This is a genomic window from Gracilimonas tropica DSM 19535 (assembly GCF_000375425.1).
In the GTDB taxonomy this organism is placed as follows: Bacteria; Bacteroidota; Rhodothermia; order Balneolales; family Balneolaceae; genus Gracilimonas; species Gracilimonas tropica.
On record NZ_AQXG01000001.1, the window covers coordinates 1 to 461,373 of the forward strand.

Genomic DNA, 461,373 nt, shown 5'->3' on the forward strand with positions numbered 1-461,373 from the left:
ATTTCTCCCGACCTTGTCATCTCGACCGAAATGGAGCGATCCCGAGAATTCGGGAAAGCGCAATGCAGCGGAGAGATCTGCGTAGCCTGCCAAGGGAATGAGCGTAACCACGAAAACCCTTTCCCTGCCTTGCCGGCATCGTAAAACCCTTTCCCTTTTCCTTTCCCTAACGTCCGCATTCGCTCCCGCCAGGGCAAGGGGACTCGTTGGTGAACTTGTTATTTTTGAGAACATACAGGGTTTGGTGGGTGCATCGTTTTGAACCGGGATTTCAGGATTTCAGCCTGCCTGCCGTTGAGGTAGGGATGACTGGGATTATTACCGCCTCCGAAGGTTGTCACCCCGAGTCGCGTAGTAAGTTGAAATAGGAAGAGGTAGTCTATCGCGAGGGGTCTCAAAGGCTGCAATGCTTGGAATGTAAGATAGGTCTGGTTCGTGTGGTTGGAGTTACAAAATTGCTTACACAACAAAAACCCAATCCCTGCTTCGCAGGCCGGGTTGTCAACGAGTACAAAATGATCAGGGAAAGGGAAACATTGAACCTGAGAGAAATACTTTTTATCATAAGGCTTTAATGAACACATATAATTCATCAACGTAGGTTTCCAAAAGGGGTAAAACATAAATTTGGGTACAAGAAGCATGCACTGCTCTCGGTAAACGATCTCAAGCATCATATTTAATGATAGCTTCATAATTTAGGGTATTAGATGAGCGCCAAATTTCCTAAGTTTGCCCCTCTTTTGTATAAGATTGAAAAGAAATTTTCAGGATGAAGGCATGTTAAAGTACGGGTAAGTGAAAACGCAGGGTTAAAACCCATTTTGAAGTTGACTTTTAAAACCCGAAAAAAATGAAACATTCTAAATCAGAAACACCGGACATTTCTCCTTCTTGCGGAGGAAGTCTCGAAGAAGGGGAAACTACTTTTACCGCAGGTTTTGGAAGTGGTGTAGTAGTCATCCGGAATGTACCGGCCACCATCTGTACACAATGCGGAATGGAATGGCTGGATGATGCCATCACCGACAAAATTGAAACCATTGTAAAACAAGCCAAAGAAAAGCACAGCATCGTAGAAGTGATGTCGCTTTCAGCTTGAGAACATCGAACACCGAACATTGAAGGAAGAAAGAATTACTGATTAAATGGATTATGGGATGACTAAGAAAACGTACCGCGGTCTCGCTGAGCCGCGTGGTGGATTAGGCTTGGTTGCCCTGTCATGCAAAACCCAATCCCTGTCCCTTGCCCTAACGTCCGCATTCGCTCCCGCCAGGGTAAGGGAACTCTTTGGGAAGTTAGCAGGCAGTTAAAACAAAGAAATTGAAAGAAACTGACATATTGATCCACGGATTAAACGAATTACAGGATGAAACAGATTTCTCCCTGTTTACTGCTCACTGCCAACTGTCACTGAAAAGCCAGGGTTAAAACCCATGCTTGCGAACCGGAAGGCATTATTGCCTGAATTACATTAAATGAACTGATAACTGATAACTGATAACTGTTTACTGAAAAACAATTAACCTTCGGCCTTAGAAAAAAGACCGTTAAGAAAATGATGAAATGAAGCGTAAAGAAAGAAATCATACTCATAAAAGGCAGTCATCCCGGACAAGACGAGGCGGAGCAGAGTCGCCGATCCGGGATCTCCCTGAAGAGGCTTGGGGTATCGATCAACGCCCAGGTGAAGGACCATTGATTTCTTTTAGTCCCGAGCAGTCGGGAGAATCATTTTTAAAGCTTAAGAACCCCAACAATAATCTTTCATAAATGATAAATTAAGCATTAAAACAAACGGTGGTAGATATGAGTAAAAAAAATGACCTTTTAAAAGAAGCATTATTGCTGGAGCCTAAAGAAAAAGCAACTATAATTGAGGCGCTTATGAAAAGCCTTGATGCTCCGGATGAGGCTATTGATGCATTATGGAAGCAAGAATGTGAAAGCAGAATAGAAGCCTACGAGAAGGGGGCCCTCAAGGCAGTTTCAGTACATGAAGCTTTTGCCAAATACCAAATTGATGCCGATTAAGCATGGAGATCCGGCTATTAGATGCTGCACAACAAGAAATGGATGAATCGTTTGAGTTTTATGAAGAACAAAAGGCAGGTTTAGGGCATGATTTCCTTGCAGAAATATTGGCGACACTTAAAAGGATTAAACAGAATACGGAAGCATGGAACCCATTTTCTGAACGGACCAGAAGATGCCTGGTGAATCGGTTTCCCTATGGGATTGTGTATCAGGTCCGGGTAGATGAAATATTGGTGGTGGCCGTTGCCCATTTACACCGAAAACCGGGCTATTGGAAAAACAGGATTACTAAAGACAATTAAAAAATGGGTAAAAAAGAAATCAAACTAACAAAAGGCAGGCAGGCCGGTCAAACCGCAGTCCCGTGTACACGGGAGAGGTGCAGAACCGGGATCTCCCTGCTTTACTTGGGGTGTTGATCAAAGCACCAGGGTTAAAACCCATGCTTGCGTACCGGAAGACATTATTGCCTGAATTACATTAAATGAACTGTTAACTGTTAACTGTTAACTGATAACTGATAACTAATAACTGATAACTGTTTACTGAAAAACTATTAATCTTCGGCCTTAGAAAAAAGACCGTTAAGAAAATGATGAAATGAAGCGTAAAGAAAGAAATCATACCGGCGAGAGGCCAGGCACTAGCAACACTAGTGAAGGACCATTGATTTCTTTGAGTCCCGAGCAGTCGGGAAAATCATTTTTAGGGCTTTTTTCTACAGCCTTGTCCCGAGAATTCGGGATGCTTCGTTTTGTATCAAGACAAAATGAAGAGGGAGGAGGGCGAGATAACCCATATATTTCCAAAGAAATTTAAGTTTGAAGCAGGACCTTCGTAACGAGCAAAAAAACATTTTGAACCACGGATTAAACGGATTACAGGATGACACGGAAAAAAAGTTCAAAGTTGAATGTTCGATGTTCATCTGTTCAAATCGGCCTTAGAAAAAAATGCGTAAAGAAACGGACGTAATGCAGCGTAAAGAAAGAAATCATACCGCTGATAAATTCAGCACCAGCAACGCTCTTGAAGGAGCATTGATTTCTTTTAGCGTAATGGAGACCGTTTTAGCATTATTTTCGCAGCCGAGAGCTTTTGTTTCTTTTGTCGGTACAAAAGAAAGTAAAGGTTATTTCCAAGCAAAAAATTTATATTTAAAATTATAGAATGACTCAATTAGATAGTTTACTTAAAAAAATTGAAGACCAGTCCTATACAATAGGTATTGTAGGTTTAGGATATGTTGGACTACCCTTGATGTGGACCTTCCACCAGCAAGGAATGCCCGTACTCGGTTTTGACATCGACGATAAAAAAGTCCAAAACCTCAAAAACGGCATCCCATATATTAAACACCTCGGAACCGAGATGATGGAAACCCTCGCCAATTCCGACAAGGCAGACGCCACTACCGATTTTTCCCGCCTCGATGAAGCGGATGCGATTCTCATGTGCGTGCCTACCCCGCTCGACCATCACCGCGAGCCGGATATGAGCTATGTGGAGCAGACCACCGAAACCGTTTCCAAATATTTACGCAAAGGACAGCTGGTGATCCTGGAATCCACCACCTGGCCGGGCACCACCGAGGAGCTGATGATCCCGATTTTGGAGAAGAACTCCGGACTGAAAGCAGGGAAAGATTTTTACGTGGCCTACAGCCCCGAGCGCGAAGACCCGGGTAACCCGGATTTCAACACCGCCAGGATTCCTAAAGTAGTAGGCGGACATGGAGAGGAAGCCCTCAAGCTGGCCACCGCCATGTACGATACGGCTATTGTGCAAACCGTTCCGGTCTCCGACTGCAAGACCGCCGAGGCGGTGAAACTGACCGAAAATATCTTCCGCTCGGTGAATATTGCCCTGGTGAATGAGTTGAAGGTGGTGTACGAAGCCATGGATATTGACGTACATGAAGTGATTGATGCCGCAGCCACCAAGCCTTTTGGCTTCATGAAATTCACGCCCGGACCCGGACTGGGCGGGCACTGTATTCCCATTGACCCGTTCTACCTTACCTGGAAAGCCCGCGAGTTTGAAAAACATACCCGCTTCATTGAGTTGGCCGGAGAGGTGAACACCGACATGCCCCGCTACGTGGTAGAGCGCACCATGCACGCACTCAACACCCATAAAAAAGCCATGAACGGCAGCAAGATCCTCGTGATCGGACTCGCCTACAAACCGGATGTGGATGATATGCGGGAATCACCGACCTTCAAGATCTTTGACCTGCTGAAAAAGAATGGGGCCGAAGTTTTTTATTATGATCCCTATCTTCCAAGCATTCCAAAAAACAGGGATTTTGCTGAATGGACGGGTACAACCTCCGTTGAGTGGAACAAAGCAACTATTTCATCTTTTGACGCAACCATCATCTCTACCAATCATTCCAATATAAATTATGCAGAACTTGCTGAATGGAGTGAGTGTGTTGTGGATACGAGGAATGCGATGAATGGATTAGTGGCTAAAAACGAGAATCATATTTTTAAAGCTTAGATAAGAATCAATGCTAAAAGGAAAATCAATACTAATAACAGGTGGTACAGGCTCCTTAGGGAAAGCTTTAACCGAACATATTTTTAAAACATATCCGGATGTAAAAAGACTAGTAATCTACTCTCGGGATGAGCAGAAGCAGTTCCAGATGGGGCAAGAATATCCTCATGATGATTATCCTCAGATTAGATTTTTTATTGGTGATATTCGAGATGAAAAGCGAATTAAGCGAGCCTTAAAGGGGATTGATTATGTAATCCATGCAGCAGCAATGAAGCACGTTCCCATTGCTGAGTATAACCCTATGGAGTGTATCCAAACGAATGTATTAGGGGCAGAAAATTTAATCAATGCTTGTCTTGAAACAGAAGTTGAGCGCGTAGTGGCCTTATCAACTGATAAAGCTTGTGCACCTATTAATTTATATGGCGCGACAAAATTGACGTCTGATAAATTATTTATTGCAGCAAATAACATAAGAGGATGGAATCCAATAAAATTCTCTGTAGTTCGATATGGAAATGTGATGGGATCAAATGGTTCTGTCATCCCTTTCTTTTTGAATAAACGTAAAGAGGGTGTTCTTCCAATTACTGATCCTAATATGACGCGCTTTAATATTTCTCTTCAGGGAGGAGTGAATATGGTAATGCATGCCTTAGAGCACGCGTGGGGTGGTGAATTGTTTGTCCCAAAAATCCCATCATACCGTATTACAGATGTAGCTGAAGCAATTGGTCCGGATTGCGAAAAACCAGTCATTGGGATTCGCCCTGGTGAGAAAATTCATGAAGAGATGATTACTTCTTCTGATTCTTTCAATACCTATGATTTAGGAAAGTACTATGCAATACTACCTCAAGTACCCCGGTTTAAGCTTGAAGATTTTATCGAGCAGAATAATGCTAAGCCTGTCGAACAAGGGTTTCGCTATAACTCCGGAGAAAATGAAGAATGGGAAACGGTGGAAAGTCTTCGAAAACTCATTAAAGAACATGTAGACCCAACCTTTGAGGTGTAATGAATATGGAAGCAATACCTTATGGTCGACAAGATATCACAGATGAAGACATACAGGCAGTTGTCGAGACTTTAAAGTCGGATTATCTAACCCAAGGTCCACGTATAGCCGAATTTGAAGAAGCTTTTGCAGATTATGTTGGTTCTAAATATGCGGTAGCTATTTCTAACGGCACGGCAGCTCTTCACTTATGTGCAATTGCATTAAATGTAGAAGAAGGAGATAAAGTTATTACAACTCCCATTACCTTTGCAGCCTCCGCCAATTGTGTTCTGTACTGTGGGGGTGAAGTAGTTTTTGCTGAAATTGACCCAGCAACATATCTATTGGATATCAATAAAGTAAGGGAGCTTTTGGAGTCTACACCTAAAGGAACGTATAAAGGAATTATCCCAGTAGATTTTGCCGGGCGAGCCGTTGACCTCGAAGCTTTTCGACAACTGGCAGATGAATATGATCTGTGGATCATTGAAGATGCCTGTCATGCTCCAGGTGGATACTTTACTGATAGCAAGGGCACTAAACAGTATTGTGGAAACGGAAACTTTGCTGATTTAGCGATTTTTTCCTTCCATCCTGTAAAACATATTGCTTCCGGTGAAGGCGGAATGATCACTACCAATGATAAAGAACTATACAAAAAACTTCTCAAGCTCCGTACACACGGTATCACAAAAAACGAGTCTGAGTATAAAAACTCCATAGAGTTCGCAGTTGGGACAACTCAAAATTCAAATCTAAACACTCAAAACTACCCCAACTGGTATATGGAAATGCAGGAGCTCGGGTACAACTACCGAATTACCGATTTCCAGTGTGCATTGGGAACTAGCCAACTTAAGAGAGCGGATGTGGGAATTGAACGAAGAAGGGAAATTGCTGCAACGTATAAAAAAGCTTTTGAAGGAAAAGAGTTTATAAAAGGACAATCAGGTATTGTCGAAGGGCATGCTTATCATCTGTATGTGATTGAAGCAGGAGATCGTTTGGGGCTGTATAATTATCTGAGAGAACAAAGTATTTTTGCCCAGATTCACTACATCCCTTGTCACCTGATGCCTTATTATCGGCAGTTTGGCTGGAAAGAAGGAGATATGCCAAATGCTGAAAACTATTACAAGCATTGTATTAGTTTGCCGATGTATCCTACTCTGACTGTTGAGCAACAGGATTTCGTAATTAATAAGATCAATGAATATTACGGATGAAAAATGTAGCAATCATACCGGCTCGAGGTGGAAGCAAGAGAATTCCACGGAAGAATATCAGAGATTTCCTTGGTAAACCTATCATTGCTTACTCTATTGAGGTGGTGCTGGAAAGTGGCCTGTTTGAGGAAGTAATGGTTTCTACCGATGATGAAGAGATTGCTGAGGTCGCTAAGAAATTCGGAGCAAAAGTTCCGTTCATGAGATCAAAAGAAAATGCAAATGATCATGCTACTACTGTAGATGTAGTTATTGAAGTGTTAAAAACGTATGAGCAACAGGGAAAGAATTTTGAAAGTGGTTGTTGTATCTACCCAACGGCTCCCTTGGTTAAGCGTATTTTTTTAGAAAATGCGTATGAGAGGTTAGTTAATAAAAACTTCAGTACTGTATTTCCAGTGGTAGAGTTTTCCTATCCGATACAACGTTCCCTTAAGCTAAGTGGAAAAGATAAAGTAGAAATGAATTGGCCGGAATATCTGGAGTCTCGTTCACAAGACTTGCTTAAGGCATACCACGATGCAGGGCAGTTCTATTGGTTCAATGTGGAAGGGATTCTTAAAGAGAAAAAACTCTTTGGAAAAAATAGTGGGGCAATTGTATTACCAAGCACCAGTGTTCAGGACATTGACACTGAAGAAGACTGGAAGCTAGCGGAAATGAAAGCAAAGCTGTCCAAATGAAACGGAAAGTATATATACGAACTGATGGAAGTGCTGATATAGGATTAGGGCATATCGTCCGGTGTATGTCACTTTCCCATATGCTGACAAATGATTTTACAATTCGTTTTTATGCATTAGAAATTCCAGATTCTTTAAAAACTGAGATCATTCAAAATGGATGGGAAATAACGGATATTGAGAAAGAATCGGATTTTTTAGAATCACTTTGTGGAAAGGAAATCGTGGCATTGGATGGGTATCAATTTGACTCCGATTACCAAAAACAGATAAAGAGTAAAGGATGCAAATTAGTTTGTATTGATGATTTTCACGATCAGTATTTCTATGCAGACTTAGTGATCAATCATGCTCCTGGAGTGTCAAAAGATGATTATGAGGGAGAGTCATATACAAAATATTTATTAGGCCCTGATTATGCTTTGCTTAGGCCAGAGTTTCTTGATAGTAACTCACAAGCAGAAAAGTGCTCGAAAGGTATAAAGAATATATTCATCTGTTTTGGGGGTGCAGATAGTAAGAATCTTACAGCTAAACTATTATCTTGGCTACCTTCAAAAGGTTACACGGTCACCATTGTACTTGGTAATGCTTACAACCATCAAGATGTATTGAATAAAATAAAAGAAGAAAGAAAGGATTTAGAGATTCATGTCAAAAGCTCTCTTAGTGCGAAAGAGATGAGAAATGAGCTTGAGAAGGCAGACTTAGCTATAGTACCTGCAAGTGGAATTTCATTGGAGGTATTAGTGGTTGGAGTCCCGGCAATTATTGGACATTATACATCCAATCAAGTTGTGATGTATGAAGGGCTGGTATCTAAAAAAGGATTCTATGCAGCCGATGACTTCAGTAAATCTAATTTTTCTATTGCATTAAAAGCTGCCAATGAAAACTATGAGCTTCCCGAACATAAAAACCCTTCCAATATTTCTAAAAGGTTAGAAAGTGAGTTTAAAAAGCTAAGATCTCAAATTGAATTAAGCGTAAGGAAGGCTACAGAAGAGGACATAGATGATCTTTTTGAATGGGCGAATGATCCTGTTGCACGGAAAAATTCTTACAGACAGGAGAAAGTTGAATATGCCTCACATGTGAAATGGGTAGTTAATAAACTTAGTGATTCTGATTGTTTGTTTTTAATATTTGAGAAAATAAAGAGTCAGAAAATTGGATTTGTCAGGTTTGATATAGATGAACATAAAAATTGGATCATTAGCATTAATGTAGCACCTTCACAAAGAGGTAAAGGTTACTCAGTAGAATTGCTAAGAAGAGCAGTTAAATATTTCATTAAAATGAAAGGAAAAAGAGTGGTTTGGGCTTATATAAAGAAAGTAAATATTGCTTCAATAAAAGCATTTGAACGTGCCGGTTTTGAAGTTCAGAAAGAAGTAAGCATTAAAGGTGAAGAAAGTATTTTAATGATATGGAAATAGGAAATTTTAAGATCGGTAGTAAAACATTTATAATTGCAGAATTATCAGCTAATCATGGCCATGATAAGTCTATTGCGATTGAAACGGTAAAGGCGGCAAAAAAGGCAGGGGCAGATGCGATAAAGCTCCAGACTTATCGACCGGATACCATTACTATCGATTGTGATAATAAATATTTTCAAATCAATGACGGCACTCAATGGGATGGGAGAACCTTATATGATTTATATGAGGAAGCTCACCTTCCCTGGGAATGGCATGAGGAGCTATTTAAAGTAGCCAGAGATGAAGGATTAACATGTTTTTCCTCACCATTCGATAAAACAGCCGTTGATTTCCTTGAGGAACTAAATACACCGGCATATAAAATAGCCTCTTTTGAAATACAGGATATTCCGTTAATAGAATATGCTGCTTCAAAGGGAAAACCTATCATCATGAGTACCGGAATTGCCATGAAAGAGGATATTAAACTTGCTATAGATACCTGCCGGAATGTTGGTAATGAAGAAATTATTCTGCTAAAATGTACCTCATCTTACCCTGCTCCAATTGAATTGGCCAACTTGAAAACGATGGTTGATATGAAAGAGCGATTTGGTGTTGAAGTGGGGCTTTCTGACCATACGCTTGGAAACACTGTTCCTGTGGTAGCGACCAGCTTGGGGGCAAAAGTTATTGAAAAACACTTTATTCTTGATAAATCAATAGGTGGTCCTGATGCAGACTTCTCCTTAGACTTGAAAGAATTTAGTTCAATGGTCAAAGCGGTAAGGGACGCTGAAATGGCGTTGGGAGAAGTGACCTACGAACTTTCTGAAAAGGTGGAAAAGAATAAGAAATTTGCCCGTTCTCTTTTTGCTGTGAAGGATATTAAGAAAGGGGAGAAATTTACGGAAAAGAATGTAAGATCGATAAGGCCAGGATATGGATTGCATCCAAAATATTTAAAGGAAATATTGAAGAATGAAGCTTCGAATGATATTGAAAGAGGTATTCCTATCACTAATCAACTTATAGCCAGAAATTGAAAGAGAAATTTATGATCAAGAGAAGGAAATGAAAAAATCACTTCTCTTAAATACTATAGGATCTGTTACTGATAAAGGCTTGCCATTTTTTATTGTCTTTATTGCTAATAAATATATGAATACTGATGAGTTTGGGTTTTGGGCTTTGTATGCACAATATCAAATTGCTGTAAGCACAATTATCTTTAGCCCTATATACAATAAATTTATGAGAAAATTTGGGGTTGGGGAAGAAAGTGTGATAAATTTAAAAATTTATCATTTTAAACTAGTATCTGTCTTAACATTAATCAGCGCTTTTCTGTTTGGGTATTTCTACAATATAAGTATCATAGATATGATTTTATTGTTTTTGTATTCATTGTTATTTGTTTTATATAATTATCTTTCAATACAGTTTAGATTTTTTAGTAAAGAACTATATTATGCTACACATTCTTTATTAAGATTATTTTTAGTGGCTGCCGGGATTGTTAGTGTTATCTATATTTATGGATCTCTGAAATTAGAAGTTTTACTTTGGCTTCTTATACTATCTCATATTCCAATTTTAATAGCATCGATAAAATATCTGTCTATAATAATTAAAAAGGGAGATGTTTTAGAATATATTCACTTAGCAGGATATGGAACGACATCTACTTTAATCAATGGAGTAGAAAAATTTACTTATTCAATTGTTGGTTTATCTCTGACTGAATTAGGTTATTATAATTTAGTTTACACCCTGTCATCTTCACCAACTATACTTGTTGAGACGTTAAAAAAAACATTTCATCCAGATATTTATAAGAATGTTGGAAAGGGAAAATCGATACTTTCTGGATTTTCTAAATTATCTAAAATGCTGTTGTTGCTACTTGCAGTAGGTCAATTAATAATACCAATAGTAGCGTATTATATGTTGACTTATTTAAATTTAATTAATGAAGAATTCTATAAATATCCATTTGTCACAGATATTTTAATATTGTCATTTGGCTTTGTGTTATATAATTACTTTCATTTTGTAAACCCATATTATTTTGGAAATAAAAAAAGCCCTGTATTGATAATTATTCAATTGTTTTCTGTGACTGTTTTCATTCTCTTCAGTTTAATGTTGGCATTATTCTTTACTGATCTAAACAGTTTAAGATCTGTTGTAATATCAAAATCAGTAATGATTTCTTTAGTTTTCATTTTGAGCTTTACATTTTATAAAGTTACAACAGCGAGAAAGACTAAATGAATTATAAATTAAAAGATTGCTTCAGGTATACCGAGGAAAGATTTAACGATTATGCTGAACTATCATATCATATTCCACAGATTATTTTTAACACATTATATTATGCAATAAAAATACTTCATATTTTTGGTGTTTCGAGGCTTTTAAAGTCAATGGCTACTAAACAAATTTCAAAATTTGATTTAAGTAATGATGAAGTTGTTAAATTTGTATTAACTAAAAACCAGTTTCAAGTTGCCGATTTTATAAATAAAAATAGAATTGATTATCCAATTATTGGATTAGGTTTTTCACACAAAACGGTAGATCTGAGCATAAACAAAGTTCAGCTTTTACTTTTCTCTTTATATTCTTGGGATAAAATTGAATATCTTTATAGAGAAGCTAAAAGTGATGACTTGTTGTTAAAAAATAATATCAGGTTATTCGAGTTTATTGGAATATCAAACGTTTTGGATTTGCTACCGAATTTCAAGGTGGCCATTAAATTTAATGATCATGGCCCACACAGTACTTATCTCTTTGATAAGTTGAAAGAGAAGAATACAAAATGTGTATTTATTCAGCACTCCACTACCGGTAAGTATATGCCTAATATTTTATATCATGATCTCAATTATTTGTTTAGTCAACAATCAGCAGAACATTATGATAATAAAGACAATCGTGTTAGATTCATTTTGGGTTGTGACCTTAGGATAAAAAAATTAGAATTTGAGATTACACATGAAAGTGAAGGCAACGCAATATTAATTGCTACAAATGAATTAGATAGGTTAGAACCTGTCATAGAGTGTATCGAAAAGCTTAAAAAAGCATTTCCTGAACGGAAAATTATATACAGACCTCATCCAAGAGACAAAAGAAAGCTAAAAACTAATTTGGTTGATGAAATTTCTAATAAGAAACTTCCTGTCGATTTAGCTCGTTCAGAGATGGTTTTAACTAATGAAAGTGGGATAGCATTGGAAGCATTGGCTGTGGGTAAATTTTTTTATAAATGTTCTTTTTTTTCAAAGAATATTGATAATTATGGTTTTTTAGAAAATGAATTAATTCAAAATCATTTTCAGAATATCGATGAATTGATTAAAGCAATAAGTAACAAAGAAATTACTTATAGCAAATCTAAATTACAGCATTTTGTAGGGAATTTGGATACATTCAATGAAACGATGATTTTTTTAAAAATGGAAATTAATCAATTAAAATCATGAAATACTTTATATCTGAAATCAAATACAAACTCAATGAGTTTTTGCAAGCAAATCCAGAGGGCTCTATCTATAAAGATGTTAAGAAGAATGGGTTATCTTTATTAGAAGGATTTCTAACTGAAAAAAAATGTGAAAAGCTTAAAAATAGTTTTGATAAAACGTTAGAACAAAATTCTGAACTTTTTTGGAAAGACAATACAGATAGCGATGTTCGTTTTTTTGGTATTGATCTTTTAAATGATGACTTTAAAGAACTTTTTCAAGATGATAGATTGACTGAGGTTTTTAAAAAATACATTGACCAGTTCAAACGGTATAGATTTATAATGGCTAATAGAACCAAGTTTGTTCCAGGAAATGAAGGAAGTGGTGGGGGGTGGCACAGGGATTCTATCAATAGAAGACAGTTAAAGTATATTGTATATCTAAATGATGTCACAGAATATAACGGTGCATTTGAATATCTCGCTGGAACCCACAATGCATCTGACAAATTTAAGATCAATAATTATCTTGGAATTTCTAAATCAGAAACTAGATATAAAGATGATGAAATCAATAAAGTCAAAGAGAAGTTTCCCGAATATAAATCAGTAATTTGTGAAGCCAAGAAAGGTTCAGTGATAGTTGTTGATACGAGTGGGATTCATAGGGGAAGACCTCTTAATGAGGGTCATAGATATGCAATAACTCAATATATGAGTGATACTGAAATTTCGGATGGCTTAAAAAAGCAAATTAAACTAGAAGTTGAAAACAAGTACTATTTAGATAAATTTGCAAAGAATTAAACTTTCAAAAAGTGCCTACAGAGTGTGGGGGATAGTTTATATTGTGTTTTTTGTTGTTCCGATGATTGCACATTTATACTCACCTGAGGCATTTTCATTATATTTTTCAGAGTATGACCATATTGAGAATAGCTTATATGTAGTTTTGTTTTTTGTTATAACTGCTATTTTCTATAAACAAAAAGTGTATTTGCCTTTAATTTTCAAGAAGATTCCAAATCTATATGAAAAAAGACTGTTAGTTTATTTACTAGTTTTACTTTACTTATTCTCTTCCGTATATTTTTCATTAAAATATGGTATAAATTTTAGGCATAAAAGCAATCTTTCCGAAGAAGGTTTTATACCAATTATGTTATTTGCTTTGTCAATATTGTCAAAAAATTATTTGTTGTATTTAATATTTAAGAAAATTTTTGGATTTACGATTAAAGCGAGAGAGAAAATTGTTGTTACAATAATAATATTTTCAATTATTATGTCGTTCAATGCTAGTCAAGATGTGCTATTTATTGGTGCTGGACTTTTATTACTTTTTAATAGTTTAAATTTTGTATGGAAGAACAAATCCATTAATAATTTTAAAAATGTAATAAAAGATCTTAATTATAAGATTATTCTTACATTGATTTCTGTCTTGGTGGTGTTGGGAGGGTTTTTAAATAAAAGAGGATTTGAAGGGACGGTTGATTTATTAAAAAAGGAAAATATATCGAATACTCTCTTAATTACAATACAAAGAATAAGTGTGCATTATTTTTCAGTAATTGTTAATGCGGAATATTTGGAATCTGATGAAGAGGAGAAAGTACTCTCGGGGATGTTTGAGAAAATTAAATATAGAGGATGTGTATTAATAGGAAATGATTGCAGAAAAACTGATGTAGGAAGTGTTAGTAATTTAAATGCAGAAAGAATAAATCCATATCAAGTAAGGGTTGATGCTGGTGCTACACCAGGTCTTATAGCGTCAGTTTTTTTCTTCCCTAATTTATTAATCGGGTATTTATTTGTGACTATGTATTGGGTATTCTTGATGTCCTTATTTTCCCATGTTTTAAATAATAGGTTCGATCACTTAAGTTGGTCGGGCGCAGTGCTAATCGCATTTTTATCGCTTATAGTTTTTTTCCCAAGTCCTGTTGATATGTTAAATATATTTTCAAAACCATTCATCGGATTTATTTCATTTTATTTTACTTGTCTTTGGTTTATTAATCTAAAGAAAAAACATGAATCGATTTTAATTTTTAACTCACAAGCTTGAAAATTGTAAATTTCATACATATTGGGCCGGGAAGAAGTGGGACAACATATATTTATGAAGCTTTAAAGCATCATAATGATATTGTTTTACCAATAATCAAGGATCTTAATTTTTTTAATGAGAATTATAAAAAGGGAATTGATTGGTACCACTCTAAATTTGATGATGTAAAATCAGGGAAATACGGCGAACTCTCAAATAAGTATTTTTACAATAATAAGGTAGCAGAAAGAATCTATAACTATAATCATGACATTAAAATAATTACGGTTTTAAGAAACCCATACGAGTTTATTTTATCAGCGTATAACTATAGAAAAAAATCTGGAGAATTGCCCCCAGAAATCAGTTTTATCGAAGCCGTATCTCAACAACCGGATTTACTTAAAAATTGTGAATATGAAAGGTTACTAAATCCCTACATAAATAAATGGGAATCTGATAAACTTTTTATAAGATTATTTGAAGATTTTAAAAATGATCAAGCTAATTTCTTTGATGATTTAGCTAAATTTTTATCAATAGAGAAATTTTCTCAATTACCGGAGAAGAAAGTAAATCCGAGCGGTAAACTGCGTTTTGGTTTTTTATGGAAAGTTGCAAATTGGAGTGCTAATAAATTAAGAGAACTTGAATTTTATAGAATCATGAATTTTGCTAAACACAATTCATTTATAAGAAAGATTGTCTATAAAGATAAAAACAGGGAAGATGATATAACTGAAAATATATTTTCTAATGAATTGATTGCTCAAATTAATTCCGAAATTGAAAAGTTAGAAAAATTACTTAATAAAGATTTAGGGGATTGGAAAAAATAAATGACCAATAAGATAACTGTTATTTGTCCAGTATATAATGAAGAAAGTTATATAAAAGACGTATTAGAATTTTGTGTAAAATCTGAACCTAAAAACAAAGAGATTATATTTATTGATGGAGCTTCGGAAGATAAAACGGTAAATATTATAAGGGAATACCAAGCAATTTACGATAACATCAATTTGTATCATAATCCTGATCGATATGTTCCTTTTGCTCTAAATAAAGCCTTAAAATATGCAAAAACCAATTTGATTGTACGGATAGATGCTCATACAAAGTACGCTGATGATTATTTCTTGACTATTCTAAAAACATTTGATGAAATAGATGCAGATATTGTGGGGGGACCCTATCGAATAGCATATAAAAATCAGTTCCAAAAAGTTGTAGGAATTGCTATTTCAAGTAAGGTAGGGGTTGGTGGCAGTAAGGTGCACGATATTAGCTTTCGTGGATATGTTGATAGCGTGGCATATGGGGCTTGGAAAAAAGGGTTATTTGATGATATCGGTTACTTTGATGAAAGATTAATGCGTAATCAGGATGATGAACTTCATTACAGGGCAAAAAGCAAAGGGAAAAAGATTTTCTTGAATCCTGATATTAAACTCTGGTATTATCCTAGAGAAACTTATTCTTCATTATTTCGACAATATTACCAATATGGCTTATTTAAACCCTTAGTTATAAGAAAGGTGAAATCAGAAATAAAACTAAGGCATATAATTCCATTATTATTTGTTATTTATTTATTTGTTTTACCTATTAGTATAATGTTGTTTTCTATTTATTTAGTTATTCCTTTATTGATTTATTTAGTCCTAATTTTAGGGTTTTCTTTGATACAAAAGGAAATTAATTTTTTGGATAAAATGAAATTAGTAATTATTACTTTTCTTATTCATTTTGGATATGGACTTGGTTTTTTACTTGGGATTAAAAAGTTATTTAAATGAAAGTAGATTTTTCGCCTCCCTATATAGATTCAAATGTTAAAGAACATATAAATGATGTATTAGAGTCCGGTTGGATAACTACTGGGCCTAAAACAAAATTATTGGAAGATAGCATTGCAAAGAAATATGATATCCCTGCATGTGTAGGGGTGAATTCCTGGACATCTGGTGCAATATTATTCATGAAGTGGTGGGGTATAGAAGAGGGAGATGAAATAATAATTCCAGTCTATACTTATGCGGCAACAGCTCTTGCAGTAATACATGCTGGAGGAGTTCCTGTAATGGTAGATGTCAAAGATGATTTTACCATAGATGAAAATGCAGTTAAAGAGGTAATTTCAGAAAAGACAAAAATTATTATGCCCGTGGATATCGCAGGTATTACAGCAGACTATGAAGCCTTAAACAGGATTGTAGAAGAGAAAGCTATAGTTGAAAAATTTAGGCCTCGAAACAAAAAGCAAAAAGATCTGGGCAGAATATTAATATTGAGTGATGCTGCACATTCTTTAGGAGCCAAATTTGAAAATAATTATTCAGGTACCTTGTGTGATGTTACCATATTTTCACTTCATGCTGTGAAAAATGTTACCTCTGCTGAAGGGGGGATCATTGCATTAAATTTACCTAAACCTTTCGAAAATGAGCAATTGTATGCAGAGTTGAGAAGGTTTTCACTTAATGGGCAGACGAAGGATGCTTTTACGAAATCCAAAGGTGGCAACTGGAAATATGATATTGTAGAAGCAGGAATGAAATGTAATATGCCTGATTTAAATGCAGCTTTAGCTTTAGGTCAATTTGAACAATATGATGAGCTTTTAGATAAACGTAAATCTATATATTCAATTTATAATATTTTTTTTCAGGCAAAAGAATGGGCGTCTGTTCCTAAGTATGATTCTAAAATTAAATCAAGTTATCATCTTTATCCAGTGAGATTAAAAGTAACTGAAAAGGAAAGAGATGCCATAATTGATTATGCAGCAAAACAAGAAGTTTCAGTGAATGTGCATTTTCAACCACTTCCTTTGCTGACATATTTTAAAAGCATGAAAAATGTTCATTCGTATGATAATGCACTAAAACTATATCGAAAAGAAATAAGCTTGCCTATTTACCCTCAGTTATCAGAGGAACAAGCTCATTTTGTATGTAAAACTATTGAAGAAGGATATAAAGCAGTTGTTGAAAAATGAAAATACTGTTCGTGAGTTTTCACAGAGAAGGGGTTGAAACACTTAAATTTTTAAAAAAAAATGATAATGTTGAATTAGTAGGATGCTTATCGCTTACGGTCTCATCGAGCATGAATAAAAGTGGTACCTATAATTACAAAAACTTATGTGAAGAATTGTCAGTCAAATATTTTGAATGCAATCACATAAATGACCAAGTAACAAAGGCATTAATAAAGGATCTTGAACCGGATGTTTTAATGGTAATAGGTTGGGGACAGATATTGGATCAGGAAGTGCTGGATATTCCGAAAATAGGAACAATAGGAGCTCACGCTTCACTTTTACCAAAATATCGTGGTAGTGCTCCAATAAATTGGGCATTAATCAACGGTATCGATAAAACCGGTAATACCTTAATGTGGCTCGATAAGGGAATTGATAGTGGGAAAATAATTGATCAAAAGACTTTTGAGATAAATAATTATGACTCATGTGAAACACTTTATCTGAAAGTAGCCAAATCAAATAAAGAAATGGTCGAGTCAAAATTGGCAGAGATTCAAAAAAATGGAAGAATTGGGCAAGAACAGGAACACGACGATTCTGATCTTTTGCCAAGAAGAAGACCGGACGACGGCAAGATAAATTTTAATACCAATCCTGAAGTCTTATATAATTTTATAAGAGCACTTACAAAACCATACCCAGGAGCTTATTTTGTATTTGATAACCAAAAATTTGTTGTATGGAAAGCGTCTTTTTCTCCTAATACAGATTTAAATGTAGTCTCTGAAAAGGAGTTTAGTATAGGTGATATTATAGAACACACATATTCATTTACAGAAGAACTTTGTGGTATTAGAGTTAAATTAGAGAGTGGTTCAATTGTTTTTCATGAGCTTGAAAAAAATGAAGACATTTTCAAAGGTAAATCTTTGCATGATAGATTCCCCAAAGGAGTAAATATTAATGGATAAAAAGAAAGTCTTAGTTATTGCTGCGCACCCCGATGATGAAATATTAGGTTGTGGTGGTGTAGTAGCGTTGCATACAGAAAAAGGTGATCATGTGACCTCATTGATAGTTTGTGAGGGTGATTCATTAAGATATGATGACAAAACTGAGGAACACCAAAGTCAAATTTATAAAGCAGCTGAGATTTTAGGCGTAAAGGATGTTATATCTCTAAAATATCCCGATCAAAAGTTAGAAACGGTTGTTCTCACAGACTTGATTGATCCCATATTAGATGTGGTTAGAGAGGTTGAGCCAAATATTGTTTACTGTCAATATGGGGGAGATGTAAATCAGGATCATAAAATATTATTTGAAGCCATATTAGTGGCAACAAGGCCAACAGAAGAATTTATTGAAGTTGTCTATGCTTTTGATACAGCATCTTCAACAGAATGGGGTTACCCTCGGAATTTTATACCTGACACTTGGATAGATATTTCTTCTACATTAGGGGTTAAAATTAAAGCTATGGCTGAGTATAAAACAGAGTTAAGAGAATACCCTCATCCTCGTTCACTAAAAGCACTAGAGAATAAAGCCTATGCATGGGGTAATCAGTGTTTAATGGAATCTGCAGAAACTTTTATGACAATTCGAAGAGCACTCCGAAATGGTAAAGTGTATTAGATTTATTTTTTCTCTAATATTGATTATTAGTCTCTCTCCTTTATTTCTAATCGTTTCATTAGGAATTTTTTTAAGCGATCCAGGTAAAACATTATATGAAGCTCGAAGAGTTGGATTGGATGGTAAAGTATTTACCCTATATAAATTTAGATCCATGAAAAATTTCAAATCTGGGTCTAAGATCACATCAAAAGATGATGATCGAATTTTTTGGTTTGGAAAATTTATTAGAAAAACTAAAATAGATGAATTACCTCAGCTTATTAACATATTGAAAGGGGATATGGCTTTTATTGGTCCAAGGCCGGAAGACGAAGATATAGTAAAAGATTACTATGATGATTTTTTGAAAAAATCTCTGAAAGTAAAACCAGGTTTAGCAAGTCCTGGAAGTATTTTTAATTATACTCATCTTGAGGATCTTATTGACGACCAAAACGCAGAAGAAATTTATTTCGATAAGATTTTGAAAGTTAAGGTAGGGGTTGATGTACTTTACTCGCAAAACAAGAACATCTTTTATGATTTGAAGATTTGTTTTAAGACTATTTCAGTAATAACTCAAATGACCTTTGGACGAAAAAAATTTGAATATCCCCAAGAGTATTTGGATCTTATAGAAAGTCACAGTATAAGTTTATAAATTTGTCGGCTTCCCTAAAATTCGTCTGTCAGCTTCCCTAAAATTCGTCCGGTCTAAAGTAGAAAAACTCTTACTTTGAGCCCCTCCCCATTTATGTACCAGTTAAAAGTAGAGAATCGGACGTGATTTGATGTTTGTTAAGGTACTCATTCGGAGTTAAATCTCCGAGTGAACTATGAGGGCGAAAACTGTTGTATTCCTGTCTCCATGTCTCAATTTTTTCCTGAGCATCGGGTAGTGATAAAAACCAGTGAAGGTTTAAACACTCATCGCGAAAGCTCCCATTAAACGATTCAATATAGGGGTTGTCGGTTGGTTTTCCAGGCCTTGAGAAATCTAAGATAACTTGGTTATCGTAGGCCCATTGGTCGAGGATTTTAGAAATAAATTCACTTCCATTATCTACCTGAATGCGAGCAGGCACCCGGTTATATTGACTGCAAATAGATTCCATGACCTGCTTGACATCGGAGTGTCGGCTTCCCCAAAAACTGGGCCAGTTAAAAGTAGAATATTCGGGTTAATTTAAGAGTTCTATCGGTGTTTTATACCCCAAAGATTTATGGGGTCGATGGTGGTTATAATCGTACATCCATTGCTTGGTTTTGGTCCGCACTTCATCCAGAGTTTTAAACACATATGCATTCAGCAGTTCTTGCCGCATACTTCCATTCAAACGTTCGATATACGCATTTTGCGTAGGTTTACCCGGCTGGATAAAGGCTAAGGTGATTTGGTGCTGCTTACACCACTGATCAAGTTTTTGGGAGATAAATTCCGGGCCGTTATCCACCCGGATCATATTCGGAAGCCGACACAAGCAGTTTAAATTCGCCAAGGAGTATGAAGCAGGACCTTGGAAACAAGTGTAATCGGGCGGTTCTCACTGACATTAGGAACGAGGGCTTATTGAAGACAAAAATATTCTGCACTCTCCAAAAAAGGGAAGGAACTCACTTTGTGCTTATGTATCAAAAAAGGGAATGCCGACGAATTCCCGAAAAGACGCAAAATCAATTTAAGATATTTAAATATTTAACGTGCTCAGCTTTATTTATTATTTAATAATAAGTACATTTATTTTTTATAAAAAAACGTGGGTAACTTTTTGGGTGAATAACATATTAAAGGTTTGAAATAGGTTTTATATGCTACTAAAATATCTGTTAGATAAAAGATATTGGGTTAAAATTTTAACAGACAGTTTGTATTGGGGCTTGGCTACGTTCATTGCATATTGGCTCAGGATTGAAGGTGATATAGTTAATCACCTGGGGGAGATTTCAATTGTAGCCTTGAGTGTATTTCCTCTAAAACTATTTTCGATTTACATTTTTGTACATCATCGCCGCTCATGGCAATATTCAAGTATTCGGGATCTTTTCAGCCTTGCTAAGAGTGTTGGTGCCGTAAGTACCATATATTTTTTGACGGCTATTGTTGCGCGAGAATTTATTTTCTTACCGCTGAGTGTACCTGTTATTGAAGGAATCATCGCCTTTTTAGGACTTGGTGCAATAAGGTTTTTTGTCCGGGTATATCTAAGGGAACATTACCAAAGCCCCAAGAAGAAAAAAGAGTATAAAAAGGTACTGATTGCGGGGGCTGGTGATTCGGGCACAATGATAGCTCGGGAAATGCTTAGGCACCCTAAAACAGGATTAGTACCGATTGCCTTTCTGGATGATGCTTTGGCTAAATGGAAGCAAAAAATTATGGGCATTCCGGTTGCAGGTCGGGTTTCGGAAATGAGTGAAATCGCTACCTCATATGGTGCCGATGAATTGATCATTGCCATGCCATCTGAAACCGGGGACACCATTCGCAGGGTTGTAGAAGAAGCACGTAAATGTGATCTTCCCCATCGAATAATTCCGGGTTTCCATGATTTGATTAGCGGTCGGGTAAGTATAAATCAGCTCAGGAAGGTGGATGTTGAAGATTTACTTCGCAGAAAGCCGGTTCAGTTAGATACTCAAAAGATTAAATCATATGTGAAGGGAAGACGGATTTTAGTTACAGGGGCCGGTGGTTCCATTGGTTCAGAGATCGTAAGACAGGTTTCTCGTTTCGAACCGGAGTCTATTATATTGTTGGGTAGAGGCGAAAATAGCATTTATCATATCGTCAGAGAAATGAATGCAGATTTTTCTCACATAAAAAAACATATAAAAATTGCGGATGTCCGGGATATTGATACTCTTGAGAAGATCTTTGAAGAGATTCAACCGGAGGTAATTTTTCATGCAGCAGCTCATAAACATGTCCCATTAATGGAGCAGAATCCTGCTCAAGCGATTTTTAACAATGTTGGAGGAACTAAAAACCTCACAAACTTGGCCTTGGATTTTGGAGTTAAATATTTTGTGAATATTTCTACTGACAAGGCCGTTAATCCGACTTCTGTGATGGGGGCCAGTAAAAGGATCGCAGAATATGTTGTGCAAAATGCTTCGAAGAAAGCAGCATCGGATCAGTATTTTGTGTCAGTCAGGTTCGGAAATGTACTGGGAAGCCGGGGTTCAGTTATCCCTGTTTTCAAGGAGCAGATCCGTAAAGGAGGGCCTGTTACCGTTACACACCCTGAGATGATCCGATACTTTATGACTATTCCGGAAGCTTCTCAATTAGTATTACAAGCAGGAGCTCTCAACCAAAATGGGTCCGTATTTGTATTAGACATGGGCGAGCCGGTTAAGATTCTGGACATGGCTAAAGATTTAATTCGGTTATCAGGGTTAGAACCAGAAAAAGATATTAAAATTAAATTTTCCGGTATACGTCCCGGCGAAAAGTTATTTGAAGAATTGCTTACCTCTGAAGAAGGTACAGATATTACCAATTTCGAAAAGATCATGGTAGCACGTAAGAACGGGATGTCAGAGCGGTTTGAATCTAAACTTGACCGGCTTTTTGAAACAACACGCCAAGGAAATCCGCAGGCAATACGCTCTATGATCTATGAATTGGTCCCAACATTTAAAGGCTTTAGAAAGCAAGAAGCCGGTGGTAAAGTAAAGAATTGAGTTAGCTAACCAATTCACACATTTTCGGTTCAGCCAAGAGGAGGCCGCAGATACCGGGAGAAGCAGTGAGCTCGAATTCGCCCGGGGGTGGAGGGGTTTTGTAGCCAAGGCTTGGGATTCTGATAATTGCCAGGAATCCCACTACCACCACACAAATGATGGTAAAGATGAGGCAGAGCCTGCCTTTGTCGGCAGTCAGGCCTCAACAGGATTACGCGGCAGAGCAGCGTAACCAGTCCATTCGCTCCCACGCAGAGCGTAGGAGCGAGTGTAGAATTCACTTCAATACTCGGAATTGAATGTTCTACGGTTCGATATTCATAGAGTCCTCCCTTGAGGGAGGTGTTCAGCACATAATCAAATTATGTGGTGAACGGAGGGTTTAAGCCAAGGCCCGTGATGCCTGAAACCACCAAGAACCCCGCCACGCCGACAGTTCAGCCGGCTCGTTCCAAAAATTCTGATCTACGCACAGATTCGACACATTGGACTAATCAATAATTGCTTAAGCCATTGTTGAAAAATCCATAACTGCATAAAAAACAAACTATACAAAAGGTATACTTGTCAAACTTAACATGTGTAAACTACTTTTGAGTTTTCGCAGGTGCACTTATATTACAGCTGAAGTAAATAACCAATTGTAATAATTGATTTCAGTTTATATAACTCATTTCAATTGTTACGAAAATGCTGTGTAGCAGGGATTCAAAAGCATTTTTATGCTGTAGTGGGGTGTTGCAAATGATTAACTGGAATACGATGTAATCAGTGACAAACTCGCCTCTCTCATTATTCTTGCTCCCCGAAAAGATCTTTTGAAATTTTACCAAAAAAAATAGCCCGATCGCGTGGTAGCGCAACCGGGCTTAAGCTTCCAGGCCTTCTAAAGAAATTTAGAAGGTCTTTTTTATGGGGTTTCGGTCCCATCACCGCTTTCGTCCGTACCGGAACTATCTAAGGTTCCATTGGGGTCGTAGGTAACCGGTCGGTTATTATTGAACTTGCTCTTTCGAGTGCCTCCCACCTTCTGATACTCCAGAGAATCCTTACCGAAGAATCCTCCAATCAGAAATAAGACGCGCTCGTTGGCATCATTCAGTTGTCGTTCTAACTTATCCAGAATATCCCGCTGTTCATCAGCTCTTTTCAAATACGAATTGTATTTGCGAAGAACCTCAGATGTCTCTTCGTACAACGCATTGTAGTTGTCCAGGTCGAAGCCTGAGCCAAAATCGATCTCGCGATCAATTTCACTCAATCCGACCAAACGAAGGTTAGCGGTTTCCAGGCTACGGGATCGCTTTTTCTTAAGCAGAGCCATTGTGTTTTTTCCTCTGTAGGTTTGTTTTGGTTAATTCCGATTTTTTAAACCGGCCGGAAGTTTACCGGTGCTTATTGGCATACAGCCAAACCTTTAATTAAATAAACCCAAACAAAACAAAACTTTGCAGAGGACTTCGGACTAAGTAGAAGGATCTCTGTACCAAGTAATAAGATCTCTGAATTAAATAGCGGGATCTGTCTGCTAAATAATGAGAACCTCACACTAAGCAGTGAGATCACTGAATAAAGCAGCGAGTACTCTACACAAAGTAGAATGAACTCTGAACTAAGCCGTAGGTTCTCAACACTAAGTAAGGGGATCTTTGAACTAAGTAACATGTATCGCTAAGTAAGTACCAAGATCAATGAACTAAGCGGCAGGTATTCTAAACTAAGTAACGAGTATCTGTCGATAGTCAATTAGATCTCCGAACCAAATCCTGAGTAAGTATCACTAAGTCAAATAACAACATTCAAACAGCACGTACAACGCTGTAAGTACCTGCTCCTTAATAATCTGCAATACTCGGTCACTTTGCAACTGCATTAAGTGCAATTTTATCAACAAATTTTAGACACATATGCTGAGTTCAAAATAATTTTAAATGATTGAAGAGTAATTATTTTTATAAGTAATTGATTACATTTATAATAAAGGGGATAGACTATTTTCAAAAACAACTGAAAGTTAAAGAATTCTAATGTTTTAGCCGGAAGATTATACCGGTTTTTGTGGAAAACCTTGTGGATATGTGTTGAATATGTATAGCTTTATTTATTCAAACTGCGAATAGTTCAAATTCATTTGAACTCAATTGTGCGTGAAAATGTGAAAAAATTGATAAAGAGAATAGTTGTTATCGGTTGAGGATATCAGCGCGTATGCAACTATCCCACACCCCACGAAATTCAAAAAAGGAACGGCTTTTTTGAATTGATCTCCCCTCCCCCGAAATTCGGGACGCAAGCGCAAGGGGAGACTTTCCGAAGTGGAGGAAAAAATATTACTTCAATATTCGAAAATGAATGTTCTACGGTTCGATATTCAAGGCGTCCTCCCTTGAGGGAGGTGCCGAAGAGAGCGAATGCGAACGCAGGCGGAGGGTGTAAACCGTAGCACGGCTCGCTGAGCCGCATAACCGAAACGAATGACTTTGTCCGGGCGGAACAGGAACTCAACTCCACCCACTATGTCATCTCGACCAAAATGAAGCGATCCCGAGAATTCGGGAGAGCGTAATGCAGCGGAGAGATCTGCGGAGGGTACTATGGGCAGTGAGCGAGCAATGCCAACACCGAAGATATCTCCACTCCGTTCTCTCGCCTTTGGGACTCTTTCACTCCGGTCGATATGACAAGGCGGTGGAGAGAGTGTACTCCTTGCTTGATGTTCTTAACTATCCAACACACTGCTCTAACAGATAAAGCAGCAAGTCCTATGCCAGCTGAAACTGGAACCGGGAGGTTCCCAGATGCATTACGAACGAGCCGTTCGTAACGAGAACAACTGAAACCGGGAGGAATCAAACTCCATCCATCACCCCGCTCACGCCAATAAGATACTGAGGCCTGCCCTGGCAGAGCGGAATGATGGATTCCATTCTCCCCAAAGCCCAACAAAGCTCCCTTACCCTGACGCGTTTAAATCATGTACCAAGCAGGCCACCGGTCAAATAGTAAATCCGGCAAAGAAATAACCACCCCATGCGTTAGGGCAAGGGCGGGGGGATTGGGTTCGGAGATGCCGGAAGAGGCACGCAGCCTGAATTCGCCCGGGAGTATGAAGCAGGTTCAATGTTCAATTCTTCCTTTAATCACAGAAAGAATATTCGTATCATTCATGCTTCATAAAAAATGGATAGACAGCACGTGAACGAAGAGCAAAAACATTCAGATAAGGGGCACGGTTCGGATCAACCTGAGAAGAAGAAAAAGAAATCCGGACAAGAGGAATTCCCGCTGCAAGAGTACCGCCTGGTGCCCGTTGAGGAATGGGAAGAAGACCGGATCGGTGAACGTGAGATCGACCTGATTGAACTGGCCAAATATATCTGGGAAAATCGAGTCACCATTTACAAATTTGTTGCTGTAGGGGTGGTATTAGGATTGGCCGTTGCTTTATTGAGCCCTAAGGAGTACGTAAGTGATGCCACTTTGATGCCTGAATACAGTACAGAAAGTCAGGGAAGTGCTTCCAGTTTATTACAACAATATGGTGGACTGATTGGGTTAAGCGGTGGAACCTACAACTCAGCCAGCAATGCCATTCGGGTAAATTTATATCCAAAGATTGTATCCAGTTTAAGCTTTCAGAAAAAAATTGCAGATCAGGAATTCTATTTCCCTGAATACGACACCACCGTTTCACTGATGGATTATTATTTAGAAGTGCAATCACCCGGTTTTTTTGGATATTTGAGAATGTTCACCATCGGGTTGCCCGGAACGATCATGAATGCTGTTTTTTCCGAAGAACAGGAAAAGAGTTCCTTAACCCAGGCAGCAGGGGAAAATATGATCATTTCATTAACAAAAGATGAGATGGAGGTAATCAAATATCTTAGGGAACAAATTTCTGCCAGTTTAGATGAAGAATCCGGCATTGTGACGGTGAGAGCAAGAATGGGTAATCCACAAGTTGCCGCAGAAGTCGCAAAACTTACCATTGATGAACTTACTGAGTACCTAACCGATTATAGAACAGAGAAAGTACTTCGGGATTTAGAATTCATAGAAGAACAGCTTGCCACCGCCCGACAAAGATTCAGAGAGGCCCAGCTTGCCTTAGCAGAGTTTGATGACAGTAATAAAGGAAATTTAACTGCACGGGCATCTACTGAACGCCAACGCCTGCAATCTGAATATGATATTGCGTTTAATTTGTACAACAGTTTATCTCAACAGTTTGAAGAAGCTAAATTGAAAGTCCAGGAAGAGACACCCGTATTTAAAGTACTGCAACCCGTGCAGGTACCGGTAGAGGATGAGACGAGTGGGGCTTTTATAGTTATTGTTTGTGTAATGCTTGGTGGAATATTAGGTCTGAGCTTTATTTTTCTAAAAATTTTCTTATTGGATACTTTTAAAAATTATAGCTGAACTGTATGTTTAAAAGAAGCAGAATTTATGTAGCTGGTCATAGGGGTATGGTAGGCTCAGCCATTATCGAGAACCTTAAAAATAATGGATACTCAAACTTGATAACGGCTTCAAGTCAGGAATTAGATCTGCGGGATCAGGGGGCTGTGAATGAATTTATTAGCCAACAGAAGCCTGATTTTGTTATTATTGCTGCGGCAAGAGTTGGTGGGATTTTAGCCAATAATGAATACCCTTGGCAATTTTTATATGATAACCTGATGATCGAGGCTAATCTTATCAAAGCAGCCCATTCTAATGATGTTCAAGATCTGATATTTTTAGGATCATCCTGTATTTACCCTAAAAAAGCCCCTCAACCTCTTAAAGAAGAATATCTCCTAACCGGACCACTTGAGCCTACTAATCAATGGTATGCTATTGCTAAAATAACCGGAATAAAATTATGCCAGGCTTTAAACCAACAGTATGGCAGAAACTATATTTCTTTGATGCCTACAAATTTATATGGACCCCGGGATAATTTTGACTTAAAGACATCTCATGTGCTTCCGGCTATGATTCGTAAGTTTCATGAAGCCAGGGAGAACAGCCATTCCAAGGTAAGCCTTTGGGGTAGTGGTTCACCTAAGCGGGAGTTTTTGCATGTAGAAGATCTGGCAGAATCAGTTCGTTTTGTAATGGAGCTTGAGGATCGCTTGGAATATGATTTGATAAACGCCGGAACCGGAGAAGATCTTTCGATCAAAGAACTTGCTGAAACCGTTCAGGAAGTAGTGGGACACAAGGGAAGTATTGAATGGGATACATCCAAGCCAGACGGAACACCAAGAAAATTGATGGATGTTTCGAGGATTAATGACTTAGGATGGAGGGCTCAGATCGACCTTGAAGAAGGCATTAAAAATACCTACCAGTGGTTTTTAAACAATCTCGATGAGATTAGAGAGTTAGCAATTCAGAATTAAGTGCCGTTTAGTATGAGTACACAAAAAGTAGCATTAGTAACAGGAATAACAGGACAGGATGGGGCTTATTTAGCTGAGTTATTACTGGATAAAGGATATATCGTTCATGGATTAAAGAGAAGGGCTTCGTTATTCAACACCGATCGTATTGATCATTTGTACCAAGACCCGCATGAAGAAAACCAGAGGTTGATCTTGCATTATGGAGATATGACGGATTCAATGAATCTGACCCGAATTATTCAAGAAACTCAACCGGATGAAATTTATAATCTAGCGGCCATGAGTCATGTGCAGGTTAGTTTTGAAGTTCCTGAATATACAGCCAATGCGGATGGAATTGGTACACTGCGAATTTTAGAAGCCGTTCGATTATTAGGCTTAGAAAATAAGACTCGTATATATCAAGCATCTACGTCTGAACTTTATGGACTCGTACAGGAAGTTCCACAGTCTGAGCAAACCCCTTTCTATCCAAGGTCTCCATATGCTGTTGCAAAACTATATGCTTATTGGATTACAGTTAATTACAGGGAAGCATATGGTATGTTTGCCTGTAATGGCATCTTATTCAATCATGAGTCTCCACTCCGGGGTGAAACTTTTGTCACAAGAAAAATCACGCGTGCGGTGGCAAAAATAGCATTGGGTTTGCAAGAAAAACTCTATATAGGAAATATGGAGGCAAAGCGCGATTGGGGACATGCTAAAGATTATGTGGAAGCCATGTGGCGCATTCTTCAACAAGAAAAACCGGAAGACTTTGTCATTGCAACAGGGGTAACAACTAAGGTTCGGGATTTTATAAATCTTGCATTTGCTGAAGTAGGCATTACTCTCCGATTTGAAGGAAAAGGAGTAGAAGAGAAAGGAATTATTGATTCAGTGGATGAAACGAAGTACAAAAATGCCACAGGCCAGAAAACCCGCAATCCGCTACTTGAAATGGGCAACATTCTTATTGAAGTAGACCCACGGTATTTCCGGCCCACCGAAGTTGAGCTACTGATCGGAGATCCGACCAAATCCAAAGAAAAATTAGGATGGAAGCCGAAATATGATCTTCAAGGGCTTCTAAAAGATATGGTACAAGCGGATATCAAGCTTTTCCAAAAAGATTTGGATCTAAAACAGGCCGGACATAGTATCCTAAATCAAGCAGAATGAAAGTCATAAAATCAGATTCGGGTAAAAATTAAGTATGATCCTTATCCGTATCGATGAAATAAGAACATGGTTGAAATATTTTTTCGTATTGATCACCGTTCATGTACTTTTTGTGTATTTCATAAAGAATATTGGTGGCTTTGGAATAAATAGTTTTGCTTATGTCCTTATAAAGATGTGGAAAGAGATAGTACTTTTGATTCTGCTATCACTATTCGCATATGTTCATCGCTCATCAGCAATCAAGCTTAATGCACTTGATGCAATGATCCTTCTCTTTGTACTCATTGGTATAACCTATACTATAGTTGCTCCAAATAAGGTGCCAGCTATATGGAGCTTCAGAAGTATATATGAGATCTTTGCATTTTACTTATTAGGGCGGTTTTACTTTTTAAAAAAAATGGACCTTACTGATTTTTTAAAAGCATTGGTCATAATGGGATGTCTGACCTCGATTTTTGCTGTGGTTCAAGTTCAGTTTTTAGGAGCCGATTTTTTTAGTGAAGTATATGGTGTTGATGAAGTCCCGATAGCTTATTCATCTCATGGATATGAAAATTTAAGGGCTCCATCTACATTTATTACACCCCATGAATTTGGTTTATTTTTAGTTTTATGTTTCATGTTTGCTTCATATCTATTTAAAACAGATAGGTACTCAAAGAAATCTTTTGTTTTCATAAATGTACTTCTACTAATAGGTCTCGCTTTTTCATTATCAAGATCCTCAATATTAATTTTGATCATATGTTATGGGCTGTATTGGGTGCGAAATAAGAAAACCACATTTGGGTTTTTGATTTTATGTGTTTTTGGAGCATTAGTTTTATATCTAATTGGTGTTGCAGAAAATATATCAAGTGTTATTGAAGGAGAAGATCCCTCATCTATGGGTAGATTTGTAGTGTTCAGAGAGTTTTTGAATCACATGCAAAATCATCCTCTCGGTTCTGGTTTAGGAACCATTGGCGTTGTAGTCAGGCGTTTTATCCCCAATGCCCCACAGTTTGAAGGTGAACTTTTCAATATATTTGGAATGATGGGTATAGCAGGAGGTTTGGGATATGTGCTTATACTGGCTTATGTTATCCTGAAAAATTGGTTGATTAGCTTTCGTAGTAATCACATAAATAGGCATTACTATCAAATGGTTGCCATTATTGTTATTGCTTTGACCCTAAGAGAATTAATTTTACCCAGAGACTTTACCAATTATTCGATAGGCTGGTTCTTAATTGGCTCATCAATTTCATTGATAAGCTATAAACAAATGAAATCTAGTGTTAAGTTTGTCAAAACTTAAGTATAACTTTTACTTCATTCTAACTTAAATCTGGAAAATGTTAAAAGATAAAATTGTAGTATACACATCAGGAACATTCGACTTATTCCACACAAATCATTTAAAAATGATACAGTATGCCCGTGGTCTTGGTGATGTATTGATCGTTGGTGTTTCAACAGATGAACTGGTTTCGGATTATAAAGATCCCCCGGTAATACCTTTTGAAGAAAGAATTGCAATAATTGAAAGTTTAAAATACCCGGATATCACTATACCACAGCGCAGTCTTGATCATAGAGATAAAGTTAAAAAACTTCATTTGGACGTTTTTGTAGTAGGGGATGACTGGGAGGGTAAATATGATTATCTGGAAGAAATGGGAGTTCAGGTTTTTTATTTTCCTTATGGAGCCGGTGCCAGTACGACAAAGTTGAAGAAAAAAATATTAAATGATTATAAACACCTCAAAGAGAAAGTTGACAAACATACTAACCCTGATCCAAAGAACCTTAAATAATGAGTACCCCAAAAACAGCATTGGTAACAGGAGGAACTAAAGGAATTGGAAAAGCTATAGTTAAAAAATTACTGCAAAGTAATTATAAAGTTGTTATTAATTACGCTCATTCAGATGAAGTTGCAAATTCGTTCAAAAAAGAACTTGATCAGGAGGGGCTTACAAATCACGTATTAATTAAATACAACAATGCTGATTTAGAAAATGTGACAAATTTTGCTGCTCAGGTAGGGAACGAGGTTTTGGATTATTTAGATGTTGTAATATTCAATGCAGGATTAACATACAAATCCACGTTAGGTGATTTTGAACTACATGAATGGAAAAAAGTATTCTATGTCAATGTTCACTTTCCAGTCTTTTTTCTAAATGCTATTATGCCATATTTGAATAAAGAATCTAATACGATCTTTATAAGTTCACTTATGGCCATACATCCACATTCGACTTCTTTAGCTTATGGAGTAAGTAAAAAAGCAGTTATTGGCTTAGTAGAGAATCTGGTAAAAGAGCTTACTCCGGATAAGGGAAGAGTGAATGGGATAGCACCAGGTTTTGTAAACACGGAATGGCATAACAGGAAAAGTGAAGAGCTTATAGAAAAAATTAAGAGTAAAATTTCACTAAACGCATTTTGTGATCCGGCTGAAGTCGCCTCCCTTTGTATGCATATTATTTCTAATAATTATTTAAACGGTTCGATAATAAAACTCGATGGGGGATATTCTTTTCAATAGCAATGTCGTGGACTAAAATTTTAAAATTGATTGCAACTTACTTGGTAGGTAATATTCTTTATTTATTGAGTATGATGGTTCCTAAGTCAAAAAAAATATGGGTCTTTGGTGCATGGGGGGGGAACCAATATGCTGACAACCCAAAGTACCTGTTTGAATATGTGAATGAATTTCACCCGGAAATAAATGCCATTTGGTTAACCCGGCAAAAAGAGATTGAAAAGAAAATCGAATCTAAGGGATATAAAGCATTTCAGACTAATAGCATAAAGGGCATTTGGTATTCATGTAGGGCTAAAGTTGGAGCAATGTCTCATGGAATGATAGACCTAAACAGATTTGCATGCGCCAGAATGGAAATTGTGCAAATGTGGCATGGCATACCAATTAAACCAATTCTTTTATCGGATCCCAAGAAAAGCTCTATCGCTAAGAGAAAACTACTAACTAAACTTTCCTTTTTTTTTCCATTTCTTAAGAAGGAACTGCGTTTCAATGAGAATCTGATTATTTGCAGTAGCTCTAAACATGTTTCCAAGATTCTCAAAAAAGCATTTGGTTCTAATTCTCCCATTAGAATCACCGGGTTTCCCAGGCTGGATGGTTTTTTTAGAACTGAAGAAGAAAACCCACTAAAAAAGAAAATCAGAGATTTACAGAGAGAAAATGTCAGGGTTGGTATTTATATGCCAACCTGGAGGCAAAAAGGTGAGTTTAACATTATTAAGTACCTTACAGAAAATTTACAAGATATTGACAAATTCCTTAAGGGAAATAAGCTTTCTCTATTTTTGAGAATTCATCCATTTGATCAACATGAATTACCAAAAGAATTTAATTTCGATTGTATTCACTTAATAACAAATGAAATGATTGAAGGGGATATCTATAGTGTTTTAGGGGCTTTTGATTTCTTGGTGTCTGATTACTCTAGTGTAATCTTTGATTACCTTATTAAAGAGTCACCAATCTACCTGATGGTTCCTGATAGAAAGGATTACATCGAATCAAATGGTAAATTTGTGTATGATTACAAGAATATTGAGCTACCAGTTGAACAATCTTGGGGAAAACTTTTACCACGTTTGAATGAAGATAATTATCAATCTCAGGAAACGATCACAAAATTGTCATCAAAATATCACAAATATAAAGACGGGAATAGCTCAAAAAGGTTGTTTGATCAGATAATAAAACGAGCATAAACATTTGTATATAAAAAGCTTATCATTATAGAATATGAGTAAGATTTCTAAATTCTTTTATCTTTTTTGTGGAATAATTGCTCGTCATTTAAGAAAAATGATAAACATCGATAAAAACAGCATAGTATTCGGTGGAGGCAATGGTGACTTTTATTCAGAAAATTCTAAATATCTTTTCGAATATTACTTAAAGCATTCAAATAAGGAATGCTTTTGGGTTACAAGGAGCTATGAAGTATATCGTGAGTTAAAAGAAAATAATAAGCCTGTTTTTCTTAACTATTCCCCCAAGGGTATTTATAAAGTACTAAAAGCAGCAACAGCAATATTTTGTACTTCCCGAATAGATATAATGTATTTTTATAAAGGGGATCAGAAATTTATTATAAATTTATTTCATGGTATGCCCCTAAAAAAAATTATTTATGATTATGATGGTAAGGATCAGAAGAGAGGGCATTTTTTTGATAGACTTTGGAACAAATATGTTGCGGGTTTTAAGTGGGAAGATGCTAATGTAACACTTAGTACGTCCCAGTATTTTAATCCAATATTGCAATCAGCTTTTCATACCGATAGAATAGAAAGTACGGGGCTCCCAAGAAATGATTTCTTTTTTGAAAATCTGAATAATGAATATTCAGGTCACCAAAAATTACTTAATGGAAAATCAATAATTGGATATTTGCCCACCCACCGTAAGTTTGGAAGAGGTAATCAAGCCAAGACCCCCTTTTTAGATGATGACATGTTTCAAAAGAAATTGATTTCGTATGATGCATGCCTGATACATAAACCCCATTATAATGTAGCAAAAGATCAATTTTATGAATCTAAAGCAATAAAGGAATTAGGGCCTGACACTTTAGATGCTCAGGAACTTTTAAAACAAAGTTCAATACTCATAACAGACTATTCAAGTTGTTATATTGATTATATGTTATTGGACCGTCCTATCATATTTTACAGGTTTGATGACTATACGAAAGAAGACACAGGGCTATATGATAAAGTAGAAAGTCTAACGGTTGAAATAGGACCAATCTGTAAAACAGAAGAAGAATTGAAAGAAGAACTCATTGCCTTCCTTGATGGAAAAGATTCTTACAAAGAAAGTAGAAATAAGATCAAAAAATTATTTCACCAATTTACAGATGGTAATTATTGTGAACGCGTATATCATTTAGTTGAAAAGTTATAAAGCCTATCAAATAGAAGTCACTAAAGTATCATATAAATTCTGCCTTGATTCAATTAAGATCCTTAATTAAAGATATTTCCGTTTATGGGGTGAGTGAGTTCCTTAACCGTTCGGTGCAGGTCTTATTTCTTCCTATAATTTTCACTTATTTATCGACTAGTGAATTTGGAACACTTGATTTATTTTTAACCACAAAAAATATTATTTCTGTAATCTTTGGATGGGGTATGATTACAGCGGTACAGCGGTTTGGTGGCATAAAAACAGAAGAAAATTATTCTCTTGAGGAAGTTATAACAGCCTGTTTTTTAGTTGTTATAGCAATAGATCTTTTATTAGGGGTCATTTTTTATTTTGGTTATGCTATTCTAATAGAAACGGATATAATATCTTTTCTTCTTGTTTTAGGGATATCTTCCTTTTACAGTTTAAGATCAATTATTTTAGGTGTACTTCGGCTTAAACATAAAGCAAAGGCCTTTTTATTGGTCACACTGGTTAATATAATTATTTACTTATTAGGTACATATATATTGATCAAGCTTACAGATCTCTCCTATTTAGCATTTCTTATTGCAGGATTGATAGGTATAACGTTTTCCTTCTTGTTAGGGCTGATTTTGATTAAAGGGTACATAAAAATAAAAGTTCACAAAGATCTGTTAAAATCAATATTCAAATTTGGAGCTTCCCTGCTTAGTACAGCATTAATTGTAATTTTTGTAGCATCCAGTAACAGGTATGCACTTGGCTTATTTGGCCAGTCTTTGGATGAAGTAGGGATTCTTGGGATGTCAAATCGACTTTCGCTCTTTGTAGGGGCACTGTTGGTTGCCCCATTTACATTGGCCTGGTTGCCCTTTGTAAACGAAAATTATATGAAAGATAATTTTCGGGATATGGTATCTACTGTATTCAAGGCAGTTGTAGTTGTTGGAATCTTTCTATCAGTTATTTTAATAATGGTTGGTTATCCAATTCTATCCTATCTGGAAAAGGATTCTTATATAAACTCAATGCTAATTGCTCCGTTTTTCTGTTTTTCTTATATCTTTCAAGCAGGTTACTATATCTTTTCAAGCTCATTTTATATTCACGAACAAAATAAATTATACGTTAAAAGTGCTGCTTTTGTATTCATTGTTAATATTTTAATGCTCTCCCTCATTATTCCGGTAACCAATTATATAACTGTGTCAGTGGTTACTATGATTACGTATTTGGGACAAATGCTATTTGCTTATTTTTACTCAAGTAGAACTTTCAAATTATCATCTACCGATAAAATTAAACTAATTTGCTATCTATTGATCAACGGATTATTAATGAGTGCAATTATATATGCTTATGAATTTTCATTAAATATTGATTTGATAATAGCAGTAACAGTTTCAGTTCTTTGTATGTTTATATTCGTAACCTATTTCATATTTAGAAAAGAATTGAAGCAAAATAGTTTTTTAATAAAAAACTTGTCTTAACAGTTCAAATAAGTAGTACATAGATTAAAAATGGATTTTCCAAAAATTTCGATAGTTACACCTTCTTATAATCAAGTAGAGTTTTTAGAGCGTACCATCCAAAGTGTATTAAATCAGAACTATCCTAATCTCGAGTACATTATTATTGATGGCGGGTCAACAGATGGATCAGTTGATATTATTAAAAAGTATGAAAATCAGTTGAATTTTTGGGTAAGCGAACCAGATAATGGTCAAACAGAAGCAATAAATAAAGGACTTTCTAAAATAACCGGTGATATATGGGCTTATCTTTGTTCTGATGATACTTATGAGCCGAATACCTTGAATTTAGTTGCAGAATTTTTCTCAAAAAATAAGTCTAACTATGTACTCTATGGAGATTGTAATTTCATAAATGAAAGGGATATTGTTACCAGGAAAAAAACGACCGGAAATTTTTCAAAGAATAAACTAAAAAGAAAAAATTTCATTTATCAGCCATCGGTTTTTTTAAAAAAAGAGGTACTTGAAGAATGTGGACTATTTGAGGAAGACCTACACTATACTATGGATTATGAGTATTGGCTTCGGATCAGTGATAAATATGAGTTTTCATATATGCCAGTACCTTTAGCAAATTATCGATTACATGATGCTTCTAAAACTGTTGATCATGTCGTAAAGATGAAAAAAGAGGATATCAAGGTTAAGAAAGAATATGGATACGGTTGGCATGCTTGGCTTGTATATTTTTATTATCTCACAATTGGAGCCAAAATTCATCATTTCAAACAAAAAGTCTTTAATTTTATTAAAAGATAATAAGGCTTAGTATGAAAAAAATATTGTTTATCCATTCAGCCGGAGACCTTTATGGCTCGGGAAAAATTATGCTTTTTGCTATTGATGCATTAATATCAACAGGATATTCGTGCCATGTTTATCTTCCTGAAGAGGGGCCTTTAGTTAAGGAGCTGAGAAGCAAAGGTTGTAAGGTGAACATCATGGAATTGGGGATTTTACGCCGAAAATATCAAAATCCCATTGGTTTGATTAACCGTATCTTTGCCTTGAGTCGTGCAATTTTTAAAATTGGACAGATGATAAAAAAAGAGAATTTTGATTTGGTGTATTCGAATACAACTGCTGTTCTATGTGGTGCAATTGCAACTAAAATTTATGGCGTAAAACATCTGTGGCACATTCATGAAATAATAGAATCTCCCCGTATTTTTGCAAAATTTTTGGGCTATATGATCCAAAATTTTTCAGATAAGGCGATTGCAGTCTCCACCCCTGTAAAAAGGCATTGGGATCAATTATATAGTCATGATAAAAGTGTGATTCATATTATTTATAATGGTTTACCACTAAAAGATTTCAATATTTCTAAATCTACTCTTAGGAATGAACTTCAATTAGGAGAAAATGATGTGGTCATTGGCATGGTTGGCCGAGTCCATCATTGGAAAGGACAAGGCTATTTTTTAGAAATCGCAAACCACCTTAGAAAAAAACATGATAATGTTAAATTCGTGATGGTAGGTGACGCATTTCCTGGTTATGAGTATATATATGACGAACTAAAGGAAAAAAAAGATCAATTTAGTCTTAATGAGGTTGTCTATGATCTTGGTTTTAGAAAAGACATTCCAAATTTACTTAAAGGGTTTGACTTATTTGTATTGCCTTCAACACTTCCGGATCCACTTCCAACTGTAGTTTTAGAAGCAATGGGCATGTCATTACCAGTTGTAGCAACTAAACATGGCGGTGCATTGGAGATGGTCGTAAATGAAAAAACAGGGATTCACATACCATGGAATGATGCTGAAAAAGCAGCACAGTTAATAAGTCCACTCGTTGAAAATCAAGATAGACGGCTTGAGTATGGAAGAAATGGACGAGTAAGGCTTGAAAGTGAATTCTCCTTACCATCTTTTAAGAATAATATTATTCAATCTGTTTCTGATGTTTAAAAAGAATAGGGGCAAGACTAAAAATAAAATAGCAATAATAGGCTCTCGTGGTTATCCACATGTTTACAGTGGATATGAAACATTTGTTAAGGAAACATTTGAGCTTCTTTCTGAGGCATATGAAATTCATGTATACTGTCACTCCCATTTATTTGATGAACAGCCAAAGGAAGTAAACGGTATTTTTTTACACTACATACCCACGGTGAAAGGAAAGGGATTCGGGCAATTATTTAACAGTTTCATATCTACATTGCATGCAATATTCATTGAGAAATATGATGTGATACTTTATGTGAATACTGCAAATGGTCCATTTGGATTGCTAACAAAATTATTTAGAGTTAGAACAGCTATTATTACAGATGGCCTTGAATGGCTTAGGCCAAAATGGAAAGGAATAGGTTCAACATATTTCTACTGGGCCTCAAAACTTGCTACTAAAGTATTTGATGTATTGATATCCGATTCTAAAGAAATGCAAAGAGTTTACAGGGATGAATTTGATGCTGATTCTATAGTAATCGCTTACGGAGCACATGAAAGATTTAGCGATAAAACTAATAAAATTAAAAAATTTGGTTTAGAAAAAAATAGTTATTATTTGATTGTTGGTAGAATGATTCCTGATAATAATGCCGATATCATAGTTAATGGTTTTAAAAAAGCAGAAACCAATAAAAAACTTGTTATCGTTGGTGATGTACCTTACAAAGACGATTATGCGGATAAGCTTAAAGCTCAAGCTTCTGATAAAATTATTTTTACAGGATACGTTTATGATCAAGAGTTGCTAATGGAGTTATATGCCAATGCTTATGTATATATTCATGGTCATGAATATGGAGGAACAAATCCAACTCTTTTAAAAGCTTTGGCATATGGTTGTTCAATACTTGCTTTGGATACTCCTTTTAGTAGAGAAGTTTTGAATGATGAGGAGTACGGTACGTATTTCAAAAAAGAACCCAAAAGCATTGCTAATGCAGTGCAAAGACTTGATTCAGAACCTCAAAGAGTCTTCAGTCAACAAAAAAATTCAAGAAAGAGAATTCGGAATACTTATACATGGGGACAAATAGCGGATGAGTATGATCGGTTATTCACAAACATGATAAATAAAAATATATCATGCTGATATTTATAAAGTGAAAATTTTATCAACACATATTTGCGTTATCTTTATCCCATTTTTGTTAATCTCATGCAATTTGTTTGAAGATAAAGATTCGGAAAAACCCATAAAGCATTTACATCTTGAGGTAAATACATACAAAGAAAATTCAAGCGATTTTTTGATTATAGCGCACAGAGGAGCTAGTATTAGGACTCCTGAAAATACTATGTCATCAGTAAGAGAGGCTTATCATCAGAATGCAGATATAGTAGAAATAGATGTTGTATTTACGAAAGATTTAGTACCTGTTGTTTTTCATGATGATACATTGGGAAGAACGACAAATGGAATTGGAAAAGTAAAAGACTTTACTTTGCAAGAATTAAAAAAATTGGATGCCGGTGTGTGGTTTTCCGATGATTTTAAGGGGGAGAAGATCCCAACTTTACATGAAGTACTTAATTATTGTAAAGGAAGACTTGCCGTTATGATCGAGATAAAAGAACAGAACTCCATAGAAGTTTCTGCAAAAAAAAGAGTAGAATTATTGATTAAAGAAATTAATGAATTTAATATGAATAATTTTGTCTCGGTTTCATCAGTTACTCCACAATTTATTGTCGAATTGAATTATTTAAATAATGATATTGCAAGAGGAATTGTTTTGAGTAAACATCATTTCCATGATATATATATTGATGATATTATTATGAAGTACACTGTAGATTTTATAATTGAAGAAAAAAATAAAATAGAAAGTTATTTATGTGAAATTTTAAGTAATAAACCAACAAAATTATTTTTACACACTGTTAATTCAAAGGATGAATTAGATAGAATCGTGAATTGCACATTGAATGGAATTTTAACTGACAACCCAAAAATATTTAATCAATGAAAATCCTAGTAACTGGCGGAGCAGGCTTTATAGGTTCGTCACTAGTCAGAATGATCATAAATGAAACAGATCATGAAGTTCTTAACGTTGATAAACTAACCTATGCAGGGCATTTAGAATCGTTGGAAGCCGTTGTTAATTCAGCCCGCTACCAATTTGAACAGGTGGATATTTGTGATGCAGAAGAAATTAACCGGATTTACAATGAGTTCAAACCGGATGTCATCATGCACCTCGCTGCGGAATCTCATGTAGATCGCTCTATTGACGGTTCTGCTGAATTCATAAAAACAAATGTAAATGGCACGCATATTTTATTAGAGGAAGCTAAGCAGTATTGGCAGGAGTTAGAAGGTGAAAGAAGAAAGAATTTTCGATTTTTGCATGTTTCAACCGATGAAGTTTATGGCGAATTAGGAGAGACCGGTTTTTTCATAGAAGAAACCCCTTATGATCCTCGCTCTCCATACTCATCCAGTAAAGCTTCCTCAGATCATTTGGTACGAGCGTGGCATCACACTTATGGTTTACCAACCATGATAACTAACTGCTCCAACAATTATGGACCGTATCAGTTTCCGGAGAAACTCATTCCGGTAGTGATTTTAAAAGCATTGCAGGGTAAAGATATTCCCGTGTATGGAACCGGTGAAAATGTACGGGATTGGCTCTATGTAGATGACCATGCCCGCGCATTATTAAAAGTAGTAGAAAAAGGTAAACCGGGTGAAACCTACAATATTGGTGGACATAACGAGAAGCAGAACATTGAAGTGGTTCACTCTATTTGTGACACCTTGAATCAATTGGTACCTAAAGGGGTTGATTACAGAGATCAGATCAGTTTTGTAACCGACCGTCCGGGACATGATTTTCGTTATGCCATAGATGCCTCAAAAATAAAAAAAGAACTTAGCTGGACACCTGAAGAAACCTTTGAAACTGGCATAAAGAGAACCATTCAATGGTACCTCGATAACATCGAATGGTGTGAAGCAGTCACCGAAAATAACTACGATCTCAAAAGACTCGGTACAGCTTAAATAATTTAAGATTCATCCCGATAATTCAATATTTCAATATGAAAGGAATCATACTTGCCGGTGGAGCAGGAACTCGACTTCATCCCAATACATTAGTAGTAAGCAAACAATTACTCCCGGTATATGATAAACCGATGATCTACTATCCTTTATCTACACTCATGCTTTCCGGAATTAGAGAGATCTTGGTGATTTCAACACCTAATGATCTTCCACGATTTGAAGAATTGTTAGGAGATGGATCTCAATGGGGGATAGAATTAAGTTATGCAGAGCAGCCAAAGCCCGAAGGATTGGCCCAGGCTTTTATTATCGGAAAAGATTTTATTGCGGAAGATAAAGTTGCTTTGATATTAGGAGATAACATATTTTATGGTCAGGGGCTTTCTCAAAAACTACAAAAAGCTGCTCAATTAGAATCTGGAGCAACGGTGTTTGGATATAATGTACAAGATCCTGAGCGGTATGGGGTTGTTGAATTTGATGAAAATGGAAAAGTGTTAAGTCTTGAGGAAAAACCTGAAATTCCAAAATCCAATTATGCGGTGGTTGGCTTATACTATTATGATAACCATGTGATAGAACGAGCTAAGAATTTAAAACCATCGGCCAGGGGAGAACTTGAGATTACTGATCTAAATAAGATCTATCTTAAAAATCAAGAATTAACAGTTGAGCTAATGGGACGGGGAACAGCTTGGCTAGATACAGGTACTCACGATTCAATGCTTCAGGCCTCTAACTTTGTGCAAACCGTTGAACAGCGACAAGGATTGAAAATTGCAAGTCCGGAAGAAGTAGCATGGCGTATGAACTATATAAATAAGTCACAACTAAAAGTGCTTGCAAAGCCTTTGATTAAAAGTGGGTATGGGGAATACTTATTATCCTTAATAGGATTTGATAATGCTTGAAGTGGTAAAAGAACCTTTACCGGGGTTGCTGATAATTAAACCCAAAGTGTTTAAAGATAACCGAGGCTTCTTTCTCGAAACTTGGCAGAGTAGTCGATATAAAGAAATTGGTATAATGGAAAATTTTGTCCAAGATAATTGGTCGCGTTCTACTAAAGGCGTGTTAAGAGGGCTTCATTTTCAGAAAGAGTATCCCCAAGGAAAATTGGTAAGTGTTCGTAGAGGTAAGGTTTTTGATGTTGCTGTTGATATTCGAAAAAACTCATCAACTTATGGTCAATGGTATGGACAAGAGTTAAACGATAATAATAATTTACAAATGTATGTTCCTCCAGGGTTTGCGCATGGATTTTGTGTAATCTCAGAAAAAGCTGATTTTGTTTACAAATGTACGGACTATTATCAACCTGACGATGAGGAAGGAATAATTTGGAATGATTCATATCTAAATATTAAATGGCCAGAGGTTGATAAGATTGTTTCAATGAAGGATAAACAGCTCAAAGGCTTTTCAGAGATATAATTATTTCTTAACAATTTGCTAATCCCAGAAAATCTCCTGATATTTGTTCTTTAATTGATTAGATCATAGAGATAATTGAACGGGCAGTACAGTACTTGTCTTATTTAAAATCAGATGTTTATGAGTGGAAATGCAGACGCAAGCTTGTTAGAGAAAGCTTCCCCCACAGTTAGAGACAATATCCTTAACAAATACAGAGTTGAAAAGCAGGAAAGCCGAAAAAACGGATTTCCGGCGGGATATCATCAGATTCCTTCTCCCGTTAATCAACAGTTCTGGGGCAAAAGGGCACTGGATCTTATGTTGGGCAGTATTGCTTTTGTGCTTTTTATGGTTGCCTTTCCATTTATTGCCCTGGGAATAAAGTTTTCTTCTAAAGGGAATGTCATTTTTAAACAAAAGCGAACCGGACTAAACGGCCATGTTTTTACGTGCTATAAGTTCCGTACGATGCACAATGTGACAAAAAACCGAAAGGCAGGAGAACCAGATATTACTCAAAGAGGAGATAACAGGATCTTTACATTTGGAAGCATCCTCAGAAAAACAAACCTTGATGAACTCCCTCAAATTATCAACGTGATGAAGGGAGAAATGAGCCTGATCGGCCCTCGCCCTTATCCTGTGGATGAATGTAAATACTGGAATAATACTTTTGAAGACTTTTATTACCGCTATATGGTAAAACCCGGTGTCACCGGATATGCGCAAGTTACCGGCTTCCGCGGGGGGACGCTCGATGTTGACCATATGCGTCAACGTTTGGATAAGGACTTGATCTATATTGAACGCCAATCACTTTGGATGGATATCAAGATTCTGTTCCTGACCGTGAAGCAGATGGTGACTTTTAAAACAAATGCACATTGAAAGATATCGAATCGTGAATGCTGAAGTTATTTTAGGCCGTTTTTGACGGCCTTTTTTTTGTTCGAATAATGGTCTCGGCTCCACGGAATAAGCTTACCCAATTTGTGATTTCGAACGTTGTGAAGTGCGCACTTATGAATGAAACAAAGTCGAGAAATCTACTGAGGTTTAATGAGGCTCGATCATCCAAATAGGAATCTGAGTTGCAGTTGGTTCATCAACAATACGTATGAAGAATCCTAAACAAAAAAGAATGTTTAGAAGTATATAAATCCCTATTTTTTGACGCTTTCAAAAATTGACATTCAAAACAAGAAAATCATATGAATATTGCCGTTGTTGGAACCGGTTATGTAGGACTTGTAACCGGCACATGCTTTGCAGAAACGGGGAATAATGTTATCTGCGTAGATATCGACGAGAATAAAGTAGAAAGAATGAGGAACGGGGAAGTTCCAATATATGAACCGGGACTGAAGCCTATTTTTGATCGTTCTATTAGAGAGGAACGCCTGAAGTTCACTACGAACCTGGAAGAAGCGGTAAAAAATGCCAAGGTAATATTTTTATGTCTTCCAACCCCTCCGGGAGCCGATGGCCAAGCTGATCTTAGCGCTGTATTGAAAGTGGCAGAAGATCTGGGTGGTATGATCGAAGACTATAAAGTGATTGTAAACAAGAGCACCGTTCCCGTAGGTACCGCTGATAAAGTGAGAGAGCGGGTTTCAAAGAATGCGAAGGTTGAGTTTGATGTGGTTTCCAATCCTGAGTTTTTACGAGAGGGAGCAGCTGTTGATGATTTTATGAAGCCTGAGCGTGTAGTAGTAGGAACCTCCAGCGAGAGGGCTGCCGGAATCATGGAAGACCTTTATGGCCCATTTGTCCGCAGTGGAAACCCAATCATCATCATGGATGAGCGTAGTTCTGAACTTACCAAATATGCTGCCAATGCTCTTTTGGCCACAAAGATCACTTTCATGAATGAGATCGCCAATATTTGTGAAAAAGTAGGGGCCAATGTGGATAATGTTCGAAGAGGTATTGGAACTGATTCCAGAATTGGAAAACGATTTTTGTTTGCGGGAATAGGATATGGAGGAAGCTGCTTTCCAAAAGATGTACAAGCTATTCATTATACCGCTAATGAGTTGGGATATGATTTTAAGATCCTGGATTCGGTCATGAAGGTAAATGAAGCCCAAAAAGTATCTCTGGTGCCTAAAATTACCAAGTTTTACGGGGATGATCTGAGCGGTAAAACATTTGGTGTCTGGGGATTGGCGTTCAAGCCTGAAACCGATGATATTCGCGAGGCTCCGGCGTTATATCTGCTCGATGAATTGGTAAAAAGAGGGGCTAAACTAAAAGCTTATGATCCTGAAGCTATTCAAACATTTAAAGAAGCTGCTTCTGATAGAGTCAATGAAAATACCGAGTATGTAGATCGCCCAGCAAAAGCAAAAGAAGGCGTAGATGCGTTGGTTATATGTACAGAATGGAGCGAATTCCGAATTGCTGACCTGACGCACTTCCATAAGTATATGGAAAGTCCTATTATTTTTGACGGACGAAACCTGTATGATCTGGATAAAGCCCGGGAAGCAAACATAACATACATCAGTGTAGGCCGGCCCGAAGTTCATGTCTAAAAAAAGAGTATTGATTACAGGTGGAGCCGGCTTTTTGGGCTCTCATCTTACAGACAGATTTATCAAAGAAGGTTTTCAGGTTATTGTTATGGATAATCTGGTTACCGGTAATCCTGATAACATAGCCCACCTGTACGGGCATGAAGACTTTCATTTTATCGATCATGATGTGACCAACTTCATTCATGTGAGCGGTGATTTGGATTATATTTTACATTTTGCTTCCCCGGCATCCCCTATCGATTATTTGGAAATGCCTATCCAAACTCTCAAGGTCGGTTCTTTGGGTACACACAAAGCACTTGGGTTGGCAAAAGCAAAAGGCGCTACTTTTGTGCTTGCGTCAACGAGTGAGGTATATGGAGATCCTCTTGTACACCCTCAAAAAGAAGATTATTGGGGAAATGTAAACCCAATCGGTGACCGCGGTGTTTATGATGAGGCAAAAAGGTTTGCCGAGGCTATGACCATGGCTTACCACCGCTATCATGGGGTGGATACCCGTATCGTTCGTATTTTTAATACCTATGGAACCCGAATGCGAATCAATGATGGGCGAGCACTGCCGGCATTTATGTCGCAAGCTTTAAGTGGAGATGATATCACCGTATTTGGCGACGGTTCACAGACCCGCTCGTTTACTTATGTTGATGACTTGGTAGAAGGGATATACCGGTTAACCATGTCTGAATATACAGATCCTGTAAATATTGGAAATCCACAAGAAATTTCTATTCTTGATTTTGCTAAAGAGATCATCGAATTAACGGGGAGCTCAAGTAAAATTACCTTCCAGGAACTCCCTAATGATGATCCCAAGGTTCGTAAACCCGATATCTCAAGAGCAAAAGAAGTGCTGGATTGGGAACCAAGATATCCACGGGAAGAAGGTTTATATAAGACATTAGAATACTTCAAGAAAGCTGTATTAGGAAAGTAACTGGTTGTAAGACTAAAAATAGTTTAGTGAACAGCCTTACAAGTACAGGGATCGCATAACTGTAATCGAATCAGCGGTTCCGTCATGCATAACGAAAGAACCATAATGCTTTCACCACGAGTGTGGTGCTGCTTTGGCGAGCTGGGAAGTACACCGCGATGGGCCTCAAGGGTTACATTGCTTGGGATTCATTATAAGGCTTCCTGAAATGGATCACAGAACCACTCTCCCCAAAGCGTCCTTCTCCTTGCCCACGAATGCTCGGGGCAGGCCGAGGAGGTCAATGTTCTACGGTTCGATATTCAAGAAGTCCTCCCTTGAGGGAGGTGCCGAAGAGAGCGAAAGCGAACGCAGGCGGAGGGTGTGAATTGGGGCCATACCATTTATCAAGCAGGAGCTTGGGAACGAGTACATACGCTCCTACGCAGAGCGTAGGAGCGAGATAGCAGAGTTCCACTCCTTACGATGGGAAGACGCTAACTGCATAACTAAGACCACACTTTCTTTTGTCATCTCGACCAAAATGAAGCGATCCCGAGAATTCGGGAGAGCGCAATGCAGCGGAGAGATCTCTGTACGGCGTTAAGGCCCCCCTATAAAACGAGCGAAAACTCCATCCATCACCCCGCTCAGGCCAATAAGATACTGAGGCCTGCTCCGGCTGAGCGGAATGATGGATTTCCTTCGGGATAGTTCTGAATTCAATATTCCACTGTTCGATGTTCGATATTCAAATGGGCATCCCACACCCCACGAAATTCAAAAAAGGAATAGCTTTTTTGAATTGATCTCCCCTCCAGGGGAGACTTCCCGAAGTGGAGGAAAAAAATATTACTTCAATATTCGAAATTGAATGTTCTACAGTTCGATATTCAAAGAGTCCTCCCTTGAGGGAGGTGCCGAAGAGAGCGAATGCGAACGCAGGCGGAGGGTGTAAACCGGGGCTATGCGGTCCACTCAGGCTTTGCTGACAAACTGAAACCGGGAGGAATCAAATTCCATCCATCACCCCGCTCACGCCAATAAGATACTGAGGCCTGCCCTGGCTGAGCGGAATGATGGATTCCATTCTCCAACAAAGCTCCCTTACCCTGACGCGTTTAAATTATATACCAAGCAGGCTACCGGTCAAATAGTAAATCCGGCAAAGAAATAACCACCACATGCGTTAGGGCAAGGGCGGGGGGATTGGGTTCGGAGATGCCCGGAGCGGCAAGCTGCCTGAATTGTTCCGGGAGCATGAAGCAGGAGCTTGGTAACGAGTAAGAACTTGCCCCTTGCACCTAACACCTAACACCTAACACCTAACACCTAACACCTCAATCCCCATAGCACATAGTCCAATAAATCCCTACTTTTGCAATGAAATCAATCATCAGACAGACTTCATGGACTCCATAAAATTTTCAGTTATAGGCTTTGGACGCATTGGTAAACGGCATGCCAAGATCATTCAGGAATATGAATACTCTTCTCTTATCTCGGTGACAGACACCGATGCATCACAATTTGAAGGAGCAGAAACCTTAGACATCGAAGCTGTTCAATATAATTCCATTGAAGAGTTTCTGGAAAAAGATCAGGGAGAAAGTGATGTCGTTAACATCTGCACACCCAATGGATTTCACACAGAGTATGCCGTAAGGCTTTTAAATGCCGGATATCACGTGGTGATCGAAAAACCAATGGGACTTACCAAAGATGAGTGCCTCGAAGTGATTGGCGCACAGGAAGCTTCCGGAAAGCGGGTATTTGTGGTGAAACAGAACCGTTACAGTCCGCCATCCGTGTGGATGAAAAGTGTAGTAGATGAAGGCCGCATCGGGGAGGTGTTGATGGTACAGGTCAACTGTTACTGGAATCGTGATGATCGTTATTATGGGAACACCACCTGGAGGGGAACCAAAGATCTGGATGGAGGGGCATTGTTTACTCAATTCAGTCATTTTGTGGACCTGATGTATTGGGTTTTTGGAGATGTCAAAGATCCGAAATCAGTTGTGAAAAACTTTACGCATCCAAAGCTCAAAGACTTTGATGACTCAGGATTTGCCCAGTTTGAATTTGTGGAAGGCGGTATTGGCAGCATTAACTACTCTACCTCCTGTTGGGATAAGAATATGGAAAGCAGCATCACGGTAATCGGCTCCAAAGGAAGCTTCAAGGTGGGCGGGCAGTATATGAATGAAGTCGAATACTGCCATATTAAAGATTATGAGATGCCCGAACTGGCAAAGACCAATCCGCCAAACGACTATGGCCCCTTCAAAGGAAGTGCGGCCAATCACCATTATGTGATCGAGAATGTTGTGGAGACGCTGAACGGTCAAAGTGAAGCCACGGCAAATGCTTTTGAAGGCATGAAAGTGGTGAGCATCATCGAGCGGATCTACCGGGCCTCAAAGGGATAAAAGTTACGCATATCGAGCTATAGGTTTTTTGCTCTTGATTCGGACTTGTACAGATCCTTCGAGGATATTATATCCCCAAAGCCTGGGAACGAGCACAAATATACACTCCCACGCAGAGCGTAGGAGCGAGTGCAAAATATTACTTCAATATTCAAAATTGAATGTTCTACGGTTCGATATTTAACGAGTCCTCCCTTGAGGGAGGTGCTGAAGTGAGCGAATGCTAAAGCAGGCGAGGGTGTGAATTGGGGCCATACCATTCACTTAGGCTTCGCAAATAAACTGGAACCAGCGGTTCCCCCACAGCATTACGCACGAGGACGTACGTAAAGAGAACAAAGCCTGGGAACGAGCACAAATATACACTCCCACGCAGAGCGTAGGGGCGAGTGCAAAATATTACTTCAATATTCGAAAATGAATGTTGTATGGTTCGATATTCAAGGAGTCCTCCCTTGAGGGAGGTGCTGAAGTGAGCGAATGCGAACGCAGGCGGAGGGTGTGAATTGGGGCAATGCCGTTCACATAGGCTTCGCAAATAAACTGGAACCATCGGTTCCCTCATACATTACGAACGAGCCGTTCGTAACGAGCACAAAGCCAAAACGTAACACGGCTCGCTGAGCCGTATAACTTTGTCCGGGAGGCGTAGAAACTCAACTCCACCCACAATGTCATCTCGACCGAAATGGAGTGATCCCGAGAATTCGGGAGAGTGTAATGCAGCGGAGATCTCTGCGTACGTTGACAAGGGCAGGGAGCGTGCCAAAAATGGCATCAACGCCAACACCGCAGATATCTCCACTCCGTTCTCTCGCCCTGTTGGGGCTCTCTCACTCCGGTCGATATGACAATGTTCGTGGCGAGGATGCCTTTATGGTGTCAAAAAATCAAGAAAGATCGGATCTCATTCTCACCGCAAAATAAACCCTGCAACGACATCATAAAAATCATAAATTTATTCAAAACTGATTCAGTAAAAACAAAAGAAAGACATGTCTGAAAAAGAAGAATTAGCCAAAAAGATCGGGAAACAGCTCAAAGATCAGGGGTTTAACGTGCGAAATAAAGATCTTGAACGACCCTGGGGTGGTTTTTTTGTGATCGATGAATCACAGGCTCAAACCTTTATTGAAACCTATTTTACGGATGTGGAAATGAGTGAGGCCAATATCTCCGGAAAGCTGAGTCCCAAGATTTTGCTGGTTGAACCGGGTAAGAGACTTTCGTGGCAATATCATTACAGAAGAGCTGAAATGTGGCAGGTTCTGAAAGGGCCGGTAGGAGTAATCCGAAGTAAAACGGATGACCAAGGTGACTTAGAAGAGTATAAAGCCGGGGATCTCATTAAGTTAGAACAGGGGGAAAGGCACCGTTTGGTGGGACTTGAGAGCTGGGGCATTATTGCTGAGATCTGGCAGCACGTGGATGCCCAAAACCCTTCCGATGAAGAAGACATCGTGCGCCTCGAAGATGATTTTGGACGGTAAGTAATTCAAAAGCGGAAACAGCCGGGGGATAAGGCAGGTAAGTCGAAATTCAATGCTAAACCTTGCGTCTGCGAGTGGGATTCTCAGTATATTGAAGAACGAAAATTTCGCATCATTCGATTTTATTTTACATGATCAAACTATTCATCACAGATTTAGATGGTTGTATCACACATCCATTTGAGACCCCTGATTGGGAAAGTATCTCTGAGATCAGGTCTTTGAACCAAAAAAGCAAAGAAGAAGAGCACATACCTAAACTTACTATTTGTTCGGGGAGGCCATTTCCGTATGTAGAAGCGGTTGGACAATGGCTGGGGGTGGAACTTCCCATGGTTTTTGAAAGTGGGGGAGGGATCTATGATATCATGACCAATGAGATTTCCTGGAATCCCCATTTTGACCAACAGGCAAAAGAAGCCGTTGCCGAATTAAAAGACTGGATGGAAAACGTATTGATAAAGAATTATAAAGGGACCTATCCGGAGTTTGCGAAGTATACGGATGCCGGTTTGGTGAATCCTGATCCATCCAAAGTTCAATTGATGCATGAAGAGATCCTGAGTTACGTGCCTAAGCATTACCCGATGTTCGAGGTTCATGCGACGGATGTTTCTGTGAATGTGATCCTGAAGAAATCCAACAAAGGAGTGGGCATTGAACATCTGTGTGCTGCTTTGGGCTTGAAACTGGATGAGGTTGCTTACATAGGAGACAGCAGCGGCGATATCCCTGCATTAAAAATTGTAGGAAGATCGTTTGCACCAGAGAACGCCAAAACGTTCGTAAAAGAAGTTGCAGATCACGTGACGGCAGAAGCAACAAAAGGAGTGCTGGAAACCTATCAAATGTTGATCAGAGACAACAAGAATGGCTGAAGCGTGAACATCGAACCCTCCTTTGCCTGCAGAGAGTCAAGGAACGCCAAAGCCAAAACGTAGCACGGCTCGCTGAGCCGCATAACTGAAACGAATGACTTTGTCCGGGAGGCGTAGAAACTCAACTCCACCCACAATGTCATCTCGACCGAAATGGAAGGAGCGCAAGCGACTGAAATGTAGCGGAGATCTGCGTATATTGACAAGGGCAGGGAGCCGTGCCACAAATGGCATCAACGCCAACACTGTAGATATCCTCACTCCGGTCGATATGACAAAGCGGTAGAGAGTGTGTGCTCCTTTGTCTCAACCATCCATCACCCCGCTCACGCCAATAAGATACTGAGGCCTGCTCTGGCTGAGCGGAATGATGGATTCCCTTCGGGATAGTTCTGAATTCAATATTCCTCTGTTCGATGTTCGATGTTCAACTGGGCATCCCACACCCCACGAAATTCAAAAAAGGAACGGCTTTTTTGAATTGATCTCCCCTCCAGGGGAGACTTCCCGAGTGGAATCCACTTCAACATTCATTATTGAATATTCCTCGGTTCGATATTCAAGGAGTCCTCCCTTGAGGGAGGTGCCGTAGTGAGTGAATACGAACGCAGGCGGAGGGTGTGAATTGGGGCAAAGCCATTCTACTTAGGCTTTGCAAATAAACTGGAACCGGCGGTTCCGTTATGCATTACGAACGAGTCGTTCGTAACGAGAAAAAGGGCGGGGGGTTGGGTTCGAAGATGCCGGGAGCGGCAAGTAACCTGAATTCGCCCGAGAGCATGCGGCAGACAGGCTTGGGAACGAGCACAAATATACGCTCCAACGCGGAGCGTAGGAGCGAGTGCGAAATATTACTTCAATATTCGAAATTGAATGTTCTACGGTTCGATATTCAAAGAGTCCTCCCTTGAGGGAGGTGCCGTAGTGAGTGAATACGAACGCAGGCGGAGGGTGTGAATTGGGGCAAAGCCATTCACATAGGCTTTGCAAATAAACTGGAACCGGCGGTTCCGTTATGCATTACGAACGAGCCGTTCGTGACGAGAACAAGCTGCTTACATTCATCCAGGAGTACGAAGCAGGAGCTTCGAGGTTGGCGTTCTCCAAGCAGGAGCCTGCCTTTGTCGGCAGACAGGCTTGGGAACGAGTAAGAACTCGCACCTTGCACCTAACACCTAAACCCTCAAGCTTCAAAGCACAAAGCACAAAGCACAAAGCACAAAGCACAAAAACCAAAGTAGCTTTAACTCTTCCTTCTTGTTATCCTTGGAGGAAAAGTCACTCTTAAAAGATCTTATGTCTATACCTTTACTTGACCTGAACCGGCAGTACGCATCCATTAAAACCGAGATCAAAGAAGCCATCGATGAAGTGCTTGAAAGTCAATATTTCATCATGGGGGATGAGGTAGCTGAATTTGAGGATAAAATCCGCACATATTGTAATGCCAATCATGCATTTGGGTGTGCTTCCGGCTCCGATGCCCTGCTGTTGGCACTCATGGCCATTGACCTGCAACCGGGAGATTATGTACTAACCAGTCCCTTTACCTTCTTTGCCACGGCCGGAGCCATATCTCGGTTAGGTGGAATTCCTGTTTTCCTGGATATAGAAAAAGATTCATATAACCTGGATCCCGTGCAGGTAAAAGCCTTTTTAGAAGGTGAACATCCGGTATTCAGGAAACTGAATCCCGACCGGGATAAGATCAAAGCGATCATTCCGGTTCATTTATATGGTCAAATGGCGGAAATGGATCCAATCACCCAGCTAGCCAAAGAACACGGCCTTGCCGTAATTGAAGACGCTGCACAGTCAATCGGGGCAGAATACAAGGGAAGAAGAGCAGGAAGTATCGGTGATTTCGGCTGCTTTAGTTTCTTCCCAAGTAAAAACCTTGGAGCATTTGGGGATGCCGGTCTTATTACGGTCAGGGATAATTCGCTTGCTGATAAAACGGATATCCTCCGCCTTCATGGAGCGAAGCCGAAATACCATCACAGCTTAGTGGGCATCAACAGCAGACTGGATACCATTCAGGCAGCGGTTCTTTCCGTGAAGCTTAAATACCTGGATGATTGGTCTGAAAAAAGAAGGAAAATTGCACAGATTTATAATCAATTGTTTGAAGAGGCCGGAGTGGTTGGGTCTCTTGATGACTGCTCCGGAACATGTGATGCCATGGGCGGGAACCATTGTTCATTGCCGGAGAATAAGATCATCACTCCAAAAGAAACGACCGGAGCTCAGTCAGCCAATGGAAAACATATTTATCACCAGTACACCATTCGCTCGAAAAAGCGGGATCAACTGATGGAAGCACTTAAAGCCGGAAATATTGGTCATTCGGTTTACTATCCCATTCCACTCCATGAACAGGAATGTTTCGCATATCTTGGGTATGAACCGAAGGACTGCCCGATTTCACATTGTGCCAGCAAACAGGCTCTTTCATTGCCGATCTTTCCCGAACTTACATTGGAAGAGATCAAAAAGGTGGTTGCTACTATTGTGGATGTACTGTGATGTAGCTTAGTACAACGGCCTCGCCGAGCCGTTTTCAGAGCCAAAATCGACATCGTAGATATTTTATAGTCTTTAGCGAGTCCGGATACCTGAGTAAGTTTGAAAGCTTTCCGAGCGGTGACTTAAAATGAATGGCTTAGCATCCCTTCTCTTCATAGTTCAGTGAGACTTTCCGAAGGTGATCTAAGGGTAGTTTACCATATAAGACTTAGCTACATAGTCAAAGGCAAGAGAGTCCTCCCTTGAGGGAGGTGCTGAAGTGAGCGCATGCGAACGCAGGCGGAGGGTGTGAATTTGGGCTATGCGGTTCACTTTGGCATTGCAGACAAACTGGAACCAGCGGTTCCCTCATGCATTACGAACGAACCGTTCGTAACGAGAATAACCGAAACACGGCTCGCTGAGCCGCATAGATGAAACGAATGACCTTGTCCGGACAAAATAGAAACTCAACTCCACCCACAATGTCATCTCGACCGAAATGCAGCGATCCCGAGCATTCGGGAGAGCGTAATGCAGCGGAGAGATCTGCGTACGTTGACAAGGGCAGTGGAGCTGCATCAAACAATGGTTTCAACTCCGGCACCGCAAATATCTCCACTTCGTACCCCCTTGTTATGTTCTCACCCATCCATCACCCCGCTCACGCCAATAAGATATTGAGGCCTGCTCTGACTGAGCGGAATGACGGATTCCACTCTTCCCAAAGCCCAAGAAAGCCCCCTTACCCTGACGCGTTTAAATCATATGCCAAGCAGGCCACCGGTCAAATAGTAAATCCGGTAAAGAAATAACCACCACATGCGTTAGGGCAAGGGCGGGGGGATTGGGTTCGAAGATGCTTGGAGCGGCAAGTAACGTTGAACTCACTCAGGAATACGAAGCAAGAGCTTCGAGGAGGGCGTTCACCAAGCAGGAGCTTGGGAACGAGTACAAAGCAAGGCAGAACGTAACGCATCTCTCCAGAGTCGCGCTTATGAAGTATAAAAGAGGAGAAGACGCCCGAAGCTTGGGAACGAGCACAAATATACACTCCCACGCAGAGCGTAGGAGCGAGGAGTGCACATCAAATTCCATCCATCACCCCGCTCACGCCAATAAGATATTGAGGCCTGCTCTGACTGAGCGAATTGATGGATTTCCTACGGGATAGTTCTGAATTCAATATTCCTCTGTTCGATATTCAAGGAGTCCTCCCTTGAGGGAGGTGCCGGAGTGAGCGAATGCAAACGCAGGCGGAGGGTGTAAACCGGGGCTATGCGGTCCACTTTGGCTCAAGTACATCTCCTCGTTCCGAACGGCACAACTTTTTTAATAATATTACTGCAATACGGCCTTGGAAATTTATATTTTAAGGTTCTAAAAAAATCAGCTATGATCTGGGAAAGTTCGACATTTTTATGGCTATTGGTGCTTATTCCTGCACTTATCTTTTTCCTGTGGTGGAAGAGAAAAAGGATACTTCAGAAAAAAAAGGAATATTTCAGTACTGAGTTATTCAGTTCTCTGAGGCAGGGATTTTGGCCACTCGGTAGCCGATTGAAAAACATATTCATGATTTGCGGTTTTAGTTTCTTGATTCTCGCGCTTGCCGGCCCTAAGATCGGAACCGAAGTAAGAGAAATAAAGCGACAGGGAATTGACATGCTGGTGGCGTTGGATCTTTCAGCCAGTATGAAAGCTGAGGATGTACGCCCCAGCCGATTGGAAAAGGCTAAATTCGAGATCAATCGCTTGATCGAACGCTTACAGGGAGATCGGGTGGGCTTGATCGTATTTACCGGTGAGGCTTATCTCCAAAGTCCCATGACACTGGATTATTCGGCTCTTCGTCTTTTCCTCGAAATCGCAGAAACCGATCAAATGCCAAGTTCCGCTACGGATTTCAAAGCTGCTATGACTACGGCCTTGGAGGCCTTCAACGCTCTTGAAGATACTGAATCGGAGGCCTCAAAAGTGTTGCTGATCATGTCGGATGGGGAAGATCATGGACAGTCTTATAATGAAGCTCTTCAAAATCTGGTTGAGAATGACATAAGGGTGTTTACGATCGGCATCGGAACCACCGAAGGCACCACTATTCCTTTATATGAAGAGGGCACCAATCAACTCATTGGCTACAAAAGAGATAATGAAGGCCGGGTGGTGACTACAAAATTACAAAGTCAGACTCTCCGGGATATTGCAAATACAGGAAATGGGGAATACTATTCTATACGCAGAGGAAATGAGGGTATTGACGCTTTTCTGGCGAGAATGGACGATCTGGAAAAAGGGGAATTTGCCAGTCAGGAATATGCAGATTATAAGAATCAGTATCAGTGGATGGGAGCTTTGGCTCTTCTTTGCATCGTTTTGGCATTGCTGACCCCTTCTTACCGAAAAGAGCACAATCGCTAATCGTACCCTGTGAAGATTAATTTTTGAATTGATCTCCCCTGAAGGGGAGACTTTCCGAAGTGGAGGAAAAAATATTACTTCAATATTCGAAATTGAATGTTCTACGGTTTGATATTCAAGGAGCCCTCCTTTGAGAAGGAGAGGATTTAGGTGAGGTCGGAGATGTTTATAGTAGCAAGCTGTTTAGGAGTACTAAGCAGGAGCTTCGAGGTTGGCGTTCGCCAAGCAGGAGCTTGGGAACGAGTACAAAGAAAGCCAAGCAAGGCAGAATGTAACGCGTCTCTCCAGAGTCGCGCTTAAAGAGGACGAAGATGCCCGGCCGGGGGGGATGAGAACAAATATACACTCCCACGCAGAGCGTAGGAGCGAGGAGTACAAATTAAATTCCATCCATCACCCCGCTCTCACTAATAAGATATTGAGGCCTGCCTTGACTGAGCGGAATGATGGATTTCCTTCGGGATAGTTCTGAATTCAATATTCCTCTGTTCGATGTTCGATATTCAAATGGGCATCCCACACCCCACGAAATTCAAAAAAGGAACGGTTTTTTTGAATTAATCTCCCCTCCAGGGGAGACTTACCCGAGTGGAATCCACTTCAACATTCATTATTGAATATTCCTCTGTTCGATATTCAAGGAGTCCTCCCTTGAGGGAGGTGCNGNAGTGAGNGAATNCGAACGCAGGCGGAGGGTGTGAATTGGGGCAATGCGGTCCACTTAGGCATTGTAGACAAACTGACACCGGGAGATTCCCTTTCGCGTTACGCACGAGGTCGTACGTAACGCGTCTCTCCAGAGTCGCGCTTAAAGAGGACGAGGATGCCCGAAGCCGGGGGGGATGAGAACAAATATACACTCCCACGCAGAGCGTAGGAGTGAGGAGTACACATCAAATTCCATCCATCACCCCGCTCACGCCAATAAGATATTGAGGCCTGCTCTGACTGAGCGGAATGATGGATTTCCTTCGGGATAGTTCTGAATTCAATATTCCTCTGTTCGATATTCAAGGAGTCCTCCCTTGAGGGAGGTGCTGAAGTGAGCGAATGCGAACGCAGGCGGAGGGTGTAAACCGGGGCTAAATTTTCATTTCTATAATTCCCGATCCTGAAGTTCCTTCAAAAGCTCGAAGTATTTTTCGATCAGTCGCTGGTAGTCCTCCGAGTATTTGGTGAAATTAGGATCATTCAGCCGATTTCTGATCTCTTTCTCTAATTCTTCCAGGGTGAGTTCCGGTGGGTTTGACAGCTCAAATTCTTCTACAGCCTGCCCCTCTCTTTTATCTTCTTCATCCCGTTCTTGCATGGCATTTTCGGCATCTAACATGCGCTGCAGAATATTTTGTTGGCGTTTTATCATGATCGGATCGGTGGAGCCACCGCGAAGATCGTTAATAGTATCTTCCATCTCCTCGATCATACGCTCCAGTTCGCTGCCAATACGATCACCTTCCAAACCACCTTGCCGCTGAAGCTCCTGCAGTTGTTTTCGGATCCGGTTTTGTTGTTTGGCCAGCTGATTCAGACGCTCCATTTGATCCCTCTGAAGCCGTTCTCCCTGCATGTCGTTGATCATCTCCTGCATCTGCTGATTCAACTGTTGCTGCTGTTGGCTGTTTTGCTGCAGCTGCTCCATCATCTGTTCCATGCTCATTCCACCACCGGCACCTCCACTTCCATTTTGCTGATTTTGCAATTGCTCCAAAAGGTTGGCAAGCATGAAAGAGATATCATTGATGCCTCCCATGGCCTGGCGGGATGCAACCGAAGACTGACTTTGATTACGTTCAGACATCTGCTCAAGCGACTGCTGAAGCCTTTCTTCTACTTCTTCTTTCTTTCGGTTGATCTGATTTGAGAACTGTGGGATCTCAGAGGAAAGCTGAAAGAGAGAATCGGATAAGGATCTAAAAATACTTTCCACATTACGCTGATCCCTGGCATAGGTCACATAAGCCTGGCTGCGGTTTTCAGTAGAGGCCACTAAAGTCGTCAGGTCTTCTTGTTCGAGTGAAAGATTCAGCAGCGAGTGCAGTACATATTGTAGACCCGCTATGTTGACATTCATTTGTTGCTGGTTCATGCTTTTCATGGCACTTCGGGTTTCTTCGGCCATTTGCCGGTACTGCTCCTGACGCTTTTGCTGCTGCGATTGATTTTCTCCTTGCTGTTTTTGCTCGCCATTTTGTTGTTGATCAGAAGGATTTTTTTGGTTTTCCTCTGAGTTCTCCGGTGATGACTCTTTTAACTCCTGATCCAGGCTTTTGTTGATCTCATCCAGGTTTTTTTTGAGATTCTCCTGCAGTTCCTGAATCTCTTTCTGATTCTTGCCTGAAGTGTTCTCGGATAAAGTTTCTGCCTGTTCTTTCAGCTTTTCATTTTCTTCTTTAGTCTGCTGAAGCTCTTCCCTCGTCTTGGTTGAGTCGGATTCCCTTCGGGCCATTTCTTCGAAAGAAGTAGCTAACTTATCGAGGTCGGAATTTAGTTTAAGCTGTTTAAAAAGTTCGATGGTCCTGTTCAGGCGTTCGCGATAAAGCTCTTCATTGAACTCCATGTTTTCCATCGCCTTTCTAAGCTCTTCGGGATTCATGTTGCCTAGTTGTTCTTGAAGTTGCTTCATGGCTTCACGAAATGCCGGGTCATCGATCTCCTTCATCAGTTTCTCCAGCTCCTCATAGGCTTTGCGGGTTTCTTCCGAAAGCATGCTGTTTTCGCTTAACTCTTCTTTCAGCTCCTCAAACTTTTGGTTCAGTTCATCAATTCTTTTTTGAACCTCTTCCTGTTGCTTTTGTACTTGTTCCAGCTCGCGTTTTTCCTCATATCCGGGGTTTTCGGGATTGTCTTTCAGCTGCTCTTTAAATTGTTCATACTGTTGGCGGCTTTGTTCAAAAGCCTCTGAGATCTCATTCAGGTCACCGGATACTTCATTCTCTTTTTCATCCACATCTTCAAAATAGTCTACCAAAGAGGGAACGGTGAGGACCATTTTTTGAGAAAGTGCAGTCTTGAACCCATTGAAGCCATCATTATCCTGAACGGAGATCCAGAAGGTAAGTTCGTCTCTTGGTTTCAGGTTCAGGCTGTTCAGATCCCAGAGATAGGAATTAAGAGCATCCTGATCAGGAACTTTCAGGTTGATCGAGCTTTCAACGGGGGCTGGGGTAAATGCTCGTTTTAGTTCAAAATGGAGTCGGGAGCCGGTCAGTCCAAAATCATCGGAAGCTCTGTATAATAAACGAAGCTCCTGAGGATTTACTTTTTTAAGATTATTCTCCGGTTCAATGATCTCGGCTAATGGAAATTCATCCTCACTCGGTTCTATGATGATTTGAAACGGGTTTTCATTTACCAAACCATTCTCATCTTCCATATAAAAGCGAAGGGTGTCTTTACGCTGAACGGCAAGTTCATAGGTAAAACTGCTATCATTACCCACAAGAAGATCCTGCATTTTGCCGGACGTTTTTAACTGCAATACTGAAACCGGTTTATTCATAACACCCCTAAGCCTTAGAGTAGATCCCTGATAGGCCCGTACCTGAGACATCGGGTAAGACATAATGGAAGAATCGAGGCGGGTATAGGCAGGGGGCAGTATGGTTGCCTGCAATTCTGTAAATCTGGGACGAAGCTGAATGTCGGCATAAAAGTTTTCGCTTCGGTAGCCATCCATTTCAATGTAATACTCAAGATCGTTATTGATGGGTTGTGGCACGGATCGAAATGTATTTCCGTATGCTTCCATGCCTCGTGTGCGGAATTCTTCTTCTATGTCAGTTTTAATTCTCAGCGATACATTCTCAGGAACATTGGACTCGTCGAAAGTTACATCCACACGGAATGGACTGCCTTGTTCAAAGGTAGTATTACCCGGATCGACTGTATATATAAAAGGATTTGGTTTGGCATAGTCTTTCCAGAAAGTAAGGGTTCTTTCGGAGGCCGACTGAAAGTTGAATACCGTAAATGAAAGCAGGAATAAGATCGCCGTGGATGCGATCATGAGTTGGGAATGATTTTTGTGCGTCTCGGTATTCCCGATATATGCTTCAAGCTGTTGTTCCAATCGCAAAGATTCGATCTGCCCTAAACTTTGCAAAATGGCAGCATCTATCAGTTCACGATTTCCGGTACTGCCTTTTTCAAGATCAAGGGCATCCTTTAACTCAGGGAGCTTACTCTTTCGGCTGAAATCCCTGTAAAATTCCTTGAACGCCTCAGTGCTTATGCCTCTAAGTCCCTTCCATGTGATCGAAACAGCTATCCCAAAAAATAAAAGAAGGGAAATAGTCTTAAGCGTAGAATGAAGATAAAATAGCTGTTCAAGCAGGATGAGTGTGGTAATTCCGGCACATACGATCAACAGAGAACGCCATACAATAATGCGCTTTTGTTTACTTATCAAAGAACGGTAGGCTTTCTGAAGCAGCCTCTTTACTTGTTCCGTTGATGTATGTGATCCTGAGTTTGGCATATTTGAAAATTGTGAATTAAGAACCGTTCGTATATGTAATTATTGTCAGTTCAAAGCTCACCTAAGGTGAAAGTTTTAGATACAGAAAAACGCCCGTCTTGTTCTTGGATCTGCATCATTTCTGCTTCGGCATCATGTTCTAAGAACAAATTCCAATGGTGTGATGCAGCTTGCTTTAAAAACCTTTCTTTCTCATTTAGCGTTTGCACCGGGTACATGTCATATCCCATGACCCAGGGCAAAGGAACATGTACGTGTGTAGGCAAAAGGTCGGCCACAAATACCAGGGTTTTGCCATCGCCCTCGATCTTTGGAAGTTGCTGCCCCTTGGTGTGGCCATTCACAGGGATGGCTGTCAAACCTGCTTCGTACTCATGCTCTTCTTCAACCAGGTTAAGCCTTCCGGATGTTTTAAGCGGTTCAATATTTTCTGGTAGAAAACTGGCTTTTTCCCTTGCATTGGGATCGGTGGCGTTTTCCCAATGTGCTTTTACTACATGATATGTGGCATTGGGGAACGTGTGCTTCAGCTCCTGATCTTTTCCGTAGTAGGAGGTGCCGCCGCAATGGTCAAAGTGAAGGTGTGTAAATATGATATCTGTGACATCCTCAAAACTAAAACCATGTGCTTTAAATGAGTTTTCAAGGTTTTTTTGGCTGTAATCAAGCTGGTAGATGTTCTCCATCTTCTCGTTGAATTTTGTGCCTGCTCCATTATCAATCAGGTACAGTTTTCCCGTTGCCTGTGATTTGATGAGCAGACATCGCATCGTCATGGGAATTCGGTTTTTGTCGTCTGCGGGAATCCCTTTAGACCACAGGGTTTTGGGAACCACGCCAAACATAGCGCCGCCGTCCAAACGGAAATCTCCCGTTTCGATCGTGTATAATTCAAAGTTACCAAGTGTTGTTTTTGAAAGGCTCATGTATGTTCTTTTTTGTTGAATTTGAATATAACAAAGCGGCCACAGGAATCAGAATTACAAGCTGTAAAATTGGAGGCTATGACGATGGCTCAGAGAAGACGATACGGCTACCTCAAGCATCCCAATACCCCGCGAAATTCAAAAAAGGAACAGCATTTTCACTACGATATTTTAAGTCTTTAGCGAGTCCGGATGCTCGAATGAGTTTGAAAGTTTTCCGAGCGGTGACTTAAAATGGATGTCTTAGCATCCCTTCTCTTCATAGTTCAGTGAGACTTTTCGAAGGTGATCTAAGGGTATTTTGCCATATAAGACTTAGCTATATAATCAAAGGCAAGATAGTCCTCCCTTGAGGGAGGTGCCGGAGTGAGCGAATGCGAACGCAGGCGGAGGGTGTAAATTGGGACAATGCGGTCCACTTAGGCATTGCAGACAAACTGAAACCGGGAGACTCCCTATCTCGTTATGCACGAGGACGTATGTAACGCGTCTCTCCAGAGTCGCGCTTATGAAGTATAAAAGAGGACGAAGATGCCCGAAGCTTGGGAACGAGCATATAAGCTTCCTTACCCTGACGCGTTTAAATCATATGCCAAGCAGGCCACCGGTCAAATAGCAAATCCGGTAAAAAAAATAACCACCCCATGCGTTAGGGCAAGGGCGGGGGGGATTGGGTTCGGAGATGCCGGGAGCGGCAAGCAGCCCTAAAGCAATCGTCAGACCACTTCTTGCTATGCCGCGCAACCCGCTCGGTGGAAATGTAAAGCTGTCCCTACTAATTTCTCCCTTCAGTGGTCGGACGAGTACGAAATCCACTTCAACATTCATTATGTGCTTAATGGAAGGGGTGGGATATTGGTACATGGTCAAAATAAAAAAGCCCTTGGAAAGAGGGCTTTTGGATCAAAATGAAAAGTTAGATCAATTATCTAAAAAGAGGGGACCACATCTACGCGATAGAGAGTGTCTAATAAAGTAATAAGCACCATCAGCATAAAAAACGCGACGGCCATTAGTAACAGCATAGCATTGAATTTTGTATCCCAGTAGAGATTCATAAAGAAGGCTGCTACCAATCCTGCTTTCACAACAGCTATTGAGATAGCGGTAATGATATCAAAAGGGGCAGGGATGGTTACAAATTTTGCCAATACTACCGTTATGATGGTTAAGATCAGCAAGGCGGTTCCTACGGCCCAAAGCTGTCCTGCTGTTGAAACGTGATGATGATTTTCGTGACTATTTCCGCTCATAATAAATTCAGTTTAAAATTCTTTGGATGAGATTCTGTTGCTCTGTTTTGAGGTCATTCAATGAGATATAACAGTGGGAACAGGAAGATCCAGATGAGGTCAACCAAGTGCCAGTAAAGGCCGGTGATCTCAACGGGAGTATAATATTCGCTGCTGAAATCTCCGCGTACAGCACGTCGGTAGATCCAGTAGATCAACCCAATACCGATGAGCACGTGCAAGGCGTGAACACCAGTCAGCATATAGTAAATGCTAAAGAAAATAGGGGCTTTAGCATGTTCAAGTCCTTCGAAGGTATAAAACTCGCCCGGGAAAATACCAAGATGGAACTTATGCGAATACTCGAAACCCTTGATCACCATAAACACAATAGCCAGCGCAATGGTTATGAGAAGATTGATCTTAAGTCCTTTGATTTGATCTTTTTGTACCGAACGAATGGCCATGGCTACCGTTAAACTACTTCCGATCAGTACAACTGTGTTAACCGCTCCCCAAAAAGTGTTGAGTTCGAGGGCTGCTTCGGTGAACAGTTCCGGATACCATGATCTGTATACAATGTAGGCGCAGAAGAGTCCGCCAAAAAATAAGATTTCGTTTACAAGGAACACCCACATTCCCATTTTGGCAGAATCAAATTGCTGATCGGCATCAACAAAATGATGTTGCACATGAGTTGGATGTGAAGTCGAATGATTCGCCATTACTTCCCGAGTTATAGTATTGTTTAGGTTAAGTTAGTTGAATAATGTGTTAGTTCGTTACTTCTTCAGCAGCGGCTTTTGCAGCATGACTTGGCTCATGGCCATTGTGATGCACATCTGCCAAACCCAATTGAAATTCTTCCATAGGTTTATGGTAGTCGTAGGGTCCGTTGATGATAACCGGTGTATGGTCGAAGTTATGCAGATCCGGAGGGGAGGTAGCCTGCCATTCAAGACCTCGGCTTCCCCAAGGGTTTGAACCTGCTTTTTCTCCTGAAAAAAGAGAACGAAGCAAATAGAAAGCGATCAACAAGAAACCAACACCGAGGATATAGGATCCAATGGTAGAGGTTTGATGGAAGATCGTAAACTGATCAATGTAATTATAATACCGGCGCGGCATGCCTTGAGAGCCCATAATGAATTGAGGCAGGAAGGTCATATTGAAACCGATAAAGATCAAAGCAGCACCGATCTTAGCTTGAAATTCATTGTACATCTTACCGGTCATCTTAGGCCACCAATAGTGGAGTCCGGCAAGCAGCGCAATCAATGTTCCGCCCATCATCACATAATGAAAGTGAGCAACCACATAGTAAGTATCATGCAAGTGAATGTCGGCAGCCAGTGAGCCCAGCATAATACCGGTAAATCCACCAATTGAGAACAGGAACAGGAAGATGAAGACATACAGCATAGGGGTTTTCATCTCAATGGAACCTTTGTATAGCGTAGCTACCCAGTTAAGGATTTTGATACCGGTTGGAATTCCCACCAGGAAGGTCAGGAATGAGAAAACGGTTGTTGCAACGGCAGACTGACCGGAGGTAAACATATGGTGTCCCCACACCAGGAAGCCGATGAATGCAATGGCCAAAGATGAAAGCGCGATGGCCCAGTAACCGAAAATATGTTTTTTGGAGAACGTGGTGATCACTTCGGAGATGATTCCAAATCCCGGAACGATCATAATGTATACGGCCGGGTGAGAATAGAACCAGAAGAAGTGCTGGAATAGAACCGGATCACCGCCCATAGCGGGGTCAAAGATCCCAATCCCCAGGAAACGCTCCATGGTAAGAAGAAGGAGTGTGATCGCCAATACCGGAGTAGCCAATACCTGAATAATACTGGTAGCATAAAGTGCCCAGATATTAAGTGGAAGCTTACCCCAGGTGATACCCGGTGCACGCATCTTATGTATGGTGGTAATGAAGTTGGTTCCCGTCAAAATGGAAGAGAAACCAAGAATAAAAACCCCTAAAGTTACCCATATCACACTGGACGAAGAATCGGTACTGTAAGGGGTGTAGAAAGTCCAGCCGGTGTCGAGGCCATTGTTAGCCAGGGCAATAAAGGTAAAGATGGCACCGATCACATAGATGTAGAAACTGGCCAGGTTAAGCCTTGGGAAGGCTACATCTTTCGCTCCAAGCTGCATGGGAAGCACAAAGTTGCCCAATGCCGCAGGGATGGATGGAACCAATACAAAGAATACCATGATAGCCCCGTGCAGGGTAAAAAACTGGTTATATGTATCAGCCTCGATGAAGGTTTTTGCAGGAGTGAGCAGTTCCGTTCTCAGCAACAAGGCAAGAATTCCGCCAAGCAAAAAGAAAAAGGTAACCGACCCAAGATACATGAGCCCGATCTTCTTATGATCAACCGTGGTAAGCCATGCCCAAAGTCCTTTTTCCTCTGTTAAAAAAGTACTTTTTGGATCTTCAGACGGCTTGAACCGCTTTACTTTTAATGTTTTTGTATTTGATACTTCAGCAGTGGCCATATTATTCTTCTAAAGTTTTGATGTATGCAATAATATCAGAAATGTCGTCGTCACTCAGTCGGCCTTCGTAACTTACCATTTGGTTTTGATATCCTTCTACGATCTTGGCAGAAGGGTTCAGAATAGATTCTCTTATATAATTTTCATCAGCAGAAACCGAGGCTGCGCTTTCAAAGTTGCGCTCTTTGCCCCAAAGCCCTTGCCAGGTTGGGCCGATTCCATCCGAACCATCCATGGAGTGGCAGCTTGCACAGCCTTGGAGCCCAACCAGTTGCTCGCCCCGTTCTTCAGGAGTTCCTCCGCCGCCGGTTCCTTGTTCTTCCAGCCAGGCTTCAAAGTCGTTCTCGGTGTGTACGATCACTTTTGCTAACATATTGGAGTGAGAGGTTCCGCAATATTCGGTGCAGAATACCTGTGATTCGCCGGTTTCATCGGCCTGGAACCATACATAGGTATATCGGTTTGGCAAAACGTCTTGCTTAATTCGGTAATCAGGCACAAAGAATGAATGAAGTACATCCTGAGACTGCATCACCAGTTTGATGGGACGGCCTGCAGGAACGTGCACTTCGTTACCGACCTGTGCCCCGTTCTCATATTTAAAGGTCCAGCCCCACTTGTAAGCGGAAACGTGAATTTCGTAGGCATTATCTGGAACCGTTTTAAGGTTCAGCCATCCTTTATATCCCCAGCCAAAAACAACAAATACAAGCAGGAGGGGAATAACCGACCAGGTGATCTCTAATTTGTTATTGTGGGTGATAAGCGGTGTTTCATCGTCTTCAGATCGGCGGCGGTACTTGATAGCAAAATAGATCATTGCAATCGTAACACCGGCAAGAATGATAAAGCTGACGATATGGATAAAACCCATCAGCGCATCGGTAGTTGCTCCCGTCATCGGAGATTTAAGTTCCGGGAGCATGAAATCAAATAAACTGCCCATTAGTTAAAATCAGTTTTTGAGGTTGGTTTTTTGCGTTTTTCGCGAAGCCATAGCACGGTCAGGAATATACCGAGAATTATCAGTGTAGCCAAGCCGCCAAGCTTCATAATATTAATTGCCACCGGCGCATAACTGCCGGATTCAGGATCGTATTGGTAACAGTACATCACAAGTTTGTCGATGGTATTACCGATCTGTCCATCTGCTGCCTCATACAAGGCATTGCGTACATTAAATTCGTCGTAAGTGATACCGTAAAGATAACGAGTGATCTTGCCTTTGGGACTGAGCAACATAATGGCCGCAGTATGGGCATATTCTCCGGTTTCCTCTACCTTTCGATATTGAAAGCCGGTTGCTTTCGTTACTTTTTCGATATTTGATTTTGAGCCGGTCAAAAAGTACCAGCCGGCTTTCATTGTTGAATCTTCGTCGCCGAGATAATTTTCTTTCGATCTGGCGGCCAAGGCTACATCTTCTTCAGGATCTATACTGAAAGAGATGATGATAAATTCTTTTCCGGGCTTCCAAACCAGATCATCTACTACATCCGATACACCGTCCAAAACCAAACCGCAAAGCATCGGACACTCATAATACAAAGGGTTTAACAAAACGGGCTTTCCTTCCACAAGAAGATCCCCAAGCTGCACACTGTCGCCGTTAGATGTTGCAAATCGGGCATCCAGCGGGATGGTGTCTCCCAACTTTTCGTCGATGCCAAGATCTTGCAGCGCATCCGGTTCTTCACGATTTACCTGCGCTGAGGCAGGGGGTGAAAGCAGAAACACTGCGAGCATGCATGTTGCAAATGCCGACAGTGCGGGAATTTTCATGATGAATAGGTTTTATTAGTCAACAGCAATTCTACTAATTGCACTGTCAATAGGAATTCTATAAATACCTTCTTCGAGGTCAACAACGCCAAAGCTATTAAGCTCTTGATCTTGTTCTGCTTTTAGTTCTTTTACTTCTGAAAAGGTACTTTGAGCAGACACTTCTTTCTGAGTTTCAAACAAACTGTATTGTGAGAAGTAGATCAATCCGACAACAAAAATGACGACCAAAGCGGTTCCGAGGGTGGACCAAAAGATCAACTTGGAATAGTTTAAGGTGTCACTCATTACACCATGTCCAACCGCTACCGCAAATTCCTCATCATCTGTTGAAATTTCAACGTCTTCGGTCAGGTCCTCATCTGATGCGGCAGGTTCAGTGGTGAATATTTGGGAAGCTTCATCTTGCAGTTGGGCAGCCCAGGCAATTACCTGATCTTCAGATACATCGTATTTCTCTGCGATCTCTTTGATCACAGATTTACCCTGCGATACTGCTTCAAGAGCTATTTTTGCTTTAAATTCTGAACTAAACTTATCTGACATCGGTCGTTTCGATTATTGGTGATATGATTTAGAGAGGCAATCTTCAAGCTTCGGATCGTTCTTTGGCACCATATCATTTTGTTTGAAGGTGTTAAAGAATAGTCCGAAGAAAATACCTCCTAATCCGAGGAAGGCTGTGATATCCATCCAGCTAAAGTGGATTCCATGATCATAAAGTACAGGCATGGCGATCCAGTAAATTTCTGCAAAGTGAATGACAAGTACCAAGACAGATACAATTCCAAGTACCGTTCTGTTTTTCTTGGCTTCACGGTTCAGCAACACCAAGAAAGGAAGAGCAAATCGACCAATCAGCAGGCTGTAGGCTATATATTCCCAGCCTCCTTCAAGCCGGTGATAGAACCAGAGAGTTTCTTCCGGAAGGTTGGCATAATAGATCAACAAGAACTGTGAGAAGGCGATGTATGCATAAAAAACAGTGAAAGCAAAGAACCAGGCACCCAAGTCATAGATATGAACTTGTCGGATGGTGCTGGTAAGAAGGCCTTTTTTCTGAAGGTAAAAGACCAGAAGGATCATAACCGGCCAGAATGCCTGGAAACTGATCGCAAAGAAATAAACACCGAACATGGTAGAAAACCAATGTGGATCAAGGCTCATTAACCAGTCGAAACCGGCAAACGCCACAGAAAATGCAAATAAAAGAATTCCCGGGGCACTGAATTTTCGCAGTAAGCTTGTAAGTCCCCAATCGTTGGTTTGATCCATTTCAACAGATACTTTATGCAGCTTATAGCCGAGGAAACCCCAGATTGCAAAATAGATAAATTGCCTGATCACAAAGAAAGTAGGGTTCAGGAACGCTGATTTACCGTAAATGATCTTATCAAACTCTTCAGCTCCGTATTCCAGCAGTTCAGGATGGCTCCAGTGATACAAATTATGAATACCAATGAGGATCGGGATCACAAAAAGCCCCCAAAGCCAAATTTTGGAAGTAAAAGACTCTGCAATACGTCGGAACACCACTCCCCAGCTCGATCTCGTAATATGGTGCAACATCACCATAATAAGGGCTGCAAGGGCAATTCCGGTAAAAAAGGTAAAGCTAACCAGGTATGAAAAGAAAAACTGATCAGCATCAAGGAAATAGCCAACAAGGGTGGCAATTAATCCAACGGCACCCAGTCCAAACAGGGCACGGGGAACTTTGCTGTCGGCTGGAAATTGTAAAGAATCTGTTATTGAAGGCTTATGACTCATTGTGTAAGTGTATTAAGCAAAGTTCTTAGTTATCAAGATTTTTGATGTACAGGATGATGGATTCGATCTCCAGGTCAGACAAATAGCTGTAAGAGGCCATCACCCCTTGTTGATAGTCCACGGATTTTTTGGCTTCGGGTTCAACGATGGATTCCCGGATATAATCTTCATCTTTAGTGACCGTGATGGTTTCACCTTCAGCGGTTACAACTTCTCCTTCGCTGCCATATAGACCGGACCATGTTGGGCCAATACCGGCTGAACCATCTTCACTGTGGCAAGCTGCACATCCATTGCCGGCAATTACATCGGCACCCATAGATACGGAAGCTTCCATTGTTTCCTGGGCCGCTGCTTTCGCTTCAGCTAAAGAATCAGCTTTGGCTTGTTCCTCGGCAGCCTTTGACTGAAGTGCAGCAAGATCTACATCATATTCTGCCATTTCCTCTTCAGAGATATTCTGGCTTTCCTGCAAGGCCCGCACGTAGGCCACAATAGCCCAACGGTCTTCAACAGGTATTTGAGAAGCATAAGAATACATGGTTCTCACTCCGTTGTAGATAGCAGAATAGATCTGCCCGTCCGGAGCTTCAATAAGTCGCTGGTCATGGTAAGAAGGTGCCGGAACAAATCCATAACCGCCCTCCATGATAATTCCGTTGCCGGCTCCTGTTTGACCGTGACATGGAGTACAGTAAATTTCGTAGCGTTCTTTGCCACGATATAGGAATGATTTTGTAAGATCCACAGGGATGTAGTCTATGTAATCACCGTTCTCATCAACTCCTTCGTAATAAGCAACATCTGTTTTGGCTAAGCCACGGGCAATAGTTCCTTCTACCGGTTGACGCATAGAACGTCCGTCATCAAAAAAGTTATTGACTTCCTGGGCTTCCTTTCGCGGTTGCTGATCCATATTCAAGTTTGGATGGACCGGCGGTTTTTCTGAAAGTTGTCCCTGGCAGGCCGTAAGCGATATCCCGATCGCAACTAATCCCGCCGTTTTTAATAAACCTTTAAAATTCATCCCTGAACGTGATATTTGTGAATTTTTCTTATTCATAAACTTCCTCAATGTGAGTAGCCCCGGCTTCTTCGAACAATTTCTTTACTTTGTCAGCTTCGAACATGTCATCTTCAGCTTCAATACAGGCAAAGAAACCGTCATCGGTTGCTTTCTTAAAACGGTCTACATTAAAAAGAGGATTGTGAAGTTTTGGAAGTCCGTTTAGGAAGAACATTCCAAATACAGCTCCAAAGGCTGATAACAGCACAGTAAGCTCAAAAGTGATAGGTACCCAGGCCGGAGCGTTGAAAAAGGGCTTACCGCTAATATTTAAAGGGTAATCAATAACAGCCATGTAATACATCATTGATACTGCACCTGCAAAACCAAGGATGGCATGCCCAAGCACGATCCACCCCAGTTTTGATTTTTTCAAATTCATGGCTTTATCCATTCCATGAATTGGGAAGGGGCTAAAAGTATCAAACTTGGTATAACCTGATTTCACCATTTTTTTGGCTGCATCAGTAAGCTCTTTGGGGTTTCTGAATTCGGCTAAGATGCCGTGCAAATTTTGATTTTCTGTACTCATATTCTTTAAACCTTCTGAGATTGAGGTTCAGGTACTTCTACTTTTGGAGCATGATATTCGTTGGTTTCCTCATCATAATTATGAGGATCTGCCTTAGGTATTACAGCTTTGATCTCAGCGAGAGCAACCATTGGAAGGAATCGCAGGAACAAGAGGAACATAGTAAAGAAGAGTCCAAATGTTCCTACATAAGTCAAAACATCCCAAATGGTTGGGGAATAGTAATCCCAGCTTGAAGGCAAATAATCGTTAGCCAGCGAAGTTACCGTAATTACAAATCGTTCAAACCACATACCGATATTCACCACAATGGAAATAAAGAAGGTGAATCCGACGCTTGTTCGTAATTTCTTAGACCAGAAAAACTGAGGTGAGAATACATTACAGGTCATCATTGCCCAGTAGGCCCATGCATAAGGTCCTGTAGCTCTCAAAATAAAGATCGCTTGCTCGTATTCAACGCCACTGTACCAGGCAATAAAGAATTCCATGATGTAGGCAAAACCTACCATAGTACCGGTGACAAGGATCACGATATTCATTTTTTCCATGTGATCGTTTGTCATGATGTCTTCCATGCCATAGATCTTTCTGGCAACAATCATAAGGGTCAGCACCATCGCAAAACCGGAAAAGATCGCACCCGCAACAAAATAGGGTGGGAAAATTGTGGTGTGCCATCCCGGGATCATGGAAACGGCAAAGTCAAAGGATACAATGGTGTGTACGGATAATACCAGTGGAGTAGCCAAGCCGGCCAGAATCATGTAGGCTTTTTCATAATTCCACCAGTGGCGGTTGGAACCGGTCCATCCAAGAGAAAAGATACCGTAAGCTACCTTTCTGATCTTATCGGTAGCTCTGTCGCGGATCGTGGCAAGGTCGGGAACCAATCCAACATACCAGAATAACAGAGAAACAGTAAAATAGGTGGAAACTGCAAACACGTCCCAAAGCAGGGGAGAGTTGAAGTTCGGCCACATGGCCATTTGGTTAGGAACCGGGAATACCCAATAAATTACCCAGATACGACCAACGTGAATAGCTGGGAAGACCCCGGCACACATTACTGCAAAAATGGTCATCGCTTCCGCAAATCGGTTAATGGCGGTACGCCAGTCTTGCCGGAAGAGGAAAAGGATCGCAGAAATAAGGGTTCCGGCGTGACCAATACCTACCCACCATACAAAGTTGATGATCGCCCAACCCCAACCAACGGGATTGTTAAGGCCCCAGATTCCGGTTCCTTCCCATATCAAATAACCAATAGCCGCTACCATAACCATTAGCAGGGCATTGGCTCCTATCATGGCTAAGTACCATGCTTTTGGAGTGGGTCGTAAATTTATATCAGTAACCAGTCGTGTAAGGCTCGAAAAGTCATGATCGCCTTTTACAAGAGCGGGTTCCGGTACGTATTGGTATTTACTCATGTTTTGGGTGTATTCCTGATTAATATCTTAAGCCAAAGCTGGGTTTGGATTCGTAAGTTTTGCCATATAAGAGGTACGTGGACGTGTGTTCAGCTCTTCCAGCATCTGGAAATTACGTTCGTTACGCTTCATTTGAGCAACCACGCTGTTATCATCGGTCAGATCGCCGAAATAGATCGCGTCAGCAGGACAAGCTTGCTGACAAGCAGTCTTAACGGTGCCATCAGCCGGTTTTGGTGAACCGGTTTCTTTTTTGGCTTCGATCTTGGCGCGGTTTACACGCTGTACGCAATACGTACATTTTTCCATTACCCCGCGGAAGCGAACGGTTACTTCCGGGTTCATCGCCATTTGGATGATATCCGGATCGTCGCCCGTGGTTAAATATTCTTTTGGATAGTTGAAGAAGTTGAAACGACGCACTTTGTACGGACAGTTATTTGCGCAGTAACGGGTACCGATACAACGATTATACGTCATTTGGTTCATCCCATCTTCACTGTGAGTGGTTGCCGCAACCGGACAAACCTGCTCACATGGAGCCAACTCGCAATGCATACATGGTACCGGTTGGTGAACCGCTTGTGGAGAATCAGCATCATCGCCCACATAATAACGGTCGTTACGGATCCAATGCATTTCACGGCCCCGTTTAACTTCTTTCTTACCGATGACCGGGATATTGTTCTCACTTTGACAAGCGATCACACACACACCACAACCAAAACAAGAGTTAAGGTCGATGGCCATTCCCCATTGTGGTTCATAATCAGGGAAGGTTTGCTCATCAAACAATGAGATAGGACCGTCTGTGTCGCCATTTTCTTTAGCTTCAGCCAATCCCGGTACAGGATAGGTATGAACCGATTCGAAAGAAGCGAAATCCGGATTATCTTTGTATTCGGAAAGGGTAGCTTGCCGGTACATATCACGGCCTTCAAGGCTGTGATGATCCTGAACACAAGCAATTTCGTAGGTTTCGTCCGTTTTGGAGACATTTGCAGAAGCAAACAACATATTGGTTGTTCCTCGTAAAGGATAAACATCTACGCCGCCGGCAGTGTAATCAACATAAGAGCTGGCAACACGACCAATACCTTCGCGACCGTATCCGGTTGTGAGGGTAATGGCATCATCAACATGCCCCGGTTGGATCCAGGCTGCAATCTTCAGTGACTTACCATTAACGGTGATCTCTACAACATCAAAATCATCTTGTCCTGCTCCCGGTTCTTCGATTCCGAGGCTCTTAGCTGTTGCAGGACTCATCAACGCCACATTATCCCAGGTTACTTTGGTCATGGGATCAGGAAGTTCCTGAAGCCAGCCTAAATTGGCATAACGGCCATCATAAAGTGTAGCATCCGGGCGAATCACAACTTCCATGCCCGAAGTGGATGATACGTTTGAAACAGCCCGATTCATGGCAGCGTTAAACCCACTGCTCAGGCGAACATTCACTGCATCAAAATTATCAGTAGTGTCAATACCATCATGTAGGATATTAGTCCAGCGATTATCGAAACCGGAGTTGTAATATCCACGGAAGGTATTTTGCACCAGATCGTAACCGGAAGCCAGAGTTCCGGATACAATGGTATTCAGGAATTCAATTTCACTTAAGCCGTCATGTAAAGGCTGGATCTGAGGCTGAATCACGGAACGTGCGCCTCCATAAGAAAATCCATCGCCCCAGGCTTCCAGGAAGTGAGCACGATTTACGTGCCAGGTTACTCTCTTGGCCGTCTCATCTACATAATCGGAGAGATTAACAACCGTTTCGACGTTTGAGAGTGCATTTTCAAAATCAAGGTCAGCAGGGGCGGTGTGAACCGGATTCACGCCCACCATAACAACCGTGTCAATGTTGCCGGCTTTCATATCAGCAACAACATCAGCAAAAGCCTGATGGTTGTTTTGATCATCAATATGTGGAGCTTCCAGATAATTGACGGTGCTTCCAGCATTACCTAATGCCTGGTTAATGGCCGCAACTGCAGCATGAACTTCCGGGGTGTGCTGGAATCCTGCGGTAAGTGCTGAAGATCCGGCATTTGCAGCTAATTCATCAGCAAGTACTGTGATCCATTTATGATCAGAAAATTGATTTGAATATCCGCTAAAAGCTCCCAATCCATTGATTCGGGAGGAAAGAGCAGCGGCAAGTGCATAGGTAAAGGCTTCAATTTCGCTGGCCTTCACTTTCAGACGGTGATCAGCATAAGAACCGGTAAGCGTAAAAGAATCCTCAACGGCATACACGCGGTTCATCTCACCATTGGTGTCTGTCACTTTTCTTCGGGAGGATACTTGTTTGGCATATTCCACACTATTTGGATGTGTAGACGCCATAAAATCATCATTCAAGGAAACGATGACATCTGCATTTTCAAAATTGTAATGGGTTCTCAGGCGCTGACCAAAAGCAATTTGATTTCCTTCTACTACATTGTCTTCTCCAAAAGGCTCATAAGTAATCCAGGAAGCATTACTAAATTTGGAAAGAGCTTGTTGCTTTATACTATTGTAGGTAGGGGAAGAGTTTGCTTCAGAGATAAAAGCTATGCGCTGACTGGTATTTGCAAAATGAGAAGCTGCAAAAGCTGCAAAATCATCTTTGGTCGAGCGGTTGCCATTATATAAAGGAGAACGAGAACGGTCAGGATCATATAAGCCAAGTATGGCCGCCTGATTGAAAATACTGGTTCCGCCTTTGCTGGCAGGGTGAAGGTCATTTCCTTCTAATTTGGTAGGCCGTCCTTCATGGTTTTCAGCAATAAGTCCGACTAAATTACCCTGAACCGGCATAGAGGTAGCATAATACAAAGGTATGCCCGGCACTACATCTTCAGGTTGTTTAGAGTATGGAAGGATCTTTTGAACGGGACGACGACAGGCAGCAAGTCCGGCTAATGCTACGGATGCACCCATCACGCGGAGAAATCCACGACGAGATACACCATCTGTTAATTCTGTGGCATTTTCAGGGAACTCACGCTCAGCAAACTTCTGATATTCTTGGTTGTTCGCCAGCTCTTTTAAGCTTTTCCAGTAAGTGGTTTGTTTAACTTCGCTCATCTGTTGATCTGTAATTTCTGAATCCTTCATTATTAATAATGACAACCCTGGCAGTAGGTTGGAGCATGAATATTCTTTTTATCTACCAATTCGCGTCCAATTTCTAATTGATTCTCAACTTTATATCCCATGGTCGTGACTTCATCGACGGGACGAATGTATTTTTCCGGCTCACGGTGGCAATCCAAACACCAGCTCATACTAAGTGGCTCTGCCTGATATACAACTTCCATCTTATCAATACGTCCGTGACAGCTTTCGCAGCCAACTCCAACGGTAACGTGAGCAGAGTGATTGAAATAAGCATAATCGGGTAAATTGTGTACCCGAATCCACTCTACGGCTTTGCCGGTTTCCCAACTCTCGCGAATTAGATCAAGGTTTTCCGGATTCTTTCCTTTAACCTGACTGTGACAGTTCATACAAGTTTGGGTAGCCGGTATGTTGGCTTGCTTGGAATCGAATACGCTGGTGTGGCAATACTGACAATCCAATCCAAGTTGATCGACGTGGAGTTGGTGACTGTAGGGAACAGGCTGTTCCGGAGCATAGCCAACGTCAGTAAATTCAGGAGAGAAGAAATACCAAACGCCAAAAATAATAGCATTCAGCGTTACGATTAATCCAATTAAAATTTTTCGGGGAACCTGATTTGTCCACTTTGGGAAAATCTGCGCCATAAAGATTGCTGATTTAGATTAAGGTAAAGAGCATGAATGCTCCCGTTCAAAAGCCGCGCAAATCTATCAATTTTTTCGATCTTAATTGAATAAAAAGGATGAACTATCTTTTATTTAAAACAATTCTAAATAGATTATTGCAAACTTTGCCACATCCATGAAGATGTGAGGGCGAAAAGATAGTATGTATTTCACAAAAATGCCGAAAAAGGAACTGAAAAAACTCACCTTTTGGTTTAGCTTGTCTTAACTTTGCTACGCAACCGAATAACGACTATTTATAATGACCGAAAACCTTAAGCTTCCCGAATCATCAAAAATTTTAGAACAGATCAGTGCGAAAAAAGCGCTTGGTATTATCATCGGGCTTAGCACCGTGGCCATACTATTCTTGTTTTGGCTTATCTATTTTAATGAGGGCGCAGAAACGGCACCGAATTGGATTGAGAATTTGTCTGCATTAAATGCCGGCTTAAATTCCCTTAGTACCATTTTTTTGCTCCTGGCTTTTCGGGAGATCAAGCGGAAGGATTTTCAGATGCACATGCGGTTTAACTTAGCTGCTTTTGTAACTTCATCTCTTTTCCTGGTGAGCTACGTGGTGTATCATCATTTTGTAGGCGATACTAAATTTATGGGAGAGGGGTTCATCCGACCCGTCTACTTCTTTATCCTGATCACTCACATTGTTCTTTCCATTTTTGTAGTTCCGCTGGTGTTGGCCAGTTTCTACTTTTCACTGAGTGGCAAATTTAAAACCCACAAAAAAGTTTCCCGCTGGACGTTTCCTATCTGGCTTTATGTTTCAGTAACCGGCGTCCTCGTTTTCTTTATGTTGAAGATCTGGGGATGAGAATATCGAACATCCAACACGGAACATCGAAGGGAGAACGGCTTTTTTGAATATCGAATATTGAACCGGGGAATATTGAGTAGTGAAGTTGATTGGATTTCTAATAAATACTTCTGACTTCTTTTTATTCAGTGTTGAATTTTCAATATTCCTCATGCTCCGCCTGGCGTAGCTCCTCCGGCGATCAAATAAATTCCCAAAGCTATCAATACGAGCGCAAGTGAAACCTGTAGTTTGCTGGCCTTGATGCGTTGCGCGAGATACCATCCGGAAACAGTTCCTATTAATAAAGGCACCGTGAGGAATAAAGCCAGATACCAATCTACGGCGTCATGAATCATATAACCGACCGTTGCAAATCCTGAAATAAATATGGATTGAACCTGTGCCAACGCAACCGAAAGCAGCATCGGGACGCCTAACACTACCATCAAGGGAACGGCGAGCACCGGTCCGCCCACTCCAAGTAATCCGCCGGGCAGGCCAACAGCAATTCCTACTCCGGCCAGCCATAACAATCCTTTAGAAGAATCTATCTGTAATTTGCTGTCAGGCTTGAGTTGCTTTTTTTGTCTGTAGAGAATCAGAATTCCGGTAAAGAAAACAAACGCTCCCAGCAGTATCGCAAACAGGGATTTATCTAACAGGGTGTTGATTTGTGCTCCTGCAAAAGCTCCAATCACGGAAGCAAGGCTTAAAACGCCGGCAGCTTTCCCGGCTACCTTTCCTTTTAATTCTCCGGATCGCAGGTATCCCAAACTTCCTACAATTCCGGTGGCAATAAAGGTAGCACTTGCGGTTCCTGCCACGGTACTTGGGTCAAGCGGTAGGAGGGCGAAAAGGGCAATGGTTACAAATATCCCGCCCGGACCAATCGTTGTGATACAAACCCCACCCACCAGTGCAATAATGAGCAGCAGGATCATGATCTCCAGACTCATTGAAGTCATGGCCGTTAAGAATAAACCGGATAAAAAAGTCATTAAGAGTAAGGTCTTTGTATGATTAAGAAATCAATTTATAGAAGTCCAAGCGAACGCTTAAACTAATTCTGAAGGAGAACCTGCGAGCGTCCGAAGGTCCTCGCAGCGTTCGGTTCTACAGCTTAAAGTTGATTCTATGAAAACATCCCGCCAAAGATCGCTGCAAGTACACCCTGCGCCGAGTTGATGGCAATGTATGCAGAGAACAGCACCAAAGTGAAATTAGCGAGATTCAACTTCCATGAGTTAATATTTTGTCCCATAAGTTTTTTGTCGTTCATGGCCCAGAATAGTAAAGCGGCGGTGATCGGTAATCCAAATACACCATTGTAAGCGGGGAAGAGCGTGATCATTTCGACTACGCTCAATCCAGTGACTTTGGCTACCAGCGGAGAAAACATCCCGATCAAAATTCCCCCGGCAAAAATGAGTTTAAATTCTTTGCTGCTTCCTTCTTCATGATCTTTTCCAAGGGCTTCCAGAATCATATAAGGAATCGTCCACATAATGGGAACAATACTGTTAAATGCAGCGGCAATCACTCCGATCAGAAAGACGATCATTGCCCAGCGGCCCAATACAATTTCAAGGGCCTCACCCGGAGCAACGAACGTGGAAAGTTCCGTATATCCGGCTGGACGTAAAACAGCTGCCGATACTATTATAATTGCCACGGTGATCAATCCGCCCACCGTATAACCCATGGTGAGGTCGGTGCGCATGCTTTTTACGTGCTTGTCACTATTCCAGCCTTTGCGTTTCACCAAAATAGATTCAAGGAAGAAATTTGGCCAGAGCGCAGTCGTTCCCAAGATAGCCGCTCCCAGCAACATCGCTCCGGTATCAGGAATGGAGGGGATGAATCCTTTGGCTACTTCAACCATATCAGGTCCGCTTGCACCGGCAACTACGAGATAAAGGATCAGCAATAAAAACATCATTCCGGTCATCACTTTTTCAACATATCCGTAATGCAGCACTCCTACAATGATAGCAACAATACCGGTCACCACGGCTATGGGCTGCCAGCTCAACGCTCCTCCGGATAAGACCTCAAAACTCATTCCAACGGCGGCGGTGAGGGCTAAGGTCCAGGCTATGCATCCCAGGGATAAAAATAAGGCTAAAGTCAGCGCTCCTTTTTTCCCGATTTTTTTTCGGATGAAGGTCATCAGGGTATCGCCATAAATTCCAAGTCGGGCGCTCATATCCTGAGCCATAAAGCCAAGGAGCACGGCGCCGATCACGGCCCAGATCAGGATATATCCATATTCAACTCCGGCCTGACTCGCTATAAAAATAGAGCCGCTGCCAAAATAGCTGGCCACCATAATGAAAGACAGTCCATATTTATCAAAGAAGTTTGCGAAAAATTCTTTCATGTATCAGAAGTACGTTTAAATGTTGGGGAATTTGTTTTGAGTGGCTTTAGAATGAAACTTTCGGGGTGAAAGGCAATGGGTGAATAGTCGATCCTTCTGCAAATTAAGCGCAATATAATTTAGAAATTACGCTGAACATCATTCCATAAATGAATTAAGCCGCGCCAATACTAAGCATTTAAAGGAAAAGATTGAAATAAAGATCGTTGATTTGTGTGATAGGAGGGCTTTTCAATATCCAAAAGGTTCAGCGTTGGAAGTCGGAAGTTCCATGCCTGCCTGTACGGTAGGCAGGTTCTAAGTTCTGCTTCACCAAATCTTCAAAAACGACCCTTATCATCAAGCCACTTAATCTATGAGGCATGATGAACACCGAACTGATCCGAAAATATAACGTTCCCGGGCCGAGATATACGAGCTATCCCACCGTTCCATATTGGAGTGAGGCGGGAATAAAAATGGAGGATTGGGAGTCAACGCTGATCAGTGCGTTTCTGGAGAGTATGGAGGAAGGCATTTCCCTGTATATCCACCTTCCGTTTTGCGAGAGCTTGTGTACGTTTTGCGGATGTCATAAAAAGATCACCAAGCGCCATGAGGTAGAAGATCCCTACATCAAAACCGTGTTGAAGGAATGGAGGCTTTATACAGATTTTTTGCCCTTCACCCCAACAATAAAAGAAATTCACTTAGGGGGAGGGACGCCTACTTTTTTCAGTTCAGGGAATCTGAAACGACTCATTTATGGCATTCTGGAAAGAGCCGAACTGAAGGATGATTTTGAATTCAGTTTTGAAGGTCATCCCAATAATACCAGCAAAGAGCATCTGCAAACGTTGTATGATCTTGGATTTCGGCGGGTTTCGTATGGCGTGCAGGATTACGATCCAAAAGTGCAGTTTGCGATCAATCGGATTCAGCCGTTTGAGAATGTGAAGCGCGTGCATGAGTGGTCGAAAGAGATCGGGTATACGTCGGTAAATCACGATTTGGTGTTTGGGCTGCCGCATCAGAATTTGGCGGGAATCGAGCATACCATCAACAAAACGAATGAGCTGCGTCCCGACCGAATTGCTTTTTACAGCTATGCGCATGTTCCATGGATGAAGGGCAATGGTCAGCGGGGATTTAATGAAGCGGATCTCCCCAAAGATCATGAGAAGCGAGCGCTGTATGAATTGGGAAAACAGATGTTCTACGACCGTAATTATGCAGAGATCGGGATGGATCATTTTGCGCTGAAATCAGATTCGTTGTACAAAGCGATGCAAAACGGGTCACTCCACCGAAATTTTATGGGTTATACTGCCGGGGCTACCAAAGTGATGATCGGGCTGGGGATGTCAGCCATAAGTGACAGTTGGTATGGGTTTGCACAGAACGAAAAGGATTTGAAAAACTATGAGCAACGCGTGGAAGCCGGTGAAATTCCAATCTTCCGCGGACACCTGCTCACTAAAACCGATCTTATGATCCGCCGGCAGATCCTGAATTTAATGTGTCGCTTCGAAACCGATTTTGACGGTTCTTCCGGAATGTTCAGCCAAATCAAAAAACGGCTGCAGCATCTTGTTGAGGATGATCTTGTACTCATTGACGGGAGAAGAGTTCGCATTACCGAAGAAGGAATCCCCTTTGTACGAAATGCCTGCATGGCCTTTGATGTAAAGCTTCATCAGAAAAAGCCTGATCGGCCAACATTCTCCCAAACAGTTTGACGGTTCTTAAATCTAATTGTACGAAACGATCATTCTGTGTAATTTAAAGACATTAAACTCTTAAATAGATAGTCAACATGCTTCTTTCAAAATCTTGTGTTTACGGTTTGAGAGCTGCTTTGTATTTAGCAGCCAAGAATGATGGGGAATATCATTCTCTCAGAGAGATGAGCGAGGAGCTGAATATTTCGTTTCACTTTTTGACCAAGATCTTGCAGCAGTTGACATCCGATGGTTTGATGGAGTCCTATAAAGGACCCAACGGAGGGGTGAAATTATCTGAAAAAGGAAAAAAAGCAACCTTGTTTGATATGGTGATTGCCATAGACGGACCCGGTTTGTTTACACAATGTGCACTTGGTTTACCGGGATGCGGTTCGCAGGAACCTTGTCCGCTCCATGAAAGCTGGATTGATACGAGGGCTTCTATTGAAAATATGCTTAGAAGAACAACGCTCATTAAAATTGCTGAAGAAGGTAAGGCCAAGCATTTCAGGTTGACTGCTGAAGGAAAATTCAGTTGGTAAAATGAGTTAACGGCATAAAAAAATTTTTAACTATAATTAAGACAAAATAGTCTTTAAACTTTAATAAGTATACTCATGACAACATTATCACAAAAACCGGTTGGAGAAATAGTAGCGGAAGATTACCGAACTTCGCAGGTACTGCGTTCATACGGACTGGACTTCTGCTGTGGAGGGGGACGGACGCTGGAGAAAGCGTGCTCTTCCAAAAAAATAAACATCGAGGAGGTTATCAGAGATCTGGAAGCGTTGAATGAAAAAGATCGTTCTGGCGATAACTACAATGAATGGGCGCTGGATTTTCTGGCTGATTACATCGTAAATACCCATCATACATACGTTCGCAAGATGCTTCCCGAGCTCAATTTCTATGCTGAAAAGGTTGCACGTGTTCATGGCGAAAGACATCCCGAGCTATTGGATATCCTTCAAAATGTGCGACTGCTCAGTGAAGAAATGATCGGACATCTGGAAAAAGAGGAAGTCGAGTTGTTCCCTCAGATCAAGAACCTGGTGCAAAGCAGTGTAAAAGGTGAGGTGAAGGATGGTATCGTAGAAGCGTTGGAAGATGAGCACGATAAAGCCGGCGCACTTATGGAAACTATTGAAGGACTAACTGACGGTTTCAATGCTCCGGATGATGCATGTGCCTCCTACCGCGTGCTATTCCAAAACCTGGAAGGCTTTCAGCAGGACCTTCATAAACACGTTCATTTAGAGAATAACATTTTGTTTCCTAAAGCGCTAAAGCTTGAGGCTTTATTGAACTAAGCGAAAGTGGAGGTTTTGGCTGAGTTAAAAAAGACAAAATCATCCAAAAACTTCATCTAACCTTAATGAACAAGCGATAGTTTTGATCAGTAGATAAATTCAATCGTCAAAAATTCATGAAACTGCTGTTCAAAGATTCGGGGATCTGGCAATGGGCAATGTTCAGCTTTGTGCTGGCCGGCCTCGCCGGATTCCTATATCGCCTGGGATTTATAGTTCCGCTGCCGTATGAGTTAAGCCTGGAAAATGTACGGCATGCTCATTCGCACCTTATGTTTTTCGGGTGGGCAGCCTTACTTCCATTGTATCTCATTAAGCTAGATACGATTCCCGGTTACCATGCTGCTGTTGGAGCGCGATTAATGAAGGCGTCATTATGGATGTCAGTAGCTTTCGGGTTATTATCATTTCCGTCCTTTTTTCTGTGGGGTTACAGTCCTGTTAGCATAGGTTCGGCTAACATTCCTATTTCTGCTGTTATTTCGGGATTGGTAATGCTCTCGTGGTACGGATTTATGGCCGGCTATCTGATCACGCGGAAGTATAAGCGTGATTTTAAACCCAATATTTGGTTTGAGGGCGCGCTTGTAATGCTATTTGTAAGTTCTTTGGGCGCATGGGGAGTGGGTTTTTCTGAAGTTCTGGGCATTGGAGGTCCACTATTCGGGAAAGCTTTGACGCATTTCTTTTTAGCCGTCTTTGTAGAAGGATGGGTGCTGTTGGTATTGATCGGGCTAATGGCCAAATCACTGAAATTAGATGATGAAGAATTTGCCCTTTCCCCATGTATTTTAGTGGGATTGATCGCCTTTGGAGCACCATTGACATTCCCTTATGGAATCCCGGAATCTTTTGTAGATATAAACATGTCCGTAGCTGCTCGCATGGGAGGAGTGCTGATCGCCGAGGGACTTTTGTTGTTTGTGTATTCGGCATTCAGATCGCGGGGCAGATCATTAGGACTTTGGAAATGGCCTCTCATTCTCCTTGGGTTAAAGGCGCTGATGCAGCTCATTGCCTCATTATCGCCGGCCGATCTTTGGCTTTCAGACCATGGCATCAGGATCTTCTATTTGCACACCACTTTACTCGGTGCACTTACCTTAGGCCTGGCGGTCTTCCTTGGAAAAGAACAATCACTGCCGGATTCCTACTTTATTGGGGTGATGATCTCCGTATTGTTACTGCTATTTAGCCTGATCTTCCTTACAGGCTTATGGCCGGTTGTTCTTAGCGGCGTGTGGATCTATACGGCACTTGCAATTGCTGCTACATTTCCAATTATTGCGATGTCCGTTTTTTGGATAAAACTTAGAAAAAGTTAAAATCCCCAAAGCACAAAGCACAAAGCACAAAGCACAAAGCACAAGCACAAAGCACATTTATGCCTTTAATCACAAGGATTTTCATCAAAACCGGAATGATCTATTTTGTGATCGCATTGCTGCTTGGTATTGCGCAGCAGACAAATGCGTTCATGTTTCCGAATATCACACCACTTTTTTGGCATGCCTTGATGCTTGGCTGGATCACACAGATCATCATGGGTGTTTCGGTATGGATGTTTCCGGGCAGGGAAAAAGAGGAATCCTTTCAGCTTCAAAAATGGTCATGGCTGGCGTATGGTTTCCTGAATGTTGGATTGATCCTGAGGCTGTTGGCTGAACCGTTTGTGAATACTTCAGAACTGTTAATCTGGAAATATCTGCTGGTCATTTCGGCGATTACACAATTCCTTGGCATTCTTTGTTATGTGATTGAATTATGGCCACGCGTGATATCTAAAAAACAACGCCGTAAACAACGAAAAGCCTCCCGATAATATGCCTCTCATTTCTCGCATAATGATCCGCTTATCGCTGGTTTATTTTTTGGTGGGAACTGCCATTGGAGCGCTGATGCTCATCAATAAAGCCTTTTTGGTCAGTCCGCTAATATGGTTCATTTTCCCCATCCACATCAAGTTCTTGATCTTCGGATGGATCATTCAGTTCACTTTAGGAGTTGCTTACTGGATCTTACCCCGGTTTCTGGAAACGAAAGGCAGAGGAAATCCCATACCGGCGTGGATAATGGTTGCGGTTTTGAACCTGGGAATTTTAGCCGTCTCTTTCGCTCCATACGGACTTGGAAAAACGGTGGGTTTAACCGGCAGAATATTAGAAGCTGTCTCTGTGATTTTATTTATCACCTTGCACTGGAAACGAGTAGTTACCTACAATACTTAAAAAAATCAGCGAGCCTCAGCGATTAACTCTGCGAAACTCCGCGAGAAAAAAGAAGTCGCATCAAAAATTTTACACCAAGTCACGCAGATTTAGTAGATAGTCCCACAGAAGCTGATTAATCATTCCCTTTTGGCGTGAATGCCTGGATGCCGGTGATCTCTCTCCCAAGGATCAATCCGTGAATGTCGTAAGTTCCTTCATAGGTATTAACGGATTCCAGATTCATCACGTGGTGAATGACCCGATAATCTCCCACAATACCATTTCCGCCATGCATATCCCGGGATATTCGGGCGATTTCGAGGGCTTTTCCACAGTTATTACGTTTGGCAAGGGAAGTCATGGAAGGATGATCACGCCCTTCATCTTTCAGTTGTCCCAGGCGAAAAGCCAGCATTTGCATGGATGTGATATCCGTGAGCATATTCGCCAGTTTGGTTTGAATAAGCTGGTTGGCAGCTAAAGGTTTTCCAAATTGCTTACGATCCAGTACATATTGTCGGGCTCGTTGGTAGCAGAATTCAGCCGCTCCAACCGTTCCCCAGGCTATACCGTATCGGGCTGAATTAAGGCACATAAAAGGTCCTTTTAAGCCGCGAATATCGGGAAATACATTTTCATCGGGCACAAAGACATCATCAAAAACCAATTCGCCGGTTTCAGAGGCACGCAGACTCATTTTGTATTTGGTATGCGGTGCAGAGAATCCTTTCATGCCTTTATCAACCAAAAAGCCACGGATCTCACCCTCGTCCTTTTCATTTTCTTTGGCTTTGGCCCACACTACGGCAACATCGGCAATAGGGGAGTTGGTGATCCACATCTTAGCACCGTTGAGTTTCCAGCCGCCGTCAGTCTTAACAGCAGTGGTAACCATAGAGCCGGGATCGGAGCCATGATCCGGCTCAGTCAACCCAAAACATCCGATCATTTCCCCTGAAGCTAATTTGGGCAGATATTTCTGCTTTTGCTCTTCGGTTCCAAAAATAGAAATAGGATACATCACCAGCGAGGATTGCACACTCATAAATGAGCGGTACCCGGAATCTACGCGTTCTACTTCGCGGGCGATCAGTCCGTAGGCCGTATAACTGGCATCCGAGCCACCATATTCTTCCGACACGGTAACACCCAAAAGTCCCATTTCGCCCATTTCCCGGGCAATATCCTGATCAAAATATTCTTCGGTATTGCCTTTGAGTGCTCGGGGTTCCAGTTTGCTTTGGGCATAATCGCGGGCCGTCTCCATGATGAGGCGATCTTCCTCGTTCAGTTCCGATTCAAAAAGATAGGCATCGTCGATGTTGAACAGATTCTTGGACATTGGATTTAGATTTTTTTCAGAAAGTTTTCTTTAGTTGGATAGTACAAAAAATTGCAGAAGCGCATAAGCCTAATCTTATGATTTTTGTATAAAAAAAGCCTGCGACTTTTTAAGTCACAGGCTTATAGGACTCCAACAACAAAAAGATGTTAAACGAGAGATTTCTTCAGCTCTCGAGCTATAATAAGCCGCTGAACTTCTGAAGTTCCTTCTCCGATGGTCATTAGTTTGGAATCTCGTAAAAAACGCTCCACATGATATTCTTTGGTATACCCGTATCCGCCATGAATTTGGATGGCTTCAAGAGCTGCACGAACCGAAAGCTCGGAGGCAAACAATTTCGCCATGGAGGCTTCTTTGGTGTACGGTTTTTCATGATCCTTCAGCCAGGCTGCACGGAGCACTAACAAGCGGGCCGCATCAATTTCAGTGGCCATATCTACCATTTTGCCTTCCATATATTGGAAGTCACCGATGGGCTTGCCGAACTGTTTACGTTCCATGGAATACTTCAGGGATTCTTCCAGTGCTCCACGGGCAATACCCACAGAAAGAGCGGCAATACCTACACGTCCGCCGTCCAATACTTTCATGGTATCCACAAATCCTTGTCCTTCTTCGCCGAGAAGATTTTCGGCCGGCACTTCCACATTCTCAAAAACCACTTCGGTGGTATCAGAAGAATTCATACCCAGTTTGTGCATGCCTTCTCCGGGATTTACGCCGTCCCATTCGCGCTCCACAATAAAGGCTGAGATTCCCTTAGTTCCCTTGCTTGGATCAGTTTTGGCGAGCACTACATAAGTGTCACCAACCGAGCCTTGGGTAATGAAGATCTTCGAACCATTTAAAATGTATTTGTCGCCTTCTTTTATGGCGGTGGTTTTCATGCCTGAAGCATCACTCCCTGAACCGGGTTCGGTTAAACACCAGGCTGCCAATTTCTTCCCGGAGGTGAGCTCGGGCATATATTTCAATTTTTGCTCGTGATTTCCGGCCAGTGCAATGTGTCCGGTCCCCAAAGAGGTGTGAGACGCTACGGTCAAAGCAAGGGAAGCATCCCAGCGAGCGATCTCTTCCAGCACCAGGCAAAAACTAACGACATCAAAACCGCCGCCACCATACTGTTCTTCGTGATAGATTCCCAGCATCCCCAATTCGCCAAGCTGTTTTACGATCTCATGTGGAAATTCTTTGCTGTTATCTCTTTCCATAACCGTAGGTGCTACATTGCGTTCTACGAATTCTTTTACGCTATCACGGATCATTTTTTGATCTTCCGATAACTCAAAGGATAATTCTTTCTCTAAAACTGCGTCCATATCTTGTAATAGTATCTAATTAAATTTGTTTGTTGGAACCGCTTCCAAGATAATGGTTTTGAAGTAGAATTTCGTGCTCAAAACTCCAAATTTCAGTTTCTGAAGATGGGCTTTTGCATAAATACAAGTGAGCGATAGAGATGGAGGTCGATAAAGATTGTAAATCAATGATCGGGCTCTTCAAATTATGAAGGCAATAGCTATTTGTAATCACAATTGATTGTCAGATGTTTTATCTTTGTGTGATTCATAAATGTAAAGAGTAAATATGTGTCAGAAGTGTTTTAAATGCCGGTATTTCCCAAATGTGAATATTTTCTTCACATAATCTTCACATTCGGAAAATACCTTCCTGACTCATGTGCCGGAAATTTTTTAAGAACTAATTTATGAGGTTTAGTGCAATAGGTATTTCTCACTGGAAAAGTGAGGTCTCTATTCGTGAATTGTTTTTTTTGGACAGCCATCGTAAGGAGCTGCTGGAATTTCACACAAAAGATATTCCCGGCGGAATCTTAATGTTAGATACCTGTAACCGCACTGAACTGTATGCCTTTTGTGATCCGGATGTTCTTGTTTCGGCTCTTTGTAAATCCACTAATACCGATCGTAAATTTTTCAAAAAACATGGATATATCCATGTGGAAGATGCCGCCTATCAACACTTGTATGAAGTAGGAACGGGTCTTGATTCGCAAGTGCTGGGAGATGTTCAGATCATTCAACAGGTAAAACAGGCATATAAGCAAGCTAAGAAAAAAGGGCTGTCGGGCGAATTTCATCAACTTATTCAATCTGTTTTCCGAGCACACAAACGGAGCCGTACTGAAACCGATTTCGGCAAAGGTACGGCCTCCGTCGGGTTCGCTGCTACGCAACTTGCTTTGGAACACTTCAAAGACCTAAGTAAAGTTCGTGTTTTGCTGATTGGGGCCGGAAAAATGGGTAAAGTTTCTGCAAAGAATCTTATTTCAAACGGTGCCGAACATATTTCGGTAGTGAACCGAACCATTGATCGCGCTAAGGAATTGGCTTCTTCTTTCGATATCAAAGCTCATGCGTTTTCTGATCTGGATGAAGAAATTAAAAAAGCCGATTTAGTGATCACCGCTACCGGGGCCAAGAATCCCATTCTTCATCCCGCACATTTCGAAGGTGTTGCACATCATCAGTTAGTGCTCGACCTCAGCGTTCCCAGAAACGTGAATCCAGACGTTTCCGGGCTTGAGCATGTGACGCTTATTGATATGGATTCTATCCACGAAGCCAACAAAAAAGCCATCGAACAGAGGGAGAAGGCAGTTCCCAGGATCGAGCAGATCATTGGAGAAGAGAAATCTGATTTTATGAACCGGGTGAAACGTTCGCGTTATCTGTTGCCTCGAATCAAGGAAATTGAGCATCGCCTGAGTGATATCACCGATGCTGAACTTGACCGGGTGAAACATAAGATGGATGAAAAATCGTATTCGCAGATGGAAGAAGTAACAAGGCGAATCAAGAAGAAGATCATGGCCATTCATATTGATCGTATTGATCAGGAATTTGAAAAGGCACAAAATGAAGCTTAAGATAGGTACCCGGAAAAGTACGCTCGCCTTGTGGCAGGCGAACAAAGTTGCCGCTGAATTAAAAGCTCATGGTGTTAAATCTGAGTTGGTCGAAATTGAATCTTTCGGGGACAAAGTGCAGGATATTCCCCTCAACAAACTTGGCGACAAAGGCGTATTCACAAAAGCGCTTGATGATGCTCTTCTTTCCGGAGATATCGATCTTGCCGTACATTCTCTCAAAGATGTCCCCACGGTTCTGCCCAAAGGACTGAAACTGGCTGCTGTATTGGAGCGCGGAAATCCTATGGATGTACTCGTACGTCCGGCTCACCCTAAGGAAAATGATGAAAGAATTATTGCCACCGGAAGCATTCGGCGTAAAGCATTTTGGTTGAACCGGTTTCCTGATGATACTGTCGTTGGACTGCGGGGAAATGTACCCACACGCCTGAAAAAAGTAGATTCCAATGGCTGGCACGGAGCCGTGTTCGCAGCGGCAGGATTGGAACGTATTGGCCATGAAGACCGTATCTCGCAGGTATTAGATTGGATGATCCCGGCGCCTTCCCAAGGAATAGTAGGCATAGCTACGGCTGAAGAAACGAATTTTGAGCATGTTTTGAACAAGATTGATCATACTGAAAGTCACCTTTGCGGAGACATCGAACGAGCTTTTTTGAATGAATTGGAAGCCGGTTGTTCAAGTCCGGTAGGTGCTTACGCTGAAGTTCGTGGCAAAATACTCTGCTTTATTGGTGCTGTTTTATCTTTAGATGGTACTGAAAGACTGGATATTGAGCGAGAAATTCCGATCAATGAGGCCGAAGCTGAAAAGGGAAAAGAGTGGGCTCAACTATTAAAAGAAGAAGGAGCGGAAGCATTACTGGAGAAGGCTCATGAGTCATAGAAAGCCCCGGATTCTTTTTACTACTCAAATTTCAGAGCGAAAAAGAACCCACCTTGAAAATGGCAAATTACTGATCGAAAGTGAGCCGTTCATTACGTTTGAGTATAAACTTCCCGGTATGTGGAAAGATGAGGTTCCGGAAAAGGCCGATGCCTGGATCTTTACCAGTAAAAAAGCCGTGAAGGCGATTTCACCTGTCATAAGCGAGGTTGAATTGCCGCAGCACATTTTTGCGGTGGGCTCCAAGACGGCCGAAAAGTTGGAAGAAATCGGCTTAAAGGTCTCGATACCGGAAGAATATAATGCCAAAGCATTAGCTGCCATGATGCAGGAGCTGGATCTTAAAAAAGTGGTGCATTTCTGTGGAAATCTAAAAGCAGAGGATATTGGAAAGCTGCTGGGTTCAGGAGTGGATGTGACCTCAGTGGAGGTGTATCAAACCAAACTCACCAATCATAAAATGAGTGATCTTGATCAATTTGATGCCGTTGTTTTTATGAGTCCAAGTGCGGTCGAATCGTTCAACCAGCAGAATAAAGTGAACGGTCAGCAGGTATTTTGTGTAGGTCCCACAACAAAACAGGCCGCTGAAGATGCTGGAATCCAGGAAAGTATCATCCCGGAATATTCAACCCTGGAATCTCTGATGGAATCTATTTCCCTATTCTACACCCGTCGCAGGGGCAATTCATGAATTGCCCCTGCGACGGGTGATGTAAATACTGCTCACTACAAATTTTGTTTAATTAATACTTATCAATGTCATTTCCCGAACTTAAAAACCGATTGTTACTCGACACGCTGGAAGGCAAAGAAACCGAACGTCCGCCCGTGTGGATGATGCGTCAGGCCGGTAGATATTTACCGGAATACATGGCCATCAAAAAGAAATACAGTTTTTTTGAACGGGTGAAGACTCCCGAATTGGCCTCGGAGATCACCATTCAGCCCATTGATATTGTGGGTACCGATGCCGCCATTTTATTTTCTGATATTTTGGTATTGATCGAATGCCTGGATGTGGAAGTGCAGTTGAAACCAGGATTTGGACCGTATTTACCTGATCCGATTCGCACGGTTGAGCAAGTGGAGAACCTTAACATCATTCCCGCCGAAGAGCAATTGAGTTATGTGTATGATGCACTCACACTCACCCGAAAAGAACTGGATGGACGTGTACCTTTGATCGGTTTTGCCGGTGCTCCGTGGACCTTGTTTTGCTATTTGGTAGAAGGGCAGGGGTCAAAGACATTTTCAACGGCCAAATCATTTTTGTTTTCTGAACCGGAAGCAGCACAAAAGCTGCTGGAAGTGATGACCGATCAGACCATTCAGTATCTACACCATCAGGTGAAAGCCGGAGCGCAGGCATTGCAGGTGTTTGAATCCTGGGCGGCTGCATTGGGACCCGATGATTTTCAGAAACTGGCACTGCCTCACCTTAAGCGAATTGCGAGCGAAGATTACGGCGTGCCCCTGATCATGTTCTGTAAGGATGCCGAATGGAGCTACCCGATGTTTGCAAACACAAATGTTTCCGGATTTGGCATCGGTTGGGGATGCACCCCCGAACACGCCCGTCAGTATGCCGGTGATAAAGTGGTGCAGGGGAATTTTGATCCGTCCAAATTGTTGATGAAACCGGAGGCCATTGAAGCCGAGGCGAAGGAAATGATGCAACGGTTCGGCAAAGGAAATTACATTGCGAATTTAGGCCACGGAATTTTACCGAATGTACCTGTAGAAAATGCAAAAGCCTTTGTCGATACCGTAAAGAATTATAGATATTGAAATCATTTGGACCGGCAGGTCCGGATAGGCGTTCCCAACCGGGTGGTTGGGAACGAGCATGATTTTTCTCAGTAGGGGCAATTCATGAATTGCCCCTACTGAGAAAAAAATGTATAGAATAAACCCGCGTAGAGACACAAAATCTAGTGCCTCTACGCGGGTTATGGAAAGATTTGATCAATCATGAAAACAAAATTAACATCCCTAAAACCCCAATTCACCCAATTTGTATCTGATGTCCAACAACATATCTGTGATGAATTGGAAGCGGTGGAAGGAACCCAAAAATTCCTCATTGAAGACTGGGAACGGGATGGTTTTGGCGGGGGAAGCACGCGAATCATCGTTGATGGAGAGGTGATCGAAAAGGGAGGGGTGAACGTATCCACGGTAGGCGGACCGCTTCCCGAGGCCATGCAGAAGAAATTTGAAGTGCCCGAATCCGAGTTTTTCGCCACCGGTGTTTCGCTGGTGATCCATCCCCGAAATCCCTTTGCGCCTACGGTTCACGCCAACTACCGTTATTTTGAATTGTATGATAAGGAAACCGGAGAATTGAGGGATCAGTGGTTTGGCGGCGGCGCTGATATGACGCCATATTATTTGTTTCCGGAGGATGCCAGGTATTTTCATCAGGTACATAAAGAGGTTTGTGATCGGTTCAGCCCAAACTATTATCCCGATTTTAAAGCGGAGTGTGATGCCTATTTCTATAACCATCATCGCGAAGAAGCCCGGGGAATCGGTGGATTATTTTTTGATTATCAGCGGCCGGATGAGACCCGTTCTGCCAAAGACCTCTTCGAGTTTGCAAAAGCCTGTGGATTCGCATTTACCGATGCTTACATACCGATTCTGAAGAAAAGAAAGGATATCGAATATAATGAAGAGCACCGGAAGTGGCAGGAGATTCGCCGCGGTCGTTATGTGGAATTTAATTTGATCCACGATCGCGGTACCTTGTTTGGGCTGAAGACCAAAGGCCGCATCGAATCCATTTTGATGAGCCTACCGCCCCAGGTTCGCTGGGTGTACGATCATCATCCCAAAGAAGGAAGTCCAGAAGCGGAGTTGCTTGAGCATTTGAAACCGATCGATTGGATTAATTATTGAGATGTAGATCAACTCTCCAGAGTCGATCATCTGGTTCCAACGCAGAGCGTAGGAACCAGGTAAAATCTTCCTTTGAGAGAGGTGCCGGAGTGAGTGAATACAAACTCTTGCAGAGGGTTTAAGCCAAGGGCATCGAGCTTGATAACCAACTTTATATACCTTGGTTCCAACACCCCTCAAAATCAGTCAGGAACAGCTGACTGATTTATCTCTCCACAAGGGGAGACTTTTCATTGTGGTATTAATAACTTAGAAGAGTAGAAACAGTTTATTAACAATTAAATATGAAATACCCCACAACCCGACTACGACGAAATCGACAAGCATCCGCCATCCGAGAAATGGTGCAGGAAAACCGATTACATCCATCCGATTTTATCGCTCCGATCTTTATTATGGAAGGTGAAAACAAAAAAGAGGAGATTGCCAGTATGCCGGGCTATTTTCGGTACACGCTGGATCTGCTGGGAGATGAGATGAAAGAGCTGATGGAAGTTGGCATACAATCCGTATTGTTATTTGTCAAAGTTCCCGATTCCAAAAAGGATAACGAGGGAACCGAAGCCGTCAATGACAAAGGATTGATGCAGGAATCGGTTCGGTTCATCAAAGAAAACTACCCGGAACTGTATGTGATGACGGATGTTGCCATGGACCCATATTCCTCTTATGGACATGATGGCATTGTGGAAGATGGCGAAATTGTAAATGATCCTTCGGTGGAAGTTTTGGCAGAGATGGCGGTTAGTCATGCCAAAGCAGGTGCCGATATGGTGGCACCGTCTGATATGATGGATGGCCGAATCGGTGCCATGCGGGAAGCCCTGGATGAAGCCGGATTTGAGAATACGGGGATCATGGCCTACAGTGCTAAATATGCTTCGGCCTTTTATGGTCCGTTTCGGGATGCTCTCGATTCAGCCCCGGGTTTCGGCGATAAGAAAACCTATCAGATGAATCCTGCAAATATTGATGAAGCATTACGGGAAGTGGAGCTCGATATCAACGAAGGTGCCGATATCGTAATGGTGAAGCCCGGTATGCCGTACTTGGATGTAGTTCGAGCCGTAAAAGAGAATTTCAATATCCCGGTTTCGGTCTATAATGTGTCAGGTGAATATGCGATGATCAAGGCCGCCGCAGAAAAAGGCTGGCTGAATGAAGAGGAAGTGATGATGGAGTCTCTGCTGGCCTTCAAACGTGCCGGCGCTGATCTGATCGCGACTTATTTTGCCAAGGATGCCGCGAGGTTGATCTCAGGTAAATAAATTGACTCTTTAGAGACAATCATCGGTTCCAGTAAATCGCGTGAGGAGCCCAATAAAAATTCATCACCGTAGGGGCAATTCATGAATTGCCCCTACGGTGATGGAATATGCGAAGGAATAAAACGAATTTTGTTAATTGAGAAAGTAACAATATGGAAACCCCAAAAAGCAAAGAATTATTTGAACGCGCTTCTAAAGTCATTCCCGGTGGAGTGAACTCTCCGGTTCGGGCCTTTAACAGTGTAGGCGGAACACCGCTTTTTATTACGAAAGCCAACGGAGCCTATTTGTGGGATGAGGATGGTAATAAATACATCGATTACATAAGCTCATGGGGACCGATGCTGCTAGGGCATGCCGAGCCGAATGTGATCAAAGCCGTACAGGAAACGGCCGCAAATTCAACCTCGTTTGGAGCACCGACTAAACTGGAAGTAGAGATGGCTGAGCTGATCACCAGTTCAGTGCCCGGCGTGGATAAAGTCCGCATGGTGAATTCCGGAACCGAAGCAACTATGAGCGTCATCCGTGTTGCCCGTGGATATACCGGCAAGAACAAGATCATCAAATTCAAAGGAAATTATCATGGACATGGGGATTCCTTTTTGATCGAAGCCGGAAGCGGGGCGTTGACCATGGGTGAACCGAGCAGTCCGGGGGTAACCGAAGGAACGGCCAAAGACACGCTTAACGCCAAGTACAATGACTTGGATTCCGTAAAGAAATTGGTGGAAGCCAACAAAGAGGACGTGGCTGCCATCATCCTGGAACCGATTGCGGGAAATATGGGGTGCATACCTCCCAAAAAAGGATTTCTGGAAGGACTGCGCGAGCTTTGTAATGAACACAACATCGTCCTCATTTTTGATGAAGTAATGACCGGATTTCGGGTTGATTTCCAGGGTGCCCAAAAAGTTTACGGTGTGACTGCGGATATGGTAACCTATGGTAAGATCATCGGAGCGGGCTTGCCCGTTGGCGCGTATGGTGGGAAAGAAGAGATCATGGATTATGTAGCGCCCACCGGACCAGTCTATCAAGCAGGAACCTTATCCGGAAATCCATTGGCGATGGCAGCCGGCTATACGCTGTTGAAAAAGCTGAAGGATAACCCCGAAGTGTATGACGAATTGGAGAAAAAATCTTCGGTGCTGGCAAACGGCATCGGACAGATCCTCAGCGATCATAACATTCCCCACACCATAAACCGCGTTGGCTCAATGGTGGGTGTGTTTTATTGTGAAGGTCCGGTAGAGACGTTTGATGATGCCAATCGCACCGACAAAGAACTATTTGGCAAGATCTTCCATGGTATGTTGGATCGTGGAGTCCATTTGCCACCTTCTCCATTTGAGGCCTTCTTTTTAAGCAACGCACTGACGGCGGATGATATCACCAATACGCTGACGGCTTTTGAGGAAACTATCAAGGAGATCAAATCCTAACAAATGGCATGCTTATCCTAAACCAAAACGATTATATCATGCGGCAGATCTACCAGCTCACGCAAGCGCTGGAACGGGTGATCGCTGTTGTACTTGGATTAAAGGGAAGCAAGCAATCTCAGGATGCGATCGAAATAGTAAATCAGGCACTGACCGAGCATCTTGAATTAGATATCGATGCTTTGCTTGAAATGGATGCGGAGGAGATGATTCAAAAATTGGGAGAAGATCCGGCCATCAACCATGAAAACCTGGAATACATCGCAGATCTCTTTTTTGAGATGAGTAAGTTGCATGCAAAAGATTCTGAAATAGATTCAGAAACGGTCATCTTTTTTAATCGCGCCCTCAAAATTTATAGGCATATTGAGACAGATGGAACGGTGTATTCCTTAGACCGAAATTACAAAATCCGGAATATTGAGCAACTGCTTTCTGGAATATAGATCGTTTTAAGCAATCTATTTAAGCGTGATGCCGCAGTCAAGCGGAACGCATTGTTGGAGGAGAAGGTCTTCCAGGTAAACATCAGATTGCAGGGCTGTTTCTTTCCAATTGGGATAAAAACGATCCAATAATTCAGCCTGAGCCCATCCGCTGTAATAAAAGATGGATTCACTAAAACCAAGATCACTTTTTAGCTGCCTAAGTTCCTTGTGATAGTTTTTTTCTCCATCCCGATAAAAATTGAAATCCGGATCTTCTTTCATCTCAGCTAACGGAATATACTCCTCATTGTCAGCAGCTAATTGCCAACTTTTGATTTCGGCATACTTCGCCAAACCTTCCAGCCACTCTCGCTCTTTTTCATATAAAATGAGTTTTTCACTCAGAGATGCTCTCCGAATTTCACGAACCGAAAGCCAGTCCATGACCAAAGATTTTGCTTTTTCTTCATTTGGTTCATTGATGGCTTTGGCTAACAAATGTCGCTCATCAACCCAAAATTGACGAAAGTCGGAGTTGCTCCATGGATACAAATCGTACAAACTGTTAAATTTTTCAGCATTTTCGAACCGTTCATAATTCTGCAGGGCCTGAAACGCATGAAAAGATTCATGAAGTACACTCGCTATATGTCGGTCGCTGTCAAATTGCCAGATAAATAACTGATAAGGAAAAACAGGTTTTAGGAATCCGGGGAGATCATTTTTGATCATTTGCACCAGGCTGATTTTCGTCCATTCCTTGGTCGTCATACTGGCGGCAAACCGGTCTCCAACCTGAACGACAAAAGCTTCCGGCGTTTCTCCATTCTCGGGCAAGGCCTGACGGTAGTAATCAATTTCACCATTCATTAAATACCAAGACGAACCAAATGTGGATTTATACGGAATTCGGGTCCAGCCTATGCTAAGGGCTGCGTTATGGGTTCCTTCGAAAAAAACGTGCGATTCATTAAAAAGCACGATTGGGATTTCAGGTTCACTCCATCCCGGCCAAATCTCGGCTCCAATTGAGGTTCGCAAATGGGTTATTTCGGAAAGAAGATGCTGCTCAGATTCAGAAAGTCGATCGGGATGACTGGAAGATGATGGAAGCTTCATATTTAAAGCAGCAATGCCCGATAACGCAATGCCAATTATCAGTGAGCCAAACAAAAGAAGCGTTTTAAGGTAGGACCAAAATCTCTTTTTCTTTTTCATAATGCCTCCGATTGCGAGCGGTTGCTTGAAATAAAGCGATTATTTATGAAGCGTTAATGAAATAATAGTATTTGCCCTTCCGGGGCTTTCTGCTAAATTGAAATCAACCCAAAAATAAACTAAACCTATGAGCTACATCACGATAAACAAAAAAATAGAAGCTCCTAAAGAACAGGTTTTTGAAATTGTTGCCGACATTCGGAATTTCTCTAAAGTCATTCCTGAGATCAAAAACGTAGAATTTCTTTCGGAGCAGCAATACGGAGTAGGTACTAAATATAAAGAAACCCGTGATATGAATGGACGGGAAGCTTCGACGGTACTGGAAGTCACAGAATTGGTAGAGAATGAACACATCCGCCTGATATCAGATGCCGGAGGAACCGTTTGGGATTCGATCTTCAAAGTGGAAGAGAAGGAGGGCGGAACCGAGCTTTCTTTGGTGATGGAAGCCCGGCCATACAAGTTTTTGCCAAAGATCATTGCCCCGTTTATGAAAGGCTTCATGCGAAATGCAATTGAGAAGGATATGGATGCCACAAAAAGGTACTGCGAAGCAGAGGTTTGAACCCTTTTTACTTTAGATGTGATGAAGAAATGCGTATCTTATGTGTATTGAATCTAAATAAGATTATTCATTCTTACCTTTTATGAAAAATTTGATTTGCGTTGCTTCCATTTTATCCATGCTATTCTTTTTTGGATGCAGCAATCAGGAGTTAAAACCCGTAGTTGAAAATTATTCGGATATCGTGCATGCAACCTATCAGGATGCGCTCCATGATGCCGAAAAACTTCAGGAAGCAGTTATTGAATTAGTAGAAAATCCATCTCCCGAAACAATGAAAGCCGCTAAAGAAGCCTGGCTAAATGCCCGGGAAACCTATGGACAAACCGAAGCTTTTCGATTCTATGGCGGACCTATTGATGATGAAAATGGACCCGAAGGTCAACTCAATGCATGGCCTTTGGATGAATCGTATATCGATTACGTAGAAGCGAATCCAAATGGTGATGGTAAAACCGTGGGCACAAATATCATCAACAGCCCGAATGAGTTTCCTGAGATCACCAAGGAACTGATTGCATCTTTGAATGAAAATGGAAGCGAGACAAATGTAAGTTCAGGCTATCATGCAGTGGAATTTTTGCTGTGGGGACAAGATCTCAGTGAAGGGCCCGGAGGTGGGAACCGGCCTTACACGGATTATGTAACCGGTTCGGAAGGGACTCACAAAAATCAGGAACGGCGGGCAAAATATCTTATGGAAACAGTAGATCTGATCACTGATGACCTGGAAATGCTGGTTCAGGAATGGGAAAAAGGCAAAGATAATTACCGTGCATTTTTTACCTCCGAAGACCAGGTGAGGACTTCGGTGGGCCGGATCTTAAATGGTCTTGGAAAGCTTAGCAAAGGTGAACTCGCAGGTGAACGAATGTTTGTCTCATGGGATCTGCGAAGCAAAGAAGATGAGCATTCATGTTTCAGTGATAACACCCACCGCGATATTGTGACGAATGCGATTGGCATTCGAAATGTGCTGGTAGGTAAGTATGAGCGTATCGACGGAACGGTTGTTTCCGGGCCGAGCGTATTGGATGTCATCAAAGGTGAAAACCCTGAATTGGCAGAAGAGCTCCTGGAAACGGTAAATCAAAGCGTAGAATTGACGAAAGAGATCGAGCCTCCTTTTGATCAACAGATCTTAAGTCAGGATGGGCGGGCACATATCATGGAAACCATTAATTCGCTTCGTAGACAAGGTGACCTTATCGCAGAAGCGGCAGCAATATTGGGCTACAACGTTGATCCTGATGCAGTCTGATTGGGGTTTGTGTGGCTTGAAATTATTCCAACCTGATAAACATTTCCCAATAATCATTAATCAAAATCATGGGAAGGACCTCTAAAATAAGCTTCGTTTTTTTAATTCTGTTGGCTTTAGCAGGATTCATATTCAGTTACAGTCAGGGTTGGTTCGATCCGCTTTCGAAGTATCGGGTCGAAGGAGAGCAGTACAGTGGAGGAGAGGCTACTGTTTTTAATGAATCCGTGAATGCGTTTGGCGAGGCAGCTCCTAATCTGACCGGAAACAAAGACCTCTTCTTTGTAAGTGGAAATGCTTTCTTTAAACGGAACTGGGTGAGTGCTCCGGCATCGACTGCCGATCTTGATGGATTGGGTCCGCTATTCAACGCCCGATCATGCTCAAGCTGCCATTTGTTGGATGGGCGAGGCAAGCCTCCTCAAAGTATTGATGAAGAACCGGTTGACCTTTTATTTAGGTTGAGCCGACCTTCACAAGATGGAAACGGAACCCGGAAGGATGAAAATTATGGCGGACAGTTCAATCATTTGTCAGTATTGGGGGTTCCGCCGGAGGGAAATGTAACGGTGCGGTACGAAGAGATTCCTGGTGAGTATCCCGATGGTACAACCTATTCACTTCGAAATCCAACCTATGAATTTGACAGCCTTGCATATGGCGCGTTTTCTAAAGATATGATGATCTCTCCTCGCATTGCACAGCATTTGGTGGGATTGGGATTGCTGGAAGGAATTTCGGAAGAGCGCTTGAAAGAATTGGCCGATCCCGAAGATAAAAACGGAGATGGGATTTCAGGGCGGATCAATTATGTATATGATCACATCAATGAGAAAATGTCGGTAGGAAGGTTTGGATGGAAGGCCAATGAGCCCTCGGTCCGTCAGCAAACGGCGGTGGCACTTCGGGAAGATATCGGCATCACTTCAGCGGCATTTCCAGAGGAACTATGTGCAGAAAATCAGACCGATTGTAAGCGTTCCCCAAGCGGAGGCGAGCCTGAATTATCGCAAGATATTCTCGATAGATTGGCTCTGTACACCGAAACGTTAGCGGTGCCGGCACGCAGAGACTGGGAGGATGTACAAGTCCTGAAAGGCAAGAAAGCCTTTATCGAAATTGGATGTGCGTCCTGTCATGTTCCTAAACATAAAACGGGCGAGCATCCTGAACATCCTGAATTCTCAAGCCAAACCATTTACCCCTACACGGATCTGTTGCTGCACGATATGGGGCCCGGTTTAGCGGATGGACGTCCTGATGGTGAGGCCACCGGAACCGAATGGCGCACTCCGCCTTTATGGGGAATTGGGCTGATTCAAACCGTAAGCGGACATACTTTCTTTTTGCATGATGGCCGTGCCCGCAACCTGGAAGAAGCTATTTTATGGCACGGAGGGGAGGCTGAAACCGCCAGGAATAAATTCAAGCAGTTATCCAAAAACGAACGCGAAAACCTGATCACCTTTTTAAATTCATTATGAGAAAACTTTCCATTACGCTTATTTCTTTGTTGCTGTTCTTTGTTACAGCTTGTTCATCTACAGATTTTGACCGCAAAGCGATGCTGCAGAATGCAGCGAATAACCTCATCATTCCGGCATATATGGACTTCAATCAAAAAACAGATTCACTATTGAATTCTGTCCAAAGGTTGAATGAAAATCCTAATTCTAAAACTTTAGCTACGGCTCAAAATGCATGGAAAGAAACAATCCTTAGCTGGAAACGAGCAGAATTGTACAATTTTGGTCCGGTAGAAGAAAAAGCTCTGGCAGGTTCCATTGACCGCTGGCCGACGAGTGAAGGCGGCATTGAAAGCGCAATTCAAGAATATGATAATTCGGAAAATTACCTGGTTAGAATCGGAAGTAACCGAAAGGGGCTTCCGGCTATAGAATATCTGCTTTTTCATGGAAATGAAGACCTGATCATTCAGGAATTTCAGAATGAAAACCGCAAACGGTATCTGGAATTGTTGTCAAAATCTTTGGTCAATAATAGTGAACTGATCCTGGATGAATGGGAAGGCGGTTATCAACAAAAATTCATCGAAGCGACAGGAAACCGTCCTAATTCCGGACTAACCCTGATGGCCAATGAGATCGGATTTTTACTGGAGATGGTCCGTATGGACAAACTCGAAGTTCCCTTCGGTAAACAAACCGGCGGCGTTTTGAGGTTGCAGATGCTGGAATCGGAATATGCCCATATTTCCAAAGAGTTGATCTATGAAAACCTGAAAAGCGCACAGAATACTTTTAACGGAGGGGAAGGAAAAGGCTTTGATGATTATCTGGATGCCCTCGGCATTAAAGGAGCCAATGGTAGTTTGTTGTCTGAGTCTATTAATGCTGAATATGATAATGCCTCTTCGCTCATAGAAGGGATGGATGGTAGTTTGGAAGAAGCCATGCAGAACAACAAACAATCAGTTGAGCAACTGATTGAAAGTGTACAGCAGCTCTACATCTACAACGAGGTTGATATGATCTCACAACTCAGCCTGCTGGATACTTTCAGTGATAATGATGGGGATTAAGGAAGAAACTTTTCTGTAAATATCATCGGTTTCACATCCTGCGAACCGGTGCAGCATATTTTAGAAACCAAGGTCTGCCTGTTTGATCACATAGATTTGGTGGGCAAGCCAGTCGTAATTATTATGAATGAACAGCTTCCCGGCATGATAAGTCAGGTTGAGTTCGCTAAGATCTTCAAAACCTGTAATCTTCTGATCCGTAATTTTGGTAACCTTTATTTCATCATTTAAGCTGCTTTTTGGAGAATGGTCAATACGAAAGACACTGTACCCGACCGGGATCTCCTGATGAATGTTGCCATAGGAGATTAACAAATGGTCATCTTCAATGAGCTGTATGCTGTTAATATTTGAAGGAGTTCGAACTCCTACATTGTCCCCGAATCGTTTTTTGGTTGAAGTGACGTATTCAACTTCAAAATCAGCTTCAATTTTCTTTCGTTTTACGAACTCACCATTTACGAAAAAATAGAAATAGGGCAATCCGTTGATTGTAAGTACCGAGAGTCGCTCATTGATCATGATCAATTCCGGCTGCAATTTTAGGAAATTGACTTTTTCTACCACATCGAAATCTTCAAAAGCCAATTGCTCTAAGGTCATGGTGAACTCATAAACCACCTCTGTGTTGGCAGTGTCTATCATTTGTATAAATGGAATGGATTCATCCGGTTTTGCAGAACTCATCAAAGGATGACCTGAAGAAACAAACAAATAATTATCCTTTATGAACATGGTCGGGTTCTTCTGATTCGTTAATCCCGGTGATAGCACTTCTATAAATTTTTCAAAGATCAGCTCTCCGCTAAAATTATATCCAATCATTCTCTTGTCCGGCCCAATCAAAAAAACTCTGTCATTATTGCTTTCAAGAAATGCGGCATATTGAGTTTGGATTTCTCCCGGTCCGCGACCTTTGGGAACCAGTTTGATTTCAGGCTTAAAGGTAGTTGAGTTAAGAACATGAACCAGATGATCCCCGGACTGTGTAAAAATTACTGGCCGACCGTCATTCGTAAATTCAAGCTGAGTGATCTCGTCGAAGACCTGATTCTCAACTGGATGATCCTGAGCTTTTGTTGTTACAGAACATAGAAAAAGGGAAAGAAGCAGAGAAATTACTTGTTTCATAGTACCCGAAAAATTGTATTGCTATTCGCCAAATATAAAAGAAGAAAAATTCAATAATTCCACTCAACTATTGTTCTCGTTCCAAATCGCCGATTTGGGATCCATCGCGGAAACCACTGGTTTAACTTACTTCAACTCCACTATTGTAACCCCGGCACCACCACGTTCAATGGGAGCCGTTTCCACACTTTTTACATCGTTGCGCGTGTTTAGGTACGACTGAATCTGGCTGCGCAAAATTCCATCGCCTTTACCGTGGATGATCTCCACCTGATTCATATTTCGAAATACGGCGCGGTCGATGTATTGGGTGACTTCATGCAGGGCATCCTGCGTTCTCATTCCTCGTACTTCAATGGAGGGTTTTACCATCGCATTTTTCAGATCACTGTCGCCTACAATAATAGATGAGCGTGCTTTCTGTTTCTTCTTCTTAGGCTTCTTTTCAACTTTCACCAGGTTTTTGTATTTGGTCTTGAGTCGCAATCCGCCCGCCTGCACTACGGCATTTTTACCATTGATCTCCACCAATTCCCCGGTGGTATTTCCATCTTTGAACCGAACGTGATCGCTAACTTTTGGGGGATCGTCGGTTGTTTGCTCGCGCTCTTCCTTTTTCTCCTCAATTTCCTGAAGCGAACGGTCGATCTCTTTTTTCTCCTCTTCCACATCCTTACGGATTTCCTTGATCTCCGCCTTATCCGCTTTGTTCTGCTCCACGATCTGTTGCACGGCTCGCTCTACGCGCTGATTAGCCGAATCCATGATCGCCTTTGCTTCCTTCAGTGCCTTCTCGCGAATCTTCTCCTTGTCCTTTTCAATAGCCTGGATCTTATTTTCAAATTTTTTCCGCTCCGATTCTGCCTTGGCTTGAAGCGAGGTATATTTTTCCTTGAGATCAGCAGCCTGTTGAGTTTTAGTTTCCAGCTCGGTGATCAGCGATTCCATTTTATTTTTGGCTTTCCCGAGAATCACTTTCGCTCTTTTAAGCACGCTTTCATCCAATTGCATTCTTTGGGCAATCTCAAAAGCGTAACTGCTGCCGGGAATTCCTTTCTTGAATTTATAAGTCGGAGAGAGAGTCGCCTGATCAAATTCCATTGAGCCATTAACGGCCATTGGATGCTCATGTGCAAATACCTTGAGAGACCCGTGGTGCGTAGTCACGATCACTTTGCAATCCTGCTCCAGCATTCGTTTAATAAATGACTGAAACAGCGCACCCCCTTCCTCGGGATCGGTTCCGGCCGCGGCTTCATCAATTAAAACCAAACAGCCGGCTTCAAATTGTTTCACCGTTTCCCGCATCCACTGCAATCTGGAGGAGAAAGTACTTAAATCATCTTCGATAGATTGATCATCGCCCATATCTACAAACAAGCCGGAAAAAACCGGAAGCTCAGAAGTAGTATCGGCCGGAACGCCAAAACCGGATTGCATCATCAGAGAAAGCAATCCAACCGTTTTCATGGCCACCGACTTACCCCCGGCATTGGGACCGGTGACCATCAAACAGCGCTCGTCTTCTTCCATTTTCAGAAAGAGGGGAATGATCTTCTCCCGATCCTCTTCTTTACGGATACTCAAATTTTTGAGTCGCAAAATGGGATTGTAGGCTTCCTTGACGCTCAGGTAATTCTTTTCAGCAATGATCGGAATTTCTCCTTCCAGCTTTTGGGTAAGCTTCGCTTTAGCGGCGATCACATCAATTTCAGCGAGATAAAGCGTGTTTTGATCGATATATTCCCGGTTTTGACGAACATGCCTGGTGAGTTCTCTTAGAATACGTTCAATTTCCCGCTGTTCTTCGGCTTCAAACTGGCGGATCTCATTATTCATATTCAGCGCTTCCACCGGCTCGATATACACCGTTTGTCCACTGGAAGAAACATCGTGCACAAACCCCTGTACCTTGCGTTTGAATTCTGCCTGAATGGGAATCACCATGCGCCCATTACGAATGGTTGGTCCTTCATCGGAGGTCATTCCATCTTTAGAAGCCTTACTCATGGCCCGGTTGATGGTGCCTCGAAGATCACTTTTTCGCTTATTCAGCTTTCGACGAATGGATTGTAATTCCGGACTGGCATCATCCCGCAATTCGCCGTGCTCGGTTACTTTCTCACGAACATGCTTTTCCAACTCCTTCATGGGAATCAAGCCTTCCGAAACTTTAGTGAGCTGGGGATATTCATCAGATCGGTGTTTTAAAAACTTCTTCACATTTCGGGAGATCGCACAGATCTTCAAAATATCCACAAAAGCGGGCAGGGGAATGAGGCTGCCTTCGGCTTTAGATGCCGATAGATAATCCCTGACCTCCGGAAATTCATATAGTGGGAATGGGTCAGGGTTTGCGAGAATTTCCAGCATTTCTGCTGTTTGCCGGGTCAGCAATTCTACTCTTTTGCGATCAGAAGAAGGCTGGAGCGTTTCGAGCAATTCTTCGGAGCGAACCGACTGAGTAAGCTCGAGCGCAGCCCTGCGAATTTGTTCGTAACCAAGTTTATCTAAAAGGGATTTGGGGTAGATCTTCATCTAAAAGTTTTGGGTGAAATTGCTGACCCCTAAAGATAAAGGTAGGATGACTCGTTCCCAAGTAGGGAGAACGTTCAAATTAGAGATCACAAGTGTCAATTTTCCGGTTTAGCTCAAAAGAAGCTTTCTATGATACGATCTCAAAAAAGAGTTTAGGAACGAATATTAAATGTACTCTTGGTTAAGGGTTGGAAACTTTTGTGGTGCGGGTAAAATATTTTTGAGAATATATCTCTATCTCTCTAGCCGGGCTTTTAATTGTATTAATTTTGGCTTTTGCTCTATGACGTCCGAAAGTTTTCCTTCATAAGTTTTTATATCAGAAAGCCGTGGAAAAGTGAGCCTTTTTTTGATGAAGGAATTTGAAATCGTCAATGGAATATAATTCAATAAAAGAATTATAAGCTGCCCAATGTCTGTGTTGACGGGAGTAAATCCAAAATATTTAGCAGTGCGTTCATTCAGAATATAAGAGGTTCCACGCAAGGTTATATCTTCATTTGCATCGTGCTCATATTGGGAAATAAAATTGAGTAAACCTTTTACATAGCCCAGAAAAACCATTCGTGTTCTTGTTTTGGCATCCATGTTCTTTTCCATGATAAACACATAATCGAAAAGGGTGCCACCGTGAATTGTGATTTTGTTATCCCGGGGTTTTTCCGTTATGAAGAGGGGGGAATGATAGATAAAACTTCCACTTTTTTTGCCCATTGGCAGGTCAATGAAAGGTGCTGCAATAAGGATTAAAACCGGGATCATACCGGCCAGCAGATATAATCCGGAAAGGTAACTGATATACAGGATCAAAGCGGACATCAGCACCAGCACAGCCCCAACTTTCATAAGAAATAAACGCTGCTCCTTCTCGGTTTTTTGATAAAATCGATGTTGCATGGAGCAAAGTTTTAAAAGATTACCATAGACAGAGACTCTCTCTGAGTGTAATCAATGATGTGTTATTTCTTTTGGGCTCGTTCCTGACGCTCTGCGTCGGAATTAAATAATTGGCTAATATCTAACTGTTACTTCTCTTTATCTGCTTTAAGATCTTCAAGTGCCAAACCCTGCATCAAAGCCTCATAATTGGAAATATCTTTTGGCAGGATTACCTGGTTCTCGTCACGGCCTAATCCGGATAAGGTTTCCAGATATTTTTCTGAAAGTTGCAGACGCATGGCTTCGGTCCCTTTCGGTTGAGAAAGTGCGCCGGCCACTTCTTCGATAGATTTAGCGGTGGCTTCAGCAATAGCAAGGATCTCTTCAGCATATCCCTCAGCTTCGTTGATTCGTCGTTGCATCTCCGCTTCTGAAATGTTGATGATCTCAGCTTTCATTCCTTCCGCATCATTCACTTTTGAACCTTTTACCCCTTCCGACTTTGCGATGATGGCACGGCGATCGCGTTCAGCCGTCATTTGTCGTTCCATCGCTTTTTGAACCGTTCGCGGCGTTACGATATTCTTGATTTCGTACCGGTGTACTTTAATACCCCAAACCTGCTCTACTTCGCTGAGCACCTTCACCACTTCACGGCTCATGGCTGCTCGTTCTTCAAAAGTTTCATCCAGATCCATGTTTCCAAGAACCGAGCGCGTCGTAGTTTGGGCCAGTTGCACGGCAGCATACCGGTAATTGGTGATGCCATAACTTGCGTTCACAGGATCGACTACACTCAGATAGATCACGCCGTCTACTTCTACTTTTACGTTGTCTTTGGTGAAGCATTCCTGGGGTTCAACTTCGATGGTTTCTTCCCGAAGATCCTGCTTATACACAACCTTGTCGATGAAAGGAATGAGGGCATGAAATCCCGGCCCAAGTGTTTTGTGATAATTTCCAAGGCGTTCCACAATATATGCAAACTGATTAGGTACCAGCCGAAGCGAACGGATGAACTGATACATCACATAAATTGAAAAGAGGCCTAATAAGATCTTACTGATAGTTTCCATGATTTCCATAATTCGTTCTCCCGGTTATTTGGTCTGATTTTTAGAAGTGGCATCTTTGGTGTGTTCGCTTATCTGACTCACGCCTTCAAAAAAGGTTTTTAAATTCGCAGTTTCTGTTGGTAAAACCGATACATTCGATTTCTTGATGATATTGCCAAATTGCTTGATATACTGTTCTACCAGCTTCGTTTTAACTGCAAGATCGCCACCGGGTTTTTCGATGGCTTCGGCCACTCTGCGAATACCTTTGGCCGTTGCATTTGCTATTAATTCGATCTCTTTAGCCCGGCCTTTGGCTTCATTGATGCGCTTCTGACGATTGGCTTCGGAAACCAAAACCTGACTTCGCTGTTCTCCTTCTGATTCAAAAATTCGCGCTTGTCGGTGTCCCTCAGAAGTTGTGATCTCTGCCCGCTTTTCACGCTCGGCCTCCATTTGCCGTTCCATGGTATCTACGATCTCGCCGGAGGGGTTGATATTCTTGATCTCATAGCGCATCACCTTAATACCCCAGGGATCGGCGGCTTTGTCGATCTCCCGAACAATGTTTTCATTCATCTTATCCCGTTCTGAAAACGTGTCATCTAGCGTCATTTTACCGATCTCGGAGCGCATGGTTGTTTGAGCAAGATTCACCGCTGCCGCCTGATAATTTGAAATGCCATAACTGGCTTTGTAAGAATCCATCACCTTGAGGTACACGAGTCCGTCTACGGCCACTTCAATATTATCTTTGGTGATACAAGTTTGACTGGGAACGTCGATAACCTGCTCGCGCATTTCCTGATCATAAGCCGGGCGATCCACAAAAGGGATCAAAAAATGGAAACCGGGCTTGAGGGTTTTCTTGTATTTACCCAGCCGTTCTTGAATAATTTCTTCCCGAAATTCCACGATTTGAAAAAGGCGTGTCAGCACGAAATACGATAAAACGATGACGATAAGTATGGTAGTCCAGAGCATAATGGTATTGTATTAGTTTGATTCTTTAAGTTGATTCCCGGTTTGGGGAGCGTCGAGTTCATCCACCGGTTCTACGATCCAGGTGGTGTTGTCGCGATATTTGATGCGAACCTGCGTCCCGGCCGGAATTTCACCCTCCAGCGAACGAGCCTGCCATGAAATTCCCTGAAAGCGAATTCGTCCATCGTTGGTCAGGTCGTTGATCGGCTCGGTAACTTCCACGATTTTATCCATGGCTTCATAATCTTCATCGGCCAGCTTAGTGTACGATTCCCCTTTAAAATATTTGTTAATTAAAGGACGGATGGCAATAGTGAGTGCCGTTGAAGATAGCAGCCAAACCAATGTTGCAGTAAATGGATCTTCCAGAAAACCAAAATAACGAAGAATGCCCACACCAATACCGCTAAGTCCCAACAGAAAGGCAACTCCTCCGGGTAAAACAGCTTCAAGAACCATCAACAAAATACCGCCGATCAAAAAGATCCACGTAAGAATTTCACCATCCATAATAAATAAGATAGGTTTAAATTTATGTTCGATATAGATAGGAAAATGAACGCAAAAAATCTTGGTTTGTAGCGAATTTATTTTTCCGGGCATAAGTTTTCTGCAATGAAAACGTATATTTGGTCATAATGAGTGAATCAACAAAAGAGAAGAAATCCATAAAGTCGCTTTGGCTAACGCTGAAGCAGATTTTTGCATTAAGCAAACCTTATCGAACTCGGTTTTACGTAGCCACAGTGGCAACTTTGGTGGCATCGGGAATCTGGCTTACGGTTCCATTGGGACTTCGGGAGTTACTGGATGCCGTGTTTGAAGCAGGAAATAATCAGTTGCTGAACTGGCTGGCTATCGGTTTGTTTGCATTGTTTGTGTTACAGGCCGGTTTCTCCTTTTTTGGGAATTATCACCTCGAATGGGTGGGAGAGCGGGTCATAACCGATCTTCGTAAAAAAGTATATGAGCACCTGCATCGACTGGGGTTCAAGTTCTTTGCAGAGCGCCGATTAGGGGAAATTACCTCCCGCCTCACCAACGATGTCGGCTCTATCCGAACCGCTCTAACCGATTCGCTCCCTCAACTTCTCACCATCACTTTTTCGCTCATTGGCTCCGTTTCACTAATGGTTGTGCTAAACTGGCGTTTAAGTTTAGTCATATTTGTAACCGTTCCTTTCGTGACGTTAGCGACCCGATATTTTGGCCAAAAGATCCGTCATCTTTCCAAAGACATTCAGGATGAACTGGCGAATTCCACAGCCGTAGCTGAAGATGCGCTGGGAGCCGTGCGTTTGGTGAAAGCTTTTGTGCGAGAAGATTATGAGGTCGAACGATATCAAACGGCCGTTGAGAAATTGTTTGTTACGGCACGGCGAAAAGTAGTTTTGACTCAGCTCTTTTGGTCGGGAGTGGGCATTATGTTTATGAGTACGCTGGTCATCATTTTTTGGTATGGTGGAAAAGAGGTTTTAGCTGAACGGCTGACAGCCGGTGACTTGGTGGCATTCATCATCTATGCACTGAATATTTCGAGATCCATCAGCCAAACTTCACGATTATATACCGCGGTAAACACGGCAGCAGGAGCTTCAGAGCGGATCTTTGAACTGCTGGAAGAAACCCCTGAGATCGAGAATAATCCAAACGCAGAAGTTTTATCAACGGTGGAAGGTGAAGTTGAGGTCAAGAACCTTTGGTTCAGTTACGAAGGTAAAAGTGATGTGCTAAAAGGAATTTCGTTCAATGTTGAAGCCGGTAAAACGGTGGCTTTGGTAGGCCCAAGCGGTGCCGGAAAAACGACATTGTTGAATTTGATCCCCCGGTTTTACGACCCGCAAAAAGGGGCTATTTATGTAGATGGCAAGAATATCCAGGATGTGACTTTTAAGTCATTGCGTGAACATATTTCTATTGTACCGCAGGAGGTGCATTTGTTTGGGACTACCATTCGTGAGAATATCACCTACGGAAAACTGGATGCCACTGAGGATGAAATCATTCAGGCCGCCAAAGATGCAAATGCTCACGAATTTATTCTGCAAACCGAACATGGATATGATTCAATGATCGGGGAAAAAGGCGTAAAATTGAGCGGAGGTCAGCGTCAACGGCTGGCCATTGCGCGTGCCATCCTAAAAAATCCGGCTATTTTGTTGTTAGATGAAGCTACTTCTTCATTAGATTCTGAATCGGAGGCCCAGGTGCAGGAAGCATTGGGAAGATTAATGAAAGACCGAACTACTTTTGTGATCGCGCATCGGCTTTCCACGGTTCAGCATGCAGATCAAATCTTGGTGATGGATAACGGGGAGATCGTGGAGAGAGGAACCCATTTGGAGCTTATTGAACAGACCGGGTTGTACTCACATTTGTATGAATTGCAGTTCAGAGATCTGGATCAGACCGAAAGGATGATTTAGTTATCCGCGTTGTAGGCCATAATGATATCCGTGTAGCTCATATTATCAAGTAAACCATTGTCGCGCAGTTGATCGAGATAGCTAACCGGGACATCTGAACTACTGAGGGCAATGATGGCAGAGTAGGAAAAATCATCGAGGTAGCCATTGGAATTCAGTTCATTTAAATAGCTGATGCTTACGTCCCCATTATAAAGGCCAATAATGGCTGAATAAGAAAATTCATCCAAAAAACCCGCGCTTCCAAGTTGGTCGAGATAATCGGTAGTGACTCCGCCATTGTATAATCCAATGATGGCTGAGTAAGAGAATTCATCCAGGTAACCGGCATTATTAAGTTGGTCGAGATAGTCGATTGTAACATCTCCATTATATAAGCCGATGATGGCGGAATATGAGAAATCGACCAAATATCCGGCTTCATCCATTTGCAAAAGGTAGTCGATGGGGACACCGCTTTGATACATTGCAATGTTACCGGAGTTGGAATAAGCATCAGCCAGTCCTGCTTCTTCCAGTGCTCTTAAATAGTCAACAAAACCGGACTCGGCTCCGGGTGCCGGCGGAGCGGGTACATCAGGAATATCCACTTCAGGGATATCAGGCACTACAAATTCAAAGGAAGGAGCGGTAGCAGCTGTTTCTTCTCCGCCAAAAACGGAATTCCAGGCCTGGGAAACACTCCAGTCATTTACCCATAAAAAAGCGGCTGCAAACACCATAAAGATGAGCACCGCATTTTTGAATTGTGAGTTGTCTTGTTCTTCAGTTAAAGAAGGCTGGAGTGCTGCATTATTCTGAGGCTGACTTTTCTGCCGGATGTATTCATCCAGATCGAAGTTTGGATCGTAGTCGACATTGCCTTCAATTTCCGCTTCAAATGAATAATTAGAATAGCTGTTTTTTTGTCCCATGATATTTTTACCTGATTATAAAGCCAAGACGAAAAAACCAGGCAAATAGTTTCAGATTGTAAAAATAATTTTGGTTCTTCTTTTATTTGCTGTGCCTATGAATTAGGTTCAAGCTTTTTAACTATAAGATTCTATGAAGATATTTCGAACATCTATCATAATCCTTTGTATAGGATTTTTAATTTCTTCCTGTTCTAATAATAAAAGCCCTCGAACAGCATTTTTCGATCAAGAGATTGATTATGAAAATGTGAAAGTGAAGTTTTCGAAAACATATCCTGATATTTATCAACCAAGAAAAATGAGGGTGGTTGACGATCTTTTATTGATCAATGATTTTCAAAATGCCCCTTCAATTCATGCTTTTAAAATTAAAAACAACGTTGGATTGGAATATTTAAAAGGTTTTGGAGAAGAAGGACGAGGCCCTGGGGAATTTCAGTTGCCCGATGATTTTATTGGTACTGATTCACTTATTTATGTGTTTGATGGAGCACAAATGAAACTCGTCGCTTTCACAAAAAACCTTGAGTTGGCTACCAATAAAGATATTCAAATGCGGATTCAAGGAAGGCCGATAACCATGAATTCATTATCTGAAGGAAGGTTTGCGGCAGGAGGACTTTTCTTTAAGGATCGTTTCCAGGTATTTAATACTGATGGAGAACTCGTAGGACAACACGGTGAGCAGATCAATTTTAATGAAGAGTTTACAGGGCACAACCTTGCGACTTCTTGGTACTCTTTTTCGGTGACAGATCCCCAAGGTGAACATGTTTATTTGTTTGCCTTCAATGCGGACTACATTGAGAAATATTCAGCAGATGGAAAGCTTATCAAACGGGTACAAGGGGAAGAATTTCCCGTCCCAAAAATGAAATTAGAGGTTGCAGAAGGAGGACGTACCTGGCCCGTAGATAATGGAGGAAAAGCATCTTATTTGTGGGTGGATGCTGATGATGACTTTATTTATGCGCTTTACATTGGCAAACCTCGCGATAAAGTTGAACAGCAAAAAACGAACAAGGTACAAGTCTTTGATTGGGATTTGAATTTAGTGGGTGCTTATCGATTAGATCATGAACCCTATATCATTGCTGCCGATGGGAAGGGTGGGGTTTACAGTTTCTTGAGCAAAGATAAAGGAACTCAGATCAATTACACGAAATTGAAAGATTCTATAAGTGATTAATATTTAGATACAATTCTGAAATATTATCTTATTAGTATTATAATTGGGTATGAGACTTTTACTAATCATATTTGCGGTATTTCTACACATCAATGTTGCTGTTTATGGTCAGACGGATCCCATACAAGACTTTTTCTTTGATAATATAGGAGCAATTTTCTTTACGGAAAATGGCTCAGCAGTAATTGCACAAGATGGGGAAAATTATAAGGCGTTGGTATTAAATACTGAACGATCTCAGCAAAGAGGGAAACTTATACGAAGTGGGAAAGGGCCTGGGGAAATTGAACGATTGTATGGGTATAGTTTTGATAAGACCAAAGATGAAGCTTGTTTTATGGGTTTCCATTTGCGACTCATCTGTACTGATCTCGAGGGTAAAGTATCTGTAGATGACCAAATCCCGTGGTTTGAGTTTTCCGGGGTTAGTACCCCCTTTAAATTTTTTGTTGACGATTCGGAGATTCTCATGCCATTACAGGTGTTATTATCAGTTGAAGATCCACAAGAAGAAATAAATATTGGGGCTATTTCATCGATCCAAAATTTGGAAGAAGTTCAGTATTTAGCAATAACGCTAAAAAATCTGAGGCTGGATTATCTTGAATCTCTGTCTCTGGCTAATAATATCTTCATCAAAACAAGAATCCTTCGCCTTTCAGATGAATACATTATTGTTGGGATTCCAGGACTTCCTTATTTCTATGTCTTTAAGAATGGGGCTTATCAAAGCAGAATACCTATTGAAACCGAATACGAAGTAAGCATTGAAGTATCTATGAAGCCAGAATTTCCAAGCCCGGGCGTGTTGATACCGGCAAATATCAATAATTTACAGAAGTTAAATGGGAATCATTTTTTAGTAGCACGTGGAAATATTCATCAAGAAATTCCGTTCGGAATTGATGTCTATCATTTTGAGGAAGTTAAAGGGGAACTGAAAATTGAGCGGAAGCAGCAGATTGAACTTAAAGATCTCCCAGAAGATATAAGTGAACCAAATGTGACATATCAGGATGGGAAGGCATTTATCATAACTAACTATATTTATTTCGGCTATGAAGTAGTAGTCAGAGATCTAGAACTGGAAAATATGTTGAACAATTAGATCAACCCACGTGCCTTCATCTCCAAGTACTTATTAATCGCATTCACGGATAATTCTTTGGGTGGTGTGAGAATAGTTTGAATGCCCCGTTGATTTAGTGCCTTCACTATTTGTTTCTTTTCAAAAGCAAATTTCTCGGCAATGGTTTTGGTGTAAATATCGCCGGTTGTTTTTGCTTCTTCTTTGAGCAGTGAATTCATTTCCGTGTTCTCAAAAAAGATGGTGACCAGCAGATGATCTTTAGCAATTCGTTGTAAATAGGGAAGCTGCCGCTCCATCGACGAGAAAGTTTCAAAATTGGTATAAAGCAGTACCAGGCTTCGTTGGTTGACGTGCTTTTTCAGTGAAATGACCAACCGCTCATAATCCGATTCCAGAAAATTGGTATCCAAGTTATACAATGCTTCCTGAATCCGCTGGATATGCGTTCGTTTCTTTTCCGGTTTTACGATAACAGAATCTTTGTTAGAGAAGGTAATCAACCCGGCTTTATCTTCTTTAATAAGGGAAATATTCGAAATCACCAGGCTGGTGTTGATGGCGTAATCGAGCAGGTGCAGTCCATCAAACGGCATTTTCATCACGCGCCCCATGTCGATGGCGTTGATCACATTTTGCGATCGCTCATCCTGATATTGATTCACCATCAGGTCATTGGTCCGGGCTGTTGCTTTCCAATTGATGGAGCGGACATCATCGCCCCGCACGTATTCCTTGATCTGATCAAATTCCATCGTATGTCCCACTCTGCGGATCTTCTTCACCCCAATATCGGTGAGTCGATTGGAAATGGCATACATCTCAAACTTGCGCATCTGAATAAAAGACGGATACACCGGAATGGTTTCCTGAGCCTGTAGTGATAGTTTTCGGCGAACCAATCCCAATCGGCTTTGGGTAAAAAGATTGATGTTCCCGAAATCGTATTCACCGCGTTGGGTGGGACGTAATTCATAGCCAAAGATCTTTTCTTCGCCCGCAGCGAATTCTCCCCAAAATCCAAAATCCCGAAGCTGAAACTGATGCGGAATTTCATCGATAATCTCGGCCTTGATGGAAAACAAATACCGGTTTTTCAGGTTGAGCTGAATGCTGTTTTCATCACCATTGGAAAGTCGTTTTGGGATGATCCGATTCCCGGAAAATGGCTCGCTCTTTGAAAAAAGTAGCAGCAAGTCGATCACAAATATCACCGCAAAAGCCAAAAGCATTAATTCTGCAAATGGTCCGACAATCGGTACGAAATATCCCACTAAAAATGCCAAGGCAATCCCGGCCAACCCCTGGAAAAACAGGTTGCTGAGATGTATTTGCTTTAGGATTTTTATGGGATTCATAGATTTTTTGTCGATTCAGAGAAGTCTTCCCTTAAGGGAAGTACGGCTTTAGCCGGGATGGGTGTTGGTGCCAAATCTTCGTGGCATTTACTACAAACACCCTCCGACCGACCTCACATTCGTTCAGTCCGGCACCTCCTTTAAGGGAGGATTAATTTCGATGCATTTATAGTTTTTTGATTGATAATTCTCACCTCGGTACTTCCACTTTTTCCAATATCATCTGTATTACCTGATCTGGTTTCATACCTTCCATTTCACGTTCGGGGGTTAAGGTGATTCGGTGCCGTAAAACGGGATTTATGACTTCTTTCACATCTTCGGGAGTGATGAAATCCCGCCCTTTCATGGCGGCTCTTGCCTGGGATGCTCTCATCACAAAAACAGACGCTCTCGGCGAAGCACCGATGGAAACCGAACTGCTGTTTCGGGTGCTTTGGATGATCTCTGCAATGTATTTCATCAACTCGGGTTCAACGTGAATTCCCGATACAACGTCCTGTTGATCCTGAATGTCTTTAGCTGAAACTACCTTAGCCAGATCACTTATATTAAGCTTATTCTTTCGTTTATAGCTTCCGGCAATGATCTCTATTTCCTCATCCAAAGAAGGGTAAGGGACATCAATCCGAAACAGAAAACGGTCGAGCTGAGCTTCCGGGAGCCGATACGTACCTTCGTGTTCAATTGGGTTTTGTGTAGCTACCACCATGAACGGGGCATCCATAGGGTAGGTTTTACCATCCACGGTGACCTGCCGTTCTTCCATCACCTCGAACAGCGCAGCCTGTGTTTTGGCGGGTGAACGATTGATCTCATCAATGAGAACGATGTTGGAGAAAACCGGTCCCTGTTTGAAATCGAAATTGGTGGTTTTTGGATTGAAAACCGAAGTTCCGGTAACGTCGGCCGGCATCAAATCGGGAGTAAACTGAATGCGCGAAAAATCCGAATCAATGGTTTGGGCAAGTAATTTGGTGGTGAGCGTTTTGGCCGTTCCAGGCACGCCTTCTATTAAAACGTGACCATTGGCAAGAAGTGCAGCGATCAGTAAATCCACCATTTCGTGCTGGCCTACGATCACTTTTCCGATCTCGCCACGAATGGCATCTACAAGTTTTTCGACTCCGGAAAGATCGGTACGATTTTCAAAAGGTTGCTGATTTTCTTCAGTGCTCATCGTTCACTTTGGTTATAAAATTGATCGATACGATCAGTTAATATTTTCAGTTCTTTAGCGGTGATTTTATCTTTGCTTGAAGTCAACTCAATAATATCGAACAAAGCTTCAATTTCGGTTTTATCGATGCCGGAGCGTTGTGAAATATCCTGCCTTAACTGTTCATTTTGTTCTTCTGTATCAAGGCTTAAATGACTTCGAATGTAATCAAAAAAGAAACGGATTTTTTTGTCGGCTATGAGTTTGTGATCGCCTTTCTCCCGGTAGAGGTCTCCAATGGTTTTAGCAAACTCAATACTTGAATTCTTAGGGGGAGTGATTTCAGGGATGACCCGCTGCTTGCGTTTGGCCCTAAAGATCATAAACAGGATCACTCCCGTAACAGTTAAGATCCAGACCCAACGCAGATGCTTTTCAGAAACCACATATCGCATCATATTTCCACCACGGCGATTCACATCCTTGTAATATTCATCCCAAATCACCGGCTGATCGGGGAGATAAGAAAAAGCTTTGGCGGCATACTCAGCTCCCAATTCATCCCGGACAAAATAATTCGTAAAAAGAGTGGGGTTGGAATGCAGAAAAATTGCTCCTTCCCCAAAAGGGATTTTCAAAAAAGTAGTATGGCCGTCCTCATTATACCCAAGCTCAACGGGATTCAGCGTGGTATCAATATTGGAGAAATAGGTTTGGGTGGTGCTTTGCCGGTATGGATATCCATTCTCTGATCTGAGAGCTGGGTTGGTAAAATTGATATGAGTGGTATCCTCAGTGAGAATAGATCCGCCTCCCAATAATGGATTATTGAAAGTGGTGCCAATATCGAGCGTGTCTTTGAATACATTTTGATAGGTTCTTGCAGCAATAAAAATATTTGTCCCTTGCCGTACCTGTGAAAATAAGATCTCTGTTTCAAATTCGTCGAGACCGAAGCTTTTGTTGATGAAGATCCAGTTCTTTTGGGGATTCAGGGTGTCGGCATAATCAAAAATGGGAGCCCGGTTTTCGGTGATATCCTGATTTGGAAAAAGGGAAGGCAGATATTCGTGGAGTAAAAATTCGCCATAAGGAATTTTGCTATCTGCAGAAAAGCTTTCGGTCCAGTCCAGCGGCTTGGGCTTGAAGATCTGAACGATCAGGAAAATCCCAACTACAAATGCGAGGATATAATAATATGTGCGTTCTTTGTTGAGCACGCTCAGTTTTTAACCTCCAGATTTTGATAGATCTCCCAAAACTTATTGAATCCAACCTCATCAATCCGAAAATCTCCATATTCCACATATTCGTAAAAAAAGGTGAGTCGGGTGAAGGTTGATTTTGCCGGGTGACCTGATAGCTCCCTCAAATAATCGCTGTTGGTTTTATCGGCCTTCCAGAGAATGAGGTCGGCCTGTGAAAGTTCGCGTAATGCTTTCAGGTATAAAATCCGAACGGCATCTTTGAAGTTATTCGAATCAACCGCTTTACGGAGCAATTCATCGTAGTTTTTTTGATGGAGAACTTCCTCGGAGATATTGAGCGAAAAATCATCGGCTGTTTTCTTCCCGGTAAAAGAGGTTGTTAATTTACCGCCAAGTATTTGATTGATGATGGCAATCAAAACCGCAGCAAATATGCCGATGAAGGCAATCCGGATAAAAACGGAAGCCCATTTACTTTGAAAGATGCTGCCAAGCAATTGGAATAGCCAGGCACGTATTCGGCTCCAAAGGGAAGCGGGATTTTTTGGAGGTTCGTTATACTCAAATTCCCTTTCGGAAGTAAGTGAGCGAAAAGCATCCTCATCCACAGTGCGGACAGATATTTCGCTGGAGTCAGAGGGTAATGCATGGGACTTATCCTGCCCTGAAGCGAGCAAGGGAATCATTCCAAGAAAAAGTAAAATAACCGTTCGAATCACCCCAATTCCTCAATCTGCTGTCGGAGTCCGGTACCTTCTTTGCGTTCCACCAGGTTGAAATAATGCAGGCACATGGCTATGAGCATGAGCACCGAAAACAAAGAAGCTATGACAATCACTAAGCCATAAAAGACTCCCATGGCAGACATCATCGATGACTCTGCATCAGCTCCCATTATGCCCATAAAACTGATAACGATGGACAAAGGTATAATGAGGATATAGGACATAAAGGTGGAGATGATGTTCATTACCAAATAAACACCGAAAGTAAACCACCAGTGTCCTTGCGTTAGGTTCCAGGATCGACTGATGGCATCAATGGGGTTGAGGTCTTCAAGAATCGATGTGGCCGGTGCCAGGAACAATTTCACTCCAATATAGATCGCAGGGATCAGAAACAGGAAGGCTGAAAAGAAGATCGCGATGATGATGATGATATAGATCAGGAACAGTTTGAAGAAGTTAGCCCCAAATCGGTCTGTGATCTGGGAGAGCTGCACTTCAGCATGATCTCTGGCTACCTGAACGTGGGTTAAACTGGCCGTCAAAAGTGCTCCGGATGAGAAAGCCAGCAACAACATCCCAAACAGAAAATTGGCGGTGAATAGAGTGCCGGGATCGGCATTTGGGTTCTCCATGACGGCCGTGAAAAAACCGGAATAGGCATCTCCGACTAAAATACCCGATACCAGGTAAAATGGCAGAACCAGCAATAACAGCGCTTTCCCAAGGCTTTTCCAATAGATACGAATGTATTGAAAAGAATCAGTTAAAATTCCACCGAGGTCACGATATTTTTGAAGTACGAAGTCGTTCATTTTTATTTTTTAAGGTGATTGGCAACCAGACGAAATAATACAGAATGAAAGCGAAAGAACCGAAGATTATGCACAAACTCAACCAAAGCGGCATTTGGGTATAGCGGGTTACGAAAGACTCGAGCAGTCCAGCGGTTATAAAAATAGGAACTAAGCCAATGATCATTTTCAGGCCCTCCTTACCGGCTTTGATGAAAGAGCGACGGCGTGTGTACGTTCCCGGAAATAAGATTCCGTTTCCTATTACAAATCCTGCGGCTCCGGCAATAACAATGGCAGAAAGCTCAAGTGCACCGTGAATGAAGATCACGCGCAGGGCTTCGCCGATCAATCCATATTCAGCGAAGAAATGCAGAAAAGCACCCACCATTACTCCATTTTGAAGCAAGATTACGCCGGTACCGATGGAAGTTAAAAGTCCGCTTGTAAAAGCAAAAAAAGATACCTTGACATTATTGATCGTGATCGCAAAAAACATTTCCAGCTCTTCGGCTTTTTTGTAAACAGCAAGGGGATCGCCTTTTTCAATATTGCTGATGGTCATGTTGACGTAAGCATCGCCCATGATCAATCGTACAAAAGAGGGGTCGTTTACGGACGATAGAACTCCAATGCTAATAGCGAGCATAAAAACGATGAGGCTGTACAGCAATTCCTTCTGTTTGGAGCCAAATAATTCGGGTAATTCCTGTGTCCAAAAGGTGATGAGCCGACGACGATCTTCTTTTCGGGATTTATAAATTTCAGTATGAACGGCCACCGAAAGCTGATTCAGATATTCTTTGGTTTTACTCCCCGGATAGTTCGCTTGTGCATAGGCAAGATCGGCACTCAATTCGATGTAGAGGTCCGCCAGTTTATCGGGATCGTCAGAAGAGGAATCGTTAAGCAATTGCTCGATCTCCTTCCACTTATCGGCATTTTTTCGTAAAAAAGCGACTTCCCTCATTGGTGTGAACCGGTTTTTATTTTAAGTCGGATGCGCATAACTTCATGCTCGTTCGTTGACGGCTCAAGATAGTAAATACAATCCATTCAGCCTGAACCGATTTCCTATAAATCTAAAGTGATCAATCGTCAATCATAAATCTCAAGATGGTCGGAATAGAAACCACCCAACATGTGAAAATTAGTTATGAGCCGGCTGGTGTGGGCGAGCGTATCCTGGCTTTTTTCCTGGATGCCTTTTTTATGGGGGTGTATTATTTTGTAGTGATATGGATTTGGGGATATGCAACGGACCTTGGGAATTCATCTACTCAAGATATGGCGAGTTCCATCTGGGTCTTGTTTGTAGTGCTGGTGCTCCCTTTGATGCTTTATCATTTGGTTTCTGAAGTGGTCTCTAATGGATACAGTTTGGGGAAAAAGATTGTAGGAATCCGGGTAGTGAAGATAGATGGAACCCGGGCTACTTTAAGTGGATACTTGGTAAGGTGGCTATTTCGGTTGGTTGAGATTACGATGACGAGTGGAGTGTTGGCTTTTGTAGCTATCATCATGAATGGAAAAGGGCAGCGCATTGGAGATATTTTGGGTAAGACCTGCGTGATCAAAGAACGCAAGAAAGTGAAGCTGGATAACACGCTGTTTGCTCAGGTATCGGATGCCTACGAACCAAGATTTCAACAGGTAGCTGAACTGACCGATAAGGATATAAGGATTATCAAAGAAGTGTTGGATTCCCGCAGTCACTACGAATACGATAATTGGTTCCTGATGCTCCAAAGAACCCGCAAAAAAATCGAAGATCGTCTCGGAATTTCAGATCACGGAATGAAAGGGGAGGAGTTTTTGGAGACGGTAATCAAGGACTACAATGCCATTCATGGGAAATGAACCGCGGGTTTAATATCGAATATTGAACAGGAGAACATTCAATTTTGAAGTGATTGAAAAACTGTTTTTTTAGTTGGAAGGAGGAGCTTCCGAAATTACGTTCTTAAAAACAAGAGTTTGTGGAACGAGTTGAAATCTGAAAGCTGAAGCCTGAAAACTGATAGTTTAAAATTTTCTGATCAACCCTTTCACCAGTTTCGCAAAAACTTCCTTTTTTTGATCTGCAGCTTCCTTCACCTCAGCATGATCTAATTTCTCTCCGGTTACGCCGGCAGCGGCATTTGTTATGAGCGACACAGCAGCTGTTTTAACGCCTAATTTTGCGGCTTCGATGAGCTCGGGAGCAGTGCTCATTCCCACGGCATCGCCGCCCATTTTGCGGAATGCTTTGATCTCAGCTTTGCTTTCGTAATTGGGACCTTTCACGTAAAGATAGGTTCCCATTTGGGTTTCAATTCCCAGATCGCGGGCAATGGCTTTTACTTCTTGCGCATATTGCTCAAAGCTGGAATTCCAGGTGTTCCTGGCCGGCTCGGAAACCATGGTGTACTGCTTGATGATGCTGTCAATGATCATTAAATCCCCAACATGATAGCGGAGGTTGATTCCACCGGCTGCATTTGAGATGATCAGTTTCTCTACCTCAAAAGCTTTAGCGAGCTGGACAGGAAGCACGGTTTTCGAGAAAGCATGTCCTTCGTAGTGATGAAATCGGCCGGAGAAAGCGAGGACAGTTTTACCTCCAACTTCACCAAAAATGAGGGAGCCGGAATGTCCTTCTACTGTAGATTGCGGGAAGGAGGGGATATCGCTGTAGGGAATGGAGTCAGAGTTTTTGATCTCTTCTCCAAATCCGCCCAATCCTGAACCCAGAATGACAGCGGCATCGAGCTGAGACGGAAATCCGTGCTCGGTTAGAAAATTTTTGATGGTTAAAATATACTCAGGCAGGGACATAAGATTCTACATTTTCAGTGCTGTAGCCGGTTTTTTCATCGTAGCCGGTCAGCTTAAACATTGGGTGTTTATCTTCGTGATAGGTTAAAATAGTGTATCCTTCTTCGAACGCAAGCTTTGCAAGATCTTCGCGCTGCTGCTGACTCACTTTCGGCTCAAAATCATATTTTGCGGCATATTTTCGATTGATGGCACCTTTGGTTCCGATCACATCGCCGGCTTGCATGTATTTTTGCTCACCATCATCAAATAGCAGTACTTGGTGGAATTCTGTATGCCCTCCAATTTTGCGTACCGACATATCCGGATAGGGCTGATCTTCATCCTTCAAAAAATGAAGGTTAGCACGAGCATCAATAAATGAAATAAAGGCCGTTTTTTCTTCATCGTAATATTCATCTTTAGCGATCACTTTTTCCCATCCCTTTTTGGATACCCAAAGATTAGCTTCCGGAAAAGTAAGCTCCCAATAACCATTCTCCCGATGTGCCAAACCACCAATATGATCGTAATGCAAATGACTTAGAAAAATATCGGTGATATCAAATTCAGTAAGGCCGTGTTCTTTTAGGTTTTTCCGGATTACATCCGGTCCGGTATCTTCACCAAATTCTCCAATCCCGCAATCGAATAAATAATTGCGTTCATCGGTACGGATCAAAAATGGATTCAGGGATAATTTGAGTGCGCCTTTTTCAGGCGGATCATTCCTATCAATCCGAACGAATTTCTTATCTAATCCGACGGAGAAAGTGCCTTCATAAAGCACAGCAGCATAAGTTTTCATAATCTAAGAAATGGTTTATCAACTATAATAATTCTGAAGGCTGAAGACTGAGAGCTGATTGCTTATTTACTATTCTTCTGTTCAAACTTCTCATAGGCATTGATGATATCACGCACCAATTTGTGGCGCACAACATCTTCTTCTCCCAAATACACAAAGTCGATTCCCTCTACGTCCTGTAATATTTTTTGGATGGAAATCAGTCCCGATTGTTGTCGGTGGGGAAGATCTGTTTGAGTGATATCACCAGTAATGATAGCACGGCTGTTGAACCCAATTCGGGTCAGGAACATCTTCATTTGGGTGTTAGTGGCATTCTGTGCCTCATCCAGGATTACGAAAGCGTTGTTAAGAGTACGTCCCCGCATGTAAGCCAATGGTGCTATTTCGATCACATTTTTAGCGAGATAAAGTTCCAAACGATCGCGGTCTATCATGTCCTCAAGTGCATCATAAAGTGGACGAAGGTATGGATCGATCTTTTCTTTGAGATCGCCGGGCAGAAATCCCAGATTCTCACCGGCTTCAACGGCAGGGCGAGCTAAAATAATTTTCCGAACTTTCCGGTCTTTGAGTGCCTGAACCGCGAGTGCTACAGAAGTGTAGGTTTTCCCCGTTCCTGCCGGACCGATAGCAAATACAATGTCCTGTTTTGCTGTTGATTGCACAATGCGTTTTTGGCCCGGAGTTTTGGCGGAAATAGCTTCGCCATTGTGCGTATGAATGATGGTATCACCCGGTTCATTTAGATCTCTTATTTGAGGCTTCCGAGCGGTGCTCTCTCCACTTTTTAGGGCGATGAGCGTCTTGATGTCATTTTCCTCAACAGCATCTTTCCGATCCAGGATATCCAGCATACCTTTTATAACTTCAAGCGCAGTGTCAACTTCCTCTTCAGGACCGGTAATTTTGATACGATCGCCACGGGCATTGAATTTTGTTTCCGGGAAAGCTTTGTCCAGAGCGCTGATGTGTTTGTCGTGCATGCCAAACAACGCAACGGGGTCAACACCTTGCAACTGAATTACTTGTTCGATAAGGGTATTCTCGTCTTCTATGGGAATAAACGTTTAAATGAAAATTTACGCCCAAAAGATAAGAATTTAGCAGAAGAAATGATGTAGGGAGAAAGCGCCAATACCAGATCCAAAAATTATAGGCGTCTTTAATTTTACCCCAATTTACCCTGGAGTTCTTTGAATCGGGCTGTGATATCCTGAGCACTAAAAACACTGCTTCCTGCAACCAGAATATCTGCTCCGGCTTCGGCTACTTTTTGTGCATTTTTCAGGTTCACCCCGCCGTCCACTTGTATCAAAAAGCCGTGGTTGCCTTTATCCCGCATTTGAGAGAGTTCACGCAGCCGGTCATAGCTTTTCTGAATAAAGCTTTGTCCGCCAAAACCGGGATTAACGCTCATAATTAACACGAGGTCTACATCTCCCAAAACAGGTTCAATATTGTGGAGAGAAGTGGCAGGATTTACCACCACTCCGGCCATAAGGCCATATTTCTTTATGTTTTGAATACATCGGTGCAGATGATGGTCGGCTTCATAATGTACGGAAATGAGATCTGCACCGGCTTGCACAAAAGCTTCCACATACATTCCGGGATTCTCTATCATAAGATGTACATCCATAAAAGCTTCCGGTGCAGACTGTTTTGCAGCTTTAACAACACCGGGCCCATAACTGATATTCGGTACAAAATGTCCGTCCATAATATCGCAATGAATCCAGGAAGCGCCTCCTTTTACCGCATCCTGAATATCTGAACCGAGTTTAGAAAAATCAGCGGCTAAAATGGATGGAGCGATCAAAGGAACTTGAAAATTCATAGAATTAGTTTGGATTGTTTTGCGGATTGTTGAGTGAATCGGGCGGAGTGGAAGAGCTATTTCCGGTAGAGTCTATAATTACTGCCCCACCTTCACTTTCTTCTTCAACTCTGAAACGTTCTGATATTGTCAATGTAAGAGACTCACCTTCACGAAGTTGTTCTTTGCGGGGATTGAAATCCAGTACCGTATTTGGTGCCATGTCTTTTGTAGGGCGGAATTGAACGGCCTCAACCCTAAGTCCGGCTTCTCTGAGCTTCAGTTGTGCTTCAGGTAACTGCAAGCCTACGATATTAGGTACGGTCACGATCCTGCTTCCCAGTCCGTCTCCAACAACAAGATCAACCACTGCACCTTTTTCTACGGTAGTACCTTCCGGTATAGACTGGCGAATGATAGTTTTGAAGCGAGAGGACTCGTAGCTTCTGCTCCCGATCTTGAGGCCATAATTTTGAAGCTGGATCTCAGCGTTTCGGAGGGAGAGATCCAAAACACTTGGAACAACTACCTGTGGCTTCACTTCCGTGTTGACCGTTAAATAAATTTTTCGGTTTGGTTTCACGATGTTGGAAGCACTTGGGGATTGGTCAATGACATAATCGGCAGGATAGGCAGAATTTGCTCTTCTGTCACTAACTTCGAACCTCAATCCATAGTCAGCAAGCAATGTCTGGGCTTCTTCCAGGGAAATGCGAGTGACATCAGGTACCGTAATGCCTTCGTTGTAATTGGTGTAATATGGCATGATAAGCTTGTCAGCCACGAACAAAAAAGCCGCTCCAAATACAATCAGAGCAAGTGAACCGATATAGAAATACTTATTGGTAAAGATATATTTCAGCATACCCATAAAATACAGGATGTAATGACAGGTTAAAAGTGCCAGGTTAACGAAAATTGTTCCATGCTCAACATATTGGCATTGGTTTCAATGCGGCTATTGTTAAGCTGAACCGTAAAGAGCGCATCAAAAGCAGACACTACATGATTTACCAACAATAACTTAAGTATGTTCCCGGCTTTTCTGTAATTATCGTTAAACTGCTCGGCACGGTCTCGCCCCTGGTAGAAAAGCGTAAATGGCTGGTCCTTTCCATTCCACATATATTGATACAAAGCTGCGGTTTGATTTTCCGCTGTGGTGATTTCGTTGTACCAGTCTCGCCAACCTGGCTGAAATTGGTAGTATTTACTGATCAATTCGTAATACTGCTGTGAACCATATTGGGGAAGTTCATGAGAGAACTCACTTCGGCGGTCGCAGTTAGGGGGATTGTTATTCCAGCAACCATCCGGAGTATTTAAAATAAAGGGAGTTTGTTTTTCCACTTCGTGAAGGATGGAAATGTTTACCTCACTCCAGTCTGAGGGAGTATTTCCCCAGGTTGGAGCAATAGGTCTGCCTCCTGAAAATACCATATCCCTGAGTGCATTGAGCTGAGTTTGATTTAAATTATTTGCATCAGAGTACTGAACCAACCATTGCGCATAGGCAACTACGCTCCAGTTTTCATGGGTGAAGTTCTCATAGGCGCGTTCCTGTCTTCTTGCAGCTGCGTTTCGGTCAAAATGATAGATAAGTCCTGCGGCTTCCACAGCAAAGTAAATTCCGGCTCTGAACCATTTGCCATTCAAAGCCTGCCCGGAACCTGGTACCAATGCAGAAGCGGCAAAAGCTATGCCCGGGTTATTTCTGGATAAATCCAATACAGTGCTTTCTGAGGCCTGGTAAGCAAAATCAGATATCTGGACAGGCTTTTTTTCTCGATCTCGCTTCTCAGCAGCTTTAAAAATTCCATTGCTGAATTGCTGGACCTGTTGAGCTGCAAGGTTCATTCCAAAGAAAGTGAATATCAGCAATAGAAAAGCCTGTTTTTTCATAAGAGTTCAAAATCGAAGGTTAACCCAAAGTGGAATAAGAATTCACGGCCATAGGTTACTTTATTACTTTGGGAATTGGTAATGAAATCGTCTGGCAGGGTAAGAGTAAATTCATTGAACCCATAAGCGGTACTTACAAAGAACTTAAGTGGAAACAGGTAAAATCCATTTAGGGCCAGCCGGAGTTCAGCTCCAACACCTGATTTCAGGTTATTTCCGGTGTCATAGGGACTTCGCCACCCATTTCCGGTCTCAAAGAAAAATCGTGCAAATAGTTTGTCTAATGTATAAGGGCCCACCTGGGTACCAATATTGCGATAGATGGGAGCGAACCAGGAGAGACTTGCAAACCCGGTGGTGCTGCCTCCAAGGGCAAAAAACGGATAACTTCTCATCCCTAAAAACCCGCCTACATAGTCGGCGTAAAATGAGTCATCAGGATCATTGAAGTAATGGAATCCCCGAACTCTTGCCTGGAATGATTGATCCATAAATGTTTTAAACCCATAGCGTAAGTGAATTTCAGCGGAATGATTTTTTGATTCTTTGAAAACAGGAGAAAGCGTACCATCCTTTATTTCATATTCTTCCAGCAAACTGGAGGGCTGGAATTGGTACCGGGCATACCCCTTTAAGCCAAGCGGTGCAATGTCTGCGTCGTTGGAATACGTATAATAGTCGAAGGTATAGGAGGCAGACAGGGTTGTTCCCTTGAAGTATTGTGATGACTCGCCGGGGATATCCTGCTTCAGCTCACGTGAATAAAAATTTTCCGTAGAAACTCGGTAAGGACTATACTGAATGCCCAACTCAAGTAAACTGAACCGGCTTAATTTACTTCTGAAGTATAATCCGGCTTCCCAAACATCATAGGCGATGTCAGTAGTGGTGGTATCGGGTAAACAAGAAGTACAGGGGAATTCTTCAATTGAAAGACCGTCGGCTACATTTCTTCGCAGGTTGTAGATCTCAAGGGAAACTGTGGGAGACCAGCTTCTTTCAATGAAAGGAAGTCCACGGTGTTCGATGATCAGGAAAGCATCCCTGTCGAGGCCTAAAAGTCGGTCGGGGCGAAAGAAGCCTCCAATACTGCTGGCAGGTTGCGAAGCCACTCCAACCATTAGCCCTCCAAAAAAACTAAGTTTGTCGATCACATCTCTTGACGAAACATAAACACCGGGTTTCATATCGCGTAGTAAGTTCTCCCCAAATTGACCGAATTCCCCATTTTTGATCAAAGAACCGTTATTTCCGTTGGGTTTGGAGTAGTTATCGAAGCGTAACACCGGGAAGAAGCTGAATCCGGTGTAGGTATCCTCATAGGAGCGATAGAGTCGCTCAGAAGTCTCGTCTATGGTTGAAATTTGAAAAGCATAATTACCGGTATCCGCAATGGCTTGGGCTTCATCAGAAAGTGGACGAAGATCGGTGTCATCAAATTCATTCAGCTTGGTGAGGTAGTCAACATTTGGACCTGATTCAGGGATTTTGTCTGAAAACTCAGGCTCGTACAGCCCTTTGTTGGTGGAACGGATCAATGTCTGCTCGTCGGCTTTCATGATCTTGTAGCCATCCGCCTGATACTCAGAATAATAAAGTTGTCCTTCTTTGGAAACAAAAGGCATGAAGGCACCTCCTATCACACTGGTGAGTTTTTCTGTCTCACCGTTCTTAAGATCTTTTCTGAAAATATTGAATATGCCTTCGGGGTTGGATGCGTAGTACAAGTATTTACCATCCGGGCCAACAAACGGATCCCTGTAATCTTGATAAGGATCAGCTAAGAAAGGTGAAACTTCACCGGTTGTGATGTCAAAGGTGTAGATATCCCGATTCGAAAGATCTGCTTTGGAGAAATAGATCTTGCTGTCGTCGGGGCTCCATGCCGGGGTGAAAATGGTTTCGCTGCTCTCAAAAGAGGTAAGGGTAGAGATCGAATCTTCATGACTCGGATAAAGCAATACAAGGTTTTGTGTCCCTTGCGAAAACTGAACAGCTGCTATTCGGTCACCGCCATTGTTCCAGTCCGGATATTCAATACGGGCACTGTTGGTAAGGCGTTCACTTTTATCTTTTTGGATGTCATAAATAAATATATCCCGATAGTGTTCCCCGTATTTATTTCGCTTGTTAATGGCATAAGCGATCTTATTTCCGTCCGGAGAAAACGAGAAGGAGGTTTCCAAAAAGCTAACAGCAGGTTCAAGGCTCGCAGTATGTTCCCGGGAATCTCTTACTTTAAGATCGTTTACAACAGCTATTTCTTTATCTTTTCCATCGGCGTCTTTTATGTACAGGGATAAGAGTGCATAGTCCACAAATTTATTGGAAAGGTAGGCAACCTTGGTTTCATCCGGAGAAAGTTGAGGGTGAAAATTAAAGAAGCCTTTATACTCAACCGTATCTGATTCCGTAGTATTTATTTCTGAAACGGCAGCCTCATAAAATTCTTTTCGGTCGGTTATCCAGTCATCAAATACTTCATCACCTGGAATGCCCGTTGCGATCTCAATAGCTTCTGCTACCCTGTAGACACCGCGCTCCCCTAAATTCACTGTTATTTCTCGTAAGATATCTTCCCCGAAGCGATCTGCCAGATAGATCACAAAAGCGTATCCCTGATTGTAAACGGTTTCTCTTTCAAGGCTGGTTTTGGAAGAGAAAGTACCCATCTCATCCAGGCTGAAGTAAGTATCACTTAAAATGCGGGTACGCAAGATCATATCCCGGTGACTGTCCCAGGTCTCATATAACAAACCTGAAGTTTGGTACTGAGCGGTTCCTTCAGCAAGCCATGCAGGAATATTTACGGTTGCAAATGGGGCAGTTAGAATACCATTAGGAAATCCGTACAGTACATCGGGCCGGCGGACATCCTCATAAGCGAGCCACTGCAGGTAAAAAGCAGGGATTTTACGCGTTCGTTTCATTCCTTTCTGGATCTGAATAATATGCGTGTACTCGTGCGTGATCACATTCCTCAGCCAGTTATGGGTTCCCCGCAGAGGCGTATTCAGTGCGGGGAGCCAGATATCGATCTTATTGTCAAAGAAGTAAGCGGCTCCGTTCGAGTAATCTTCCCGGTCTTTGATAACAATGCTAACTTTTTCGTCTGGTTCATACTGATATAAAGAAGTGATGGGGTCATATACTTCTTCGGCTATGCGTGAAATGATCTGTGCAGAGCGGCTATTACCCTCCTGAAAATGAATCAGAAAATGCTCACTTTCAATGGTGTACCAATCCAGGTGGTTTTGAGGATAATCATAAAAAGCGACATCGGTCTGTGCCATTATTTTCCCACCGGCAAAGAATAGTAAACCAAACAGTAAGAGCGATAATCTCATAGTTCTCATTATTTCAAGACTCCAATTTTAATGAGTTTGGTTTCTGATCTTCCTTCTACCGTGGCTTTAACGCGAGCTACATAACCGCCACTGGCCCAGTTTTGGGTGTTTATGCTAATTTCCTGGGGAGCTCCGCCGGGAGAATTGATCGTGTCTTTAAATATTACCTTGCCACTCATTGTAATTACCGTGATCTCTACCGTTCCTCCGGGTTGTTCCAACTCAAAACGTATATTGGTGTGATCTGTTGCGGGATTGGGCCAGTTGTAAGTTTCAGAACTGTTCAGCACAGAAAACTCATTTTCTTGTGTACCGCCAACCTTAATTTCTGCTGAAACTTTGTTGTAGGGATTTTTGCCGTATCGTGTGGGCCATTCAGATGAAGTGAAATTTGAGAATCTCCATGATTTCAGCTCTCCTTTATGGCTGATCGCATAAAGTATATTACCAAAAAATGCGGGATGAATGGGTTGAACTTCTTTTCCCTGAGATCCTCCAACATAAAGGGGAAAACCCTCGATAGGTTCTCCATTGGATTCATAGGCAAAAACATTAACCGAATATTCATCCTGCCCAACTACTAAAATATCCTGGATATTGTCACCTGTGATATCCGCTACTAAAGGAGTTCCTATAAATTGAATGCCTTGCGGGGCATCAATAGGGGTGTTTTCTAAGATGGCTCCATTTGTGTTGTATCCAATAACCTGATTGGTAGACCTGCTTACCCGGTAGATAGATCCGTGACCAAAAATGGCAGGCCATTCGGCTTTTTCTTCTTCAAAAATAGTTACAAACGGATCATTCAGAGTCGGATTTACTAAAGTGAAGGCCCCGTCTTCAAACAGGTAATACCAGTTATCGCCATCCGTCTTAATGGTCCCGGCAAATAACCGGTTTTCCGCATCGGAAGAGTAATTGGGAATATCTTCTCCAACAAAAGTGACTTCATTTCCATTGATGCCTGCAAATTTTTCATTTACGATCTCCGACCTGAATTCAAATCCTGAATTATTGGGAATAACCGTACCATTGGAGCCATCAATAGAGGTATCAGAGAAATCCAGGTCCACAATCGCTCCGTCCTGGGAAGAAAGAAATCCATCGGTAAGGGGCGTGTTAACCATCCAGCCGGGCCAGTTTAGGGTGGCCGGACTATAGGCTCTGTAGCCAACCGTTCTATTCTCAAGATTGGAGTAAACCAAGTATTCCGGGCTGATCTGAAGAGGCTGCGAGGCATACCTTCCAAAAGTTATAACACCGGTGAATCCAAGCGTATCATAATCACTAACCTGAATGGCATCTTTTCGGGGAATGATCAAAAGGGTGTCATCCAAAGCATCTGATACACGCAAACTAAGCGGGTAATAATCCCAATATTTGAGTCCGTTTGTAAAATACACGCTATCGGCAGGGGAACTTGCTGAACTCACTTGTTCAAAGATTGCGTTCTCGCTTTCAGACGCTTTAATTTTGAAACTCGCTGTTGGAAGGTTATCCGAGAAATCATAGAGCTCAAAAAAGGATAAAGCTCCCGAATTGCTGTTGTTATTGGGACGAGTATCCGGTGCGAACCGATTTTCGTAGAAACTCACTTCGTTTCCGGATTGCAATATCACACGATAATCATTTCCGCTCCACCAAAAATCAAATGCGGTGCCAAATGCGGCGCTGTTGTCTAATGCGCCTGCTAACGGGATACCAATATCCTGGGCTCCATCGGCTTCTTCAAGATCCACGCCTCGTCTCTGTGGATCGGCATTGACTCTTCCGCTGCTAAGCTGCTGATTGATTACGCCTTCATCAATATGCCAGATCAAAATGCCTCCGTTGAGAAACCGGTCGTCTTCAGGATCATTTTCGTTTTCGCCGACATCAAGTCCGCCGGGCAAACTGAAATCAAAATTGGTGGCATCTACGAATGTTCCGGATTCAAGCAAGGTGTCAAAATCTGCTTCCTGGAAAACGAATGCTTCATTCTGATTGGTAAACGTTTGCTGCACTTCAGTTCCGTCTGATTTGCGAATAGTTATGGTAGTTCCATTTCCATCAGGGTCACGATGCCGGTTTTCTATCAGGAAATATTCAGAATTAGATAAACTGTATCTTGCAATGCTGTTTTGTTCACTCAATGAGCCTGCAGGAAGTTGAATATCACCTGATGTTTTCTCTGTGATCTCAAAGGGAGTTTCCCACCCCAGGTACACTTTTTCCCATGCGGAGGGTTCCGGAGGTAAAAGGCCATTGTAGGCAAAGAATCCGGCGCCGTCCATCAGTCCAAACCGCCCGATAGCAGGGTCTCCGGTTTCAGTATTGAACAGATCTGGCAGCCCCAGGTGACTTCCTATAGAAGCGATCAGAAGGCCATTGATAGAAAGTGGGAATACGAATTCATTTTCCTGAATATCCAACCCGCGTCGTGATTCGGTTCGGGGTATAACCATGGAATTGGTAACACGGAAACTGCCATTATTTACCTCAAATCCATCGAAGCCAGGTTCTTCCAATAACTCGGCGAGATTTTGCTTTGAAAGATATAAAGATGGAATGTCCAATGGGGTTATATCAAGGTTAGTGCCTGTGAGTTCAATATCCCGCCCAACCCCTGCATGGAAAATGACAAATGCGGTATTTTGAGGATCAAGGCCCGAATCATCAAAGCCAGATCCATCAGCAACTTCATTCCATGCATTTTTTATTAACGTGGCGATTTTCTCATTCGTGAAAGTTTCTCCGGTTGGAGAATATTGTTCCATCTTTTCAGGAAGACGATAAATATCGGGGAGAACCCGGTAATTAAGTGTTAATTTTCCATCTGAAGCCTTTTCATAATAGTTTTTAGCAAATTCGAGATGAGCTTCGAAATAGCTCCTGTCATGGGGAAGAGGTTCTATACGGAAGTCCTCGGCTCTTCGGAGGTAAGGGAGGCCTTCCATACCATCTGACCCAAAAATTCCGGTTCCGGAAGTAAGGCGATTCGTATCGGGTTGAAATTCAACCATAACAGCGACCACGTTAAGCGTACCTGTCGCATTCAGGTCAGATCGAGAAATAGTCTGTAAATCTGAAATAGCATGGGAGCGCTTTAAAGGCACATTTTGAGCCTCAGCACCGGAATTGCAAAAAAGAAAGAGCATGCTAACGGCTAACATGCTCTTTACAAAAAACTTCGATTGGAGCATAGATTAAAAGTCGATAAGCAAGCTGAAACGCAAGGTATTTGCAAGGGGGTGGTCAGATTCCAGGGTTTTTATATAACTGAAATCAACGCCTAAGAAACTGTATCTGATACCGGCTCCAAAGGTAATATACTCACGATCACCGTTATTTGGGTCTTCGTAATAGTATCCGCCACGGAGTGCGAATTGATCAGCGTACCAATATTCCAGTCCGGCTCCGATCATGAATTGCTGCATAAGGCCTACGCTAATGGTGTTTTGTCCGTCAAAGCGTTCAAAGCTGTCCCAGGATTTAAAAAGGGCTTCAATGGGGCCTGCAGCCACTCGTGAAGTGTCAATAGATCCATCGGGGTTGGTCGTGTAGCTCGGAGTGGTACGAGCCATAACTTTAGAAATGTCGTTTGCGATCGTCAGGCGATTAATACCGGCATCATCAAGGTCGATGTTGAAAGCCCAACCAAAGCGAAGTACCGTAGGAAGTGGATCTTTCTGGGCATTATCGGTGTACTGAATACCGGGCCCTAAGTTTGAAAGATTGGTCCCAAAACTAAAGCTGGCATTACGGTTTCCAATGTCAAAAGGATCGGTTTTATAAAGAAAGGCAAGGTCGACAGCAACACTGCTTCCCGGATTTACTTTTTGAGCACTGATAGAAGTTCCGCTGGCCAAGCTTGAGTAAATAAGCCTAAGGCTGGTACCTAAAGCAAAGTTTTTGCTCACCTGATATCCGTAAGAAGCACCAAAGGCCAACTCATAACTGTTGAAACGGGAGATGATCTCCGGACTGTCTTCGCCGGTAACCGCTTGTTCTCCAAGGTTCAGATACGTAAGGTGTGCACCTAAAGTACCAATGCCTTCGATGTAATAGGTTCCAACAACGTAGTCGTAGAAAAGGTCGCTCACATTAAAGTTTGCCAACCAATTTGAGTGGGTGATACTAGCTTGATTATTACCTTTCTGGAAAGCCAGTCCTGATGGATTCCAAAACAGGGCAGAGGCGTTATTGGCCAAAGCAACTCCGGTGTTACCCATACCGGCACCACGAGAATCTGGTTCAATTTGTAAGAATGGAACCGCTGTAATTGCCACTTGGGCATTAGAAATAGAAGGCAAAGCAAGAAATAATCCTGCAATGATAATGGATACTGTCCTTTTCATAAAACCTAACTTTTGATTACTGAATATAAGGTATTCAAATTTAAATATTGTTGTTATCGAATAATTACGAGCTTTTCGATTTTTTCTGATGTCTTTCTTCCTTCCGGGGTATCTGCTGTAACCCGAAGCACATAAATATAAGTACCGTTACCCAGGCGATCATAATCCCGGTCACGGCCATCCCATGAAATACTGGCATAAGAACTTGTAGTTATGATTTGTTGTTCAATGTGTTGTACCGGCTTGCCACTCAGCGTGTAGATCCGTACGGATACATCCAGTGGGTTCCCGGGTTGGTTGTGTTCAAAAGCAAAACGGGTAGCATCATTCATTGGGTTTGGATAGTTGTAGACATTTCTAATGTCTAAATCTTCACCGGATGAAACTTCAAAAAAGATGTCCTTTTGAGAAGGGTTATTGTGCACATCCCATGCTCGAACACTCAGGGTATAACTACCTTCCGGAAGCTGGTCCAGAGGGTACTCGATACGGCCCCTTGTGTAATCATTTAAATTGCCCTCATAAAAATCGTTGAGGACGAACGATTGTTGTGGTTTGGTATCGATTGTAGCTATTATTTCATGTCCTACTCCTGTTCCTGTTGTATTTATACCAGATTGATCTTCAAGTTCTACGATAAGGGTGGGTGAACTATTTACGAGATAGCCATTCACAAACCGCTCATCATTTAGATAAATATCCATTTTTGGGCCGGAGCCGTCGTCTACCGCATTTTCATTGATTCCGCTAAATGTAACTTTAGCAAAAGATCCGCCTGCAGTTCGGCCATTGTCATTTGCAAAAAATACAATACGCCCGTTTTCAGCCGAGTTGCTGATATCTTTCGGGATAATGAAGGTGGAGTTGAATTGTCCGCCTTCGATGGAAGTTTTCCCGGTAAAAAGCACATCATTTTCTACCATATAATTACAGTTACTTAGATAACAATTGTCGTTCACCACCCACTCACGGTCGTTTGGCAGGCTAACGCTGCGAGCAGCATCAAAAACAGTAAGGGTAAGCTCTCCATTGAAATCGGTTAGTGGATCGTTATTCAAATCGGTGATATCCCCCGACAGCGAAACCTGATCCAATGCCTTTATGTTGATAACGGTATCCTGACCTTCTTCGGTATACTCGTTAAGTGATACAAGATTTGTTTGCTGCTCCGGTACCCGAAAGGTTGTAGCCGGGTCGCCTAAAAGGATGAATTTCTTACTATTCAAATTAGAAACGATAGGATCGCCGCCAATTTGTGTATTCTTGGTTCTAAGGTAAAGATCTCCCATTCTGAGGGGAGTTCCATCCATATTTCGTTCCGCCATCTGCTGAGAAAGTGCGACGTTTAGCCCAAAATTGTTATTTGATGATATACTGCGCCCGGTATAAACCACTCTTGTAGTTGTAAAAGCGGCGATGATTCCCCCATTAGGCGTCAAAAACAACTGTTCAGCTCCCGATTGTGCGTCAATATCATCGTAACGCCCAAACTGGCAGGTTGCGGTGACAAGGGTCGCCAGCCGATCGGTGTTATTGAGGTTTGGGATAAGATCTACATTAAAAAGCCCCTCATCAGATAATGTTTGTTCATTTCCATGTCCGGAATAGTTCAAAACTAATGTTCCATTGTTCATGGCATCTATAAAGGCATCGGTAGCTCCGGGTATTTGCCGGCCCGAACCGGTGATCTCTTCAGGATAAGCAAACTCATATATCTTTTTAATACGAAGGCCGGGTTGCAAAATATTCATGCGCTCGGCTGACTCATCGGCATTCAAAACATGGAGATCCCGATTAATGTTTGCATCCGGAAGGTCATCATCAGCTGCAAAAGAAAATAGATTCTGCCAATTCCCGGTATTCTCAGGATTTTCATAGGCTTTGATCTTTTCTATAGCGGTTGCCGCTTCTTGAAGCGTTTGAGCGGGAATTCGACCGATTCCGATATCCAATAAATGGGTATCGGGTGTGCTGCCGGATCCAAAATCACCCTCATTATCATCTAAAAAACCAAAGAAATCGTCCGTACCAAAAGAGTTAACTCTATTCAAGGATTCTGAGGTCTGATACGTGATTACATAATTGTTGAAGCCATTTTCTACTACGTTTTTATAATCAAAAGTAGTATCGCCAAAAAACAATAAATATAAAGGCGGTTCTTGTCCGTTCAGTAAGGCCCGGTCGTACAAAAATTTCACATAATCACGGATAGCAGTTGGGTCAGCAACGCCTCCGGAAAATTCATTGAATATTTCTTCTTGGGTAATAATGATGGGAGTAAGCCCGCTTTGCTGTTCCCGGTACGTAGCCAGCTCCTTAGCATAATTCAGGAATGATTCTGAAGTGACAATGATGTAGTCGGGATCGATCGCAAGTCCTTGCAGATCCTGGTTTTCGATCTGTTCTCCGATCTCGGGGACCGTGAGTTGTGACTGTGCAATGAACTGAAGATCATTACCGGAATAGTAGTTGAAAGTATAGCTACTGCCGGAGGAAGCGGTAGAAAGCATTTTAGGAGATAAAGGATCAGAAACATCCATTACCAATGGTTCACTCTCGAAACCGGATAAACGGTATTCTGCTAATTCTGTTGAAGAACCGTTGGCGGGAGAATAAAAGAACAGTTTGTTATTCTCTGCGGTTAAGCTGCGTTGAACGGTCATTCTTATCCAATCCAAAAAACCTCTGGAATTGGTTTCATTATGGAAATAAGCAGCTTTAATATCTAAAATATCATTATTAATGGGCGGGGTTAAGGAAGACGTTATGGTGCCTTCGATACCGGATGTTCCTTCGCTGCAGTTGTAGCAGTTGCTGCAGTTACAAGCTAACCTGCTGATGTTTACTGCGCCTGCATCAGCACCATTAGCGGCTAATCTGAAACTGGAAGATTGGGTTGAACGACTCACAAACTTAGCTTCAAGAGAAATTGGTTCTGTTGCCAGAATACCGGGCAGTGTATCGCTGAGGATAGATACATAAGTACCGTTACTGGAAGCCTCGAATCTTCTTCCAAGCCAGTACTGACCGGAACGGAGGCTTTCCTCCGCTTTGTTCTGCTCTTCATCCTTCCAGATGAAATCTGTGAAACTTGTAATGGTTCTGGATGTTTGAACGATGCTTGAATTTGCATTCGAAAGGCGTTCCCCGTTTTCAGAGCCTACCGTGAGGAATACGTAATTCTGATTACTGAAAGGGTGGAGTTGATGGGTAAATTCACCGTTTTCCCGCATCACTCTGTGTGGAGAGTTTGCATAAAATAGAATTCGGTCACCGGCATTAAAATCACCATCACTTTGTCCTTCTACAATAATGGGAATCTGTGTAAGCTGAGGGCGGGGCTGGTCGTTGGCTTCAGGTAATACATAACCGCCGGTGCCCCAGATTTGAATATTCCTGGGATCGATGGTGTTGAGGTCAAGACCTAACTCTTCCAGATAATCCTGACCGATCTCATAAATAGAGTTTCGAGAAATTGGGATTTTATACCAAACTCCATCATTGAAGGCAGAGTTTACGCTTTGTTGAGTAGAAACTTTGGGTAATACTAATTGCTTTTGCTTGTACACACGCAATTTCAAGTATTTCAACACCTGACTGCTCTTCTCTCCGGCTCGGGTTATGTTAATGGAGGCCGGACTAAGCTTTTTACCTCGCTGAATTCCCGGCTCAGAAAGTTGAATAAGGGGAACATCAGTATTTGGTATTAAAGAGACCAATGCTTTGTCAGGATGAATCACTGTATCAACGGAAACGACTCGTTGCTCAAGTATTTGATAACGGGGATCATTGCCCTCAACCGGTATCATCAATCCTGTTGGGGATACTAAATGCAGATCATTATTTACCAATTCATAATCGGTAAAATCATCTGTTTCTGCTACTACTTTCAATTGCTGGGCATAAACACCTTCAGCAAATAACAAGCAAAGCAAACCACTAAGATAAAGCAGCTTGTTCAGCATAAATAAGTTATTGGTTGATGTAAGCGTGTCTTACGCTTTTTAATTCGTAGCAGTATTATCTATAGGGCTATAGTACTTCTTGGGGTTGACCTGTAAAGAAATGGTAGAAATGTAAATTGCACTCTGAGATTGATTAACGATGTAAATGAATAGTAGCTTTATTCTATAAGGGAAGTCGTTTTTGGTTCAGGTCTGTTCCTATAATATATCAGTGAAGTTATAATGTCAATAAAAAAATAACCCCATTTCATTTTTTTGAAACGGGGTTTCAGCGTTACAGCATTTCGATGACCATGGATGAGGCTCCTCCGCCTCCATTGCAAATTCCTGCACAGCCATATTTGCCTTTAGTTCGGCGTAAAGCGTGAATCAGCGTTACTATGATCCTTGCTCCTGAACATCCGAGTGGGTGCCCAATACTTACCGCTCCACCATGAATGTTCACTTTTTCAGGATCCAATTCCAGGATCTGGTTATTGGCGAGCGCTACCACAGAAAAAGCTTCATTAATTTCAAAGAGGTCAATATCGCTTTTTGTCAGCCCGGCTTTTTTGAGAGCAATTGGAATTGCATCGGATGGAGCCGTGGTAAACCATTCAGGGGCTTTTGCAGCGCTGGCGTGGCTTAAGATCTTGGCCAATGGCTTTAGCCCGAGTTCTTTGGCTTTTTCGGCACTCATCACTAATACCGCTGCAGCCCCATCATTAATGCTGGAGGCATTGGCTGCTGTTACAGTTCCTTCTTTATCAAAAACAGGGCGAAGTTGTGGGATTTTTTCAAACCGGACTTTATCCAGTTCTTCGTCTTTTTCAACTTCAGTTACATTACCTTTTCGATCTTTGACTTTCATCTTAATGATCTCATCCTTGAACCAACCTTGATTGGTTGCCTCCATAGCTCTCTTATAAGATGTAATGGCATACTCATCCTGCTCTTCTCTGCTGATATTACATTCCCGGGCACAAAGGTCTCCGGCATTTCCCATCAGGTACTCGTTATAAACATCCCAAAGTCCATCCTTCACAATACCGTCTTCCACTTTAGAGTGGCCATATTTGGCTCCAAATCTTTCTTTGGGAAGATAATAGGGCACGTTACTCATGCTTTCCATTCCGCCGGCAACAATAATATCGGCTTCACCCAACCGTATTTGATCGGCAGCGATCATGATGGATTTCATACCTGATGCACAGACTTTATTAACCGTTGTGGCCGGTGTGCGCTGGTGAAGTCCGGCTTTTAACGCCGCTTGCCGGGCAGGAGCCTGGCCGATACCGGCAGAAAGTACGTTTCCCATCAATACTTCCTGTACATCATCGGGCTTTATACCTCCCGATTTAACCGCCTCCAGTATTGCAGATGCTCCTAATTCAGGGGCAGAAAATGAGGAAAGGTTACCACCAAAGGCTCCCATAGGAGTTCGTTTAGCCGATACAATTACTACGTCTCGCATGATAAAATTCGTTTTTTAAATTAGTTGTTGTAAGCGCTTTTTTAGCGATCTAAAGATACTAAAGGCTAAGCAATGATGATATCTTAAAACGCCTGGTCTAAGTCAGCAATGAGGTCTTCAGCGTCCTCGATGCCAACAGAGATGCGGATCAAAGAATCTCTGAGTCCTGCTTTCTCGCGGACTTCTTTTGGGATAGATCCATGGGTCATAGAAGCAGGGTGACTGATCAAAGATTCTACTCCACCCAAACTTTCTGCAAGCGTAAAGATTTTGGTGTTACTCATGAACTGTACGGCGGCTTCAATAGAATCATCTTTAAGCGTAAAGGACAGCATGGCGCCAAAATCATCCATTTGTTTTTTGGCAAGTTCATGCTGCGGATGAGATTTCAACCCCGGATAGTTTACGGAAGCTACTTTCTCATGACCCTCAAGAAACGTGGCGATCTGTTTCGCGTTTTCTACGGAACGTTGCACACGTACACTTAAGGTTTTGATGCCGCGCAAGGTTAGATAACAATCCATTGGGCCGGGGACTGCTCCGGATGTTTTGGTCTGAAATCGCAAATTTTCCATGATCTCTTTGTTGGAGCTAGCTACAGCTCCATGAATCACATCCGAGTGACCTGCTAAATATTTTGTTGCGGAATGAAGAACCGCATCGGCACCAAATTCCAGCGGCCTTTGCAAATAAGGGGATGCAAAAGTGTTGTCCACTACGGTAAGAATATTCTTTGGCTTTGCAAGTTCAACCAATGCTTTAATGTCAACTACACGCAACAATGGATTGGTGGGAGTTTCGATCCACATAAGCTTGGTTTCAGCAGTGATGGCTTCTTCCACTTTTTTGGGATCGGTCATATCAACAAAAGTGAAATTGATTCCATAAGGCTCAAAAACCTTGGTAAAAAGCCGATATGAACCTCCATACAAGTCATTTGTGGTTACGACATGATCTCCGGGGCGAAGCATTTTCATGAGGGCATCCATGGCGGCTACACCACTTGAAAAACAAGCGGCCTCATCAGCGCCTTCAAGCCCGGCTATCATCCTTTCCAAAGCAGTTCGGGTGGGATTTCCGACCCGCGCATAGTCATAGCCCTTATGTTGATTCGGGGCTTGTTGTGCGTACGTTGAAGTTTGAAAGATAGGAGGCATGACCGCACCTGATGTTTCTTCAGGTTTTTGGCCGGCATGGATAGTTTTAGTATTGAATTTCATACAAATTAATTAGCTGAAGGAGAATTTCTGCGTTCTTTTAAATTCCTCAGGATCTCTAACCTGGTATTGTAGGTTGAATTATTAGGATCAACCTCTGCGAGCTTCTCATAATAATCGATTGCGAAATTGATAAGCATGTTGGCTTTATCGTTCAACCGTTTGTGATCTTTTTCAAATGCCACCGGAATCAGAGAAAGGTACTTGGCCGACAAGTTGTTGTAGAATACGGCCAGGCTTTCAATGTAGTCAGTATTTGAGGTATCTCTGCGAAAAGCTTCAATTAACTGATTTTCGGCTTCGTCACCCATTCCTTCAGCTTCGAACAGAATTTGCTCTACCAGAACGGAGTCGTTTGCCGTGTAAGCATCTTGAAGATCATTCATGATATTGGCAGTGATCTCATAAAGCTGGGTGCCATATACATTTCTGAGATTTGCGTTATCGGGATTTTCCGCTACCAATGCATCAAGAATATCGGCTGCTTTCTCATAATTACCATTGGCGATGTAGGCATTGATCAACCCAAAAGCCAGGTTTCTGTCGTCCATGATATCAGCGTTAGCCTGTTCATAGAAATTAGCGGCTTTATCCGGTTCGCCTTTTTCCAGGTGGAGGTAACCAAGGTATTCATACATTTCCTTTGCTTGCTCTTCATCGGTAAATTCGAGGCCATTTTGAAGGCTTTGAATGGCCGCATCAATTTCACCAAGGTTGAACTCGGTAATAGCCAAATTTTTATAAGAACTTACGGCATCATGCCTGATAATTACTGCATTCTGGAAGTGTATCTTGGCTCGCTGATAACGGTCTGTTATTGCCTCATTGTCTGAAACCTGAAGGCCGGCATTATGTTCGAACTTCCAGTATTGCTGTCTCAGACTGTCTATTTGAGATAATTGCGTATTGTTAGCCTGATATTCAATAGCAGAGGCAAAATCATTGGCTGCACTGGTGTAAAAATCAGCCCTCACCTCAGGATCTGAATCTTTAGCTAAGGCAGCATTAATTTTAGCGCGTTGAATGTAAAGAGAAGGTTGTGCCGGATCCTCCGCCAAACGCTTGTCAATCTCAGTAATAGCCTGATCGTATTTATTCTCTGATAAAAGATTATCAATATTTGTCTTGGTTGATCCGCACGAATAAAAAAACCCGGCTACAAGCAGGATACCTGTGAGCCGGGTAAGTTTTGAAATAATCATATTCATTTATTTTGTTAGTCAGGTTATTTACATACCTGCTTTTTTCATCGCCTCTTCGGCTTTCTCTTGCATATCTAATTGAACATAGATGCGAGACAGAGACTGCCAGTATTGAGAATTATCAGGATCTAACTCAACTGCTTTTTCATAATTCTCCATAGCTTTACGAAGTTCGGCTTTGGCTTGTTGGTCAAGCTCACTGGCTAACTCATTGTCTTCTGTAAAGTTTCGCTCTTCGTAGAGAGCAGCTGCTTTATTCTGGTAAGAAATAGCAAGGTATTCATAAGCTTTAGGATCCTCAGGTCTGAGTTCAACAACCCGGTTCAATTCATCCTGAGCTTTAGCACTTAAAGCATCCATCTCTACAGTAAGTTCCTGATTCAATGAAATTAGTGAATCTATGCTTGAGTTGATTGACTCACGCTTACCTGGATTGTTGCGAAGTTCTGAGTTAAGGTCATAAACCATGTCATAGTTGGAAGTAATTTGCTCTGAGATTTCAGTCGTAGCCTGCAGCAATTGAGTTCCCAATGCGAGTCTGTATTGTGCATTGTCGGGATCTCTTTCAATCAGGGTTTCGATGGTTTCGATAGACTTTTCACGTTGGCCGGCAGCCATATAAACATCAGCCAGGTTTTGAACCAAAGCGATACTGTCAGGGTACATCTCTACACCGTTTTGAAGGGTAGAAAGAGCTCCGTCGACATTACCGGAATTTCGTTGGTAGATACCTAAGCGAAGGTAATCGTTAGACTCAGGCTTGTCCATTAATTCCATGGCTTCTTCTTGAGCGCTGATGGCTGTTTCATAGTTTTCTGCCATGCCGGCAACCTGAGCAAGAATAGCCCAGGATAGGACACTGTCAGGGTTGATGATCACAGCGTTTTCAAGGTGAGAGATAGAAACTTCAAGAGGATTCTCAACTTGTTGGCGAACACTGTCGTTGTTTACATATTCAATAGCAGCGTTGTGCTCAAATCCCCAGGTATTTAAAACCAAAGGAGTGACAGATTCCGCTTCCGAAGGTGTTTCTTCAGCTTGGGAGAAAAGATCCCGGGCAGTTTCTACTGACTCACGGAAATTCTTATAATTATCCTTACGATTAGCAGGAGGTTCGATCATTCGAGCCTGCTCAGCATAAGTCATGGCTTTATAGTAATAGGGAACTCCGGAATTTGGATTTTGCTGGATGGAGCGATCCAAAATAGCGAGAGCAGAATCATAATTTTGAGTGAAGATGTTCTTTTGTGCCTCTTCGATCAATGGGTCTGTACTTTCACAACTGGCAAGAACCCCCACAAAAAGGAATGCGGCTAGTAAATTTCTAAAGAGCTTTTTCATTTTATTGTAAAATTGAATTTGGTTGAAGTCGGGTCATATTTATATGTTTACGAAAATAACCAACTGTACAGCTTTCTGCAATTTATTAGCACAGAAGGTTTTTTGTTTTTTTTAACCCTAACGATAAAAATGATAAAATGAAGAAAATCCATTCAACAGATAAGGCTCCTGCAGCAATTGGGCCTTACAGTCAAGCAACCTCTCATAATGGGATTTTATATTGTTCCGGCCAGATCCCATTAGATCCTGAATCTATGGAGTTGGTAGGTAATACTGCTGCTGAGCAAGCTGAGCAGGTTATGAAAAACCTTGAAGCTGTTCTTGAAGAAGCTGGAGCTGATTTTTCCCGGGTATTAAAATGCACTATCTTTTTAGCAGATATGGGCGATTTTGCTGCGGTGAATGAGGTTTATGGAGCGCGATTTGAAAGTGAACCTCCGGCAAGAGAAACCGTTGCTGTAAAAACACTTCCCAAGAATGTGTTAGTTGAAATAAGCTGCATTGCGCATCTTTAAATGCTACTTTTAGCCGGAATTTACTGCTTGATGCTAAAAAAGGCAGTATTTCCGGCTTTATCTTCTACAGAGATTTTCACTGTGTTGACTGTTTGAGGGGTGAATCCCGGTAAATAATAAATAATCGTTTCCTTTTCGTAATCGTACTCTGCAATGCCTCTTATTCCATTTATATAAAATTCGGCACTTGAAGAATTTACACCCGAAAGATCATCTTTTACCTGAACTGATGCTCTCCATTCACCAAAATCAGTTTTGTAAACCCTAAACTGTGAAATGCCTGGAGGTATAGAATCAGGTACTACCACAAATTCACCCAAACCGGACGGCCAGGCATATAGAGTTTTCCCAATTACTTTTGAATCCACATAATTTAAGTCTCCATCACTGTCTAATTCGAAAAGGCGATAGGGAATATCGTGCGTATAATAATTTCCCAAAAAATAGGAGAGGGTATAATTTTTTTTGATTGGGAGCATTTGTGGTTGAACCGAAATACGTGGCTTCTCACCTTGAGTGGAGTGCGAAATGGCCACCGTGAGGGTATCAAAGAAAGTTTCTGAGGATATTCTGAGACTTAGATTCCGGTCGGGAGTATTTATAACGTGTGAATTTTCAGGATCAATTCGTGCAAAATTCACTGTAAGAGAATCATCCTGATACACAATTTTTTGGCCGTCATACCAATTTATCCCTGTGATTCCGGTTCGAAGATCAAGCGTATTTTGCAGGTCAGGGGAAGCCCAGTTTTCATTCCAGTACCATTCGGAGAGCGCATTATTCAGATCAGGAGCTTGCTGAGAGATCGAATCGTTGGGAATTATGGTAACAGTGGCTTTTGAGGTATTTCCATAAAAATCTGTAGCAATGATCTGGTAAACACTTTGGGAATCGGCAGGTTGAATGACTGCACCAGGACTTTCAATGAGATAAAATGGATTTTGATTTCCTTCCTTGGGATATAATCGCTGATGCCCTCTCCGGGTTGAACCAAAGGGAGCTATTCTATCCAGGAACATTTCGTCCGAATCGTCAAAGCTCATGGTGTTAAGTTCTTGATAGAAGAGAGTATCTGATCGGTGCACTAAAGCCAAGGAATAGATGGCATATGCGTTATACACATCGTCTGCCCGATCATAAACATTCACGGCTAATCCGGCTTTACCATGTACCCGTATCTCCCCAAAATTATAAATTTCACCTTTGGAACTGACTTTGGTGTAATAAGAAACGGGACGTCCTTCCACTCGGCTGTTTTTGGTAAGTGGTTCTACAATGAGAGAAGAAAAAACAGGAGGTTTAGTGTCTTTTACATCAAGATTAGAAGTTAATGCATTCACGGGATTTTGGAGGGAGTCTCGGATTTCAAAATGTAAGTGAGGAGGTCCAATCCCTGTGGATCCCGTATATCCTATAATATCACCTTGGCGAACTTTAATGCCAAGGGTGTCAACGATGGCATCCATTTCAAAACTATAGTCAGTAAGCCGAATTGAATCTGCTATAGTTTTAAGTTGATCATTGAATCGCTGGAGGTGAGCATAAACGGTATAGCTACCATCTTGATGTTTCAGGTAGATCGCATTGCCATACCCACGTTCGGTAACCAACAGTCTATGCAAAATTCCATCGCGGGTTGCATAGACTTCATATCCTTCCCGTCCCCATGTTTTGATATCCAGTCCGGCATGAAAATGAGCGGATCGCGTTTCTCCAAATGTAGAGCTCAGATAGGTTCCCGAATTTGTTGGCCAAATATACTCTTGTGCCTGTATGGGGGCGGAGAGGAAGATAAATGTGATTACTAATCCAAAAAAGGAACGCACTTTCTACTTAATATCTACGGTTAGTGATTGCAATCCATTGTTTAAAAGTACCTCCAATTTATCTCCGGATTTGACAGGGCCAACCCCTTCAGGTGTACCGGTAAAAATAAGGTCTCCGGGATGGAGCGTAAAGATCTGTGACAGGAAATTGATCAGGTTTGGTATCGGGAAAATCATTTCAGAGGAGTTTCCATGTTGTTTCACAAAACCATTCTGAAAAAGTTTGAGATCTAAATTATTCGGATCTTCAATTTTGTTGGAAGGAATCATTTCGCTGATAGGGGCAAATCCATCAAAGCCCTTTGCAATCGACCATGGATGCCCCTGCCGTTTTGCAATTGCTTGAATATCACGAGCGGTAAAGTCAATGCCAACTCCGTATCCTCCGATGTGTTCCATCGCAGAACCATGGGAAATATTCTTCCCGGATTTTGAGATGGCAACAACAATCTCAGCTTCAAAATGAACATCATTACTTTGAGGAGGGAGGTGAATGGTATCACCGTCAAAACAAATGGTTCCCGAAGGTTTAAGAAAAACCAAGGGTATCTTAGGGATGGGGCTGCCCATTTCCCGGGCATGTTGTGCATAATTCCTTCCTATACAATAAATATTGCGTACAGGTAAATCGAGGCCGGGGATCATTGGTTTTTCCATAACCGTAAGATATAAAAAAGCCCATCACATAAAATTATGTGATGGGCTAAATTTTTAAAACAATAATGTGGATCAGTTAACAGGATCTACATTAACGTGCTTACGTCCGCCTGAGCGTACAGTAAAACTAACGGTGCCATCAGCTGTGGCAAACAGAGTATCATCTCCGCCACGCTTAACATTTTGACCAGGATGGAATTTGGTGCCGCGCTGACGTACAATAATACCACCTGCGCGTACAAATTCGCCTCCAAATCGTTTTACACCAAGACGCTTGGATTGTGAATCGCGACCGTTTTTAGTAGAACCTTGACCTTTCTTATGTGCCATAACATTAAGGGTTTAGTAATGAAAATTATTTAAGAGCTTCAATGAGTTCAGCCTTTCTCATACTTGAGTAACCGGTAAGGCCTTTATCTTTTGCTAAATCCTTCAATTCAGCAACTGTCATTGATTCTAAATCAGTTGTTTCTTCTTTTGCGGAAGCAGACTCTTTAGCAGCTGTTTTCTTAGCTGGAGCTTCGTCTTTTTTAGCTGATTTCTTTTTAGGAGTTGATCCATCGGTAGAGATACTCTCAATTTGTATTTGAGACATAACCTGACGATGGCCATTAAGTTTTTGATATCCTTTACGTCTTTTTTTCTTGAATACCAACACTTTATCAGCTTTCACGGTATCAAGAATGGAGGCTGATACAACAGCGCCTTCAACAACAGGAGTGCCAACATTCACATTTCCGTTGTCGTCTTTAATGAGGAGCACTTTATCAAAGGTGAGGGTGTCACCATCAGCGGTTTGCTTGTCTACAAAAAGCACATCGTTTTCTGCCACTTTGTATTGATGGCCGCCTATTTCAACAATAGCGTACATAGAATTTGAAATTTCTTTTTTGCGTTTAATTGAGAGCTTGAAAAGATAAGGGATAATGCTTACAAAACAAAGGAATTCTATACTGAATTATTCAGAAAGTTCACTTAACTTCTGAAAAAATCAAAACAGAATGTAACCATGAGAAAACTACCTTCTTTACACGAACAGGCATTTAAGTTTAAAAATACCAAACGCCTTCAACATGATGGAGGAAGGGCCTGGATCAAAGATTCGCAACTTCATGAAGCACGAAAAAATGCTAATGGAAGATTTGTTACCGTGCCTTCACCACTGAAAGTTCCTGGAAAAACAACACATATTCAGGATGATAAAGATCTGCCAAGCCACAAGCCGGAGAATTCTCCACTTCCCTAAGCTACCAATGGTATGGCTCTTTGAAAACCTTGCCGGTTGACGTGGCCAATGTATTTTCCGATGATCTTTACTTCTTCAAAAAGATCGGGTTCAATGAAGATATCATCATATTCAGGGTTAGCCGGTTCAAGGCGCAAACCGTCATCATCCCAAAAGATCTTTTTGAGGCTGGTTTCCCCGTCGTAAAGAACCGCTCCAATATCCCCATTCTTAACGTCGGTGTCCATCAGTAAGACAAAGTCACCATCTTGTATTCCAACATCTTTCATGCTGAAACCGGTTACACGCAGAGCGAAAAGATCATCCAGTTTTGGGAAGAGTGTTTCCAGCGTAATGCTTCCCAAATTGGCTTCAACAGCTTCCTGAAGCGAACCGGCAGCAATTAAACCTCTGATAGGTATACCGGGCTGTTCATTTGTTTCCCCGAGCAGACTTTTCTTTTCAGAGGGAAGATCATATTCCTCATCATTTCGTTTTACCAAATAGCCTTTCTTGAGCAGTGCCTGTATATTTTGGGTAACACTGTTTGGGGATGCATAACCAAAATGCTCTGCTATTTCCCGATAAGTAGGCCATACTTCATGTTCTTTTTTATACTCCACGATGAAGGTGAAAAATTCATGCTGTTTGCGAGTTAAATGTGCATTATCCATAACAGAGTTTTGTTAAATGTAAGAAACATGTGTAATAAACGGAGTTTACTGATGAAGTTCAACAATAAATGTGTAAAAGGTATGTGTAAAGTTTTTTGGGTGTTCGTTCTATTCACCATTATGGTTTCTTGCCAGCAGAAAGAGAGTGCTTATTCAATTCTGCTTAATCAGGAATACCCGGAACTTTATGAACAGGTATTTGAAAGAAATGCAGACTCTATTCTTACATTCACGAGTCATTCTGATCCATTTATACGGGAGCAAGCCTGGCGCTCTTTAATTCAGACTCCGGTTGCTGATATCAATGATTTCATCACAAAAGTACAGTATGCTGATACAGAAGAAGCCTGGATGGCATTAAGTACTAAAGAGCTTTCCGAGGATCAACTAAATCGATTGCACGATCTGTGGGAGCAACGAACGACTTTTAGGAAGGGAATCAGCAGGGTGCTTGGTCAGCAGGGCAATCAGGCTTCTTTGGATCTGTTGGTTCGTAATTTTGATTCCATTATTGACCAAAACCATGAGTTTGAGTCCGCTCTGGCGATCAGCCGGTTGATGATGGACTATGAAATTTCAGAAAATACCCTCCACAGTATATTGAAATATGCAGCCGTTCTTAATGAACCGGATTTGTACCGCGCCTATTTTTATGGATTCTACAGGGGAAACCAAATGGTCAAAGATCAGGACATCCTAAAAGCTATTTGGGATGGATATAATTGGGTTGAAAACCCGCAGATCAAACAGTACATCCTGAGAATCGCCTTTAGATCGGATCCGGCTGGCACTCTTGAGAAACTACCGGTTAGCGATATTTCATCCATGAATGTGCAGCTTGCAGTTGAGTTGGCTATGCAAGTCGGAAAAATGGAATGGAATGAAAAGATCGGGGAAATATTCACGCAGTTGATGGAGCACAAGAATCCCGTTGTAAATGAGGTTGCCCTTACAAATATAGAGAGCAACTCTGATAAACCATCTGATTTTGAAGATAGAATTAAGGAATTGATCATTGAAAACGATGAGAAGGAATCCTCTGTCAGATTATCGGGGATCCGGTCACTTACTGATGCTTCTGAATATCTGGCTCTCACAGATAAATTAGCTGAAGAGGACGTTTACCTGCTTCAAAAGAAATTAGATATTTACCGAAAAGCCCTGGAGACAGATGAATACATGTCTTTGCTAACGGGGTATGCTGAGAGTGAAAACAGGATGGAAGTGCTATTTGCAGCTCAGGCTTTGAGCCAGTTTTGGAACGGCCTTCCGGAATCCGAAGTGAATACTGAACGAAAGGAAAAAGTACGGTCACTTGTGTTTGATTTCCTGGACCAACAAGATCGCTCGATCACTTATGTTACGATACCTTTTATGAACACTTCGGAACTTTTTGGGGAAGGAGATTTTGAGAAGGTCAAAGAGTATCTGTCTGATTATGAACTCCCAGGAGATGTAGAAGTTTTCCAGGTATTCGGCCAATTTCTGAAGGATACGTTTGAGGATGAAGCTCAAGAACTGATAAATTCTCTGGCAGCTGAAGGAAATATTGCACTCAATAATACTTTTAAGGATCAGGGATGGGATATTCCGGAGTCAGGAGATGTTTCTAAGTCGTTTCGAAAGCCGGACTGGAATCGTCTTGTTAAGTTAGGACCTGATCCGGTTTGGGTGCTTGAAACGGGAAAAGGAATTATCGAGATTCAAATGGATGTGCTTTCTGCCCCCGCAACTATTTCCGGAATGGACAGTCTCACAGTATCCGGAGCCTATAATGATGTTGCTTTTCACAGGGTTGTTCCCAATTTCGTAATCCAGGGCGGCGATATTGAAACCGGAGATGGCTTTGGAGGTCCTGATTTTGTGGTACCTACGGAGGCCTCTTCCCTTCAATATGAACGAGGCAGGGTGGGTATTGCCAGTGCCGGAACGGATACGGAGGGTAGTCAGTATTTTGTGATGCACGATTGGGCCCCTCATTTAAACGGCCGTTACACTATCATTGGAGAAGTCATCTCAGGCATGGATGTGGTGGACAAAATTATGGTGGGAGACAAAGTCAATAAAGCATCTTGGAGAGTGCCTGAAGAGTAAATCAGATTTTTGATCTGCCGGAACCTTTATAATTGCTTGAAGATCCAGTTCCTGAAGATTTCCTTAAATCGGAATGAAAAATTCAAACGTGTTTCACCGGATTCCCTTGGATATTCATAACAAGGCTCAACTACGTGAAAAAAGTGATTAGCACCGGTGATGTTTTGCACAGTAAAATTATCCGGAAGTCCGCCGGGAAATAATTCCTGAAAAGCTTGTTCTGCCCAGTCAGTATATACTTGGCCGTCGTTTTCACCAAAAACGAAAAGAGCGGGAATTTGAATTTCTTTTAGATAGGGAGCGGGAGTGAAATTTCGTTTATTGTTCATATGTCGCCAGCTTTTGGTAAGCGGCAGCCATGAAACCCAATTCTGATGAGATAGCGCTTTTTGTTCGGCTTTTTGAAGAGCCGTTGTTGAATCCTCCCCGTTACAAACATATTGGCTATGATATTCATTTACCAGTTGGCGGCTTGCATCAAAAGGAGAGGTGCCAAGTGATACGACAAATTTCACCAGTTCAGGTGCGGTCGCAGCTACTATTTGGGCAACCCAGCCTTCTTCACCAAGTCCAATGATGCCTATGCGCTGCGGGTCTACTTCCCGGCGCTGGTCCAGATAGTGAATGGCAGCTTTTGCATCTTCAGCAAAATCGGTCATGGTTGCCCGGCCCCATCTTCCGGTAGATTCTCCGGTGCCGCGTGGATCATAAAAGAATACTCCAATTCCGGATTTCGGAAAAACATCGAGTAATATTTCTTTGATAAATACCGGTCGTTGAGGATGAACATCTCCCCATTCATAAAGTCCGCCTAAAAATACGAGCACGGGTACATTTTCAGAGGAATCGGGTAAAACAAGGTGCCCGTTTAGAATTACGTCACCATTTTTAAAAACCACCTCTTCCCCTGGAACATCCGGAGTCTGAGCCCGGCTCAAGTGGCTGAAGAACATCACAAATAATGCCAGTATGAAAAATCGAACGATCGCTTTAAATATGAATAGTCTCATTTTTTGTTTTGAACAGACGGTTTTTCTCATGAGAGGGAGTTGCTTATTGCTTTAAGCTGATGAAGATGTCTTTGAGTATGAAAAATGCAGAAGTAGATCCACTCTAAGCGAGTTAAAGGGCCATAAAAAGGATGATCGAAGAGTGAACATATTTCGTTTGGAGAGGTGCTTAGATATGCTTCGGTTATCCTGTTTCTATTTTCCTTGAATTTTGAAAATAGTTCCGGTTTAGACTTAGGTCCTGAAGTTGGTTTTATAGTGTCGGGAGCCTGAACCTTTTTTGTGAGATTTGAAAGGCCCTGCTCCATTTTTGAAACAAATAGATCCGGCGCTCTATCCGGTAATTCAGAGGGGCCGCGAAATAATTTGGGGATCCCAAACTCAGACCGAAAAAGATGCTCGATGACCTCTGCTGCCGACCATTCTTTTTCAGATGGTTTAGCATTAAAGCCAGATTCGGAGAAAGCCTCGATTTGAGTAAAAACCAATTCTGTATTATGGTTGAGTTTGTCTAAAAGCTCCATGCATAAAAATTTTGGAGCTTAAAGTAATTCAATGAATTGAAAAAATCTTAAAATGTTATCCGTTTTCATAACAAGCATAAATTGTTCTGAAACGGCTCATTCTTCATGATAAGTTCGCAACGAAGCAATCCAATTGATGAGCTTTTTACGTTCCTTCTGGTCTATTTGTGCGCCGGAATGAGCCCAAACATAGGCAGGAAGAGGCATTTCTTCTTGTTCAATCATATCAATTGCTTCTTCCAGCTTATGATCTGCCCGGTCGGTGGTATAATTTCCCCATAAAGAAAAATTCATATTCTCACGACCTTCCTCAACATGACCTTGCATCCACCAAGAAACCGGAGCCACTTTCGAATACCAAGGGTAATTTGTTTTATAAGAGTGGCAATCGTAGCATGCATTTATCACCAACATGGCCATTTCATGATTTGGCTTGTGTATGTTAAGGAAGTCCTTATCTGCTTCCGTTGAGGGTACCGATCGGTCGACCGGAATAAATTGTATCAACACAAAAAGAATAGCGATCCCGGTAATAACTTGAAGTACACGCGATTTCATAATATACCTCCGTTTGGTTAAGACTTAACTTAATATATATGATTCAGGGAGAATTTCATCCTTAACGCAAATTTGATAATTAAGAAGAAGAACTTGTGTTAACGGGCAGGCAGATTGAAGCTAAAAGTTTAACTTCGGTTTAGCCATTTCGGTGTTTTAAGCTTATATTTTCCGCCACTTACTTACTCACTCAACTAACAAATTTTAAAAAGGGAAACGAAAATTATGTCACTTGGATTAAACAGTATCGAAGAACTTCTGGGAGATGAAGCTTCCGATCTACTCGAACATAAATGTGAAACCATCAGCAAAGACCGTCTGATACAACCATCAGGGGAATATGTGGATGAGGTTTGGTATCACTCAGATCGAAACAATCGGGTGTTGAGCAATTTGCAAAGATTATTGGATCACGGTCGTTTAGGAGGAACCGGTTATGTTTCTATTCTGCCTGTGGATCAGGGAATCGAGCATTCGGCCGGTGCGTCATTTGCCAAAAATCCGGATTATTTTGATCCTGAGAATATTGTAAAACTAGCTATGGAAGCCGGTTGTAATGCTGTTGCTTCTACATTTGGAGCGCTTGCTTCCGTTTCAAGAAAGTATGCTCATAAAATTCCTTTTGTGGTTAAGATCAATCACAATGAGCTGCTGACGTATCCAAATAATTTTGATCAAATCATGTTCGGAACCATTGAGCAGGCCTATGATATGGGAGCAGCGGCTGTGGGAGCTACGATCTATTTTGGCTCAGAGGAATCAAACCGACAAATTCAAGAAGTGGCACGAGCCTTTGCTTATGCTCATGAGTTGGGGATGGCTACCATTCTGTGGTGCTATACTCGCAATAATGCTTTTAAAGTAGACGGAGTAGACTACCACACTTCTGCTGATCTTACCGGACAAGCCAACCATATTGGTACTACGCTTGGCGCAGATATCATCAAGCAAAAGCAGCCAACCAATAACGGCGGTTATAAAGCATTGAATTCCGGTGATTCCAGCTACGGAAAATTGGATGAACGTATCTACACCGAACTTACAACAGATCATCCTATTGATCTTACCCGCTACCAGGTAGCAAACTGCTTTATGGGGCGTGCAGGATTGATCAACTCTGGTGGAGCCTCCGGTTCCAACGATTTTGCTGATGCGGTTAAAACGGCTATCATCAACAAGCGTGCCGGTGGTATGGGCCTCATTAGTGGACGTAAGGCATTTCAGCGCCCGCTTAAAGAAGGAGTGAAGCTGCTAAACATGATTCAGGATGTGTATCTGAATGATGAAATTACTTTAGCCTAATTAAAATGTAACTTTTTAAAGCCTTGTGGGTATGGCCTGCAAGGCTTTTTTTATCTAAGCTTTTCTTATTTCAAGCGATCAAGATCTTTTGAGTTCAAAAACCAAACATCTCAAGCAGCCACAATCTCTTTTATCGAGAAAGTATCTCATTATATCTGTTGCACTAAGTATTGCAACGATGGCGGGAGTCATTTACTGGACCTACACCCCCGGAGTTTTAGAACACTTGGCTCCAAAGCGATTGCCCGGGTTGGTGATCGCGCTATTGATTTCTTTTCTCAGAGTTTGGTTCTCAGCAGCAAAGATCCGGTTTTTATCGGAAAAGCAATTAAGCTGGATGGCTTCCACCAGAGTGGTTTTAGCATGGGATTTTACCTCAGCCATTACCCCTTCAACAATAGGTGGGGCTCCAATGGCAACCTATGCTATGACCAAAGAAGGCCTTAAGTTGGGAGATGCAGGAGCCATTGTTTTATATGGCGTGTTGCTCGATCAGCTTTGGTTTGCGATGGCCATACCTATTCTGCTTTTTGCTGGAATTTTTTACGAAGTAGTTCCTGCTGAAATTGGACTTGTTGGTGATGTTTCCATGGGCTTGCTTTATTTTGGTTTGCTCAGCTATGCCAGTGTTTTGGCGTATGGCGTTCTGGTGAACCCGGGTGCCATCAAAAAAGTAGTGAAGTTTGTATTCAAGCTACCGATCCTCAGACGAATGAGTGATAAGGTCGAAGAGGAAGCCGAGAATCTGGAAGAATATGCTCATCAGCTCCGTAAGAAGCCTTTTAGCTTTTTAGTGAAAGCATTTTTTCTTTCTACCATGTCGTGGCTGGCAAGAATTGCACTTCCAACTATTGTTGTCTTGAGTCTTTTGCCAGCTCCTGAAGTGTTATCGGTGTTAAGAAGTTTAGCAATGAATCTCGCTTTTCTGGTAGTTCCTACCCCGGGTGGCAGCGGAGGAGTTGAAGGTTTATTCGTACTGTTCCAGGGACCGCTCATTGCAAGAGAAGGATTTGTGGGACTGGCGGTATTTCTATGGCGGATCATTAGCTATTATATCAGTATTGGGTTGGGTATCATGGCCACAACCTGGTATGTAAACCAACAAGTTGCAGAGATCACACATCAAGATTAGATCATGGCAAAAACGAAAACGCAATTCGAATGCTCCAACTGCGGATATGTTTCTCCAAAATGGAATGGAAGCTGTCCATCCTGTGGAGAATGGAATACCTTTGTGGAAAAAACGGTATCAAAGGGGAAATCATCTTCCAATCACAAAGCAAAAGTTGAAGGACTTGAATTAACAGCGGCTCCCCAAAAACTGGAAGATGTTGAAACATCAGAAAAAACCAGATTTCAAAGTAATATTTTGGAATTGGACCGTGTGCTGGGCGGGGGATTTCTGCCGGGTTCTTATGTTTTAATTGGGGGTGAACCGGGAGTCGGAAAAAGTACCTTAACTCTGCAGATAGCTAAAGCCAATCCCGATCTTACCATTTTGTATTGTGCGGGAGAAGAATCGGCCGGACAAATAAAACAACGGGCTGCCCGATTGGGTGTGGAATCCGATAAACTCCTTATTTACAACGAAACGCAGGTAGATAACATCATTGCGGAAGCCCAGAAAATGAAGCCAGATTTATTGATCGTGGATTCTATCCAAACGGTATATAGAACAGAGCTTTCGAGCATGCCGGGGAGTATTCAGCAAGTGAAAGAATGTGCAGCTTTGTTCCAGCAATTAGCCAAAAAGAAAAATATTACCACACTGGTTATTGGTCATGTGACCAAAGAAGGTGACATCGCCGGACCTCGTGTTTTGGAACATATGGTAGATACGGTTCTTCAGTTTGAAGGCGATAAGCAGTATACCTATCGTTTACTTCGAAGCTTGAAAAACCGGTTTGGAGCTGCTCAGGAAGTGGGAGTATTCGAAATGAAATCCGATGGACTGAGTGAAGTTTCCAATCCTTCGGAACTTTTTATTTCGGATAAAACAGCCGGCGTAAGTGGGAATGCGGTGGTTTGTACGATGGAAGGAACGCGTCCATTGTTGATAGAGGTGCAGGCTTTAGTTACGCCATCGGCCTACGGTTCACCCCAACGAACAGCGAATGGTTTTGACCGAAATCGGTTGTTACTACTTTTGGCTGTACTTGAAAAAAGAGTAGGAAAGAGTTTTTCTAACCACGATGTGTATTTAAATATAGCCGGTGGATTTCGGCTCAACGATCCGGCCGGAGATTTAGGAGTTTGTTGTGCGCTTGTTTCCAGCCTGATGGATGATGCCGTTACTCAAAACACGGCATTTGTCGGCGAAGTTGGATTGGGGGGAGAAGTGCGAACGGTTCCTCATTTGGAACAGCGGGTTAAGGAAGCGAAGAAATTGGGATATAAAGAAGTGGTTGTTCCCGGTTCGCGCCACAAAGATGGCATTCAGTATTTGCATCAGGCCATAAAAAAAGCCCTCGGTTAAAACCGGAGGGCTCGAATTTGTTTTACTTCGTTTAGAAGTTATCGCGGTTGCGACGTCGTTGCTCTCGCTTGGCTTTTTTCAAAGCTTCGCGTCGCTCAATTGAAGGCTTCGTATACTGTTGACGATCTTTGTATTCGTTGAGAACACGTGATCGGGTTACCAGTTTCTTGAAGCGATTTATCGCGCGATCAACACTTTCGTTGTCTTTAACTTCGACTCCTAACATGAAGTATCACATCCTTTCTTTTTATTTTTAATTCCCATAATTGGGAGCCTTAAATATAATAAGACTTTTACTGTTTTGAAATAGATGGTTGCTTCCAACACAGAGCGTATAGAATCAGCTAAAGATTGGGGAAATGAAATAATGAGTTCGACTCGCTCCACACGCTCTGCGTTGGAGCGGACTAATGAAAAATGATGCAAAGGCAATGAAGCTCATTATCCAAAATTCTAAAACTTTCGTGCTTTAAAATTTTAGTAGCGAAATCACTCTACCCGTTTGTTCACCACCAGTTCTTCGGGGATATCTGAGCCCAAAACTCCAATTCCAAAAAGGGCGTAATCATATTTTGCGGGATCTTCAGGATCCAGAATCTTCATTCGCTTGGTGAGTTCCAGCACAGATTTCCAATCATTTTGTTTACGGGAGAGCAGCCCAAGTTTGCGAGCTTGTCGGGCTACGTGAACATCCAGCGGAATTTTAAGTTCAGCAGGTGAGATAAAATCCATAGTGCCGGGGTCAACCGGACTACCTTTTCTGATTACCCACCTCAAATACATGTACAATCTTTTTGCAGAGCTGTTCTTTTCGGGATTAGAGACGTGCTTGCGAACACGCCGTGGAATTTCGGGATGAAAGGTGAAAAACTGCTCGTGAAAAACGGAGATCAGGTCTCTCTTTTGGCATTTCGCCTGATCATCACAAAAAGCCCAGAATTTTTCAAAATCTCCAAACTTGAGTAAAATGGATTGCAGCGTTTTAGTGAGCCAATGCAGGTCTACGGGTTTAAAGGTACGGTGCTTAAATCCTTCAAAATTAGGAGCATCGCTTTCGGAATAATTCAGGATGAAATCTGAGGGACGATTGTTCATCCGGTTCAGCAGATCCTCCACTTTGGCGTTCACAATATCACGTCTTCCCCAGGCCATGGTTGCAGCGAAAAAACCTGCCAACTCCCGGTCGGTTTTATCATCAAAAGCATGCATGAACTGTACGGGATCATCGTTGATGTAATCCGGTTGCTCGATCTTTTCTACCAAGTCATCCAAAAATGGTTTAAGCTCAAGAAGCTTCTTTTTAGAGATGATTCGATATTTTTTTCGTTTTCGGGGCAAGGAAAGTTCTACTTTATTTTATTAGAGTTTTTGATGGAATCGCCGATAATAATAATCGGTTATAACGCAGTAACACAAACAAATTGCAGGCAAATTGATTCACTTTATTAATGATTGGTTTTTCAGGATGGTAGATCGTTACATGGACATCCATTATGGCGACCGAAAAAGGAAGCTAATGGCTGATCATCCTGAAACCGTGGTAGAAATCGGAGCCGCTTATGGAGCCAATTTCAGGTACCTTCGTCCCGGCACCAAAGTGATTGCCATTGAACCTAAAAAATCCTTCAACGATTTGCTGATGCGAAGAGCCAAACACTACGGAATTGAAGTAGAGATCCATAATTACGGTGCTGAAACGATGAACCTAAAATCAGAATCAGTGGAAATGGTAATTGGCAGTTTGGTTTTGTGTACCGCAAAAAGTCCGGTAAAAGTTCTGTTTGAGGTCCGCCGCGTGTTAAAAGAAGGAGGAAAATATGTGTTCATAGAACATGTAAAAGCAGATAAAGAAAGCTGGATCTGCAAAGTTCAGCATTCCATCAAAACTCCCTGGAAATGGTTTTTTGATGGTTGTCATGTGACCCGGCAGACGGGAAGAATTATCCAAAATGCTTTATTTAGCAGTGTTGAACTGGAAGAGTTTGACAGTAAAACAGTTTTTATCCCCATCATTCCACATGTAAGTGGGACTGCGATCAAGTGATCAGCTTTTTTGGGTTAGTTTTTCCGTGAGCACTTTATTGGCTTTTGGAAAGGGAAATTTCCCCAGTTCCTCGCGGCTCACCCAGCGCACTTCCTGACTTTCCTTCGGTTTAGGATCTCCCGAAATCAGTTTACAGAACCACGCATGCATAGTAATGGAGAAATGAGAATAGGTGTGTTTCAGACTCATCAATTCCTTGTAGGCTTTTACTTCCACGCCGAGCTCTTCTTTTAGCTCACGTTCAACGGTTTGTTGGATTTTCTCATTATCTTCTTTTTTACCGCCGGGGAATTCCCAAAGTCCGCCCAGCATGGCATCGTTTGGACGAAGTGCGATCAGGATTTTATCGTCTTCATCCCGCTCAATAATTCCCACTCCGATGATATGATGCGGTTTCTTCTTAGCAGGAGACTTATAAGGAATGGTATCTGTTTTCGCCATTTTGGTGGCCACACACCCAGCCTGAATTGGACAGTTTTGGCAATCAGGATTGGAAGGCGTGCAAATCTCAGAACCCAATTCCATCATAGCCTGATTGAAATCTCCGGGATGTTCCGGATCGATGAGTTCGCTGGCAAACTCTTGTACTTTTCGGCGCGTTTTAGTGCTTCGTGTATCATCTTCGATACCGAGATAGCGAGTCAGAACTCGGATTACATTTCCATCAACCACTGCATTTGGTTTATTGAAGGCAATGCTTGTAACCGCTGCTGCTGTGTAAGGACCAACTCCTTTTAGTTTGATGATCTTATTGTAGGTCTCAGGTACTTTTCCATCAAATTCCTCAACCACCATTTTGGAAGCTGCATGCAAATTCCGGGCGCGACTGTAATATCCCAACCCTTCCCAGGCTTTAAGTACTTCTTGTTGATCTGATTTGGCCAGATCATAAACGGTAGGAAACAGGGAGATGAAATTCTGAAAATAGGGGGTAGCCTGATCAACCCGAGTTTGCTGAAGCATGATCTCCGAGATCCAGATCTTGTACGGATCGGCTTCACCGCGCCAGGGCATTTGTCGTTTGTGATCTTGGTACCAGTTAAGCAGTTCGGTAGCGAATTCTTGGTTCGTCAAAAGAGCTCCTTATTCCCCACTATCTCTTGAAATTTCCAGCACATTAAGCGTGACGTCAATTGAAGATGCTGCGCCCATTCGGTCGGTGGCAATGACCTTGAAGGTATGCTCGCCCACTTGTCGTTCTGAAGGGGTCCAGGTGAATACGCCCGATCTTTCATTTATGGAAGCGCCGTCCGGCATATCCACTCCGATATAGCGAACTAAGGAATTCTGGGGATTCTCCGGATCGCTGGCGTTGAATTGAATTTCGTACTTTTCGTTCATAGGAATTGAAGAAGCACGAACCGGACTAAACCGTGGCGGAGAATTAAAAGATCGAACTTCTACTACAAAACGAGTGCTGTCGGTTTCGCCATCCGAGTTTGATGCAACAATGGTGAAGGGATAGTTGCCAATTTGATTAACGGTTGGTTTCCAGTAAAAACCTTGTCCCCGTATCCTGGCATTATTCACACCTGAACGGTATGAAAACTCAACATTACGGATGGAAGGGTCGCCTTCCAGCTCCAATGGGATCAGTAATTCCCCCGGGTAAGCCAGGATCTTGTTAGGAATTCGTTTTATCTGAAATTCTTTATTTGATCCCGCAGAAGGAGCTGATTCTGCTTTATCGGTAAAAGTGATCTTTGAGATATTGTTATTTTCAGAGATCCATATCCCATGATCATTTCCGGCAAGATAATTACCTGCGTTAACGTCATCTTTCCAAAGTTCTAAAATACCGTTCGGGTCAGTTATCCAAACCCGTCCGGATTGCGTGCGTACAAAAAGCCGATTATTCCAGCTCAGTATTTTTGCTATGGGTTCATTTGTGATGCCGATGCGCTTGCCCAATCCGGATGAAAGTATCTCAAAAATTTCTCCATTGGCTGTGCTTCCCCATACATCCTCATTATCAATAAAAATATGCGTTAAGGGAGCGCGTAAGGTAACTTTCGTTTGAAAGGATAAGACCGAATCCGGTTTCTCAAAAATGAGCAGGGAAGGGGCATCCGTAAGCACGAATAATTGGTTGCTAAGGTCGGAGGAGCGTACATCCAAAACGGAAGCTCCATCAATCTGTTCCTGAGCGATTAACTCAGCATCCGAATCGACCGTCTCAGGTGTATCAAGAGAGAGCTTTCCAAGGCCTTCATCATTCAGTGCTACATAAAGATCGCTTTTAAGCCTTGAAGCAGCTTTTGGGGGTTCAGGAAGATAGGTTGAAGAATATACTCCAAGTACGGAAGTGGGCTCTAAAACGGTCATTCTGCGCGAATCTCCAAACAAATAGGCAAACCGAACATCGCCCATAATCTGATCGCCGCGTCGCTGCATTCCACTGGAAGTGTAAAGCCATTGCAGGGAATCTGGATATGTTCTGAAAACAGCCAAACCATCCTTTTCCGATAACACATAAAGGTGAGTTGGAGAAGCTTCCATGGCGACTACATCGGGAACTTCCATGAGTTGATTGAAGTCCTGGGTAGGAGTTTCCTGAGCAACAGCTTCTGCAGTATTAAAAATTGTACAAATGAATAGAAATAAAACCGTAGAAATTCGAATCATAAACTATAGCCAGTTATGCATTTTATACCAGTGTATGGTTCTTGAGATTCCCTCTGCGAGGGATACTTGAGGATGATAATCTAATTCTTTTTCAGCTTTTTCGTTGGAACAAGTCCATTCCAGGATCAGCTCATTCGCTTTTTCTTTGTTGACAACGGGATAGATTCCAAATAATGATGCAGCATTTTCAATAAAAACGGCTGCTTTTTTAACAAGATTGGGTCTTATTTTAATGGGAAGTGTTCGTTTCCCAATAACTTTATTAGTTACGCCCCGAATCTCATTCCAGGAATGTGTGCCTTCTCCTGAAATAAAATAAGTGTGAACGCCGGTATCCTTTTTCTCAGCTGCTTTCATAATTCCAAATATCAAATCACTAACATACACCATTGAAACACGGGGATTGTTCCCATCACCGATGATCGGGCAAATTCCAAATTTACAAGCTTTGAAAAAGGAATAGATCTGATCTTCGCGGGGACCATAAACAGCCGGAGGGCGAATGATCTTTATGCTGTCTTTTTCTGAAACAGCGGCATGAATTCGGGCTTCCATCTCTTTTTTTGATTCGCCATACATGCTTTTGGGATCCATGGGATCGGCTTCTTTTTTTGGGGAACCGTTACTGGGTCCTGCTGCAGCCAGTGAAGACAGGATCACCATATTTCGAACGCCCTTCTTTTGAGCAAGTCGGATAAGATTTTCTGACGCATCAACATTTGCCTGCGTAAATTCTTTTTTTGAAGGTGCTTTTACGATGGCTGCGATATGAAAAAGTACGTCAGCTCCGTCCAATCCTTTTTCCAGGGCTTTAAGGTCATTGAGATCCCCCGAAATTTTAGTGAAGTCTAAACCGCTCAGCCATTTTTCATTATTACGAACCAGGCATCGGACTTCATCATATTGATCGGAATCAATAAGCGATTCAACCAAATGACTTCCAATAAAACCGGTTCCTCCCGTTACAAAGGCTTTCATTAATTTCCTTATATTTGACAGATTATTTGCAATACTACAGAGATAATCGAAATGATCATCGCAGAGCAATAAAGATACGAATCTGACCTCTGCTTTTAAATGTTTATGAAAGAATTAAGAGTGGCCCTTTTTACAGGGAATTATAATCACATCAAAGATGGAGTATCCTTGACCCTGAACCGGTGGGTGAAATTTCTGGAAGATCAGGGAATTCCGGTATTGGTATTCGGGCCAACCATCAAAGATCCTGCCCTTCAACATAATGGGCGGTTAGTTCCGCTGCCATCCATTCCGATGCCTGTTTCTAATCGTGATGAATATCGTGTGGCTACGGGAATTTCTCGGGAAGCGGAGCAAGAGCTGATTGATTTTGCGCCAACATTGATCCATATCGCAACTCCCGATGCGGGCGGTTACAAAGCGCTGCGGTGGGCTCAAAAGCATGGAGTGCAGGCAGTAGGTTCTTATCATACGCACTTTACCAGTTATCTGAAATACTATGGGTTAACGGCCATAGAGTTCCTTGCATGGCGCTATTTAAGTTGGTTTTATAATTCCCTGACACAGGTTTATGTTCCCTCTCAATCTATGATCGATGAACTTATTACCCATGATTTTGATGCGGATGGGTTAAAGATCTGGGCACGAGGGGTTGATACCAATTTATTTTCTCCTGAAAAAAGAAACCTGGAATGGCGAAGGGATCGAGGATTTAAAGATAGCGATATCGTAGTCACCTTCGTATCAAGGTTGGTTTGGGAAAAGGAATTGGATACCTATCGTTATGCGGTTCAGCAGATCGCCTCAAAAAATAAACAGGTCAAAGCTTTGGTTGTTGGAGATGGGCCGGCAAAATCTGAGTTGCAAAAAACTATGCCGGAAGCCCATTATGCCGGATTCTTAACCGGAGAAGACCTCGCTACCGCCTATGCAAGCAGTGATATCTTTTTATTTCCTTCTCATACTGAGACTTTTGGAAACGTGACGCTTGAAGCAATGAGCAGTGGTTTGCCATGTTTGGTGGCAGATGCAACCGGAAGTAAATCGCTCGTGGATGATGGTATAAACGGCAAGCTGGCAAAACCGGAAAGCAAAGCTGATTTCACTAAAAAGCTGGCATGGATCGTAGAAAATGAGCATTTGCGAAAAAAAATGAAGGAAGCATCACGCCAAAAAGCCATGAAATATGATTGGGATACTATAAATGGAGCTTTGCTGAAATACTACCGGGAAGCACTGGAAGAATCGGTTCCACTCCGACATTTTTAAAGGAAGAATTTTTATGAAGATCATAGACGTAGCTGAATTTTATACCGATCAGGGTGGAGGGGTAAAGACCTACATCAACCAAAAACTGAAAGCCGGGCAGAAGTATGGCCATGAGATCGTGATTGTGGCTCCCGGAAAGGAATGGGGGGAAGAAGAGCGATATGGAGGACGTGTGATATGGGTGAAAGGCCCAAGGCTGCCGGTTGATTGGCGCTATTATATTTTATGGAGAGAGAAAGCCGTTCATGAAATTTTGGACAGAGAAAAACCGGATGTGGTTGAAGGATCGTCTCCCTGGACCGGGGGTTGGTTTGCTGCACGCTGGAAAGGGGATGCCGTGAAGACATTCATCTTTCATCAGGATCCGGTGGCGGCCTACCCCCATACCATTTTAGGTGCCAAATTGGGGTTCGATAAAGTGGATAAGCTGTTTGGCTTCTACTGGCGATACTTGCAAAGGTTAAGCAGCCATTTTGATGCCACCATAGTGAGCGGGGAGTGGCTCGGCGATCGCATTGGAAATTACGGTGTCCAAAATCCCGTACCGGTGCCTTTTGGTATTGATAAGGATTTCTTCTCACCGGATCGAAGAGATCCCAAGCTCCGCAAAAAATTATTGGCTCAATTCGATCTTCCTGAATCGGCACATCTTATGATCGCTATCAGCCGTCATCATCCCGAAAAAAGACTGGGTACGCTCATTGAAGGATTCGATGCGGCTTCCAAAGAAGCTCCCATGGGGTTGATCGTATTTGGTGATGGGCCCATCCGCAAATATGTTGATTTCAAAGCTAATAAAGCCCCAAACGTCAAGTTAATGGGTTTTACGGAAAACAGGGATGAACTGGCAAATATCCTGGCTTCTTCCGACTATTTTGTACATGGCTCTTCAGCAGAAACATATGGTATTGTGGTGGCAGAAGCAGTTTGCAGCGGTTTGCCGGTGATAGTTCCGGGCAGGGGAGGTGCTGAAGATATTGCCAAACCGGAGATATCCGAAACCTATGAAACCGGGAATCCTGAAAAACTAAAAGAAGCGATTTTGAAGATCATTTCCCGGAATCGTGAAGAACTCATTGAGGCATGTAAAAAAGTGGCTGAGCATGAGATCGGTACAATGGATGACCACTTCAAACTGTTGTTTCAAAAATACCAGGCTTTAGTTGATGAAAAGAAAGCTCAGCATAAAATTTAAAATTCATGTTCAAATTCAGTAGCTGAGCTATAAATTTGTTATCTTTGTCAATTGAATTAAAACCGCACCACAGCAGCCGGAAGTTAAAGGTTAGTTTACGATAATTTGATAGATATTTAATACTGGCTATATTTCGCTGTTTATCTAAGAATACTTGTTAAGGAATTACCGAATGGCCGACCAGAAATCAAGCGCCACAAAATCTGATATTTTTTCAAAAGCTTTCAATTTCACGAAAGCTGATGAAGTCAAGGAAATGGGGCTTTATCCCTATTTCAAACCGTTGGAAGCTACCGACGGGACAATCGTTGAGATCGAAGGCAAAAAAGTAATCATGGCAGGCTCAAATAACTACCTTGGCCTTACCAACGACCCCCGTACCATCAAAGCTGCACAAGATGCCCTTACCAAATACGGCACCGGATGTACCGGCTCCCGTTATTTGAATGGTACCCTGGATAGTCATCTTGAGCTGGAAGAAAAGCTCGCCGAGTTTATGGGTAAAGAAGGTTGTGTTCTTTTCAGTACCGGTTATCAAACTAATGAAGGCTCCATTCAAACTATTGCCGGCCGAAACGATATTATATTCTCAGATAAAGACAATCATGCCTGTATTGTAGTTGGAACCTTGGTATCTAATGCCAAGACCATGCGTTACCAGCATAATGATATGGGACAACTTCGCAAGCTTTTAGAGAGAGCCGATCCCGATGCGGGTAAGATCATTGTGACAGATGGAGTATTTTCAATGTCGGGCACGCTGGCAAATGTACCTGAACTGGTAAAACTGGCCAAAGAATTCAATGCCCGGCTTTACCTGGATGATGCCCACGCCGTGGGTGTTGTCGGTGAGGGGGGACGTGGTTCTGCCTCTGTTTTTGGATTGACCGATGAAGTAGATCTTATCAGTGGAACGTTCTCAAAATCATTTGCCTCTCTTGGTGGATTTTTGGTCGGTGACAAGCCTGTCATCGAATACATTCGCCATAATTCTCCCGCGCATATTTTTAGTGCATCCATGCCTCCGGCCAATGTGGCTACGGTCCTTAAAGCGCTTGAGATCCTTCAGGAAGAAACCTGGAGACTGGAGCGTCTGGAAGAAATTGCAAACTACATGCGCAAAGAACTTCGTGGATTAGGCTTCAATGTGTGGAGCAGCCAAAGTCCCATTATTCCCGTTGTGATCGGTGAAATGATGGATTGTTTTAAGTTCTGGAAAGATCTGTTTGAAGAAGGCGTTTATGCCAATGCTGTTGTACCTCCGGCGGTTCCAAAAGGACAGTCGCTTTTAAGAACCAGTTACATGGCCAGCCATACGGATGAGCATCTCGATCAAATTCTGGAAGCCTTCCGAAAGGTAGGGCTCAAGCATGGAGTCATTGATCGAAACGGTCATTCTGCAGCTGAATAATTAACCGCTTAAATCTGATTATGAATAGCTCTGGGGTTACCATCGTTTCTACAAAAGATGAAAAGAAACGATTTATTGAGTTTGTATATTCATTTTACAAAGATGCTGAAAATTGGGTCCCCCCACTCCGGATGGATCAAAAGAAGCTGGTAGATACTGATAAAAACCCTTTCTTTGAAAATGCCGAGATCGAGCTTTTCATGGCAGAAAAAGACGGTAAAGATGTAGGCCGAATTGCCGCTATAGTTGATCACCGTTATAATGAAACACACGATTCTACAACGGGCCATTTTGGTTTTTTTGAATGCATCGATGATCAGCATACTGCAAATCTTCTATTTCGTGTTGCTTCAGATTGGCTTCGGGATAAAGGCATGACCGAAGTTATGGGGCCGGCCAGTCCAAGTATGATGGATACGGTGGGCATTCTTATCGAAGGTTTTGATAAGAAGCCCTACATCATGATGCCGTATAACTTTCCTTATTATGACCGTCTCATCCAGGAAGCCGGTTTTGAAAAAGCCATGGATATGTATGCTTACATGGTCAACACGGAAACGGTATCTCTGGATCGTATGGAAAGAGCGATGGATATCGTAAGGCGCAGACTTCCCGATCTTGAGATAAGGCCTATCAATCTCAAAGACATGAAAAATGAGATCAAGATGGTGCGCAGAATCTATAATCAGGCCTGGAAAGATAACTGGGGCTTCATCCCGCTTTCAGAAGCAGAATTTGAAGCAGCCGGGAAAGATCTGAAAATGATCATTGATACTGATTATGCTCACGTTGCAGAGATTAAAGGGGAGCCCGTCGCATTTTCCATTGGGTTGCCTAACATCAACGAGATTTTGGATGGAATGAACGGAAAGTTATTTCCCTTCGGATTTCTGAAGTTACTGATGAAAAAAAATAAGACTAAAGGATTACGAACCGCACTTATGGGCGTAGATCCGCAATGGCAGGGTAAAGGAATTGATGCCCTGCTTCATCAGCGATCCATCAAACACGGCATGGAAGACGAATACAAACAGGAATCAGAGCTAAGCTGGATCCTGGAGTCAAATACTGAGATGATCCGTGTAGCCGAACGCATTGGGGGCGAACGGGATAAAACCTACCGGATGTATTCTAAACAACTTTGACAATTATTAATCAATAACTTATAGTTAGAAACATCCTAATTGTATTTTTTACATATTAAATGAAGAATTACATTCTTCTTACATTATTATTTTTTCTTTTCTCTTGCAGATATTCTCCAAATGGAACCAACTTTGTTGAGAGTGAAACCAGTATTCAACCTATTCAGTTTGATGCTCAAATATCCCCAACCTTTGTAATTGATGATACGACTAAAGTATACGATGGTATTGAAATTTCATATTCCATTGATCTTGATAATAAATTACTGAGAGGGATTAATTATTGGTTAGACGATGACACCTTGAGTGATTGGGCTGATTATGATGATTACTCATATCAACATGGCCCCATTAGCATGAATACAAATATGGAGAGCAACGGACCTCATGTTCTCCACTTTGAATTTACCACTTCTTCCGGAAGAGAGAATGTCGCAGATTTATTAGGAGCGGAAACTATTTTATATAGAGACTCAATAGAGTTTGTAATTGATAATGGCCCCGCTACACCCGTTCCTATCACAGATATTGAAAATGTAAATGGGGAGATTGTAATCAGCTGGAAAAAATATAGAAGGCCACTTTTTGATGAATATCGTGTACAGAAAGAGATCGAAAGTAACGGGACTTTTATCACGAACATTGTACCAGATGGTGTAATCGAAGACAGGTTTGTTGAATCCATTACTGATAAAAGCTATATCGGGGGCACTGTCCGCTATAAAGTTATGGTGAATTACTTTAATCAGTATGCAACAGGTTCAGAAGTGGAATACAATGATACCTATCCGCAAATAGAAAATGTAGAAGTCAAAGGAAATGAATTGTTTATAAAGTGGAACAAATGTAAATATCCAAGCAATTTTTCCAACTATGAAATTCAAGCAGATCGTCAGTATCAAAGCAGAAGGTTTTATATAGAGAACATCAAATACTACTTACTCATTTAATTATGAGGGGGAGCTGCCAGATGAGGTTGTTCTCATTACAAAAAGTAAGTACCCAACAACTATTGGTGGTGAGCTCAGAGATACATATAAAATGGGGCAATGATGAGGCAACTATTTTTTATACTTTTTGCTATTCTAATACTTAATACTTCACTAAGGGCTCAATCATATTCCGCAGAAGTAAATGTCGGAATCTCATCAATAGATGCCATAGATTTAAATAAATTACAAAAAGCTTTTCAATCAGGAACTTCCCTTCCAATTAAGATTACAGATAGTTTTCCAGCAAGACCTGATTTTGGTCTTTCTATTTTTAAAACAATGGCTAAAGATTCAAATAAGATTGGCTTGGTTTGGAATTATATGACTACAGGAGGACGGTTGGCTTTAAGTGATTATTCAGGTGGGGTCCAATCCGATCAGATTCTGGTAAATCATGAATTAGGAATTGCTGTTGAACTATACTTCGCTAAGAAGCTTAACATTAACCCCTTTGTGCAAATACAAGTTTTAGCATTATTTAGCAGACTGAAATTAAATAGTAAAGTATGGTTAACCAATAATGATGAGGTATCCGAATCAACTATATTCTTATCGCAAAATGCAGGTATAAAACCTTCAGTTGGATTAAGTTTTAATCAGCTCAAAATGCCTGTGAAATTAAAAGTGGGATATCTTATTCAGGTAACAGATTTTCCATTTTATCCCAAAGAAAATAAAAGTGCTAAGCTTAAATTAGACGATGGGAATCAAATAGGGCCTGGACTTTCTGGTTTTCGAATTGCTGTTAGTACCGAATTCTTTTTTTAACACGCTCATATATTAAGGCTTAAACAGATAATAAATAATGGGAGTAGTGTTGCGAGCGGTAACATAAAAGCTTTAGCCAAAGCGGGTACAGATAGATGTTAAAACCAAGTTGTGGCAATTTTGTTTTGAATGTTTGAGCACATCTCTATTTCCCACACTTCTTTTTAACAACCATTTCACAACATCTACATACTTTTTCCTTATCTTTTTAAGGCTTTGAAATAAAGTATTACCGTTCCGAACGATGAGCCGTTTTAGCCTGGCTGTCACTCTGAGCGCACGGTTATAAATTTGGGTAATGTTTAAACCTGAAGAGCCTCAAAGTTTAAATACCGAGTTGTATTATTTTTTGAGATCCTTCGCGTTCTACAACTTTACCCTTAGATCGTATTATAAAGCTCAGGATGACAACCTATATAAATCGATTTCGGACTATCTCTTGTATCTACGCTCTGCGTTGATACGGTTTTGACGGCTTCAAATATCAACTTAAAAATTAGAAAAGAAGAATGAGTGACTTTCGTATCGAAAAAGATTCCATGGGTGAAGTTAAAGTACCAAAAGATGCTTTATACGGAGCTCAAACCCAGCGGGCCCACGATAATTTTCCGGTAAGCGGCATCAAATTCAGCCGTGAATTTATTGAGGCGCTTGGCTACGTGAAGAAATCAGCGGCAGCCGTAAATGCGGAATTGGGACTGATCGATGAGAAAGTTGCCACAGCTATTCAGGCGGCTGCTCAGGAAGTGATCGACGGAATGCACGACAAAGATTTCGTGATCGATATTTTTCAAACGGGTTCCGGGACCTCCACCAACATGAATGCAAACGAAGTGATCGCTCATCGGGCTAACGAGTTAAAGAAAAATCTGGATGTAAATATCCATCCCAACGACCACATAAATTTTGGGCAAAGCTCCAATGATGTAATTCCAACAACCATTCGGGTAGCGGCGGTAAAAGCAGTTACAAATAATCTCATTCCGGCGCTTAAACATCTTCAAGAAACTTTCCTCGAAAAAGGGAAGGAATATGCCGATGTCGTGAAAACGGGCCGTACCCACTTAATGGATGCCATGCCCGTAACCATCGAGCAGGAATTCAGCGGCTACGCCCGACAGGTTGAATTGGGAATCAAACGCGTGGAATCGGCGCTGGAACGCGTGAGTGAACTTCCCCAAGGTGGAACTGCAGTTGGGACCGGGATCAACACGCATAAAGATTTCGGAAAGAAATTTGCGGCTACGATCTCTGAATTGACGGGGGAAAAATTCACCGAAGCTGAAAATCACTTTGAAGCACAGGCAACCGTGGATGCGCCCGTTGAACTCAGCGGTCAGCTCAAAACCATCGCAGTTGGGTTAATGAAAATCGGAAACGACCTGCGATGGATGAATTCCGGGCCAAACAGCGGAATCGGAGAGGTGGAACTTGCGGCATTGCAACCCGGTTCTTCTATCATGCCCGGAAAAGTGAACCCGGTGATCGAAGAATCGCTGACCATGGTTTGCGCACAGGTTATTGGAAATGATGCTGCGATCACCATTGGTGGCCAGGCCGGAAATTTTGAATTGAACGTGATGCTGCCAGTGGTGGCGCACAACTTGTTGGAATCTATCCAAATTCTGGCGAATGCGGCCCGCAATCTTGCTGACAGGTCCGTATCCCGATTGAAAGTTAAGAAAGAAGCCATTGCCGATATGGTTGGACGAAACCCGATCCTTGTAACTGCGTTGAACCCGATCATCGGTTATGATCTTGCAGCAAAAATCGCCAAGAAGGCTTTTGCCGAAGGACGTCCGCTGAAAGAAGTGGCTAAAGAAATGACCGATCTGTCTGATGAGGAACTTGATAAGGCTCTTGACCCTATCAAGATGACAAAAGGCGGTTTTACTGAATGATAAGATTCTGAATTTGGAGGCTCAAAAAAGTCTCTTAAGTTGTCATCCTAAGCGCTTAGAACATTATATAGGTATCAATTGTTTGATGCGAAGGATCTCAAGTTTTGTACTAGCTCAGTTTTTGATTTAGTCTTTGAGACTCTTCGCGATCATTAATTTTATCAAAAAAAGGCACCTTGGCGCTCAGAGTAACAACAAATTTAATGACTGAAATCCAAGCTCAGAATTAATACAAATTTAACGGAAAAAGAACGATAGAACCGGTGGAGACTGTTTCATAAAAAAGCGCTTTTCCGTATACTATCGCCCCTTTTGGAAGGGCGCCGATCTAAATTATCAGAACAACAATCACATAATGGCTCAAGTAAAAGAAAAGACGACAAAATCCAGGTTTACCGCTGCTCAGAAAAAAGAAATTCTTGCTGATTTCAAATTGGGTTGGGTAAGCCGGCATATGTCGTTGATCGGTAGGAAAGAAGTACTAACCGGGAAAGCCAAATTTGGGATTTTTGGAGATGGTAAGGAGATCCCACAAATTGCGATGGCCAAACAATTTCAGGAGGGGGATTTCCGCTCCGGGTATTATCGGGATCAAACATTTATGTTGGCGATTGGTCATGTGACACCACAGCAACTTTTTGCACAATTGTATGCCCATGCCGATGTAGAAGCAGATCCAAGTTCTGCCGGACGACAAATGAATTCCCATTTTGCCACTCGTTTGATCGATGAAGATGGAAACTGGATCGATCAAACAAAATCAAAAAATACCTCTTCCGATATTTCGCCTACGGCGGGACAAATGGCCCGACTTTTAGGGTTGGCACAGGCGTCCAAAGTGTACCGAAATGAGAAAGCGCTAAACGGCAAAGAATGGAAAAAGTTCTCCAATAAAGGAAATGAGATCGCTTTTGGAACCATTGGTGATGCAAGTACTTCGGAAGGTATTTTTTGGGAGACTATAAATGCCGGCGGTGTGTTGCAGGTTCCCATGGTAGTTTCGGTTTGGGATGATGGATATGGCATTTCCGTTTCCAAAAAATATCAGACTACCAAAGAGAGCATTTCTGAAATTCTGAAAGGATTTCAGCGAACCGAAGAGCAAGATGGCTACGAAATTCTTACGGTGAAAGCCTGGGATTATCAGTCGCTGTTGGATACTTATGAAAAGGCGGCTAAGATCGCGCGCGAAGAGCATGTTCCTGTATTGGTGCATGTGCAGGAAGTAACGCAGCCACAGGGACACTCAACCTCCGGTTCACACGAACGCTACAAGTCCGAAGAGCGATTGAAATGGGAAGAAGAATATTGCTGCCTCGAACGACTTCGCCAATGGATCCTGGATAACAAGATCGCTACTAAAAAGAAATTAGATGAGCTTCAAAAAGAAGCTCAGGATGAAGTGAATGAAGCCAAGAAGACAGCCTGGAAAGCGTTCATGGAGCCTATCAAAAAGGAGAAATCTGAGGTTCTTGAACTGCTTGGAAAACTTCAGAACGAGTCGGGCAATGAGAAAGTGAGCGAGTATGCGAAGAAGTTGAAGAACTATCCAACGGCTATCCGGAAAGATATTTTGTCTGCTGCACGAAAGTCACTTGCCGCTACGGTTGGTTCAAATGGTTCAGCCCGGGAAGCATTAGCCGATTGGGTAAGAAAATCTCAGGAAGAAAATTACGAACGATACAGTTCGCATCTCTACAGTGAAACGGAAAAATCTCCGTTGAATGTGGAGGAGGTCAAGCCGGAGTATCCTGACGAGCCAAAACGAGTTGATGGCCGTTTGGTGATCCGCGATAACTTCGAAAAACTATTTGAGAAGTACCCCAACACGCTGGTTTTTGGGGAAGATTCCGGAAAGCTCGGAGATGTAAATAAAGGCCTCGAAGGCATGCAGGATATATTTGGTGAAACCCGGGTTAGCGACACCGGAATCCGTGAGGCAACCATTTTGGGACAGGGAATTGGGATGGCGATTCGCGGGCTTCGCCCAATTGCAGAGATCCAGTATTTGGATTATTTACTCTATTGTTTCCAGGGTATTTCGGATGATCTTGCTACGCTGAGATACAGAACCAAAGGAGGTCAGGCTGCGCCCTTGATCGTGCGTACCCGCGGACATCGTTTAGAAGGAATCTGGCACTCCGGATCGCCCATGGGAATGATCGTGAACGGAGCTCGTGGTGTTCACTTATGTGTTCCAAGAAATCTGACCGAAGCAGCCGGATTCTACAACACATTGCTTCAGGGAGATGATCCTGCCATTATTGTAGAACCGCTGAATGGATATCGTCTGAAAGAAGAATTACCAACGAATTTAGGCGAATTTACGACACCACTTGGAAAGCCTGAAATCGTAAAAGAAGGATCTGATATCACGGTGGTTTCATACGGTTCAACCTTTAACATTGTAGAAGCCCTGATTCCTCAGCTTGAAGAAGCCGGAATTTCCATGGAGCTTATTGACGTGCGAACCTTGATGCCTTTTGACCTGGATCATAAAATCGGTCAGTCTCTCAGCAAAACAAATAGATTGCTTATCGTAGATGAAGATGTTCCGGGTGGAGCTTCGGCGTATATCCTTCACAAGATCCTGGAGGAGCAGGATGGCTACTTCAATCTCGATTCTGAACCTAAATGCCTGACAGCCAAAGATCATCGTCCCGCTTATGCTTCAGATGGAGATTACTTCAGCAAACCCAACGCTGAGGATATTTTTGAAGCTATTTATGGCATAATGAGCGAAGCAGATCCGGAGCGCTTTCCAGCGATTTATTAGAAAAAGCTTTCAGTTATAAGATTTCAGTTCTCAGCTTAAAGAAACTGAAAGCTGAAGTCTGACGGCTGACAGCTTAACACATCACCACGGCAGGTTATCCAAATCCACATTACCGCCGGTGATGATGATTCCTACTTTTTTGCCTTTCACATCTACTTTTCCATCAAAAACGGCGGCAACCGGAACGGCGCAGGACGCTTCGATGATCATATTCAAACGCTCCCACACAAAGCGCATGGCTTCAATTATGGACTCTTCGGAAACCGTAACGATATCATCCACATGTTGAGTGATGATGGAAAAGGGAAGCTTACCGAGAGAAGTTCGGAGTCCGTCTGCGATGGTATCGGGATTCTTAACAGGGATCAATTCGTTGGCTTTGAAAGAGCGATAGGCATCATCGGCATTTTTGGGTTCTGCTCCGATCACCACAATATCCGACTTGATGGATTTGGCGGCTAAGGCAGTTCCGCTCAACAAGCCGCCGCCACCCACCGGTGTCATGATAATATCGAGGTCGGGATGATCTTCCAGCAGTTCCAAAGCTGCGGTTCCCTGTCCGGCTATGATGCGGGGATCATCGTAGGGGTGAATGAACGTGGCACCGGTTTGTTCTACTACTTTTTCCAGGGTAGATTCCCGGGCATCCAGTGTGGATTCGCAAAAAGTGATTTCTGCTCCGTAATTTTTGACAGCTTTCACTTTTACTTTCGGCGCATTTTCCGGCATCACAATGTAAGCGGGAATACCCTTCATCTTTGCAGCCAAAGCCACGGCCTGCGCATGATTTCCGGAGGAATGTGTAGCGACCCCTTTGGCCGCTTCTTCATCACTCAAAGAAAAAATGGCGTTGGTCGCTCCCCGAAATTTGAAAGCGCCTACTTTCTGAAAGTTTTCACACTTAAAGAAGATCTGTCCGCCTGTTTTTTGATCCACTTGCTTGCTGCTTAAAACCGCAGTTCGGTGGGCATGAGCCGAGATCAACTGATGCGCATTACGAATATCTTCAATGGTTGGGAGGGTAGGTTTTTGTGTCATACTCGAATTTGTGTTGTTGATTTCAACATTTCTTTGGCCGAGAAGTCATATAGCACAAAGCATCTCAAAGAAATTAGTGAATCTTTGTGCCTTTATAGCCATTCTAATTATTTATCGAATTACATCTTTCATTCCACTTAGAAGCGATTTCCACCAATAGGCAAAAATGGATTTATTTTTCTCGCGTTCAAAATCAATCTGACCTGTTTCCGCATCCTCGCCGGTGTTGTTGGATTTGATGGCAAAGGTATTGGCCACAAAGGTTTTAACGCGCTGTTTTAAGCCATTCTTTTCCGGATTTTCATCATTTAAAAATTTCACTTTCAGATCACGATATTCTATCAAAACTTCTCCTGTTGCCGAATCCGAATTTAAGGTCATCTCTGTTTCCATTCCTTCTACAAAACCATCTTTCAGTTCTATAAAACCAACGTTGCGAAGCATGCCACTTACTTCTTTGGGATCGATACTTTCTAACTGTGCTTTTACCGTATGCGTATTGGTCATGTCGTACAAAGGGTATTCTACCTGAACTGAAAGCGGACTGCTGTTCATGAAAAGTGTCTCCACATCCCAGCGAAATACAGCTTCATTGAACTTGGGATGTTGCATGGTTTTGAAGTCCGTTAAAGTAGCGGAAAGTTCGTTAAATGATATTGAACCGGTAGAATCGGAGGGAGGTTTATGTTCTTCGTAGATGATATCGCTGTTGGAAACTAAAATAGTTTCAATACCTAAAGAAAAATCTGTGGCACTTGCCAATTCGTAGAATAAAGGCTTCACGGATTCTTCTTCCGGCCGCGGAATTTGCTTATTGCGGAATACTTCCATCCAGGCATTTTTGAGTTGAAGCGTATCGACATCAAAACGATTGTTAATAAGCGAATCAAGGTCAAATCCAAGCAGTTCAATTTCGGGAATTTCAAGTTGAATACGATCAAGCTGATGGCCGTGTTCTTGTGAGAATTTGTATTTAGGAAGGGTTGGAGTAAAATTAAGATTCGAAATTTGAGCAGATTGAGCAGCCTTATCAAAACTGAAGTCTCCGATGTTCATTTCGTAAAAGGTATCATAAAGTGGCCATTTTATGCCTGAACCTTTCACAGAAAGTCCATCCAGGAAAAGAATTTTGGATTGACTCAGCAATTGCTGAAGATTTACCTCCGTTGCTTCGAGCGAGATATCATCAATGCTCAGAAGTTCGCGCTCGGAACCTTCTTCAATTAAGATACCACGGCCGTTTTTTAGGGTGAAGTTGAAGTTATCCAGAGAATCCAGTGCAGCAGTTTGGGATGAATTATTACTGAGCTGGTTGGCTTGAAAGGAATAATCTTGCGGTACAACTATTTCTACTTGTGGGCTGATCACTTCAATCTGTGAAAAATCAGGCACCGGCTGACTCCACCAGCTCAACCACCGGATGCCGTTGATGGAAACCGATGCGGCAGAAATAGATCTAAGTTTGGAATTCACGTTCGGTTCAACCCGCATGGAGTCAATGGTAACTGTGCGCGTCAAAAACCCAAGGTCGATATCAGAAATGGAGATCGAATATTGATGATCGGTTTGGGTTTCAAATTCGCTGACGAGTTCTTGCTGGAGGGTATCGGAATAAAAATAGGAAATGAAAATGGATGTTAATCCTGCCAGCAAAAGCAGACAAATGATTCCAATGAACAGTACTTTAAAGGCTTTCTTCATATCTCAAAATTGAGATAAATGAGGAAAAAGCAAAGAACTTTATTCTTACTAAAATTGCCCTATTTTCCGACAACATTTTGAATCCAAATCTCATGATGCTTATGAAATCTACAGTTACCACGTTGTTGCTCTTTGTGTTGATGACCTTCAACCTGATGGCGCAAGAAGAGGCTTTTGATCGTTTTCAATTTCATCCCGAACTAAACTATGCTGAGAATATCACTTCACCGGAAGAATTTCTTGGGTATGAAATGGGGAGGGAGTACACCTTTCACTATCAGGTAATGAATTATTTTAAGAATCTGGATGAAGAATCGGACAGGCTTTCTTTTCATAAATATGCCACTACTTATGAAGGACGTGATCTGTACTATGCCGTGATCTCATCTGAAGAGAATATGGCGAATATCGAGGAAATCAGAGCGAACAATGTTAAGCTTGCCAATGATCCGGAGAATAGTACGATTGCGGAAAAACCGGTTGTGGTTTGGATGAGTTACAATGTACATGGTAATGAAGCTTCCAGCAGTGAAGCGGCTATGCAAACGGCTTACCGACTGGTGGCAGCTGAAGATGCGGAAACTCAAAACTGGCTGGAGAATGCGGTGGTCATCATTGACCCTATGATTAACCCTGACGGGCGTGACCGTTATGTGTACTGGTATAAATCGTCCCGCGCTAATATTTTGAATACCGATGCCAATGATCTGGAGCATGACGAGATCTGGCCGGGTGGAAGAACGAATCACTATTGGTTTGACCTGAACCGTGATTGGGTTTGGCTGGTGCATCCTGAATCGAAGGGGCGTGTTGCGGCTTATCAGAGTTGGATGCCTCAGGTACATATGGATTTCCATGAGCAAGGCTTCAATAACAATTATTTTGTGATGCCCGGTACCACTCCCCGAAACAAAGAACTACCGGATAATTATGAAGGTTGGTCAGATTCGTTTGGAAGAGGTGTAATTGAAGAATTTGATGAAGCGGGAGTGAATTACGCAACCCGGGAAGCATTTGATTTCTTTTATCCGGGATATGGTTCATCCTATCCAAGTGTGATGGGTGGTATTGGTATGCTGGCCGAACAGGGGGGACACAGCAGAGGCGGACGTGCCGTGGAAACCGATGATGGCTATATCCTGACCTTAAGGCAACGCATTTTCGATCACTATACAAATGGTGTTTCTATTGTAAAGACGGCAGTGAAGAATCGGGAGGGCTTACTGGAATATTTCCGTAATGCCGTTTCACAATCAACACAAAAAGGAAATACTGAGGCTTACATTCTGCCAAATAATGAAAATGACTACACTTATCAGGTCCTCAATATGCTGATGAAGCACAATGTTCAGATCGAACGGGCTACGGAGGATTTCAGTCAGCGTAACAGTTACAGCTACTGGGATGGAAATTCTTCAACCCGCAATTTTAAAGCGGGTGATTTTATCATCAAAACGGATCAGCCTAAACATTTATTTATCAATACGTTGTTCAGGCGACAAATGGAGATCGAGGATTCGGTGATGTACGATATGGCAACCTGGACCATTCCTCTGGCATATAACCTGGATGCTTCCTGGACCACCCGTGGTATCAGCGTTTCTACAGAAAGTGTTATGGAAGAATTAGCTTACCCATCCGATGTAGAAAATTCAGGGGCAAAGTATGCCTATGTGATCGATTGGAAGCAACGAAATGCCCCTAAAGCACTTGCTAAATTGTGGGAGATGGGATACAAAGTTCGAAGTGCCGGCCGATCGTTTACCTATCAGGGAAAAACTTATACGGAAGGAAGTCTGATCGTGCTGGTGGGTAGGAATTATGAAAAACGAACCCAGATCCAGTCTGACATGCGTAAACTGGCTGAGGAAGCAACCGTGGTGATTGAGGGCTTTAATACCGGACGAATGGATGCCGGTATGGACTTAGCCTCGGGAGACAGTCAGCCTGTTAAGAAACCCAAGGTTGCATTGATGATCGATTCACCGTTCAGTTCCTACACTGCCGGACAACTATGGTTCTTATTCGATCAATGGACTGAGTTTGGCATTGATCGTATTCGGGCAGAAAGTTTCAATCGCATCGATCTTGCCGAATATGATGTACTTTTGATGCCAGGTTCGTGGGGTGGTTTGAATGGAGTGTGGAGTGAATCTCAAATTGAAGCGCTCAAGAACTGGGTCAGAAACGGCGGTGTGCTGATAGGAACTGAAGGCAGCGGTTCATGGCTTACTAAAGAGGGTTCCGGTTTTACGGGTGTTGAACTTTTTGAAGAAGAGGAGGAAGATTCCACTGAGATAGATGAAAAGGCCTATACCAAATATGCGGATCGAGAGGATGTGTTTGGTTTGGACCGTATTCCCGGTTCGGCCTTCAAAGCCCGAATTGATAATACCCATCCACTGGCTTTTGGTCTGCCTGAAACCTTGTATTCACTAAAGTTTGGCGATGATGGCTTGGTACCTTCAACAGATTTCCAAACTGTGGGCTATTATGTCAAGGAGGGAGAAGTCTTGGCATCCGGGTATGCTTCAGAAGAAAACCGGGATAAATCAAAAGGAATGGCGTTTGCAGCTGTTGAAAATATGGGAAGTGGAAAAGTAGTTTTCTTATTGGATAACACACAGTATCGCATGTTTTGGGTAGGACCAAGCCGAATGATCCAGAATGCAGTAATGCTTCTTCCCGGATTTTAAAAACAGAAGGAGCTCTCTATTTAAAGACCGATCCAATAAATTTGGATCGGTTTTTTTATTCACCAAAATTAAACGAATCCTGTTTTTTTGATGCAAATATGAAATTTTGAGTAAGGGATGTTGCATTGGCAGCTGTCTTTATTAAAACGGCCTTAACCAAATGAAGACCATTAATGCGCATCTTTACCATCGGATTTATCCTGTGCGTTACAGCATGGGGAGAAGAATGCTTTTCACAATCAATACAGGATATTTATCGGCTTTCTGAGGAAATCCGGCTGGATGGAATTCTAAATGAACAGGCCTGGCAGGAGATCACTCCTTATCCTATGACGCAGTATGAACCGGTTTTTAAAGGAGACCTGAGTGAACGAACTGAAATTATGGTGGCTTACGATGATGAATACTTCTATGTAGCCGGCCGGATGTTTACCGAAGATGTTAATACTATAGCCGCCAATAGTTTATACCGAGACCGTTATTCAGGGGATGATGTATTTGCGGTGATACTCGACCCATTCAATGACAATCAAAATGCCCTCCGCTTTTTTACTACACCTGCGGGAGTCAGATTTGATCAGTCAATATCGAATGATGCAAATGACATTGCTGGTTCTGATGCGGTGAATGGCAGCTGGAATACCTTTTGGGATGTGGCTACCTCTCAGGATGGAAATGGCTGGTATGCGGAAATAAGAATCCCTTTTTCAAGTATTGGATTTCAAAGTAGTGATGGAACCGCTGAAATGGGCCTGATCGTATACCGATGGCTCGCTCATCACAATGAACGCCATACCTATCCTGCAATTCCTCCAAACTGGGATCGTGGAGAAATAAAACCGTCTCAGGCGGCCGATATCAGGCTAAAAAATGTGGATGCCAGAAGGCCTGTTTATTTCACTCCTTATGCATTGGCGGGATATCAGCAGCAAAACCAATTGAATAATTCGGGAGATGCGTACGAATATGACAATGAGTTGATAAGAGATATCGGGTTTGATATCAAATATAATGTGACCAGTAATTTGACTTTAGACATTACCGCCAATACTGATTTCGCCCAGGTTGAAGCGGATGATCAGCAACTGAATCTTAGCAGGTTTTCCATCACATTTCCTGAAAAAAGACAGTTTTTTCAACAAAGATCAGGACTATTCGACTTCAATTTTGGAAATACAAGGTTATTCTACAGCCGAAGAATAGGGCTGGACGGGCAGGGCAATCAGGTACCAATCTATGGAGGTGCGAGACTGACCGGCCGGGTTGATGACTGGGATATTGGAGTATTGAATTTACAAACAGCCTCAAGTGAGAATTTACCGTCGGAAAACTTTGGGGTCATAAGAGTTAAAAAGAATGTTATGAATCCGGGTTCGTACGTAGGTGGTATCTTTACCAGCCGGGTGGGATCCAACGGAAATTCTAATGTTGTGTTGGGGCTGGATGGCGATTTCAACATCTTTCAGGATGATTTTATTGAGGTAAAAGTTAGTCAATCTATGGACAGTCAGGTGGGCCAGTCGAATCGCTTCAATTTTGTGGATAACAGTATTTTCCGTATAACCTGGCAGAGAAGAGCTTCAGTGGGGCTGTTCTATCGTTTTTTTGTGAACCGTACCGGAAGTGAATTTGATCCTGGGATAGGATTTTACAGAACCATCAACACTTCAGATTACTTTTATCGTGTTGGTTATGGTTGGCTGTCGGAGGAGAATTCGGCATTCAAATCTCATTCAGTGAATGTTGGGAGCTTTAATATCTTCGAAAATAGGTCGTTTGATCTGCGCAGCCGGTTTATTTCGATAGAATGGAATTCAGATCTCAAAAGCGGGGCTGGTTTTTCAATAAATACACGGTTCAATCAGGAGCACCTGTTGCCGTCAGAAGATTTCAGGCTTGTCAGACAAATCTACATTCCTGTTGACGATTACAATTTTTTTGAGAGTTCTTTCAGTTTCAACACTCCCGATAACAGACGCGTGCGAAACCGAATTACGCTTGAGTATGGGGAGTTATTCGACGGGAAAAGAATGCTAATGAAAATTGATCCCCGGTGGATCGTTAATATCCATCTTGAATTGGGCGGAAGCTATCAGATCACAAAGTTAGATTTTCCGGAGCGGGCCGGCCGAACATCTACAGATTACACGGTGCATTTGGGGCAGCTCAGGGCTCAGTTTGCTTTAAATAAAAAACTGTCCACCAGCGCTTTCATTCAATACAGTAACATTGATGAACTTATGGGGGTCAACATGAGGCTGAGATACAACTTCAGAGAAGGCCAGGATCTTTGGTTTGTATATAATGAGGCCATCAACACCATGAGGGACCAAATGGGGCTTGGACTCCCAAGGTTACCCGTTATGCAAAACCGAGCCATTTTGCTGAAATACACCCATACTTTTGATATGTAGGAATCGGTTGCATCAATGGACACTCGCCCGATAGCAGGATCAAGAACTGCTATTGAAATTGAGCACTGTATCCACTCAAAATGAGTTTATTACCAATCCAAACCGGGTTGAGTGATCTCATAGTTATTTTCAGCTTTAGCAGCTTTTACCATATCTGCTACATCTTGTAAAAGCTGTTTGGCATCGTACACAATACCATCTTTGATAGTGTATCGAACGCCTCCTTTGCGAATGGGCTCATTATTTTCGTTTACATAAATGGCTCCGGTTCCGTATAGAACTTTCAGGTTTTCCATGGGATTAGCATTCACGATCACCATGTCGGCCAATTTACCAACTTCGATGGTTCCTAACTGATCATCTACTCCAAGAACCTCGGCACCTTTTAGAGAAGCTGACTGGAAAATTTCCAGAGGATGAAACCCTGCTTCTCGCATCATTTCCATTTCCTGGATGTATCCAAAACCATAGAGTTTGTAGATATAACCGGCATCAGAACCAAGCGTAACGCGGCCGCCTTTGTTCTTATATTCATTCACAAATTGCATCCAGATTCTAAAATTCTCTTTCCAGGCAATCTCCTGCTCGGTTCCCCATTCCAGCCAGTAAGAACCATGCGATCTTTTGCTTGGTTTGTAGAATTCCCAGAGTGAAGGGAGGGTATATTTTTCATGCCATTCGGCCCGGCGTTGAGCACTTAGGTTACGATTCGCTTCGTAAATGGTAAATGTGGGATTGAGGGTAAAATCCAGCTCGATCATCTCATCCATCACAGAATTCCATTTGTCAGAACCCGGGGCCGCAGCTTGTTTCCAAAGTTTACCGGCTTCTTCAAACCGATGCTGCTCGTTATTGTAGTTGTAATCCAGAGGATAATCCTGAATGATCTTATCCTCGAACAGAGCTTCAGGAAGTCCATACCAGTGGGTAAGAGAAGTCAGTCCATAGCGGGCAGAATGCAGGGCGTTGTTATATACCACTCTGGTTTGAGCATGATGGGTCATGGTTCCAAGACCGCGTTTATTCGCCTCATCAATAGCTGCGCTGTAAACCTCCGGAGAAGCTCCAAAAAACTTAATTCCATCTGCTCCGGCCTCATCGATCATTTTAACCCATTCGCGGGCCTGTTTTGCCGTTGTGATTTCTTCATTTGCCCCCATGCCAAATCCGATCCACGCGGAGATCCGGGGAGCCGTGATCTCATTTTCCGAACTGCGTTGTTTATGTCTAAGAGTCCAATCCATTCCGTTGAAAGAACCGGGTTCACGAATGGAAGTAATGCCATGAGCAAGCCATAATTTGTAAACATATTCAGGAGTTGTTCCTTGTGCGCCGCCTCCGGTGTGAGCATGCATGTCAAAGAACCCCGGGAGTATAAACATGCCTTCAGCATTAATCACTTTTGTGTTTTCATCAGCTTCCGGTCGGCGGTTTTCGTTGATCGGTAATCCGGGATAACCAACCGTTTGGATAGAGGCAATTCGGTTTCCTTCTACTACAATATCCACAGGGCCGGTGGCAGGAGAGCCGGTTCCATCTATCAAATTAACCCCGCGAATAATAAGGCGTCCGTACGGGCCGTCACCTTCTGACCGGTTGGGAGCATCAGGCATCTGTGCAAAAACTGAAGCAGTTCCGGCAATAAAAAAAAGAAGTAGTAGCTTTAAGGATTTCATGATAAAAATTTGGTTGTTGTGAGGTGATTCCAATGTAATGGATTGCAATGATTGGCACCGTAAAATTTGGTTAGATAAGAAGCGCTCCTTCATGCTTCAGCAACCATTCTTTGCGTTCAGGTCCGCCCGCATAACCGGTGAGTTTTTGGTCTGAACCGATGACGCGGTGACAGGGGATTACAATGGCGATTGGGTTTTTACCATTTGCTCTTCCAACGGCTTGTGATGCTTTATCATCGCCGATCTTTTTGGCGATATCACCATACGATGTGGTAGAGCCTTTGGGAATTTTGAGGAGTTGTTGCCATACCCGTTGCTCAAATTCTGTTCCATCGGGAGCTAACTCGAGCTGGAAACTATCTCTGCTACCCTCGAAATATTCCCTAAGCTGGGTACGCGCTGATTCAGTATGACTATCAGGATCTTCAGGCCCATCAAAATCCATGAATTTAATTTCTGTTACTGCTGAACCATTAGACAAAATACGAAGGTAGCCAAGGGGGCTTTCATAGTAGCTTACGTAGGTCACTATTGATCAAATTCGTTGCTGTTTGCAGGTGAATATAGGTGAATTTGAGAACATCTTTTCAATGCTTTGCGTGGCAAAATTAACCTATGAAAACAAATGATTTACCGTTAAAAAAAATTTTTTAAAAAAAAGTGTAACAAAAGTAATGCTTTGTCCTCTTGTTACCAGCATGTAAGGTGAGATTAATGTTTATACCCTAAAACAAATAGTCAACTATACTCCTTATAGCTGAAACCTAAAGCAAGAACCCTGAGATGGAATACTCTCAGGGTTTTCTTTTTTTTTGTTGGTTGAAGTTAAGGTCCAAGTGGATAATATAATTTAGGTTAATAGGAGATATAGATTCCCGCCTTCGCGGGAATGACTATCTATCCAATAACATGTGGTAGATGTTATGGTAAACTTTCCAAATTACTCACTACCTCGTCATCGCCGTGCAGACTGGGATCTAAATCTCTTCAAAGTGAATATTCAGCTTACCAGCTTAATTATTCTAATCAAAAATAAATGCGATAGAGCAGGTTCGCATTGAATCCCGGTTCAGGGCGCAGGTCTTTAATACGGGAAAGATGATTGTAATATTCCTGATTCAGCACATTGTTGAAATTTAAAGCAAAGGTATGCAGGAATTTTCTTCCATCGATGCGGTATTGTGCGAAAGCATCAAGCAGTACGTAACCCTCAGTTGAGGTTTCGAATTCTCCTACCCGATCTTGTTCGGCCGCGAATCGAACTCTTGAGCCAATTTCTAAGCCATCGCTATTCAAATATTTGAAGGTGAAATTAGCTTTGAAGGGCGGGATTTGCGGAAGAGGCCGGGTATCGCTGTTGTAACCGGTGGTTTGTTGTTCACTTTCAGGAACCGTTCGTTCAGCAAGTGTATAACTTAGGGATCCCTCCGCTACAAAGTTGTTGAGGAACTGGACATCTGCCGAAAATTCGGTTCCATACAACACGGCTTCGGTTCCCACAAATTGATAATTGTTCAAGTCGGGCCGGCGGTTGTTGGGCTGCCCGGTATCGCGGGCATAGAGGTAATTGCTGAAGTCGTTATGAAATATAGCAAACTCAGCATTCGCCCGGTTTGATCGGTACCTGATAAACAATTCTTTGGCGAGCCCCCGCTCCGGATTAAGTTCCGGATTTCCGATCTCATAGGAATAGGAGGCAAGATGGGGGCCTTCTGAGTACAATTCTTCCAGGGAAGGAGCCCGGAATGAATGCAGCAAGCTGACCCCGGTTGAGATCCGGTTTGAGAAGGAATAAATGGCGGCAAATGAAGAAGCTAAAGCAGGGAAGGTTCTGCTGCGGATATTCCCGATTGGAGAGTCAGGTTCATCTTCAAGGGGTTGATTCAAAACCCAGTCAAAACGGATGCCACCTTCTAAATGAAGATCATTGAAATCAGCCTCTTCGATCAGGTAGGCAGCAAATTTATAACTGTTAGCATCCGGCGTGCCGGCTCCAATTACTCCATAATCTTCCAGTTCACCCCAAATTCCAAAAGAGCCTTTATCTATGAAGCCAAATGAATTATGTCGCGCTTTGATCTCGGCGTTTGTGGTTACAAGGCCAAATTGGGTTCCAAGTGATCCGTTTGATTCGATCTCTTTATGCGTATAGTTTTTGATCGAGAAATCACCTTCAATTACTTTTAGAAATTCCTTATTCAGGATCACTTCCGATTTGATGTCGTACTGAAATTTCTGCATTTCTATATCCACACCATTTGGGTGCCCCTGGGGATCAGGTGGAATTCCATAATGATTGAGATACGTACTGAAAGCTCCTCCCAAATATCCCCAATCCTGCACCCAGCTAAGTCCGATGGCATCGTTAGTTGAACGATATCCGGTGTTTTCAACCTCACCAAGCGGAGTAGAAATATTGGATGCGGTTCTTCCGTTCAGGTCAAAACTTAAAGCGAAATCTTTGATGGGAATGGTTACATCTAATGCAGCCGAGAGACCGGTATTCACCGTTTCGCCATTTATTGTTGCACTTCCGGTAATACGTGAAGGAACATTGGGTTCAATTTGATTTCGAACGACATTGATAACGCCTCCAATAGCATTTGAGCCGTAAGCAAGTGCGGCAGGTCCGCGGGCGATCTCTACTTCCTGTGCAGAAACCGGGTCAATGGTCACTGCATGGTCCGAGGATTGTGCCGACACATCGCCGGAGCGAATTCCATCTTGTAAGATCAGTACACGTTCATCGCCAAGGCCGCGAATTACGGGTCGGCCGGGAGCGCTACCCATGCTGCGTTCATCAAATCCTGCTAAATTAGAAAGGGTTTGGGAAAGCGTGCTGCCTAAGTTTCGCCGCAAATCAGAGCCGACTACTTTTTTTGAAGCATGTTCCAGGTTCGAACCTTCCAGATTTTCTTGCTGCCCCACCACATCAATAGCTTCAGAACCGGCTAAAGTAGAACGAAGTTGGATGTCTACCACTTCATCGGCTTCCTTGATCACAATTTCTTTGGTTTGCGTCAGGTATCCGATGCGGTGAATGGAAAGCGTAAAGTTTCCCGAAGGAACATTCCTGATTTCATAGCGGCCGTTTACATCGGCTACGGTGGTGCGGTTCAACTCCTCTATGTGAAGATAAGCGAAGGAGATGGGCTCTTCGGTTTCGGCATCTGTGATGGTGCCAGACAAGGTATAACTGTTATTAGCAAGAACGCTTCCCGAAAGGAAGGTTCCTGCCAAAAACAGTATAATTGAAATAAGGTATCTCATTATTTATTCAGCCGCTTCTACATGAACATGAATTGGCTGAGTTGTGAAGTCAGAATGGCCATTATGATCGAGCTTTAGCCTGAGATCTGTTACGCCGGCTGTATCAGCAGCGTGGAGATGAAAGCTCCATGCTCCATCTTCAGAGTGCTGCTCAAATTCAACTAAGCCCTCATCTTCAAATTCATAGGCCAGAGAATAGCCCTCATCTGCGTGAGGTTGAAATTCATCCCCATCTTCGGCTAAGAAATAAATGGTAATGAGGTCAGTTTCTTGACCGGGAGTAAGTTCGAATTCACCAGTTACAGAAGTTTCATTTGGCATCTGGGTTATAATACTCTGCCCATTCATTTTTAGGACAAAACCGGCAGGTTCTTCATGCTCATGATCATCTCCGGAAGTAGAATTTGAACATGCAGAAATCAATCCTGCAAAAATTAATAGTGTAAAAACAGTCTTTATATTCTTGAATAGAGTTATAGTATTCATAGCGATAAAATGATTTAAATAGATTATAAGGAGTAAGATTACCGGAAATGACCGGCTTAAGATGGGTACTATTTAAATCACAACCGGGGGAGCACGTCCAAAAACGTGAGGATAAGGTTGAGCAGAAAGATAAAGAGGAGCATAGTCCGCAATGGTATCGGGGAACCTGAAAAGTTCATCAAATTGAGGCTGTGCTTCGGCACCTGTTACTGCAATGATGCCTGAAACCGGACATACAACTTCATTTTGAACATAATGCTGCTCTTCGGCATGATGTAAGCACTCGAGTCCTGCGCTATGGTAGTGGAACATGGACAGCATGGTTCCAATCACAGCAACGAATAAAAATAAAGCTGGTATGTGGGTGCTAAATTTTTTCAAGTGTTTTTGTAATGATCTTTTAAGATGAACTTAATATCGAAAAAAAAAGGTTCTCTGTATAATGCCAAAAAACAATATTACACTATTTAAAGATTTTTATGCAGGAACTTGTTGAACTCGTTCAAAATTGGTTTTATGGTTTAAGTGAAAACTATGGTGTAAACCCCATCATATTCGGTAGCATTTATGTTGGTGCGATCCCGTTTTTTTCACTCAGCATTGCCTGGCTGGTGAATAACTACCGAAAAGAACAATCTATTGTGTTGCCGGCCGTGAGTGCGGTCATTTTCTTTATCTCAGCCTACCTGTATTTGATGATCGCCGGAGAGAACGTGCCATTTTGGGTATATGGGCTTGTTTTGTTGATGATAGCTTATGGAGCATGGTCTACCATCCAAAAGGTAAAATCCCGTATTCATCACAGAGAAGAAACAGATCAATAAATACGGGATGTAGGGATTTACTTTACAACTGTAAGCGCTTTTCCATCCTTTATAAATACTTCATAATGGTTTTGCATTATGGATGTGTCCGATTTTCCCATCCGCCAAGCTGGGAGAGATGTAACGCCCGTATTGGCGTGATGTAAAAACCGGCACTTCACCAGTCAATAAAATCAAACAAGAGGTGCTGTTATGGCTCATCAGGAACATTTTGTATACCGGTTTGGAAAACTTCATACCGATGGAAATAAATCAATGAAACAGTTGCTCGGGGGAAAGGGCGCTAACTTAGCCGAGATGAGCTCCATCGGGATTCCGGTCCCTCCGGGTTTCACCATTTCAACCGAGGCTTGCCGCCAAACAATAAACAATCAGATGGCCTGGCCGGATTCTCTTGAAGAACAGGTAGAAGCAGGCATCCGGCATGTAGAAGCCGAAATGGGACTAAAGTTCGGGGATGAAAAGGATCCTTTGCTGATTTCCGTGCGGTCGGGAGCCGCTGTTTCTATGCCGGGCATGATGGATACCATCCTGAATCTGGGAATCAACGACCGTGTAGTTGAAGCCCTGGTACAAAAGACCAACAATGAGCGTTTTGCATACGATAGTTACCGCCGCTTTATTGATATGTTTGGAGATGTGGTTATGGGCGTTGCACACGAATATTTTGAAGAGGCGCTCGATAAACTAAAAAAAGAAGCAGGCGTTAAAAATGATATTGACCTTTCTGCAGGCCAGCTTAAAGAACTTACAGATCGGTATAAGGCGATCTACAGAAAGCAAACGGGACATATGTTTCCGGACGACCCTATGGAACAGTTAAAGTTTGCTATAAATGCCGTATTTAACTCCTGGAACAGTGCACGTGCCATCAAATATCGCAAGATCAGTAACATTCATGGGTTAATTGGAACGGCCGTGAATGTGCAGGCTATGGTATTCGGAAATATGGGCGAAAATAGTGGAACCGGTGTGTGTTTTACCCGGAATCCAGCTACGGGTGAACAAAAATTATATGGTGAGTTTTTGCTGAATGCCCAAGGGGAGGATGTAGTGGCAGGAATCCGGACCCCAAGTCCGATTTCTGAGCTTAAAGATCGAAATCCCAGTGTGTATCAAGAGCTTCTGAACTATACGCATAAATTGGAATCTCATTATAAGAACATGCAGGATATCGAATTCACTATTCAGGAAGGCATTTTGTATATCCTCCAGACAAGGAACGGAAAAAGAACGGGTGCCGCAGCCGTCAAAGTGGCTGTGGATATGGTTCATGAAGGCATTATTAGCCAGATTGAGGCCATCAGAGATTTGGTTGAACCCGGACATATTGAACAATTATTACACCCTCAGTTTCAGGAAGACTCCCTGAAAGAGAGCAAGATATTAGGAACCGGATTACCGGCCTCTCCCGGTGCAGCTGTGGGGAAAGTAGTTTTTGATTCAAAACTTGCTGAACAGGAAGCTGAAAAAGGCGAGCAGGTGATCCTGGTTCGTATCGAAACAAGCCCGGAAGATGTGGGTGGAATGTCATCAGCTAAAGGAATTCTGACTTCCCGCGGGGGCATGACCAGTCATGCTGCTGTGGTAGCCCGGGGCTGGGGCAAACCATGTGTAGCCGGTTGCAGCGATATCATCATTAACTATAAAAATAAGTCGTTTACCAATGGGGAAGTCACGGTGAAAGAAGGAGAGTGGATCTCCCTGAACGGGAATACCGGTGAGGTTATCTTAGGCAAAAAAGAACTCACCGAGCCTACATTCAGTAACGAATACCGGGTATTCATGGATTGGGTAGGAGATGTTGAGGTGATGAGCGTTCGTACCAATGCCGAGACTCCTGAGGATGCTGCCGTAGCACGAAGTTATGGTGCTCAAGGAATCGGTTTAGCACGGACCGAGCATATGTTCTTTAAACCGGGACGGGTGAATTTTATGCGTAAGATGATCCTTGCGAACAACAAAGAAGAACGTAAAGCTGCCCTGGCGAATTTGTTACCTTTCCAAAAACAGGATTTCCTTGAAATATTCGACGCTATGGAAGGATTACCAGTGACCGTTCGGCTTTTAGATCCTCCTTTACATGAATTTCTGCCCCAGGAAAAAGATGAGATCAAAAAAGTGGCAGATGAACTGGACGTTTCTTTTGAAAAACTTCAGGCCAAGATCAATCAACTAAAAGAATTCAACCCAATGTTGGGACATCGGGGCTGTCGATTGGGGATTACCTATCCTGAGATCACCGAAATGCAAACACAGGCTATTATTGAAGCGGCTTTGGAGCTGACGAAAGCCGGTAAAACTGTGCTGCCTGAGATCATGATCCCGTTAGTTGGAAGCGTGGAAGAATTCCGGAATCAGCGGGCAGTAGTAGACAAAACGGCCAAAGCCATTATAGAAGAATCCGGTCAGGAGCTGGAGTACAAAGTAGGAACGATGATCGAGATACCGCGGGCAGCTATTATGGCTGATCAGATCGCTGAAGAAGCAGATTTCTTCTCCTTTGGTACCAATGATCTCACCCAGTTAACCTTTGGCTTCAGCCGCGATGACGCCGTTAAGTTCCTGCACACGTATTTGTCGAATGGAATCTTAAAACAAGATCCTTTTCAGGTTCTGGATGAGGAAGGAGTAGGCCAGTTTGTTGAAGCCGGAACGCGGTTGGGAAGAATGACGAATCCCAACTTAAAGATCGGAATATGCGGTGAACACGGCGGTGACCCTGAAAGCATCGACTTCGCATTCCGAACCGGGCTTGACTATGTATCTTGCTCTCCATTCCGGGTGCCGGTTGCTCATTTAGCTTCGGCCCAATCGGTACTTCGGAAAGATACCGAGGAAAGCAAAGCTGAAGAGCTTACACCATTCGACCTTTGAATGGTTAGGTGGTTAGCGTAAAAGCCATAAAAGCGGGATTCGGAAGGATTCCGCTTTTTTTTGAAATTAGGGCTTCTGTAGCAAACTCATTCCCGGAAGAATAAGTGAGCTCATTTTTCCTGACCCTTCAAAGGGATATAGGTTCTTTGTGGCGGCAAGAAGTTTCTCCTCGTGAGGAAGATCCATCTTCGTCTCGCAATTCTGAGAAGCTCCAGTTCCCCTAAAGATACAGACCTACGCCTATCTCTTAAGTCTTGTGCAAGTCCTTATTAAGATTGGGAATAATCTTGTCGTTCGGGGGAGACTTGAGAGCTGACGTCTCGGATTTTTATTCAAGTCTGGAAGAATGGAACAGCTACAACTTTTCAGTCACTGCTTCGCTAAAGGCTGAAAAGTTCTATCGCCAATGCTTGTGATGATGATTTATCATCCATTCAATATAGACACAGAAAACACTCCCGTCATTTTAATACCTTCAATGAAATGAAGTAAGATGCGAATCGGTTCACTCCTCTAAACCAGAAAAAGGACATTTATGGCGAAGTACGAATTTGATATGATCGTGATCGGCGGGGGCGCAGCAGGATTAACTGCTGCCGGATTAGCTGCAAACTTCGGCGCCAAGACGATGATGGTGGAAGCCGAAAAACTAGGTGGCGATTGCACATGGACCGGTTGTATTCCCTCCAAAACGCTTCTTAAGGCAGGAAAAGTAGCCCGACAAATTCGCGATGCCGGAAAATATGGGCTGATCGATGGAGAGCCTAACATCGACTTCAAAAAAGTAATGCAGCATGTAGATGAAGTCCGGAAGGAAGTATATGAAGATGCCGATCGCCCGGAGATCTTTGAAGACATGGGCATTGAAGTCGTTCATGGAAAAGCGGCTTTTGAGGATGATCGCACTATAAGAATTATTGGCAAAGAAGGGAGTGAACGAAAGGTTTCATCCAAGAAATTCATCATAGCTACCGGCGCGAAAGCATTTGTACCAAATATTCCGGGATTAGATGAAGTGGAATACTTGACCAATGAAAGTCTGTTTGAAATTGAAAAGCTACCCAGGGAATTGATCATCATCGGGGGCGGACCGATCGGTACGGAAATGTCTCAAGCATTTGTGAATTTAGGATCGAAAGTAACGGTGGTTGATATGGCTCCTCAAATTATGGGGAATGACGATCGGGAGTTAGTAGGAATTTTGCGTGAAGAATTGGAAAAACAGGGTGTTAAATATGAATTAAATGCGTCGGTTCAAAAAGTGGAACGGAATGGCACCGAAATTCATGTTCAGGTTGAAAGAGATGGAGTGTCAAGAATAATCAAAGGCGATGCATTGTTGATGGCAACCGGGCGAAAGGCGAATACCTCAGGTTTGAATTTGGAGGCCGTCGGAGTCAAAACAGAAAATGGAAATGTGATCGTCAACGAGTCTTGTAGAACCAATAAATCCCATATTTACGCCGCGGGTGATGTGACCGGGCGCTACCAATTCACCCATATGAGCGATCATATGGCCAAGATCGCTGCCACCAAAGCATTACTGAAATTCGTGCCTATGAAAATCGAAAAGAACATGGTTTCCTGGGTCACTTTCACCGAACCCGAACTGGCACATGTAGGTAAAACAGAACAGCAATTACGTGATGCAGGAGAAAAATTCGAAGTCTATCGGTTTCCCTATTCCAAGATCGATCGGGCGCTGGCAGAAGGGGAAACTATCGGACTTGTTAAGATATTTGCCAAAAAATTATCCGGGAAGATATTGGGAGCTACAGCAGTTGGAGCTCATGCCGGAGAGTTCATTTCGGAATATGCCTTGGCGATCAAGAATGGAGTGTCCATGAGAGGTATTGCAGATACCATCCATCCGTATCCAAGCTGGGGTTTAGGAGCTCGCCGAGCAGCCGATCAGTGGTACATCAAGAACCAAAGCGAGTGGTCGGTGAAGCTGATCAAAGCTGTGTTTGGCTATCGGGGAGAAGTGCCGGATTTTAGCGATCCGGATCGGATAGTGTGAGTATCTAAGAAATTTTGTAAGGAGTTGCGTTTATATTGCTCTTACATGTGAGCTACTATTCGTTCCAACGCAGAGCGTGTGGAACGAGTCCTTATTGATAAATCAGGATGTCGGCTATTAGAATAACAAGATCGAATAAGTAATGTACTCGCTCCTACGCTCTGCGTTGGAGCGGAACATGGCTACATTCTACTCCGGCGGACCACTCTGGATTTCTTCCAGCTTCTTCATTGCGCGGTCCTTCAGGTTGTTGAATTGGTCTTCGGGAATATGTCCGGCCGTGAATTCGAAGTAGAGCCATACGATGTAAGTGGCCATCACATCTTCATAGCAGTAGTGTTCGATGAGGTCGAGTTCATCGCGTTTGTACATGGCGAAGACTTCATTTCCTTCCCCGGTTTGCTTGAACGGAATGCCGATCAGCTGCCCTAAATGTTTGAGCTTGGGCCATGAGCTTGCTCCATAATTACTGAATTCATCCACCAGGTCCACGTTGTGCTTGCTGTAGCGATAGCGTATGTCGTAATCATTCATACGGACCGGCATCTGCAAACCATGCTTCATTGCGCGGTAGGTGAGCACGGGAATATCAAAACCTTTACCGTTGTGGTGGATCAGCCCGAAATCTTTATAGGTGCCAATGGCATCGAAGATCTTGAGTAGGCCTTCTTTTTCATTTTCCCCGCTCCAGGCCACTTTTTGTTTAGGTCCGCCGGTATTCTCGATCCAAAGTCCTACCCAAGAAACCATGCGATGATACATCGGCGGTAAGAATCCGGATGAATTTCGAGCTAATTCTTCACTGGCTCGTTCCAGTAATTTCTCCTCCTCCAGTTCCGGTTCATGTAAAACATCTCGAATGAAATCGATATCAGGAATAGTCTCTAAATCAAAAATGAAAAACATGGTGTAAGGTTTTAGGTGTTAGAAATGAGGTGTTAGGTTTTTATGCAAGACCAAACTAAAACCTCGCACCTAAAACCTAACACCTCATTTTACAATTCCCCGACTAAGGACTGCTGGAATAACCCCTCAATATCGGATTTGGCATCGTAATGTGCTAATAAAAACATAAGTTTGGTGAGAGCTGCTTCCAATGTCATGTCATTTCCGCTGATTGCACCATGTTTCAGAGCGGCACGACCGGCCGAATATTGGGTGAGATCCACCGAATCGTAATCGGCTTGGGAGACAATGGCTACGACCACACCGGCATCCCGACATCGATCCAAAAAGGGAAGCAGGCTTTTTTCACCTTTCACACAAAAATTTCCACTTCCAAAAGCGCGAAGTATCACTGCCCTAATCTTTCCCAGGTCCAGTCCGGTTAGCAACTCCGGATTTAGGTTGGGATGAGCGGTAAGGACAAAAACTTCATCCGAATAATGAGCCCGATTTTCCAGCTTTCCTGAACCGAATTGTTCGAGCACATTCGCCTGAATTTGAATGCCAATGTCGGCAAGGGGCATGAAATTTGGGGAGCCGAAAGCATCAAAATCACCAATACTCATTTTGGTGGCGCGGTTGCCCCGATATAGTGCATCATTAAAGCAGATCCCTACTTCCTTAAAATCCATTGTGGCCAGTTCTATCGCATTTACCAGGTTTCGTCGTGCATCACTTCGGATGGAGCTCATCGGTAACTGACTTCCGGTGAAAATGACCGGCTTCCCCAGATTCTTGAGTCCAAAACTCAAAGCGGAGGCAGAGTACGCCATCGTGTCGGTGCCATGAAGAATTACAAAACCATCGAAAGCCTCATATTTTTCTTCTACACAGTTGGCCAGTTGCATCCAGTGGGAAGCATTTAAGTCAGAGCTGTCTTCAAAAAAGAGTGGAAAAGTTGAAATCTCAGCAATTTCATTCAGCTCAGGAATTTCCTCATAAAGCACCTTCGACCACGCTTCCGGGTCTAGTTCCACACCTGCACCTTTGGCATTCATGGCAATAGTTCCCCCCGTCTGTATCAGCAGTATCTTTTTCATGTTGATTTATTCGTGACTCCGTTTATTTTTCATCTTCACATTCTGTTCAAGAAGAATGAGTACTGTTCATTGAATTTATGGCGCGGGCAGTTAGCGCGTTCAGAAGTTAAAATCTGTTTCCATCAAAACACACTTTATTATTTACTGCTCATGACTTTGGTTCCAACGCAGAGTGCGGAACCAGTTATGGTAAAGCCTTATGACTCTGTTTTCTACGCTCTGCGCTGGAACCCCAAGAGTCGGCATGGCAATAATAATAGTGCAAAAAAGGAGTCTCCTATGAAAGTATATGATCCCACCCGAATCCGAAATGTTGTGCTGTTGGGCCATTCCGGCTCCGGGAAAACAACGTTAGCCGAAACGATGCTTTTCGAAGCCGGAGCCATTAACCGACGAGGATCCATCGCAGAAAAAAATACCGTTTCCGATTATCACGATCTGGAAAAGGAAAAACAAAAGTCGATCTATTCTTCTTTCTTGAACCTGGACTGGCGAGGCCATAAAATCAATCTTATCGACACACCGGGCACTTCGGATTATATTGGGGAAGTAGCAGGAGCCGTACGGATCGCCGATACGGCTATTTTTGTGCTTAATAGTGAGCAAGGCGTGGAAACAGCCACCGATTCTTTGTGGAATTATGTGAAGGAATACACCGTACCGTCCATGTTTGTGGTTAATAAACTGGATTCTGATCAATCTGATTTCTGGAAGACGGTAGATGAAGCTCGTGAGCATTTTGGTCGTGAAGTCACCGTGGTACAATTCCCTTACAGTGAAGGGCAGGATTTTCATGCTATCATTGATGTACTGCGTATGACGATGTATGAATTTCCGGAAGGAGGCGGCAAGCCAGATAAACTTCCTATTCCAGATTCATTAAAAACACAGGCCGAAAAACTCCATCAGGAATTGGTGGAAACCATTGCTGAGAATGATGAAACACTGATGGATATCTATTTTGAGCATGGTGAATTAGACGAAGAGCAAATGGAAAAAGGACTTCACCTATCATTGGTGAATGGCCAGATGTTTCCGCTTTTCTGTTCCTGTGCTTCGCGGAATATGGGAACCGGTCGCGTAATGGGTTTTCTGGATGATGTAGCTCCAAATCCGCTTCAGGGAAATCCACCTAAAACCGTAGATGGAAACAAGTTCAAGTTAAGTGAGAATTTCAGTCCGGTGATGTTTTTGTTCAAAACCCATTCGGAATCGCATGTGGGAGATCTGATCTATTTTAAAGTGTATGGTGGAAGCGTTCGCCCCGGTATGGATCTGGTAAATAGTTCGAACGGATCTTCGGTACGATTGGGAAGTTTATTTTTGACAGAAGGCCATAAGCGCATTGAGATCAACGAGATCAAAACCGGAGATATTGGTGCGGTGGTGAAATTGAAAGATGGAGAAGTCAATGATACATTGCACGAAAAAGGCGAGGATATCAAACTGCAGGGTATTGAGTTTCCGCCAACAACCATCCGTACAGCAGTGAAATTGAAGAATGAGGGAGATGAAGACAAACTGGGACATGCACTCCATCAAATTCATCGGGAAGATCCATCGGTGGTGATCGAGCATAGTCAGGAGTTGCGGCAGGTGATCATTCATGGTCAGGGTGAAGAGCATTTGGCTGTAATTGAAGATCAGCTCAAGAATCGATTCAAGCTGGATGTGGAATTTGTAACGCCAAAAATCCCTTACCGGGAAACGATCACGAAAGGTGTTCGGGCTCATTACAAACATAAGAAACAGTCGGGTGGAGCCGGACAGTTTGCGGAAGTGCATATGCTTATTGAACCGTACACTGAAGGCATGAGTACACCTGATGACCTCAAAGTTAGGGATGTACAGGAAATTGATCTCGATTGGGGCGGTAAGTTGGTCTTTCAAAACTGTATTGTAGGTGGAGTGATCGACAATCGGTTTATGCCGGCGATCATCAAAGGCGTGATGGAAAAAATGGAAAATGGCCCAATGAGTGGATGTCGTGCCCGCGATATTCGCGTTTCTGTCTATGATGGCTCCATGCACTCCGTAGATTCCAATGAAGCCGCCTTCAAAACAGCTGGACTCATGGCGTTCCGGGATGGATTTATGAAAGCAGCCCCCAAGTTAATGGAGCCTGTGTACGAGGTTGAAGTAACGGTTCCCTCCGAGCACATGGGGGATGTGATGAGCGACCTCAGCACCCGGCGGGGACAAATTCAGGGAATGGATGGAGAAGGTTCGATACAAAAGATAAAAGCGCATGTACCGCTGGAGGAGCTCGACCATTATTCAACCCGACTGAAGTCTATGACGCAGGGAAGTGCAACTTATACTCGCCAGTTTTCGCATTATGCCGCTGTGCCGCATGATGTACAAGAGCGGGTGATTGAGGCGAATTTGCAGGAGTGAGAACGTCCAACTTGCCTATGCCGGCAGGCAGGCATCGAGCAAGAAATATTGAATGGGTGCGTAATACGGCTCGCTGAGCCGTAAAGATGGATGGAAGATTTATGAACCTTGGCTGCCAACGTACATGTCCCTGTAAAATCAATGAACTGATTTTATGGTACCTCTTCAAAGAGGGATTTCTCTTTTACATTTGTTGATGTGGTTTTGAGATCTGAGTTTCGAATTACCTGGTAGTTAATTTCGAATAATTTTCCCTTTGAAGGGAGCCCGGTTCAGGGCTTTAGCTCTGAAGCAAAGGGATGTAGGTGCTGAATTCGATCACACTTTGCTGTCACTGAAAGAGATGAGCACTATTTCAACTCAAATAATTCAATTAAGTTTGAGTTCACAGCTTGAGTGTTTCCTTGGTTCAACTCTCCCAATTTCCCTAAAACAAGCTCTTTGTCAACAGTGGCAATTTTCGAAAGCCTTATGAGCGATTTCTTTTTAAGACCATTTCTATTTGATGGAGAAAGAACGATATCGGTATTTTCTTTCCATTTTAATTGAGTAGAAATAAAGCATAGCGTTACATCGAGGTCGTCGGAAATAAGCACCAAGGCCGGTCGGTTTTTTGCACCTGTAAGATCTGTGAAGGGGAACGGGACGAGAACGATGTCACCTTTCTTCATTGATATTTTTCTTTAAGATCTTCTACGGAATAAAGGACTTCTTCTTCCTCAAGAAAATCGAAGGAACCCGAACTTTCCGACAGCTTTTGGATGCCTCTTCTGAGTGTTTCTTCCTCATGCTTTTTTAAAATAAAAGAAGCAAAATCATCCACTTCCTGAATTTTATTCTGAGGAAGTTTAGATAAGGTATCAATGGTTTTATGGATAAGTTCTTTTTTAGTCATTTGATTCACCTCGGTTAAAATATAATAAATTTATGACCAGTTTATGTTTTGAATATCCAACATCGAGCAAGGAATATCGAAATAAGAACGTAGCGCGTCTCTCCATAGTCGCGTGTTTTTAACTTTCAGACGATGAAGTCTGTATTTCCTAATTTTGTCTGACCTAGTTTTCTTGATTCCTTCTACTATCGACTCTGGAGAGTCGATTTACATCAGTTGCTAAACTTGATTTACTGATTTTTAGCTCAATGGTATTTCATCAATTTGTATCTTTGAAGGAAATGAATTCATCAAAAAAGACGGATATTTATCAATGAGTGAATCTGAGAGTTCAAAAACCGGTATCCTTATCATGGCCCATGGTGGCGGAACTACCTGGAATTCTATGGTAAAAAAAGCAGCCACACCATTGATCGAAAAGCACCCGGTGGAGTTTGCCTGGGGGATGGCAAATTTTGTTTCGCTGCAAAAAGCGGTTCGAAAACTGGAGGCTAAAAAAGTGGACCGGATAATCGTAGTGCCGCTTTTCATATCAAAGCATAGCCCAATCTTTCGTCAGGCAGAATATCTTTTAGGACTTCGGGATGAACTGGCTGATCAACCTATGCCGGTTATGCATTACACAGATGAATTTGTGGAAGCTTCCGGTGTTGAGGTGAATGAGTCCCACTTCATGCATAATATGCTGTTTCCCCCAACTTTAAACCAAATTGAAGTTAACGTACCGGTGCAGTTTACAGATGCCTTGGATGATCATCCTTCAGTGGCAGCTATTTTAAGAGATCGAATTTTAGCGTTGAGTGAGGATCCTTCAAATGAAACCATTGTACTTGCGGCTCATGGTCCGAATGGGGAGGAGGACAATACCGGATGGGTGCAAAGCATGGAATCGTTGGCGGCTCAGGTTCAGCAGAAACAAAAAGAGGAAGGACTTCCAGCCTTCAGAAATATCAATGCACTCACCGTGCGGGATGATGCCCCGGAAGACATTCACGAGCAAGCTAAACAACATCTCAGGGCTATTGTCCGCCAGGGGAATATTTCAGGAGGGGTGATCGTGATCCCGGTTTTTCTATCGCCGGGCGGCAGAGAAAAATCGATAGCTCAGCGCCTGGAAGGGTTGGATTTTAAATGGAGTGGGGAAACCTTGTTGCCTGATTCAAGATTGTCCGATTTTCTCAGGGATTCTGTCACGGATGCACTTCTTGAGCCTGAATTGTGATTAATTCAGAGCAATAAATTTTCTACCTATTCCGGTTAACTGCCAAGTGCATTTCTGAAACTTAGCTCACCTGAAAATTCACAGGACCTTCACAAGGATTTATTACAGTAAAGTTGCACCTTGTAGTAATCCGAAGAGAGGAGGTACATTATGAAGCAGTTATTGATTCTTGGAGCAGGAACAGCTGGAACGATGATGCTCAATAAACTCAGCAGAGCTCTTGATCCCAAAGACTGGCAATTAACGATCATTGATAAAGATCCTAATCATATCTACCAACCGGGACTTCTCTTTATCCCGTTTGGAATGTATTCGGTAGATGATATCATAAAACCCAAATCTGATTTCTTCCCTGGAAAGGCTAAGGTCATTTTTTCTGAGATGAAAGTGATAAAGCCTGTGAAGCAGCAAGTCGAGTTGGAAAACGGAGACATTCTACATTACGACTTCCTGATTCTTGCAACGGGATCAGAGATCAGACCCGATGAAATAGAAGGTATGACAGAGGACTTATGGCGTAAATCGATCTTTGATTTTTACACTATAGAAGGAGCCGTAGCACTCCAAAATTATTTGGATAAATGGGAAGGCGGGAAAATGGTAATTAATATTGCCGAAATGCCCATCAAGTGCCCGGTAGCTCCCCTCGAATTCACGTTCCTTGCAGACGATTACTTTCGAAAGAAAGGAATTCGAGAAAAAGTTGAAATATCCTTTGTTACCCCATTAGATGCTGCATTCACCAAGCCTATTGCGGCCAGAGAACTGGGAGGTTTCCTGAAAAACAGAGGTGTTAAGGTTGTCACAGATTTCAACATTGGGCGGGTAGATAACGAAGAAAAGAAAATCGTATCGTGGGATGAAAGAGAGGTCGATTTTGATCTTCTGGTAACCATTCCCACCAATATGGGAAATGATGTAATAAAACGAAGCGGAATGGGCGATGAACTAAATTTCGTGCCCACTGATAAGCATACACTCCAATCCAAAGAGTGGCCTAATATTTTCGTGATCGGAGATGCAACCGATCTCCCATCATCAAAGGCGGGATCTGTTGCTCACTTTGAAAGCGAAATACTTTTTGAAAACCTGATGGCTGCTATCAATGGAGAGGAACTTTCTGCAAGCTTTGACGGTCATGCAAACTGCTTTATTGAATCTGGTGACGGTAAAGGATTGCTTATCGACTTTAATTACGATACAGAACCTTTACCCGGTAAATTTCCGATTCCAAAAGTAGGGCCATTCTCACTGCTGAAAGAAACCCGGATGAATCATTTAGGAAAATTGGGATTCAAATGGGTGTACTGGAACTTGTTATTGAAAGGCAAAGATCTGCCGATGGAATCCAGTATGTCAATGGCTGGGAAAGTATTCCCGGAAGAAATACCAGCATAAACCTTGATAAACAAAATCATAGAACCATGACAACAGAAAAAATCGCTGACAGACAAATAGAATTCGATGAGGATGGTTTTTTGGCAAATCGAGAAGATTGGACAGAAGAACTTGCTCAGGAACTGGCTTACATGGAGGATGTAGGTCAACTTACCGATAAACACTGGAAGGTAATCCGCTTCATGCAGGCAGAATATGATGAGAAAGGTGATGCGCCTTCCATCAGAAAGCTAAACAAGGAAAGTGGTGTTTCTACCAAGGAACTGTATCAACTGTTTCCTAAAGGACCGGCTAAAAAAGCAGCCAAAATAGCCGGACTTCCAAAACCTAAAGGTTGCATCTAACAGGAGGTCATTATGACGAATCTTAACGCTGAAACTGCCTATGCAGGAGCTACAGCTTCAGAAGCTCCCAAGCCAATCGAAAAGGTCTCAATAATTATTTCCAAAGGTTCCCTCGATGGAGTGTATCCCGGGCTGATTATGGCCAATGGAGCCCGAATGGAAGGAATTGAGGCGACACTTTTCTTTACATTTTTTGGTCTCGAAGCAGTGATTAACAAACGTATGGACGAATTGAAAGTCTCTACTGTTGGGAATCCGGCTATGCATATCCCAACTATGATAGGAGGTTTGCCCGGAATGTCATCTTTTGCTACCAAAAAAATGAAAGATGAGATGGAAAAGCTGGACATTCCTCCCGTGCGGGAGTTTATAGAAATGATTCATGATACCGGAGCTGAGATCTATGTTTGTAAAGCTACGGTTGATATGTTTGGCCTCGAAGAGGACGATTTTTGCGAAGAGGTGGACGGTATCATCAATGTAGGTACATTCTATGAGAAGTCTGCCGGCGCTGAAATCATCTTTACCTAAGGGATTCGATATACCGAATATATCGTTCCGGAAGTGAGAAAGGCCTTTCCCCGGGTACAGGTGGAAAACGTGGAACTACCAATGTATCGGGAGGTAGAGGTCGCATGTCGGGATTCCATGCAAAGCCCTCAAGCTTTCGATCTTTAAGTCCTGGAAATTCTTCAAAAAAGTAGCCATCATTTTTTCCTGCAACTACTCGGCTCAGGCTGCCATTTTTAAAATACATGGTAGTTTCAGGCGAAGCATATTCAACGGCCCCATCAGGCTCATCATTGGCATTTTTTGTGTGATACAGAACCTGACTGTTTGGGTGTATCCTGATCCTGGAAATATTTCCTTGTTCGAAATAGGCTGTAAGTGTATCCCCTTTTATTTGATGAAGCCGGCCGGTGGCACTGTCTTCCTGAACAGCAATGGTTTTATGAAATGAATGAAGACGCCTCACTTCATTACTGTCCATTTGAACGGTGATATAGGGCCCGGTGAGTTGTATGTTTTCATGCCAGGCTATTGGATTTGAGATCAGTTCGAAGATCTCTGTGGATGAATTATAAAGCAAAGTGTCGGAAACAGAAGAAAATTCAGGAGCCCAAACCCGCACATTATCAAAAGCCCGTATATAGTTAACGGTATCCTGATCCAGCATGAGAAGCTGATCGGAGTTGATGTGCATGGTATCAGTTGTATCAGAACTTATGCGTCGCAAATATGCGTTTCCATCTACAAAACGGCGACCGGTTGAATCTGCTTCAAGGTAATCTCCGGTAAGGATTGCATTATTGGAACTGTCTGCCACAAATAAGTTACTGTACAACTGGAGGTCATTGCTTTCCCGATTGATGAAAAGGCTGTCCCCTTCAGCATATTGAGCAGAATCAACCAATTGCACATTTCCGCGGAAAATGGCACTGTCTTGTCGTTGAAAATAGGCGCCCCGTTGAGCTACTAACGTACCTTCATTGTCTTCCAGGCGGATTCCATCTTCAAAAAAGGCTTCTTTCGTAAAGAAATTATAGTCTACTTTATTGCCGAAAAGGGTGGTATTGTCCTGCAAAATTATCACTCTTCCCCGAAGCAGGCTTAGGTCGCGATCGGTATAATAATAAAGCGTATCGGACCATATCCTTTCGTCAGGTGTGTCGATCTGAATGTTTCCAAAGGCGCGCATTTCATTGGTATTGATAAAACGCCAGGCACTGTCGCAAACCATCACGATATTCCCGGTTGAAAGACGCGCATCATACAATTTCTGAATTTGCTGTCCATCAACGATGGCACCCTTAGCCCGGCTGAAAGATTCAATATTGATGACATTCTGTGCGAATGATGAAGCACTAAAAAAAAGCCCGAAGATGAAGATTATTAAAAATCTGAAGGGAATATGGGGAGGATGGGATTTTTGCATAGAGGAATATAGCATTCCAATCGGTCAGAATTAACTAATCAATGACGGCTCTTCCACCGCCCTCGTTAAGGGTGTAGTTGGTAAGATCGGAATTCCCAAAAAAACCGTTGGCTGCTATACTATCAGGGGGAGAAATAAAGATGACAAATTCAGGAGTACTAACCCGGTCTCGCTCACGCTCCCATTTCAGGTAATCTGAGCGCAGAATCTTTCCTTCTTTGGCACGGACTTCCACATTTCCAAATAATTCAAACTCCATGAGTTCGGGACGATGTACTGCGCTGTCGGCATCAACAATGGTTTCAGGATTTCCTTCTTTATCAAAGATCTCAATATAAACGGGGCCGGAAATGCGGGTGAGGTTACGTTGTTCATTTTTTATACTGGCGGCATAACTTCCTTTAAGGCGCAGTTTTAGATGGCCTTCTTCCAGAATCTCCATATTCACATCCCAGCTTTCGGTAGTGGTGAACAGCGAATCGCTAAGGGCTTCCTGAACTTGTTGATTCTCAAATTCAGTCAACTCTCCGCATGCTGAGCCAAGTATCAGAATAAATGGAAATAAAAAGATGCGGAGAGAGCATTTCATGTGCAGGATAATTCTTTAGGTTGAAAACGCCGAATGAATCCCAATTCGTTTAAAGGGTGCCAAAATAGCGATCACCGGCATCTCCAAGTCCGGGAACTATAAAAGCATCATCATTGAGTCGTTCATCTACTGCAGCGGTGATGATTGGGACATCCGGGTGATCGTCATGGATCCTTTTTATGCCTTCCGGTGCGCAGATCAGCGAAACAAATCGAATATTATCGGCTCCGTTCTCTTTAAGGAAATTTATGGCGTGGCTTCCGGTGCCACCGGTTGCAAGCATAGGATCTACCACTAAAGTGTAAGCCCCTTTTAGTCCGCCGGGAAAGTTGTGATAGTAATTTACAGGTTGATGAGTTTTTTCATCTCTGTAAACCCCAATATGGCCGACTTTGGCATCGGGCATAAAGCTGATGATACCATCTACCAGGCTAAGACCTGCACGTAAAATGGGGATTACAAAAACTTCGGCACCGGGAGTATACCCCTTCGTTTTTTGAAGGGGTGTTTCTACTTCAATCTCGTTCAGCGGAAGTTTTTCCAAAGCACGGTAGGCTAATACCGTGCCTATGGTTCCCATCGCACGCCTGAAGGGAGCGGTATCCGTATTCTTATCCCGAAGGATACTCAGATACCGCTTTACTACGGGATGTTCTACTTCAATAACTTCTTTCATAATATGAAATTAGGAGTTCTGAGCTTCGAGCTCTTCCATTTTGTTGAAGTATTTTTTACTTGCTACTGCTACAGAACCGGATAAGGCAAACAGTGCAATGATGTTAGGGAAAGTCATCAAGCCAAGTGCGATGTCTCCAATAGCCCATACGGTTGCCAAAGGAAAAATTGCCCCGATAAAATGCATTACAAGATATACCACTTTATAATAAATGATCGACTTGTCGCCGGCCAGGTATTGTATAGAACGGTCTCCATAATAACTCCAACTAATAGCTGTAGAAATTCCAAATAGAAGCACACAAATGGTCACGATCATTTGCCCGCCCGGGAAAAGTGCTGATAACCCTTTCTCGAAGGCAAGGGATGTCAATGGAGCTCCATTCTCTGCTATACTGGTATATAAAGTTTCAACTTCGTTGCCATCTTCATCAATTATAACGGCCGTGCCTTCTGAGATATCAATGCTTCCTGTGAACGGTGCTGTTCGTGCTTCATCTGAAAAGAAAGTTCCGGTTGAGGCATCATTTCTCTCAACATATCCGTCAATGGCTTCACCGTCAACAATAGAAAGTATAGTATCACCTTCTTCATTCATTACATACGTATTTTCGACCGTTACAGGGTCGAAAACTACATCATGGCGTTCTTGCCATACATTGGTACTTACAATTACCAAACCGGTCATCGTACAGATAAGGATCGTGTCAATAAATGGTTCTAAAAGCGCGACTACACCCTCGCGAACCGGCTCTTCTGTTTTGGCTGCACCGTGAGCAATAGGGGCAGAACCTTGCCCTGCTTCATTCGAAAATAAACCTCTTTTGATACCCCATACCAAAGTGGTCAAAAATCCTCCGGTTACCACTCCAAGTACTCCGGCTTCGGGGGTGAAAGCCGTTACAAATATTGTTTTGAAGGCGGGAATAACATCACCGGCATTTATGAACAATATTGTTAAAGCACCAAGCACATATATAATAGCCATGAGGGGCATTAAGCGTGCAGTTACCTGTCCAATTCTTTTGATTCCACCAATTATAACAACCCCAACAACGGAAGCGGTAACAAGTCCGGTGATCCAGACAGGAACCAGGAATGTTGAGTACATCGTGTCTGCAACGGTATTTGCTTGTACGGCATTACCGGTTAAAAAAGAACATATTACGGCCATAGAAGCAAAGAAAACAGCGAGCCATTTCCAGTTCGGTCCTAATCCTTTTTCGATGTAATACATAGGACCGCCTGAAACAGAACCATCGGCATTTTGGATCCGATATTTTACGGCAAGCGTACATTCTGTGTACTTGATCGCCATCCCAAAGAAGGCGGTTACCCACATCCAGAACAACGCTCCGGGCCCACCGTAGTGAATAGCAATGGCTACCCCGGCGATGTTACCGATACCCACAGTAGCCGAGAGTGCCGTTGTTAAAGCCTGAAAATGGTTAACATCACCTGTGTCATCCGGGTTATCATAAACTCCCATTACTGATTTCACACCATGGGTAAACCGACGTAACTGAACAAAACCAAGTCGCAGTGTGATAAAAATTCCAAATCCCAATAACACTACCACCATGAATGGGAACTTCTCAGGTGTTGACCAAACTAAGTTGTTTAGCCAATTAACGACATTCTCAAATACTTCCATAAATCAAATTTTAAGGTTAAGGTATTTATGTAAAGGCAGGCTGAAAGTAAAAAACATTTGGGAATATTGAAGAATAACATTCCATGTGAATATAAAAAACTGAAAATGCCTACAGTTTTCGCTCAGGATAATACAAAATTAGAGCTGAATACCCGATGTGAGTATTTAAAAGATGTCGGTAAATATCATCGAAAAGGCTAATTTACGGTGAGGCTTGGGGATTACATCCTTTAAAGGTTTTAATGAACGATTTTTAAAAAGCTTTGTTTTCTAAGTAGTATTTTCAAAAAGCAAGACTAAAATTAAACTTTAGATTTATGACTAAAGCAGACATTGTAGATGTAATATCTTCTTCTGTGGGATTAACCAAAGTTGAGACCGAAGCTGTGGTAAACGGATTTATGGAAACAGTGATCGATGCCATGAAAAGAGGAGAAAATATTGAATTGCGAGGTTTCGGCAGTTTTAAGGTAGTAAAACGTGCCCAGCGTGTCGCCCGGAATCCAAAGACGAATGAAGAAGTTATAGTACCGGAGCAGTTTGTGCCGGTGTTAAAAATGTCCAAAGATTTTAAGGAAGCAGTGAACGAAGCGCAGATGACAGAAAAATGATTTAGAAAACGGGGCAAAACTTCTTATTTTTGCAACCGTTCGAACAACAGTAATTTATTTTAAACACAGTAGGTGAGTATTTATGCCAAGTGGTAAAAAGAGAAAGCGCTCTAAAATTGCAAAGCACAAACGTAAAAAGCGTCTGAGAAAAAACAGACACAAGAAGAAAAAGTAAGATTTTTCACAAGAATTTAAGGCTCCGGTTTCGGGGCCTTTTTTGTTTGCCCTGTCTTGTCTTGATCTCTATAAAAAAGCAATTCTAATAAAAAAAGAATTGCTTTTTAATTTGAGGAATAGTATTTCTTAAACATGCAGTTATATATCTAAATATCATAGAGCTGCGATAAGAGGTACAAATTAGAGCTAATAATTAAAGGCAAGAGTTATGATTAAAAAGGGGAAAATTGCCATATCCATAATTTTGTTTTTCGGGTTATCAAGTACAATACGGGGACAAGTTCATATCAATGAGATTCGTTCTGATGACAGTGGTACTGATGATATAGAGTTTATTGAACTCGTGGGATTATCAGGCACAAACCTGACTGACTATCAATTGAAATTTTACAACGGTTCCTCTACTGTTGATGGAGCAGTTTGGACACACACCATAGGCACGTTTACCATTCCTGATGATGGAATTACAGACTCAGGTAGCAATTCTATCGGTTTTTATGTGCTTTCTTTAAATGATTCCGTGCTTGCAAATACAGATGAAACGATATCAGATGAGCTTCAAAATGGCCCTGATGGTTTGATCTTATTTAATGCGGAAGGAAATATTATAGATGCGGTAGCTTGGGATGGGGCAGGAGATCTGACAGACGATGATCCGGGCACAGTAACCACATCAGGTGTAACATCGGCTGACAATTACTTACATGTAACTGCCAATGATGATTCAGGTGATAATAGCTTACAGGCTCCTGATGATGTAATTGGAGATGATGGTTCAGGCTGGACCATTGCAACTGCTACAATTGGATCTATAAATAGCGGACAGACAAGTGGATCAGTGGTTTTGGAAGCATCAGTAAAAGCTGAACCTGCAAATCACGTAACTACTTTTACTGCTACCGGGGAAGTCAACTCAATAAGTTTGTCATGGTCTGACGCAACTGGCTCGCCGGCACCGGATGCCTATCTAATCAAGATTAGTGAAAGTGGATATGGTTCTATTAGCATGCCAATAGATGAGAATGCCGAAACTAACGATACGGATCTGTCTGATGGTTCAGGTGTACTAAATATTGCTCAGGGTACAGAGTCATCTTCACTTACAGGTCTTAGTGAATCCACTACCTACTACTTCAAGATATTTCCATATACCAATACCGGCTCTGATATCGATTATAAAACTGATGGTACTATTCCTGAGGATACGGCAACTACATTAATAACACCTGATATTGTTTTGAATGAAATCTTAGCCGACCCCGCCGGGGATGCTAATGGAGATGGAACAACAGATACTGGCGATGATGAATTTCTTGAGTTTGTAAATACTGGCAATTCTAATTTAGATATTAGTAACTGGACCATTGAAGATGCTTTGAACACCACGCACACTTTTGATGATCCTACAATATTGAAGCCTATGCAAGCGATAGTTGTGTTTGGCGGTGGAACACCTACTGGTGATTTTGGAGGATCTATGACACAGACAGCAGGCAGCCTCAGTTTAAATAACGGAGGTGACGACTTAATTTTAAAGAATGATTCCGGTGTTGAGATTATTAATTACACTTATGGTGGCGCGACTGACCAATCCGAAACCAGGAGTCCAGATCTAACGGGTGACTTTGCTAACCATACATCAGCCGATACTGACGATGGTTCTGCTTTCTCTCCCGGCACCCGAATTGACGGTTCTACCTTCCAGCCTTCCGTTGAAATTACCGGTTCTGAGGGATGGAGAATTTTATCAACACCAACAGCAAGCAGTACTTATGATGACTTGTTGGGAGATATTTGGACGCAGGGTATTGCAACAGGAGCAGATGCTACTGAAGGAACTGCAAATGTTCAGGTTTTTAATGGCTCTTCCTTTTCCGGAATTAGTGACATGGGTACAACCATGATAGTTGGAAATGGTTTCATTGTATATATGTATAGCGATGATGACTACACAGAAAGTGTCGCAGATGCGGGTTTCCCTAAAACTCTTGAAATATTTGCAGTACCTAATTCAGGTGCTGTAAGTCCAGCCCTTAATAGTGGGGCAGAAGCCTGGACTTTGGTTGGCAACCCCTATTATTCTACGATCGACTGGGATGAAGTGCTTTTGAATAGTGGTACTAATCAATTAAGTGGCACTGTTTATGTATACGATCACAGTTATGGAACACCATCTGGAGATGATGTAGCGGCAAACGGATCAGCCGGAAGTTACCGCGTCTGGAATGGTTCCGCAGGCTCACTTACAGATGGATTGATTGCTCCATTTCAAGGTTTCTGGATTCAAAATGCCGTAGGCGCCACTTCAGAGTCTTTTGAAATTAATGAAGACGACAAAACAACCGGTGGCACCTTCTACAAAAAATCAGACGAATCCATTTCCATAAAACTGCGCGGAGAAATGGAGAACATGTACAATGAGTCGTTCTTGTCTTTTACCGGGAACGGAGAAGTAGCCAAGGATAATTATGACGGGCTCAAACTGTCACCGCTTGACTTCCGTTCGTACCTAAGTGTGGCCAGTGTCACTGGTGATACGAAAATGGACATCAATAACCTGCCCAAGATTTTTGAAAATGAACTCTCCATCCCGGTTTCTGTAGAGGCGTATTCGGCCGATACCGAACGCGGAAGTTGGGTGAGCCGGGGAGGAGAGGTCACCTTAACCTGGCCGGAAATGAAAAACCTACCCGACGAATGGAGTATCACACTAAACGATTCTAAAACGGGGGCCGTGGTTAATATGAGAACCACTGAAGAGTATGTGTTTGATCTTTCAGAAACACAGAAAGCTAAAACCGGGCCTGTGATGACTATTTTTAATCCCCAACCTCCACAAGTAGAACGCATAGCAAAAAAAGGAGTAGGGGCACGGTTTACTATTACAATCGGTGCAAATTCTTCGGTAAACAACGAGATAGGTGATAGTCCTGAAGCTTTCGCTCTTGAGCAGAACTATCCGAACCCGTTCAACCCGACAACCAGCATTCAGTACAGCCTTGCCCATGCGGGCGAAGTGCAGCTGGATATCTATAACGTGATGGGGCAACAGGTAGAAACGCTGGTAAGCGGAGTGAAGTCCGCCGGCAACTATCGGGTAAGCTGGGATGCGGCTGACATGGCCAGTGGTATTTACTACTACCGCCTGAAGGCCGGCAAGCAGGTAGTGACCCGTCAAATGACTCTCATCAAATAAATAAATGTTCATTAGCGATCAGCTCTCAGGTTTCAGCTTTCAGTTGATAACAAAAGAACTGAAAGCTGATTGCTGACGGCCGAATGCTCAAAACTCAAGATTATGAAAACATTGATATATATAGTTCTTGCGATCACATTCACAGTATTGTTAACCACAGTAGTTCTGGCTCAACACCCTCCTGGTTTGCCGTCCACTGCACCAAGTCAGGCTCCTATTGACGGCGGATTAGGACTGTTGGCGGCAGCGGGAGGCGGATATGCTCTCAAAAAATTAAGAGATCGCAAGCAAGTGGAATAAACCGAAGTGAATACTCTTGGTGGCCTGTTAAATGATTTCAAAAGAAAAAAAACGATGGATAAAATTGCTATCATCTCTGTATGAAAATAGCACTTGTACAACAATCTTGTTCTGAAACTAAAACTGGAAACCTTGCAAAAGGTATGCAAGCTGCACGACAAGCTGCTGAAAATGGAGCGAAGATCATCTGTTTTGCAGAACTTGCTTTCGAGCCGTTCTATCCTCAACACACCGATCCGAAAGATCCTGAATCTTTGGCTGAACCTATTCCTGGTCCGGTAACGGAATCTTTTTCTAAGATAGCCCGTGAATTTGGGGTGGTCATTATCCTGAATTTATATGAAAAAGACGGGGGAGCGCTTTACGACAGTTCGCCCGTAATAAATAGCGATGGCGAAATTCTTGGTACCACCAGAATGATTCACATCACAGAATATGCTTGTTTTCATGAACAGCAATATTATACGCCCGGAAATAATGGAGCACCCGTTTATAATACTCCTTTTGGAAAGATTGGGGTGGCGATCTGTTATGATCGCCATTATCCGGAATATATGAGGGCATTGGCGGTATCCGGAGCTGAGATCGTGTTCATTCCTCAGGCGGGCTCGGTGGGAGAATGGCCCGAGGGATTGTACGAAGCGGAAGTAAGAACGGCCGCCTTTCAGAATGGATATTTCGCAGCGCTCTGCAATCGGGTGGGCAAAGAACCGAAGCTCACTTTTGCAGGAGAATCATTTGTTTGTGATCCTGAGGGTAAGGTGATAGCCAGGGCAGGTAAAGGTACCGAGGAGATATTATATTGCGATATTGATCTCAATAAAATAGAACACTCACACGCTAAAAGATTATTCCTGAGAGACCGTCGCCCGGATTTGTACAAGGATTGGATTTCATAAATATTCAGAATCAAAATTTGGGATTTTGCTATTAGATATTGGTTATTGAATATTCCATCACGCTGTTTATCTTCACTCGAAAATAAGTTCGCAATATCTCATGCCTGATACGCTTAAAGAAGTACAGCTTCGCACCAAAGGAATTTTACCGGTTCAAAAACTTCACCTCTTGAAAGAGTTGGGAATCATCACTTCCCATGAAAAGTATCCGATTCAAGACGACCAATTTCAGCCCAATTCTATTGACCTGAGACTGGGAGAAGTTGCATACAGGGTACGATGCAGTTTTTTGCCCGAAAATGAAACGGTAGAAGAGAAAGTGAAAAGGCTAAAAATGTATGAAGTCCCAATAACTGAGGGGGCGGTCCTTGAAGAAAATTGTGTGTATATCATTCCCTTATTGGAAAGTTTGAATATGCCGGAATCGAATCATACGGTGCAAAAAGGACTCTTCAATGGGAATGAGAAATTCAGTGAAGTTAAATTGGGAAGCGTTGAGCCTCTTTCAGCTAAAGCAAATCCCAAGAGTTCAACAGGCAGGTTGGACGTATTTACCAGGGTGATTACCGACTATTCTCACCGCTTCGAGGAGATAAATCCGGGTTACAAAGGCGGATTGTATTTAGAAGTGGTTCCAAAATCATTCTCTATTAAAGTGAAAACCAGCCAACGGTTAAATCAGCTTCGGGTGCGGCATGGTTTTGAAGTACTCTCTGATCAGGATTTACTGCGTGTTCACAGTGCCGACCCACTATTATTTGATGAAGATCTGAAGCCTGTATCCATGGAAAAGATAAAGGTAAAACAAGGGCTTTTTATGAGTGTGAACCTGAAAGGGAAAAAAGGGGAAGTGATCGGGTATAAAGCCAAAAAACACAATAATTTTATTGATCTGGATAAGATCGCTCATTATGCAGTGAATGAATTTTGGGAGCCGATTTATGCACAGCCTCACGATCAGTTAATCTTAGAACCGGAAGCTTTTTACATCTTTGCATCCAAGGAAAGGATTCGGGTTCCTGCCCATCTCGCCTGTGAAATGATGGCGTATGACACCGGATCAGGTGAACTTCGTACACATTATGCCGGGTTCTTTGACAGTGGATTTGGTGGATCTATTGATGATAAAGGAGCACGGGCAGTACTTGAGGTACGTTCCCACGATGTTCCGTTTATGATCGAAGACGGACAAACCATGTTCAGCATGCAATTTGAACCTAATGCCGAGCGGCCAGAGTTTGTATATGGCGACGAGATAGAAAGCAACTATCAGGGACAAGATCTTAAGCTCGGGAAACATTTTCGACAATAAAGATGGGACGATTTAAGGTTTCAAAGTGTATCTGTCACAAGCGGCACTTTTCAGAGATCAAAGAGTACGCCGAAGAAAATGGATACCAAACGGTGGAGGAACTCCAAGCCGATAAATTTTGCAGTTGCAGCTGCGGTCTTTGTATTCCCTACATCGAATTGATGCTAAAAACCGGCGAAACCGAATTCGAACCGGGCGCACATTACAGGAACATCGAACATTCAACATCGGACAAGGAACACTGAAGTTTGTAATGATTCTTCGTTTGACAGCTGGAATCCGTCTGAAGAATTTGTTGATTCCGAAATGATTAGTCTATCCCGGCACAGATTGAACGGGCAAACTTCTATGTGCAGGAAGCAGGAGCTTGGGAAAGAGTTTAGTGGGAGCCTGGAAATGAGATTTAAACAAAACGCACTCTGCGAAACCTTTGTTTCCTTTGCGGTTATATAACAATGTAGATCATGGATAATATCTTTTACACAGATCCAAAAAACATCATCGGGAATCAATTGGAGCTCACTGACCAGGAAGCACGTCATGCTGCTAAAGTGTTGCGATTTGAAGCGGGTGATGAACTCTACGCTTCTGATGGGAGGGGAAATTTGTATAAAACTACGGTTCGCTCTGCTTCGAAAAATTTAGTACAGGCCGAGATTCAGGAAACCTATCCCCATCCGGAACCCGATATTAAAAAAGTGCTGGCATTCGGAGCTATCAAAAAGCGAGACCGGCTGGAGTTCGCAGTTGAAAAAGCAGTGGAACTGGATTCGTGGCAGATCTGCATTTTTGATGCCGATCATTCCGAACGTTCCCGCATTAATGAAGATCGATTGAAGTCTATAGCGCTAAGTGCTTTCAAACAAAGTAAGCGAAGATGGTTGCCCGAAATTGTAATCCTGAATTCTTTGGATGAAGTTTTGGAACATTACAAAGATCATCATTTAATAACAGCACATGTCCCCGAAGTTCCGGCTCAACCCAAAGCTTTTCAACAAAGAGAAAATTTGTTATTAGTTGGTCCTGAAGGGGGATTTTCGGATCGGGAGATTGAACTATGCAAAGCGAGAAAATCAGAATTTATATCTCTGGGGAAAAACCGTTTGCGAGCTGAAACGGCCGTGGCTGCCATGCTTAGTCAGTATCTCTTCCAGGTCTAAATCTCAAGCTCTGAAGGAGCATAAAACAATTCATCCTCCATGCTGCAGATCTATCGGAGCTAAGTTCAACTTAGTAGGAAGCAGGAGCCTGCCTTTGTCGGCAGACAGGCTTGGGAACGAGATGAAAAAAGCACAAATCACCTCAGTCTCAAGTTATTCCCAATGGCTTTAAAAAAGGGAGTGTAGGGTACGGAACTCATGATTTTCAGGTCCTGTATAAAGGAGCTGTCTTCACCCAAGAACCGGAAAAGCTCATCCAGAGAATTCTTCTTATAAAGTGATCTGAAGACACGCAGGCTTTCTTCGGTAGAATTGGCCAATATATGTAGCAGTAGCAGGTCGTAATACCGATATTTGAATTTTGACGGTTGCGGAGGAATTGGATCCTTTCCTTGAATGATATTTTGAGCCAGTTTCTGTGTATAGTCCTGTATTCTGGTGAAGGTATATCCGGTGCTTGGCTTGGTTTGGCCTCCGACCGCTCCAAGGTTGATAATGTTGTTTTCATAAAATGGCACATGGGGACGGTCTTCCATGGGGATTTCACCATATTCCTTTCTCCCAATTTCATAATGCTCTTTATCCAGCCCATAATTATGGTAGAGATAGTGCCGGATCTTCTGCTTGTATCGCTTTTTATCCAAAGGTTCTTTGGAAAAGACGGTGAACTCGAGCAATGCCTTGTTATCTGCATAGGGTAATACATACATAAAACCCACACCTGGAGAAAACTCATTATCAAAATCCATGATGGTGAACGTTTCCGGATCGAACATAGACTCGTGAGTGTGAACTTCCCATCCAAGGAAGTGCTGTATCAATTGATACTTGATCTGACTTCGGTCAAGGTTTTTAGGTTTAAGAACACTCTGAAAGATATAGTTTGCAAGATACGTATCCCCATTCTTGGTCAACAAAACCGCTTTATTCTTGTTCGCAGAAAAATCAAGGATATTCTCTTCCAGAAGGTCAAAATTACTATGCTTCTTTAGTTCTCTCAAAACATATTCCCGGAAATCTCCGCTTCGGATACAGTGATAGGTGTATTCATTCAAATATCGGAATGTGCTGTAGTCTAGTACGGAAACCCACGTCTTCTTCCACCTTTTATATATGATCTCTTTGAAAGGAGGTTCGCGGTTGGTCCAAAAGCACCAGGTTTTATCGTTGTGGGGCGCAAAGGTTGAATCAACAACCAACACTTCACCCTGATAACCCCCGCGAGCGAGATACCAGGCCAAACTTAACCCGGATAATCCACCGCCTGCAATAATGAGATCATATTTTGCTTCAATTTTCAACGATCAAGCCTCCGGTAGAATCTTGCAAATGACCTCTGGGTTTTAAAAATTTTTTTCATGATTAGTAGGGACGAGGACTTAGCTTCGCCACAGGTATTGATTATATTCCATCGAAATGAAAAAGCAAAATAAAAGTATGATTGATTTAAGGAGCGACACGATTACCCGTCCAACCAGCAAGATGCTTGATGCCATGATGCAGGCTCATGTCGGTGACGATGTGTTCGGAGAAGATGAAACCGTGAATGCCTTTCAGGAGAAAGTGGCGAGGATGTTTGGCATGGAAGCAGGGCTGTTTGTTCCAAGCGGTACGATGAGTAATCAATTGGGAGTGAAGGTGTTGACTGAGCCCGGTGATGAGATACTGATCGATGAAAAAGGGCATATTTTTAATTATGAAACCGGAGCGGCTTCGTCGCTATCTGGCGTACAAGTTCGCACGCTGAATGGCAAGGATGGGAAATTAGACACCGATGCCCTTCAACATACAAAAAGAGGACATTTTGACTGGGAACCACGTACTAAAGTCATCTGTCTGGAAAACTCAACCAACAAAGGTGGGGGCGTGTGTTATTCGGAAGATGAGCTGAAATCGATCAAAGCATTTGCAGATCAGGAGGAGCTGTTCGTTCATTTGGATGGAGCACGTATTTGGAATGCAATAACCGCTACGGATATCGAAGCTGAGTTTTTTGGTGAAATTGCTGATACTATTTCGGTTTGCTTTTCCAAGGGTTTGGGAGCTCCGGTGGGCTCTATGTTGCTTTCTTCCAAGGAGCGAATTGCCAAGGCTCGTCGGTTCCGTAAGATGTGGGGAGGAGGAATGAGACAAGTAGGATTATTGGCTGCAGCCGCTGATTATGCGCTGGAAAATAATTGGGAGAAGCTTGCAGAAGATCACCGGCGGGCTCGGGAAGTAGCTCAGGTCATTTTTGATAGCAAAGAACTCGCCGTGGATATGAATAAGCTGCAAACCAATATCCTCATATTCGATGCGGTGAACGAATCAGCAGAACAGGTACTTGAACAGCTTGCTGAAAATGGTATTCGTATGATACAGTTTGGCCCAAACACCATCCGGGCGACTTTCCATTTCGAAATTTCAGATGAGGATGTAGAAGTGGTAAAAGAGGTATTGGCTGAGATTGGGAAATGATCAATAAATATGTGGCAGGACTGCCATGAAAGCAAATATTCAAGGTAATTTGTAACCTGCCACAAAAAAAAGCGTGTCAGTATTTAAACCTTAAAAACCTGATCTGTCATGAAAAAACCATTCTTACTTTTCTCGATACTTACCGTCGGCTTAGCGTTATCCGCAAGCATATTTAATCCGGAGTCTTCGGATACCGAGGCCATTAAAAAAGTACTTTTGACGGGTTATGTGCACGGAGCCTTCAATGAACTCGATCCTGAAGCAATGGCCAATACTTTTCATAAAGACTTTGCGATCTTTTCTGCCAAGGGAGAAGAGATCAGCCGGTATCCTATTTCCAGTTGGATAGAAAGCACCAAGAAGCGTAAGAACAATCCCAATTTTGATCCGAAAAAGAATGTGTGGGATCCTAAATTTGTGAATATCAGCGTGACCGGAAATGCAGCTTCCGTGACATTGGAATTATATCATCGGGATAAACACATTTACACCGACTATTTATCGCTCCTGAAATTTGACAGCGGCTGGAAAGTAGTAGCTAAGGTGTATCATCAGCATTCATAATTTTTACGACCCTGTTACCAATTACTTTTGTATGAGGCTTTTAGTTCAGATGTCCCGACTTACAATTGCCTGCGTGTTAAATCATTACAGGCCGATTAAGTAAAATACAGTATTTCATGAATTCAGAATGGTTTGTATATATGATTCGCTGCACCAATGGAAGCATTTATACCGGATGCACCAATAATCTGATTCGTCGCTGGAAGCAACATGTGCAGGGCAAGGGGGCTAAATACCTGAAGGCGCATACACCCAAAGAAGTTGTTTTTGTAGAGCATCATGCAAATCAATCTGAAGCGTGCAGCAGGGAATATGAGATCAAGCAGTTTTCTAAACAGGATAAAGAAGCCTTGATAACAGAATCCTTGCCGTAGAAATGTAATCTAATCTACTATCGACAACAGTTCTTGCATGTGCTGTATGATCTTCTCCCGCACCGGAAATCCCTTTTCAAAGATCATTTCCTGTTTCTGCTTGTATTCTTTGCGTCCGGTATCCGTCTCAATTTTGATGGGCTGAAGTCCCTGATCCCGCAAATCATAGGGACTCGCCTGCATATCAATATGGCGCGCTTCAACCGCTAACTCAAAGGCTTTCAAGATAAGTGAACTTGGAATCCACGGATACATTTTGAAAGCCCATTTGTAGAGATCCATGTTAGAGTGAATGCAGCCCGGTTGTTCCGTTTCGTGGAATTTTTCACGGGAAAGTTTAAAGCGGTTCATCGGTTTGGCGGGCTTGGTAAAGAACCGGAACGCATCAAAATGAGTGCAAAGCAGGGGCCGAGATTCTACAAACTCCGCCAGTTCATCCGGCTCCATGCGCATAGGCAATTGGTTGTGGCGGGGATTCTTGGTCTTATACACCATGGCCCATTCATGCATGCCAAAACACCCGAAAGAAGGTCGACTCTGCTGGGTATTTTTCAACATCTTCAACATCCACTGCAAGGATGAAATACGCTTCTCCGGGAAAAGCGAGGGATCCACAAACGCTATTTCTCCATCTATGGTGATCTCAGAAATTTCAGGAAGAGTGTGAAAATCAGAGAAAGAAAGATTCACTCCAATCCCCGGCGACCACTTCCGCAAATTAGACGGCCGAAAAGCATAATATTCAAATAAGAAATCCATGACGGGGTTTTTCTCTTGTCGCGAGCGGGCTTCAAGGTATTCCTCCAGAAGCTGATCGACTCGTTGTTCATGAGAAGATTTAGCTTTTTTCCAGGTTTCTTCAGAAAGGGGTATCTCGGTATGTAAATCAAGTACTTCAGATTGCATTGTTCAAAGATACGTATTTAACAATCCCTTTAAAACGCAAAGCCTTAAGCCAGCAGCCTTAAAAATTCTTTTGCAATTGCTTACAGTTGAAAAGTTGAAGTGTGCTTATCCTTGAACGCTCTTTATAATCTCTACTATTATGGTCTATGCTCAATAGAAAATTTGCTCTGATTTTTGTTGTATTCTTTCTAATTGGACAATGTTCAAGTTTCGTAGTGGCACAAAACTCTAAGCAGTATGCAAATGAAAAATTAAGGGTATTCCTAGACTGTGGTCGCTGTTATGAAACGTACATCAGAGATGAAGTTAAATTTGTAAACTTCGTTCGGGACCGGGAAGATGCCCAGGTTCATTTACTGATAACCCGAGCAGGTACCGGAGCCGGAATAGAATACACGCTAAGGTTAATAGGAAAGGGGGGCTTCGATGGAAGGGGGCAGACCCTGTCTTATGTTTCATTTAATTCTGACACCGATGATGAAGAGCGCAAGGGATTGCTCAGATATATAAGAACCATTTTATTTCCGTATGTGACCAAAACAAAAGTAGTGGATGAAATTGAAATTACCTACAAACCGACTGGTACATCAAATGATGTTAAAAGGGCAGATCCATGGAATAGTTGGTTATTTGAGATAAATGGAAGAACCTCCATGGACGGAGAGGAATCCAGAAAGTCATTTTATTTTAATGGAGGGGTTTCTGCTAATCGCACAACCGAGCGGATGAAAACAAACCTTCGCTACGACCATGATTTCAACAAGCGAACTTTTTCCATTGAAGACTCAAATGGAGTAGAGGAAGAATCTATTTACATAACAAGAAGTCATCGTTTTAGTGCAGATCAGGTTTTTTCTATCACAGATCATTGGTCGGCAGGGGTTTTTACGGAAGTTCGAAACTCGACCCGAAACAATTATGATCTCACAGTAATGGGAAGTGCAGGTTTAGAATACAATGTATTTCCCTACGAAGAATATGCAGAACGTGAGATCTCTTTTGTGTATTTGGTTGGAACCGAATTTAGGGATTACAGTGAAACCACCATTTTCCTAAAAGACCGGGAAACACTCCTTGAACAGCAATTAAGGGCGCGTATTGATTTTACCAAGCCCTGGGGAGGAATTTCAGGGAGAGCTAATTACCGCACATTTCTTCATGACCTGCAGAAAAATAGGTTTTATTTAAATATGAACCTCAATTTCAGGGTTTTTAGAGGACTTGAACTGAGCCTTTCGGGCAGGTATTCCATCATAAATAATCAATTAAATATTCCTGCTTCTGACGTGAGTAATGCAGAGCAACTGCTAAACCTCCGGGAACAATTTACCTCCTATTCATATGGCGCTTTCATAGGATTGGAATATACCTTTGGTTCGATCTTTAATCAGGTTGTTAACCCAAGGTTTTGATTCCGAAGTATACATAAGGCATGTCGGTTGACGGAGTTGCAAAATAGCCTCAGGAATTCGATAATCAGCTATGGCAAGGCAACTTCTAAATTTCCTCATTCACCTCCGACTGCACTACCAGTTTTTTATCCTTTCCGGTGGGTATTTATTGTCTGCTTTATTTATTGGAGAGGTAAATTGGGAGCAATTCTGGCTTCAATTTCTGAATGTACATGTATTATTGTTTGGAGGAGCAACGGCGTACAATTCCTGGTGGGATAAGGACGAAGGTCCCATCGGCGGACTCAAATCTCCCCCAAAAATGCAACGCTGGATGTGGCCGGTTTCCATGGGTACGCAGTATGTTGGATTGGTTTGGGCAATCTCAGTTAACTGGAATTTTGCCGTTATTTACGCCGTTAGCATGCTGTTTTTCTGGTTGTATTCTACGCCACTTGCCCGCTGGAAAGGAAAACCGTTGCTGAGTTTAGTAGCGATCGGTGTGAGCACCGGAACCAATTCATTTCTGATGGGATTTTTAGCTGCAGGCGGATTTCCCATTACTTTTTTCGAGGATGCAATTGCGATTGGAGTCGCCTTTGTGCTGCTCAGCTTATATCCGGTTTCACAGGTTTTTCAAACCGAAGAAGATGCAGCCCGTGATGACCATACCTTTGCCGTACGATTCGGACTGATCGGAGTAAAGCGACTATTCTTGGTTTTTTTCCCAATCGGATCAGCAATTTTGGGCTGGGGATTATTCCTGCAAAACTCAATGATGGGCTATGTTTTTGTTGGGGTGAATGTGTTGGCTTACATTGCGTTGTCGATATTCGTTTGGAGCCTGAAGGGAAAACCTGATGAATATCCTGCTGTCATGAAAATCAAATTTCTGGCCTCGTTCAGCTTTGTGATCTTCATACTTGCATGCATCGGTTACAAGACGTTTTGGCTTTGAAGAAGTCTATCAAACCAATCGAGAATCATAAGTTAATTTCGTGGGGAATTAGCCTTATCTTTATACTTCACTGACATCTCTTTGGTTGAAAGCTAAAGCTTCCAACCGGTCTCCAGATTGAAATAGGAGAAAATACCCCTTCGAAGGAGGAGGATTTTTATCTATAGATGAAAAACCGGGGGATGCAAGATGTCGAACCCAATTAATCCATTTATTTCACGTTTCTCCCTTGAAATAAAGAGGCTCAAACCAAATTCAAAGTAATGCCAACAATCTCTAAAAAATGGCTGGATAAAGTTCCAAAACCCCAAAAACCGGGCGAGCGCGTGGTGATCGGGATGTCGGGCGGAGTGGATAGTTCCGTGGCAGCTTTGCTCCTAAAAGAAGCCGGATTTGATGTAATCGGGTTATTCATGAAGAATTGGGATGAAGAGGATGAAAACGGTGTTTGCACGGCCGAGATCGACTTCAAGGATGTGGTTCGGGTTTCCGGTCAGTTGGATATTCCCTATTACAGCATCAACTTTGTGAAGGAGTATTGGGATCGGGTATTCAGCTATTTTCTGGAGGAATACAAAGCCGGTCGCACTCCGAATCCGGATGTGATGTGCAACAAAGAGATCAAATTTAAAGCCTTCCTTAATCATGCCATGCAACTGGGAGCAGATCATGTGGCTACCGGACATTATGCGCGCCTGACTACAGACCCAGAAACTGGCAATCGAATAATGTTAAAAGGACTGGATCAGGGGAAAGATCAGTCGTATTTCCTGAGTCAGCTTGCGCAGCATCAGGTTAAAAACGCCATGTTTCCACTTGGAGAACTGAAAAAGGATGATGTACGTGAAATCGCCAAAGAGGCGGGACTTGCAACGGCTCACAAAAAAGACAGCACCGGAATTTGCTTCATCGGGGAACGCGATTTCAAGGAATTCCTCAGCCAATATCTTCCGGCTCAACCCGGAGAAATGCGAGATCTTGATGGCAACGTAAAAGGCCAGCATGATGGATTGATGTATTACACCCTCGGCCAGCGACGCGGATTGAATATCGGCGGTAGCGGTGAAGGCAATGGTCAGCCGTGGTATGTGATCGGCAAAGATGTAGAGCAGAATGTGTTGTATGTAGGGCAGGGCAGCGATCATCCGGCGCTTTACTATAACGGATTACGCGCTTCACAAATCAACTGGATTGGTGGAGGTGCCCCTGAATTGCCAATGAAATGCAATATCAAGTATCGTTATCGTCAGCCCGATCGTGGCGCAACGATATCACTTCATCCATCCGGAAATGGGGATCTTTTAGTAGAATTTGATAAGAAAGAAAAAGCTGTGACCCCGGGACAGGCTGTCGTTTTTTATGATGGTGATGTTTGCCTGGGTGGTGGAATTATTGAAGAGGCCTTCCAGGATGAGGAATTTTTTCCAACGAAAAACGTCAATGATCTTGCAAGCACGATCTGATAAGTGGTTTGAGGGCCTGTCTTTACCAAATCATTTTATCACCTTTCATCAAAACTTAACATAGCTTGCATATCCTCGTACTTTTAATTTCCAAAATTTTATAGAACGAATGTTTTTAACTACCGAAATTATTACACCTGAATTACTGGAGAAAGCTGTTGATTACACTACCCATCATCAGCAGGTGAAGAAATTATTTGAAGAGGATCGAACCACCAACGAAGATAACCGTGAGAATATGCTGGATTACACCAAGATGTATTTACAGCGCACCAGTCGTTGGGACAAACGTGGAAAATTATCGGAGGAGCTGATCCAGAAGCTTCAATCATTCCCCCGAAAAATGATGTGGTTGGTGATCAATGAAGGATGGTGTGGAGATGCAGCACAAACGTTGCCATTCATCAATAAGATGGCGGAAGCTTCTGATAACATCACATTGCGAATTATTCTACGGGATAAGAACCCTGAGATCATGGATGCTTTTTTGACAAATGGATCGCGTTCCATTCCAAAACTCGTTGCATTAGATCAGGAAACACTGGAAGTACTTGGCACCTGGGGGCCTCGCCCAAAAATTGCATACGATACCTACAAAGCAGAGCGTGAAAATCCCGATATCCCCAACGAAGAAGCCGTTGAAAACCTGCACCTTTGGTATGCCAAAGACCGTGGAAAAACCATCCAGCGAGAATTCCTCACCCTTTTGGATGAGTGGGAATAACCGGAAGATTTGAAATGACAGGAACCGGTTACCTAAACAGGCATACCCATTTTTCATTTTGAATCTTTAATTTTGAATTCCTCAAGAATCCTAAGTCATTTTCAATTTAAGAATCCATGCTCGATAAATTCCTCCGTCATATTGCCCAAACCAGCGATGCTCCTATGGGGCTGGAAGTTAGTCATGCCGAAGGCCCGTTTATCTTTACCAAAGATGGAAAACGTTTTGTGGATTTTATTTCAGGGATTGCCGTAAGCAGTTTGGGGCACCGACACCCGAAAGTGGTGGAAGCCATTCACCAGCAAGTGGATAAGCATTTGCATGTGATGGTATATGGTGAATTTGTGCAGCAGCCTCAGGTTGACTTTGCCGAGCTTCTGACCACACAACTTCCTGAGAAACTAGAACAAGTGTACCTTGTGAATTCAGGAACCGAAGCTACGGAAGGAGCACTCAAACTTGCCAAGAAATATACCGGTCGCAGTAAGCTCATTGGATTTAAAAACAGCTATCACGGCGATACACACGGCTCTTTAAGCGTGACGGGGAGAGATGTTTATCGTGACCCATATTTACCGCTTTTGCCAGACGTCCATTTTCTTAAATTCAATACTTTTGAAAATTTAGATCTGATTGACGAGAAAACCGCTGCGGTGATCATGGAACCCATTCAGGGAGAAGGCGGCATCATTCCTGCGGAAAAAGAATGGTTGCAGGAGATTCGAAACCGATGTGATGAAGCCGGTGCGTTGTTGATCTTTGACGAGATCCAAAGTGGATTTGGACGTACCGGGAAGCTGTTTGCTTTTGAAGAATACGAAGTCGTTCCTGATATCCTTTGCATGGCGAAGGCGATGGGCGGTGGCATGCCGATCGGAGGTTTTGTTTCCTCGAAGGAAATTTTCCAGAGTTTTAAATACGATCCGCCATTGAATCATGTTACCACCTTTGGAGGTCATCCGGTTTCTGCGGCAGCTGCTCATGCCAATCTAAAAGAGTTGCTTTCCGGCAATTATATGCAGCGAGCTAAAGAAATCGAGCAGATCATCAAAGAGAAGCTTCAGGGCAAAGGTATTATGGAAGTCCGCGGAAAAGGAGCGATGCTCGGACTACAACTCGAAAGCTGGGAACTTACCAAAAATGTGGTGGAAGATTGCTTTCAGCGGGGAATTTTACTCGGCTGGACGTTGCATTCTAATACATTGGTTCGCCTTGCTCCTCCACTCATTATTGAAGATGAATTGTTGGATGAAGTGCTGGAATTCATTTTGGAGGCAATTGGCAGGCATTCGTAATGGAACACGGATGAGATGGATGCTGCGGATAGTTACGGATTAGTTTTTAGAATGATAAATACTCTTTTTCGCGCCATCAGCCTAATCCGCTTTATATGTGCCTGTCCCGTACAAATTTTTGGAATTCAATTTCTTAGATATTATTGATTCAGAATGTTGATGATGCATATGCTACTTCTGGTAAATTAGGGGGGATATGTAAAGTCCTCCATTGAGGGAGAATTTTCTTTGGTTACTTAGGATAGATGATCATAATTCATTTACAAAAACCTTTCGCATTTAATGATTTCGTGGCAAAAGAAATACGGAATTCCTACACTTCACTAACTGTTTGTGAGATAGAGAAATCAAAACAAGTTATAGATCAATGAAAACCATCAATCCTGCCACCGGAAAAACGCTGCGAACGTACAAAGAAATGGAGATGAAGGAGATCGATTCCATTATCCAGAAAGCGAATATGGCTCAGCAGAGATGGAAGCAAAAAAGTTTCGAAGAACGAGCTGATTATCTTAGAAAGATCGCGGGGATCCTGAAAGAGCGCAAGAATGAACTTGCTGAGCTGATGGCCAGGGAAATGGGAAAACCATTAGCTCAGGGAGTAGGAGAAGCCGAAAAGTGTGCCTGGGTTTGTGAATATTATGCGGATAATGCTGAAGCTTTTCTGGAGAATGATGTCATCGCGACCGATGCTTCCAAAAGCTATGTGACCTTCAATCCGCTTGGCGTAGTGTTGGCAATTATGCCGTGGAACTTTCCATTCTGGCAATTATTCCGTTTTGCTGCCCCGGCGCTCATGGCAGGGAATGGAGCGATCCTCAAACATTCCGAAAATACGACCGGATGTGCGTTGGAGATCGAAAAGATCATCCATGAAGCTGGAATTCCGGGAGGCTTATTCAGAACCATTGTCAGGGATAAATCGGGAATGAAGGAAGTGATTCAACATGATGGAATTGCAGCTGTTACGCTTACGGGAAGCACACGAGCCGGAAAAGCGGTGGCGGCTCAGGCGGGAGAAACCCTTAAGAAAACGGTTCTGGAACTGGGTGGGAGCGATCCATACGTGATTTTGGAAGATGCGGATGTCAAAAAAGCAGCGGAAACATGTGCCACTTCCCGGCTCATCAACAGCGGACAAAGTTGTATTGCCGCCAAGCGGTTTATAGTCACTGAAAAAGTGTACGATGAATTTGTGGAAGAATTCACCAAAATCATGAAATCGAAAAAAGTGGGGGATCCATTTGAGGAAGATACGGATGTGGGTCCGCAGGCGAGAGAAGATTTAAGAAACGGGTTGCATGATCAGGTTCAGAAAAGTGTTAAAAATGGAGCTCAATTAACGCTGGGCGGACAAAAACCGGAGGGTAAGGGTGCTTATTATCCCGTCACGATTTTGGAGAAAGTAGCTCCGGGAATGCCGGCGTATGAGGAGGAATTATTTGGTCCGGTGGCTGCCATTATTAAAGTGAAAGACGAAGAACAGGCCATCAAAGTAGCAAATGATACCAGTTTTGGATTGGGAGCTGCGGTGTTTTCGGAAGATCTGCAAAAAGCTGAAGACATTGCAGCCAATAAGCTGGAAGCCGGCTGCTGTTTTGTAAATGAATTTGTGAAATCAGACCCAAGATTGCCTTTTGGAGGGATTAAAAAATCCGGGTATGGACGGGAATTGAGTCTGTACGGAATTCGGGAATTTGTGAATGCGAAAACGGTTTACATTGGGAATTAAGAATTCAACATTCAAAATTAAAAATTCTCGTAACCCATTTTTAATCTTTATTTTTTCATTTTTCATCCTGAATTCACTTTATCACTTAAATGCTAATCTCTGTATCTTCTAAGTGAACCAAATCGAATATTTGTGCGCATACGACTTGAACAACTGAATCCCACGATTGGGGATCTTTCCGGAAATAAAGAGCTCATTTTACAAGCCATACATCAGGCTGAAGAAGATGGAATAGATCTTTTGCTACTTCCTGAACTTATGACGTGTGGATACCCGTCAATGGACTTGCTGGAGCGGGAAATATTTTGGGATTTGCTGTACGAGATAAATCAGGAAATTATTGAAGCGACCGGAAAAACGGCGGTAATATTCGGCTCCATTACCAAAAATATAAGTGGTATGGGGCGAAAGATGTACAACTCGGCCATCGTTGCTCAGCATGGAAAGGAAATTACTCGCGTGCACAAAGCGCTTCTTCCAACCTATGATGTTTTTGATGATCTCCGCTATTTTGAACCGGGGAATGAGTTTGAGCCGGTCATCATCAATGGATTTCCATTTGGAATTACCGTTTGCGAGGATATTTGGTTTAATGATAATGATATACAGTATCACATCTACGATAAGAATCCGGCAGAAATCTTAGCTAAAAATGGAGCCAAGGCGATTATCAATATTTCAGCGTCTCCATTCAATAAAAACAAACCGGTGACGCGGAAGAATATGCTCCAGAAGCATGCCAAGAATCTGGGATTGCCACTTTTTTATGTGAACTCAGTTGGGGCTCAAACAGAGCTTATTTTTGATGGCGATTCTCTTGCCTTTGATGGAACCGGTATCATGAAAGCCCGCTCAAAACGGTTCACCCCTGATGCGGTCGACATCCACTTCAACCCGCAAAACAATGAAGTGAAAGCCATCTCGGAAGTAGAAACGAATTTTGAGAATCCTCCCAAAGAGCAGGTGATGTTTGAAGCTTTGGTGTTGGGAGTGCGCGATTATTTACAGAAATCCGGAGCGGCTGAAAAAGTGATTCTTGGATTGAGCGGCGGAATTGACTCTGCATTAACAGCCGTGATTGCCAAAGAAGCACTCGGTGCCGAAAACGTAAAAGCGGTGACGATGCCGTCTGAGTTTTCATCGGAAGGGAGTATAAGTGATTCGGAGAAACTGGCCGAGAACCTGGGCATTGAGCTGTTGGAAATTCCAATCAAGGAAATTTATGAGGCGTTTAACCATGCATTAGCCCCTTATTTTAAAGGAACTGATTTTGGCGTGGCAGAAGAAAATGTGCAAAGTCGTTCACGAGGTGTATTGCTAATGGCGCTGGCCAATAAATTCGGTTATATGTTGCTCAATACTGGGAACAAGTCGGAAATGGCCGTGGGTTATTGTACGCTTTATGGAGATATGGCCGGGGGACTTTCGGTTATTTCCGATGTGTATAAAACCGAGGTATTTGATATTTGTCGCTGGTTGAACAAAGATTTTTATAGAAAAGAGGTCATACCTCAAGCCATTATTTCAAAACCCCCGAGCGCGGAATTACGCCCGGATCAAAAAGATTCAGATTCGCTTCCTGAGTATGGAACTTTAGATACGGTTTTGAAATATTATCTTGAAGAACAACGGTCGAGAGAGGAGATCATTAATTCCGGATTTGAGGAGGAAGTGGTAGATAAAATCCTGCGAATGGTTGATTTGAATGAACATAAAAGATATCAGGCTCCTCCGGGACTTAAAGTTTCTGCCAAAGCTTTTGGTTTCGGACGGCGTTGGCCGATCGTACAAAAATGGACCGGTCTGGAAAAAGAACTTACCGATTCAAGAAAATTCAAAGATCAAGGCGCTAAAGCTTGATTTTATTCGTTAGCGCTCCTGTACTTCAATGCTCCCAATTCAGTACAATTATTAGTACTTTAACCTGAAAATTCTCAAAAATTACCTTCATTTCATGATAAATAAGCTACTGAAAACGGCTGTTGCCATAACCTGTTGTATGTTTTTAGTACCCGGTCTTTTTGCTCAGGATCGAGACTCATCAGATACACTCGCCATCAAAGATATGCCACTGCGCCTGTTAGACTACAGGAGTCCAATGCAGGGGTTAAATGATAATGAGGGAATAACTCAGCAACCGGCTATGCAGGAGTTGGATAATTTCCAAAAAGATATAATGAGCCGGATGTCTGATATCTATCGCATCCATATCAAAGCGATGGAGGCACAGGTTAATAATAATCCTTTGGAAGCTGAGGAGCAGATCAACGATGCGCTTTCCGCAACACAGGGATTGTTGGATGATTATCCCGAAATTCGTGGTGATCGCCGGTTTACAGAGTTGTATCGCTCGGTTATTGCAGAGTATCGTCAGTTTTATGGGATCTCAGAAACAGGAAATGAACCTGAAGGCGAGATCTTTGCTATACAGGAAGAACTTTTTTCTGAAGATGACAGCTGGATGGTGGATGATTATAATTTTCCGGAAGACCTGACCTTCAACAAAACAGATGTACCTTTGATTCAAAATGATAAGGTAAACCGCCATTTGGTTTATTATACTTTGCGCCGCCCTGAGGTTATGGAAACCTGGCTTCAACGCGCAGTAAAATATCAGCCTATGATGCGGAAGATTTTTCGGGAAGAAAAAGTCCCTGAAGAGTTAACCTATTTGGCATTCATTGAAAGCGGGTTGAACCCCAACGCACGCAGTTGGGCAGCTGCTGTGGGAATGTGGCAATTTATTCGCGCAACCGGCTCTGTTTACGGTTTGGAAGTAAATTGGTGGATTGATGAACGCCGTGATCCTGAAAAAGCAACGCGGGCTGCGGCGCGACATTTAAGGGACCTGTACAATATTTGGGGTGATTGGCATTTGGCCATGGCTAATTACAACATTAGCCCGAGGGGTCTAAAGCGAGCTATTAATCGGGCAGGTGGTGTTGAAGATTATTGGGCTGCATATCCATATTTACCGAGAGAGACTCGTGGTTATGTACCGGGTTTCATTGCAACAACCATGATTGGCATGAATCCGGAAGAGTTTGGCTTTCAGAAAAATTATCCCGGAGAACCTTACAGCTATGAGGTAGTAGAAGTAGATGGGCTTATGGAATTATCTGAATTGGCAAAAGCAGCTGGAATTTCCACTTCAGAATTGAAAGAATATAATCCTGAGTTGCTAAGATGGGCTACTCCTCCCGGAGGTAAATATCCGCTCAAGCTCCCTAAGAATACCAGAGAAGAGTTTTTAGCAAATTATGATGACATTCCCAAGGAGCAAAGGAGTCAGAATATTGCTATGCATACAGTTCGTAGCGGGGAATCTTTGGGAATTATCGCCAGAAAGTACGGAACAACCGTAGCCGGATTGTACGCTTCTAATGAAAATCTGTCCAGTACTATTTATCCCGGGCAAAAAATTGTGGTACCTCTGCCACGAGGAGCCGCTTCTCAAATTTCTGCAAATCAGCCTACCAACCAACAACGCAGCGTAAATACCAGCCGAAGTTCAAGCAGACAAGTAAGTAAGCCGGCTAATTCAACGGCTGTTACTTATAAAGTGAAAACAGGGGATACAGTTGGACATATTGCCGAATGGTATGACGTCAGAGCCTGGAATATTCGAACCTGGAATGGGATCGGGAACACCATACGTGTGGGGCAATCATTGACAGTTTATGTTCCTGAAAACAGAAAGGATCATTATGAAAAAGTGAATACCCTAAGCTATGCTGAAAAACAGGCTATTGAACGAAGACAGCGAAGCGGAGAGAATATCTTTTTAGCTTCTGCTACTTCTACCGACAGCGACAATTACACAACATATACTGTTCGCAGAAATGATACCTTAAGTGAGATCGCTGAAAGCTTTGGTGTAAGTCTCAGTCAGTTGCGAAGATTGAATAATATATCCGGTAATCGAATTTATGTTGGACAGACCCTTAGAATCTCTTCCAACTAAGATCGAATGAGAAAGAAAGGGAAATATACCGCGGGCTTTATTGCAGCAATCGTGTTGATAGCTTCAGCAGGAATTGCAGCACAACAGAATGACATCTATTTCCTGATCAAAAAGAACTTCAGCATATTCAGTAAGGCTTATGAAACCGTTGCGCTGGAATATGTGGATGAGGTTGATCCGGAAATCCTTATGCGGCATGGTATTGATGCAATGACCGAAACCCTTGATCCTTATACCGTAATGTTCAGTGAATCACAAAATGAACAAGCGGAGATCATGTCGCGTGGCAATTATGCCGGGATTGGCATTGAAGCTGGGTATAGAGATGGGGAAGTGGTGGTAGTTGCCCCGGCCGATGGCGGTCCAGCAGCCCAGGCTGGAATCCGGGCAGGCGATGTGATCGTTGCCATAGACGGCGTTTCAACAGAAGATTTGCAACCCGAGGAAGTGAATACGCTCACTCAAGGTGAAATTGGCTCAGAGGTTACCATCACTATTCAACGTTTTGGGCTTGATCAAACCCTTGATTTTACACTTACCCGTGAAAATATAGAAGTATCGAATGTGTCATACTCGGGTTTTATAGGCACAGATAATAACACCGGTTACATCAGGCTGACTCAATTTGGAAATAACTCAGCTGAGGAAGTCAGGGAAGCCATGCTTGGACTGATGGAAAATAACGCCTTGAATGGTTTGGTACTAGATCTGCGGGATAACCCGGGCGGAATTTTGCAGGAAGCGGTTAAGATCATTGATAAATTCATTCAGCCCGGTATAACGGTTGTGGATATCCGGGGAAGAGTATCAGAGTATAATCAAACTTTTACCACTCGGGAATCAGTGATGTTTGAAAAGCCTGTGATCGTTTTGATGAATGGAGGCAGTGCGAGTGCTTCTGAAGTAGTAGCCGGAGCGCTCCAAGACTTAGACCGGGGAGTGATCATGGGAGAGCAAAGTTTTGGGAAGGGGCTTGTACAGATCGTGAAACCTTTGCCTTACAATACTTCGATGAAGATCACCATTTCACGGTATTACATTCCAAGCGGAAGAAGTATTCAATCGGTTCAATACACCCATCAGGGGAGGAATGCAGTTGTGCGGAGAGATTCTTCCCGCCAAGAGTTCAAAACAAGAAACGGAAGAACGGTGTATGAAGGACGGGGTATTGAGCCTGACATTCCTGTGGATACCGGAAAGCTGAATATGTTGGAAATTGCCCTTATGCAACAGGGTATGTACTTCGATTTTGCTACAACATTCGAAGCACAAAATAAAACCTTTGAGTACAAAGAGCTTCCAGATGAAATATTCGATGATTTCAAAGCATTTCTTACTGCGAACAATTTTGAATATCAAACAGATGCTGAAAAACTACTAGCTGAACTATCTGAACAGCTTGCTAAGGTTGAATCTGCACAAAGCAGATTGGAGTCTTTGAAGTCAGCTATTGAAAAGGAGAAAGAGCTTATTTTTGCAGAAGCGGAACAAGATATCCGCCGAAACCTGTACCTGGAGTTAATGTCCAGGTTTACGGGGCAATCCGGGAGGATAAAAGCCGGCCTTAAGACTGATCCTGAGGTTATAAGAGCGCTTGATCTTATCAATAATTCCACCGAAATAGAGAAGCTTTTGGCAGGAGAATAGTGGATGCTTCCAAAGGCTGATCTTCACATACATACCACGTGTTCGGATGGAAAAATGACGCCATCCGAAGCAGTGGAATTGGCTTCAGAAAAAAAATTGGCCTGTTTGTCAATTACAGATCATGATACCTATCAGGCATATGGGGAGGCGAAAGAAAAAGCGGAAGAGCTGGGAATTGAATTAATTACCGGGGTTGAGATCACCTCTACCATAGGTGATAAGGAAGCACACATTCTAGCATATAATTTTGATCCGGATACCAATTATTTGGAAGATTTTCTAAGATCCCAAAAAAAAGCCCGGAGAGAACGAATAAAGGGAATCATTGAGACGGTGAAAAAGTCGGGGGTTGATGTAGATTTTGATGAAGTTTGGGCAGAAGCTAATGGCGCCAACATTGGACGCCCCCATTTGGCACGAGTATTGATGCAAAAAGGATATGTAAGTTCTCACAAAGAAGCTTTTATTCGTTATCTAAGCAATCAAAAATTGGGCTCTATTGAGAATACGTACCCTGATTATCGTGAAGTGATTGACATTATCGAAAATGTAGGTGGGGCTAGCGTTATAGCACATCCGGGAAAGCTGTATTCCGAAGATGAGATACGTAAATTTATAGATGCAGGCATTGATGGCATTGAGTGCATTCATCCAAGCCATAATTTCAGTTTGCAAAAAAAATATACCGAATTGTGCGAGTCTGAGAACTTGCTAATGACCGGTGGCAGCGACTCTCATGATTACAAAGAAGCCGGTTATACCAATGTTGGAATTGTAACCATTGCGTACAAATATGTAGAACGGTTACTCAGAATGACCGAACAGCGAAAGAATATTATCGAAATTAAAGAATGATATGGCATACGAATTGATCGAAGGAGATACAAAACCCGGTAAAGTGAAAATTGGAATTGTGGTTTCGAGGTGGAACTCCATGATCACCGAAAAAATGTTGGAAGGAGCATTAAAAGCTTTGAAAGGTAATGGTATAGATGAAGGCGATATCACGGTAGTGAGATGCCCGGGTTCTTATGAAATTCCTCTGGCTGTTCAGAAAGTATTGGAACACAGAGATGTAGCTGGCGTGATCGCTTTGGGAGTAGTGATACGCGGCGGAACTCCACATTTTGAATATGTTTGTGATGCCGTGAACCGGGGTATCACAGATTTGATCATAAAACATAATAAACCGGTAGCATTTGGAGTTCTTACTACCGATGACGTTAAACAAGCGCTGGACAGAGCCGGTGAAAAAGGGAACAAAGGTGGTGAAGCCGCATTGGCTTTGCTTGAAATGATCTCAATGGAACAAAAACTATCGTCTTGACTCTTATAAACGGCTTGATAAAGGACGATCAAAGCTCTAATTTTCAAAGCTTCAAAAATAGCCCTAAAAACATTTGAAAGAGCTCACTTTAACAAAGACAAAACAGACGGACAAAGATAAACGGCATCAGGAAAACCTGAAAAGTGCCGGAGAAATTCCTGTCCATATTGCAATAATAATGGATGGCAACGGCCGCTGGGCCAAAAGTAAAGGAAGTATCCGTCTGCATGGTCATAAAGTTGGAGTCGATTCCGTAAGGGATATAACTGAATCCTGTGCTCAGCTGGGTGTTAAATATCTTACCCTTTATGCGTTCTCAACAGAGAATTGGGGAAGGCCCTCTACTGAAGTACGCGGGTTAATGAAGTTATTGGTTTCTTCTCTTCGGAAAGAAGTAGACAATCTGAATAAGAATGATATCCGGTTAACTACCATAGGACAGATGGACCGTTTTCCAAAAGATTGTCAAACTGAACTTCAGGAAGCTGTTGAGCTGACCAAAGACAACGAAAGGTTGGAACTCTGCCTGGCGTTGAGTTATTCAGGTCGATGGGATATTACCGAAGCCGTTAAGAAAATAGCTCGTCACGTTAACGAGGGACGGTTAGATCCCGAACTTATCAACGACCAAATGATCGGAGATCACCTTTCAACCGCCGATATCCCGGATCCGGATTTGATTATTCGAACCAGCGGAGAATACCGGATCAGTAACTTTTTGCTATGGCAGTTGGCCTATTCTGAACTTTATATTACCAAAACCTACTGGCCGGATTTTAGAAGAGATGAACTCTATGAAGCCATTCGTTCCTACCAGCAAAGAGACCGTCGTTTTGGAAAACTTTCTCCACAAAAAGACGAAAACAGCATTTCATCTCGTTTACTGAACAAAAAATCTTAAGCACTTAACCAAAAGGCACGTTGTTACTTTTGAAAAGACTATTTATTGCCACTCTTATAACACTTGGATGCACCTCATTTCTTACTCAAGCCCAGGATGTTGAAATAACCGATCCAACATCGTTGACTCCTGCCGAGTACACCATTACGAAGGTGGAAGTACAGGGTAATGAACGGACGCGCGGCCAGTTTATCATTAATGCGAGTTCGCTGACGGAAGGCAGTACCATCGTATATCCCGGTGATCAGATCTCCAGAGCGGTGGAAAGGCTGTACAATTCCGGATTATTTTCTGACATCAAAGTATATATTACACAGCGTACCGGCAGTGAAATACAGTTTTTGATAGAGGTTACGGAACAACCACGTATTCTTGAATACAAACTGAAGGGGATCAAGCGTTCGGAAAGACGTGATTTGCGGGATCTTTTGGTAATCACCCCGGGCTCCGTTATAACCGATGCCACCAAAGGACAAGCCATAAACACCATAAAGCGGTTTTATCGGGAGAAAGGTTTTTGGTTTACTGAAGTAGAAGTATCCACAGAAGAGGTGGAAGACGTTGAGGATCGCCTGCGGCTGATCTTTGACATTGATGCCGGAGAGAGATTAGAGATCAAAGACATTGAATTTAAAGGCAATGAAAGCTTCTCTGACCGAAAGCTTCGTAAGAACCTGAAGCCGGTTAAGGAAGATGCCTGGTGGAAAATATTTGGAAAGAAGGTATACAAAGAGGACGAGTACGAAGAAGGAACGCAAAGTCTGCTGGATTTCTATCGTAAGAATGGATATGCGGACGTTCGTATCGTAAAAGATTCTATCTATACAAAAGAATTCAACGGACTTTTCAAGGATAAGGAAGGCCTCAAGTTGGTTTTGAATATCGAAGAAGGGCCTCAGTATAAGGTTCGAAATATTACTTGGGAAGGGAATACCGTATATAATGATGAGCAGCTTACAGCTTCATTGGGTTTCGAGAAAGGGGATATTTTCAACGAACAAAAATTTGAGCAGAATACATCGATAAACAAGGATAATTCTGATATCATGAGTCTTTATCAAAATATCGGATACTTGTTCTTCCAGGCTGTCCCCACCATTGAAAAAGTAGCCGATGATTCTTTAGATATTCATTTTGATATTTACGAAGATGAGATCGCAACTATACAGCAAGTTAATTTTGTGGGGAATACCAGAACCCATGATGATGTAGTTCGCAGAACGCTCAGAACTACCCCTGGCAATACTTACAGTAGAGATGCTATCATCCGTTCGGTTCGGGAATTAAGTCAGTTAGGCTTTTTTGATCCGCAGAATATTGAGCCGGATCTGGTTCCGGATCAGCAAAATAAGACGGTAGATATCACGTACCGACTGGACGATACTCAGAGCACCAGTAATTTTGAGTTCTCCGGAGGTTATGGAGGTACCAGTATTGGCGTGATTCTTTCAGCGCGGGTAAATTTCAATAATTTTTCTTTAAAAAGAGCTTTTGAGAAAGGAGGATGGACTCCGATACCAACCGGAGACGGTCAAAAATTATCTTTGGGCGTACAGGTTACCGGAACAGGTTATCAAAGCTACAGTTTTGGATTTCAGGAACCATGGTTCCGGGGAAAACCTACTTCCGTAGGATTTAATGTGTCTTATAACTTATTGAACTATCGGGGTGTCAATGAAAGAAATGAGTTATTCTCCAGTTCTGTCTCAATGGGTAAATACCTGAAATGGCCGGATGATTTCTTCTCCACACAAACGGTAGTTGGTTATCAGCTTTATAATGTCTCGGGTACAGAAGCTTATTTCGCTGAAGGATCTTCCAATTTGTTGAGTATCAAGCAGGTTCTGGAAAGAAATTCTCTTGATAATCCGATGTTACCGAATTCGGGCTCCAAATTTACGCTTTCATTCGAAGCGGCACCGCCAATGCCAAGTTTCTCGGAATTCTACAAGATCCGTACCGAATACCAAAACCATACGCCATTGGTGGATAAATTGGTACTTACCAGTCAGGTGCAATATGGATACATTGGATATTTCACCAAGAACAAGCGCACCGATCTTAACAAATTCCTTTTGGGGGGAACGCAACTGCAACAGCGGCAGAGTTTCTTATACGATAATATCGATCTAAGAGGGTATCCGGGATCCACCATTCAAAGTATAGCTCCAATTGTTGATGGAGAAAAGGTAGGGGGTACCATGTTTAGCAAGTACTCATTAGAATTAAGATATCCTGCAGTATCTAACGAGCAAGTTCAAATAATTCCTTATACTTTTGCAGATGCAGGTAATTCCTACCTCGATTTTAATACGTTCGATCCTTTCAAGGTAAAGCGGTCGGTTGGTTTTGGTCTTCGCTTGTATTTACCGGTGTTAGGTTTGGTTGATTTAAGCTATGGATATCGGCTTGATGGTGTAGACGTGCCTAATACCAACAATGATGTCATGCCGGGTAACTGGGAATTCTTATTCAACATAGGTTCACCATTCTAATGAAATCTCGTATCTCATATTTAACAGTTGCAATTTTATTGATAGGTTTGAGTACTCTTTCTGCTCAGGATCAAAAGATCGGATTTTATGAGTCTGATTTTATTTTAGAGCAGATCCCGGAATATCAGGGTATACAGCAACAACTTGATTTGCTTAGCAGTCAGTGGAAAGAACAGGTGACCGGGCTTGAACAGGAAATCAAAGAGCTCGAGGAAGATTATGAAGCCAAGGAAATACTTTATACCGAGGAGATACGTAAACAAAGACAGCAGGAAATAGCCCAAAAGAAACAAGAAAAAGAGCGTTTTCTTGCTCAGAAGTTTGGTCCTGAAGGGGAATATTTTTCTACCCAGCGAGAATTGTTAGAACCTATACAACGCCAAGTTTATACGGCTGTACGCGCAGTAGCTGAAGAACAAAACTTTGATTTTGTTTTCGACCGCTCAGGTGACATTTACATGGTTTACGCCAATAACGAGTACAATCTCAATGAAGATATTTTACTGGAATTGGGAATAGAGTTGGAAAACCAATAATAATTGAATTCACAACGTATTATTAAACAAAAACCTAAGTAACAACTAATGAAGAAACTAACGGCAATTGTCCTTTTTATAAGTGTATTTTCAATACAGGACGCATTTGCACAAGTAAAAATAGGATATACCAATCCGGCTCGAATACTGAGCCAGCTTCCACAAGTTCAAGAAGTAGATCAACAGATCCAGGCGCTTATCGAGCAGCGGGATCAGGAACTTGGTGAAAGAGCTTCCCAATTACAACAGGAGTTTGCAAATTACGAGCAGGCCATGTCTGCCCTCTCTCAACAGGAGCGTTCTTCTCGGGAGGCTGAATTGATGGAAAAAAACCAGCAATTTGAGCAACAGCGTGAAGGAATGATGAATGAGATCCGGCAAAAGAGAAGTGAACTCATGGCTCCTATCATCGAACAGATGAACACAGCGATGCAAGAGGTTGCCGAAGAAATGGGACTGGATCTTATTTTGAATGAGGGTACATCCTATGGAGATTCTATTATCTTCTTTGCCGAAAGCGAAAGCCTTGATGTAACCGACGAAATTTTAGCAAAACTAAACTAAATTATAGCTCACTAAAAAAGATACGATGAAGAAATTAAGCCTATTACTGATTTCCTTTTTTATTGCTTTTTCAACAATAAATGTTGCGAAAGCTCAACAAGAAATGAAAATTGGATTTATTAATCCGCAAGCCGTTTTAGCAAAAATGCCGGAAATGGCAGCTATCCAAAAAAGATTGCAAAATTTTGCAGAACAGAAACAACAGGAATTGTTACAACAAGAACAAAACCTGCAAGCTGCTGTTTCTGAATATGAGCAAAAAGCCGGTGTTAGAACCGAGGAAGCTAACCAACGTGAGCAGGAAAGACTGGCTCAGATGCAACAAGATTTGATGACTGCCCAGCAAGAAGCGGAAGCGGCCCTGCAACAACGTCGCCAGGAGTTATTAAGCCCGATGTTCACACAGATTGGCTCAGCTATTGACGCCGTTGCCAAAGAAATGGGACTTACGTATGTACTTAATACGACCACCTCAAGTGGCGATCAGATCATTTTGTATGCATCACAGGAATATCAGGAGAAATATGATATTACCGACGAAGTAATGCAGGAATTGGGAGTTTTTAACTAAAAAAGCTCAATCTGCTGAAAGGATTTTAAAAGCCGTTCAATTTTTATTGAGCGGCTTTTTTTATTTCACATTTTTCTTTCGATTTCGGATATAATCTTCAAAAATATATCCTCCCAAATTATCCAATGAAGCAAAATACGCCTTACCCTTATTGGCTTCAGTCATCTCTCGTACAAAACTTTGCAAGTAAGGATCCTGAGCAATCATAAATGTGGTGATCGTAATTTGATCGCGCCTACATTTTACGGCTTCATCCAGTACCTTATTTACGATCTTCCGATCCAGCCCAAAGCTGTTTTTATACAATCTTCCATTTTCAAGCATACAGGAAGGTTTTCCATCGGTGATCATAAAGATCTGCTTATTGGCGTATTTCTTTCGCTGCAGAATGTGTCGCGCTACTTCAAGGCCTTGTTTGGTATTGGTATGATAGGGGCCAACTTTGAGATAGGGCAGATCATCTACCGAAATTTGCCAGGCTTCGTTTCCAAACGCCACAATATCAAGGGAATCCTTGGCATAATTATTCATGATCAGTTCCGAAAGGGCCATTGCGACTTTCTTGGCTGGTGTGATCCGGTCTTCGCCGTAAAGGATCATAGAGTGGCTCAGGTCAATGAGTAATACGGTAGCTACGGATGTATAATGATCAGTCTCATACACTTCAAGGTCATCTTCCTGCAGATTAAAGGCATCCAATGAACTGTGATTGAGCATGTTCAGCATGGTGCCAACACTGTCGATCTGCCCGATATCATCACCGGGATTCCATTTTCGGGTTTCAGGCTGCTTCTCAAGTCCTTTCCCGGTGTGGGGTGTTTTATGTGATCCCAATCCCCCTTTTTCCAGGTTCTTAAAGATCTCTTCAAGAGACCGCTTTCTGAGGCTGCGTTCCGTCTTCTTTGTCATTCTCAGATTCTCACCTGCTTCCTCTTTTTGGATATATCCCCGCTCCTGAAGCTCTTCGATAAAATCACTCAGGGAATACCCGTCTTCAAATTGGTCGGTGATACTATATTCCTGATCTAATTCAGCAAGCCACTTCAATGCCTGAGAAACATCGCCGCTGGAAATGGTTAGAAGCTGCTGAAACAGGTCCCATAAAGTATCGAAGGGAGATCTGCCCTTGTTTTTTGCGAAGCGCTCATCCCACTCAAAATATCTGAAATCCATAGTGTCCTTTTTCTCTTTATATAGTCAAATACTTAAGAAGATAAATCAGTTCCATTATCTCAGAAAAGAATGAATTAGATAAATATCTTTAGCCATCTAAATTGAAGGATATGAAAAAAGATAAAATTAAAGACCGCCTAAAGTTTGAGCGCCAGCTCTGGAAAGAAGGCTATGCGCGGGTGATGGGGTTGGATGAAGTAGGCAGAGGTTGTTTGGCCGGTCCTGTGGTGGCCGCAGGGGTTGTATTTAAGCCCAATACGGATATACCCGAAATTCGGGACAGTAAGATCATAAAAGAAGAAGAGCGACTGGAATTGGCTGATTTCATAAAAAGTGAGGCATTATTCTGGACGATACAAGAGGGAAGCCTTTCGGAGATCAATGAACTGAATATTTTGTGGGCATCGTTGGAAACCATGCAGAAATGTGTGGATGCTGTATCTGAACCTCCTGAATACCTCTTAGTTGATGGAAACCGGTATATAAACTCGTTGATACCGTTTACATGCTTAGTAAAAGGAGACGACAGGTCTATGAGTATTGCGGCAGCCTCGATTTTAGCCAAGGTATATCGTGATGAGTTGATGCGGTCGCTGCACGATGAATTCCCGGAATATGGTTGGGATTCGAATGTAGGTTATCCTACGGCCGTTCATAAAAAAGCTCTCAAAAAACATGGCTACACCAAGTATCATCGCACCTCTTTCAATCTTGGTACGGAAAAATTGCGAAGTGAGTAAAGCTATATCGCTATCCCGGATATCCTCCACCGCCTCCGATGTAATCCCGAAGTGAATTGATCTCTGTTTTTTGGTTAGCGATCACCGTTTTTACAACGTCCCCAATTGAAATCACGCCTACAACCTGCTCATTATCAATTACGGGCAAATGGCGGATCTTTTTGTCGGTCATAAGTTGCATGCACAAATTTACCGAATCATTGGATTGCACCCGGATCACTTTTTCAGTCATAATGTCCTTGACTTGGGTTTCTTTTGAGGTACGTCCTTTCAGGATCACTTTGTTTCGATAGTCTCGTTCAGAAATGATACCGACTAATTGATGGTCTTCCATCACCAGAAGGGCTCCCACATTATACTCGGCCATTTTAGCGATCGCATTATACACGGTTTCGCTTGGTTTAACCGAAAATATATCCCTTCCTTTTTGATTTAGAATTTCTTTTACCAGCATAACTCTTCTCCCTGTAATTTGTGATTAGCTTATAGGTAATAAAAGCATTTTTTGGAATTTTGCAAGCATGGGAGAGAGTTTATTTTATCCTGCAACAGCTTCACTTGCCTCGTTCAGCCATTTGAATACGGACTCGAAAGCACGGCTTCTAATCTCTTTTTGAGAGAGAAATACATCGTGGATAGCTCCGGGAATCTCCGAAAAATCAACTTGAGTACCCAACTTAGTACCATAAGATTTTATATGATGTACGTTGAGCACCATATCTGTTTTTAGGATGATGTCATTCCATTTCTTGTAATAACTTGACTGATCTGAATGCAAAATGAGCATGGGGATCTGTATGTTAGAATGCTTATGCAGATATGTTTGTGCTTTATAGATAGCATACACCCACTTAAAATAAGCGGGAAATCCGCGGGGAGGTTTCCAGTTGGTATTGAAGTGCCATTCACCATACTCTTTTTGTAAAATACTGGCACTGTAAAGATGTGAAAGAGGTTTTTTCTGTGATGAATAAGGAGCGAAAAAAGAGATAATGCCTGATGCAGGGAGTAAGATCTTTCGTTGCCATTTTGGTAAATTAAACTGTAAAAAAGGAGAGTTAAGGATCGCTTTGGAGATATTTGTTTTATATCGGCCTTTATTCAAGTAAAAACTTTGAATGAGTCCGCCGGTGCTATGCCCAAGAAAAATGATCTCCTGATCGCTTTCACCTTTTATGATCTCAATTGTATGGTCGATCTCTTCAAAATATTCGGTGAGAGAACGACAATAATTCGGATGCTGATGGGGCAGCAGTGAGCGGCCGTATTTACGAAGATCCAGCCCGTAAAAGTTATACCCATGTTCATGAAGATGAGCCGCCACATGTGCTTGAAAAAAATAATCGTTAAATCCATGTATATATAGTACAGAAGGCCGGTTTGGAATGTTTTTTGGAGAATGTACAACGGTTGCTGTAACGCGTCCCTCGTAGTCTTTTCCCAATTCCAGGGTTTGCTCCCGAAAATCATGTATGTTTAAAGCCATCGTGTCGTGCAGTTTATTCAGTTTCGTATTTTTCTCTCATGAATTGTACAGAAGATCCGATCATCTCTTTCAAAACTTCAACATCAATATCATTCAAAGCGTTGATGTAGAGACATGATTTTCCAGTTTTATGTTTCCCAAGCCTCTCCAGCAATTCCTGATATTTTTCAAAACCGGACATGATATAAAGGCTTATACTTTGTTTTCTGTTGCTGAAGCCTGTCAGCATCCAGTCGCCTTCACGTCCGCTTGCATACTTATAGTGATAACTTCCATAGCCTACAATACTATCACCCCACATGCTACCCGGCTTACCGGTGATATTCTTCATTATTTGATGGATGGTTATACAATCGTTCTTTCGCCCAGGGTCATCAATCTCATTGAGGTAATCATCAACATTTAGGTCATTTTTCTTGGTTTTAAGTTCAGCCATGATTTCTCTCCAATAAATTATAAAGCCAAAAGGTGTCCGGAATTTTCTAAATATAGATAAATGGTGCTGCTTTTCAGTAATAATTTGAGGATTGATGAACATAGTAACTCTAATCTCATTTTACAGGGGTTCGGTGATGGTCTATATATATCTGAGTGAATAAAACCTGATCAACTGCACCGAATTAGTTCTCTTTTAGCACCTCAGCTTGAAGGACATTTTGAGTGTAAAACTATTTTTTCAGCTCATAATGAGTTTGGGATTTTACAAGTTACATACTATATACTCGGTGATGAATAATCCACTCAAAAAATATTTCGGTCCAAGTACACTGGTTGCAGCTGCTTTTATTGGCCCGGGAACAGTAACGGTTTGCACACTCGCTGGGGTTAGATCAGGTTATTCGCTGTTATGGGCTCTTCTTTTTTCTATCCTTGCAACTATTATTCTGCAAGAAATGACGGGCAGGCTTGGCATTGTGACAAGAAAAGGTTTTGGTGAGGCAATCCGTGAAAATCTTGAAAACCCCTTGATTAGAATTGCAGGAGCTCTGCTTGTGCTGAGTGCAATTGTGGTTGGAAATATTGCTTATGAAGGAGGAAATATTTCAGGAGCGGTGTTGGGTTGGGAAGAGTTCTTTATTGGTATTGATATTACGGTAAACGGGGTCACAGTAAGGCTGACTTCAATGCTAATTGGAGCCATAGCTTTCTGGGTGTTATTTACAGGCAATTTTAAGCGTATTGTGATGATCATGACTACATTAGTGGGCATCATGAGTATTGTTTTTGTAACTACGGCCATTGTCATAAAACCGGATATTTTGGAGATGCTCAGAGGAATGTTTCTCCCAACTCCCTCCCCGGATGAGTTGCTTACGGTGATCGCCTTGGTAGGAACTACGGTAGTGCCCTATAATCTATTTCTGCATGCCTCCACGGTACAAGAACGCTATGGGCATGTCTCCCAACTTTCCGAGATGCGTGTGGAAAATACGGTTGGAATTGTTTTGGGAGGCTTGATCTCGATCTGTGTGGTTATTACAAGTGCAGGAGCCGCGGAAGGGCATACGGTCGACATTGCAAGTGCTGCTGATATGGCTGTGCAGTTGGAACCACTTTTAGGGAGCTGGGCGCGAATATTCATGGGTGTAGGATTGTTTGCAGCGGGAATCACCTCAGCAATAACTGCACCACTGGCAGCTGCATTTGCTGCCAAAGGGATACTTGGGTGGAAAGGTGATCTTAAGGATTTAAAATTCCGGTTTATTTGGATCATAGTTCTTGTAAGTGGAGTTTTATTTTCTTCTTTGAGCATAAATCCGGTTCAGCTCATTGAATTCGCTCAAGTGGCAAATGGGATTACATTACCCGTAATAGCTATATTTTTATTATTCATAATGAATAAACCGTTGCTGTTAGGCCCAAACAGAAATACCACCCGCCAAAATATTTTTGGAATCATAGTGATATTGGTTACCCTGTTGGTAGGGTTCAGAAGTTTAAATTCAGTATTTAATTTTCTGTGATTATGATTTCCAAACTCGATATCAATTGCGATCTCGGAGAATTTTATGGCATGTATGATGAACGGAGAGACTCTAAGATCATGCCGTTTATCTCGAGCTGTAATATTGCTTGTGGTTTTCATTCCGGTGATCCGGTAGCCATTCACAAGACGATCAGGCTGGCTTTGGAACATGAGGTAGCGATTGGCGCTCACCCTTCTTACCCTGATCTTCAGGGATTCGGCCGAAGAGTTATGAATCTTAGTACGGATGAATTGGAAGCTTGTGTGCTCTACCAGGTTTCTGCATTAAAAGGGATGACGGAGTCGTTGGGAGGTTGCCTGCACCACGTGAAGCCGCATGGGGCTCTTTACAATCACGCCGCAAAAAATGAAGAAACGGCGATGGGCATTGTCAAAGCCGTGGTGCAGATCAAAGAGGATATGCTTCTGTATGCACCGGCTCATTCAATATTAAGTGAAGTGGCGCAGGATGCCGGTTTAAGGGTTTGTAATGAAGTTTTCGCTGACCGAAGGTATGAAAATGACATGAGCCTAAGATCAAGAAAGCTTGAGGGAGCTGTTTTGCATCAAGAGGAAGAAGTTATAGGACAGATTGCAGGGTTCTTGAAAGGGGAAGTGGTTACGTACGAAGGACTTGACCTGCCCATCAAAGCTGATACGGTTTGCTTGCACAGCGATACAGAAGGAGCGGAGGAGTTAGCTGTGGCAATTCATAAATTCCTGGAAAAGCAAAATGTCGAGATCGTTGCCTGTTAAAAGATCGGGGTGGGAGATTTCTTTTCTGGGAGAACGTGCATTAACTCTTTCTCCGGAATTAAAAGGTGACTGCCTGGCTGACATTCACCGAATTTTTCGTTGTCTTGAAAAGAAGGAGATCCCGGGAGTGATCGACATTGTACCTGCTTACGAACAGATTGCAGTGATATACCGGGACCCAATTCCGGATATTCAACTTCCTGCAAAAGCTATTTTTGAGGCGATTGAAGAAGCCGCAGATCAGGATTTCGAAAGCCGTTTATTTGAAGTTCCGGTTTGTTATGAATTGGGACTGGATTGGGATGAGGTTCAGGATCAGACTTCTCTTTCTAAACAGGAAATTGTTAGGCGACATAGCTCCAAAATATATACCGTGGCAATGATGGGATTTTTGCCGGGTTTTATATATCTGTCAGGTTTGGATAGGGAGCTTAAGTGCAACAGAAAAGAGCATCCAAGAACCAAAATACCGTGTGGAGCTGTGGGGGTAGGTGGTATGCAAACCGGGATCTATGCACTGGAAAGTCCGGGAGGCTGGCAGATCATAGGCCGCACCCCAAAACTCTTTTTTGACGTTCATCAAAACCCTCCGATCGAAATTCAACCCGGTGATAAGATTCGGTTCACCCCGATAAGCAAACAGGAATTTAAAGAGATAGAGTCCTGATGGCATCGTTAACAGTTTTGGATCCGGGATTTTTTACAACCGTGCAGGATAATGGACGCTTTGGATCAAGGAAATTTGGCGTGCCGGTGGGAGGTTCGATGGATTCTTTTGCACGTAGATCGGCTAATTGGTTAGTCGGAAACGACTCTGAAGCCCCTGTGTTGGAAATGACGATCCGGGGAGGAACCTATAAGTTTCATGATGAAGCTTTTATTGGATTAGCCGGAGGTGAAGTAGATATCACCATGAATGGGAGAAAGCAAAAGCAGTACGAAACTCTGGCTGTTAGTTCCGGAGAAGAAGTGCAAATTGGTCGGGTTAAAACCGGTTGTCGCGTTTATATGGCAATAGCCGGCAATTGGGAACTGGATAAAATAATGGGCAGTTTTTCTACTTGTGTGCAAGCCGGATTCGGTGGGTTGGAGGGAAGGAAAGTTAGCAAAGGGGACTGCATAAGCTGGGCATATTCTCATAACATCACCAAAAAGACCATTCCTGAAAACCTGCTGCCATATTTTGGACATTCATATCAGATTCGGATCATTGAAGGCCCCGAATGGGATTGGCTCAATAAAGATGAGCAAGAAGCGTTTTTAAATCTGGATTTTAAGGTTCAGCCCGAAAGTAACAGAATGGGCATAAGGCTTAAATCCAGTACATCGCTCGCATTAAAAAAGGAAAACATGGTGTCTTCACCGGTTTTGCCGGGTATGATTCAGTTGCCTCCGGGTGGCGACCCAATCATCTTGATGAATGATGCACAGTCCGTTGGCGGTTATCCGAGGGTAGCCAAAGTTGTGGATGCCGATCTTTGGAGATTAGGGCAGGTTTGGCCTCCGGCTAAGATCCGTTTTAAACTGATAACCAGAAAAGAGGCCTTAAAATTGAGTGCTTTTCAAGAAAATATTTTATACTCAGGTAAAGACGACATCAAGAAGAATGAAGAATTTTAAAAATTTATCTATAACCGGTTTTTTTCTGTTGATTTCATTACCGGTTATTGCACGGCAGCAGATTCCAGAGCCCGCTCAAATTGAAAGAAAGACATTGACTCCAGAGGAGATCACTCAAATTTGTGAACTTCCTTTTTCTTCTTTTGATGAAAACGAGTTCCAACCTTATCAAAGCTTGAGGAAAAATAAAAGCCCAGGCTATAAAACAGCCACCATCAATGCTGATTATGTAGGAGGATGGCCACAAGAAGCGATAGAAGCATTTGAATATGCCATGGATATTTGGGAAAGTCACGTTACGTCTTCAGTTCCAATACGAGTTGAGGCCAATTGGGTAGCATTAGGAGAATTTACGCTCGGTAGTGCCGGCCCCACACAGTTTCTTCAATTAACTCCGGAAGATGGACAAACGGCATGGTATCCAATCGCATTGGCCAGTTCTGTGAATGGAGTAGATTATGTAGAACAATCTCAGGGCACCGGAGATGAGGTTGATTATGATATTACCGTTAATATGAATGCGAGCTTTCCTGCCTGGTATTTTGGAACAGATGCTCAACCTCCTTCAGGTACATATGATTTTGTAACCGTTGTTTTGCATGAAGTGGGACATGGGCTTGGCTTTACAGGATCCATGAGAGAATCGGGTGGTGGTTCGGCTCAATGGGGATTTGGATTTCCGGTTGCGCCCCTGGTATACGACCTTTTTGTGATTGACGGCCAAGGGAATGAAGTTATAGATCAGTCAGCCTATGGAAATCCTTCTGCCGGGCTGTATGATGCAGTTACTGGGAGGCGCCAGGGACTTTATTTTGCAGGTTTAAAAACCATAGGTGAGTATGATGGACGGCCAACCCCATTATATGCACCAAGGGAATGGGCTCAGGGCTCCAGTTACTCACATCTTGATTATGAGAACTTTACCGGCACTCCCAATGCACTAATGAGGCCTCAAATAAATAGTGCACTTGCTGTCCACAATCCCGGGCCGTTAGTTTGCACAATTTTTGGGGATATGGGATGGCCTCTTGGAGAAGATTGTGCTGCATTAGCCGGAAACGAATCAAAAATTCTGGTTAATAATGATGCGACAATGGAAGGAATTAATTTCGGCGTAACCAACGAAGGAGAATTGTTGCGAAAGATATTTACGATTTCAAACGATGCAAGCGCTTTGGATCCTTTGGTCGCACGTATCTCTGTTTCCGGAGGAGATGAGTTTCGGGTAAATACCGTACAAAGGTTTATTGTGTTGGAACCGGGCGAAAATATTGAAGTTCCAGTAGTTTATCTGCCAAGCTCAAGTGGTAAAAGAACAGCTACTCTGAACGTAACACATAATAGCAGTGAAGTTGCAACTCCACTGAGAATAAAGTTGGAAGGAGAAGCTTTGGAAAGTGGGACAACTTTTTTGTTAGAACAGAATTATCCGAATCCTTTCAATGCCACTACCATGATACCTTATGCACTTTCGACGCAGGCCAATGTAAGGATTGATGTATATGATGTGCTGGGAAGACATGTTCAAACACTGGTGAACGAAGAGCAATCACCGGGAAGGTACAGTCAGCCCTTTAGAGCAGATGGCTTGTCAAGTGGGATGTTTATTTATCGAATAGTCGTTGATGGGAAAAGTGATATAGGAAAATTGCTCTATAGCAAGTAATCCGTCCGGTACTGTTTTTATTGGGTACTTAAATAAGAAATAATTAGGCTTTTTCTTATAAAAGTATTTTTATGCCTGAAGCGTAAAAGCATATCAAAAAAAAAATTGGCTTGCATAAATTTATAGACAAATATCGGCTTTATTTTTCAGCTGCTTTTGGGGTTTTGATCACCGTACTGGTAATTTTGGTGTGGGTAAACAATCAAAAAAAAGTATTCAATGATCAGCTCCAAAAGATCGATGAGACATCAAATCTGATCACTCAGCAGTTTCAAAAAGCCGTGCAAGATAACATTAATATGCTGAGCAATCTTAGGAACAGGATTGAAGTATCGGGGGGAGATTATTTTGAATATTGGGAGTTTGATGCCAACCAGGTTGCGCAACAAGACTCTTCATTTCTGTTTGTAGAGTGGATCGATAGTAAAGGAATCATTCAAAAAGTAGCTCCTGAAGAAGGAAATGAGAAAGCCATTGGACTTGATATTCTTACCCTTGACTACCGGCGGGATGACTGGCTAACCGCAAAAGCAGATTCTTCCATAAATTTCACGCATTGGTTAGAGCTTGTGCAAGGGAATTATGCGTTTTTGGTGGATATACCAATGTATTATGATGGCCAATTCCAGGGTACTTTAACTGCAGGCATCGATATTGAACCGGAATTCGACAATATTATGAGAGGCTTAGGCCAATATCATGTAGAGGTGAAAGATGGGAGAGGGAACACATTTTATACTTCCAAAGATCATGAAAGCCCTGAGTTTTATCCGGAATTAGTGAGAGTTCACAAAATTGAGTTAAGGGGAACCAATTCGGAAAGTTGGGAAGTATCGATCTATCCCAATGAGAATTTTGAATCACAGAGCGCTATCATAGCATCTTATCTGAATCTTGCCTTGGCTCTGGTATTAGGAATAGCAGTTTCTGTTTTGTTCTATTTCATGAGAACAGCCTTTTTAGCACAAAAAAAAGAGCGTCAGGCTAATGAAAAGATCAGAGCTCTCATCGACTCTGCCCCGGTAGCCATTTATGCCATTGATACCGATGGGGTAATACAGGATTTTTGGAATACAGCAGCCGAGAATATGCTGGGTTGGAGCCGGGAAGAGGTGATGGGTAAATTTATGCCCCATGTAGAAGGAGAATGGACGGATCATTTTCATGAACTGATGAAAAAGACATTAGAGGATGGCCTCATTCGGAACAAAGAAATCGTTAGAAACAGAAAAGATGGAACACCTGTTTACTTAAGACTGAATGTGGGAAGGATTGTCAGAGACCGTTCAAATCATCCCTTAATGCTGGCAATTCTTGAAGACATTACGAAAGAAAAAGAATATCAGCAGCAGCTTGAAAACTCCGTGCAAGAGAAAGAGGTTTTATTATCTGAAATTCATCACCGTGTTAAAAACAACCTGGCTATCATTGCCGGACTGATTGAACTCCAGAATGCTGAGATCGAAAATCCGGAGATCAAAGAGATCCTAAGCGAAACGCAAAACCGGATCTACTCCATATCGGGAGTGCATGAGTTGCTGTATAACACCGATAACTTCACCGATATTACGTTCGAGGAATATGCTGAAAAACTGATCGATCGCATCCAATCCATGTTCCAAAAAGAAAGCCGTGATATTGAGATCACGTATGACTTTGGAAATATACAACTGAATATAAATCAAGCCATTCCACTGGGACTGTTACTGAATGAATTGATCACCAATACTTTTAAACATGCTTTTGGCAACAGAAATTCAGGTAAGATCGGGGTCAACTTCGAACAAATAGGTCAAAAAGTTCAGGTTACTTACAAAGATAACGGTTCCGGTTTTGATAGTACCTTGTTTTCGGATTCGAAGACTTTAGGAGTGACGCTGATCAAAACCCTGATCGAACAATTAGAGGCTGAATATTCATTAGAGTCTGAAGATGGGTTTTTATTCAGGTTTTCTTTTTATCTGAAAAACGATGATACAAGAAGAGGGGCTTACTCAAACATGTAATAGATAAGAACAAAGATTTAGAATGATCATCTTTTAAAAAAATTACTAAAATAAGCTTAGTAAAAACATAATTTTATTAAGCTTTTTGTACCCGAGAGAGAACATAAGATGTGTCATTTCCTTTAGTATATTACAAATAACTATTCATCGTGAGGGTAAAACCTACGTTTACTTAAGTCTTCTCCTTTCCTATCAAAAAAGTTCTTAGCAATACGTTTCGAAAGTAAAAAGAATAAAGCCAAGCCTATGGCTATTTGATCTGTTCCGTAGGGTGTACACAAGGAGGGAGAAATGCACAGAATACTATTACTTATAATTTCAGTGATGCTTGTATATGGATGTGGAGACAAGAATTCAATTTCAAATGCAGATCAGGATGAAAGAGCCGGAGGGGTCGCCTTCACGTTTAAGAGCAGCAAAGAAAAAGTGAGTCCTGGATACCCAGAACCAACCAATGTTCGTGTTTTTATTCGGAGGTATGAGGCAGATTATTTGAGGTTCAAAGCTATAGTTGATGTTGAAGTACCAACTGATACAACTATAATCATGACTGTACCAGCGTCTGATTTCCGTTATCAGATCGATGCTATCTCTTATTTAGATTCTTCAGCTTATAGCTTTAAACCTATTTACAAGTACGATCAGGTCACAGGGGTTACAGTAGTACCTGATAGTATCACACAGGTCACTCTGACATTGGAGCCCGTATTACCATTTATTATGATTCCTGATACGGTAATACTGGATAAATTCTTTAATATAGATGCAAGCCTTGGATTATTTAGAAGACCTACAAATAAAAATTTTATTCAAGGCTCTGTTTATCTAAAACATGAAGCACGGTATATAAACAGTTTTACTAATGAAGGTGCAGATCAATACGGTCCATATGGTACTACCACACAATGTTATTGGGGTTTAACCCTATCAGATTATGCCAATAAATTTGAATATTTTCAGATCATTGTTCATCTAAGCGGCGAAGATTTCTACTTTGATGATGAGAGCAATGATTCATTTGTTTGGAACTACCCTAACCCCTACGTAGCTGACACTATTAAAACATTTGTGAAGGCCCCGGATGGAGGGATAGGAGTAGAAGTACTCTATTGACTTGGTCTGGTCTTTAGTAGTGAAATAGCATGTGTCTGCGCACAGGATCAGGCACTCAAAATGTTAGAAAAAATCAGGTTTGTTGTACCTATGTTGTACCAAAACAAAAATAGCCCAGTAAAAACAATGCTTTACTGGGCTATTTGTACCCGAGAGAGGACTTGAACCTCCACGCCCGTAAGGGCATACGCACCTGAAGCGCACGCGTCTACCAATTCCGCCACTCGGGCATAAAAAATCCCAAATCAATTACTCAATTCAGGATTTCAAAGATAGGGAGTTTTTAAACTTATTTCATACTCCGAAAGTCAAATTTTTTATAAAGATTTGAGCAGCTTTACCAACCGTTCCCAAGACTGATTACGAGCTATCACATTCGGGTCATCCATTGGTTTTTCAGGATCATCTCCACTGCGCATGTAGGCATGACCGGCACCTTCATAGATCTCATATTTATAAATTTTATTGAATTCATGCATGGCATCTTCGGATTTGGGGATTGTGGAATTTACGCGATTATCATTACCTCCATAAAATCCATAAACCGGAACCTGGATGTTAGAATATGCCTCGGTTTCGTCCGGACCTGTTCCGTAGAAAACGAAAGCGGCATCAATGGCATCGCCGGCGTTGGTGGCAAAACGGAAAGATTGAGAGCCACCCCAGCAAAACCCAGCTACCGCAATGGTGCCATCCCCGGCTTCAATGGTTTTGGCGTATTCAAGTACATTCATTAAATCTGTGGTAACGTGATCCGGTTTCAGGCTGTAGATGGCTTCCCGGGCGGCATCGGATGATTCAAAATCCGTTGTTTTTTCTATGCCGTCCACGGTATTGGAAATCAAATCAGGAGCAACGGCGATAAATCCTTTGCCGGCGAGTTGATCAGCAAAGCTTCGTGCCCAGGCATTCAGTCCTCGGTTTTCATGAATCACAATAACCACCGGCGCTTTCTCTGAAACTTCCGGATAGGCCACAAAATTATGAAGAGTTCGCTCATTGGATTCAATGGCTACCCATTCGTGATGCCGGGGTGAATTTTCGAGTTGCTCTATAGCATAATCTTGAGCAAAGGAAAAAGTCGAAATTGAGATGAGCAATAAGAAGAAAGTGGTAATTTTCATTTGACCGGAGAATTAATTAATGATGCAATATCGTAGGGGCAATTCATGAATTGCCCCTACGATATTTTTATACTTCAATTTAAAAATGGTTTCTCATTTTCATTTCACCAGCAACATTTTTTGGGTGAGTGTTTGTCCACCTGCCTCCAGCCGATAAAAATAAACACCCGATGAAAGCCCCGAACCATCAAAATTAACCCGATGTTGCCCAGCTGATTTTTGCTTTCCATCCACCAAAACCGCCACTTTTCGTCCCGTTACATCAAAAACTTCCAGGTGAACTAACTGGTTACTGTTCAACTGATAACTGATCACTGTAGTCGGGTTGAAGGGGTTGGGGTAGTTTTGTTGTAAGGAAATTTCAGTTGGGATTTCAGAAGGTTCAGGCTCACTGGAAACAGGTATTTTTTTGAGAGAGAGGGTTTCTTTGGTTTCAGTATTTACTTGAAGTAATTCTTCTCTGGTAAGCACATACAAGATATCTGAATCCGGTTTTTTATACAGGCCAGTAATGATATCGTTAAGAATTTTAAATGATTTAAAATTCTCTCCAAAATCATTTGAGATAAAAATTTCCGTACTGTCTGACAAGTAAAGATCTCCTGAAACAGACGGATCATGAGTTATTGCATGAATATCATTTTCTAAAGCCACTTCTGAAAACGCAATTTCTTCATTTACAAAAGATAATCGCATGACTTCCATACTGAGTTGAGGAGGAGTAACATCCCATTTTGATAAGAAATAATAATTATTCCCTCCAGCATCGAAGATCACTTTTGGAAAACCGGAAGAAAAGAAATCATTCCGAAGAATTAGTGAAAGAGAATCTCCATGATTTGTGGATCGTAATAAAGAATCTCCCTTGACTCCAAAATATTCTTGATTATGAAATGGATTGACACCAAGAATGGTAAAATTAATTAACAGAGAGTCAGGGAATTCGGTGTAATAACTAAGTTCCTCCCAATTGGAACCATCCAGCTTAGCACGTAGTGTCTTCCGAAGAGATGAATGTTCGGGTTTTGTTTTGATAACGATGTGTTCCATTGGGGTAGGTACTAACAGATAATTTTGCACAGTATCAATTCCGATAGTATTACCCGGTGTAGCACCTAAGCCTATTCGATTCCCGCTCCAATTTCGTAAGCTGGGAGTAAACGAAAAAGCATCATCGGAGGCTATTTTGAAAAGCCTATTTGGGTCTTTGGGATAAGGTTTATAAGCATAAAGTTTTTTATATGTACTTGAACATTCACTCCAAAGTCGTTCTCCTTCTTCAAATATCAAGGTGTCAACATTAGTGCTGGTATTAAATTGACGTAGATTGTTTCTGTCAATATTAAGTGAATAAGTTTCTGTTTCCCCGTCATAATTTGTATAACTACATTTTACACCATATTCATAGTACAACCTGTAAAACAAATGCGTAACTCCGCTCGAATCTTCCATGCCCCGTAATTCATGGAAGTAGGCTTCAGAAATATTATCCTGACCTAAAGCTGAAATTGAGCAAATTATCAACAGTGCTATTCCAAACAGTTTCTTCATTTCACCAGCAACATTTTTTGGGTGAGGGTTTGTCCACCTGCCTCTAGCCGGTAAAAATAAACACCGGATGAAAGCCCAGATCCATCAAAACTAACCCGATGCTGCCCGGCTGATTTTTGCTTTCCATCCACCAAAACCGCCACTTTCCGTCCCGTAACATCAAACACCTCCAGCCGAACCAACTGGTTACTGTTCAACTGATAACGGATCACTGTAGTCGGGTTGAAGGGATTGGGATAGTTTTGTTCTAAGGTGATTTGGTTAGGGATTTCGGAAGGCTCAGACTCATTGGAAACAGGAAGTTTTTTGAGGGAGGTTGTTTCTTTAGTTTCGGTATTTACTTCCAGCAGTTCTTCTCGGGTTAAAACGTAGAGAATGTCGGAATCTGGTTTTTTGTAGAGGCCGGTAACCTCATCTAAAACAGACGTAAGGGAAGTAAAAGAATCTCCAAAGTTTAAGGAATACAGGATAGAGGTAGAGTCAGATACATATAGCGCTCCGGGCTTTTTACTATCAATTGTTAAGAATTTTTGACTGGATGTTGCAAAATCTATCTCTGAAGATTCCCAGGAACCGGAAACTCCCAGGGAATCTGACCTTGAGATCCCTGAATTGTGCACATAGTACATGTGTAAGTCATCTGCACCAAACACTATTTCATTAAGTCCAATTGTACCAACTTTTGTAAAAGTACCGGAGTAGGTTTCACTTCGAAATAATTCCCCTTTTGGACCTCTTGAAAAGTAAAGGGAATCAATAGCTGGGTGAATTCCCAGCATCTCAAAGTCAAAAGACAGTGAGTCAGCATATCTTATAAACCCATCGTAATCCTTAAATTCCGGCCATTTTTGGCCATCACCGGGAAAAGGAATGGTAGTTCCATCTGAATCCATAAACAGGGTGTCTTGATTCGGAGACAGATAAAAATTAAGTGGAAAATATTCCTGATACGAATTCTGTCTCGATTGCTTAATCGCAATAGGGATTTCAAAATTTAGCGAGTTACCCAAATAATCTCCAACTCCGTGGTTATATTCGAAAGAAGAACTTATAACCCATTTCTTGGGATCATTCTCATAAAAATCATAATCATTGATCCCTTCAGAATTATACATGCCGTCAATACACCAGGGGCTGTAGTAGTCTTTGAATTTTATGGAATCTGATTTTGCTTCTGCATCAAAATGGTAAATATTATTTGACCATGATATAAGTGTTTGACCGCCGTTGTTTTCTGAACATTGACCTTCTGTTTTTTTATACATCCGGTAAAACAAATGCGTAACCCCACTCGAATCTTCCATGCCCCGCAATTCATGGAAGTAGGCTTCCTTAATTTTTGATTGTCCAAAGACAGAAGAAACCCCGGTTAAACATAGAAAGGATATGAGAATGTATTTCATCATAAGAAAAAGCAGTTACTTACCTCAATGTAACAGAAATGAACTAACAATGCACAAATATTAGGTGTTAGGTGTTCAAATAAACTTCTAACACCTCGCACCTAAAACCTTGAACCTATCCCAAATAAACATTCCAAACTGTCACTCAACTTTAATATCTTTCAGCCTTTGAGAATTTTACACAGAAAATCAGCTTAATGAGCACTATTGCCCACGAGAAGTACGAGGCGGTGATTGGCCTCGAGGTTCACGCCCAGCTTTTAACCAAAAGCAAAGCTTTTGCCCCGGTTACCATTCAATACGGAGGAGCCCCAAATACCCAAGTTACCCCGCTTTGCCTGGGACACCCGGGAACCTTGCCGGTGGTGAACGAAAACCTGGTTCGATACATCATAAAAATGGGATTGGCGACCCATTGCAGCGTGGCCGAAAAATCTATTTTTGCCCGTAAAAATTATTTCTACCCCGATCTCCCAAAAGGCTATCAAATTTCACAATATGACACGCCTATTTGCTTCGACGGTTTTGTGGATATCAGCCTGGATGAGTACGACAAACGCATCGGACTCACACGAATCCACATGGAGGAAGATGCCGGAAAGTCTATTCACGATCAGGATCCGTACAACACGCTGGTTGATTTGAACCGTGCCGGAACACCGCTTATTGAAATTGTTTCTGAACCGGATTTGAGAACGCCGCAGGAAGCTTACGCTTATCTTTCTAAGATCAAACAAATTGTTCAGTATCTGGAGATCTGTGATGGAAACATGGAAGAGGGTAGCTTGCGTTGTGATGCAAATGTGTCGGTTCGTCCGCGTGGACAAAAAGAATTTGGAACCCGCACCGAGCTCAAAAACATGAACTCTTTTCGCAATGTGGAACGGGCTATTCATTATGAAATTTATCGCCAGATCGAGCTGATCGAAGAGGGCGGCGAAGTGGTGCAGCAAACGCGGCTGTGGGATACTTCCACAGAGCAAACCCGTGCCATGCGTTCCAAAGAAGAAGCGCACGATTATCGTTATTTCCCGGAACCGGATTTACCACCCATCATCGTTACCAACGAATTGTTGGATGAAATCCGCGAGGAACTTCCGGAGTTGGCAGATGTCCGTCGCAAACGGTTCATGGAAGAAATGGGTATGAGCGAGGATGATGCAAATACCATCACCGAAAGCCGTTACCTGGCGGATTATTACGAGGAAGTGGCCAACAATCTTGGAAATCCAAAAGCGGCCTCTAACATTGTATTGAGTGAAGTACTTCGTGTGCTGAATGAGCAAAGCATTGACATACGAGATTTTACGATTTCGGCTCAGCGTGTTTCTGATCTGGTGAAACTCAAAGAAGATGACAAGATCAATTCCTCGGCTATGCAACAAATTTTCAATGCGATGCTGAAAGAGGACAAAGAGCCGGAAGAACTTGCAAAGGAAATGAATCTGATCCAGGTTTCTGATTCAGGATTTCTGGAGCCCATCGTAGATAAAATTATCGAAGATAATCCGGATGAAGTTGCGCGTTACAGAGATGGTAAGAAACAGCTTATCGGATTTTTTATAGGCCAGGCTATGAAAGCCAGCCAGGGTAAAGCCAACCCCAAATTGGTTAAAGATCTAATCACTAAAAAATTAAACGACTGATCACAGTCTTTAGGTTTCATGAAATATACCTCAATAATCTTAATAACCTTTTTTGCTTTATTTGTATCGGCATGTTCAAATGGCCCCAAGCCATTGGAAACAGTAGTGAAGGGGAATATCACCCTTTCAGATTCTTTACAGCAGGATGGTGACTTTTCCGGGACAAAGCTTACGATCGTATCCAGAGATTCCGCAAATTCCGTTTTGGATACCCTTTTTCAAGAAGTGACAGATGAGTCTGGGTTTTTCTCGGGCACAGTCCATTTTCCGGAGAAGAAATATTATCAAATGATCCTTAACCGGGATAGCGTGAATTTAGGTAATTTTGGGGTGATTCTTGCAGAAGGAGATACACTCAATATTTCAGCTCAGATTCCGGATATCCAACAGACGTTGCAGCTGGATTCCGGGGAGCATAATTCCATGAAGACCTACCTGCGTGTGGATCGGAATTTTCAACGGATCGGGCTTATTGCTCAACGAGGTGTGATGAGTGATTCGCAGATGGTTTCGGAGATCAAGAAATGGACGGAATTCTATTGGGATGTCTATGAAAAATATCCTAACACGATCGGGGCTAATCTTTCAGCAGAAAAATCAATTCATTTGATGAGTACCTGGAATGCCAATGAAATGTTGAATCGAATTGATATGGCACTTCCTAATGACTTTATCATGAATGTGGCACTGAATTATGCCCATCCTTATATCTCTGAAGTTAAAGGCTTTGACGCCGGTTCAAACTATCTTGATTCATTGAAGAACATAACTCAATCCGGTCAAATGAAAGAGATCATAGACCGGGTTAAAATTCAATTCTATTTCGATAGTTCACGAGTTCGGGAAGCCAAGGATCTGCTGACTAATTACGAACAAGCCTTTGATAAGAACTCTTCTTCAAAAAAATGGGCAAGGCGAATCAGATATGATCTGAATTATCTGGCTCCCGGTGTGCAAGCTCCTGATTTTTCTTTTATTACCATGAATGGGGATACCGTGAACAATGAGTCGCTAAAAGGCACTGTCTATATCCTTGAGATCTCTCCACTGGCAAACCGAATGTATCAGGACGATTATGACCGAACCGTGATCATACATGAGATCTATAAAAACTATGGGTTAAAGATCTTTACCATACCTTTGGATGCAAGTGAACTCACCGTGGAAGGCTTTTTTGAAGAACGTCGGCAGGTATGGGATATCGCCAAAATTGGCTCTTTCAATGTTCCAGATGTCATTCAGAAATTTAATGTAGTTCAAGTCCCCACTCGTTTACTCATCGATGAAAATGGCGTACTTATCAGGAAATATGAACGAGGAGAATTTGAGGATGTCATTCAGGGATTGAACGAAGCCTTTAGAAGTCAAAATTCACCAAGTTAAACTCACTCAATATCATGCGAAGATTTTTAATAGCCGGTAACTGGAAAATGAATTGTGGTCCTTATGATGCAGCCGAACTGCTGGAAGGACTCACCGAAAGAAAAGCTGAGATCAGCGAAGATGTGGATGTGCTGGTTTGTCCTCCTTTTGTATCTATCGGGATGGCTGTTAAATATTTGTACGATACCGATATTCAGGTGGGTGCCCAAAACCTTCACTTTGAAGAAAACGGCGCTTTTACCGGTGAGATAAGCGGAAGTATGCTCACCGAAAGCGGCTGTAATTACGTGATCATCGGCCACTCCGAGCGCCGGCAATATTTTGGCGAAACCGATGAAACAGTAAACAAGCGTGTCCACAAAGCGATAGAGCATAAACTGGCTCCCATCGTTTGTGTAGGCGAAAGTCTTGAACAGCGACAGAAAGAGGAACATTTTGAGCTGGTTAAAAATCAGGTTAAAAAAGCGCTGGAAGGTGTTTCCGAAGCAGAAGTCAGAGATGTGGTTATCGCTTATGAACCTATCTGGGCAATTGGAACCGGTGAAACGGCCACTCCTGAACAGGCTCAGGTAATGCACGAATATATTCGAACGGTCTTAAGCGATCTGTATAGTGAAGAAGTCGCCGATCAGATCAATATTCTGTATGGCGGAAGTATGAAACCGGCGAACGCCAAAGAACTGTTGAGTCAGCCTGACGTAGATGGGGGCCTTATTGGCGGAGCTTCCTTAGATGCGGACAGTTTTTCGGAGATTATCACTATAGCTGAAGAATTAGCCTGATCCATGAAATACAAGGTACTCCTGATCGGCAGTGGTGGACGTGAACATGCTTTGGCCTGGGCGATCTCAAAATCCCCAAAGCTTGAAAAGCTATACATCGCTCCGGGAAACCCGGGTACAGCGGCATGCGGGGAGAATGTAGATCTTAATACTTCTGACTTTGAAGTCGTGTGGGAGTTTATTCAGGAGAATCACATCAACCTCACCGTAGTAGGACCAGAACAGCCGCTGGTAGATGGAATCGCCAACTTTTTGGAAACCAAAGGACATCTTGTTTTTGGGCCGAAACTGCAGGCGGCTATGCTGGAGGGAAGCAAAGAATTCGCCAAAGAATTTATGCAGCGCCACAATATTCCTACGGCAGCTTACCGCGTTTTTGATCAGGATAATTTTGATGGAGCCGCTGAGTACATCAAAGAACAAAATAAATACCCGGTGGTACTGAAAGCCGATGGATTAGCTGGAGGCAAGGGCGTTTTCATTCCAGAAAGTGAAGCCGAGGCCATGGAGGTACTGGATGAACTCAGAAACAACGATTCCTTGAAAGATGCCGCCAGCCGCCTGGTGATCGAAGAATTTATGGTGGGCGAGGAAGCATCTGTTTTTGCTATTTCGGACGGAGATTCCTGGAAAGTGATCGGCAATGCGCAGGATCATAAACGCATCGGGGAAGGCGATACCGGATTGAATACCGGTGGAATGGGAGCCTACTCACCCGCTCCGGTTGTGACCGACGAAATTCTGAGACGCGTAGAAGAGGAGATCATTGAGCCTACCATTTCAGGAATGAGAGAGGAGGGAAATCCTTATGCCGGCATTTTGTACTGTGGGTTGATGATCACGGCTGAAGGACCAAAAGTAGTTGAGTATAATTGCCGTTTTGGTGATCCTGAATGTCAGGTGATCTTGCCCAGAATGAAAACAGACTTACTGGATGTGATCATTGCTTGTACACACGGAAAATTAGGTAAAACTGAGATCCAATTTGATGATGACGTTCGCTGTACGGTGGTGCTGGCTTCCGGCGGTTATCCCGAATCCTATGAAAAAGGCAAGGAGATCACCGGACTCGATGAGGTAGAAAATGCTATTGTTTTCCATGCGGGCACCAAAGAAGTAGATGGCAAAATTTACACGAACGGTGGACGAGTACTGAATATCGTGGGTTCCGGAAGTGATCTGAAATCAGCTATCGAAAATACCTACGCTGAAGTCAAAAAAGTCCACTTCGAAAAAGCTTACTACCGCAATGATATCGGAGCCAAAGGTTTGGAACATTGAACAAGGAACATCGAATATCGAACATTGAAGTTTTATCGTTTTTCGTTGATGAAAAGCAACTTCATCGTTGGATGTTCCGTGTTGGATGTTGGATGTTATCTTTTTTCGCCTCGTTCCACATGCTCTGCGTTGGACCGAAGAAGGCTCTGCCTTGGGCTTTCTTGCTAATATTTTCAGCTTCAATTTCCGCCCAGCCACTCCAAAAAATCTACTCCGGTTTAGATAACGCTACCTCTATTTCCGTAACTCAGAATCATATCTACATTGTAGAACAAGGAAAAAATCGCTTGCTCAAACTCGATCATTCCGGCACATTGATTGAAACCATTGGGGGCAGAGGTTCCGGCGATTATCAGTTTAGCAAACCTGTGGATGTGGACGCTACAAACGGACTTAAGGTCTTTGTTACGGATTTCAATAACCGCAGGGTACAGGTTTTTGACCGGCGCGGACAGTATTTGAGCAGTATTGAAGCGCGCAATACGTTTGGAGAAATGCGAGAATTCAATCCCTCGCAGATAGCCGTAGATCAAATGGGAGAGGTTTATTTTACAGATTCTGAAACCCGTTACATTCATCATTTTGACCTTGATTACAATGTATTGGATGAATTTAAAATCCCAAATGAAATCAAAACTGTTCACGATTTAAGTATTGGTTCTTCTGAAATCTTCATTCTTGACCGGGGTTCCGGGACTATTCACCGGCTAACACTAAACGGAGCCTATCAGGGATTTTATCCGGCAGAAGAAGTCTTGGCATTTTTCGCTGATGAATCAGGTCTTTGGACTTCCTACAAAAATCAACTGATCTACGAATCGAAAAGCGGAGAGGAAGTAACAGTTCCATTTGACTCTTCTGTTGAGCCGTTGGACATGTATGTAGAACGAACGTCAATTTTTTTACTTACCAAGGCCGAATTGTTCAAACTATCAGTGCCTGAACGATGATTAAACCGGATTTCATTTTCAAGGAAGATCTCACATTCGAGGATAAAGCCATCCGCATCTTTGAATTTCAGCGGGAACATAATCCGGCCTATCAACGATTTTGTGAAGCCTTGGAAATCGGAGAAGTTCATGATTTAGATCAAATCCCCTTACTCCCAATCAAGGCGTTTAAAGACTCAGACATTATCACTGCGAAGGATCATTCAGAATTTAAAATTGAAGATTTAGAATTCTTCCAGAGTAGCGGAACCAGTGGAATGGTGAGAAGTCGACATTATTTGATGGATCCGGAAATCTATCGTCAATCCATCATCAGGGGAATGCAGTATTTCTATGATCTGGATGATTTTGTGATCTGGGCCTACACACCGGGTTATAGCTCAAATCCAAATTCTTCGCTTATCTGGATGTTGAATATGCTCATCGAAAGAGATGGATCCGGATTGAGCCGATTTCTGGAACTCAATAAGCCGTTGGATGAATCTGAGGTTCAAAAAGCCACCGAATCAGGGAAAAAGCTAATGCTTTTTGGAGCGGCCTTTGGCTTGCTCGACTTGGTTGAAATGAAAGAGACAGAACTGCCTGATGAATCCATTGTAATGGAAACCGGTGGAATGAAAACTCACCGGAGGGAAATGAGTCGCGAGGAACTGCATCGAAGACTGGCCAACGGATTTGGAATCCCGATGTCCAACATTCACTCCGAATATGGAATGACGGAGTTGCTGAGTCAGGCCTACAATCCCGGGGGCTATTGGTTTGGCACTCCGCCGTGGATGAAAGTAACCATCCGAAATCCCAAAAACCCAATGGAAGAAGTCAAAATCGGAGAGGAAGGACTGATTGGTGTGATGGATCTGGCCAATTTATATTCTTGTTCCTTCATCTTAACGGGCGATAAAGGTATTCAGGTTGGCGGAGGAAAATTCCAGGTGCTGGGACGATGGAATCCCCAAAACCTTCGCGGCTGCAATTTCCTGATTGACCGGGATTGATTTTTGCCACGAAAGCACAAAATCATGAAATGGATTTAAATTGGTATTTGAAATTAACTTACGAAGTTGTGAAGATATCGTATATCCCTCTGGTCAAAAGCTGAAGCTTTTATCCGGTCTCCCTTCAAAGGGAGAATTTTCGGAAATAAAATTATGATCATTTTGTGGAAAGGAGAAAGTCCCTCTTAGAAGAGGGAAGGAAATGATCTTCAGATCATTTACAGGGAGATGTAAGAGATAGAATTGCAGCAACAAATACGAAAACAAAACCTGTGCAACGAATCACGAAAATATCACAAACACTAAAAAACTGGCTCAATCCAAAAAATCCGGTTCTACAAAAAGCCATTCAGCAAACTGTCGAAGAAGGATTATTTAGCATGGAAGATGTAGAATTTCAGCTCAATGTACTTCGTGAGAATGTAGAAAACGGCGAAATTCAGGAATGGATCAAACGAGCGGGATTGAATGATCGGCAGAATGCGAAAGGGGAAAAAGTCCTCTGTTTGCATGCCGGAAATTTGCCATTGGTGGGATTTCAAACGGCACTTGGGGTGATTCTTTCCGGAGCCGGTTACTATGGAAAGCTCTCCCGAAAAGATCCGTATCTCCTCGGTTCATTCTTAAAAGAAATGCAGAATTTGAAATTGGATCAGCAGATCAAATTTTCAACAGACCTCAATGCTTTTCAGCAATTGAATGCGGATGCAGTAGTTTTTGCCGGATCAGAAACGTCGGTTCCCCAGGTAAAAAATAAGATCAGCAAGCTGAAAGCCGCTCTAAAAGAAGCGAATTACATAATCCGTACAGCCAAGTTTTCCATCGCTTACCTGGATGAATGGAATGAGCAGGTGAAGTGCGAATTGACAGAAGCCATGCTTCGGTATGGTGGAAAAGGATGTCGTTCGGTGGCGTTGGTGGTAGCCAAATTTGAATTGGATGAAGTAAAAGAAGAATTACTATCGGAGATGCAGGAATTCTGGGAGAAGAATCCTCAGCACCAAAAACCGCAGCCGGAGCTGAAGTATCAATATGCTTATAACAAAGGCATTCAGCGCAACCAGCTTTGGCTGGAAGATTTTTTAATTCAGGAAACTGATGAATTTCCCGAAACCAATTTTACAGTGAACTGGGTGCGAGGAGATGAGGAAAAAGTACGGTCACTCAGAATGAATTTTGGGAACGTGGTGCAGTCGGTTTATACGACCGGAGCTGAAATTAATGGCTTGAAAACGGAGCCACTTTCAAAAGCTCAAAAACCACCGCTTTGGTGGAAACCGGATGGGGTGGATGTGGTTAGAATACTTCTCAAAAGCATAGATAATTAGTCGGGTATTTCCCCCCACTTGTTTTGGAAATCAAATACCTGAATTTTATTCCCACTACGGTTCATCAGAAGTTGATCTTTCATTGGATCATAATAAATGTTGGTAGCTATTGTAATTCTGTTTTCTGTATCAAGTTTTATGGTTTCGCCGGTATTGAGATCTTCCAGATAAATATAATCGCCGCTGTAAATAAGAATATTTTTCTCAGGAATGTAGCAGATCCCATTTATCCCTCCATAGGCTGCTTGTGTTACACTTGATTCATAATTCATGTTTAAATCTATTTTGCGGATGTTTCTTCCCCAACTATAATAAAGTTCAGTTCCTACAAGGTCCATAAACGGCGATAAGTTTGATGAAGCTTTTGAATATAAAATATCCTTTTCAAAAGTGGAGGTATTGTAAGACAAGATATAGTCTCTCATATTAACGATGACCTGATCCGCGTGATTACTGGCAATAGATCGTCTTGGGTATCCCATCAACCCTGTGTCAAGCGTATTTGATTTACTTAAGGAACCCTGTGCGATATTATAATGCAAAGCAACCGTTTTATTTATGGCATGATTGTACCTGAATAAGACAATATGGGAATTGTCTGAAGTAAAATTGACGCTATTAAAGAATTCATATCCCAGAAAAATTTCGTTGATTTCTTCAAAGGGATTTAATGAGTAAATCCAAACAAAGTAATTATTAGTAACTTCGTTGGGGTAATCGCCCAGGGTTTTACGGCCCAAAACGGCTAAATGCGTACTGTCTGGTGACATAATGGGTCGGTAAAAGTCACCACTGCTTTGTAAATTAGTATACACATTTTTAATGGTGGCTAAGGTTTCTAACGATTTGGAGTCCATGTTATACTTATATAAAGCATCTGATTCATCTCCGGCTAAATAAAGTATTCGTTCAGATTCAGACACGACCCATTCTCCAATGCGACCACCCGGTATTTCATGATTGAAAGAAATATTGGTGAAATTTTTTACTGCCCTGCTTCTGGAGGTTTTTGAACTCATTGATTTTACCCGATAACGATATTCCAGTTTCTGATCTAAATTAGTGTCGGTGTAAAGTTGAGTTTCCTGGGAATAGTTAGCTGCAATGGTATCTATGTTTTGGAATTCCCCATTATTAATGGCTCTCTGGATAACAAATTCAGAGGTTTTAATATAATATTGCTGATAAAAGGTCCAACTTAGTGTTACGCTGTTTTCAGATGCATGGCGGACTGTAAAATTATCGGGCGTTGGAGTTCTAAAGTAATCTGTGATAGTTCTTGCTTTAACCGGTTTATTTTTATCTACTGCATAAAGCTCAAAGGTATGTTCATTATATGAGGCATTAATTTTTGTAGTTAGGGAGGTCTCATTCTTTCCGACCCGATAGATTCTTTTTAAATCATCGACCTTATGAACGATTTGATACTGCCCTTCAAATGGAGCGTTATGCACCCAGGAGAATGTAACTCTATTATCTCGAAGTGCCTCTACTTTAAAATTCAGAGGTCCATTGATTACACTATTATTGCTCAGGTTCGAGAAAAATGTATAACTGCTGTCAGCTGAAATTAAAAATGGTCGGATCCTGACGCCCATACTGTATAAATTGCGGTAGGGAATGATAACTTTATCATTTTCAAAACCAAGAGTATCGATTGGTATCCATTTAGGTTCAGATGGGTCATTTAAATTGATAGCAACTTCTATTCCATCACTGTAGGCAAGTTGATTCGTCCATTGGGCAAGTAGTCTTTGATTTCCATTATCTGCTGATAAGTTCAGTCCTTTAATGTTACCAAGTTGAAGAAGCACGCTCCAGTTTTCAAGATTGGTCGAATCAAACTGAACCTGGTTTTTATTATAGACAAATGGAATAACCCGATATTGGGTTTGATTGGTTAATATCCTGCTTTCATCCGTAAATGAAGAAAGGAAAGGTTTTAAAGTGTCTAAGGTTTCGTAAGTATCATATAATTTCTTTTGTACCAAGTATCCGTCAATACGTGCGGATTCTTCTGACCAATGAAGCAAGACTTTTTTATCAGAGGTTACTTCAAGTTCAATTGAAGTTAAATCAGGGGTATAAGAATTTGAGTCTGGGTCTTTATTATTATCCCTTTTAAACTCAGGTCCAGTACTGCAGGAAGCAAGAAAAATGACCAGAAACAGAGTGGATAATTTTGCATTTTTAAATCTGTTCATGATCAAAATCTGTAAATTAATGTAGCCTGTGGTAGGTGCCCAGAACCTATTTTATAAGCTTCAATATAAAAACGAAAGGGTTTATTATCTTTTTGATAACCACCATCCGGTTCTCTTTTCATTCCATCATAAATGTTGTAGGCATAAACAAAAATAGACGAAATAAGAAAAAATCTACGCTGATTATCTAGCTTCCTGACCTTGGCTTGTTGGCTATCAGCAAGGTCGCCCCATTTTTTTGCCAAAGATTCTGTAGACGCAATTTCATATTTACTTTTATAACTTTTAAATATGTCATAGGCTGATTTATACTGATTGAACTTATTGACGGTGGACGTAATCAGAATAAAAGAAGCTCCTGCAAAAGCTAAAGACCTAAGTCTTTGACGCTTGTAAAATTGAGCAACCCCGGGTAATAAAGAAAAAAACTTTGCATTACTTTCAAGTGGTCTTTTGACCATTTTGTAAACATTAACTCTTTTTTCTTTCACTTTTAAGGAAAACTCTTCTTTACCATAGTGTGAATTTTTGATGGTAATTTCTTCATTTCTTTTACTGCTTTTTAAAGTAGCAAAACCTTTACCCAAATATTCATCACCCAGATATATTTCTGAGTTATCATCAGTGTAGATCATAATGTTTGCATTGAAGGCATTAAAGGCCGCAACGTTGCCATCATAGTTATTGACGTTTATTTGATTATTCCTGAATTCATGGGATAGAACCGTGGTGTCGCTAGGGACAATTAGAAGACGCGTCTCAAATTTTGGAGCAAAGGGAACCGAAAGGTTGATTAGGTTTTGACCTTCAGGCAGTTTAATTAATTCCTGACCTGATACTTTTCGGATATCAAAGAAGTCATTATTAATGACCGCATAGGCCGAATCAGCATCCAGATTTAATCGCAGAAAGCCTTTTTGAGTATGCTCCTGAGCAAAAGTAGTAAAAGGTGTGATCAGTAGCGCCAAGAAGAGTAGACTATATTTTATCATTGTTTGACCACTATCCAACTTTCTTTGAAATCATATATCGTAATTTTATCATTGAAGAAAGCTGCCAGACGGTCCCCTTCATCATTCAGGATCAATCCGGTTAGATAACCTCCAATGTTGTATTCTTGTATAATATTATGATCATGTAGCGATTTAGATGAGCATTCTATTCCTGAAACGTAAGGGCTGTAAGATCCATATTGTACACCACCCTGACAAGCCAACTTGCCTTCGGAAGCAGCTGAAAAAGCTCTCATTTCTCCCCAGTTCGTGGTGAAACTGATATCATTGGTTTGAATATGGTCCAGAGAATGTGCATCAAGCTTAACGATATTATCCTTATTGAACAGGTATAGATCTTTCCCGTTATTGGCCACTTTCAGATTGTTCTCTCTCCAGGCGGATAGATATTGAGAAGTATCCAATTCCCTTTTTATCGAAGGATCATTGGCATCAAAAATGAAAAGTTTGGTGGAATTTTGTCCGTATGCATAAAATAAATAATGGTGCGTATCGGACGAACTTACTTTGATATTGCTACTGTAAACTTCGCTGGAAATAATGGAAATAATGTTGTTGTGCTTAGAATTATCCACATTCCATATAGTCAGGTTCAGGTTAGAAACTCTTTCATTGGAATTATTGGCAAAGTACACATAAGCGATCAAGATTTCAGAATCAGAAATCACTTCGAAATCCACTGGAAAAGTTGGATTGGCCCCTGCAATTCCCTCCCTGTAATTTGGAATGGTTTCCAGTAATCGATAGGTATCGCTGTCCCAGACTTTGACATGATCTGCAGAATTAGAAGTCAGGATCACTTCTCCATAATTACCATAAGAGGCAAAATCAGCAGTAATTATTTCATAGGTATCATCAAACTCATTAATGCCAAAATCAAACTGATGATCTTTTCGCTCACGAGCAATGTCAAAAACTTCTGGGTTTACTTCCTGATCAGCGATAACAACCTTTTCGGAATTTGCATCAAAACTGCCATTCGGTAGATGATTGATGAAGGAAGGAGTGTTAAGTCCTTCAATATCATTGATATTAAAGTCGTAAGTAAGTAGTTCTTTTTTTTCATCGGTTACATATTGACCCCGTTTGCCCTTAGTTTTAAAAAGGTAACTCTTACTTTCTGATATTGGAAGTGTATATGAAGTGTAAGGTTTTTGAAAAGGAATTTCCGAATCCTGAACGATAATGGAGGTATCGGTACCAATTTCAGATATAGTCACCTGAAAAGAATCAAAGTTAACACCTGAAATTATTCGGGAGGAATCTGTTTTAGCACCAAAATGCAGTTCCGCGATTCCGTTTTCAAATGTTGAGGTGTTAAGTATTAAAGGCGGGGAGGCTTTGATTACCTTTCTTTCAATCGGTTTTAATTCCGTCTCTGCATTGTCAAGTCTGATTTTGTATAAATAGGTAGCAGTGGTATCCAATTCTATGTCCAAGGGATACTGTTTAAAGGTTTCATTTGCCGAAATAGAACCAAACTCTACGGGATCCCGATCTTTTTCCTTGAGATATAATTCAATCTGATCGAAAATAATATCTTGGGTCGATACTCTAAATTCTATCTTGGGATCATCCTCAAACGGGAAGAAAAAACCTGAAATACGAAATTTATTACTGGTATAGACAGTAGACTCAGAAGTTGAGTAAAGTGTATCTTTTTCACGATAATAAACACTCTTAACTTTATACCAGGCTTCAATGCCGTTAAAAGCTTCTTTGTCGTTTAAAGCGATCCTATAGTTATCGCCGTCTGAATTGCGACTAATGGGATCGAAAGGAACCTGTCCAATTAATTTAAAATTACTGCTGTCGATATCAGAACGATATACTTTGAATACATTAATATATCTTTCACTTTTGGGAACTTCCCATTTAATCCGTAATAAGTTTTGATCTCCATATCTGTTTCTGGGTTCCACAACTACATTTTGTGGGATTGTTGGACGGTAGCTATCCGATTTAGGGTCTACGTTATTATTATAACTCATAGTGGGTGGCTGTTTACAGCTACTCAGGACCCCAAAAAGTAAAATGGGTATCAAAATAATTGCATAATCTCTGATTTTATATGTATTCATATCAATCGAGATTAAACGTTAGAGAGACCAATGGATGGTTATTGCGGGCAAAACCGGAGGACGAGGAGATTCCCACCTTTGGTTTCCAGGAAACTGAAGAATGGCTGTAGCCGTCTTTGGGCTTCCTAAATCCATCTAAAGTGGAAGCCAGATAAACTGCGGCAAGGGTTGCCAGGGTGATATTAAAATTTAATCCTGTGTCTTTAAGATTTTGTTCAGCCGTACGTACTTTTTGCCGGTATAAGACAGCATCCTTTGAGGTTTCAGCTGTGTTATAAGCTTTTTTCCATGTTGAAAAATCACTTTCAAAATTTGAATATCGGTTTTGCTGCACAATAAGATTCGCTATCAAACCGGTTGTTATAATGGAAGTGATCAGTGCTTTTTTATATTGTCTGGAAGAGAAATAAGCTCCTCCCGGAAGATACTCTAAAGCGGGTGATAATATGGAAGGATCTTCATTGAACCGGGCATACCTGAATTTTCTATATGTGTTGGTTTCAATGGTTTGCTGTAAGCTGCCGAATTCAGGATGTTCGATAAAGATTGTATGTTTTCCATCTTCTGAGATTAATTCAGCTTGTCCGACTCCAACAACCTCTCCATCATAGTAGATCGTTGAACGTTCGTCGGTGATAATTCGGAGATTATAACCGTCGAGTACGGTCCTATAAGACGAATAAGGTTGAATGGGGAAATTTCCAAAACGTACCTGTACTAAATTAGTTTTGTTTTCCTCAAATTCGTAGGATGAGCTGTAATCATTGATCTCTTTCCATACCAGTGTTACCTCATGCTCTCCAGGGCTTACAGCGAGACTATCATTATTCCAGAGCAGATAAGGCTGTGAAAAGTCATTATCAATAATTACATAGAATTGATCCAGATTAGTCCTGACTTTGAGCCAGGTTTCTGATACTTCATCAGGGGGCTGCGCTTTTACTGGGGAAGAATACCCCCATAAAAGCATTAAAAAAATGAAAGGAATGATGATTATTAAAAGGAATCTGTGGAACATCTACTGTTTTGAACTGATTTCAGTTAGTACAATAGTAACTTAATAAGTTACTAAAAAGCAAAATTTTAAGTGCTTTGTTGAGACATTTACATCCCCTCTATATAATCCCCAAACTTCCATTCTGATCTGAAATCAGGGTTGAGCTTCTGTTGGGTCAGTAAAGCCTTTACCATAGCTACGGGAATGCTGTTGTTTTTCAGTATAGCATCGTGGAATTCCTTCTCCGTCATTTGTCCGGATTCAACCAACTCCATTCGCAGCGAATAAAATTGCATGGCCCCAACCATGTAGGCGATCTGATAAAGCGGACCGTAATTTCCCTCAAAAGAACGTCGGACCTCAGCTTCGGCATTGGCATACTCGTGTCCTACTTTGTCCACCAAATAATCAATGCACTGCTGCGGTGTCCAGTTGCCGAGGTGATAATTCAAAGAAAATACAATTCGGGCGGCACGATGCATACGCCAGTAGAGCATTCCTATTTTGTCTTCGGGTCCGTTTGGAAACCCTTTTTCCCACAACAAAAACTCCCAGTATAAGGCCCAGCCTTCCGTCCAAAAGGGAGTGTAAAACATACGCCGATGCGTCTCATAGCGCTGATTCATGAATTGCTGTAAATGGTGTCCGGGAATCAATTCGTGATGTACCACTGCTTTAGAGAAATGGGGAGTATTGCCACGCATACTCATCATCTTGTCTTCATGACTCATCGTATTGGTAGGATATGCGATTCGAACCACTTCACCCCCTAAAAAGAACGGTGCGATCTTCTGCCACTCGGGACTTAACATCACCATGCGCCAGGTTTCTTTGGCAAGATCTGGGATGGTTACCAAATCTCGTTGTTCTAAAAAAGATACTGCTTCTTCGGCCAGGTCTTTAACCAGAGTAGGTTGCTCGCCGGCTTCCACATGCGTGGTTTTGACGTATTCCAAAGCGGCTTTCCAGTTGTCATCGTAACCGAGTTCACGGGAGGCTTTCAGCATTTCGTTGTAGGTCCACTCGTACTGCTCGTTGGCTATGTCGATCAGTTCCTGAGGTGAGTATGAGATCATCTCGAAACCTAAACGGCGGTTTATCTCATCTTCCCCAATCGGATTTCCGACAATGCCGCTTTCATCCACCGATTCTTTCCCGGTATCAAAATGAGATTCGGCATATTCGGCGTAGGATTTCAGGGAGTCGTTTAACGCTTTATACGGCTCTTCCACCCACCAGGTAAAATCCGGATCAAATCCGAAGTAGAATTCGTAAGCTTCGGTGATTCCGTCATGAAGTTCTTCGATTGCTTCCGCCAGGAATCCAGCTTGACGCTTACTCAACATTCCAAACTCTTCCAGTTCTGTCTTTTTTATACCGACTTCTTTAGCCCACTTATTAAACCAAGTGGCTACTTCTTTTCCATCCATGGACGAGCCATTTCGCCGCAGGTTTATGAACTCCATCGCATCATCTTTGGCCGGAATAAATCGTGAAAGCTCTTCGAATTGAGTTTGTTCAGAATGAAGGAAATAAGCCGAACGCTCGAGATCATTTTTTAAAAGAAGGTAGTCCACTTTTTCAGAATGGGGCAGCGCATCAAAATTCAACGTTTCCAGTTCACTCAGCCAATCAGAATAAAGTCGGTCGAAGCGTTGAAAATATTCATCGGAAGGGTGAATGGAGTATTTTCGGTTGAGGGCTCCATGATCTGCCTGATATTTTGTGATCAGCTTTGATAGGTCAACTGCCTTATCCTGGGCATTGACTTTGGTAAATAGCAGGAATGATACTGACAGAAAAAAAAGAGTGATTAGGCTTTTCATGAGGCATTCTCAACGAATTTGTTAGAAAGTATAGGAAGTGATGGATTCGTGGTATTTCACTAAGTTATTTTTATGATCTCTCAAATACAGCCGGATCCTGAAATTATAATTTTTGCTTACGGATAGATTCGTGGCTACTCGTATAAACTCATCTTGAGGGTACTCAATCTGAATGAATTCGGACCATGAGGAAGCTCCCTGCTCCTGAACATCTATGACAGTTAAATCGTCAAAACGGGTGTTTCTAAACCATTGGATTTTTAATGTATCACTATCTGCAAATGCCGCTACATTCCGGATATTTCCATAATCTATAGAATCGGTCTTCTGGCTATATTTGTTTCTGATCTTACCTTTCTCATTTCTTAGAAATGAGGTCACCCGGTAAGTCAGCTCCAGAGAATATTCATTAGATGAATCGGTAAAGGCACTTACAAAGCCAAGTGTATCAATGCTGACAAACTTATTATCTAACTTTTTTTCAATAATAAATCCTTCTGTATAAGAAGATTTATTTTGCCAGAAGATCCTCAGGTTTCTATTCTCAGTATTTGCCAAGGCTGAAGGCTGTGTGAACTCTGCTATAAATTCAGGAGATTTAGGATCGTTAGGATTGCTTCTGCGGTCATCAGGTCCGGTTAAGCATCCATGCAAAAAAAGAGAAAATATCAAAAAGCTGAATAGTCGCATTATTTTGCTAAAATTTAATTTTTGCTCCTGCAGAAATATATTCATCAAAAACAGGTTTTAAGAAGAGTTCAAAAGTTCTTGTATTCTTTTCTTCATTCTTTTTAATGGAACGAATTTTATCAAAAGCATCGATGGCAAAGACCCCAAAAATGGCCAAAAGTGAATAATTTCTTCGTTTGAGGTACGGTTTCAGCCTATTGGATGCTTGTTCCATTTCATTTCCTAATTCCAGAGCCAGACTTGGATATTCAGCAAGCAGATATCTGCTTCTGGTCTCCTGAAACAGGTCTAATTGTTCTTTGTATTCCAACTGATATTTAAGCGCAAAGGAGGAAGATATCGCAAATGCACTAATTATTAAGCTGGTTTTTAAATATTCTTTATTTCGAAACTGATATATCCCGGGAATAAAATCAATGGTACTGACAGCGTGATCTTTGGAATTAAAGAAATATGATTCATAAAGAACTTCCTCTGATCGCTTTACTACGAACTCTTTTTGCCTGAATTTTGGGTTGCTAAAAGTTAATTTTTGCTGTTCACGTCCTAAGTCAAAGATGCCAAATCCCGTGGAAGATTGATTTTCACCAACTTTGATCTTTGAAGATGAGTCACTTAAAGCAACGAGATCACCTCCAATCAAATATCGTATGGATGCATTTTCCCTTTTCAAATCTATTTGATTCCGGGTGAGGTCGAATTCATGGCTTATTGAGTAAACTGAATCTCTTAATACATTCTGAGCAATGTATTTGTCTTTGTTGGTAGGATAGGAAAGGAACAAATGGTAAAAGCCATTCTTAAGGTAGACGGTATCTTCATCAGCTACTTTAAGTATAGCGGGATTATTTAAGTGAAACTGAACAAAAGCGGAATCAACATTAAAATCAAAGATGATAGCACTTGTTGCCGCTTCTCCTGTTAAAGCATCTTTTTGAGCAAATGTTAAGCCGGTTACCAAAAGCTGAATAATGCAGCAGAGAAGTATATTCTGAAGAAGTCGATTTATTACCATTTGGATTGACGGTAAACAATTAAAATTTAAAGAAAAAGGTAGTACAAACAATTTAAAATTGGTAGTCCATTGACAGTTTAAGCGAACAATATTTCTCAAATTCACTTATCAAGAGTTTCAGATATAAGATATTTGATATGTTATTCCCTCCGTAAACTAATTCACAAAAAGAAATAGAGATTCTTATCTTATAGCTTCCGATAAATTTCAGAATACAAAACAATATAAATGCAGTCGTACAATCCGGATAAGATCGAGTCTAAGTGGCAACAATATTGGCTCGAAAATAAGACCTTTAAAACACCCACTGATACTTCCAAGCCTAAATATTATGTATTGGATATGTTTCCCTATCCAAGTGGTGCGGGACTGCATGTGGGGCACCCGGAAGGATATACGGCTACCGATATCATTGCGCGCTATAAGCGGATGAATGGATTTAATGTGTTGCATCCAATCGGTTGGGATGCATTTGGGTTACCGGCCGAGCAGTATGCGGTGAAGACGGGAACGCATCCGCGCATCACCACTGAAAAGAATGTGAATAAATTTCGTGAGCAGCTTCAAGCCATTGGCTTCAGTTACGACTGGGATCGCGAAGTAAATACTACTGATCCGGATTACTATAAATGGACGCAGTGGATCTTCCTTCAGCTCTATAAAAAGGGTTTGGCCTATGAAGATGAAGTGGCGGTGAACTGGTGTCCCGAGTTGGGAACTGTGTTGGCGAACGAGGAAGTCATTGATGGCAAAAGTGAAGTAGGCGGACATCCGGTCGTGCGTAAACCCATGCGACAGTGGGTGCTTAAGATCACCAAATATGCCGAGGAATTACTGGAAGGACTCGATGATTTGGATTGGTCGGAATCCCTGAAAGATATGCAACGCAACTGGATCGGGAAGTCGATTGGAGCCGAAATTGATTTCGATGTGGATGGATACGATGAAAAATTGCGTGTATTCACCACTCGCCCTGACACTATTTTTGGGGCTACCTATATGGTTTTGGCACCGGAGCATCATCTCGTAAATAAAATCACTACGGATGAGCAGAAGGAAGCGATCGAAAACTATAAAGAAGAAGCCGCCAAGAAATCAGATCTTGAACGACAGGAGCTCTCTAAAGAAAAAACCGGAGCTTTCACCGGAGCCTATGCGATCAATCCCGCCAATGGGAAAAAGATCCCGATCTGGATCGCCGACTATGTACTGGCGAGTTACGGCACCGGAGCTATTATGGCGGTGCCCGGACAGGATGAACGAGACTGGGAATTTGCCGAGAAATTTGATCTGGAGATCATCCGCACCGTAGAACCTCCGGCAGATTTTGACGGAAAAGCGTACACCGGGGAAGGAAAAGCAATAAACAGTGAGTTTCTGAACGGACTGAATATTGAAGATGCCAAGAAGAAGATCATTCTTTGGCTGGAAGGGAAAGGAGCCGGGAATAAATCCGTGAATTATAAACTGCGCGACTGGCTGTTTTCACGTCAGCGTTATTGGGGTGAGCCGTTTCCTATCATCCATGTGGATGGTAAACCTAAACCTTTACCGGAATCTGAACTTCCGGTTACCCTTCCCGAAGTGGACAAATATCAGCCTACCGGAGATGGCGAGCCACCACTGGCCAATGCCAAAGATTGGGTGAATACTACCGATCCTGAAACAGGTAAAACGGCAAAGCGCGAAACCAACACTATGCCTCAATGGGCCGGTTCTTGCTGGTATTATCTTCGGTATATCAGTCCGGAATTTGATGGTGGTCCCGTTGATCCCGATTATGAAAAATACTGGATGCCGGTGGATCTTTATATAGGAGGTGCGGAGCATGCCGTCCTTCACTTATTGTATGCGCGATTCTGGCATAAAGTGCTGTATGATATTGGCGTAGTTTCAACCAAAGAGCCGTTTCAGAAATTGGTAAATCAGGGGATGATCTTGGGAGAAATGGAATTCACGGGTCCTGATGGTGAGAAAATCGCAGAGGACAAAGTTGAGAAAAAAGGCGATGGTTTCTTCCTGAAAGGAACTAACACCAAAGTAGAAGCCCGCGCTCATAAAATGTCCAAGAGTCGCGGTAACGTGATCAACCCGGATAATATCATTGCCCAATACGGAGCCGATTCACTTCGATTGTATGAGATGTTTATGGGGCCGCTGGAGCAGGTAAAACCCTGGAGTACCAAGGGTGTGGAAGGGGTGAACCGATTCCTGAACCGCGTTTGGAGATTGCTGGTGGATGAAGATTCAGGCGAGATTTCTGACAAAGTTAAGGACATCGAAGCGACCAAAGAACACTTGAAGCCTCTCCATGAAGCCATCAAAAAAGTAACGGAAGATATTGAAGGGCTTCGGTTTAACACCGGAATTTCAGCGTTGATGATCTTCGTGAATGAAGCTAATAACTGGAAGGAGATTCCATTGTCGGTAGCTAAAGAATTTGTGCAGATTCTGAATCCTTTTGCTCCTCACATTACCGAGGAATTATGGAGGATGTTGGGTGAAGATGAAACCATTGCCTATACAAAGTGGCCGCAATTCAACGAAGAGTATCTTAAAGCCGATGAAATCATGTACCCGATTCAGGTGAACGGTAAAGTTCGCGGAGAGCTTTACGTGGATGCCGCCAAAGCCAAGGATAAGGATTATGTTCTCAGCCTGGCCAAGGAAGAAGAAAATGTAGCCAAATACCTGGAAGAAGGGAATTTGGTGAAAGAGATCTTCGTGCCCGGAAAAATTGTCAATTTGGTGGTGAAGTAGAATAGTTCGCTGATCTGTCCTGAAAAATGCACTGATCTTTCCAAAAGGCAAGGATCAATCAGGAGAACCCAAAAGGGTTTGGAATGGGGTGGATGATGCTAAAGCACAAGTATATCGTGCCGGTATCACACACTCACGCCAAATAAGTAACCAACCAATGCGGATAAGCCCATTGCTATGGTTCCCCAAATTACAATGCGTATTACGGCTTTCAAGATACTTGAGCCACCGGTTTTCGCGGATACTGTTCCAAGGATAACAAGTGAGAGAATGGTAAATCCGTAAAGGAAATATTCCATTTTTGAAACCGGCGCAAAAAGGGTGACTAATAAAGGTAAAAGTCCGCCAGCCGTAAATGCTGCTCCTGAAGCGAAAGCAGCCTGAATCGGTTTTGCCTGACTAATTTCATTAATGCCTAATTCGTCGCGAATGTGCGTTCCAAGGGCATCGGCTTCGGTTAATTCTTTAGCTACCTGTAATGCGGTCTCTTTTTTAAGTCCCCTTTTTTCGTATATCTGGGATAGAATATTCATTTCTGCTTCCGGCATTTGTTCAAGCTCTTTTTTTTCTCTTTCGATATCTGCTTTCTCAATATCAGTTTGAGAACTCACCGATACATATTCTCCGGCAGCCATCGATAAAGCTCCGGCAACCAGGCCGGCCACGGTAGCCAGCAAAATGGGATCTCTTGTAATACTTGCGGTGGCAACTCCAATGGCAAGGCTTGAAATAGAAATAATTCCGTCATTGGCCCCAAGAACAGCAGCTCGCAACCAATTACTTCGGTGTATGTAGTGGCTATCTAAATAATTATCAATGGTTATCATTCTTTTGAAGATGTATTGATGTTTCCCGTAAGAGCAGGCTAAAGCTCACAAAAATTCCTCTTGACCTGCCACAAATATAAATGAAAATGGATAAAAGAAAGCTAATATCAAAGTAGATATGCATGGCAGAAATGCTCCATTGAGTTTGGAATGGATTGAACAACTTCACCTTAATTATTTTTCAGATTCCACCGGTACTTTTTGATTCAAGAACAAACTTGTCAGTCATTTCAAACATGGCATTTCATTTGCTATCTTTGGGGTATGAAAAACCTGAGAGCCATCTTTCTTTTATTGCTTTTCTGCTTGTCCGGCGGACAAGGGGCTCTTGGTTTTTCCGGGTTAACCAATGACCTACCCAAAGCAGAGATTCAACCTGTTCATTCATCAAAAGACGAACAATCTTATCCGTCCTCTTCCGGATATTTGATCGAACTTGGCTCCCAGTCTGAGTCTGTTTTATTCCAATCAAACCGATTGAAATCGGGCTTTGGCGAAAGCGAAACCCGCGAAGAGGAAGATATTCGTGAATGGGTAAATGAAGCCCGATCAAAGAGAAAAGGCAAGCTTTGGCTATATCAGGCTGGAATTATTGAACGAAGCTTAACCTTTCGGGAACTCATCTATCCGCATCATTTCTATTTCTGATTTTTTCCATCGCTCATTCTCCCTGAAAGTTAAAAGGGAATTTCAAAGAAAGGATGGAGGTGCTGAACTCCTATTTGCACTTGCAAATCCTTCCAACTGATACACTAACCCCAAAATTTATACCGATGGAAATTGATCTATTTTCGGTGGTGGTAACCATCATCGCGTTTTCGTTTTTTATTGTACCGATCGTGATCGATCAGATGCGAAAAAAGAAATAAAATAACCTAAGATTTTTCATAAAAGCGGCATCAACTGGTGCCGCTTTTTTTATGATCTGATTTTGCCTGTACTTTCTTGGCAATGTAGAAACCATAGCTAAAATACTCTTTAAAATTCTTGTACATCAAGATCTCTTCTTTATGCAACTCTATAAAATTTTTTACCATAACAGATTGATTATACTTATCAAGGAATGCCTCAAACCTTTCTTCCATAGGCTGATAATAATTTTCGATCCAGCAATATTCCGGTAATGCAAAATAGCCAATGGGGGAATAACCGTTTTCTTCCAAAAGTTTAATTTTCCCGGAAGCTGTATCAATTTCAGGATATTCCTGATTCCAGTGATATTCAATTTCTTGCGGCCTTGAATCCGTAATCCAGGTGATTTCACTGACGGCAAGATAGCCACCCGGCTTCAGAAATTTCCTCCACTGCCTGAATCCTTTCTCAAAACCGATGTTATAAATGGCCCCCTCTGACCAAATTACATCAAATGCTTCCTCTGAAAAGGGGAGATCCTGCATATCGGCTTTCAGAGTTTTAATTTTCTCTTCCAGCCCCAATTCTTTAGACTTCTTTGTAAGCCTATCTAAGAATTCGGGAAAGAGGTCTACCGCTGTAATTTCTCCTTCTATTTTTTCTGCAAGAGTGATGGTTTGAGCACCCGTTCCACAACCTATATCTGCGATCTTTAGAGAAGCTCTATCATTTTCGGGAATAAAATCGAGGGCTTTTAGGGTCTCAGTGGTGCTTCCGGGACCTTGCCGTTCTGCATCTTTGTGAAAATCTATAAGTAGTTCTAATTCATTCATATTTCAGAATAATAATCACAGTAAATATTAGATAAAAAAAACGCTCCGACGCAAAGCATCGGAGCGGATAAAAAGTAAGAATCACGGATTCTGTGGATTCTTGGATTTCACTCATTCAAAATAATCCGTGAAATCTTTTAATCCGTTAAATCAGCGTTTCAAAATAGATTATTACCGTTTTTCAACCGGTACCCAATCCAGGTGTTTCTCACCAACATATAGTGCTCGTGGTCGGATCAAGCGGTTGTTGGCAGCTTGCTCCATATAATGCCCGGTCCAGCCGGAAACGCGGCTCATGGTAAAAATACAAGTGTACAGATCAGGCTGAATACCGATGGAGTAGTACACAGTAGCTGAAAAGAAGTCAACATTTGGGTCGATATTCTTTTCTTCTTTCATGGTGTTCAGCATGTCTATAGACCATGTATAAAGTTGCTGATGACCGGTTTCTTCAGATAGATCTTTAGACATTTTTTGAAGCAATCGGGCACGGGGGTCAAAGGTTTTATATACCCGGTGACCAAAGCCCATGATCTTCTCTTTGTTTGCTAATTTCTTTTTAGTGAACTCCACGGCATCAGCAGTATCAGGATCGGCATCAAGCTCAAGCAGGGTATTCATCACAGCCGTATTGGCTCCACCATGCAGCGGGCCTTTTAGGGCTCCAATCGCTCCGGTTACAGCAGAATACATATCTGATTGTGTTGCACAAATAGTTCGGCAGGTGAAAGTAGAAGCATTCATTCCGTGTTCGGCATGGAGGATCAGGCACAGGTCCATCGTTTTCTCAGCTTGTTCGCCTGGCTTTTCACCATTTAGCATGTACAGGAAGTTAAAAGCGGTGCTGCCTTCCTTAAGAGGAGCTACAATGTCTTTTCCATTCCGGGCGCGATCAAAAGCAGCAATGATGGTAGGAATTTTAGCCGTAATGTCGATGGCTTGTCCTTCAAACAAAGCTTCATCAAATTTTCCATGCGTATCGTCAGAATCTGCAAGCATGGAAACTGCTGTTCTGAGCACAGCCATAGGTTCGGCCGTTTTATCAGTTGATTTGATGTAGTTCAGCACGGTTTCAGGAAGTTCCCGGTGTTCTATCAACAGCTTTTTCAGACTCTCGAGTTCTTCAGCATTTGGAAGCCGGTCGTTCCACAACAAAAAGCAAACTTCTTCAAACGTTGCATTTTCAGCCAGGGTATCAATAAGATAACCGGAATAGATGAGCTCTCCTTTTTGGCCATCAATAAAACTCTTGGTGGTAGAAAAAGCTACGATTCCATCAAGACCTCGGTTAATATGGGGATATTGTTGCTCGTCAAAGCCTGTGTGAATGCCTTCTGACATTGTTACTCCAAATTTTTGTTAGTGATAATTTACTCGAAAAGAGCCAACTTAACGCCGTTAACGAATTTCACTTCCTTAGCGTTTAAAGCAGCTGAAAGTTTTTGTCCTTTTCTCATTTGAGAAGGGCACCGAATATAGTAAAACCGACACACAATTTTAAGTCAAAAAGTTTTAAAACACTGGAATGAAACAAGTTAGTTTGAAGAAATTATGAAGATGGGAAAGAAACTAAATTGGTCAAAGATCCTTTGCCTCGTTCCAAAATGCATCCATCTCTTCTAAAGAAGAATCTTTAAGTGTTTTATTGTTCTCTTTGAGCCGTTTTTCGATGTGACGGAAGCGATGCTCAAATTTTGTATTGGCTTTGCGAAGGCTGTCCTCAGCATTCAATTCAAAGTAGCGGCTGACATTTACCAAAGAGAAAAGTACATCCCCAAATTCTTCCGAAAGTTCGTCCGGATCTCCGTTTTCCAGTGCCTGACGAAATTCGTGTAATTCTTCATCCAGTTTTTCCCAGGCTAATTTCCATTCCGGCCAGTCAAAACCAACGTTTGCTGCCTTTTCCTGCATACGCTGGGCGCGAATAAGTGCAGGAAGTTGTACCGGTAATCCATCCAGGGTAGATTTTTTTCCTTCTTTCAGTTTAATGTTTTCCCAGTTCTGCGAAACCTGTGTTTCTCCTTCCACTTCTGTATCCCCAAAAACATGCGGGTGTCGGCGGATCAGCTTTTCCATCAGCGTGTAGATAACATCGCCGATATCAAAAGTCTCGGTTTCGGTGGCCATACGGGAGTGAAAGACTACATGCAGCAGCAAATCTCCTAACTCTTTCTTGAACTCGTCAAAGTCGTTATTATCGAGCGCTTCGATAGCTTCATATGCTTCTTCTATCAAATTATCCTTAATGGATTCGTGTGTCTGTTTGCGATCCCAGGGACATTCTTTCCGAAGAATGTTTACGAGTTCTACAAGGTCATCAAAGTTCCTGCTCGGCTTCATTTTGTGAAATTCAAAATTGAGAATTAAAGATTAAAAATGAAGGTACCAATCTTTCATTTTTAATTTTGAATCTTTAATTCATTAAGTCTTTTTCTTTTTTTTCTGAGCTGCCGGGAACAGGATGTTATTCAGGATCAACCGGTAGCCGGGGCTGTTGGGGTGAAGTTCAAGATCTGTTGGAGGGTCATTTACGCGATGGGTGTAATCTTCCGGATCGTGACCGGCATAAAACGTGAAGGTGCCACGGCCATAATTACCATGCAAATATTTGACCTGATTTCGGCCTGGTGCTTCTCCCAGTATCACTACCGATGATTTTACTTTGTCTTTTTGGAAAGCGGTGGTCTGTCCATAAAATCCTCGCACACTACTTACGTGATTTTGTGTAAGCATAGTAGGAACCGGGTCCCATTTGGCAGAAAATTCGAACAGCGTAAAAAAGTCAAGAGATTGATCTACACGATCCAGACTCGGGGAAACATCAATATCGGCATGTTCGTATTCAGCAGGGTTTAATGTGATGTTGAAGTTTTCAAACGCCAACGTTTTATCGAAATCCAGTTTTTGCTGTGCATTAGGGTCAGCAGGATCTCCGTCAAATTGTTCAGGGGCAATGTCAACACCTTCGGCAGCCAAAGCGATATCAAAGGTATCTGTTCCCGAGCACATGGCAAACAAAAAGCCCCCGTTACCTACATATTCTTTGATGGTTCTTGCTACTTTTTTCTTTTGCTCAGAAACACTTGAGAAGCCCAGTTTCTCTGCCATAGCTTCCATTTGTTTTACCTGGGCAATGTACCAGGGCATGTTTCGGTAAGTAGACCAGAACTTTCCATACTGTCCGGTGAAGTCTTCATGATGAAGGTGAAGCCAATCATAATCATTAAGTTTGCCTTCCAATACCTCAACATCCCAAATTTTGTCGTATTCAACCTCTGCATAAGTTAAGGCCAGGGTAACGGCATCATCCCAGGGAAGCGCTTGATCCGGAGTGTAAACAGCGATCTTCGGTGCTTTTTCAAGATTTACAACGGCAGTATTACTGCTGTTACTTTCCACTTGCTGCACGATCTGATTTGCTTCAGAAGCATTGATCGTTTCGATAGTGACATTTCTGACTCTGCTCTTTCTGATGATATCATTCTCGGCAGTTGCCAGAAAACTTCCCCCGCGATAATTCAAAAGCCACTGCCCGGTATGACCGTCAACAAGGTGATTAAATACCACTCCGTAAGCTTTCAAATGGTTGGTCTGCGAGGCATCCATAGGGATGAGCACATATTGTTGTGCAGAAACTAAGGCAGGAATCAGTATAAAAAGGACAATAGAAAGTATTCTCTTGAACATGATCAGGAAGTTGGATTGGTAAATCGTTTTAATCGTTCTCGTGCATAAGGGGCATAAAAGCCCTGTGGATACTGCAGAATGAGTTGGTCATAAATATCTCTCGGGTGTTCGGGCTCTGCAAATTGATTTGTTGTTTCTGAGTCAAATTCGAGGCATTCTTCGGCAACACAAAGTTCAGCATCGGATGCATCTAAAAGTTGTTCAGCGAGTTTTGCTTTTTCCCAAAGCAATTTTTCTTTAATAGGTGTATTTGGGTTTCCGGAGAGATACGTATGGACCTGCACATATTTCTGTTTTAAAGGAATGAACGGGGAATCCACTAAAAACAACAGTGCATTATCTTTCAAAGCGGATACTTTAGGGTCATTGGCAAACTCATAGAACTCAGCTGCACTCACCCGTTCATTTCCATTTCTGTTGTCGTATACGCTTTGGGCGAAACGGTCAAGCAAAGCACCGGTACTGTCGGCAGAAGTCCCTTGTTGCAGCCAAAGTCGTAATTCAAGGGCATCATTTGCGTAATAGGAAGTATTTTGACGACCCAGGGATTTCAACTGGATGGTAGCAAATTCATAGTCGCCGGCATAGAAATCGGTGAGAGCAAGAAAGTATCGGGTCTTCTCGGCCATCTCTCCAATATCTGCTTTTTTGTTGGCACGGGTAAGCTGGATGCGAGCTTCAGGATATTCTTTCTTTGCCAGATAAATTCGTCCTTCAAGATAGGGAAGTTCCGGAGCATCCTGCATGCTAGGCATTTGCTGTAAAGTTTCAAGTGATCGCTGCGCTTTTTCGAGGTCAAATACATGATCCAGTGCTAACTCAGCTCTTTTCAGGTGTATACTCCCCATTCCGCTATAGGTATTTGTTTCCGTTTGGATAGAATCAAGCATAGCGGTTGCCAGGCGGTATAAACTATCTCTTTTATTGCTGAAGTCAAGATTGTAGTCATCCATATATTTTGCCCAGGCTGAATAGGTGTTGGCAAGCTCTTCCAGTCCGCGCCACTTCACTTCCCCATAAGTTTTATCCGTATAGTAGGTGAATGCATCCCGGGCCAGTTCAAATTGATTGTTGCGAATAAGTTGTCGGCCTAAATTGAACAAAGCATAGTTATAGGATTGTGTTCGGGATTCATATTCTGTAGCAGCAGCTAACGCTCTCTTGTATAGCTCATTTTCCTGTAAAAGCCAGATCTGCAACTGATAAAATGTTGAATAGGCAGGTGCAGATACAGACATGTCGGAAAGCCGGTCGTTGAGTTCTACAATGGTAATGTCGTTCAGAACCGGATCATTATATCTGAGCAGGCTGCGCTGTATGAAGGAGATCTGATTCGGATTGTCTTCCAATAGTGAAAGCCATTCTTCGATCGCTTTCTCGTATTCCCCGGCTCTCATGTAAGCATTCGCGATATCTCCAAAAAACAAACGGTTGTTCTGAAAGTTTACCCGTGCTTGTTGATACACATCTACGGCTTTTAGGTATTCCTGCCGGTTGATCATGGTGCGGGCCGTGTTTATATATAACTGAAGATTACGAGGTTCTTTATCAATGTTTTGTTGCCAAAGTTGGAATGCTTTTTCTTTATCGCCTTTGTAATGATAGAGTTCTGCGATCCGGATCTCCATCCTTTGGTCTGACTCAGACCTGTCTTTAAAACGATCAGCAATATTGAGGGCACGGTCATATTGTTTTAGCTGGATTAAGCAATCAATAAAACGGTCGGCATATTCATAATTCTCCGGAAAATCTTCATGTAGTTCTTCCAGAATAGGAAGTGCCTCTGCATATTGTTGCTGCTGCATCATGCGCACGGCAATCTGAAAATCCCGGCTGGTTTGAGAATAGGCCGATGTACTCACGAGACTCAGAAAAAGTCCAAATATTAATGTCTTAATTGCTTGATTCATTGATGAATGATTTTCAGGTCGGGCAGTAATAATTTCAATTCCCGGTGGAATCGGTTTAGCGGAAATCCAACCACATTGTAATAGTCGCCTTCAATTTTTTCTACAAATAAGGCCCCCAAGTCGTCTTGAATTCCATACGCTCCGGCTTTGTCCATAGGATTTCCTGTCGTAATGTAAGCTTCTATGTCTGCCTTTTCCAACGCACTGAATGTCACTTTGGTTTGCTCATGAAAGGTCAATGAGTGTGTGATTTGCTGATTTTTATCAGTTTTAACAAGTGAAACACCTGTGAAAACCGAATGGGTTGAATTGCTGAGGTTTTGAAGCATGCTGAAAGCCTCTTGAGGGGTAGCGGGTTTACCGAGGATCTTATCTTGGTGAACAACTATGGTATCTGCTCCAATGACCAGGCTTTCCGAGAATTTCCCGGCAACGTCAGTAGCCTTCATTAAGGCAAGGTCTTCTACAATTTCTCCCGGATCTTCAAGGTTGATGATTTCTTCAGCATCACTGGGGTAGATCTCGAAGGCAAGCCCGATCTGTTGTAATAATTTTTTACGCCTCGGGCTTTGAGAGGCCAGCACAATTCGGCTCATACTTTATTTTGTTCTTTTATGTTTAGCAGATAATTAAATAACTTAGCAAGCAATACAAAGAAATTCCCAATTAAGTTAACCAAAACCAAAATGGCAAAACGAGGACGTAATACTTCTAACTCTCAGCCGATGTTTTTTTCGGCCTATAACTATAAGCTGATTGGGATGGCAATATTTTTGATCTTTGCCGGGTTCACAGCCATGTACATGGAAAACGAGGTCAAAGGCTTTATCTCACTATTTATTTCACCGGTTGTGATTATGGCCGGTTACATCCTGGTTGTTTTTGCCATTATGAAGCACGATCGCGACGATCAAAAAGAAGTTTCTGAAAGCTGAGTACGTGCTGCACCGAAAGGTAAATATCTTTTTTTTACTGGCATTGGTATCTGTGTTCATCATTTTTGGAGATGCTGCTGATCATCGGCAAATTCTGTTTGGAGCACTTTTTGCTTTTCTGCTTGCTGCCGGGGCTTTTCTATTAAATTGGTTAACGCTTGACGGAACCACATCTGCTGTTATATGCGGAAGCATTGCATACGGCATCGGAGGGATACCCGGTGCAGCTATAATCTTGGTATTCTTCATCAGCAGCTCCCTGTTCTCAAAGAATCTGACAGATGGCGATGATAAATTTGTACACACATTCAGGCGTGATGGAGTACAAGTTTGGTCCAATGGATTTTGGTTTTCCTTTTGGATCCTGGTTTGGTTTTTGACCGGTATGGAAGCTTTTATACTGGCCGGCACTACTTCTATTGCAGTATCCACAGCAGATACCTGGGCTACCGAGATTGGTGGCAATCGGTTGCATCCCAAAACATGGCTATTAACTTCCGGTGAATCAGTACAGCCCGGTACAGACGGTGGTATTAGTGTTCCGGGCACTATCGCATCCTTATTGGGAGCCTCCGTAATTAGTTTAACCTATTGGATCTTTAATATGGAAACGCATGTTGGGTATGTTTTGATCGTAGCTCTGACTGGATTTTCAGGCTGTATTTTTGATTCGTACCTTGGAGCTCGTTTTCAACAAAGTAAACCAAAGAAGATCAAAATTATTGGTTCATACCGAATTACAGTTAGCAATAACTTTGTGAACTGGATCTCGTCCGGCACAGCCTCAATTTTAAGTATGATTTTAACCCTAATTATTAGCTTATGAAATGGTATAAAAAATTACACTGGCAAATTATAATCGGTTTAGTACTAGGGCTTATTTGGGGTTTGATAGCAAACTTTGCTGGCCTTAATGAGTTTACGTCCAATTATATAAAGCCGGTGGGTACAATTTTTATCAAGTTGTTGGTTTTGATTGCTGTACCCTTGGTATTAGTATCGCTGGTAACAGGAGTTACGAGCTTGAATGATACCACCAAGCTCTCGCGAATGGGAGGGAAGACAGTGGGTATCTATGCCATTACTACCATTTTTGCAATTACAATTGGCTTGATCACGGTAAATATCATACAGCCGGGTAAGACCCTTCCTCCGGAGACACGCGATCAGCTGCAGGAGACATACAGCGAGACGATCAGTGACCGCAGCGAGAGTGCAATGGAAGTAATGGATCGCGGCCCTCTGGATTTTGTGGTAAATATTGTTCCTGAAAATTTGGTAAATGCCGCTTCAGATAATTCAAATATGCTGCAGATCGTATTTGTGGCAATCTTATTGGGAATAGGAATTATTCAAATAGGAGGAAAGAAAGCTGAAACGCTTGTGAATTTCTTCGATGCGCTCAATGATGTTGTAATAAGGATCGTGGAGTTAATTATGCTTTTGGCTCCGTACGGTGTCTTTGCGTTGATGGCTTCTCTGTTGATAGATCTTGCAGGAGATGATCTTGGTAAAGCACTGGAGTTACTTTATGCTCTTGGGTGGTATTGTCTTGCTGTACTAATCGGCTTGACGATCCATGTTTTTGTGGTATATGCCAGTTTGTTTAAGGCGACGAGCAACATGAAGCTCAAAACCTTTTTCAGAGCAATTCAGCCGGCAATGCTGTTAGGATTTAGTACCAGTTCAAGCGCCGCCACACTTCCTGTAACCATGGAGAGGGTTGAAAAAAACCTGGGTGTTGAAGATGAGGTGGCCAGTTTTGTTCTGCCTATAGGTGCCACCGTAAATATGGATGGAACCAGTTTATATCAGGCTGTGGCCGCTGTATTCATTGCTCAAGCATTGGGTATGGATCTTACCATTGTACAACAGCTAACCATTGTATTGACTGCAACTGCAGCCTCTATTGGGGCGGCCGGAGTTCCGGGCGCGGGCATCATTATGTTGGTAATTGTACTTGAGTCTATTCAAGTTCCTACGGCAGGTATTGCCCTGATATTGGGAGTCGACCGGTTGTTGGATATGTTTAGAACCATGGTAAATATCACCGGAGACGCCGCTGTATCGGTGGCTGTGGCATCAACAGAAGGGCTTTTAGGCGAGGCTCATCTGGATGATTAAAAATTCAGATTTTTTCAAAAAAATTATATGCCTTTATGCCTGAAAATCTGTTAATTGAGATAGAATTAATTTTAAGTAACAAGAGTGCCTATGGCCCTAAAGTTACTATCCTGTAAACGTAATAGAATAATACATATCGCCCTCTTTCTTTGTGTGGCTTTGTTTTCAGCAAAGCTAAACGCTCAGTCTGTATTACTACCGGGTGATGTTGTAGTGGTATCTGCTAATGCCGATACCCAGTCTGTTGACCTTATCCCACTGATTGATATTGAGGAAGGGACTACGCTCTATATATCCGGAGGATCATGGAATGACTCTACCCAAACGTTATCAGGCAAAGAACTTGAGGTTACTTTTCTGGAGAATGTAGAAGCCGGTACAAATATCTTCATAAACCCGGAGGAGAGTGAACTTGTCCGGACATCCGGCACCATAGACCTTACCCAAAAAGCTCATCGTTTGTTTCTGTATCAAAAATCAGGAGCTTATTACCGACATATATTTGCATTGGGTTGGGGGAATGAGCGGGTTTGGAGACAGTTCCCCGATGATAAGGCAAGTTCTGATATTCCTTCTTCCTTAAAACAAGATCAGCTTTTTTTGAGACTTGGAGCCGAAGAGAATCATCAATATTACATACGAAACGGAGCGAGCGGAACCCGCAATTTACTGCTGAAGTTTGTGACCGATGAAGCCAATTGGCGTTCCAACGATGAACCCTTTGCAAGATTTGGAACATCCTTCAACTTGTTAGATCCTCCGGTAATCTTATTCGAGCGAAGTCTGTCTACCGTTCAGGAAGGCGATTCCATAGCAACTTTAAATGTAGCGATTTATGAACATGATGGATCACGTTTAACGGCAGACGTAACCTTCAATAGTTCCCAAAGCATCATAAATGCGGATGATATAAAAAGTTTTAACTCTGAAACGCTCAATTTTACCGGCTTGATCGGTGATGCCGTATATGAAGTTCACGTCCCCATTGCAGATGATGAAAAATATGAAGGCCGTGAAACCGGTATTTTTAACTTAGAGAATCTTTCGAAGGGGAATTTCGGTGATTTCCTTTCACACAGTTTGGTGATTCAGGATAATGAACAACCTAATATTTCCATCGCATCGGTTGACAACGACAGAGAGGGATACGGCCAGATTGAACTAATCAGTGGAGAAGATGGACCGGTTTCGTTAAACGGCTGGAAATTAAGATCTGAGCAGTTGGAATATCTGTTTCCTGATCAGGCAGTACTTATTCCCGGCGAGAGTTTAAAAGTCAGAGATATCCGCTCCACTCAACCTGTTGATTCAGCGAGGGAGAGTCTTATCATTCAAACTGATAAACCATTGTTAAATGAGAAAGGGGGACTATTACAGCTGATTGATTATAGGGATGAGCTGATCGATGAATTTACTTATGGAAAAAATAACCTTACTGAGAATAAGGATGTACGCCCTAAGGATGAACCTCTGAGGGTGGATGCCGTTCGTTCTTCTGAAGCAGTAACCGAGGTGGAACAGGGTACTGTTGCACAAGTAACTTTGGCAAAGAGTGATATTCCGGGATGGAAAGTTCTCCCCGCTGAGCCCTCTATTGTTGAACAATTCCCGGAAGTAGAGTGGGTGGCCTGGAGTGAGGAGCGCTCTTCAATGGAAAAATATGAAGATATCCCTGATGCTTTAGATGGGTCAGAAGTTCTTTTTGGTTATTTTGAACCCCGGGAAGCAGAAGTTCTCAACGAGTTTCTTTCAGAGAATAAAAGGACACAAAAAGAGGGGGGCATCAGAACTATGGCCCTCGATCTTTCGGCAACTGATTACAACGAAAATAATACCATCGACCGGTTGGAAGGGTTGAATATAGCAGTTAATAACCTTGGTGAAAGTATTCTGGTTAAACGCTTTTTAGAAGTGTTCGAAATGGAATATCCGGAACTTGATTTGAATCCCGTTGTGTATGGCTTTGAGAGAAACTCTGCCGGAGAGATGAATATTGTACCATTAGCCGCGTCTGATTCTTTGATGCCCAAAGCTCCATTTTGGTTAATGTTGCAATCAAAACAGGAGCCGGTCAGGGTTGTATTCCAAAAAGAAAATTTATTACAGCCCATTAATGCAAACCGGGAATTGGACGAACCCAAGGAAATTCCCCGTTTTGGTTTTGAGTTTTCCGTTCCAAATACGGATCAAAAAGAATCATTATTAGTTGGGCTGGGAAGTATAAGTCACGATCAAAAGGATCTTGAGTCTTATCCGGAGATGCAATTTGCGGGGCAGTCATTTTTAAAGGCTTCGATTCATACAGGAAAAGATTATTTCAGCACATTTGGGATTTCTGAAGAACTTTCCACCATACGGTCTTTACCGGTATTTTTTGACATGGATAAGAATGGAAGCGTAAGATTTGCCGTAACTGAATGGGGGCAATTACCGGAAGAATGGATCATTAAATTGGAAGACAGGCTATTAGATAAGACTTATACGCTTAGAGATGGTTTTGTTCTTAACTTTGATTATAATCGATCCGGATCAAAAGAAACGGATCCTTCTGGCGAGCGAGCAGTTGATGATGCCGGTGCCGAAGATACCCGTTTTGTGCTGCATATTATACCTCCAGGTGCAGAGAAAGGTGATAAGGAAGTGGTAGACGCCCCCAGAGAACTTGAGTTGTATCAGAATTATCCGAATCCATTCAATCCGGTCACAACCATTTCATTTTACCTGCCACAACCGGAAGAAGTTAAACTATCGGTATTCAACATTGTAGGACAGCCGATTGCTGTAATTATAGAGGGAACACTTTCGGCCGGTGAAAAGCACTTTGAATGGGATGCCAGTGATCGGCCCAGCGGTATGTATATTTATCAACTTGAAGTGGGTAACAAGGTTATGACACGAAAAATGACATTAGTAAAATAATGAACATATTTCGTGTGATAACAGTTATTTCAATCAACCAATCATAAAAAACAAAGAGGATACTACTTAATTACCATCATGCAGTTTAAAACAATTCAAGGAGTGGACGTACCCGAAATTGGGTTAGGCACACACCGTTTAATTGGCAGGGAAGGTGAAAATGCAATCAAGTTGGCTTTAAATTTGGGTTACCGCCACATCGACACTGCTCAAAGTTATAAGAATGAACGGGAAGTGGGAGAGGCTATAAAGCGATCACATGTAGATCGGGAAGAAATTTTTCTTACATCAAAGATCTGGCATACGCATCTTGAAAAAGAGGATGTACTTAAAGTGGCTGAAAATTCTTTAAGAGACATGGATACCCCTTATGTTGATCTTTTATTGATACACTGGCCCAATCCGGATATCAATGTTGAGAAAACACTGGAGGCTTTTCTTTCGCTTAGAGATCAAGGCAAAGCGCTGAATATTGGTGTAGCAAATTTCCCGCTTAAGCTTTTGAAAGAAGTAAATGAAGAATTGGGTGCACCCATATTTTGTAATCAGGTCGAATATCATCCTTTTCTAAGTCAGTTTGACTTGCTGGACTATACCGCGGAACAGGACATCATGTTTACTGCATATTCGCCATTGGCACAAGGTAAAGTGATGGACCATCCATTGTTAAAGCAGCTGGGGGAGAAATACGGTAAGACACCTGCTCAGATCTCTCTGCGTTGGCTTATTGAACAGGAGCAAGTGGTTGCTATCCCAAAGGCTTCAACAGAAGAGCACCTTAAAGAAAACATCGATATCTATGATTTCGCATTAGAAGATGACGATTTCTATGCTATTGATGATATTGAAAAATCAACCCGGCTTGTTGACCCTGATTTTGCACCGGAATGGGATAAATAATCAACCGCAGTAAATCGGATTATTTACATTCAGCGAGAGCCAAAACATCCCCGTTTTGGTTCTTAAGCTGATGTTTTTGAATCTCATCAGAGTACTTTAGTTCGGATGTAAGTTCATCTCCTGCTACGCTTTCTTTCATAAACATGATGTCAATTTCATGGATAGAACGGGCCTCTTTCTCATTGTATAACTCCATCATCCATTCTACGTATCTGGCATTATTTACGTGCTTATTCATATCCAAATCGGATTTTCGAACGCTGAGCTTTCCCTGTTTATCAGATTCCTCAAAAGGCTTCATCCGGGAAGTTTTAATCGGCATTACATGTTCAATTTCGTTCAAACGCAGGTCGAGCACTTCCTGCGGCATTCGGGTTGGGCGACGGGTTTCCAGGTTCATCATCATCCAGTAACTCAGGCAAGCACCTATCTGTTTACCGTCCTCATCCAAAATACGGTAATCACGGTACGCACGAAGGGCATCACCTGCAGCCGGCCAGGTTTCAATAGTGATGGTATCACGCCATTTTGGAAAACGATCTATTTTGATGTCCATTCGGTGAAGTACCCAGGTCAGGTTTTGCTTATGAAGCTGACTGATATCGAAGTTCAGCTTCAGCGCATGATTACCGGCTACTTCCTGAAATAAAGAACACAAAGCGGGGAGTGTCGCCTTACCATTGAAATCTACTTCGCTTGCCCGGATTTTGAAATGTTCGGCATGTTTGGTGATGTCTTTGGTCATGCTTCTTTTAGGTATGAGTCTGGGTTTGTATTTAAACTTACTTTAAGTACGTAAATAATTTTATTGAAATAAAAATAAAAGCCCCATCAGTTTCACCTGATGAGGCCTGGGTTTTCGGGGTACAAAAAACATTAAGCAGGAATAGTTATTTCCTGCATCACTTCAGAAAAAAGACGGTGCGATTTAATACGCTGTGTGTGATCATAGAGGTACGATGCAGTGATGATCTCATCAACACCGGTCTCTGACAAAAAGTTCTTTAGTTGCTCGGCTACCGTTCTTTTGTCGCCAACAAAGGAATAAGCCAACATTTGTTTTAAAGCCATCCGGTGCTGAAAGGGAAGTACTTTACTGATATCATCAACAGGAGGAGGAAGTGGCTTGCGTTCTCCCGTAATTACCCCAACAAACATTTGTTTAGTGGAAGAGGAGAGATATTCAGCTTGTTCGTTGGTATCGGCCATTACCACATTAATGCCGGCCATTACATACGGATGTTCTAACTGACCGGATGGTTGAAATTCTTTTCGGTAAATGTGAACGGCATCCACCAGTTGTTGTGGTGCAAAATGACTGGCAAAGGCGTACGGTAAACCCAGTTTTGCAGCTAAATGTGCACTATCGGTGCTTGAACCTAAGATCCAAAGCGGAACTTCTGTTCCCTGTCCGGGAAATGCTTTTACTTTCCCGCGATTATTATTGGAAAGATATCTTTGAAGTTCTTCTACATTTTTTGGGAAGTTATACACTTCTTGCATCCGGTTGGGGCGAATGGCATGAGCCGTTGTTTGATCGGTTCCGGGGGCCCGACCTAAACCTAAATCAATCCGTCCCGGATACATGGTAGCAAGGGTCCCAAATTGTTCGGCTATGATGTAGGGGGAATGATTGGGAAGCATGATTCCCCCAGAGCCGATCCTGATCGCAGATGTCGCTTCCGCCATATGTCCCAGCAACACAGATGTGGCTGAACTGGCGATGTGTTCCATATTGTGATGCTCCGCCATCCAAAACCGATGGTAACCCAGTTCTTCGGCAGCAACCGCAAGTTCACGGCTCCGCTGAATGGCTTCTTTTGGATCATTGCCTTCAGTAACAATAGCAAGATCTAAAACGGAATACGGAATCATGCTTTTTTCTACTCTATTTGGTCAGAGCTTTAGTTTTTTCTTTGAACCAGATCTTGGCATTCACTCCAATATAATACATGGAGGGTACCAGGAATAAAGTCAGGAAGGTGGCAAAACCAAGACCATAGATGATGGTCCAGGCCAGCGGACCCCAAAAATCGGCATTATCTCCACCGAAGTAGAGGTTGGGTTCAAAGCTGGCAAAGAGTCCGTAAAAGTCAATATTCAGTCCCATTGCTAATGGAATCAATCCTAAAATTGTTGAGGCTGCAGTCAAAATCACAGGGTTCAGACGAGTAGCACCGCCTTCTATCACCGCTTCTTTAAGACCCACTCCGTCATTGCGAAGAATATCGATGTAATCAATCAAAATTATACCATTCTTCACCACAATACCGGCAACAGCGATGATCCCCATACCAGTCAGTACTACGGAGATATCCATACCGAAGGTCGCAAAACCTATGAACACCCCAATCAAACTGAAAAGTACCTGCGACATGATGATCAAGGGCTTCCCGATGGAATTAAATTGCCCAACCAGAACAAGGAAGATCAGCATAATGGCAGCAAGTAGTGCAACTGCAAGAAATTGACTGGTCTCGGCCTGCTCTTCCTGCTCACCGGTCAGGCTTATTTGATAGCCCTGTGGAACTTCAAAATCTTGTAAGGCTTCCCGGATCTTCATGTTAATTTCATTGGCGTTATAACCTGTTAACACGTTTGACGACAAGGTAGCCACCCGCTCCAGGTCGATCCTGTTAATGGCTCCATAGCTGTTCGATAGCCTTGGCGTCGCTACAGCAGAGATTGGTACAAAACCGGTCGGAGTACCTACCGTCATGTTCATCAGATCTATGATATTACCGCGGTCATCTTCCTGCAACCTAAGTGTTACATCATATTCATCTTCGTCTTCTCTGAACGTAGAAACAGGTTCGCCTAAAAGAGCCGTACGAATAGCCGCTCCAACTTGAACATTACTTATACCGTAGCTATTTGCTTTTTCATTATCGATGTCAATGATAATTTCCGGATTATTCACTTGTAGGTCTGAGCGAAGCTCTTCGATACCTTCAATATCTTGTTCCTGTATATAATTCTTGAATCGCTCAGTAAGCGAGATCAGCTGATCGAATTCATTTCCCGTAATCTCGATATTGATCGGTTTTCCGGTTGGGGGGCCGTTTTGTTCTTTTTCAACGGTAACGGTAGTGTTGGGAATATCCTGAACATTTTCGCGTATTTGGTTCAATATTTCCTGAGTAGAAACCCCATTACGGTACTGGTAATCCACAAATTCTACAGCTACTTTACTTTTATTGGGGGAAGGGGTTGGGTCAATACTATTTGGAGGGTTCGCCCCAACAGCCACATTGGATATCACAGATTTAACCACCGGATTATCCTGACCTATAACATCATACACCCGCTGTTCTATCTGTTTGTTGACCCGGTTTGTTTCATTAAGATCCGTCCCTGCGGGCATTTCATTATATACATAAACGAAGTTTGGTTCGCTTTCGGGAAAGAAAACTACTTTAGGAGAGGCTACCCCTAACAGAAAAATACTTACAAATAAGAAAACGGTTGTAAGCCCAAGGATATACCAAGGCCGGTTGCCCACTAATATCCACTGTATGCTATCGTGATAATAGCTTTGGATCTTTGGAAGTGTTGATTCGTTAAACCCGCGGATGAGTGGCTTAAGGATAAATCGTTCTGATAACCAGAGCAAATAAATGAAGATCAGCAGGTTGGCTAAGAACATACCTCCCGTGAGGTAAAAGATGACTGCCAATACAGCAACCACGGCTGAAGCAATCCATAGAAAGCGATTATCATGCTCCTGTTTACCTTTGATGTGATCTTCATCTTCGCTCATAAAGGAGACGGCAAACACCGGATTCATGATCAGTGCTACCAATAAAGAAGCTATCAAAGTAAGAATCAGCGTAACCGGAAGATAGATCATAAACCGGCCGATGATGCCTCCCCAAAACAAAAGAGGAAAGAAAGGTGCTATGGTAGTTAAAGTACCGGTGATGACTGGCAGGGCAATTTCTCCGGCTGCTTTTTTAGCGGCTTCTATCTTACTGAGATCCCCTTTGGTTACGTGCCGGTAAATGTTTTCTACGATCACGATGGCATTGTCAACTACGATTCCTAATCCCAGAATAAGGGCAAAAAGCACAACTATGTTAATGGAGAAATCAATAGTGGGCATAACCGCAAAAGCGATCAAAGAGGAAAGCGGTATGGCTAAACCCACAAAAACGGCATTCTGCACTCCCATAATAAACATGAGTACAATCACCACAAAGAAAAAGCCAAGGATCACCGTATTAAACAGGTTCGAAATACTGTCTTTGGTGTCTTGAGACTGATCTCCGGTAATGGTGACTTTCAGGTCTTTGGGAAACTCGGTCTCCTGCAGCTCTTTGACGATCGCTACGGTTGCTTCGGAGGTCTCTATAAGATTACCACCGCTTTTCTTTTTCACATTGATGGTAATGACCGGTTCTCCATTGAGGCTGGCATAACTTTCGCGATCTGCAAAATCATCCCGGATCGTAGCAATATTTTTCAGGTATACTTCATCACCGGCGGCATTTTGAAGGATCAGATTCTCCAGATCTTCGGCCTCCTCGATCTCTCCGTCAACACGCACAGAACGCTCCATGGCACCAATATTAAGCTGGCCGGCAGAAACGGTCATATTCTTGGCTTGAACACCCTGACGGATGTCATTAAAATTGATTCCGGCCGCCTGCATCTTATGCAAATCAACATTGATCTGAATTTCACGCTCCAGGGCACCAACGATCTCAGCTTCATTGACATCTGAAATGCTTTCAACGCGATCCTGGATCTCATCTGCAAACTTTTTAAGCTCTACAAGATCAAAGTTACCTGAGAGGTTTATATTGAGGATGGGTTGATCGTCCAGATTGAAATCATTGACCTGAGGCTCCTGAGTAAGCTGTGCGGGTAACTCAACCCGTGCTTTTTCCACGGCATCATTTACTTCCTGCTGGGCTACCAGTTTATCTTTCTCAGTGGTAAACTCAATGGTAATAATGGAGGTGGCCTGCTTCGATACACTGCTGATCTGGTCAATACCGTCAATGCCTTGCAGTTCTTCTTCAATTGGCCGTGTTATCACATTTTCGATATCAGCCGGGGAAGCACCCGCATAAATTGTCACCACATTGAAAATTGGGATCTCAACTTCAGGAAAGGATTCCTTGGGTAGCGTGATGTACGAATATATACCTATAATAGTGATCAAAACCGTTAACAGATAAACTGTTGTCCGGTTGTTGATCGAGAGACTTGAAATCTTAAATTCTTTGAAACTCATATTCTGTTACTCGGTTCGGTTAATTTTCCTGAATAGAAATGGCAGAGCCATCAGAAAGATTTGCATATCCTGCAGTGATCAACAGGTCACCGGGATTAAGACCTTCCGTAATAACCAAGTCATTTTCGTAGTTGGAGCCGGTGGCTACTTCCCGGTTTCGGGCTACCCAACCATTGGCCGTTTCTTCAGCCACAAATACATAACTGATATTATTTGCACGCTGAACGGTGTTTACGGGTACAACAACCTGGCCTTGAAGGGTAATATCATTGATCTTGACCCTGGCCATCATATTTGGACGAATGTTTTTTATAGTATTGGGGATATAAACTTCCACTCCAAAGGTTCGATTTGACGGATTTATGGCTTTGCTAACTACATCCATTTTCTTACTGATAGACTGATTCAGACTTGGAAATACGATCTCAACACTGTCAGAAACATTAACCGTGGTTATGTATGCCTCCGATACCTGTGCGGTTACTTTCATCGCATCAGAGTTAGATATTTGAAATACCGGCAGGGCAGGGCTAACAGTTTCTCCAACTTTCAGGTCAACGCGATCCACCGTTCCTGATATGGTGGCTCTGATGGTATAGAAATCATACTGTTCCTGCAGTGTGGCAAGCTGACTTTTTGCAGATTCATACTGAGTCTTAGCTTGCAGAAACTCTACTTCAGATCCAATATTCTGTTCTCTCAGATTTTTCTGACGTTCAAAAAGAGTCTCTGCCAGTTCCAATTGGGTTTTAACCTGCTCCAGTTGGCTGCGTGTGATCTCACCATCTAAACGAGCAAGAATATCTCCTTTTTGTACGTTTTGCCCCGCTCGGACTAAAATTTCTTCAACAGTAGCAGAAGTTTTAGGAGTGATCATGATCGTTTTATCCGATTCAACATCCCCCTGAACATTAATATATCGTCTGAAGGTTGAAGGTTGAATTTCGTCTACATAAACCGGAATTACTTTAGTGTTGTTATTTTCGCCATTCTCAGGCTGAGTACCGTTTCCACAAGCGGTGATCAGTAAAAATAGCGCAAGTATCGAGATTTGAGATTTCATTTGAGTCGGTTTCATGTTATTTGAGTTCGATATTTTCTTTGATTTCCTGAATGTCTTTTCCTACAAAAGGAACCTGACCGGTGGCCTGGTCGTATTGGGCTTTGGCCGAAAGATAGCCGGATACCATTTGAGCGTAGTTGATCTCAGCTTGCCGCAGTTGAAGCTCGGCATCATTAAGTTCTTGCTGAGAACCAACACCGTTTTGAAAGCGGATCTTGGCACGTTCATAGCCTCGCTCGGCTTGTTTCAATGCTTTTTGAAGCCCTTCACTGATTTCAAGCGCTTCGCGCACATTTTGCTGAGCCGTAAAAATTTCTTTATTGGCTGTTTGCTTAGCCTGATACTGCTGTAGCTCCGTATCTTTGATCTGAATCTTGGCACGCTGAATTGCTACGTTGCGGCTCAGTCCTTGAAAGATGGGAAGTTGCACACCAACTGTAAGGGTTTGAGACCGGGCTCGGTTGCTTTCATCGCCAAAAAATACCGGAGTTCCGGGTTGAGAGGCCGTCCAGTTCAAACCGTATTGAGCAAAAACAGTGGGCAAATACGAGCTTCGCTGTGCATCAAGCTGCTTGCCTTGCAGTTGTTTCTGAAGATCCAAAACTCTTAGGTCGCCACGGAGGTCCATTGCCTTCTTTAGTGCTACAGAATCGGTTTCCAGTACCAGCGGGGTTTGACGGTCAATGGATTTTATGGCTTCATTTTCTTCGTTATTGGCTTGCTGAGACTGAATGTTAAATGAACTTAAGTCACCTTTTACATCAATAGAAAGTTGTACCGGGAGCCCCATAACATCCAGCAGTTCCTGCTTTGCTTCCTTTACGTCGTAACGGGTTGAGGTAAGCTGTGGCTCAAGGTTGCTAAGTTGTACTTCAAGCTGGAGGAGGGCATATTCATCAACAAAGCCTTGTTCTGCCAGTTTTCGGGTATCTTCCAAGCTTTTCCTGATGCGAGAGATCTGCGCCTCGATCAGCCTTAACCGTTCCTTGGTAACCAGTGCCTGATAATAGGTGATGCGGGTTTGAGTTACAATGCCCTGGGCAGTAGCTCGCATGCCTTCAGCTTGGGCTGCCTTCACTAATTCGGAGCTGCTGATCCCTACAAAAGCCTGACCATTAAAGATAGTTTGGGAAACAGTAAATCCTCCCATCCAGTTGTTATCAGTACCGAATGCTACCGGGATCAATTCGTCAGGGTCGGCATTTTGATCAAAGATAATAGCAGGGATGAAATTGACCGGTACTTCAAGGTTGCGGGTATAATTGGCAGATGCGGCAATATCCGGCATCACATTACTCCAGGCACCAAGGATCTGTTGGTCAGCATCTCTTACAGACAGTAAAGAGCGTTTCATCTGGGTATTATTGGCTAAAGCGATCTGGATGGCTTGTTCCAGGTCTATGGTTTCACTCAGCGTATCAGCAATTGAGGATGGCTGTGAATGGGCTGATAACACCGGGGCAAGATTAAGACCAAATATCAGGATGAACATCCCGCTCAATTTCAGGGGATGGGCAAAAAATCGTTTCATAGAAAACAAATTGATATGATTCTGGGGTTTATTATTCTTGGTTGTCAGAGGGGGAATTTTTCTCATGGAATTGTATTTCAAGAAACTCTTCTAAAAGTTTCGGAATGGACAGCTCATTATCATTTAAGATCTTTTGGGCATGATCATGGGAACCTGAAAGGTAAAATTTGAGCATCCCGCTCATTTGGAAACTAAGCATCAAAGCTAAGACTTTAGGTTCGAGATGGGTTTTGATACTGCCATCCTGAATACCGATCTGTATTGCCCGAACCATGATCATAAAAAGTTCATCTTCAATATTTTTGCAATCCTCTACGATAGAAGGCTCTTCTTGTTTCTCTTTATTATACCCTTCTTTGATATGCTCATAGAGCACCATTGCTTTTGTAAAAGCAGCATTATGAGTGAGGGTATTCAAAAAAGTAAGCATCATTTTCTTGACAAGTTCAGCACCGGGAAGATCCTGTTTGATGACTTGTAAGAACTTATCATATAAGTGTTCAAGCCCTCGTTTTTTGACGGCTTGGTGAAGGGTTGACTTGTCATTGAAATATAGATAAAGAGTACCCTTGCTAAGTTCTGCTCTTTCGGCGATCTCATCCATTGTGGTTTTTTCAAAACCCTGCTCTTCGATCAGCTCTATAGCAGCAGTCAGAATTTGATCTCTTCTGCGCTTCTTCTCGCGCTCTTTTCTTTCTTTAATTCCCATTTACTGACTCTTGGTCATTCAGTGACTAAAATTACTTTACTAAGTTTACCCACTATTAAACAAAAAAAGAAGTCTGCCGTTCATTAGGCTTATATATTATTAAAGGGCATATTTGAAATAGAAAAGTGGTGTTTAAATAATTTAAACAAAGAAAAAGCGCTTTCATATCAGGGGTGCATTAAGACCTTGATCCATAGGTAAAAGATATTTTAATGTACCGGCGGTCATTTTTTGTGCGAGCTTTTCATTTAAGTTTATTTTACTGCTTGTATTTTTAAGAAGCTCTTTGGTTTGATCTGTAAGAAACGGAGGAAAGTTGTTGACTTTTTGGAGTCGGAGATGGCCAATACTTTCATCAGATTTGAAGAGTTAACTCATTGGCTTTATAAAAGTCATTTACAAATCGGTATCGGGGTTGTGCTTTGCTTTATCCAGCTCGTATTTTCTGACTAAAAATTTAAAATGCCGAAGGCGATTTCTGATGTATCATGTCAAACGTTAGTTTTAACTACGTGCGGCTTTTAGAATTCTTGAAGTCCAGATTCTAATATCATCCAATATCACATAAATAGATGGAAGTACCAGTAGTGTTACGATGGTTGAAAAAGTAAGTCCGCCAACAATAGCCCGGGCCATAGGAAAATAGGGAGGGCCTTCGCCACCAATTTGTGTGGTACCAATGCATAATGGAATTAATCCCAGAACGGTGGTTGCTGCAGTCATCAAAATGGGGCGCATGCGGTCTCTGCCACCTTGGATAACAGCTTCCCGGCGAGAAAGTCCTTCACCCCGCAAATGATTGATATGATCGACCAGCACAATTCCATTGTTTACCACGATACCCATCAAAATGAGTATGCCAATGAAAGCCATCAGGTCGAAGGTGGTATTGGTGATGAAGAAGAACCATAAAATACCAACCACACCAAAGAAGATGCAGGAAAGTACGCTGGTTGGGTACAATAACGACTCAAACAGTGATGCCATGATGAGATAGATCAGGAAAAAAGCAATGAAAATATTGAACAGCATTGTAGTTGCAATATCATCATTCATGCCAAAACTGCGCCCATAACTCCATTCGTACCCGGTAGGGTATGCGATCTGATCCATTACTTTTGAGATCTTTTCCCGAGCCTCATCAGGGGTGATATCTTCGAGGTTAATGGCGATCCCCAAAGAAGTAGTTCGATTGGTTCTGAAAATACGTCCCGCGCCCTGACTTTGTTCAAAGTCTGCCAATGATGCCAGCTTAACTGTTTGTTCGCCAATGGCAATCGGGAGATTTTTGAGATCATCGATGGTTTTGCGGTTTTCTTTTTTGAAAGCAAGCACTACATCAATTTCTCCATCTTCGCCGCGAATGCGTTGTACCGTTTGGCCGCGTACAGAGCCGGAAACCATTTGAGCTACAGCAGAGGAAGTTAACCCAAAGTTACGGGCCCGATCGTGATTTACCGTGAGACGGATTTCATCGCTTCCCGTTTCGGCTTCGGATTGGACGTCCGCTAAACCGTCGATTTGTCCAAGCCGCCATTCCACTTGTTCGGCGAGATCTTCAAGTACTTCCATGGATTCACCCTGTACATACACCCGAACCTGTTCAGCATTATTTCGGCTGATATATTCAAAAGCAGGAGTTCCGGTAGCTATCTGGGGTAGATTTTCCTGAATTTCTTCTTTGATTTGGGTAACCGATTTCTCTGCATCGTCATCGGGAATGAGATTCAGGGTAGATTCGGCAAAATCAGGAGTATAATAAGAGTAGACCGATTCAATTTCGAACTGCTCCTGATTTTTATAAAGATACTGCTCAATGCGATCAACCGATTCTTTTACCGTGTCCAAAGTATAGGAGGCATTCAGGTTATACTGAAGGCGAAGTTGGCGTTCTTCCACTCTGGGGAACATATCTACATTCATGAACATGGCCGGGATCACACCGCTCAAGAATAATAAAGTGATGAACAGTACGGAGATCTTACGTCGCTCTAAAAACCATTCCAAAAGCATGGCGTACTTTATGGAAAGCTTGTCGATGATGGTTTCTTTCTTTGATTCCTCGGGAGGGTGGATCCTGGAAGCTAAAAGCGGGATCACCGTTAAGGAGATTACAAGTGAAGCGAGTAAGGCAATGATGATCCCCATCCCAATGTAATACATGTGTTGGGAAACCATGCTTTCATTCACCACATTCGGCAAAAAAACGATGATGGAAGTAAGCGTGCCGGCCGTGACCGCAATCGAAACTTCTTTGGCTCCAAATACTGCAGATCGAAAAGTACCTTCTCCTTTACGCTGGTAGCGATGAATATTTTCTGTGACCACCACGGCATTGTCCACCAGCATCCCTATGGCGAGCATAAGGCCCATCATGGACAGAATATTCAGTGAGATATCCAAAAAGAAGAAAAAGCCGAGCGTTACGATCAGGGAGAAGGGAACGGCTGTGGCTACGATCAGTGTGGTACTTATCTGGCGAAGAAAAATGTACAATACAACTACAGATAAAAGCGCCCCAAGCATTCCGGCGTTGAATAATTCACGGAGCGAGCTTAGGATTCCCTCCGCTTCATTAAACATTTCATAGATCTCAATACCTTGCATTTCAGGCAGTTTATTGATCTCTTCGATCTCTTCTAAAACACGGTTCACTACTTCCACCGAGTTGGCCGTAGATTCTTTGGTGATGTCCAGGCCAATGGCATATTTCATATCGAGGTGGCGGGCGTAGTCTCTTTCAGGCGAGGTGTATTTAACCTCTGCAATATCTTTTACCCGAATGTTATTATCTGCTATGATGAGATCTCCAATTTCCTCAACTCCGTTTAAATCACCAACCGGACGAACCATGTAGCGCATTCCGGCATCCGTGATCTTTCCGGCTGAGATGGAAAAATTTGCTTGTCGAAGCGTAGTGCTCAGCCGGTTCAGATCAATATTGTATTGGGTGAGCCGATCCGGATCCAATTCAATGCGAATCTCTTTCTTTTCTACACCATATAATTCTACCTGACCCACGCCGGGAATTCGTTCGATGCGCTGCTTCACATTACGGTTCAGCAATTCGTAGGCATCGGACAGATCCCGGTCACTAGAAATACGCAAGGTAAGCGAGGCATTGGCTCCATCCCGAAATTTAAAGATCTGGTAGTATTCAAAATCATCCGGCAGTTGGTGACGTATACTCTCGATCTTTTCCTTGATCTCAATAGCCTTAAGGTCAATGTCGTTTCCATGCTTGAACATTACCATTACACCGGCATTATTTTCTCCCGAATTAGAGTTGATCTGCTCAATGCCGCTTATGGTTGCCAGTACTTCTTCGATGGGCCGTGCAATGTTTTCATTTACTTCGGCAGGTGTAGAATTTGGGTATGGGATCTGAATGAAAGCCCCCGGAAAGGTGATGTTGGGCATAAACTCGAGAGGAACCAATCGAGTGGCAATGACTCCTACCACCAGCAAACTCACAAATACCATGAGCGTGGTTACCGGGCGACGTATGGAAAGTTCGGTAATATGCATGGCAGTGTTTCAGGCTGTTTCAAGTTCGGGTTTTGGTACGTAAGATTTACGATCCATCAAGGCATACATTACAGGAATAACAACCAGGGTGAGTAAAGTTGAGATCAGCAGTCCGCCAATCACGGTGATGCCCATAGGTGCACGTAATTCAGCTCCATCTCCAAACCCGATGGCAAGTGGTAGCAGGCCAAGTGTGGTGGTCATGGTGGTCATTAGAATAGGGCGCAGTCGTGATTTCCCGCCTTCCTTTATAGCTTCGATCTTATCCATACCTTTTTCACGCATTTGGTTGATAAGGTCGATAAGTACGATAGCATTATTAACTACGATTCCCGCCAATAAGATCAGCCCTATGAACACAACAACACTGATGGTTGTACCGGTGAGATAAAGCGCGAGAATAGCTCCAACCAAAGCCAGTGGAATGGTAAATAAGATAATAAATGGATGAAGAAGCGATTCAAATTGGGAAGCCATCACCAAATAAACGAGGAATACAGCCAGGCCGAGAGCAAACAACAGTGATTGAAACGATTCCGACATTTCTTCATTTTGTCCTGCAATTTGTGCCATTATTCCGGAGGGGAGGGTCACATCAGCTAAAGCCCGCTCCACTTCCTCAGCGGCTTCGCCCAGATCACCGTAATTAAGGTTAGCTGATACTACGGCCACCCGTTGCTGATCTACTCGACGGATTTCGCCAGGACCATTCGCAATCTGTACGTCTGCAATCGCGCTAAGGGGAATCGGTCTTTCGCTGTTTGGGTTGACGATCAGACGCTGAATTTCAGCGATGGAAGCACGGTCGGCTTCGCGTGCCCGGACAAGTACATCAATTTTACGGTCTCTCCAGGAATATCGGGTAGCCACATCACCGCGTACATTGCTGACCACAAGATCAGCTACTTCATGTACTTGGAGTCCAAGAGCGGCCGCTTTATCACGATCAAAGATGATCTGAACCTCAGGACTTCCGGTTTCCATGGTGCTTTTCACATCTGCAAATCGATCATTAGCTGAAAGTTTATTGGCAACGGCATCGCCGGCTTGTTTCAGTTTGTCCAGGTCGAAGCCGGATATTTCAATTTCAATAGGAGTGCTGAATGAGAACAGGGCAGGACGTTCAAATTTATACTGCAATCCGGGAATTTGACTGAGCGACCCACGAAGGTTATCCATAGCTGATTCTTCGTCATATGAAGAAGCGCCTGAAGCTAAGGTCACGTTCATTTCTCCCCAGTTTTCGCCGCCTTCATCAGGATTGGCATCCATGCGGTTGCCGGTTCCTGCCACTGCAAACGTGGTTTGAATATTATTATAACTTCGGGCGGAAGCTTGAACGGCTTTTAATGCGCCGTCGGTTTTTTCAATAGGGGTTCCCGGAGGGAGTTTGAATTCCACATTGAATTCACCCTGCGAAAGCTGAGGAATGAGCTCAATGCCAATTCGGGGAACCAAAGCCAAAGATCCGGCAAAGATCAATAAAGCTGAGGCCAGGACTGTAAATTTGTGGTCCAAAGACCATTTTAGTATCCCTTCATACATTCCTTCTATGGCTTTGTAAGACTTATCAAATGCATAAACTAAAGGCGAAAACAATGCTTTGGTGATCTTGGAGATCCAGTGTACCAGGAATTTTATGCCCCGGGTGAGGTAGGTTGGGATCGTATAGAACAGGAACATGCGAACGGCTCGGAGTCCGCGGCCAAATTTAGTTTTAGGTTCTTTGAGCTGCAGTGGTTCGGGATCTGATTTTGATCCACCAATGGAAGACATCATAGGAATAAGTGTGATTGCTACAACAAGCGAAGCAAGCAAAGAAAAAGTTACCGTCAGAGCCTGATCACGAAACAACTGCCCCGCAATTCCCTGCACAAAAACTAATGGAAAAAATACAGCGACTGTTGTAAGAGTAGAGGCGATCACAGCCATACCTACTTCACCGGCTCCTTCCCGGGCCGATTCTACAATTCCTTTGCCCATTTCCCTATGTCTTGCAATGTTTTCTAACACCACTATGGAGTTATCCACCAGCATTCCGATACCAAGGGCAATCCCCCCGAGCGACATGATGTTGAGGGAGATGTCGTTTCCGTACATCAGGTTAAAAGTCGCGATCACGGAAACCGGGATGGAGATCGAAATAATAACGGTAGTCCAGAAATTTCGCAGGAACAGATAGAGTACCAGTACTGCTAAAATACCTCCGATGATTCCCGCATTTTTAACTTCATCTACAGCAGAGGCAATGAATACCGACTGATCGTAGACTTTCTCGAGTTTCATTTCTGGTGGAAGCATTTCTCGGATCTCAGACATCCGGGCATCAACCGCCTCGGCAGTAGCCACGGTATTGGCGTCTCCCTCTTTGTAAATAGCGATCTCAACTGCTTCCATACCGTTGAGTCGGGTGATGGCATCGCGCTCTTTGTAGGCTTGAACCACATCCGCAACATCTTTCAAATAGATGGTATTCTCGCCGTTTCGCTCTATCACCACATTGCGAATCTGATCCACAGACTTAAACTCATTCAGCGTGCGCACCAGATATTGCTGTGAACCTTCTTCGAGTCGGCCGCCCGACATATTTACGTTTTCTGCACTCAGGATTTGAGTTACCGACTCAATGGGAATATTCAAGTAGGAAAGCCGGCGCTGATCGATATTAACCTGAATTTCTTCTTCCAAACCGCCACTCACCTTTACGGAAGCAACACCGGAAGAGGATTCCAGGTTCTTTTTCAATTGCTCATCCGCTAAAACCCGCAATCCTTTTAGGCGTGAAATGGCCTCAGGACTGGAAAGATCTTCGGCATCACTGAATGCTGCATAATCAACGTGGACATCATTCTGTGTCTCATCGGTTTCCGCAGCTTCATCATAATAAAGTGCGTACCGCATGATGGGATCGAGGGTAGGGTCAAATCTAAGTGTGACCGGTTTTTCGGCATCCAAAGGAAGCTGAACGGCATCCAGTTTGGCCATGACATCGAGGTTGGCGATATTCATATCGGTGCCCCAGGCAAATTCCAAAACCACATCCGATTGTCCGGCGCGGGAGATGGATCGAACTTGCTGCACGCCTTTCACAACGCCCACGGCTTCTTCCACCGGTTTGGTGATCAGGTTCTCGACTTCAACGGGAGCGGCTCCCTCAAATTCAGTCCGGATGGTAAGCGTTGGATAGCTCAATTCCGGCAATAAATTCACGCTAAGTTTTGAAAGGGAAACGAATCCGAAAAGCAAAATTCCCACCGTAAACATGGCGATGGTCACTTTCCGGCGAATGGAAATATCGATGATCTTCATGGAATTGCCCGCTTACAGGTTGTTAATGACGTTCACTTTAGAGCTGTCTTGCAAGCTTCCCTGACCGATGGTCACTACGATCTCTCCGTCATCCAGTCCTTCAAGAACCTCGATATTGGTGCCGTTGGTGTACCCGGTTTGAATGGCTTTTTTGAAAGCCAGTGAATCTTTCACCACAAAAACACTTTGTGCCAGATCTTCGGACATGATCGCTGATTTAGGAATCATGCGGGTATTTTCACGTGTATCGTACACAATTTTGACTCGGCCAAACATGCCGGGGCGTAAAATATTTTTGGTTTCATCTACATAAACGGTGACTTTGAAAGTGCCGGTTTCAGAATCCACCACCGGACTGATTCGTTCTACATGTCCCGCAAAAATTTCATTGGGAAGGGCATCAACTTTCAGTTCAGCTCGCTGGCCTTTTCGGATCTTGGCCATTTCATGTTCCGGTACGTGAAGAATCGCCTGAAGCGGGCTGAAGTCTGTCACATGAAACACATCCTGATCGGTTCCAACCATATTTCCTTTCTTCACAAATCGCTCTGAGACTACTCCGCTGATGGGTGATTGGATGGTGGTGTATTCCAAATTCAGCTTGGCAAGATCATAAGCTGCTTTCTGGGATTCATATTCATATTGAGCATTCTGGAAGGTTTCCGCAGAAACCAACTCCCGCTCAAAGAGCTGTTTGTTTCGGTTGAACTCATTTTCCAGTCGATTCAACGTTGCTTCCGCCCGGGCTAATTCAATGCGGTATTGCTCATCCTCAATTTTGGCGATGGTTTGTCCGGCCTGCACCTGATCGCCTTCCTCCACATAGATCTCATTGACAATGCCGCGAACTTTGGAAACAACCATAGCTTCTTGTTCAGCTTCAAGCGTGGCCGTATTGGCATAATAGGCTGAAATATTTCCCCGGCTCACCTGAGAAATTTCTACCGGGATAATGACTTTTTCTTCTTTATCAGTATTGATTTGATCTTCGCCATTATTGCAGGCCGTAGTGCCGAAAAGGAGACCGGCAGCTAAAAAAATGGGAAAGGAGTAGCGTAAAGTTTTCATGAGTTTGATTAACCGTTTTGTGTTTTTGTCCAACGGTTAGTCGTTACGCTGCATCCTTTTTTTTGTTACGGAACGTGTGTTCACTAACGGTTACCAATGTTGTAACCCGTTACTTTTTTTGCAGATGATTAAATGATTTTTTTATCTGATCTGCTACCGATTGGGCTGAATGAACCGCTCCATCCATATAACCGGGAGAGGTCTCAGAAGTCTCAGCTCCGGCAATAAAAAATGATCCTTCCCAAAGGGGCTTTTGGTACATGGCGTGACCATTATTTTGATGAGGAAGCACATGCCGATCGTACGGTGCATAGGTAAAGCGCTCATTCGCCCAAACCATTTCATGATAATGGATGAACTGATCTGTTTTGTCCCCATAGTATTTTCTGAGCTGAGCTAACACCATTTGTTTTCGTTCTTCTTTAGAAACAGAAAAATAACTGCCATTTAAAAAGCCTTTCAGCGCAAACTTATGTTCTTCAAAGTTGGAATGATCGTAAAGCTCAGGTATTGGCCCTACATTGCTGAAAATGGTTCCGCTCAGGTCGTCAGCTCTCCAGAAAGGTTCGCTAAAGGTAAGCCCAATTTTAATGGATTCTCCCATCCAGGTGTGGGTGTTGGCCATGGTTTCCGCGAGCTCTTCAGATGGCAAAGGTTTCAATTGAATACTGTCCGAAAGTAGCTTTGGAGGAAGGGTAGAAACCACCATTTCAACATCAAAAATCTCGAGATCGGCAGTAACAATCAGCCGTTCTTTTTTCTTCTCGATTTTTTGAACCGGGCAACTTAGATAAAGGTGGTCATCATTCATGAATTTGGACAGTTCTCGGATCAATGAAATAGTTCCACCTTTAACACGAAAACTCGATTCCTGATTTGGTGGGAGCTGAACCAATTGGTGCGGACTCATAGAAGAGGGTTCATAGATCGCTTTTTCGCCCAGCTTCTGCTTAAAGGTTTCGATGTTAAGTTCGTCCAGTAACGATTTCAGCTTGGTGTGAGCCGGACCAAACCACGTTGCTCCCATTTCAACCGGAGCCTCATGGCCATTGCCCACCGTATGAATTCTTCCGCCCAGTCGATCTCTCGCCTCAACAATAACGATATCAAGGTTTTCATCCTTGAGAAAATAATTGAGCGAAAGTCCGGTAAGTCCGCCACCAATAATGAGAATATCTGCGTGTTGCATAGGCCAAGAGTAATTCAGCGAGAAAAGATATCGTTCCTCACTGAAACATAAAGCCTTTTCTTCTTAGCGCTTAATCAATTTCTTCACCGGATGGATTACTCATCACTTCAAACCAATCAACATGCCGGGTGAGGTACATGACCAGTGCCAGTACAACAAACAAGCCGATGCTGCCCATCAATAAGGCATAATCCTGAAGCTGAAGGAGGATATAGAGGTATCCATACAGTAGGATTAGGATGCCGGAGACGATGCCGGTTTTCAGAGCATCGCCCACCACGCGGAAGGAGTAAACCGAGATCAACCCAATGATAGCCGCCGCTGCAATCAGGTATGCAAACTTAAAGACGATGTATTCAGAGATAGAAAGCAACAGCGTGTAGAAAACCAATAATGCAAAGCCAATCAGCAGATATTGGACCGGGTGAATACGTTTTTTGCCTAATAATTCGATCATGAAAAAGGTGAGGAAGGTCAGTGAAATAAACATGATGGCATATTTGGCGGTACGCATCGTTTTCTGATATTCATCTACGCCAAGGAGCAGTTCGGCCCCAAATGAGGCATTTGAAACCTCGGTATTGGGACCTTGCCATTGCTGTGGAAAGTTCCGGTTTAGATGTAAAACCTCCCAGGATGCGGTGAATCCGGATTCGGATACTTCTCGTTCTGTGGGAAGAAAGGTACCCGTAAAACTCGGTGTATCCCAAGTTGATTCAAGCTTTAAGATGGTCTCTTTACCCACCGGAGCAAATTTTAAGCTTGAGCTTCCATTTAAATTTAAGTCAAATTGAAAGCTGTGTTCAGAATTAGGATCAAAGTCGGGGGCAATGGAAATGCCGGATGCCACGATATCATTTGAGGTAATTCCGGGATTGGCTTGAAACGTTTTATCATCCCATTGAACGGTGATAAAATCTTTGATTCCGGTCATATCAGAAATCCCCACTGAAATAAAAGCATCTTCCATGATCAGCTCATCTTCCGATACATTCAGGTTATCGAAATCCAGCGCAGGGAAATTTCCGGAAAACGAGAGAACACTGTTGTACACGATTGCCTTATAAATGCCCCGATATCTAACTTCTGGGGCGATTGAACCTTTTACATTCAGGTTTTCAGGGAGAAAATGAGCATACCTGATGGTTTGTTGAGTTTGTCCTTCGCTGGTAAAGCTATGGGTGTAGGGAATACTCAGTACCGGGCCAATAACAGTTTGTTCCTGCCCCCATTTTTGGCTGATCTCCCGGGCTACAGAATTCCGCCGGTTTTCCCGTTCATAGATCAAATTTTGTATTAATAAGGAAGGGATGAGCAGTACCAGCGTAAGAACTGCAATGATGGTAAGGCGTAATCCCAATGAGTTTTTTAGCTTTTTCATGATCGACTCTCTTCTTGATCCTTGATCTCATCTTCAACCGAAAAATTAAATAATAAACCAGAGACTGCAAACAATGTGATGAAAAGCGCATTCACACCGATGATCTCAAAAACAGAGCTGTGAGTAACATTCGCCATTCCGGTAAAAAGAGCGGCAACCATTATGGCGGTTTGTCCCAGAACCATGGCAAACATCGTGCGTGCCAGTCCTTTGGCTTTAAACCGTGAAAGGAAAGCACCTACTATACCAATCATGATCACCAGGTAATACAGAATATTGAACTCGTTGTTCTCTGAACCTATGATGCCAACGGCTCCATTGATCCAGATCAAAGCAAAACCGCTAAACAATGCACTTCCCACGGCCACCCGAAAAATTGTTTTTTCTGATTTTAAGGTAATGAGTTTATAAGCCATACCCGTTCCGAAAATAAAGATTCCTGCAAAAATGAAATCAGAGAGTGTCCACACAACCTCAGCAGAAAACTGCATGGCAATCAGAGGAATTAATAGAAAAGCACCGGTTCCGGCCGCAAGATAAACACTGTATTTTTTTAAGTTTGCGTCTTTTGTCATGAGATTACCTCGTTGTATCTATTTGTTATTTGAAAGTACTTTGATTTACAAAGTTTTAGGTTAAATTTTTTTGCTTAGGCCTGGGATAAAGTTTTGCGAATTTTTCTTCGGATGTTGAATTGCCAGATCGAGCCCGCCAAAATCAGCAACAAGGGAATGGCACCAGGCTCATCCTCAACTACGATCATGAAAGCGAGCAACATTATTCCAATCAAGATCATAAGTGCGGAAAGTATTCGCTGTGATCTGAAATTGTTAGAGATAGATATGTTCATAAAATCATTTATTGGTTTTGATGATTTGTTCCAAAACAGCAAGATGTTCTTCAAAGGCTTTCTTACCTTTGGCAGTCACAGAGTAACTGGTATTTGGTTTGTTATCTATAAAGGTCTTCTGTACTTCGATGAATTCCTCCTGTTCCAGCTTTTTGATATGCGTGGCCAGATTTCCGTCCGTTACCTCCAGCAGTTCCTTCAGGGAATTAAAATCCAGCGAGTCGTTGACCGAAAGTGCCGACATAATACCCAGCCTGATTCGGTTCTCAAACGCCTTATGTAGATCGTCGAATGCTACTTTCACTTCCGCTCACCGCTCGTACCTGAAATGCATGTAAACACCATAAAGAATGTGAATTCCACCAAAACCGATGGCCCAAAACAGCAATCCTGTTTCGATGAATCCAAGATTCAATAAGCCCAATAGCATCTGAACAAAACCCATCAATCGTACTTCTCTGATCGTGAAAAAACCGGCATTGTACAAAGCCAGTCCGTAAAAGATCAGAGTTAGTGGAGCGATAAGTCCGATCAATCCATACGAGATCAGCATGACAATGAGGAGTCCGCCGGTAAAAAGCGGAACTGCCATACTTGCCAGCATTCTTTTGGACGTCACGTTCCAGGCCGATTCATTTCTCTTCTGCGCTTTTCTTCGCGAATCCAGTAAGGCACAGACCAAAGCAAGCACTAAAACACCTACGGCCAGCAGCATCAAACTGTTCAAATCGTCAAAGGAATAGGCGATCTCATTCGGGGTGAACCGAAGCCCGAAATGTGCCACCGCAGCGCCACCCAAAGCAATCAACCCGGCCGATATTCCAGCCCACCCTGAAAGCGATAAAAATTTTGAAGACCGCTCCATCATAGAGCGTATCTCTGCGATATCCTGAATGTAATCCTGTTGTTCTTTCATGCAAAGTACTTTTTATTTCAAAGTAAGATAGAAATTTATGCTTTGCAATAGGGGAGGAAAAATATTTTGTAACTCCAATTTATCAAAGGTTTCCAATTTCCATAATTCCTCAAAATCAAGTACTATCTGAGGTCGAAAATCACCATAGTTCACTTAATGGAATATATTGATCTGCATATATGGGGGAATAAAAAGCTTTCACGCAGCCTGAAAATCAGGAATAAGAGAATCACCCATTTCTTCTATATCTCTGCGGTGATCTATATGATGGTTTTCACGATCGTCGGGTTTTGGCCGAGCTATTTTGGGCTTCTTTTTACCGAGTTTCCAATTCGACACTGGAGCATTCATACGCACGCTGTCATCTTCATGAGCTGGTTGTTACTGCTCTTAACTCAGGTATCGCTGGTGGCCAAAGGGAATACCAAACTTCATCGAAAATTGGGAGTAGCCGGTGGAGTATTCGGAATCCTGATGCTTATTTTTGGCTTAGTTGTTGCATTTATGATGCCCTTAGCCAGAATTGAAAGCGGAGCCTGGACCTTAGACCGGGGCGCCTCATTTTTGATTCATCCGCTTGGTGATATACTCATATTCGTGGGCTTCTTTATTCCCGCTTTGTACTACCGAAATAAACCTGAACTGCATAAAAGATTGATCCTGATTGCCTCACTTATGCTGATTTTTCCCGCCATTGCACGTATAGAAATGGCACAATACCTCAAATATATCGTTTGGCTCATCCCTCTTATGGCGAGTCTTTTTTTGGATGGCTTTTTAAAGAAAAGGATCTATCTCGTAAATCTTCTTGGGATCTCTGTTCTGATCTTATCGGTTGTTGGTCGGTATTATGTCTCAGGGACTGAGTGGTGGGTAAGCATTGGCAGGTCTTTGCTGAATGCCTTTCTATAAAGTAATTAGTAGGCTAATGTTTGGAACCGCGGATTTTGTGGATTATGGGATATTATGAATCTAAAATCTAGTTCAGAATAAAAATCCCGTAGGGATGACCGAAATCATAGCCCCGGGTTTCAACCCGGGGACAGAAAAGTAAAAGAGAACAATTTTTGCCCGTTAGTTCTTTAGGGAGAGTTCGTGAATCAAAAATTGGGTTGTGTGTTCGATTAAATACAGCCGTTGGGAAATGGGTTAAATTTTTAGTTCAAAAGAGCTCTGTCATAAGTTTGTTTAATAAGTTGATTATTAGGGTATAATAGAGAAAGCAAATGAAATATTGCCTTTTCAATATTTTTCACGTAATTGAGAGCCTTTTGAGAATCAACATCTGGACTATCATGTCTGTGAATTAATTTGTTTCTGATTTGTACGCCTTTAATGATTTCTTTTCTATAAGGGGATGATTCACCAAGCTGTTCTTTTAAAATTTTACCATATAATTTTGCCAAGCTAGGTGATGGCATTTCTAAAAGCAAAGTTTCGAATGAAGGATTAACTTTTGAAAGCACTTCTTTAATTGCTAGTTCAGCTGCTATTGTAGCATCTATCCATTTGTGATGAGGTGTATTTTCACTTTTAGCTCGATGTAAATGACGCATTGCTGCAAGAGGTTGGATGTTATTATCTAAATTTTGCTGTACAAGTCTAGCAGTATCATCACGTAAAGGGCAAATTGACTGGAATGAAGCGATCACATTGATTTGAGAAGGAATATCTTTTAATTCTCCAGATTTAGTACACCATTTTTGTGATCTAATTGCAAAAGGTTGTTCACTGATATCATAATGATTTAGATAATATTTTAGCGTTAACAAAATTTGCTTAACAAATTCCCTACCTATTTTGAGTATTTCATTAATTTTATCACGACAATCATCAGAAAGTTTATCTCCCTCAAATCTTGATAAATTCGACAACTCATCAATAAATCGTTTTGGAACAGAAAATCCTTCAGTGTTAACAAATGTAGTATTCTTTTTATAAGAAACTAATACCTTAATACTTTTACTTCCATCAATCGTTTTTGTAAATGTGTAGTCTGATATAGCTTCAGAAGCTTTCTTTGCTTTACTTATTGAGTACTCACTTTCAAAATAGATTTCAATAGTTGATTCATTCATTTTATTGGCGGTTTAAGAGAAAACAGAATTTTGCTCAATGATTAATCTAATACTTAATTTAATATTACATTAAAACAGATGTATAAAGTTTTTATATGCCAAAAAGCATAATGGGGTAATTAATCAAACTTATTTGCGATAAACCGATTTACAATTAACGATTCACGAATTACAAACCCACAAAAACTCCGTGAATCTCCGCGCCCTCTGTGGTTAAATCCACGGATGAGTTCAAACCATATTTTTCCTATCTTCAAGGCTCTGTAAAATTCAACACTCACACATCAAAATTAATGTCGCACAAGACTTCCGCCCAGATTCGTCAGGAATTTTTTGATTTCTTTGCCGAAAAAGATCACGCCATTGTTGACAGCGCTCCTGTAGTCCCCAAAAATGATCCCACATTGCTTTTCACAAATGCAGGGATGAATCAATTTAAAGCCATTTTCCTGGGAGAAGAGGATGCTCTTAAACACGATGGAAAACTATGGAAACGTGCTGCCGATACTCAAAAATGTATCCGGGTGAGTGGAAAACACAACGACCTCGAAGAAGTAGGCCACGATACTTACCACCATACATTGTTTGAGATGCTTGGTAATTGGTCGTTTGGCGACTATTTCAAAAAAGAAGCCATTGGCTGGGCCTGGGAGTTGCTTGTGGACAAATGGGGACTCGACCCCGACCGGCTGTACGCTACCGTATTTGAAGGGGATGAAGCCGACGGACTGCCTGCGGACGATGAAGCCGTTGAATTATGGAAGAGCGAAACGACCATTAACCATGATCACATCCTGAAATGCAGCAAAAAAGATAACTTTTGGGAGATGGGCGAAACCGGTCCGTGCGGTCCTTGTTCCGAAGTCCACATTGACCTGCGGTCGGATGAAGAACGCAAGAAAAAGCCTGGCCGAGATCTGGTGAACATGGACGATCCCCGCGTCATGGAGATATGGAACCTGGTATTTATTCAGTTTAACCGCAAACCAGATACCTCCCTTGAAAAACTCCCCGCACAGCACGTGGATACCGGAATGGGTTTCGAACGTATTTGTGCGGTGTTGCAAGACAAGACTTCAAATTATGACACGGATGTGTTCACTCCGCTTTTGGATGAGATTTCTGACATGGCCGGTTTAACGTACGGCGAGGATGAAGAGAAAGACATTGCCATGCGAGTGATCGCTGATCATATCAGAGCAGTGACCTTTTCTATTGCCGATGGAGCTTCTCCCGGAAACGATGGTCGCGGTTATGTGATCCGCCGTATTTTGCGTCGTGCTATTCGGTACGGATGGGATGTGCTGGATTTTAAAGAGCCATTTTTCTACAAGTTGGTAGATGTGCTGGCTGAGCAATTCAAAGATGTATTTCCCGAGATCAAAGCACAGAAAGAGTATATCGTGAATGTGATCCGCTCGGAAGAAAAGAGTTTCCTGAAAACGCTTGGTCAGGGCATCGAGTTGTTCAATGAGATGGTGGAAGGTGAGAAAAAGCTTTCCGGTGAAGATGCCTTCAAATTACACGATACCTACGGTTTCCCTATCGACCTGACCGAATTGATGGCTCGTGAACGGGGCGTGGAAGTAGATGTGGAAGGATTCAACAAGCATATGCAGGCTCAGAAAGAGCGTGCTCGTGCGGCCGGGAAGTTTTCGGTGGATCAATCTGATTCCAAGAAATGGAATGTGCTTAAAAAAACTGATGATTTTGAATTTGTAGGCTATGATAATGCCGAATCAGAAGTTGAGATTTTAGCTTATCGAAAAGAAGGCGAGCGATTTGCCTTGCAACTGAATCGCACTCCATTTTATGCCGAAAGCGGGGGGCAGGTAGCGGATACCGGACTTATTACTAATGGCGACGAATACATTAAAGTGCTGGATGTGAAGAAGTCCAACGGGCAGTTCATTCATTATGTAGATAAGCTTCCAGAAGATCTTTCCGGAATATGGACGGCGAGTATTGATTTGGATCGAAGAATTGAAATTCAAAAACACCACTCTGCTACACACTTAGTACACTCGGCTCTACGTGGAATTTTGGGAGATCATGTGCAACAGAAAGGCTCGTTGGTAGATGAGCATCATCTTCGGTTTGACTTCTCTCATTTTGAAGCGATGACGGATGAACAGCTGGATGAAGTGGAGCAGTTGGTCAACAAAAAGATCCAGGAAAATATCCCGTTGCAGGAAGAACGAAATGTTCCCATTGAGGAAGCCAATGACCGTGGTGCAATGATGCTCTTCGGTGAAAAATATGGCGAAAGCGTCCGTGTAATCACATTTGATGAAGACTATTCGGTGGAGCTTTGCGGCGGTACGCATGTAGGGGCGACCGGTGAGATCGGCTATTTCCGGTTCACCAATGAAACCTCGGTAGCTGCCGGAATTCGTCGAATTGAGGCTGTATGTGGAATGCATGCCGATAAGCTGCTTCGCGATGAAAAGAGATTATTGCAGCGAGTGAAAGGAGCAATCGGTCAAACTGAAGATCTTGCTGCTGATGTACTGAAACTAATCGAGGAGAAAAAAGCGCTCGAGAAAGAACTCGAAAAAGTACAGATGCAAAATACCGGCGCCATGCTGGATGAACTCATCGCAAATGCCGGTGAATTAGATTCCGGCATCAAGCTGGTCAAAGGCGAAATTGCCGGCGCGGATATGGATGCGTTGAAACAACTTGGCTATGATGGCATCGAAAAAACCAAGAAGAATACCGCAATTGTACTCGGCTCCAAAGATGAGAAAGAAGGTAAAGTGTACCTGATGGTAGCTTTAACCCAAGACCTCATCAAAGAAAAAGGTTTGAAGGCCGGCGTTTTGGTGGGTCAGCTTGGAAGATTAGTTGGAGGCGGTGGAGGCGGTCAGCCTAACTTAGCAACGGCCGGTGGACGACAACCCGAAAAACTGTCTGAAGCCCTCGAAAAAGTGAATGAATTGATCGAGGAATCAATTCGGTAGGTGAGTTTAGAACAAGCCCGTAAAGGGGTCATCATGAGCGCTTAGGAGTTTGATTCGGTTGAGTTTGTATTCCGCGAAGGATCTCAAAGTTAGAATCTGAGCTGTAGTAGAATTTGAGATCCCTCGTGTTAAACATTATGGTCCTGTTTCTATAAGGAAGAACTCGGGATGACAACCAAGTTGCCCATTGTTAGTAAGCAATTGTAACAACTGTAATCAAATCACAAAATCTTCATAAAAATTGGATATATTTGCGTCCCTTTTGATTTGACGCAAAAATGACTTGAAAACATAATTATGGCTAAAAAGAAAAAAGACGACATTAATTTTGCACCCCGAGGAATCGGAGACGAAAAAGACGGTGCTGTCCAAAAAGGTGTGGACCTTCCTAATCCCACCAAGAAAAAACACAAATCCCTTGGTTTGAGTGAAGATGATCTCAAAGCCATGTATGAGCAAATGTACCTTCAGCGGCGATTTGAAGAACGTGCTATGCAACAATATCAAAAAGGGAAATTCGGTGGATTCTTGCACCTTTATATTGGTCAGGAAGCCATCTCAACCGGAACCGTGTTTGCGCTGAACGACGATGATGATATTATTACTGCATATCGCGATCACGGCTGGGGATTATGCCGGGGCATCACTGCCAATGAAGGCATGGCTGAATTATTCGGTAAGAAAACCGGATGCTCAAAAGGGAAAGGCGGATCGATGCACTTTGCCAAAACTGAAAATCACTTTTGGGGCGGCTACGGTATTGTAGGTGGACATATACCTATTGGTGGCGGACTTGCGTTCGCGAACAAATACAATCAAAATGGAAGAATCTCTGCTACCTTTTTTGGAGATGGAGCCGTTGATCAGGGTGCTTTGCATGAAACGTTCAACATTGCAAACCTTTGGAAGCTTCCAGCCATTTTTGCTGTAGAAAATAACGGTTATTCCATGGGAACAGCCGCTCGACGTCATACGGTCACCGAGATCGTGGATCGCGCCAAAGCATATGGAATGAAGAGTAAAGTGGTGAACGGAATGGATGTTTTCTCCGTGTATGAGGCCATGAAAGAAGTTTCAAAAGAAGTTCGTGAGTCATCCGAACCATATTTCTTAGAGATTCGAACCTATCGCTACCGCGGACATTCGATGTCGGATCCTCAAAAATATCGTACCAAGGAGGAACTCGAGACTTATCAAAAGAATGATCCGATTGAAAGACTGAAGTCTTATTTATTGGACGAAAAAATTCTTAAAGAAGATGAAATTCAGGAAATAGAAGAGAAGGTAGAACAGGAAGTATTGGATGCCGTGGAATTTGCAGACAATTCCGACTTCCCAGATGAGGAAGCATTATACGATGATATGTTTACCGAAGACGAACCTTATTTCCATAACTAATTTTAAACTGACGATATAAAGTAATGGCTGAATTACAATTTAGAGAAGCAATACGAGAGGCAATTGACGAGGAAATGGCCCGTGAAGAGAAAGTCTTCATAATGGGCGAAGAAGTTGCCGAATACAACGGTGCTTACAAGGCTACAGAAGGACTTTTAGACAAATACGGCTACAAGCGCGTGATCGATACGCCCATCTCTGAGCTCGGTTTTGCCGGAATTGGAGTGGGTGCTGCAATGAACGGTCTTCGTCCCATTGTGGAATTCATGACCTTCAACTTTGCGGTTTTAGCGGCCGACCAGATCATCAACCACGCATCAAAAGCGGGATACATGACCGGTGGACAAATTTCGATGCCAATCGTTTTTCGTGGCCCGAATGCTTCTGCAGGTCAGTTGGGAGCTACCCACTCGGTAGCTTACGATTCTATGTATGCGCATTTCCCCGGCTTGAAAGTGATTTACACTTCCGAACCAGATGACGCCAAAGGTTTATTAAAATCTGCTATTCGTGATGACAATCCTGTGTTGTTCATGGAATCAGAGCAGATGTATGGAATGAAAGGTGAAGTCTCTGAAGAAGAAGATTATATCATCCCGATCGGAAAAGGGAAGATCAAGCGTGAAGGAAGTGATGTCACTGTGGTTGCTCATGGGAAAATGTATCACGTGGCAAAACAAGCCGCCGCTCAGCTTGAGAAAGACGGTGTGGATGTGGAAATTATTGATCCTCGCACGGTGAAGCCATTGGATCTGCCGCTGATCGTGGAATCCATCAAAAAAACCAACCGCTGCGTAGTGGTAGATGAAGCGCATCCTTTTGCAGGATTTGCAGCTGAAATCGGGTTCTTGATTCAACGCGAAGCATTCGATTATTTGGATGCCCCCGTACAGCGTGTTACACTTCCGGATGTAAATGCACCGTTTGCCAAGAATCTATTTGATGCTTGGTTACCCGATGCTAAACAAGTGATCGATGCTGTTAATCAGGTTACTTACAGAAATTAAGGTAAAAGGTGAAAAGTTCATTTTGATTATTTTTCGCCTTTCACTTTTGCCTTTTCACTCTTACACCCGTTACATTTAAGAACGACCAAATATTACAAATAATAACTCACTCAATAGTTTAGACTAAAAGATTATGGCCATTAAGATTGAAATGCCGAAGCTCAGTGATACCATGGAAGAAGGGGTTATCGCTGCCTGGAATGTACAAGAAGGAGACAAGGTCTCAGCCGGCGATATTATTGCTGAAGTTGAAACCGACAAAGCTACTATGGAAGTTGAAGCCTTCGATGAGGGAACGGTACTTAAAATCCTTGTGGATGAAGGCGATGCAGTACCTTTAGGCGGGCTTATGGCCGTGTTGGGTGAGGAAGGTGAAGATATTTCTGAAATTCTTGAGAATGCAGGTTCTTCCGGTTCCGGAAAATCCGAAAAAAAATCAGAGGCAAAAGAAAGTGTTTCTGAGGAGAAAGAAGAGGCTTCAACATCAGGTGGCGGGGCAACTCTGACTTCCCCAAAATCCGAGAGTTCTACTTCAGGTGATACGGCTGCATCAACAGGCAAACATGGCCGAATTTTAGCTTCTCCATTGGCTCGTAAAATGGCTGAAGATAAAGGAATTGACCTTTCCCGGGTGAATGGGTCAGGTCCGAATGGTCGAATCGTAAAAGTGGATATTGAGGAGTATAAAGAAACTGCACCGGCTGCAGCTGCTTCTGCACAAACTTTCCAAAGCCTGGAAAGCAAAGAGATCAAAGTATCTCAGATGCGGAAGACTATCGCTCGTCGCCTGTCAGAAAGTAAGTTTACGAATCCGCATTTCTACGAGACCATTGACATTGATATGAAAGCGGCGATCGCAGCCCGCAAGCAGATGAATGATGCGAATGAAGATGTGAAAATCAGCTTCAATGATATCGTGGTGAAAGCCTGTTCTGTTGCGCTAACTCGACATCCATATGTGAACAGCTCCTGGCACGATGATGTGATCAAACAGCACGGAGATGTGCACGTAGCCGTAGCCGTGGCCATCGAGGAAGGATTGATGACTCCGGTTATCCGTCATTCCGATAAAAAAGGATTGGCTCAAATCTCATCCGAAACCAGAGAGTTGGCCGGACTGGCTCGCGACCGCAAGCTGCAACCCGAACAGATGGAAGGAAGTACGTTCACTATCAGTAATTTGGGGATGTTCGGCATTGAAGAATTTACCGCAATCATCAATCCTCCGAACGCATGTATTTTAGCCGTTGGTGCTATTCGTGACGTTCCGGTTGTGGAAAATGGTGAAGTAGTTCCCGGGAAACGCATGAAAGTAACACTCTCATCCGATCACCGAATTGTGGACGGAGCGAAAGCTGCAGAATTCCTGAATACCGTGAAGAATCTGCTGGAAAATCCGCTCTCTATGTTGCTTTAGATGATAAGATTATCTTTGCCCAAAAGCCTTGTGTAAGACATTACGCAAGGCTTTTTTTTTGAGCAATTATTCCTGATTCATCATTATGCATGGATTTGAGCGGATTCTATTCTCAATTACGTATGAACTTCATAGGGGGCGACTCTGCTCCCGTTAAATTTTAATCGATATATAAATGGAGTTTTATGTTACGACGTATACTATGCATATTGTTATTTATATCTACATTTTCCATAACGGGATTTGCACAAAATGGAGTGCATGATTCAGAAAATAATCACTTTAAACAGTTTGAGTTAGATCAAAAAATTAACTCAAAAGCCGAATTTCAGCATTCAAAAGCGTATCAATTTTCCAAAGCGCTTTCCAATAACAGTCAGCTCATAGAATTAATGAGCCTGAAGGAAGGGGTAAATGAGTCCGTGATCAAGAGAAAAATGATCAATACGGAAAATGAGAGAAAGAACGTGAGCAGTTTTAAAAGAAGGGGGAAAGTGGCAAACATAAAATCGGTTTTATCTGTTCAAAACTATAATTGGGATGGAACCAACAAGTTAGGACTTGTGAGCCGTTCTTTTCATACTAATGATCTGAGTGAAGATTCAATGGTGACTTGGTGGGATTATTACCAAGTTGTAGATGAATCCGGGGATATAAGCGATGATGCGAATTACTTACTCTATGGAGACCTGAAAACAAATCGGGTCATAAATCAGCATGGTAATTATTACATGGAAGAAGGAGAATGGATGCTCGGCTACGACTATTTTTATGAGCATAACAGTGAGGGAAGAACAACCAATTTCGAGTATAAAACCCGCATAGAAGGGGACTGGAAGTATGAATATAAAGATACCTATGAGTACAATTCTGAGGGTTATACAAGCGAGATCATGGAGTATGAGCATCGTTATGGCGCCTGGGCACCATCCTGGAGGTACACATTTTCATATAAAGAAATGAATGGTGAAGATTACCTGGATGAAAGGTTAGCCGAATCCTATGATGAGATCTCCGGCACCTGGAATAATGCAGGAAAAAATATCTATACCTATAACAGTGATAATCAGGTCATTGTGTTTCAACATTGGGATGATCAAAATGACAAGTGGGTAAATCAAACCCGAAGAACTTATTACCTGAATGAAAATGGTCTTGATACCTTATTTGTACGGGAATATTACGACCAGAACAAAGATATCTGGTATAAAGAGTATAGAGAACTTACAACCTATAACGCCGATGGCTGGGATACAGAATATTATTCTCAATTCTATGATACCACAAATCAAGAATGGAATAATTTGGAAAAAACAGTTACCACATATAATGGAAATTATGTAGAGACTGAAAAGAACTACATATGGAGTCCCTCGGATAACGATTGGGTATATGATGGTTTTTATCGTGAAAGCACCTTTAATTCTGAAGGGGAAGAGCTCACATATGTTTACAAATACTATAATGAAGGGGCACTTTCATATGGATTTAAAGAAGAATATGAATACGACAGCGATGGCTATATGACTATCAAAAAGCATTGGGAGATCCAAAATGATGGTACCGAAATTCCATTTAGGTACACAGAAAGACAGTATATAGACGGTTATATTGATGAAAGTCCATTATTGTCTTTGAGTAAAGTAGAAGATCTTCCAAATGATCAGGGAGGATTTGTCCAGTTTTCAATTGGTGGTCAGCATGCTACAAATGGTGAGGTCGACCTGAACACTTCCCATTTTAACATTTGGTCTTATAATGGCAGTTACTGGGAGAATGTGAAAACTGTTACGTATGAACCGAGAATTACAGGGAACGGGAACATGGTGTCTGTGTCGGTTCCATTTACCATGCCTTTGGGAGCTGACTCAGCCAATTACGCTCAATCTTTTAAAGTAACCGCTCATACAGCAAAAGGCGATATGATCAGTACCACAGGCGTTGAAAGCGGAGTAGCTATAGATAACATAGCTCCGGCAAAGGTTGAGAATGTTTCTGCGTCTAAGGAGAACGATCAGATATCCATGAGCTGGGATCCCAATTCATCAAGTGATGTAGATGGATACTTTGTTTTTATTGAGTCTGAGGATGGTACATATGATACAGAGAATAGCATTGGCTTCAGCGAAAGCACCTCTTTGGTATTCAATAAACCAAATGAAAAGGGAGATTATGAGTATGTGGTATTAGCCATAGATAAGCATCAAAATGTTGGTGCTCCTTCTGAACCTACCCTGGTTTCCATAACTACAGCTAATGAATTGACCGGAAACGTACCGGAACACTTTGAGCTTTCGCAAAACTATCCAAATCCATTTAATCCAACTACGGAGATTAGCTATGCACTTCCAAACAAAGCACAGGTAAAAGTTTCAGTGTTCAATATGCTTGGACAAAAAGTAAGTACATTGATCAATCGCTCACAAACAGCCGGTTATCATACTGTGAAATTTGATGCAGCAAACCTTACAAGCGGAACATATTTTTACCGCATTGAGGCCGGTTCATTTACCGAAACCAAGAAAATGATGTTGATCAAATAAGACATCAAACCCTTATGGTAGAACCCTCGCGGCATTCTTGTCACGAGGGTTTTTTTATTGATATTTCCATTGAATTGAATGGGTAAAGAGTAATACGTTTTCCAAAAATGATTGCCATGCCGATGAGCTTATACCTGAACATATCAATTGATACAGGATTACATTTTCTAACAAACTTCTCCAAATAATTTGCGTAATTGAGTCTCAACAAAAAATTAATCCAATGATTTTATGAGACTCAGGATCTTAACGACATTTTTATTATTGATGGCTGTAACCGTACAGGTTCAGGCACAAGCTTCTGTCCAACAGGAAGTACAATCGGCAATTGAAAAACTATTCGATGGCATGAGGGAAAGTGACAGTTCCAAAGTTGCTTCCGTATTTACTAAAGATGCCATTATGCAGACGGTTGTAAAGAATCAGGAAGGAATGGTTACCCTGAATAATGGCAATTTGGAAGGGTTCTTAAAAGCAGTGGGAACTGATAAAAATGAGATCTGGGATGAAAGGATCGGTGGTTATGAGATCAAAGTTGATGGTGAACTCGCCTCTGCATGGACCCCCTATCAATTTTACCGGGGTGATAATTTCTCGCATTGCGGAGTAAATTCCTTTCAGCTCATGAATTCTGAAGAAGGCTGGAAGATCTTCCATATCGTTGACACGCGCCGCAGAGATAATTGTGTTAATTAGAACGGTCAGCTCTCAGCTTTCAGCCATCCGTTCAAGCAGGCTGAAAGCTGAAGTCTGATAACTGAAAGCTTAAACCAATCGACTATGAAAAACTTATTTACAGTCCTTCTGATACTTTTATTCGGAATACAACTTGCAACTGCACAAGTCAGTGAAGAGCAAAGAGCAAAAGACGTTCAATCCATCGACAACTTGATGGAAGCTTTATACGCTTCCATTTCGGGCGAGAAAGGAGAACCCAGAGATTGGGAGCGATTCAGCAATTTGGTGATTCCGGAAGCACGTTTAATTCCAACAAATCGGAATCAGGAAGGAAAGAATGTATACTCTGTAATGAGTCCCAAAGAATTCATCGAAAACACCAATTCCTATTTCGTGGAAAATGGATTTTATGAATATGAGATCAATCGGGAGGAACATCATTATGGACGGGTTGTGCATGTATTCAGTACTTATGCTTCTAAATACAGTAAATCGGATGAGGAGCCATTCAACAAAGGGATCAACAGCATACAGCTATTTGATGATGGCGAGCGCTGGTGGGTGGTTACCATTTATTGGGCACATGAATCAGATGAAAACCCAATCCCTGAAAAATATAGCGGAGAAAGTTAGTCGTCCTGAGCCTGTAGCAGCTGATCTATCAGCGTTGCTTTTTCTTGATCTACATATTTTCCATAAGAAATGATCAATGTACCTTTAGTTCCATCATCGGCTTCTATGGCATAAATAGTTGCTTCTGAGCCGGGATCGGTACCCTGATCAAACTGGTGCGTTTCCAGGATCGTTAAAGCATCTGCTTGGTACTCAGTATCTATTTTTTTGCAGGTGATGTAGCCTTCATCCAACTCAAACGTGTGGTCAAATCCCTTTTTGTTCAATGCATCGGTAGCTTCGGCTAAATCTTTGTACATAAGAATAAAATTTATTCAACGATAGCGTATTCAGATACCACCTCGTTTCTTGGCAAGGCATCAAAATGCCACCATTCAGATGGTAATACTATAAAACCTGCCTTGGTCATTACGTTCCGAAGAATTTTGCGGTTTTGAACCTGGGCTTCGGTCAAAATGCCTTTTTCAATAAGTTCTTCTTCCTTATCGGTATGTGCTTTTTCGGTAAAATGATCATATCCGGTGCCCATATCCAGCTCATTTCCTTTAGAATCGCTTACGGTTAGATCTATCGCAAACCCATAATTATGGATGGAACCGCTCTGGGGATTCGCCACGTATTTTGCTCTCTCATCTTCCGGTAATCCTGATTGATCCCATAAAATTTGTTGAATTCGCCGGGGGCGGGCTGCATCATAAATGTACAAACGCAGATCGGGACATTCTTCTCTAAGATATTCTGATGCCTGTACCAATTTGTCCACCGCCAGCGGACGTAGATAGGCTTCTTCCAGGCTTCCATACAAATCTTTACCAATAAAATTATTCGTGGATGAATACCTGAGATCAACAATAATGGATGAATCCGATTCCTGAACATTTTCCAATCCTTGATTGGTGAAAATGGAGTCCCAGTCAGGGGCATTTTCAGGATCTTGCTTCTTTGAAGATTTTCCGGCGCATCCGGCTAAAAGAAACAATACCATGAGAAAAAAATAGCTATACTTAAAAAGCATTTCGGTTAGGTTATTTGTTGGATAACATAAACTGATAGCAGTAGGAGGCAATATCAGCAGCAGCATCTAATACCGCTTCACGGTTGGGGGCTTCTTTGGATAAGAAGATCAGAACAAAAGCCCGGCCATCCGGCATATATACGATACCGCTATCGTGATGAACATTGGTGATCCAACCTGTTTTATGTGCTACCGAAGCTTCTGCAGGCAGCTTGGCCGGAATCATTTCGTTGTACTTCTGATCCTTAAGAATAGAAATGATGGCTTCTTTTGAACGGTCGTTGAGCAACGCTCCCTGTTCGATCTCTTCGAAAAGAACAAGCAGATCTCTGGGAGTGGTCGTGTTGCTTAAGCCTGCTTCATATGCTTTAATGTCCTCAACTCCACGAAGCACTTCAATACTATCGGCTCCAATGGATCGCATGGTCTGAGTCACACTTTCGGCACCCAGAAAATCAATAAGGATATTTGTTGCAAGGTTACTGCTGCGTGTGATCATTTGATAGGCCAGATCATATAAGCTGGTTTTAGCATTTAGTTTTTCATAAAGGCCTTGTTCACTGTCTTCACTTACTTGCATGGTGAATTCAGATCCATCTACGATACTTTTGAAAGTGTTTTTTACAACAATTGAATCTTGCACATCAAATTCACCGCTTTCGGCTCTTTTGTAGAGCTCGACGATCACCGGCGTCTTCATGGTGCTGGCAGCGTGGAACCGTTCATCCTCATTTATAAAAACATATTCATCCGGGTTGTTGAGATTTTTGAATGCGATCCCAAAAGTTCCTTCCAATCCGCTCAACCGGGATTCGATGGCTTGTTCAAGTTCTGTTATAGTTTCCGGATGGTCAGTAGTGGTGCAAGCGGTTCCGAAAATTAAAATGAGTAACAAATACAGGTATTTCATAAACCGTTTATTTTTTTGAGGTAAGAATACAATAAAGTGTAGAAAATAAAAAAGCCGCTCATACAAGCGGCTTTTTTCAAAACATCAGAGCTATAAAATTAGCCTTTATTTTTGATATCCTGAATTTCCAGGCGGATTTCCTGGGCTAATTTTTTTAAATCCTGAAGGCCTTTACGTGCACGTGTTCCGGCAGCTTTGTTACCTTTGTCGTAGAATTTTTCCATTTCTACTGAAGTTTCTTCTACGAGATTTTTTAATTCTTCAACTCTGCTCATTAATAGCTCCGTTAAATTTTATGTTTAGGTTAGTTTCTGTTTTCAGAAATGAGCACGAAGCTATTCAAACAATGATATTGAGTCAAATTAAAAAGTGGTTTTTTTAGCCAAAAAGGTATCTTTTTTATCAAATTACCGGATGATGGTGGATTTTTTGAGGTTTGGCCAGTTGGAAAAATCGGTTGCAGTGGTAATTTTTACGGGTTTGCCGAAATCCTGAAATTCTGCAGGAATGGATTCATCCAGAAAATCCTCCGGTAAAGTATCCCAATTAAGGATTTCTTTCTCTTCTTTAATCAGGATCTCATCTTTCTCATTCATGGAGAATAAGAGGATATCTGCTTCCTCAAAAGCAGTTGAAAGCATGTACGAGAACTCAGGCAGAGGCACATGGACAGTTTTCCCTTCTTCTGCAATTAAATTGGAAAGAAGGAGGTTCGGTACGTCGTGAAGTTGCTCCAGTTTGGCTTTATCCAAAATGATCTCATCTTGTTTGCGGATGATCATTTCTTTTTGAAAGCCATGTACTCCAATAGTAGGGATGCCCTGATCCGCAAATAGCCCGATAAGTCTTTTGTTGAGATCCTTGATGGCACGCAATCGCGCATCTTCGCGCATCATTCCTGTTTGTATGAGCCGGTCGGTGTAGGGACTGTCTCCATGTATCACTAATCCTTTTCGGTCCCCAAGTTGAGCCAGTGATTTGGCAAAAGCTGTAAGGAATACGGAATTGTCCAGGTGGTGATGATCAAGAACGGCGATAAAATTTATGGGCATTGAAAATGATTTATTTGTTGTTCAAAGCGGATGACTTAAAACTAAACGGGAGCAGGTCAACACTAAGGTGCTCGGATAGTGTACCATCGGAATGATGCAGCTTCAAGGTATGATAGGGTAACAGCTCAGTGATCACTTGTCGGCACGCGCCACAGGGACTGCTGAATTCTCCTTTTCTTGTATGGATCTCCATTTTTGTGAATTCAGTTGTACCATGCGCAAAGGCTTTGGAAATGGCCACCCTTTCAGCACAAATTCCATGAGTCCAGCCACTGACCTCAATATTTACTCCTTCAAAGAACCCATGTTCAGTGAATAAGAGCGCCGATACTGGGAAGTCAGAATTCACCACCACAGCTTGATCCAGAAGTTGTTTTAAACGTTTCAATGGAGAAAATTCCGATTCCTTTGGATGGAATAAATTTTCAACCTGCTCAACAGGAGGCTCTTTCGTTGAAAGTACATTCAGGTCAAACTCAGCTTCCCAAAATTTGAGTTGTTCCATTTTGTTATGGGGCACAAAAATTGTTTTAGGAATATCCATTTCACTTAAACAAATGGCACATGCGGCTTGCACGGCCGGGATGGTAAGCGGGTACGAAATATTTTCTATACGAACGCCTGCGTAGAATTCCCCGGATGTACCTTCTATGATGCAAGCCTGGGGTTGCCCGGAATAAGGAGTGTAAGATTTTTCAAATAGTGAGTTCCAACTCATAAGCTTAATTTATTGCTGTAAAGACGGCGTCTGCGACTTGTGCTCTTATCTGGCTGATATCTTTACCAAATGAACGATACGGAAAGGTACGGTTGGTCAATAAAATGACCGCCATATTCTTTTCCCGGTCTATCCAAAAACTAGTGCCGGTAAACCCAAGGTGCCCAAAGGTATCGTTACTTGCAAGTTGACCTGCAGTGGTGAAACCGTCTTCGCTTTTTCGATCAAAACCTAATCCACGGGCATTATGTTCAGATTGATCGGTTGTAAATTTCCGGATGGTTTCTTTACTCAAATATCGTTTACCGGCATACATTCCATCATTTAGAAGCATGGTACTGAATTTGGCTATATCTATGGTATTGGAGAATAAACCTGCGTGTCCCGCCACTCCATCCAGGAAGTAAGCCCTTTCATCATGAACATATCCTTTCACCACACCGCGCCCGTAAATGGTGTCGATTTCGGTAGGGGCAATTTTATTGAGCAGCCACCGGCTGTTTTTCGCCGGATTAAAAAAGGTGCTGTACATATTAAGTGGGAAATAAAACTCTTTTCGGACAAATCTGTCCAGGCGTTGTCCCGATACTTTTTCTACGATCTCACCAAGCAAGATCATGCCAAGGTCACTGTACTCGTATTTTGACCGGGGTTCATAAATAAGAGGTTCATTTTTGATCGCTTCAATGATATCATTCCTTTTAGTGAGTGAATCAACATAAACCCTAAACGCCGGAAGCCCCGTTTGGTGAAGCAGGATGTCTCTTATGGTGATAGAATCTCTTTTTGGGGTATCAAATTCAGGAAAGAAATCAGAAATTCGGTCATCCAGATCAAGTTGTCCGGAATCCACTAATTTCATGGTGGCAGTGGTGGTAGCCATAACTTTAGTAATGGATGCCAGGTCGTACACATCCGTTTCTTCCACACTCTTCAATTTTGAATAATCCTGATATCCGTAAGCTTTGTTATAAGCCAACACCCCGTCTTTGACTACACCAACCACGGCTCCGGGAAATACAGAGTCATCAATGGCTTTTTGTATGATCTGATCAACTTTGAACAATTTGGATTGATCAAGGCCTGCATCACCGGGAACACCAAAGCGAAGTGTGGTATGCTCCATTTCGATGCCTTCTCCAAACTCATAAAGTCCGGGTATCTCAATGGGAAGTTTTCCTTGTACCTTAGATGCTCCGAAAATGGCAGGTACAACCGCATTTACCTGTTCTGTTGTATTATACCAGCCAAGCATATGAGCATTGGCCTCCTTCATATCCAAAAGTACATACGGATTACCAAAGGAAATTAGCAGGGAAGGTTTGTTGAACCGTAACACTCTTTCTAAAAAAGATATTTGTTCGCCTGAAAGATGTGTGCGCTCTCCAAACTTAAGATTCACAAAAGAGCTCACAACGATCAAATCCACTTCCCGGGCTTTCCGTATCATCTCTAGTTTGTCGCGTTCACCGGTTCGCTTATCATAGATATGAAAGGATACATCGGGATGGTAATCACGCATTTGCCGGACAAAATTGGAGCCGGTTTCTCCGGATCGGTCGTCGGCAACAGAGATCACCATGATCTCCGGATACTCGGAGGGCCTGAGAGGTAGAATGTTGCCTTCGTTCTTTAAAATAGTGACCGATTCACGGGCAATTCGGTTTGCGGCTGCTTCATGAAAGCGGTTGTTGATAATGGTATCCAATGTGCGGATACCGACCTGGTTATCACTTTGAAAAAGCCCATATTGTTGTTTCCAGCGCATCAACTTTACAAAAGACCGATTGATCCTGTCTTCAGAAATTTCTCCTTTTTCTACTGACTTAATAACCTCGTCTATGGCGGTATGAACATCCGGACTGATAAGCATGATATCTGCTCCGGCTTTCAAAGCCCGAACTACGGCTTGCCCCGGAGAATATTTGGAAGTAATTCCTCGCATTTCAAGTCCATCTGTTACCACCATGCCTTCAAAATTCAGGGAGTCGGTGAGTACATCCCCTAAAATGGTGGCATCCAGAGTGGCGGGCAAAAAGTCTGTAGTATTTAAGCCGGGAAAAGCGATGTGGGCACTCATGATACTTGAGATCCCACCATCGATAGCGGCGCGAAAAGGAATCAATTCCACGGAATCGAGGCGACTGTAGGAATAATCGACCACCGGAAGATCATTGTGTGAATCCACATCGGTGTCGCCATGGCCGGGGAAATGCTTTGCCGTAGCAACCATGCCTTCACTTTGAACGCCTTGTATGAAGGCCGTGCCATACTCGGCAACCATTTCAGGGTCTCCCGAGAATGCACGGATGTTTATGACAGGATTATCCGGGTTATTATTGACATCAAGAACAGGGGCATAGATCTGATGAACACCAAGTGCCTTGGCTTCGATCGCGGTGATCTTGCCCATCATGAATGCATTCCGTTTATCGCCGGAGGCTGCAACACCCATTGCTGGGGTAAACCGGGTAGTACCGGATATCCGCATGGCTGCCCCGAATTCCATATCCTGAGAGATCCAGAGTGGAAATTTAGCCATGTCCTGGAGTTTGTTGGTCATGATAGCCTGCCCGTAAATATCTCCCCGCATAAAAACAATACCACCCACATGATAATCAGTCACCATTTTTTCAATTTCCTGGAAATCGCGGGAATCCCGGCTGGTAAATCGGCCTTGTGCAGGAACAAAAAATAATTGTCCGACTTTTTCTCTTAGCGGAGTATCATCTACGAGAGAGTCGAGGTATGCTTCGGAGTTTTCATCGAGGGAAACGCCGGGTGAATTTCTTAAGGTTTGGCCGAACAGGAATTCCGACCATTTTTGAGCCTTGGCCGGAATAGAAGCGATGAGCAGGAACCCGGTCAGGAAAAATAGGATGGATATTAAACGTACCTTCATAAAACTATATTTGCAGATGATATTCGAAAATACAAAATGTAGGCGATGGAAACCGAGTAGTTCCATTCATTATTACATTCTTTGAAATGAGAAGAGTATAGGGGGCATCATAAGAAATCTAAACAGGGTGACGGATTCGAATTAAATTTGAGCCAAAACAAAGTCCTCATTTTCATAATTTCGCTTTATTTCCAGCATTAATATCCTCATTATATACCCATGATAAGTGACGACAAAAAAGAGGAGGTTCGGGCCGCCGCAGACATTGTGGAGGTGGTGCAAGACTATGTAAAACTGAAGCGTTCAGGCAGCGGTTTTGTAGGCCTGTGTCCTTATCATGATGAAAAGACTCCCTCTTTTAATGTTACTCCGCGCTTGCAGATTTTCAAGTGTTTTGGATGCGGAGAATCCGGAGATGTATTCAAGTTTGTGATGGATCAGGAAGGAGTAGGTTTCACGGAAGCTGTGCGACAGCTGGCTGAACGGTATGGAGTCTTTATTCCTGAAGATGAAAATGACGTACCCAGTGAAACGACCCAACTGAGGGAAGGAATCCTGCATGCGCTCAAATTTGCCGGAGTATTTTATTATCGCAACTTGATCGAAAACCCGGAAGCTGAAAAAGCCCGGAAATACTTGCAAGATCGAGGGTATGGCCGGGAGGTGTATAAAAAATTCGGGTTGGGGTATGCTCCATCGGGAGGCGAAGAACTATGGAAAGCGGCTCAAAATGCCGGCATCGATGAACAGTATTTGGCAGAAGCTGATCTCATCAAACCAAGCAATAGGGGTAATGGTTTTTACGATTCCTTTCGCGGCCGGCTTATGTTTCCCATTTTCAACCCAACAGGTAAAGTGATCGCTTTTGCAGGACGGGTGTTGGGGCAGGAGAAAACAGCAAAATACATCAACTCTTCTCAGACCAAGGTTTACAATAAGAGTGAAGTGGTTTATGGGGTGAATTTTGCCAAGAATGAGATCCGGAAGCACAAGGAAGTGATCCTGGTGGAAGGCTACACCGATGTAATTACCCTGATGGAGCATGACATTGCCAATGTGGTAGCCAGCTCGGGAACGTCGTTAACACCGGGACAAATGAAGATCCTGCACCGTTATGGCGAACGCATTGTGATGATCTACGATTCCGATGATGCCGGCCAAACCGCTATGAAGCGAGGGATCAACATTGCACTGGCGGAGGGAATGGAAGTTCAGCTTCTTGAACTGCCCGAAAATCAGGATCCGGATTCTTTTGTAAAACAGTTTGGTAAAGAATCTTTTGAGGAACTGAAGAAAGAAGAAGCTTTGGATTTTGTGGATTTTCTGCTTCATAAAGCCGGTGATGAAGGTCGGTTGGATAAACCCACGGAAACCCCGAAAGTGATCACCGAGATCCTGGAGTCGATTGCAAATATTGGGGATTCCATTCAGCGGCAGGTATATGTTCAGTATTTGCATCAAAAGATGCAGAAGTTCCAGAAGGTGAAAGAAACTGATCTGTATGAACAGCTGGAGCGTGTGATGAACGACAAACGCTGGGAGGAAAAAAGAGCTCAAAAAAGGGAGGAGGCACGGCAGCGGATCAATGAACCGGTAGAAAACTCTCCAATTAATGGCGGCACCAATGATGAGCCACCACATCCGGGCTTCAGGACTGAAAGGGCGCAATCTTCCAGAAAAAAACCCCATTTTGAGAAAGAACTGATCCGCCTGATGATCAGTTATGGGCGGGAGATGGTGGAATATATTTGTTCATTTACAAACTCCAAGCTCTTTGAAGACGAGGAGCTTCGGATGTTTTACGAGGATATTATTGAGCGGTATAAGAAGGAAGAAGATTTTTCTATCAAGCTTTATTCCGGGGAATCAGAACCTTTTCCACGGTTAGTTGGAGACGTAACGTTAGAGCAACATTCTGCAAGCGAACGACATGCAGAGATTGTTGGCTTGAAGTACGAGAAAGACAAAAATCCGTACAAAACCGCAAAAAGTTCGATACGGGCATCTCAGATCAGTTTTTATCGAAGGAAATTGAATGAATTGGCTGATCGTATTGCAACGGCAGAGGGAGATGAACGCCTGAAATTGATGGAGCGGCAGAAGGATGTAAAATCAAAATTAACCCGCAGAGAAACTTCCGATCCTGATGATCTCTATCCTGATCCGGAAAAAGGGGTAAGTAACGAGGTGAATGAAAAAGTATTCACCTACAAAATGAAAGGTGAAGAATAACAGTTTTTTAGAAGGTATAGAGACACGTAACCTCCCAAAGATTTTATTACTGCGTCAATGCATAGACCAGGATATTCGCTCCCATTTCCAACGATTGTCTCCGAAGTGACGGGGGAACATTATGGATCTCAGCTTCCGCCCAGCCATCGCCCAGATTTGATTCAATGCTGTAGAATACCACCAATCTTCCCTCATAAAATATACCTAGTCCTTTAGGCGGTTTACCGTCGTGTTCATGGATCTTCGGCAGGCCATTTTCATATTGGTAAACCTGGTCATAGATCGGATGTGTAAAGGGAATCTCTATAAATTCTTCATCGGGAAAGATCTCTTTGATCACCGGGCGAATGTATTCATCGAGCCCATAATCATCATCAATGTACAGAAAACCTCCGTTTTGGAGATAATCACGGACGTTCCGAACCTCTGCAGAATTCAACGTGATGTTACCGTGTCCGGTTAAAAAAACGAAAGGATAGGAGTACAGTTCTGCGCTGCCTAAAGATACGTCTTTGTAGGTATCTGAAATAAGAATGGGCGTATTCTCTTTCGTAAAGGAGATTAGGTTTTCCAAAGCAGAGGGATCATTGTACCAGTCGCCGCCGCCGCGATATTTGGCCCGGGCAATTTCAAATTCACCGGATGACTGAGCTAAAACAACCTCCATTCCTGAACAAAACAAAAGGGAAATCAACAATAGCTGAACTATGCGCATAAGGATAAAATAATAATTGTTTTAAATACGGTTATATGCTACCATGGTCTTAATAAGTCAATGAAATATAGTACTATGAAATTCTTTTTGACAGTTATCTTTTGCAGTGGCTTTTTAATGAATGTAAGTGCTCAGGTGTCAGGGCAGACTGCAGTTTCACCATATGGAAATAGTCCTCATGAGAGTTTTCAATTGCTTTCTGGACAAAGTACATACAGTATAAGCCTGAATGATAATTATTTATTCTTGGTGAATGATAACAAACAAAAGGTTCTGTTCAATCCGGCTCGGGCTTCAGCAACTGATTATGGTTTTGTGCAAACATCTTTTACCGGAGGGGCTTCTGATAACTTTGACGCGGCCATTTTAGTACCTGCTAAAACAGGCAGTTGGTTTATTACGCTGGGCGGAGCCGTAGATTCGGATGATACAGACAGTGAGTTGGAAGATTTTTACCAAAATTTTTATGTCCGGGGTGTTGCTCCTTCAAGAACGGAAACCCTGGAGGAACAACTAACGATCGAAACAATTAACAGAAGGAATGAAGAAAATCAGGCAGAATTCAGACTTTTAAAAGTATTTGAGTCTGGTGCAGGTTCAGGAAAAGCAGTCGGGGTATTTGGTGGTTTTTCTAAAGTTCAGCAAAGCAACGTCAGGACTAATAGTGAAGACTTTTTTCAAGAAATACAGAACTTCAGGATGGATACGCTTTTTTCACGTAGCGAGTACGAAAAAGAGCTTCGTGACAGGAACTCTACAAAATTGGTAAATAATAAGCTCATTGCTGGAATTGAATACTACAGTTGGACTGAAAATGGGGATATGCGCCATAGGTTTTATATTCAGAGGAATGACTTTGATTATCAAAATGAAGGCTTCTGGAGATCGGAGAGTATCACTGAGATCACGATCATAAATGATGAAAACCGGGATTTAGCCAATGCAAGGGTGCAGGAAGATCAGAATATTTCTACTGCTGAGCCTTGGCAATTTCGGTACGACATTTATAAGAATAAGCATTTGAATCTGTTTGGAGATGATTACCTATTTGGAAATCTTCAATTTGTGTTTGGCTTCGGGGACCAAGTAGCATATATGAATGCCCAAAGAGTTGAAAGCAATACCGTTAATGGTGAAACTGAATCTCAAATAATTTATGATTTTGAAGAAGAGTTAGAAGATCCGAAAACCAATTTTATAGGCGGGAGATTCTCAACAGGTTATGCTGTTACGTTAAATGCAGAAGATTTTGCTTTGGTAACCGGGGTTAATCCTTATTATGAATTAAGTTTTGAAGCGGTGAATCGTTTGAATGGAGCTGACAAGCAGGAAGTATCCGTGACCCAACAACATATAGGTGGTGAGCTTCCGGCATTTGTGATGTTTGATATTGGATCTAATGTTAAGCTTTGGGGTGGTGGATCTTTAAATGTGAACCATAGCGGAGTTAAAACTGAGATTGAAGAGACTCCTTATGAAGCAGTTCCTGACCGTGAAATTCCGGACATAGAAAGTGTTAATCATTTTAGGGAAACAAACTTTCAACAAAATATTTATGCCGGAATTTCTTACTTGCACGACTCGGGGTTTGGAATAAATGCCAATGCAAGGGGAAACTGGTCAAACTTAAATAATTGGTTTGTTTCGTTTAGCTATCAGTTCTGATTGAATGACGGGCGCTTAACATAAGTGGTAACGGTATCGGTGGCTAGAGAGCCGAAAACTCCAATTCCGCCTTCCACATGATATATCACATTCTGAATTTCTCCCGGTGAGAGGGTAGAACCGCCAAGCTGCACCTGCTGAGAGCGAACAAAATCATACACATTATCGTCAATAGTATTCGCTACGATCCTGTTTTCGCCATAAAAAGCAATACCAATCCATGGGTAACTCAGTGTGATGGTTCCATCTGCATTTTCCTGGAAATTTGCTTCATTAATGATTCCTGAACTGTTATTGGAAAGTAACACCAGGTCTTCTTCAGGTTCGTCACTGTCAATAAAAAGATCGGCATAAAGCGGGGTCAAATTCTCGGCTTCAGGTTCTTTAGCAAGGGCATTGAACACATAGATGTTTTGGCGCCCGGGGTAGAAACTCTTGGTCAAAGTAAGTTCGAGTTGATCCTGTGACTGATAGACTACACTATCCGCTGTTCCGGGCATAATGCGAAAGGTGTCCGGAACGGTAGTGTAAGCCGTTATGACATCATCAGAATCCAGAAATGAGATGTGTAATTCATACGTTCTACGTGGCTTCACCAGATGATTCTGATTTGGCAAAAAGAGACCTGGGCCTGAATTGAAAAAGGTGAAGCTTTCTTCGATCTTACTGCCCGGACCGGCCTCCAGCAGTCGAATTTCTACATTGGCAAAATTGATGGCATGGTCCTCAAACTCATAGAATTCATCTGCAGGTGCCGTAGTAGAAAGCCGGACTTCCGGGAGCAGGTTATTTGCCAGCATGTAGGATTCTACTACGTAATATTCTTCGTAATCATCCTGTGGATAAAGCTCACAAGAAACCATCAGAGCACTAAGAATCACAAATAAGAAAAATTGCTTATACATAATTAAAAAGTTACGGTGTATGAAACTGCGGGTAAAATGGGTAACAAGCTTACGGCATTGGCTTGAACCGGGTTTTCATCAAAGTCGTAGTTGTAGAACCAGATATTCCGGCGGCTGTAGACATTAATCACCTGTAATTGCAACTCAGATTCTCCCAGGTTGAAAAAAGAACCACTGCGTGAAAATGAAATATCCATCCGGTGGTAATTAGGCAATCGTGAGGCATTGACTTTGCCAACTGTGAATACTTTTGGTTGGTCGTTGGTCCAGGGAAGATCAAACTGTGTATAACGCCCAAGAACCTCAGTATAGGCCTGGCCGGTGGCAAAATTAAAGCTCCCCGTGAATTTCCATCGTTCAGAAAGTTGGTAATTTGCAACCAGGTTGATGTCGTGCCGGCGATCGTATTTTGGAGGGTAATATCGTGCCTCCGACGGATCATCGAAGATACCGGCATTGTATCCCGGAAATTTACGCCAGGTATAACTCAGTGTATATCCTATAAAACCTGTAAAGCGCCCGGCTCTTTTCTCAAAAAAAGCTTCAATGCCATAAGCATGTCCATCGCCAAAGCGAAAAATCTCGGGATACGGAAGTCCTGCAACATCTTGTAAAAATGGATCCAGTTCAAACAAGTCTTCCATGCTACGGTAGTACACTTCAAGGTCGAAGCCGTAATTTTCAAAAGGAATGGTCTTGGCTCCTAAAATGAATTGATCTCCATAGGCCGGAGGTACTCCATCGGCCGATGTGATCCATACATCAAAACCGGAAAAGGCTTCGTTTGAGATCAGTGTTAGAAACTGATTATATCTTCCATAAGCGGCTTGTAACCGAAGCCGGTCAGATGGCCGATGTTCCAGCGAGATCCTCGGTTCAAGCCGGAAATAATCTCCATCTGAAAAATAATTGAGGCGAAGGCCGGGAGTAAATATCCAGCGTTCATCAGGCCGCCATTCGTCTTGAAGGTAGATGGAAGCATATTGATTTTGAATACGGCTTGAAAAAGTGTCGGAACCATCAAAAGTATCTTGCAGCTTAAAGGTGAAAATGCCTCCCCAAACCCCGGTTTTGATCAGATGCCCGGAAGCAGGTTGGTATTCCAGGTCGCCTTTAAAAGAAAAGTCGAAAATATTATTGGAGCGGGTGAAGGGCGTTCCTCCAAGCTCAAATTTAGGGAAATTGAAATACCTGGATCCGGTGGCCACAAAATTGGCAAATAACTTTTCATTGAAGATATGAGTCCAGTTTCCGCTGAGTGTTTGATTTCCGTAATCGAGCTCGAACTCAGCATCATCGGCAAAAGGAAAGCTTACCCGGTCTTGTCCTGCATAGAAAGCAAGGGATAATTTATCATTGGCAGAAGCATCGAAATTCACTTTACCATTAAAATCATAGAAGTAGAATTTGGAAGGAACGCCGTCAATGGTCTGTCGTAATGCGGCCAGTAAGGGTTCAAGGGTTGAACGGCGGGCTGCAAACATCCAGGAGCCTTTGCTGTATGGGCCTTCGATAGATGCCCGTGAAGCCAGCATGCCTGCCGTTACAGAACCTGAAGTCTCATTCCTGTTTCCATCTTTATTATAGATCGTAAGTACCGAACCTAACCGCCCACCATATTCTGCAGGATAGCCGCCTTTATAGAGGCGTACATCCTTGATCGCATCCGGGTTAAAAGTGGAGAAAAATCCGAAAAAATGGCTGGGATTGTACACCGTAGTTCTGTCTAGCAAGATCAGCGTTTGGTCGGGACTTCCTCCACGAATATACAATCCACTGGAAAAATCCGAAGCTGCTTTAACGCCCGGCAGTTGCTGGATGGAACGAAAAACATCTGCTTCAAAAACAGAAGGAAGGTCTTTGATCAGTTCCGTTTGTACCTGAACGCGTCCGATATTCTTTTGCTCTTCCTCTTCCCGCTGAGACCGAACCGTGATCTCTTCCAGCTCCAGGCTTTCGGGAATCAGTTCGATATCAAAACGCAGGTTTTGTCCGCTTTCAAGGGTGATTTCTTGCCGAAAGGCCTGATATCCCACATAACTGCAAAACAAAATGTAGGTGCCGGGTTCAATATCGGTGAGCGAAAAATAGCCTAAGGTATTCGTGGCTGTTCCTTTGTTGGTGTTGAGCAATCCCACATTGGCGCTTATAAGCGTTTCACCGGTTTCTTGATCCGACACATACCCATTTATGGATGCTGAGGATTGTGCAAAAGCAGGTAAAGAAGTGAGTAAAAGCCCTGTTAGAAGTAGTGATATTAAGCGATGCATGAAGATGGAATAGTCATAAAAATTAATTTGGGCTGTGTTGACGAATATAAAATCATAAAGTTGCTAAAAACTACTATGTTGCCGTTATGAATCCGAATTTTTATGAAAGGGTTCATTTTAAACAAAATTAAAGTCGAATTATTTGCTTTTTCAGAACTGTTTGGGGATTCTATCTGTTACGTCTTGGAAATAATTCAAACCTAATTTTAAAAAATTGATCTTCGTAACCCGACGTTCTCACTTTAATGCAGCCCATCGTTTGCATAATCCCGATAAAAGCGATGAATGGAATCAAGAAACCTTTGGCAAATGTAACTACCCCAACTGGCACGGACATAATTATGTGATCGAAGTAACGGTTGCAGGGGAGCCGGATCCAGAAACAGGATACGTTATTGACCTTGGGAAACTCAAATCGATCATAAAAGAAAAAATACTGGATCCATGTGATCACAGGAATCTGAACCTGGATGTTCCTTTTCTGAAAGGGATGATCCCAACTACCGAAAACATGGTCCGCGCATTTTTTGATCAGCTGCGGCCAGATGTTGAAAAAGCATGTACCAATGGCGGTAAATTGTACAAAGTGAAATTGTTCGAGACGGAACGAAATATTGCCGAGTATTGTCCTTATCGTGGAATTTAAAAGACTATTTGTTAAGACCACTATCAGTAAGAGAAGAACTATGATCACAAATGAAATACAACGTTTTTATGACCCAACCTTTACGGTAACCGACGAATACAAAGATTCCTTACCGGATCTGCAGAATGGCCCGGCCTCGCTCATCGAAGGTGCAAATGTGCCTATTCAGCAAGTGGGTATCTCTAACTTCAGATTACCGCTGAAATTCCGAAGAAGGGAAGGGGAACCTATTACCCTTGAAGCTTCCGTTGACGGTTACGTAAGCCTGGAAATGGATAAAAAGGGGATCAATATGAGCCGGATCATGCGCACTTTTTATAAATTTCAGGATAAGGTATTCCACCTGGATCGATTGGAAGAAATACTGCATGCGTACAAGGAAGAGCTGGAGAGTCAGGAATCGTTCTTAAGGATCTCATTCAATTATCCCATGATGATGGACAGTCTCCGGTCAGATCTGAAAGGATATCAATATTACCGTGTGCAACTGGAAGGCCGGCTCGATAATTATGACCGCTTTCAGAAACACATGCACCTCGATTTTGAATACAGCAGTGCTTGTCCGTGCAGCTTTGAATTATCGGAACATGCCCGCGAGACGCGTGATGTGGCCGGAATCCCACACAGTCAGCGAAGCGTAGCAAATGTTACGGTTTCACTGAAAGATGAATTTTTTGTGGAAGACCTGGTTCAGATCTGTCGAAATGCCCTAAAAACCGAAACACAAGTGATGGTAAAACGCGAGGATGAACAGGCTTTTGCTGAAATGAATGGCGCGTATCAGAAATTTGTGGAAGATGCCGCGCGTTTACTTTATGATGAATTGGACAGTTACAACAGCATCCATGATTTTGTGGTACGTTGTGTACACATGGAAAGCTTACACAGCCATGATGCCGTAAGCAGAATCTGCAAAGGTTTGCCGAATGGCTTGAGATAACAAAATCAGGCAACCCTTTTACGAAAGCCCTGTATGGATTCATACAGGGCTTTTTCTTTTTAATTAAATATGAATTTAGGTACGCACCGCGTTTTTAAAAGCCCTAACTTTAAGCAATGTCAAAGATTCATCAACATAGTTTTATGCAAAAGTTAACCTCTGTTTTAGCTCTCTTTATTCTGACAACCTCAAGCCTGTTTGCTTTTCAGGATCCTATTCCGATCTCTGAAGCCCGGCAACTTTCTGAAGGCACAGAAGTGACGGTAGCAGGTCATGTCACTGTAACGGATGAATTCTCTGGGCCGGTCTATTTTCAGGATGAGTCGGGGGGCATCGCGTGGTTCGATTATACAAATATGCGTGAGGATTTTACGCTTAATGTACAACGCGGTGATTCTATCGTGGTAACCGGAAATATTGGTTTTTTCAACGACTTGCTTCAGGTAGTGGATGCAACCTCTTACGAATTTTTTCCGGAAGCAAATAAAGAAGTAAAACCCGTGGAAATTACGGTTCAACAAATGAACTCAGGCGAGTTTGAAAGTCAGCTTGTTTCCATGAATGTGGATATCAATCATGGCGGGGCCTTTCAGGGTAACACCAATTATGAGATAACCGATAATACCGGAACCGGTGAACTTCGCATAGACCGGTACACTGACCTGGTTGGAGCGGAAGCACCGGAGGGAGTATCCACTATTGTGGGAGTGGTGGGGCGTTTTCGGGATACATTCCAGCTTTTGCCGCGTGATACTGAAGACCTGGATGCTGAACCTTTTGAGTATCCCGGAGAAGAGGTTTCCAAAGAAAATACGTTTGAAGTGGCAACCTGGAATGTTGAATGGTTTGGAAGCACAGAATTTGGACCTTCCGATGAAGAAGAACAATTCCGGAATATCATGACGGTAGTAGAAAATGTAGATGCAGATCTATACGCATTTCAAGAAGTCTCGAATACGGTAGTATTTGCCCGATTGGTGGACTCACTGGATGCTTATGGCGGCATCATTGCTGATTTTTCCCAGACTCAGAAGACAGCTTACCTGTTTAAAAGGGCTGTGGTCGATTCATTGGATTCTGAGCTTGTTACGGATAATATGACGCAATCGTATTGGGCGAATGGCAGGTATCCTTTGCACTTTAGATTCAATGTTACGATAAACGGGAAAACACGAGAGATCGATGCCTTCAACATTCACGCTAAGGCTTTTGATGATGCAGACTCTTACAACCAAAGAGAAAATGCCTCCCGGGAACTGAAGCTTTATCTTGATAATGTACATGCCAGCGATAATGTGATCCTACTTGGAGATTATAACGACCGTGTTACTTCTTCGATCACATCCGGAGAAAATTCACCTTATGATAATTTTGTGGATGCCCCGGATTATAAAGTGATCACCCAAAGCCTTGAAGAAAGAAGTTTCGAATCTCAGGCTTCCGGCTCCTTTATAGATCATATCACAATAACATCTGAGTTGTATGACGAATATATTACAGGAACCGAGCGTGTGGAGAATACAACATATATTGGAAGTTATTTGAGTTCTACATCAGACCATTATCCGATATGGACCCGTTTCCAATTTGAGACCCTGGTGAGCAATGAAGAGATCGTGAATCAACCCGTAAATTTTTCGCTCGATCAAAACTATCCTAATCCATTCAACCCAAGCACCGTGATCAGCTATCAGTTGGCTGAAAACAGCACGGTAACCCTTCAGATTTATGATATGCTTGGGCGCGAAGTGGCAACTCTGGTAAACAGCGAACGAAAAGCTGCCGGAAGCTATGATGTTACTTTTGAAGCGGGAGATCTTGCCAGTGGGTTGTATATTTATCAGCTGCGAACGGCAGCCGGACAACAACTCACCCGAAAAATGATGTTGGTTAAATAGAGGTTCAGCTATCAGCTATTAAACCGATGCTTTTATAGTGATCTTTCAAACTAAAAAACTCGCTCTGATTCACTTAATCGGAGCGAGTTTTTTTTTGTGTTAAGTTTCCTGTTGAATGTTCAATTAATAGTTTGGTTGGGGGGTGAGTTACTTAAAATCATTATTTCCTTAAGATCTTCTCCATCGCTTTTCCTCGTGCCAATTCATCTATCAGTTTGTCCAGATAGCGGATTTCCTTCATCGTCGATTCTTCCATATCTTCAACCCGAATACCGCAGATCACCCCTTTGATTAAGCTGCGAGAAGGATTTAACCCGGGAGCCTCAGCAAAGAATGTCTCGAAATCTGTTTTATCCTCCAGAATGCCTTCCAGCTCTTTTTGGGAATATCCGGTCAGCCACCGGATAATTTCATCTACTTCGGCTTTGGTACGTTCTTTCCTTTCCGCCTTAGCCACATAATGCGAGTACACACTGGCAAAACTTGTAGTATAGATACGATGTTTAGTCATCTTCAACTCACCGTTACTTTATAAGCTTATAGTGACTTTGAACAAAGCCGTTTTTAAAGGCTTGCGTATCAATATGCTGCAATTTGATATCTTTTGAAAGTGGCCCAAAAAGAGGGATACCGGAACCAAGTAAAACCGGAATTTTTGTGATGATCAATTCATCAACAAGTCCCGCTGCAAGGAATTTCTGAATAGTCACCCCGCCATCAAGGTAGATGTGATGATGTCCCAGTTTTTCCATTTTTTGAGTTATTTCCCGGGGTGAACCGGACAGGGTAGAGACGGTTTCTTTTAGATGGGGCGGAATCTTAACGCCCCGGTTGGTCAATACATAAACGGGTTTCTCTCCATAGAACCAAGCTCCATCGAATGAAAGCACTTTTTCAAAAGAATGGCGTCCCATGACCAGCGCATCTACTGTACTGAAGAACACCTGATAGCCGAAGTCTTCATCCTTGTCAACTTCACAATGTCCGCTATTGTGCAGCCATTCGATATCACCGTTTTTGCGGGCAATGAAGCCATCCACGCTGGTAGCTATAAATACTGATATTTTAGTCATTTTAATTCGGATTGAAGGTGATCATCCATTTGATACCGAATTTGTCTTTAAGCATACCAAAATAATCACCCCAAAACATATCCTGCATTTCCATTTCGACTTCTCCGCCGGCAGAAAGGCCATTGTAGAAATCGTCCGCTTGCTCTTTGCTATCTGCTGAAATACAGAGATATACATTGTTACCTGGATTCACTTTTTGATCCATGGATTCGAGCGCATCCGTAGCCATGATCATATTATTGCCAAAGGGGAGGGCTACATGCATCACTTTGTCTTGCTCGTTTTTGGGAAGTTGCTTGCCTTCGGGAGTATCTTTGAAGCGGGAAATACCTCCAATAAAATCGCCTCCAAATATTGATCGGTAAAAATTGAAAGCTTCTTCTGTGTTTCCCTGGAAGTTGAGATAAGGATTGATAGTTGGCATAAGTCCGGGGTTAAGCGTGATCAGTTTGTTTCTGTATAATTCTTAAAGTTGTTTAGAATGGCCTGCCAACCTTCCCGCTGCATATCAACAGGATTCTCGGTTTCGGCCTCGAATATGGTGGTTACTTTTGTTGTTCCATCCAGATCCCCAAACTCTGTGCGTACACTTCGGCCGTCTTCTATGGTATATACGATCCTTTGTTTTGGGATGATCTCATCATAAACAGCTTCAAAATCAAATCCAAAACTTCCGTCTTTGGCTTCCATTCGGGCCCGGTATCGTCCGCCTTCCCTTAAATCGTTTTGTGCATCAGGACAATGCCAGTCATCGGAAGCAAAATTCCATTTTGTGATGTGTTCAGGCAGGGTCCAGTAATCCCATACTTGTTCAATGGTTGCTGCTATGTTCGCAGAGATGGTTATTCGAGTAGGTTCCATATTTGTAAGGGGAGTTATTTGTGTTTCTGTTTTTCCAGAAATTCCGCAAGTCGTGTAAGTGTCTGATGTCCCCCTTCCACGGCTCCGAATTTCGAAGCTTCTTTTTTCTGATCTGCTGATGGGAACAGCATATTCAATTCAACGGTGGTTTTTCCGCCATTTTCTTTAAAGGTGATGGTTTGTTTGAAATGTGGTTCATTTCCTTCATCCGCATTATCGGCAAAATGATCATACTTCAGCAGTTCGGGTTTTTTGATCTCGGTATAAACCACGCGGTTCGGATAATCAGTGCCATCCGGACCGTGCATGGTAAAGATCCATTCACCGCCGACTTCAAAATTCATACTCTTGGTAGTGGTTGAAAATCCATTAGGCCCCCACCATTTACCGATGTGTTCGGGTTGACTGAAGGCTTCAAAAACGAGTTCGCGGGGAGCATCAAATTCCCTGGAAACATGTATGGTTCGATTGTTCATAGGATCGTATAGTTTTTAATTATTAGCAAGGTTTCCGATAAAGGTCGGTTCTTTGTTTTTGTTTCTTTAAGATAACATGAGTCGCTTTTTTTGAAGCTTCAGACTTCACACACTTATATCCATTTTTCTTTAGATCTACACCTTCAAACAATGGTTCGCCACTTCCAAGGATTATAGGAGAAATGGCGATATGTAACTCATCAATCAGGCCGGCTTTTAGGTATTGGCGGATGGTGTCAGGGCCACCGCCTATGCGAATGTCTTTTCCTTTGGCTGCATCGCGTGCGAGCTCAAGTGCTTTGTGAATGCCTTCCATAACAAAGTAAAATGTAGTACCACCTTCCATTTCAATGGGAGGATGCTCGTGATGAGTGAGCACAAAAACCGGGACATGGTAAGGAGGATTTTTACCCCACCAGCCTTCCCAGTCTGAATCATTCCAGGGACCGCGAACCGGGCCAAACATATTTCGTCCCATTATCCAGGCACCGATGTTTTCAAAACCTCTGGCCGCGAAATCATTATCAATTCCGGTACTGCCGTCTTTGTTGTCATCACCCATCATTTCACTATGCATGGTTTGAAAGGTTTTGGTAGGAGTGAACCACTGATGCAGATCTTCGCCACCTACTCCCAGCGGGTGAGCCATATCCTGATCAGGACCGGCACCAAATCCATCCAGGGAAATGGAGAAACTTTCTACTCTGACTTTACTCATCTTGCTTATTTTTTTTAATTAAAGATTACTGTTCATTTTGCGTATTAGCTACTGAAAGATGTTTATTTCAGGATAATTCAGCCTTTAAAGGCATCCTGTAATTTTTGAATATCCAGCTTCTTCATCTGAAGCATGGCCCGCATAGCCCGTTTGGCATTTTCGGGATCTCCATTCAGCATTTCGTTCATTCCTTGGGGTACCACTTGCCAGGAAACTCCGAATTTATCCTTCAGCCAGCCACACTGTTCGGCTTGTGGGTCGGCGGAGAGTTTGTTCCAAAAGTAGTCGATCTCTTCCTGATCTTCGCAGGTGATCAGCAGGGAAATGGCTTCACTGAACTGAAAATGAGGCCCGCCATTTAAGGCTGTAAACGATTGCCCCCGAAGTTGAAAATCGACAGTCATCACGCTTCCTGCCTCACGACCATGTATTTCTTTTCCTTCATCGAGATAGAACGTTTTGTTGGTAATGGAGGACTCTTCCCCAAAGACCGAGACATAAAATTCAGCGGCTTCCTCAGCCCGGTCATCGAACCAAAGGTGGGTGATTATTTTTTGCATTTTCATAGGATTATAGATTGAAATGAATATTTAGCTTAGATGTATTCTCCGACATTTGAAGTTTGCGTTAATAACAAACAATAGGGTCTAATACGAAGATTGTGCAGTTGATTAATTATTCTATTTAACTTTTTTGATAATCCACTTTTATCAAATACAGGTATTTATCCCGGTTCTCATACATACCCCATAGCAAAATCAGGAATACTGCAGTTGCGATGGCTAAACCACTTGGAGCTACGGTAAGGTGAATGATCATTATTCCCAGCATGACCGGAAAAAGGATGATGGCTCCCAAAGCCCTGAATCGGGGGACGATAAACAAAATCCCTCCGATTATTTCTGCAATAGCTGTAAGGGGTAGTAACCAACCAATTTCAGCCATAGCTGTATCCATTTGTACCAGTTGCTCCGGTAAATCATTGGGCACGGGGATATAATTGAATATTTTATTTAACCCGGCATTAACAAACATCAAGCCTGCAAGCAGACTGACGATATTTCGTATAATTTTTTTCATAATGATCAGAAGAGCTGGTTTTATGGTGATTGAGTTTTTTAAATCTGTCAGGATTTGAGTAACGATTTTAATTACTGCTATTGAACTTCCTTTAGATATTCGTCCAGTCGGAGGGAAGAGCTTTCCATGCCTTGCGCCACTCCCATATCATGGATCTTGTCCCGTTCCTCATTACTGCTGAAAGTGGTTGTGTTGACTTGCAGGGTTTTACCGTTATGGGGTTTGAACTCAACCAGAATTTCCATACCGGGCATTTCCTGATTGATGTTTCGATCTTCATCCGAGAAGTAATCCATATACAATATTTTTTTTGGTTTGGTAATGGATTTGTATTTGGCCAATCCCCACGACACATCTTCCTGTTTTGGTCCGCGCAGACAGTAATGCCATTCTCCGCCTTCCCGGAAATCCATTTCGCACTCTTTCATGGGCCATTCCTTCGGTCCCCACCAGTGTTTCAGATGCTTACAATCGCTCCAAACTTTGAACATGAGTTCAGGCGGGGCGTCAAATTCCCGGGTTAGGATCAGCTTTTTGTCTTCTTTGGTCACTTGTGTTTTCATAATTATTCCTCCTTTTTGGTTTGAATTTCTTTCAGGTAATCATCCAATCGATTAAAGCTTGCCTCGAAGAATTTTCGGTATTGCTCCATCCACTCATCAATGTCTTTAAGGGGTTCGGGATGAAGCCGACAGGGGCGGTATTGAGCCTGTTTACTTCGTTCAATCAGCTTGGCCTTCTCCAACACTTTCAGGTGTTTGGTGATGGCTGGCATGCTCATGTCAAACGGTTCAGCCAAATCCGAAACGGTCTTTTCTCCTGTCGTTAAGCTGGAAAGGATCGCTCTTCGGGTTGGATCTGCAAGTGCATGAAAAGTTGAACTGAGTTGATCTGCTGGCATATAATCTTTATTTAACTATTAGGTTAATTAACTGATTGGTAAAATAATGCAGAGAAAAATCTCTGTCAACTAAATTTATTTTTTTAATTATTGTCGGCTTATTCTTTTACCTCTACAACATAGGAGGTCATTTCACTGATCTTAGGATCTTTGAATCCACTGAATTTATACACATCACAGAAAGCATATTGCTTGCCCTTTGTGGATTTCATGATCCCGTTAACGGCTGCATTTTTTCCGTGTGTGATGATTGTCTGAATATCCAGTTGGTAGGGGTCTCCCGTAACCATTTCTTTGATCTTTTTTGAAAAGGCTTGTTTTCCCTCAATGGTAAAATCACCTACGGCAGTCCATATGATGTTGTCAGTAACCTGCTGTATTATGAAGTCGGCATCGTTGTCCGCAAATGCTCTGTTCAGTTTCTCAAGGAGTTCCTGATTTTTGGTTTTCATAGCTTAATCCGCTTCTGTTTGAAATTTCAATTGGTATTTTAACATGACCACATTTTCAGGGAATTTTTTGGTCTCGATCAGCTTGAGTTGTTGTTCTTCTCCAGATGGAAACATCGGTTTTCCACCTCCCAAAAAGATCGGGATCACATAAAGGTGTATTTCATCGAGAAGACGATTTTTTAAAAATGAAGCAGCCAGAGATGCTCCTCCAACAAACATGTTTTTTCCCGAAGTTCGCTTCCATGCATTGATCTCTTCCGGATCTACAGAGTGCTTAAGCTCGTAACCATTATCTACGGACTTAAGCGTAGTAGAGAACACTATTTTTTTCTGTTGTTGCCAGATACGAGAGTATTCGTGCATATAGTGTGGAAGGCTTGAGTCCTGATCTGCATGTTCCCAAAACTTCATAATCTCATAGACTTTGCGTCCGTAAAGATGAGTATCAATATCTTTTTCCCGGTCATTGAAATGTACGTGCAGCGCTTCAGAAGGGGCGGTCCAATCGATCTTTCCATTTTGATCTTCAATGAAGCCGTCCAGGGATACGTTATTAGCGTAAATTATTTTTCTCATAATTCAACCTCTGTTGTCAAAATGTTCAGGATTTTCATGGTAGCCGGGCGAAATGTGATGGAATTCATTGAAAAAATGAATCAGGGAAGGATTTCCATAGAATGTCCGTATTTATTCAGAATTTCCCGAATATCTTGTTCCATGATAGCTTCATAGGTATGTTCTATCCGAAGGACGTTATCACAATCCTCAAGATCAAAACTGGGTTTACTGTCCGGTAAAAATTGTCTGATCTCAGTCACTATCTTTTTTGCAAGAGCGGTATTTTCAATGTCAGTTTTGTAAACCTCCACCATCTTATCCGGCCTCTTCATCCACTTCAAAAATTCCAAAGGTATTTCCCTCCGTATCCAGGAAATAGCCTTGCCAGCAAGTTTTGGGAACCGGAAACTTAGGCATTGCTACCTTACCTCCTTGTTCTTTTATAGACCTGGCGGTAGCATCAAAATCATTCACCTCCACAGAGCAAACGTACGCATTGGTTCCACACTCCGGAGGGGGAGTGTCTGCCGGCCTTTGGAGCATACCGCCCCGGTTTCCGCCGGCTTCGATGGTTCGGTATTCCACGGGCGCATGAGGATTATCCTTAAAGGTCCAACCAAAAACATTGGAATAGAACTTTGTAGCCCGTTCCATATCATCTGCCTGAATTTCGAAGTATAAATGTGCCATGAAGCTGAATTTTGAATTGAAATTTTACTGTTTTGGCATTTTTTCCATATCCATGTAGAGGATACTCCACCGGTGTCCGTCGGGGTCAGAAAAACCACAGCCGTACATCCAGCCGTCTTTTTCACCGGGTTCACCAAAGATCTTGCCCCCGGCTTTCCTAACTTTATCTGCCAGTTTGTTTACCTCATCCGGGCTTTCGGCATCAAAGGAAAAAAGGGTAGAGGTTCCGTCTTCAGGATCAGGAATGGCATGATCGGTGAACTGTTTGAATTGTTGCTGAGAAAACAGCATGAGTCCGATCTCTTTCTCACCTACTAAAAAGGCAGCCATTCGATCGTTTTCGGGGTGATTAGGATTGAGTTTAAATCCGAGCTGTTTATAGAATTCCCGTGATGCAGCTATATCCTTCACAGGTAAATTGATCCATAGTTCTTTAGTCATGATTCTTGTCTTTTATTTAGTTATTAGTTTTGCTCATAGGCAGACTTAAGTGATGACCGGAAATAGATCAGCCGGTGTAATACACCATCCATCGGATACCAAACTTGTCTCTAACCATCCCAAATTGTTCCGCCCAGCCGGTATGTCCCAATGGCATCTGCACTTCACCGTCTTCGGCTAATTTTTGGAACAACTGCTCGGTTTCTTCCAAACTCTCTGTTTGAAGATTGATATAGAAGTCATTTCCGGCATTCAACGTTTGGCCAATAGATTCAAGAATGTCGGAACCAAAAAGTGTGGTATTCGCTCCTATGGGTAAGGCTGCATTGGCAACCAGGTTAAGAGCATCTCCAGTAGCGCCCATGTTGTCATCAAGGTCTTTGTAGCGACTGATGTCCAGTTCACCGCCAAATATGGATTGATAGAATTTGAAGGCTTTTTCGGTGTTGCCATTAAAATTGAGGTAAGGGTTTACAGATCTCATAGTTGATTATTTTCCGTTATAAAATACATTCCATTTATGGCCTTCAGGATCGGCAAAACCGCATCCGTACCATCCATTATCAGCCATTTCCGCAGGTTCAGAAAACAATGATCCTCCGGCATCCAAAACCATTTTTGCCCATGAGTGAACTTCATCCCGGCTATTTGCTCCAATAGTGAACATGATCTCATGTCCTTTTCCGAGGTCAGCACTTTTCCAGCTCATGTTTTGTTTAAATACTTCTTCCTGGAAAAAATGTATCACAAAATCATCTCTTCCAACCAAGAAACTGGCTAACTCACTACTTTCATTACTGCCATTCGCTTTGAACCCCAGCCTTGTGTAAAAGTCTCTGATCTTTTCCACATTTTTAACCGGGATATTCGCCCAAACCTGACGATCTTGTATATATTTTGAAGTTGATGAACTCATAGGTGGATTATTAAATTAAATGTTGAAGAACTGTATGCAAGCAGGATGATTCACTCATAACTCATGGCTTCTTTCCCAAATGCTTTTCTCAAAATACTGATCTGACCGATATGGTACGCCTGATGGTGATTAATAAAAGCCCAAAGTTCACCATTGGTTGTTGCTACTTTATCAAAAGGAGGCAGGGGAGATTGCTCAAGTTCCTGATCAGAAAGCTGTTTCAATCCATGAAAAGCAGGCTCATGCCAGCGATTCCATTCCTTTTTGATCTCTTCTATGGAAGGATAGTCAAACTTATCCTTTGCTTCCGACCCACCCATCACTGCAAACAGCTTTTTCCATTTTACATCAGGTTCAAGTCCGGCCATTTGTATCAACCCATACTGGGAATTCAGCAAGTGTCCTGCCAGGTATTTCACGTGGTTGACGTTTGTATCACCATATGGGCGTTCGTTGGTTTCTGCATCGGTAAAATCATCTAATACATTATTAAACAGGCGCTGGTGGAGGTCAAACTGGATGAGTAGAAAATTTTTCATGGTTATTTTTTTGTCATTGAATGAACTCCAACATAATGTCTGATAACCAACTCTGCCCGTGGTGTTTACGCCATTCTTACGGGTTGAATGCGACAAAGAGTTTTGGTTAATTACAAAAGCTATGTTAAGGGAAATTCATAGCTATTTCATTAATCTAGAAATCAGTCACCATGAAGCATGTATCTATTCTAATACCGGAAGGAAATGTCAGTATCGTCAATATAGGCGGCACTCATCAGATCTTATCTATGGTAAACGAAGTATTACAGAAGATGGGTCAAAACCCGGTATTCGATATTCACCTGGTAGGATTGGAAAAAGAATCTCAAAGATCACCCAGGTTGTTTTCGGTAACAGCAGATCGTGTAATTTCAGAGATAGCGAAAACCGACCTGATCATTATTCCCGCTATTTTTGATGATGTTCCTACGGCGAAAGAGAATAACCGGGAGTTTATTCCCTGGATCCTGCACCAATACAAAAATGGGGCAGAAGTGGCGAGTATGTGTGTGGCTGCATTTTTCCTGGCTGAAACGGGATTACTTGACGGCAAGCATTGTTCTACACACTGGATGCATGCCAACAGTTTTAGGGCTCTGTATCCTGATATTAATTTGGTAGATGATAAGATCCTGACGGAAGAAGATGGGATCTATACCAGTGGTGGGGCATACGCTTTTTTGAATTTACTGATGTATTTGATCGAGAAAAATGCGGGAAGGGAAGTAGCTGTCCACATATCAAAAGCCTTTTCCATAGATATTGACCGGGAGAGTCAGTCGCCTTTTATCATGTTTGAGGGGCAAAAAGACCATGGGGATGAGAAGATCATCTCTGCCCAGGAGTACATCGAAGAAAATTATGAGCAAATGATAAGGGTGGATGAATTGGCTGAGAAGCTCGCATTAAGCCGGCGTACCCTGGAGCGAAGGTTTAAAAAAGCCACTTCCAACACCGTTACCGAATACGTTCAGCGGGTAAAAGTGGAGGCCGCAAAGAAAGACCTCGAGCGTACTCGTAAAAATGTAACCGAGGTGATGTACGAAGTTGGTTATTCCGATACTAAATCATTCCGGAATCTTTTCAGAAAAATAACCGGATTAACTCCCAATGAGTATCGCGATAAATACAACCGTGATGCCGTAGCGGTTTAAGGGTCATCCCTGCGTCAAAAGTACCAAACTATCATCCAAAGCGGCTACGGAATGTTCAACTTCGGCGGGGATATCGATCTCATCAAATTGTTTCAGGCGCACATCTTTCTTGGGTTGATGATAGATCACTTCACCTTCCAGAACTAACAATTTGGTGGGGTGGTGGGCAGTATGATCTTCCAGTTTCATTCCTTTCTTAAAGCCAAACAGCAACACTTTGAAATGGTCACCGGTGTGGAAAGATTTGGCAATGGGGTGCGCCGCATCCTGCAATTGATCTTTAATAGCTTGGACAGTCATAGGTTTGAAATTTATTTAAGATGAATCCTAATCCTACAAAAATGCCCGGACTTTTGCGAGACGGCTTCAGGTTTTGCTATCCATCATGTTTGGCGATCACCCAAACGGCGTGAATGATACCGGGAAGGAAACCAAGGATGGTAAGTAAGATGTTCAGCCAAAATGCTCCTTTGATCCCTACGGTAAGAAATACGCCAAGGGGTGGTAAAAGGATGGCAAGTAGAATACGAAGAATGCTCATAGCTATTTATTTGTGTTGAGGTTAATCAAAGGGTTTTAGTATCAAGAACTTCGTTGGATACGCCGAATTCTATAGTTTGTTCTCCTGCAGATCTTTATATAACGAGGCTCTTTTCAATTTTCGGTTTTGTGCGAGGTACTTAAGATCGTACTTGTTGTCGTACATCAATTGTTTATGGTAATAGTTGATGTGCTCTAAAACGGCAAAGATATTTGCTGCAAGAGCCCATCCGAGAAAATTGCCTGCCACAAAACTGCGCCCTGAGATCAGCCATTGTACGGTAAGGATTAATGGCATCAGGAGGATGCCGTACACATTATACTTTTTGAATGTCCTAAACCATTTTAGGGCACGCGCCTTGAATACATGATTTTCTTCCAGAATAGACCATTTTATCCACCAGTAGTACGTTCCCTGTGCGAGTATAAAACACATCATTAACATTCCGAATGAAAGAAAGATCAGGTGTTGTGCTTCATATTCAAAATTCAGAAAGATGAGTACGCAAAAGAACATTAGCGCATTCATGCCTTCAACCTGAAAGTATCTTTGAAGACGCTTCCTAAGTCGTTTTTTTGTAGAGCTCTGAGGCATCTTGAACAAGAATGTCTATTTATGTTTATAAATGGTTCCATCTTTCATTACAAAAGAAACCTGTTCCAAAGTATGGATATCTTCCAATGGGTTAGCATCAGTAGCCACGATATCTGCCATTTTTCCGGCCTCTATACTTCCGATGGTCTCCTGCATTCCCAGCACGGTTGCTGCTACGGTTGTGGCACTTTGAATAGCTTCCATGGGCGGCATGCCTACCTCGGTCATATAACCAAATTCCTTACTGTTAAGTCCATGAGGGAATACGCCGGCATCGGTTCCAAAAGCGATCTTTACTCCTCGTTTATAAGCATTTTCAAAGGTACTTTGGATCTTCGGGCCAATTTCAAGTGCTTTGGGTACCACAAGTTCCGGATAATATCCTTCTACTTTTGCTTTTTCGGCGACCCATTTTCCGGCGGATATGGTAGGCACATAGTACGTTCCTTTTTCGATCATAAGGTCCATCACTTCTTCGGTCATGTGGGTACCGTGTTCAATGGTCAGAACACCGGCTTCTACTGCACGTTTCATACCTTCAGCACCATGGGCGTGAGCCGCAACATGCATTCCATATTCACTGGCTGTTTTGACGATAGCATTCAATTCATCCATAAAGAATTGGGGGGCATCACCTGATTTGGCTACACTTAATACCCCGCCCGTTGCTGTTATCTTGATATGGTCGGCTCCGTTCTTATATCGCTGTCGTACGGCTTCCCGGGCTTCTGCTACTCCATTGATGACTCCTTCTCTCGGTCCCGGATTTCCCATCAGATCTTGTTTCCAGCCATTGGTAGGGTCGGCATGACCGCCGGTAGTGGCTATGGATTTTCCTACTGATATGACCCGCGGACCGTCAACAAAACCCTGGTTGATCGCATCCCGAAGGGCGGTATTGACTCCTGAACCTCCCAGTTCACGTACGGTTGTAAAACCGGCCATTAAGGTACGTTTGGCATAAGCAGTGGAGCGAAAGGCAAAGTCGGCTTCATCAAAGGTAAACTGTTCCAGGTATTTTTGAGGGTTCGTCTCACTTTCAAGGTGAACGTGTAGATCTATGAGGCCCGGCAACACTGTTTTATTGCTTAGGTCAATGATGGTATCTTCACTTTTACCGCTAACAAATCCGCTTTCGATAGCGGTGATTTTGTTGCCAGAGATGAGAATACTGACTTCTTTTTTAGGCTCATCAGACAGTCCGTCTATTAAAGTACCGGCATGTATAATGGTTTGTTGGGCGAATACTTGTGGTGTTGATAATAAGAGAATGAAAAGAGCGGTTAAGCAAAGTCGGAACAACTTCATAGTAAATTATTTATTTGAGGTGGTGGCTGAATATACAAACTGAGCGAAAGAATAATATTAGAATGAAAGATGGAAAATCCTGTGAAATATTGTTGTGGGGAGTACACTTTGTTTGATTATTTATGGTAGTTTTGGCGCACATAAATTCAATTTGAAATTATTTCGATGACTGTAGCTTTATTTATTCTTGGTTTAGTGATATTAATCGCAGGAGCGGAACTCTTCCTGAATTCGGTAGATAAATTTGGCTTGGCATGGAGTGTCTCACCGGTTGTAATGGGCCTCACGGTGGTGGCATTTGCTACGGGTGCACCGGAGCTGGCCATTAGTTTACAGGCGGCAGCAGACGGGAAGCCTGATCTTGTTTTGGGTAATATCCTTGGCAGTAACATTGCCAATATCTTGCTTATACTTGGCATTGCCGGGCTTGTTAAGCCACTCAAGATCACCAATCGAATTATTAAGATCGATGTTCCGGTCGTGATCGGGGCCAGTGTTTTACTGTTTATACTCTCGCTGGATGGAGAACTTGCCCCGTTGGATGGAATCATCATCCTGGCTGCACTGATGATCTACTCCATTTTTGTATACCGACAGATCAGGCAAGATCAAAAGAACAACCAAAAGAATAATGAAGAAAACCCTTCCAAACTGGATGAGCCGGTAAATGCATGGTTTTATACCAAGTACATTTTGATTCTGTTGGTTGGCCTGGTATTTATCGTATTGGGCTCTCGCTGGATGGTTGATTCGGCTGTGGAGATTGCCGGAGCGTTGGGGATATCGGAGCTTATTATCGGGTTGACCATTGTATCGATCGGAACTTCTCTGCCGGAAGTAGCTACCTCACTTTCGGCCGTTCGGCACAATGATTCTGATACAGCCGTTGCCAACGTAATGGGAAGTAATCTTTATAACATCTTTCTTACCCTGGGTTTGACCATTGTGGTCGCTCCCGGTGCTTTATCTGTTTCGCCGGATGCTTTAAAGTTGGATATGCCTTTTATGATCATTGTTGCGCTGGCTTGTTTACCTCTTTTTTGGCCGGGAAAGGTGCTGGGCAGGGCAGAAGCTGCCGGTTTCCTTTTCTATTACGCCGCCTATCTAACCTATTTGGTCTTTATTGCTATCGGACATCCTTTTAAGGAAAGTGTGGAGTGGCTGATGCTTTGGGTGATAGCACCTATTACTCTACTGTTAGTTATTACAAAGTTTGTACTGGATTATCGCCGCTTGAGAATGTAGGTTCTTGTATTCCATTTGAATACAATCCTAATTAATGAATTCCATAAAGATAAGATTATCGGCCTTGCTGTCTTTTTGCAGTTTGGCCGTAATATTAAGCTCGTGCAATGAACCATCAAAACAAACTTCCGCTCCTGATATTGATGATTTCCTTTCGTTTACTCCAAAAGTCATTCAGTCTATAGATCATACCGGAGAGTTATATTTTTCACATTTAGGGTATGAAAGTGTTGTTTTGAATAACGGGAATATCGTTTTTGCAGACCGGCAGATTCCAACCATCGTAGTGATCAATGAAAAAGGTGAATTACAAAAAGAAGTACCTTCAGGTCGAGGTCCCGGAGAAATTCTGGATGCGTATTATTTCACTAAAGGTGCAGATGGTTCCATCTATACATATGATCAAGATAATGACAAGATCATAATCTTTGATGAATATTTTAATTTGGATAAAGAAATTATCCCCCCTAAATATAAGTCGTCGAGTTTATTAAATGTATACAGAGGGAAAAGTGACCAACTTTTCTTTGAGATGGCATCCCATGATTACTTTGAAGATCTGGAAAAAGAGAAAGTAAATGTACTAGTCCAATATGATGTAGAATCAGAGCGCTTTTTAAATGAGTTTACTATTAGGGCTCAACCGTATGCACGTTTAATTTTAGATGGCCAGGTTAGGGGAGCGGCAAAAGTTCCTTATGCAACCGGAACAATAACTGCTTATAACACGGAAGAAGGTTCTCTTTTTATTTATGATACAGGAACGGATGTGATTGCTGAAATAGATGCGCAATTTGATACTTTAAATTCCATCAGGGTTAATCTACCCAGTGAAAGTATATCATCTGCTGAGCGTGATTCTCTTAAATCCTCCTATAATTTTCCGGAACAATGGAAAACCGTGGAAGAATTACTACCCAAACTAAAAGCCCCGGCCGATAAAATGATCTATCACCAAGGCGAGTTTTGGCTAAAGTCCAATATCGAGACTGATACTGAAATGTGGCTGGTCGTTGGGGTGGATGGAGGAATAGACAGAGTTGTACATTTACCAAAGGAAAGTATACTCATGCATGTTTCAGAGGAACATTTAGGCGTGCGCTTAGACGATGTAACCTTTGCCTTATTAACCAATCCTAAACCGGAACCTTTAGATTGAAAACCTAAAAATGATTATTACAAAGAGATTAAATGGCTATCTCTTGTAATGTTCTGCATAGTTTACTCCCAAAATATCCAGCCGTTTAAAATGACTTTGCAGACGGGTTTGGAATTCAAGCCAGTTCTTATTCTCAACAGGTGTCCAGAGCACTTCTGCCAATGCAGTAGCACGCGGATAAGCCATGTATTCAACCTTATCACCGGAGTGGATGTATTCGGTCCAGACATTTCCCTGTGATCCAAGCACATATCGGGCTTCTTCATCGGTAAGTTCATCCGGAATGGGATCGTAGAAGTACACATCTTTAAGCGTGGTAAAACCTCCGATCGCCAACGGTTCAGTCTCCGGATCTGCTTGATAGTGATCAAAATAATTGGAATCCCAGGGAGTCATGATCACATCATGTCCCATTTTAGCTGCTTCAATACCACCTTTTTCACCTCGCCAGCTCATGACGGTAGCACGGGGAGCTAATCCGCCTTCCAATATTTCATCCCAACCGATGATCTGCCGCCCATGCTGATTCAAAAACTGCTCAATTCGCTGAACAAAGTAGCTCTGAAGTTCATGTTCATCCTTAAGGCCTTCTCTTTGCATGATTTTTTGAGCCACCTCGCTTTCTTCCCATTGCACCTTGGGAGCCTCATCACCCCCAATGTGGATGTACTCACTTGGGAAGAGTTCCATCACTTCGGTAAGCACATCTTCCAGAAAATTAAATGTTTCTTCTTTTGGGCAATAGATATCTTCAAAAACCCCCCAGGTTGATTGTACATGATATTCTTTCTCAAAACACCCAAATTGCGGATAGGCTGCAAGAGCCGCACTTGAATGTCCCGGAAGTTCTATTTCAGGAATGATGGTGATGTGGCGTTCTGCAGCATATTTTACTACCTCTTTGATCTCTTCCCGGGTGTAATAACCGCCATATGGGACGTTGTCGTAGCGATCGGATCCATAATGACCGATCAGGGTAGAATCCCGCCAGGCACCCACTTTAGTCAGTTTGGGATATTTCTTTATCTCAATGCGCCATCCTTGGTCTTCGGTGAGATGCCAGTGAAAACGGTTCATCTTATGCATAGCTAACAATTCGATGTATTTCTTGACGAACTCCACAGGGAAAAAGTGACGGGCTACATCAAGATGCATTCCCCGATATTCGAATCTCGGGTAGTCTTTGATACGGATCACAGGAATTGACCAGTCTATGTTATTTGACGCCAAGGAGGGAAGTTTATGCTCTATGGCCGGCGGAAAAAGTTGTCGCAGAGTTTGGACTCCATAAAAAAGACCGGTCGTGGTTGGAGCAGAAATTCGAACCTCCTTTGGAGTGACCTCAAGCAAATACCCTTCGGGATGATCGATTTCTATATCTGAATCCAGGTCGAGGACGATTCGGGCGTTGGTATCTTGCTCTGCGGAAGAAAGCTTTTGAACGCTGTGTTTCATCCATGTGGCTGAATGGATCAGATCAGCAACGTACTCCCCTAAAAAATGCATTTCTTTTGATTCTTCAGAAAGATAGATCACGGATTGTCCTGAGAGTTCAAACGAACCTTCTCCGGCAGTGTAAGAAACCGGTTTGGGGATTACCTCTAAGGGATATGGAGTCTGAAATGCCTGAAGGGAAGTTGAAAGGAAAAAAGTCAGGAAAATCAGGCTGAGTAAAGATCTGCAATTCATGAGGTTAAGGTCATGTTAGGATTGTGAACATCGAAGATACTATTTTGGGATCACATTTGAAGTACCTTTATCCGGCTCAGCCCAAAACCTGTAAATGCAAATGTTTTGCCTTATCCTTTAGCTTGTTCCTCTTTTTCCTTGAGAACGTAATTTGCATACAAGAACTCCAATGCAGCGGCTTCATAACCTTTCCAATTTTGTATGAGCTGTTGAAACCGTTCTTCAGAGGTGTTATGGGGATCTTTACCATAACTCCAGATGATCCACCGGCGCAGTCCTTTTTCTTCTCCTGATTTTTTGTTGGATGGAAAAACGGCATCGGTGCGACCGCGCATCATCATGAGATCCTGTCCTGAAGTCGGGCCTATTCCTTTGATGTTCGTAATGATCTCGTAAAATTCCTGAGGATGACACTCCATAAGGTGGTCCATGTCTACATTGCCGGCTACAATATCGTTGGCTAAGCCAACCAAATATTGTCCTTTTCGGAGGGTCGGCCCCAGCTTCCGGATGTTAGCCGGGTCTGCTTTCATAAGCTGATGTGGACGGGGCCAGGCGGGCAGTGATTTTTTGCCGTGCATCAGTGCCGTACCGTATGTTTCCCGGATCCGAAACATCATCTTTTTGGCAGTGGGTTTATGGTTCATCTGCATTTGCACGATCCGGTATAAAATATCCTCAAAAAGATTGGCGCGGGTCATACGCTTCAACCCGTATAACTCGGTGAGTTTGGAGCCTAAAACAGGATCATCCCCGGCCTGATCGTATAATGGGCGAAGATCCATGTCGGTTCCAAGTATCTTGGCCAGGCTTTGATTGGCTAAATCGATCTCATCCCGGGAAAGGCTTTCGGCGGTTTCGATGTGAAATTCCGGGTGCTCGGGATCTCCGTTAAAGAAAACGGTGACGATCACGTCCGTATCACCGACGGGGATCGGGCGGGTGAATCCTTCTTCGAAGATTTTCTCAGGATCATGCTCGTGATCAAAATAGGATTCAATATCAAGACAAAGAAACCAGTCGTGGGGTGGGATGGATTTGAGGGTCCAGGAACTCATAACCTAAGGATGTTTTAAAATTTCAAGGGATACAAAAAAGGCTCCTGTAAAATACAGAAGCCTTGGGCAAATGGGGATTTTTTTATTTAATTCGCCAATTCCATTTCCTTGGAACTGCTGAAAGGATTCCAACTCAGGGATTTTGCTTTTTCCAGCAAGCGGTCTGCGGATATATAAACGACCGGTATGAACACGAGGGTCACGAGGGTGGAGGCAGTTAATCCGCCAATTACAACGCGGGCAAGAGAGGCTTGAATCTCAGCACCGGCTCCCCAACCAAAGGACAGGGGAAGCAATCCAAGTATCGTAGTCAGGGTCGTCATCAGGATCGGGCGCAGGCGTAAACGTCCGGCTTCGATCACTGCTTCATAGACCGGCATGTTCTTTTCTCTCCGCATCAGGTTGATATAATCCACCAATACAATGGCATTATTCACTACGATACCAATCAGCATAATCATGCCCATAAGGCTTTGAATGTTGATGGTAGTACCGGTAAGCAACAGGGCGGGAACAACTCCTACCATAGCCAGCGGTACCGAAAACATAACTACAAGCGGATCAAGGAACCGTTCAAACTGCCCGGCCATAACCATGTAAATAAGAATAATGGCCATGATGATTGCCATGGAGAAATCACGGGCGGCTTTTTGTTGTTCCTCATATTCTCCGCCAAAAACAATGGTGAATCCTTCCGGCAGCGGGAAATCAGACAGCTCGGCCTGAATGGCTTCTACGGCTTCACCAAGGGCAATTCCACTCTCAAGGTTGGCCGTGATGTTGGTCACCCGTTGTCCATTTATGCGTGAGATATCTTCAGGTCCCCGGCCACTTTCTTTCTTGATAACAGCCGAAACAGGAATCACTCCCTGGGAGGTAGTGATCGAGATATTATCAATATCCAGGGTGCCAAGGCGGTCTTCCGGCCGTAAACGTACGGTGATGGGGTATTCATCGCCTCCAATGCGGTAAGAACCTGCCCGGCTACCACCAATATTGGTTTGGATGATCTCAGCTACTTCACGAACCGAAAGTCCCAGATCTGCAATCCGTTCCCGGTCAAATACGATACGTTCTTCAGGAGTACCTTCGCTTCTTCCGGAGCGTACCTCAACGATTCCCGGAAGTTTCTCAACCCGAAGTTTAATCTCCTGAGCAAGTTCATATGCTCTGTCCAGATCGTAGCCGCGAAGTTCGAACTGTACGTCTTCACCGCCTCCGCCACCAAATATCCGGCGCATGATCCACAGTCCGGATTGTGCGCTAACGCGGATATCAGCTCCGGGAATTTTGCCTTCAAGGTTTTTGCGTATTTCTTCAGCGAACTCTGAGGTTGATTGTGATCGCTCTGATTGTGGGACCATTGCAATTTCGATCTCGGAACGGCCGTCACGTACTTCCGTGGTGAAATATTCGACATCTTCCATAGGAAGGGTGGCACGTACGATCTCTTCCAGTTCTTTCATATACAGATTCTGAACGGCAATATTCGTGCCATCAGCCATTTGAAGGTCAATATCGATCTCATCTGCATCTGTTTGAGGAGCCAGCTCAACCGGGATGATGGGGATGGATAGAAAGCTCCCGACTACAAGAGCTGCCGTTATTCCGAATACGGCAAGCTTATGCTGCAGGATCTTATCCAACAACACTGAGTATTGAGTCTCCACTTTTTGGAAAAATTTTTGAAATCGTCCTTTTTTATTTTCTGAACCTTTTTTGACGGTCAAAAAGCGGCTGGAGAGCATTGGTACCAGCGTCAAGGCCACAAGCAGGGAACAGATCAAAGCAAACACGACCACCAAAGCCAATTCCTGGAATAGAAGTCCGGAGATAGTTTGCATAAAAACAACCGGTAAAAAGATCACACAAGTGGTTAAGGTAGAAGCCACGATCGCACCCGCCACTTGTTTGGTTCCGATGAGTGCACTGGGTTTTAATTCTTCACCTTCTTCTTCCCGAAGCCGTATGATATTTTCTAATACTACAATGGAGTTATCAACAATGAGGCCAACCCCAAGGGCAAGTCCGCCAAAACTCATTTGGTTCAGGGTAAGATCATTGAAGTAGAGCAGTGCAAAAGTCGCTATAATGGAGATCGGTATAGCCACAGCTATGATGAATGTGGAGGAACCGTTGCGGAAAAAGACGTATAAAACAATTACAGCCAATAATGCACCCCACACCGCAGAATTTTGCACATTGTCGATGGAACTTTGTATAAACTCACTTTGGTCGGTGGTGACAAACAAGTTCAGATCGTTCCGTTCGCTGTTGATCTGCTCTACTTCATTGCGGATATCCTGAGCTACAGAAACGGTATTGGCACCGGTCTGTTTGCGGATCCCGAAACGAACCATGGGTTTGTCATCGATGCTTACCACACGGTTCAGATCCTGATATCCAAAACTGACATCAGCTACATCTTTTACGCGGATCGGTTGCTGATCCACCGTGGTAATGACGGTATTGGCAATTTGCTCAATGGACTCGTATTCCCCCAAGGTCCGTACATAAAGTTGCTGAAGCCCGGATGCTACATTACCTCCGGGCAGATTCGCATTTTCCTGAGCTATAGCTTGTTGTACATCTGAAGTTGTGAGCCCGCTTGCAATGAGGCGGTCGCGCTTGATATCAACTTTGACTTCACGTTCAATGCCTCCCCAAATGTCGATCGATCCAACGCCGTTGATTTGTTCAAAACGTTTGGTGATCTCACGGTCAAGCACGGTGGTTAGTTCAGCCAGGTTCATGTCAGAATTGGCCCCTACAATGACGATCGGGAAATTATTGGGGTCGAATTTCCAAATTCTTGGAGCATCAGCTTCCGGGGGAATGCTACGTCGTACCCGGTCCAGGGCGGCTCTGACATCGTTGGCTGCTACATCAACATCTACACTTTGGGCGAATTCAAGGGTTACACGGCTTCCGCCTTCTTCGGAACTGGATCGCACCCGTTCAACACCCGGAATACCGGCAAGAGCATTTTCTATCGGTTCTGTTATGATCTGTTCTATTTCCGCAGGTCCAACATTATCGTAATCCGTGGCTACGGTAAGCTGAGGATATTCAATGGGCGGGAGCAAATCGACCGGCAAAAACCTGAAGCCGATTATACCAAGTGTAATGATGATCAGAAAGACCATCGAAGTTGCAATAGGGCGTTTTATCGAAGTTTCAGTGATGGGCATAATCGTCAGATTTAAAGAGTTACGTTGTTGGGGCCTTCTTCACGGTCTTTCATGATCTCACGAAGTAAGTCTTCTCGCTGAAGCTGCTGAAGTTCATAGATGCGTTCCCATGTCATAGTACGGATACGGGCCTGTTCTCTTCCCTCAGAAAGCAAATCCTGACCAACGGTAACCACCCACTGTCCGTTTTCCACACCGTTTACGCCTAATTCCATCCGGCCTTCAGCTAACACATCAATAGGCACAAATTCAACCGGCAAAGGTTCGGTCATTGCTCTCGATCCATTACTTTCTGAAGAATCAGTAACGGGTTGAATTTCGGAACTCAGGGAACGAGCGATGAACACGCCTTCCTGACCGGTTGTTGGATCGGTGTAAAGGGCGCTGGTTGGAATCAGGGTAGCTTGTTGGCTTTCACCAAACAGCACATCCACGGGCACAAACATACCGGGGCGGAGCAGGCCATTCCTGTTGTCGACATCTATTTCTGCTACCGTGCTTCTGGTAACCTCATTCAGGAAGGGAGATATACGGGAAACTTCTGCATTCAATACCGTTTCACCCCCATTGGAATCATCCACTAATATTCGGGCCGATTGCCCTACATTGATGCGATTCAGCATATTCTCAGTGAGTACGATCTCGATCTTAAGCCGGCTCAGATCTCCGATCAAAAATAACTGGGTGTTGGTAGATACCTGCATACCGATCTCAGCATTACGGCGACCTATATTTCCTGAAATGGGGGCTTTGATAACCGCTTTTGATAATTGTTCTTCTTGCTGAGCTACCTGAGATTCAGCCTGTTCAACCTGAGCTTCCGAAAGTTCCACATCTGCTTCCGCGGATAAAAGTTCCGCTTCAGCCTGTTCTACCTCAACCTGACTGGTGAGCTCTTTGTCTTCAAGTTGCTTGATACGATTATATTCAGCCTGTACACGTGCAAGATTAGCTTTGGCTTGTTTCAACTGGGCCTGGTTGATCTTGAGGCCGGCTTTAGCTTGCTGCAATTGCTTTTCAAGAACCTGGGTATTCAGGCGCACCAACCGATCTCCTTTTTCAACATATTCTCCATTTTGTACGAAGACCTCAGCGATCACCCCGCTGATCTCCGGATACAAAGCGACCTGATTCTCAGCTTTTACATTTCCACTGAAACGTTCAACCAGGGGAAGGGACCCAAAACGGGCTTGTATGGCTTCAACGGAAGGAATGACAGCCTCTTCCTGAGGCATCCGTGAATCCGGTGAAGGCCCTTCCTCTGAGCAGGCTGTGAAGGCAACAGTTGTTAGCGTAAATACAATTATTTGGAGTGCGGAAGTACGTTTTTTCATCGATCTCTTTTAGGTTTGTGAATAAATTAACCTAATTTTCTCGAAAAGTACTCCCGGGCATATGTTAAATGCTATTAAAGCAGTAATGCATACGAACTTAGGGTGATCAGGATTTTAAGCTTCCACAGCCCTGTTTTTTATTTCAAACTCAGAATCTCCGGAGTCTCGTTTTGATACTGTGGCATGGTCATTCCAATGGAAGCATTCACATACGTTGGATCTGTTACGGTATAAGTTTTACCCTGGTAAAAATGTTGGTCGCCTGAGACCTTATCGGTAAAAGCTACAGCAGTAGCGAGGTGTTTACTGTAGCGAAGGCCAACCACTTCCAAACCCACCAGATCCTGCACCAAATTTGCAAACAGAATAGCGCGGTCATCGCAATCCGAGGAAGGATAAAAAAGGGTTTCTTCCGGCAACATATATTTTTCCCGGTCAAACTGATCCTGGTCGGTTTCGTATTCAAAAGCGGTCTGTACAAAACCCAGTAGAAAATTCACGGCTTCTTCTTCAGTCATATCGGAAAGGATGGGAACCAATTTCGGGTAGATGGACTGTTTGGAAGCAGGGGATAAGGAGGCCGTAAAAAAGACCGGTAATTCCGTAAGAGGATAAAACTCAAAGTAATCAACCAGCGCCATGTCGATACTAACGGGGAAGGAATATTCTTTGCCATCGTAAGAAAATTCCAGCGTTTTGGTTCTTGAGGTTTCTTCATTTCCCAATACGGGATATTCTTCAATTTTGAGGTCGAGCTTTTTTCTTTGTTGCTGATGAGAACCTGAATAGGTAAAAATAGATGATGGCGACTGTTTATCCGCATCCAGATCGATCACATAATATTGATCGCCGTCCAGGGTATAATACTTGGTATTGAACACATTGTATTTTACGGCATATAGCAAGTATATGCTGCGCTGATCATAACCGATCCTGACCTGATAACCCGATCGGCTCAACAAAAACCAGGTGTATAGATTTACCAATTTCCGATCATAGCCCGCAAAAACGGTTTCGGCAAAGTCATTCATCAGCAGCACGTAGCCCCAGTCATTGAGTTTCAGGTCTTCGCGAAGCTCCCCGCCATATTCCAGGATCGGCTCGTGATCTACCCGGCTGACTTTATCCCAAAATGCTGCGATCCTTTTGTTATCGGTGCGACCGGCTGAAAACTCCCGCCGGGAAAACAATTTCCGAAGTTCGGATGGGTATTGAAAAGGGATGGCTGAGGAAAAATAATCAATGGAGGTATTCTGTACAGGTATATCGTCAAATAAAGAAGTTCGGTCAGGTAAAGTCGCACGAGTAGTTTCTCTTTCCGGCAATTTTGGAAGATCGGCTGAGATGCGTTCTTTGAGTGGAGGAAGGTCTTTAGGAGCCTTATTCTCAACCACAGGTTTTGGCGGAGCTTTGGGGATGGTGACCGGTTTGCGCTCTTTGTAGAGGTCAGATCCGTCTTTGATCCCGACTTCCTTCCAGGTTTCTTCCAGCATCTTGATGAACTCCTCATCGAATTTATCCTGGTATTCCCGGAATTCCGCTTCCTGTTGCTTCTTCCATTTTTCGAATTCGGTATCCTGCGCGAAAGCAGCATGGAAAGTGATCAGTGGAAATAAAAAAAGCAGAAACAGGAATGGTTTTTTTGTCATTTTGCTGTGATACCCCATCTTATGATCCGGTTTAAGTTGTGAATAAATCGCAGTTGCAAGAAAAAATTGAAGAATTAACGAACAGAGTCAAATTTAATGATTTGTGTTGATGAATATTTCACCCTATAATTCACCGAACAAAAAAACCAAATCAAGGGGTAGCGATATGAAAATCAAATCTATTCTTTCAACCTTATTTGTATTTACTTTCCTGATTTCTTGCGGAAGTAACGAGCCTGTTAGCACGAACAACCAAATGCCTGACTGGTATATGGTTCCACCTAACGACACAGAAGAGTTCTTTTATGCTGCAGGTGAAGGACAATCATCCCGGCAGGGAACTGCGCTTCGAAGTGCACAGCAAAATGCTACACAGGAGATGGCTGCAAAACTTGAGCAGAAAGTATCTGCACTGCAAAAGTCTTTCGAGGAAGAAGTGCAAAGCGGAAATAATGCGAATTATGCTGCTACATTTTCTAATGCCAGCGAGATCCTGATCAATAATACACTTAACGGTGTAACCCGGGACCGTGCCGATTGCGAGCAAATGAGTGCTGAAGCAGCCGGCGGGAATGTGACCAACCGTTGTTTTGTGTTGGTGCGTATGCCGGTAGGTCAGGCCCGTGATGCCCTGGCTAATGCTTTATCCAAAGATGAAGAATTGTATACCAAGTTCAAGTCTTCCAAAGCATTTGAAGAACTTCAGGAAAGACTTCACGAACTGGAATAAACCGGTTTTATGAATATAAAATTCATGGTATCTCCAATGCCTTGTGATGTAAATCACAGGGCATTTTTTTTTGCTCATCAGGACTGTTTTTTAAAGGTGAAAGAAGGATTCTCGGCCTGCTTTAGTCGCTCCCGGTTCATCTTCTCTTCGTACAATCGCTCAACATCTTTTAAAGTATCCACATCATCCGGTGCCAGATCCCAGCGAATGGCTTTGAACCGTGGAAATCGCAGCGTATAGTTTGCTTTGGTGCGTTTATTCACCTGAATGTCATCGAATTCCAGCTCAACAACGATGTTGGGATACAAGCCCAGTGTAGGCCCGTATTTCTCGGCGATAATGTCTTTGATCCGGGCATTCAGTTTCTTCAATTCATCATCGGTATAACCACCATATGCTTTTCCAATGGGGATGAATTCTTCCTCATATCGTTCGTCTTCACGGACGGAAATACCCAGGGTGAAATCCGAATAGGTGCCGCCCCGTTTTCCACTTCCGGCATGGGCATACATCATAATGGTATCCAGCGAGCCACCCGGCTTTTTCACTTTTAACCACGATTTGCGTCGCTGACCGTATTCATAGGTCGATTCCTTATGCTTCAACATCAAGCCTTCATTTCCATGCGCAAGGGCGCGTTCAAACAATTCTTCAATGTGTTCTTCGTGTTGAATGTCTTTTTGGGTGGTGATTGGAAAATGATGCTTTTCTGAAAGTTCAGACAGGAGGGAACGACGATGCGTGAGGGTTTTCTCAAAAATGGGCTGATCATCGTGGTACAAAATATCATAAGCGATCAGCAGCGTAGGATACTCATTTAACACTTTCTTGGAAGGCTTCTTCAGTCCCATACGCTTTTGAAGCAGCTGAAAAGGCAGGATGGTCTCATCTCTGTACACACAAATTTCACCATCTAATACCGTACCGGGCAATTCACGCTGTCGAAAAAACTCCACGATCTCAGGAAAGGAATGGGTGATGTCATTCAGGTCGCGGGAGAAGATTTTCACCTCATTGCCAGCTACATGAAGCTGACAGCGCATGCCATCAAATTTCTCTTCGGCAACATAGTGATGGTACACGTCCACTGAACGACTTTCAATTGGTGAAGCCAGCATGAAAGCGATGGGCTGAAATAGTTTGAACTGCGCCTCTTCCAATTGATCATGCTTCGCTAACACAGCCGTTTTCCCAATACTGCCGGTGATCATATGCACATACCGAACGTCTGCCACCTTATGCCCATATGCTTTCGCAATGGCCGAAACAATACTCTTCGACTCAAACCCGATCCGCAGCGATCCCCGGCCCATAATTCGCAGAAAATACTTCACCTCCAATGGCGACATCCGAAGCCAGGTTTTCTTGAGAATTTCCTGTTTATCTGCCCGGGATGAAACGTCATATAATTGCTCAAAAATATACCGGACTTCCTGCAGCGTTAGTTCTTCCGCTGACCATTTTTTTCGGGCTTCAGGAATGTTATGCAGCAGCATTTCAATGGTTTCGGACGAACTCCCCACCGCCGTTTTACTGGGCTTGAAGACCTTTTCATAATCGATCTCGCAAAGCTCTGCCGCAAGTGTGGAATATGTGCGGCTCCCAACTGAAGCTCGTTTACCGGATACATCCGAAAAAGCACCCTCACCCAAAAACTGAGCTGCTAACTGAAGATCCTTATCCGGAGTAAGCGACCGAAAATACTCAGCACAGATCCTGATCTTCGCATTCGAACCCCGCGTCTCGTTTATTTTCTGAGCCGTTTTAGCCAGGGTATAAAAAGTATGAATGATTGATGCTGCCACAAGATTATTAGCCTTTGTAATTCAAAATTAAAGATGAAAAATTTGAAATGGAACCCGATGTAGTTGAAGTAAATTTCAGCATCTCTGTTGGGTTATCCACTGTAATCCCATCCTTCATTTTGAATTTTAAATTTTGAATTCCCTTAATCATCTTGTTCAACTTTGGTATCCAAAAATTGAGATTTTATTCCCCGTTCATCCAGGTAGTGTTTTACCACGTCGGGATTTGGGGTGTGGGTGATGTAGGTCATTTTGGGGCGCAATTGTTCACAAAGGGCGATGAGTTCAAAGAAATCCAGATGGTCAGAAATGGGTATGAGTTTGTCTACGGTGAGCTGTGAGCGCCGTGATTCCATCGCTGCCCAGCCGCTGCAATAGGCGATCCGTTTTTTTCGCACATTCGATGCAAATCCATTGTTAATGGCCGAACTGGGACAGATCAGGATCTTACCCTGGCAAGTTTCCCGATCGTAGGTTTCATATTTACCCAGGTCGATGCCGTGCTGTTCATACACCTCACACAATTTGAAGCCCGCTCCGTGAATTTGCACGGGATGATCCAGATCCTTCACCAAATGCATGATCTCCTGCGCCTTCCCGAGATTGTAAGCCAGAAAAACAGGTGTGAATCCATCTTCCAAAGAGGAAGTTGCAAACTCGGTGATGTCGGCTTTCAGCTCCTCATAATCAGCCCAGCGGTACACGGGCAGACTGAAGGTCGCCTCGGTGATGAAGCTGTCGATCTCAGCATTGGGGAGTTCGAAGCCTTCGGAGGCGGGGGAGGGAGGCGTGCGGCAATCGCCGGTGTAGAGGAGGTTGCCGTAGTCGGATTCCACGAAGGTTAGGGCTGAACCGAGAATATGTCCGGCCGGGTAGAAGGTAATCTTCGCATTTTCAGTTTCTACCGATTGTTTGAAGGGCAATGTCTGCACTTCATTCCGAGCTCCGCGCAGCTTCATGAAGGCCGCGGTGGCGGGAGTGGCGTAAACCTTTGCATCTGCTTTCCAAGGAATGTGATCGGCATGACCGTGAGATACAAATACATGTTCCGCTTGCTTGCCGCTATAATCCAGCCCAATGCCCAATTGAGGCAACAAAATTCCATGATTTCCGGCTTTGGTGATCTTGAGCATAGTGGTCATTCCCGTGAAGACGGGAATCTGGATTTAATTAGTAGCAATTACAGCATCTGATCTTGTCATCCTTGTAGGTGACAACATCCTGGCTGTTTAAATTCATTCACTCACTAAACTAAGAAGAGAGGGTGACAGTTCATGGCAGGGCAGGCAGGCTCTTGTTTCCAATAATAACTCAGTAGCTATTACTACTTTACTACACATCAGAGCAAGAGAACGCGTGAAAAAGGGTAGAAGTTAAATCAGGCGTTCCTTCCGCTCAGAAAAGGGAAAAGACAGGATAGGGTTTGAAAATGTCAGGAGAGAACTCAAAAGTTAACATGGCAATTCGTTTAAACTTTGAGATCCCTCGTGATAGATATTATTGCCTTTTGCTATTTATTAAGCACTCGGGATGACAACAATCGGGGCTGTGCTATGCAACCAAACCTGTCAGCCAATTATCTAATATCTGCTGGGATGAGAATCCGAAAATCCCAACATTCAATGTTCAATATTGAATGCCTGTCTGTCAATAGGCAGGTTTCATATTCTATTCAACCACCATTTTATCTTCGTCCGACTCCAGTTCTTCGGGAATAGACTCTTTGATCACATCTGCAAACGCCCCGATCAGGTTTTGTTTGAGGAATTCACGGCTGTACACGAGACGGATCTTTCTCGAAGGCACCGGATCTTCAAATTCCTTTACGATGCCGTTTGCGCAACTGGTATCGTGGTCGTTCATGGCGAGGTAGGGCATCAGGGTAACTCCAAAATCCTGTTCCACCAATCGTTTCAGGGTTTCCAGGTTCCCGCTTTCGAAAATGATGGGCGCCTTATTTCGCTTTTCGTTGTTTTTCTTGCAGATCTTCATGGTCTGATCGCGGAAACAGTGTCCTTCGTTCAGCAGCCACAAATCTTCCTCGTAGAGATCATCCACACAGATCTTGTCTTTCTTAGCCAGCTTGTGGTTGGGGTTGATGTAAGCAAGAAAAGGCTCAAGAAACAGGTCTTTCTCAAAAATATGTCCTTCGGTGGGAGTAGCAATAATACCGACATCGAAATAATCCTCATTTAATCCTTTCAGGACTTCTTCGGTCAGAGCTTCTTCAAAAACCAGTTCAATATGGGGATATTGATCCACAAAAGACTTCAAAAACAATGGCACCAGGTACGGCGCGATAGTAGGAATGATACCCACGCGAAAGGTGCCACGGAGTTCCTCGCCCTGAACGGCTACCATATCTTCAATGTGTTTGGCTCCGCTCAGAATTTTCTTGGCCTGCTCAATGATCTCCTCGCCAATGGCTGTAGGTACTACCGGAGACTTGGATCGGTCGAAGATCAGAACATCAAGTTCATCTTCCAGCTTTTGGATCTGCATACTGAGTGTGGGCTGTGTGATGTAGATCTTCTTGGCTGCAGTAGCAAAGTGTCGGTACTTATCGACGGCAACGATGTATGAAAGCTGAGTTAAAGTCATGTAGGTAAATAAATTGAACGATTCCTGCCGGAATAGATTTTTATAATTGAATTGCTGTAAAATAGAGTTTTAATCGATAAAAGGTAGACCATTGAAGAAGCATATTTGGATAACCGGAAGAGTACAGGGTGTAGGGTTTCGACATTTTACGCGCAAGAATGCCGAATCGTTGGGTGTACTTGGTTGGGTGAGGAACTTACCGGATGGAAAGGTTGAGGCTGTTTTTGAGGGAGATGAGGATCAGATTGATGAGCTGATTGATCGGTGTAAAAAAGGTCCGCCGGCAGCCTATGTAAAGGAGATCAAGGTAGAAGAACCCAAAGAAAAAGGTGCATTTACCGACTTTCAGGTTCGGTTCTAATGCACCTTGAATTTTGGAAAAAGGCCGGATGATCAGGAATCTTTAGACAGGTTGTTGTCAATAAAGGTCATTAGTTTGGCCAGGTCTTTTTGGGAACGGTCATCCAGATCGTTTTCATCCATAAAATTGTTCATGGCACGTCGTTCTTTGCGATCATATTGGCGCATAATGTCCTTAGCTCGCAGTTTTCTCAGTTTTTCGATATCTCCGTTATGCTTTTGAAGATAATATTCCGTGCTGTTCATATAACGGTCGACCTGTTTTCCGGTAAAAGGATCTTTGCGATTGCTTCTCAAAAGATTAGTCTCATGCACAGCAAGCAGTTTTAGTCCGGTACCCTGATTATACAGTACCTGTACGGGGGTAGGTTCGCTAAAACCTAATTCTTCATTGCGAATTTGAAAGGTGTACACTTCCTGCACTTTGTCACTGCTTTCAAAGTCATCCGGTTTCTCAAACATAAAACCTTTCACGCCGGTGGTGTTCAACACCATGATACGGTCGTCTTTGATGAAAAGGACCTGATTCTTGTGCGAATCATAGTTGATGGGTAAGATCTGACTTGCTTTACCGGACTCAAACAGAATGCGTCCGTTTTCAAAAGATTCTTTTATAAGCGGACTCCCTTCGATCTCTTTGTTCTCTTCAGCATAAATGGTAGTTCCGGCCTGGTTGGTGATATTCACCGTTTGGTAATCGAAATCATCCTCATCTTGTGCTTGTACTGATGTTGCAGCAAAAAAAGTAAATCCCATTAAAAAGGCAGGCAGAAAAAATAATTTTAGTAGCTTCATAATATCATTCATTGACTATTGTTTTATCGTTTGTAAATATGCTTACAGAATTCTATAAGTTCAAATATTTACAGGTAAATATTCTTAAAGGCATCCTGTGAGGCTTTCACATTGTACAACCGGTGGGGTGAGGAAATATTATTTACTGATAACAGTTAGTTGAGATCGTCTTCTTTTATAATAAGGGTACAAATCATGCTCAGCATTCAGTGAAGCAACAAAACAAAAATGTGGATAAATAGTTAACAAAAATCTTCGAATAGAACTGTGATGAATGCTATATTCATATTTTAGAAATTCCATCCCAAAAGGCATTTTATGTACCTGATTTTTGATACCGAGACCACCGGCTTACCTCAAGATTTTTCAGCTCCAATTTCTGATCTTGATAACTGGCCGCGCCTGGTTCAACTTGCCTGGCAGCTGCACGATGAGACCGGAAAGCTCATCAACAGTGGAAATTTCATTGTGAAGCCGGAAGGTTTTACCATACCCTTTAACTCCGAGAAAATACACGGCATCTCAACCGAGCGTGCTCACGAGGAAGGGGTGGAACTGGATTATGTGCTGAAAGAGTTTTCCAAGGATATCAATAAAGCCTTTTTTCTGATCGGGCATAATGTCAGTTTTGATGAGAAGATCATGGGAGCGGAGTATTTGCGCAAGAAGATCTCATCGGCTATTCTCGATAAACCCAAGATCGATACCAAAGACGACGGTACTGATGTAGCTAAGATCGAAGGCGGCCGGGGTGGAAATTACAAATGGCCTTCACTCGGTGAGTTACATCATGCCCTGTTCGACGAAGGTTTTGAAGACGCCCACGATGCCGCTGCCGATGTAGAAGCCACTGCCCGCTGTTTCCTGGAAATGGTTCGAATTGGCGCCACCAAAGTGAATTTTCCGATGGATGCGCGTTTGTATGAACCAGCACAAAGTTACATTGAACGCGAGGAATATATTGATCTCGTTTCGCCGTCCCGGTTCAAGACCAAGCAGTCTGAAGAACAGCTTGAGGCTCAAAAAAAAAGTGGCGGCGAAGACGAAGAGAGTGGAATCAAGGCCGTTGAAAATGTAACCTTTACGCATCTTCACAATCATTCCAAATTTTCGGTACTTCAGGCAACAGCCGGTATCAAAGACCTGGTGGCCAAGGCCAAAGAAGAGGGAATGTCGGCTGTGGGACTTGCTGACCTGGGCAATATGTACGGGGCTTTTTCTTTTGCCGCTACGGCTCATGCGGAAGGCATTAAACCGATCATCGGTTGTGAGTTTTATGTGGTAGAGGATCGGCTTCAAAAGAAATTCACCCGCGATAACCGGGACCGGCGATATCAGATCCCGATGTTTGCCAAAAACCGGAATGGCTACAAGAATCTTTCCAGGTTAAGTTCCATTGGTTTTACGGAAGGGTACTACTACAAATACCCGCGGATTGATAAAGAGGTGATCGCAAAATATGCCGAAGATATTATCTGTCTGAGCGGGGGTATACGTGGCTGGCTGGCCGACTTGATTCTTAACAAGGGACAAGAGTTTGCTGAAGAGGAACTTAAATGGTGGATGGATGTTTTTGGGGATGATTTTTATCTGGAAGTGCTCAATCACGGCCTCGAAGAAGAGAAACGGGTAAATGAAGTTTTTAGATCGTTTTCTGAAAAATATGGGGTGAAGTTGGTGGCGTCCAATAATGTCTTCTATCTGGATGAGGAAGATGCCAAAGCCCACGATGCTCTCATTTGTATCGACGACGGGGAATTGATGAGTACGCCCAAAGGCAAGGGGCGCGGATACCGGTATGGATTCCCGAATGATGAGTTCTACTTTAAGTCGCAAGACCGCATGAAGGAGCTTTTTGCGGATATGCCTGAAGCCATCAAGAGCACACAGGAAATTGTGGATAAGATCGAGCCGATCAAACTGGAGCGGGATGTGTTGCTTCCACGATTTGAGCTGCCCGAAGGATTTGAGACGGAAGATGAATACCTGAAACACCTGACCTATGAAGGTGCCAGGCCTCGGTATAAAGAAATTGATGAGGAAGTAACCGAGCGTATAGAATTGGAGCTGGGCATCATCGAGGAGATGGGTTTTGCCGGATACTTTTTGATCGTTCAGGATTTTATTGCGGCTGCGAAGGAAATGGGGGTTTATGTGGGGCCGGGGCGTGGTTCAGCAGCCGGTTCGGTGGTGGCCTATTGTACGGGTATCACCAACATTGACCCGCTGAAATACGATCTGCTGTTTGAGCGGTTCCTGAATCCGGAACGGGTAAGCATGCCTGATATCGATATTGATTTTGACGATGACGGGCGGCAGCGTGTGATCGAGTATGTAGTGGACAAATATGGCGTGGATCAGGTGGCGCATATCATCACTTTTGGGTCTATGGCAGCGCGCTCATCAGTGCGAGATGTGGCCCGTGTGCTCGATCTGCCTTTAGCCGATGCCGATCGCCTGGCCAAACTGGTGCCTGAAAAACCGGGTACTTCGCTGGATGATGCTTTCTCAGAAGTGAAAGAACTTCGGGATATCAGGGATGGGGAAGGACTGGAAGCAGAAACCCTGCGGATGGCTCATGTGCTGGAAGGCTCGGTTCGGAATACAGGGATCCATGCGGCAGGAGTCATCATCGCTCCAGATAAACTTACCGAATACATTCCGGTAAGCACCGCCAAGGATGCAGATCTTTACGTAACCCAATATGATGGGAGCGTGATCGAAAATGCCGGTATGCTGAAGATGGACTTTTTGGGGCTGAAGACGCTTTCTATCCTGAAAACAGCCATTGAATATGTCAAGGAAAATCATGGAAAGGAATACAACCTGGATGATATACCGCTTACCGATGAAACCACGTACAAACTGTATCAGCAAGGTGGAACTTTAGGGACTTTTCAGTTTGAGAGTGAGGGTATGCGTAAGCACCTTAAGAATCTAAAACCCACGAATATCAACGACCTGATTGCTATGAACGCGCTGTATCGTCCGGGACCGATGCAGTTCATCCCGGATTATATTGAGCGGAAGCACGGGCGCGAGAAAGTAGAATATGACCACGAAGACCTGATCGATATCCTGGAGCCGACTTATGGAATTATGATCTACCAGGAGCAGATCATGAAAGTGGCGCAGCGTATGGGTGGCTACTCATTAGGTGAAGCGGATGTTCTTCGCCGAATCATGGGTAAGAAGAAGCCGGAACTCCTTCCTCCTGAAGAAGAGAAATTTGTAAACCAAGCCATTGAAAAAGGCTACGATAAGCAAACCGCCAAAGACGTCTTCGACAAGATGGCGATGTTTGCGGGCTACGGATTTAATAAATCGCACTCGGCTGCTTATTCGGTTGTGGCCTATCATACCATGTATTTCAAGGCGAATTATCCGGCCGAGTACATGGCGGCGGTGATGAGCCATAACATGAGCGATATCAAAAAGGTGGCTTCGTTTATTGAGGAGTGTCAGCGCATGGGTATTGCGGTGGATCCTCCAAACATCAATACCGCACGTGGAAAATTCCGGGCAAAAGACGGCCGTGTGCAATATGGGATGTCGGCCATAAAAGGAGTCGGTTCTTCAGCCATTGCCCACATTGTTGAAGAACGTGAAGAGAACGGCGATTTCACTTCCATTTTTGACTTTGCTACCCGGGTTGATCTCAGGACTTGCAACCGGAAGACATTCGAAAGTTTGGTCCTGGCCGGTGCCTTCGATACGCTGAATGAAAACAGGGCGCAGCTGTTTGAATCGCTTGAGGACATCCTTTCCTATGCCGTGCGAAAGCAGGAAGAAATTCGCTTGAATCAGGGCAATTTGTTCGGAGGTGATAGCGGTGGCCCCGGTTCGCAAGAGCCAAAATTGCAGGAAATCCCTAAATGGACACAGATCGAGCGGCTGAATAAAGAGCGGGAACTGATCGGGTTTTACCTGAGTGGGCATCCACTAACCCGTTTCAAGGAAGAGATCAAATTATTTGGAAAACAGAACCTGAGTGAGAATATCTTTGGAAGGATGTCGGACCGGTCGAACATCAAATTCATTGCCATTGTAACGGGAGTGAAGCGGGTTACAGACAAAAAAGGCCGGCCGTTTGCATTCTTGCAGGTAGAAGATCTCAACAACTCTACAGAAGTGATCGCTTTCAGCAGTACTTACGATCAATATATGGGGCTGCTGCAAACCGACAATGTACTTTACATAGATGGAAATGTTGATACCCGAAGCGGGGAGCCGAAAGTGATTGCCAACTCTTTTGAGAGGGTTGAAAATCTGCGTGAGAAATTTCAGGATCAGCTGAGTTTGAAGATCGACCTGAAAACATCGGAATTAAACAAAGATGCACTGAAGCAAGTAGAAACGTTATTTTCGATCAATAAAGGCACAACCAATGTCCGGTTCACCCTGCACAGCAGCGAAGCCAACGGCCCCATTCGTATGAATGTCCGCAACTTTGTAGTAGAGCCAAACGATGATTTGCTCCGTGGACTCCGGGATGTTTTAGGTGATGAGGCAGTAGAATTGGTACATGGAAGTTAATTAATTCAAAATTAAAGATTTAAAATTCTAAATTACTTGACTGCTATCACTCCACCCTATCACCCCAATAATTCAAAAGAATGTGTAAAGTTGAATGAAATATCCCGATATTTGTTCAAGATTAAAGAAAATCACATAAATCAAATCTCAAAGCATTATGGCAAAACCAATTGAATTTACCGACAGTAATTTCGATGATGAAGTATTGAATTCAGATAAACCGGTTCTGGTTGATTTCTGGGCAGAATGGTGTGGTCCATGCCGCATGATCGGGCCGATCGTAGAAGAGCTTGCCGGCGAATATGAAGGCAAAGCGAAGATCGGAAAAGTGGATGTTGACAGCAATCCGGAAGTTTCTGTGAAATACGGAATCCGCAGTATACCTTCTCTGCTCATTTTCAAGAATGGAGAAGTTGTGGATCAGATCGTGGGTGCTGTACCGAAATCCCAGCTCACTAAACAGTTAGAAGCTCAAGTGAACTAAACGGTTTAAAATACTTTTATGAAAGCGATGTCAGACCGGCATCGCTTTTTTTATTGTGTAATTTTTTACAAGCCTTTTCAAGAAGTAAGAATGCTTACTGCCCGTTAGTGGTTACCTTTGATGTTCACTCCAAATTAATTTTCCTATGAAACGTATACTCATCATCCTTGGCGTGCTGGTTGTATTGGCTCTGCTCGCTATTCCAAAATTAAGAAGCCTGGGGGGAGAAGCAGCATCTCCGGCCAATAGCGGAAATCAAAACGCTTTGTCTGTTGATGTTCATTTGGTTGAACCTCAGCTCTTTGAGAACAAGATCTATAGTACCGGTACGCTGCTTGCCAATGAAGAAGTAGATATTAGAAGTGAAATATCAGGTAAGATCGTAGAACTTTATCTTGAAGAAGGCCAACAGGTGGAAGAAGGAGAGCTCTTACTTAAGATCAACGACAGTGAGTTACAGGCTCAATTACAACAGGCTGAATATCGACTCAATTTAGCAGAAGTCCGTGAAGAGCGGCAAAAGCAACTGCTGGAGCGGGGAGGGATCAGTCAAGAGCAATACGATGCCACACTGAATGAGCTGAATGTACTTAAGTCCCAAGTTGATCTCATACAGGCACAGATCGATAAGACCGAGATCTATGCCCCCTTTGATGGGGTAGTGGGGCTGCGTTATGTAAGTAATGGAAGTTACATATCGCCGACATCAGAGATCGCCAATTTACAATCCATCAACCCGGTAAAAGTAGAATTTTCGATTCCGGAACGATATGCGGGGATCGTTAAAGAAGGAAATCGGGTCATTTTCAGTGTGCAAGGACAGGATCAGGATTTTGAAGCAGAGATTTATGCGGTTGAGCCGAGAATAAACACGCAAACCCGAACGCTGAAGATGAGAGCTTTGGCTCAGAATCCTGATGGAAGGTTGCTTCCCGGCGCTTTTGCAAATATTGAATTGGTGCTTGAAGAAATTAACGATGCACTTATGATCCCGGCCATTTCTGTGATCCCCGAACTGCAGGGTCAAAAAGTGTTCGTGCTTGAGAATGGGGTGGTACAGGAACAGCCGGTTACAACAGGGATCCGAACCGACCGATATGTACAAATAACAGACGGACTCGCTCCGGGTGATACGGTACTTACCACAGGTTTATTACAAGTCCGTAACGGATCCAACGTGAAAGTGAACCGGATAGACAAATTTAAGGAGATCGAGCTATGAGTTTATCGTCGCTGAGTATACGCCGGCCGGTATTGGCTACGGTAATGTCGCTGGTGATCCTGATCCTGGGTATTGTGGCGTTCACTTTTTTGGGGATTCGTGAGTATCCTGCTACTGAACCTCCTATCGTTACCGTAAGTACATCTTACACCGGAGCCAATGCGGATGTGATCGAGTCACAGATCACAGAGCCGCTGGAAGAAGAGATCAACGGTATTGCCGGGATCCGCACAATGACTTCCGTAAGTCGTGAAGGGCGAAGTACCATCACCGTAGAATTTGAGCTGGAGATCGATCTTGATAACGCTGCAAATGATGTACAGTCGAGGGTTTCGAGAGCAGTGCGTGAACTTCCGCCGGATGCTGATCCTCCGGTAGTTTCAAAAGCAGATGCTGATGCCAGTCCCATTGTTTTCCTGAATGTACGCAGTGACAAACGCAATCTGCTTGATCTTTCTGATGTTGCTATGAATGATTTCAAGGAGCGCGTGCAAACGATACCGGGAGTCAGCAGTGTGCAGATCTGGGGTGAGAAACAGTATTCCATGCGTTTATGGCTCGATCCTCTTCGCCTGGCTGCTTATAAATTAACTCCGCTTGATGTTCAGCAAGCTCTTCAAAATGAAAATGTAGAGCTCCCGTCAGGACGAATTGAAGGAGATATGACTGAGTTGACGGTACGTACACAAGGTCGTTTGTACGAGCCGGAAGAGTTCAATAACCTGATCATCAGTGAGCAAGATGGAAATGTTGTGCGTTTCAGGGATATTGGGAACGCAGAACTGGGAGCTGCTAATCAGCGAACTATACTGAAGCGGAATGGGGTGCCTATGGTGGGAGTGGTGATCGTGCCGCAACCGGGGGCGAACCAAATTGAGATCGCTGACGAATTTTATAACAGGGTTGAGCAAATCAAAAAAGACCTGCCTCCGGATATTCAAACCGCTGTCGGTTTTGATACCACTGAGTATGTGCGGGCTTCTATTGACGAGGTGCAGCAAACCATTTTCCTGGCCCTTGCTTTGGTAATTTTGATCATTTTCCTGTTTTTGAGAGATCTAAGGACCACCATTATACCGGTTATTGTAATTCCGATTGCACTGATCGGGACGTTCTTTGTGATGTACATGGCCGGTTTTTCTATCAATGTGCTAACTCTTTTGGCGATCGTCTTGGCCATTGGTTTGGTAGTTGATGATGCGATCGTAGTTCTGGAGAATATTTACGCCAAGATCGAAGACGGAATGAATGTGATCGAAGCTGGTATCCTCGGCTCAAGAGAGATCTTCTTTGCTGTAGTGGCTACCTCACTTTCCCTTGTTGCTGTGTTTACCCCGATCTTGTTTTTGGGAGGAATTACCGGACGATTGTTCCTCGAGTTTGGCGTGGTTATGGCAGGTGCAATTATCATTTCCTCTTTTGTAGCATTGACGTTAACCCCAATGCTTACCACCAAAATTTTAACATCCGATTCCAAGCACAGTACTTTTTATAAGAAAACGGAACCGTTCTTCAAATGGCTGAATGCAAAATACAAATCCAGCCTGGAAGCTTTTATGGAGAAAAGATGGGTGGCTTTCCTGGTGATCGTTATTTGTGGATTTGGTATTTGGCTATTTTACGCAAATTTGCAGCAAGAGCTTGCTCCTTTGGAAGACCGGGGGCGTTTGATCGTAAGTGCATCGGCACCGGAAGGAGCTACGTTTGAATACATGGATCACTATATGGATCAGCTTACCCAGTTCCTGATGGATGAAGTGCCTGAACTCGATGGTTTGATCACTGTGACCTCTCCGGGATTTGGAGCTTCCAGCTCGGTAAACTCGGGATTTGGCCGTATTATTCTTTCTCCGGCAGATGAACGTGAACGATCTCAACAAGAGATCTATAATGATCTGTCCACAAAAGTTCAGGATCTGAGTGGAGCTCGTACATTCATTGCCCAGGAGCAAAGTATTGGTGGAGGTCGAGGGGGACAGCCTGTACAGTATGTTCTTCAAGCCGGTACCAATGATGAGTTGAAAGAGATCATTCCGGAGTTTTTAAATCAAGCTCGGCAGAATCCGGCTTTTGCGTTTGTAGATGTAAACCTGAAGTTCAACAAACCGGAAGTTGAGATCCGTATCGACAGAGACCGTGCACGCGATCTGGGTGTTTCCACCAGAGATATTGCCCAAACCTTGCAGTTGGCCTACAGTGGACAGCGGTTTGGATATTTTCTGAAAGGCGGGAAGCAGTATCAGGTAATAGGTCAGATGAGCCGGGAAGACCGGGACGAACCGCTTGACCTGAGAAGTTTATATGTTCGAAACAACAGGGGCGAGATCATCCAGTTAGATAACCTGGTAACTTTGACTGAGCAAAGCAGTCCGCCTCAATTATATCGCTTTAATCGGTATGCATCGGCCACGGTTTCTGCCAGTTTGGCTCCGGGTTACACCATCGGAGATGGAATTGACGCCATGGATGCAATCGCTGAACAGGTGCTTGACGAAAGTTATACCACATCGCTGTCAGGGCCTTCCCGGGATTTTGTAGAAAGCTCTTCCAGCTTACTTTATGCATTTTTACTGGCTCTGCTGCTGGTCTATCTTGTGCTTTCGGCTCAATTTGAAAGCTTCCGCGATCCTTTGGTGATTATGTTTACCGTACCACTGGCTCTCACCGGTGCATTGCTTACCCTTTGGTATTTCAATCAGACGCTCAACATCTTCAGTCAGATCGGTATGGTGATGCTGATCGGATTGGTAACCAAGAATGGGATCCTGATCGTAGAATTTGCCAACCAGCGACAGGTTCAGGGACTTTCGGTTCTTGAAGCTATTAAGGATGCTTCAGTGGCTCGTTTTCGTCCTATACTTATGACCAGTTTATCCACAGTGTTAGGCATTTTGCCTATTGCCCTTGCGTTAGGTGCCGGCGCTGAAAGCCGTAAGTCGATGGGAATCGCGATCATAGGAGGATTGATCTTCGCCAGTATTCTCACTTTATATGTGATCCCCGCACTCTATTCTTATTTCTCAACAGAGCGTTCATCCAAAGGCGCTATTGACGATGAGACTTTTAAGAAATTAGAAAACCTCGAAACTTCAGAAGTATCAGCATAGCCATCATGAAAATTTCCCAAAGAGTTAAAGTATGGTCTGTAGTTTTTATGGCCATCGCAATTGGAATTTTAAATGCGGAAGAAAGTCGAGCCCAACAAAGCCTAAGCCTGGAAGATGCGATCAGGTATGGTATGGAACGGAATTTTGCTATTCGAATTGCAGAAAATGAAGCGCGGATTTCAGAGAACAATAACAGTATTGGAAATGCCGGGTTTCTTCCGGTGATATCTGCAGAAGCCGGGTTGAATAAAAGAGTGGAGGATAACGTCACCCGCTATGGAGCAAATATTCCGGACCGGGATGACCAGGGTGCTCAGACAACTGTTTACAATTACGGCATCAATGCATCATGGCGTATTTTTGATGGATTGACGATGTTTGCCACTTTAGACCGCTTGTCTGTTCTTTCTGAGATAAGTGAAGTAGAGGTCAGAAACCGGATCGAGCTGGTTTTGGCTGATATCATCACAGGCTATTATCAGGTAGCAGGGCAGCAAAAGGCAGCACAGGTTCTTCAGAATACGGTCGAGATCTCAAAAGAGCGGATCCGTATAGCAGAAACAGCACGCGACCTTGGTTCCGGATCAGAATACGAACTTTTGTTAGCCCGGGCCGATCTTAACACCGATAAAGCAGCGCTCATCCGGTCACAAACAAATTTAAATCAGCTTAAAGTATTGCTTACAACCATTCTCGGTGATACTACCAATACCGATTTTCTGGTAGATCCTGAGATCATTCTTGCAGAGAAACTCTCTTTGGAAGCTCTGATGGCTGAAGCCTTGGCCCAGAATAAAGATCTCACTTTGACTCGTCTAAACGAAGAAGTTGCTGAAGCTGAGATCAGGGAGATCAGGGGAGAATGGCTTCCACAAATCGATGTTACCGGTGGATATGGTTATTCAAGAACTGAGGCTTCTACCGGCTTTGCTGAGTTTTCCGAGACCAAGGGACTTAGATATGGAGTAACAGCCAGCTTGAACCTTTTTGATGGATTTAACAGGCAGAGAAGGCAAGAAAATGCCCGCATTGCTTTGAAGAATGAGCAACTGAGGAGAGAAGATCTCGAGCTTCAGATTCGGGCTAATGTAAGCCGGGTCTATACCCAATATGATGATGCATTGGCTTTGATCGATCTGGAAGAAGAGAATCTGGAGATCAATAAACAAACGGTGGATATTGCGCTTGAACGCTTTGAATTAGGAACCATAAGTTCTATAGAATTAAGGGAAGCACAGCAAAGTTTACTGAATGCCGAGAACCGCCTGATTGAAGCTCAAATTGCTGCAAAATCAGCCGAAATAGAACTCTTAAGGTTAAGCGGAAGATTACTTTCCCGGGCTGAATAACGTAGATCGGGCAGCTTGCCCGATTACCCGCAAATTTTACATAACTGCCCGTAAGATCTTTTCAAGTTTGAAGACTTGAGGATTTTGCTATAACTCTTAAGTCACCGTTACCATCTAGCTCCACACGCTCTGCGTTGGAGCGGAAGGGAAAGATCAATCCGGCAAGTTAAAGGTAAGTGTAAGACAGGTTCCGTTTTCTGAATAATCGACCGCATCGGCATATTCTTCCATAAGGAAAACTCCCCGACCGCTTGTTTTTAGTAAATTTTCTTCTGCCAAGGGGTCAGGAATTTCTTCCGGATCAAACCCTTGCCCCTGATCTTTGGTTTCAAAGATAAGTTTCTGATCAGACCGGTAAACCTTGATCTCAACTTCTTTTGAAGCATCCAGCTTATTGCCGTGGACAATTCCATTTGTTGCTGCTTCTGAAACAGCAAGCATTAGTCGTGCATAAAAGTCATCGCCAAAGGAAAGCTCTTCTTGAAGGGTGTTGAGCAATTCCTCTACACGTTCAACTTCTTCGTAAGTGGATTGGAGGGTAAGGGTGTGGATCAATTTCATTATTTATGCATAAATGCCGCGCAATTTAAGCGTGGTAGCTACCCGATCGATAGCATACATGTAAGCCGCCTGTCGGAGCGTAATACTATACTTTTCACTCACCATAAACAAGTTGTCAAATGCTTCTCTCATCATCCGGTTCAGGCGTCGGTTAACGCGTTCTTCAGTCCAGAAATAGCCGTGCCGGTCTTGCACCCATTCGAAATAAGAAACCGTAACTCCTCCCGCATTTGCGAGTATATCGGGTACAACCATGATTCCTTTTTCTTCAAGGATCTTATCGGCGTTATGCGTCACCGGACCATTTGCGCCCTCAGCAATGATCTTGGCATTTATCTTAGCTGCATTGTCTTTATTGATCTGATCTTCCTTGGCTGCCGGTATCAGAACATCACATTCCAATTCCAATAAATTTTGATTGGAAATTTTTTCTGCTCCCTCAAAGCCTTCCAGCGAATTTCCGTGGGCCTGTGCGTATCGTATTGCTTCCGGAATATCGATACCGTCTTTGTTATAATAGCCTCCGCTAATATCGCTGATCGCGATCACTTTGGCTCCCTGTTCGTACATCAACTGGGCGGATACAGACCCTACATTTCCAAATCCTTGTACCACCACAGAAGTATTGCTTGGGGAGATCCGTAGCTTTCCGAGTGCAGCCAGCGTACAGGTTACCACTCCGCGGCCGGTAGCTTCTTTTCGTCCCTTGGAGCCTCCAAGGATGATGGGCTTACCGGTAACCACAGCTGTTTCAGTTTTTTTCTGTTTCATGCTGTAGGTATCCATGATCCATGCCATGATCTGCTCATTGGTATTCATATCGGGAGCAGGGATGTCACGATCCGGACCAAATACATCATACATGTTGGCCGTGTATCGTCGGGTTAGTCGTTCCAGCTCCGGTTGGGATAGTTCTTTGGGATTGACACGTACACCGCCTTTTGCCCCTCCAAAAGGAACATTTACAACGGCACATTTCCAGGTCATCCACGCAGCCAGGGCTTTTACTTCATCGATGGTAACATCATCGGAATAACGGATGCCACCTTTCGAGGGACCTAAAATACTGTTATGGATCACACGATATCCCTCAAAAACTTCGATTCGTCCGTCATCCATGGTTACCGGTATGGAAACCATAACTACTTTTTCAGGGCTGGAGAGATACTTGAAAACACCTTCATCCAGGTCCAGTAGTTCCGCCGCAAAGCGAAACCGCTCCATCATGGAAGCAAAAGGGGAGTCGTGGGTAATGTGAGGAACCGGTTCTTTGTAGTAGCCGCCGTTAGCTGATTCTTTGTTGGGCATTGCAAATAGTATGAAGTAAGATTATTTATTAGCTATATCACTCAAAAAAGCGGTTCCAAATATAGAAACTAATATGGAAAACTATTACTCCTTTTCGGCAAATTGAATAGATAATTTTAGTCCATTGAGGATTTCTTTTAAGATGAGTGTATATAACCTTTTTTTATAAAGCAGATTTTAATCAAAAGGTTGTAAGTCGGGCAGTCTGCTCTGGCAATCAATATAAGTGGGATATGTTTACTCAATGGATCTTCTCTGTTTTGGAGAATTAGGAGCATGGAAAGCAACAGCATTTCAAGTCTGAAGACTTGGGGAATTTCTGGCTATAGCTCTTAAGTCACCGTTCTGGATGCAATGTTTTTTGAAGATGATATTTGGGCTCGCTTAAGACTTAAGAGATCGTTTGGGGAAATGTTGGAATCGGAATCAATCATCACTGTTAACTTATTGTTAAGCATTGGGAGTATTTGCGATTCATAACACTGTCTTAACATTTGGTTTTTACCCTTAGGTCTCAAATTCAGCACACAAATCAAATAAATGTCAGATTCAGAATCTAATACAAGCGAAAGTCCCATTGAGCGGTTTATTCCCACCGGCTTTTATGATGTCATTAAACAGGAACGTGTATTTATAGGACTCATAGGCCTGTTTTTCTTCTTGGCCGGAATTGCGTTTCCTTATGCCAAAATTGCTATGTGGGTTGGGTTTTTATTTGCCGGTTACTCAGCCATCGCAAATGATAGTATACAAACGATCGGTACCTTCCTGGCTTCCAACTCAGATAAGAAATGGTGGGTTCTGTGGCTTTGGATCGGCGGTATATTCTTGATCACGGTAACTGCAAGTTGGTACATTTATGATGGTGATGTAACCTATCAGCGGCTAACCTCAAAAGGATTTTCACAGGCACCAACCGATTTTTCATTTCTGCAGGTTGCGGCTCCGATTTTCTTATTGATCCTCACCCGAATGCGGATGCCGGTTTCTACCACTTTTCTTTTATTGAGTGCATTTGCAAGTTCAGCAGAAGGGATCACTTCCGTATTAGGCAAGAGTTTACAAGGATATGGACTGGCACTTATTGCCGGATTGGTAGTATGGCTGATCGTTACCAATACGCTTGAAAAAAGATTTAATGGGGAACCGAGCAAAATCTGGTTGCCTTTGCAGTGGATCATATCCGGTACGCTATGGGCTGTTTGGGTGATGCAGGATGCAGCTAATATTGCCGTGTATTTACCCAGATCGCTTGATTTCAATCAATTCCTTGGTTTCTCTCTGTTCATTTTCTTTGGATTGGGACTGCTCTTTTACCTGAGAGGCGACCGTATTCAGGAGATCGTTACCGAAAAATCGCGGGTCACTGATATCCGGTCGGCAACAATTATCGACTTTGTATATTCCATTCTTTTGGTCTACAAATTGACGATTAGTACAGTACCTATGAGTACTACATGGGTATTCCTTGGATTACTTGCAGGACGTGAACTTGGGATGAGCATCATGGACGGAAAAGAACATGGTCGCCCTCTGAAGAAAGTATTTGGAATGGCATTTAAAGACCTTAGTTATGCACTCATCGGATTAGCAGTATCCATTATTTTGGCTATCTCAATTAATGATCAGGTTCGTCAAGAACTGCTTCAAATGGTAGGTTTTTGACATCATATGATTGGCTATTGATATTTAAGTCCAAATATCCCATACTAAGGCGTCCCACATATAAGCACTTTATATGTGGGGCGCCTTTTTTTGTTTTCATATACTGCATTCTCCATGAAAGAGTTAGAAACTGACATATCATCAACAGTAACCAAAACGGATGCACTATGAACGCGAATGTCCTGGTCTTGAATCAAGACTATCAACCATTGAGTATTTGTTCGGTACAGCGCTCGATGAAACTTATCTTTTTGGAAAAGGCAGAATTACTTCATGATGATCCTGAAAAGGAAGTTCGTACGGTACAGGAATCGTTTCAATTTCCTTCGGTGATTCGCCTTAGAAACTACATTAATGTGCCATATTCCAAGATCGTACTGTCCAGAAGAAATGTGATGCGCAGAGATGATTATACCTGCCAGTATTGTGGTAAAAGATCGGACCTTACCATAGATCATATTTTACCCAAAAGCAGGGGCGGTAAAGACACCTGGGAAAACCTGACTACCGCTTGCGACAAGTGTAACGTTAAGAAAGGCAACCGCACGCCTAAAGAAGCTCAGATGCCACTGCACAGCAAGCCTTATCGTCCGGTCCCAATCACTTTTTTCCGGGATTCCAATGGAAGCGTTCAAGAGCCATGGAAACCCTACCTTTACATGACGTGATAGATTTTTGATGATTTAATCACTCAATCACTTCATCATAAATCAACCCACTGCTAAAGCTTTATTAGCTACGGCCAGTCCTTTCACGAATGCCTGAATGACAGCTTCCAGTGTATCAGGAGAGGCGCCTTTGGAGGTGAATTTATGCCCTTCTTTTTCTAAGGTCAGCGTTACGATCACCAATGAATCGGTGTCAGGGCTCAGGATCTCTACTTCGTGATTGATCACTTCAAGCGGAAGAAAAGAATCGGTTTCAGCTTTGATGGCCGTTAAGATTGCATCGATCGGCCCAACGCCTTGGTCCAGGGAAATTACTTCTTCACCGCCATCAATTCTAAGTTTCACGGCAGCACTCACCAGTCCGTGTTTGCGCATGGTAAGTTTGTAGTCTACCACTTCAACAGGATGCTCCAGATTAGCATCCTCATTATATACCAGCGAGCGAAGGACTTTGATCTCTTCTTCCTTCAGTGTTTTCCCCTTTCGGTTGATGTTATGGACATACTCTTCATAGAGTTTGGAATGTCCTTCATCCATGCTCACATTCTCGAAACCGGTATTTCGGGATTGTCCCCAGCTTTCTTTTTGCATCTCAACAAAACCGGATTCAATGTATTGCTGAATACGTTCCAGGTTGGGAGGCAGAACCGGGGAAGAAAGAGAATATTTAGCCACGATGTGAGAACTCTTCAATCCGGTTCCCGTTAACACAAACAAGCATTTTTTCCCTTTAAACTGGTCCAGATTATTTTTGAAGGTAGCCAGTGGAATAGCACAAGCGGGTTCGGTGAAATATCCTTCTTCCACCGTCATTTCCTTCATAGATTCAAGTAACTCGTTTTCGGTTGCCGTAAAAGCCGAACCGTCGGTTTCTTCAATGCCCCGAAGTACTTTATAGAAATCCAGTGGATCGCCAACTGCCACAGCATCAGCCATGGTGTTTACCTGGTCTTTAACGATCTTATCCTTTTTAAAAATGCCCTCCACCACCGGCGAGCTTTGTTCGGGTTGAACCGCAACAAAATGGGGGATCTTGTCGATCAGTCCGGCCGCCTTCATTTCTTTGTATCCTTTGTAAATGGCAGCAAAGTTTGTTCCGGCACCAATAGGTACAAATATGTAATCGAAATCGGTGATGCCTTGCTCGTACAACTCATAAGAAAACGACTTTTGTCCTTCCTGACGAAATACATAATCACCGGCCAGATAGTAGTTTCCGGATTTAGCGAATTCCCGGCAGAGTTTTTCACACACCATGAAATCGCCTTTGATCTTGATGATGGTGGCGTCATAAATAGTTGCCTGAGCCAGTTTTACTTCCGGCGTTTTTTCCGGCACAAACACAAAACACGGAATCTTGAAATAACAGGCATAAGCAGCAACGGAAGCCGCCATATTTCCGGTGGAGGCGAGGCAGATCGCATCCGCTCCCAGCTCCAGCGCTTTCTGCACTTCTATATAGCTTCCCCGATCTTTAAAGCAACCGGTAGGATGTTCAAATTCAAGCTTACCGTAAAGTTCAGCTCCATATCTTTCCGAAAGCCGGTTAAGTTTTTTTAGTGGAGTAAAATGGCTTTTCAGCGGATCAGGTTTAATTTCCTTCAAAGGATACTGGATCTCTTTTCGAGCCTCGTTGTACTCAATATCAAGCACTCCGCCACATTCCGTGCAATACGTACTAGTCTCGCTCTCATCGTTAATTTTGCCGCACATAATGCAGCTCATGGTGTATCCGGAATTACTGGCTTTCATAAAATAATGGTATGATAAATGGTCTTCTTTTTTCTGGTAGTGAAGGTATCAAAAAATAGATAAAAAAGCGCTTTTTTGGGGATTCAGATCATAAAGGAAGTAAAATAATCTCTTCGAAATCAAGATCGAGTTCGTCCAGAACTTCACTTGCAATTTCCTCGATTTCATCCTCGCTGTAATCGTTCAAGCCTTCCAGCTTTACATAGAGGATCTCATTGCGTTCATCAATAAAAAATTGGGCTTCATTGCTTTCAAAACTCTCTTTCAATGTGTTCACCAAAAATTCCACATCTTCAATAAAAGCTTTGATTTCGTCTTCGGTTGGTTCGCTCATTTTGTGTAGTTTCTTGGAAGGATTTGAATGGCCTTCACGAGTGAAAATTCAATTGGAAACTATGAATAAATATTTGTCAAAACTTTGTGAAATTTCAAAAAAGCCGGAACGTGTTATTGTTGGGTTGATGTCAGGAACCGCTCTTGACGGGCTTGATGTGGCACTTTGCAAGATCAAGCGTTCAGGTAAAGAGGCCAAACTCGATATTCTTGAGTTTGATACGTGTGAATATACGGACGAACAGCGAATGCGCCTTCGAAGCATCCAATCCAAAGAGCAAACGCAAACACACGATTTAACACTGATGCATTCTGAGCTGGGAATTTGGTATGCAGAGAAAGTGCTCAAACTGCTGAAAAAGTGGAACGTGAATCCCCGGGATGTGGATCTGATTGGCAGTCATGGCCAAACGGTATATCATGCCCCGGCTGAAACAGAGGGACAAATTCACTCAACTTTACAAATGGTGGATGGAGATCATATTTCACAGACATCAGGGGTTATCACGGTGTCTGATTTCCGCCAAAAACACACAGCGGTTGGGGGAGAGGGAGCTCCTTTGGCCGGTATTTTTGATGAACTGTTTTTTCGGGATGATCAGCAGCATCGCATGCTTTTAAATTTGGGCGGTATTGCAAACATAAGCTGGCTTCCGTCCAGAAAATCCGGAGAACAAACATTCGCAACGGACACCGGTCCGGCTAACACACTCATCAATGAAGCCATGCAAACTTATTTTAGAATGCCATACGACGATGGAGGAAAAATTGCTGCTTCGGGAACTATTCATTCTGAGTTGGTGAAGTACGTGCTGCTGGAACCCTATTTCCGAAAACCATTTCCTAAAACCACCGGTCAAGAGGATTTTCAGCTTTCTTACATCGAACAGTTGATGGAAGGGCATGGTATTGAACTTGAGCCGGCCGACCTTGTGGCGACACTTACAGCCATAACCTCGCAAAGTATTGTCCGGGCAGTGGATGAGATTGTTGGAGAGCAGCAGTTCGACTGTTTTATAAGCGGTGGCGGAACGCATAACGAAACGCTGTTAAACGATCTTAACGGCCGAATTCCCCATGCCAATTTCAAACCTTTCAACGAGCTCGGCATTCACCCCGATGCCAAAGAAGCAGCAATGATGGCCTTTTTCGCCAATGAATTAGTAGCCGGAGATGGATTTGCAATTCCGGGGGTTACGGAGGAGAAGGTGCATTTGGGGAAGATCAGTTTACCGGGGTAGGGAATTAAAATGTAAAATTCTAAATTAAAAATTGGAGTTTTATCCGTGTTCAATCAAGCGGTCTGTTCAAGAGCCATAACCAGCACATCCACGACTTTCTCGATCTGTTTTTCGGTGATGACCAACGGCGGTAAGAAGCGTACCACGGTTCCATGAGCCGCATTTCCCAAGACATTATATTCAAACATCTTATCAATCACAGGCCGGGCCGGACGATCTAACTCCACACCGATCATCAATCCTTTTCCCCGGATATCTTTTACATTGGGGTTTCCTTTCAATTTTTCTTCCAGCAGATCCATCATGAACAGGCCTTTTTCGGCGGCTTGCTGCACGATATTTTCTTCTTCAATGGCTTCCAATGCAGCGTTTGCAACATGACAGGTAAAAGGATTTCCGCCAAATGTGGTTCCATGATCTCCAAATCCAAATGCAGACGCTACTTCCTCTTTGGCTATGATGGCTCCAACGGGAATTCCACCGGCCAGGGCTTTGGCAGTAGCCACAATATCCGGCATCACATCAAAATGCTGATAAGCGTAAAACTTCCCGGAGCGCCCGATCCCACACTGCACTTCATCAATGATCATCAGAATATTGAGTTCATCACACAAAGCTCGTGTCTTCTGCATGAAGTCAGGATCGATCACATTCACTCCGCCGGAGCCCTGAATGGTTTCAAAAGCAATGGCGATGGTATCTTCATTGGCTGCAGCTTTCAAAGCCTCAAAATCATTAAAAGGAACCTGCTCGAAACCCTCCGGCAACGGATCAAATCCTTCGGCATAACTCGGCATACCCATCGCGATGGTTGTAACTGAACGGCCATGAAATCCTTCGCTGAGTGTGATCATATTTCCGGATTTGCCATGCTTTTTGCCCCATTTACGGGCGAGTTTCACACATGCCTCCATGGCCTCCACACCGCTGTTACAGAAGAACACGCGATCAAGTCCTGAAATCTTGGCCAGCTTTTCAGCCAGTAAACTCTGCGGCTCATTATAAAAGAAATTGGAGGCATGCAGCAGCTTTTCGGATTGTTCTTTAATGGCTGCTACCACTTTCGGATGACAATGTCCGAGGTTATTTACCGCCAGTCCGCCGAAAGCATCCAGATATTCATTGCCTTCGGTATCCCAAACCAGCGCACCCTTACCGTGCGAAAGCGTTACGGGAATGCGATTATAAACCTGGAAGTGATACTGCTTTTCAAGCTGCTGTGCTTTGTTCATGTGAGGGTAGTGATAAATGTGATATTAGTGTTAATAATTTGGAACTGAAGGTTCCGTCATCCATTACGAGCTGGCCGTTCGTACCGAGTATTCTAAAGAATCCTCGGAAGAGGATTCTCGTTCCCAACCGCTGGTTGGGAATGAATGACAGAACCGCTGGTTCAAAAGTAGTGAATTAGATTGCATAAAATTAATTCTGTAAGGAATCGCCCTCAAATTGCTCTAACTATATAAAAGTAAAGAGTAAGTCATGGGACGAAGCCGGTATAAAATATACGAAGAACATTATCCATACTTCATCACAAGTACAATAATAGATGGATTGCCACTTCTTTCGAAGCCCGAGTTGGCACAGATCGTTTTAGAGAGTTTGACATATCTTCAAACAGAACGGAAGGTAATAGTTTATGGATATGTAATCATGGGAAATCATTTTCATGCTATTGTACAGGGAATAGATTTAGCTAAGAAATTGAGACTTACAAAATCATATATGGCACGAAGCATGGTCGATCTATTAACAGAGAATGGGAACAGTAAATTGTTAAGTCAGATAGCTTTTAGAAAACTAAGACATAAATTGAGATCCGATTATCAAGTTTGGGAGGAAGGGTTTCACCCTAAACAACTTTTTAATGATGAGATGGTGAATCAGAAGTTGGATTATATACATTTTAATCCCGTGAGTGCTGGTTTTGTCGGTCGGGCAGAGCATTGGCGATATTCTTCTGCAAGGAATTACTTGGGACAGGAAGGGGTGATTCCTATTACTATCTACTCAGGCTAACAAAGTGGAACCGGCGGTTCCGTCATGCATTCCGAACGGGCCGTTCGGAACGAGTACAAAATCCTCAAGAATTGTAAAGTTCTCGTTAGATTGAGTTGCTTATTTAGTTAACGGTACTCCATAAAAGTTCATAAAGGGTTTGGGAAAGGATGATCGTAATTCTTTGCAGTTGCATTATCCACGACTAACCATTTCCCAATAACTTAGGTCTATTAACCGCCCACCAACTTCAACCCAATCCTTCCACGCTCAAGATCCAGCGAGATGATCTCCAGGCTCAGAATATCGCCTACACTCACCACATCATGAGGATCTTCCACTTTCTTTTTGTCGCTCATGTTGGAGATGTGCAGCAGGCCATCCTGCTTTACGCCGATATCTACGAAAGCACCGAAATCGACTACGTTACGGACGGTTCCTTCAAGCTGCTGACCTTCTTTCAGGTCTTCCATTTTCATCACATCGGTTCTGAGCAATGGTTTTGGAAGAGATTCACGAGGATCACGACCGGGCTTCTGCAAGTTTTCAATGATAAGCTCCAGCGTTGGAACGCCGACGCCAATTTGCTCAGCCGTTTCTTTCAGGTTCACATTGCTGAACTTGGATGCGATCTTGTCTTTTTCTTCAGAAAGATTCTCCAGATTTATGCCAAACAGATTACACAGCTTTTCTGCAGCCTCATAACTTTCTGGGTGAATGGCGGTATTATCCAAGGGGTTTTTGGACTCGGGGATACGCATGAATCCGGCGGCCTGCTGGAAACGGAAATCGCCCACGCCCTCGATATCTTTGATCTGATTTCGATCCACGAAAATGCCTTTTTCCTCTCGGTGTTTTACAATATTCTGTGCAACCCGCTTGCTCAATCCGGAAATATGAGATAACAATGGAGCCGAAGCGGTATTCAAATTCACACCCACTTCGTTCACACAGCTTTCCACTACATCATCCAGTTTGCCGGATAGCTGGTTTTGATTGACATCATGCTGATACAACCCAACTCCGATCGATTTCGGATCGATCTTCACCAACTCGGCCAGCGGATCCTGAACTCGTCGGGCAATGGAGATATTACCACGCTGAGCGGCCTCCAGGTCAGGAAACTCTTCCCGTGCGACTTTTGATGCCGAGTACACCGAAGCTCCGGCTTCATTCACAATGAGATAGTGCAGTTCTTCATCAGGATGTTTCTCTTTTCGCTTCTGAAGAAATTCGGCCACAATTTGCTCGGTCTCACGACTTGCCGTTCCGTTTCCGATAGCGATCAGCTCCACGCCATACTTATCGATATACTGCTCAAAAACCACTTCGGCTTCCGCCACTTTATTTTGCGGGGGAGTGGGATAGGTGGTGGTTCCTTCCAGGTATTTCCCATGCTGATCTACAACGGCCACTTTACATCCGCTTCGAAAAGCGGGATCAATGCCCATTACCACTTTCTTATCCAAAGGAGGCTGCATCAGCAAATTACCGAGATTGGTGGCGAAGGTCTCTATGGCGTGCGCATCGGCTTTGTCGGTGAGTTCGCTGCGGAGTTCTCGTTCCAGGGAAGGAAAGAGGAGGCGTTTGTAGGCATCTTCAACGGCATCCTGCAGATATTCGGTGAAGATACTGAGATCGTTGGTGATCACTTTATCATCAATATTTTCCAGCGTACGTTCTTCCCAAAGATCCACATTCACAAACAGCACATTTTCCCGTTCACCCCGATTGATAGCCAGGATCTGATATGGCTTCAGCTTGTCCACTTTAGACGAAAACTCATAGTAATCCTCAAAATTGGTCCGCTCTTTTACGGTAGGGTTTTTCTTGGTGACGATATTCGCATGCTTCGAAAATACATCGCGCAGCATATCCCGAACTTCCAGGCTTTCGTTGATCCATTCAGCTACAATGTCGGTGGCACCGTCAAAAGCATCTTCCACCGTTTCCACTTCATTTTCCGGGTTGATGTACTCCCTGGCATATTCCTCCGGATCGCCGGATGTGATCTCTTGTTCCCAGATCAGCTTCGCAAGAGGTTCCAGCCCTTTTTCCTTGGCTTTGTCGCCGCGGGTTTTGCGCTTTTGTTTGTAGGGGAGATAGATATCCTCCAGCGTCTTCAGGTCGGTGCAGTTGATGATCTGCTCTTCCAGCTCATCGGTTAGCTTATCCTGCTCTTTGATGGATTTGAGGATAGTTTCCTTTCGGGCTTCGAGCGTGCGCTGGGTTTCGAGCCCGTCGCGAATGGCCCGGATCTGTTCTTCATCAAGCCCGTCGGTGGCCTCTTTTCGGTATCGGGCCAAAAAAGGAACCGTGGCACCCTCATCCAGAAATTTGGCTACGGTGCTGATCTGTTTGCTGCTAAAATTAAGTTGAGATGCTAAAAAACTGAAAATCTTGGTATCGCTCATTGATGATAATTGGTTCAAAAAAATCGGACGGTGAAAATAAGAAGGGCAGAGGGAAATATTGAATTTTAAATGAGGAAATTTTGGACTGATGATATCAACATTAGAATGGAGCGCGGATAACACTGATAGGGCGGATTGCTTCGGATGTTGAATTGGAGGTTATATTAATAAGTCTAAGACTGTTTTCTAAAAACCTGGTCTATTTAACGGACTTGACTCCTTTTCTCATCGTTCAGAAAATACATTGCAAAATTTCATTAAATCTTCATATACGCTCAAAAATAGTTTTCGTTTAAGTAGCTAATTTAAAATATTTTGAGTGCGTAAAATTTTGTGAATTTTCTTCATTTTTTCTTCATGATTGATGAAGATCTTGGTATCGAATTAATCAACCAAATGATTGTTTCTAACAAAAAAACCAATGAGGTCGAACATGTATAAATTCATAACCACTCTGATATTGACTTTTAGTGCCGTTACTGTTTTAGCGCAAAGCTACAGTATCGTTCAGGAAGAAAGCGAAATGATGGTCATCGGTACGTCTAACGTTCACGACTGGGAAGCTCCTGCCGAGGAATTTTCCGGTGCTGCAGAAATAGAAGTAGCAGATGATTCCCTCGTAACCATCTCATCTCTTAATTTTACCGTCATCGCCAAAGAAATTAACAGCGGTAAGGGCGGTATGGACAGTCGTATTGATGATGCCCTGAAGGTGAAGAAAAACCCTGAAATCTCATATGTATTGTCCGAGATAAATGAAGTTAAGAACGGCGCATTGATCGCCAGCGGTAAACTTACCATAGCAGGGGTAACTAAGGATGTCCAGATGGAGGTTAACTACGAACTCCAGGAAGACGGGTCCGTCCTATTTGAAGGAACTCAAACTATAAACATGGTGGATTACGATGTATCACCTCCAACTGCGATGTTCGGAACTATTAAAGCCGGCGAAAAAGTGGATGTGAAATTCAACGTTAAATTCGCTCAATAAAACCTTTTAAATCAAACACTAAACAACCTAAATCCTAAGGTCATGAAAACTCAAGCCAAATATATCACAACCTTACTTATGGCATTACTCATTGGGGGCGCCTCGGCTTATGCCCAGCAATCCCGTGATTTACAATACTTCAGATCCCCTGACAAAGCCGGACTGAATGTATTCGAAACCCCAAAAACTACTGACGTTGAATTCGACGGATTGGTAGTACGTGTGGGAGGCGATTTCGCCCTCCAGTTCCAGGGTATTTCTCAAGAAAACTCCGGCGATTCTTTAGCCGATCTTGGAAATAACTTTAACCTGCCTACTGCAAACCTTAATCTGGATGTTCAGCTTTATGATGGGCTGAGAATGCACCTCAGAACCTATCTGTCTTCTCGTCACCACACTGAAGCGTACGTGAAAGGCGGTTATATGCAAGTGGATAAGCTTGACTTTATTCAAGAGGACTTCCTTGCAGACCTGATGGACATGGTTACTATTAAAGTAGGTATGGATGAGATCAACTATGGTGATGCGCACTTCCGTCGTTCAGACAACGCTGCTGCTCTGTACAATCCTTTTGTAGGTAATTACCTGATGGATAACTTCACCACTGAGCCTTTTGCTGAAGTAACTGTTCAAAACAATGGAATCCTTGCAGTAATCGGTGCCACTAACGGACGTTTGAACCAAAGTGTGACTTCAAGTGATGAAGGTATGGTAGTTTACGGTAAAGTTGGTTATGACAAACAACTGAACGAAGACCTTCGTGTGCGACTAACCGGTTCTTTCTACAACAGTACTGATGGTAATACTCGCGACTACATCTTCGGTGGTGACCGTGCCGGTGGACGTTACTACGCTGTTATGGAAGGTGGCGACTTCTCAGGTCGTTTCAATCCTGGATTCTCTTCTCACACTGCTTTCCAGATCAACCCTTTCGTGAAATTCCAGGGCCTTGAATTCTTCGGAGTCTACGAAATGACAAGCAATAACAGAGATGCCGGTGGTTCTTTCACTCAGTTAGGTGCAGAAGCCCTTTACAGATTCGGAGTGGATGAAAACATTTACTTGGGTGGCCGATACAACCTTGTAACCGGTGAAAGTTTTGAAGACGGACCTACTCGTGATATCAGCAGAATAAACGTAGGCGGTGGCTGGTTCATGACCGACAATGTGCTCACTAAACTTGAGTATGTAAAACAATCTTACAGTGGAGATGGCTGGAATGGCTCTCTTTACGAAGGTGGCGAATTTAGCGGAATCATGTTAGAAGCTGTAATTAGCTTCTAATATACCGACCTCATAGGAAGGGGGCGAGTTGTGAAAGGCTCGTCCCTTTTTTTACGAGTTGGTATCAAAAAACCATCTGTTTAAAAGCGGATGGTTTTTTTGTTTTTGGGAAATTGATATACAATCCTCGCAACTCAGCGGTTCATCAGCGAGCCTCTGCGAGAAAAGGAATGCCGGAATAGGGTAGATGGAGGGAATTAGGCTTTTCGGTTTCGCGCGGATTTTCGCGGAGTAGGGCGCAGTGTTTCGCAGAGTTCAATAGCTGGTTGAGACATGGTTGACTCAGCGCAACTCAGCGGTTCAGCAGCGAGTCTCTGCGAGAAAAGGAATGCCGGTAATAGGGTAGATGGAGGGAATCAGGCCTTTTGGTTTTACGCGGAGTAAGGTGCAGCGTTCCGAGAGGATGAATTTTATAATTGAATTACCAGATCAAATTGTACTTCCAGTTCGTCGCTTACTTGTATAAGGCCAAACATGGGGGCGGGAGGAGTGAGGCCAAAATCGGTCATGCGCAACACTTTACTGCCACCCACAAGAACGGAATTTTCACGGCTTTCAAATGCATTCAGCGGAACATCATATTTTTGTTCCTCACCGGCAATGATGATCGTCACTTTGGCTGTAGTAGGTATGATGTCTTCCTGGTTCTCCAGCACCAGCTCATTCAAAATAATATTGATGAATGGATGCTCTTTATATTTAAGTGTACTTCTGAAATCGCGATTGATCGCTTTCTTCCCACAATCAAATTTAGACACTTCCAAAGACAGTGCTACACCATCTACGTTTACCGTATCCCCATGCAAGTGATAGGAGAAATCCATGGGATCTTGCTGGAGCTCATGTTCCGATTGGCAGCGGAAATCATTTACATTTGATTTTCCATTAATGCTTAACTTACTCTCGTTGCTCAATTGTACTTTACCATTTTGAGCGTGACCAAGCACAGGAACGGCACATAAAGCCGGAATCAGTAATTTTGGTATAATTTTTTTCATGCTCATAGTTTAGAGGAAAAGTACGTCTGTAGTTTGAATTTTTTATGAATAAAACGATCATATGATACAAGAATTATTACAAGCCGCCACCGAAATTGCAAAGATCGGCGGACATCATACCCTAAAATATTTTCAACAAGAGATCGATATCATTTCCAAAGCGGATGACTCTCCGGTTACCATAGCCGATAAAGAGACCGAAAAGGTTATGCGTGCCGAAATACAAAAACGATTCCCTGAACATGGGATCATCGGGGAGGAGTTCGGGAAGACTAATCCCGACAGTAACATACAATGGATTCTTGACCCCATTGATGGAACAAAATCCTTTATTCACGGAGTTCCTTTTTATACCACTTTGATCGGTGTGCTTGTAGATAACGAACCTCAGGTGGGAATTATTTATGCACCTGCACTTGAAGAACTCTGTGCCGCTGCCATTGGCCACGGAGCTACCTTGAATGGAGAACCCTGTAAAGTACGAGACACCAAAACGCTTGAAGAAGCTACTTTTTTAGTTACTGAGATCGATCGGTTTAGAGAAATGGGGCAACAGGACTTGTTTTTGGAACTTCTGTCTAAAACTAAAATACACAGAACATGGGGAGATGCTTACGGTCATATGATGGTTGCGACCGGCCGGGCTGATCTGATGTACGATCCGGAACTAAACATTTGGGATGCGGCGGCTTTATTACCTGTAGTGAAAGAATCCGGAGGCGTATTCAGCGACACCCATGGAAAGCAAACCATTCATTCAGGAAACGGGTACTCTACCAATAAAAACCTGTTTCCACTCGTACAAGAAATCATGGAAAAGCACTTTAAGTAATGAAGAAAGAATATTATCTGATACTTATTTTATTTTTTGCAGGCTTTTGTACCGGGATTGTTGCTCAACCTTATGCAGATGGCATGTGGAAATATGAAGCTTACCCGGACCTGCCATTTCAGCTTAAACAGGTTGATTTGGAACTATCAGTTGTTCCTGAAGCTCCTTCAATTAAAGCGAGTGCGGTTTACACAATCCGGTCCCGAAGGCCGGGACTTACTTCAGTGGTTTTTAATACTTCCGATCTTGATATCCGGGGAATAACCTTTGGGCAGGAGCCGGCAGAATTTCGCATAACCAACGATTCATTGATCATTGAACTTCCTGATACTTTACACTTTGGAAGTGAAACAGAAATGAAGATCGATTGGGAAAGCTCTTCACCCTACGGCATTAATAAGGACGTATATGGAAATATCTGGACATCTCTGAACCCCCAAATGCAAAACCACTGGATTCCCATTCCTGATCATCCGGAAGTTGAAAGTAAAGTACGTGCCGTTATCACTATTCCCGCAGACAAAGAAGTGGTGTTTACCGGCGAAAGAACTTCAGATGAGATCACTTCAACAAACGAAAGAAAAGTAAGTTGGTCCACCGAAACTCCGGTACCACTTATTGGGATAAGCCTTGCCATCGGTAATTTTGATCATGAAACAGCCCGTTCGGGTGTAAAAGAAGTTTCCTTGTGGACTCCGGAAAATGGGTTGATAGATGAGGTTCGCAGCGGATTGCTTGAGGTGGCCGTAGAGAGCATCAAAACGTATGAACAGGAACTTGAGTTTGAATTTCCTTTTGAAAATTTGCACGTCGTGGTGTTGCCTGATCATCATTGGGAGGAAATTCAGACAGGAGCCGGTGTGGTGTATTTGTATCAGAATTTGGGTTCTCTCAGAACTCAATTGCAAAGAGGAATAGCGGCTCAGTGGTTCGGCAATTACCACCGGTATCTGACGCCTATTGATCGTCGGTACGAATTCATGAAAGCCTTGGTAAGCGGTTCATCCCAAAATAGAAAACTGGCGGAAAATACCGGCCTCCGTTCTATCGATCACTGGAACAGTTTGCAAGGTACACATGCTTTAAAGGAAGAAAATTTTCAAAAAAGGATTATTGAAGGCTCGCTTCCTGAACTCCTTCAACAATATAAAGGAGTAACCGGCTGGGAAGACTATTCTGATTTTTGGTATGATGAAGTCGGAAAATTCTGGTATGATATTGCCATTGGAGCCGAGCAAGGTGCTTCACCTGACGATACTCCGGTTACATACCGGGTTGAATATCTGTATGATGAGATGGATAGCCGGCTTTCTCTGGCATTTGAGGCTGTGGGGAATCCGGTAACTTCTCTTGTTGATATTCGCACCACTGAATATGGGTTCTCTGATACCACAAGATCAGAACTTTCATTTACCGGAGACCGGGATACGGTAAATGTTGATATATCGTCAGGGACGGAGTACGTGACATTGAATGTTATCTCTGATCAGAATATCATTCTTCAGGAAGAAAAGCCGTTCATGTTCCTGATTCGTCAGCTTAGAAACACATCACCTGACGTTCAGATACAGGCCGCAGAACAGCTTCGGTCTTTCACGGATAATCCCGATGTACAGTTGGCCATACAGGATATTCTTCGGGATGAAGAAAATGTGGAAGTCAGGGCTGCTTTATTGGAAACTTTGGCTACTTTGACAAAAGGGGCCACGGGAACCGAGGAGACATTTTTAGCCGGTTTGAATTCCGATAATCAGGCGATACGTCTTTCGTCCATTCGTTCACTGGTGAATTATCCCGAGAATGAAAGAGTGAGGAATGCCCTTCGAAATACCATGTTGCGCAGCGAACAGGATACGGTCTTTAAAACAGCTTTGCGTTCTTATCAGCAGCTTTCTACTGCTGAAGATATTCGTGGAATCACAGAGCGTCTTGCTCAAAATGATCAACACCACCGGGCAATATCTGCACTCGAAATTGCGATAGCTAAAGACTCAACCCGCGAATCTATTTCCATTGCCGACCGATATGCCCTGGGTAATTATCCATATGAGATCAGAACTCAGGCACTGGATTTGCTTATCCAATATGAAGAAAATGAAGCTTATTGGGAGCAGACCATGGCTATGCTGTTGGAAGACCGTGATGCCCGCATTCGTTTTCAAGCATTAAATGCCATTCAGCATCTTTCCTCTAAAACCACAGTAGAGTTGATGCGGGAACGACTGAATGAAGAAATGGATCCAAGGGTCAGGGCCAAGATCAGAAGAATTCTTTAAGCATAGAGTTTTGATCCGGTTGTATAAAAAAGGCAGAAGTAATTTACTTCTGCCTTTTTGTATTCTATAGCTTTCAAAAGAGAAGAAGGGATTAGCCCTGCTTCACCCATTTGGCAAGTTCTTTGAAAGAAGGCTTTTTGCCGTACATAAGAATGCCAACCCGGTAGATCTTGGCGGCCAGCCACATGGTTCCAAGGAAGGTGAATATCATCAATATCACTGATAATATGATTTGCCAAAGCGGAACGGATGTTGAAGCGATTCTCGAAATCATATTAATAGGAGCCGTAAGCGGAAACAGCGATACAAAAGTAGAAAGGGTGGAATCGGGTGCTTCCATCACTTTGGTGTTGAGCATGTAACCGGCAAAAATTGGGAGTCCTACCGGCAGCATAAATTGCTGTGAATCCTGCTCTGTTTCTACTGCGGCACCAATAGCTGCAAAAATGGCACTGTAGATCAGGAAACCGAGTAAAAAGAAGAGAATGAAATAGACAAAGATAACCGGCTCCACCACAAAGTTATTCAGTGTACTGGGATCAAAGGTGGAAGCGGCTTCGGATGCACCTCCGGGAATGGAATTCATCTGGGCTTCCATGATCATTCCAGCGATTGGAGCGGCTGCGATCGAGATCCCGGAATACAGAACGATCCATATCACAAACTGCGTAAGCGCAATACTTAACACTCCAAACAGCTTACCAAACATTAATTCGATGGGTTTCACAGAGCTTGCAATGACTTCCAGCACGCGATTGGTTTTTTCTTCGATCACGCTGCGCATTAGCCAGGCTCCGTAGAAGAAAATCCCAAAGAAGATCATCAACCCTAAAATAAATCCGAGCAGAGAGGCAACGATGGTATTGTCTTCGGCTTCTCCTTCTTCGGTTAATTTTATGGCTTCAAGTCCGGTTCGGGTTTCAAAGATATCGCGCACTTCCTGGGAAACATTAGCCCGCTCCAGTTGAGCTTCCCGAACGGCATCCCGAAGATCTCCCCGGATGGCCGAAATAAAGGAAATCCCACCAGATCCGCCGTGCACCAAAGTCGGGCTTTTGCCTTGAACGAGAACAGAATCTGTGAGAACTATAAATCCATCCAGGTCGCCATCCAATACATCCGATCTGAGTGAATCTACCGGTTCTGAGGATACATCAAGATATCGGGTTTGGTTGAGCTCTATGAGCCGCTCCACCAACACGCCGGTTTCATCGTGTATACCGATCTGTTTTTCTACTTCCGTTTCTGAAATACTGATGAAAACAATGATCGCTATGAATGCGACGAAAGCAAGAGGGGTGAGGGCGGTCACCAGAATGAAAGATTTACTTTTTACGCGGGTTAAGTATTCGCGTTTTAATACAAGCCAGATTTTTTGAAAACTCATTATTGGATCTCCGCTTTTTTGATGTTGTCTTCTCCCACCGTGGAGATGAAAATTTCTGTTAGTGAAGGTTCAATTCGTTCAAATTTATGGATCTCGGCATGATCCATGGCCAGCTTCAGGATATCCTGCATATTCTGTCCGTTTAGAACTCGAATTTCGGCAAAATTAGTAGACCGGTTATTAATGCGCACATCCTCCAATGTATCCAGGAAAGACCCGTCGCCGTCGAATTCCAGGTTAATGGTGTTCTTGCCAAATGAGGCTTTGATCTCCCGCAGGTTCCCTGTCAGTACCGCTTGACCCTGATTAAACAGGCAAATATCATCACACATCTGTTCTACCTGTTCCATTCGGTGTGTTGAAAAGAGTACCGTTTTGCCCTGGTCGCGAAGTTCGATGATGATCTCTTTCAGGGTTTCACTGTTGATGGGATCGAGGCCACTGAAGGGTTCATCAAAAATATATATATCCGGTTCGTGGGCGATGGTGGCGATGAACTGAATTTTTTGGGACATCCCTTTGGAAAGCTCACTGATCTCTTTCTGTTTCCAATCCGAGGCATCAAAACGATCAAGCCAATAATTTATGGCCTCTTTGGCTTTTTTTGAATCCATCCCTTTTAGTTGCGTAAGGTACATCAACTGATCAAATACCTTCATCTTCTTGTAAAGTCCACGCTCTTCCGGCATATATCCAATTACCTTTTGGGTTTCCGGGCTGGCTACATTCCCATTGATGGTGATCTCCCCTGAATCGGGAGAAAGGATGTAGTTGATCATTCGAATGGTCGTGGTTTTTCCTGCTCCGTTGGGACCAAGTAAACCAAATATTCGCCCCTTATTTACCTCGAAACTTACATCGTTCACAGCCTTTGTTTTACCAAAGTGCTTGCGAACGTTCTTAACTTCTATAATTGCCATATGTTTTTTTGTTTTTGGTAGGTGATAAAGTGGTTCGATATCTGAGCAAAATGCTCTGGTAGACTTAAAATATAGTACCGGTTTTAATTTCTTTTGAAAACATTCATTAAGTCATCAAATTACCACTATTTCTTTTGGAAGATGTTCAAACTTTTCTTATTTCCCATATTAAGAATTGATAACGATTTAGACTAAAATAGGTTGCAAATTCGATGCATATTATTCATCTGAGTGCAGAATGTTATCCTGCGGCAAAAGCAGGAGGGTTGGCAGATGTGGTTGGTTCGCTTCCAAAGTATCTTAACCAACTCGGGCAGCGGTGTGAAGTGGTGATTCCCAAATATGATAACCATTGGATTGCAGCACAAACGTTCGAAACGATCTTTGACGGTGCCTTTTCGATGGGATCGGAGCAGGTTAAATTTTCCATCCAAAGGATGAAGGATGACAAACTGGGATTCCCGTTTTATGTGCTAGACATCCCCGGCCGGTTCGATCGCCCGGGTATTTATATCGATCCGTGGTCAGGGCATGGGTACTGGGACGAACTCGAACGATTCGTGAGTTTTCAGATCGCTGCTTTGGAATGGATGAAAGCAGAAAACCTGCGCCCCGATATCATCCACTGTCACGATCATCATACCGGGTTGGTCCCATTCATGCTATCGCAATGCAACCGGTATCGGAGTATGGCTGATATCCCGACCGTTCTCACGGTGCATAATGCGGAATATCATGGAGAACATGATCTTGAAAACTTTAAGTTATTACCGGCATTCAATATTGATAATATTGGGCTTTTAGATTGGAACGGCCGGTTGAATTCACTTGCAGCGGGATTGAAATGTGCCTGGAAGATCTCGACTGTTTCAAATACGTACATGGATGAACTTGCTGAAAACAGCAACGGCTTAGAATTGCTATTTAAGGAGGAGAGGAAGAAATCGACCGGAATTGTGAATGGGATCGATACGGAAGTGTGGGACCCTGCTACGGATGAGCTGCTTGAATTCAATTTTAGTTACAAAGACCGAAAAAAGGGTAAACAGAAGAACAAAGAATATTTATGTAAGCAGTTCGATCTGGATCCTGAACTACCAACCATCTCATTCATTGGGCGGCTTGTTCGCGAGAAAGGCGCCGATCTGCTTCCCGATCTTTTCAAACAGATCATATACTCCGAAAGTGAGGTTAATTTTATTTTATTGGGTACTGGAGATCCGCAGTTGCACCAGATCTTTGCCCGTATGGAAAGTGATCATATGGGGTATTTTGATGCTACGCTGGAGTACAATGAGCAACTGGCTCATCAAATGTATGCCGGTTCCGATTTTATTTTGATGCCTTCAAGGGTTGAACCCTGCGGTTTGAACCAAATGTTTGCTATGCGTTACGGAACGGTTCCCATTGTACGTTCCGTTGGGGGATTAAAGGATACCGTCGTTGATATTTCTAAGGAGGGCGGATATGGGATCACATTCAATGATTTTAGTCTTGAAGCCGCCTCTGAAGGCATAAGCAGGGCTGTTGAGCTTTACAAAGATCAAAAAATTTACCCGGAAGTTTTAAGTAAGATCATGAAGCTGGATTTTTCCTGGAAACGTTCTGCCCGGGAATATATAGACATGTATAAAGGGTTAACACAAAAATGAGTCAATCATTATGAAAACATCATCTGTCATTGCTGTTATTTTAGGGGGAGGAAGAGGTACAAGGCTTTTTCCATTAACAGATCATCGGTCGAAGCCGGCCGTACCCGTAGCCGGTAAATACCGCTTGGTAGATATCCCCATATCGAACTGCCTGAATTCGGATATTCGCAGAATTTATGTACTTACCCAATTCAATTCAGCCTCACTGAACCGTCACATTAAAAATACATACAACTTTGATGTGTTCAGCAGCGGTTTTGTGGATATTTTGGCTGCCGAGCAAACACCGGATAACACCGGTTGGTTTCAGGGAACGGCAGATGCGGTTCGGCAATCCATCCATCATATGGAAAATCATGAACATGACCACGTGTTGATCCTTTCCGGTGACCAGCTGTATCAGATGAATTATCAAAAAATGCTGGACCGACACAAAGAGAATGGCGCCGACCTGACGGTTGCAACTATACCGGTGAATGCGCAGGATGCCACAGGATTCGGGATCATGAAAACGAACAAGGAAGGAACGATTGAGAGCTTTGTTGAAAAACCCTCTATGGACGAACTGGAAAAATGGAAATCCGATGTCCCGGAGAAATTCAGTTCACAGGGAAAAGATTATCTCGCTTCCATGGGGATCTACATTTTCAACAGGGAAGTGCTTAAGGATCTGTTTGATGAAAATCCCGATGCTACTGATTTTGGCAAGGAGTTGATCCCCAAATGCGTGGAAGGTGATCAGAAAGTATGCAGTTATGAATTCGGGGATTATTGGACCGATATCGGAACCATTGAATCGTTCTTTGAAGCCAATCTTTCGCTGGCAGATACGGTACCCGAGTTTAACTTGTACGATAATCAGAACTTTATCTACACACGAGCCCGCCTGCTTCCTCCCTCAAAATTGATGGGTACTACATTAGAACATGCATTGGTGTCGGAGGGGTGTATTGTAGAAGCAAGCCGGTTGGTCAGGTCTGTGATAGGTATCCGGTCGAGGATCGGAAAAGGAACCACCGTAGAGTATTCCATAGTAATGGGTAATGATATTTTCCAGGATCGTGAAGTGATCGAAAAAGCCGATGCGGAAAACCCATCCATGGGAATAGGGCAGCGTTGCTATATCAGCAATTGCATTATCGACAAAAATGTATGCATCGGAAATGATGTTCGCATTGTAGGAGGGAAGCACCTCGAAGACGGAGACCACAAATATCACTATGTGCGGGACGGGATCATTATCGTGAAAAAAGGCACTGTGATACCGGACGGCACCATCATTTAGAAGATCCTTCCTCTAAATAACGATTGATCCTTTCGATCATAGAGCCATCCTGGAAATATTTGTATAGATCTGCTCCAGGACATACGGTTTGATCCGAGTAATCTTTGTGGGTCGCGATTTTATCCGTGGGGATATCATATTGTTCAGCCAGCCAGGCGGTTAAATGAGCAAGTGACTCTAACTGCTTTTCGTTGACTTTTTGTACTTCATAGTTACCCAGCACCTGTATGAGCGCATGTCCGGTAGGATCATATTCTGTATTCGTGTCGCCGGGATATTTTAAAGGACGGTTCTCATAGATCTTTCCATCAAGATCGATGCTGAAATGGTACGGTATATCGATCCAGTTCTTATCATTTTGGCTGAAATTCTGCAGCCCAATCAGTTTTTGAACGGGATCAGCATCTTCAGGCATTTCCACACCCGCATGGTGAATAGTTATGTATTCGATCTCATGTTCTTTGATACTTCCGGTAGGTTCTTTTCCTCCCCATTCTTTCACCGAAATGATATCCGGTTTAGAAACCTGGGCAAAGGCTTGAGGGATACACAGCAACAAGGAAATTGAGAAAACAAGAAGTAAAGATTTCATGAGGAAATGATTTAATCAAAAATTATGGAGATCAAAGTAATGAATTAACAAAATCGATTCAGGAGAATCACCGCAATAAAAAAGCCTCATTCCAAAAGGAAAGAGGCTTTGTGTTAAATTGATAAATGAAGAGGGATAAAATTAAGCTGTTTCCAACATCTTCTTCAGTGTAATGCCGATCTCAGCCGGACTTTCAACAACGGTAATTCCGGAATTGGCCAGGGACTTCTTCTTTTCCTGGGCCGTTCCTTTTCCACCGGAAATAATGGCACCGGCATGTCCCATTCGTCGTCCCGGAGGCGCGGTAGAACCTGCGATAAAGGCTACAACAGGCTTGTTGCAATGTTCTTTGATCCATTCGCCTGCTTCTTCTTCAGCCGTACCGCCGATCTCACCGATCAAGACGATCGCTTCGGTGTCCGGATCGTCATTCAGCATTTTAACAGCATCAAGATGCGTAGTCCCGATCACCGGGTCGCCTCCAATACCGATCGCTGTGCTTTGTCCCAAACCTTCCTTGGTAAGCTGATCTACGGCTTCATAGGTCAACGTTCCGGACCGTGAGATCAACCCAACTTTACCCGGGCTGAAGATATTACCGGGCATAATTCCAACTTTAGCTTCACCCGGAGTGATAACACCCGGGCAATTGGGTCCGATGAGCGTAGCGCCGTGGCTTTTTACCACTTGTTTGGCAACAATCATATCCTTAACCGGAATACCTTCAGTGATACAAATGATCACCTTGATACCCGCAAAAGCTGCTTCGGTGATAGCATCACCGGCAAAGGCTGGAGGTACAAAAATCACGGAGGTGTTTGCCTGCACTTCTTTAACGGCATCGGCTACCGTGTTAAAAACAGGACGATCTAAATGGGTTTGGCCACCTTTTCCGGGAGTTACACCACCAACTACATTGGTGCCATATTCGATCATTTGTTCGGCATGAAAGCTACCCTCGCTTCCGGTGAATCCCTGAACTATAAGACGGGTGTCTTTTCCAACTAATACGCTCATCAATCAATTTATTTGAGGTTCAAATTTGGGGTTGGGAATATAGCATCTCTTGCACCTAATTGAAAAGCTTATTTGTAAAGGAAAGTTAGGCCCGAAAATAGTTTTTCACAGCCGTAGAGTAGCGAGGGGTAGGGAATGTATACCATTCTATGAAACATTGTTTCCCAAAATCCTGTTAGAGTGATAAATGAAAAGTAAATAAGATGATATTATGGATTTAAAGAAAAGATCTCGTGAGGAATTAGAAAATAAAATCGAACATTTGGAACGGCTCATAGCGAAAAAAGGAGTGGGCTCCGATTACCTTTCCAAAGCCGAACGAATTCAGCGCGACCTTAACCTGGCTTTGATACTTGGAGGGACTGCGGTGTTGGTAGGTACAGCCGCATGGACCTTGTTAAGCTCAAGAGGCGACTGATTTTAAGAAAAGAATAAATCTAAATCTGCCTGCCCTTTTACAGCCCGAATGAATGCGCACATTCATTCGGGCTTTTTTATAAAATTTAAAATAATCATCGCTGAAAGCTGCTTTTGGAAATCTTGTTTTTTAACCTTCTCACGTTATATTACATCTGTTGATTTTTTTGATCAATCCATCTTAACAAAAAACTAACTTATGAGACGATTATCGCATTTAATTCCGCTACTTTTAATTTCTTTTCTCTGGCAACCATCAACAGCACAAACAACAGCTGATGGTGAAGCAGAGCCTATGCAAGGATTTGCCCGGGCTGTAGATATCTCAGGAGACAAGGTATTTATTGGTGAACCCGCCAATTACCATCAACCGGGAATAGTTTATGTCTATGCTAATAATAACGGCGAATGGGAAGCAAAAGCACAACTAAAAGCCTCGGACGGACAGATCGGGAATGATTTCGGTGCAGTTCTTTCAGCCACCGGAAACCGAATTTTAGTTGGTGCCCCGGGTGCTAATAATGGAAATGGTGCCGTATATGTATATGAAGCCGGTAATGAATGGACGGAAGCGGCTATTCTTTCCATAGAGACAGAAGATACAGATTTCGGCTCCGGCGTTTTGTTGGATGGAGATCATGCCTTTATAGGAGCTCCGGGACATGCCGATGGCAGAGGTGCTGTGGTAATTTTTCAACGAATGAATGGAAACTGGACTGAAGCCGAAACCATCATCAACCCCGATACTGCCGGTTCCGGATTCGGTTCAACCCTGGCAATGGAAGGTTCGCACTTGGTAGTTGGTGCTCCTGAACGACAGGGAGGGAATGTATATGTGTATGAAAGTAATGGAGCTGACTGGGATCTGTCCGGTACTTTAAGCGGTCAGGTTGCCGACGAACGCAGCTCTTTTGGAACGGCCGTTAACATCAAAGATGGGAAGGTTTTTGTAGGTGCTCCCCGACAAAATGGAGCAGCCGGCGCTGTATTTGTATTCTCTAAAAATGAAGGATCAGACGAATGGATGTCTGAAAATCGTTTATCCGCTTTTGACGCTCAAAACTGGTATCTCTTCGGTGGTGCCATCGAATTTTCAGGCAATGACCTATGGATAGGGGCTCCAAATGCAGATGGCGGAAACGGAGCGATCTACCGGTTTGAAAGTGATGAGAATGGTGACTGGACATCAGTATTCAAGATGAGATCCGATCAGGGGGAAGGCGATCGATTTGCCGGAACGCTTGCTGTAGAAGGAGATGTAGCAGTTGTTGGACTTACCGGGGCAGATTTTGGGGCCGGTTCTGCTGTGATCATGCAGAAAAATGATACGAATATGTGGATGACCCAGAAAATCCTGATCGGACAAGGTGATAACGTCCTTGAGCCTATTACCGGCGGACGCGTAAATTGTGAAGGCGGTAATGCCGATATTTACGGATGTGATAATGTAGACCTCGTTTCATTCTTACCCATCAGTGCTATTGGTGGAGACCGTGGGGTTCGCCTGAACGACATGTGGGGCTGGACAGATTCCCAGACCGGCAAGAACTATGCAATTGTAGGCCGTAATGAGGGAACTTCATTTGTTGATGTAACCGATCCATTGAATCCTGTTTATATTGGAAGCCTGCCTTTGACGGAAACGGGTCAGCCAAGTACATGGAGAGATATCAAAGTGTACAAAGACCATGCTTATGTGGTAGCTGATAATGCCCGCGAGCATGGAATGCAGGTACTCGACCTAACCGAACTTCGAAAGTTTGAAGGTGAACCGATCATTTTTGAGGAAACAACACTCTACAAAAATTTCAACAGTGCGCATAACATTGTGATCAATGAGTCTACCGGCTTTGCGTATGCAGTTGGAACCAGCGGCGGGGGACAAACCTGCGGCGGTGGCTTACATATGATCAATATTCAGGATCCTGCCAATCCTACATTTGCAGGATGTTTTGCGGATCCTTCAACCGGCCGCCGTGGAACCGGATATTCTCATGATGCCCAGTGCGTTATTTACGATGGCCCGGATGAAGAGCACCAGGGTAGTGAGATCTGTCTCGGAGCCAACGAAACGGCCGTAAGTATCGCAGATGTGACAGATAAAGACAATCCGGTAGCACTGTCAACCGCTTCTTATCCCGACCATGCTTATGTACACCAGGGATGGCTGACCGAGGATCACCGTTATTTTTTCCAGAATGATGAGCTGGATGAATTGACCGGTAACGTAGATCAGACAAGAACATTGATCTGGGATGTGAGCGATCTGGATGATCCTCAGTTTGTAGGTGAATTCTTTCTCCCGAACCCAGCTTCCGATCATAACCTGTACATCGAGGATAATACGATGTATCAATCCAATTATGTGAGCGGATTACAAGTGATCGATATCTCAAATCCTGAAGATCCTCAGCGTGTAGGGTATTTCGACACACACCCATTTGTGGAAGATGCAGCCGGCTTCTCCGGAACCTGGAGTAACTTCCCATATTTTGATGATATCGTGCTGATGACAAGCTCCAACGAAGGGCTCTTCATTTTGGATACCAATCGCGATTAATAGCTGTTAAAATAATTTCGGCAACTTTGGGTTACTTCACTTGGAGTGGACCCGGAGTTGCCTTTTTTTGTTTTCATTAAATATGAGACCATGATATTTTCTATTTCAAATTTCTTTCGAAACGTAGCAATCATTGTTCTAACCCTTTTTACTGCAACTTCAGCTTTTGCACAGGCCGGGGCCGATACGCAGTATATGTATGTCTGCAACCAGGGGTCTGCCACTGTTTCGGTGATCGATGTTTCCACCAATACGATCACGGACACCGTGGATTTGCAGGAGCTTGGCTTTTCTGCAAATGCAAAGCCACATCATGCTGTTGCTGACAAAGACGGTGAGTTTTGGTACGTCACTTTGATCGGTGAAAACAAGGTTCTGAAATTTGATCGAAATAACGAACTGCAGGGATCGGCTGAATTGGAAGTTCCGGGTTTGATGGCCATGCATCCTGAAAAGGACCTGCTCTATGTAGGTCGTTCAATGAGTGCAGTGAATCCGCCTCAAAGCTTTGGAATAGTAAACCGAACTACTATGGAAGTTTTAGAGGAAGTGGATCTGTTCTTCACACGTCCCCATGCCATAACCACAACCCCAAATGGGGAATGGGCTTATGTGGGAAGTCTTTCCGAAAACCAGATCCTATCTTTGAATACCGAAACAGAAGAAACCAATTTGATCAATGTGCCGGGTAGTCCTCATACCTTTGTAAATTTTGCGGTCACCCCAGATGGAAACAATATGATCGCTACCGGACAAATATCCGGTAAACTGTTGATTTTTGATATTCGTGATCCGCTTTCTCCACAACTTGCAGCAACGCTTGATGTAGGGGCTCAGCCATGGCACCCGGTAATTTCTTCGGATGGAAAGCATGCCTATTTTGCAAATAAGGAAGATCATTCGGTGTCTGTGATCAATTTGGAGGATGGGGCGATAGAGGCTACCATCACGGGAAACGGACTTGCACAGCCTCACGGTGCTGCTCTTTCACAAGATGACAAGTATTTATATATCACCAATAACAACCTGGACGGCACGTATAATCCCGAAGGTTTGAAAGAAACCGGAAACCTGCCGGGAACGGTTGTCGTCATCAATACGGAAACGAATACGATCGAGAAAGTGATTGAAGTAGGCCGGTATCCATCCGGTATCGGAACCAATGCCCGCTAAATTCTATCTGAAAAGATCCATGAAAATGACACGTATTCTATCCTTTATTGCGGTGAGCCTGATGCTGATCTCAGGGTGCCGATCACTTCAACAAACAGATGAAAGCTCAACCTCAGACTTAACGGATTACCAACAAGTGGTTGATCCGTTTCCCGTTTACGATGCATCGGATGAACTGATCACTTTTCCCTTTCTTGGTGGATTTAACGCGCCCCGCCCACAATTCGTGGATATTGATGCTGATGGGGATACGGATCTTTTTGTCCAGGAAAATACAGGCGATCTAAAATACTTTGAGTTTACAGAGCAAGGCTCGGAATTTCCCTTAGAATGGCGGACCAATAAGTATCAGGAACTGGATATCGGGGAATGGTTTCGCTTTGTAGATCTGGATCAGGACGGTGATCTTGATCTGTTGACCGAGCAACCCTACAGCTATATTCGGTATTACCGAAATGAAGGGACCCGGGAAAAAGCTCGGTTTGTACTTGCAGTTGATTCATTGCGAGACGTAACGGGCGAAGCTATTTTTTCTGACCGGCAGAATATCCCCAACGTCACCGATATCGACAATGACGGCCTTCTGGATCTTTTTATCGGACGGTTGGATGGTACATTGACGCGCTATGAATCCATTGGCAGGGATGAACGGGAAATACCGCGTTTCGAATTGGTAACCGAGCGATTTGAAGACATCGAGATCGTAAAACAGTTCGGAACCATGCATGGAGCCAATACCATGGCTTTTATGGACATCGATGCCGATGGGGATCAGGATATCTTCTGGGGTGATTTTTTTGAGCCGAGCATTTTGCTGCTTGAGAACAGGGGGACTCCTTCCAGCCCTGATTTTAAAGGCGAGCCCAGGCCTTTTCCTGCAGATGATCCTGTGCAAACCAGCGGTTATAATGCCCCCTCACTCACTGATTGGGGGAAAGACGGCGATGCAGACCTATTTCTTGGAGTACTTGGCGGTGCATATAATGCCAATCAAACGCTCGCCGAAAATTTTCTCTTTTATGAGCAACAATCTCCCGGACAGTTTCGGCTGCAAACCAAACAATTTCTGAAAACCCTGGATGTAGGAAACGAAAGCATCCCGGCAACCGGTGATATTGACGGCGATGGCGACCTCGATCTGTTGCTTGCAAACAAGATCGACCCCATTAACCGAAATACCTCGATTGTATATGTGTTTGAAAACAGGGGGACTGAAAACACTCCGGAATTCCACCAAAAAAGCACGCTGAATTTGCCGGATGCCTATCACTATGCTCCCGATTTGGCCGATCTGAATGGCGATGGACTCGATGACCTGCTGCTTGGAAGCTGGCGGGGAGGAGTGGCATTTTATCAAAATACCGGCGGTTCTTTTGATCTTGTGGAAGAAAATATCATAGAGCTGCCGCGGGGAAGTAATGCCGTTCCTGAGCTGGTTGACCTGGATGCGGACGGAGATCTCGACGTACTGCTTGGGTCTTCAGGCGGAACTGTTTCATACTTTGAAAACACCGGTTCAGCAAGCGATCCTGAGTTTCAGCTGGTGGAAGATGCTTTTCCGAATGTAGAAGTAGGTCACCGCAGCAACCCCGCATTTTTTGATGTGGATGGAGACGGCGATCTCGATCTGTTTCTCGGTTCCAAAGTGGATGGGATCGTTTTTTTCAGGAATATTGGATCTCCCAAAAAAGCAGCATTCAAGATGGAAACCGAGCTCCCGATCTCCGTAGAAGCCACCCAATTCAGCGCCCCTCATTTTGCCGATCTGGATGGAGATGGAATACCGGAGTTTTTATCAGGAAACAGAGAAGGTGGTTTGATCTATTTCCGCCCGTAAGTTGAATTTCTTTCACAGAACATTTTGCGGTTCTAATTACCGTTGGAAATGTTGTTCAGAACGTCCTTTTAGGATGGGTTTGAAGAGTTATGGTTGAGCTTCGGTGACTGCGATAAATAGAGGTTCACAAAATAGTATTCGCAACCCAAAAATAGACCGAAACGCTCAACACATCCTGAATGATGGTGGCTACAGGCCCGCTGGCGTTGGCCGGGTCAAATTTTAACCGGTCAAAAATAAAGGGTACAAACAGGCCGCTGAAAAGGGAAGTCATAATAGCTAAGAACAACGCCAAACTGATCACCATGCTGATTTCCGGTTGATCATAAAGTAACAGGCTGATGACATAGAGCAATCCGCTGATCAGAATTGCGAGGATGAGTACGATGGTGAATTGCCGCCTCAGATATTTTATGAAATTCAAAGTAGGATCAACGGCAAGATCCCGAATGATAAAAGCTTCAATTTGAGTACCGATGGCATCGGCCATATACACGATGAGCGGGATGAAAGACGCCAGGATGATCTGTTTTGAAAGCACATCTTCAAATTGACTGACGATGCCTGCTGACAGCAGTCCGCCAAAAAGCCCAAGGATAAGCCACGGTGTTCGGTGCTTCAGAATGGTTGTGAAAGGCAGCTTTAGGATGTCATCGTAGGTAGCGGTGTGGGTCACACCACCCAGCCGAAAAAGATCTTCTGTGGATTCATGGTGCAAAGCCCTTAAAATGGCCTTGCTTGGGAATTCTCCTAAAAATTTATGCTCATGGTCGACCACCGGAATCGCTCGTAAATTATGTTTAAGCGCAAGATGAACCACCCGTTCCTGCGTGGTATACGGATGCGCCACGATCAGTTTCTTAGGGGAGAGATGAATGAGTTTGGTGTCGTTTGCAGAATGAAGGATCTGACGTATAGAAATGACGCCTTTGAGTGTTTTCTCTTCATCCAAAAGATAGATATAGTTGAACGTATCGAAATCATAATGGATGGTGAGCAAAAATTCCCTGAATTCCCTGACGGTTTTGTTCTCGCCCATGGTGGGGACGTTTGTAAGCATGATGGCCCCGGCGGTTTTGGGAGGATATCGCTTATTTTGAGGTGAATCTTTCATCGTACGAGCAACATCAATGCTTTGACCCGCTTCTCGTCTACATCTTCAAGACCATAAAATTTTATATGACGCATGATCTTACCTTTCCCCTCAAAATTCTTTAGATCATTCTCGGTAAGCCCTGCAACGGTGAACCCCATATTTACATGATCTCTAAGCCCCACTAAGTAAAAATTATCTTCATACCAGGGAACTCCATTCTTGAAGGACTCTTCCATATCCGGAAAGGTTGTAAAAATGATGGTCCTCAGCTTCTCACAAATTTCTTTTTGAGGGGAAGGAAGTCGACTCAGGTAGTCTTTAACTTTAGGATGGATGGACATCTTGACAGAGGATAAATAAAACCTGAATCTAAATTATCAGAAATAAAAAGCATTGTATGTAGGGAATTCACTTTAATTCAAAACTTTAGCTCATTACCTGCCGCATTTTAGCAATCATCATGGAGTGGTTGTTTATAATACAGGCAAGACAATCTTGCTCACTGCTCACTGCTCACTGCTCACTGACAGAAGCTTGCCTTCTTCCCAACCAATACAACCCGGTGCCGATAGCGATGAACAAGGCCGTCAGCCAGATGGAATTAAAGCTGACTTGCAGCATCAGCCATAAACAAGCAAGGATACCGAGAATGGGGATCAGGTAACCCCCTTTTAGGATGAAACGGGATTTTTGCTGAGCGAATTTTGGTCGAAGCACCGGAACGGCTCCACAAGTGATAATGAAAAGGAAGAGACGAGAGAGGACCGTCATAGCTGCCAGTGCGGTAAATGATCCTAAAGCGGCTCCAATAAAAGCAAAAACTCCGAAGAAGATCACGGAATTTGCAGGGGTCATAAACCTGGGATGAACCTTGCCAAACCATTTCGGCAAAGAATGCTCTAATGCCAAAGCGTATGTAAGCCGCGGAGTAGAAAAGATAGTACTTACCAGGTTTCCGGTTACCGAGGTGACTACACCAATCATCAAAATGATGGCGCCGGCTGTTCCGAATAATGCGCCTGAAGCATCCAAAAGAGGGGATTCGGAGGAAGCGAGATCAGGAACTGCAGATTGAGTGACGAGCTGAATGAACATATAAAGAATCACCACGGATCCCAACCCCAAAAGTAAAGCCAGAGGCATATCCCGTTCCGGTTTTTTGGCTTCTCCGGCCGGAACCACAGCTCCTTCAAATCCTACAAAAGCATAGATAAGCAGAAGGGCAGCGGCACCCAAATCACTTATGGGGGGAACCGGATTTTCGAAAGCAGGAACGACTTCGGATCCAAGTAACACCAATCCGCCAAACACCAGAAAGATCAGTACCGAAAATTTGAGTACGGTAAAAACCGCAAGTGACCGAATGGATTCAACGGATCCCAAAACATTTATGAGCGTAAGTCCGCCTATGATGATTCCGAGTGCTATCAAACGACCAATTCCTTCTGCCGCCGGTTCAAAAAAGTAGCCGATGCTGTCGGTTAGTAAGACGGAATTGGCGGCGAAGGAGATCATCCGCGCTACATAGAATAGCCATCCTGCTTGAAAGCCGATAAATGGGCCAAAAGCAGCCGTTCCGTATTTTACAGGACCGCCTGTGCCCTTGAAGTAACTGCCTAGCTCTGCGAAACTCAGGATAACAGGAAGCATCAGCAGTGCACAGATCACATAAATCCAAATGCTGTATTCGCCGGCAAGAGCAAAAGCGCCGCTGGGCAGCCCAAAGATCCCGGCTCCCACAAAGCCATTGATGACCAACAGCCATATGCCCCATACGCCCAACTTTCGGGGCAGCTGTTCTTCATTTTCAGATCGGGATGCAGTGCTTTCACTCATAGCCAAAGGTATAGAATGCTTTTTAGATTTGTAGAATGGTTTTTAGGCTGACTTCCATTCCTGAAATTCCAAAAACTTAGAGCTTTTCTATTTTGATGACTGTTTTGTAAGCGGATAACTTAGTTATTATAGTAGCTGATCCTGTTGATCTTCTCCTGCATCTGTTGAACCCTTTTTTGTAAATGTTGCTTTTACTCTCTTTGAAACCAGCATATATGGTATCCAGATTATTCCGGCAAAAAATGACTGTGAAATTTCTGTAGATGTTTCGGTATCAAATATTTGTATACCGGGAATCACCAAACTAACAAGCCATGCATCGAATGGAATAAAAACCAAGGAAGCCAGCAGAATCAGTATGTATAGTTTGGGGAAAAAGTAATGCTTTGAAAAATAGAGGTAGATCAGGTAAACCGAGGCAAAGAGCAACACAACGTTAAATACTATTTCCAGGATCAAAACGGAACTGAAATAGGGGGCGTAAAACTCAGAGCTTTCGCTTGTTAAAGCTTGCCAGGTTCCATCCCTAAATAATGAAAGATAACCGGGTGAAAGTTCAATAAGCATCCGAAATGGAGCGATCAGTACTCCTAAACCCACCAAGACAAGCCATCCGTTAAGCCCTTTTAATTCTTCATTTTCATTCATGGGAGCCCCGTTTATTTCAGGAATATCTATACATAAGATCAGTGATAGAATTAGCGAAATTAATTCTTTAGAAGCAATAGAAAAGATTCATGCAAACTGCTCTGTTAAACACCGAACAGATGATCTGGTTATAACAGGTCTTTTTATTTGTGATCTTTTTGCATGTTTTCCAGTTGAGAGAGCATTGCAAGAGCTTTTTGTCTGGAAGGTGGGGACAGTAAATTGCCTGATATAAAAGTGTCTACCTCAGGATATCCTGATCGGTTTAAGATATTTGCCGCATTGGAAAGGTCATAATTTGTATGCTTGAATTCGATCCTATCCCCAAGAATAAGCCATTCAGCTCCGGTACCACCAAAGGGCATTCCCACACTTCCTGCATTTACCACTCGTATACCATTGACTTCCAGGTCGAATTGCATGTGTGTATGGCCACAAACTACCAAAGGAGTGTCGATCCCTTCAAAAATATCTGCCAAAATTTCGTATGGTGTTTGCTGGGTGAAAACCCGGATATCGCTGTGCGGTGTAGCGTGACAAAAGCAAACACTGTCAAACACATCCGATTTCAGCTCCAGGGTTGCCGGCCAATCTGCAATGAACTGTTTCTGATTCTTACTCATAACTTTTGTTGTCCATCGTGTTACTTCATCAGCTTTAGCCGAAATCCCACCTGGAGCCTTACCGTTAATGCAACGTAAAAACTCTGATTCAGAATTGCCCCGGATGAAATGAACAGGAAGGTCCAGAGTTTGTAATAAAGTTAAGGATTCTGATGGCATCGGTCCGGCGATCACATCACCGCCAACAACAATGATATCAACCTTCTCTGCTTGAACCTCATCAAGCACTGCTTCAAGAGCAGGAAGGTTTCCGTGGATATCATAAATTGCAGCTATGCGCATGTTTAGATCTTTTTACTTCTAAAATAGCTAAAGTTTTTCAGGCCATTTTTTGATCTGAAGATAATTTTGGAATCAGAGTTTACGATCAGGAGAATATTACTATTGATTTGTGATGCCTTTATGGTCATAACTTATGGCTCTTTTCATGATCCATGAATTTTCTGTCTTTTGCCAAATTGTGGAGAATTTCGCCTCTTCCACTTTTTTTCCAGCCACATAAAATGCATGCTTACCGGTTTGCAAGGCGCCGTAATTACCCAGTTTGTGAACTTCAGAGGAAATGAGCTGTCGGGTAACAGTAAAGGGTTTGGAGCATCGATCTTTAAAGGCCATAATTTCTTTGTCAATTGAAGTGTTCAACCCTGACCGGTCATCGTAAAACTCAAGATCTTTACTAACGATTTGTTTGAACAGCGGCAGGTCACAGGTGTTGAAGGCAACGTCAAAAAGAAGGCTGTCCATTTTCATGATCTCAGTTTGTAAAAAATTCATATCGGGTGGGTTATTACTTTCCTGTCCCCAACAATCAGCAGAAAAAATAAGAACAAGAGCCAGTATAGATAGGATTTCTCGCATGTTTGAATTCGGTTTGGTGATGTTGAATGGCCAAACCTACGCCGGCGCAGGGTATTAGTTTCACGGAGAGTATTTAATGGAATATCAGGGGTTTTAGTCAGGAATTTTTGCGATCCTGCTACTAGGATCATGTACTGCTGACAGGAGTCAAACTCATTATTATCAAGTTTAGGGGTAGAAAAAGAGAAGAGGCTCAATTTACTAGACTTTAGACCATGCAATCGATCCCATCTAACACCATATGGATCAGCAGGCCTAAGCCGATCAGGTGAAGGATCCGGGAAGCAGGAGAGAGGTTGGGGCGACCGGTTCTCCACCGGTTGATCAAAGGCACGGCAAAAAGAAGAACATAAAAGAGCATTGCAGGAAGGGTATGAAGCGGATGAAAACCGATCGAACAGCGGGCCGGATCGTAGATCGGGTTTGCCAGCAGGTGATCCAGGTCCACCAGCATGGTTGCGATTAGAACGAATGTGGCATATCGCCAACGACTCCGATAAAACAGGAGTGCGACCAACACCGGGATAACGAAGTGTAAAAGGAGATGGAGCATAGCGAAATTAAATAGACACTGTGGGCAGGTTTTGGGATTATGTTTTTGCTTACTCTAATCTAACTAAACCGTCAGATTTCATCGTGACTATTTCATTTCATTATAGGACTTAAAAGACTTTTTGTTTTCTTCAACTGCTGGTTTTAAAGAAACAGGATGGCCTGTTCGTTCTTCTAAAATTTCTTCGGCAGTTGCTATTTCTTCAGAGCTGTAATGACTGGGATTTTGAAGTACATGACGTAATTGTTCATCATTTTTTTCTTTCATGTTCTTCTTTAAAAATCCGTTGGGCATATCGATTTGTTTAGTTGTACTAACGACCTACCACATAACCGGCGCAGGGATTATGATTTGTTAAAAGGCTACACGAGTACTCGGGAGCAAGAAATTTAACCAAAGCCGCGTCTGCGTCCGCCGTTAATACGGTTGTTAGGTGTACTTTCATATGCTTTCACTGAGAGATAAATTTTCAGCCAGTTTAGTTAAAAAGCTATCTATCATCTCAATACACTCAGTGATGAAATTCTTTGAAAGCTTGATTTGCCCAGAATCATGTCTTTCTAAGGAATTTTTTCTATCTATGTATCTCTCAATTTTTTTTGAGTTTATATAGCCTCCTGAATGAGCTATACAATTTCGAATTCTGTTGTAGTTTTTTATTTCTCCCCATTCTTTTGATTGATCTGGAAATTCGAAATCCAAATGAGATTTAATAAACTCTTGACATAGAGTAATACCTGAATCCTTCATCGCTTCTAATTCTGCTTCTTTATCATATTCTTTTGCAAGTACTTTTATTGTATTTGTTAACTCATTTTCAAAAAAATAGTATGCAGTCGAGAATATTGATGACCAAATGGTATATTCAAAAACTAAATTCATGTCATCAATTTCAGAGTCAAATAATAAATTAAATGCTTCTTCTGTTTTTGATGGATTATCACTATTCTCAATTTTTGGAACAAAGAGATGATTCCAATGGCTATCCATTTTAGACAAAATAAGTGCTTCTATTATTTCGGTTAATCGTATTAGATTAATCAATCGAATTTTAAAATATTGATACCTAACAACTAAGGTAACATCAGTAATTTTTTTCATTAAATATATCAGCGGTTAATCCTGTTACTACTACGGTAATCCAGTAATTACTTTCGATTCCTTTGGTTCTTTAACTAGTTCAATTTTAGCCATTCGGTGAGGAGCAAAACATCTGTTTTCTTCAGTCAAATAATCATAGCATTCTAAAACTTTTACTCCATGAAATGTTGTATATCCGATTGGTTCAAGTGTTCGTAAACTTTTTCCACCAGTCCTTTTAGTGTAGTGACAATGTATCATCAACTTTCTTTCTAACGCTTCTTTTATGTAATCTGCGGGAAGGCGAGGGCCCGGAAGAGATTCTTTCAGCTCTATTTTGTACATGTTTTTCAGTTTAAAGTCTCTTGATGTATTACTGAGATAACAGAACCCTGCAAAATACATCCCGTCCTCTTTCGAAATTAATTTTTCAGCTTGAACTAAATGCTTATCCCGAACCCCTTCGAATCGTCGATATTTGAAGGAAATGTAAAGAGACTCTTTTTTAGATTTCTCAATTTTATCGATCAGAGCTGAATAATGATTACTTTGATTGGAAGGAGAGGATTTTTCTTGAAAATCTTGGCTAATATTGAAGGGATGCTCTTTCTGGTGACATTTTAAACAGAGGACTTCTAAGTTTTCAGCTTTGTGATTACCACCATGTGATACTGGTATTATATGATGAACCTGTAAGGGATTACCTTGAGTTGCAGATTTGCCACAGTTCATACAGTTTTTTTGATGCTGGCGTAATTCAAATGATCTGTTACCCCAATCAGGCGGTTTTGTTAACCAATAATCATAAACTTTTCGTAATTCTCTTTGACGATCTATCAAAATCTGTTGTTTATCTTCTTTCCATGATGATATTTGTTTTGTCCAGTATTCCGCTCGTTCTTCCAAATCTTCGACTGAATCAGGTACTACGTTAAATAATTTTTGAAAGAAACTTCTTTGATCAAATGCTTGTCTTATTTCTGAACTTATGCTGGATAAAGCGTTTTGAGCATTCTTTATTTTTTCATCGAAAGAAGTATTCTTGCTTTCAAGTTTATCAAGACATTCTTGATGATATCTCATCCCATTTTGAAGCAGATTGCTTTCAATACAAGTTTTGCCACAAATAAAACAAAGGTCTTTCTCTTCTTGATTTATTACAATGTTTTCGTATCCACATTCCGGACAAACAACCTTCAATTTTTTTTGAGGTGGGTTCTTAATCCTCAATTTTCGACCACAGTTGCAGGTAATAATCATCTTACTTTTTCAAGTTTCATTGAAATAGAGGAATATTATTTAAAGATACAAATTCGAAAAACACCCCAACTGCATCCGCTGTGAAATGCTCTGTTTGGTACATATAAATAGTTATTTGTCAGATCTCAAAGCGCTTATTTCTGTTCCTGTGAGGCAATCTTCAATAAACATATATTTATGAATTGGACCAAGAGCTCCAACTTTTTTTCTTTTATCAAAAAGTAAAAGTCTCCATAGAACATCTTCTCCAAAGTCTATATACACCCGTGCATTGGAATCAATCCAATTATGAAAGATTTTACTACGTCCATACCAATTTATTTTATAAACAAGAGGCTTATCTTGAATTGGTTTACTACTTATACTAATATTGAAATAGGGTTTATTATCTATTCCATCAACAATCCAAATTAAATTGTCGTAAAATTTCTCTCTAGCTATTCTTTCTTCAAATTTTAAAGGTGAATGCTGAAATTCTAAAATTAAGCCAAAAGGATTTTTAACATCCGCAATATGTTTCTCGCCACTTTGTTCATCTATGTGGGTGACTTCTTGCCATTCTTTTGGGAAATTATTTTTCCAGTTTCTATGCCAATCAGTCTCAGATTCCCACCAAGGATCACAGGGTGGTTGACCTTTATGTGCCCAATGCCAGATTTTAATTTTGCCGCACTTTGGGATCATTTCAGATTCACAATTAGGACAAATCCCTTTTAATTCTGGTTTCGCTTCTCGTTTTTCTCCATTAACTAGAGCAAATCTCATTTAATTAAGATAAATGGTTAGAGGTAAGCCTAACACAATATTATACGAACAAGCATATTGTTATCAGGCGTCGGATAAAATCCGAAAACTTTTCTTTAATACATTTATTCGATGATTTTGGGATGTTATCCGTCTTGTTAGACGTATAATGTCGCCGGATAAGATCCGTATTAATCTCTCCTAAAATAGCATATCCCAAAGCAAAGTCAATTCAGGATCTTAGGGCGAAGAGCAGAGCAGATTAGATAGTGCAGCGGGAGCCGGTCACTCTACCATGATGTCACCATAAGAGATCATTTGCCCGCGGGCATCGAAGACGAATACGCGGTTCAGTCCACGGGCGCCTTCGGGATTGCCAAATTGGGCAAATTCAAGGGGATTGATCTGGAAGGTGGTCAGCCCGGGATCGAGGGCTCCAAAATCCTGGTACAAACTGCGAAAGGTATTATCGGGAAAGCGGGTCATCACTTCCAGGCCTGTTACCGATTGCACGCCGGTGACTTCCACTTCAAACTGCACGGCCTGACTGGTGGTAGCCGGATTTGGATATACGGGCACAATTTCGATGAGTCCCTGGAACAGGGGAGAGGTGCGCCAGTCATCGGGATCGGCTTCAACTACCTGTCCCTGATTGGTGGTTTCGGTGAAACCGGAGGGAAGTCCGTAGGCTTGTTGCTCAAACTCACGCTGATCGTCGTTGCGGGTACAGCTTCCAAAAAGCAACAACATCAATAAAACAGAGAAAGGGGTAAAAAACTTTGACATAAAAGGCACGAATCAGGTATTCAAATCGTTCGAATTTCGGGAAACAAACCGTATCTTCAATCAGAATAATACAAAACATTCATCAGAATATTACGATGCTTCACATAGTTGGAATTAAAAATTGTAACAAGATCCGGGATACCAAAAAGTGGATGGAGGAACACGGCGTGGATCACGAATTCATTGATGTAAAGAAAGATCCGCTGACCCTGGAAGAACTGAAGGAACTGGAGTTCAAAGTAGGACTGGATGTGCTGGTGAACAAACGCGGACGAAAATGGCGTGATCTCGGCCTGGCCGATAAAGACCTTTCGGATGAAGAGTTGTTCGATCAGCTGTTGGAGCATCAGGTGATGATCAAACGTCCGGTGTTACTGAAGGATGAATCAGTATTGGTGGGCTATGATGAGGATTCTTTTGAAGCCTTTGTAGCCGAACCTGACGAGGACGAATAACCGGTTCTATGATCTCTTTTTCATGAAATATATCACACTCATCGCCTGGCTTCTGTTGCCTGTACTGGCTGCCGGGCAGCATACTTTTTCTTCCGATGATCCGGAACCTCCTACGATGGAAGAACTCTTTTCCGTTAAAGAAACCTTCCGTTATGAAGTTAAATATGGGTTCCTGAAGCTGGGTTGGGTGAATGTGCGGTTGCTGAGCGATTCGCTGTATCAGGATCAGGAGCGCAAACATATTCTTACCGAGATCGAAGCCAACTCTTCCATTCCGTTTGTGGGTAAAGAACTGGATCGTTTCCACAGTTTGTTTTACGTGAATGAGGAAGGACTTCCCGTTGAGGTGAAATACTGGAAAGACAACATCGACGAGAATGAATACCGGGAGATCGAATATTGGTTCGATCGTGACCTTGGGCAGGTGTATTACAAGGAGGAAGACGATACCCGCGATACCCTGGCCCTGGAAGATCCGGCCACCTCGGGCCACCTGATCTTTTATTTTTCGCGGCTATTTGCGGGAAGTGAGGAGGATTTCAAGTTGCCGGTGTATGTTACCAAGAAAAAGGGCTACATCTACGGAAAGAATTCTCTGAAGAAAGAAGAAAGAAATTACGCTCCATTCGATGGCCCGGTGATGGCATACAAGATGAAAGGAAGTACCGAGAACATTGAAGGGCCGTTTGGCTTTTCCGGAAACTTTCGGGCCTGGTTCCTGGATGATGACCTGCGGGTTCCCCTGGAAGCCCGGGTGAAAGTATTATGGGGTAATGTAATCGTACGAATGATAGAATACACACGAGAAGAACTATGAAGAAGATCCTGATCAAAAAACTGGAACATGCCAAAGATCTTCCGCTGCCTAATTATGAGTCGGTTGCTGCGGCAGGAATGGACCTGCGGGCTGCCAATGTGGAGCCGGTGGTCATAAAACCGGGCGAACGTACAATGATCCCAACCGGGTTGCAGATGTCGCTGCCGGAAGGGTATGAGGCTCAAATTCGCCCCCGAAGCGGGCTGGCGATCAAGAATGGGATCACGATGCTGAATACGCCCGGAACCATTGATGCCGACTATCGCGGAGAGGTGAAAGTGATCGCGATCAATCACTCCAAAGAATCGTTTACCGTTCATCATGGCGACCGAATTGCTCAAATGGTGATCGCACCTGTCGTTCAGTTTCCCGTGGTGGAAGTGGATGAACTCGATGAAACGGAGCGCAGCGATGGCGGCTTTGGCAGCACCGGAGTGAAGTGAACATCCAACACCGTACAAGGAATAACCAACTTTGAACTTTTTTACGAAGCTGAAGGCTGAGCGCTGACGGCTGAAAGCTATGTCTGACAATCTTCGTCCGTACTTTAAACTCATCAGAGAAAACCACGATTTTCGGCGGCTTTGGATTGCTCAGTCCATTTCGAATTTTGGGGATTGGTTCGGCCTGTTAGCGCTCTATGCGATCATTGGAAGGTATTCGGACTCCGAATTTTTGCTGGGGTTGATCATCGTGGTCAAGATGCTGAGCCTGGCATTCTTTTCACCCATCGCAGGATATTTTGCAGATCGTTTTAATCGTCGCCGGTTGATGATCTTGTGCGATCTGTTACGTGCCGTTGCTGTGTTGGGGATCATCCTGGTGCAATCCGAAACTATGCTGTGGCTGGCTTATGTGCTTACGGCCGTGCAAATGATGCTTTCTGCCGTGTTTGAGCCGGCCAAGACTTCGTCTATCCCCAATGTGACGTCCGAAGAAAACCTCACGAATGCCAATATCATCTCAACGGCTACGTGGAGTATCATCTTTACCACGGGCATGGCGATCGGAGGGTTTGCTACCGAGTGGCTGGGAACCGATATGGTATTAGCTTTGGATGCACTGACGTATGTGATCTCGGCATGGTTTGTATTCCGTGCAGTGATCCCTCAAAAACGCCTTTCTGAAGAAGAATTATACCGTACCCGAAACCCGTTCAAAGGGATTAAAGAAGGGTTGAGTTATTTGTTCAGGAACCGTCATATTCTACGACCTTCACTGGCAAAAGGGGTTTCCACGGCTTTCCTGGGCGGACTTGTATATTTATTGATCATCGTCAGTGAGGAAGTTTTGATGATGGGAAGCATCGGGTTGGGACTGCTTTATGCCGCCCGCGGTTTTGGAACGGGAATCGGGCCGGTGATCGGCCGCCGGATATTTCAGGATGAAAAAGATTGGGTCTTGCTCATGGGGTTGGCCATCACTTTTTGCGGATCGATGTACATGATCGTGGGATTGGTAAACAGCCTTTCCCTGATGTTGATCTTCGTGTTGCTGGCTCATGCAGCTTCCGGTGCTAACTGGGTCAGCAGTACAGTGTTACTGCAAAAACGGACACGAGATACCTTCCGTGGACGGATCTTTAGTACCGAATGGTTGCTGTTCACCATCGGAAATTCTATTTCAACCATCATTGCTTCGCTGGTACTGGAAGCAAAGATCATGGACGTAAAGTCACTTATTCTGGTTTATGGAGGCTTAATGGCCCTGGCCGGTATCATCTGGAGTTTCACCATTACTCAGAATGAAAAGGAATATCAGATGACACTGCATGGCTCAGATGCTTAGTGAATGCGATTGTGCTGGCAGACCTGTCAGGTTTCGTCTCGTATTTTTACTTCGACTTTGAAAGAACGTAGCCTCATCAAACAAGACAAGATCCCCAAAAACAGAATGAAACATCTAATTCCTGTCCGGTATCATTTTCGAGAAACAACTCGTACTTTTTGTCGTTAAATACGGTGTCATCAAATTCAAACTTTACAAAACTACGCATATGAAACGTCTACTTGGTACAGCATTTCTTTTAATAGCATCTTTTTGGGGCTCTGTTGCTTATGCACAATTTGAAGGCCAGATCTCTATGAATTTATATAGTGAAGAGAATGGCAATACGGAAGTTAATAAGCTAAACCTCTATGCTACTTCAACCCGTATTATGATTCAGGGTGATGAGGATGTCAGCTTCATGGAAGGCATGAGCTCTGACGGGTTCCTGATCCGCAACGATATGAAAGATTTTGTGATCCTGACCGGCGAAAAACAGGCTCTTCAAGTGACCAAAACTGAAATTGAAGGCTTAGTGGATATGCTGTCAAGCTGGAGTGGAGAGGAAGAATCAGATACTCCATCAACTCCTGAAGTAGATTATGAATTTTCAGACCGAACCCAAAAACTTCTGGGACTTGAAACAGCCGAGCTTATTGTTAAGGATGGTGAAAACCCAAACAAGCATTTATCCATCTGGCTTACTCCGGATGTGGATATTAATTGGGGTATGCTGGGAGAACGCTGGAATAATATGCCGGAAGATATTGACCGTGAACTCAATGGCGTAGTTCAGGACATCATATTTAAGGGAAAGAATTTTCCGTTGATGATCGAAGCCGTTGAAGAAGGAGAGCGAACGGTACTGATGGAAGTAACCGATGTAAATCGCTCCAGTATTGCCAAAGCGATGGTTGAAGTTCCTTCAGGCACCACATTGATGAGCTTCAAAGACTTCATGTTTAATATGATGATGCAACAGTAGGTTTTAGTTGTCTCCGTAAATAGAAAAGCCGCTTCCATTCAAGGAAACGGCTTTTTTTATTAGAGATATATGATTCTTCTTTACTTGATGAGTGTCATTCTCTTCGTCATCGTTTGATTTTGAGCTTTCAGTCGATAAATGTAAATACCGGATGAAAGAGCACTTGCATCAAAACTGACCGTATGATTTCCGGCGCTGAAGCGGCTATTCACAACGGTAGCAACTTGTTGTCCCAATAGGTTATACACCGTTAGCGTCGTTTCACCTCCCTCAGATAAACTAAAGCTGATATTTGTCGTTGGGTTGAAAGGGTTCGGATAGTTTTGCTCCAATCCAAATTTTGTCGGATTGTTTAAACGCTCTTCATTTGAAGTCAGCATTCCCCTTTCCAGGTTAGCGACGTTGGTTTCACTGATCGCTTCATCGCTGCCGTCAGATGCAATAACACGATGATAAACGGTTGCGGTTGAACCTACTTCAACGCCGAGTTCATTCAGTAATCCATCAAGAGTAGCAAAGTCGGTTTGAAATGAAGTTTCCGCACCAACATTTGCATTTACAACCACATTCTCAAATTCAGCATCGGTGGATAATTGCCAAATGTAGCTAATTTCATTGGAATTGGTATCGGTTGCGGCCTCCCAGGTTGCTTCAAAAGTGGTAGTGGCAGCTCCTTCTAATGAAAGTGTGGCATCGTCAGCGGGAGAAGTTAGCACAGGAGCTGAGGGAGCAAAGTTGGATGCAAAGAGAACTTGTCCTCTCAATTCACCGCTTTGGAAATCAGCGCTGTGAATGTTCACATACATTTGCTCATCAAACAAAGCAGTTGCCTGCTCAGTGGTAAGTGCGAACATATTCTCAGAGCTTGCAAAAGCACCGGTCGTATCATTTTCACCAACACTTATATTAATTGGGATGGCTACATCACCATTTGTACTGACTCCGCCAATATGTAGGTGACCACCACCGGCAATATCAGTAGCTAATGCCGAGCTCAGTCCTTCGAAACCACCGCTAAGGATAATATTACCATTGCTCTTGTATTCTATAGAAGCCGCACCAAATGCAGAACTCATGATCGGTTGAATTTCATGCCATCCGGAAAGATTGGTATGGAAATATGCGGTTGCATCACCTAATACTTGTCCCCGGATTTCTCCGCTTCCAATGTCAACGCTGTGTACATTCACATACATATTTCGTGCAAAAAGTGCCGTTTTCTGTTCCGCTGAAAGGGTATACATATTATTCTCTGATGAATATGTACCTGCCATCATGTTTGTTTCGAGATCTGCGTTGAGCACGACTTCCACACCTCCATTTTGTCCGGCATTGGCCATATGAAGATGGGAACCGACTTCTGTATTGAAAGCTGATTCCAGACCTGAAAAAGACCCTGAAACAGTTAGAGTATCTTCCTGTACTTCAAGTACTACTCCGCCACTTGCAGCGGTAGCAACGCTGGGCTGCTCCGCACTTCCGGAAAGTTGAGCGAAGAAGGTAGTGGAATTAGCAGGTACCACTTGTCCGCGAAGTTCTCCTCCTGCGTAAGCCTTGGTATGGATATTGGCATATACCATGCGATTCATCAATGCCGTTTTTTGTTCTGCAGTCAGTTCGAAAGCATTATCGGAGGCATAATAGACACCGGATAAAAGATCTTCTGATAGAGTTGCATTCAATGAAATGGCTACAGCACCGTTAGATCCCGCAGAACCAATGTGTAAGTGTGAACCACCGGCTATGGCGGCATCAAATTCATCGGTGAGCTGTGTAAAGCTACCCGATACAAATAAGGAGTCGCCACGAAGTTCATACACCAATGAGCCATTGGCCATGGTTTTAGCAGAAGGAACTTCAAATGCTCCCGACAAATTGGATCTCATATAAGTGTCGGATTCGGGGAGCAGCTGTCCTCTTAATTCTCCTCCGGCATAATTTTCGGAATGAATGTTTATGTAAACCCCTCTCATCATCAAAGTATCAACTTGTCCTGATGACAGGGTAAAGGTATTATTGGCCGCTTCAAAAGTACCGGCAGTACTTCCATTTGCGGTTACCGTAAGGGGAAATATGACAGCTCCGTTTTCACCGGCCATTCCGGTATGTAAATGCGCTCCACCGGCAATGTCAGTAGCCAAAGGGCTGCTTAAACTTTCAAAAGATCCCTCAACGGTCAGTTCATTTCCATCAAGAGTAGCCATGACCGAGCCGTTGGCCATAGAAGTAATAGCGGGGACTTCATTGCTCCCGCTTAGTTGTGCTTCAAAAACAGTTTGAGCATGCAACTGGGAATTGAGACCCAATATGAACAGGCCAAACATAAGTACGATATATGGTAACTTATTTAAAGACTTCATAATTATTCGTTTGTGTTAATATTTATTCGATCCCATTTGGGACTATTTTATTAACACTACGAAGAAAAAAGCCGGGCAGATTGGTTTAACAAAAAAAGCCTCCGTTTAGGAGGCTTTTAAGTAATTATAATTACTGAAAATCGGATCACATATTACCCAACAGATACATATCACCGGTTGGCTGGGGCATTCCACCTTTAGGCTCCATGGTGATAGCAAAAGCACCATCGGTAGCACCCGACCTGAGTTGGTCGATCTTAAAGAAATTATCTCGCTGAGGGTCATCTACCGAGAAAACACCGGCACTTATTGGCTGACCGTTCACGATAAACCAAAGCTGATAGTCTTTATCGGTAGGCACGGATGGGATATTAGCCACCTGAAGTAAAGCCCGTCCGCCTTCTTTGTCCCATACCACCTTACCGTAACCATTGGGACTCATGTCTTCCGTTCCGGCCATCATCACGAGGTCCACTTCGCGTGCTTCCAGAATGGTGAGCAGCTCTTCTTTTCGCTCTACTTCACTCTCTAATCGCTCTATAGTAGCTTGCTGCTGAGCTATGGTCTCTGTTTTATTTTGAACCTCTTGAGAAAGGTTTTGTGAATAGAAGAACAGGCCGGCAGAGATCAGTATAAATATCACTGAAGCTGCAGCAGCAAATCGATACCATGTCATTTGATAAACCTTGGCAGGTGGTTGTTCCTCAGAAAGAGAGTTTAACAAATTCTCCTTGAAAGAAGGAGAAGGGGAATCGCCTTTTGATAAAGTAGCCATTTCCGCTGCAGATGCTTTAAAGTCATCCAGCAACTCCAGCTGCTGCTCAGTTGCGTTTGCCAACATTTGCTGAAATTCACGTTCTTCCTCCGCACTCAAAGCATTGAGAACATGTCCCGCACAAAGCTCTTCAAATTTTTTATTGTCCTTATTCATTTTTCTATTTCTTTACCTAAAATCTCTCTTAGTTTCATCATGCCATCACGCATTCTTGTTTTAACCGTGCCAAGAGGAATATCAAATTCTTCGGATATTTCACTCTGTGACATTCCATTAAAATAAGCAACTTGCAACACCTTCCGTTGTTTTTCAGATATCTGAGCCAACGCTGCATGTACTTTTTTTGCCCGGTCCTTCAAGATCGTATTTTCCAGTGGATCGGTTTCCTCGGAATACAATGGGTGATGTACGTCTTCATCATTCAGACTGACCGCTTGCTTTTTCTGTTCTTTGTAGACTTTGGAACGCAGCCGGTCTATAGATTTATTTCGTGCCATTGAAACGATCCATGTATAAACGGTTCCGCGTTCTGTGTCAAACTGCTCTGCCTTTTCCCAGATATTGGTAAAAACTTCTTGCAGAATATCTTCAGCCTCCTCTCTTTTCTTAAGGATGGACAGGATCAAACCAAAAAGTAAACGATGATAATGATCGTATAACTCTGAGATCGCTTCTTTGTCCCGGGTTTTGATCCGGTGCATAAGCTCACGATCTCTGTTCTCATCCTTTGTAAGAAACTTACCTATCGTTGATAAAAGGAAAAACAGCATAAATCTGATATGATTAATTACGCAACGAAACTAATACTGGATTGGTCTTCGCGTAAATTGATGATAAAGAAAAGAAAATGAATGGGATTAACCCAACAATTTCTTCATTTGTTCCAGCTCTGTAACGGGATGTTCGCACGTAAAGTTCTCACATACATATAAGGTTGGCTTGTTTCCTTTTCGGGATTGAGCTGCCGTGTAAGCCGATACTGTGTTTAGGAGCACCTTATTTTCTTTGGAAATAATATGAAAAACATGAAAGGGCAGAAATTGATCCCGTAAAATGGTCAGCATTTCTTTGACTTCAACAGGTTCGGCAGCGAATGATATTTCCTTCGCATCAGCATTCAGAAATTGGATAGCCTGCATGGCATGTGTGATGCTGCTTCCCGACCGGGTAAGGTCTGCGGAGAAAGCTTCGCCAATTTTGTTTGCGTAAGATTCGAGCTCAGTTTCACCGGTGAGTCTGCTTAAACGGATCAGGTTCATCAACGATACGGAGTTTGCTGATGGAATTGCTCCGTCATAGATCTGCTTTTGCCGGCCATACACCTGGTCCTCATCTGCAATGCTGAAAAAGAATCCGCTTTTTTTATCGTCCCAGAAATCCTGCAGGAATTGCTGATTCAGATGGAGGCTTTTTTCCAAATATTCTGCATCAAAGGTAGCTTCATAAAGTTCAATACCTGCCCAAACAAGGAACGCATAGTCGTCAGCCATCGCCTTAATTCCAGCTTCACCATTATTAAAACGGTGCAGCAGCTGTTTTTCAAGGATCAGCTTTTCTTCGAGAAAAGAAAAGGCGTTTTTTGCCAATGAGATCAGTCGGGCATCATCAAACACAAAACCAGCCTTGGCGAGTGCAGCGATCATCAGGGCATTCCAGTCGGTAAGTATTTTTTCGTCCCGAAGCGGATGAACACGTTCTTCCCGTTCTTTAAAAAGTGTTTCGCGAATCGAGTCAAACCATTCCTTTTGTTCATCACTCAAGGGTTTGTTCAAGTTGGGGATATTCTTCCCGTTGCGCTTTGCTGTGGCTTCTTCTTTAAAGTTACCTTCCCCGGTGAACCCGAATAGGGAGCAGAATGTTTGTGCATGGTCCCCTAAAAGCTCTGTGATCTCTGACTTTTCCCATACATAAAATTTACCTTCTTCGCCCTCACTGTCGGCATCTTCAGCAGAATAAAAACCTCCGTGGGGATCTGTCAGGTTTCGCTCAACATATTCGGCGATCTCAAAAACAGTCTGCTTAAATAGAGGATTTTTTGTCGCTTGCCATCCTTCCGTGTAGGCCATCATAAGTAAGGCTTGGTCATAAAGCATTTTCTCAAAATGGGGGAGGAGCCACTCCCGGTCTGTAGAGTACCGGTGAAAACCAAATCCAATATGATCCCAGATTCCACCCAACCGCATTTTTTTGAGCGTAGTGGAAACAGCTTCCAAAAAACGGTCTTCTCCTTTGAGCTTCCACTGCCGGAGAAGGAACATCAGGTTATGCGGACTCGGAAACTTTGGTGCCTCTCCAAAACCTCCGTGTTCGTTATCAAAGCGATGTAATAACTGCTCGGCTGCATAATCGTAGGCTTCAGATCCGGGAAACCGGCCACCCTCAAATTCCTGCGACTTCGCAAAACCTTTCTTGATCTTATCGGTTGCCTTCTTCACCCGTTCAGGTTCATTCTCCCACATACCCTTAACGCCGGGGATCAACTGTCGCAATCCTATTCGATTGAAGCGAGCTTCTTTTGGGATATAGGTGCCGGCAAAGAACGGCTCTTTATCGGGGGTCATTATGATCGTTAGCGGCCAGCCGCCTTGTCCAGTCAGCATTTGGCAAACCGTCATGTAGGTATTGTCAATGTCCGGTCGTTCCTCGCGGTCAACTTTTATGTTGATAAAAGCCTCGTTCATTAAGGCAGCTATTTCCGGATCTTCAAAACTTTCGTGAGCCATCACATGACACCAATGGCAGGTGGCATAACCTACAGACAAGAACACCGGCTTATTTTCCTCTTTAGCTTTTTTGAAGGCTTCATCACCCCAGGGATACCAATCCACGGGATTATCGGCATGCTGTTGTAAATAGGGACTGTGTTCTTTGGTGAGTTTATTCGGCATCGAAATCTTTTTTGAACCGCTGACTATAATCCACAATAAAGCGGTCGTATTTGGTTTTCATAAGCGGAGAAGTGATCAGGAAATCGGCGGAAGAACGGTTGCAGGCCATCGGGATATTGTACACAATACTAATTCGCTGCAGCGCTTTTACATCAACATCGTGGGGTTGGGCCTGAAGCGGATCCCAAAAAAAGATCATAATATCAATTTCATTTTGAACGATCGCGGTTCCAATCTGAAGATCTCCACCAAGAGGGCCGCTTTTAAACGTGTAAACGGGAAGATCCAATTTTTTAGCGACCAAAGAGCCGGTGGTTCCGGTTCCAAATAAATTATGCTCCGAGAGGTGTTCCCGGTTGTATTCGGCCCAATCCAAAAGATCGGCTTTGCGGTGATCGTGAGCAATGAGCGCGATATTCTTTTTCGGTTTCATGGGTTGAACCGAATCCGCGATGGAAGGGTGCATGTTTTTTGCAGTCATAAAAAAATAAGTGTGAGTAAGATTTGCAGGAAGATGCGAAGCACATCGCAATTATAAAAGCTTAGCGAGCAAGAAATTAGAATGGTAACGCTTTTAATGGCAGGTGGGGCGGAGTTTTATCAAATAACCAACCGCATAGGGGGGCGCTCAAGGCGGATCTGCTTCACTTTGAATTCTTCCTCATCAAAACCCTTCAGTTCTTTCATGGATTCTTTCACAAAAAAGGTATCGGAATTTTTCTCCAGGTAAAGCTTTACATCGGGATGGTCAAAGACCGCTTCTGAGATCATGACCTCTTTTTCGGAAGCAAGGTCAACCAGCCTGGAAGCAATATTTACAGTGGTCCCAAAATAGTCGATGCGGCCATTCAGGTTAACAGCCGTACAATCCCCAAAATGCACTCCGGCTTTGATCTTGAAAGAATCACCCATCGAAGTGGAAGTGGTAAAGATCTGCTGGATTCGGTTTACGGCTTTCAGGGCAGAAACAGGTTCCCAAAAAACAGCCATAACGGAATCACCAATGGTTTTGACGATCCCGCCGCGTTCCTCAGCTACAATTTGTTGAATGATCTTGAAGTGACCCATTACCCGCCCGATGGCCGATTCATCTCCTTCCTGAACGTACAATTCCGTGGAGTTCATCAGATCGGTGAATAACATGGTAACTTCAGAAGCTTTCACCTTACTGGTATCCTTGATGGTTTCTTTGGCAAAAAGGGTTTTAAAATCAGGGGAGGAGCTGACCTCACTTGCATAGATGGCTTCCGACTTCCAATTCATCTTATCGATAAAGCAAACTGTTTTACGGGAAGAACGGTTACTTATGATCAGGTTAGGAGAAGTAGAAATGGTGATCTCCTGTTCCCGTATCTCCTGCTCCGGTATGTAGATATTGATATTATCGGCACCATCTTCACGTACATGCAGGATCAGATGTCCTTCATGGTCGTGTGTTCGGAACAGGTACGTGCCTTCTTCCAGTTCCAGGTGTGGATAGCGGTCTTCCCCAACTCCTACATATTGCTGAAGTACACGGTGCGATTTTGATCCCGGGCCTGCCAGACAATACTGCTTATCTGAGATCTTCCGGATAAGCGGATGTGGTTTGAAAACCATATGCATGTTACGGTTGAAGTCCATTTTGTAATCGGTTTCACAATCTTCGCAGTACAGGTGGACTCTTGCTTCCTGCATTTTCCTGAAATTGTGCTTGGGCGACTTACATTTTGGGCAGCAAACATCCCAGCTAAAATCCAGTAAGTTCAACTTGGTTGCATGTAGAAAAACATTGAGTACGGAATACTTTTTCTCACCCCAATATTCAGCAAGTGCATACGGGTGAATGCGTTCAAGGTCGTTATCTTCCGCATATTTAATGAGATCAATAAGCCGGTTTGTGATACGTTTCCGCTTGCTTACTTCAATCAGTTCCTTTTTGATGGCTGCAATACGTCGGTCTGCCCCGCGAACCAATTTTGGATTCCTGCTCAATTCGTAGGGTTTCAGATCACGGCTCACACTTTCTTCTATCTCTAACAGATAATTTGACAGTCGGCGCTTTATCAAATATTCCGTGTAAGCTTTAATGAAGAAAGAAAAGGCTTGTCTGGAAGGTTTGATACCTACTTTAACGGTGAGAGAAGTGCCCTCTTCAGTGGGAACGGATTCTGTTGCAATAGAAATTTCTTTAAACAGGCCAACTTTATAATGTCGTTTTACGCTCCATCGAAATGGGAATTCCCATACATAAGGCTCTTCCGTCCAGGTAACATAAGATTTCAGTTTTTGATGGCTTAATTCAATAAAGCCTTTGGGCATATCGCGGGAAAGGGAGGTCTCTTTGACCGGGGTAGCTCCAAGTTTTCGGAATACCCTGTTTGTGTCAGATATATAAGGCCACAGCGACTCCGGGGTGATCGCCAGATCGAATTTCCACTGATGTAATTGCTGTTGTCCTTCTTTCATGTATTATCTAATAACTCTGGATACGAAAAGTTCGAATCTTGATAAATGAACCCGTATCTTTGTGAATCACATTATAGAGTTATGACTTCACTAAATGTTACAAAATTTTAATACATAATAATAATGGCTAAAGAAAGAACACTGACTATTCTAAAACCCGATTGCGTACGAAAAGGACTGATCGGCGAGGTAACCAAACGAATTCAAGAAGCAGGATTTGAGATCGTGGCAATGAAAATGACCCGACTCACCAAAGATACGGCCGGGGGATTTTATGCGGTTCACAAAGAACGCCCTTTTTATGATGAACTATGCGAGTTCATGAGCAGCGGTGCATGCGTGCCTATGATCCTGGAAAAAGAGAATGCTATTGAAGACTTCCGGACTTTTATCGGAGCAACCAACCCGGCTGAGGCAGAAGAAGGAACTATCCGAGCCGAATTTGCCGACAGCCTTGGCGAAAACATTATCCACGGTTCCGATTCCGTTGAAAATGGAAAGCTCGAAGCTGCTTACTTTTTTGCTGAATCTGAAGTGGTTGCAAATCAGGCTTAATTATCTAATTGAAAGCCCTATTTTAAGTCTCGTATAAATTTTTATACGAGACTTTTTTTTATCAGGAAATCACCCAATCATGCGAACTCTTTTCTTCATTCTGTCAGGAATTTTTTTATTAGTGGGATGTAAATCACAAACAGAGCATTCACCAAAAGTTAAAACCGGAGCTGAAGTGCTTCTGGATGAACATCTGGGAGAACTAAACGGTAAACGTGTGGGCTTGCTGATGAATCCGACTTCCAGGGTAGATGGTGTTCACATGCTGGACACATTAATGAGTCTTGGAGTAAATGTTACCTCATTATTTGCAGCAGAGCACGGCTTCAGGGGAGAAGCGGGTGCTGGTGAAAAAATTGAAGATGGTATAGATCAGCAAACAGGACTTCCGGTTCATTCCCTGTACGGTTCAACCCGAAAACCCACTTCTGAAATGCTGGAAAATGTGGATCTGATCTTGCTGGATTTACCCGATATGGGCGTCCGGTTTTATACCTACAACTCAACAATGGGCCTGGTGATGGAAGCTATGGCTGCAGAAGGCAAAGAGCTGTGGATCCTTGACCGCCCCGATCCGCTGGGAGGTGATTATGTAGCCGGTTGGACTTTACAGGAAGAGTTCAGGTCGTTTGTTGGATCATACCCAATTCCAGTTATATATGGACTTACCATGGGAGAAATTGCGCAGATGGCGGTTGGGGAAGGTTATTTGGATTTAAAGTCACCCCCGAGTTTGAGAATCATTAAAGCGGAAGGGTGGGAAAGAGATAAGATCTGGCCGGAAACCGGTTTGGAGTGGATCGCTCCGTCTCCGAATCTTCCTTCATTTGAACATCTGTATGCATACACAGGAACAGTGATCTTTGAGGGAACTAACCTGTCAGAAGGCAGGGGAACCACCGATCCTTTTCTTCAAATAGGATCCCCGACTTTAGCGGTTCCCACAACCGCCTTAAAAAAACTTGAGCAGAAACACCGGGTTCAGTTAGATACCGTTTCATTTATACCGGAATCCATTCCCGGAATGGCCTTGCATCCCAAATGGGAAGGTGAGCGTTGTTATGGTTTCGGGATCTCATTTGATGATAACTACAAACAAACAGATCCGCTGCAACTGGGACTCGATCTTTTGATGTTAGCCAAAGAATATGACCCAAATTTCAGGATCACATCCTTTGCCAACAAATTATTCGGCATCAACTTGAAATCCATCATAGATCAAAATAGAGAGATCCCATCATGGACGGATGATGTTGCCTCATTTATTCAAAAGAGGAAACCCTACTTACTTTACGACTGAAGTGTTTTTCGTCGTTTCCATTCATAACTAATCAATGCAGCGCTTACCGAGGCATTCAGGGATTCTACTTCATGCTCCATCGGAATTGAGAGACTAAAATCACATCTCTTGAGGTTTGCAGGATGAATTCCTTCTCCCTCACTTCCAATCAAAAAAGCAATGGGCTGATCGAGGTCAGCTTCCCATAAGGTATTTTTTGCGTTGCCGTCAACAGCGGCCATTTTAAAACCGGCAGCTTTCAGATCTTTGAAGGCTTGATTAAGATCATGTACCCTTATGATGGGAATACGTCCTGCGGTGCCGGCCGAGGTTTTAAATACGGTAGCATTTACAGGCACCTGATTTTGCATGGGGATGATAACAGCTTCAATGCCGGCAGCAGCCGCTGATCTCAAAATAGCACCAAAATTGTGGGGATCTTCAATGCCGTGCAACAAAAGAACGGCCGGATTCTTTGACATAACCAAGGTTTCCACCCACTCAAAAAAGTCGGTGTACTTTGCAGCGCTCATCTGAGCCACAAATCCCTGATCATTCACTTTTCCTACCAGCTTATAGATCTTAGCACCGGGAACCTTTACGAGTGGGACCCCGTTTTCTATTGCAAGCTCATTGATATTTTGGTAAGAATTAGGCTTAAGATTGTTTTTAACATAGATCTTGTCTATTTCGTGAGCCCTGTTCGTTAAAACTTCTTCAACAGGGTTGCGGCCGTAGATAAAAAAATTTTCTTGATCAGACATAAATAATTTTAAAGTCGATTTACTTTCATTATAATAAATGAGTTCGGAAGGTTAGCTTAGCTTAAAAATACAAGACATGTTTGAAGAAGAGAAACATAAAAGTTCGATTGTTAGCGATGGGGCGAAGCAGTTAAAGTTACAAGATAGTAACGCGAATAGCTTATCTGATTTTTTTCATAAAGTGCATACCATTAATGGCCTGCATTTTATTTCGGCAATGAGTCAGATTTTTTTAGGCACTGCAGTGGTAGCGCTTTCATTAATAAATAGTATTCAACCGGTATGGTTAGCTACTATCATGACGGTATTTGGTAGTATCACCACTATGGTTGGACTTTATTTTATGTATAGCATTTTCACAAATTCAGGAACATTTGATTCGTTGCTGCAGAAAGCCATAAAGCGGGTCGTTAATTCGCAGAATTAATTTTAACTGAACAAGAAAGTCGTTTTTGCAAGTTCAATACTTGAGTGAAAAACTATGTTTAGGATTTTTTGCGAGAGTAAAAAATTGGTTAAAAGCCTTTCGCTATTTTTAGACATCTCCACTTTTCCTGCCAAGTATAAAAGTATTTCATGGACCATAGTTTTGAACCCCTCGTAAAGCTATATAATGATAATGGGGATGGATTTACAGTGATTGCTCACCGGGGAGCAAGCGCATACTACCCTGAGAATACCATGTCTGCTTTTAAGGCTGCTTTAGAAATGGGAGCCGAGATGATTGAAGCGGATGTTAGCTTAAGTAAAGATGGAGTACCCGTGGTGATCCACGATGAAGAGCTGAGAAGAACCACAAACGGTTCCGGCTTGGTTTCTGACCATACCGTGGAAGAACTGAAAAGATTGGATGCTGGCGCATGGTTTGGACAAGCACACGCCGGAGAACAGATTCCTACTTTGGAAGAATTACTGACCCTTGCTACCGGTAAAATAGCTCTCAATATTGAGATCAAACCGGAAGCGGTAGGTAAAACCCCATTTGGAGGTATCGAGGAAAAGGTTGTCAGTTTGGTAGAACAGTATGGAATGAGGGATTATGTGTTGTACTCAAGTTTTGCTTATAAGGCTATAAAACACTTTCATGAAATAAATGTGGACATCCCCGTTGCTTTGTTATATGATAAAAAACAATCATCCGGGAGAAGACTCACACAGCTTGTGGCTGATTATGATGCCGATGCATTTAATTGCAGTTATTGGCAATATTCAAAAAAGTGGGCTGAAGAGGCTAAGGAAGCTCAAATTCCAATTTTTGTATATACGGTGAATGACGAAAGAAAAATGAGAAAAGTGATTCAAAGAGGAGCATCCGGCATTTTCACCGATAAACCGGATGTATTGAAACATCTTGTTGATAACATGTGGAAAACAAAGTGAGTTTTCCTGCCTCCCTGAATTGAATAGGGTTGGTGAACCCCCTATATTTTACTTCCATTAACAAGACTCATATCCTGCATGTCCACGAAATATATTTTTGTAACCGGAGGGGTTACATCTTCACTTGGTAAAGGTATAATTTGCGCTTCTCTTGGTCGGTTATTGGTGGCCCGGGGACTCAAAGTCACCATCCAGAAACTTGATCCGTACATTAATGTGGATCCGGGAACCATGAATCCCTACGAACACGGAGAGGTGTATGTAACCGATGACGGTGCAGAAACTGACCTGGATCTTGGCCATTACGAACGCTTTCTGGATATCAAAACGTCCCAAAGCAACAATGTTACTACCGGTCGTATTTATTATGATGTGATCACAAAAGAACGGCAGGGAGCATATCTTGGTAAAACGGTTCAGGTAATCCCTCATATAACCGATGAGATTCAGTCGCATGTATTGAAACTGGGACAATCAGGCGATTATGATGTAGTGATCATTGAGATCGGGGGCACCGTGGGAGATATTGAAAGCCTGCCCTATATTGAAGCAGTCAGACAGCTTCGGTATAATGTGGGACGTCATAATACCCTTTCCATTCATTTGACCCTTGTGCCGTACCTGGCTGCAGCCGGTGAACTCAAAACAAAGCCAACGCAGCATTCGGTTAAAACCCTATCAGAAAGTGGTTTGCAGCCTGATATTCTGGTTTGCCGGTCCGAACATCCTCTTGACGAAACCATCCGCCGAAAAGTGGCGCAATTCTGTAATGTAGAGCTCGAAGATGTGATCGAATCTTTAGATGCACGCAGCATTTATGAGGTTCCGCTCCTGATGCAGAAAGAAGGTTTGGATAAGCGGGTGATCAAGAAATTGAAGCTCAAAACGGAAGAACCAAACCTGGATAACTGGATCGGTTTTGTTGAGGCTGTTTGCAATCCTTCAGGGCAGATCGAAATCGCTTTGGTAGGAAAATATGTAGAGCATCATGATTCATATAAATCAATTGTGGAAGCCCTGATCCATGCCGGCGCCGTTAATGATTGTGAAGTCAATATCAAGTGGATCCAGTCGGATAACCTGACGAGAGAAAATGTTAAAGATGAATTCAAGGGCGTTTCCGGAGTGTTGGTTGCACCCGGTTTTGGCGGGCGTGGCATCAGTGGTAAACTTGCTGCCGTGGAGTATGCCCGGCTCAATAACATCCCTTTCTTTGGAATCTGTTTGGGGATGCAATGTGCCGTAATTGAATTTGCGAGAGACGTTTGCGGATGGGAAGATGCAAACAGCACAGAATTTGATGAAGACACGGAACATCCTATCATCGATATAATGCAGGATCAGAAGAATATCGAGAACATGGGAGGAACCATGCGACTCGGGAAATATAAGTGCAAGGTGAAAGCCGGAACTAAAGCATACGAAGCATATGGAAGCGATTTGGTGGAAGAACGACACCGTCATCGCTATGAAGTCAACAACAATCTTCGTTATAAACTAACAGAGAACGGGATGGTTCTTTCCGGGATGAATCCTGAGCGGGATTTAGTTGAAATTGTGGAATTACCTAAACACCCTTGGTTTGTGGGAGTTCAATTTCACCCCGAGTTAAGAAGTACGGTAAACAATCCGCAGCCTTTGTTTGTGGATTTTGTGAAAGCAAGTCTCAAGCATAGTAAATCGACTGATCTATATAAGCCTCTAAAAAAAGATAAGGTAGCCGCCGAAGGATCATGAAGCAGCACTCCTGGAAACACCGGGTTCGTGTTCGCTCTTGCGGGGTGCTAATTGAAAACGGCAAAGTATTGCTGGTTGAATTATGCTCCCCTGTGGTGAATGACTGGGTTTGGATTCCACCGGGCGGAGAAGTGACATTCGGTGAAACCTTAGAAGAAGCCGTGATCCGTGAGATGAAAGAAGAAACCGGGTTGACCGTTTCTGTAGTAAAGCAGCTTACCTCCAATCAAGTGATACGTCCGCCGGTTCATGCCATTGAATTTTACTTTTTAGTAGAACGAATAGAGGGAGATGTCGAGCTTGGGCATGACCCTGAACTGGAAGAGAAAGATCAGATCCTCCGAAATATCGGCTTTTTTAGTAAGACCGACATCAAGACTATGAATGTTGTGCCTCAGTTTTTGATTGAGATCCTTGATGATTATTTAACCTGAGGATCACTACCCTCATTTTAGCCTCCCTTAACATCTTTAAATATCTTAAAGCATGGATGAGGTTATCAAATGGTATTTCAATGCTTATATTCATCAAAATTCTAATTCAAAAAATGAACATGAAACAGTTATCAGCTATTCTTTTTGCAGTTGTTATTACGTTTTCAGCTTGTACTTCCGGTGAGGTTGAAAAAGTATTTGTTAATGCCAACGGTTATACCTTCAAAAATGATTCACTTGTCACCTTCAGTACGCTTGTTGTCAAGGATGGTAAGGTGCAGGAAGTTGGAGGTGATGCTTTGGCTGAAACAGCTTCAGGGCAGGTTACCGATCTGCAGGGAAAGACCGTTTTGCCGGGATTGACAGATGCCCACGCTCATGTTATGGGGCTGGGTTTTCAAGAATTGAATATCAATATTTCCGGCATTGAATCCTTGGAGGCCACGCTCGATTCGATCAAAGCTTATGCGGAAGCAAATCCTGAGTTGGAATGGATACAAGGCAGAGGCTGGAATCAAACACTCTGGCCTGAAAATGAATTTCCAACGGCAGAAGATCTGGATAAAATAGTACCTGATCGGCCGGTATTCTTAACAAGAGTGGACGGCCATGCTGCCTGGGCAAATTCAAAAGCTATGGAAATGGCGAACATCAGCAAAGACACTCCGGATCCTCAAGGCGGAAAGATCATCCGAAATAACCGAGGGGAAGCCACCGGCGTTTTTATTGATGCCGCTGAAAACTACATAGCGGAGATCATTCCCGAACCCACCCCGGAAGAACAACGTCTGGCTCTTGAAAAGGCTTTGAACAAAATGGCAAGTGAAGGCTTGACCTCTGTTCATGATGCAGGAATTTCCGCTGAAACCTGGGAATTGTACAAGAATTTTGCTGATCAGGGAAAAATGATCACTCGTATCTATGCGATGATATCGGGAACCGGCCAGGATTTTGACAAACTCTCTGAAAACGGTCCTATTGATTCTTATGCGGATGACCGGTTGGCTCTGCGCAGCGTAAAACTTTACTCAGATGGAGCTTTGGGAAGTCGTGGAGCGGCAATGAAAGAACCGTATTCTGATGACCCGGGTAACAGAGGTTTACTTTTTTATGATCAGGAAGAAATGAATGAGATGGTGAATAAATCAATCTCAAATGGATATCAAACTAATATTCACGCCATCGGTGATCGCGCAAACGATGAAGTTTTGGATGCTTTTGCACAAGCCAAAGAAACCTATGGAGAACAAGGGTTGCGCCATCGAATAGAGCATGCGCAAATCGTTTCGTTGGAAGATATTCCTCGCTTTAAAGATCTGAATCTGATCGCATCCATGCAGGCAACACACGCTACCAGCGACATGAATATGGCGGAAGACCGCGTTGGTCCGGAACGAATTAAAGGCGGATATGCCTGGCAAACATTCCTGGATCAGGGCACTGTTGTGGCTAACGGATCTGATTTTCCGGTAGAGCATGTGAATCCGTTCTTCGGTTTATTTTCCTCGGTAACACGTCAGGATCACCAAGGGAACCCTCCTGAAGGCTGGTATCCAGAAGAGGCTATGAGCCGAACCGAAGCCCTGAGATCATTTACGCTGAATGCAGCTTATGCAGGACACCAGGAAGAGGTACTTGGCAGCCTTGAACCCGGAAAATGGGCAGATTTCATTGTAATTGACCGGGATTATTTTGAAGTACCTGCCATCGAAATCTGGCAAACAGAAGTACTTGAAACCTGGGTTGCAGGAGAAAAGGTGTACGAAAAAGAGTAGAGTATTTCTGAATTACATTTTGAGGCCGGGCAGCATGTCCGGCCTTTTTTGTTTAAAAAATGGAACACAGGGTATTCGTTTGGGTTTAAATGAATGAATATCAAATAAAATAAACATGATGAAACATCTAACGACTAAATTAACATGGTTGTCATTAGCCTTGCTGTTAGTAACGGTTTCTTGCGATAATAATAACAATGCAGAGCCGCCGGAGCTTCCATCAGAAGCATCCATGCAAGCTGATTTTTCAGAGATGGAACAGGCTCAACAATCGAAATTCTCTTCTGCGGCTGAGTCGAATTTCACAACGGCTCTGGCAGCAACCGGAATCATGAAGTTCATTCTAGATGTAAACCTGGCTATCCCAAAGGCCTTGGTTGGTGCTGCAAAACAATATGATCCGGAAGAGATCGCTGATGGCGAGTGGGAATGGAGTTTTTCCACACAGGCCAACCAAAATGAATTTGCAGTACGATTGACCGCTCTAACAAACGGACAAAGCGACGTGGAATGGAGGTTTTTTGTAACCAGTTCTGCAGCAAATCCTGCTTTGGAAAATGCTTTGTTTTTTCAGGGTAATACCAATTTTGAAGCCACCTCAGGTACGTGGACTTATTTCAATCCTGCCAGCGGCGATCAGGTTTCTACCCTGGAATGGAATATGGACGGAGATGAGAGGACCCTTGTTCTTGAAGTTACAAGCGATCGAAATGATAATCTGGGAGACACCATAGAGTATTCTTTTGATGGAACCGTGAAAACCGTGGTATACACGGATGTTTCTGAGAATGAAACAACGACCATCGAATTCAATACCGAAACTAAAGCCGGTTTCATCATTTCCCCGAATTATAATAATGGAGAGCGAGCATGCTGGGATGAGAACCTGAATAATGTCAGCTGTTCAATTTAAGTAGAAACAGAAAAATAGTCTTTTAATAGGAGCCGGATGAAAAGTCCGGCTTTTTTATTTCTATCGGAATAGATAATGTATATATTATATGTAAGAAATATGTTCAAAAAAAGGTATATATGTCATCGAAGAAAAATCCTCTGCGAGGAAGGGGAGCATCAGACAACCCGGTAAATCGTTTTGAAGGGAACTACATTGATTATGATCTGGATGAAGAAACCGGGGAAAAACCCGCTCCAAAAACGCAATACATTGCGGATCATACACAGTCTGTGATAACCTATAATAAAAGTGAAGATATTGGTTTTAATGCGAGTATCAATCCCTACCGGGGGTGTGAGCATGGATGTATTTATTGTTATGCGCGCCCGTATCATGAGTATCTGGGCTATTCTTCCGGCCTGGATTTTGAGTCAAAGATCGTGGTTAAATATGATGCTCCCGAACTCCTGAAAAAAGAACTGAGCGCTCCCAAATGGAAACCACAGATAATAGCAATGAGCGGGGTCACGGATATCTATCAGCCGGTGGAGAGGAAGTTAGAACTGACCAGGCGGTGTCTTAAAGTAATGGCAGAGTTTAGAAATCCGGTTGGACTCATTACCAAAAATCATCTCATCACGAGAGACATAGACATTTTGTGTGAATTGAACGACTATGATTGTGTGAGTGTAACTATTTCGGTGACATCATTGGATAAAGACCTTACCGGGGTGATGGAACCGAGAACATCGCGGCCCCAAAAGAGGCTGGAAGCAATCCGAAGGTTAGCGGATGCCGGGATACCGGTTGGTGTAAATGTGGCTCCGATCATTCCAGGGCTCACCGATCACGAATGTGCGGAAATATTGGAGCTGGCAGCCGCAGCCGGGGCCAAATTCGCAGGTTACACAATTGTTCGATTGCCTTACAAGGTGAAGGACCTGTTTGTTGAGTGGCTTGAACAGCACTTTCCTGAAAGAAAGAAGAAAGTGCTTCATAAGATCCTGGATATCAGAGATGGTAAACTCAACAATTCGGAATGGGGAAAAAGGATGAGAGGCAGCGGAAACTTTTCAAAACAGATCTCGGATCTTTTTCAGGTTCAAACCAAAAGACTGGGACTGAATGAACATCGCAGAACACTTTCCACTGAACACTTTGTACGGAGTACGGGCTCACAAATGAGTTTATTTTAAGATTTGGTTACAATGTTTTAACAAGTTCAAAAGAAACATTTATGAATAAGCTTCGTCTTAATAAGTGTAGTAGCTTTAGGCCCGATACCATTATTGAGGTTAACACTTTTTAGAATAGTAGCTTTTTCAACATAGTAGTCCTCATCTTCTCGGTATCGGGTTTTTTTATTTCTCATCCTGTTCATGTAATCTTTACACTAAAGGCGTATTTCTAATTTGACATTTGAACGCTTGGAAAGTACAATTCAAGTGCCAATCTAAATTCTCAAACGAGGAGGATACGTTATGAACGAAGAAACATTTCTCGAAGCCGCAGAAAGCGGTGACCTCGAATCCATCAAAGGGCTTATCAACGATGGAATAGACGTAAATACTAAGGATAACCATGAACGAACTGCGTTGTTAAAAGCAGCCAAACACGGGCATAAGGAGATCGTAGAATTATTATTAAAACATGGCGCAGAAGCAGACCAAAGAGACAACCGTGGGACTTCGGCACTTTATTGGGCTTCAACAAACGGCCATTATGATATTGTACAAATGTTAATTGAACATCATAGCGATGTAGATGTGCATGACGACCGAGGTTGGTCGGCTAAAGATCAGGCGATAACGCATCACCACAGTAATGTAGTTGAGCTTTTAAATTCGGCAGGAGCTCACTGACACAAAAAGTTTAAAGTAAATTATTCAATTAATTAAAGCCTCATCACCGGATGGGGCTTTTTTATTGATGATCACTCTTTGGCATACAACAAAAAGATGGTTGGGCGTTTGTTCAGGTCCGGCAGTGCTTTTGATTTCCAGCTTTCAATGTGTTTCGAAATGATCTCTTCGGAGGGCAAGGTGAGGTCGGTAGCAGTGCAAAGCCGGGTATTGGATGCGCAGGTACTGAGGACGTCTTTCAATAGTTCATTATTTCGATAAGGGGCTTCCATGAAGATCTGTGTGCGGTCGTGCCGGCGCGATTCTCCTTCAAGCTGTTTGATCATGGATTTTCTTTTATTTTGATCAATTGGTAAATATCCGTGAAAAGCGAATTGCTGCCCATTAAAGCCGGCTGCCATCAATGCAAGCAAAATGGAAGAGGGCCCCACCAGCGGAACTACTTTGATCTGATATTGATGGGCTAGTTTGACCAGTTTTGCCCCCGGATCCGCAACGCCCGGTGCTCCAGCTTCCGATAGAATCCCGGCATTCCGGCCATCCAAAAGGGGACGAAGAAAAGAATGAATTTCCTGTTCCGGTGTATTTTTATTGAGAGGATAGAAATCGATCTCGTATTCAGGAATCGTTTTGCCTACCCACTGTAAAAAAGAGGTAGCCGTTTTGAGGTTTTCGACCATCAACACGTCCAGTTTTCTGAGCACATCTAAGGTGTATTCCGGGATCGCATTGTTTTCTCCGGTCTTTCCAAGTGTTGTTGGAATGAGATAAAGTGTACCTGTCTTCATTGATCTATCCTTTCGATCTCAAATTTATCCTCGTTCACATTGGACACTTTTCGGCGAATGTAACGGTTTACAAAAAATCCAAATACAGAGGTAACCACAAACCCAATGAAAGCTACACTTAAGTTGAACAAAGAAGTACTTCGCTGGATCTCATAGGTGGGATAAAGTACGATCTCCTGGAAAGAATCTTTTTTATAACGCAAGGGAATCATGTTGCTTTCCATCAGCTCTTGAGCCATTTGTATGGAAAGTGTCATTCTGCGCTCAATAGTCTCACCATCCACTTCGAACCGGATGTTGACGTACCCGTTACTTTGAGCTGCAATTTGCTTGATCTCAAAATCGGTAACCTCGGCCAGGTAGGTTTCTCCGTTTTCATACGTATCCTGGGCTCCTTTGTGTACCATGCCTTGCTGCACAACCAGAAAAAGCAGATAAACCGGAATGAGCCAATAAAAATATAAAAGCCTGTATTTATTCATTAGAGCCGGAAATTTCATTTAAAGTTGTTTCATATAAGGCGGGGTCCCAGATCAAACGTTGCTGGAAGTCCTCCTGCATATGGTTGGCCGACATATGCACCCAAAACCCAACCGGCAGCCGATCAAAGAAAATAGCCTGAACGGAAGTATGTCCGTCGTATATAGATGTTCCGAAGTCAATACCGGCAAGCAGTCCCATCCGGTTGTCGTAAATAGCCCCGTAATTTTCAAAACTTCGGGCAATGGGTTCAGATCCCATAGGCCACTGAAGTTTAGCCTTCACCTGTTCTGAGATTTCTTTTGATAATACCTCATCTTTCAATAAACGAACCATAACATCTGTGAGTTGCCGGGTTGTTGCTCTGGGAAAATAGGCAAGAGCATCACGTTCCTGCATAAAAGTCAGCGAAAGTCGGTCATCATCAAACTGCTTCTTAACTTTCTGATTGAATTCGGGATCGTTATTCAATTCTTTTGCGAGTTGAATGGATTCATTTGCAAACTCAGGGAATTCCATTTCTCGAAGTGCAGATGTATCGTTAAGGGCAGGATTGATCCGCATGTACATACCGCTGAATGGGAGAGGAAGAGCCGTATCAGGCAACCCCAAGGTATCGACCAATGCCCGGATGTTTTCTTCTCCGAGTCTAAACCACAAATAATCTGCAGAAACAAGATCACTGTTTTGCAACATGGCATTGACCACCTCTTCCAAAGATGCAGTGCCTCCTTCAAAAGTATCCACCAGCTTTTGGTGATTGTTCTCACTGATCTCCGGTAGGGCAAAAGTCCTGATGTCTTCCAACGCGACCTGTTCTTCAGGGTTCAATAACCCGGAGGTTACTTGTCGCTCATATTCGATCAGCAAAAAGAGATTAGAGGTGGCACCCAAAGATCTCGGGACATCTTCTTGATAGAAAAGGCCGGAATCAGGATCATTTATATTGTAGGAAGTGATGGAAACCCATTCCGGATGCTCTCCAATAAAATCAGCCAAACCGGCCAGGGAATAGGTGCTTTCGATATACTGACTGCCTTCGGCCATGCCGGCTTCGTTTTCAAAGAGGGTTTCGAAGCCGGAATAATTGAGTCCTATGACCATCGCAAAAACAAAAATGGCGGCAGCTAAGAAAACGCCGAGGAAGGTAAGTGCTCTCTTCAAGAATCAGGATTTTTTGAGTTGAAAATTTCATCCCAAAGATACAAAGAAGAACAGAGCTTATCCTGCCAAAGATCCAAACTTTGATAGCCAATATTTTGGTCACATTGTTGAAATAGCCTGCATCATAATAGCACAGAGATAAGCTCCATACGTACCCAGCGCATATCCCAGAACGGCCAAGAGAACACCGACCGGAGCAAGTGCGGGGTGAAAGGCGGAAGCTACGATAGGGGCAGAAGCCGCACCTCCAACATTCGCCTGACTTCCAACCGCCACAAAGAAAAACGGCGCTTTGATGAATTTGCCCACCAATAAAAGGACGCCAACATGTATCAGAATCCAAACAGCTCCGATTACAAAAAATCCGGGAGCATCAAGCATGGAAGCAATATTCATTTTCATCCCGATGGTCATCACCAAAATGTAGAGAAAAAGACTTCCCATTTTCGAAGCACCGGCACCTTCCAGATCCCGAACTTTGGTAAAGGAAAGAATCAGTCCACCGGTAGTAGCCACAACCACGATCCAGAAGAAAGAGGAGTTGAGGCTGAGATCGGCAAGGGCGGGGGCGTTGGCATCGATCCAGGGACCAATAGAATCTCCGGCCAGATGACCCAAAGCAACCACAGCAAATGCAACGGCTCCAATCTTTGTGAAATCGACGAGGGTAGGAACCCGGGCAATTTCCGCCTGGTAATTCGCAATTTTATGCTTCAGTTCATCGATGGCTGAGGAATCTGCTTTAAACCATTTATCTACGCGATCGGAGATACCGGCTCCATACAGCAGAAAGGCCATCCAGATGTTGGCTACGATGATATCAACCGTTACCATTGCGCCAAATAGATCGGTACTGGGTTCAAATACTTCCAGCATGGCGGTTTGGTTAGCTCCGCCTCCGATCCAGCTTCCCGCTACCGTAGCAAGTCCGCGCCAAACTGCTTCAGGTCCGGTTCCACCTACAATTTCAGGGCTGATGGTTCCCACAATAAGCAAGGCAAGCGGACCTCCGATCATAATACTTCCGGTTCCTGCCAAAAACATGATGACGGCTTTGGGACCCAAATTCATGATGCCCTTCAGGTCAATACTCAGCGTCAAAAGCACCAAACTGGCCGGTAACAAGTACCGTGATGCCATGTAGTAGAGATTGGAATCCGTCTCAGATACAATGCCAAAAGTAGTCAGCAGGGAAGGAATGAAGTAGCACAATAGAAGCGAAGGAACAAATTTATAAAATTTCTGCCATTTGGGATTATCACTGTGTGAGGTGATGAAAATTCCGGCAAGTATAGCCATCAAAAGTCCAAAGGTAACCGCATCGCTGGTGATTAGTGCTGAATCCATGAAGTTGGGTTTGATCTGATTTTAAATTCCGTGTGAGAATACAAAAATTTTTAAAGAATCAGTAAGGAATGAATTCAAGATGAAAAATTAAGGATTATTGTTGGTTTAGGAGGGATCTTGATCTCGGTACCATTTCTGGTTCATCTCGTTCCCAACCGCTGGTTGGGAACGCATTTATGAACCTCTGGTTCTATAACATTCGGAACAACCACCAATTTTTAAAATTAGCTAAACACCGCTTTTCTATAGGGATTGGAAAGAAGAGTCGTTATTTTTGCACCTCACTCAATTCATCACCCCAATTCTTTGTTTTAGAATGATCGTATCCAAATTTGGCGGTACCAGTGTAGGTACATTTGAAGCCATGCAGCGCAGTGCACGTATTGTAGCGGCCGACCCAAACCGACAGCTCATTGTAATCAGTGCAACTTCCGGGACCACCAACGACCTCGTTGCCCTTTCCTCAGAACTGGATTCTACCAAACGGGAAGAGATTTTAGGCCGCATTGAAGAACGTCATCTTGCTATTATTGAACAACTCAGAGATCAGGAAACAGCGAGAAATGATTTCTATACGGAGTTTTCAAACCTGAGAGAACACCTGGATTTTGTTGGGCGCGACAAACGCTGGAAAGACCGACTCTATGCATTCGGAGAGTTGATGTCGACCCGCATTTTTGTGCAGGTATTGAGAGAAAATGGAGTAAAAGCAGAATGGCTGGACGCCCGTGACGTGCTTAAAACAGATTCCACTTTTAGTAATGCTGATCCTGTTCTGTCTTCGATCAAAAAGAAAGCAGATACATTGATCAACCCAGAAAAAATCTACCTGACCCAGGGTTTTATTGGTTCCGATATATTTGGGAATACGACCACTTTGGGACGAGGCGGAAGTGACTTCTCAGCCTCTATTTTTGCCGAAGCCGTTGGAGCCGATACACTGGAGATCTGGACGGATGTTGCCGGCGTGTACACCACGGATCCCCGGATTGTACCTGAAGCCTATCCTATTCATGAGATCAGTTTTGATGAAGCCGCTGAGCTTTCTGTTTTCGGAGGGAAAGTGCTGCATCCTGCTACCTTGAAACCGGCAATGAGAGGCGGCGTAAGTGTACGCGTTGCATCAAGTTCTGATCCGGATGCGCCAGGAACCTACATCGTAAAAGAAGCGGATCAGAAACCAACCATCCGCGCTATCTCGCTCCGAAAAGATCAAACTTTGCTAACGGTTAATAGCCTCGAAATGCTTCATCAGCATGGTTTTTTGGCTCATTTGTTTAATACGCTCGCCGAGCATAAGATCTCAGTAGACTTAGTCAGTACCAGTGAAGTAAGCGTTGCCCTTACCTTAGATACTGCCGTAAATGCTGCTAATAAAGTAGAACTAACCGATCAGGTACTTGAAGAGCTGGGGCATTTTGCAGAAGTACTCGTAGAAAAAGACCTGGCGCTGATTGCGTTGATTGGGAATGATTTACAAAAAACATCAGGTATTGGCGGGCCATTATTTACAGCTCTTGAAAACTATAATGTTCGGTTGATCTGCCATGGAGCTAGTCCCAATAACCTGTGTTTTTTGGTAGATCACAAACAAGCTGAAGACATCGTAAGAATGGTGCATAAAAAGTTTATCGAACGATAAAGATTTCCTATCAGAATCATAAGTAAAAGTGTCATAAACGGCTAAATAAAGTTCGTGCAAACTGTTATTTTCAATCTGAATTTTGAATGAAATCAGTCTATGAAAATAGCAGTAATAGGAACCGGTAAAACCGGCGGAAAAGTTGTGGAATTATTAGGGGATGAATGCTCTGAGACTTTTGATAACCACAACCCATCTACCGTCGAAAAGCTTAAACAATCGGATGCAGTTATCATTTTTGTGCCCGGTGATGCCGTTCCTGAAATTATCGACGATGTGTTAGAAGCCGGAATTCCTGCTGCATGGGGCAGTACCGGTTACGATTGGCCCGCTGATCTGGATGAACAGGTAAAAGCCAAAAACACCAAATGGGTGCTGGCTTCAAATTTCAGTTTGGGGATGAATGTGATCCGCAAAAGCATTCAGGCGATCTCCAAAGCCTCTGATATTTTGAAAGATCCGGAGTTTCACATTCATGAAGTGCATCACGTTCACAAAAAAGACGCTCCCAGCGGAACGGCACTTTCCTGGAAAGAATGGCTCGATAAAGAAGCTGAAGTCACCTCTGCCCGCGAAGGCGATGTGAAGGGAATTCATGAATTAACGGTGAAAACAGCCACGGAAGAGATCACCCTGAAACACAAAGCTTTAGACAGAGCTCTTTTTGCTGAAGGCGCCATTTGGGCAGCAAAACAACTGGTTGAAAATCCTGATATAGAAACAGGAGTACATGCATTTGGACAGCTATTTGATCAACTGATAATGGAGGAAGACTAATGGAACAGTTCCCACTTTGGACGGCAATTGTAACTCCCATGAATACAGACGGGAGCGTGGATCACGAAAGTTTTGAATTACTTCTTCGAAAACAGGAAGAAGCCGGAAATGGAGTTTTGGTTTTAGGTAGCACCGGAGAAGGGCTGAACCTTAATGAAGAGGAAAAAAGAGGCATTGTTCAGTTTACGAAAGGCCTCGACCTGGATGTCCCGGTGATGGTAGGAATCGGAGGTTTTGATCTGTCAGCTCAGGTAGATTTCATTCATTGGCTGAATGAAATTGAGCCGGATGCTTTGCTTTTGGTGACTCCTTTGTACGCCAAGCCCGGCGCTGAAGGACAGTTTGAATGGTTTTCGGAACTGATGGCCGAAACGGAATTACCCTGTATGTTGTATAATGTGCCATCAAGAACCGGAGTTAAAATGCACCCAAGTGTACCGGCTCGGCTCAGTAAAGAATTTGATAACCTGATGGGCGTAAAAGAAGCCAGCGGAAGCGTGGAAGAATTCAAGGCTTTCAGGCGAGAAGCCCCGGATGTGAAATTCTACAGCGGTGACGACGGCATGACGCCCGCTTTCACTAAAGAAGGAGGGGTAGGATTGGTGTCCGTAGCTTCCAATGTGTGGCCCAAAGCCACACGAAAATATATGGATTTGTGCTTGGCAGATGAAACAGAGGATTTGTTTCCGCTTTGGAAAAATGCAACAGATGCTCTTTTCAAAGCTCCAAATCCTGTTCCGGTGAAAACATTGCTGCATAAAAAGCGATGGATCACGAACGATACTGTTCGTCTTCCACTTTCTTTAAGTGATATTTCGGAAGAAGTCGAGAACGAGCTATTGGAACAGGATAAGAACATCGCCGAGTGGCTGGATAGTCAGTAAACCGAATTAAGATTTTAATCAACAAACATCACAATTAGAGCATGAACTACGAAGAGATTTTAGATCAATTAGAAGAAGGCACGGTTCGCGCCGCAAACAAAACCGAGCATGGCTGGGAAGCAAATGTGGAAGTGAAAGAAGCGATCTTGGCATCTTTTAAAGATGGTGAAAATACCAGCTATGAAGGTATCTATGAAGGTTTTGTAGATAAACATAATCTTCCGCCGCGTTATTTTTCGCCTGAAGACGGAGTACGGTTGGTGCCCGGAGGATCTTCGGTTCGACGTGGTGCTTATGTTGCATCCGGAGTGATCATCATGCCGCCGGCCTACATCAACGTTGGAGCTTTTGTGGATGAAGGTTCTATGGTAGACAGTCACGCTTTGGTTGGGTCTTGTGCCCAGATCGGGAAAAATGTGCACCTATCCGCTGGCGTACAAATTGGGGGAGTGCTTGAACCGGTTGGCATGAACCCGGTGATCATTGAAGACGACTGCTTTATTGGAGCCGGCTCGGTGATTGTAGAGGGCATTTTGGTGAAGAAGGGTGCTGTTATTGCTCCGGGAGTTACACTTTCCAAAGCAGTTCCGGTGTATGATATGGTTAATGAAACCGTATTGGAACGAGGGTCAGCCATCCCAGAAAATGCTGTGGTGATACCGGGAACTCGTCCGGTTAATAACGATTGGGCCAAAGAAAACGGGCTCAGTATGGCATGTCCAATCATCGTGAAATACCGGGATGAAGGGAGTAACGCCTCTCTTGAGTTGGAAGAAGCCCTAAGGTAATTTTTGCAAGCCTGAGCATTATCAGAATGTTCAGGCTTTTGTCTGTGAGATGGATCAGAATATCGTTCATCTTTAACACTTAGGAAATCACATCTGAAAAATCCGCGAGACTAAGCGTAAACCTCAGCGAACCTCTGCGAGAAAGGATTGTCTGGAAAATAAGAGGGCTAAGATTTGAGCAAATATTCCACGCAGAGTTAATTGGCACGTTCTGATCTTCACGAAATAAAAAAGGCTCAAGTAAAACTTGAGCCTTAGTCATTTCAATAATAGTTCAGATTCTCAATCCAGATCTTCGGGCAGATTGAAATCAATGTTTGTTCGGTAATCACCCAAAAGATGTTGAGCGAAGTAGTACCATTTCTGCCGCTCGAAGTAGGGTTGATAAGGACCAAATCCATGTCGGCGGCCGGGGAGGATCATCATATCAAAACGTTTGCCGGCTTTAATGAGGGCATCTGCCAGGCGGATGGTATTCGCAGGATGTACGTTGTTATCCATATCCCCGTGAACCAAAAGAAGGTGTCCTTTCAGGTTTTTAGCCAGGGCCGCATTGGTCTCAATTTTGGATTCAAAAGTGATCTCATCTTTCTCCACTTCTGTACTATCCGCACTCATCTCTTTTACGGTTTTTCGTTTTTCTTCCACTCCATGGTGTGTTTCACTCCACCAGGTGTTATACACATTGTTGTCATGATTACCGGCAGAAGAAACCGCCACATCATAAAAATCAGGATATGTTAACAGGGCAGCTGTACTCATAAATCCACCGCCGGAGTGCCCGAAGATGCCGACTTTACCTGCATCAATAAAAGAGTGACGTGCGGCAAGCTGTTCAATTCCATACTTATTGTCTTGCAGGGGATAATCTCTGAGATCTCCGTAACCATAGGTATGATAGTAACGAGAGCGCATTGGGCTTCCTCCCCGGTTACCGAAAGCAACCACTACAAAACCTAATTGAGCCAAAGCCTGATTTCGGCCGGTATATCCGGTGAGGGAAAAGTCTATTGGGAAAGGTTCCGTTTGTGGTCCTGGATACACATACGATATAATGGGATACGATTTCGTGGAATCAAAATCGAATGGTTTCCACATCACTCCATAAAGATCGGTAACGCCATCAGCGGCTTTGATCTGAAACTCTTCCGGAGACATCCAGCCCATTTCTTCAGCGGGAGACATATCTACTTGCTGAAGATCCAGGATGATCTTTCCGTTGCGATCTCTGAGTACCGAGCGTGTCGGCATATCAACGCGGGAAAAGTTATCTACAAAGAAATTATCCTTATCGGATTCATAGATACTGTGATCCGCATTTTCAGGAGTCAGATGCCGGAAACTGGAGCCGTCAAATTTCACGCTGTAAAGATGTGTGTAATAAGGATGATCTCCTTCACGGCCATATCCCTCAAAATAAATGGTTGAGGCAGCCGTGTCGATCTTCACTACATCACCGACTACAAAATTTCCCTGGGTGATGCGGTTCTTGAGATTTCCTTCTGAGTCATAACGGTACAATTGTCCCCAACCGGTACGCTCACTCCACCAAATATATTCCTTACCATCCTCAATGATTCCCAAATACTGGTAACTCCAGTTGAAATAAGGTTCACTGGTTTCACTTAAAAGGACTTCCGTTTCGCCGGTTTCGGTATTCCCGATCAAAATATCCACCTTATCGGATGTTCTGTTCTCGCGATAGATATACAATTTATCAGAGCTGTTTGCACGATAATCTCCGGTTTGATGACCACCGTAGTTAGCCCTCAGGTCCTGATCTTCCCATTTATCAGTGTCCATGATAACCCGCTTCCTGCTTTCGATGTCAAAAACCTCAATTTGGTCAACACCGATCTCATCCTCACCGGGCATAGAGTATTTATAGGTTTCAAGTTCCGGTCGCTCTCCAAGGGAATTGATCACCCAAAGTTCATCTACATCCCGGTTATCAGTGCGCTGAATGTATAATTTGGTCTCATCATCAAAAAAGTTGGCCCGGGTACGAAGGCGTTCATTGGAAGTGGTATCACCTTGGTCTGCCTGGTAGCTGAACCATCGCTCGCCATCTTCGGTAAGCTGGATCTCGGTGCTGTCCGGATCATCTGAGCGCATTAAAAATAAGTTGTGATTTTTTGTAAAAGCGATCCAGGTACTGTCCGGAGAATAGGTCGCCCAGCGTTCGTTTTTCTCTTCGTCTTTCAGAGAATCCCCTTTCACAAGCTGATTCCCATTAATGTTATAGGTGAAATTGATACTATCAACATGGAACGTAAATCGCTCTTTGTCATCATCGTACTCGAAATCCTCTAAATCAAGATCCAAGTGATTGAAAGGACGTTCAAAGATCTCAGAAAGCTGCGCCGCCATATTTTCCCGATCAAAAAGAGGACGCTGGGAAGGGCGATCGGCATTTACGAAATACCAATTCTTGCCATCCGGATTTTCGTATTCGTACCAAAAAGTGTTGGTATCTTCGATCCAGCGGGGGTAGACATCCGTGTCGCCAATCAAGTTTTGCATGCGTTCGCCGGTAAATCGCTCGGCTGCTTCAAAGTTGGCTTGAGCCGATACGTATTCTTGATTAATGACTACAAGACATACGGCTGCCATCAGTGTTTTGATGAGGGTAGAAATGTTCATGATGAATGTATGGGGTTAATAGACCCGGAAAAGAAACGGATTTAACTTGTAAAACACTGATAAATAGTTGGAAGGAACCTGTTACTCTAAATTCTGCCGTTCTGCATCAAAATCCTCATCACTGATGAGCCCCTGCTGCCAAAGACCCGTGAGGTAATCAAGGCGATCCATGGTGCCGGGGTCATATTTTGTTTCCCTTGGTTTAGCCTGTTTTTCAGCTTCCAGCCGTTCCAGTTCTGCCTGAACGGCTTTCTCGATAGATCCCGCAATTTGGGATGGATTTTCTAGTCCAACTAAGACTACCTCCCGGGCGGCTGTTTTTAGCGTAACGGATCCCACACCAAACTGAAGGGCTCCGGGAACGGCTTGCCGGATATCAGCAAGGTCGATATTCTGTGAAATGTGTCCATCTATGACAGTTATTCTTCGGTTGGTAATTTTATACCGGATACTTTTGTGTGTGCTTCGGGTACGCCATAAAATGTAGAGACCAAGTAATACAGGGGTCAAAAGTATACCAAGTACATACTGCCAGAAAAAGGCTTTCCAGGAAGGGGTTAGGGTGATGGATTTTTGGGTATCTGACATTGTTCAGATCTATTATTTCGAGAATTAAAAATTAAAAAAGACAATTATTCAGTTTGGGATGCATTCCTTTCTAATTAAAAGATCACTAATGCATCATTGTTTTAGATTAAAATTATCAGTCTTGATGCATCTTGAGTTTGAAAAAATGGTAAGTAAAAATACTTGCATAAAAAAATGCGGCTTCTTAATAAAAGAAGCCGCATCCTAATGCGTCAATTGTAAATTACCACATAAACAATAGACATCATGAAACATATAGAAAATAAGATTGAAAAAATAGGTAGTGCATTTTTAATAATTATTGTTTTTTGGGTTATCTCAAGTTGCGGAGATTTAGCAACCAATGAAATGGAATCCAAATTAGCGACTACAACCAGTCAGGTAGATGGAAATCCCATCATAAATATAAGTGCTAAAGATTTCTATGAGCATGATTTTACCGAAGCTTACAGAGATAAAATTGTTGCTCGGTATGGAAGCCATTTATTAAAGGAGCTGACAGAGATGGTCCGAAGAATAGATACTATTTAGTTCCTGATGTGAATAGCTCCGGTATTAATTATGATTTTGATGGTAATAGGAGATATGTATATGAAGGGCCAACAAATGACTATGAGCAACCGGAATATACTCCCATGTTTCCATTATTTAATTTAACTCAAGAATCCGGACCTTGGCGATTAGTTCTTATTGAAGATGACAAAGATTATCCTGATCACAGCCGAAAGAACGATACGAATCATGCTCAAAGTGTTATAACATTTGATTTAGAGACTGGGGTATGGAGTTCGGTATTTACATGGTTTACCACCAAGTCTCATCTTTTTGGTAGCAGTGATGATGTTATGGATAAGTCTGGAGTGAGAAAGATAACTGAAGCAAATGCTTATAAGAGAATTTCATACGGTGATTCATTCACAGCTTCAAAAACCTATTCTTCTGGAACATTTAAGTATGATTTTCAGATGACCACTTTAAACAATTAAAAACCAATTAAAGGCAGAGTGTATTCTCTGCCTTTTTAACTTTTTTCGCATGAAAAACCAACGATTTATAATATTCGTCTCACTTCTATTAATGGTATCATGTTCCTCTCCGGTAAAAGAGCAAGATACTTCAGACTTTACATTTATTCCTGATAATACCCCCTTTATTGCCGGGTTTATCGAAGCTACCAATGATACCGTTCATCATTACCCGGAGGTGATTGTCGGCTATTTTACCAATGAACGAGAATATTTATTAGAAGAACTATACCAAGCCTCTGACCCGCCTCCGGATGTGTATAGTCCGGATTTACTGACTCAGCTTGTTAAGACTATGAATCATTTTAAATTTGTCTATGAGTCTGAGGAACAGGCAACGGTAACCGTAACAGGCCCCTTAAATCATCCCCGGAAAAAAGAAGTGATCTATACCAATCAATCGAATGGGTTGTATGGGGACGTTAATGCTGAATTACCGTTATTAGCTGGAGAGAACTACCGAATTGATATAGAGTTACCGGATGGCCGTGCATATTCCTCAACAACCGTAATACCTTCTTCTGTAGAGATAGAAATTCCGGATTCCATAGGAATTGAATTATATAATGCGGAATACAGTGATGGAACACCGGTGGAAAGGTTCCTTAATGAACCCAAAATATTTTTTGAGCACCCTGAAGAAACTCATTTGGTAATTGTTCAGAATAATACAGACAAAGACCGTGATTTGTTATTAATGGAACCAGATGATGAATTTATGTTCTATGATCGGGGTAATTTTCTTAGAGCGGGATCTTTATACGGAATTTCATTAACAAGAGAAGACACTGATACGTTAAGTAAATCGTGGGTACAACGTTTAGATAAACCAAGATCTGAGATTTGGGAATTCGAGCATAATTGGATGAGACTTTCCTTTTTTAGCGATGGAATCTATTATCTACATCCTATGATGGATGAATTTTCAACGTACATAACTTGGTCTGAAACGATCAATAATGAGCTTTTAGATGCCATCGATAACAGAGATTCTACGTATTTATTTGATACATCGACGATCCGAAAAGTGGGAGAAGATGGACAACTATTGCCCAAAGAAGCGACTGATGCTATAGGATTCTTTGCGGGATATTTTTCGGTGTATGATCAAACTACCTTATATCCGATACGTCAGTTTGATCTGGACTCGTTGCTATCCGCCTACGCGGATAATTAAACCTTCAACACTTAATATTATATGGGATGAATCATTATAGTAAGAGCATGACCATCATATTTACAGTGATTGCAATATGTTTTCTGTACAGTGGACATAGCTTCGCTCAGGGTAAGAATAAGAGTCTTGATGCAACCGAAGCAGAAAGTAAGTTTCAAGACTTTTCTAAAGGTTCTAAAATTTTGAGTGGAAATGTCTATTTCTACAGACAGAAGAACTACATTGGAACGGGACAGAATAACTATCGAAAAGACATAGCTATGTTCCTGGGATTGGACATGGACTATTTACGACTTATTAACGAGGATTGGGGCATAGGTACGAAAGCTTTTTTTGAGGGTTTTATTGCTAAAGAATTCCGCTCAGTTAGGCTTATTTATATAGGATTAGGTCCCATAGTGCGTAGGTATATATGGAAAAAAGATCGCATCCGAACTTATGCACAAGTGAATACCCTATTGGGTTATGATATGGAGCTTGGCGAATATTACGGTGGCTATGGCGGCTCAGGGTTCAGATATAGGCTTGGATTAAGAGCAGGTGCTTCTTACAGGCTTAGTAATGCAGCCGGAGTATTTTTGAATATTGGCCCCGATTGGGAAGGTGATGATGCAGGTTTTGATACCTGGGGAGTAGATTTTGAATTCGGAATACAGCTATTCAGGTTTTAATTCACACAAATTTTAAAGATGGAAATGATGAAAAAATCACATAAGTACCTAATAATCATTTTAGTTTTAATGCAACCTGCTTCCGTATTCTCACAAACAGATATTGATGACGGTCTGAAGCAAATAAAAAAAGGAGACATTCTAACTTCTTTTAATCTTGATATGAGTGCTGCCCAAAAAAGTGATGGTTACAATCATGAATTTGCACGATCGTTCGAACTTGCGGCAATAAATATCGATGGACTGTACTTTGTTAGTGATCACATTGGGTTAGGTCCGGTGCTTGGAATTCAATACGTACATGAATTTTACGATACTGATGGGGTTATTTTCGAAGATGAGGATCAGTGGAGTTGGAACTTAGAATATGGAATAAAAGCAGGATATTATGTGGCTTTCCAAGAACTATTTAAAACAGATGTATTAGGGGAGTCTCAGCTCTTTGCAACAACAGGGATAAGTTGGGTACGCGGTAAAGTAAAATATGAAGAAAGAAATACAGGAAGAAAAGGCTCCTTTGCTCCCGAAACTCAATTTAGATATCAGATAGCTACAGGTTTGTTTATACCATTAGGGCAAAAAATAGGAATAGAATGGAGGTTGCAAAGAGAAGCCTGGAAAAGGGATTATTTAATTTATGAATATGATGATAATGGGAATATTATCGGAAGAGGTGAAACCCCAAAATGGCTTTCAGAAATATTTTTTGGGTTAGGTCTGAAAATAAAATTTTAACAAATTTAAAAATCCATACCCAAAGTTAGATTTCTTATATTAATGAATAAATAGAGTGTCTGTGAAATTAAAATAATTAGTTTTGAAACCCTGGAAGTACGTTGTTGCAGTTGGGATGACGATTGTCATCTCTGCCGGCTTTTTGATCCATATTCCATTCATCCCCATTCTTGAACAAACGGCGCGGAACATTTTCTTTCATGTGCCAATGTGGATGACCATGTTCTCATTGTTCCTTATAAGTTTCTGGTACAGTATTAAATACCTGAATGATCCCAAACCGGAATTTGATATTAAAGCATCATCCGCAGCAAGTGTAGGTGTAGCTTTTGGAATATGCGGACTGCTTACCGGTTCTCTTTGGGCGCGTTTTACCTGGGGCTCCTGGTGGACTTTTGCCGAACCCAAAATGAATTTAGCCGCACTGGCTATGATGATCTATGTCGCCTATTTTGTACTTCGTTCAGCATTTGATGACCGTGAAAAACGCGCAAAATTAGCGGCCGTTTACAATATTTTTGCCGTTACCACTATTCCCTTTTTGCTGTATGTGGTTCCCCGTCAGTTAACAAGCCTTCATCCGGGCGCAGATGGAAATCCTGCTTTTAGTGAGATTACTGCCGCAGAATTACGGTATATTTTATATCCTGCATTTGTAGGATTTATTGCACTCGGTTTCTGGATCTATGATGTAGTGCATCGTTATAAAAAGGTTCAATTCGAAGTTGAGAATTCGTAATTTTCACCCAACAAAATTCAGAGTTTAATGCAAGAAGATTCACTCGCTGCCGTTGACACGCTCACCAAAGCTTATTCAGATCAATGGGCAGGATCATCCGGAACTGAACAGGCAGGAGCATTTATTCAATTTATGTCCTCAAACGAATTAATATATGTTGTATTAGGAGTGAGCCTCATTATTTGGCTGGTACTCCTGTTTTTCCTTTTCCGTGTAGACCGAAAAGTGAGTATTCTTGAAGAACAAATTCAATCCAAAAAAGAAGAAGTATGAAGCCTAAATTAATTATTGGCATTGTAGCAATTGTCGGTTTTACCTCTTTGCTGATGTACAACTTTGGTGAAAGCATCAGCACTTATACTACTTTTGAAAATGCCGGAGAGCGCTCAAATGCACACATTCCCGGTGTATGGGACAAAGAAAAAGGAGCTGAATTTTCTCTGGAAACCAAACGGTTTACATTTCATATGATCGATGAGGCCGGAGTTTCGCGCAAAGTGGTTTACCCAAAACCAAAGCCAAATAACTTTGAAGAAGCCGATCAACTCGTGGTCATAGGAGAAATGAGAGGCGATATATTTTATGCAGACCAAATGCTCATGAAATGTCCGTCTAAGTATAATGATGCCGATCCGGGACAATTCACAGACGCAGCAACTTCATAGCCATAGAACCCAATTCTATCAAATACAATGATCCTTGACTCTCAGAGTTTTGGAATATTTACACTGTGCTTTAAAATGGAACAAACGCCAACTGCATAGTGATTTCTCGACGTTAAATTTATTGATCCACTAATTTATGTTAGGTACTGTTGGTAAACTTCTGATCTCCGCTTCTTTTGTAACCTCTTTAGCGGCCATGATCTTTTTCTTCATATCCGCTAACCGCGATCAGGAAAAGACTTTCCGAATCGGAAACTGGCTGTTTGCACTAAAAACAATTTTTATAGTAGCAGCCTCCGGGATATTGATTTACCTGATCTTCCAGCACCAGTTTCAGTACTACTATGTATTCAATTACACCAGTCTCGACCTGACACCACGATATTTATTTTCGGCATTTTACGGAGGGCAAGAGGGAAGCTTTATGCTTTGGATCATGTTCTCAGCCTTCTTTGGCTTCGGTTTAATGAAATGGACAAGAGAACCTTATAAAGCCCCGGTACTGTTCTTTCTGACACTAACGCAGGTTTTTCTGCTTTCAATGTTGCTAGGCTGGGATATATTTGGATTGAAACTGGGGGCTTCTCCATTCAGGACCATTGCAGAAGAAATGCCTAATGCGCCTTTCCTTCAGGCAAATCCTGATTTTGTACCCAATGATGGCAGCGGTCTGAACGACCTGCTCAAAAGTCCGTGGATGATGATACACCCACCGGTCTTATTTATCGGTTTTGCGATGATGACGATCCCGTACTGCTTTGCTATGGCAGCTCTATGGAAGCAGAAATACAATGAATGGATCGGGCCTGCTCTTCCATGGACATTAAGTGCTAACGTAGCACTTTTAACGGCCATATTTTTGGGCGGATATTGGGCATATGTGACACTCTCATTTGGAGGTTTTTGGGCCTGGGACCCTGTTGAAAATGCTTCTCTGGTACCCTGGCTGATCGGTACAGCGGGCATCCACACGATGATTATCCAGCGAAAGAGTTCAGTGGCACAGAAATCATCGATCCTGTTTGCCATTCTTGCTTATATAGCGATCGTTTACGAAACGTTTTTAACCCGTTCCGGGATTCTCGGCAGCTCTTCGGTTCACAGTTTTGTGGACCTGGGCCTTTATAATCAGCTCTTAGCTTTTATGCTGGTTGTAACCATTGTTGGATTGGGATTATTTTTCTGGAGATATAAAGAATTGCCATCTCCCGATAAAGAATCCAAGGTCTTGAGTCGAGAATTTATGACGGTTACGGGTGCGATGTTGTTACTCATCTTGGGACTGGTGATCATATTAGGTACAAGTTCACCTATTTTAGGAAGGCTTTTTGTAGAGAATCCGACTCCTCCTGAGATCAGCTTTTATAACGACTGGAGTATGCCGATCGCGATGATCATGGCTATTTTTACCGTGGTAGGACAATACCTGTTCTGGAAGAGATATGACGATGCCGAATCACTTGCTTCAGAACTTGTAAATCCGCTGTTGGTGACGAGTACATTTACCATATTAGCGATCATTTTCGGTGATGTGCGAAACATTTACTACATGGTATATCTGTTTTGTGGTTTTTTTGCCATAGTAGGGAATACGTGGATATTGATCCGGCTTGTAAAACGTCAGCCTAAGCTTATTGGCGGCTCTCTTACACACGTAGGATTTGGCCTGTTGTTGGTAGGA

At 42.7% G+C, this 461,373-nt stretch carries 402 protein-coding genes, 1 tRNA gene and 2 pseudogenes (1 of these 405 only partly in view); 210 read left to right on the forward strand and 195 right to left on the reverse strand.

Annotated elements, in window-relative coordinates; all coding sequences use genetic code 11:
- The first annotated feature begins 853 nt into the window (after nucleotides 1-853).
- The 22 genes from B151_RS0100015 to B151_RS17560 all read left to right on the forward strand — a co-directional run bounded on the left by B151_RS0100015 (nucleotide 854) and on the right by B151_RS17560 (nucleotide 19,685).
- Complete coding sequence (locus B151_RS0100015) at nucleotides 854-1,102, forward strand: type II toxin-antitoxin system MqsA family antitoxin (protein ID WP_020401526.1); 249 nt, start codon at nucleotides 854-856, stop codon at nucleotides 1,100-1,102.
- 467 nt (nucleotides 1,103-1,569) lie between these two features.
- Nucleotides 1,570-1,776 carry a hypothetical protein gene (locus B151_RS20045; RefSeq protein WP_020401527.1) on the forward strand — a complete coding sequence of 69 codons (207 nt, stop codon included), beginning with the start codon at nucleotides 1,570-1,572 and terminating at the stop codon, nucleotides 1,774-1,776.
- 36 nt (nucleotides 1,777-1,812) lie between these two features.
- On the forward strand, nucleotides 1,813-2,037 hold the full coding sequence (locus B151_RS0100030) for an addiction module protein (protein WP_020401528.1): 225 nt from the start codon (nucleotides 1,813-1,815) through the stop codon (nucleotides 2,035-2,037).
- Between the two features lie 2 nt (nucleotides 2,038-2,039).
- Nucleotides 2,040-2,342: a type II toxin-antitoxin system RelE/ParE family toxin gene (locus B151_RS0100035; protein WP_020401529.1), complete on the forward strand. Its 303-nt coding sequence runs from the start codon at nucleotides 2,040-2,042 to the stop codon at nucleotides 2,340-2,342.
- Nucleotides 2,343-2,640: 298 nt separating this feature from the next.
- Complete coding sequence (locus tag B151_RS0100040) at nucleotides 2,641-2,859, forward strand: hypothetical protein (protein WP_020401530.1); 219 nt, start codon at nucleotides 2,641-2,643, stop codon at nucleotides 2,857-2,859.
- Nucleotides 2,860-2,993: 134 nt separating this feature from the next.
- Nucleotides 2,994-3,209 (forward strand): hypothetical protein, encoded by a 216-nt coding sequence (locus tag B151_RS0100045; protein WP_020401531.1) that lies wholly within the window; start codon nucleotides 2,994-2,996, stop codon nucleotides 3,207-3,209.
- A gap of 1 nt (nucleotide 3,210) precedes the next feature.
- On the forward strand, nucleotides 3,211-4,545 hold the full coding sequence (locus tag B151_RS0100050) for a nucleotide sugar dehydrogenase (RefSeq protein WP_020401532.1): 1,335 nt from the start codon (nucleotides 3,211-3,213) through the stop codon (nucleotides 4,543-4,545).
- 10 nt (nucleotides 4,546-4,555) lie between these two features.
- On the forward strand, nucleotides 4,556-5,566 hold the full coding sequence (gene pseB / locus B151_RS0100055; protein ID WP_020401533.1) for a UDP-N-acetylglucosamine 4,6-dehydratase (inverting): 1,011 nt from the start codon (nucleotides 4,556-4,558) through the stop codon (nucleotides 5,564-5,566).
- A gap of 5 nt (nucleotides 5,567-5,571) precedes the next feature.
- Nucleotides 5,572-6,774 (forward strand): UDP-4-amino-4,6-dideoxy-N-acetyl-beta-L-altrosamine transaminase, encoded by a 1,203-nt coding sequence (gene pseC, locus B151_RS0100060; RefSeq protein ID WP_157470621.1) that lies wholly within the window; start codon nucleotides 5,572-5,574, stop codon nucleotides 6,772-6,774.
- Nucleotides 6,771-7,457 carry a pseudaminic acid cytidylyltransferase gene (gene pseF / locus B151_RS0100065; RefSeq protein WP_020401535.1) on the forward strand — a complete coding sequence of 229 codons (687 nt, stop codon included), beginning with the start codon at nucleotides 6,771-6,773 and terminating at the stop codon, nucleotides 7,455-7,457. The genes pseC and pseF overlap by 4 nt, the downstream gene beginning before the upstream one ends.
- The gene (gene pseG / locus B151_RS19240) at nucleotides 7,454-8,896 is read left to right on the forward strand and encodes a UDP-2,4-diacetamido-2,4,6-trideoxy-beta-L-altropyranose hydrolase (protein WP_020401536.1); all 1,443 of its coding nucleotides are present in this window, start codon (nucleotides 7,454-7,456) and stop codon (nucleotides 8,894-8,896) included. Before pseF ends, pseG begins: the two co-directional genes overlap by 4 nt.
- Nucleotides 8,887-9,927: a pseudaminic acid synthase gene (gene pseI, locus B151_RS0100075; protein WP_020401537.1), complete on the forward strand. Its 1,041-nt coding sequence runs from the start codon at nucleotides 8,887-8,889 to the stop codon at nucleotides 9,925-9,927. The genes pseG and pseI overlap by 10 nt, the downstream gene beginning before the upstream one ends.
- A 28-nt stretch (nucleotides 9,928-9,955) precedes the next feature.
- Nucleotides 9,956-11,158: a hypothetical protein gene (locus tag B151_RS0100080; RefSeq protein WP_020401538.1), complete on the forward strand. Its 1,203-nt coding sequence runs from the start codon at nucleotides 9,956-9,958 to the stop codon at nucleotides 11,156-11,158.
- 152 nt (nucleotides 11,159-11,310) lie between these two features.
- On the forward strand, nucleotides 11,311-12,375 hold the full coding sequence (locus B151_RS0100085) for a glycosyltransferase family protein (protein ID WP_157470622.1): 1,065 nt from the start codon (nucleotides 11,311-11,313) through the stop codon (nucleotides 12,373-12,375).
- On the forward strand, nucleotides 12,372-13,166 hold the full coding sequence (locus B151_RS0100090) for a phytanoyl-CoA dioxygenase family protein (protein WP_020401540.1): 795 nt from the start codon (nucleotides 12,372-12,374) through the stop codon (nucleotides 13,164-13,166). Before B151_RS0100085 ends, B151_RS0100090 begins: the two co-directional genes overlap by 4 nt.
- Nucleotides 13,153-14,433 carry a hypothetical protein gene (locus B151_RS0100095; protein ID WP_020401541.1) on the forward strand — a complete coding sequence of 427 codons (1,281 nt, stop codon included), beginning with the start codon at nucleotides 13,153-13,155 and terminating at the stop codon, nucleotides 14,431-14,433. Before B151_RS0100090 ends, B151_RS0100095 begins: the two co-directional genes overlap by 14 nt.
- On the forward strand, nucleotides 14,430-15,254 hold the full coding sequence (locus tag B151_RS0100100; protein WP_020401542.1) for a sulfotransferase domain-containing protein: 825 nt from the start codon (nucleotides 14,430-14,432) through the stop codon (nucleotides 15,252-15,254). The genes B151_RS0100095 and B151_RS0100100 overlap by 4 nt, the downstream gene beginning before the upstream one ends.
- On the forward strand, nucleotides 15,255-16,214 hold the full coding sequence (locus tag B151_RS0100105; protein WP_020401543.1) for a glycosyltransferase family 2 protein: 960 nt from the start codon (nucleotides 15,255-15,257) through the stop codon (nucleotides 16,212-16,214).
- On the forward strand, nucleotides 16,211-17,416 hold the full coding sequence (locus tag B151_RS0100110; RefSeq protein ID WP_020401544.1) for a DegT/DnrJ/EryC1/StrS family aminotransferase: 1,206 nt from the start codon (nucleotides 16,211-16,213) through the stop codon (nucleotides 17,414-17,416). The genes B151_RS0100105 and B151_RS0100110 overlap by 4 nt, the downstream gene beginning before the upstream one ends.
- Nucleotides 17,413-18,375, forward strand: coding sequence for a methionyl-tRNA formyltransferase (locus B151_RS0100115; protein WP_020401545.1), 963 nt, complete (start codon nucleotides 17,413-17,415; stop codon nucleotides 18,373-18,375). Before B151_RS0100110 ends, B151_RS0100115 begins: the two co-directional genes overlap by 4 nt.
- Entirely contained in the window at nucleotides 18,368-19,042 is a 675-nt protein-coding gene (locus B151_RS0100120; protein ID WP_020401546.1) for a PIG-L deacetylase family protein, read from the forward strand. Before B151_RS0100115 ends, B151_RS0100120 begins: the two co-directional genes overlap by 8 nt.
- On the forward strand, nucleotides 19,026-19,685 hold the full coding sequence (locus tag B151_RS17560) for a sugar transferase (protein ID WP_020401547.1): 660 nt from the start codon (nucleotides 19,026-19,028) through the stop codon (nucleotides 19,683-19,685). The genes B151_RS0100120 and B151_RS17560 overlap by 17 nt, the downstream gene beginning before the upstream one ends.
- 91 nt (nucleotides 19,686-19,776) lie before the next feature.
- Here the strand turns inward: B151_RS17560 and B151_RS17565 are convergent.
- Together B151_RS17565 and B151_RS17570 are read right to left on the reverse strand one after the other, a co-directional pair.
- A pseudogene (locus tag B151_RS17565) lies at nucleotides 19,777-20,154 on the reverse strand (integrase core domain-containing protein); the annotation flags it as partial.
- A gap of 51 nt (nucleotides 20,155-20,205) precedes the next feature.
- A pseudogene (locus tag B151_RS17570) lies at nucleotides 20,206-20,538 on the reverse strand (integrase core domain-containing protein); the annotation flags it as partial.
- A 295-nt stretch (nucleotides 20,539-20,833) separates the two neighbouring features.
- Here B151_RS17570 and B151_RS0100145 point away from each other — a divergent pair.
- Entirely contained in the window at nucleotides 20,834-22,711 is a 1,878-nt protein-coding gene (locus B151_RS0100145; protein ID WP_020401551.1) for a polysaccharide biosynthesis protein, read from the forward strand.
- 910 nt (nucleotides 22,712-23,621) lie between these two features.
- On the opposite strand, the gene B151_RS0100150 is transcribed toward B151_RS0100145, so the two are convergent.
- Nucleotides 23,622-24,035, reverse strand: coding sequence for a hypothetical protein (locus tag B151_RS0100150; RefSeq protein ID WP_020401552.1), 414 nt, complete (start codon nucleotides 24,033-24,035; stop codon nucleotides 23,622-23,624).
- Between the two features lie 1,856 nt (nucleotides 24,036-25,891).
- On the opposite strand from B151_RS0100150, the gene B151_RS0100155 reads away from it, so the two are divergent.
- From B151_RS0100155 to B151_RS0100290, 25 genes are all read left to right on the forward strand, one after another.
- Complete coding sequence (locus B151_RS0100155; protein ID WP_020401553.1) at nucleotides 25,892-27,136, forward strand: Wzz/FepE/Etk N-terminal domain-containing protein; 1,245 nt, start codon at nucleotides 25,892-25,894, stop codon at nucleotides 27,134-27,136.
- Between the two features lie 5 nt (nucleotides 27,137-27,141).
- The gene (locus B151_RS0100160; RefSeq protein ID WP_020401554.1) at nucleotides 27,142-28,104 is read left to right on the forward strand and encodes a GDP-L-fucose synthase family protein; all 963 of its coding nucleotides are present in this window, start codon (nucleotides 27,142-27,144) and stop codon (nucleotides 28,102-28,104) included.
- 12 nt (nucleotides 28,105-28,116) lie between these two features.
- Entirely contained in the window at nucleotides 28,117-29,271 is a 1,155-nt protein-coding gene (gmd, locus tag B151_RS0100165; protein WP_020401555.1) for a GDP-mannose 4,6-dehydratase, read from the forward strand.
- A 34-nt stretch (nucleotides 29,272-29,305) separates the two neighbouring features.
- A complete protein-coding gene (locus B151_RS0100170; RefSeq protein WP_020401556.1) occupies nucleotides 29,306-30,577 on the forward strand; it encodes an O-antigen ligase family protein in 1,272 nt (423 codons plus the stop codon).
- A 37-nt stretch (nucleotides 30,578-30,614) separates the two neighbouring features.
- Nucleotides 30,615-31,076, forward strand: a complete 462-nt coding sequence (locus B151_RS0100175; RefSeq protein ID WP_020401557.1) for an FAD synthase family protein — start codon at nucleotides 30,615-30,617, stop codon at nucleotides 31,074-31,076.
- On the forward strand, nucleotides 31,076-31,813 hold the full coding sequence (locus B151_RS0100180) for an SDR family NAD(P)-dependent oxidoreductase (protein ID WP_020401558.1): 738 nt from the start codon (nucleotides 31,076-31,078) through the stop codon (nucleotides 31,811-31,813). Before B151_RS0100175 ends, B151_RS0100180 begins: the two co-directional genes overlap by 1 nt.
- 2 nt (nucleotides 31,814-31,815) lie before the next feature.
- The gene (locus tag B151_RS0100185) at nucleotides 31,816-33,018 is read left to right on the forward strand and encodes a CDP-glycerol glycerophosphotransferase family protein (protein WP_020401559.1); all 1,203 of its coding nucleotides are present in this window, start codon (nucleotides 31,816-31,818) and stop codon (nucleotides 33,016-33,018) included.
- Nucleotides 33,019-33,052: 34 nt separating this feature from the next.
- Complete coding sequence (locus B151_RS0100190; protein WP_083909838.1) at nucleotides 33,053-34,219, forward strand: CDP-glycerol glycerophosphotransferase family protein; 1,167 nt, start codon at nucleotides 33,053-33,055, stop codon at nucleotides 34,217-34,219.
- A gap of 44 nt (nucleotides 34,220-34,263) precedes the next feature.
- Complete coding sequence (locus tag B151_RS0100195) at nucleotides 34,264-35,700, forward strand: lipopolysaccharide biosynthesis protein (protein WP_040516362.1); 1,437 nt, start codon at nucleotides 34,264-34,266, stop codon at nucleotides 35,698-35,700.
- Nucleotides 35,701-35,730: 30 nt separating this feature from the next.
- On the forward strand, nucleotides 35,731-36,504 hold the full coding sequence (locus B151_RS17575; protein ID WP_020401562.1) for a glycosyltransferase family 2 protein: 774 nt from the start codon (nucleotides 35,731-35,733) through the stop codon (nucleotides 36,502-36,504).
- An 11-nt stretch (nucleotides 36,505-36,515) separates the two neighbouring features.
- Nucleotides 36,516-37,661 carry a glycosyltransferase family 4 protein gene (locus B151_RS0100205; RefSeq protein WP_020401563.1) on the forward strand — a complete coding sequence of 382 codons (1,146 nt, stop codon included), beginning with the start codon at nucleotides 36,516-36,518 and terminating at the stop codon, nucleotides 37,659-37,661.
- Nucleotides 37,654-38,799, forward strand: coding sequence for a glycosyltransferase (locus B151_RS0100210; protein ID WP_020401564.1), 1,146 nt, complete (start codon nucleotides 37,654-37,656; stop codon nucleotides 38,797-38,799). Before B151_RS0100205 ends, B151_RS0100210 begins: the two co-directional genes overlap by 8 nt.
- A gap of 73 nt (nucleotides 38,800-38,872) precedes the next feature.
- Nucleotides 38,873-39,676, forward strand: coding sequence for a glycerophosphodiester phosphodiesterase (locus B151_RS19245; protein ID WP_020401565.1), 804 nt, complete (start codon nucleotides 38,873-38,875; stop codon nucleotides 39,674-39,676).
- Nucleotides 39,673-40,719, forward strand: coding sequence for a dTDP-glucose 4,6-dehydratase (gene rfbB, locus B151_RS0100220; RefSeq protein ID WP_020401566.1), 1,047 nt, complete (start codon nucleotides 39,673-39,675; stop codon nucleotides 40,717-40,719). Before B151_RS19245 ends, rfbB begins: the two co-directional genes overlap by 4 nt.
- A gap of 38 nt (nucleotides 40,720-40,757) precedes the next feature.
- Nucleotides 40,758-41,633: a glucose-1-phosphate thymidylyltransferase RfbA gene (gene rfbA, locus B151_RS0100225; RefSeq protein ID WP_020401567.1), complete on the forward strand. Its 876-nt coding sequence runs from the start codon at nucleotides 40,758-40,760 to the stop codon at nucleotides 41,631-41,633.
- Nucleotides 41,626-42,156, forward strand: a complete 531-nt coding sequence (gene rfbC, locus B151_RS0100230) for a dTDP-4-dehydrorhamnose 3,5-epimerase (RefSeq protein ID WP_020401568.1) — start codon at nucleotides 41,626-41,628, stop codon at nucleotides 42,154-42,156. Before rfbA ends, rfbC begins: the two co-directional genes overlap by 8 nt.
- Before the next feature lie 120 nt (nucleotides 42,157-42,276).
- Nucleotides 42,277-43,026: a sugar transferase gene (locus B151_RS17585; protein ID WP_020401569.1), complete on the forward strand. Its 750-nt coding sequence runs from the start codon at nucleotides 42,277-42,279 to the stop codon at nucleotides 43,024-43,026.
- Between the two features lie 323 nt (nucleotides 43,027-43,349).
- The gene (locus tag B151_RS0100240; RefSeq protein WP_020401570.1) at nucleotides 43,350-44,675 is read left to right on the forward strand and encodes a UDP-glucose dehydrogenase family protein; all 1,326 of its coding nucleotides are present in this window, start codon (nucleotides 43,350-43,352) and stop codon (nucleotides 44,673-44,675) included.
- Nucleotides 44,668-45,615 (forward strand): UDP-glucuronic acid decarboxylase family protein, encoded by a 948-nt coding sequence (locus B151_RS0100245; protein ID WP_020401571.1) that lies wholly within the window; start codon nucleotides 44,668-44,670, stop codon nucleotides 45,613-45,615. Before B151_RS0100240 ends, B151_RS0100245 begins: the two co-directional genes overlap by 8 nt.
- Before the next feature lie 1,388 nt (nucleotides 45,616-47,003).
- On the forward strand, nucleotides 47,004-48,026 hold the full coding sequence (locus B151_RS0100260; RefSeq protein ID WP_020401574.1) for a Gfo/Idh/MocA family protein: 1,023 nt from the start codon (nucleotides 47,004-47,006) through the stop codon (nucleotides 48,024-48,026).
- 671 nt (nucleotides 48,027-48,697) lie between these two features.
- Nucleotides 48,698-48,877: a hypothetical protein gene (locus B151_RS20050; protein ID WP_157470623.1), complete on the forward strand. Its 180-nt coding sequence runs from the start codon at nucleotides 48,698-48,700 to the stop codon at nucleotides 48,875-48,877.
- Nucleotides 48,878-49,021: 144 nt separating this feature from the next.
- Nucleotides 49,022-49,516, forward strand: coding sequence for a cupin domain-containing protein (locus B151_RS0100265; protein ID WP_020401575.1), 495 nt, complete (start codon nucleotides 49,022-49,024; stop codon nucleotides 49,514-49,516).
- Nucleotides 49,517-49,647: 131 nt separating this feature from the next.
- Nucleotides 49,648-50,394, forward strand: coding sequence for an HAD family hydrolase (locus tag B151_RS0100270; protein ID WP_020401576.1), 747 nt, complete (start codon nucleotides 49,648-49,650; stop codon nucleotides 50,392-50,394).
- A 136-nt stretch (nucleotides 50,395-50,530) separates the two neighbouring features.
- Nucleotides 50,531-50,680, forward strand: coding sequence for a hypothetical protein (locus B151_RS20055; RefSeq protein WP_157470624.1), 150 nt, complete (start codon nucleotides 50,531-50,533; stop codon nucleotides 50,678-50,680).
- Nucleotides 50,681-51,690: 1,010 nt separating this feature from the next.
- Complete coding sequence (locus B151_RS0100290; RefSeq protein WP_040516366.1) at nucleotides 51,691-52,920, forward strand: DegT/DnrJ/EryC1/StrS family aminotransferase; 1,230 nt, start codon at nucleotides 51,691-51,693, stop codon at nucleotides 52,918-52,920.
- Between the two features lie 355 nt (nucleotides 52,921-53,275).
- Here the strand turns inward: B151_RS0100290 and B151_RS20060 are convergent, their stop codons facing one another.
- Nucleotides 53,276-53,551: a hypothetical protein gene (locus B151_RS20060; protein WP_157470625.1), complete on the reverse strand. Its 276-nt coding sequence runs from the start codon at nucleotides 53,549-53,551 to the stop codon at nucleotides 53,276-53,278.
- Between the two features lie 923 nt (nucleotides 53,552-54,474).
- On the opposite strand from B151_RS20060, the gene B151_RS17590 reads away from it, so the two are divergent.
- Nucleotides 54,475-55,320 carry a VWA domain-containing protein gene (locus B151_RS17590; protein ID WP_169332168.1) on the forward strand — a complete coding sequence of 282 codons (846 nt, stop codon included), beginning with the start codon at nucleotides 54,475-54,477 and terminating at the stop codon, nucleotides 55,318-55,320.
- Nucleotides 55,321-56,416: 1,096 nt separating this feature from the next.
- Here B151_RS17590 and B151_RS0100315 read toward each other — a convergent pair.
- From B151_RS0100315 to B151_RS0100390, 14 genes are all read right to left on the reverse strand, one after another.
- A complete protein-coding gene (locus B151_RS0100315; RefSeq protein ID WP_020401584.1) occupies nucleotides 56,417-59,797 on the reverse strand; it encodes a DUF4175 family protein in 3,381 nt (1,126 codons plus the stop codon).
- A 50-nt stretch (nucleotides 59,798-59,847) separates the two neighbouring features.
- Nucleotides 59,848-60,723 (reverse strand): MBL fold metallo-hydrolase, encoded by an 876-nt coding sequence (locus tag B151_RS0100320; protein ID WP_020401585.1) that lies wholly within the window; start codon nucleotides 60,721-60,723, stop codon nucleotides 59,848-59,850.
- A gap of 929 nt (nucleotides 60,724-61,652) precedes the next feature.
- A complete protein-coding gene (locus B151_RS0100335) occupies nucleotides 61,653-61,976 on the reverse strand; it encodes a cytochrome C oxidase subunit IV family protein (RefSeq protein WP_020401588.1) in 324 nt (107 codons plus the stop codon).
- 53 nt (nucleotides 61,977-62,029) lie between these two features.
- The gene (locus tag B151_RS0100340; protein WP_020401589.1) at nucleotides 62,030-62,680 is read right to left on the reverse strand and encodes a cytochrome c oxidase subunit 3 family protein; all 651 of its coding nucleotides are present in this window, start codon (nucleotides 62,678-62,680) and stop codon (nucleotides 62,030-62,032) included.
- A gap of 49 nt (nucleotides 62,681-62,729) precedes the next feature.
- Nucleotides 62,730-64,466 carry a cytochrome c oxidase subunit I gene (gene ctaD / locus B151_RS0100345; protein WP_020401590.1) on the reverse strand — a complete coding sequence of 579 codons (1,737 nt, stop codon included), beginning with the start codon at nucleotides 64,464-64,466 and terminating at the stop codon, nucleotides 62,730-62,732.
- A gap of 1 nt (nucleotide 64,467) precedes the next feature.
- Complete coding sequence (coxB, locus tag B151_RS0100350; protein WP_020401591.1) at nucleotides 64,468-65,412, reverse strand: cytochrome c oxidase subunit II; 945 nt, start codon at nucleotides 65,410-65,412, stop codon at nucleotides 64,468-64,470.
- The gene (locus tag B151_RS0100355; protein ID WP_020401592.1) at nucleotides 65,412-66,248 is read right to left on the reverse strand and encodes an SCO family protein; all 837 of its coding nucleotides are present in this window, start codon (nucleotides 66,246-66,248) and stop codon (nucleotides 65,412-65,414) included. Before B151_RS0100355 ends, coxB begins: the two co-directional genes overlap by 1 nt.
- A gap of 15 nt (nucleotides 66,249-66,263) precedes the next feature.
- Complete coding sequence (locus B151_RS17595; protein ID WP_020401593.1) at nucleotides 66,264-66,794, reverse strand: transposase; 531 nt, start codon at nucleotides 66,792-66,794, stop codon at nucleotides 66,264-66,266.
- Nucleotides 66,795-66,806: 12 nt separating this feature from the next.
- Nucleotides 66,807-68,018, reverse strand: coding sequence for a hypothetical protein (locus tag B151_RS0100365; protein WP_020401594.1), 1,212 nt, complete (start codon nucleotides 68,016-68,018; stop codon nucleotides 66,807-66,809).
- A gap of 25 nt (nucleotides 68,019-68,043) precedes the next feature.
- A complete protein-coding gene (locus tag B151_RS0100370) occupies nucleotides 68,044-69,081 on the reverse strand; it encodes a c-type cytochrome (RefSeq protein WP_020401595.1) in 1,038 nt (345 codons plus the stop codon).
- The gene (locus B151_RS0100375) at nucleotides 69,074-69,616 is read right to left on the reverse strand and encodes a DUF3341 domain-containing protein (protein WP_020401596.1); all 543 of its coding nucleotides are present in this window, start codon (nucleotides 69,614-69,616) and stop codon (nucleotides 69,074-69,076) included. Before B151_RS0100375 ends, B151_RS0100370 begins: the two co-directional genes overlap by 8 nt.
- A 5-nt stretch (nucleotides 69,617-69,621) precedes the next feature.
- Nucleotides 69,622-71,049 (reverse strand): NrfD/PsrC family molybdoenzyme membrane anchor subunit, encoded by a 1,428-nt coding sequence (gene nrfD, locus B151_RS0100380; RefSeq protein ID WP_020401597.1) that lies wholly within the window; start codon nucleotides 71,047-71,049, stop codon nucleotides 69,622-69,624.
- Nucleotides 71,050-71,076: 27 nt separating this feature from the next.
- Nucleotides 71,077-74,127, reverse strand: a complete 3,051-nt coding sequence (locus B151_RS0100385) for a TAT-variant-translocated molybdopterin oxidoreductase (RefSeq protein WP_157470626.1) — start codon at nucleotides 74,125-74,127, stop codon at nucleotides 71,077-71,079.
- Nucleotides 74,128-74,159: 32 nt separating this feature from the next.
- On the reverse strand, nucleotides 74,160-74,807 hold the full coding sequence (locus B151_RS0100390) for a cytochrome c3 family protein (RefSeq protein WP_020401599.1): 648 nt from the start codon (nucleotides 74,805-74,807) through the stop codon (nucleotides 74,160-74,162).
- A 283-nt stretch (nucleotides 74,808-75,090) separates the two neighbouring features.
- Here B151_RS0100390 and B151_RS0100395 point away from each other — a divergent pair, with 283 nt between their 5' ends.
- Complete coding sequence (locus B151_RS0100395) at nucleotides 75,091-75,660, forward strand: DUF420 domain-containing protein (protein WP_020401600.1); 570 nt, start codon at nucleotides 75,091-75,093, stop codon at nucleotides 75,658-75,660.
- Nucleotides 75,661-75,812: 152 nt separating this feature from the next.
- Here B151_RS0100395 and B151_RS0100400 read toward each other — a convergent pair whose 3' ends face one another.
- Together B151_RS0100400 and B151_RS0100405 are read right to left on the reverse strand one after the other, a co-directional pair.
- Nucleotides 75,813-76,643, reverse strand: a complete 831-nt coding sequence (locus B151_RS0100400) for a sulfite exporter TauE/SafE family protein (RefSeq protein WP_020401601.1) — start codon at nucleotides 76,641-76,643, stop codon at nucleotides 75,813-75,815.
- A gap of 134 nt (nucleotides 76,644-76,777) precedes the next feature.
- Nucleotides 76,778-78,025, reverse strand: coding sequence for an Nramp family divalent metal transporter (locus B151_RS0100405; RefSeq protein ID WP_020401602.1), 1,248 nt, complete (start codon nucleotides 78,023-78,025; stop codon nucleotides 76,778-76,780).
- Nucleotides 78,026-78,390: 365 nt separating this feature from the next.
- On the opposite strand from B151_RS0100405, the gene hemN reads away from it, so the two are divergent.
- The 6 genes from hemN to B151_RS0100435 all read left to right on the forward strand — a co-directional run bounded on the left by hemN (nucleotide 78,391) and on the right by B151_RS0100435 (nucleotide 83,269).
- Complete coding sequence (hemN, locus tag B151_RS0100410; protein ID WP_026166388.1) at nucleotides 78,391-79,743, forward strand: oxygen-independent coproporphyrinogen III oxidase; 1,353 nt, start codon at nucleotides 78,391-78,393, stop codon at nucleotides 79,741-79,743.
- Nucleotides 79,744-79,820: 77 nt separating this feature from the next.
- The gene (locus tag B151_RS0100415; RefSeq protein ID WP_020401604.1) at nucleotides 79,821-80,270 is read left to right on the forward strand and encodes an RrF2 family transcriptional regulator; all 450 of its coding nucleotides are present in this window, start codon (nucleotides 79,821-79,823) and stop codon (nucleotides 80,268-80,270) included.
- Nucleotides 80,271-80,345: 75 nt separating this feature from the next.
- A complete protein-coding gene (gene ric, locus B151_RS0100420) occupies nucleotides 80,346-81,041 on the forward strand; it encodes an iron-sulfur cluster repair di-iron protein (protein ID WP_020401605.1) in 696 nt (231 codons plus the stop codon).
- 116 nt (nucleotides 81,042-81,157) lie between these two features.
- A complete protein-coding gene (locus tag B151_RS0100425; protein WP_020401606.1) occupies nucleotides 81,158-82,366 on the forward strand; it encodes a hypothetical protein in 1,209 nt (402 codons plus the stop codon).
- Nucleotides 82,367-82,425: 59 nt separating this feature from the next.
- Nucleotides 82,426-82,863 carry an NnrS family protein gene (locus B151_RS0100430; RefSeq protein WP_020401607.1) on the forward strand — a complete coding sequence of 146 codons (438 nt, stop codon included), beginning with the start codon at nucleotides 82,426-82,428 and terminating at the stop codon, nucleotides 82,861-82,863.
- A gap of 1 nt (nucleotide 82,864) precedes the next feature.
- Complete coding sequence (locus tag B151_RS0100435) at nucleotides 82,865-83,269, forward strand: heme-copper oxidase family protein (protein WP_020401608.1); 405 nt, start codon at nucleotides 82,865-82,867, stop codon at nucleotides 83,267-83,269.
- Between the two features lie 115 nt (nucleotides 83,270-83,384).
- On the opposite strand, the gene B151_RS0100440 is transcribed toward B151_RS0100435, so the two are convergent.
- Entirely contained in the window at nucleotides 83,385-84,593 is a 1,209-nt protein-coding gene (locus B151_RS0100440) for an acyl-CoA dehydrogenase (protein ID WP_020401609.1), read from the reverse strand.
- 149 nt (nucleotides 84,594-84,742) lie between these two features.
- Entirely contained in the window at nucleotides 84,743-85,915 is a 1,173-nt protein-coding gene (locus B151_RS0100445) for an acyl-CoA dehydrogenase family protein (protein WP_020401610.1), read from the reverse strand.
- 389 nt (nucleotides 85,916-86,304) lie between these two features.
- On the opposite strand from B151_RS0100445, the gene hemA reads away from it, so the two are divergent.
- The 8 genes from hemA (at nucleotide 86,305) to B151_RS0100485 (ending at nucleotide 94,438) form a co-directional block, all read left to right on the forward strand.
- A complete protein-coding gene (hemA, locus tag B151_RS0100450; protein ID WP_020401611.1) occupies nucleotides 86,305-87,486 on the forward strand; it encodes a glutamyl-tRNA reductase in 1,182 nt (393 codons plus the stop codon).
- Nucleotides 87,476-88,375 (forward strand): hydroxymethylbilane synthase, encoded by a 900-nt coding sequence (hemC, locus tag B151_RS0100455; RefSeq protein WP_020401612.1) that lies wholly within the window; start codon nucleotides 87,476-87,478, stop codon nucleotides 88,373-88,375. Before hemA ends, hemC begins: the two co-directional genes overlap by 11 nt.
- A complete protein-coding gene (locus B151_RS0100460; protein ID WP_020401613.1) occupies nucleotides 88,365-89,069 on the forward strand; it encodes a uroporphyrinogen-III synthase in 705 nt (234 codons plus the stop codon). Before hemC ends, B151_RS0100460 begins: the two co-directional genes overlap by 11 nt.
- A gap of 65 nt (nucleotides 89,070-89,134) precedes the next feature.
- Nucleotides 89,135-90,166 (forward strand): uroporphyrinogen decarboxylase, encoded by a 1,032-nt coding sequence (gene hemE, locus B151_RS0100465; RefSeq protein ID WP_020401614.1) that lies wholly within the window; start codon nucleotides 89,135-89,137, stop codon nucleotides 90,164-90,166.
- A gap of 183 nt (nucleotides 90,167-90,349) precedes the next feature.
- Nucleotides 90,350-91,279 (forward strand): oxygen-dependent coproporphyrinogen oxidase, encoded by a 930-nt coding sequence (gene hemF, locus B151_RS0100470; RefSeq protein ID WP_020401615.1) that lies wholly within the window; start codon nucleotides 90,350-90,352, stop codon nucleotides 91,277-91,279.
- Between the two features lie 284 nt (nucleotides 91,280-91,563).
- A complete protein-coding gene (gene hemB / locus B151_RS0100475; RefSeq protein WP_020401616.1) occupies nucleotides 91,564-92,547 on the forward strand; it encodes a porphobilinogen synthase in 984 nt (327 codons plus the stop codon).
- Between the two features lie 152 nt (nucleotides 92,548-92,699).
- The gene (gene hemL / locus B151_RS0100480) at nucleotides 92,700-93,992 is read left to right on the forward strand and encodes a glutamate-1-semialdehyde 2,1-aminomutase (protein WP_020401617.1); all 1,293 of its coding nucleotides are present in this window, start codon (nucleotides 92,700-92,702) and stop codon (nucleotides 93,990-93,992) included.
- Between the two features lie 8 nt (nucleotides 93,993-94,000).
- Entirely contained in the window at nucleotides 94,001-94,438 is a 438-nt protein-coding gene (locus B151_RS0100485) for a hypothetical protein (protein WP_026166389.1), read from the forward strand.
- Nucleotides 94,439-94,453: 15 nt separating this feature from the next.
- Here the strand turns inward: B151_RS0100485 and B151_RS0100490 are convergent, their stop codons facing one another.
- Entirely contained in the window at nucleotides 94,454-95,638 is a 1,185-nt protein-coding gene (locus B151_RS0100490) for a hypothetical protein (RefSeq protein WP_020401619.1), read from the reverse strand.
- Nucleotides 95,639-95,765: 127 nt separating this feature from the next.
- Here B151_RS0100490 and B151_RS0100495 point away from each other — a divergent pair, with 127 nt between their 5' ends.
- The 4 genes from B151_RS0100495 to B151_RS0100510 all read left to right on the forward strand — a co-directional run bounded on the left by B151_RS0100495 (nucleotide 95,766) and on the right by B151_RS0100510 (nucleotide 100,009).
- Nucleotides 95,766-96,206, forward strand: a complete 441-nt coding sequence (locus tag B151_RS0100495) for an SRPBCC family protein (RefSeq protein ID WP_020401620.1) — start codon at nucleotides 95,766-95,768, stop codon at nucleotides 96,204-96,206.
- Between the two features lie 82 nt (nucleotides 96,207-96,288).
- On the forward strand, nucleotides 96,289-97,467 hold the full coding sequence (locus B151_RS0100500; RefSeq protein ID WP_020401621.1) for an imelysin family protein: 1,179 nt from the start codon (nucleotides 96,289-96,291) through the stop codon (nucleotides 97,465-97,467).
- A gap of 68 nt (nucleotides 97,468-97,535) precedes the next feature.
- On the forward strand, nucleotides 97,536-98,951 hold the full coding sequence (locus B151_RS0100505) for a di-heme oxidoreductase family protein (RefSeq protein WP_020401622.1): 1,416 nt from the start codon (nucleotides 97,536-97,538) through the stop codon (nucleotides 98,949-98,951).
- The gene (locus B151_RS0100510) at nucleotides 98,948-100,009 is read left to right on the forward strand and encodes an imelysin family protein (protein ID WP_020401623.1); all 1,062 of its coding nucleotides are present in this window, start codon (nucleotides 98,948-98,950) and stop codon (nucleotides 100,007-100,009) included. Before B151_RS0100505 ends, B151_RS0100510 begins: the two co-directional genes overlap by 4 nt.
- A gap of 60 nt (nucleotides 100,010-100,069) precedes the next feature.
- Here the strand turns inward: B151_RS0100510 and B151_RS0100515 are convergent, their stop codons facing one another.
- From B151_RS0100515 to B151_RS0100540, 6 genes are all read right to left on the reverse strand, one after another.
- Complete coding sequence (locus B151_RS0100515; RefSeq protein ID WP_020401624.1) at nucleotides 100,070-101,140, reverse strand: hypothetical protein; 1,071 nt, start codon at nucleotides 101,138-101,140, stop codon at nucleotides 100,070-100,072.
- Between the two features lie 126 nt (nucleotides 101,141-101,266).
- On the reverse strand, nucleotides 101,267-103,678 hold the full coding sequence (locus B151_RS0100520) for an endonuclease MutS2 (RefSeq protein WP_020401625.1): 2,412 nt from the start codon (nucleotides 103,676-103,678) through the stop codon (nucleotides 101,267-101,269).
- A gap of 234 nt (nucleotides 103,679-103,912) precedes the next feature.
- A complete protein-coding gene (locus B151_RS0100525) occupies nucleotides 103,913-104,575 on the reverse strand; it encodes a hypothetical protein (protein WP_020401626.1) in 663 nt (220 codons plus the stop codon).
- 128 nt (nucleotides 104,576-104,703) lie between these two features.
- Nucleotides 104,704-105,642: an SPFH domain-containing protein gene (locus B151_RS0100530; protein ID WP_020401627.1), complete on the reverse strand. Its 939-nt coding sequence runs from the start codon at nucleotides 105,640-105,642 to the stop codon at nucleotides 104,704-104,706.
- A gap of 15 nt (nucleotides 105,643-105,657) precedes the next feature.
- Entirely contained in the window at nucleotides 105,658-106,596 is a 939-nt protein-coding gene (locus B151_RS0100535) for an SPFH domain-containing protein (protein WP_020401628.1), read from the reverse strand.
- A 12-nt stretch (nucleotides 106,597-106,608) separates the two neighbouring features.
- Nucleotides 106,609-107,106 carry an NfeD family protein gene (locus B151_RS0100540; RefSeq protein WP_026166392.1) on the reverse strand — a complete coding sequence of 166 codons (498 nt, stop codon included), beginning with the start codon at nucleotides 107,104-107,106 and terminating at the stop codon, nucleotides 106,609-106,611.
- Between the two features lie 128 nt (nucleotides 107,107-107,234).
- Here B151_RS0100540 and B151_RS0100545 point away from each other — a divergent pair, with 128 nt between their 5' ends.
- The gene (locus B151_RS0100545; RefSeq protein ID WP_020401630.1) at nucleotides 107,235-109,022 is read left to right on the forward strand and encodes an ABC transporter ATP-binding protein; all 1,788 of its coding nucleotides are present in this window, start codon (nucleotides 107,235-107,237) and stop codon (nucleotides 109,020-109,022) included.
- Here the strand turns inward: B151_RS0100545 and B151_RS0100550 are convergent.
- Nucleotides 109,019-109,936, reverse strand: coding sequence for a hypothetical protein (locus B151_RS0100550; RefSeq protein ID WP_020401631.1), 918 nt, complete (start codon nucleotides 109,934-109,936; stop codon nucleotides 109,019-109,021). The genes B151_RS0100545 and B151_RS0100550 overlap by 4 nt on opposite strands.
- 256 nt (nucleotides 109,937-110,192) lie before the next feature.
- Between B151_RS0100550 and B151_RS0100555 the strand changes: the two genes are divergently transcribed.
- Complete coding sequence (locus B151_RS0100555) at nucleotides 110,193-111,128, forward strand: BF3164 family lipoprotein (protein ID WP_169332169.1); 936 nt, start codon at nucleotides 110,193-110,195, stop codon at nucleotides 111,126-111,128.
- A 49-nt stretch (nucleotides 111,129-111,177) separates the two neighbouring features.
- The gene (locus tag B151_RS0100560; protein WP_020401633.1) at nucleotides 111,178-112,236 is read left to right on the forward strand and encodes a hypothetical protein; all 1,059 of its coding nucleotides are present in this window, start codon (nucleotides 111,178-111,180) and stop codon (nucleotides 112,234-112,236) included.
- On the opposite strand, the gene B151_RS0100565 is transcribed toward B151_RS0100560, so the two are convergent.
- From B151_RS0100565 to B151_RS0100590, 6 genes are all read right to left on the reverse strand, one after another.
- A complete protein-coding gene (locus tag B151_RS0100565) occupies nucleotides 112,233-113,573 on the reverse strand; it encodes a DUF58 domain-containing protein (protein WP_020401634.1) in 1,341 nt (446 codons plus the stop codon). The genes B151_RS0100560 and B151_RS0100565 overlap by 4 nt on opposite strands.
- A 190-nt stretch (nucleotides 113,574-113,763) precedes the next feature.
- On the reverse strand, nucleotides 113,764-114,753 hold the full coding sequence (locus B151_RS0100570) for an AAA family ATPase (protein ID WP_020401635.1): 990 nt from the start codon (nucleotides 114,751-114,753) through the stop codon (nucleotides 113,764-113,766).
- Entirely contained in the window at nucleotides 114,750-115,952 is a 1,203-nt protein-coding gene (locus tag B151_RS0100575) for a DUF4350 domain-containing protein (RefSeq protein ID WP_020401636.1), read from the reverse strand. The genes B151_RS0100570 and B151_RS0100575 overlap by 4 nt, the downstream gene beginning before the upstream one ends.
- Before the next feature lie 2 nt (nucleotides 115,953-115,954).
- Nucleotides 115,955-116,626, reverse strand: coding sequence for a DUF4129 domain-containing protein (locus tag B151_RS0100580; protein ID WP_211207802.1), 672 nt, complete (start codon nucleotides 116,624-116,626; stop codon nucleotides 115,955-115,957).
- Between the two features lie 29 nt (nucleotides 116,627-116,655).
- Nucleotides 116,656-117,480: a hypothetical protein gene (locus B151_RS0100585; protein WP_020401638.1), complete on the reverse strand. Its 825-nt coding sequence runs from the start codon at nucleotides 117,478-117,480 to the stop codon at nucleotides 116,656-116,658.
- Nucleotides 117,449-118,429 (reverse strand): stage II sporulation protein M, encoded by a 981-nt coding sequence (locus B151_RS0100590; RefSeq protein ID WP_020401639.1) that lies wholly within the window; start codon nucleotides 118,427-118,429, stop codon nucleotides 117,449-117,451. The genes B151_RS0100585 and B151_RS0100590 overlap by 32 nt, the downstream gene beginning before the upstream one ends.
- Before the next feature lie 146 nt (nucleotides 118,430-118,575).
- On the opposite strand from B151_RS0100590, the gene B151_RS0100595 reads away from it, so the two are divergent.
- Nucleotides 118,576-119,319 (forward strand): RDD family protein, encoded by a 744-nt coding sequence (locus tag B151_RS0100595; RefSeq protein ID WP_020401640.1) that lies wholly within the window; start codon nucleotides 118,576-118,578, stop codon nucleotides 119,317-119,319.
- Nucleotides 119,320-119,484: 165 nt separating this feature from the next.
- On the opposite strand, the gene B151_RS0100600 is transcribed toward B151_RS0100595, so the two are convergent.
- From B151_RS0100600 to B151_RS0100670, 14 genes are all read right to left on the reverse strand, one after another.
- Nucleotides 119,485-120,276 (reverse strand): purine-nucleoside phosphorylase, encoded by a 792-nt coding sequence (locus B151_RS0100600; protein WP_020401641.1) that lies wholly within the window; start codon nucleotides 120,274-120,276, stop codon nucleotides 119,485-119,487.
- Nucleotides 120,263-121,063, reverse strand: coding sequence for an MBL fold metallo-hydrolase (locus B151_RS0100605; protein WP_020401642.1), 801 nt, complete (start codon nucleotides 121,061-121,063; stop codon nucleotides 120,263-120,265). Before B151_RS0100605 ends, B151_RS0100600 begins: the two co-directional genes overlap by 14 nt.
- Nucleotides 121,064-121,125: 62 nt before the next feature.
- Nucleotides 121,126-122,082 (reverse strand): PhoH family protein, encoded by a 957-nt coding sequence (locus B151_RS0100610; protein ID WP_020401643.1) that lies wholly within the window; start codon nucleotides 122,080-122,082, stop codon nucleotides 121,126-121,128.
- Nucleotides 122,083-122,234: 152 nt separating this feature from the next.
- Nucleotides 122,235-122,903 (reverse strand): ribulose-phosphate 3-epimerase, encoded by a 669-nt coding sequence (gene rpe, locus B151_RS0100620; RefSeq protein WP_020401645.1) that lies wholly within the window; start codon nucleotides 122,901-122,903, stop codon nucleotides 122,235-122,237.
- 4 nt (nucleotides 122,904-122,907) lie between these two features.
- The gene (locus tag B151_RS0100625; protein WP_157470627.1) at nucleotides 122,908-123,747 is read right to left on the reverse strand and encodes a PASTA domain-containing protein; all 840 of its coding nucleotides are present in this window, start codon (nucleotides 123,745-123,747) and stop codon (nucleotides 122,908-122,910) included.
- Between the two features lie 29 nt (nucleotides 123,748-123,776).
- Nucleotides 123,777-124,784, reverse strand: coding sequence for a DUF5683 domain-containing protein (locus B151_RS0100630; protein WP_020401647.1), 1,008 nt, complete (start codon nucleotides 124,782-124,784; stop codon nucleotides 123,777-123,779).
- A complete protein-coding gene (locus B151_RS0100635; RefSeq protein WP_051069701.1) occupies nucleotides 124,781-128,131 on the reverse strand; it encodes a PD40 domain-containing protein in 3,351 nt (1,116 codons plus the stop codon). The genes B151_RS0100630 and B151_RS0100635 overlap by 4 nt, the downstream gene beginning before the upstream one ends.
- An 8-nt stretch (nucleotides 128,132-128,139) precedes the next feature.
- The gene (locus B151_RS0100640) at nucleotides 128,140-131,313 is read right to left on the reverse strand and encodes a T9SS-dependent M6-like inactivated metalloprotease (protein WP_083909841.1); all 3,174 of its coding nucleotides are present in this window, start codon (nucleotides 131,311-131,313) and stop codon (nucleotides 128,140-128,142) included.
- 3 nt (nucleotides 131,314-131,316) lie between these two features.
- Complete coding sequence (gene porV / locus B151_RS0100645) at nucleotides 131,317-132,468, reverse strand: type IX secretion system outer membrane channel protein PorV (RefSeq protein WP_020401650.1); 1,152 nt, start codon at nucleotides 132,466-132,468, stop codon at nucleotides 131,317-131,319.
- Between the two features lie 53 nt (nucleotides 132,469-132,521).
- Nucleotides 132,522-136,433, reverse strand: a complete 3,912-nt coding sequence (gene porU / locus B151_RS0100650; protein WP_020401651.1) for a type IX secretion system sortase PorU — start codon at nucleotides 136,431-136,433, stop codon at nucleotides 132,522-132,524.
- 274 nt (nucleotides 136,434-136,707) lie between these two features.
- Entirely contained in the window at nucleotides 136,708-137,886 is a 1,179-nt protein-coding gene (locus B151_RS0100655; RefSeq protein WP_020401652.1) for an acetyl-CoA C-acyltransferase, read from the reverse strand.
- Nucleotides 137,887-137,969: 83 nt separating this feature from the next.
- Nucleotides 137,970-139,106 (reverse strand): cystathionine gamma-synthase, encoded by a 1,137-nt coding sequence (locus B151_RS0100660; RefSeq protein ID WP_020401653.1) that lies wholly within the window; start codon nucleotides 139,104-139,106, stop codon nucleotides 137,970-137,972.
- A gap of 5 nt (nucleotides 139,107-139,111) precedes the next feature.
- Nucleotides 139,112-140,305 carry a tetratricopeptide repeat protein gene (locus tag B151_RS0100665; protein ID WP_169332170.1) on the reverse strand — a complete coding sequence of 398 codons (1,194 nt, stop codon included), beginning with the start codon at nucleotides 140,303-140,305 and terminating at the stop codon, nucleotides 139,112-139,114.
- Nucleotides 140,306-140,332: 27 nt separating this feature from the next.
- Nucleotides 140,333-141,646, reverse strand: coding sequence for a tetratricopeptide repeat protein (locus tag B151_RS0100670; RefSeq protein ID WP_020401655.1), 1,314 nt, complete (start codon nucleotides 141,644-141,646; stop codon nucleotides 140,333-140,335).
- A 137-nt stretch (nucleotides 141,647-141,783) separates the two neighbouring features.
- On the opposite strand from B151_RS0100670, the gene B151_RS0100675 reads away from it, so the two are divergent.
- Nucleotides 141,784-142,161 (forward strand): RidA family protein, encoded by a 378-nt coding sequence (locus tag B151_RS0100675; RefSeq protein WP_020401656.1) that lies wholly within the window; start codon nucleotides 141,784-141,786, stop codon nucleotides 142,159-142,161.
- A gap of 20 nt (nucleotides 142,162-142,181) precedes the next feature.
- Here the strand turns inward: B151_RS0100675 and B151_RS0100680 are convergent, their stop codons facing one another.
- From B151_RS0100680 to rplU, 4 genes are all read right to left on the reverse strand, one after another.
- The gene (locus B151_RS0100680; RefSeq protein ID WP_020401657.1) at nucleotides 142,182-143,987 is read right to left on the reverse strand and encodes a M23 family metallopeptidase; all 1,806 of its coding nucleotides are present in this window, start codon (nucleotides 143,985-143,987) and stop codon (nucleotides 142,182-142,184) included.
- Nucleotides 143,988-143,990: 3 nt separating this feature from the next.
- Nucleotides 143,991-144,644: a fumarylacetoacetate hydrolase family protein gene (locus B151_RS0100685; protein WP_026166398.1), complete on the reverse strand. Its 654-nt coding sequence runs from the start codon at nucleotides 144,642-144,644 to the stop codon at nucleotides 143,991-143,993.
- A gap of 72 nt (nucleotides 144,645-144,716) precedes the next feature.
- On the reverse strand, nucleotides 144,717-144,974 hold the full coding sequence (rpmA, locus tag B151_RS0100690) for a 50S ribosomal protein L27 (protein ID WP_020401659.1): 258 nt from the start codon (nucleotides 144,972-144,974) through the stop codon (nucleotides 144,717-144,719).
- A 25-nt stretch (nucleotides 144,975-144,999) separates the two neighbouring features.
- Nucleotides 145,000-145,515, reverse strand: coding sequence for a 50S ribosomal protein L21 (rplU, locus tag B151_RS0100695; protein ID WP_020401660.1), 516 nt, complete (start codon nucleotides 145,513-145,515; stop codon nucleotides 145,000-145,002).
- Nucleotides 145,516-145,653: 138 nt separating this feature from the next.
- Here rplU and B151_RS0100700 point away from each other — a divergent pair, with 138 nt between their 5' ends.
- Nucleotides 145,654-145,890 carry a hypothetical protein gene (locus B151_RS0100700; protein WP_020401661.1) on the forward strand — a complete coding sequence of 79 codons (237 nt, stop codon included), beginning with the start codon at nucleotides 145,654-145,656 and terminating at the stop codon, nucleotides 145,888-145,890.
- On the opposite strand, the gene lexA is transcribed toward B151_RS0100700, so the two are convergent.
- A complete protein-coding gene (lexA, locus tag B151_RS0100705) occupies nucleotides 145,887-146,543 on the reverse strand; it encodes a transcriptional repressor LexA (protein ID WP_020401662.1) in 657 nt (218 codons plus the stop codon). The genes B151_RS0100700 and lexA overlap by 4 nt on opposite strands.
- Nucleotides 146,544-146,624: 81 nt before the next feature.
- Here lexA and B151_RS20230 point away from each other — a divergent pair, with 81 nt between their 5' ends.
- Nucleotides 146,625-148,637: a peptidylprolyl isomerase gene (locus B151_RS20230; protein ID WP_020401663.1), complete on the forward strand. Its 2,013-nt coding sequence runs from the start codon at nucleotides 146,625-146,627 to the stop codon at nucleotides 148,635-148,637.
- Between the two features lie 26 nt (nucleotides 148,638-148,663).
- On the opposite strand, the gene B151_RS0100715 is transcribed toward B151_RS20230, so the two are convergent.
- The 3 genes from B151_RS0100715 to B151_RS0100725 form a co-directional block, all read right to left on the reverse strand.
- Nucleotides 148,664-149,647: an alpha/beta hydrolase family protein gene (locus B151_RS0100715; protein ID WP_040516373.1), complete on the reverse strand. Its 984-nt coding sequence runs from the start codon at nucleotides 149,645-149,647 to the stop codon at nucleotides 148,664-148,666.
- A gap of 26 nt (nucleotides 149,648-149,673) precedes the next feature.
- Nucleotides 149,674-150,171, reverse strand: a complete 498-nt coding sequence (locus B151_RS0100720; RefSeq protein WP_020401665.1) for a DinB family protein — start codon at nucleotides 150,169-150,171, stop codon at nucleotides 149,674-149,676.
- Between the two features lie 96 nt (nucleotides 150,172-150,267).
- On the reverse strand, nucleotides 150,268-150,729 hold the full coding sequence (locus B151_RS0100725) for a heme-binding domain-containing protein (RefSeq protein ID WP_020401666.1): 462 nt from the start codon (nucleotides 150,727-150,729) through the stop codon (nucleotides 150,268-150,270).
- 225 nt (nucleotides 150,730-150,954) lie between these two features.
- Between B151_RS0100725 and B151_RS0100730 the strand changes: the two genes are divergently transcribed.
- The 3 genes from B151_RS0100730 (at nucleotide 150,955) to radA (ending at nucleotide 154,507) form a co-directional block, all read left to right on the forward strand.
- Nucleotides 150,955-152,031, forward strand: a complete 1,077-nt coding sequence (locus tag B151_RS0100730; protein WP_020401667.1) for a class I fructose-bisphosphate aldolase — start codon at nucleotides 150,955-150,957, stop codon at nucleotides 152,029-152,031.
- A gap of 88 nt (nucleotides 152,032-152,119) precedes the next feature.
- On the forward strand, nucleotides 152,120-153,163 hold the full coding sequence (locus B151_RS0100735) for a lysylphosphatidylglycerol synthase transmembrane domain-containing protein (RefSeq protein WP_245550331.1): 1,044 nt from the start codon (nucleotides 152,120-152,122) through the stop codon (nucleotides 153,161-153,163).
- Between the two features lie 3 nt (nucleotides 153,164-153,166).
- The gene (radA, locus tag B151_RS0100740) at nucleotides 153,167-154,507 is read left to right on the forward strand and encodes a DNA repair protein RadA (RefSeq protein WP_020401669.1); all 1,341 of its coding nucleotides are present in this window, start codon (nucleotides 153,167-153,169) and stop codon (nucleotides 154,505-154,507) included.
- A gap of 31 nt (nucleotides 154,508-154,538) precedes the next feature.
- On the opposite strand, the gene rpsU is transcribed toward radA, so the two are convergent.
- Both rpsU and B151_RS0100750 read right to left on the reverse strand, forming a co-directional pair.
- Nucleotides 154,539-154,733: a 30S ribosomal protein S21 gene (gene rpsU / locus B151_RS0100745; RefSeq protein ID WP_020401670.1), complete on the reverse strand. Its 195-nt coding sequence runs from the start codon at nucleotides 154,731-154,733 to the stop codon at nucleotides 154,539-154,541.
- Between the two features lie 263 nt (nucleotides 154,734-154,996).
- Nucleotides 154,997-155,845, reverse strand: a complete 849-nt coding sequence (locus B151_RS0100750; protein WP_020401671.1) for a TIGR02757 family protein — start codon at nucleotides 155,843-155,845, stop codon at nucleotides 154,997-154,999.
- 94 nt (nucleotides 155,846-155,939) lie between these two features.
- Between B151_RS0100750 and B151_RS17600 the strand changes: the two genes are divergently transcribed.
- Nucleotides 155,940-156,551 carry a class I SAM-dependent methyltransferase gene (locus tag B151_RS17600; RefSeq protein WP_020401672.1) on the forward strand — a complete coding sequence of 204 codons (612 nt, stop codon included), beginning with the start codon at nucleotides 155,940-155,942 and terminating at the stop codon, nucleotides 156,549-156,551.
- On the opposite strand, the gene mutY is transcribed toward B151_RS17600, so the two are convergent.
- From mutY to B151_RS0100770, 3 genes are read right to left on the reverse strand one after another with little or no spacing between them, the layout of a single operon-like run.
- Entirely contained in the window at nucleotides 156,552-157,625 is a 1,074-nt protein-coding gene (gene mutY / locus B151_RS0100760) for an A/G-specific adenine glycosylase (protein ID WP_020401673.1), read from the reverse strand.
- A gap of 9 nt (nucleotides 157,626-157,634) precedes the next feature.
- Nucleotides 157,635-159,176: an Ig domain-containing protein gene (locus B151_RS0100765; protein ID WP_020401674.1), complete on the reverse strand. Its 1,542-nt coding sequence runs from the start codon at nucleotides 159,174-159,176 to the stop codon at nucleotides 157,635-157,637.
- 3 nt (nucleotides 159,177-159,179) lie between these two features.
- The gene (locus tag B151_RS0100770) at nucleotides 159,180-160,154 is read right to left on the reverse strand and encodes an NAD-dependent epimerase/dehydratase family protein (RefSeq protein ID WP_020401675.1); all 975 of its coding nucleotides are present in this window, start codon (nucleotides 160,152-160,154) and stop codon (nucleotides 159,180-159,182) included.
- A gap of 105 nt (nucleotides 160,155-160,259) precedes the next feature.
- Here B151_RS0100770 and B151_RS0100775 point away from each other — a divergent pair, with 105 nt between their 5' ends.
- The 8 genes from B151_RS0100775 (at nucleotide 160,260) to B151_RS0100810 (ending at nucleotide 171,611) form a co-directional block, all read left to right on the forward strand.
- Nucleotides 160,260-161,423 carry a glycosyltransferase family 4 protein gene (locus tag B151_RS0100775; protein WP_157470628.1) on the forward strand — a complete coding sequence of 388 codons (1,164 nt, stop codon included), beginning with the start codon at nucleotides 160,260-160,262 and terminating at the stop codon, nucleotides 161,421-161,423.
- A 13-nt stretch (nucleotides 161,424-161,436) separates the two neighbouring features.
- A complete protein-coding gene (locus tag B151_RS0100780; RefSeq protein ID WP_020401677.1) occupies nucleotides 161,437-162,618 on the forward strand; it encodes a glycosyltransferase in 1,182 nt (393 codons plus the stop codon).
- A 172-nt stretch (nucleotides 162,619-162,790) separates the two neighbouring features.
- Nucleotides 162,791-164,029: an aminotransferase class I/II-fold pyridoxal phosphate-dependent enzyme gene (locus tag B151_RS0100785; RefSeq protein WP_020401678.1), complete on the forward strand. Its 1,239-nt coding sequence runs from the start codon at nucleotides 162,791-162,793 to the stop codon at nucleotides 164,027-164,029.
- A 20-nt stretch (nucleotides 164,030-164,049) separates the two neighbouring features.
- Nucleotides 164,050-165,174 (forward strand): GNAT family N-acetyltransferase, encoded by a 1,125-nt coding sequence (locus B151_RS0100790; RefSeq protein ID WP_020401679.1) that lies wholly within the window; start codon nucleotides 164,050-164,052, stop codon nucleotides 165,172-165,174.
- 59 nt (nucleotides 165,175-165,233) lie between these two features.
- Nucleotides 165,234-166,124 (forward strand): hypothetical protein, encoded by an 891-nt coding sequence (locus tag B151_RS0100795; RefSeq protein ID WP_020401680.1) that lies wholly within the window; start codon nucleotides 165,234-165,236, stop codon nucleotides 166,122-166,124.
- Between the two features lie 99 nt (nucleotides 166,125-166,223).
- Nucleotides 166,224-166,934 carry a hypothetical protein gene (locus B151_RS0100800; RefSeq protein ID WP_020401681.1) on the forward strand — a complete coding sequence of 237 codons (711 nt, stop codon included), beginning with the start codon at nucleotides 166,224-166,226 and terminating at the stop codon, nucleotides 166,932-166,934.
- 509 nt (nucleotides 166,935-167,443) lie between these two features.
- On the forward strand, nucleotides 167,444-168,835 hold the full coding sequence (locus tag B151_RS0100805) for a class II fumarate hydratase (RefSeq protein WP_020401682.1): 1,392 nt from the start codon (nucleotides 167,444-167,446) through the stop codon (nucleotides 168,833-168,835).
- A 355-nt stretch (nucleotides 168,836-169,190) separates the two neighbouring features.
- Entirely contained in the window at nucleotides 169,191-171,611 is a 2,421-nt protein-coding gene (locus B151_RS0100810) for an alpha-ketoacid dehydrogenase subunit alpha/beta (protein WP_020401683.1), read from the forward strand.
- 81 nt (nucleotides 171,612-171,692) lie between these two features.
- On the opposite strand, the gene B151_RS0100815 is transcribed toward B151_RS0100810, so the two are convergent.
- The gene (locus tag B151_RS0100815) at nucleotides 171,693-172,649 is read right to left on the reverse strand and encodes a pyridoxal-phosphate dependent enzyme (protein WP_020401684.1); all 957 of its coding nucleotides are present in this window, start codon (nucleotides 172,647-172,649) and stop codon (nucleotides 171,693-171,695) included.
- A gap of 111 nt (nucleotides 172,650-172,760) precedes the next feature.
- Nucleotides 172,761-174,350 (reverse strand): AsmA family protein, encoded by a 1,590-nt coding sequence (locus tag B151_RS0100820; protein ID WP_020401685.1) that lies wholly within the window; start codon nucleotides 174,348-174,350, stop codon nucleotides 172,761-172,763.
- Nucleotides 174,351-174,451: 101 nt separating this feature from the next.
- Here B151_RS0100820 and B151_RS0100825 point away from each other — a divergent pair, with 101 nt between their 5' ends.
- Together B151_RS0100825 and B151_RS0100830 are read left to right on the forward strand one after the other, a co-directional pair.
- Nucleotides 174,452-177,046: a M14 family metallopeptidase gene (locus B151_RS0100825; RefSeq protein ID WP_157470629.1), complete on the forward strand. Its 2,595-nt coding sequence runs from the start codon at nucleotides 174,452-174,454 to the stop codon at nucleotides 177,044-177,046.
- 173 nt (nucleotides 177,047-177,219) lie between these two features.
- On the forward strand, nucleotides 177,220-179,460 hold the full coding sequence (locus B151_RS0100830) for a carbohydrate binding family 9 domain-containing protein (protein ID WP_020401687.1): 2,241 nt from the start codon (nucleotides 177,220-177,222) through the stop codon (nucleotides 179,458-179,460).
- An 89-nt stretch (nucleotides 179,461-179,549) separates the two neighbouring features.
- On the opposite strand, the gene B151_RS0100835 is transcribed toward B151_RS0100830, so the two are convergent.
- The 5 genes from B151_RS0100835 to B151_RS0100855 form a co-directional block, all read right to left on the reverse strand.
- The gene (locus B151_RS0100835; protein WP_020401688.1) at nucleotides 179,550-181,136 is read right to left on the reverse strand and encodes an amidohydrolase family protein; all 1,587 of its coding nucleotides are present in this window, start codon (nucleotides 181,134-181,136) and stop codon (nucleotides 179,550-179,552) included.
- A 70-nt stretch (nucleotides 181,137-181,206) separates the two neighbouring features.
- On the reverse strand, nucleotides 181,207-181,665 hold the full coding sequence (locus B151_RS0100840; RefSeq protein ID WP_020401689.1) for a methylated-DNA--[protein]-cysteine S-methyltransferase: 459 nt from the start codon (nucleotides 181,663-181,665) through the stop codon (nucleotides 181,207-181,209).
- A gap of 497 nt (nucleotides 181,666-182,162) precedes the next feature.
- Nucleotides 182,163-184,406 (reverse strand): TonB-dependent receptor, encoded by a 2,244-nt coding sequence (locus tag B151_RS0100845; RefSeq protein ID WP_020401690.1) that lies wholly within the window; start codon nucleotides 184,404-184,406, stop codon nucleotides 182,163-182,165.
- A gap of 3 nt (nucleotides 184,407-184,409) precedes the next feature.
- The gene (locus tag B151_RS0100850; RefSeq protein ID WP_020401691.1) at nucleotides 184,410-184,892 is read right to left on the reverse strand and encodes a hypothetical protein; all 483 of its coding nucleotides are present in this window, start codon (nucleotides 184,890-184,892) and stop codon (nucleotides 184,410-184,412) included.
- 72 nt (nucleotides 184,893-184,964) lie between these two features.
- On the reverse strand, nucleotides 184,965-185,273 hold the full coding sequence (locus B151_RS0100855; RefSeq protein ID WP_020401692.1) for a hypothetical protein: 309 nt from the start codon (nucleotides 185,271-185,273) through the stop codon (nucleotides 184,965-184,967).
- Nucleotides 185,274-185,371: 98 nt separating this feature from the next.
- Here B151_RS0100855 and B151_RS0100860 point away from each other — a divergent pair, with 98 nt between their 5' ends.
- The 3 genes from B151_RS0100860 to B151_RS0100870 all read left to right on the forward strand — a co-directional run bounded on the left by B151_RS0100860 (nucleotide 185,372) and on the right by B151_RS0100870 (nucleotide 190,613).
- A complete protein-coding gene (locus tag B151_RS0100860) occupies nucleotides 185,372-185,716 on the forward strand; it encodes a hypothetical protein (protein ID WP_020401693.1) in 345 nt (114 codons plus the stop codon).
- 192 nt (nucleotides 185,717-185,908) lie between these two features.
- Nucleotides 185,909-188,593, forward strand: coding sequence for a pyruvate, phosphate dikinase (gene ppdK, locus B151_RS0100865; RefSeq protein WP_020401694.1), 2,685 nt, complete (start codon nucleotides 185,909-185,911; stop codon nucleotides 188,591-188,593).
- A gap of 535 nt (nucleotides 188,594-189,128) precedes the next feature.
- On the forward strand, nucleotides 189,129-190,613 hold the full coding sequence (locus B151_RS0100870) for a dihydrolipoyl dehydrogenase family protein (protein WP_020401695.1): 1,485 nt from the start codon (nucleotides 189,129-189,131) through the stop codon (nucleotides 190,611-190,613).
- Between the two features lie 189 nt (nucleotides 190,614-190,802).
- Here the strand turns inward: B151_RS0100870 and B151_RS0100875 are convergent, their stop codons facing one another.
- Both B151_RS0100875 and B151_RS0100880 read right to left on the reverse strand, forming a co-directional pair.
- Complete coding sequence (locus B151_RS0100875) at nucleotides 190,803-191,519, reverse strand: ribonuclease H-like domain-containing protein (protein WP_020401696.1); 717 nt, start codon at nucleotides 191,517-191,519, stop codon at nucleotides 190,803-190,805.
- Nucleotides 191,520-191,608: 89 nt separating this feature from the next.
- Complete coding sequence (locus tag B151_RS0100880) at nucleotides 191,609-192,598, reverse strand: asparaginase (protein ID WP_020401697.1); 990 nt, start codon at nucleotides 192,596-192,598, stop codon at nucleotides 191,609-191,611.
- Nucleotides 192,599-192,877: 279 nt separating this feature from the next.
- Between B151_RS0100880 and B151_RS0100885 the strand changes: the two genes are divergently transcribed.
- The gene (locus tag B151_RS0100885; RefSeq protein WP_026166402.1) at nucleotides 192,878-194,995 is read left to right on the forward strand and encodes an elongation factor G; all 2,118 of its coding nucleotides are present in this window, start codon (nucleotides 192,878-192,880) and stop codon (nucleotides 194,993-194,995) included.
- A 350-nt stretch (nucleotides 194,996-195,345) separates the two neighbouring features.
- Here B151_RS0100885 and B151_RS0100890 read toward each other — a convergent pair whose 3' ends face one another.
- Together B151_RS0100890 and B151_RS0100895 are read right to left on the reverse strand one after the other, a co-directional pair.
- The gene (locus B151_RS0100890) at nucleotides 195,346-195,666 is read right to left on the reverse strand and encodes a type II toxin-antitoxin system PemK/MazF family toxin (protein WP_020401699.1); all 321 of its coding nucleotides are present in this window, start codon (nucleotides 195,664-195,666) and stop codon (nucleotides 195,346-195,348) included.
- Nucleotides 195,663-195,890, reverse strand: a complete 228-nt coding sequence (locus tag B151_RS0100895; protein ID WP_020401700.1) for a hypothetical protein — start codon at nucleotides 195,888-195,890, stop codon at nucleotides 195,663-195,665. The genes B151_RS0100890 and B151_RS0100895 overlap by 4 nt, the downstream gene beginning before the upstream one ends.
- Nucleotides 195,891-196,203: 313 nt before the next feature.
- On the opposite strand from B151_RS0100895, the gene B151_RS0100900 reads away from it, so the two are divergent.
- The 4 genes from B151_RS0100900 (at nucleotide 196,204) to B151_RS0100915 (ending at nucleotide 199,385) form a co-directional block, all read left to right on the forward strand.
- Nucleotides 196,204-197,112 carry a sirohydrochlorin chelatase gene (locus tag B151_RS0100900; protein ID WP_020401701.1) on the forward strand — a complete coding sequence of 303 codons (909 nt, stop codon included), beginning with the start codon at nucleotides 196,204-196,206 and terminating at the stop codon, nucleotides 197,110-197,112.
- Nucleotides 197,113-197,262: 150 nt separating this feature from the next.
- Entirely contained in the window at nucleotides 197,263-198,510 is a 1,248-nt protein-coding gene (gene sqr, locus B151_RS0100905) for a type III sulfide quinone reductase, selenoprotein subtype (RefSeq protein ID WP_020401702.1), read from the forward strand.
- 26 nt (nucleotides 198,511-198,536) lie between these two features.
- A complete protein-coding gene (locus B151_RS0100910) occupies nucleotides 198,537-198,854 on the forward strand; it encodes a TusE/DsrC/DsvC family sulfur relay protein (protein WP_020401703.1) in 318 nt (105 codons plus the stop codon).
- Nucleotides 198,855-198,866: 12 nt separating this feature from the next.
- Nucleotides 198,867-199,385, forward strand: a complete 519-nt coding sequence (locus B151_RS0100915; RefSeq protein WP_020401704.1) for a DsrE/DsrF/DrsH-like family protein — start codon at nucleotides 198,867-198,869, stop codon at nucleotides 199,383-199,385.
- Here the strand turns inward: B151_RS0100915 and B151_RS0100920 are convergent.
- From B151_RS0100920 to B151_RS0100935, 4 genes are read right to left on the reverse strand one after another with little or no spacing between them, the layout of a single operon-like run.
- Nucleotides 199,378-200,790 carry an OstA-like protein gene (locus tag B151_RS0100920; RefSeq protein WP_020401705.1) on the reverse strand — a complete coding sequence of 471 codons (1,413 nt, stop codon included), beginning with the start codon at nucleotides 200,788-200,790 and terminating at the stop codon, nucleotides 199,378-199,380. The two genes, B151_RS0100915 and B151_RS0100920, sit on opposite strands and share 8 nt — an antisense overlap.
- A gap of 34 nt (nucleotides 200,791-200,824) precedes the next feature.
- A complete protein-coding gene (gene lptC, locus B151_RS0100925; protein ID WP_020401706.1) occupies nucleotides 200,825-201,379 on the reverse strand; it encodes an LPS export ABC transporter periplasmic protein LptC in 555 nt (184 codons plus the stop codon).
- 49 nt (nucleotides 201,380-201,428) lie between these two features.
- The gene (gene upp / locus B151_RS0100930; RefSeq protein WP_020401707.1) at nucleotides 201,429-202,055 is read right to left on the reverse strand and encodes a uracil phosphoribosyltransferase; all 627 of its coding nucleotides are present in this window, start codon (nucleotides 202,053-202,055) and stop codon (nucleotides 201,429-201,431) included.
- Between the two features lie 9 nt (nucleotides 202,056-202,064).
- The gene (locus B151_RS0100935) at nucleotides 202,065-203,708 is read right to left on the reverse strand and encodes an alanine/glycine:cation symporter family protein (protein ID WP_026166405.1); all 1,644 of its coding nucleotides are present in this window, start codon (nucleotides 203,706-203,708) and stop codon (nucleotides 202,065-202,067) included.
- Between the two features lie 317 nt (nucleotides 203,709-204,025).
- Between B151_RS0100935 and B151_RS0100940 the strand changes: the two genes are divergently transcribed.
- From B151_RS0100940 to B151_RS17615, 7 genes are all read left to right on the forward strand, one after another.
- Nucleotides 204,026-204,319, forward strand: a complete 294-nt coding sequence (locus tag B151_RS0100940) for an HU family DNA-binding protein (RefSeq protein WP_020401709.1) — start codon at nucleotides 204,026-204,028, stop codon at nucleotides 204,317-204,319.
- 385 nt (nucleotides 204,320-204,704) lie between these two features.
- Nucleotides 204,705-207,692, forward strand: a complete 2,988-nt coding sequence (locus B151_RS19250) for a lamin tail domain-containing protein (protein WP_020401710.1) — start codon at nucleotides 204,705-204,707, stop codon at nucleotides 207,690-207,692.
- A gap of 102 nt (nucleotides 207,693-207,794) precedes the next feature.
- Nucleotides 207,795-207,992: a PID-CTERM protein-sorting domain-containing protein gene (locus B151_RS0100950; protein WP_020401711.1), complete on the forward strand. Its 198-nt coding sequence runs from the start codon at nucleotides 207,795-207,797 to the stop codon at nucleotides 207,990-207,992.
- A gap of 80 nt (nucleotides 207,993-208,072) precedes the next feature.
- Entirely contained in the window at nucleotides 208,073-208,891 is an 819-nt protein-coding gene (locus tag B151_RS0100955; protein ID WP_020401712.1) for a nitrilase-related carbon-nitrogen hydrolase, read from the forward strand.
- A 100-nt stretch (nucleotides 208,892-208,991) separates the two neighbouring features.
- Nucleotides 208,992-210,203 carry a 2'-deoxycytidine 5'-triphosphate deaminase gene (locus tag B151_RS0100960; RefSeq protein WP_020401713.1) on the forward strand — a complete coding sequence of 404 codons (1,212 nt, stop codon included), beginning with the start codon at nucleotides 208,992-208,994 and terminating at the stop codon, nucleotides 210,201-210,203.
- A 2-nt stretch (nucleotides 210,204-210,205) separates the two neighbouring features.
- Nucleotides 210,206-210,448: a hypothetical protein gene (locus B151_RS17610; protein ID WP_020401714.1), complete on the forward strand. Its 243-nt coding sequence runs from the start codon at nucleotides 210,206-210,208 to the stop codon at nucleotides 210,446-210,448.
- Between the two features lie 219 nt (nucleotides 210,449-210,667).
- Nucleotides 210,668-211,363 carry an RsmE family RNA methyltransferase gene (locus B151_RS17615; RefSeq protein WP_020401715.1) on the forward strand — a complete coding sequence of 232 codons (696 nt, stop codon included), beginning with the start codon at nucleotides 210,668-210,670 and terminating at the stop codon, nucleotides 211,361-211,363.
- A 137-nt stretch (nucleotides 211,364-211,500) separates the two neighbouring features.
- On the opposite strand, the gene B151_RS0100975 is transcribed toward B151_RS17615, so the two are convergent.
- Entirely contained in the window at nucleotides 211,501-212,664 is a 1,164-nt protein-coding gene (locus tag B151_RS0100975; RefSeq protein WP_020401716.1) for a lycopene cyclase family protein, read from the reverse strand.
- Between the two features lie 136 nt (nucleotides 212,665-212,800).
- Between B151_RS0100975 and B151_RS0100980 the strand changes: the two genes are divergently transcribed.
- The 3 genes from B151_RS0100980 to B151_RS0100990 all read left to right on the forward strand — a co-directional run bounded on the left by B151_RS0100980 (nucleotide 212,801) and on the right by B151_RS0100990 (nucleotide 214,758).
- Nucleotides 212,801-213,820, forward strand: a complete 1,020-nt coding sequence (locus tag B151_RS0100980) for a threonine aldolase family protein (protein WP_020401717.1) — start codon at nucleotides 212,801-212,803, stop codon at nucleotides 213,818-213,820.
- Between the two features lie 108 nt (nucleotides 213,821-213,928).
- Complete coding sequence (locus B151_RS0100985; protein ID WP_020401718.1) at nucleotides 213,929-214,384, forward strand: nuclear transport factor 2 family protein; 456 nt, start codon at nucleotides 213,929-213,931, stop codon at nucleotides 214,382-214,384.
- Nucleotides 214,385-214,500: 116 nt separating this feature from the next.
- On the forward strand, nucleotides 214,501-214,758 hold the full coding sequence (locus B151_RS0100990) for a GIY-YIG nuclease family protein (RefSeq protein ID WP_020401719.1): 258 nt from the start codon (nucleotides 214,501-214,503) through the stop codon (nucleotides 214,756-214,758).
- A 9-nt stretch (nucleotides 214,759-214,767) separates the two neighbouring features.
- Here the strand turns inward: B151_RS0100990 and B151_RS0100995 are convergent, their stop codons facing one another.
- Entirely contained in the window at nucleotides 214,768-215,664 is an 897-nt protein-coding gene (locus B151_RS0100995; RefSeq protein WP_020401720.1) for a hypothetical protein, read from the reverse strand.
- Nucleotides 215,665-215,810: 146 nt separating this feature from the next.
- On the opposite strand from B151_RS0100995, the gene B151_RS0101000 reads away from it, so the two are divergent.
- The 16 genes from B151_RS0101000 to B151_RS0101075 all read left to right on the forward strand — a co-directional run bounded on the left by B151_RS0101000 (nucleotide 215,811) and on the right by B151_RS0101075 (nucleotide 235,232).
- On the forward strand, nucleotides 215,811-217,076 hold the full coding sequence (locus B151_RS0101000) for a hypothetical protein (RefSeq protein ID WP_020401721.1): 1,266 nt from the start codon (nucleotides 215,811-215,813) through the stop codon (nucleotides 217,074-217,076).
- A gap of 70 nt (nucleotides 217,077-217,146) precedes the next feature.
- Nucleotides 217,147-218,013: a UbiA family prenyltransferase gene (locus B151_RS0101005; protein WP_020401722.1), complete on the forward strand. Its 867-nt coding sequence runs from the start codon at nucleotides 217,147-217,149 to the stop codon at nucleotides 218,011-218,013.
- Between the two features lie 263 nt (nucleotides 218,014-218,276).
- On the forward strand, nucleotides 218,277-219,476 hold the full coding sequence (gene mnmA, locus B151_RS17620) for a tRNA 2-thiouridine(34) synthase MnmA (RefSeq protein ID WP_020401723.1): 1,200 nt from the start codon (nucleotides 218,277-218,279) through the stop codon (nucleotides 219,474-219,476).
- Nucleotides 219,477-219,585: 109 nt separating this feature from the next.
- Nucleotides 219,586-220,200, forward strand: coding sequence for a thioredoxin family protein (locus tag B151_RS0101015; RefSeq protein WP_020401724.1), 615 nt, complete (start codon nucleotides 219,586-219,588; stop codon nucleotides 220,198-220,200).
- 116 nt (nucleotides 220,201-220,316) lie between these two features.
- Nucleotides 220,317-221,495: an aspartate aminotransferase family protein gene (locus tag B151_RS0101020; RefSeq protein WP_020401725.1), complete on the forward strand. Its 1,179-nt coding sequence runs from the start codon at nucleotides 220,317-220,319 to the stop codon at nucleotides 221,493-221,495.
- A 367-nt stretch (nucleotides 221,496-221,862) separates the two neighbouring features.
- Nucleotides 221,863-223,227 carry an NAD-dependent succinate-semialdehyde dehydrogenase gene (locus B151_RS0101025; RefSeq protein ID WP_020401726.1) on the forward strand — a complete coding sequence of 455 codons (1,365 nt, stop codon included), beginning with the start codon at nucleotides 221,863-221,865 and terminating at the stop codon, nucleotides 223,225-223,227.
- Between the two features lie 132 nt (nucleotides 223,228-223,359).
- The gene (locus B151_RS0101030) at nucleotides 223,360-225,087 is read left to right on the forward strand and encodes an NAD+ synthase (RefSeq protein ID WP_020401727.1); all 1,728 of its coding nucleotides are present in this window, start codon (nucleotides 223,360-223,362) and stop codon (nucleotides 225,085-225,087) included.
- A 94-nt stretch (nucleotides 225,088-225,181) separates the two neighbouring features.
- On the forward strand, nucleotides 225,182-227,191 hold the full coding sequence (locus B151_RS0101035; protein ID WP_020401728.1) for a LysM peptidoglycan-binding domain-containing protein: 2,010 nt from the start codon (nucleotides 225,182-225,184) through the stop codon (nucleotides 227,189-227,191).
- 6 nt (nucleotides 227,192-227,197) lie between these two features.
- Nucleotides 227,198-228,838 (forward strand): S41 family peptidase, encoded by a 1,641-nt coding sequence (locus B151_RS0101040; RefSeq protein WP_020401729.1) that lies wholly within the window; start codon nucleotides 227,198-227,200, stop codon nucleotides 228,836-228,838.
- 3 nt (nucleotides 228,839-228,841) lie between these two features.
- Nucleotides 228,842-229,693: a PHP domain-containing protein gene (locus tag B151_RS0101045; protein WP_020401730.1), complete on the forward strand. Its 852-nt coding sequence runs from the start codon at nucleotides 228,842-228,844 to the stop codon at nucleotides 229,691-229,693.
- Nucleotide 229,694: 1 nt separating this feature from the next.
- Nucleotides 229,695-230,165 (forward strand): 6,7-dimethyl-8-ribityllumazine synthase, encoded by a 471-nt coding sequence (gene ribH / locus B151_RS0101050; RefSeq protein ID WP_020401731.1) that lies wholly within the window; start codon nucleotides 229,695-229,697, stop codon nucleotides 230,163-230,165.
- Between the two features lie 73 nt (nucleotides 230,166-230,238).
- Nucleotides 230,239-231,066: an undecaprenyl pyrophosphate synthase gene (locus B151_RS0101055; protein ID WP_020401732.1), complete on the forward strand. Its 828-nt coding sequence runs from the start codon at nucleotides 230,239-230,241 to the stop codon at nucleotides 231,064-231,066.
- Between the two features lie 29 nt (nucleotides 231,067-231,095).
- Nucleotides 231,096-233,561 carry an outer membrane protein assembly factor BamA gene (gene bamA / locus B151_RS0101060; protein WP_245550333.1) on the forward strand — a complete coding sequence of 822 codons (2,466 nt, stop codon included), beginning with the start codon at nucleotides 231,096-231,098 and terminating at the stop codon, nucleotides 233,559-233,561.
- Nucleotides 233,561-234,097 carry an OmpH/Skp family outer membrane protein gene (locus B151_RS0101065; protein ID WP_020401734.1) on the forward strand — a complete coding sequence of 179 codons (537 nt, stop codon included), beginning with the start codon at nucleotides 233,561-233,563 and terminating at the stop codon, nucleotides 234,095-234,097. Before bamA ends, B151_RS0101065 begins: the two co-directional genes overlap by 1 nt.
- A gap of 48 nt (nucleotides 234,098-234,145) precedes the next feature.
- Nucleotides 234,146-234,661: an OmpH/Skp family outer membrane protein gene (locus tag B151_RS0101070; RefSeq protein ID WP_020401735.1), complete on the forward strand. Its 516-nt coding sequence runs from the start codon at nucleotides 234,146-234,148 to the stop codon at nucleotides 234,659-234,661.
- A 25-nt stretch (nucleotides 234,662-234,686) separates the two neighbouring features.
- Nucleotides 234,687-235,232: an OmpH/Skp family outer membrane protein gene (locus B151_RS0101075; protein WP_020401736.1), complete on the forward strand. Its 546-nt coding sequence runs from the start codon at nucleotides 234,687-234,689 to the stop codon at nucleotides 235,230-235,232.
- Between the two features lie 60 nt (nucleotides 235,233-235,292).
- Here B151_RS0101075 and B151_RS0101080 read toward each other — a convergent pair whose 3' ends face one another.
- On the reverse strand, nucleotides 235,293-236,405 hold the full coding sequence (locus B151_RS0101080) for a vWA domain-containing protein (protein WP_020401737.1): 1,113 nt from the start codon (nucleotides 236,403-236,405) through the stop codon (nucleotides 235,293-235,295).
- Nucleotides 236,406-236,515: 110 nt separating this feature from the next.
- Between B151_RS0101080 and B151_RS0101085 the strand changes: the two genes are divergently transcribed.
- On the forward strand, nucleotides 236,516-237,145 hold the full coding sequence (locus tag B151_RS0101085; RefSeq protein WP_020401738.1) for a ribonuclease HII: 630 nt from the start codon (nucleotides 236,516-236,518) through the stop codon (nucleotides 237,143-237,145).
- A gap of 10 nt (nucleotides 237,146-237,155) precedes the next feature.
- Here the strand turns inward: B151_RS0101085 and B151_RS0101090 are convergent, their stop codons facing one another.
- From B151_RS0101090 to B151_RS0101100, 3 genes are all read right to left on the reverse strand, one after another.
- Nucleotides 237,156-237,599: a CBS domain-containing protein gene (locus B151_RS0101090; RefSeq protein ID WP_020401739.1), complete on the reverse strand. Its 444-nt coding sequence runs from the start codon at nucleotides 237,597-237,599 to the stop codon at nucleotides 237,156-237,158.
- Between the two features lie 84 nt (nucleotides 237,600-237,683).
- Nucleotides 237,684-238,631, reverse strand: a complete 948-nt coding sequence (locus B151_RS0101095) for an alpha/beta hydrolase (protein WP_020401740.1) — start codon at nucleotides 238,629-238,631, stop codon at nucleotides 237,684-237,686.
- A gap of 13 nt (nucleotides 238,632-238,644) precedes the next feature.
- Nucleotides 238,645-239,067 carry a DUF1801 domain-containing protein gene (locus tag B151_RS0101100; protein ID WP_026166407.1) on the reverse strand — a complete coding sequence of 141 codons (423 nt, stop codon included), beginning with the start codon at nucleotides 239,065-239,067 and terminating at the stop codon, nucleotides 238,645-238,647.
- 292 nt (nucleotides 239,068-239,359) lie between these two features.
- Between B151_RS0101100 and B151_RS0101105 the strand changes: the two genes are divergently transcribed.
- The 7 genes from B151_RS0101105 (at nucleotide 239,360) to B151_RS0101135 (ending at nucleotide 247,758) form a co-directional block, all read left to right on the forward strand.
- Complete coding sequence (locus tag B151_RS0101105) at nucleotides 239,360-240,595, forward strand: Nramp family divalent metal transporter (RefSeq protein WP_026166408.1); 1,236 nt, start codon at nucleotides 239,360-239,362, stop codon at nucleotides 240,593-240,595.
- 2 nt (nucleotides 240,596-240,597) lie between these two features.
- Nucleotides 240,598-241,353, forward strand: a complete 756-nt coding sequence (locus tag B151_RS0101110) for a 5-oxoprolinase subunit PxpA (RefSeq protein ID WP_020401743.1) — start codon at nucleotides 240,598-240,600, stop codon at nucleotides 241,351-241,353.
- Nucleotides 241,331-242,020, forward strand: coding sequence for a 5-oxoprolinase subunit PxpB (gene pxpB, locus B151_RS0101115; RefSeq protein ID WP_051069683.1), 690 nt, complete (start codon nucleotides 241,331-241,333; stop codon nucleotides 242,018-242,020). Before B151_RS0101110 ends, pxpB begins: the two co-directional genes overlap by 23 nt.
- A complete protein-coding gene (locus tag B151_RS17625; RefSeq protein WP_020401745.1) occupies nucleotides 242,020-242,973 on the forward strand; it encodes a 5-oxoprolinase subunit C family protein in 954 nt (317 codons plus the stop codon). The genes pxpB and B151_RS17625 overlap by 1 nt, the downstream gene beginning before the upstream one ends.
- Complete coding sequence (locus B151_RS0101125) at nucleotides 242,960-244,639, forward strand: T9SS type A sorting domain-containing protein (protein WP_020401746.1); 1,680 nt, start codon at nucleotides 242,960-242,962, stop codon at nucleotides 244,637-244,639. The genes B151_RS17625 and B151_RS0101125 overlap by 14 nt, the downstream gene beginning before the upstream one ends.
- Before the next feature lie 110 nt (nucleotides 244,640-244,749).
- Nucleotides 244,750-246,645 carry a histidine kinase dimerization/phosphoacceptor domain -containing protein gene (locus tag B151_RS0101130; protein WP_020401747.1) on the forward strand — a complete coding sequence of 632 codons (1,896 nt, stop codon included), beginning with the start codon at nucleotides 244,750-244,752 and terminating at the stop codon, nucleotides 246,643-246,645.
- A 291-nt stretch (nucleotides 246,646-246,936) separates the two neighbouring features.
- Nucleotides 246,937-247,758 (forward strand): hypothetical protein, encoded by an 822-nt coding sequence (locus B151_RS0101135; protein ID WP_157470632.1) that lies wholly within the window; start codon nucleotides 246,937-246,939, stop codon nucleotides 247,756-247,758.
- Nucleotides 247,759-247,904: 146 nt separating this feature from the next.
- On the opposite strand, the gene B151_RS0101140 is transcribed toward B151_RS0101135, so the two are convergent.
- From B151_RS0101140 to B151_RS19260, 4 genes are all read right to left on the reverse strand, one after another.
- Nucleotides 247,905-247,988: transfer RNA gene (locus B151_RS0101140), tRNA-Leu, on the reverse strand.
- A gap of 87 nt (nucleotides 247,989-248,075) precedes the next feature.
- The gene (locus B151_RS0101145; RefSeq protein ID WP_020401749.1) at nucleotides 248,076-248,882 is read right to left on the reverse strand and encodes a dienelactone hydrolase family protein; all 807 of its coding nucleotides are present in this window, start codon (nucleotides 248,880-248,882) and stop codon (nucleotides 248,076-248,078) included.
- A gap of 99 nt (nucleotides 248,883-248,981) precedes the next feature.
- Entirely contained in the window at nucleotides 248,982-250,433 is a 1,452-nt protein-coding gene (locus B151_RS19255) for a T9SS type A sorting domain-containing protein (protein ID WP_020401750.1), read from the reverse strand.
- The gene (locus B151_RS19260; RefSeq protein WP_083909842.1) at nucleotides 250,430-251,839 is read right to left on the reverse strand and encodes a T9SS type A sorting domain-containing protein; all 1,410 of its coding nucleotides are present in this window, start codon (nucleotides 251,837-251,839) and stop codon (nucleotides 250,430-250,432) included. The genes B151_RS19255 and B151_RS19260 overlap by 4 nt, the downstream gene beginning before the upstream one ends.
- Nucleotides 251,840-252,033: 194 nt before the next feature.
- Between B151_RS19260 and gatB the strand changes: the two genes are divergently transcribed.
- The 7 genes from gatB to B151_RS0101190 all read left to right on the forward strand — a co-directional run bounded on the left by gatB (nucleotide 252,034) and on the right by B151_RS0101190 (nucleotide 260,201).
- Complete coding sequence (gene gatB, locus B151_RS0101160; RefSeq protein WP_020401752.1) at nucleotides 252,034-253,482, forward strand: Asp-tRNA(Asn)/Glu-tRNA(Gln) amidotransferase subunit GatB; 1,449 nt, start codon at nucleotides 252,034-252,036, stop codon at nucleotides 253,480-253,482.
- Between the two features lie 18 nt (nucleotides 253,483-253,500).
- A complete protein-coding gene (locus B151_RS0101165; protein ID WP_020401753.1) occupies nucleotides 253,501-254,865 on the forward strand; it encodes a peroxiredoxin family protein in 1,365 nt (454 codons plus the stop codon).
- 14 nt (nucleotides 254,866-254,879) lie between these two features.
- Nucleotides 254,880-255,647, forward strand: coding sequence for a triose-phosphate isomerase (tpiA, locus tag B151_RS0101170; protein WP_020401754.1), 768 nt, complete (start codon nucleotides 254,880-254,882; stop codon nucleotides 255,645-255,647).
- A gap of 3 nt (nucleotides 255,648-255,650) precedes the next feature.
- Nucleotides 255,651-256,928, forward strand: coding sequence for a phosphoribosylamine--glycine ligase (gene purD / locus B151_RS0101175; protein WP_020401755.1), 1,278 nt, complete (start codon nucleotides 255,651-255,653; stop codon nucleotides 256,926-256,928).
- A gap of 119 nt (nucleotides 256,929-257,047) precedes the next feature.
- Entirely contained in the window at nucleotides 257,048-257,878 is an 831-nt protein-coding gene (locus tag B151_RS0101180) for an NHL repeat-containing protein (protein WP_211207803.1), read from the forward strand.
- A complete protein-coding gene (locus tag B151_RS0101185; RefSeq protein WP_020401757.1) occupies nucleotides 257,875-258,873 on the forward strand; it encodes a LuxE/PaaK family acyltransferase in 999 nt (332 codons plus the stop codon). Before B151_RS0101180 ends, B151_RS0101185 begins: the two co-directional genes overlap by 4 nt.
- A gap of 272 nt (nucleotides 258,874-259,145) precedes the next feature.
- Nucleotides 259,146-260,201: an acyl-CoA reductase gene (locus B151_RS0101190; RefSeq protein WP_020401758.1), complete on the forward strand. Its 1,056-nt coding sequence runs from the start codon at nucleotides 259,146-259,148 to the stop codon at nucleotides 260,199-260,201.
- Here the strand turns inward: B151_RS0101190 and B151_RS0101195 are convergent.
- From B151_RS0101195 to B151_RS0101225, 7 genes are all read right to left on the reverse strand, one after another.
- Complete coding sequence (locus B151_RS0101195) at nucleotides 260,198-262,405, reverse strand: fibronectin type III domain-containing protein (protein ID WP_040516377.1); 2,208 nt, start codon at nucleotides 262,403-262,405, stop codon at nucleotides 260,198-260,200. The genes B151_RS0101190 and B151_RS0101195 overlap by 4 nt on opposite strands.
- A 2-nt stretch (nucleotides 262,406-262,407) precedes the next feature.
- The gene (locus B151_RS0101200) at nucleotides 262,408-263,373 is read right to left on the reverse strand and encodes a hypothetical protein (RefSeq protein ID WP_020401760.1); all 966 of its coding nucleotides are present in this window, start codon (nucleotides 263,371-263,373) and stop codon (nucleotides 262,408-262,410) included.
- 20 nt (nucleotides 263,374-263,393) lie between these two features.
- Nucleotides 263,394-265,409, reverse strand: coding sequence for a hypothetical protein (locus B151_RS0101205; protein ID WP_020401761.1), 2,016 nt, complete (start codon nucleotides 265,407-265,409; stop codon nucleotides 263,394-263,396).
- Between the two features lie 91 nt (nucleotides 265,410-265,500).
- A complete protein-coding gene (locus B151_RS0101210) occupies nucleotides 265,501-266,517 on the reverse strand; it encodes a hypothetical protein (RefSeq protein ID WP_020401762.1) in 1,017 nt (338 codons plus the stop codon).
- 86 nt (nucleotides 266,518-266,603) lie between these two features.
- Nucleotides 266,604-268,322: a DUF885 family protein gene (locus tag B151_RS0101215; RefSeq protein WP_020401763.1), complete on the reverse strand. Its 1,719-nt coding sequence runs from the start codon at nucleotides 268,320-268,322 to the stop codon at nucleotides 266,604-266,606.
- A gap of 21 nt (nucleotides 268,323-268,343) precedes the next feature.
- Entirely contained in the window at nucleotides 268,344-269,012 is a 669-nt protein-coding gene (locus tag B151_RS0101220) for a hypothetical protein (protein ID WP_157470634.1), read from the reverse strand.
- A 7-nt stretch (nucleotides 269,013-269,019) separates the two neighbouring features.
- Nucleotides 269,020-270,027 (reverse strand): DUF5683 domain-containing protein, encoded by a 1,008-nt coding sequence (locus B151_RS0101225; RefSeq protein WP_020401765.1) that lies wholly within the window; start codon nucleotides 270,025-270,027, stop codon nucleotides 269,020-269,022.
- 228 nt (nucleotides 270,028-270,255) lie between these two features.
- Between B151_RS0101225 and leuS the strand changes: the two genes are divergently transcribed.
- Complete coding sequence (gene leuS / locus B151_RS0101230) at nucleotides 270,256-272,787, forward strand: leucine--tRNA ligase (protein ID WP_020401766.1); 2,532 nt, start codon at nucleotides 270,256-270,258, stop codon at nucleotides 272,785-272,787.
- A 125-nt stretch (nucleotides 272,788-272,912) separates the two neighbouring features.
- Here leuS and B151_RS0101235 read toward each other — a convergent pair whose 3' ends face one another.
- Nucleotides 272,913-273,614 (reverse strand): VIT1/CCC1 transporter family protein, encoded by a 702-nt coding sequence (locus B151_RS0101235; RefSeq protein WP_020401767.1) that lies wholly within the window; start codon nucleotides 273,612-273,614, stop codon nucleotides 272,913-272,915.
- Between the two features lie 264 nt (nucleotides 273,615-273,878).
- Here B151_RS0101235 and B151_RS0101245 point away from each other — a divergent pair, with 264 nt between their 5' ends.
- Nucleotides 273,879-274,262: a hypothetical protein gene (locus B151_RS0101245; RefSeq protein ID WP_020401768.1), complete on the forward strand. Its 384-nt coding sequence runs from the start codon at nucleotides 273,879-273,881 to the stop codon at nucleotides 274,260-274,262.
- Nucleotides 274,263-274,513: 251 nt separating this feature from the next.
- Here the strand turns inward: B151_RS0101245 and B151_RS0101255 are convergent, their stop codons facing one another.
- The 6 genes from B151_RS0101255 to B151_RS0101280 all read right to left on the reverse strand — a co-directional run bounded on the left by B151_RS0101255 (nucleotide 274,514) and on the right by B151_RS0101280 (nucleotide 281,492).
- Nucleotides 274,514-275,299, reverse strand: a complete 786-nt coding sequence (locus tag B151_RS0101255) for a class I SAM-dependent methyltransferase (RefSeq protein WP_020401770.1) — start codon at nucleotides 275,297-275,299, stop codon at nucleotides 274,514-274,516.
- Between the two features lie 171 nt (nucleotides 275,300-275,470).
- The gene (locus B151_RS0101260) at nucleotides 275,471-276,640 is read right to left on the reverse strand and encodes a citrate/2-methylcitrate synthase (RefSeq protein ID WP_020401771.1); all 1,170 of its coding nucleotides are present in this window, start codon (nucleotides 276,638-276,640) and stop codon (nucleotides 275,471-275,473) included.
- A 237-nt stretch (nucleotides 276,641-276,877) separates the two neighbouring features.
- Nucleotides 276,878-277,639 (reverse strand): nucleoside triphosphate pyrophosphohydrolase, encoded by a 762-nt coding sequence (mazG, locus tag B151_RS0101265; RefSeq protein WP_020401772.1) that lies wholly within the window; start codon nucleotides 277,637-277,639, stop codon nucleotides 276,878-276,880.
- Nucleotides 277,640-277,720: 81 nt separating this feature from the next.
- On the reverse strand, nucleotides 277,721-278,986 hold the full coding sequence (locus tag B151_RS0101270) for a hypothetical protein (protein WP_020401773.1): 1,266 nt from the start codon (nucleotides 278,984-278,986) through the stop codon (nucleotides 277,721-277,723).
- A gap of 2 nt (nucleotides 278,987-278,988) precedes the next feature.
- Entirely contained in the window at nucleotides 278,989-280,896 is a 1,908-nt protein-coding gene (locus tag B151_RS0101275; protein ID WP_020401774.1) for a tetratricopeptide repeat protein, read from the reverse strand.
- Entirely contained in the window at nucleotides 280,893-281,492 is a 600-nt protein-coding gene (locus B151_RS0101280) for a Maf family protein (RefSeq protein ID WP_020401775.1), read from the reverse strand. Before B151_RS0101280 ends, B151_RS0101275 begins: the two co-directional genes overlap by 4 nt.
- A gap of 90 nt (nucleotides 281,493-281,582) precedes the next feature.
- Between B151_RS0101280 and B151_RS0101285 the strand changes: the two genes are divergently transcribed.
- The 5 genes from B151_RS0101285 to B151_RS0101305 all read left to right on the forward strand — a co-directional run bounded on the left by B151_RS0101285 (nucleotide 281,583) and on the right by B151_RS0101305 (nucleotide 287,774).
- Complete coding sequence (locus B151_RS0101285) at nucleotides 281,583-281,831, forward strand: hypothetical protein (RefSeq protein ID WP_020401776.1); 249 nt, start codon at nucleotides 281,583-281,585, stop codon at nucleotides 281,829-281,831.
- A gap of 4 nt (nucleotides 281,832-281,835) precedes the next feature.
- Nucleotides 281,836-282,657 carry a DUF92 domain-containing protein gene (locus tag B151_RS0101290; protein ID WP_020401777.1) on the forward strand — a complete coding sequence of 274 codons (822 nt, stop codon included), beginning with the start codon at nucleotides 281,836-281,838 and terminating at the stop codon, nucleotides 282,655-282,657.
- A complete protein-coding gene (locus tag B151_RS0101295; protein WP_020401778.1) occupies nucleotides 282,654-283,955 on the forward strand; it encodes a dicarboxylate/amino acid:cation symporter in 1,302 nt (433 codons plus the stop codon). The genes B151_RS0101290 and B151_RS0101295 overlap by 4 nt, the downstream gene beginning before the upstream one ends.
- Nucleotides 283,956-284,045: 90 nt before the next feature.
- Nucleotides 284,046-286,874, forward strand: a complete 2,829-nt coding sequence (locus B151_RS19265; protein WP_083909844.1) for a T9SS type A sorting domain-containing protein — start codon at nucleotides 284,046-284,048, stop codon at nucleotides 286,872-286,874.
- A gap of 78 nt (nucleotides 286,875-286,952) precedes the next feature.
- Nucleotides 286,953-287,774 (forward strand): aldo/keto reductase, encoded by an 822-nt coding sequence (locus B151_RS0101305; protein WP_020401780.1) that lies wholly within the window; start codon nucleotides 286,953-286,955, stop codon nucleotides 287,772-287,774.
- Between the two features lie 19 nt (nucleotides 287,775-287,793).
- Here B151_RS0101305 and B151_RS0101310 read toward each other — a convergent pair whose 3' ends face one another.
- The 15 genes from B151_RS0101310 to B151_RS0101380 form a co-directional block, all read right to left on the reverse strand.
- Nucleotides 287,794-288,519 carry an acyl-[acyl-carrier-protein] thioesterase gene (locus B151_RS0101310; protein WP_020401781.1) on the reverse strand — a complete coding sequence of 242 codons (726 nt, stop codon included), beginning with the start codon at nucleotides 288,517-288,519 and terminating at the stop codon, nucleotides 287,794-287,796.
- A 131-nt stretch (nucleotides 288,520-288,650) separates the two neighbouring features.
- Entirely contained in the window at nucleotides 288,651-289,649 is a 999-nt protein-coding gene (locus tag B151_RS0101315; protein ID WP_020401782.1) for an LLM class flavin-dependent oxidoreductase, read from the reverse strand.
- A 13-nt stretch (nucleotides 289,650-289,662) separates the two neighbouring features.
- Nucleotides 289,663-293,013 carry an efflux RND transporter permease subunit gene (locus B151_RS0101320; RefSeq protein ID WP_020401783.1) on the reverse strand — a complete coding sequence of 1,117 codons (3,351 nt, stop codon included), beginning with the start codon at nucleotides 293,011-293,013 and terminating at the stop codon, nucleotides 289,663-289,665.
- A gap of 19 nt (nucleotides 293,014-293,032) precedes the next feature.
- A complete protein-coding gene (locus B151_RS17645; protein WP_020401784.1) occupies nucleotides 293,033-294,076 on the reverse strand; it encodes an efflux RND transporter periplasmic adaptor subunit in 1,044 nt (347 codons plus the stop codon).
- A gap of 16 nt (nucleotides 294,077-294,092) precedes the next feature.
- The gene (locus B151_RS0101330) at nucleotides 294,093-295,607 is read right to left on the reverse strand and encodes a TolC family protein (RefSeq protein WP_169332172.1); all 1,515 of its coding nucleotides are present in this window, start codon (nucleotides 295,605-295,607) and stop codon (nucleotides 294,093-294,095) included.
- A gap of 31 nt (nucleotides 295,608-295,638) precedes the next feature.
- Complete coding sequence (locus tag B151_RS0101335; RefSeq protein WP_020401786.1) at nucleotides 295,639-296,316, reverse strand: TetR/AcrR family transcriptional regulator; 678 nt, start codon at nucleotides 296,314-296,316, stop codon at nucleotides 295,639-295,641.
- Between the two features lie 504 nt (nucleotides 296,317-296,820).
- Nucleotides 296,821-299,844: an efflux RND transporter permease subunit gene (locus B151_RS0101340; RefSeq protein ID WP_020401787.1), complete on the reverse strand. Its 3,024-nt coding sequence runs from the start codon at nucleotides 299,842-299,844 to the stop codon at nucleotides 296,821-296,823.
- Nucleotides 299,845-299,853: 9 nt separating this feature from the next.
- Complete coding sequence (locus tag B151_RS0101345; protein WP_020401788.1) at nucleotides 299,854-303,153, reverse strand: efflux RND transporter permease subunit; 3,300 nt, start codon at nucleotides 303,151-303,153, stop codon at nucleotides 299,854-299,856.
- A 12-nt stretch (nucleotides 303,154-303,165) separates the two neighbouring features.
- The gene (locus tag B151_RS17650) at nucleotides 303,166-304,221 is read right to left on the reverse strand and encodes an efflux RND transporter periplasmic adaptor subunit (protein ID WP_020401789.1); all 1,056 of its coding nucleotides are present in this window, start codon (nucleotides 304,219-304,221) and stop codon (nucleotides 303,166-303,168) included.
- 109 nt (nucleotides 304,222-304,330) lie between these two features.
- Nucleotides 304,331-305,410 (reverse strand): flavin monoamine oxidase family protein, encoded by a 1,080-nt coding sequence (locus tag B151_RS0101355; RefSeq protein WP_020401790.1) that lies wholly within the window; start codon nucleotides 305,408-305,410, stop codon nucleotides 304,331-304,333.
- A gap of 70 nt (nucleotides 305,411-305,480) precedes the next feature.
- On the reverse strand, nucleotides 305,481-306,791 hold the full coding sequence (creD, locus tag B151_RS0101360) for a cell envelope integrity protein CreD (protein WP_020401791.1): 1,311 nt from the start codon (nucleotides 306,789-306,791) through the stop codon (nucleotides 305,481-305,483).
- Entirely contained in the window at nucleotides 306,788-307,366 is a 579-nt protein-coding gene (locus B151_RS17655; protein ID WP_020401792.1) for a hypothetical protein, read from the reverse strand. The genes creD and B151_RS17655 overlap by 4 nt, the downstream gene beginning before the upstream one ends.
- Nucleotides 307,367-307,440: 74 nt before the next feature.
- Nucleotides 307,441-307,641 carry a hypothetical protein gene (locus B151_RS0101370; protein ID WP_020401793.1) on the reverse strand — a complete coding sequence of 67 codons (201 nt, stop codon included), beginning with the start codon at nucleotides 307,639-307,641 and terminating at the stop codon, nucleotides 307,441-307,443.
- A 4-nt stretch (nucleotides 307,642-307,645) separates the two neighbouring features.
- The gene (locus B151_RS0101375; protein WP_026166412.1) at nucleotides 307,646-307,945 is read right to left on the reverse strand and encodes a winged helix-turn-helix domain-containing protein; all 300 of its coding nucleotides are present in this window, start codon (nucleotides 307,943-307,945) and stop codon (nucleotides 307,646-307,648) included.
- 6 nt (nucleotides 307,946-307,951) lie between these two features.
- Entirely contained in the window at nucleotides 307,952-308,557 is a 606-nt protein-coding gene (locus tag B151_RS0101380; RefSeq protein WP_020401795.1) for a hypothetical protein, read from the reverse strand.
- 156 nt (nucleotides 308,558-308,713) lie between these two features.
- Here B151_RS0101380 and B151_RS0101390 point away from each other — a divergent pair, with 156 nt between their 5' ends.
- Nucleotides 308,714-309,469: a hypothetical protein gene (locus B151_RS0101390; RefSeq protein WP_020401797.1), complete on the forward strand. Its 756-nt coding sequence runs from the start codon at nucleotides 308,714-308,716 to the stop codon at nucleotides 309,467-309,469.
- A 245-nt stretch (nucleotides 309,470-309,714) separates the two neighbouring features.
- Here the strand turns inward: B151_RS0101390 and B151_RS0101395 are convergent, their stop codons facing one another.
- The gene (locus tag B151_RS0101395) at nucleotides 309,715-310,635 is read right to left on the reverse strand and encodes a hypothetical protein (RefSeq protein ID WP_020401798.1); all 921 of its coding nucleotides are present in this window, start codon (nucleotides 310,633-310,635) and stop codon (nucleotides 309,715-309,717) included.
- 293 nt (nucleotides 310,636-310,928) lie between these two features.
- Between B151_RS0101395 and alaS the strand changes: the two genes are divergently transcribed.
- The 7 genes from alaS to B151_RS0101430 all read left to right on the forward strand — a co-directional run bounded on the left by alaS (nucleotide 310,929) and on the right by B151_RS0101430 (nucleotide 321,274).
- Nucleotides 310,929-313,598 carry an alanine--tRNA ligase gene (alaS, locus tag B151_RS0101400; RefSeq protein WP_040516380.1) on the forward strand — a complete coding sequence of 890 codons (2,670 nt, stop codon included), beginning with the start codon at nucleotides 310,929-310,931 and terminating at the stop codon, nucleotides 313,596-313,598.
- Nucleotides 313,599-313,895: 297 nt separating this feature from the next.
- Entirely contained in the window at nucleotides 313,896-314,996 is a 1,101-nt protein-coding gene (gene pdhA / locus B151_RS0101405) for a pyruvate dehydrogenase (acetyl-transferring) E1 component subunit alpha (RefSeq protein ID WP_020401800.1), read from the forward strand.
- Between the two features lie 23 nt (nucleotides 314,997-315,019).
- Nucleotides 315,020-316,003, forward strand: coding sequence for a pyruvate dehydrogenase complex E1 component subunit beta (locus tag B151_RS0101410; RefSeq protein ID WP_020401801.1), 984 nt, complete (start codon nucleotides 315,020-315,022; stop codon nucleotides 316,001-316,003).
- A 133-nt stretch (nucleotides 316,004-316,136) separates the two neighbouring features.
- Nucleotides 316,137-317,420, forward strand: coding sequence for a pyruvate dehydrogenase complex dihydrolipoamide acetyltransferase (locus B151_RS0101415; protein ID WP_020401802.1), 1,284 nt, complete (start codon nucleotides 316,137-316,139; stop codon nucleotides 317,418-317,420).
- A gap of 185 nt (nucleotides 317,421-317,605) precedes the next feature.
- Nucleotides 317,606-319,963 (forward strand): T9SS type A sorting domain-containing protein, encoded by a 2,358-nt coding sequence (locus B151_RS19270; protein WP_083909845.1) that lies wholly within the window; start codon nucleotides 317,606-317,608, stop codon nucleotides 319,961-319,963.
- A 231-nt stretch (nucleotides 319,964-320,194) separates the two neighbouring features.
- Complete coding sequence (locus B151_RS0101425; RefSeq protein WP_020401804.1) at nucleotides 320,195-320,659, forward strand: nuclear transport factor 2 family protein; 465 nt, start codon at nucleotides 320,195-320,197, stop codon at nucleotides 320,657-320,659.
- A gap of 84 nt (nucleotides 320,660-320,743) precedes the next feature.
- A complete protein-coding gene (locus B151_RS0101430) occupies nucleotides 320,744-321,274 on the forward strand; it encodes a hypothetical protein (RefSeq protein ID WP_020401805.1) in 531 nt (176 codons plus the stop codon).
- Here the strand turns inward: B151_RS0101430 and B151_RS0101435 are convergent.
- The 7 genes from B151_RS0101435 to B151_RS0101465 form a co-directional block, all read right to left on the reverse strand.
- Complete coding sequence (locus tag B151_RS0101435) at nucleotides 321,271-321,573, reverse strand: hypothetical protein (protein WP_020401806.1); 303 nt, start codon at nucleotides 321,571-321,573, stop codon at nucleotides 321,271-321,273. The genes B151_RS0101430 and B151_RS0101435 overlap by 4 nt on opposite strands.
- 11 nt (nucleotides 321,574-321,584) lie before the next feature.
- On the reverse strand, nucleotides 321,585-322,289 hold the full coding sequence (locus B151_RS0101440) for a M15 family metallopeptidase (RefSeq protein ID WP_020401807.1): 705 nt from the start codon (nucleotides 322,287-322,289) through the stop codon (nucleotides 321,585-321,587).
- A 10-nt stretch (nucleotides 322,290-322,299) separates the two neighbouring features.
- Nucleotides 322,300-323,199, reverse strand: a complete 900-nt coding sequence (locus B151_RS0101445; RefSeq protein WP_020401808.1) for a serine hydrolase — start codon at nucleotides 323,197-323,199, stop codon at nucleotides 322,300-322,302.
- A 98-nt stretch (nucleotides 323,200-323,297) separates the two neighbouring features.
- Nucleotides 323,298-323,474 (reverse strand): hypothetical protein, encoded by a 177-nt coding sequence (locus B151_RS0101450; RefSeq protein WP_020401809.1) that lies wholly within the window; start codon nucleotides 323,472-323,474, stop codon nucleotides 323,298-323,300.
- A 132-nt stretch (nucleotides 323,475-323,606) separates the two neighbouring features.
- Nucleotides 323,607-324,251, reverse strand: a complete 645-nt coding sequence (locus tag B151_RS0101455) for a hypothetical protein (RefSeq protein ID WP_020401810.1) — start codon at nucleotides 324,249-324,251, stop codon at nucleotides 323,607-323,609.
- Between the two features lie 10 nt (nucleotides 324,252-324,261).
- On the reverse strand, nucleotides 324,262-324,969 hold the full coding sequence (locus tag B151_RS19975) for a hypothetical protein (RefSeq protein ID WP_020401811.1): 708 nt from the start codon (nucleotides 324,967-324,969) through the stop codon (nucleotides 324,262-324,264).
- A 4-nt stretch (nucleotides 324,970-324,973) separates the two neighbouring features.
- Nucleotides 324,974-327,871: a serine hydrolase domain-containing protein gene (locus B151_RS0101465; RefSeq protein ID WP_020401812.1), complete on the reverse strand. Its 2,898-nt coding sequence runs from the start codon at nucleotides 327,869-327,871 to the stop codon at nucleotides 324,974-324,976.
- Nucleotides 327,872-328,090: 219 nt separating this feature from the next.
- On the opposite strand from B151_RS0101465, the gene dnaG reads away from it, so the two are divergent.
- Nucleotides 328,091-330,103 carry a DNA primase gene (gene dnaG / locus B151_RS0101470; RefSeq protein WP_020401813.1) on the forward strand — a complete coding sequence of 671 codons (2,013 nt, stop codon included), beginning with the start codon at nucleotides 328,091-328,093 and terminating at the stop codon, nucleotides 330,101-330,103.
- Nucleotides 330,104-330,149: 46 nt separating this feature from the next.
- Here dnaG and B151_RS0101475 read toward each other — a convergent pair whose 3' ends face one another.
- Entirely contained in the window at nucleotides 330,150-330,818 is a 669-nt protein-coding gene (locus tag B151_RS0101475; protein WP_020401814.1) for a DUF4159 domain-containing protein, read from the reverse strand.
- 60 nt (nucleotides 330,819-330,878) lie between these two features.
- Between B151_RS0101475 and B151_RS0101480 the strand changes: the two genes are divergently transcribed.
- Nucleotides 330,879-332,483 (forward strand): hypothetical protein, encoded by a 1,605-nt coding sequence (locus B151_RS0101480; RefSeq protein WP_157470635.1) that lies wholly within the window; start codon nucleotides 330,879-330,881, stop codon nucleotides 332,481-332,483.
- Here B151_RS0101480 and B151_RS0101485 read toward each other — a convergent pair.
- Nucleotides 332,474-333,388, reverse strand: coding sequence for a DUF4249 family protein (locus B151_RS0101485; protein WP_020401816.1), 915 nt, complete (start codon nucleotides 333,386-333,388; stop codon nucleotides 332,474-332,476). The genes B151_RS0101480 and B151_RS0101485 overlap by 10 nt on opposite strands.
- Nucleotides 333,389-333,390: 2 nt before the next feature.
- Nucleotides 333,391-335,658 carry a TonB-dependent receptor gene (locus B151_RS0101490; RefSeq protein ID WP_026166414.1) on the reverse strand — a complete coding sequence of 756 codons (2,268 nt, stop codon included), beginning with the start codon at nucleotides 335,656-335,658 and terminating at the stop codon, nucleotides 333,391-333,393.
- Between the two features lie 214 nt (nucleotides 335,659-335,872).
- Here B151_RS0101490 and B151_RS0101495 point away from each other — a divergent pair, with 214 nt between their 5' ends.
- From B151_RS0101495 to B151_RS19280, 3 genes are all read left to right on the forward strand, one after another.
- Nucleotides 335,873-336,304, forward strand: a complete 432-nt coding sequence (locus B151_RS0101495; protein ID WP_020401818.1) for a 6-pyruvoyl trahydropterin synthase family protein — start codon at nucleotides 335,873-335,875, stop codon at nucleotides 336,302-336,304.
- 40 nt (nucleotides 336,305-336,344) lie between these two features.
- Entirely contained in the window at nucleotides 336,345-337,244 is a 900-nt protein-coding gene (gene folE2, locus B151_RS0101500; RefSeq protein ID WP_020401819.1) for a GTP cyclohydrolase FolE2, read from the forward strand.
- 143 nt (nucleotides 337,245-337,387) lie between these two features.
- Nucleotides 337,388-339,142: a T9SS type A sorting domain-containing protein gene (locus tag B151_RS19280; protein ID WP_020401820.1), complete on the forward strand. Its 1,755-nt coding sequence runs from the start codon at nucleotides 337,388-337,390 to the stop codon at nucleotides 339,140-339,142.
- A gap of 160 nt (nucleotides 339,143-339,302) precedes the next feature.
- On the opposite strand, the gene B151_RS0101510 is transcribed toward B151_RS19280, so the two are convergent.
- From B151_RS0101510 to B151_RS0101595, 18 genes are all read right to left on the reverse strand, one after another.
- Nucleotides 339,303-339,653: a DUF2200 domain-containing protein gene (locus tag B151_RS0101510; RefSeq protein ID WP_020401821.1), complete on the reverse strand. Its 351-nt coding sequence runs from the start codon at nucleotides 339,651-339,653 to the stop codon at nucleotides 339,303-339,305.
- Nucleotides 339,654-339,666: 13 nt separating this feature from the next.
- Nucleotides 339,667-340,215 (reverse strand): dihydrofolate reductase family protein, encoded by a 549-nt coding sequence (locus B151_RS0101515; RefSeq protein ID WP_020401822.1) that lies wholly within the window; start codon nucleotides 340,213-340,215, stop codon nucleotides 339,667-339,669.
- Between the two features lies 1 nt (nucleotide 340,216).
- Nucleotides 340,217-340,639, reverse strand: coding sequence for a VOC family protein (locus B151_RS0101520; RefSeq protein ID WP_020401823.1), 423 nt, complete (start codon nucleotides 340,637-340,639; stop codon nucleotides 340,217-340,219).
- A gap of 20 nt (nucleotides 340,640-340,659) precedes the next feature.
- Entirely contained in the window at nucleotides 340,660-341,076 is a 417-nt protein-coding gene (locus B151_RS0101525) for an SRPBCC family protein (RefSeq protein ID WP_020401824.1), read from the reverse strand.
- A 14-nt stretch (nucleotides 341,077-341,090) separates the two neighbouring features.
- On the reverse strand, nucleotides 341,091-341,552 hold the full coding sequence (locus B151_RS0101530) for an SRPBCC family protein (RefSeq protein WP_020401825.1): 462 nt from the start codon (nucleotides 341,550-341,552) through the stop codon (nucleotides 341,091-341,093).
- Between the two features lie 22 nt (nucleotides 341,553-341,574).
- Entirely contained in the window at nucleotides 341,575-342,270 is a 696-nt protein-coding gene (locus tag B151_RS0101535; protein ID WP_020401826.1) for a dihydrofolate reductase family protein, read from the reverse strand.
- A 77-nt stretch (nucleotides 342,271-342,347) separates the two neighbouring features.
- The gene (locus B151_RS0101540) at nucleotides 342,348-342,836 is read right to left on the reverse strand and encodes a VOC family protein (RefSeq protein WP_020401827.1); all 489 of its coding nucleotides are present in this window, start codon (nucleotides 342,834-342,836) and stop codon (nucleotides 342,348-342,350) included.
- 118 nt (nucleotides 342,837-342,954) lie between these two features.
- Nucleotides 342,955-343,350: a DoxX family protein gene (locus B151_RS0101545; protein WP_020401828.1), complete on the reverse strand. Its 396-nt coding sequence runs from the start codon at nucleotides 343,348-343,350 to the stop codon at nucleotides 342,955-342,957.
- A gap of 77 nt (nucleotides 343,351-343,427) precedes the next feature.
- Nucleotides 343,428-343,913 (reverse strand): SRPBCC domain-containing protein, encoded by a 486-nt coding sequence (locus B151_RS0101550; protein ID WP_020401829.1) that lies wholly within the window; start codon nucleotides 343,911-343,913, stop codon nucleotides 343,428-343,430.
- Between the two features lie 2 nt (nucleotides 343,914-343,915).
- Nucleotides 343,916-344,251, reverse strand: a complete 336-nt coding sequence (locus B151_RS0101555; protein WP_020401830.1) for an ArsR/SmtB family transcription factor — start codon at nucleotides 344,249-344,251, stop codon at nucleotides 343,916-343,918.
- A gap of 98 nt (nucleotides 344,252-344,349) precedes the next feature.
- A complete protein-coding gene (locus tag B151_RS0101560; protein ID WP_020401831.1) occupies nucleotides 344,350-344,703 on the reverse strand; it encodes a nuclear transport factor 2 family protein in 354 nt (117 codons plus the stop codon).
- Nucleotides 344,704-344,706: 3 nt separating this feature from the next.
- On the reverse strand, nucleotides 344,707-345,279 hold the full coding sequence (locus tag B151_RS0101565) for a dihydrofolate reductase family protein (RefSeq protein ID WP_020401832.1): 573 nt from the start codon (nucleotides 345,277-345,279) through the stop codon (nucleotides 344,707-344,709).
- A gap of 80 nt (nucleotides 345,280-345,359) precedes the next feature.
- Nucleotides 345,360-345,593 (reverse strand): hypothetical protein, encoded by a 234-nt coding sequence (locus tag B151_RS0101570; RefSeq protein ID WP_020401833.1) that lies wholly within the window; start codon nucleotides 345,591-345,593, stop codon nucleotides 345,360-345,362.
- Nucleotides 345,577-345,951 carry a VOC family protein gene (locus B151_RS0101575; RefSeq protein ID WP_020401834.1) on the reverse strand — a complete coding sequence of 125 codons (375 nt, stop codon included), beginning with the start codon at nucleotides 345,949-345,951 and terminating at the stop codon, nucleotides 345,577-345,579. Before B151_RS0101575 ends, B151_RS0101570 begins: the two co-directional genes overlap by 17 nt.
- A 24-nt stretch (nucleotides 345,952-345,975) precedes the next feature.
- On the reverse strand, nucleotides 345,976-346,392 hold the full coding sequence (locus B151_RS0101580) for a VOC family protein (protein WP_020401835.1): 417 nt from the start codon (nucleotides 346,390-346,392) through the stop codon (nucleotides 345,976-345,978).
- A 67-nt stretch (nucleotides 346,393-346,459) separates the two neighbouring features.
- Nucleotides 346,460-346,876 (reverse strand): VOC family protein, encoded by a 417-nt coding sequence (locus B151_RS0101585; protein WP_020401836.1) that lies wholly within the window; start codon nucleotides 346,874-346,876, stop codon nucleotides 346,460-346,462.
- A 6-nt stretch (nucleotides 346,877-346,882) separates the two neighbouring features.
- A complete protein-coding gene (locus B151_RS0101590) occupies nucleotides 346,883-347,308 on the reverse strand; it encodes a VOC family protein (RefSeq protein WP_020401837.1) in 426 nt (141 codons plus the stop codon).
- A gap of 50 nt (nucleotides 347,309-347,358) precedes the next feature.
- Nucleotides 347,359-347,847, reverse strand: coding sequence for a DinB family protein (locus B151_RS0101595; RefSeq protein ID WP_020401838.1), 489 nt, complete (start codon nucleotides 347,845-347,847; stop codon nucleotides 347,359-347,361).
- Nucleotides 347,848-348,017: 170 nt separating this feature from the next.
- On the opposite strand from B151_RS0101595, the gene B151_RS0101600 reads away from it, so the two are divergent.
- Entirely contained in the window at nucleotides 348,018-349,001 is a 984-nt protein-coding gene (locus B151_RS0101600) for a GlxA family transcriptional regulator (RefSeq protein WP_020401839.1), read from the forward strand.
- A gap of 3 nt (nucleotides 349,002-349,004) precedes the next feature.
- On the opposite strand, the gene B151_RS0101605 is transcribed toward B151_RS0101600, so the two are convergent.
- The 4 genes from B151_RS0101605 to B151_RS0101620 form a co-directional block, all read right to left on the reverse strand.
- Nucleotides 349,005-349,301 (reverse strand): cupin domain-containing protein, encoded by a 297-nt coding sequence (locus B151_RS0101605; RefSeq protein WP_020401840.1) that lies wholly within the window; start codon nucleotides 349,299-349,301, stop codon nucleotides 349,005-349,007.
- Nucleotides 349,302-349,377: 76 nt separating this feature from the next.
- A complete protein-coding gene (locus tag B151_RS19830) occupies nucleotides 349,378-349,542 on the reverse strand; it encodes a YqaE/Pmp3 family membrane protein (protein ID WP_020401841.1) in 165 nt (54 codons plus the stop codon).
- Between the two features lie 69 nt (nucleotides 349,543-349,611).
- Nucleotides 349,612-350,136, reverse strand: a complete 525-nt coding sequence (locus tag B151_RS0101615; RefSeq protein ID WP_020401842.1) for a hypothetical protein — start codon at nucleotides 350,134-350,136, stop codon at nucleotides 349,612-349,614.
- 15 nt (nucleotides 350,137-350,151) lie between these two features.
- Nucleotides 350,152-351,444 (reverse strand): metal-dependent hydrolase family protein, encoded by a 1,293-nt coding sequence (locus B151_RS0101620; RefSeq protein ID WP_020401843.1) that lies wholly within the window; start codon nucleotides 351,442-351,444, stop codon nucleotides 350,152-350,154.
- 165 nt (nucleotides 351,445-351,609) lie between these two features.
- Here B151_RS0101620 and B151_RS17675 point away from each other — a divergent pair, with 165 nt between their 5' ends.
- Both B151_RS17675 and B151_RS0101630 read left to right on the forward strand, forming a co-directional pair.
- Nucleotides 351,610-352,689, forward strand: a complete 1,080-nt coding sequence (locus B151_RS17675; protein WP_020401844.1) for a calcium/sodium antiporter — start codon at nucleotides 351,610-351,612, stop codon at nucleotides 352,687-352,689.
- Nucleotides 352,690-352,723: 34 nt separating this feature from the next.
- Nucleotides 352,724-353,848 carry an NHL repeat-containing protein gene (locus B151_RS0101630; protein WP_020401845.1) on the forward strand — a complete coding sequence of 375 codons (1,125 nt, stop codon included), beginning with the start codon at nucleotides 352,724-352,726 and terminating at the stop codon, nucleotides 353,846-353,848.
- Nucleotides 353,849-353,884: 36 nt separating this feature from the next.
- Here B151_RS0101630 and B151_RS0101635 read toward each other — a convergent pair whose 3' ends face one another.
- The 5 genes from B151_RS0101635 to B151_RS0101655 form a co-directional block, all read right to left on the reverse strand.
- Nucleotides 353,885-355,537 (reverse strand): beta-N-acetylhexosaminidase, encoded by a 1,653-nt coding sequence (locus B151_RS0101635; RefSeq protein WP_020401846.1) that lies wholly within the window; start codon nucleotides 355,535-355,537, stop codon nucleotides 353,885-353,887.
- 110 nt (nucleotides 355,538-355,647) lie between these two features.
- A complete protein-coding gene (locus B151_RS0101640) occupies nucleotides 355,648-356,595 on the reverse strand; it encodes a DNA-3-methyladenine glycosylase family protein (protein ID WP_020401847.1) in 948 nt (315 codons plus the stop codon).
- Nucleotides 356,596-356,681: 86 nt separating this feature from the next.
- Entirely contained in the window at nucleotides 356,682-359,786 is a 3,105-nt protein-coding gene (locus B151_RS0101645) for an efflux RND transporter permease subunit (RefSeq protein ID WP_020401848.1), read from the reverse strand.
- Nucleotides 359,787-359,797: 11 nt separating this feature from the next.
- Nucleotides 359,798-361,120 carry an efflux RND transporter periplasmic adaptor subunit gene (locus B151_RS17680; RefSeq protein WP_020401849.1) on the reverse strand — a complete coding sequence of 441 codons (1,323 nt, stop codon included), beginning with the start codon at nucleotides 361,118-361,120 and terminating at the stop codon, nucleotides 359,798-359,800.
- 137 nt (nucleotides 361,121-361,257) lie between these two features.
- Nucleotides 361,258-362,769, reverse strand: coding sequence for a hypothetical protein (locus tag B151_RS0101655; RefSeq protein ID WP_157470636.1), 1,512 nt, complete (start codon nucleotides 362,767-362,769; stop codon nucleotides 361,258-361,260).
- A gap of 166 nt (nucleotides 362,770-362,935) precedes the next feature.
- Between B151_RS0101655 and B151_RS0101660 the strand changes: the two genes are divergently transcribed.
- Nucleotides 362,936-363,499: an LPP20 family lipoprotein gene (locus B151_RS0101660; RefSeq protein WP_020401851.1), complete on the forward strand. Its 564-nt coding sequence runs from the start codon at nucleotides 362,936-362,938 to the stop codon at nucleotides 363,497-363,499.
- 77 nt (nucleotides 363,500-363,576) lie between these two features.
- On the opposite strand, the gene B151_RS0101665 is transcribed toward B151_RS0101660, so the two are convergent.
- The 3 genes from B151_RS0101665 to B151_RS0101680 all read right to left on the reverse strand — a co-directional run bounded on the left by B151_RS0101665 (nucleotide 363,577) and on the right by B151_RS0101680 (nucleotide 367,905).
- The gene (locus tag B151_RS0101665; RefSeq protein WP_020401852.1) at nucleotides 363,577-365,304 is read right to left on the reverse strand and encodes an ATP-dependent DNA ligase; all 1,728 of its coding nucleotides are present in this window, start codon (nucleotides 365,302-365,304) and stop codon (nucleotides 363,577-363,579) included.
- A gap of 143 nt (nucleotides 365,305-365,447) precedes the next feature.
- Entirely contained in the window at nucleotides 365,448-366,446 is a 999-nt protein-coding gene (locus B151_RS0101675; protein WP_020401854.1) for a hypothetical protein, read from the reverse strand.
- 526 nt (nucleotides 366,447-366,972) lie between these two features.
- Entirely contained in the window at nucleotides 366,973-367,905 is a 933-nt protein-coding gene (locus B151_RS0101680; RefSeq protein WP_020401855.1) for a hydrogen peroxide-inducible genes activator, read from the reverse strand.
- 91 nt (nucleotides 367,906-367,996) lie between these two features.
- Here B151_RS0101680 and B151_RS0101685 point away from each other — a divergent pair, with 91 nt between their 5' ends.
- Nucleotides 367,997-368,266, forward strand: coding sequence for an acylphosphatase (locus B151_RS0101685; protein ID WP_020401856.1), 270 nt, complete (start codon nucleotides 367,997-367,999; stop codon nucleotides 368,264-368,266).
- Between the two features lie 32 nt (nucleotides 368,267-368,298).
- Here the strand turns inward: B151_RS0101685 and B151_RS0101690 are convergent, their stop codons facing one another.
- Nucleotides 368,299-369,060: a hypothetical protein gene (locus tag B151_RS0101690; RefSeq protein ID WP_157470637.1), complete on the reverse strand. Its 762-nt coding sequence runs from the start codon at nucleotides 369,058-369,060 to the stop codon at nucleotides 368,299-368,301.
- A 318-nt stretch (nucleotides 369,061-369,378) separates the two neighbouring features.
- Between B151_RS0101690 and dnaE the strand changes: the two genes are divergently transcribed.
- The 5 genes from dnaE to B151_RS0101715 all read left to right on the forward strand — a co-directional run bounded on the left by dnaE (nucleotide 369,379) and on the right by B151_RS0101715 (nucleotide 379,758).
- On the forward strand, nucleotides 369,379-373,596 hold the full coding sequence (gene dnaE / locus B151_RS0101695; protein ID WP_020401858.1) for a DNA polymerase III subunit alpha: 4,218 nt from the start codon (nucleotides 369,379-369,381) through the stop codon (nucleotides 373,594-373,596).
- Nucleotides 373,597-373,753: 157 nt separating this feature from the next.
- Nucleotides 373,754-374,080, forward strand: a complete 327-nt coding sequence (trxA, locus tag B151_RS0101700; protein WP_020401859.1) for a thioredoxin — start codon at nucleotides 373,754-373,756, stop codon at nucleotides 374,078-374,080.
- A gap of 145 nt (nucleotides 374,081-374,225) precedes the next feature.
- Complete coding sequence (locus tag B151_RS17685) at nucleotides 374,226-375,302, forward strand: efflux RND transporter periplasmic adaptor subunit (RefSeq protein ID WP_020401860.1); 1,077 nt, start codon at nucleotides 374,226-374,228, stop codon at nucleotides 375,300-375,302.
- Entirely contained in the window at nucleotides 375,299-378,409 is a 3,111-nt protein-coding gene (locus B151_RS0101710) for an efflux RND transporter permease subunit (RefSeq protein ID WP_020401861.1), read from the forward strand. The genes B151_RS17685 and B151_RS0101710 overlap by 4 nt, the downstream gene beginning before the upstream one ends.
- A 5-nt stretch (nucleotides 378,410-378,414) precedes the next feature.
- Entirely contained in the window at nucleotides 378,415-379,758 is a 1,344-nt protein-coding gene (locus B151_RS0101715) for a TolC family protein (RefSeq protein ID WP_020401862.1), read from the forward strand.
- A 153-nt stretch (nucleotides 379,759-379,911) separates the two neighbouring features.
- Here the strand turns inward: B151_RS0101715 and B151_RS0101720 are convergent, their stop codons facing one another.
- Entirely contained in the window at nucleotides 379,912-380,319 is a 408-nt protein-coding gene (locus B151_RS0101720) for an ATP-binding protein (protein WP_020401863.1), read from the reverse strand.
- A 3-nt stretch (nucleotides 380,320-380,322) separates the two neighbouring features.
- Nucleotides 380,323-381,627, reverse strand: a complete 1,305-nt coding sequence (locus B151_RS0101725) for a Glu/Leu/Phe/Val family dehydrogenase (RefSeq protein ID WP_020401864.1) — start codon at nucleotides 381,625-381,627, stop codon at nucleotides 380,323-380,325.
- 540 nt (nucleotides 381,628-382,167) lie between these two features.
- On the opposite strand from B151_RS0101725, the gene B151_RS0101730 reads away from it, so the two are divergent.
- Together B151_RS0101730 and B151_RS0101735 are read left to right on the forward strand one after the other, a co-directional pair.
- Complete coding sequence (locus B151_RS0101730) at nucleotides 382,168-383,292, forward strand: hypothetical protein (protein WP_020401865.1); 1,125 nt, start codon at nucleotides 382,168-382,170, stop codon at nucleotides 383,290-383,292.
- A 167-nt stretch (nucleotides 383,293-383,459) separates the two neighbouring features.
- Nucleotides 383,460-383,960: an HNH endonuclease gene (locus B151_RS0101735; RefSeq protein WP_026166417.1), complete on the forward strand. Its 501-nt coding sequence runs from the start codon at nucleotides 383,460-383,462 to the stop codon at nucleotides 383,958-383,960.
- A 42-nt stretch (nucleotides 383,961-384,002) separates the two neighbouring features.
- Here B151_RS0101735 and thrC read toward each other — a convergent pair whose 3' ends face one another.
- Nucleotides 384,003-385,712 (reverse strand): threonine synthase, encoded by a 1,710-nt coding sequence (gene thrC / locus B151_RS0101740; RefSeq protein WP_020401867.1) that lies wholly within the window; start codon nucleotides 385,710-385,712, stop codon nucleotides 384,003-384,005.
- 88 nt (nucleotides 385,713-385,800) lie between these two features.
- The gene (locus tag B151_RS0101745; RefSeq protein WP_020401868.1) at nucleotides 385,801-386,046 is read right to left on the reverse strand and encodes a hypothetical protein; all 246 of its coding nucleotides are present in this window, start codon (nucleotides 386,044-386,046) and stop codon (nucleotides 385,801-385,803) included.
- Nucleotides 386,047-386,107: 61 nt separating this feature from the next.
- On the opposite strand from B151_RS0101745, the gene B151_RS0101750 reads away from it, so the two are divergent.
- Nucleotides 386,108-387,286 (forward strand): anhydro-N-acetylmuramic acid kinase, encoded by a 1,179-nt coding sequence (locus B151_RS0101750; RefSeq protein WP_020401869.1) that lies wholly within the window; start codon nucleotides 386,108-386,110, stop codon nucleotides 387,284-387,286.
- Between the two features lie 53 nt (nucleotides 387,287-387,339).
- Here the strand turns inward: B151_RS0101750 and B151_RS0101755 are convergent, their stop codons facing one another.
- Nucleotides 387,340-388,518 (reverse strand): aspartate aminotransferase family protein, encoded by a 1,179-nt coding sequence (locus tag B151_RS0101755; protein WP_020401870.1) that lies wholly within the window; start codon nucleotides 388,516-388,518, stop codon nucleotides 387,340-387,342.
- Between the two features lie 250 nt (nucleotides 388,519-388,768).
- Here B151_RS0101755 and B151_RS0101760 point away from each other — a divergent pair, with 250 nt between their 5' ends.
- Entirely contained in the window at nucleotides 388,769-389,305 is a 537-nt protein-coding gene (locus B151_RS0101760; RefSeq protein ID WP_020401871.1) for an REP-associated tyrosine transposase, read from the forward strand.
- A gap of 212 nt (nucleotides 389,306-389,517) precedes the next feature.
- Here the strand turns inward: B151_RS0101760 and B151_RS0101765 are convergent, their stop codons facing one another.
- Complete coding sequence (locus B151_RS0101765) at nucleotides 389,518-391,698, reverse strand: Tex family protein (protein WP_020401872.1); 2,181 nt, start codon at nucleotides 391,696-391,698, stop codon at nucleotides 389,518-389,520.
- 433 nt (nucleotides 391,699-392,131) lie between these two features.
- On the opposite strand from B151_RS0101765, the gene B151_RS0101775 reads away from it, so the two are divergent.
- Complete coding sequence (locus tag B151_RS0101775; RefSeq protein ID WP_020401873.1) at nucleotides 392,132-392,689, forward strand: YceI family protein; 558 nt, start codon at nucleotides 392,132-392,134, stop codon at nucleotides 392,687-392,689.
- Between the two features lie 42 nt (nucleotides 392,690-392,731).
- Nucleotides 392,732-393,973, forward strand: a complete 1,242-nt coding sequence (locus tag B151_RS0101780; protein ID WP_020401874.1) for a hypothetical protein — start codon at nucleotides 392,732-392,734, stop codon at nucleotides 393,971-393,973.
- A 410-nt stretch (nucleotides 393,974-394,383) separates the two neighbouring features.
- On the opposite strand, the gene B151_RS0101785 is transcribed toward B151_RS0101780, so the two are convergent.
- A complete protein-coding gene (locus B151_RS0101785) occupies nucleotides 394,384-394,971 on the reverse strand; it encodes a YceI family protein (RefSeq protein WP_157470639.1) in 588 nt (195 codons plus the stop codon).
- Nucleotides 394,972-395,032: 61 nt separating this feature from the next.
- Here B151_RS0101785 and hisN point away from each other — a divergent pair, with 61 nt between their 5' ends.
- On the forward strand, nucleotides 395,033-395,803 hold the full coding sequence (hisN, locus tag B151_RS0101790; protein ID WP_020401876.1) for a histidinol-phosphatase: 771 nt from the start codon (nucleotides 395,033-395,035) through the stop codon (nucleotides 395,801-395,803).
- Nucleotides 395,803-398,079: a hypothetical protein gene (locus B151_RS0101795; protein WP_020401877.1), complete on the forward strand. Its 2,277-nt coding sequence runs from the start codon at nucleotides 395,803-395,805 to the stop codon at nucleotides 398,077-398,079. Before hisN ends, B151_RS0101795 begins: the two co-directional genes overlap by 1 nt.
- A gap of 91 nt (nucleotides 398,080-398,170) precedes the next feature.
- Here the strand turns inward: B151_RS0101795 and B151_RS0101805 are convergent, their stop codons facing one another.
- Together B151_RS0101805 and B151_RS0101810 are read right to left on the reverse strand one after the other, a co-directional pair.
- Nucleotides 398,171-399,466, reverse strand: a complete 1,296-nt coding sequence (locus tag B151_RS0101805; RefSeq protein WP_020401879.1) for an ABC transporter permease — start codon at nucleotides 399,464-399,466, stop codon at nucleotides 398,171-398,173.
- Complete coding sequence (locus B151_RS0101810) at nucleotides 399,466-400,386, reverse strand: ABC transporter ATP-binding protein (RefSeq protein WP_020401880.1); 921 nt, start codon at nucleotides 400,384-400,386, stop codon at nucleotides 399,466-399,468. The genes B151_RS0101805 and B151_RS0101810 overlap by 1 nt, the downstream gene beginning before the upstream one ends.
- Nucleotides 400,387-400,598: 212 nt before the next feature.
- On the opposite strand from B151_RS0101810, the gene B151_RS0101815 reads away from it, so the two are divergent.
- A complete protein-coding gene (locus B151_RS0101815) occupies nucleotides 400,599-402,038 on the forward strand; it encodes a glycogen synthase (protein WP_020401881.1) in 1,440 nt (479 codons plus the stop codon).
- A 10-nt stretch (nucleotides 402,039-402,048) separates the two neighbouring features.
- Nucleotides 402,049-403,323, forward strand: a complete 1,275-nt coding sequence (locus B151_RS0101820; RefSeq protein ID WP_020401882.1) for a glucose-1-phosphate adenylyltransferase — start codon at nucleotides 402,049-402,051, stop codon at nucleotides 403,321-403,323.
- Here the strand turns inward: B151_RS0101820 and B151_RS17690 are convergent.
- Both B151_RS17690 and sucD read right to left on the reverse strand, forming a co-directional pair.
- Nucleotides 403,316-403,915 (reverse strand): peptidoglycan recognition protein family protein, encoded by a 600-nt coding sequence (locus tag B151_RS17690; RefSeq protein WP_020401883.1) that lies wholly within the window; start codon nucleotides 403,913-403,915, stop codon nucleotides 403,316-403,318. The two genes, B151_RS0101820 and B151_RS17690, sit on opposite strands and share 8 nt — an antisense overlap.
- Nucleotides 403,916-404,056: 141 nt before the next feature.
- Nucleotides 404,057-404,932 carry a succinate--CoA ligase subunit alpha gene (gene sucD / locus B151_RS0101830; RefSeq protein WP_020401884.1) on the reverse strand — a complete coding sequence of 292 codons (876 nt, stop codon included), beginning with the start codon at nucleotides 404,930-404,932 and terminating at the stop codon, nucleotides 404,057-404,059.
- Between the two features lie 211 nt (nucleotides 404,933-405,143).
- Between sucD and B151_RS0101835 the strand changes: the two genes are divergently transcribed.
- The 4 genes from B151_RS0101835 (at nucleotide 405,144) to B151_RS0101850 (ending at nucleotide 410,919) form a co-directional block, all read left to right on the forward strand.
- Complete coding sequence (locus B151_RS0101835) at nucleotides 405,144-405,350, forward strand: hypothetical protein (RefSeq protein WP_020401885.1); 207 nt, start codon at nucleotides 405,144-405,146, stop codon at nucleotides 405,348-405,350.
- Nucleotides 405,351-405,548: 198 nt separating this feature from the next.
- Nucleotides 405,549-407,909 (forward strand): choice-of-anchor B family protein, encoded by a 2,361-nt coding sequence (locus tag B151_RS19285; protein WP_020401886.1) that lies wholly within the window; start codon nucleotides 405,549-405,551, stop codon nucleotides 407,907-407,909.
- Nucleotides 407,910-407,999: 90 nt separating this feature from the next.
- Entirely contained in the window at nucleotides 408,000-409,082 is a 1,083-nt protein-coding gene (locus B151_RS0101845) for a YncE family protein (protein ID WP_211207805.1), read from the forward strand.
- A gap of 25 nt (nucleotides 409,083-409,107) precedes the next feature.
- Nucleotides 409,108-410,919, forward strand: coding sequence for an FG-GAP repeat domain-containing protein (locus B151_RS0101850; protein WP_026166418.1), 1,812 nt, complete (start codon nucleotides 409,108-409,110; stop codon nucleotides 410,917-410,919).
- A gap of 124 nt (nucleotides 410,920-411,043) precedes the next feature.
- Here the strand turns inward: B151_RS0101850 and B151_RS17700 are convergent, their stop codons facing one another.
- The 12 genes from B151_RS17700 to B151_RS0101910 all read right to left on the reverse strand — a co-directional run bounded on the left by B151_RS17700 (nucleotide 411,044) and on the right by B151_RS0101910 (nucleotide 420,403).
- Nucleotides 411,044-412,033, reverse strand: a complete 990-nt coding sequence (locus B151_RS17700; protein WP_020401889.1) for a magnesium transporter — start codon at nucleotides 412,031-412,033, stop codon at nucleotides 411,044-411,046.
- Nucleotides 412,030-412,356 (reverse strand): DUF1801 domain-containing protein, encoded by a 327-nt coding sequence (locus tag B151_RS0101860; protein ID WP_020401890.1) that lies wholly within the window; start codon nucleotides 412,354-412,356, stop codon nucleotides 412,030-412,032. Before B151_RS0101860 ends, B151_RS17700 begins: the two co-directional genes overlap by 4 nt.
- A gap of 172 nt (nucleotides 412,357-412,528) precedes the next feature.
- A complete protein-coding gene (locus B151_RS0101865; RefSeq protein WP_020401891.1) occupies nucleotides 412,529-413,851 on the reverse strand; it encodes an APC family permease in 1,323 nt (440 codons plus the stop codon).
- A gap of 126 nt (nucleotides 413,852-413,977) precedes the next feature.
- The gene (locus B151_RS0101870; RefSeq protein ID WP_020401892.1) at nucleotides 413,978-414,499 is read right to left on the reverse strand and encodes a DUF2569 domain-containing protein; all 522 of its coding nucleotides are present in this window, start codon (nucleotides 414,497-414,499) and stop codon (nucleotides 413,978-413,980) included.
- A 143-nt stretch (nucleotides 414,500-414,642) separates the two neighbouring features.
- Nucleotides 414,643-415,404, reverse strand: coding sequence for a metallophosphoesterase family protein (locus B151_RS0101875; RefSeq protein ID WP_020401893.1), 762 nt, complete (start codon nucleotides 415,402-415,404; stop codon nucleotides 414,643-414,645).
- 99 nt (nucleotides 415,405-415,503) lie between these two features.
- Nucleotides 415,504-415,896 (reverse strand): nuclear transport factor 2 family protein, encoded by a 393-nt coding sequence (locus B151_RS0101880; protein WP_169332173.1) that lies wholly within the window; start codon nucleotides 415,894-415,896, stop codon nucleotides 415,504-415,506.
- Nucleotides 415,897-416,188: 292 nt separating this feature from the next.
- Nucleotides 416,189-416,533: a DUF6122 family protein gene (locus B151_RS0101885; RefSeq protein ID WP_026166419.1), complete on the reverse strand. Its 345-nt coding sequence runs from the start codon at nucleotides 416,531-416,533 to the stop codon at nucleotides 416,189-416,191.
- Nucleotides 416,534-416,620: 87 nt separating this feature from the next.
- Complete coding sequence (locus B151_RS0101890) at nucleotides 416,621-416,827, reverse strand: hypothetical protein (protein WP_020401896.1); 207 nt, start codon at nucleotides 416,825-416,827, stop codon at nucleotides 416,621-416,623.
- 147 nt (nucleotides 416,828-416,974) lie between these two features.
- A complete protein-coding gene (locus B151_RS0101895; RefSeq protein ID WP_040516384.1) occupies nucleotides 416,975-417,634 on the reverse strand; it encodes a hypothetical protein in 660 nt (219 codons plus the stop codon).
- A gap of 30 nt (nucleotides 417,635-417,664) precedes the next feature.
- A complete protein-coding gene (locus B151_RS0101900) occupies nucleotides 417,665-418,873 on the reverse strand; it encodes an HNH endonuclease (RefSeq protein WP_020401898.1) in 1,209 nt (402 codons plus the stop codon).
- Nucleotides 418,874-418,984: 111 nt separating this feature from the next.
- Nucleotides 418,985-419,638, reverse strand: coding sequence for a competence protein CoiA (locus B151_RS0101905; protein WP_020401899.1), 654 nt, complete (start codon nucleotides 419,636-419,638; stop codon nucleotides 418,985-418,987).
- Between the two features lie 264 nt (nucleotides 419,639-419,902).
- The gene (locus B151_RS0101910) at nucleotides 419,903-420,403 is read right to left on the reverse strand and encodes a hypothetical protein (protein ID WP_020401900.1); all 501 of its coding nucleotides are present in this window, start codon (nucleotides 420,401-420,403) and stop codon (nucleotides 419,903-419,905) included.
- A gap of 95 nt (nucleotides 420,404-420,498) precedes the next feature.
- Here B151_RS0101910 and B151_RS0101915 point away from each other — a divergent pair, with 95 nt between their 5' ends.
- From B151_RS0101915 to B151_RS0101940, 5 genes are all read left to right on the forward strand, one after another.
- Nucleotides 420,499-420,858, forward strand: a complete 360-nt coding sequence (locus tag B151_RS0101915; protein WP_020401901.1) for an arsenate reductase family protein — start codon at nucleotides 420,499-420,501, stop codon at nucleotides 420,856-420,858.
- 22 nt (nucleotides 420,859-420,880) lie between these two features.
- On the forward strand, nucleotides 420,881-421,675 hold the full coding sequence (locus B151_RS0101920) for a DUF3108 domain-containing protein (RefSeq protein ID WP_020401902.1): 795 nt from the start codon (nucleotides 420,881-420,883) through the stop codon (nucleotides 421,673-421,675).
- Complete coding sequence (gene dut, locus B151_RS0101925; RefSeq protein ID WP_020401903.1) at nucleotides 421,672-422,118, forward strand: dUTP diphosphatase; 447 nt, start codon at nucleotides 421,672-421,674, stop codon at nucleotides 422,116-422,118. Before B151_RS0101920 ends, dut begins: the two co-directional genes overlap by 4 nt.
- A gap of 79 nt (nucleotides 422,119-422,197) precedes the next feature.
- Nucleotides 422,198-423,463: an MFS transporter gene (locus B151_RS0101930; RefSeq protein ID WP_020401904.1), complete on the forward strand. Its 1,266-nt coding sequence runs from the start codon at nucleotides 422,198-422,200 to the stop codon at nucleotides 423,461-423,463.
- 208 nt (nucleotides 423,464-423,671) lie between these two features.
- On the forward strand, nucleotides 423,672-424,427 hold the full coding sequence (locus B151_RS0101940; RefSeq protein ID WP_020401906.1) for a hypothetical protein: 756 nt from the start codon (nucleotides 423,672-423,674) through the stop codon (nucleotides 424,425-424,427).
- Between the two features lie 80 nt (nucleotides 424,428-424,507).
- Here B151_RS0101940 and B151_RS0101945 read toward each other — a convergent pair whose 3' ends face one another.
- The 6 genes from B151_RS0101945 to B151_RS0101970 form a co-directional block, all read right to left on the reverse strand.
- Nucleotides 424,508-426,787 carry a CHRD domain-containing protein gene (locus B151_RS0101945; RefSeq protein ID WP_157470640.1) on the reverse strand — a complete coding sequence of 760 codons (2,280 nt, stop codon included), beginning with the start codon at nucleotides 426,785-426,787 and terminating at the stop codon, nucleotides 424,508-424,510.
- A gap of 145 nt (nucleotides 426,788-426,932) precedes the next feature.
- A complete protein-coding gene (locus B151_RS0101950) occupies nucleotides 426,933-427,718 on the reverse strand; it encodes an anti-sigma factor (protein WP_020401908.1) in 786 nt (261 codons plus the stop codon).
- A complete protein-coding gene (locus tag B151_RS0101955; protein WP_245550335.1) occupies nucleotides 427,715-428,263 on the reverse strand; it encodes a sigma-70 family RNA polymerase sigma factor in 549 nt (182 codons plus the stop codon). Before B151_RS0101955 ends, B151_RS0101950 begins: the two co-directional genes overlap by 4 nt.
- Nucleotides 428,264-428,419: 156 nt before the next feature.
- Entirely contained in the window at nucleotides 428,420-430,450 is a 2,031-nt protein-coding gene (locus B151_RS0101960) for a thioredoxin domain-containing protein (protein ID WP_020401910.1), read from the reverse strand.
- On the reverse strand, nucleotides 430,440-430,883 hold the full coding sequence (locus tag B151_RS0101965) for a methylglyoxal synthase (protein ID WP_026166420.1): 444 nt from the start codon (nucleotides 430,881-430,883) through the stop codon (nucleotides 430,440-430,442). The genes B151_RS0101960 and B151_RS0101965 overlap by 11 nt, the downstream gene beginning before the upstream one ends.
- 167 nt (nucleotides 430,884-431,050) lie before the next feature.
- Nucleotides 431,051-432,898 (reverse strand): adenylate/guanylate cyclase domain-containing protein, encoded by a 1,848-nt coding sequence (locus B151_RS0101970; protein WP_020401912.1) that lies wholly within the window; start codon nucleotides 432,896-432,898, stop codon nucleotides 431,051-431,053.
- A gap of 123 nt (nucleotides 432,899-433,021) precedes the next feature.
- Here B151_RS0101970 and ndk point away from each other — a divergent pair, with 123 nt between their 5' ends.
- Both ndk and B151_RS0101980 read left to right on the forward strand, forming a co-directional pair.
- Nucleotides 433,022-433,453: a nucleoside-diphosphate kinase gene (gene ndk / locus B151_RS0101975; protein ID WP_020401913.1), complete on the forward strand. Its 432-nt coding sequence runs from the start codon at nucleotides 433,022-433,024 to the stop codon at nucleotides 433,451-433,453.
- A 79-nt stretch (nucleotides 433,454-433,532) separates the two neighbouring features.
- Nucleotides 433,533-434,753 (forward strand): exo-beta-N-acetylmuramidase NamZ family protein, encoded by a 1,221-nt coding sequence (locus tag B151_RS0101980; protein WP_020401914.1) that lies wholly within the window; start codon nucleotides 433,533-433,535, stop codon nucleotides 434,751-434,753.
- Here B151_RS0101980 and rlmB read toward each other — a convergent pair.
- Entirely contained in the window at nucleotides 434,744-435,496 is a 753-nt protein-coding gene (gene rlmB, locus B151_RS0101985; protein ID WP_020401915.1) for a 23S rRNA (guanosine(2251)-2'-O)-methyltransferase RlmB, read from the reverse strand. The genes B151_RS0101980 and rlmB overlap by 10 nt on opposite strands.
- A 76-nt stretch (nucleotides 435,497-435,572) precedes the next feature.
- Between rlmB and B151_RS0101990 the strand changes: the two genes are divergently transcribed.
- From B151_RS0101990 to B151_RS17710, 8 genes are all read left to right on the forward strand, one after another.
- The gene (locus tag B151_RS0101990; protein WP_020401916.1) at nucleotides 435,573-435,923 is read left to right on the forward strand and encodes a hypothetical protein; all 351 of its coding nucleotides are present in this window, start codon (nucleotides 435,573-435,575) and stop codon (nucleotides 435,921-435,923) included.
- A gap of 149 nt (nucleotides 435,924-436,072) precedes the next feature.
- Complete coding sequence (locus B151_RS0101995; protein ID WP_020401917.1) at nucleotides 436,073-436,876, forward strand: glycerophosphodiester phosphodiesterase; 804 nt, start codon at nucleotides 436,073-436,075, stop codon at nucleotides 436,874-436,876.
- A gap of 78 nt (nucleotides 436,877-436,954) precedes the next feature.
- On the forward strand, nucleotides 436,955-438,613 hold the full coding sequence (locus tag B151_RS0102000) for a CTP synthase (protein WP_020401918.1): 1,659 nt from the start codon (nucleotides 436,955-436,957) through the stop codon (nucleotides 438,611-438,613).
- Nucleotides 438,610-439,047: an NUDIX domain-containing protein gene (locus B151_RS17705; RefSeq protein WP_020401919.1), complete on the forward strand. Its 438-nt coding sequence runs from the start codon at nucleotides 438,610-438,612 to the stop codon at nucleotides 439,045-439,047. Before B151_RS0102000 ends, B151_RS17705 begins: the two co-directional genes overlap by 4 nt.
- A gap of 119 nt (nucleotides 439,048-439,166) precedes the next feature.
- Complete coding sequence (locus B151_RS0102010) at nucleotides 439,167-440,822, forward strand: amidohydrolase (RefSeq protein WP_020401920.1); 1,656 nt, start codon at nucleotides 439,167-439,169, stop codon at nucleotides 440,820-440,822.
- Nucleotides 440,823-440,937: 115 nt separating this feature from the next.
- Entirely contained in the window at nucleotides 440,938-441,735 is a 798-nt protein-coding gene (locus B151_RS0102020; RefSeq protein WP_157470641.1) for a hypothetical protein, read from the forward strand.
- A 119-nt stretch (nucleotides 441,736-441,854) separates the two neighbouring features.
- Entirely contained in the window at nucleotides 441,855-442,913 is a 1,059-nt protein-coding gene (locus B151_RS0102025; protein ID WP_020401923.1) for a PA0069 family radical SAM protein, read from the forward strand.
- Nucleotides 442,914-443,198: 285 nt separating this feature from the next.
- Entirely contained in the window at nucleotides 443,199-443,579 is a 381-nt protein-coding gene (locus tag B151_RS17710; RefSeq protein WP_020401925.1) for an ankyrin repeat domain-containing protein, read from the forward strand.
- A 71-nt stretch (nucleotides 443,580-443,650) separates the two neighbouring features.
- Here the strand turns inward: B151_RS17710 and B151_RS0102040 are convergent, their stop codons facing one another.
- The 4 genes from B151_RS0102040 to B151_RS0102055 all read right to left on the reverse strand — a co-directional run bounded on the left by B151_RS0102040 (nucleotide 443,651) and on the right by B151_RS0102055 (nucleotide 447,358).
- Nucleotides 443,651-444,367 (reverse strand): SAM-dependent methyltransferase, encoded by a 717-nt coding sequence (locus B151_RS0102040; RefSeq protein WP_020401926.1) that lies wholly within the window; start codon nucleotides 444,365-444,367, stop codon nucleotides 443,651-443,653.
- Complete coding sequence (locus tag B151_RS0102045) at nucleotides 444,364-444,849, reverse strand: hypothetical protein (protein WP_020401927.1); 486 nt, start codon at nucleotides 444,847-444,849, stop codon at nucleotides 444,364-444,366. The genes B151_RS0102040 and B151_RS0102045 overlap by 4 nt, the downstream gene beginning before the upstream one ends.
- Nucleotides 444,842-446,011: a serine hydrolase gene (locus B151_RS0102050; protein WP_020401928.1), complete on the reverse strand. Its 1,170-nt coding sequence runs from the start codon at nucleotides 446,009-446,011 to the stop codon at nucleotides 444,842-444,844. Before B151_RS0102050 ends, B151_RS0102045 begins: the two co-directional genes overlap by 8 nt.
- Before the next feature lie 99 nt (nucleotides 446,012-446,110).
- Nucleotides 446,111-447,358 (reverse strand): DUF819 family protein, encoded by a 1,248-nt coding sequence (locus B151_RS0102055; protein ID WP_020401929.1) that lies wholly within the window; start codon nucleotides 447,356-447,358, stop codon nucleotides 446,111-446,113.
- A 316-nt stretch (nucleotides 447,359-447,674) separates the two neighbouring features.
- On the opposite strand from B151_RS0102055, the gene lysC reads away from it, so the two are divergent.
- The 4 genes from lysC to B151_RS0102075 all read left to right on the forward strand — a co-directional run bounded on the left by lysC (nucleotide 447,675) and on the right by B151_RS0102075 (nucleotide 451,449).
- Complete coding sequence (lysC, locus tag B151_RS0102060; RefSeq protein WP_020401930.1) at nucleotides 447,675-449,000, forward strand: lysine-sensitive aspartokinase 3; 1,326 nt, start codon at nucleotides 447,675-447,677, stop codon at nucleotides 448,998-449,000.
- 99 nt (nucleotides 449,001-449,099) lie between these two features.
- A complete protein-coding gene (locus tag B151_RS0102065) occupies nucleotides 449,100-449,777 on the forward strand; it encodes a dihydrodipicolinate reductase C-terminal domain-containing protein (protein WP_020401931.1) in 678 nt (225 codons plus the stop codon).
- A complete protein-coding gene (gene dapA, locus B151_RS17715; protein ID WP_020401932.1) occupies nucleotides 449,777-450,661 on the forward strand; it encodes a 4-hydroxy-tetrahydrodipicolinate synthase in 885 nt (294 codons plus the stop codon). The genes B151_RS0102065 and dapA overlap by 1 nt, the downstream gene beginning before the upstream one ends.
- Before the next feature lie 41 nt (nucleotides 450,662-450,702).
- The gene (locus B151_RS0102075; RefSeq protein ID WP_020401933.1) at nucleotides 450,703-451,449 is read left to right on the forward strand and encodes a 2,3,4,5-tetrahydropyridine-2,6-dicarboxylate N-succinyltransferase; all 747 of its coding nucleotides are present in this window, start codon (nucleotides 450,703-450,705) and stop codon (nucleotides 451,447-451,449) included.
- Between the two features lie 282 nt (nucleotides 451,450-451,731).
- Here B151_RS0102075 and B151_RS0102080 read toward each other — a convergent pair whose 3' ends face one another.
- Nucleotides 451,732-454,092: a S9 family peptidase gene (locus B151_RS0102080; protein ID WP_020401934.1), complete on the reverse strand. Its 2,361-nt coding sequence runs from the start codon at nucleotides 454,090-454,092 to the stop codon at nucleotides 451,732-451,734.
- Between the two features lie 81 nt (nucleotides 454,093-454,173).
- A complete protein-coding gene (locus B151_RS0102085; protein WP_020401935.1) occupies nucleotides 454,174-454,680 on the reverse strand; it encodes a YdbT family protein in 507 nt (168 codons plus the stop codon).
- A gap of 246 nt (nucleotides 454,681-454,926) precedes the next feature.
- Between B151_RS0102085 and B151_RS0102090 the strand changes: the two genes are divergently transcribed.
- The 9 genes from B151_RS0102090 to ccsA (B151_RS0102130) form a co-directional block, all read left to right on the forward strand.
- Complete coding sequence (locus B151_RS0102090; protein ID WP_020401936.1) at nucleotides 454,927-455,211, forward strand: hypothetical protein; 285 nt, start codon at nucleotides 454,927-454,929, stop codon at nucleotides 455,209-455,211.
- 8 nt (nucleotides 455,212-455,219) lie between these two features.
- The gene (locus tag B151_RS0102095; RefSeq protein WP_020401937.1) at nucleotides 455,220-455,666 is read left to right on the forward strand and encodes a hypothetical protein; all 447 of its coding nucleotides are present in this window, start codon (nucleotides 455,220-455,222) and stop codon (nucleotides 455,664-455,666) included.
- A gap of 49 nt (nucleotides 455,667-455,715) precedes the next feature.
- On the forward strand, nucleotides 455,716-456,882 hold the full coding sequence (locus B151_RS0102100; RefSeq protein WP_157470642.1) for a DUF4249 family protein: 1,167 nt from the start codon (nucleotides 455,716-455,718) through the stop codon (nucleotides 456,880-456,882).
- Nucleotides 456,883-456,929: 47 nt separating this feature from the next.
- Nucleotides 456,930-457,553: a hypothetical protein gene (locus B151_RS0102105; RefSeq protein WP_020401939.1), complete on the forward strand. Its 624-nt coding sequence runs from the start codon at nucleotides 456,930-456,932 to the stop codon at nucleotides 457,551-457,553.
- 24 nt (nucleotides 457,554-457,577) lie between these two features.
- Complete coding sequence (locus tag B151_RS0102110; protein WP_157470643.1) at nucleotides 457,578-458,288, forward strand: hypothetical protein; 711 nt, start codon at nucleotides 457,578-457,580, stop codon at nucleotides 458,286-458,288.
- 82 nt (nucleotides 458,289-458,370) lie between these two features.
- A complete protein-coding gene (gene ccsA / locus B151_RS0102115; protein WP_026166422.1) occupies nucleotides 458,371-459,027 on the forward strand; it encodes a cytochrome c biogenesis protein CcsA in 657 nt (218 codons plus the stop codon).
- Nucleotides 459,028-459,054: 27 nt separating this feature from the next.
- Nucleotides 459,055-459,300, forward strand: coding sequence for a CcmD family protein (locus B151_RS0102120; RefSeq protein WP_020401942.1), 246 nt, complete (start codon nucleotides 459,055-459,057; stop codon nucleotides 459,298-459,300).
- Entirely contained in the window at nucleotides 459,297-459,692 is a 396-nt protein-coding gene (locus B151_RS17720) for a cytochrome c maturation protein CcmE domain-containing protein (RefSeq protein WP_020401943.1), read from the forward strand. The genes B151_RS0102120 and B151_RS17720 overlap by 4 nt, the downstream gene beginning before the upstream one ends.
- 136 nt (nucleotides 459,693-459,828) lie before the next feature.
- Nucleotides 459,829-461,373 carry the 5' portion of a cytochrome c biogenesis protein CcsA gene (gene ccsA, locus B151_RS0102130; protein WP_020401944.1) on the forward strand. Its footprint extends 951 nt past the window's final position, so the window shows 1,545 of its 2,496 coding nt (coding positions 1-1,545); it begins with the start codon at nucleotides 459,829-459,831; its stop codon lies beyond the right edge, outside the window.

What these genes read in the sequence shown, in the direction of transcription:
- B151_RS17575 (WP_020401562.1), top strand. Translation starts at nt 35,731, where the DNA reads ATGGATTTTCCAAAAATTTCGATAGTTACACCTTCTTATAATCAAGTA.
- B151_RS19255 (WP_020401750.1), bottom strand. Translation starts at nt 250,433, where the DNA reads ATGAAGAAACTGTTTGGAATAGCACTGTTGATAATTTGCTCAATTTCA.
- B151_RS0100765 (WP_020401674.1), bottom strand. Translation starts at nt 159,176, where the DNA reads ATGATTCGAATTTCTACGGTTTTATTTCTATTCATTTGTACAATTTTT.
- B151_RS0101315 (WP_020401782.1), bottom strand. Translation starts at nt 289,649, where the DNA reads ATGATTCCGTATTCCGTTTTAGATCTTGCTATTGTTACTGAAGGCAAT.
- hemC (WP_020401612.1), top strand. Translation starts at nt 87,476, where the DNA reads ATGAAGCTTAAGATAGGTACCCGGAAAAGTACGCTCGCCTTGTGGCAG.
- B151_RS0100960 (WP_020401713.1), top strand. Translation starts at nt 208,992, where the DNA reads ATGCCTGATACGCTTAAAGAAGTACAGCTTCGCACCAAAGGAATTTTA.
- B151_RS0101750 (WP_020401869.1), top strand. Translation starts at nt 386,108, where the DNA reads ATGAATAAATATTTGTCAAAACTTTGTGAAATTTCAAAAAAGCCGGAA.
- B151_RS0101690 (WP_157470637.1), bottom strand. Translation starts at nt 369,060, where the DNA reads ATGAAGCTACTAAAATTATTTTTTCTGCCTGCCTTTTTAATGGGATTT.
- B151_RS0101185 (WP_020401757.1), top strand. Translation starts at nt 257,875, where the DNA reads ATGATTAAACCGGATTTCATTTTCAAGGAAGATCTCACATTCGAGGAT.
- leuS (WP_020401766.1), top strand. Translation starts at nt 270,256, where the DNA reads ATGCAGTCGTACAATCCGGATAAGATCGAGTCTAAGTGGCAACAATAT.
- B151_RS0101775 (WP_020401873.1), top strand. Translation starts at nt 392,132, where the DNA reads ATGTATAAATTCATAACCACTCTGATATTGACTTTTAGTGCCGTTACT.
- folE2 (WP_020401819.1), top strand. Translation starts at nt 336,345, where the DNA reads ATGATCACAAATGAAATACAACGTTTTTATGACCCAACCTTTACGGTA.
- B151_RS0101425 (WP_020401804.1), top strand. Translation starts at nt 320,195, where the DNA reads ATGAGACTCAGGATCTTAACGACATTTTTATTATTGATGGCTGTAACC.
- B151_RS0101355 (WP_020401790.1), bottom strand. Translation starts at nt 305,410, where the DNA reads ATGCAACACGCAGATATTCTCATTATTGGTGGCGGACTTACCGGACTT.
- B151_RS0100640 (WP_083909841.1), bottom strand. Translation starts at nt 131,313, where the DNA reads ATGCTCCAATCGAAGTTTTTTGTAAAGAGCATGTTAGCCGTTAGCATG.
- B151_RS0101135 (WP_157470632.1), top strand. Translation starts at nt 246,937, where the DNA reads ATGCACAGAATACTATTACTTATAATTTCAGTGATGCTTGTATATGGA.
- B151_RS0100085 (WP_157470622.1), top strand. Translation starts at nt 11,311, where the DNA reads ATGGCTACTAAACAAATTTCAAAATTTGATTTAAGTAATGATGAAGTT.
- B151_RS0101635 (WP_020401846.1), bottom strand. Translation starts at nt 355,537, where the DNA reads ATGAATTGCAGATCTTTACTCAGCCTGATTTTCCTGACTTTTTTCCTT.
- B151_RS0101245 (WP_020401768.1), top strand. Translation starts at nt 273,879, where the DNA reads ATGAAAAACCTGAGAGCCATCTTTCTTTTATTGCTTTTCTGCTTGTCC.
- B151_RS0101370 (WP_020401793.1), bottom strand. Translation starts at nt 307,641, where the DNA reads ATGAACATATCTATCTCTAACAATTTCAGATCACAGCGAATACTTTCC.
- B151_RS0102045 (WP_020401927.1), bottom strand. Translation starts at nt 444,849, where the DNA reads ATGAATAAATACAGGCTTTTATATTTTTATTGGCTCATTCCGGTTTAT.
- B151_RS0100315 (WP_020401584.1), bottom strand. Translation starts at nt 59,797, where the DNA reads ATGCCAAACTCAGGATCACATACATCAACGGAACAAGTAAAGAGGCTG.
- B151_RS0100595 (WP_020401640.1), top strand. Translation starts at nt 118,576, where the DNA reads ATGGTCGGAATAGAAACCACCCAACATGTGAAAATTAGTTATGAGCCG.
- pseC (WP_157470621.1), top strand. Translation starts at nt 5,572, where the DNA reads ATGGAAGCAATACCTTATGGTCGACAAGATATCACAGATGAAGACATA.
- B151_RS0101575 (WP_020401834.1), bottom strand. Translation starts at nt 345,951, where the DNA reads ATGGCACATTTATACTTCGAAATTCAGGCAGATGATATGGAACGGGCT.
- hemE (WP_020401614.1), top strand. Translation starts at nt 89,135, where the DNA reads ATGTCATTTCCCGAACTTAAAAACCGATTGTTACTCGACACGCTGGAA.
- B151_RS0100495 (WP_020401620.1), top strand. Translation starts at nt 95,766, where the DNA reads ATGAGCTACATCACGATAAACAAAAAAATAGAAGCTCCTAAAGAACAG.
- B151_RS0101110 (WP_020401743.1), top strand. Translation starts at nt 240,598, where the DNA reads ATGATTTCCAAACTCGATATCAATTGCGATCTCGGAGAATTTTATGGC.
- radA (WP_020401669.1), top strand. Translation starts at nt 153,167, where the DNA reads ATGGCAAAAACGAAAACGCAATTCGAATGCTCCAACTGCGGATATGTT.
- B151_RS0101815 (WP_020401881.1), top strand. Translation starts at nt 400,599, where the DNA reads ATGCATATTATTCATCTGAGTGCAGAATGTTATCCTGCGGCAAAAGCA.
- B151_RS0100885 (WP_026166402.1), top strand. Translation starts at nt 192,878, where the DNA reads ATGAAAGTATATGATCCCACCCGAATCCGAAATGTTGTGCTGTTGGGC.
- B151_RS0101380 (WP_020401795.1), bottom strand. Translation starts at nt 308,557, where the DNA reads ATGAAAGAACAACAGGATTACATTCAGGATATCGCAGAGATACGCTCT.
- B151_RS0101205 (WP_020401761.1), bottom strand. Translation starts at nt 265,409, where the DNA reads ATGAGTTATAATAATAACGTAGACCCTAAATCGGATAGCTACCGTCCA.
- B151_RS0100435 (WP_020401608.1), top strand. Translation starts at nt 82,865, where the DNA reads ATGCCTCTCATTTCTCGCATAATGATCCGCTTATCGCTGGTTTATTTT.
- B151_RS0100585 (WP_020401638.1), bottom strand. Translation starts at nt 117,480, where the DNA reads ATGAACGACTTCGTACTTCAAAAATATCGTGACCTCGGTGGAATTTTA.
- B151_RS0101025 (WP_020401726.1), top strand. Translation starts at nt 221,863, where the DNA reads ATGAAAACCATCAATCCTGCCACCGGAAAAACGCTGCGAACGTACAAA.
- B151_RS0102090 (WP_020401936.1), top strand. Translation starts at nt 454,927, where the DNA reads ATGAAACATATAGAAAATAAGATTGAAAAAATAGGTAGTGCATTTTTA.
- B151_RS0101920 (WP_020401902.1), top strand. Translation starts at nt 420,881, where the DNA reads ATGAAATATATCACACTCATCGCCTGGCTTCTGTTGCCTGTACTGGCT.
- B151_RS0100725 (WP_020401666.1), bottom strand. Translation starts at nt 150,729, where the DNA reads ATGAAATCGCGTGTACTTCAAGTTATTACCGGGATCGCTATTCTTTTT.
- B151_RS0101285 (WP_020401776.1), top strand. Translation starts at nt 281,583, where the DNA reads ATGGCAAAACGAGGACGTAATACTTCTAACTCTCAGCCGATGTTTTTT.
- B151_RS19280 (WP_020401820.1), top strand. Translation starts at nt 337,388, where the DNA reads ATGCAAAAGTTAACCTCTGTTTTAGCTCTCTTTATTCTGACAACCTCA.
- B151_RS0100935 (WP_026166405.1), bottom strand. Translation starts at nt 203,708, where the DNA reads ATGGAAGTATTTGAGAATGTCGTTAATTGGCTAAACAACTTAGTTTGG.
- trxA (WP_020401859.1), top strand. Translation starts at nt 373,754, where the DNA reads ATGGCAAAACCAATTGAATTTACCGACAGTAATTTCGATGATGAAGTA.
- rfbA (WP_020401567.1), top strand. Translation starts at nt 40,758, where the DNA reads ATGAAAGGAATCATACTTGCCGGTGGAGCAGGAACTCGACTTCATCCC.
- B151_RS0100995 (WP_020401720.1), bottom strand. Translation starts at nt 215,664, where the DNA reads ATGCAATCTGAAGTACTTGATTTACATACCGAGATACCCCTTTCTGAA.
- hemN (WP_026166388.1), top strand. Translation starts at nt 78,391, where the DNA reads ATGAACACCGAACTGATCCGAAAATATAACGTTCCCGGGCCGAGATAT.
- B151_RS0100660 (WP_020401653.1), bottom strand. Translation starts at nt 139,106, where the DNA reads ATGAAATTCAATACTAAAACTATCCATGCCGGCCAAAAACCTGAAGAA.
- B151_RS0101880 (WP_169332173.1), bottom strand. Translation starts at nt 415,896, where the DNA reads ATGAATTTTTTACAAACTGAGATCATGAAAATGGACAGCCTTCTTTTT.
- B151_RS0101835 (WP_020401885.1), top strand. Translation starts at nt 405,144, where the DNA reads ATGGATTTAAAGAAAAGATCTCGTGAGGAATTAGAAAATAAAATCGAA.
- B151_RS0100115 (WP_020401545.1), top strand. Translation starts at nt 17,413, where the DNA reads ATGAAAATACTGTTCGTGAGTTTTCACAGAGAAGGGGTTGAAACACTT.
- B151_RS0100405 (WP_020401602.1), bottom strand. Translation starts at nt 78,025, where the DNA reads ATGAAAGAATTTTTCGCAAACTTCTTTGATAAATATGGACTGTCTTTC.
- B151_RS17615 (WP_020401715.1), top strand. Translation starts at nt 210,668, where the DNA reads ATGGATAATATCTTTTACACAGATCCAAAAAACATCATCGGGAATCAA.
- B151_RS0101095 (WP_020401740.1), bottom strand. Translation starts at nt 238,631, where the DNA reads ATGGCTTTAAACATACATGATTTTCGGGAGCAAACCCTGGAATTGGGA.
- B151_RS0101340 (WP_020401787.1), bottom strand. Translation starts at nt 299,844, where the DNA reads ATGCATATTACCGAACTTTCCATACGTCGCCCGGTAACCACGCTCATG.
- B151_RS0101560 (WP_020401831.1), bottom strand. Translation starts at nt 344,703, where the DNA reads ATGAAAACCAAAAATCAGGAACTCCTTGAGAAACTGAACAGAGCATTT.
- B151_RS0100655 (WP_020401652.1), bottom strand. Translation starts at nt 137,886, where the DNA reads ATGCGAGACGTAGTAATTGTATCGGCTAAACGAACTCCTATGGGAGCC.
- B151_RS0101480 (WP_157470635.1), top strand. Translation starts at nt 330,879, where the DNA reads ATGAAATATAGTACTATGAAATTCTTTTTGACAGTTATCTTTTGCAGT.
- B151_RS0100820 (WP_020401685.1), bottom strand. Translation starts at nt 174,350, where the DNA reads ATGAAGAAAGCCTTTAAAGTACTGTTCATTGGAATCATTTGTCTGCTT.
- B151_RS0101565 (WP_020401832.1), bottom strand. Translation starts at nt 345,279, where the DNA reads ATGAGAAAAATAATTTACGCTAATAACGTATCCCTGGACGGCTTCATT.
- B151_RS0100180 (WP_020401558.1), top strand. Translation starts at nt 31,076, where the DNA reads ATGAGTACCCCAAAAACAGCATTGGTAACAGGAGGAACTAAAGGAATT.
- rfbB (WP_020401566.1), top strand. Translation starts at nt 39,673, where the DNA reads ATGAAAATCCTAGTAACTGGCGGAGCAGGCTTTATAGGTTCGTCACTA.
- mazG (WP_020401772.1), bottom strand. Translation starts at nt 277,639, where the DNA reads ATGAAGCCGAGCAGGAACTTTGATGACCTTGTAGAACTCGTAAACATT.
- B151_RS0101995 (WP_020401917.1), top strand. Translation starts at nt 436,073, where the DNA reads ATGGACCATAGTTTTGAACCCCTCGTAAAGCTATATAATGATAATGGG.
- B151_RS0100700 (WP_020401661.1), top strand. Translation starts at nt 145,654, where the DNA reads ATGAGAAAACTACCTTCTTTACACGAACAGGCATTTAAGTTTAAAAAT.
- B151_RS0101465 (WP_020401812.1), bottom strand. Translation starts at nt 327,871, where the DNA reads ATGAAGGTACGTTTAATATCCATCCTATTTTTCCTGACCGGGTTCCTG.
- B151_RS0100815 (WP_020401684.1), bottom strand. Translation starts at nt 172,649, where the DNA reads ATGACACAAAAACCTACCCTCCCAACCATTGAAGATATTCGTAATGCG.
- B151_RS0101040 (WP_020401729.1), top strand. Translation starts at nt 227,198, where the DNA reads ATGAGAAAGAAAGGGAAATATACCGCGGGCTTTATTGCAGCAATCGTG.
- B151_RS0102100 (WP_157470642.1), top strand. Translation starts at nt 455,716, where the DNA reads ATGAAAAACCAACGATTTATAATATTCGTCTCACTTCTATTAATGGTA.
- B151_RS0102085 (WP_020401935.1), bottom strand. Translation starts at nt 454,680, where the DNA reads ATGTCAGATACCCAAAAATCCATCACCCTAACCCCTTCCTGGAAAGCC.
- B151_RS0101630 (WP_020401845.1), top strand. Translation starts at nt 352,724, where the DNA reads ATGAATTCCATAAAGATAAGATTATCGGCCTTGCTGTCTTTTTGCAGT.
- B151_RS0101810 (WP_020401880.1), bottom strand. Translation starts at nt 400,386, where the DNA reads ATGGCAATTATAGAAGTTAAGAACGTTCGCAAGCACTTTGGTAAAACA.
- B151_RS0101895 (WP_040516384.1), bottom strand. Translation starts at nt 417,634, where the DNA reads ATGAAAAAAATTACTGATGTTACCTTAGTTGTTAGGTATCAATATTTT.
- B151_RS0100210 (WP_020401564.1), top strand. Translation starts at nt 37,654, where the DNA reads ATGTTTAAAAAGAATAGGGGCAAGACTAAAAATAAAATAGCAATAATA.
- B151_RS0101280 (WP_020401775.1), bottom strand. Translation starts at nt 281,492, where the DNA reads ATGAGCCGAATTGTGCTGGCCTCTCAAAGCCCGAGGCGTAAAAAATTA.
- B151_RS0100530 (WP_020401627.1), bottom strand. Translation starts at nt 105,642, where the DNA reads ATGGAAATCATGGAAACTATCAGTAAGATCTTATTAGGCCTCTTTTCA.
- B151_RS0101330 (WP_169332172.1), bottom strand. Translation starts at nt 295,607, where the DNA reads ATGAAACGATTTTTTGCCCATCCCCTGAAATTGAGCGGGATGTTCATC.
- B151_RS0100900 (WP_020401701.1), top strand. Translation starts at nt 196,204, where the DNA reads ATGAGTGAATCTGAGAGTTCAAAAACCGGTATCCTTATCATGGCCCAT.
- B151_RS0100525 (WP_020401626.1), bottom strand. Translation starts at nt 104,575, where the DNA reads ATGCAACATCGATTTTATCAAAAAACCGAGAAGGAGCAGCGTTTATTT.
- B151_RS0100805 (WP_020401682.1), top strand. Translation starts at nt 167,444, where the DNA reads ATGAGTGACTTTCGTATCGAAAAAGATTCCATGGGTGAAGTTAAAGTA.
- B151_RS20060 (WP_157470625.1), bottom strand. Translation starts at nt 53,551, where the DNA reads ATGGGTGAGAACATAACAAGGGGGTACGAAGTGGAGATATTTGCGGTG.
- B151_RS0101490 (WP_026166414.1), bottom strand. Translation starts at nt 335,658, where the DNA reads ATGCATCGCTTAATATCACTACTTCTAACAGGGCTTTTACTCACTTCT.
- B151_RS19830 (WP_020401841.1), bottom strand. Translation starts at nt 349,542, where the DNA reads ATGAGCATTCTTCGTATTCTACTTGCCATCCTTTTACCACCCCTTGGC.
- B151_RS0100775 (WP_157470628.1), top strand. Translation starts at nt 160,260, where the DNA reads ATGAAAGAATTAAGAGTGGCCCTTTTTACAGGGAATTATAATCACATC.
- B151_RS0102020 (WP_157470641.1), top strand. Translation starts at nt 440,938, where the DNA reads ATGATGAAACATCTAACGACTAAATTAACATGGTTGTCATTAGCCTTG.
- B151_RS0100540 (WP_026166392.1), bottom strand. Translation starts at nt 107,106, where the DNA reads ATGGATGGTGAAATTCTTACGTGGATCTTTTTGATCGGCGGTATTTTG.
- B151_RS0101065 (WP_020401734.1), top strand. Translation starts at nt 233,561, where the DNA reads ATGAAATCTCGTATCTCATATTTAACAGTTGCAATTTTATTGATAGGT.
- B151_RS0101595 (WP_020401838.1), bottom strand. Translation starts at nt 347,847, where the DNA reads ATGAAAAATTTTCTACTCATCCAGTTTGACCTCCACCAGCGCCTGTTT.
- B151_RS0101765 (WP_020401872.1), bottom strand. Translation starts at nt 391,698, where the DNA reads ATGAGCGATACCAAGATTTTCAGTTTTTTAGCATCTCAACTTAATTTT.
- dut (WP_020401903.1), top strand. Translation starts at nt 421,672, where the DNA reads ATGAAGAAGATCCTGATCAAAAAACTGGAACATGCCAAAGATCTTCCG.
- B151_RS0100440 (WP_020401609.1), bottom strand. Translation starts at nt 84,593, where the DNA reads ATGTCCAAGAATCTGTTCAACATCGACGATGCCTATCTTTTTGAATCG.
- pseF (WP_020401535.1), top strand. Translation starts at nt 6,771, where the DNA reads ATGAAAAATGTAGCAATCATACCGGCTCGAGGTGGAAGCAAGAGAATT.
- B151_RS0101710 (WP_020401861.1), top strand. Translation starts at nt 375,299, where the DNA reads ATGAGTTTATCGTCGCTGAGTATACGCCGGCCGGTATTGGCTACGGTA.
- B151_RS17680 (WP_020401849.1), bottom strand. Translation starts at nt 361,120, where the DNA reads ATGAAAAAACGTACTTCCGCACTCCAAATAATTGTATTTACGCTAACA.
- B151_RS0100895 (WP_020401700.1), bottom strand. Translation starts at nt 195,890, where the DNA reads ATGACTAAAAAAGAACTTATCCATAAAACCATTGATACCTTATCTAAA.
- B151_RS0100670 (WP_020401655.1), bottom strand. Translation starts at nt 141,646, where the DNA reads ATGAAAAAGCTCTTTAGAAATTTACTAGCCGCATTCCTTTTTGTGGGG.
- B151_RS0101755 (WP_020401870.1), bottom strand. Translation starts at nt 388,518, where the DNA reads ATGAACAAAGCACAGCAGCTTGAAAAGCAGTATCACTTCCAGGTTTAT.
- B151_RS0100445 (WP_020401610.1), bottom strand. Translation starts at nt 85,915, where the DNA reads ATGGACGCAGTTTTAGAGAAAGAATTATCCTTTGAGTTATCGGAAGAT.
- B151_RS0101005 (WP_020401722.1), top strand. Translation starts at nt 217,147, where the DNA reads ATGGCAAGGCAACTTCTAAATTTCCTCATTCACCTCCGACTGCACTAC.
- B151_RS0101440 (WP_020401807.1), bottom strand. Translation starts at nt 322,289, where the DNA reads ATGCTTTTTAAGTATAGCTATTTTTTTCTCATGGTATTGTTTCTTTTA.
- B151_RS0101255 (WP_020401770.1), bottom strand. Translation starts at nt 275,299, where the DNA reads ATGAATGAATTAGAACTACTTATAGATTTTCACAAAGATGCAGAACGG.
- purD (WP_020401755.1), top strand. Translation starts at nt 255,651, where the DNA reads ATGAAATACAAGGTACTCCTGATCGGCAGTGGTGGACGTGAACATGCT.
- B151_RS0100635 (WP_051069701.1), bottom strand. Translation starts at nt 128,131, where the DNA reads ATGAGATTATCGCTCTTACTGTTTGGTTTACTATTCTTTGCCGGTGGG.
- B151_RS0100990 (WP_020401719.1), top strand. Translation starts at nt 214,501, where the DNA reads ATGAATTCAGAATGGTTTGTATATATGATTCGCTGCACCAATGGAAGC.
- B151_RS0101615 (WP_020401842.1), bottom strand. Translation starts at nt 350,136, where the DNA reads ATGCCTCAGAGCTCTACAAAAAAACGACTTAGGAAGCGTCTTCAAAGA.
- B151_RS0100980 (WP_020401717.1), top strand. Translation starts at nt 212,801, where the DNA reads ATGATTGATTTAAGGAGCGACACGATTACCCGTCCAACCAGCAAGATG.
- B151_RS0100825 (WP_157470629.1), top strand. Translation starts at nt 174,452, where the DNA reads ATGAAATCTACAGTTACCACGTTGTTGCTCTTTGTGTTGATGACCTTC.
- B151_RS0100625 (WP_157470627.1), bottom strand. Translation starts at nt 123,747, where the DNA reads ATGCTGAAATATATCTTTACCAATAAGTATTTCTATATCGGTTCACTT.
- B151_RS0100550 (WP_020401631.1), bottom strand. Translation starts at nt 109,936, where the DNA reads ATGGGACAAAAAAACAGCTATTCTAATTATTCATTTGAAGCGGAAATT.
- B151_RS0100490 (WP_020401619.1), bottom strand. Translation starts at nt 95,638, where the DNA reads ATGAAAAAGAAAAAGAGATTTTGGTCCTACCTTAAAACGCTTCTTTTG.
- B151_RS0101875 (WP_020401893.1), bottom strand. Translation starts at nt 415,404, where the DNA reads ATGCGCATAGCTGCAATTTATGATATCCACGGAAACCTTCCTGCTCTT.
- B151_RS0100505 (WP_020401622.1), top strand. Translation starts at nt 97,536, where the DNA reads ATGGGAAGGACCTCTAAAATAAGCTTCGTTTTTTTAATTCTGTTGGCT.
- B151_RS0101090 (WP_020401739.1), bottom strand. Translation starts at nt 237,599, where the DNA reads ATGCTGGTAAAAGAAATTCTAAATCAAAAAGGAAGGGATATATTTTCG.
- B151_RS17690 (WP_020401883.1), bottom strand. Translation starts at nt 403,915, where the DNA reads ATGAAATCTTTACTTCTTGTTTTCTCAATTTCCTTGTTGCTGTGTATC.
- B151_RS0102075 (WP_020401933.1), top strand. Translation starts at nt 450,703, where the DNA reads ATGAACTACGAAGAGATTTTAGATCAATTAGAAGAAGGCACGGTTCGC.
- B151_RS0100385 (WP_157470626.1), bottom strand. Translation starts at nt 74,127, where the DNA reads ATGAGCGAAGTTAAACAAACCACTTACTGGAAAAGCTTAAAAGAGCTG.
- B151_RS0101545 (WP_020401828.1), bottom strand. Translation starts at nt 343,350, where the DNA reads ATGAAAAAAATTATACGAAATATCGTCAGTCTGCTTGCAGGCTTGATG.
- B151_RS0100460 (WP_020401613.1), top strand. Translation starts at nt 88,365, where the DNA reads ATGAGTCATAGAAAGCCCCGGATTCTTTTTACTACTCAAATTTCAGAG.
- B151_RS0101585 (WP_020401836.1), bottom strand. Translation starts at nt 346,876, where the DNA reads ATGAGATCTGTAAACCCTTACCTCAATTTTAATGGCAACACCGAAAAA.
- B151_RS0100520 (WP_020401625.1), bottom strand. Translation starts at nt 103,678, where the DNA reads ATGAAGATCTACCCCAAATCCCTTTTAGATAAACTTGGTTACGAACAA.
- B151_RS0101655 (WP_157470636.1), bottom strand. Translation starts at nt 362,769, where the DNA reads ATGACAAAAAAACCATTCCTGTTTCTGCTTTTTTTATTTCCACTGATC.
- B151_RS0100040 (WP_020401530.1), top strand. Translation starts at nt 2,641, where the DNA reads ATGAAGCGTAAAGAAAGAAATCATACCGGCGAGAGGCCAGGCACTAGC.
- B151_RS0100780 (WP_020401677.1), top strand. Translation starts at nt 161,437, where the DNA reads ATGAAGATCATAGACGTAGCTGAATTTTATACCGATCAGGGTGGAGGG.
- B151_RS0101580 (WP_020401835.1), bottom strand. Translation starts at nt 346,392, where the DNA reads ATGACTAAAGAACTATGGATCAATTTACCTGTGAAGGATATAGCTGCA.
- B151_RS19975 (WP_020401811.1), bottom strand. Translation starts at nt 324,969, where the DNA reads ATGAGTTGGAACTCACTATTTGAAAAATCTTACACTCCTTATTCCGGG.
- B151_RS0100915 (WP_020401704.1), top strand. Translation starts at nt 198,867, where the DNA reads ATGACGAATCTTAACGCTGAAACTGCCTATGCAGGAGCTACAGCTTCA.
- pdhA (WP_020401800.1), top strand. Translation starts at nt 313,896, where the DNA reads ATGGCTAAAAAGAAAAAAGACGACATTAATTTTGCACCCCGAGGAATC.
- B151_RS0101990 (WP_020401916.1), top strand. Translation starts at nt 435,573, where the DNA reads ATGTTTGAAGAAGAGAAACATAAAAGTTCGATTGTTAGCGATGGGGCG.
- upp (WP_020401707.1), bottom strand. Translation starts at nt 202,055, where the DNA reads ATGAAAGAAGTTATTGAAGTAGAACATCCCGTAGTAAAGCGGTATCTG.
- pseI (WP_020401537.1), top strand. Translation starts at nt 8,887, where the DNA reads ATGGAAATAGGAAATTTTAAGATCGGTAGTAAAACATTTATAATTGCA.
- B151_RS0100035 (WP_020401529.1), top strand. Translation starts at nt 2,040, where the DNA reads ATGGAGATCCGGCTATTAGATGCTGCACAACAAGAAATGGATGAATCG.
- B151_RS0100390 (WP_020401599.1), bottom strand. Translation starts at nt 74,807, where the DNA reads ATGGCGCAGATTTTCCCAAAGTGGACAAATCAGGTTCCCCGAAAAATT.
- B151_RS0101900 (WP_020401898.1), bottom strand. Translation starts at nt 418,873, where the DNA reads ATGATTATTACCTGCAACTGTGGTCGAAAATTGAGGATTAAGAACCCA.
- B151_RS0100185 (WP_020401559.1), top strand. Translation starts at nt 31,816, where the DNA reads ATGTCGTGGACTAAAATTTTAAAATTGATTGCAACTTACTTGGTAGGT.
- B151_RS0100830 (WP_020401687.1), top strand. Translation starts at nt 177,220, where the DNA reads ATGCGCATCTTTACCATCGGATTTATCCTGTGCGTTACAGCATGGGGA.
- B151_RS0100605 (WP_020401642.1), bottom strand. Translation starts at nt 121,063, where the DNA reads ATGAAAACTTATGCTGCTGTGCTTTATGAAGGCACTTTCTCCGTCGGA.
- B151_RS0100355 (WP_020401592.1), bottom strand. Translation starts at nt 66,248, where the DNA reads ATGAAAATTCCCGCACTGTCGGCATTTGCAACATGCATGCTCGCAGTG.
- B151_RS0100560 (WP_020401633.1), top strand. Translation starts at nt 111,178, where the DNA reads ATGAGACTTTTACTAATCATATTTGCGGTATTTCTACACATCAATGTT.
- B151_RS0100080 (WP_020401538.1), top strand. Translation starts at nt 9,956, where the DNA reads ATGAAAAAATCACTTCTCTTAAATACTATAGGATCTGTTACTGATAAA.
- B151_RS17705 (WP_020401919.1), top strand. Translation starts at nt 438,610, where the DNA reads ATGAAGCAGCACTCCTGGAAACACCGGGTTCGTGTTCGCTCTTGCGGG.
- B151_RS0101660 (WP_020401851.1), top strand. Translation starts at nt 362,936, where the DNA reads ATGAAAATCAAATCTATTCTTTCAACCTTATTTGTATTTACTTTCCTG.
- B151_RS0100600 (WP_020401641.1), bottom strand. Translation starts at nt 120,276, where the DNA reads ATGTCCCTGCCTGAGTATATTTTAACCATCAAAAATTTTCTAACCGAG.
- B151_RS0100675 (WP_020401656.1), top strand. Translation starts at nt 141,784, where the DNA reads ATGAAGAAAATCCATTCAACAGATAAGGCTCCTGCAGCAATTGGGCCT.
- B151_RS0100240 (WP_020401570.1), top strand. Translation starts at nt 43,350, where the DNA reads ATGAATATTGCCGTTGTTGGAACCGGTTATGTAGGACTTGTAACCGGC.
- B151_RS17655 (WP_020401792.1), bottom strand. Translation starts at nt 307,366, where the DNA reads ATGACAAAAGACGCAAACTTAAAAAAATACAGTGTTTATCTTGCGGCC.
- B151_RS0100155 (WP_020401553.1), top strand. Translation starts at nt 25,892, where the DNA reads ATGGATAGACAGCACGTGAACGAAGAGCAAAAACATTCAGATAAGGGG.
- B151_RS0101270 (WP_020401773.1), bottom strand. Translation starts at nt 278,986, where the DNA reads ATGTTCAAGAGAATACTTTCTATTGTCCTTTTTATACTGATTCCTGCC.
- B151_RS0101520 (WP_020401823.1), bottom strand. Translation starts at nt 340,639, where the DNA reads ATGCCAACTATCAATCCTTATCTCAACTTCCAGGGAAACACAGAAGAA.
- B151_RS0100395 (WP_020401600.1), top strand. Translation starts at nt 75,091, where the DNA reads ATGACCGAAAACCTTAAGCTTCCCGAATCATCAAAAATTTTAGAACAG.
- B151_RS0102055 (WP_020401929.1), bottom strand. Translation starts at nt 447,358, where the DNA reads ATGGATTCAGCACTAATCACCAGCGATGCGGTTACCTTTGGACTTTTG.
- rlmB (WP_020401915.1), bottom strand. Translation starts at nt 435,496, where the DNA reads ATGTCTGATCAAGAAAATTTTTTTATCTACGGCCGCAACCCTGTTGAA.
- B151_RS0101780 (WP_020401874.1), top strand. Translation starts at nt 392,732, where the DNA reads ATGAAAACTCAAGCCAAATATATCACAACCTTACTTATGGCATTACTC.
- thrC (WP_020401867.1), bottom strand. Translation starts at nt 385,712, where the DNA reads ATGAAAGCCAGTAATTCCGGATACACCATGAGCTGCATTATGTGCGGC.
- B151_RS0100485 (WP_026166389.1), top strand. Translation starts at nt 94,001, where the DNA reads ATGCTTATCCTAAACCAAAACGATTATATCATGCGGCAGATCTACCAG.
- ppdK (WP_020401694.1), top strand. Translation starts at nt 185,909, where the DNA reads ATGGCTCATCAGGAACATTTTGTATACCGGTTTGGAAAACTTCATACC.
- B151_RS0101035 (WP_020401728.1), top strand. Translation starts at nt 225,182, where the DNA reads ATGATAAATAAGCTACTGAAAACGGCTGTTGCCATAACCTGTTGTATG.
- B151_RS0101845 (WP_211207805.1), top strand. Translation starts at nt 408,000, where the DNA reads ATGATATTTTCTATTTCAAATTTCTTTCGAAACGTAGCAATCATTGTT.
- gmd (WP_020401555.1), top strand. Translation starts at nt 28,117, where the DNA reads ATGAGTACACAAAAAGTAGCATTAGTAACAGGAATAACAGGACAGGAT.
- B151_RS0102000 (WP_020401918.1), top strand. Translation starts at nt 436,955, where the DNA reads ATGTCCACGAAATATATTTTTGTAACCGGAGGGGTTACATCTTCACTT.
- B151_RS0101045 (WP_020401730.1), top strand. Translation starts at nt 228,842, where the DNA reads ATGCTTCCAAAGGCTGATCTTCACATACATACCACGTGTTCGGATGGA.
- B151_RS0101860 (WP_020401890.1), bottom strand. Translation starts at nt 412,356, where the DNA reads ATGTCCATCCATCCTAAAGTTAAAGACTACCTGAGTCGACTTCCTTCC.
- B151_RS0101930 (WP_020401904.1), top strand. Translation starts at nt 422,198, where the DNA reads ATGTCTGACAATCTTCGTCCGTACTTTAAACTCATCAGAGAAAACCAC.
- B151_RS0102080 (WP_020401934.1), bottom strand. Translation starts at nt 454,092, where the DNA reads ATGAACATTTCTACCCTCATCAAAACACTGATGGCAGCCGTATGTCTT.
- B151_RS0101885 (WP_026166419.1), bottom strand. Translation starts at nt 416,533, where the DNA reads ATGCTCCATCTCCTTTTACACTTCGTTATCCCGGTGTTGGTCGCACTC.
- rpmA (WP_020401659.1), bottom strand. Translation starts at nt 144,974, where the DNA reads ATGGCACATAAGAAAGGTCAAGGTTCTACTAAAAACGGTCGCGATTCA.
- B151_RS0100590 (WP_020401639.1), bottom strand. Translation starts at nt 118,429, where the DNA reads ATGAGGGAAGTCGCTTTTTTACGAAAAAATGCCGATAAGTGGAAGGAG.
- nrfD (WP_020401597.1), bottom strand. Translation starts at nt 71,049, where the DNA reads ATGAGTAAATACCAATACGTACCGGAACCCGCTCTTGTAAAAGGCGAT.
- B151_RS0100515 (WP_020401624.1), bottom strand. Translation starts at nt 101,140, where the DNA reads ATGAAACAAGTAATTTCTCTGCTTCTTTCCCTTTTTCTATGTTCTGTA.
- B151_RS0101730 (WP_020401865.1), top strand. Translation starts at nt 382,168, where the DNA reads ATGTCAGATTCAGAATCTAATACAAGCGAAAGTCCCATTGAGCGGTTT.
- B151_RS0100720 (WP_020401665.1), bottom strand. Translation starts at nt 150,171, where the DNA reads ATGGAGCTTTTAGACAAACTCAACCATAATACAGAATTGGTTTTTACT.
- B151_RS0101105 (WP_026166408.1), top strand. Translation starts at nt 239,360, where the DNA reads ATGAATAATCCACTCAAAAAATATTTCGGTCCAAGTACACTGGTTGCA.
- dnaE (WP_020401858.1), top strand. Translation starts at nt 369,379, where the DNA reads ATGTACCTGATTTTTGATACCGAGACCACCGGCTTACCTCAAGATTTT.
- B151_RS0100335 (WP_020401588.1), bottom strand. Translation starts at nt 61,976, where the DNA reads ATGAGCGGAAATAGTCACGAAAATCATCATCACGTTTCAACAGCAGGA.
- rfbC (WP_020401568.1), top strand. Translation starts at nt 41,626, where the DNA reads ATGCTTGAAGTGGTAAAAGAACCTTTACCGGGGTTGCTGATAATTAAA.
- B151_RS0100120 (WP_020401546.1), top strand. Translation starts at nt 18,368, where the DNA reads ATGGATAAAAAGAAAGTCTTAGTTATTGCTGCGCACCCCGATGATGAA.
- B151_RS19270 (WP_083909845.1), top strand. Translation starts at nt 317,606, where the DNA reads ATGTTACGACGTATACTATGCATATTGTTATTTATATCTACATTTTCC.
- B151_RS0100245 (WP_020401571.1), top strand. Translation starts at nt 44,668, where the DNA reads ATGTCTAAAAAAAGAGTATTGATTACAGGTGGAGCCGGCTTTTTGGGC.
- B151_RS0101445 (WP_020401808.1), bottom strand. Translation starts at nt 323,199, where the DNA reads ATGAAATACCTGTATTTGTTACTCATTTTAATTTTCGGAACCGCTTGC.
- B151_RS17560 (WP_020401547.1), top strand. Translation starts at nt 19,026, where the DNA reads ATGGTAAAGTGTATTAGATTTATTTTTTCTCTAATATTGATTATTAGT.
- B151_RS0101000 (WP_020401721.1), top strand. Translation starts at nt 215,811, where the DNA reads ATGCTCAATAGAAAATTTGCTCTGATTTTTGTTGTATTCTTTCTAATT.
- B151_RS0100260 (WP_020401574.1), top strand. Translation starts at nt 47,004, where the DNA reads ATGGACTCCATAAAATTTTCAGTTATAGGCTTTGGACGCATTGGTAAA.
- lexA (WP_020401662.1), bottom strand. Translation starts at nt 146,543, where the DNA reads ATGGATAATGCACATTTAACTCGCAAACAGCATGAATTTTTCACCTTC.
- B151_RS0101195 (WP_040516377.1), bottom strand. Translation starts at nt 262,405, where the DNA reads ATGAACAGATTTAAAAATGCAAAATTATCCACTCTGTTTCTGGTCATT.
- B151_RS0101510 (WP_020401821.1), bottom strand. Translation starts at nt 339,653, where the DNA reads ATGACTAAACATCGTATCTATACTACAAGTTTTGCCAGTGTGTACTCG.
- B151_RS0101940 (WP_020401906.1), top strand. Translation starts at nt 423,672, where the DNA reads ATGAAACGTCTACTTGGTACAGCATTTCTTTTAATAGCATCTTTTTGG.
- B151_RS0101720 (WP_020401863.1), bottom strand. Translation starts at nt 380,319, where the DNA reads ATGAAATTGATCCACACCCTTACCCTCCAATCCACTTACGAAGAAGTT.
- B151_RS0102025 (WP_020401923.1), top strand. Translation starts at nt 441,855, where the DNA reads ATGTCATCGAAGAAAAATCCTCTGCGAGGAAGGGGAGCATCAGACAAC.
- B151_RS0101260 (WP_020401771.1), bottom strand. Translation starts at nt 276,640, where the DNA reads ATGTCAGAAGGCATTCACACAGGCTTTGACGAGCAACAATATCCCCAT.
- B151_RS0101345 (WP_020401788.1), bottom strand. Translation starts at nt 303,153, where the DNA reads ATGAAGATCATCGATATTTCCATTCGCCGGAAAGTGACCATCGCCATG.
- B151_RS0100665 (WP_169332170.1), bottom strand. Translation starts at nt 140,305, where the DNA reads ATGATTATTTCAAAACTTACCCGGCTCACAGGTATCCTGCTTGTAGCC.
- B151_RS0101275 (WP_020401774.1), bottom strand. Translation starts at nt 280,896, where the DNA reads ATGAATCAAGCAATTAAGACATTAATATTTGGACTTTTTCTGAGTCTC.
- B151_RS0101640 (WP_020401847.1), bottom strand. Translation starts at nt 356,595, where the DNA reads ATGAGTTCCTGGACCCTCAAATCCATCCCACCCCACGACTGGTTTCTT.
- B151_RS0101760 (WP_020401871.1), top strand. Translation starts at nt 388,769, where the DNA reads ATGGGACGAAGCCGGTATAAAATATACGAAGAACATTATCCATACTTC.
- B151_RS0101955 (WP_245550335.1), bottom strand. Translation starts at nt 428,263, where the DNA reads ATGCACCGGATCAAAACCCGGGACAAAGAAGCGATCTCAGAGTTATAC.
- B151_RS0101085 (WP_020401738.1), top strand. Translation starts at nt 236,516, where the DNA reads ATGAAAAAAGATAAAATTAAAGACCGCCTAAAGTTTGAGCGCCAGCTC.
- B151_RS0101535 (WP_020401826.1), bottom strand. Translation starts at nt 342,270, where the DNA reads ATGAGTAAAGTCAGAGTAGAAAGTTTCTCCATTTCCCTGGATGGATTT.
- B151_RS0100030 (WP_020401528.1), top strand. Translation starts at nt 1,813, where the DNA reads ATGAGTAAAAAAAATGACCTTTTAAAAGAAGCATTATTGCTGGAGCCT.
- B151_RS19285 (WP_020401886.1), top strand. Translation starts at nt 405,549, where the DNA reads ATGAGACGATTATCGCATTTAATTCCGCTACTTTTAATTTCTTTTCTC.
- B151_RS0101235 (WP_020401767.1), bottom strand. Translation starts at nt 273,614, where the DNA reads ATGATAACCATTGATAATTATTTAGATAGCCACTACATACACCGAAGT.
- B151_RS20055 (WP_157470624.1), top strand. Translation starts at nt 50,531, where the DNA reads ATGTCATCTCGACCGAAATGGAAGGAGCGCAAGCGACTGAAATGTAGC.
- alaS (WP_040516380.1), top strand. Translation starts at nt 310,929, where the DNA reads ATGTCGCACAAGACTTCCGCCCAGATTCGTCAGGAATTTTTTGATTTC.
- B151_RS20045 (WP_020401527.1), top strand. Translation starts at nt 1,570, where the DNA reads ATGAAGCGTAAAGAAAGAAATCATACTCATAAAAGGCAGTCATCCCGG.
- B151_RS0101735 (WP_026166417.1), top strand. Translation starts at nt 383,460, where the DNA reads ATGAACGCGAATGTCCTGGTCTTGAATCAAGACTATCAACCATTGAGT.
- B151_RS0101485 (WP_020401816.1), bottom strand. Translation starts at nt 333,388, where the DNA reads ATGTATAAGCAATTTTTCTTATTTGTGATTCTTAGTGCTCTGATGGTT.
- B151_RS17685 (WP_020401860.1), top strand. Translation starts at nt 374,226, where the DNA reads ATGAAACGTATACTCATCATCCTTGGCGTGCTGGTTGTATTGGCTCTG.
- B151_RS0100565 (WP_020401634.1), bottom strand. Translation starts at nt 113,573, where the DNA reads ATGAATCCCATAAAAATCCTAAAGCAAATACATCTCAGCAACCTGTTT.
- B151_RS0101600 (WP_020401839.1), top strand. Translation starts at nt 348,018, where the DNA reads ATGAAGCATGTATCTATTCTAATACCGGAAGGAAATGTCAGTATCGTC.
- B151_RS0101415 (WP_020401802.1), top strand. Translation starts at nt 316,137, where the DNA reads ATGGCCATTAAGATTGAAATGCCGAAGCTCAGTGATACCATGGAAGAA.
- B151_RS0101070 (WP_020401735.1), top strand. Translation starts at nt 234,146, where the DNA reads ATGAAGAAACTAACGGCAATTGTCCTTTTTATAAGTGTATTTTCAATA.
- B151_RS17650 (WP_020401789.1), bottom strand. Translation starts at nt 304,221, where the DNA reads ATGAAAACTTTACGCTACTCCTTTCCCATTTTTTTAGCTGCCGGTCTC.
- B151_RS0101555 (WP_020401830.1), bottom strand. Translation starts at nt 344,251, where the DNA reads ATGCCAGCAGATCAACTCAGTTCAACTTTTCATGCACTTGCAGATCCA.
- B151_RS0101915 (WP_020401901.1), top strand. Translation starts at nt 420,499, where the DNA reads ATGCTTCACATAGTTGGAATTAAAAATTGTAACAAGATCCGGGATACC.
- B151_RS0102010 (WP_020401920.1), top strand. Translation starts at nt 439,167, where the DNA reads ATGAAACAGTTATCAGCTATTCTTTTTGCAGTTGTTATTACGTTTTCA.
- B151_RS0101680 (WP_020401855.1), bottom strand. Translation starts at nt 367,905, where the DNA reads ATGACTTTAACTCAGCTTTCATACATCGTTGCCGTCGATAAGTACCGA.
- sqr (WP_020401702.1), top strand. Translation starts at nt 197,263, where the DNA reads ATGAAGCAGTTATTGATTCTTGGAGCAGGAACAGCTGGAACGATGATG.
- B151_RS0101435 (WP_020401806.1), bottom strand. Translation starts at nt 321,573, where the DNA reads ATGTACAAAGATTTAGCCGAAGCTACCGATGCATTGAACAAAAAGGGA.
- B151_RS0101125 (WP_020401746.1), top strand. Translation starts at nt 242,960, where the DNA reads ATGAAGAATTTTAAAAATTTATCTATAACCGGTTTTTTTCTGTTGATT.
- B151_RS0100950 (WP_020401711.1), top strand. Translation starts at nt 207,795, where the DNA reads ATGAAAACATTGATATATATAGTTCTTGCGATCACATTCACAGTATTG.
- B151_RS19265 (WP_083909844.1), top strand. Translation starts at nt 284,046, where the DNA reads ATGGCCCTAAAGTTACTATCCTGTAAACGTAATAGAATAATACATATC.
- sucD (WP_020401884.1), bottom strand. Translation starts at nt 404,932, where the DNA reads ATGAGCGTATTAGTTGGAAAAGACACCCGTCTTATAGTTCAGGGATTC.
- B151_RS0101590 (WP_020401837.1), bottom strand. Translation starts at nt 347,308, where the DNA reads ATGAGTTCATCAACTTCAAAATATATACAAGATCGTCAGGTTTGGGCG.
- B151_RS0100270 (WP_020401576.1), top strand. Translation starts at nt 49,648, where the DNA reads ATGATCAAACTATTCATCACAGATTTAGATGGTTGTATCACACATCCA.
- hisN (WP_020401876.1), top strand. Translation starts at nt 395,033, where the DNA reads ATGATACAAGAATTATTACAAGCCGCCACCGAAATTGCAAAGATCGGC.
- B151_RS0101870 (WP_020401892.1), bottom strand. Translation starts at nt 414,499, where the DNA reads ATGAATGAAAATGAAGAATTAAAAGGGCTTAACGGATGGCTTGTCTTG.
- B151_RS0100535 (WP_020401628.1), bottom strand. Translation starts at nt 106,596, where the DNA reads ATGCTCTGGACTACCATACTTATCGTCATCGTTTTATCGTATTTCGTG.
- B151_RS0100795 (WP_020401680.1), top strand. Translation starts at nt 165,234, where the DNA reads ATGAAGAATTACATTCTTCTTACATTATTATTTTTTCTTTTCTCTTGC.
- B151_RS0100170 (WP_020401556.1), top strand. Translation starts at nt 29,306, where the DNA reads ATGATCCTTATCCGTATCGATGAAATAAGAACATGGTTGAAATATTTT.
- B151_RS20230 (WP_020401663.1), top strand. Translation starts at nt 146,625, where the DNA reads ATGTGTAAAGTTTTTTGGGTGTTCGTTCTATTCACCATTATGGTTTCT.
- B151_RS0100850 (WP_020401691.1), bottom strand. Translation starts at nt 184,892, where the DNA reads ATGAATACTATAACTCTATTCAAGAATATAAAGACTGTTTTTACACTA.
- B151_RS17585 (WP_020401569.1), top strand. Translation starts at nt 42,277, where the DNA reads ATGAGTGGAAATGCAGACGCAAGCTTGTTAGAGAAAGCTTCCCCCACA.
- dapA (WP_020401932.1), top strand. Translation starts at nt 449,777, where the DNA reads ATGGAACAGTTCCCACTTTGGACGGCAATTGTAACTCCCATGAATACA.
- B151_RS0101215 (WP_020401763.1), bottom strand. Translation starts at nt 268,322, where the DNA reads ATGAAAAGCCTAATCACTCTTTTTTTTCTGTCAGTATCATTCCTGCTA.
- B151_RS0100545 (WP_020401630.1), top strand. Translation starts at nt 107,235, where the DNA reads ATGAGTGAATCAACAAAAGAGAAGAAATCCATAAAGTCGCTTTGGCTA.
- B151_RS0101100 (WP_026166407.1), bottom strand. Translation starts at nt 239,067, where the DNA reads ATGGCTGAACTTAAAACCAAGAAAAATGACCTAAATGTTGATGATTAC.
- B151_RS0100785 (WP_020401678.1), top strand. Translation starts at nt 162,791, where the DNA reads ATGGCCGACCAGAAATCAAGCGCCACAAAATCTGATATTTTTTCAAAA.
- B151_RS0100145 (WP_020401551.1), top strand. Translation starts at nt 20,834, where the DNA reads ATGCTACTAAAATATCTGTTAGATAAAAGATATTGGGTTAAAATTTTA.
- B151_RS0100870 (WP_020401695.1), top strand. Translation starts at nt 189,129, where the DNA reads ATGGCGAAGTACGAATTTGATATGATCGTGATCGGCGGGGGCGCAGCA.
- B151_RS17610 (WP_020401714.1), top strand. Translation starts at nt 210,206, where the DNA reads ATGGGACGATTTAAGGTTTCAAAGTGTATCTGTCACAAGCGGCACTTT.
- tpiA (WP_020401754.1), top strand. Translation starts at nt 254,880, where the DNA reads ATGCGAAGATTTTTAATAGCCGGTAACTGGAAAATGAATTGTGGTCCT.
- B151_RS0101910 (WP_020401900.1), bottom strand. Translation starts at nt 420,403, where the DNA reads ATGTCAAAGTTTTTTACCCCTTTCTCTGTTTTATTGATGTTGTTGCTT.
- B151_RS0101805 (WP_020401879.1), bottom strand. Translation starts at nt 399,466, where the DNA reads ATGAGTTTTCAAAAAATCTGGCTTGTATTAAAACGCGAATACTTAACC.
- B151_RS0101675 (WP_020401854.1), bottom strand. Translation starts at nt 366,446, where the DNA reads ATGACCACTATGCTCAAGATCACCAAAGCCGGAAATCATGGAATTTTG.
- B151_RS0100160 (WP_020401554.1), top strand. Translation starts at nt 27,142, where the DNA reads ATGTTTAAAAGAAGCAGAATTTATGTAGCTGGTCATAGGGGTATGGTA.
- B151_RS0101960 (WP_020401910.1), bottom strand. Translation starts at nt 430,450, where the DNA reads ATGCCGAATAAACTCACCAAAGAACACAGTCCCTATTTACAACAGCAT.
- B151_RS0101715 (WP_020401862.1), top strand. Translation starts at nt 378,415, where the DNA reads ATGAAAATTTCCCAAAGAGTTAAAGTATGGTCTGTAGTTTTTATGGCC.
- B151_RS0100580 (WP_211207802.1), bottom strand. Translation starts at nt 116,626, where the DNA reads ATGATTCCCTTGCTCGCTTCAGGGCAGGATAAGTCCCATGCATTACCC.
- B151_RS0100150 (WP_020401552.1), bottom strand. Translation starts at nt 24,035, where the DNA reads ATGGCTCTGCTTAAGAAAAAGCGATCCCGTAGCCTGGAAACCGCTAAC.
- B151_RS0101335 (WP_020401786.1), bottom strand. Translation starts at nt 296,316, where the DNA reads ATGGGAATTAAAGAAAGAAAAGAGCGCGAGAAGAAGCGCAGAAGAGAT.
- B151_RS0100860 (WP_020401693.1), top strand. Translation starts at nt 185,372, where the DNA reads ATGCAGGAACTTGTTGAACTCGTTCAAAATTGGTTTTATGGTTTAAGT.
- B151_RS0101225 (WP_020401765.1), bottom strand. Translation starts at nt 270,027, where the DNA reads ATGGTAATAAATCGACTTCTTCAGAATATACTTCTCTGCTGCATTATT.
- B151_RS20050 (WP_157470623.1), top strand. Translation starts at nt 48,698, where the DNA reads ATGTCATCTCGACCGAAATGGAGTGATCCCGAGAATTCGGGAGAGTGT.
- B151_RS0101210 (WP_020401762.1), bottom strand. Translation starts at nt 266,517, where the DNA reads ATGTTCCACAGATTCCTTTTAATAATCATCATTCCTTTCATTTTTTTA.
- B151_RS0101620 (WP_020401843.1), bottom strand. Translation starts at nt 351,444, where the DNA reads ATGAAGTTGTTCCGACTTTGCTTAACCGCTCTTTTCATTCTCTTATTA.
- B151_RS17625 (WP_020401745.1), top strand. Translation starts at nt 242,020, where the DNA reads ATGGCATCGTTAACAGTTTTGGATCCGGGATTTTTTACAACCGTGCAG.
- B151_RS0101020 (WP_020401725.1), top strand. Translation starts at nt 220,317, where the DNA reads ATGCTCGATAAATTCCTCCGTCATATTGCCCAAACCAGCGATGCTCCT.
- B151_RS0100045 (WP_020401531.1), top strand. Translation starts at nt 2,994, where the DNA reads ATGCGTAAAGAAACGGACGTAATGCAGCGTAAAGAAAGAAATCATACC.
- B151_RS0101820 (WP_020401882.1), top strand. Translation starts at nt 402,049, where the DNA reads ATGAAAACATCATCTGTCATTGCTGTTATTTTAGGGGGAGGAAGAGGT.
- B151_RS17595 (WP_020401593.1), bottom strand. Translation starts at nt 66,794, where the DNA reads ATGTCAGATAAGTTTAGTTCAGAATTTAAAGCAAAAATAGCTCTTGAA.
- B151_RS0101450 (WP_020401809.1), bottom strand. Translation starts at nt 323,474, where the DNA reads ATGAGCAGAGTTGAAGAATTAAAAAATCTCGTAGAAGAAACTTCAGTA.
- B151_RS0100290 (WP_040516366.1), top strand. Translation starts at nt 51,691, where the DNA reads ATGTCTATACCTTTACTTGACCTGAACCGGCAGTACGCATCCATTAAA.
- B151_RS0100940 (WP_020401709.1), top strand. Translation starts at nt 204,026, where the DNA reads ATGACTAAAGCAGACATTGTAGATGTAATATCTTCTTCTGTGGGATTA.
- lptC (WP_020401706.1), bottom strand. Translation starts at nt 201,379, where the DNA reads ATGAAATGCTCTCTCCGCATCTTTTTATTTCCATTTATTCTGATACTT.
- B151_RS0100110 (WP_020401544.1), top strand. Translation starts at nt 16,211, where the DNA reads ATGAAAGTAGATTTTTCGCCTCCCTATATAGATTCAAATGTTAAAGAA.
- B151_RS0101080 (WP_020401737.1), bottom strand. Translation starts at nt 236,405, where the DNA reads ATGGATTTCAGATATTTTGAGTGGGATGAGCGCTTCGCAAAAAACAAG.
- B151_RS0100050 (WP_020401532.1), top strand. Translation starts at nt 3,211, where the DNA reads ATGACTCAATTAGATAGTTTACTTAAAAAAATTGAAGACCAGTCCTAT.
- B151_RS0101605 (WP_020401840.1), bottom strand. Translation starts at nt 349,301, where the DNA reads ATGACTGTCCAAGCTATTAAAGATCAATTGCAGGATGCGGCGCACCCC.
- B151_RS0101905 (WP_020401899.1), bottom strand. Translation starts at nt 419,638, where the DNA reads ATGAGATTTGCTCTAGTTAATGGAGAAAAACGAGAAGCGAAACCAGAA.
- B151_RS0101745 (WP_020401868.1), bottom strand. Translation starts at nt 386,046, where the DNA reads ATGAGCGAACCAACCGAAGACGAAATCAAAGCTTTTATTGAAGATGTG.
- B151_RS0101970 (WP_020401912.1), bottom strand. Translation starts at nt 432,898, where the DNA reads ATGAAAGAAGGACAACAGCAATTACATCAGTGGAAATTCGATCTGGCG.
- B151_RS0100365 (WP_020401594.1), bottom strand. Translation starts at nt 68,018, where the DNA reads ATGAGTCATAAGCCTTCAATAACAGATTCTTTACAATTTCCAGCCGAC.
- B151_RS0100105 (WP_020401543.1), top strand. Translation starts at nt 15,255, where the DNA reads ATGACCAATAAGATAACTGTTATTTGTCCAGTATATAATGAAGAAAGT.
- B151_RS0101645 (WP_020401848.1), bottom strand. Translation starts at nt 359,786, where the DNA reads ATGCCCATCACTGAAACTTCGATAAAACGCCCTATTGCAACTTCGATG.
- B151_RS0100265 (WP_020401575.1), top strand. Translation starts at nt 49,022, where the DNA reads ATGTCTGAAAAAGAAGAATTAGCCAAAAAGATCGGGAAACAGCTCAAA.
- B151_RS0101295 (WP_020401778.1), top strand. Translation starts at nt 282,654, where the DNA reads ATGAAATGGTATAAAAAATTACACTGGCAAATTATAATCGGTTTAGTA.
- B151_RS0100630 (WP_020401647.1), bottom strand. Translation starts at nt 124,784, where the DNA reads ATGAAAAAACAGGCTTTTCTATTGCTGATATTCACTTTCTTTGGAATG.
- B151_RS0100090 (WP_020401540.1), top strand. Translation starts at nt 12,372, where the DNA reads ATGAAATACTTTATATCTGAAATCAAATACAAACTCAATGAGTTTTTG.
- B151_RS0101795 (WP_020401877.1), top strand. Translation starts at nt 395,803, where the DNA reads ATGAAGAAAGAATATTATCTGATACTTATTTTATTTTTTGCAGGCTTT.
- B151_RS17710 (WP_020401925.1), top strand. Translation starts at nt 443,199, where the DNA reads ATGAACGAAGAAACATTTCTCGAAGCCGCAGAAAGCGGTGACCTCGAA.
- rpsU (WP_020401670.1), bottom strand. Translation starts at nt 154,733, where the DNA reads ATGTTAGGAGTCGAAGTTAAAGACAACGAAAGTGTTGATCGCGCGATA.
- B151_RS0101945 (WP_157470640.1), bottom strand. Translation starts at nt 426,787, where the DNA reads ATGAAGTCTTTAAATAAGTTACCATATATCGTACTTATGTTTGGCCTG.
- B151_RS0101180 (WP_211207803.1), top strand. Translation starts at nt 257,048, where the DNA reads ATGCTCTGCGTTGGACCGAAGAAGGCTCTGCCTTGGGCTTTCTTGCTA.
- B151_RS0101540 (WP_020401827.1), bottom strand. Translation starts at nt 342,836, where the DNA reads ATGAAAATGCAAAAAATAATCACCCACCTTTGGTTCGATGACCGGGCT.
- B151_RS0101145 (WP_020401749.1), bottom strand. Translation starts at nt 248,882, where the DNA reads ATGAAAATTACCACTTTCTTCTTATTGCTCATCTCAATTTCGACTTTT.
- B151_RS0101570 (WP_020401833.1), bottom strand. Translation starts at nt 345,593, where the DNA reads ATGAAGAGGCCGGATAAGATGGTGGAGGTTTACAAAACTGACATTGAA.
- B151_RS0101075 (WP_020401736.1), top strand. Translation starts at nt 234,687, where the DNA reads ATGAAGAAATTAAGCCTATTACTGATTTCCTTTTTTATTGCTTTTTCA.
- B151_RS0100955 (WP_020401712.1), top strand. Translation starts at nt 208,073, where the DNA reads ATGAAAATAGCACTTGTACAACAATCTTGTTCTGAAACTAAAACTGGA.
- B151_RS17720 (WP_020401943.1), top strand. Translation starts at nt 459,297, where the DNA reads ATGAAGCCTAAATTAATTATTGGCATTGTAGCAATTGTCGGTTTTACC.
- creD (WP_020401791.1), bottom strand. Translation starts at nt 306,791, where the DNA reads ATGAAAAAGCTAAAAAACTCATTGGGATTACGCCTTACCATCATTGCA.
- B151_RS0100015 (WP_020401526.1), top strand. Translation starts at nt 854, where the DNA reads ATGAAACATTCTAAATCAGAAACACCGGACATTTCTCCTTCTTGCGGA.
- pseB (WP_020401533.1), top strand. Translation starts at nt 4,556, where the DNA reads ATGCTAAAAGGAAAATCAATACTAATAACAGGTGGTACAGGCTCCTTA.
- B151_RS0101455 (WP_020401810.1), bottom strand. Translation starts at nt 324,251, where the DNA reads ATGCCCATAAATTTTATCGCCGTTCTTGATCATCACCACCTGGACAAT.
- B151_RS0100190 (WP_083909838.1), top strand. Translation starts at nt 33,053, where the DNA reads ATGAGTAAGATTTCTAAATTCTTTTATCTTTTTTGTGGAATAATTGCT.
- B151_RS0100800 (WP_020401681.1), top strand. Translation starts at nt 166,224, where the DNA reads ATGATGAGGCAACTATTTTTTATACTTTTTGCTATTCTAATACTTAAT.
- ribH (WP_020401731.1), top strand. Translation starts at nt 229,695, where the DNA reads ATGGCATACGAATTGATCGAAGGAGATACAAAACCCGGTAAAGTGAAA.
- B151_RS0100875 (WP_020401696.1), bottom strand. Translation starts at nt 191,519, where the DNA reads ATGTTTTTCATTTTTGATTTAGAGACTATTCCTGATATCGATTTCATT.
- B151_RS0100845 (WP_020401690.1), bottom strand. Translation starts at nt 184,406, where the DNA reads ATGAGATACCTTATTTCAATTATACTGTTTTTGGCAGGAACCTTCCTT.
- hemA (WP_020401611.1), top strand. Translation starts at nt 86,305, where the DNA reads ATGAGGTTTAGTGCAATAGGTATTTCTCACTGGAAAAGTGAGGTCTCT.
- B151_RS0102065 (WP_020401931.1), top strand. Translation starts at nt 449,100, where the DNA reads ATGAAAATAGCAGTAATAGGAACCGGTAAAACCGGCGGAAAAGTTGTG.
- B151_RS0101220 (WP_157470634.1), bottom strand. Translation starts at nt 269,012, where the DNA reads ATGCGACTATTCAGCTTTTTGATATTTTCTCTTTTTTTGCATGGATGC.
- B151_RS0101430 (WP_020401805.1), top strand. Translation starts at nt 320,744, where the DNA reads ATGAAAAACTTATTTACAGTCCTTCTGATACTTTTATTCGGAATACAA.
- B151_RS0100400 (WP_020401601.1), bottom strand. Translation starts at nt 76,643, where the DNA reads ATGACTTTTTTATCCGGTTTATTCTTAACGGCCATGACTTCAATGAGT.
- B151_RS0101015 (WP_020401724.1), top strand. Translation starts at nt 219,586, where the DNA reads ATGTTTTTAACTACCGAAATTATTACACCTGAATTACTGGAGAAAGCT.
- B151_RS0100790 (WP_020401679.1), top strand. Translation starts at nt 164,050, where the DNA reads ATGAATAGCTCTGGGGTTACCATCGTTTCTACAAAAGATGAAAAGAAA.
- B151_RS17675 (WP_020401844.1), top strand. Translation starts at nt 351,610, where the DNA reads ATGACTGTAGCTTTATTTATTCTTGGTTTAGTGATATTAATCGCAGGA.
- pxpB (WP_051069683.1), top strand. Translation starts at nt 241,331, where the DNA reads ATGTCGAGATCGTTGCCTGTTAAAAGATCGGGGTGGGAGATTTCTTTT.
- B151_RS0101395 (WP_020401798.1), bottom strand. Translation starts at nt 310,635, where the DNA reads ATGAATGAATCAACTATTGAAATCTATTTTGAAAGTGAGTACTCAATA.
- B151_RS0101725 (WP_020401864.1), bottom strand. Translation starts at nt 381,627, where the DNA reads ATGCCCAACAAAGAATCAGCTAACGGCGGCTACTACAAAGAACCGGTT.
- hemB (WP_020401616.1), top strand. Translation starts at nt 91,564, where the DNA reads ATGAAATACCCCACAACCCGACTACGACGAAATCGACAAGCATCCGCC.
- B151_RS17645 (WP_020401784.1), bottom strand. Translation starts at nt 294,076, where the DNA reads ATGAAATCTCAAATCTCGATACTTGCGCTATTTTTACTGATCACCGCT.
- porU (WP_020401651.1), bottom strand. Translation starts at nt 136,433, where the DNA reads ATGCTGAACAAGCTGCTTTATCTTAGTGGTTTGCTTTGCTTGTTATTT.
- B151_RS0102040 (WP_020401926.1), bottom strand. Translation starts at nt 444,367, where the DNA reads ATGAAGACAGGTACACTTTATCTCATTCCAACAACACTTGGAAAGACC.
- B151_RS0100425 (WP_020401606.1), top strand. Translation starts at nt 81,158, where the DNA reads ATGAAACTGCTGTTCAAAGATTCGGGGATCTGGCAATGGGCAATGTTC.
- gatB (WP_020401752.1), top strand. Translation starts at nt 252,034, where the DNA reads ATGAGCACTATTGCCCACGAGAAGTACGAGGCGGTGATTGGCCTCGAG.
- B151_RS0100175 (WP_020401557.1), top strand. Translation starts at nt 30,615, where the DNA reads ATGTTAAAAGATAAAATTGTAGTATACACATCAGGAACATTCGACTTA.
- B151_RS0101965 (WP_026166420.1), bottom strand. Translation starts at nt 430,883, where the DNA reads ATGAAACCGAAAAAGAATATCGCGCTCATTGCTCACGATCACCGCAAA.
- B151_RS0100685 (WP_026166398.1), bottom strand. Translation starts at nt 144,644, where the DNA reads ATGGAAAAACCAATGATCCCCGGCCTCGATTTACCTGTACGCAATATT.
- B151_RS0100890 (WP_020401699.1), bottom strand. Translation starts at nt 195,666, where the DNA reads ATGAAGAAAGGTGACATCGTTCTCGTCCCGTTCCCCTTCACAGATCTT.
- B151_RS0101320 (WP_020401783.1), bottom strand. Translation starts at nt 293,013, where the DNA reads ATGAGTTTCAAAGAATTTAAGATTTCAAGTCTCTCGATCAACAACCGG.
- B151_RS0100370 (WP_020401595.1), bottom strand. Translation starts at nt 69,081, where the DNA reads ATGAATAAGAAAAATTCACAAATATCACGTTCAGGGATGAATTTTAAA.
- lysC (WP_020401930.1), top strand. Translation starts at nt 447,675, where the DNA reads ATGATCGTATCCAAATTTGGCGGTACCAGTGTAGGTACATTTGAAGCC.
- B151_RS0100730 (WP_020401667.1), top strand. Translation starts at nt 150,955, where the DNA reads ATGTCACTTGGATTAAACAGTATCGAAGAACTTCTGGGAGATGAAGCT.
- B151_RS0101515 (WP_020401822.1), bottom strand. Translation starts at nt 340,215, where the DNA reads ATGACTAAAATATCAGTATTTATAGCTACCAGCGTGGATGGCTTCATT.
- B151_RS0100375 (WP_020401596.1), bottom strand. Translation starts at nt 69,616, where the DNA reads ATGAGTACAGAAAATCAAAATTTGCACGGCATCTTAGCCGAATTCAGA.
- B151_RS0100205 (WP_020401563.1), top strand. Translation starts at nt 36,516, where the DNA reads ATGAAAAAAATATTGTTTATCCATTCAGCCGGAGACCTTTATGGCTCG.
- B151_RS17590 (WP_169332168.1), top strand. Translation starts at nt 54,475, where the DNA reads ATGATTTGCGGTTTTAGTTTCTTGATTCTCGCGCTTGCCGGCCCTAAG.
- B151_RS0100920 (WP_020401705.1), bottom strand. Translation starts at nt 200,790, where the DNA reads ATGCAAAAATCCCATCCTCCCCATATTCCCTTCAGATTTTTAATAATC.
- B151_RS0101530 (WP_020401825.1), bottom strand. Translation starts at nt 341,552, where the DNA reads ATGAACAATCGAACCATACATGTTTCCAGGGAATTTGATGCTCCCCGC.
- rpe (WP_020401645.1), bottom strand. Translation starts at nt 122,903, where the DNA reads ATGAATTTTCAAGTTCCTTTGATCGCTCCATCCATTTTAGCCGCTGAT.
- B151_RS0101305 (WP_020401780.1), top strand. Translation starts at nt 286,953, where the DNA reads ATGCAGTTTAAAACAATTCAAGGAGTGGACGTACCCGAAATTGGGTTA.
- B151_RS0100340 (WP_020401589.1), bottom strand. Translation starts at nt 62,680, where the DNA reads ATGGCGAATCATTCGACTTCACATCCAACTCATGTGCAACATCATTTT.
- B151_RS0101785 (WP_157470639.1), bottom strand. Translation starts at nt 394,971, where the DNA reads ATGAAAAAAATTATACCAAAATTACTGATTCCGGCTTTATGTGCCGTT.
- hemL (WP_020401617.1), top strand. Translation starts at nt 92,700, where the DNA reads ATGGAAACCCCAAAAAGCAAAGAATTATTTGAACGCGCTTCTAAAGTC.
- B151_RS0100985 (WP_020401718.1), top strand. Translation starts at nt 213,929, where the DNA reads ATGAAAAAACCATTCTTACTTTTCTCGATACTTACCGTCGGCTTAGCG.
- B151_RS0100430 (WP_020401607.1), top strand. Translation starts at nt 82,426, where the DNA reads ATGCCTTTAATCACAAGGATTTTCATCAAAACCGGAATGATCTATTTT.
- ric (WP_020401605.1), top strand. Translation starts at nt 80,346, where the DNA reads ATGACAACATTATCACAAAAACCGGTTGGAGAAATAGTAGCGGAAGAT.
- B151_RS17700 (WP_020401889.1), bottom strand. Translation starts at nt 412,033, where the DNA reads ATGAAAGATTCACCTCAAAATAAGCGATATCCTCCCAAAACCGCCGGG.
- B151_RS0100770 (WP_020401675.1), bottom strand. Translation starts at nt 160,154, where the DNA reads ATGAAAGCCTTTGTAACGGGAGGAACCGGTTTTATTGGAAGTCATTTG.
- B151_RS0101310 (WP_020401781.1), bottom strand. Translation starts at nt 288,519, where the DNA reads ATGACCAAAGACATCACCAAACATGCCGAACATTTCAAAATCCGGGCA.
- B151_RS0101550 (WP_020401829.1), bottom strand. Translation starts at nt 343,913, where the DNA reads ATGAAAACACAAGTGACCAAAGAAGACAAAAAGCTGATCCTAACCCGG.
- pseG (WP_020401536.1), top strand. Translation starts at nt 7,454, where the DNA reads ATGAAACGGAAAGTATATATACGAACTGATGGAAGTGCTGATATAGGA.
- dnaG (WP_020401813.1), top strand. Translation starts at nt 328,091, where the DNA reads ATGATAAGTGACGACAAAAAAGAGGAGGTTCGGGCCGCCGCAGACATT.
- B151_RS0101950 (WP_020401908.1), bottom strand. Translation starts at nt 427,718, where the DNA reads ATGAATAAGGACAATAAAAAATTTGAAGAGCTTTGTGCGGGACATGTT.
- B151_RS0100810 (WP_020401683.1), top strand. Translation starts at nt 169,191, where the DNA reads ATGGCTCAAGTAAAAGAAAAGACGACAAAATCCAGGTTTACCGCTGCT.
- B151_RS0102110 (WP_157470643.1), top strand. Translation starts at nt 457,578, where the DNA reads ATGATGAAAAAATCACATAAGTACCTAATAATCATTTTAGTTTTAATG.
- B151_RS0100910 (WP_020401703.1), top strand. Translation starts at nt 198,537, where the DNA reads ATGACAACAGAAAAAATCGCTGACAGACAAATAGAATTCGATGAGGAT.
- B151_RS0100835 (WP_020401688.1), bottom strand. Translation starts at nt 181,136, where the DNA reads ATGAAATCCTTAAAGCTACTACTTCTTTTTTTTATTGCCGGAACTGCT.
- B151_RS0101390 (WP_020401797.1), top strand. Translation starts at nt 308,714, where the DNA reads ATGGAATATATTGATCTGCATATATGGGGGAATAAAAAGCTTTCACGC.
- hemF (WP_020401615.1), top strand. Translation starts at nt 90,350, where the DNA reads ATGAAAACAAAATTAACATCCCTAAAACCCCAATTCACCCAATTTGTA.
- B151_RS0100570 (WP_020401635.1), bottom strand. Translation starts at nt 114,753, where the DNA reads ATGAGCACTGAAGAAAATCAGCAACCTTTTGAAAATCGTACCGATCTT.
- B151_RS0101890 (WP_020401896.1), bottom strand. Translation starts at nt 416,827, where the DNA reads ATGCCCAACGGATTTTTAAAGAAGAACATGAAAGAAAAAAATGATGAA.
- B151_RS0100715 (WP_040516373.1), bottom strand. Translation starts at nt 149,647, where the DNA reads ATGAGACTATTCATATTTAAAGCGATCGTTCGATTTTTCATACTGGCA.
- coxB (WP_020401591.1), bottom strand. Translation starts at nt 65,412, where the DNA reads ATGGGCAGTTTATTTGATTTCATGCTCCCGGAACTTAAATCTCCGATG.
- B151_RS0102120 (WP_020401942.1), top strand. Translation starts at nt 459,055, where the DNA reads ATGCAAGAAGATTCACTCGCTGCCGTTGACACGCTCACCAAAGCTTAT.
- B151_RS0100415 (WP_020401604.1), top strand. Translation starts at nt 79,821, where the DNA reads ATGCTTCTTTCAAAATCTTGTGTTTACGGTTTGAGAGCTGCTTTGTAT.
- porV (WP_020401650.1), bottom strand. Translation starts at nt 132,468, where the DNA reads ATGAAAAGGACAGTATCCATTATCATTGCAGGATTATTTCTTGCTTTG.
- B151_RS0101475 (WP_020401814.1), bottom strand. Translation starts at nt 330,818, where the DNA reads ATGCGCATAGTTCAGCTATTGTTGATTTCCCTTTTGTTTTGTTCAGGA.
- B151_RS0101525 (WP_020401824.1), bottom strand. Translation starts at nt 341,076, where the DNA reads ATGGAACCTACTCGAATAACCATCTCTGCGAACATAGCAGCAACCATT.
- B151_RS19250 (WP_020401710.1), top strand. Translation starts at nt 204,705, where the DNA reads ATGATTAAAAAGGGGAAAATTGCCATATCCATAATTTTGTTTTTCGGG.
- B151_RS0100500 (WP_020401621.1), top strand. Translation starts at nt 96,289, where the DNA reads ATGAAAAATTTGATTTGCGTTGCTTCCATTTTATCCATGCTATTCTTT.
- B151_RS0100510 (WP_020401623.1), top strand. Translation starts at nt 98,948, where the DNA reads ATGAGAAAACTTTCCATTACGCTTATTTCTTTGTTGCTGTTCTTTGTT.
- B151_RS0100880 (WP_020401697.1), bottom strand. Translation starts at nt 192,598, where the DNA reads ATGAAAAAGATACTGCTGATACAGACGGGGGGAACTATTGCCATGAAT.
- B151_RS0102105 (WP_020401939.1), top strand. Translation starts at nt 456,930, where the DNA reads ATGACCATCATATTTACAGTGATTGCAATATGTTTTCTGTACAGTGGA.
- B151_RS0100320 (WP_020401585.1), bottom strand. Translation starts at nt 60,723, where the DNA reads ATGAGCCTTTCAAAAACAACACTTGGTAACTTTGAATTATACACGATC.
- B151_RS0101865 (WP_020401891.1), bottom strand. Translation starts at nt 413,851, where the DNA reads ATGAGTGAAAGCACTGCATCCCGATCTGAAAATGAAGAACAGCTGCCC.
- rplU (WP_020401660.1), bottom strand. Translation starts at nt 145,515, where the DNA reads ATGTACGCTATTGTTGAAATAGGCGGCCATCAATACAAAGTGGCAGAA.
- ndk (WP_020401913.1), top strand. Translation starts at nt 433,022, where the DNA reads ATGGCTAAAGAAAGAACACTGACTATTCTAAAACCCGATTGCGTACGA.
- B151_RS19260 (WP_083909842.1), bottom strand. Translation starts at nt 251,839, where the DNA reads ATGATGAAATACATTCTCATATCCTTTCTATGTTTAACCGGGGTTTCT.
- B151_RS0101165 (WP_020401753.1), top strand. Translation starts at nt 253,501, where the DNA reads ATGAAATATACCTCAATAATCTTAATAACCTTTTTTGCTTTATTTGTA.
- B151_RS0101980 (WP_020401914.1), top strand. Translation starts at nt 433,533, where the DNA reads ATGCGAACTCTTTTCTTCATTCTGTCAGGAATTTTTTTATTAGTGGGA.
- B151_RS0101850 (WP_026166418.1), top strand. Translation starts at nt 409,108, where the DNA reads ATGACACGTATTCTATCCTTTATTGCGGTGAGCCTGATGCTGATCTCA.
- ctaD (WP_020401590.1), bottom strand. Translation starts at nt 64,466, where the DNA reads ATGGCCACTGCTGAAGTATCAAATACAAAAACATTAAAAGTAAAGCGG.
- mnmA (WP_020401723.1), top strand. Translation starts at nt 218,277, where the DNA reads ATGCCAACAATCTCTAAAAAATGGCTGGATAAAGTTCCAAAACCCCAA.
- B151_RS0101410 (WP_020401801.1), top strand. Translation starts at nt 315,020, where the DNA reads ATGGCTGAATTACAATTTAGAGAAGCAATACGAGAGGCAATTGACGAG.